Origin of the sequence: Stenotrophomonas sp. SAU14A_NAIMI4_8 (assembly GCF_003086695.1) — a bacterium.
Taxonomy (GTDB): Bacteria; Pseudomonadota; Gammaproteobacteria; order Xanthomonadales; family Xanthomonadaceae; genus Stenotrophomonas.
The window spans coordinates 536515-996170 of record NZ_CP025999.1 but is presented as its reverse complement, the minus strand read 5'-3'; the positions used below and the strand labels follow the sequence as shown (position 1 = coordinate 996170).

407 protein-coding genes, 5 tRNA genes, 1 other RNA gene and 3 riboswitches (1 of these 416 running past the window's edge) are annotated in these 459656 nt (G+C 67.2%); of the genes, 147 read left to right on the top strand and 266 right to left on the bottom strand.

The genetic code is table 11. The features are described 5' to 3' along the window. The 6 genes from purF to C1930_RS04425 form a co-directional block, all read right to left on the bottom strand. Positions 1-838, bottom strand: the 5' portion of a protein-coding gene (purF, locus tag C1930_RS04450; protein ID WP_108748690.1) for an amidophosphoribosyltransferase. Its footprint begins 629 nt before the window's first position; only the first 838 of its 1467 coding nucleotides appear in the window; the start codon lies at positions 836-838; its stop codon lies off the left edge, out of view. Positions 839-896: 58 nt separating this feature from the next. Next, positions 897-1649 (bottom strand): CvpA family protein, encoded by a 753-nt coding sequence (locus tag C1930_RS04445; RefSeq protein ID WP_233614963.1) that lies wholly within the window; start codon positions 1647-1649, stop codon positions 897-899. A gap of 46 nt (positions 1650-1695) precedes the next feature. Then, positions 1696-2736 (bottom strand): SPOR domain-containing protein, encoded by a 1041-nt coding sequence (locus C1930_RS04440; RefSeq protein ID WP_108755512.1) that lies wholly within the window; start codon positions 2734-2736, stop codon positions 1696-1698. 79 nt (positions 2737-2815) lie between these two features. Next, positions 2816-4087: a bifunctional tetrahydrofolate synthase/dihydrofolate synthase gene (folC, locus tag C1930_RS04435; protein WP_108755511.1), complete on the bottom strand. Its 1272-nt coding sequence runs from the start codon at positions 4085-4087 to the stop codon at positions 2816-2818. A 41-nt stretch (positions 4088-4128) separates the two neighbouring features. Beyond that, positions 4129-4773, bottom strand: coding sequence for a histidine phosphatase family protein (locus C1930_RS04430; protein ID WP_079220782.1), 645 nt, complete (start codon positions 4771-4773; stop codon positions 4129-4131). Positions 4774-4966: 193 nt separating this feature from the next. Then, positions 4967-7129, bottom strand: a complete 2163-nt coding sequence (locus C1930_RS04425) for a S46 family peptidase (protein ID WP_108771154.1) — start codon at positions 7127-7129, stop codon at positions 4967-4969. A 227-nt stretch (positions 7130-7356) separates the two neighbouring features. On the opposite strand from C1930_RS04425, the gene tdh reads away from it, so the two are divergent. Beyond that, positions 7357-8379, top strand: a complete 1023-nt coding sequence (gene tdh / locus C1930_RS04420; RefSeq protein ID WP_108757649.1) for an L-threonine 3-dehydrogenase — start codon at positions 7357-7359, stop codon at positions 8377-8379. Positions 8380-8560: 181 nt separating this feature from the next. Continuing rightward, positions 8561-9532 (top strand): hypothetical protein, encoded by a 972-nt coding sequence (locus C1930_RS04415; protein ID WP_159093538.1) that lies wholly within the window; start codon positions 8561-8563, stop codon positions 9530-9532. 74 nt (positions 9533-9606) lie between these two features. On the opposite strand, the gene C1930_RS04410 is transcribed toward C1930_RS04415, so the two are convergent. Continuing rightward, on the bottom strand, positions 9607-10299 hold the full coding sequence (locus C1930_RS04410) for a TorF family putative porin (protein WP_108771152.1): 693 nt from the start codon (positions 10297-10299) through the stop codon (positions 9607-9609). A 198-nt stretch (positions 10300-10497) separates the two neighbouring features. Here C1930_RS04410 and kbl point away from each other — a divergent pair, with 198 nt between their 5' ends. Then, positions 10498-11706 (top strand): glycine C-acetyltransferase, encoded by a 1209-nt coding sequence (kbl, locus tag C1930_RS04405; RefSeq protein ID WP_108771151.1) that lies wholly within the window; start codon positions 10498-10500, stop codon positions 11704-11706. Positions 11707-11897: 191 nt separating this feature from the next. On the opposite strand, the gene C1930_RS04400 is transcribed toward kbl, so the two are convergent. The 4 genes from C1930_RS04400 to C1930_RS04385 form a co-directional block, all read right to left on the bottom strand. Further along, a complete protein-coding gene (locus C1930_RS04400; RefSeq protein ID WP_108752292.1) occupies positions 11898-12233 on the bottom strand; it encodes a hypothetical protein in 336 nt (111 codons plus the stop codon). An 86-nt stretch (positions 12234-12319) separates the two neighbouring features. Beyond that, complete coding sequence (locus tag C1930_RS04395; protein WP_108755508.1) at positions 12320-13129, bottom strand: pseudouridine synthase; 810 nt, start codon at positions 13127-13129, stop codon at positions 12320-12322. Positions 13130-13149: 20 nt separating this feature from the next. Beyond that, positions 13150-13659 carry a hypothetical protein gene (locus C1930_RS04390; protein WP_108748682.1) on the bottom strand — a complete coding sequence of 170 codons (510 nt, stop codon included), beginning with the start codon at positions 13657-13659 and terminating at the stop codon, positions 13150-13152. Positions 13660-13877: 218 nt separating this feature from the next. Continuing rightward, positions 13878-14969, bottom strand: coding sequence for an OmpA family protein (locus C1930_RS04385; protein ID WP_108748681.1), 1092 nt, complete (start codon positions 14967-14969; stop codon positions 13878-13880). Positions 14970-15327: 358 nt separating this feature from the next. Here C1930_RS04385 and C1930_RS04380 point away from each other — a divergent pair, with 358 nt between their 5' ends. The 5 genes from C1930_RS04380 to C1930_RS04360 all read left to right on the top strand — a co-directional run bounded on the left by C1930_RS04380 (position 15328) and on the right by C1930_RS04360 (position 20750). Next, entirely contained in the window at positions 15328-16344 is a 1017-nt protein-coding gene (locus C1930_RS04380; RefSeq protein ID WP_108772537.1) for a zinc-binding alcohol dehydrogenase family protein, read from the top strand. Positions 16345-16540: 196 nt separating this feature from the next. Then, the gene (locus C1930_RS04375) at positions 16541-17182 is read left to right on the top strand and encodes a hypothetical protein (RefSeq protein WP_108755507.1); all 642 of its coding nucleotides are present in this window, start codon (positions 16541-16543) and stop codon (positions 17180-17182) included. Between the two features lie 79 nt (positions 17183-17261). Continuing rightward, positions 17262-19292, top strand: a complete 2031-nt coding sequence (locus C1930_RS04370) for an NADPH-dependent 2,4-dienoyl-CoA reductase (RefSeq protein WP_108771150.1) — start codon at positions 17262-17264, stop codon at positions 19290-19292. A gap of 301 nt (positions 19293-19593) precedes the next feature. Continuing rightward, the gene (locus C1930_RS04365) at positions 19594-20052 is read left to right on the top strand and encodes a cell wall hydrolase (protein ID WP_108748678.1); all 459 of its coding nucleotides are present in this window, start codon (positions 19594-19596) and stop codon (positions 20050-20052) included. A gap of 86 nt (positions 20053-20138) precedes the next feature. After that, the gene (locus C1930_RS04360) at positions 20139-20750 is read left to right on the top strand and encodes a glutathione S-transferase N-terminal domain-containing protein (protein ID WP_108752286.1); all 612 of its coding nucleotides are present in this window, start codon (positions 20139-20141) and stop codon (positions 20748-20750) included. A gap of 106 nt (positions 20751-20856) precedes the next feature. On the opposite strand, the gene C1930_RS04355 is transcribed toward C1930_RS04360, so the two are convergent. The 6 genes from C1930_RS04355 to C1930_RS04325 all read right to left on the bottom strand — a co-directional run bounded on the left by C1930_RS04355 (position 20857) and on the right by C1930_RS04325 (position 27304). Continuing rightward, complete coding sequence (locus C1930_RS04355; RefSeq protein WP_108771149.1) at positions 20857-21912, bottom strand: suppressor of fused domain protein; 1056 nt, start codon at positions 21910-21912, stop codon at positions 20857-20859. A gap of 43 nt (positions 21913-21955) precedes the next feature. Next, on the bottom strand, positions 21956-22459 hold the full coding sequence (locus C1930_RS04350) for a hypothetical protein (RefSeq protein ID WP_108771148.1): 504 nt from the start codon (positions 22457-22459) through the stop codon (positions 21956-21958). 164 nt (positions 22460-22623) lie between these two features. Further along, a complete protein-coding gene (prpE, locus tag C1930_RS04345) occupies positions 22624-24504 on the bottom strand; it encodes a propionate--CoA ligase (RefSeq protein ID WP_108755503.1) in 1881 nt (626 codons plus the stop codon). 509 nt (positions 24505-25013) lie between these two features. Then, complete coding sequence (locus C1930_RS04335; RefSeq protein WP_108755502.1) at positions 25014-25628, bottom strand: RluA family pseudouridine synthase; 615 nt, start codon at positions 25626-25628, stop codon at positions 25014-25016. A 76-nt stretch (positions 25629-25704) separates the two neighbouring features. Beyond that, a complete protein-coding gene (locus tag C1930_RS04330; RefSeq protein ID WP_108748672.1) occupies positions 25705-26691 on the bottom strand; it encodes a malate dehydrogenase in 987 nt (328 codons plus the stop codon). Positions 26692-26809: 118 nt separating this feature from the next. Next, positions 26810-27304 carry a peptidylprolyl isomerase gene (locus tag C1930_RS04325; protein ID WP_108748671.1) on the bottom strand — a complete coding sequence of 165 codons (495 nt, stop codon included), beginning with the start codon at positions 27302-27304 and terminating at the stop codon, positions 26810-26812. Between the two features lie 221 nt (positions 27305-27525). On the opposite strand from C1930_RS04325, the gene typA reads away from it, so the two are divergent. Genes typA through C1930_RS04310 form a run of 3 tightly spaced genes read left to right on the top strand, consistent with a single transcriptional unit; the run spans position 27526 to position 31516 of the window. Then, positions 27526-29373 carry a translational GTPase TypA gene (gene typA / locus C1930_RS04320; protein ID WP_108748670.1) on the top strand — a complete coding sequence of 616 codons (1848 nt, stop codon included), beginning with the start codon at positions 27526-27528 and terminating at the stop codon, positions 29371-29373. 11 nt (positions 29374-29384) lie between these two features. Then, positions 29385-29852, top strand: a complete 468-nt coding sequence (locus C1930_RS04315; protein WP_108752281.1) for a DUF2127 domain-containing protein — start codon at positions 29385-29387, stop codon at positions 29850-29852. A gap of 41 nt (positions 29853-29893) precedes the next feature. After that, on the top strand, positions 29894-31516 hold the full coding sequence (locus C1930_RS04310; protein WP_108771147.1) for an amidase: 1623 nt from the start codon (positions 29894-29896) through the stop codon (positions 31514-31516). Between the two features lie 39 nt (positions 31517-31555). Here C1930_RS04310 and C1930_RS04305 read toward each other — a convergent pair whose 3' ends face one another. Both C1930_RS04305 and C1930_RS04295 read right to left on the bottom strand, forming a co-directional pair. Beyond that, positions 31556-32698, bottom strand: a complete 1143-nt coding sequence (locus tag C1930_RS04305) for a mechanosensitive ion channel family protein (RefSeq protein ID WP_108755500.1) — start codon at positions 32696-32698, stop codon at positions 31556-31558. Between the two features lie 694 nt (positions 32699-33392). Further along, positions 33393-34784 (bottom strand): 3-deoxy-7-phosphoheptulonate synthase class II, encoded by a 1392-nt coding sequence (locus C1930_RS04295; protein WP_108771146.1) that lies wholly within the window; start codon positions 34782-34784, stop codon positions 33393-33395. A gap of 232 nt (positions 34785-35016) precedes the next feature. Here C1930_RS04295 and C1930_RS04290 point away from each other — a divergent pair, with 232 nt between their 5' ends. Beyond that, entirely contained in the window at positions 35017-37143 is a 2127-nt protein-coding gene (locus tag C1930_RS04290) for a TonB-dependent receptor (protein WP_108771145.1), read from the top strand. A gap of 66 nt (positions 37144-37209) precedes the next feature. On the opposite strand, the gene C1930_RS04285 is transcribed toward C1930_RS04290, so the two are convergent. From C1930_RS04285 to C1930_RS04045, 47 genes are all read right to left on the bottom strand, one after another. After that, positions 37210-37716: a disulfide bond formation protein B gene (locus C1930_RS04285; RefSeq protein WP_108755497.1), complete on the bottom strand. Its 507-nt coding sequence runs from the start codon at positions 37714-37716 to the stop codon at positions 37210-37212. 239 nt (positions 37717-37955) lie between these two features. Further along, positions 37956-38339 carry a 50S ribosomal protein L17 gene (gene rplQ, locus C1930_RS04280; RefSeq protein ID WP_108748664.1) on the bottom strand — a complete coding sequence of 128 codons (384 nt, stop codon included), beginning with the start codon at positions 38337-38339 and terminating at the stop codon, positions 37956-37958. 199 nt (positions 38340-38538) lie between these two features. Then, positions 38539-39537 (bottom strand): DNA-directed RNA polymerase subunit alpha, encoded by a 999-nt coding sequence (gene rpoA, locus C1930_RS04275; protein WP_010483975.1) that lies wholly within the window; start codon positions 39535-39537, stop codon positions 38539-38541. A gap of 55 nt (positions 39538-39592) precedes the next feature. Further along, positions 39593-40222, bottom strand: a complete 630-nt coding sequence (rpsD, locus tag C1930_RS04270) for a 30S ribosomal protein S4 (RefSeq protein WP_004145446.1) — start codon at positions 40220-40222, stop codon at positions 39593-39595. Between the two features lie 15 nt (positions 40223-40237). After that, positions 40238-40627, bottom strand: coding sequence for a 30S ribosomal protein S11 (rpsK, locus tag C1930_RS04265; RefSeq protein WP_042614211.1), 390 nt, complete (start codon positions 40625-40627; stop codon positions 40238-40240). A gap of 11 nt (positions 40628-40638) precedes the next feature. After that, on the bottom strand, positions 40639-40995 hold the full coding sequence (gene rpsM, locus C1930_RS04260) for a 30S ribosomal protein S13 (protein WP_004145437.1): 357 nt from the start codon (positions 40993-40995) through the stop codon (positions 40639-40641). Between the two features lie 347 nt (positions 40996-41342). Beyond that, positions 41343-42710 carry a preprotein translocase subunit SecY gene (gene secY / locus C1930_RS04255; RefSeq protein ID WP_108752276.1) on the bottom strand — a complete coding sequence of 456 codons (1368 nt, stop codon included), beginning with the start codon at positions 42708-42710 and terminating at the stop codon, positions 41343-41345. 7 nt (positions 42711-42717) lie between these two features. Beyond that, positions 42718-43161, bottom strand: a complete 444-nt coding sequence (rplO, locus tag C1930_RS04250) for a 50S ribosomal protein L15 (protein ID WP_004154498.1) — start codon at positions 43159-43161, stop codon at positions 42718-42720. A 6-nt stretch (positions 43162-43167) separates the two neighbouring features. Then, positions 43168-43359 carry a 50S ribosomal protein L30 gene (gene rpmD / locus C1930_RS04245; protein ID WP_004145412.1) on the bottom strand — a complete coding sequence of 64 codons (192 nt, stop codon included), beginning with the start codon at positions 43357-43359 and terminating at the stop codon, positions 43168-43170. After that, entirely contained in the window at positions 43352-43894 is a 543-nt protein-coding gene (rpsE, locus tag C1930_RS04240; RefSeq protein ID WP_053448882.1) for a 30S ribosomal protein S5, read from the bottom strand. Before rpsE ends, rpmD begins: the two co-directional genes overlap by 8 nt. Before the next feature lie 160 nt (positions 43895-44054). Next, a complete protein-coding gene (gene rplR, locus C1930_RS04235; RefSeq protein ID WP_093817438.1) occupies positions 44055-44408 on the bottom strand; it encodes a 50S ribosomal protein L18 in 354 nt (117 codons plus the stop codon). A 56-nt stretch (positions 44409-44464) separates the two neighbouring features. Then, positions 44465-44989 (bottom strand): 50S ribosomal protein L6, encoded by a 525-nt coding sequence (gene rplF / locus C1930_RS04230; RefSeq protein WP_108748661.1) that lies wholly within the window; start codon positions 44987-44989, stop codon positions 44465-44467. Between the two features lie 18 nt (positions 44990-45007). Further along, positions 45008-45406, bottom strand: coding sequence for a 30S ribosomal protein S8 (gene rpsH / locus C1930_RS04225; protein ID WP_005408210.1), 399 nt, complete (start codon positions 45404-45406; stop codon positions 45008-45010). Between the two features lie 259 nt (positions 45407-45665). Beyond that, positions 45666-45971, bottom strand: coding sequence for a 30S ribosomal protein S14 (gene rpsN / locus C1930_RS04215; RefSeq protein ID WP_108748659.1), 306 nt, complete (start codon positions 45969-45971; stop codon positions 45666-45668). 18 nt (positions 45972-45989) lie between these two features. Next, a complete protein-coding gene (rplE, locus tag C1930_RS04210) occupies positions 45990-46532 on the bottom strand; it encodes a 50S ribosomal protein L5 (RefSeq protein WP_004145361.1) in 543 nt (180 codons plus the stop codon). Positions 46533-46543: 11 nt separating this feature from the next. Next, positions 46544-46861: a 50S ribosomal protein L24 gene (rplX, locus tag C1930_RS04205; protein WP_108748658.1), complete on the bottom strand. Its 318-nt coding sequence runs from the start codon at positions 46859-46861 to the stop codon at positions 46544-46546. Positions 46862-46877: 16 nt separating this feature from the next. After that, positions 46878-47246 carry a 50S ribosomal protein L14 gene (gene rplN, locus C1930_RS04200; protein ID WP_010483978.1) on the bottom strand — a complete coding sequence of 123 codons (369 nt, stop codon included), beginning with the start codon at positions 47244-47246 and terminating at the stop codon, positions 46878-46880. Positions 47247-47258: 12 nt separating this feature from the next. Further along, the gene (gene rpsQ / locus C1930_RS04195) at positions 47259-47528 is read right to left on the bottom strand and encodes a 30S ribosomal protein S17 (protein ID WP_004145355.1); all 270 of its coding nucleotides are present in this window, start codon (positions 47526-47528) and stop codon (positions 47259-47261) included. 11 nt (positions 47529-47539) lie between these two features. Continuing rightward, positions 47540-47725, bottom strand: a complete 186-nt coding sequence (rpmC, locus tag C1930_RS04190; RefSeq protein WP_004154487.1) for a 50S ribosomal protein L29 — start codon at positions 47723-47725, stop codon at positions 47540-47542. Beyond that, positions 47725-48138, bottom strand: a complete 414-nt coding sequence (gene rplP / locus C1930_RS04185) for a 50S ribosomal protein L16 (RefSeq protein ID WP_025879305.1) — start codon at positions 48136-48138, stop codon at positions 47725-47727. Before rplP ends, rpmC begins: the two co-directional genes overlap by 1 nt. A 5-nt stretch (positions 48139-48143) precedes the next feature. Beyond that, positions 48144-48878 (bottom strand): 30S ribosomal protein S3, encoded by a 735-nt coding sequence (gene rpsC, locus C1930_RS04180; RefSeq protein WP_005415414.1) that lies wholly within the window; start codon positions 48876-48878, stop codon positions 48144-48146. Positions 48879-48896: 18 nt separating this feature from the next. Beyond that, a complete protein-coding gene (rplV, locus tag C1930_RS04175) occupies positions 48897-49232 on the bottom strand; it encodes a 50S ribosomal protein L22 (protein WP_080375339.1) in 336 nt (111 codons plus the stop codon). A gap of 12 nt (positions 49233-49244) precedes the next feature. After that, positions 49245-49514, bottom strand: a complete 270-nt coding sequence (rpsS, locus tag C1930_RS04170) for a 30S ribosomal protein S19 (protein ID WP_005415413.1) — start codon at positions 49512-49514, stop codon at positions 49245-49247. Between the two features lie 6 nt (positions 49515-49520). After that, complete coding sequence (rplB, locus tag C1930_RS04165) at positions 49521-50348, bottom strand: 50S ribosomal protein L2 (protein ID WP_108748657.1); 828 nt, start codon at positions 50346-50348, stop codon at positions 49521-49523. A 10-nt stretch (positions 50349-50358) separates the two neighbouring features. Beyond that, complete coding sequence (rplW, locus tag C1930_RS04160; RefSeq protein ID WP_049470489.1) at positions 50359-50658, bottom strand: 50S ribosomal protein L23; 300 nt, start codon at positions 50656-50658, stop codon at positions 50359-50361. Continuing rightward, positions 50655-51260 carry a 50S ribosomal protein L4 gene (gene rplD / locus C1930_RS04155; protein ID WP_102944279.1) on the bottom strand — a complete coding sequence of 202 codons (606 nt, stop codon included), beginning with the start codon at positions 51258-51260 and terminating at the stop codon, positions 50655-50657. The genes rplW and rplD overlap by 4 nt, the downstream gene beginning before the upstream one ends. 12 nt (positions 51261-51272) lie before the next feature. Continuing rightward, positions 51273-51923, bottom strand: coding sequence for a 50S ribosomal protein L3 (gene rplC / locus C1930_RS04150; RefSeq protein WP_004145336.1), 651 nt, complete (start codon positions 51921-51923; stop codon positions 51273-51275). 11 nt (positions 51924-51934) lie between these two features. Continuing rightward, entirely contained in the window at positions 51935-52246 is a 312-nt protein-coding gene (gene rpsJ / locus C1930_RS04145) for a 30S ribosomal protein S10 (protein WP_005408208.1), read from the bottom strand. Positions 52247-52578: 332 nt separating this feature from the next. Next, the gene (gene tuf, locus C1930_RS04140) at positions 52579-53769 is read right to left on the bottom strand and encodes an elongation factor Tu (RefSeq protein WP_108752270.1); all 1191 of its coding nucleotides are present in this window, start codon (positions 53767-53769) and stop codon (positions 52579-52581) included. A gap of 51 nt (positions 53770-53820) precedes the next feature. Further along, on the bottom strand, positions 53821-55962 hold the full coding sequence (gene fusA / locus C1930_RS04135) for an elongation factor G (RefSeq protein ID WP_108752272.1): 2142 nt from the start codon (positions 55960-55962) through the stop codon (positions 53821-53823). A 138-nt stretch (positions 55963-56100) separates the two neighbouring features. Further along, entirely contained in the window at positions 56101-56568 is a 468-nt protein-coding gene (rpsG, locus tag C1930_RS04130; RefSeq protein ID WP_108748654.1) for a 30S ribosomal protein S7, read from the bottom strand. A 12-nt stretch (positions 56569-56580) separates the two neighbouring features. Next, the gene (rpsL, locus tag C1930_RS04125; RefSeq protein WP_004145320.1) at positions 56581-56955 is read right to left on the bottom strand and encodes a 30S ribosomal protein S12; all 375 of its coding nucleotides are present in this window, start codon (positions 56953-56955) and stop codon (positions 56581-56583) included. Between the two features lie 282 nt (positions 56956-57237). Continuing rightward, positions 57238-61458, bottom strand: coding sequence for a DNA-directed RNA polymerase subunit beta' (gene rpoC, locus C1930_RS04120; RefSeq protein ID WP_108748653.1), 4221 nt, complete (start codon positions 61456-61458; stop codon positions 57238-57240). An 89-nt stretch (positions 61459-61547) separates the two neighbouring features. Beyond that, positions 61548-65702, bottom strand: a complete 4155-nt coding sequence (gene rpoB, locus C1930_RS04115; protein ID WP_108751480.1) for a DNA-directed RNA polymerase subunit beta — start codon at positions 65700-65702, stop codon at positions 61548-61550. A gap of 356 nt (positions 65703-66058) precedes the next feature. After that, entirely contained in the window at positions 66059-66427 is a 369-nt protein-coding gene (rplL, locus tag C1930_RS04110; RefSeq protein ID WP_108752271.1) for a 50S ribosomal protein L7/L12, read from the bottom strand. A 63-nt stretch (positions 66428-66490) separates the two neighbouring features. After that, positions 66491-67027: a 50S ribosomal protein L10 gene (gene rplJ / locus C1930_RS04105; protein ID WP_108748651.1), complete on the bottom strand. Its 537-nt coding sequence runs from the start codon at positions 67025-67027 to the stop codon at positions 66491-66493. A 386-nt stretch (positions 67028-67413) separates the two neighbouring features. Then, a complete protein-coding gene (gene rplA / locus C1930_RS04095; RefSeq protein WP_108748650.1) occupies positions 67414-68112 on the bottom strand; it encodes a 50S ribosomal protein L1 in 699 nt (232 codons plus the stop codon). Between the two features lie 4 nt (positions 68113-68116). Beyond that, positions 68117-68545: a 50S ribosomal protein L11 gene (rplK, locus tag C1930_RS04090; RefSeq protein ID WP_004145248.1), complete on the bottom strand. Its 429-nt coding sequence runs from the start codon at positions 68543-68545 to the stop codon at positions 68117-68119. A gap of 280 nt (positions 68546-68825) precedes the next feature. Beyond that, positions 68826-69386: a transcription termination/antitermination protein NusG gene (gene nusG / locus C1930_RS04085; RefSeq protein WP_108771144.1), complete on the bottom strand. Its 561-nt coding sequence runs from the start codon at positions 69384-69386 to the stop codon at positions 68826-68828. Between the two features lie 10 nt (positions 69387-69396). Beyond that, a complete protein-coding gene (gene secE / locus C1930_RS04080; RefSeq protein WP_108748648.1) occupies positions 69397-69810 on the bottom strand; it encodes a preprotein translocase subunit SecE in 414 nt (137 codons plus the stop codon). A gap of 50 nt (positions 69811-69860) precedes the next feature. Continuing rightward, positions 69861-69936 (bottom strand) — tRNA-Trp (locus tag C1930_RS04075). A 103-nt stretch (positions 69937-70039) separates the two neighbouring features. After that, positions 70040-71230, bottom strand: a complete 1191-nt coding sequence (tuf, locus tag C1930_RS04070; protein ID WP_108752270.1) for an elongation factor Tu — start codon at positions 71228-71230, stop codon at positions 70040-70042. A 41-nt stretch (positions 71231-71271) separates the two neighbouring features. Continuing rightward, positions 71272-71347 (bottom strand) — tRNA-Thr (locus C1930_RS04065). Between the two features lie 49 nt (positions 71348-71396). After that, positions 71397-71470, bottom strand: a tRNA-Gly gene (locus tag C1930_RS04060). 24 nt (positions 71471-71494) lie between these two features. Beyond that, positions 71495-71580 (bottom strand) — tRNA-Tyr (locus C1930_RS04055). A 136-nt stretch (positions 71581-71716) separates the two neighbouring features. After that, entirely contained in the window at positions 71717-72730 is a 1014-nt protein-coding gene (locus C1930_RS04050) for an isoaspartyl peptidase/L-asparaginase (RefSeq protein WP_108755495.1), read from the bottom strand. A 52-nt stretch (positions 72731-72782) separates the two neighbouring features. Next, a complete protein-coding gene (locus C1930_RS04045) occupies positions 72783-73751 on the bottom strand; it encodes a cyanophycinase (RefSeq protein WP_234412770.1) in 969 nt (322 codons plus the stop codon). Between the two features lie 221 nt (positions 73752-73972). Between C1930_RS04045 and C1930_RS04040 the strand changes: the two genes are divergently transcribed. Beyond that, a complete protein-coding gene (locus tag C1930_RS04040; protein ID WP_108771142.1) occupies positions 73973-76711 on the top strand; it encodes a TonB-dependent receptor in 2739 nt (912 codons plus the stop codon). Between the two features lie 864 nt (positions 76712-77575). Here C1930_RS04040 and ychF read toward each other — a convergent pair. From ychF to C1930_RS04000, 8 genes are all read right to left on the bottom strand, one after another. Beyond that, the gene (gene ychF, locus C1930_RS04035) at positions 77576-78667 is read right to left on the bottom strand and encodes a redox-regulated ATPase YchF (protein WP_108752266.1); all 1092 of its coding nucleotides are present in this window, start codon (positions 78665-78667) and stop codon (positions 77576-77578) included. Between the two features lie 115 nt (positions 78668-78782). Beyond that, on the bottom strand, positions 78783-79361 hold the full coding sequence (gene pth / locus C1930_RS04030) for an aminoacyl-tRNA hydrolase (protein ID WP_079220740.1): 579 nt from the start codon (positions 79359-79361) through the stop codon (positions 78783-78785). A gap of 48 nt (positions 79362-79409) precedes the next feature. Beyond that, positions 79410-80024 carry a 50S ribosomal protein L25/general stress protein Ctc gene (locus C1930_RS04025; RefSeq protein WP_108771141.1) on the bottom strand — a complete coding sequence of 205 codons (615 nt, stop codon included), beginning with the start codon at positions 80022-80024 and terminating at the stop codon, positions 79410-79412. Between the two features lie 110 nt (positions 80025-80134). Then, a complete protein-coding gene (locus tag C1930_RS04020; RefSeq protein WP_108751479.1) occupies positions 80135-81094 on the bottom strand; it encodes a ribose-phosphate diphosphokinase in 960 nt (319 codons plus the stop codon). A 138-nt stretch (positions 81095-81232) separates the two neighbouring features. Continuing rightward, positions 81233-81309 (bottom strand) — tRNA-Gln (locus C1930_RS04015). Between the two features lie 11 nt (positions 81310-81320). Next, positions 81321-82190, bottom strand: a complete 870-nt coding sequence (ispE, locus tag C1930_RS04010) for a 4-(cytidine 5'-diphospho)-2-C-methyl-D-erythritol kinase (protein WP_108771140.1) — start codon at positions 82188-82190, stop codon at positions 81321-81323. Then, entirely contained in the window at positions 82187-82843 is a 657-nt protein-coding gene (lolB, locus tag C1930_RS04005; protein ID WP_108755491.1) for a lipoprotein insertase outer membrane protein LolB, read from the bottom strand. Before lolB ends, ispE begins: the two co-directional genes overlap by 4 nt. Further along, positions 82840-84525 (bottom strand): tetratricopeptide repeat protein, encoded by a 1686-nt coding sequence (locus C1930_RS04000; protein ID WP_199912403.1) that lies wholly within the window; start codon positions 84523-84525, stop codon positions 82840-82842. Before C1930_RS04000 ends, lolB begins: the two co-directional genes overlap by 4 nt. Positions 84526-84588: 63 nt before the next feature. On the opposite strand from C1930_RS04000, the gene hemA reads away from it, so the two are divergent. The 4 genes from hemA (at position 84589) to ppk2 (ending at position 89578) form a co-directional block, all read left to right on the top strand. Next, complete coding sequence (hemA, locus tag C1930_RS03995; protein WP_108755489.1) at positions 84589-85872, top strand: glutamyl-tRNA reductase; 1284 nt, start codon at positions 84589-84591, stop codon at positions 85870-85872. Continuing rightward, positions 85850-86932 (top strand): peptide chain release factor 1, encoded by a 1083-nt coding sequence (gene prfA / locus C1930_RS03990; protein ID WP_108752261.1) that lies wholly within the window; start codon positions 85850-85852, stop codon positions 86930-86932. Before hemA ends, prfA begins: the two co-directional genes overlap by 23 nt. 5 nt (positions 86933-86937) lie before the next feature. Beyond that, positions 86938-88641 (top strand): tetratricopeptide repeat protein, encoded by a 1704-nt coding sequence (locus C1930_RS03985; RefSeq protein WP_108771138.1) that lies wholly within the window; start codon positions 86938-86940, stop codon positions 88639-88641. A 151-nt stretch (positions 88642-88792) separates the two neighbouring features. Next, positions 88793-89578, top strand: a complete 786-nt coding sequence (gene ppk2, locus C1930_RS03980) for a polyphosphate kinase 2 (RefSeq protein WP_108771137.1) — start codon at positions 88793-88795, stop codon at positions 89576-89578. A 416-nt stretch (positions 89579-89994) separates the two neighbouring features. Here the strand turns inward: ppk2 and C1930_RS03975 are convergent, their stop codons facing one another. After that, positions 89995-90558: a TlpA disulfide reductase family protein gene (locus tag C1930_RS03975; protein ID WP_108755486.1), complete on the bottom strand. Its 564-nt coding sequence runs from the start codon at positions 90556-90558 to the stop codon at positions 89995-89997. Then, the gene (locus C1930_RS03970) at positions 90555-91829 is read right to left on the bottom strand and encodes a YihY family inner membrane protein (RefSeq protein ID WP_108752257.1); all 1275 of its coding nucleotides are present in this window, start codon (positions 91827-91829) and stop codon (positions 90555-90557) included. Before C1930_RS03970 ends, C1930_RS03975 begins: the two co-directional genes overlap by 4 nt. A 77-nt stretch (positions 91830-91906) precedes the next feature. Here C1930_RS03970 and wrbA point away from each other — a divergent pair, with 77 nt between their 5' ends. The 3 genes from wrbA (at position 91907) to C1930_RS03955 (ending at position 93397) form a co-directional block, all read left to right on the top strand. Further along, positions 91907-92500, top strand: coding sequence for an NAD(P)H:quinone oxidoreductase (wrbA, locus tag C1930_RS03965; RefSeq protein WP_108752256.1), 594 nt, complete (start codon positions 91907-91909; stop codon positions 92498-92500). Beyond that, positions 92497-92832, top strand: a complete 336-nt coding sequence (locus C1930_RS03960; RefSeq protein ID WP_108755485.1) for a DUF2069 domain-containing protein — start codon at positions 92497-92499, stop codon at positions 92830-92832. Before wrbA ends, C1930_RS03960 begins: the two co-directional genes overlap by 4 nt. 79 nt (positions 92833-92911) lie before the next feature. Continuing rightward, the gene (locus tag C1930_RS03955) at positions 92912-93397 is read left to right on the top strand and encodes an asparaginase domain-containing protein (RefSeq protein ID WP_108771136.1); all 486 of its coding nucleotides are present in this window, start codon (positions 92912-92914) and stop codon (positions 93395-93397) included. Positions 93398-93495: 98 nt separating this feature from the next. On the opposite strand, the gene C1930_RS03950 is transcribed toward C1930_RS03955, so the two are convergent. The 3 genes from C1930_RS03950 to sufT form a co-directional block, all read right to left on the bottom strand. After that, a complete protein-coding gene (locus C1930_RS03950) occupies positions 93496-95244 on the bottom strand; it encodes a S8 family peptidase (protein WP_108755484.1) in 1749 nt (582 codons plus the stop codon). Between the two features lie 427 nt (positions 95245-95671). Then, positions 95672-96766 carry a branched-chain amino acid aminotransferase gene (locus C1930_RS03945; protein ID WP_108748621.1) on the bottom strand — a complete coding sequence of 365 codons (1095 nt, stop codon included), beginning with the start codon at positions 96764-96766 and terminating at the stop codon, positions 95672-95674. Positions 96767-96825: 59 nt separating this feature from the next. Next, positions 96826-97377 carry a putative Fe-S cluster assembly protein SufT gene (gene sufT, locus C1930_RS03940; RefSeq protein ID WP_108748620.1) on the bottom strand — a complete coding sequence of 184 codons (552 nt, stop codon included), beginning with the start codon at positions 97375-97377 and terminating at the stop codon, positions 96826-96828. A gap of 122 nt (positions 97378-97499) precedes the next feature. Here sufT and C1930_RS03935 point away from each other — a divergent pair, with 122 nt between their 5' ends. Then, positions 97500-97919 (top strand): hypothetical protein, encoded by a 420-nt coding sequence (locus C1930_RS03935; protein ID WP_108752252.1) that lies wholly within the window; start codon positions 97500-97502, stop codon positions 97917-97919. 105 nt (positions 97920-98024) lie between these two features. Here C1930_RS03935 and C1930_RS03930 read toward each other — a convergent pair whose 3' ends face one another. Further along, the gene (locus C1930_RS03930; RefSeq protein WP_108761301.1) at positions 98025-99485 is read right to left on the bottom strand and encodes an NAD(P)(+) transhydrogenase (Re/Si-specific) subunit beta; all 1461 of its coding nucleotides are present in this window, start codon (positions 99483-99485) and stop codon (positions 98025-98027) included. Continuing rightward, positions 99482-99802: an NAD(P) transhydrogenase subunit alpha gene (locus tag C1930_RS03925; RefSeq protein ID WP_108755481.1), complete on the bottom strand. Its 321-nt coding sequence runs from the start codon at positions 99800-99802 to the stop codon at positions 99482-99484. The genes C1930_RS03930 and C1930_RS03925 overlap by 4 nt, the downstream gene beginning before the upstream one ends. Before the next feature lie 98 nt (positions 99803-99900). Between C1930_RS03925 and C1930_RS03920 the strand changes: the two genes are divergently transcribed. The 3 genes from C1930_RS03920 to C1930_RS03910 are packed head-to-tail and all read left to right on the top strand — an operon-like array spanning position 99901 to position 101273. Beyond that, positions 99901-100485 carry an RNA polymerase sigma factor gene (locus C1930_RS03920; protein ID WP_108771135.1) on the top strand — a complete coding sequence of 195 codons (585 nt, stop codon included), beginning with the start codon at positions 99901-99903 and terminating at the stop codon, positions 100483-100485. Beyond that, positions 100482-100808, top strand: coding sequence for a hypothetical protein (locus tag C1930_RS03915; protein WP_108748615.1), 327 nt, complete (start codon positions 100482-100484; stop codon positions 100806-100808). Before C1930_RS03920 ends, C1930_RS03915 begins: the two co-directional genes overlap by 4 nt. A gap of 3 nt (positions 100809-100811) precedes the next feature. Further along, a complete protein-coding gene (locus tag C1930_RS03910) occupies positions 100812-101273 on the top strand; it encodes a DUF3106 domain-containing protein (RefSeq protein WP_108752248.1) in 462 nt (153 codons plus the stop codon). A 78-nt stretch (positions 101274-101351) separates the two neighbouring features. On the opposite strand, the gene C1930_RS03905 is transcribed toward C1930_RS03910, so the two are convergent. Both C1930_RS03905 and C1930_RS03900 read right to left on the bottom strand, forming a co-directional pair. Further along, positions 101352-102431 (bottom strand): NAD(P) transhydrogenase subunit alpha, encoded by a 1080-nt coding sequence (locus C1930_RS03905; RefSeq protein ID WP_108771134.1) that lies wholly within the window; start codon positions 102429-102431, stop codon positions 101352-101354. 52 nt (positions 102432-102483) lie between these two features. Next, entirely contained in the window at positions 102484-104802 is a 2319-nt protein-coding gene (locus C1930_RS03900) for a DUF1631 domain-containing protein (protein ID WP_108771133.1), read from the bottom strand. Positions 104803-105133: 331 nt separating this feature from the next. Between C1930_RS03900 and C1930_RS03895 the strand changes: the two genes are divergently transcribed. Genes C1930_RS03895 through C1930_RS03880 form a run of 4 tightly spaced genes read left to right on the top strand, consistent with a single transcriptional unit; the run spans position 105134 to position 107991 of the window. Then, a complete protein-coding gene (locus C1930_RS03895; RefSeq protein WP_108755478.1) occupies positions 105134-105712 on the top strand; it encodes a nitroreductase in 579 nt (192 codons plus the stop codon). A 5-nt stretch (positions 105713-105717) separates the two neighbouring features. Further along, entirely contained in the window at positions 105718-106650 is a 933-nt protein-coding gene (locus C1930_RS03890) for a 5'-3' exonuclease H3TH domain-containing protein (RefSeq protein WP_108772536.1), read from the top strand. Continuing rightward, positions 106647-107201 carry an NUDIX hydrolase gene (locus tag C1930_RS03885; RefSeq protein WP_108755477.1) on the top strand — a complete coding sequence of 185 codons (555 nt, stop codon included), beginning with the start codon at positions 106647-106649 and terminating at the stop codon, positions 107199-107201. The genes C1930_RS03890 and C1930_RS03885 overlap by 4 nt, the downstream gene beginning before the upstream one ends. Beyond that, positions 107194-107991 carry an N-formylglutamate amidohydrolase gene (locus C1930_RS03880; protein ID WP_108757646.1) on the top strand — a complete coding sequence of 266 codons (798 nt, stop codon included), beginning with the start codon at positions 107194-107196 and terminating at the stop codon, positions 107989-107991. Before C1930_RS03885 ends, C1930_RS03880 begins: the two co-directional genes overlap by 8 nt. Positions 107992-108087: 96 nt before the next feature. Here the strand turns inward: C1930_RS03880 and C1930_RS03875 are convergent, their stop codons facing one another. Both C1930_RS03875 and C1930_RS03870 read right to left on the bottom strand, forming a co-directional pair. Further along, positions 108088-108759 carry a hypothetical protein gene (locus tag C1930_RS03875; RefSeq protein WP_108755476.1) on the bottom strand — a complete coding sequence of 224 codons (672 nt, stop codon included), beginning with the start codon at positions 108757-108759 and terminating at the stop codon, positions 108088-108090. Continuing rightward, the gene (locus tag C1930_RS03870; RefSeq protein ID WP_108755475.1) at positions 108756-110168 is read right to left on the bottom strand and encodes an MFS transporter; all 1413 of its coding nucleotides are present in this window, start codon (positions 110166-110168) and stop codon (positions 108756-108758) included. The genes C1930_RS03875 and C1930_RS03870 overlap by 4 nt, the downstream gene beginning before the upstream one ends. A 90-nt stretch (positions 110169-110258) precedes the next feature. Between C1930_RS03870 and C1930_RS03865 the strand changes: the two genes are divergently transcribed. Further along, positions 110259-111158: a LysR family transcriptional regulator gene (locus C1930_RS03865; RefSeq protein ID WP_108757645.1), complete on the top strand. Its 900-nt coding sequence runs from the start codon at positions 110259-110261 to the stop codon at positions 111156-111158. A 141-nt stretch (positions 111159-111299) separates the two neighbouring features. On the opposite strand, the gene pip is transcribed toward C1930_RS03865, so the two are convergent. Then, entirely contained in the window at positions 111300-112241 is a 942-nt protein-coding gene (gene pip, locus C1930_RS03860; protein WP_108748607.1) for a prolyl aminopeptidase, read from the bottom strand. Between the two features lie 49 nt (positions 112242-112290). Then, positions 112291-113148, bottom strand: coding sequence for a peptide chain release factor N(5)-glutamine methyltransferase (gene prmC / locus C1930_RS03855; RefSeq protein WP_108755474.1), 858 nt, complete (start codon positions 113146-113148; stop codon positions 112291-112293). 334 nt (positions 113149-113482) lie between these two features. On the opposite strand from prmC, the gene ahpC reads away from it, so the two are divergent. The 5 genes from ahpC (at position 113483) to C1930_RS03830 (ending at position 118448) form a co-directional block, all read left to right on the top strand. Then, positions 113483-114046 (top strand): alkyl hydroperoxide reductase subunit C, encoded by a 564-nt coding sequence (ahpC, locus tag C1930_RS03850; protein ID WP_107229920.1) that lies wholly within the window; start codon positions 113483-113485, stop codon positions 114044-114046. Between the two features lie 222 nt (positions 114047-114268). Further along, the gene (gene ahpF / locus C1930_RS03845; protein ID WP_108771132.1) at positions 114269-115861 is read left to right on the top strand and encodes an alkyl hydroperoxide reductase subunit F; all 1593 of its coding nucleotides are present in this window, start codon (positions 114269-114271) and stop codon (positions 115859-115861) included. An 87-nt stretch (positions 115862-115948) separates the two neighbouring features. After that, complete coding sequence (locus C1930_RS03840; protein WP_108752239.1) at positions 115949-116914, top strand: LysR substrate-binding domain-containing protein; 966 nt, start codon at positions 115949-115951, stop codon at positions 116912-116914. A 122-nt stretch (positions 116915-117036) separates the two neighbouring features. After that, complete coding sequence (gene rnk / locus C1930_RS03835) at positions 117037-117441, top strand: nucleoside diphosphate kinase regulator (protein WP_108755472.1); 405 nt, start codon at positions 117037-117039, stop codon at positions 117439-117441. A gap of 50 nt (positions 117442-117491) precedes the next feature. Next, a complete protein-coding gene (locus C1930_RS03830) occupies positions 117492-118448 on the top strand; it encodes a transaldolase (RefSeq protein ID WP_108755471.1) in 957 nt (318 codons plus the stop codon). Positions 118449-119041: 593 nt separating this feature from the next. On the opposite strand, the gene msrA (C1930_RS03825) is transcribed toward C1930_RS03830, so the two are convergent. Then, positions 119042-119707, bottom strand: coding sequence for a peptide-methionine (S)-S-oxide reductase MsrA (msrA, locus tag C1930_RS03825; RefSeq protein ID WP_199912430.1), 666 nt, complete (start codon positions 119705-119707; stop codon positions 119042-119044). A 30-nt stretch (positions 119708-119737) separates the two neighbouring features. Further along, positions 119738-120001: a DUF2007 domain-containing protein gene (locus C1930_RS03820; RefSeq protein ID WP_108771131.1), complete on the bottom strand. Its 264-nt coding sequence runs from the start codon at positions 119999-120001 to the stop codon at positions 119738-119740. Between the two features lie 147 nt (positions 120002-120148). Between C1930_RS03820 and C1930_RS03815 the strand changes: the two genes are divergently transcribed. The 5 genes from C1930_RS03815 to rlmM all read left to right on the top strand — a co-directional run bounded on the left by C1930_RS03815 (position 120149) and on the right by rlmM (position 125065). Further along, positions 120149-121897: a glutamine--tRNA ligase/YqeY domain fusion protein gene (locus C1930_RS03815; RefSeq protein WP_108752234.1), complete on the top strand. Its 1749-nt coding sequence runs from the start codon at positions 120149-120151 to the stop codon at positions 121895-121897. Between the two features lie 43 nt (positions 121898-121940). Then, positions 121941-122588 (top strand): hypothetical protein, encoded by a 648-nt coding sequence (locus C1930_RS03810; RefSeq protein WP_108771130.1) that lies wholly within the window; start codon positions 121941-121943, stop codon positions 122586-122588. Between the two features lie 31 nt (positions 122589-122619). Beyond that, positions 122620-123357 (top strand): DUF6348 family protein, encoded by a 738-nt coding sequence (locus C1930_RS03805; protein ID WP_108755467.1) that lies wholly within the window; start codon positions 122620-122622, stop codon positions 123355-123357. A 96-nt stretch (positions 123358-123453) separates the two neighbouring features. After that, positions 123454-124014 carry a nucleoside deaminase gene (locus tag C1930_RS03800; RefSeq protein WP_108771129.1) on the top strand — a complete coding sequence of 187 codons (561 nt, stop codon included), beginning with the start codon at positions 123454-123456 and terminating at the stop codon, positions 124012-124014. After that, complete coding sequence (gene rlmM, locus C1930_RS03795; RefSeq protein ID WP_108772535.1) at positions 123998-125065, top strand: 23S rRNA (cytidine(2498)-2'-O)-methyltransferase RlmM; 1068 nt, start codon at positions 123998-124000, stop codon at positions 125063-125065. The genes C1930_RS03800 and rlmM overlap by 17 nt, the downstream gene beginning before the upstream one ends. 829 nt (positions 125066-125894) lie before the next feature. On the opposite strand, the gene C1930_RS03790 is transcribed toward rlmM, so the two are convergent. Together C1930_RS03790 and ubiH are read right to left on the bottom strand one after the other, a co-directional pair. Next, positions 125895-127076, bottom strand: a complete 1182-nt coding sequence (locus tag C1930_RS03790) for a UbiH/UbiF family hydroxylase (protein ID WP_108771128.1) — start codon at positions 127074-127076, stop codon at positions 125895-125897. After that, positions 127073-128281 (bottom strand): 2-octaprenyl-6-methoxyphenyl hydroxylase, encoded by a 1209-nt coding sequence (gene ubiH / locus C1930_RS03785; RefSeq protein ID WP_108771127.1) that lies wholly within the window; start codon positions 128279-128281, stop codon positions 127073-127075. Before ubiH ends, C1930_RS03790 begins: the two co-directional genes overlap by 4 nt. Before the next feature lie 109 nt (positions 128282-128390). On the opposite strand from ubiH, the gene C1930_RS03780 reads away from it, so the two are divergent. From C1930_RS03780 to C1930_RS03740, 9 genes are all read left to right on the top strand, one after another. After that, positions 128391-128975 (top strand): hypothetical protein, encoded by a 585-nt coding sequence (locus C1930_RS03780; protein ID WP_108755462.1) that lies wholly within the window; start codon positions 128391-128393, stop codon positions 128973-128975. 8 nt (positions 128976-128983) lie between these two features. Then, positions 128984-129538, top strand: coding sequence for a cob(I)yrinic acid a,c-diamide adenosyltransferase (locus C1930_RS03775; protein WP_108755461.1), 555 nt, complete (start codon positions 128984-128986; stop codon positions 129536-129538). A gap of 4 nt (positions 129539-129542) precedes the next feature. After that, positions 129543-130481 (top strand): histone deacetylase family protein, encoded by a 939-nt coding sequence (locus C1930_RS03770; protein WP_108757644.1) that lies wholly within the window; start codon positions 129543-129545, stop codon positions 130479-130481. An 89-nt stretch (positions 130482-130570) separates the two neighbouring features. Next, the gene (lptD, locus tag C1930_RS03765; protein WP_234412736.1) at positions 130571-133015 is read left to right on the top strand and encodes an LPS-assembly protein LptD; all 2445 of its coding nucleotides are present in this window, start codon (positions 130571-130573) and stop codon (positions 133013-133015) included. Continuing rightward, entirely contained in the window at positions 133012-134355 is a 1344-nt protein-coding gene (locus tag C1930_RS03760; RefSeq protein WP_108748591.1) for a peptidylprolyl isomerase, read from the top strand. Before lptD ends, C1930_RS03760 begins: the two co-directional genes overlap by 4 nt. 3 nt (positions 134356-134358) lie before the next feature. Next, the gene (pdxA, locus tag C1930_RS03755) at positions 134359-135339 is read left to right on the top strand and encodes a 4-hydroxythreonine-4-phosphate dehydrogenase PdxA (protein WP_108755458.1); all 981 of its coding nucleotides are present in this window, start codon (positions 134359-134361) and stop codon (positions 135337-135339) included. Further along, positions 135336-136139: a 16S rRNA (adenine(1518)-N(6)/adenine(1519)-N(6))-dimethyltransferase RsmA gene (gene rsmA, locus C1930_RS03750; protein WP_108748589.1), complete on the top strand. Its 804-nt coding sequence runs from the start codon at positions 135336-135338 to the stop codon at positions 136137-136139. Before pdxA ends, rsmA begins: the two co-directional genes overlap by 4 nt. Positions 136140-136152: 13 nt before the next feature. Then, the gene (apaG, locus tag C1930_RS03745; RefSeq protein WP_108748588.1) at positions 136153-136536 is read left to right on the top strand and encodes a Co2+/Mg2+ efflux protein ApaG; all 384 of its coding nucleotides are present in this window, start codon (positions 136153-136155) and stop codon (positions 136534-136536) included. Positions 136537-136551: 15 nt separating this feature from the next. After that, the gene (locus C1930_RS03740) at positions 136552-137562 is read left to right on the top strand and encodes a symmetrical bis(5'-nucleosyl)-tetraphosphatase (protein ID WP_108771125.1); all 1011 of its coding nucleotides are present in this window, start codon (positions 136552-136554) and stop codon (positions 137560-137562) included. Between the two features lie 148 nt (positions 137563-137710). Here the strand turns inward: C1930_RS03740 and C1930_RS03735 are convergent, their stop codons facing one another. From C1930_RS03735 to C1930_RS03690, 10 genes are all read right to left on the bottom strand, one after another. Beyond that, positions 137711-138202 carry a dihydrofolate reductase gene (locus tag C1930_RS03735; protein WP_108771124.1) on the bottom strand — a complete coding sequence of 164 codons (492 nt, stop codon included), beginning with the start codon at positions 138200-138202 and terminating at the stop codon, positions 137711-137713. A 13-nt stretch (positions 138203-138215) separates the two neighbouring features. After that, positions 138216-138782 carry a hypothetical protein gene (locus tag C1930_RS03730; RefSeq protein WP_234412735.1) on the bottom strand — a complete coding sequence of 189 codons (567 nt, stop codon included), beginning with the start codon at positions 138780-138782 and terminating at the stop codon, positions 138216-138218. Continuing rightward, the gene (locus tag C1930_RS03725) at positions 138779-139573 is read right to left on the bottom strand and encodes a thymidylate synthase (RefSeq protein ID WP_108771122.1); all 795 of its coding nucleotides are present in this window, start codon (positions 139571-139573) and stop codon (positions 138779-138781) included. The genes C1930_RS03730 and C1930_RS03725 overlap by 4 nt, the downstream gene beginning before the upstream one ends. Beyond that, positions 139570-140457: a prolipoprotein diacylglyceryl transferase gene (gene lgt / locus C1930_RS03720; RefSeq protein WP_108755453.1), complete on the bottom strand. Its 888-nt coding sequence runs from the start codon at positions 140455-140457 to the stop codon at positions 139570-139572. The genes C1930_RS03725 and lgt overlap by 4 nt, the downstream gene beginning before the upstream one ends. 51 nt (positions 140458-140508) lie before the next feature. Further along, positions 140509-141003, bottom strand: a complete 495-nt coding sequence (locus C1930_RS03715; protein ID WP_108771121.1) for a TPM domain-containing protein — start codon at positions 141001-141003, stop codon at positions 140509-140511. Next, positions 141003-141881, bottom strand: a complete 879-nt coding sequence (locus C1930_RS03710) for a TPM domain-containing protein (protein WP_108771120.1) — start codon at positions 141879-141881, stop codon at positions 141003-141005. The genes C1930_RS03715 and C1930_RS03710 overlap by 1 nt, the downstream gene beginning before the upstream one ends. 3 nt (positions 141882-141884) lie before the next feature. After that, positions 141885-142505, bottom strand: coding sequence for a LemA family protein (locus tag C1930_RS03705; protein ID WP_108771119.1), 621 nt, complete (start codon positions 142503-142505; stop codon positions 141885-141887). A gap of 875 nt (positions 142506-143380) precedes the next feature. Beyond that, on the bottom strand, positions 143381-144541 hold the full coding sequence (locus C1930_RS03700; protein ID WP_108755449.1) for an MFS transporter: 1161 nt from the start codon (positions 144539-144541) through the stop codon (positions 143381-143383). Positions 144542-144703: 162 nt separating this feature from the next. Next, positions 144704-145453 carry a TerC family protein gene (locus tag C1930_RS03695; protein ID WP_108748578.1) on the bottom strand — a complete coding sequence of 250 codons (750 nt, stop codon included), beginning with the start codon at positions 145451-145453 and terminating at the stop codon, positions 144704-144706. A gap of 33 nt (positions 145454-145486) precedes the next feature. Continuing rightward, positions 145487-145882, bottom strand: a complete 396-nt coding sequence (locus tag C1930_RS03690) for a diacylglycerol kinase (protein WP_108757643.1) — start codon at positions 145880-145882, stop codon at positions 145487-145489. 213 nt (positions 145883-146095) lie between these two features. Here C1930_RS03690 and C1930_RS03685 point away from each other — a divergent pair, with 213 nt between their 5' ends. Beyond that, positions 146096-146797, top strand: coding sequence for an SGNH/GDSL hydrolase family protein (locus C1930_RS03685; RefSeq protein ID WP_108748577.1), 702 nt, complete (start codon positions 146096-146098; stop codon positions 146795-146797). Positions 146798-146924: 127 nt separating this feature from the next. Here C1930_RS03685 and C1930_RS03680 read toward each other — a convergent pair whose 3' ends face one another. The 3 genes from C1930_RS03680 to C1930_RS03670 all read right to left on the bottom strand — a co-directional run bounded on the left by C1930_RS03680 (position 146925) and on the right by C1930_RS03670 (position 149792). Further along, on the bottom strand, positions 146925-148196 hold the full coding sequence (locus C1930_RS03680) for a HAMP domain-containing sensor histidine kinase (RefSeq protein WP_108755447.1): 1272 nt from the start codon (positions 148194-148196) through the stop codon (positions 146925-146927). Positions 148197-148346: 150 nt separating this feature from the next. Further along, complete coding sequence (locus tag C1930_RS03675) at positions 148347-149060, bottom strand: response regulator transcription factor (RefSeq protein WP_002811889.1); 714 nt, start codon at positions 149058-149060, stop codon at positions 148347-148349. 87 nt (positions 149061-149147) lie between these two features. Next, positions 149148-149792, bottom strand: a complete 645-nt coding sequence (locus C1930_RS03670) for an arylesterase (RefSeq protein ID WP_108752213.1) — start codon at positions 149790-149792, stop codon at positions 149148-149150. Positions 149793-149867: 75 nt separating this feature from the next. On the opposite strand from C1930_RS03670, the gene C1930_RS03665 reads away from it, so the two are divergent. From C1930_RS03665 to C1930_RS03655, 3 genes are all read left to right on the top strand, one after another. Next, positions 149868-150515, top strand: coding sequence for an ATP-binding cassette domain-containing protein (locus tag C1930_RS03665; RefSeq protein ID WP_108771118.1), 648 nt, complete (start codon positions 149868-149870; stop codon positions 150513-150515). Further along, positions 150512-153022 (top strand): FtsX-like permease family protein, encoded by a 2511-nt coding sequence (locus C1930_RS03660; protein ID WP_108771117.1) that lies wholly within the window; start codon positions 150512-150514, stop codon positions 153020-153022. Before C1930_RS03665 ends, C1930_RS03660 begins: the two co-directional genes overlap by 4 nt. A 78-nt stretch (positions 153023-153100) precedes the next feature. Beyond that, the gene (locus tag C1930_RS03655) at positions 153101-153445 is read left to right on the top strand and encodes a DMT family protein (RefSeq protein WP_108755443.1); all 345 of its coding nucleotides are present in this window, start codon (positions 153101-153103) and stop codon (positions 153443-153445) included. Between the two features lie 228 nt (positions 153446-153673). Here C1930_RS03655 and C1930_RS03650 read toward each other — a convergent pair whose 3' ends face one another. The 5 genes from C1930_RS03650 to C1930_RS03630 all read right to left on the bottom strand — a co-directional run bounded on the left by C1930_RS03650 (position 153674) and on the right by C1930_RS03630 (position 159079). Further along, the gene (locus tag C1930_RS03650) at positions 153674-154603 is read right to left on the bottom strand and encodes a DUF6607 family protein (protein WP_108771116.1); all 930 of its coding nucleotides are present in this window, start codon (positions 154601-154603) and stop codon (positions 153674-153676) included. 84 nt (positions 154604-154687) lie between these two features. Continuing rightward, positions 154688-155290, bottom strand: coding sequence for a Hemin transport protein (locus C1930_RS03645; RefSeq protein WP_108771115.1), 603 nt, complete (start codon positions 155288-155290; stop codon positions 154688-154690). Between the two features lie 5 nt (positions 155291-155295). Next, positions 155296-157488, bottom strand: coding sequence for a TonB-dependent hemoglobin/transferrin/lactoferrin family receptor (locus C1930_RS03640; protein ID WP_313139158.1), 2193 nt, complete (start codon positions 157486-157488; stop codon positions 155296-155298). Positions 157489-157640: 152 nt separating this feature from the next. Next, positions 157641-157835: a hemin uptake protein HemP gene (locus tag C1930_RS03635; RefSeq protein ID WP_108748566.1), complete on the bottom strand. Its 195-nt coding sequence runs from the start codon at positions 157833-157835 to the stop codon at positions 157641-157643. 272 nt (positions 157836-158107) lie between these two features. After that, positions 158108-159079, bottom strand: coding sequence for an aldo/keto reductase (locus C1930_RS03630; RefSeq protein WP_108752206.1), 972 nt, complete (start codon positions 159077-159079; stop codon positions 158108-158110). 193 nt (positions 159080-159272) lie between these two features. Between C1930_RS03630 and C1930_RS03625 the strand changes: the two genes are divergently transcribed. From C1930_RS03625 to C1930_RS03610, 4 genes are all read left to right on the top strand, one after another. Then, the gene (locus tag C1930_RS03625; protein WP_108748564.1) at positions 159273-160571 is read left to right on the top strand and encodes a nucleoside transporter C-terminal domain-containing protein; all 1299 of its coding nucleotides are present in this window, start codon (positions 159273-159275) and stop codon (positions 160569-160571) included. Between the two features lie 25 nt (positions 160572-160596). Next, complete coding sequence (locus C1930_RS03620) at positions 160597-161553, top strand: ribokinase (RefSeq protein WP_108752205.1); 957 nt, start codon at positions 160597-160599, stop codon at positions 161551-161553. Positions 161554-161835: 282 nt separating this feature from the next. Further along, the gene (gene dusB, locus C1930_RS03615; protein WP_108757641.1) at positions 161836-162831 is read left to right on the top strand and encodes a tRNA dihydrouridine synthase DusB; all 996 of its coding nucleotides are present in this window, start codon (positions 161836-161838) and stop codon (positions 162829-162831) included. A 192-nt stretch (positions 162832-163023) separates the two neighbouring features. Then, positions 163024-163851, top strand: coding sequence for a class I SAM-dependent methyltransferase (locus tag C1930_RS03610; RefSeq protein WP_108755440.1), 828 nt, complete (start codon positions 163024-163026; stop codon positions 163849-163851). A gap of 25 nt (positions 163852-163876) precedes the next feature. Here C1930_RS03610 and C1930_RS03605 read toward each other — a convergent pair whose 3' ends face one another. The 3 genes from C1930_RS03605 to C1930_RS03595 form a co-directional block, all read right to left on the bottom strand. After that, positions 163877-164905, bottom strand: a complete 1029-nt coding sequence (locus C1930_RS03605) for a metal-dependent hydrolase (protein WP_108771114.1) — start codon at positions 164903-164905, stop codon at positions 163877-163879. 177 nt (positions 164906-165082) lie between these two features. Then, a complete protein-coding gene (locus C1930_RS03600) occupies positions 165083-165883 on the bottom strand; it encodes a UDP-2,3-diacylglucosamine diphosphatase (RefSeq protein WP_108771113.1) in 801 nt (266 codons plus the stop codon). After that, complete coding sequence (locus C1930_RS03595; protein WP_108771112.1) at positions 165880-167577, bottom strand: GNAT family N-acyltransferase; 1698 nt, start codon at positions 167575-167577, stop codon at positions 165880-165882. Before C1930_RS03595 ends, C1930_RS03600 begins: the two co-directional genes overlap by 4 nt. Before the next feature lie 313 nt (positions 167578-167890). Here C1930_RS03595 and metK point away from each other — a divergent pair, with 313 nt between their 5' ends. Further along, positions 167891-169102 (top strand): methionine adenosyltransferase, encoded by a 1212-nt coding sequence (metK, locus tag C1930_RS03590; protein WP_108748558.1) that lies wholly within the window; start codon positions 167891-167893, stop codon positions 169100-169102. 161 nt (positions 169103-169263) lie between these two features. Next, the gene (locus tag C1930_RS03585; protein ID WP_108755436.1) at positions 169264-169770 is read left to right on the top strand and encodes an acyl-CoA thioesterase; all 507 of its coding nucleotides are present in this window, start codon (positions 169264-169266) and stop codon (positions 169768-169770) included. A 70-nt stretch (positions 169771-169840) separates the two neighbouring features. On the opposite strand, the gene ppc is transcribed toward C1930_RS03585, so the two are convergent. After that, entirely contained in the window at positions 169841-172552 is a 2712-nt protein-coding gene (gene ppc / locus C1930_RS03580; protein WP_108771111.1) for a phosphoenolpyruvate carboxylase, read from the bottom strand. 232 nt (positions 172553-172784) lie between these two features. Next, positions 172785-175295, bottom strand: a complete 2511-nt coding sequence (locus C1930_RS03575) for a prolyl oligopeptidase family serine peptidase (RefSeq protein WP_108771110.1) — start codon at positions 175293-175295, stop codon at positions 172785-172787. Positions 175296-175396: 101 nt separating this feature from the next. Continuing rightward, positions 175397-175480, top strand: a riboswitch (S-adenosyl-L-homocysteine riboswitch). A 36-nt stretch (positions 175481-175516) separates the two neighbouring features. Between C1930_RS03575 and ahcY the strand changes: the two genes are divergently transcribed. From ahcY to C1930_RS03560, 3 genes are all read left to right on the top strand, one after another. Then, complete coding sequence (gene ahcY / locus C1930_RS03570) at positions 175517-176977, top strand: adenosylhomocysteinase (RefSeq protein ID WP_108755433.1); 1461 nt, start codon at positions 175517-175519, stop codon at positions 176975-176977. Positions 176978-177961: 984 nt separating this feature from the next. Beyond that, positions 177962-178729, top strand: coding sequence for a lysozyme inhibitor LprI family protein (locus tag C1930_RS03565; RefSeq protein WP_234412734.1), 768 nt, complete (start codon positions 177962-177964; stop codon positions 178727-178729). A 50-nt stretch (positions 178730-178779) separates the two neighbouring features. After that, entirely contained in the window at positions 178780-180141 is a 1362-nt protein-coding gene (locus C1930_RS03560; RefSeq protein ID WP_234412733.1) for a peptidoglycan-binding domain-containing protein, read from the top strand. A gap of 61 nt (positions 180142-180202) precedes the next feature. Here the strand turns inward: C1930_RS03560 and C1930_RS03555 are convergent, their stop codons facing one another. Further along, complete coding sequence (locus C1930_RS03555) at positions 180203-181045, bottom strand: tetratricopeptide repeat protein (RefSeq protein WP_108771108.1); 843 nt, start codon at positions 181043-181045, stop codon at positions 180203-180205. Between the two features lie 96 nt (positions 181046-181141). On the opposite strand from C1930_RS03555, the gene ybaK reads away from it, so the two are divergent. Further along, positions 181142-181615, top strand: a complete 474-nt coding sequence (ybaK, locus tag C1930_RS03550; RefSeq protein ID WP_108755429.1) for a Cys-tRNA(Pro) deacylase — start codon at positions 181142-181144, stop codon at positions 181613-181615. Continuing rightward, positions 181615-182109 carry a hypothetical protein gene (locus C1930_RS03545; protein ID WP_108771107.1) on the top strand — a complete coding sequence of 165 codons (495 nt, stop codon included), beginning with the start codon at positions 181615-181617 and terminating at the stop codon, positions 182107-182109. The genes ybaK and C1930_RS03545 overlap by 1 nt, the downstream gene beginning before the upstream one ends. A gap of 5 nt (positions 182110-182114) precedes the next feature. Here C1930_RS03545 and C1930_RS03540 read toward each other — a convergent pair whose 3' ends face one another. Together C1930_RS03540 and C1930_RS03535 are read right to left on the bottom strand one after the other, a co-directional pair. Next, positions 182115-182759, bottom strand: a complete 645-nt coding sequence (locus C1930_RS03540) for an energy transducer TonB (RefSeq protein ID WP_159093536.1) — start codon at positions 182757-182759, stop codon at positions 182115-182117. Positions 182760-182839: 80 nt separating this feature from the next. Further along, entirely contained in the window at positions 182840-183397 is a 558-nt protein-coding gene (locus C1930_RS03535) for a DUF3228 family protein (RefSeq protein ID WP_108752191.1), read from the bottom strand. Between the two features lie 135 nt (positions 183398-183532). On the opposite strand from C1930_RS03535, the gene C1930_RS03530 reads away from it, so the two are divergent. Then, positions 183533-185056 carry an amidohydrolase family protein gene (locus C1930_RS03530; RefSeq protein ID WP_108771105.1) on the top strand — a complete coding sequence of 508 codons (1524 nt, stop codon included), beginning with the start codon at positions 183533-183535 and terminating at the stop codon, positions 185054-185056. A 20-nt stretch (positions 185057-185076) separates the two neighbouring features. Here the strand turns inward: C1930_RS03530 and C1930_RS03525 are convergent, their stop codons facing one another. From C1930_RS03525 to C1930_RS03515, 3 genes are read right to left on the bottom strand one after another with little or no spacing between them, the layout of a single operon-like run. Continuing rightward, entirely contained in the window at positions 185077-185808 is a 732-nt protein-coding gene (locus tag C1930_RS03525; protein WP_108755424.1) for a LytTR family DNA-binding domain-containing protein, read from the bottom strand. Next, positions 185805-186851 (bottom strand): histidine kinase, encoded by a 1047-nt coding sequence (locus C1930_RS03520; RefSeq protein ID WP_108771104.1) that lies wholly within the window; start codon positions 186849-186851, stop codon positions 185805-185807. The genes C1930_RS03525 and C1930_RS03520 overlap by 4 nt, the downstream gene beginning before the upstream one ends. 24 nt (positions 186852-186875) lie before the next feature. After that, the gene (locus tag C1930_RS03515) at positions 186876-187772 is read right to left on the bottom strand and encodes an alpha/beta hydrolase (protein WP_234412731.1); all 897 of its coding nucleotides are present in this window, start codon (positions 187770-187772) and stop codon (positions 186876-186878) included. A gap of 200 nt (positions 187773-187972) precedes the next feature. Here C1930_RS03515 and metF point away from each other — a divergent pair, with 200 nt between their 5' ends. Together metF and C1930_RS03505 are read left to right on the top strand one after the other, a co-directional pair. Next, the gene (gene metF, locus C1930_RS03510) at positions 187973-188800 is read left to right on the top strand and encodes a methylenetetrahydrofolate reductase [NAD(P)H] (RefSeq protein WP_108748541.1); all 828 of its coding nucleotides are present in this window, start codon (positions 187973-187975) and stop codon (positions 188798-188800) included. A 40-nt stretch (positions 188801-188840) separates the two neighbouring features. Then, the gene (locus C1930_RS03505; RefSeq protein WP_108771103.1) at positions 188841-189422 is read left to right on the top strand and encodes a DUF4124 domain-containing protein; all 582 of its coding nucleotides are present in this window, start codon (positions 188841-188843) and stop codon (positions 189420-189422) included. A 120-nt stretch (positions 189423-189542) separates the two neighbouring features. Here C1930_RS03505 and C1930_RS03500 read toward each other — a convergent pair whose 3' ends face one another. The 5 genes from C1930_RS03500 to C1930_RS03480 all read right to left on the bottom strand — a co-directional run bounded on the left by C1930_RS03500 (position 189543) and on the right by C1930_RS03480 (position 202409). Further along, positions 189543-190499, bottom strand: a complete 957-nt coding sequence (locus C1930_RS03500; RefSeq protein ID WP_108755421.1) for a Nudix family hydrolase — start codon at positions 190497-190499, stop codon at positions 189543-189545. A 93-nt stretch (positions 190500-190592) separates the two neighbouring features. Continuing rightward, the gene (locus C1930_RS03495; protein ID WP_108771102.1) at positions 190593-194180 is read right to left on the bottom strand and encodes an autotransporter domain-containing protein; all 3588 of its coding nucleotides are present in this window, start codon (positions 194178-194180) and stop codon (positions 190593-190595) included. Positions 194181-194483: 303 nt separating this feature from the next. After that, positions 194484-198131, bottom strand: coding sequence for an autotransporter domain-containing protein (locus C1930_RS03490; protein WP_108771101.1), 3648 nt, complete (start codon positions 198129-198131; stop codon positions 194484-194486). Between the two features lie 288 nt (positions 198132-198419). Next, complete coding sequence (gene secA, locus C1930_RS03485; protein ID WP_108755419.1) at positions 198420-201152, bottom strand: preprotein translocase subunit SecA; 2733 nt, start codon at positions 201150-201152, stop codon at positions 198420-198422. Between the two features lie 303 nt (positions 201153-201455). Then, positions 201456-202409, bottom strand: a complete 954-nt coding sequence (locus C1930_RS03480) for a M23 family metallopeptidase (protein WP_108771100.1) — start codon at positions 202407-202409, stop codon at positions 201456-201458. 12 nt (positions 202410-202421) lie between these two features. Here C1930_RS03480 and C1930_RS03475 point away from each other — a divergent pair, with 12 nt between their 5' ends. Beyond that, a complete protein-coding gene (locus C1930_RS03475; protein WP_108748535.1) occupies positions 202422-202871 on the top strand; it encodes a DUF721 domain-containing protein in 450 nt (149 codons plus the stop codon). Between the two features lie 282 nt (positions 202872-203153). On the opposite strand, the gene lpxC is transcribed toward C1930_RS03475, so the two are convergent. From lpxC to mraZ, 15 genes are all read right to left on the bottom strand, one after another. Beyond that, positions 203154-204065: a UDP-3-O-acyl-N-acetylglucosamine deacetylase gene (gene lpxC, locus C1930_RS03470; RefSeq protein WP_108748534.1), complete on the bottom strand. Its 912-nt coding sequence runs from the start codon at positions 204063-204065 to the stop codon at positions 203154-203156. Positions 204066-204245: 180 nt separating this feature from the next. Continuing rightward, positions 204246-205481 (bottom strand): cell division protein FtsZ, encoded by a 1236-nt coding sequence (gene ftsZ / locus C1930_RS03465; protein WP_108771099.1) that lies wholly within the window; start codon positions 205479-205481, stop codon positions 204246-204248. A gap of 167 nt (positions 205482-205648) precedes the next feature. Further along, entirely contained in the window at positions 205649-206884 is a 1236-nt protein-coding gene (ftsA, locus tag C1930_RS03460) for a cell division protein FtsA (protein WP_079220634.1), read from the bottom strand. Then, complete coding sequence (locus tag C1930_RS03455) at positions 206881-207627, bottom strand: cell division protein FtsQ/DivIB (protein WP_108748532.1); 747 nt, start codon at positions 207625-207627, stop codon at positions 206881-206883. Before C1930_RS03455 ends, ftsA begins: the two co-directional genes overlap by 4 nt. Further along, the gene (locus C1930_RS03450) at positions 207624-208586 is read right to left on the bottom strand and encodes a D-alanine--D-alanine ligase (protein WP_108771098.1); all 963 of its coding nucleotides are present in this window, start codon (positions 208584-208586) and stop codon (positions 207624-207626) included. The genes C1930_RS03455 and C1930_RS03450 overlap by 4 nt, the downstream gene beginning before the upstream one ends. Then, positions 208583-210019 carry a UDP-N-acetylmuramate--L-alanine ligase gene (gene murC, locus C1930_RS03445; RefSeq protein ID WP_108761243.1) on the bottom strand — a complete coding sequence of 479 codons (1437 nt, stop codon included), beginning with the start codon at positions 210017-210019 and terminating at the stop codon, positions 208583-208585. Before murC ends, C1930_RS03450 begins: the two co-directional genes overlap by 4 nt. A 40-nt stretch (positions 210020-210059) precedes the next feature. Beyond that, positions 210060-211157, bottom strand: coding sequence for an undecaprenyldiphospho-muramoylpentapeptide beta-N-acetylglucosaminyltransferase (gene murG / locus C1930_RS03440; RefSeq protein WP_108771097.1), 1098 nt, complete (start codon positions 211155-211157; stop codon positions 210060-210062). Further along, positions 211154-212494, bottom strand: a complete 1341-nt coding sequence (gene ftsW, locus C1930_RS03435; protein WP_108771096.1) for a putative lipid II flippase FtsW — start codon at positions 212492-212494, stop codon at positions 211154-211156. Before ftsW ends, murG begins: the two co-directional genes overlap by 4 nt. Before the next feature lie 2 nt (positions 212495-212496). Then, entirely contained in the window at positions 212497-213582 is a 1086-nt protein-coding gene (gene mraY, locus C1930_RS03430) for a phospho-N-acetylmuramoyl-pentapeptide-transferase (RefSeq protein WP_108752178.1), read from the bottom strand. After that, positions 213572-214966: a UDP-N-acetylmuramoyl-tripeptide--D-alanyl-D-alanine ligase gene (gene murF, locus C1930_RS03425; RefSeq protein ID WP_108771095.1), complete on the bottom strand. Its 1395-nt coding sequence runs from the start codon at positions 214964-214966 to the stop codon at positions 213572-213574. The genes mraY and murF overlap by 11 nt, the downstream gene beginning before the upstream one ends. Further along, the gene (locus tag C1930_RS03420; protein WP_108771094.1) at positions 214963-216462 is read right to left on the bottom strand and encodes a UDP-N-acetylmuramoyl-L-alanyl-D-glutamate--2,6-diaminopimelate ligase; all 1500 of its coding nucleotides are present in this window, start codon (positions 216460-216462) and stop codon (positions 214963-214965) included. The genes murF and C1930_RS03420 overlap by 4 nt, the downstream gene beginning before the upstream one ends. Continuing rightward, entirely contained in the window at positions 216459-218306 is a 1848-nt protein-coding gene (locus tag C1930_RS03415; protein WP_108752175.1) for a penicillin-binding protein 2, read from the bottom strand. Before C1930_RS03415 ends, C1930_RS03420 begins: the two co-directional genes overlap by 4 nt. Next, positions 218303-218566 (bottom strand): cell division protein FtsL, encoded by a 264-nt coding sequence (gene ftsL, locus C1930_RS03410; RefSeq protein WP_108748523.1) that lies wholly within the window; start codon positions 218564-218566, stop codon positions 218303-218305. The genes C1930_RS03415 and ftsL overlap by 4 nt, the downstream gene beginning before the upstream one ends. Further along, positions 218563-219531 carry a 16S rRNA (cytosine(1402)-N(4))-methyltransferase RsmH gene (rsmH, locus tag C1930_RS03405; RefSeq protein ID WP_108755412.1) on the bottom strand — a complete coding sequence of 323 codons (969 nt, stop codon included), beginning with the start codon at positions 219529-219531 and terminating at the stop codon, positions 218563-218565. The genes ftsL and rsmH overlap by 4 nt, the downstream gene beginning before the upstream one ends. A 14-nt stretch (positions 219532-219545) precedes the next feature. Then, the gene (gene mraZ / locus C1930_RS03400) at positions 219546-219992 is read right to left on the bottom strand and encodes a division/cell wall cluster transcriptional repressor MraZ (RefSeq protein ID WP_004143635.1); all 447 of its coding nucleotides are present in this window, start codon (positions 219990-219992) and stop codon (positions 219546-219548) included. A gap of 323 nt (positions 219993-220315) precedes the next feature. Here mraZ and C1930_RS03395 point away from each other — a divergent pair, with 323 nt between their 5' ends. Further along, on the top strand, positions 220316-221092 hold the full coding sequence (locus C1930_RS03395; RefSeq protein ID WP_108771093.1) for an NRDE family protein: 777 nt from the start codon (positions 220316-220318) through the stop codon (positions 221090-221092). Positions 221093-221264: 172 nt separating this feature from the next. Here the strand turns inward: C1930_RS03395 and rnpB are convergent. Together rnpB and C1930_RS03385 are read right to left on the bottom strand one after the other, a co-directional pair. Continuing rightward, positions 221265-221616: RNase P RNA component class A (rnpB, locus tag C1930_RS03390), an RNA gene on the bottom strand. A gap of 84 nt (positions 221617-221700) precedes the next feature. Beyond that, the gene (locus tag C1930_RS03385) at positions 221701-222483 is read right to left on the bottom strand and encodes a PDZ domain-containing protein (protein ID WP_159093535.1); all 783 of its coding nucleotides are present in this window, start codon (positions 222481-222483) and stop codon (positions 221701-221703) included. 156 nt (positions 222484-222639) lie between these two features. On the opposite strand from C1930_RS03385, the gene C1930_RS03380 reads away from it, so the two are divergent. Together C1930_RS03380 and C1930_RS03375 are read left to right on the top strand one after the other, a co-directional pair. Next, complete coding sequence (locus C1930_RS03380; protein WP_108771091.1) at positions 222640-223242, top strand: type IV toxin-antitoxin system AbiEi family antitoxin domain-containing protein; 603 nt, start codon at positions 222640-222642, stop codon at positions 223240-223242. Next, positions 223239-224093 carry a nucleotidyl transferase AbiEii/AbiGii toxin family protein gene (locus C1930_RS03375; RefSeq protein ID WP_108771090.1) on the top strand — a complete coding sequence of 285 codons (855 nt, stop codon included), beginning with the start codon at positions 223239-223241 and terminating at the stop codon, positions 224091-224093. The genes C1930_RS03380 and C1930_RS03375 overlap by 4 nt, the downstream gene beginning before the upstream one ends. A gap of 79 nt (positions 224094-224172) precedes the next feature. Here the strand turns inward: C1930_RS03375 and rsmI are convergent, their stop codons facing one another. Next, on the bottom strand, positions 224173-224991 hold the full coding sequence (gene rsmI, locus C1930_RS03370) for a 16S rRNA (cytidine(1402)-2'-O)-methyltransferase (protein WP_108752172.1): 819 nt from the start codon (positions 224989-224991) through the stop codon (positions 224173-224175). A gap of 81 nt (positions 224992-225072) precedes the next feature. Here rsmI and C1930_RS03365 point away from each other — a divergent pair, with 81 nt between their 5' ends. From C1930_RS03365 to C1930_RS03350, 4 genes are read left to right on the top strand one after another with little or no spacing between them, the layout of a single operon-like run. Then, positions 225073-226794: a penicillin-binding protein activator gene (locus C1930_RS03365; RefSeq protein ID WP_108757639.1), complete on the top strand. Its 1722-nt coding sequence runs from the start codon at positions 225073-225075 to the stop codon at positions 226792-226794. Beyond that, positions 226757-227152 (top strand): YraN family protein, encoded by a 396-nt coding sequence (locus C1930_RS03360; RefSeq protein WP_108771089.1) that lies wholly within the window; start codon positions 226757-226759, stop codon positions 227150-227152. The genes C1930_RS03365 and C1930_RS03360 overlap by 38 nt, the downstream gene beginning before the upstream one ends. Further along, positions 227152-227730 carry a metal-dependent hydrolase gene (locus C1930_RS03355; protein WP_108771088.1) on the top strand — a complete coding sequence of 193 codons (579 nt, stop codon included), beginning with the start codon at positions 227152-227154 and terminating at the stop codon, positions 227728-227730. Before C1930_RS03360 ends, C1930_RS03355 begins: the two co-directional genes overlap by 1 nt. Continuing rightward, positions 227727-229112, top strand: a complete 1386-nt coding sequence (locus C1930_RS03350) for an FAD-linked oxidase C-terminal domain-containing protein (protein ID WP_108771087.1) — start codon at positions 227727-227729, stop codon at positions 229110-229112. Before C1930_RS03355 ends, C1930_RS03350 begins: the two co-directional genes overlap by 4 nt. A gap of 99 nt (positions 229113-229211) precedes the next feature. Here C1930_RS03350 and C1930_RS03345 read toward each other — a convergent pair whose 3' ends face one another. Both C1930_RS03345 and C1930_RS03340 read right to left on the bottom strand, forming a co-directional pair. After that, entirely contained in the window at positions 229212-231182 is a 1971-nt protein-coding gene (locus C1930_RS03345; protein WP_234412730.1) for an acyltransferase family protein, read from the bottom strand. An 86-nt stretch (positions 231183-231268) separates the two neighbouring features. Then, the gene (locus C1930_RS03340; protein WP_108771086.1) at positions 231269-232321 is read right to left on the bottom strand and encodes a fimbrial protein; all 1053 of its coding nucleotides are present in this window, start codon (positions 232319-232321) and stop codon (positions 231269-231271) included. Between the two features lie 412 nt (positions 232322-232733). Between C1930_RS03340 and C1930_RS03335 the strand changes: the two genes are divergently transcribed. Continuing rightward, a complete protein-coding gene (locus tag C1930_RS03335; RefSeq protein WP_108755403.1) occupies positions 232734-233147 on the top strand; it encodes a hypothetical protein in 414 nt (137 codons plus the stop codon). A gap of 449 nt (positions 233148-233596) precedes the next feature. Next, positions 233597-234010: a hypothetical protein gene (locus C1930_RS03330; RefSeq protein WP_108755402.1), complete on the top strand. Its 414-nt coding sequence runs from the start codon at positions 233597-233599 to the stop codon at positions 234008-234010. Between the two features lie 75 nt (positions 234011-234085). Here C1930_RS03330 and C1930_RS03325 read toward each other — a convergent pair whose 3' ends face one another. From C1930_RS03325 to C1930_RS20495, 3 genes are all read right to left on the bottom strand, one after another. Next, a complete protein-coding gene (locus tag C1930_RS03325; RefSeq protein WP_108755401.1) occupies positions 234086-234595 on the bottom strand; it encodes a fimbrial protein in 510 nt (169 codons plus the stop codon). 21 nt (positions 234596-234616) lie between these two features. Next, complete coding sequence (locus tag C1930_RS03320) at positions 234617-237142, bottom strand: fimbria/pilus outer membrane usher protein (protein WP_325051539.1); 2526 nt, start codon at positions 237140-237142, stop codon at positions 234617-234619. A 143-nt stretch (positions 237143-237285) separates the two neighbouring features. Then, a complete protein-coding gene (locus C1930_RS20495; protein ID WP_234412729.1) occupies positions 237286-238272 on the bottom strand; it encodes a fimbrial protein in 987 nt (328 codons plus the stop codon). A 203-nt stretch (positions 238273-238475) separates the two neighbouring features. Between C1930_RS20495 and C1930_RS03310 the strand changes: the two genes are divergently transcribed. The 5 genes from C1930_RS03310 (at position 238476) to C1930_RS03290 (ending at position 241204) form a co-directional block, all read left to right on the top strand. Further along, entirely contained in the window at positions 238476-238988 is a 513-nt protein-coding gene (locus tag C1930_RS03310) for a fimbrial protein (protein ID WP_108771085.1), read from the top strand. Between the two features lie 60 nt (positions 238989-239048). Further along, positions 239049-239771, top strand: coding sequence for a molecular chaperone (locus C1930_RS03305; protein ID WP_108771084.1), 723 nt, complete (start codon positions 239049-239051; stop codon positions 239769-239771). Continuing rightward, entirely contained in the window at positions 239768-240103 is a 336-nt protein-coding gene (locus C1930_RS03300; RefSeq protein ID WP_108771083.1) for a hypothetical protein, read from the top strand. The genes C1930_RS03305 and C1930_RS03300 overlap by 4 nt, the downstream gene beginning before the upstream one ends. A gap of 93 nt (positions 240104-240196) precedes the next feature. After that, complete coding sequence (locus tag C1930_RS03295) at positions 240197-240736, top strand: fimbrial protein (protein ID WP_108771082.1); 540 nt, start codon at positions 240197-240199, stop codon at positions 240734-240736. A 96-nt stretch (positions 240737-240832) separates the two neighbouring features. Then, positions 240833-241204, top strand: a complete 372-nt coding sequence (locus tag C1930_RS03290) for a DUF805 domain-containing protein (RefSeq protein ID WP_108755398.1) — start codon at positions 240833-240835, stop codon at positions 241202-241204. A gap of 146 nt (positions 241205-241350) precedes the next feature. Here C1930_RS03290 and thiL read toward each other — a convergent pair whose 3' ends face one another. The 5 genes from thiL to C1930_RS03265 form a co-directional block, all read right to left on the bottom strand. Further along, positions 241351-242313: a thiamine-phosphate kinase gene (gene thiL / locus C1930_RS03285; RefSeq protein ID WP_108771081.1), complete on the bottom strand. Its 963-nt coding sequence runs from the start codon at positions 242311-242313 to the stop codon at positions 241351-241353. A gap of 126 nt (positions 242314-242439) precedes the next feature. Beyond that, positions 242440-242919: a transcription antitermination factor NusB gene (gene nusB, locus C1930_RS03280; protein WP_108748505.1), complete on the bottom strand. Its 480-nt coding sequence runs from the start codon at positions 242917-242919 to the stop codon at positions 242440-242442. Further along, complete coding sequence (gene ribH, locus C1930_RS03275; RefSeq protein ID WP_108752161.1) at positions 242916-243383, bottom strand: 6,7-dimethyl-8-ribityllumazine synthase; 468 nt, start codon at positions 243381-243383, stop codon at positions 242916-242918. The genes nusB and ribH overlap by 4 nt, the downstream gene beginning before the upstream one ends. A 147-nt stretch (positions 243384-243530) precedes the next feature. Further along, a complete protein-coding gene (gene ribB, locus C1930_RS03270) occupies positions 243531-244631 on the bottom strand; it encodes a 3,4-dihydroxy-2-butanone-4-phosphate synthase (protein ID WP_108755396.1) in 1101 nt (366 codons plus the stop codon). Continuing rightward, positions 244628-245230, bottom strand: a complete 603-nt coding sequence (locus C1930_RS03265) for a riboflavin synthase (RefSeq protein ID WP_108752159.1) — start codon at positions 245228-245230, stop codon at positions 244628-244630. Before C1930_RS03265 ends, ribB begins: the two co-directional genes overlap by 4 nt. Before the next feature lie 77 nt (positions 245231-245307). Continuing rightward, positions 245308-245452, bottom strand: a riboswitch (FMN riboswitch). 295 nt (positions 245453-245747) lie between these two features. Between C1930_RS03265 and C1930_RS03260 the strand changes: the two genes are divergently transcribed. The 3 genes from C1930_RS03260 to C1930_RS03250 all read left to right on the top strand — a co-directional run bounded on the left by C1930_RS03260 (position 245748) and on the right by C1930_RS03250 (position 248142). After that, positions 245748-246371 (top strand): outer membrane beta-barrel protein, encoded by a 624-nt coding sequence (locus tag C1930_RS03260; protein WP_108771080.1) that lies wholly within the window; start codon positions 245748-245750, stop codon positions 246369-246371. Positions 246372-246473: 102 nt separating this feature from the next. Further along, a complete protein-coding gene (locus C1930_RS03255; protein ID WP_108771079.1) occupies positions 246474-247355 on the top strand; it encodes a hypothetical protein in 882 nt (293 codons plus the stop codon). Positions 247356-247557: 202 nt separating this feature from the next. Next, the gene (locus C1930_RS03250; protein WP_108771078.1) at positions 247558-248142 is read left to right on the top strand and encodes a hypothetical protein; all 585 of its coding nucleotides are present in this window, start codon (positions 247558-247560) and stop codon (positions 248140-248142) included. Between the two features lie 130 nt (positions 248143-248272). Here the strand turns inward: C1930_RS03250 and ribD are convergent, their stop codons facing one another. The 5 genes from ribD to glyA all read right to left on the bottom strand — a co-directional run bounded on the left by ribD (position 248273) and on the right by glyA (position 252383). Continuing rightward, entirely contained in the window at positions 248273-249358 is a 1086-nt protein-coding gene (gene ribD, locus C1930_RS03245) for a bifunctional diaminohydroxyphosphoribosylaminopyrimidine deaminase/5-amino-6-(5-phosphoribosylamino)uracil reductase RibD (RefSeq protein ID WP_108771077.1), read from the bottom strand. 130 nt (positions 249359-249488) lie between these two features. Next, positions 249489-250010 (bottom strand): transcriptional regulator NrdR, encoded by a 522-nt coding sequence (gene nrdR / locus C1930_RS03240; RefSeq protein ID WP_108748499.1) that lies wholly within the window; start codon positions 250008-250010, stop codon positions 249489-249491. Between the two features lie 95 nt (positions 250011-250105). Next, positions 250106-250540, bottom strand: coding sequence for a hypothetical protein (locus tag C1930_RS03235; protein ID WP_108771076.1), 435 nt, complete (start codon positions 250538-250540; stop codon positions 250106-250108). Next, complete coding sequence (locus C1930_RS03230; RefSeq protein ID WP_108771075.1) at positions 250533-251000, bottom strand: hypothetical protein; 468 nt, start codon at positions 250998-251000, stop codon at positions 250533-250535. The genes C1930_RS03235 and C1930_RS03230 overlap by 8 nt, the downstream gene beginning before the upstream one ends. A 129-nt stretch (positions 251001-251129) precedes the next feature. Then, complete coding sequence (glyA, locus tag C1930_RS03225; protein ID WP_108748496.1) at positions 251130-252383, bottom strand: serine hydroxymethyltransferase; 1254 nt, start codon at positions 252381-252383, stop codon at positions 251130-251132. A 304-nt stretch (positions 252384-252687) separates the two neighbouring features. Between glyA and C1930_RS03220 the strand changes: the two genes are divergently transcribed. After that, entirely contained in the window at positions 252688-255873 is a 3186-nt protein-coding gene (locus tag C1930_RS03220; protein ID WP_108771074.1) for an autotransporter domain-containing protein, read from the top strand. A gap of 150 nt (positions 255874-256023) precedes the next feature. Here the strand turns inward: C1930_RS03220 and C1930_RS03215 are convergent, their stop codons facing one another. Continuing rightward, positions 256024-256503, bottom strand: coding sequence for an RcnB family protein (locus C1930_RS03215; RefSeq protein ID WP_108761215.1), 480 nt, complete (start codon positions 256501-256503; stop codon positions 256024-256026). A 255-nt stretch (positions 256504-256758) separates the two neighbouring features. Between C1930_RS03215 and ettA the strand changes: the two genes are divergently transcribed. After that, positions 256759-258423, top strand: a complete 1665-nt coding sequence (ettA, locus tag C1930_RS03210; protein WP_108748493.1) for an energy-dependent translational throttle protein EttA — start codon at positions 256759-256761, stop codon at positions 258421-258423. Positions 258424-258514: 91 nt separating this feature from the next. Continuing rightward, positions 258515-259831, top strand: coding sequence for an NCS2 family permease (locus tag C1930_RS03205; protein WP_108755389.1), 1317 nt, complete (start codon positions 258515-258517; stop codon positions 259829-259831). Positions 259832-259995: 164 nt separating this feature from the next. Here the strand turns inward: C1930_RS03205 and bcsZ are convergent, their stop codons facing one another. The 26 genes from bcsZ to purL all read right to left on the bottom strand — a co-directional run bounded on the left by bcsZ (position 259996) and on the right by purL (position 302397). Then, positions 259996-261129 (bottom strand): cellulose synthase complex periplasmic endoglucanase BcsZ, encoded by a 1134-nt coding sequence (gene bcsZ, locus C1930_RS03200; protein WP_108771073.1) that lies wholly within the window; start codon positions 261127-261129, stop codon positions 259996-259998. After that, entirely contained in the window at positions 261113-264694 is a 3582-nt protein-coding gene (bcsC, locus tag C1930_RS03195) for a cellulose synthase complex outer membrane protein BcsC (RefSeq protein WP_108771072.1), read from the bottom strand. Before bcsC ends, bcsZ begins: the two co-directional genes overlap by 17 nt. Next, positions 264694-267069: a cellulose biosynthesis cyclic di-GMP-binding regulatory protein BcsB gene (gene bcsB / locus C1930_RS03190; protein ID WP_108771071.1), complete on the bottom strand. Its 2376-nt coding sequence runs from the start codon at positions 267067-267069 to the stop codon at positions 264694-264696. The genes bcsC and bcsB overlap by 1 nt, the downstream gene beginning before the upstream one ends. After that, positions 267066-269693 carry a UDP-forming cellulose synthase catalytic subunit gene (gene bcsA, locus C1930_RS03185; RefSeq protein WP_234412728.1) on the bottom strand — a complete coding sequence of 876 codons (2628 nt, stop codon included), beginning with the start codon at positions 269691-269693 and terminating at the stop codon, positions 267066-267068. The genes bcsB and bcsA overlap by 4 nt, the downstream gene beginning before the upstream one ends. Continuing rightward, positions 269690-270448, bottom strand: a complete 759-nt coding sequence (gene bcsQ, locus C1930_RS03180) for a cellulose biosynthesis protein BcsQ (RefSeq protein ID WP_108771070.1) — start codon at positions 270446-270448, stop codon at positions 269690-269692. The genes bcsA and bcsQ overlap by 4 nt, the downstream gene beginning before the upstream one ends. Further along, positions 270445-270621, bottom strand: a complete 177-nt coding sequence (gene bcsR, locus C1930_RS03175; protein ID WP_108748486.1) for a cellulose biosynthesis protein BcsR — start codon at positions 270619-270621, stop codon at positions 270445-270447. Before bcsR ends, bcsQ begins: the two co-directional genes overlap by 4 nt. Continuing rightward, complete coding sequence (gene bcsG, locus C1930_RS03170) at positions 270621-272249, bottom strand: cellulose biosynthesis protein BcsG (protein WP_108771069.1); 1629 nt, start codon at positions 272247-272249, stop codon at positions 270621-270623. Before bcsG ends, bcsR begins: the two co-directional genes overlap by 1 nt. Next, entirely contained in the window at positions 272246-272425 is a 180-nt protein-coding gene (gene bcsF, locus C1930_RS03165; RefSeq protein ID WP_108748484.1) for a cellulose biosynthesis protein BcsF, read from the bottom strand. Before bcsF ends, bcsG begins: the two co-directional genes overlap by 4 nt. Beyond that, the gene (locus tag C1930_RS03160; protein ID WP_108771068.1) at positions 272422-273954 is read right to left on the bottom strand and encodes a BcsE family c-di-GMP-binding protein; all 1533 of its coding nucleotides are present in this window, start codon (positions 273952-273954) and stop codon (positions 272422-272424) included. Before C1930_RS03160 ends, bcsF begins: the two co-directional genes overlap by 4 nt. A 201-nt stretch (positions 273955-274155) precedes the next feature. Then, positions 274156-275343: a nicotinate phosphoribosyltransferase gene (gene pncB / locus C1930_RS03155; protein WP_108748482.1), complete on the bottom strand. Its 1188-nt coding sequence runs from the start codon at positions 275341-275343 to the stop codon at positions 274156-274158. 72 nt (positions 275344-275415) lie between these two features. Then, positions 275416-276255 carry a glycosyltransferase family 2 protein gene (locus tag C1930_RS03150; protein WP_108771067.1) on the bottom strand — a complete coding sequence of 280 codons (840 nt, stop codon included), beginning with the start codon at positions 276253-276255 and terminating at the stop codon, positions 275416-275418. Then, a complete protein-coding gene (locus tag C1930_RS03145; RefSeq protein WP_108755380.1) occupies positions 276252-277106 on the bottom strand; it encodes a glycosyltransferase in 855 nt (284 codons plus the stop codon). The genes C1930_RS03150 and C1930_RS03145 overlap by 4 nt, the downstream gene beginning before the upstream one ends. Before the next feature lie 534 nt (positions 277107-277640). After that, entirely contained in the window at positions 277641-279845 is a 2205-nt protein-coding gene (gene gspD, locus C1930_RS03140) for a type II secretion system secretin GspD (protein WP_108771066.1), read from the bottom strand. Between the two features lie 9 nt (positions 279846-279854). After that, on the bottom strand, positions 279855-280655 hold the full coding sequence (locus tag C1930_RS03135) for a general secretion pathway protein GspN (protein WP_108771065.1): 801 nt from the start codon (positions 280653-280655) through the stop codon (positions 279855-279857). Beyond that, positions 280652-281368, bottom strand: a complete 717-nt coding sequence (gene gspM / locus C1930_RS03130) for a type II secretion system protein GspM (RefSeq protein ID WP_108757634.1) — start codon at positions 281366-281368, stop codon at positions 280652-280654. The genes C1930_RS03135 and gspM overlap by 4 nt, the downstream gene beginning before the upstream one ends. Next, positions 281349-282506 carry a PilN domain-containing protein gene (locus C1930_RS03125; protein WP_108771064.1) on the bottom strand — a complete coding sequence of 386 codons (1158 nt, stop codon included), beginning with the start codon at positions 282504-282506 and terminating at the stop codon, positions 281349-281351. The genes gspM and C1930_RS03125 overlap by 20 nt, the downstream gene beginning before the upstream one ends. Next, on the bottom strand, positions 282503-283366 hold the full coding sequence (locus C1930_RS03120; protein WP_108755376.1) for a general secretion pathway protein GspK: 864 nt from the start codon (positions 283364-283366) through the stop codon (positions 282503-282505). Before C1930_RS03120 ends, C1930_RS03125 begins: the two co-directional genes overlap by 4 nt. Further along, the gene (locus C1930_RS03115; protein ID WP_108752133.1) at positions 283363-283998 is read right to left on the bottom strand and encodes a type II secretion system protein J; all 636 of its coding nucleotides are present in this window, start codon (positions 283996-283998) and stop codon (positions 283363-283365) included. Before C1930_RS03115 ends, C1930_RS03120 begins: the two co-directional genes overlap by 4 nt. Then, positions 283995-284414, bottom strand: coding sequence for a prepilin-type N-terminal cleavage/methylation domain-containing protein (locus C1930_RS03110; RefSeq protein WP_108748474.1), 420 nt, complete (start codon positions 284412-284414; stop codon positions 283995-283997). The genes C1930_RS03115 and C1930_RS03110 overlap by 4 nt, the downstream gene beginning before the upstream one ends. Continuing rightward, positions 284411-284905, bottom strand: coding sequence for a GspH/FimT family pseudopilin (locus C1930_RS03105; protein WP_108755373.1), 495 nt, complete (start codon positions 284903-284905; stop codon positions 284411-284413). Before C1930_RS03105 ends, C1930_RS03110 begins: the two co-directional genes overlap by 4 nt. 6 nt (positions 284906-284911) lie before the next feature. Next, positions 284912-285355 (bottom strand): type II secretion system major pseudopilin GspG, encoded by a 444-nt coding sequence (gspG, locus tag C1930_RS03100; protein WP_108755372.1) that lies wholly within the window; start codon positions 285353-285355, stop codon positions 284912-284914. A 49-nt stretch (positions 285356-285404) separates the two neighbouring features. Further along, complete coding sequence (locus C1930_RS03095) at positions 285405-286625, bottom strand: type II secretion system F family protein (protein ID WP_108748471.1); 1221 nt, start codon at positions 286623-286625, stop codon at positions 285405-285407. Between the two features lie 24 nt (positions 286626-286649). Next, positions 286650-288371, bottom strand: a complete 1722-nt coding sequence (gspE, locus tag C1930_RS03090; protein WP_108752131.1) for a type II secretion system ATPase GspE — start codon at positions 288369-288371, stop codon at positions 286650-286652. Positions 288372-288521: 150 nt separating this feature from the next. After that, positions 288522-290384 (bottom strand): S8 family peptidase, encoded by a 1863-nt coding sequence (locus C1930_RS03085; RefSeq protein WP_108772529.1) that lies wholly within the window; start codon positions 290382-290384, stop codon positions 288522-288524. Positions 290385-290571: 187 nt separating this feature from the next. Then, a complete protein-coding gene (locus C1930_RS03080; protein WP_108771063.1) occupies positions 290572-298074 on the bottom strand; it encodes an ESPR-type extended signal peptide-containing protein in 7503 nt (2500 codons plus the stop codon). A gap of 438 nt (positions 298075-298512) precedes the next feature. Beyond that, on the bottom strand, positions 298513-302397 hold the full coding sequence (gene purL, locus C1930_RS03075) for a phosphoribosylformylglycinamidine synthase (protein ID WP_108772528.1): 3885 nt from the start codon (positions 302395-302397) through the stop codon (positions 298513-298515). Between the two features lie 844 nt (positions 302398-303241). On the opposite strand from purL, the gene C1930_RS03070 reads away from it, so the two are divergent. Then, positions 303242-305356, top strand: a complete 2115-nt coding sequence (locus C1930_RS03070) for a glycosyl hydrolase family 18 protein (protein ID WP_108771062.1) — start codon at positions 303242-303244, stop codon at positions 305354-305356. Positions 305357-305442: 86 nt separating this feature from the next. Here the strand turns inward: C1930_RS03070 and C1930_RS03065 are convergent, their stop codons facing one another. Together C1930_RS03065 and xerD are read right to left on the bottom strand one after the other, a co-directional pair. Continuing rightward, positions 305443-306225, bottom strand: coding sequence for a DsbC family protein (locus tag C1930_RS03065; RefSeq protein ID WP_108771061.1), 783 nt, complete (start codon positions 306223-306225; stop codon positions 305443-305445). A 99-nt stretch (positions 306226-306324) separates the two neighbouring features. Further along, the gene (gene xerD / locus C1930_RS03060) at positions 306325-307302 is read right to left on the bottom strand and encodes a site-specific tyrosine recombinase XerD (protein WP_108771060.1); all 978 of its coding nucleotides are present in this window, start codon (positions 307300-307302) and stop codon (positions 306325-306327) included. Positions 307303-307358: 56 nt separating this feature from the next. Between xerD and C1930_RS03055 the strand changes: the two genes are divergently transcribed. Further along, on the top strand, positions 307359-307850 hold the full coding sequence (locus C1930_RS03055) for an RDD family protein (protein WP_108755368.1): 492 nt from the start codon (positions 307359-307361) through the stop codon (positions 307848-307850). A 43-nt stretch (positions 307851-307893) separates the two neighbouring features. Here the strand turns inward: C1930_RS03055 and C1930_RS03050 are convergent, their stop codons facing one another. The 3 genes from C1930_RS03050 to lptF form a co-directional block, all read right to left on the bottom strand. After that, positions 307894-308751 carry a hypothetical protein gene (locus C1930_RS03050; RefSeq protein ID WP_108771059.1) on the bottom strand — a complete coding sequence of 286 codons (858 nt, stop codon included), beginning with the start codon at positions 308749-308751 and terminating at the stop codon, positions 307894-307896. Positions 308752-308879: 128 nt separating this feature from the next. Next, positions 308880-309980, bottom strand: a complete 1101-nt coding sequence (gene lptG / locus C1930_RS03045; RefSeq protein ID WP_108771058.1) for an LPS export ABC transporter permease LptG — start codon at positions 309978-309980, stop codon at positions 308880-308882. Continuing rightward, positions 309977-311059 (bottom strand): LPS export ABC transporter permease LptF, encoded by a 1083-nt coding sequence (gene lptF / locus C1930_RS03040; protein ID WP_108755366.1) that lies wholly within the window; start codon positions 311057-311059, stop codon positions 309977-309979. Before lptF ends, lptG begins: the two co-directional genes overlap by 4 nt. A 104-nt stretch (positions 311060-311163) precedes the next feature. Between lptF and C1930_RS03035 the strand changes: the two genes are divergently transcribed. The 4 genes from C1930_RS03035 (at position 311164) to C1930_RS03020 (ending at position 317124) form a co-directional block, all read left to right on the top strand. Then, on the top strand, positions 311164-312642 hold the full coding sequence (locus C1930_RS03035; protein ID WP_108755365.1) for a leucyl aminopeptidase: 1479 nt from the start codon (positions 311164-311166) through the stop codon (positions 312640-312642). 96 nt (positions 312643-312738) lie between these two features. Further along, complete coding sequence (locus C1930_RS03030) at positions 312739-313164, top strand: DNA polymerase III subunit chi (protein ID WP_108745936.1); 426 nt, start codon at positions 312739-312741, stop codon at positions 313162-313164. Between the two features lie 72 nt (positions 313165-313236). Beyond that, complete coding sequence (locus C1930_RS03025; protein ID WP_108771057.1) at positions 313237-316065, top strand: valine--tRNA ligase; 2829 nt, start codon at positions 313237-313239, stop codon at positions 316063-316065. Between the two features lie 237 nt (positions 316066-316302). Next, on the top strand, positions 316303-317124 hold the full coding sequence (locus tag C1930_RS03020; RefSeq protein WP_108771056.1) for an EamA family transporter: 822 nt from the start codon (positions 316303-316305) through the stop codon (positions 317122-317124). 38 nt (positions 317125-317162) lie between these two features. On the opposite strand, the gene rimI is transcribed toward C1930_RS03020, so the two are convergent. From rimI to pssA, 3 genes are read right to left on the bottom strand one after another with little or no spacing between them, the layout of a single operon-like run. Beyond that, entirely contained in the window at positions 317163-317660 is a 498-nt protein-coding gene (gene rimI, locus C1930_RS03015; protein ID WP_108752121.1) for a ribosomal protein S18-alanine N-acetyltransferase, read from the bottom strand. Beyond that, a complete protein-coding gene (locus tag C1930_RS03010) occupies positions 317657-318109 on the bottom strand; it encodes a hypothetical protein (protein ID WP_199912429.1) in 453 nt (150 codons plus the stop codon). The genes rimI and C1930_RS03010 overlap by 4 nt, the downstream gene beginning before the upstream one ends. Positions 318110-318162: 53 nt before the next feature. Further along, positions 318163-318939: a CDP-diacylglycerol--serine O-phosphatidyltransferase gene (gene pssA / locus C1930_RS03005; RefSeq protein ID WP_108748455.1), complete on the bottom strand. Its 777-nt coding sequence runs from the start codon at positions 318937-318939 to the stop codon at positions 318163-318165. 80 nt (positions 318940-319019) lie between these two features. Between pssA and C1930_RS03000 the strand changes: the two genes are divergently transcribed. The 3 genes from C1930_RS03000 to C1930_RS02980 all read left to right on the top strand — a co-directional run bounded on the left by C1930_RS03000 (position 319020) and on the right by C1930_RS02980 (position 322241). Further along, the gene (locus tag C1930_RS03000; protein WP_108772527.1) at positions 319020-319397 is read left to right on the top strand and encodes a DUF4124 domain-containing protein; all 378 of its coding nucleotides are present in this window, start codon (positions 319020-319022) and stop codon (positions 319395-319397) included. A gap of 573 nt (positions 319398-319970) precedes the next feature. Next, complete coding sequence (locus C1930_RS02985) at positions 319971-321662, top strand: proline--tRNA ligase (RefSeq protein ID WP_108771055.1); 1692 nt, start codon at positions 319971-319973, stop codon at positions 321660-321662. Between the two features lie 198 nt (positions 321663-321860). Continuing rightward, complete coding sequence (locus C1930_RS02980; RefSeq protein ID WP_108748452.1) at positions 321861-322241, top strand: H-NS histone family protein; 381 nt, start codon at positions 321861-321863, stop codon at positions 322239-322241. 128 nt (positions 322242-322369) lie between these two features. Here C1930_RS02980 and C1930_RS02975 read toward each other — a convergent pair whose 3' ends face one another. Further along, on the bottom strand, positions 322370-323629 hold the full coding sequence (locus tag C1930_RS02975) for a threonine/serine exporter family protein (RefSeq protein ID WP_108748451.1): 1260 nt from the start codon (positions 323627-323629) through the stop codon (positions 322370-322372). 92 nt (positions 323630-323721) lie between these two features. Here C1930_RS02975 and C1930_RS02970 point away from each other — a divergent pair, with 92 nt between their 5' ends. Genes C1930_RS02970 through C1930_RS02955 form a run of 4 tightly spaced genes read left to right on the top strand, consistent with a single transcriptional unit; the run spans position 323722 to position 327240 of the window. Continuing rightward, the gene (locus C1930_RS02970) at positions 323722-324843 is read left to right on the top strand and encodes an ABC transporter permease (RefSeq protein WP_199912402.1); all 1122 of its coding nucleotides are present in this window, start codon (positions 323722-323724) and stop codon (positions 324841-324843) included. Position 324844: 1 nt separating this feature from the next. After that, positions 324845-325672, top strand: coding sequence for an ABC transporter ATP-binding protein (locus C1930_RS02965; RefSeq protein ID WP_108755360.1), 828 nt, complete (start codon positions 324845-324847; stop codon positions 325670-325672). Positions 325673-325675: 3 nt separating this feature from the next. Next, positions 325676-326602 carry an MlaD family protein gene (locus C1930_RS02960; RefSeq protein WP_108752114.1) on the top strand — a complete coding sequence of 309 codons (927 nt, stop codon included), beginning with the start codon at positions 325676-325678 and terminating at the stop codon, positions 326600-326602. Continuing rightward, positions 326599-327240: an ABC-type transport auxiliary lipoprotein family protein gene (locus C1930_RS02955; RefSeq protein WP_108755359.1), complete on the top strand. Its 642-nt coding sequence runs from the start codon at positions 326599-326601 to the stop codon at positions 327238-327240. The genes C1930_RS02960 and C1930_RS02955 overlap by 4 nt, the downstream gene beginning before the upstream one ends. 92 nt (positions 327241-327332) lie before the next feature. Here C1930_RS02955 and C1930_RS02950 read toward each other — a convergent pair whose 3' ends face one another. Further along, entirely contained in the window at positions 327333-327923 is a 591-nt protein-coding gene (locus tag C1930_RS02950) for an alpha-ketoglutarate-dependent dioxygenase AlkB (RefSeq protein WP_108771053.1), read from the bottom strand. A 118-nt stretch (positions 327924-328041) separates the two neighbouring features. On the opposite strand from C1930_RS02950, the gene C1930_RS02945 reads away from it, so the two are divergent. After that, complete coding sequence (locus tag C1930_RS02945) at positions 328042-330099, top strand: glycoside hydrolase family 99-like domain-containing protein (protein ID WP_108771052.1); 2058 nt, start codon at positions 328042-328044, stop codon at positions 330097-330099. A gap of 32 nt (positions 330100-330131) precedes the next feature. Here the strand turns inward: C1930_RS02945 and C1930_RS02940 are convergent, their stop codons facing one another. Both C1930_RS02940 and C1930_RS02935 read right to left on the bottom strand, forming a co-directional pair. Further along, the gene (locus tag C1930_RS02940) at positions 330132-330764 is read right to left on the bottom strand and encodes a CoA transferase subunit B (protein WP_108755357.1); all 633 of its coding nucleotides are present in this window, start codon (positions 330762-330764) and stop codon (positions 330132-330134) included. 1 nt (position 330765) lies between these two features. Beyond that, on the bottom strand, positions 330766-331497 hold the full coding sequence (locus tag C1930_RS02935) for a CoA transferase subunit A (RefSeq protein WP_108748443.1): 732 nt from the start codon (positions 331495-331497) through the stop codon (positions 330766-330768). A gap of 164 nt (positions 331498-331661) precedes the next feature. Between C1930_RS02935 and C1930_RS02930 the strand changes: the two genes are divergently transcribed. Both C1930_RS02930 and C1930_RS02925 read left to right on the top strand, forming a co-directional pair. Then, positions 331662-334970, top strand: coding sequence for a DEAD/DEAH box helicase (locus C1930_RS02930; protein WP_108771051.1), 3309 nt, complete (start codon positions 331662-331664; stop codon positions 334968-334970). 273 nt (positions 334971-335243) lie between these two features. Then, entirely contained in the window at positions 335244-336431 is a 1188-nt protein-coding gene (locus C1930_RS02925) for an acyltransferase (RefSeq protein ID WP_159093533.1), read from the top strand. A 7-nt stretch (positions 336432-336438) separates the two neighbouring features. On the opposite strand, the gene rfbD is transcribed toward C1930_RS02925, so the two are convergent. Genes rfbD through rfbB form a run of 4 tightly spaced genes read right to left on the bottom strand, consistent with a single transcriptional unit; the run spans position 336439 to position 339855 of the window. Beyond that, positions 336439-337347: a dTDP-4-dehydrorhamnose reductase gene (gene rfbD, locus C1930_RS02920; protein ID WP_108771049.1), complete on the bottom strand. Its 909-nt coding sequence runs from the start codon at positions 337345-337347 to the stop codon at positions 336439-336441. Further along, complete coding sequence (rfbC, locus tag C1930_RS02915; protein WP_108771048.1) at positions 337344-337901, bottom strand: dTDP-4-dehydrorhamnose 3,5-epimerase; 558 nt, start codon at positions 337899-337901, stop codon at positions 337344-337346. The genes rfbD and rfbC overlap by 4 nt, the downstream gene beginning before the upstream one ends. After that, the gene (rfbA, locus tag C1930_RS02910; RefSeq protein ID WP_108771047.1) at positions 337898-338785 is read right to left on the bottom strand and encodes a glucose-1-phosphate thymidylyltransferase RfbA; all 888 of its coding nucleotides are present in this window, start codon (positions 338783-338785) and stop codon (positions 337898-337900) included. The genes rfbC and rfbA overlap by 4 nt, the downstream gene beginning before the upstream one ends. A 14-nt stretch (positions 338786-338799) precedes the next feature. Further along, the gene (gene rfbB / locus C1930_RS02905) at positions 338800-339855 is read right to left on the bottom strand and encodes a dTDP-glucose 4,6-dehydratase (protein WP_108771046.1); all 1056 of its coding nucleotides are present in this window, start codon (positions 339853-339855) and stop codon (positions 338800-338802) included. Positions 339856-340125: 270 nt separating this feature from the next. On the opposite strand from rfbB, the gene C1930_RS02900 reads away from it, so the two are divergent. From C1930_RS02900 to C1930_RS02875, 6 genes are all read left to right on the top strand, one after another. Beyond that, a complete protein-coding gene (locus tag C1930_RS02900; RefSeq protein ID WP_060380126.1) occupies positions 340126-340872 on the top strand; it encodes an electron transfer flavoprotein subunit beta/FixA family protein in 747 nt (248 codons plus the stop codon). Continuing rightward, positions 340872-341813, top strand: coding sequence for an electron transfer flavoprotein subunit alpha/FixB family protein (locus C1930_RS02895; RefSeq protein ID WP_108771045.1), 942 nt, complete (start codon positions 340872-340874; stop codon positions 341811-341813). Before C1930_RS02900 ends, C1930_RS02895 begins: the two co-directional genes overlap by 1 nt. Before the next feature lie 145 nt (positions 341814-341958). After that, complete coding sequence (locus C1930_RS02890) at positions 341959-343317, top strand: phosphomannomutase (RefSeq protein WP_108771044.1); 1359 nt, start codon at positions 341959-341961, stop codon at positions 343315-343317. A gap of 15 nt (positions 343318-343332) precedes the next feature. Next, positions 343333-344736: a mannose-1-phosphate guanylyltransferase/mannose-6-phosphate isomerase gene (locus tag C1930_RS02885; protein WP_108771043.1), complete on the top strand. Its 1404-nt coding sequence runs from the start codon at positions 343333-343335 to the stop codon at positions 344734-344736. A 276-nt stretch (positions 344737-345012) separates the two neighbouring features. Then, on the top strand, positions 345013-345819 hold the full coding sequence (locus tag C1930_RS02880) for an ABC transporter permease (RefSeq protein WP_108771042.1): 807 nt from the start codon (positions 345013-345015) through the stop codon (positions 345817-345819). Between the two features lie 13 nt (positions 345820-345832). Then, positions 345833-346579 carry an ABC transporter ATP-binding protein gene (locus C1930_RS02875; protein ID WP_108771041.1) on the top strand — a complete coding sequence of 249 codons (747 nt, stop codon included), beginning with the start codon at positions 345833-345835 and terminating at the stop codon, positions 346577-346579. Between the two features lie 49 nt (positions 346580-346628). Here C1930_RS02875 and C1930_RS02870 read toward each other — a convergent pair whose 3' ends face one another. The 10 genes from C1930_RS02870 to C1930_RS02825 form a co-directional block, all read right to left on the bottom strand. After that, the gene (locus C1930_RS02870; RefSeq protein WP_108771040.1) at positions 346629-347855 is read right to left on the bottom strand and encodes an acyltransferase; all 1227 of its coding nucleotides are present in this window, start codon (positions 347853-347855) and stop codon (positions 346629-346631) included. Positions 347856-347860: 5 nt separating this feature from the next. Further along, positions 347861-348742, bottom strand: a complete 882-nt coding sequence (locus C1930_RS02865) for an NAD(P)-dependent oxidoreductase (protein WP_108771039.1) — start codon at positions 348740-348742, stop codon at positions 347861-347863. Further along, entirely contained in the window at positions 348742-351783 is a 3042-nt protein-coding gene (locus tag C1930_RS02860) for a glycosyltransferase (protein WP_108771038.1), read from the bottom strand. The genes C1930_RS02865 and C1930_RS02860 overlap by 1 nt, the downstream gene beginning before the upstream one ends. A 232-nt stretch (positions 351784-352015) precedes the next feature. Continuing rightward, a complete protein-coding gene (locus C1930_RS02855) occupies positions 352016-353272 on the bottom strand; it encodes a glycosyltransferase family 4 protein (RefSeq protein WP_108771037.1) in 1257 nt (418 codons plus the stop codon). Positions 353273-353382: 110 nt separating this feature from the next. Continuing rightward, the gene (gene gmd, locus C1930_RS02850) at positions 353383-354351 is read right to left on the bottom strand and encodes a GDP-mannose 4,6-dehydratase (RefSeq protein WP_108771036.1); all 969 of its coding nucleotides are present in this window, start codon (positions 354349-354351) and stop codon (positions 353383-353385) included. Between the two features lie 106 nt (positions 354352-354457). Then, positions 354458-355636: a cystathionine gamma-synthase gene (locus C1930_RS02845; RefSeq protein WP_108771035.1), complete on the bottom strand. Its 1179-nt coding sequence runs from the start codon at positions 355634-355636 to the stop codon at positions 354458-354460. Between the two features lie 123 nt (positions 355637-355759). Continuing rightward, complete coding sequence (locus C1930_RS02840; RefSeq protein WP_108771034.1) at positions 355760-357130, bottom strand: pyridoxal-phosphate dependent enzyme; 1371 nt, start codon at positions 357128-357130, stop codon at positions 355760-355762. Positions 357131-357509: 379 nt separating this feature from the next. Continuing rightward, the gene (locus tag C1930_RS02835) at positions 357510-357746 is read right to left on the bottom strand and encodes a YdcH family protein (protein WP_108748418.1); all 237 of its coding nucleotides are present in this window, start codon (positions 357744-357746) and stop codon (positions 357510-357512) included. A 323-nt stretch (positions 357747-358069) separates the two neighbouring features. Further along, complete coding sequence (locus tag C1930_RS02830; RefSeq protein ID WP_108771033.1) at positions 358070-358954, bottom strand: OmpA family protein; 885 nt, start codon at positions 358952-358954, stop codon at positions 358070-358072. Next, positions 358951-359316 (bottom strand): DUF4398 domain-containing protein, encoded by a 366-nt coding sequence (locus C1930_RS02825; protein WP_108748416.1) that lies wholly within the window; start codon positions 359314-359316, stop codon positions 358951-358953. Before C1930_RS02825 ends, C1930_RS02830 begins: the two co-directional genes overlap by 4 nt. A gap of 123 nt (positions 359317-359439) precedes the next feature. Here C1930_RS02825 and C1930_RS02820 point away from each other — a divergent pair, with 123 nt between their 5' ends. The 3 genes from C1930_RS02820 (at position 359440) to C1930_RS02810 (ending at position 363417) form a co-directional block, all read left to right on the top strand. Then, positions 359440-360570, top strand: a complete 1131-nt coding sequence (locus tag C1930_RS02820) for a PilT/PilU family type 4a pilus ATPase (RefSeq protein ID WP_108748415.1) — start codon at positions 359440-359442, stop codon at positions 360568-360570. A 110-nt stretch (positions 360571-360680) separates the two neighbouring features. Then, the gene (locus C1930_RS02815) at positions 360681-361970 is read left to right on the top strand and encodes a putative DNA modification/repair radical SAM protein (RefSeq protein WP_108771032.1); all 1290 of its coding nucleotides are present in this window, start codon (positions 360681-360683) and stop codon (positions 361968-361970) included. 1 nt (position 361971) lies between these two features. Next, the gene (locus tag C1930_RS02810; protein WP_234412727.1) at positions 361972-363417 is read left to right on the top strand and encodes a UdgX family uracil-DNA binding protein; all 1446 of its coding nucleotides are present in this window, start codon (positions 361972-361974) and stop codon (positions 363415-363417) included. Between the two features lie 348 nt (positions 363418-363765). Here C1930_RS02810 and C1930_RS02805 read toward each other — a convergent pair whose 3' ends face one another. The 5 genes from C1930_RS02805 to C1930_RS02785 all read right to left on the bottom strand — a co-directional run bounded on the left by C1930_RS02805 (position 363766) and on the right by C1930_RS02785 (position 368118). Then, positions 363766-364593, bottom strand: a complete 828-nt coding sequence (locus C1930_RS02805; protein ID WP_108771031.1) for a Fic family protein — start codon at positions 364591-364593, stop codon at positions 363766-363768. Positions 364594-364602: 9 nt separating this feature from the next. Beyond that, entirely contained in the window at positions 364603-365433 is an 831-nt protein-coding gene (locus tag C1930_RS02800) for a hypothetical protein (protein WP_159093531.1), read from the bottom strand. Beyond that, complete coding sequence (locus tag C1930_RS20140; RefSeq protein WP_159093529.1) at positions 365433-365864, bottom strand: hypothetical protein; 432 nt, start codon at positions 365862-365864, stop codon at positions 365433-365435. Before C1930_RS20140 ends, C1930_RS02800 begins: the two co-directional genes overlap by 1 nt. A gap of 563 nt (positions 365865-366427) precedes the next feature. Next, positions 366428-367114 (bottom strand): maleylacetoacetate isomerase, encoded by a 687-nt coding sequence (gene maiA, locus C1930_RS02790; protein WP_108771030.1) that lies wholly within the window; start codon positions 367112-367114, stop codon positions 366428-366430. 14 nt (positions 367115-367128) lie between these two features. Next, the gene (locus C1930_RS02785) at positions 367129-368118 is read right to left on the bottom strand and encodes a fumarylacetoacetate hydrolase family protein (protein WP_108755329.1); all 990 of its coding nucleotides are present in this window, start codon (positions 368116-368118) and stop codon (positions 367129-367131) included. Positions 368119-369029: 911 nt separating this feature from the next. Here C1930_RS02785 and C1930_RS02775 point away from each other — a divergent pair. Further along, a complete protein-coding gene (locus C1930_RS02775; protein ID WP_108752081.1) occupies positions 369030-370451 on the top strand; it encodes a DEAD/DEAH box helicase in 1422 nt (473 codons plus the stop codon). Positions 370452-370982: 531 nt separating this feature from the next. Here C1930_RS02775 and C1930_RS02770 read toward each other — a convergent pair. Then, complete coding sequence (locus tag C1930_RS02770; RefSeq protein WP_108771029.1) at positions 370983-373577, bottom strand: M14 family zinc carboxypeptidase; 2595 nt, start codon at positions 373575-373577, stop codon at positions 370983-370985. A gap of 62 nt (positions 373578-373639) precedes the next feature. Beyond that, complete coding sequence (locus tag C1930_RS02765; protein ID WP_108755326.1) at positions 373640-376279, bottom strand: TonB-dependent receptor; 2640 nt, start codon at positions 376277-376279, stop codon at positions 373640-373642. A 188-nt stretch (positions 376280-376467) separates the two neighbouring features. On the opposite strand from C1930_RS02765, the gene queD reads away from it, so the two are divergent. Next, positions 376468-376830, top strand: a complete 363-nt coding sequence (queD, locus tag C1930_RS02760) for a 6-carboxytetrahydropterin synthase QueD (RefSeq protein WP_108748405.1) — start codon at positions 376468-376470, stop codon at positions 376828-376830. Positions 376831-376944: 114 nt separating this feature from the next. After that, positions 376945-377298, top strand: a complete 354-nt coding sequence (locus tag C1930_RS02755; protein ID WP_108751458.1) for a phasin family protein — start codon at positions 376945-376947, stop codon at positions 377296-377298. Between the two features lie 193 nt (positions 377299-377491). On the opposite strand, the gene C1930_RS02750 is transcribed toward C1930_RS02755, so the two are convergent. Both C1930_RS02750 and C1930_RS02745 read right to left on the bottom strand, forming a co-directional pair. Continuing rightward, the gene (locus C1930_RS02750) at positions 377492-378964 is read right to left on the bottom strand and encodes a HAMP domain-containing sensor histidine kinase (RefSeq protein ID WP_108771028.1); all 1473 of its coding nucleotides are present in this window, start codon (positions 378962-378964) and stop codon (positions 377492-377494) included. Continuing rightward, positions 378961-379680 (bottom strand): response regulator transcription factor, encoded by a 720-nt coding sequence (locus C1930_RS02745; protein WP_108748403.1) that lies wholly within the window; start codon positions 379678-379680, stop codon positions 378961-378963. The genes C1930_RS02750 and C1930_RS02745 overlap by 4 nt, the downstream gene beginning before the upstream one ends. 144 nt (positions 379681-379824) lie before the next feature. Here C1930_RS02745 and msrB (C1930_RS02740) point away from each other — a divergent pair, with 144 nt between their 5' ends. The 4 genes from msrB (C1930_RS02740) to C1930_RS02725 all read left to right on the top strand — a co-directional run bounded on the left by msrB (C1930_RS02740) (position 379825) and on the right by C1930_RS02725 (position 384631). Next, the gene (gene msrB / locus C1930_RS02740) at positions 379825-380403 is read left to right on the top strand and encodes a peptide-methionine (R)-S-oxide reductase MsrB (protein WP_108748402.1); all 579 of its coding nucleotides are present in this window, start codon (positions 379825-379827) and stop codon (positions 380401-380403) included. Between the two features lie 2 nt (positions 380404-380405). Further along, entirely contained in the window at positions 380406-382172 is a 1767-nt protein-coding gene (locus C1930_RS02735; RefSeq protein WP_108771027.1) for a cytochrome c biogenesis protein CcdA, read from the top strand. Between the two features lie 14 nt (positions 382173-382186). After that, a complete protein-coding gene (gene msrA / locus C1930_RS02730; RefSeq protein WP_108771026.1) occupies positions 382187-382921 on the top strand; it encodes a peptide-methionine (S)-S-oxide reductase MsrA in 735 nt (244 codons plus the stop codon). 267 nt (positions 382922-383188) lie between these two features. Then, positions 383189-384631: a PLP-dependent aminotransferase family protein gene (locus C1930_RS02725; protein WP_108772526.1), complete on the top strand. Its 1443-nt coding sequence runs from the start codon at positions 383189-383191 to the stop codon at positions 384629-384631. Between the two features lie 260 nt (positions 384632-384891). On the opposite strand, the gene bioD is transcribed toward C1930_RS02725, so the two are convergent. After that, positions 384892-385581, bottom strand: coding sequence for a dethiobiotin synthase (gene bioD, locus C1930_RS02720; RefSeq protein ID WP_199912428.1), 690 nt, complete (start codon positions 385579-385581; stop codon positions 384892-384894). 84 nt (positions 385582-385665) lie between these two features. Here bioD and C1930_RS02715 point away from each other — a divergent pair, with 84 nt between their 5' ends. Next, positions 385666-386148, top strand: a complete 483-nt coding sequence (locus tag C1930_RS02715) for a GAF domain-containing protein (protein WP_108752072.1) — start codon at positions 385666-385668, stop codon at positions 386146-386148. Further along, positions 386145-386501: a TfoX/Sxy family protein gene (locus C1930_RS02710; RefSeq protein ID WP_108771024.1), complete on the top strand. Its 357-nt coding sequence runs from the start codon at positions 386145-386147 to the stop codon at positions 386499-386501. Before C1930_RS02715 ends, C1930_RS02710 begins: the two co-directional genes overlap by 4 nt. Positions 386502-386609: 108 nt before the next feature. Here the strand turns inward: C1930_RS02710 and C1930_RS02705 are convergent, their stop codons facing one another. Together C1930_RS02705 and C1930_RS02700 are read right to left on the bottom strand one after the other, a co-directional pair. Next, a complete protein-coding gene (locus tag C1930_RS02705; RefSeq protein ID WP_108755319.1) occupies positions 386610-387188 on the bottom strand; it encodes a histidine phosphatase family protein in 579 nt (192 codons plus the stop codon). A gap of 131 nt (positions 387189-387319) precedes the next feature. Beyond that, positions 387320-388444 (bottom strand): acyltransferase, encoded by a 1125-nt coding sequence (locus C1930_RS02700; protein WP_108771023.1) that lies wholly within the window; start codon positions 388442-388444, stop codon positions 387320-387322. 59 nt (positions 388445-388503) lie between these two features. Further along, positions 388504-388727, top strand: a riboswitch (cobalamin riboswitch). 116 nt (positions 388728-388843) lie between these two features. On the opposite strand from C1930_RS02700, the gene btuB reads away from it, so the two are divergent. Then, positions 388844-390685 (top strand): TonB-dependent vitamin B12 receptor, encoded by a 1842-nt coding sequence (gene btuB / locus C1930_RS02695; protein ID WP_108771022.1) that lies wholly within the window; start codon positions 388844-388846, stop codon positions 390683-390685. 52 nt (positions 390686-390737) lie between these two features. Here btuB and gph read toward each other — a convergent pair whose 3' ends face one another. Genes gph through C1930_RS02680 form a run of 3 tightly spaced genes read right to left on the bottom strand, consistent with a single transcriptional unit; the run spans position 390738 to position 393189 of the window. Continuing rightward, the gene (gph, locus tag C1930_RS02690) at positions 390738-391409 is read right to left on the bottom strand and encodes a phosphoglycolate phosphatase (RefSeq protein ID WP_108771021.1); all 672 of its coding nucleotides are present in this window, start codon (positions 391407-391409) and stop codon (positions 390738-390740) included. A 59-nt stretch (positions 391410-391468) separates the two neighbouring features. Beyond that, complete coding sequence (locus C1930_RS02685; RefSeq protein WP_108755316.1) at positions 391469-392260, bottom strand: methyltransferase domain-containing protein; 792 nt, start codon at positions 392258-392260, stop codon at positions 391469-391471. Then, the gene (locus C1930_RS02680; protein ID WP_108755315.1) at positions 392257-393189 is read right to left on the bottom strand and encodes a LysR family transcriptional regulator; all 933 of its coding nucleotides are present in this window, start codon (positions 393187-393189) and stop codon (positions 392257-392259) included. Before C1930_RS02680 ends, C1930_RS02685 begins: the two co-directional genes overlap by 4 nt. A 107-nt stretch (positions 393190-393296) precedes the next feature. Here C1930_RS02680 and C1930_RS02675 point away from each other — a divergent pair, with 107 nt between their 5' ends. After that, positions 393297-393935, top strand: a complete 639-nt coding sequence (locus tag C1930_RS02675) for an NAD(P)H-binding protein (protein WP_108771020.1) — start codon at positions 393297-393299, stop codon at positions 393933-393935. 151 nt (positions 393936-394086) lie between these two features. Beyond that, a complete protein-coding gene (locus C1930_RS02670; protein ID WP_108771019.1) occupies positions 394087-394986 on the top strand; it encodes an MBL fold metallo-hydrolase in 900 nt (299 codons plus the stop codon). A gap of 269 nt (positions 394987-395255) precedes the next feature. On the opposite strand, the gene dinB is transcribed toward C1930_RS02670, so the two are convergent. Further along, positions 395256-396350 (bottom strand): DNA polymerase IV, encoded by a 1095-nt coding sequence (gene dinB / locus C1930_RS02665; protein ID WP_108752062.1) that lies wholly within the window; start codon positions 396348-396350, stop codon positions 395256-395258. 191 nt (positions 396351-396541) lie between these two features. Here dinB and fabA point away from each other — a divergent pair, with 191 nt between their 5' ends. Together fabA and fabB are read left to right on the top strand one after the other, a co-directional pair. Next, positions 396542-397057, top strand: a complete 516-nt coding sequence (gene fabA, locus C1930_RS02660) for a 3-hydroxyacyl-[acyl-carrier-protein] dehydratase FabA (RefSeq protein WP_079220498.1) — start codon at positions 396542-396544, stop codon at positions 397055-397057. Next, on the top strand, positions 397057-398265 hold the full coding sequence (gene fabB, locus C1930_RS02655; protein WP_108752061.1) for a beta-ketoacyl-ACP synthase I: 1209 nt from the start codon (positions 397057-397059) through the stop codon (positions 398263-398265). The genes fabA and fabB overlap by 1 nt, the downstream gene beginning before the upstream one ends. Before the next feature lie 253 nt (positions 398266-398518). Here the strand turns inward: fabB and C1930_RS02650 are convergent, their stop codons facing one another. Genes C1930_RS02650 through C1930_RS02640 form a run of 3 tightly spaced genes read right to left on the bottom strand, consistent with a single transcriptional unit; the run spans position 398519 to position 400955 of the window. Beyond that, positions 398519-399199, bottom strand: coding sequence for an HAD family phosphatase (locus C1930_RS02650; RefSeq protein WP_108755312.1), 681 nt, complete (start codon positions 399197-399199; stop codon positions 398519-398521). Then, positions 399196-399897 carry a pseudouridine synthase gene (locus C1930_RS02645; RefSeq protein ID WP_108755311.1) on the bottom strand — a complete coding sequence of 234 codons (702 nt, stop codon included), beginning with the start codon at positions 399895-399897 and terminating at the stop codon, positions 399196-399198. The genes C1930_RS02650 and C1930_RS02645 overlap by 4 nt, the downstream gene beginning before the upstream one ends. Further along, positions 399894-400955, bottom strand: coding sequence for a class I SAM-dependent methyltransferase (locus C1930_RS02640; RefSeq protein WP_108752058.1), 1062 nt, complete (start codon positions 400953-400955; stop codon positions 399894-399896). Before C1930_RS02640 ends, C1930_RS02645 begins: the two co-directional genes overlap by 4 nt. Positions 400956-401112: 157 nt before the next feature. Between C1930_RS02640 and C1930_RS02635 the strand changes: the two genes are divergently transcribed. Beyond that, complete coding sequence (locus C1930_RS02635) at positions 401113-401376, top strand: hypothetical protein (protein ID WP_108748382.1); 264 nt, start codon at positions 401113-401115, stop codon at positions 401374-401376. Between the two features lie 60 nt (positions 401377-401436). Here the strand turns inward: C1930_RS02635 and C1930_RS02630 are convergent, their stop codons facing one another. Both C1930_RS02630 and C1930_RS02625 read right to left on the bottom strand, forming a co-directional pair. Further along, positions 401437-401727 (bottom strand): DUF3247 family protein, encoded by a 291-nt coding sequence (locus tag C1930_RS02630; protein ID WP_108752057.1) that lies wholly within the window; start codon positions 401725-401727, stop codon positions 401437-401439. A gap of 44 nt (positions 401728-401771) precedes the next feature. Continuing rightward, positions 401772-403832, bottom strand: coding sequence for an ATP-binding protein (locus C1930_RS02625; protein WP_234412726.1), 2061 nt, complete (start codon positions 403830-403832; stop codon positions 401772-401774). Positions 403833-404005: 173 nt separating this feature from the next. Here C1930_RS02625 and C1930_RS02620 point away from each other — a divergent pair, with 173 nt between their 5' ends. Next, entirely contained in the window at positions 404006-404578 is a 573-nt protein-coding gene (locus C1930_RS02620) for a DUF3016 domain-containing protein (protein WP_108752056.1), read from the top strand. 83 nt (positions 404579-404661) lie between these two features. On the opposite strand, the gene alr is transcribed toward C1930_RS02620, so the two are convergent. Together alr and C1930_RS02610 are read right to left on the bottom strand one after the other, a co-directional pair. Next, positions 404662-405732 (bottom strand): alanine racemase, encoded by a 1071-nt coding sequence (gene alr, locus C1930_RS02615; protein ID WP_108771018.1) that lies wholly within the window; start codon positions 405730-405732, stop codon positions 404662-404664. Next, positions 405711-407015: a D-amino acid dehydrogenase gene (locus tag C1930_RS02610; protein ID WP_108771017.1), complete on the bottom strand. Its 1305-nt coding sequence runs from the start codon at positions 407013-407015 to the stop codon at positions 405711-405713. The genes alr and C1930_RS02610 overlap by 22 nt, the downstream gene beginning before the upstream one ends. Positions 407016-407164: 149 nt before the next feature. On the opposite strand from C1930_RS02610, the gene C1930_RS02605 reads away from it, so the two are divergent. Next, positions 407165-407644 (top strand): winged helix-turn-helix transcriptional regulator, encoded by a 480-nt coding sequence (locus tag C1930_RS02605; protein ID WP_108771016.1) that lies wholly within the window; start codon positions 407165-407167, stop codon positions 407642-407644. Positions 407645-407834: 190 nt separating this feature from the next. Here the strand turns inward: C1930_RS02605 and C1930_RS02600 are convergent, their stop codons facing one another. Continuing rightward, on the bottom strand, positions 407835-408020 hold the full coding sequence (locus C1930_RS02600) for a lana protein (RefSeq protein ID WP_108771015.1): 186 nt from the start codon (positions 408018-408020) through the stop codon (positions 407835-407837). A 121-nt stretch (positions 408021-408141) separates the two neighbouring features. Continuing rightward, complete coding sequence (locus C1930_RS02595; protein WP_108771014.1) at positions 408142-408516, bottom strand: classical arabinogalactan protein 4; 375 nt, start codon at positions 408514-408516, stop codon at positions 408142-408144. Between the two features lie 130 nt (positions 408517-408646). On the opposite strand from C1930_RS02595, the gene msrB (C1930_RS02590) reads away from it, so the two are divergent. From msrB (C1930_RS02590) to C1930_RS02570, 5 genes are all read left to right on the top strand, one after another. Continuing rightward, complete coding sequence (gene msrB / locus C1930_RS02590; RefSeq protein WP_108748374.1) at positions 408647-409114, top strand: peptide-methionine (R)-S-oxide reductase MsrB; 468 nt, start codon at positions 408647-408649, stop codon at positions 409112-409114. Positions 409115-409205: 91 nt separating this feature from the next. Continuing rightward, positions 409206-410060, top strand: coding sequence for a flagellar motor stator protein MotA (motA, locus tag C1930_RS02585; RefSeq protein ID WP_108752051.1), 855 nt, complete (start codon positions 409206-409208; stop codon positions 410058-410060). A 3-nt stretch (positions 410061-410063) separates the two neighbouring features. After that, positions 410064-411044, top strand: coding sequence for a flagellar motor protein MotB (gene motB / locus C1930_RS02580; RefSeq protein ID WP_108755305.1), 981 nt, complete (start codon positions 410064-410066; stop codon positions 411042-411044). 132 nt (positions 411045-411176) lie between these two features. Further along, the gene (locus C1930_RS02575) at positions 411177-411674 is read left to right on the top strand and encodes a hypothetical protein (protein WP_108755304.1); all 498 of its coding nucleotides are present in this window, start codon (positions 411177-411179) and stop codon (positions 411672-411674) included. Between the two features lie 13 nt (positions 411675-411687). Then, complete coding sequence (locus C1930_RS02570; RefSeq protein ID WP_108755303.1) at positions 411688-411963, top strand: DUF4031 domain-containing protein; 276 nt, start codon at positions 411688-411690, stop codon at positions 411961-411963. 81 nt (positions 411964-412044) lie between these two features. On the opposite strand, the gene C1930_RS02565 is transcribed toward C1930_RS02570, so the two are convergent. Beyond that, complete coding sequence (locus C1930_RS02565) at positions 412045-412587, bottom strand: hypothetical protein (protein ID WP_108748369.1); 543 nt, start codon at positions 412585-412587, stop codon at positions 412045-412047. A 90-nt stretch (positions 412588-412677) separates the two neighbouring features. On the opposite strand from C1930_RS02565, the gene C1930_RS02560 reads away from it, so the two are divergent. After that, positions 412678-412926, top strand: coding sequence for a DUF3297 family protein (locus C1930_RS02560; RefSeq protein ID WP_108751456.1), 249 nt, complete (start codon positions 412678-412680; stop codon positions 412924-412926). A 146-nt stretch (positions 412927-413072) separates the two neighbouring features. Here C1930_RS02560 and C1930_RS02555 read toward each other — a convergent pair whose 3' ends face one another. From C1930_RS02555 to C1930_RS02540, 4 genes are all read right to left on the bottom strand, one after another. Continuing rightward, on the bottom strand, positions 413073-414722 hold the full coding sequence (locus tag C1930_RS02555) for a Na+/H+ antiporter (RefSeq protein ID WP_108752047.1): 1650 nt from the start codon (positions 414720-414722) through the stop codon (positions 413073-413075). Positions 414723-414831: 109 nt separating this feature from the next. After that, complete coding sequence (locus C1930_RS02550; protein WP_108755301.1) at positions 414832-415488, bottom strand: alpha/beta fold hydrolase; 657 nt, start codon at positions 415486-415488, stop codon at positions 414832-414834. Continuing rightward, entirely contained in the window at positions 415485-416294 is an 810-nt protein-coding gene (locus tag C1930_RS02545) for a class III extradiol ring-cleavage dioxygenase (RefSeq protein ID WP_108755300.1), read from the bottom strand. The genes C1930_RS02550 and C1930_RS02545 overlap by 4 nt, the downstream gene beginning before the upstream one ends. A 31-nt stretch (positions 416295-416325) precedes the next feature. Beyond that, entirely contained in the window at positions 416326-416736 is a 411-nt protein-coding gene (locus tag C1930_RS02540) for a DoxX family protein (RefSeq protein WP_108752044.1), read from the bottom strand. Positions 416737-416832: 96 nt separating this feature from the next. Between C1930_RS02540 and C1930_RS02535 the strand changes: the two genes are divergently transcribed. Beyond that, a complete protein-coding gene (locus C1930_RS02535; RefSeq protein ID WP_108755299.1) occupies positions 416833-417714 on the top strand; it encodes a LysR family transcriptional regulator in 882 nt (293 codons plus the stop codon). An 83-nt stretch (positions 417715-417797) separates the two neighbouring features. Here the strand turns inward: C1930_RS02535 and C1930_RS02530 are convergent, their stop codons facing one another. After that, positions 417798-420749 carry an EAL domain-containing protein gene (locus C1930_RS02530; RefSeq protein WP_234412725.1) on the bottom strand — a complete coding sequence of 984 codons (2952 nt, stop codon included), beginning with the start codon at positions 420747-420749 and terminating at the stop codon, positions 417798-417800. Between the two features lie 279 nt (positions 420750-421028). Between C1930_RS02530 and C1930_RS02525 the strand changes: the two genes are divergently transcribed. After that, positions 421029-423140, top strand: a complete 2112-nt coding sequence (locus C1930_RS02525) for a M13 family metallopeptidase (protein WP_108752041.1) — start codon at positions 421029-421031, stop codon at positions 423138-423140. A gap of 229 nt (positions 423141-423369) precedes the next feature. Here the strand turns inward: C1930_RS02525 and C1930_RS02520 are convergent, their stop codons facing one another. Continuing rightward, positions 423370-424296 (bottom strand): oxygenase MpaB family protein, encoded by a 927-nt coding sequence (locus C1930_RS02520; protein WP_108771012.1) that lies wholly within the window; start codon positions 424294-424296, stop codon positions 423370-423372. A gap of 309 nt (positions 424297-424605) precedes the next feature. Between C1930_RS02520 and C1930_RS02515 the strand changes: the two genes are divergently transcribed. Next, entirely contained in the window at positions 424606-425220 is a 615-nt protein-coding gene (locus C1930_RS02515; protein ID WP_108748360.1) for a hypothetical protein, read from the top strand. Positions 425221-425292: 72 nt separating this feature from the next. Here C1930_RS02515 and C1930_RS02510 read toward each other — a convergent pair whose 3' ends face one another. From C1930_RS02510 to C1930_RS02460, 11 genes are all read right to left on the bottom strand, one after another. Further along, entirely contained in the window at positions 425293-426063 is a 771-nt protein-coding gene (locus C1930_RS02510; protein ID WP_108755295.1) for a LytTR family DNA-binding domain-containing protein, read from the bottom strand. Next, positions 426053-427312, bottom strand: coding sequence for a histidine kinase (locus C1930_RS02505; RefSeq protein ID WP_108755294.1), 1260 nt, complete (start codon positions 427310-427312; stop codon positions 426053-426055). The genes C1930_RS02510 and C1930_RS02505 overlap by 11 nt, the downstream gene beginning before the upstream one ends. Before the next feature lie 163 nt (positions 427313-427475). After that, positions 427476-429125, bottom strand: a complete 1650-nt coding sequence (locus C1930_RS02500) for a M28 family metallopeptidase (RefSeq protein WP_108755293.1) — start codon at positions 429123-429125, stop codon at positions 427476-427478. A gap of 329 nt (positions 429126-429454) precedes the next feature. Beyond that, a complete protein-coding gene (locus tag C1930_RS02495) occupies positions 429455-431128 on the bottom strand; it encodes a CsgG/HfaB family protein (protein WP_108771011.1) in 1674 nt (557 codons plus the stop codon). Between the two features lie 16 nt (positions 431129-431144). Further along, positions 431145-431819: a hypothetical protein gene (locus C1930_RS02490; protein WP_108752036.1), complete on the bottom strand. Its 675-nt coding sequence runs from the start codon at positions 431817-431819 to the stop codon at positions 431145-431147. 89 nt (positions 431820-431908) lie between these two features. Beyond that, positions 431909-433009, bottom strand: a complete 1101-nt coding sequence (locus C1930_RS02485) for a hypothetical protein (protein ID WP_108755292.1) — start codon at positions 433007-433009, stop codon at positions 431909-431911. Then, a complete protein-coding gene (locus C1930_RS02480) occupies positions 433000-434196 on the bottom strand; it encodes a hypothetical protein (protein WP_108771010.1) in 1197 nt (398 codons plus the stop codon). The genes C1930_RS02485 and C1930_RS02480 overlap by 10 nt, the downstream gene beginning before the upstream one ends. A 105-nt stretch (positions 434197-434301) precedes the next feature. After that, the gene (locus C1930_RS02475) at positions 434302-435564 is read right to left on the bottom strand and encodes a sigma-70 family RNA polymerase sigma factor (RefSeq protein WP_108755290.1); all 1263 of its coding nucleotides are present in this window, start codon (positions 435562-435564) and stop codon (positions 434302-434304) included. 44 nt (positions 435565-435608) lie between these two features. After that, positions 435609-436019 (bottom strand): VOC family protein, encoded by a 411-nt coding sequence (locus C1930_RS02470; protein WP_108755289.1) that lies wholly within the window; start codon positions 436017-436019, stop codon positions 435609-435611. Positions 436020-436052: 33 nt separating this feature from the next. Beyond that, complete coding sequence (locus C1930_RS02465; protein WP_108748350.1) at positions 436053-436472, bottom strand: VOC family protein; 420 nt, start codon at positions 436470-436472, stop codon at positions 436053-436055. Positions 436473-436541: 69 nt separating this feature from the next. Further along, the gene (locus tag C1930_RS02460; RefSeq protein ID WP_108771009.1) at positions 436542-436955 is read right to left on the bottom strand and encodes a YciI family protein; all 414 of its coding nucleotides are present in this window, start codon (positions 436953-436955) and stop codon (positions 436542-436544) included. Positions 436956-437659: 704 nt separating this feature from the next. On the opposite strand from C1930_RS02460, the gene C1930_RS02455 reads away from it, so the two are divergent. Next, entirely contained in the window at positions 437660-438064 is a 405-nt protein-coding gene (locus C1930_RS02455) for a YciI family protein (protein WP_108771008.1), read from the top strand. Here the strand turns inward: C1930_RS02455 and C1930_RS02450 are convergent. Further along, a complete protein-coding gene (locus C1930_RS02450) occupies positions 438042-440123 on the bottom strand; it encodes an NHL repeat-containing protein (protein ID WP_108771007.1) in 2082 nt (693 codons plus the stop codon). The genes C1930_RS02455 and C1930_RS02450 overlap by 23 nt on opposite strands. Before the next feature lie 151 nt (positions 440124-440274). On the opposite strand from C1930_RS02450, the gene C1930_RS02445 reads away from it, so the two are divergent. Then, complete coding sequence (locus C1930_RS02445) at positions 440275-441768, top strand: hypothetical protein (RefSeq protein WP_108755285.1); 1494 nt, start codon at positions 440275-440277, stop codon at positions 441766-441768. A gap of 6 nt (positions 441769-441774) precedes the next feature. On the opposite strand, the gene C1930_RS02440 is transcribed toward C1930_RS02445, so the two are convergent. Beyond that, positions 441775-442551 (bottom strand): lytic transglycosylase domain-containing protein, encoded by a 777-nt coding sequence (locus tag C1930_RS02440; protein WP_108755284.1) that lies wholly within the window; start codon positions 442549-442551, stop codon positions 441775-441777. 87 nt (positions 442552-442638) lie between these two features. Beyond that, a complete protein-coding gene (gene cycA, locus C1930_RS02435) occupies positions 442639-444012 on the bottom strand; it encodes a D-serine/D-alanine/glycine transporter (RefSeq protein WP_108771006.1) in 1374 nt (457 codons plus the stop codon). Positions 444013-444243: 231 nt separating this feature from the next. Between cycA and C1930_RS02430 the strand changes: the two genes are divergently transcribed. Beyond that, positions 444244-445863 (top strand): EAL domain-containing protein, encoded by a 1620-nt coding sequence (locus C1930_RS02430; RefSeq protein WP_108755282.1) that lies wholly within the window; start codon positions 444244-444246, stop codon positions 445861-445863. A 3-nt stretch (positions 445864-445866) separates the two neighbouring features. Here C1930_RS02430 and C1930_RS02425 read toward each other — a convergent pair whose 3' ends face one another. Both C1930_RS02425 and C1930_RS02420 read right to left on the bottom strand, forming a co-directional pair. Further along, positions 445867-447051 carry an MFS transporter gene (locus C1930_RS02425; protein WP_108771005.1) on the bottom strand — a complete coding sequence of 395 codons (1185 nt, stop codon included), beginning with the start codon at positions 447049-447051 and terminating at the stop codon, positions 445867-445869. Next, a complete protein-coding gene (locus C1930_RS02420; protein WP_108771004.1) occupies positions 447048-448226 on the bottom strand; it encodes a serine hydrolase domain-containing protein in 1179 nt (392 codons plus the stop codon). Before C1930_RS02420 ends, C1930_RS02425 begins: the two co-directional genes overlap by 4 nt. Before the next feature lie 151 nt (positions 448227-448377). On the opposite strand from C1930_RS02420, the gene C1930_RS02415 reads away from it, so the two are divergent. Both C1930_RS02415 and C1930_RS02410 read left to right on the top strand, forming a co-directional pair. Next, positions 448378-449277 carry a LysR family transcriptional regulator gene (locus C1930_RS02415; protein ID WP_108771003.1) on the top strand — a complete coding sequence of 300 codons (900 nt, stop codon included), beginning with the start codon at positions 448378-448380 and terminating at the stop codon, positions 449275-449277. A 287-nt stretch (positions 449278-449564) separates the two neighbouring features. After that, positions 449565-451208 (top strand): ATP-binding cassette domain-containing protein, encoded by a 1644-nt coding sequence (locus tag C1930_RS02410; RefSeq protein WP_108771002.1) that lies wholly within the window; start codon positions 449565-449567, stop codon positions 451206-451208. Between the two features lie 555 nt (positions 451209-451763). Here C1930_RS02410 and C1930_RS02405 read toward each other — a convergent pair. Both C1930_RS02405 and C1930_RS02400 read right to left on the bottom strand, forming a co-directional pair. Next, positions 451764-453089, bottom strand: coding sequence for a GTP-binding protein (locus C1930_RS02405; RefSeq protein WP_108771001.1), 1326 nt, complete (start codon positions 453087-453089; stop codon positions 451764-451766). 85 nt (positions 453090-453174) lie between these two features. After that, positions 453175-453459 (bottom strand): metal-sensing transcriptional repressor, encoded by a 285-nt coding sequence (locus C1930_RS02400; protein WP_108748337.1) that lies wholly within the window; start codon positions 453457-453459, stop codon positions 453175-453177. A gap of 48 nt (positions 453460-453507) precedes the next feature. Between C1930_RS02400 and dmeF the strand changes: the two genes are divergently transcribed. Continuing rightward, complete coding sequence (gene dmeF, locus C1930_RS02395) at positions 453508-454485, top strand: CDF family Co(II)/Ni(II) efflux transporter DmeF (protein ID WP_108772525.1); 978 nt, start codon at positions 453508-453510, stop codon at positions 454483-454485. A 144-nt stretch (positions 454486-454629) separates the two neighbouring features. On the opposite strand, the gene C1930_RS02390 is transcribed toward dmeF, so the two are convergent. Further along, entirely contained in the window at positions 454630-454905 is a 276-nt protein-coding gene (locus C1930_RS02390; protein WP_108771000.1) for a hypothetical protein, read from the bottom strand. Between the two features lie 88 nt (positions 454906-454993). On the opposite strand from C1930_RS02390, the gene C1930_RS02385 reads away from it, so the two are divergent. The 3 genes from C1930_RS02385 (at position 454994) to C1930_RS02375 (ending at position 456750) form a co-directional block, all read left to right on the top strand. After that, positions 454994-455407, top strand: coding sequence for a hypothetical protein (locus C1930_RS02385; RefSeq protein WP_108770999.1), 414 nt, complete (start codon positions 454994-454996; stop codon positions 455405-455407). 67 nt (positions 455408-455474) lie between these two features. Further along, a complete protein-coding gene (locus C1930_RS02380; protein ID WP_108770998.1) occupies positions 455475-455822 on the top strand; it encodes a hypothetical protein in 348 nt (115 codons plus the stop codon). A gap of 85 nt (positions 455823-455907) precedes the next feature. Continuing rightward, entirely contained in the window at positions 455908-456750 is an 843-nt protein-coding gene (locus tag C1930_RS02375; protein ID WP_108770997.1) for an MnmC family methyltransferase, read from the top strand. 3 nt (positions 456751-456753) lie between these two features. Here the strand turns inward: C1930_RS02375 and C1930_RS02370 are convergent, their stop codons facing one another. The 4 genes from C1930_RS02370 to C1930_RS02355 form a co-directional block, all read right to left on the bottom strand. Then, positions 456754-457722 carry a polysaccharide deacetylase family protein gene (locus C1930_RS02370; protein WP_108755272.1) on the bottom strand — a complete coding sequence of 323 codons (969 nt, stop codon included), beginning with the start codon at positions 457720-457722 and terminating at the stop codon, positions 456754-456756. A 33-nt stretch (positions 457723-457755) separates the two neighbouring features. Further along, positions 457756-458199 carry a hypothetical protein gene (locus tag C1930_RS02365; RefSeq protein ID WP_108770996.1) on the bottom strand — a complete coding sequence of 148 codons (444 nt, stop codon included), beginning with the start codon at positions 458197-458199 and terminating at the stop codon, positions 457756-457758. 117 nt (positions 458200-458316) lie between these two features. Beyond that, positions 458317-458862 (bottom strand): RNA 2'-phosphotransferase, encoded by a 546-nt coding sequence (locus C1930_RS02360; protein ID WP_234412724.1) that lies wholly within the window; start codon positions 458860-458862, stop codon positions 458317-458319. A 55-nt stretch (positions 458863-458917) separates the two neighbouring features. Then, positions 458918-459553 carry a hypothetical protein gene (locus C1930_RS02355; protein ID WP_108770994.1) on the bottom strand — a complete coding sequence of 212 codons (636 nt, stop codon included), beginning with the start codon at positions 459551-459553 and terminating at the stop codon, positions 458918-458920. Between the last annotated feature and the right edge of the window lie 103 nt (positions 459554-459656).

Sequence of the window (459656 nt, the reverse complement as noted above, 5' to 3'; positions counted from 1 at the left end):
CCAGCTTGATGCCCATGCGCATGCGCGCCTTGTGCACCGACACGTTGTCGATCATCGAATCGGGGCGTGCAAAGTACACGTACTCGAAGATGCACGGAGTGTGCTCGGCCGGCTCTGCACAGATTTCCGAGAACAGCTCGCCGCGCGCGGTGATCACCAGCGCTTCGCCCGGCTGCACATCGCGCACGCGCTGGAAACCGAGGATGTCCAGCGCCGCCGATTCGGAGGCCACGATGTACTCATCGCCTTCGGCGTGACTGCGCTTGCCCAGCACCAGCGGACGGATGCCGTGCGGATCGCGGAAGGCGACCAGGCCCAGGCCCAGCACCACGCTGACCACGGCGTAGCCGCCCTTGCAGCGGCGGTGCACGCCGGCCACTGCACGGATCGCCGCTTCCGGGCTGAGCTGGCGCTGCTGTTCCAGTTCGTAGGCGAACACGTTCAGCAGCACTTCGCTGTCCGAATCGGTGTTGACGTTGCGGCGGTCCTGCTCGAACACCTGCTGGCGCAGGGCTTCGGTATTGATCAGGTTGCCGTTGTGGGCCAGCGCGATGCCGTAGGGCGAGTTGACGTAGAACGGCTGCGCCTCGTCCATGCCTTCCGAACCAGCGGTCGGGTAGCGCACATGGGCAATGCCGACGCTGCCTTCCAGGGTGGACATGGTGCGCGCATCGAACACATCGCGGACCAGGCCGGTGGCCTTCTGCACCCGCAGGCGGCTGCCGCTGGCGGTGGCGATGCCTGCCGCGTCCTGGCCACGGTGCTGGAGGACGGTCAAGCCGTCATACAACTGCCCGGCGACGTTCTGGTTGCCGACGATTCCGACGATGCCACACATGGTGCGAGGTCTCCGCTGGGCAGTGCCCAGTTACAAGGAAGGTGGCCGTGCCTGGCCTTTAGTGGTCGCCGCGCCTGCGGTCGACGTTGGCCGGATCGTCCGGCTCGATGTTGCCCGGCAGTGCAGGGGCATCCGGGCGCACTTCGGCCGGATCGTATGCTTCGCCCTGTTCCGCTTTCGCAGGCCGCAGCCATCCGCTGCCCGCCACTACCTGGTTGAGGATGCCATTATCGCCTGTCGCGCCCGGCTTGCCCAAATCGGCGCCGGCGCTCTTGCCCAGTTCCATCAACGCAGATGGGGACAAAGCGTCCATCGGCAAGGCCTTGGGCAGCAGATCGGCACCGGGCACCTGCCAGTGCGGCAGTTTGCTGTTCATCCAGGCCACCGCCGGGTTCAGCACCGGGCGGATGGCCGAGGCCTGCCACGACCGTTCGGCGGCCAATGGGGTGAAGCTGCCCAGCAGCAGCAGGATGGCGGCGATCAGGCCGCCGCGCACGGCGCCCAGCACCCCGCCCAGCAGGCGGTCCAGGCTGCCCAGCATGTTGCGGTGGACGATGTGCTTGATGACCATGCCGATCACGGCCACCACGATCATCACGCCGATGCCGACGCCCAGATAGCCACCGACGAAGTGTTCGCCGCCGGGGGCGGCCGGGGCCGCCCACCAGCGGGCGGCATCATTGCCGAAGGCGAAGGCCGCCCAGGCCGCCACCAGCCACGACACCGTGCCAATGACGATGCTCACAAAGCCGCGCAGCAACCCCAGCAGGGTGGAGGCGGCGATCACGATCAGCAGCACCACGTCGATCATGGCGCCCCGCTCCTTCGGCGGCGCTGGCAACGAGGCGGCGTACAGGTCATGGGTGCGGGCGCACCATGCCGGCCACGCCGACCTTGGCGGCCACCTGGGCCTTCAACTGGTCGGCATCGGCGCGATTGGCCACGGGCCCCACGCGCACCCGGTGCAGGGTGCCCTTGTCGGTGCGCACCTGCTCGACGAAGGCGCTGAAACCAGCCGCACGCACCTTGTCGCGCAAGGCATTGGCGTCATTGGCCTGGCCGAAGGCCCCCAGCTGCACGGCGAAACCGACGCTGCTGGCCGCAGGCGCGGCCGGGGTGGCTGGTGCCGGCTTGGCTGCTGCCGTGGCCTCAGGCTTGGGCTGCGGCTTGGCCGCTTCGGGCTTGGGCGCTTCCGGCTTCGGTGCCGGCTTGGGCGCTTCGGGCTTCGGTGCTGCCGCCACCGGCGTGCTGGCCGGCAGGGCTTCGCTGCGCACCGGGTTGGCCGTGGCGGCCGACGACGGTGCGGCCACCGGGGTACTGGCGCTGGGTGCGGTCGTCGCCGGGCTGGCCGCAGCGGCGGCGGCCGGAGCCGCGTCCAGGGTGATCACTTCGGCCTTCACGTCGGCCCGCACCTTCACCGCCTGCAGCCGGGCCGCTTCGGCCTGGGCACGATCGGCATACGGCCCCACGCGCACCCGCCATGCCGCGCGGCCATTGATGGTGGTCGTATCCGAGAAGCCCGGCAGCTGCGAGCGCTTCAGGTAGGCGATCACCGCCTCGGCGTCGGCCTGGCTGGCGTAGGCGCCGAAGGTGACCGCGTAGTTGCCGGCGGCAACGGCCGGCGAGGTGTCCACGGTGGGCGGGGTGGCCGGTGCGGCCGCTTCGTCCAGCGGACGGGCCTGGCCACTCTGCAGGCCGGTGGTGCCGCCTGCCGGGGCCACCAGCGGCAGTTCACGGGTTTCGAACTGGCCATCGCCCGGCGCATCGGGCGCGGTGATCGGCACATTGGCCACACCGCTGTCCGGGGCCGGCCCCTTGACCAGCATCGGCAGGAAGATCACGGCCAAGGCCACCAGGACGATGGCGCCAATCAAACGCTGTTTCAGGGGTGTATCCACGTGAGGCAGGCGACAGGCGGAAGTTGGGTCGATTATACGGGTGCCGGGCGAAACGGCGTCGGCGTCGGCTGAACGCGGGTCAGGCCGAGGCCTGCAGCCACGCCAGCGCCTGTGCCGCGGTGTGGAACGAGCCGAACACCAGCACGCGATCGCCGCGCTGCGCCTGCGCCAGCACCTGCTGCAGGGCCTGCTCGACGCTGTCGGCCAGGGCGGCCACTGCCGCGCCGGTGTCGGCCAGGCGCGCCTGCAGTTGCTGCGCCGTCTGCCCACGGGCGCCGTCCAGGCCGGCCAAGGTCCATTGCGTCACCACGTCCTGCAGCGCGTTCACCACGCCCACCGCGTCCTTGTCCTGCAGCGCGGCGTACACCGCCAGGGTGCGGCCCGGCACGACTTCGGCCTTCAGCGCGCGCGCCAGCTGCCCGGCCGCCTGCGGGTTGTGGCCCACATCCACCCGGATCTGCACGCCATCACGCTCGAATGCCTGCAGGCGGCCGGCAATGCGCGCGGCGGCCACACCTTCGGCCCAGGCCGCGCGCGGCACCGGCTTGTCCAGCGCGCGCAGGGCGGCGATCGCCGCGCCGGCATTGGCCAGCTGGATCGGGCCGGCCAGCGCCGGGGTCGGCAGCTCCAGGCGGGTGCCGACATCGCGCCAGCGCCAGCGCTGCGCATCGATCGGTTCGTAGAAGTAGTCGCTGCCACCGCGGATGGCGTTGGCACCCAGCAGATAGGCCCGGGCCAGCACGCTGGACGGCGGATCGGTCTCGCCCAGGATCACCGGCTTCCAGCCACGGATGATGCCGGCCTTCTCGGCGCCGATGGCTTCGCGGTCCTCGCCCAGCCATTCGGCATGGTCGATATCCACGGTGGTGATCACCGACACATCGGCATCGACGATGTTCACCGCGTCCAGGCGACCGCCCAGCCCCACTTCCAGCACGGCCAGATCCAGCCCGGCCGCCGCGAACAGGTGCAGCGCGGCCAGCGTGCCGTACTCGAAATAGGTCAAGGTGGTCTGCCCGCGCGCCGCTTCCACCGCGTTGAACGCCGCCACCAGCGCGGCATCGTCCACGTCCTGGCCATCGATGCGCACGCGCTCGTTGTAGCGCAGCAGGTGCGGCGAGGTGTAGGCGCCGACTTTCCAGCCGGCGGCGCGGGCGATGGCTTCGATGAAGGCGACGGTGGAACCCTTGCCGTTGGTGCCACCGACCACGATGGTGCGCCCGGCCGGTGCGCCCAGGCCCATCGCTGCGGCCACGCTGCGCACGCGCTCCAGGCCCATGTCGATGCTCGCCGGGTGCTGGCGTTCAATGTAGTCCAGCCAATCGGCCAGGGTGGTCGGGGTGTTCGTCACGGCAAGGGTTCCAGCAGCAGCAGGTGGTTCGTTGGAAGGGTTTACAGCGCGCGGTGCTTGGCTTCGCCGAAGAACGGCGTGTGGTGGGCGCAGTCGTTCAGGCGCACCACTTCCAGGCTGTCCAGGTCGGCGCCTTCAAGCAGATTGAGCGTGGTCGGCGCCTGGCGGAAGGTCCACAGGCGGGAAATCGGCAGGCCCAGCACCTTGCACAGGATCACCCGGTTCACTGCGTCGTGGGCGACCACCAGCAGGGTGTCGTGCTCGCCGAGGCCTTCAGCGGCACGGGCCAGGCCACGCCAGCTGCGCTCCAGCACCAGGCGCAGCGATTCGCCGCCCGGCATCAGCACGGTATCGGGTTCCTCGCGCCAGGCCTTCAGGCGCGACGGGTCTTTTTCGTTGATCTCGCTGGCCAGCAGGCCTTCCCACTCACCGTGGGCGATTTCCTGCAGATCCGGTTCGGTCTGCAGCATGCCGGCGCGGTCGGCACCCAGCGCAAGCTGGGCAGTGAGCTGGGCGCGCGACAGTGGCGAGGCCACCGCACGGGTGATGTCCACCGAAGCGAGACGGGCGCCCAGAGCCTGGGCCTGGGCTTCGCCGATGGGCGAAAGCGGGATGTCGATCTGGCCCTGGTAGCGGCCTTCGGCGTTCCACGGCGTTTCGCCGTGACGGGCAAGCAGGATGCGCATGCGAACAAGGGGTCCTGGGGGGAGGAGGGTTCCGTTTCGTTCACATCCTGTGAAGTACGCGGAACAGGGATGATACCTGTTCGGCGCACCGGGCCGGACCGGGCATGAAAAAACCCCGCGACACCGGTCGCGGGGTTTCGGGCATTGCAGGCGGATTCCGCCGGGCGCGGCCCGGCGCTACCACCGTGAACCTTTATTTCGCCAGGTTCAGTTCCTTCAGCAGCTGCGGCGCCGGCGCCACTTCCTGCATGATCCACTGCATGTAGCGGCTGTCCACGGCAATCATGCGGGTCATCACCGGGTCGAACACCCAGTTGGAGCTGACCGATTCCCAGTTGCCATCGAAGGCCAAGCCGACCAGCTTGCCGTGCGCGTCCAGCACCGGCGAACCGGAGTTGCCGCCGGTGATGTCCAGGTTGGACAAGAAGTTCACCGGCACCGAACCGATGCGCTTGTCTTCCAGGCCACCGTAACGCTTGGCCTTGACCGCATCCAGCAGCGCCTTGGGCGAATCGAACGGGTCTTCGCCGGTTTCCTTGGCGGCCACGCCTTCCAGGGTGGTGAACGGGGTGTACTGCACGCCGTCCTTGCCGTAGCCCATCACGTTGCCGAAGGTGATGCGCAGCGACAGGTTGGCATCGGGGTAGACGAACTCGCCCTGGCTCTTCTTGTAGTCGGCCACGGCCTGCAGGTACAGCGGGCGGGCGGTAAGCGATTCGCCTTCGCGGATCTTCTTCTGCTCTTCCTGCTTCAGCAGCGCCGGCATCACCGCCACCGCGTACTGGATGGCCGGATCGGTGCTGGCTTCAAAGGCGGTGCGGTCGGCGTTGAACCACTTCAGGCGCGCGTCCAGGCTGCCCAGCTCGGTGCCCGACAGCTTGCCGACCAGCGACTTCACGGCGGCCTCGTTGCTGCCACCCAGCCACTTGTTCAGCACTTCGTTGTCGCGCTGCGCGGCCGGCAGGGCCACGTACTGGTCCAGCCAGTAGGTCTGCAGCTGCTGGTCCATCTTGGCCACGTAGCGGCGGTCCATCTGCTTCAGGCCACCTTCGATGGTGGTCAGGTCACGCTGCTGGAAGCCGGCTTCGCGCTCGGCATCCGGCTTGCTGCGTTCGATCGACAGGCGGTACAGGGTGATGGCCGCGCCCACCGCCGAGGTGTTGTTGAACTGGCCCACGAACAGATCGCGCTCACGGGTGGCCTTGCTGGTGGCCAGGTGCTGGACCAGCTGCGCGTGCGCGGCCAGTGCCGGCTTGCCGGCGGCGCCCTGCTTCTTCAGCCAGGCCAGCACGGCCGCTTCTTCGGCCTGCTTCTGGCCGGCGGCGTCGATGCGCTTGAAGCCTTCCAGCTGGCCCTGGTAGTTCTTGGCCACGTTGTTCATGCTGGCCGCGGTGGCGGCGTATTTCACCTTCACGTCCGGGTCGGCCTTGCCGGCCTCGTCGATCATCTTCAGCACCGCGTTGTAGTGGCGGGCGATGGTCGGGTAGGTGAAGCTGGCGGTTTCGTTGAACTCACCGGCCAGCGCGTAGCGGTTGGTGCGGCCCGGGTAGCCGGCCACCATCACGAAGTCGTCGGCGCCCAGCGGCTGGTCGGCGAACTTCAGGAAGTGCTTGGGCTGGTAGGGCACGTTGTCGGCCGAGAACGCCGCCGGCTTGCCGTCCTTGCCCACATAGGCGCGGTAGAACGAGAAATCGCCGGTGTGGCGCGGCCACATCCAGTTGTCGATGTCGCCACCGAACTTGCCGACGCTGCCCGGGGGCGCGTAGACCAGGCGCACGTCCTTGATTTCCATGTTGCGGAACAGGCGGTAGGTGTTGCCGCCGCTGAACGAGTACAGGCGGCAGCGGAAGCCGGCGTCGGCTTCACAGGCAGCTACCTGGGCCTTGTCGAATGCATCCAGCGCGCGGCTGCGGGCCAGCGGGTCCTTGCCGGCGGCGGCGATGGCGGCCTTGGCCTGGGCGGTGACGTCGGTGATCTGGTCAAGCACGAACACGCGCGCGTTCGGGCCGGCGCTCAGTTCGTCCTTCAGGGTCGGCGCGTTGAAGCCGTCCTTGATCAGGTTCTTCTGCGCGGTCGAATTGAGCTGGATGGCGCCATAGGCGCAGTGGTGGTTGGTCACCACCAGGCCCTGCGGGGAGACGAAGCTGGCGGTGCAGCCGCCCAGTGCCACCACCGCACCCATCGGGTCGCCGGTCAGGTCGGCCAGCTGTTCAGGCGACAGCTTCAGGCCGGCCTTCTGCAGCGGGCCGGCGATTTCCGGCAGCTGCTGCGGCACCCACATGCCTTCGGCGGCATGGGCGACCTGGACCAGCCCAAGGCTGGCAACGATGGAGAAAGCAAGCAGGTTCGAGCGCATCGAGCAGCCCCTGATGATGGAACCGCCGAGTGTAGCCCAGCCCCCTGCCCCGCCCGATGCCCGGAAGTCATGGGCTGCGCGGGCCGGTCCGGCGGGCAAGGCCGCCGGGCATGGCCCGGCGCTGCCGGGGGGTGCTGCGCACCCGCAGCGCAACATGGGAATTGCGCCCAGCGCTCTATAATCCGCGTTTTCCCCCTGACGAGTTCCACCCGATGGCGCAGCAAACGATGAAGGCCCTGGTCAAGCGCGAAGCCGCCAAGGGCATCTGGCTGGAAGAGGTTCCGGTTCCGACCCCGGGCCCGAACGAGGTGCTGATCAAGCTGGAAAAGACCGCCATCTGCGGTACCGACCTGCATATCTACCTGTGGGACGAGTGGAGCCAGCGCACCATCAAGCCGGGCCTGACCATCGGCCATGAGTTCGTTGGCCGCATCGCCGAGCTCGGCTCGGCCGTGACCGGTTACGAGATCGGCCAGCGCGTGTCGGCCGAAGGCCACATCGTCTGCGGCCACTGCCGCAACTGCCGCGGCGGCCGCCCGCACCTGTGCCCGAACACCGTCGGCATCGGCGTGAACGTCAACGGCGCCTTCGCCGAATACATGGTGATGCCGGCCAGCAATCTGTGGCCGATTCCCGACCAGATTCCGTCCGAGCTGGCCGCGTTCTTCGATCCCTACGGCAACGCCGCGCACTGCGCGCTGGAATTCGACGTGATTGGTGAAGACGTGCTGATCACCGGTGCCGGCCCGATCGGCATCATCGCCGCCGGCATCTGCAAGCACATCGGCGCGCGCAACGTGGTGGTGACCGACGTCAACGACTTCCGCCTGAAGCTGGCCGCCGACATGGGTGCCACCCGCGTGGTGAACGTCGCCAACCAGTCGCTGAAGGACGTGATGAAGGAACTGCACATGGAGGGCTTCGACGTGGGCCTGGAAATGAGCGGCAACCCGCGCGCGTTCAACGACATGCTCGACTGCATGTACCACGGCGGCAAGATCGCCATGCTCGGCATCATGCCCAAGGGCGCCGGCTGCGACTGGGACAAGATCATCTTCAAGGGCCTGACCGTGCAGGGCATCTACGGCCGCAAGATGTACGAGACCTGGTACAAGATGACCCAGCTGGTGCTATCCGGCTTCCCGCTCGGCAAGGTGATGACCCACCAGCTGCCGATCGACGATTTCCAGAAGGGCTTCGACCTGATGGAAGAAGGCAAGGCCGGCAAGGTCGTGCTCAGCTGGAACTGATCCTCGGTTCCGCGCGCGAATGGTAGGTGCCGAGCTTGCTCGGCACGCGCCGGAAATGAAAAAGGCGCCCATCGGGCGCCTTTTTCGTGCGCGGCAGGTTGCACGGGAACCAACCGCACTACCGGCGGGTCCATCGAGCACGACCCGACCGCGAGGCAAATGGATGTACCTGCCGGCTCTGATGTCTGTACTGCTGTCCGCCCCCGCAGCAGCGCTCCCCTGCCCCGCCCCACCCGGCGACGTAACGCTGGCCTGCGTGGCCACGGCCGAGGGCTGGTTCTACGCTGCCGATGAGGACAGCGCACGCCTGGCCGCCGGCCATACAGCCACGGCCGTCTCCGCGTTCCAGCGCCATTTCAGCGCCGAGGTTCCCTTCGGTGCAGTGATCCTGTCTGCCGCGCTGCCCCCGCAGGCGCGTGATGCGTTCCAGAATGGGCATGCGCTGCCCTGGGTTCGCGTGTGGGCCTCGCCAGCGGAAAAGAGCACCCTGCTGCGGGAAAACCTGCGCCGCACCCAGCCCGAGCTGTCGGCGGCGGCGGTCGAACAACTGGTGTCAAGGGCTTCCCTCAGCACGGGGGACGTGCTGCCGCACGAAATCGGCCATTCGCTGTACCAGGCGCGGTTCTGGCCGGGGCAGACCGCCGATGGCAGCCTCCACTACGCCACGCCAGCGCCGGACTGGCTGGACGAAGCCGCTGCCATCCTGATGGAACCGTCCCCGATGCTGGCCGAACGCCGCCAGCAGTACCGCGCCCTGCTCAGCACCCCTTCGCCTCACGTCCAGGACCTGCCCGGCTTCCTGCAGGCCCCGCATCCGATGGACGCCGCACGCCGCGCGGCACTGTCCGGCAACGGCAGCAGCAGCGCCTCGGGGCTGACGGTCATGGTGGCCCGGGGCGATACGGGGGCGGCATTGGCAGCGTTCTACCAGCAGAGCCTGGCACTGGCCGACTTCCTCATCGAGCGCAGTGGCCGCGCGGACGTGCTGGGCCAGATCAGCCTGGCCCTGGCCAACGGCCAGTCGTTCGACGACTGGCTGGCACAGTCAGGCCCCCCGCTGCAGTTGGGCGGCGATGTTGCCACGCTCACGCAGCACTGGCAGGCGTGGGTGAAGGCACTGACCCCACCTACGCAGCAAGCGCCTGCCCAATGAAAAAGGCGCCCATCGGGCGCCTTTTTCGTGGAGCGTGCCAGGCAAGCCAGGCACCTACCGTAACGCCTGCGGCGTCAGTTGCCGATGGCAACCGACAGCATCACGCGGCTGTGCGCCAGCTTGCCGGAGTTGTAGCGGCCGTCGCTGTCGGTACCGTAGTAGCCCAGGCCTACGTTGAACATGCCGAACTGACGGCTGACGCCGACGTTCCAGTCGGTGTAATCCTTGGCGATGCCCTTTTCGAAGGTGCTGCGGCCGACGTTGGCGCTCAGCGTGAAGTCCTGCGGCAGGCCCCACTCACCGCCCAGCGCGTAGTACCAGCCATCGGTGCTGCTGTTCCACACGTCGTTGCTGTAGGCCACCGTCAGCTTGTAGGTGTCATCCAGCGTGGTGGTGGTGATCAGCTCGTTGTAGTTCAGCTCGCTGGCACCGGGGTAGGTGTAGCGGTTCAGCAGCACATCGAAGTTCAGGCGTTCGGTGGCGTCAATGCCGTAGCCGATCTGGTAGTCCACTTCGACGCTCGGGTCGCCCGGGCCGAAATCCACGCCCGAACCCCACACGCCGGCATACAGGCCGACCGGGCTGGTGTAGGTGAAGCCGGCCTGCAGGGTCGGATCTTCGTCGGTCTGCGAGACGCCACGGAACAGGTAATCGGAAACAGCGGTGACATTCCAGCTGTAAGGCGACTCGGCCTCCTGGGCACTGGCGGCAAACGGGGCCAGGGCGAGGGCGGCGGCGAGGGTCAGGCAGGCACGGGCGTGCTTCATGGGCGTCTCCGGTGGGGGGCGGTGGCGTGGAAGGCGGAAGCGGCAACCGGGCCAGACAGGGCCGGTTCACGAATTTTTAACCCGTTTGCTATTGCGATGCAACATGTGCCGGCCATGGCGGTGCCGCGCCCTGCCCGGTCGACGGCCCGGCTTGCCCGGTAGAATCGGTGGTTTCCCGTGCTGAGCCGTGCCCACGCCATGACCGACGCCTCCTCCGCCCTGACCCGCCATTACGCCGACGAACTGGACGCCATCCGCGCCCAGGGCCTGTTCAAGTCCGAGCGGATCATCACCAGCCCGCAGTCGGCCGAGATCACCCTCGACGACGGCCGCACCGTGCTGAACTTCTGCGCCAACAACTACCTGGGCCTGGCCGACCACCCGGACCTGATCCAGGCGGCCAAGGACGCGCTGGACAGCCACGGCTTCGGCATGGCCTCGGTGCGCTTCATCTGCGGCACCCAGGACGTGCACAAGCAGCTGGAAAAGCAGATTGCCGACTTCTTCGGCAAGCAGGACACGATCCTCTACGCGGCCTGCTTCGACGCCAACGGCGGCCTGTTCGAGCCGCTGCTCGGTGAGAACGACGCGATCATTTCCGACGCACTGAACCATGCCTCGATCATCGACGGCGTGCGCCTGTGCAAGGCCAAGCGCTTCCGCTACGCCAACTGCGACATGGCCGACCTGGAAGCACAGCTGCAGGCCGCTGATGCGGCCGGCTGCAAGACCAAGCTGATCACCACCGACGGCGTGTTCTCGATGGACGGCTTCATCGCCCCGCTGGACGAGATCACCGCGCTGGCAAAGAAGTACAACGCGCTGGTGCACATCGACGAATGCCATGCCACCGGCTTCCTCGGTGCCAGCGGCCGCGGCTCGGCCGAAGTGAAGGGCGTGCTGGAAAAGATCGACATCATCACCGGCACCTTGGGCAAGGCCATGGGCGGCGCGCTGGGTGGCTTCACCTGCGCCAGCGCCGAAGTGATCGAACTGCTGCGCCAGCGTTCGCGCCCCTACCTGTTCTCCAACTCGCTGCCGCCGCACGTGGTGGCCGCCGGCATCAAGGCCTTCGAGATGCTGGCCGCCGCTGATGACCTGCGCAGCACGCTGGTGCAGAACACCGCCTACTTCCGCGAAAAGATGGTGGCCGCCGGCTTCGACGTGAAGCCGGGCGTGCACCCGATCAGCCCGGTGATGCTGTACGACGCACCGCTGGCGCAGAAGTTCGCCGAGCGCCTGCTGGAAGAAGGCATCTACGCGATCGGCTTCTTCTTCCCGGTGGTGCCCAAGGGCCAGGCGCGCATCCGCACCCAGATCAGTGCCGCCCACACCCGCGAGCACCTGGACCGCGCGATCGATGCGTTCACCCGCATCGGCGTGGAACTGGGCGTGATCAAGGGCTGATCAGGTCCGGGGTCGGATCCCTTTCCGCTGGAAAGGGCTCTGACCCCACCGCGCAGAGCGTGCCGACCAAGGTCGGCACCTACCGGGCTGATGGCGTGCTGACCCCGCGCGGGGTCGGATCCCTTTCCGCAGGAAAGGGCTCTGACCCCATCAGGCAGCGCGTGCCGACCAAGGTCGGCACCTACCGGTGCTTACTTCTTCTTTTTCTTCTTGTCCTTGGGCTCGTCCTTGCTGGCCACCACCACCGGCTTGGCGGCGGCGTCCTGCGCGTTGCCCTTGGCCACGCGGATGCCGTTGGCCTTCATCCAGGCATCGAACTGGTCGGCGGTCATCTTCTGGTCGCCGTTGCTCATCATGAAGCGGTAGCTGCCGCGGCCATCCAGTTCCGGGGTCTTTACCTCCACCACCGGCGCCTCGGCCGGGGTTTCGGCCTTGGCCACCTTCTTGTGGCCGCTGCAGGCGGTCAGCACGGCCAGCGGCAACAGCAGGCCGGCGCAGCGCAGGGTTCGGTTGAGGGTCGGGTACATGGGCACACTCCGTTCAAGTAAATCGAAAACCAGGCGCCCCCTACGCCTGGAACGGTGGCTGGCCGCGGCCAGCCGTGGGCCGGACTTCAGCCCGGTGCAGCAGCCACAAGCTGCTGCTGGTCGCTGACCTGCAGCTCCCGCCATTGCCCCTTGCCGAGATCGCCAAGCACCAGCCCGCCGATCGCGACCCGGACCAGGCGCAGCACCTGCAGGTCGAAGGCCGCCAACAGGCGACGGATATGGCGGTTGCGGCCCTCTTCGAGCACCACCTCCAGCCACGCGGTCTTGTCGCCGCTGCGCAGGACGCGCACGGCACGGGCCACCAGGAACTCGCCCTCGTCTTCAATACCGGCCTGCAGCGCCGCCAGGGTGGCGTCGTCGGGCAGGCGGTCGGTCTGCACGTGATAGGTCTTGTCCGGCCCGGTCTGCGGATCGGTCAGGCGCGCGGCCCACTGCGGATCGTTACTGAACAGCAGCAGCCCTTCGCTGGCCTTGTCCAGGCGCCCCACCGGGGCGATCCAGGGCAGGCCGGCGCCATCGAAACAGCGGTATACCGTGTCGCGCCCACGCTCGTCCTGGGCGGTGGTCACCACCCCGCGCGGTTTGTTCAGCATCAGGTACAGGCGCTGCGGCGGCGCCAGCGGCTGGCCATCCACCTCGATCGGTGGCGCCGGGCTGACAATCGGGAATTCGGGGTCACGCACGATGCGCCCGGACACGCGCACGCGGCCTTCGGCAATCCAGCGCGCGGCTTCGGTACGCGAGCAGACGCCCGCCTTGGACAACACGCGGGCCAGGCCATGGCGAACCCCGGTCGGTGCCGCAGTGGCAGTCGCACGCCCACGCGGTGCGTGGGCGCGGGCGGCGGGGGTGGCAGGCGGGCGGCGCGTGCGCAAGCCTCTGCTCCCCGCGCGGCTTACTTCTTCTCGCCCGGCTTGGTTTCAGCCGGTGCTTCGGTGGCGGGCGCCGGCGCCGCGGCCGGTGCCGGGCGTGCCTTGACCACGCGCACGCCGCGCGCCTTCATCCAGGCGTCGAACTCTTCGGCGGTCATGCGCTTGCCGTTCTGGCTCATGTCGAAGCGCCACGGCGTGTTGTCGAACTCGGTCTGCGGCTTGTACGCGGCCGGGTCGTTCGGCTTCACCGCCGGCGCACTCGGAATGGCCTTGGCGATGTTCTGGCAGCCATCGATGCGCAGGCGCTGCAGCACCTGGTCCAGCGACTGCGACGGATCGTAGCTGCTGCCCAGCACGCCGGCGGACATGCCCAGCTGGCTGCCGCGGATGTACAGCTCGTCAGCCACCGGCGCGATGGCGGTGGCCGGCAGGGGCAGCGGCGACGCGCTGGTGTTGACCGAGCAATCAACCGCGGCGTGGGCAGCGGGAACCAGGGCCAGCGCCAGAACGGCGGCCGATGCAGAGCGCAACATGAGGGGCATCCACGGAAGGAAGTGACGCGGCGAGTTTAGCAATGCCGGCACAGCTTTCAAGCGGAACCTTCAATGAATACGGCAACTTGTTGGTTTTCTGGAGAAAAAGCCGATGGACGGTCGCCTTTTACTGGTACCAGCACATTCCCTGGCTCCACAAACAACAAGACCCGGCCGAAGCCGGGTCCTGCTGTGTCTTACTGGCAGAGCGTCAGAACTTAGTTCTGGACGTTCAGCTCGGTACGACGGTTCTTGGCGCGACCTTCCGGGTTGTCCGAACCATCCGGGTTGGTGTTCGGGGCAATCGGACGGCTCTCGCCGTAGCCGATCGGGCCCTGCAGACGCGAAGCGTCCACGCCGTTCTGGGTCAGGTAGTTGTACACCGCGGTGGCGCGACGCTCGGACAGCTTCTGGTTGTAAGCGTCGGTACCCTTCGAGTCGGTGTGACCGGCCACTTCAACGCGCAGATCCGGGTAGCGCTTCAGGATTTCCGAAGCTTCCGACAGGATGGCCACAGCGTCCGGACGCAGGTTCGACTTGTCGAAGTCGAAGTTCACGCCCTTCAGGTCGATCGAGACCGGCACCGGGCAACCGTCCGGACCGATGGTCTGACCCGGCTGCGAGTTCGGGCACTTGTCGTCGCAGTTGTTGACGCCGTCACCGTCGTCGTCCAGGTCGGCGCAGCTCGGGGCAACCGGAGCCGGAGCCGGGGCAGCAGCCACCGGGGCCGGGCCCAGCGGGATCACGACGCCGACCGAAGCCAGCACGTCGCCGAACCAGCTTTCGTCACGAGCGGCAACGCTCTGGTCGTCGAAATCAGCGCGGTAGGCCACTTCGGCGCGGACAGCAACGCGCTTTTCGAAGGTGGTCTGCAGGCCGACGCCCAGCTTGGCCGACAGGTTGCCGTCCTTGCGCTCACGCGGACCGTTGTTGTCCAGAGCAGCGTACTCTTCCTCGGACTTCTGGTAGCCCAGGCCACCGACGATGTACGGGTTCCAGCCGCGGCCTTCCTGGATGAAGTGGCGACGCAGGTCGAACGACACGCCGTACTGCGACCAGTTCAGATCCTGGTTGGCGTCGAAGTTCGGGTTCTGGTAGTTCAGCTCACCGTCCAGCGACCAGTTCGGGCTGATGAACTTGCCCAGACCCAGGGTGACGAACGGGGCGTCATTGGTCAGACGGTCGCTGTCCTGGAAGTTGAAGCCAGCCGAACCGGTCAGGTACCAGCGGTCATCGAACTCCTGCGCCGACGCAGCCTGGGCGAAAGCCAGACCGCCCAGCAGCGCGGCAGTAAGGATCTTCTTGTTCATTGAGTACAGCTCCTATTTCGGGGGTATGAAACCGGTAGAGGCATGGGCCAGCACTACTGCGTCGATGTTCAGACAGCCGATTCAGCACGCCACCGCCGCGAACATTATGCTCAGGCGGGTGAAGGTCATGTTAACAGTCCCGTAACATGTGAAGCGTCGTACCCGACCAGCCACCGGTCCGACGTTGAAACCCTATACAGGATCATGAAAATCCGCAATACCCCCGTGGCACAAGGGTTTGAGGGGCATTAAGGACACAATGTGACAACTGCGGAAAAGGGAAACTCGCGACGATTCAGCGCGCGCCCATCGAGGTGAGGAACCTTATGATGAACGCACGAACCGAGCCGGAGTCATGATGAAAGCCGTCGCCCTGTGTCGTGAATCTCTGCCTGCGCTGCAGGATGTGCAGTTGCCTCCGCCCCTGCCTCCGCGGGGGCGTGATCTGCTGGTGCGGGTGCAGGCGATCTCGGTCAACCCGGTCGATGCCAAGCAGCGCGCGGCCACCACCGACGCCATGCTCGACCGGCCCCGCGTACTCGGCTGGGATGCGGCCGGGGTGGTGGAGGCGATCGGTGAAGAGGCCAGTCTGTTCGCTTCCGGCGACGAGGTCTATTACGCCGGCGACGTGACCCGCCCGGGCTGCAACGCGCAATACCAATGGGTGGATGAACGGCTGGTGGCGCGCAAGCCCACCACCCTGGATTTCGCCGAAGCCGCCGCCCTGCCGTTGACCACGCTCACTGCGTGGGAGCTGCTGTTCCAGCGCATGCCGTTGCAGCTGGACGGGCGCCGCCATGCCGGGCAACGCCTGCTGGTGATCGGCGGCGCCGGCGGTGTGGGCTCGATGGCGATCCAGCTGGCCCAGCACGCCGGTTTCGAGGTTATTGCGACAGCGTCGCGCGAAGCGTCCGTGGACTGGTGCCGACGAATGGGCGCGGCCCATGTGATCGACCACCACCAGCCCCTGCTGCCGCAGTTGCAGGCCCTGGGCATCGACAGCGTGCAGGTGGCGCTGAACCTGGCCGACACCGACCACTACTGGGACGAACTGGGGCAGATCGTGGCGCCGCAGGGCCATGTCGGGCTGATTGTCGAGCCGCGCGGGCCGCTGCGCATCGGCGATCCCTACAAGGCCAAGTGCATCGGCATCCACTGGGAATTCATGTTCGCCCGCGCGCGTTTCCAGACCGCCGACCAGATTGAACAGCACCGCATCCTCAACCGTGCAGCCAGCATGATCGACGCCGGCCAACTGCGCGGCACCCTGAGCGAAGTGGTGGGCAGCATCAACGCCGCCAACCTGCAGGCAGCGCATGAGCGCCTGGCCAGCGGTCGCACGATCGGCAAGCTGGCGTTGTCCGGCTGGGAATGACGGATCGGTAGAGTCGAGCTTGCTCGACTGACAAGGCCGGTAGAGTCGAGCTTGCTCGACTTCGCGAGACGACAGTCGAGCAAGCTCGACTCTACCGCCACCTGTGTGCGCGGATTGCCCGGCATCTGTATCTATTGCAGCGCGGAATTCGGGATTACGGTGGCAACAGTTGCCCTCCCCCACCCCCGAGCCCGTCATGCCTACCGCCCTGCCCCTGCGCCTGCTGCAGTTGATCACCGGCCTGTTCCTGTACGGCTTCGGTGCCGCCCTGATGATCCGCGCCGGCATCGGCGTCGCCCCGTGGGATGTGCTGTCGCAGGGCATCGCCGCGCAGACGCCGCTGTCGTTCGGCCTGGCCACCAACGCCATCGGTGCGCTGGTGCTGCTGCTGTGGTGGCCGCTGCGGCAGAAGCCCGGCGCCGGCACCGTGCTGAACGTGCTGCTGATCGGTCCCTCGGCGCAGATCGGCCTGTGGCTGCTGCCGCCGGCCACCGCGCTGGGCTGGCAGGTGGTGTTGTTCACCAGCGGTCTGCTGCTGGTCGCCCTGGCCACCGGCCTGTACATCGGCGCGCGCCTGGGCCCGGGCCCGCGCGACGGGCTGATGACCGGCCTGCACGCCCGTACCGGTTGGCCGATCTGGAAGGTGCGCAGTCTGATTGAAGGCAGCGTGCTGCTGCTGGGCTGGTGGCTGGGTGGCGATGTCGGCCTGGGCACGCTGGCCTTCGCCCTGTTGATCGGGCCGTTGTGCGGCATCACCCTGGGCTGGTTCGGCATCGGCCGCGCCCCGGCGGCGGGCGCCGCCCCCCGCCCGGCGAGCGCGCAGCGCGGCGTGGGGTGATCGGCCGCGGCCGGGGCGCCCCTTGCCCCGGCCGCCGTTTCACGGCACGCTTCGCGCTTCCGTACGCAAGCGTATCGACATGTCGCCAGCCAACGAAACCGCCTACCCGAACCTGTTCGCCCCGCTGGACCTGGGCTTCACCCAGCTGCGCAACCGGGTCCTGATGGGCTCGATGCACACCGGCCTGGAAGACCGCGCCCGTGACTTCCCGCGCCTGGCCGCCTACTTTGCCGAGCGTGCCGAGGGCGGCGTGGGCCTGATCGTCACCGGCGGCTTCGCGCCCAACGTGGTCGGCTGGCTGAAGCCGTTCGGCGGCAAGCTGTCCTGGCCGTGGGAAGTACGCCCGCACCGCCAGCTCACCGCCGCCGCCCACCAGCACGGCGCGAAGATCTGCCTGCAGCTGCTGCACGCCGGTCGCTACGCCTACCACCCCCTGTCGGTGGCGCCGTCGAAACTGAAGGCACCGATCAACCCGTTCACCCCGCGCGCGCTGTCGGCCAGCGGCGTGGAGCGCCACATCGCCGATTACGCGCGCAGCGCCCGGCTGGCCCGCGAGGCCGGCTACGACGGCGTGGAAGTGATGGGTTCGGAGGGCTACCTCATCAACGAATTCATCGCCCCGCGCACCAACACCCGCAGCGACCGCTGGGGCGGTGATGCCAGCCAGCGCATGCGCTTTGCGGTGGAAATCGTGCGCCGCATCCGCGAGGCCTGCGGGCCGGATTTCATCATCATCTACCGCTTGTCGCTGGTGGACCTGGTGGACAACGGCAGCAACTGGGAAGAGATCGTGCAGCAGGCCCAGGCCATCGAGGCCGCCGGCGCCACCATCATCAATTCCGGCATCGGCTGGCATGAGGCGCGCATTCCCACCATCGCTACGTCGGTGCCGCGCGCGGCGTTCGCCGGGGTCACCGCCAAGCTGAAGCCGCACGTGAAGGTGCCGCTGGTGGCCACCAACCGCATCAACATGCCCGACGTTGCCGAGCGCATCCTGGCCAGTGGCGGCGCCGACATGGTGTCGCTGGCACGCCCTCTGCTGGCCGACCCGCAGTGGACGAACAAGGCGCGTGCCGGCCGCGCCGAGGCCATCAACACCTGCATCGCCTGCAACCAGGCCTGCCTGGACCATGTGTTCGAAAACAAGCTGGCCAGTTGCCTGGTGAACCCGCGCGCCGCGCACGAAACCGAGCTGGTCTATCGCCCCACCACCGCACCGAAGAAGATCGCCGTGGTCGGCGCCGGCCCGGCCGGGCTGGCCTGCGCCACCGTGGCCGCCGAGCGTGGCCACCAGGTCACCCTGTTCGATGCCGGCGATGAGATCGGCGGCCAGTTCAACGTGGCCAAGCGCATTCCCGGCAAGGAAGAATTCCACGAGACCCTGCGCTACTTCCGCCACAAGCTGGCTGAAACCAAGGTGGACGTACGCCTGGGCACCCGCGCCGACGCCAGCGCGCTGGCCGGCTTCGACCACGTGGTGCTGGCCACCGGCATCGTGCCGCGGCGGGTCGATTTCCCCGGTGCCGACCACCCCAAGGTGGTGAACTACCTGGACGTGCTGCTGGGCCGGGTGCAGGTGGGCGCCAGTGCGGCGATCATCGGCGCCGGCGGTATCGGCTTCGACGTGGGCGAATTCCTCAGTCATGACGGCCCCTCACCTGCGCTCGACCCGCAGCGCTGGATGGCCGAATGGGGCGTGGACGCCCGCTTCGAGGCGCGCGGCGCCCTGGCCACGCCCGCGGTGGAAGCCTCGCCGCGGCGGCTGTGGCTGCTGCAGCGCAGCCCCGGCAAGCCCGGTGCCCGCCTGGGCAAGACCACCGGCTGGATCCACCGCGCCACGCTGAAGGCCAAGGGCGTGCGCATGCTCGGTGGCGTGGAGTACCTGGGCGTGGACGATGCCGGCCTGCGCATCCGCGTGGACGGCAGCGAACAGCTGCTGCCGGTGGACCACGTGGTGATCTGCGCCGGGCAGGAACCGCAGCGCGCGCTGCAGGCCGAACTGGACGCTGCGGGCATCACCGCGCAGCTGATCGGCGGTGCCGACGTGGCGGCAGAACTTGATGCAAAGCGTGCGATCAATCAGGGCAGTCGCGTCGCCGCCGCGCTCTGATCGGCACATGAATGGGGGCGCGAATGTGATTTCCGTCACCGCCCCCGAAGCTGAATGTCAAGCCGAGCGATTCAGGAAGCGTTCGGTAACAGCCCCCTACCTTGCGCCAACTTTCCGCTCACCAGCCAGTTTCCGGTGAGCCGGTGCGGTCCTCCCTGATCGGTTCGTGATCAATGTTTTGGAGGCCGCCCACGGGGCGGCCCCGATGGCCGCCTCCCCATCACGCCAAGTCGTACCCAGCCCCCGGCCGCCCCCCGCAGCCGGAACCGCGCGGTGCGGCCCATACGGAGCAAGGAGTCATATGAAACTGGCCTGGATTCTCTGGCTGTCGCAGTTGTTGCCGCAGCCGGCGGCTGATTCGCTGTGTTTGAGCACCACCGTTTACCTGGAAGCCCGCGACCAGACCCTGCGCGGCCAGCAGGCCGTGGCCGAAGTGGCCCTGCGCCGCCTCGACAGCGGGCTGTGGGGTGATTCGATGTGCCAGGTGGTGACTGCGCGCAAGCAGTTCGCGCCCACCCTGGTATCGCCCGGCACCCAGCTGGGCAACGACGCCGCCTGGAGTGAAGCGATGAACGTGGCCTTCGACGCCGAGCGCAACTGGGCGCTGCCGGCCGGCGAACGCCGCGAGATCGTGCCCGGCGCCAGCCACTTCGCCGCACTGGCCATTGCCAGCCCGAACTGGCGCAACGCCTACCAGGTGGCCACCATCGGCGATCACACCTTCTATAAGGTGCAGAACCTCAAGCCTCGCCAGTCGTAACGATCTGTTGCCGGCGGCAGCGTTGCCGCCGCTGCCGGGGCTCTGGGATAGTGGGTGTTTCCGCCACGCCCTACCCTGGAGTTCCCATGAAGCTGTACAGCAAGCCCGGTGCCTGCTCCACCGCCGACCACATCGCCCTGCAGTGGACCGGCCAGCCGTTCGAAGTGGAACTGCTGAACAAGGACACCCTGAAGGGTCCGGAATTCCTGAAGATCAATCCGGCAGGCGCCGTCCCGGCGCTGGTCGATGGCGACTTCGTGCTGGTGCAGAACGCGGCCATCATGGGTTACATCGCCGACAGCTTCCCGCAGGCCGGCCTGGGCGGCGATGGCAGCCCGCGCCAGCGCGCCGAAGCGGCCCGTTGGCTGTCCTTCGTCAATTCCGACGTGCACCCGGCGTTCTCGCCGCTGTTCGCACCGGGCAAGTTCATTGCCGACGAAGGCCAGTACGATGCGGTCCGTGCCGCCGCCCACAAGCGCCTGCGCGCGCTGTTCGAAACCGCCGACAAGCAGCTGGCCGACAAGCCCTGGCTGGCCGGTTTCCGCAGCTTCGCCGACCCGTACTTCTACATCACCCTGCGCTGGGCAGCCGGCACCAAGGTGGACCTGTCCGGCCTGGACAACCTGGCCGCCTACAAGGCGCGCATGGACGCCGACGCCGGCGTGCAGGCCGTGCTGAAGGCCGAAGGCCTGGCCTGATGCCAGTGCGGGGTCAGAGCCGTTCGCCGCGCGAACGGATCTGACCCCGGGGTCGGATCCGCCTGCGCAGCAGACGGCTCCGACCCCATCGGCTTAACCGTTACGGTCAACCGATCTCGCGGATGACGTTGCCCTTGCCGTCGCGCAGCTGGGTCGGCACCACCTCGATCTGCAGCGCCGCGTTCAGCGGGTAGACCCCGCGACGCGCGGGAAGCGCCGCAGCCGCCTGCAGGCCGGCCTCGTCCAGCACCCAGTACGCGCTGTCATCGTCGATCGCCGTGGCAGCCTCTGCCCCGCCCGGGGCGAACGTCCACTGCCGTTCACCGCTGACCAGTTCCAACGGCTTGCCGTGGCGCAGGCGAAGGCCCAGCAGTTCGGCAACGCTGTGCACCTGGCCCGCGCCGAGCACCAGCGTGGTCACGCCGTCCTGCTGGCGCCAGTGCAGCGTCTCGACGAACAGCATGCCGGTGGTCGACCCTTCGCGCTGGCTGCCTTCCTGCACCTGCGCGGCCAGCGCCGGATCATCCAGCAGGTTGCCGCGGTGCAGATCGCTGATCCACAGCGGCATCGCCGGCTGCAGCGCCTGCAGCACGCCGCGGGTCGACCAGCGCTTGATCGCTTCCATTTCCTCGTCGGTCAAGCCGACCAGCTGCAGGAACTGCAGATGACCGCTGGCGGTGTCGCGCGGCGGCAGCTGCGGGTCGGCCACGAAGGCCAGGTGGCACAGGCGGGTGTCGGTCTCCAGCGCGATCGGGCCGTTGGCATTCAGATGGTGGCCATCCTCGAACACGTTGCCGCTGCCGAACACATAGCGCGCCAGGTTCTGCAGCAGGTTCATCGGCCACACCGGCGGGGTGCTGCCGGCGCTTTCACCGGCACTGGCGGCCAGGCGGAAGGTCAGCTCGAACCCATAGCCACTGACCTGCGCATCGCTGCTTTCCTTCGCATACAGCTCGGAAAAGCCGTAGGTCACGTAGTGCCAATGCGGTTGCGGTGCATCGGCCCAGTACACGCTGATGCCATCCAGCGGATCCTGGCCGCCCAGCGTATAGGGCAGTGCCGTGCCGAAATGCTGCGGCGCCTGCCCGGCATACAGCGGCGCCAAGGCCGCGTTGATCGCATCCCAGCCGGGGGTATCGGTGTCGTCGATGTCGTCCTGCACGTGGCGCTTCCAGTGGAAAGAACAGGCCACTGTACGCCCTGCGTCAGCCGGGCACGACCCCGGCGATGGTGGCGGCCAGGCGCGCCTGGGTTTCCTGCCACCAGCGCTGGGCCAGTGCCGGGCTACGCGCACTGCCTACTGCCGCAAGCAGTTCCGGGCACAGCCGCTCCAGTGCCAGCGCATCCTTGCAGCGCTCGATCTTCAGCTGCAGGAAGTAGCCCTTCAGGCCCAGATGGCGGCGCACCGCCTCGCTCATTGCGTCATACAGCTGCTGATAGAGCGCCGGGTCCTGCTCGCGCCCACTGCTGATGCCGCGCGCGGGCACCGCGTCGGCGGCGCCGCCGACCACCTCGATCAGGCCCATCGCGCTGAGCTGCTGCAGCGCATCCGGTGGCACACGCAGGCCTTCAAACAGCGCCTGCAGTTCCGTGTCGTTGCGTTGCCCGTCGACCATCAACAGCAGCGAGCGCAGCGCCGCCGGCAGGCGCCGGCCGCGGTCTTCGATTTCCTGGCGGCCAGCGGCCGTCTTGCCATGCAGCAATGCCATGCATCCCCCTTGCCTGGTGCGCCGTAACTGCGCGCCCTGCGGGGCGCGCTCCCCAGGGCCGAGCTTAGCGCATGTTCTGCCGGAGGTTTGGTAGCGCCAGGCCATGCCTGGCGGCTTTTCCGTCCGCTTCGCACGCCGGGCATGGCCCGGCGCTACCCAAGCGGTCAGCGCCCCAGCGCGCGGCGGATCTCTTCCAAGGCGCCCGGATCGTCCAGGGTGGACAGATCGCCCGGGTCGCGCTGTTCGGCCAGCGCCTGCAGCGAGCGCCGCAGCAGCTTGCCCGAGCGGGTCTTGGGCAGCGCGTTGACCACGTGGATGTGCGCCGGCCGCGCCACCGCACCCAGTGAAGCGGTAACGGCGGCCATCATCTCGGCCACCACCGGCGCCGGATCATCGCCCTGCAAGCCCTGCTTCAGGGTCACGAACACCAGCGGCACCTGCCCCTTCAGCTCGTCCTTCACCCCGATCACCGCCGCCTCGGCCACGCGCGGGTGACCGGAAATGGCTTCTTCGATCTCACGCGTACCCAGCCGGTGGCCGGCCACGTTGATCACATCGTCGGTGCGGCCGAGGATGAAGGTATAGCCATCGTCATCGCGGATCGCCCAGTCCAGCGAGCTGTACAGCAGTTCCTTGAAGTGGCTGAAGTAGCTCTGCATGAAGCGTGCATCGTCGTTCCACACGGTGCTCATGCAGCCCGGCGGCAACGGCGGGGTGACGACCAGCACGCCCTTCTGCCCAGCGGCGACTTCTTCACCCGTGTTCTCATCGATCACCTTCATGCGGTAACCGAGGTTGGGGAAGCCCGGCGAGCCGAAGCGCACCGGCTTCATGTCCAGCCCCGGCAGCAGGGTCAGCGCCGGCCAACCGGTTTCGGTCTGCCAGTAGTTGTCGATGATCGGCTTGCCCAGCGCGTCGTTGATCCAGTGCGCGGTGGGCTCATCCAGCGGCTCGCCGGCCAGGAACAGGTACTTCAGTGCATCCAGGTCGTGGCGATGGATGAAGTCGGCATCGTGCTTCTTCAATACGCGGATCGCCGTAGGCGAGGAGAACATCGTGCGCACGCCGTACTGCTCGCACAGCGCCCACCAGATGCCCGGGTCCGGGTTGGTCGGCAGCCCTTCGTACAGCAGTGACGTGCAGCCGCCGATCAACGGGCCATACACGTTGTAGGAATGGCCGACGGCCCAGCCCACATCCGAGGTGGAGAACATCACCTGGCCCGGACGGCAGTCGAACACCGTTTCCATCGACTGCGCCATGGCCACCGCATAGCCGCCCACATCGCGCTGCACGCCCTTGGGCTTGCCGGTGGTGCCAGAGGTGTAGAGCAGATAGCTGGGCTCGCTCGATTCAAGCCAGGTGACCGGCACATCCACTTCGCCCACCTGCGCGCGCAGTTCGGCGTAGTCCACATCGCGCCCCGGCACGCGCGGTTCGGCAGCGTCCAGCCCGCGCGAGACGATCAGCACATGCGGCGGCGGATTGGCCGCCTCGGCACAGGCAGCATCGACCATGCCCTTGTACGGAATGACCTTGCCACCGCGCATGCCGGCGTCGGCGGCGATCAGCAGCTTGGGCCTGGCATCGTCGATGCGCAGCGCCAGGTTGTGCGCGGCGAAGCCACCAAACACCACCGAATGCACCGCACCGATGCGCGCGCAGGCCAGCATGGCGAACACGGCTTCGGCCATGTTGGGCATGTAGACCACCACCCGGTCGCCCTTGCCCACGCCCAGGTGCTGCAGCACCGCGGCGAAGTCATTCACTTCGCGATGTAGCTGGCGGTAGGTGATCTCGCGGGTGACGTTGGTTTCGGTAGACACCGCCACCAGCGCCAGCTGGTCGGGGCGATCGGCCAGGTGGCGATCGACGGCGTTGTAGCAGAGATTGGTTTCACCGCCGACGAACCAGCGGCGGAACGGCGGGTTGCTGTAATCGAGCACCTGCTTTGGCGGGGTATGCCAATGGATGCGCTTGGCTTCCTCGCCCCAGAATGCCTCCGGCTCGTCGATCGAGCGGCGGTAGGTTTCTTCGTAGTTCATGACGCAGCCCTCCCAGACAAAGTCATGGGTTCGAGCATAGTGCCGGGCTGGCGGCCGGGCCGCCCTACCTTGGTAGGGGGTGGGTGTGTTCTGCAGGGCTTGCAGCCCTGCACCTGCCGAAGCAAGAGCAAAAGCCCGCACCCCGCCTTCGACAGTTTCCTGCGATCTGTCGGTACCGCGTTCTGCTCTGGTAGGTGTCGACCTTGGTCGACACAGTAGATCCACGCCATGCGTGGATGCAATTCGAATTCAATTCGAGATTTTCGATTCCGATAGAGATTCATCCACGCATGGCGTGGATCTACTGGCAATCGGCCAACTGTCAGAGGCGGGGCGGTGTCGGATTGCGGGGTGTCAGCCGCATGGATGCGGCTGCCAAGCCTACAGGGACGTACTTGCGGCGTCCCCGCAATCCCACACCGCCCCGCCATCCCACGGAATGCCCGCTTTTGCTTTTGACGTTGCCGTTGCTCCAAGCAGGTGCAGGGCTGCAAGCCCTGCCGAATCCCCTAGAACGGTGCCGCGGACTCGAATGCCAGCGCAGCACCCGTTACCGGGTGCGTGAACGCCAACGCGCACGCGTGCAGATGCACCCGCTGCGCCGGCGCGGCGCCATACAGCACGTCACCGACGATGGGATGGCCAAGACTGGCCATGTGCAGCCGCAACTGATGGCTGCGGCCGGTCACCGGCTCCAGCGCCACGCGCGTAGTGCCCGCCTCCACATCGCGCGCCAACACCTGCCAGCGCGTCAGCGCCGGCTTGCCGCGCGCGTGGTCGACCATCTGCTTCGGCCGGTTCGGCCAATCCACGATCAACGGCAGGTCCACGTCACCGGCATCGTCGGCCAGCAGGCCCTGCAGCACGGCCTCGTAACGCTTGCCCACCTGCCGTTGCTCGAACTGCATCGACAACGCCGCCTGCATCGCCTTGCCGCGCGCATGCAGCAGCAGGCCCGACGTTACCTGGTCCAGCCGGTGCACGGTCAACGCGTCCGGGTACAGCGCCTGCAGGCGTGTCACCACGCAGTCCTGGTTTTCCTCGCTGCGGCCCGGCACGGACAGCAGGCCGGCCGGCTTTTCGGCCAGCAGCAGCGCGTCATCGAAGTAATGCAGGTGGATCATCGGTGTCCATAGTCGTTCAAACGAAAACGGGGAAGCCGAAGCTTCCCCGCTTTCTGCGTACCGGCCGAGGCCCGTATCAGCCCAGCAGGTGGGCCACGCCGGAGCGCTCTTCTTCCAGCTCGGCCAGGGTCTTGTCGATGTACTTCTGGCTGAAGTCGTCGATCGGCAGATCCTTCACCAAGGTGTACTTGCCGTTTTCGGTGGTCACGGCGAAGCCGAAGATCACGCCTTCCGGAATGCCGTAGGAACCGTCGGACGGCACGCCCATGGTCACCCACTTGCCGTTGCTGCCCAGCACCCAGTCACGCACGTGGTCGATGGCGGCGTTGGCAGCCGAAGCGGCCGAGGACGAGCCACGGGCTTCGATGATGGCCGCGCCGCGCTTGCCCACGGTCGGGATGAAGGTGTTGGCGTTCCATTCCTGGTCGTTGATCGCATCGGCGATGGAGGCACCATCGGCGGTGGCGAAACGGTAGTCCGGGTACATGGTCGGGCTGTGGTTGCCCCACACCACCAGCTTTTCCATGCCGCCAACCGGCTTGCCCAGCTTGTTCGACAGCTGGCTCAGCGCGCGGTTGTGGTCCAGGCGCAGCATGGCGGTGAAGTTTTCCGGCTTCAGGTCCGGGGCCGACTTCATGGCGATGTAGGCGTTGGTGTTGGCCGGGTTGCCGACCACCAGCACCTTCACGTCACGGCTGGCGACCTTGTTCAGCGCCGCGCCCTGGGCGGTGAAGATCTTGGCGTTTTCCAGCAGCAGGTCCTTGCGCTCCATGCCCGGGCCGCGCGGACGCGCACCGACCAGCAGGGCGATGTCGGCGTCCTTGAACGCCACTTCGGCGTCGTCGGTGCCGACCATGCCGGCCAGCAGCGGGAAGGCGCAGTCTTCCAGTTCCATCATCACGCCCTTCAGGGCGGCCTGGGCCTTGTCCACTGGCAGTTCCAGCAGCTGCAGGATGACCGGCTGGTCCTTGCCCAGCATTTCGCCGGAGGCGATGCGGAACAGCAGGGCGTAGCCGATCTGGCCGGCAGCGCCGGTCACGGCAACACGAACGGGTGCTTTCATGGGGGTTTCCTCTTGCTTGCAAGCGTTGGATAGGACGCCGCGGGCGTGGCCACGCAGGCCTGGCGGGCGGCGGGGAACGTGGAAACGGCCACCCGTGGGTGGCCGTTTCAAAGGGGAATCAGGCGGCGAGGATCTTGTTCCACTCGGCCACGCGATCAGCCTTGGCGGCCAGCGCGGCGTCGACATCGCCTTCCAGGGTGATCGAATGGATCACGTCGCCCTGCTTGACCGAATCCACGATGGCCTGGCCTTCCAGCACCTTGCCGAACACGGTGTGGCGGCCGTCCAGCCAATCGGTCTTGATGTGGGTGATGAAGAACTGGCTGCCGTTGGTGTTCGGGCCGGCATTGGCCATCGACAGCGAGCCGACCTCGTGCTTCACGCCGTTGTTGGTTTCGTCTTCGAACTTGTAGCCCGGGCCGCCGGTGCCACGACCCTGCGGGCAGCCGCCCTGGATCATGAAGTCGGCGATCACGCGGTGGAAGATCAGGCCGTCATAGAAGCCCTGCTTGACCAGGTTCACGAAGTTGGCCACGGTCAGCGGCGCCTTGTCGGCGAACAGCTCGACCTTGATCGGGCCCTGGGTGGTGTCGAAAGTGGCGATGAGGGACATGAAGATCCTTGATGCAAAGGGGAACGCGTCTAGCCACCTAGTTTACACCCGCCCCGTGGCGCTGGCGGCTTCGACCATCGGCGCAGCCCCGGGCCCTCGTTCAGGCCCCAGCTGAATGGGGCTCAGGCGGTCCTGCAACATGGGTTTTCGCCAAGCGTCAAGTTAGACGTATAATGTTGGACTTCTTTTTCCAAATCCGGCGCCGACTGGCCCCCTTTCGCATGTCCATCGAAAATCTTCGCAACATCGCCATCGTCGCCCACGTCGACCATGGCAAGACCACCCTGGTCGACCAGCTGCTGAAGCAGTCCGGCACCCTGTCCGAGCGCACCGTCCTCGCCGAGCGCGTGATGGACAGCAACGACCAGGAAAAGGAACGCGGCATCACCATCCTGGCCAAGAACACGGCCATCACCTGGGAAGACAAGAAGACCGGTATCAAGAACCGGATCAACATCGTCGACACCCCGGGGCACGCCGACTTCGGCGGCGAGGTCGAGCGCGTGCTGTCGATGGTCGACACCGTGCTGATCCTGGTCGACGCGATGGACGGCCCGATGCCGCAGACCCGCTTCGTCACCCAGAAGGCCTTCGCGATGGGCTTCAAGCCGATCGTGGTGGTCAACAAGGTCGACCGCCCGGGCTCGCGTCCGGAGTGGGTGATCGACCAGGTCTTCGACCTGTTCGACAAGCTGGGCGCCACCAACGAGCAGCTGGACTTCCCGATCGTCTACGCCTCGGCCCTGAACGGCTATGCCGGCCTGGAAGACACCGTGCGCGACGGCGACATGACCCCGCTGTACGAAGCGATCATGCAGCACGCACCGAAGCCGGAAGTCGATCCGGAAGGCGCCTTCCAGATGCGCATCAGCCAGCTGGACTACAACAACTTCGTGGGCGTCATCGGCATCGGCCGCATCCAGCGCGGCACCCTGAAGAAGAACATGCAGGTCGCGGTCATCGACCGTGAAGGCAAGAAGCGCAACGGCAAGGTCGCGCAGGTGCTGGGCTTCCTGGGCCTGGAGCGCATCGAGCAGGACACCGCCGAAGCCGGTGACATCGTCGCCATTTCCGGTATTCCGGAGCTGACCATCTCCGACACCCTGTGCCACCCGGACACCCCGGAAGCGCTGCCGGCCCTGACCGTCGACGAGCCGACCATCTCGATGACCTTCCAGGTGAACAACTCGCCGTTCGCCGGCAACAAGGACCTGTCCGGTGGCAAGTTCCTGACCAGCCGCCAGATCAAGGACCGCCTGGACCGTGAAAAGGTCCACAACGTGGCCCTGAAGGTCGAACAGCTGGAAGACGCCGACAAGTTCCTGGTCTCCGGCCGTGGCGAACTGCACCTGTCGGTGCTGATCGAGAACATGCGTCGCGAAGGCTACGAGCTGGCCGTGTCGCGCCCGGAAGTGATCATCAAGGAAATCGACGGCCAGATGATGGAGCCGATCGAGCAGCTGGTGGTGGACATCGAAGAAGTGCACCAGGGCGGCGTGATGGAAAAGCTGGGCACCCGCAAGGGCCAGCTGAAGAACATGGAGCCGGACGGCAAGGGCCGCGTGCGCCTGGAATACTCGATCCCGGCCCGTGGCCTGATCGGCTTCCAGAACGAGTTCAAGACCCTCACCCAGGGTTCGGGCCTGCTGTTCCACGTGTTCGACCACTACGGTCCGAAGGAACAGGGCGCCATCGCCAAGCGCATCAACGGCGTGATGATCGCCAATGCGCCGGGCGTCACCCCCGCCTACTCGCTGGGCCCGCTGCAGGAACGCGGCAAGCTCTTCGCTGCTGAAGGCGACAACGTGTATGAAGGTCAGCTGGTCGGTATCCACTCCAAGGACAACGACCTGACCGTCAACGCCATCAAGACCAAGCCGCTGACCAACATGCGCGCTTCGGGCAAGGACGATGCGATCCAGCTGACCCCGGCGATCAAGTACTCGCTGGAACAGGCCCTGGACTTCATCGAAGACGACGAGCTGGTCGAGATCACCCCGAAGGAGATCCGTCTGCGCAAGAAGTTCCTGACCGAAAGCGACCGCAAGAAGGCTTCGCGCGGCGGCTGAGCCAGCAGACCGTGAGCCAGAATGGCTACAACCCGGATCCGCATCGGCATCCGGGTCTCCATGTCATCGCCCTGCTCGAAGCGAGCAAGGCGATGCTGGCGTTGTTGGCTGCGACCGGGCTGGAAATGCTCGGTCCGCAGCCGCTTCGCGACGGGGTCAATGCCCTGATCCGGCGTTTCAGTCTGGACCCGGATCACGGCACCCTGCCCTCGCTGTTGAACATGATCAGTCCCGACGCGGTGCATCTGGCCGCGGCGGCGATGATCGGCTACGGCCTGCTGCACCTGGTCGAAGCCTGGGGCCTGTGGAAGGCCAAGGCCTGGGCCTCGTGGCTGGGCTGCCTGACCGCCTCGATCTACCTGCCCTTCGATATCTACGCGATCATCCGCCACCCGGGCTGGGCCTCGGGCAGCGTACTGGCCATCAACCTGGTGGTCGTCTACGTGCTGGCGCGCGACCTGCGCAAGCGCAAGCGCTGAGCAGCGGCTAGACTGGCCGCCGGAGCCTCGCACGCCCAGCCATGCGCCTGTCCCTGCCGACCCTGCCCAGCTGTCTCATCCTCGTCCTGGCGGCCCTGTCCAGTGCAGGCTGCAGCGCGCCCGCGCCCAGCGCCCATGCCGCCGAACCTGCGGCCAGCAGCGCGCCCTTCCCCTACGCCGAAACCGACGTGGCCGACCTGCAGGCGCGCATGGTGTCGGGCGAACTGGACAGCGTCACCCTTACCGGTGCCTACCTGCAGCGCATCGCCGCGCTGGACCGCGCCGGGCCGCGCCTGCGTGCGGTCATCGAGCTCAATCCCGATGCCTTGAAGGAAGCCGGCGAGCGCGACCGCGAACGCCGCAGCGGGCGCCTGCGCGGCCCCCTGCACGGCATCCCGGTGCTGCTGAAGGACAACATCAACGCCGCGCCCATGGCCACCAGCGCCGGCTCACTGGCGCTGCAGGGCTTCCGTCCGGGCGATGCCTACCTGGTGCGGCGCCTGCGCGAAGCCGGCGCCGTGGTGCTGGGCAAGACCAACCTGAGCGAGTGGGCGAACTTCCGCGATGCCAACTCGGTATCCGGCTGGAGCGCACGCGGCGGCCAGACCCGCAACCCTTACCGGCTCAGCCATTCCCCCTGCGGTTCCAGCAGCGGCAGTGCGGTGGCCGTGGCCGCCAACCTGGGCAGCGTTGCCATCGGCACCGAAACCGACGGCAGCATCGTCTGCCCGGCCGCGATCAATGGCGTGGTCGGGCTGAAGCCCACCGTCGGTCTGGTCAGCCGCGACGGCATCATCCCGATCAGCTTCAGCCAGGACACGGCCGGGCCGATGACCCGCAGCGTGGCCGATGCGGCCGCCGTGCTGACCGCCATTGCCGGTCGCGATGCGGCCGATCCGGCCACCGCCACCATGCCCGGCCGGGCGGTCTACGACTACACCGCCCGGCTGGACCCGGACGGCCTGCGCGGCAAGCGCATCGGGCTGCTGCAGACGCCGCTGTCGCAGTACCCCGGCATGGCCCCGCTTATGCAGCACGCGGCGGCGGAACTGCGCCGCGCCGGCGCCGTGGTGGTGCCGGTGCAACTGCCCAACGCCGGCGCCTGGGCCGACGCCGAGCGCCTGGTGCTGCTGTACGAGTTCAAGGCCGGGCTGGAGCGCTACTTCGCCACCTACCACGCCCCGCTGCGCAGCCTGTCCGAACTGATCGCCTTCAACCAGGCCAACCGCGGGCAGGAACTGGGCCGCTTCGGCCAATCGCTGCTGGAGGAAGCCAACGCGACCCCGGGCCTGTCCGACCCCGCCTACATCCGCGCACGCAGCGATGCCCGGCGCCTGGCGGGCCCGGAAGGCATCGATGCCACACTGGCAGCACAGCGGCTGGACGCCCTGGTGGCGCCCACCACCGGCACCGCCTGGCCGCTGCGCAGCCGTGGCGACGATTTCCCGGGCGAGAGCTACAGCGTGGCCGCCGTGGCCGGCTACCCCAGCCTGACCGTGCCGATGGGGCAGATCGATGGCCTGCCGGCGGGCCTGCTGTTCATGGGCACCGCGTGGAGCGAACCGAAGCTGATCGAAATGGGCTATGCCTACGAACAGCGCACCCGCGCGCGCCGGCCGCCGCACTTCGATACCGATGCCCTGATCGACACCGGCGATCCCTGATCGCCCGACGCCGCTGCGCTCACCGGGCATGGCCTGGCGCTACCGCTCCGGCAGCGATTCCACCGGCGCGATGGCGGCCTCGCCATCCTCGGCACCGGGCGAACGCACATCGGCTGTACGCGCGCGTGGCCCACGCGGCATGTCCATCTCATCATCCTGGTGCAGCCGGGCGCGCACCTGCGGCAGCGCCTGCGGGTGTTCACGGGCCAAAAAATCCAGCATGCGCTCGCGCACCAGGCAGCGCAGATCGAACGCGTCGCCGGAGTTGCGCGCACTGACCAGCAGACGTACCTGGATCGCCCGTTCGCTGGTTTCGGTCACCTGGGTCACACAGACACGGCCATCCCACAGCGCCTCGCCGCGACAGATGCGCTCCAGCTCGGTACGGATCGCCGCGATCGGCGCGCGATAGTCCAGCCACAGGAAGGCCGTGCCGAGCAGATCGGCGCTGCGCCGCGTCCAGTTCTGGAACGGGTGCTCGATGAACCAGGTCAACGGCACCACCATGCGCCGTTCGTCCCAGATGCGCACCACCACGTAGCTGCTGCCGATCTCTTCGATGCGGCCCCACTCACCTTCCACGATCACCACGTCGTCCAGCCGGATCGGCTGGGTGAGGGCGATCTGCAGGCCGGCAATCAGGTTGCCGAACACCGGCTTGGCCGCGATGCCCGCAACCAGGCCGATCAGCCCCGCCGACGCCAGCAGCGCGGTGCCGATCTTCTGCACCATCGGGAAAGTGAGCAGCACCAGCGATGCGCCGAGCACGATGATGCCGCCCATCAACACGCGACTGAGTACGCGCGTCTGGGTCTGGATGCGGCGCGCTTCCAGATTGTCGGACACATCGATGGGATGGCTGCGCAGGATCGCGCGCTCGCCTGCCGCCACGCCGCGTACCAGCAGCCAGATGAAGCAGGCCGTCAGGCCGATATGCACGCCACGCAATACCTGGTCCAGCATGCGCTCGGGCAGCGGCGTGGCCTGCAGCGCGGGCACCAGCAGCAACAGCGGCAACGCCATCGCCAGCGGCGGCCCAATCACCCGACCGATGCGCGCGCGCCGCCGGTCGCGCCCGCGCAGGCGGCGATACAGGGCCAGCACGCCCCACGCGGCCAGGCCGCCGAGCAGCAGTGCCGCACCGATCGGCCACAGATAGTCCTGCACATGTTGCCAGCCCACCGCAGACCCTCGCGCATTGCATGAACCCACAGGGTCGCGCAGGCGGCATGAGCATCACGTCAGCGGGTGGGGTTTGATGCAGGGCCTGCGGCCCTGCACCTGCTGAATCAACGTCAACGTCAACAGCAACGGCAAAAGCTGGGTATCCGTGGGATGGCGGGGTGGGTCCGATTGCGGGGGACGCCGTAAACCCTTCCATGGGGGCTTAGCCGCGCCATCCATGGCGCGGATACCCCCGCAACCGGACCCACCCCGCCTTCGACAGTTGGCCGCGATCCGTCGGAACCGCACGGGGTCGGATCCCGTTGCTGCGCAACGGGCTCCGACCCCAGATGGATTTCGATATCTGACAGAAAAACCGTGTCGACCAAGGTCGACACCTACCAACAGCCGCGCACCCCAACAGTCGCCGTTACCAACAGCCGAGTGAATCTGTCAGAGGTGGGGCGGTGTCGCAGTGCGGGGTGTCCGCCGCATGGATGCGGCGGCCAAGCCTACAGGGGTGAGGGCGCTTTGCTTGCGAAGCACTGCTTCGCAAGCGCCCGAACGCACAGCCGCCAGCGGCTGGGCCGGGCCCCGGAGGGGGACTTGCGGCGTCCCCGCACTGCGACACCGCCCCGCCCGCTCGCGGAAAACCCGCTTTTGATGTTGCCCCGAAGCAGGTGCAGGGCTGCAAGCCCTGCCGAAACACCCCTTACCGTGCCTGTTCCTGCTTGCGCACGATCGCCATCGCAATTTCCAGCGACTGTTCGTAGTTCAGGCGCGGGTCCACCGTCGAGCGGTAGGCGCGCTCCAGATCGCGCTCGGTCAGTTCACGCGCACCGCCGGTGCATTCGGTCACATCCTCACCGGTCAGCTCCAGGTGCACACCCCCCAGCCGCGTGCCCGCCGCCGCATGCAGATCGAAGGACAGTTCCACTTCACTGCGCACATTGTCGAAACGACGCGTCTTGAAGCCATTGGCCGTGCTTTCGGTATTGCCGTGCATGGCATCGCACACCCACAGCACGCGGCGGCCATCGCGCTTCACCGCGTCCAGCAGCGGCGGCAGCTTTTCCGCAATCTGCGCCGCGCCCATGCGGTGGATGAAGCTCAGGCGGCCCGGTTCGTCCTCGGGGTTGAGCACATCGATCAGGCGCAGCAACTGGTCCGGCTGCACCGACGGGCCCACCTTGATCGCGATCGGATTGCGCACCCCGCGCAGGTATTCCACGTGCGCGCCGTCCAGCGCCGCCGTGCGCATGCCGATCCACGGGTAGTGCGTGCTCAGGTTCAACCAGCCCTGCTGGCGCGGCACCTGCCGGGTCAGCGCCTGCTCGTAGGGCAGCAGCAGCGCTTCGTGCGAGGTGTAGAAATCAATGCGGTTGAGGTTGTGCACGCGGGCCCCGGCCAGGGTTTCCATGAAGTGCACGGCGTCGCCGATCGAGGCCACCATCTTCTGGTACTCGGCGGCCAGCGGCGAATGCCGCACCCAGTCCAGGTTCCAGTACTCGGGGTGGTGCAGGTCGGCGAAGCCACCGTCGATCAGCGCACGCACGAAGTTCATCGTCATCGCCGAATGCGCGTGGGCCTGCAGCATCCGCTTCGGGTCCGGCAGCCGCGCCGCTTCAGTGAACGCCGGCGCGTTGATCACATCGCCGCGGTAGCTGGGAAGGGTTACGCCGTCGCGGGTCTCGGTGTCGGCCGAGCGCGGCTTGGCGTACTGGCCGGCAAAGCGCCCCACGCGGATCACCGGCTGGCGCAGGCCATGCACCAGCACCAGGCTCATCTGCAGCAGCACCTTCAGCCGGTTGGAAATCGTGCCCGATTCGCAGTCGCTGAAGTTCTCGGCGCAATCGCCACCCTGCAGCAGGAAGCGCTTGCCCTCCTGCGCGTCGGCCAGCTGCTGCTTCAACGCCAGGATCTCCCAGGACGTCACCAGCGGCGGCAAGCGCTTGAGTTCGTGCAGGGCGGCATCCAGCGCCACCGGGTCCGGGTAGGTCGGCATCTGCAGCGCGGTCTTGCCGCGCCAGCTTTCCGGCGACCAGGCAGCGCCCGCGGCGGCGGTGGCAGGGTCAGCGGCAGGCGGAACGGCGGACAGGCTCATTGCGGACATCCGGAGGAACAGGAGGGGGACGTTCATGGTCGCAGAGGGCGCGGCTGACGCAAAGCACCTGGCCCGGGCCGGCCAGCTGAACGGCGCAGAAAGCGCATGCCGATCCGCCACAACCGGCATGCCCACAGCGCCCCGGGCAGGCGCATGATCCGCACTCAGTTGTTAGGAAGTAACACTTCCCGTCATGGACCGGCCCCTCCCTCCCATCGACCCCATCCCGACCATGAAGCCCTCCCCGCTCGCAACGGCCGTCACCCTCGTCCTGGCCCTGGCCAGCCTGCCCACCGTCGCCCTGGCCGCCGACAGCGCGTCTCCGGCCGTGAAAGACCTCGACGTGGTCACCGTCAGCGCCCAGCTCGACCAGGCGCGCAACGCGCTCTCCCCGGATATCGGCAGCAGCCAGTATCAGATCACCGCCGAGGACATCCAGAAACAGCCGCTGGGCGCCGCCGCGCCGCTCAGCCAGGTGCTGCTGCAGGCCCCGGGCGTGGTCCAGGACTCCTACGGTGGCGTGCACGTGCGCGGCGACCACGCCAACCTGCAGTACCGGATCAACGGCGTGCTGCTGCCCGAATCGATCTCCGGTTTCGGCCAGACCCTGGATGCGCGCACGATCAAGAGCATCCGCCTGATGGACGGCGCCTTGCCGGCCCAGTTCGGCGAGCGCACCGCCGCGGTGGTCGACATCAACACTCGCAGCGGCGCCGAGCTGGGCAATGGCGGCAGCGCCGGCATCACCACCGGCTCATACGGCAAGGTGAGCCCCAACGCCTCGTGGTGGGGCAGCCAGGGGCGCTGGAGCTGGTTCCTGACCGGCAACTACGACCAGAACGAGGTCGGCCTGGAGAGCCCGACCAACGCCCGCCGGCCGCAGCATGACCACACCCACCAGGGCAAGGCCTTCGCCGACCTGACCTACCTGGTCAACGACAACACCCGCCTGAGCCTGTTCGCCGGCTTCGCCAACAACCGCTTCCAGATTCCGGCGAACCCCGGCCAGGAACCGCAGTTCGGCTATCTGGACACCACCACCTTCGACTCCAGCCAGCTGGACGAAACCCAGCGCGAAACCACCCGCTTCGGCATGCTGGTGCTGCAGGGCAACCTGGGCGACACCGCCTACCAGCTCTCGGCCGGCCAGCGCTACAGCGATGTGGGCTTCAACCCCGACATCGCCGGCGACCTGGTGTTCAGCGGCGTCGCCTCGCAGGTACAGCGCAGCAACCGCGCCAGCACGGTGCAGGCCGATTTCTCCACCCCGCTGGGGATGAACCACACCCTGCGCTATGGCCTGTACGGCAACCACGAGGATGCACGCGCCAGCAACGCCAGCTGGGTGTTCCCGGTGGATGCGCAGGGCCAGCAGGCCAGCACCACGCCGCTGCAGATTGCCGATGCCAACGCATTCACCGCCCGTACCGCCGCCCTGTATGTGCAGGACGAATGGCGCATCGGTGACGACTGGACCGTGAACTACGGCCTGCGCGGCGACCGCTACACCGCCTTCGGCCATACCGAAGGCCAGTTGAGCCCGCGCCTGGGCGTGGTCTGGAATGCCGGCGACAGCACCACCTTCCACGCCGGCTACTCGCGCTACTTCACCCCGCCGGCCAGCGAACTGATCGGCAGCACCGACATCGCCCTGTACGACGGCACCACCAACGCACAGTCCGCCGGCGGCACGACCACGCCGCTGGCCGAGCGCAGCGATTACTACGACATCGGCGTTTCGCAGCAGGTCGGTGATCACCTCACCCTGGGCCTGGATGCCTACGACCGCCGGGTGGACCGCCTTCAGGACGAAGGCCAGTTCGGCGCGGCCTACATCTATTCCACCTTCAACTACCGCCGTGGCCATATCCGTGGGCTGGAATTCAGCGCCGACTACAGCAACGGGCCCTTCAGCGCCTACTTCAACGCGGCACTGAGCAAGGCGATCGGCACCGACGTCATCACCGGCCAGTACAACCTGGATCCGGACGCGCTGGCCTATGCGGCCCAGCACTGGATCCACCTGGACCACGACCAGCGGCTGACCTCGTCCGGCGGCCTGAGCTACGCCTTTGCCGGGCACAACCGGGTGGGTGCGAACTATGTGTTCGGCAGTGGCCTGCGTTCCGACACCGACACCGTGCCCAATGGCGGTGAACTGCCGTCCTACCTGCAGGTGAACCTGAGCGCCGGGCACGATTTCAACGCCGACAGCGGCCACCCGCTGCACGTGCAGCTGGCGGTGCTCAATGCACTGGATCGCAGCTACCAGCTGCGTGATGGCGGTGGCGTGGGCGTATTTGCCCCGCAGTGGGGCCCGCGCCGCGGCGCCTACCTCAGCCTGCAGCAGGACTTCTGAGCAGACAGGGGCCGGACAGGGGTCGGATCCCTTTGCTGCGCAAAGGGATCTGACCCCGCTTGGTTCTCAACGCGCTACCTTGCGCAACGACACCACCAGCGCCCACAGCGCCAGCAGCGCGAACCACACGCCCGACCACATCGGCATGGTCAGGCCCAGGAACGTCCAGTCGATGTTGCCGCAGTTGCCGGTGCCGGTCAGCACCGTGCGGAATACCTCCAACGGCCCCATCGTCTCGCTCAGGAAGCTCAGCGGCGGGCCGCAGGTCGCGCCCATCTCAGGCGGCAGCAGCTGCACATACACATGGCGCGCTGCTATGCCGAACCCGACCGCTGCAGCGATGAAGGCGAGAATCCCGTAGGTGGCCCGGCCCGGCCGGTTCGACGGCCCATGCAGCGCCCCGATCAGGAACAACAGCCCCAGGGCGGCGAAGGCCAGGCGCTGGAAGATGCACAGCGGACAGGGCTCCAGCCCCATCTTCAGCTGCAGGAAGATGGCATAGCCCAGCAGGCCTGCGCAGATCAGGAAGCCCAGGAGAAACTGGGCGCGGAAGGGCCAGCGCAGTGGATTCATCGTCAACGCTCAAGTGATCAGGCGCCAAGCGTAACCGAGAGCGCGCGCCATTCGAACCGCTGCAGGTGACGCCTGTCGGAACGGTGTGGGTCAGATCCCTTTGCGCAGGCAAAGGGCTCTGACCCGTTGCGCGGCGATCATGGGGTCAGAGCCCGTGCCTGCGGCACGGGATCCGACCCCGGAAACGCAAAAGCCCGGCAGTCGCCGGGCTTTCGCTGTGTCGCGTTGGAGCGGTCCGATTACTCGGCCACTGCCTCGGCCACGGCCGGACGGTCAACCAGCTCGACGTAGGCCATCGGTGCGTTGTCGCCGGCGCGGAAGCCGCACTTCAGCAGACGCAGGTAGCCGCCCGGACGGTTCGCGTAGCGCGGGCCCAGGATGGTGAACAGGTTGCCCACGGCTTCGTTGTCGCGCAGACGGGCGAAGGCCAGACGGCGGTTGGCGACGGAGTCGACCTTGGCCAGGGTGATCAGCGGCTCGGCAACGCGGCGCAGTTCCTTGGCCTTCGGCAGGGTGGTCTTGATCAGCTCGTGCTTGAACAGCGAGGCGGCCATGTTCTTGAACATTGCTTCGCGGTGGGCGCTGGTGCGGCTGAACTTACGGCCAGACTTCTGGTGACGCATGGTGGAATTCCTTGGTTAATGATGAGGCGTTGTGGATCGATGTCGCCTTCCTGGCGTTGCTGCACGGACTGCGGATGGTCCTGGTCATCCGTCCTGGACGACCTGCCCGCGAACCTTCGGTTCGTCGTGGCGTGTTTCGTAAACCGGTTGAAGGCTCCACCGCGAACGGTGGAGCCTTCAGGTACAGCAGGGGGCCGTATCAGCCCAGCATGCCGTGGCTGGCGACACCGGCCGGCGGCCAGTTTTCCAGCTTCATGCCAAGCGACAGGCCACGCTGGGCCAGCACTTCCTTGATTTCGGTGAGCGACTTCTTGCCCAGGTTCGGGGTCTTCAGCAGCTCCACTTCGGTCTTCTGGATCAGATCGCCGATGTAGTAGATGCTTTCCGCCTTCAGGCAGTTGGCCGAACGCACGGTCAGTTCCAGATCGTCGATCGGGCGCAGCAGCACCGGATCCACGCCGTTGTTGGCCGGCTTGGCCGCACCGCGGTCGCGGTGGGTGAAGTCACCGAACACCGACAGCTGGTCGCTGAGGATGTCGGCGGCGGTGCGCACGGCTTCCTCGGCGTCGATGGTGCCGTTGGTCTCGATATCGATGACCAGCTTGTCCAGGTCGGTACGCTGTTCGACACGCGCCGCTTCCACGGCGTAGGCGACACGGCGGACCGGCGAGAACGAGGCATCCAGGACCAGGCGGCCGATGGCACGGGTTTCTTCGTCCGGACGACGACGCGCAGCAGCCGGCTGGTAGCCGAAACCACGCTCGATCTTCAGACGCATGTTGATTGCCGTGTCCTTGGTCAGGTGGCAGATCACATGTTCGCCGTTCAGGATCTCCACATTGTGGTCGACCTTGATATCGGCAGCGGTGACAACGCCCGGGCCCTGCTTGGACAGGGACAGGGTGGCGCTGTCGCCGGAGTGCATACGGATGGCCACGTCCTTCAGGTTCAGCAGGACTTCGAGCACGTCCTCCTGCAGACCTTCGACCGTGGTGTACTCATGCAACACGCCGTCGATTTCGACTTCCGTGATGGCGAAGCCCGGGATGGACGACAGCAGCACGCGACGCAGGGCGTTGCCCAGCGTATGCCCGTAACCCCGCTCCAAAGGTTCGATAACGACCTTTGCACGGGTGTCGGTAAGGCGTTCGATCTGCGGACCGCGAGGACGCAGAACCTGGTTGGCGGTAACCGTCATGTTGCGGGTTCTCCTAGTGAACCCCCGGCCGTCGCCGGGGGCTCTCCAATGTGAATTACTTCGAATACAGCTCGACGATCAGCGCTTCGTTGATGTCCGCAGGCAGGTCCGAACGATCCGGAACAGCCTTGAAGATGCCGGTGAACTTACCGGAATCCACTTCGACCCACGACGGGCTCAGGTCATGCTGGGCGGCGACGGTCAGGGCTTCCTGGACGCGCAGCTGCTTGGCAGCCTTTTCCGACAGAGCGATGGCGTCGCCAGCCTTGACCTGGTACGAAGCCAGGTTGACCGACTTGCCGTTCACGGTGACGCCGCGGTGCGACACCAGCTGACGGGCAGCCGGACGGGTCACGGCGAAGCCCATGCGGTAGACGACGTTGTCCAGGCGGGTTTCCAGCAGCTGCAGCAGGTTCTCGCCGGTGTTGCCCTTCTTGGTCGAGGCCTTCTTGTAGTAGTTGCGGAACTGACGCTCCAGCAGGCCGTAGATACGCTTGACCTTCTGCTTTTCACGCAGCTGGGTGGCGTAGTCGGACAGCTTGCCCTTACGGGCAGTGGCGCCGTGCTGGCCGGGCTTCTGCTCCAGCTTGCACTTGGAGTCCAGCGCACGCGCCGGGCTCTTCAGGGACAGGTCGGCGCCTTCGCGACGGGCGAGCTTACAGGTAGGACCGATATAACGAGCCATTTCTTATCGCTCCCTTTAGACGCGACGCTTCTTCGGCGGACGGCACCCGTTGTGCGGGATAGGCGTCACGTCGATGATGTTGGTGATCTTGTAGCCGACGTTGTTCAACGAACGCACGGCCGACTCACGGCCCGGACCCGGGCCCTTGATGCGGACTTCCAGCGACTTCACGCCGTAGTCCAGCGCAGCACGACCGGCCTTTTCGGCAGCCACCTGGGCTGCGAACGGGGTCGACTTGCGCGAACCGCGGAAGCCAGCGCCACCGGAGGTCGCCCACGACAGAGCGTTGCCCTGGCGGTCGGTGATGGTCACGATGGTGTTGTTGAACGAAGCGTGGACGTGGGCAACGCCATCAGTGATGACGCGCTTGATCTTCTTCTTGGTCTTAGCAGCGGGCTTAGCCATTTGTCAGTCCCTTACTTCCTGATCGCCTTGCGCGGACCCTTGCGGGTGCGGGCGTTGGTACGGGTGCGCTGGCCACGCAGCGGGAGGCCACGACGGTGACGCAGGCCGCGGTAGCAGCCCAGGTCCATCAGGCGCTTGATCGCGATACCGATCTCACGGCGCAGATCGCCTTCCACGATGTACTTGCCGACTTCGGCGCGCAGGCGCTCGATTTCCGGCTCCGACAGATCGCGGATCTTGGTGGTCGAAGCAACGCCTGCGACTTCGCAGACCTTCTTCGAACGGGTACGGCCGATGCCGTAAATGCTTTGCAACCCGACCCAGACGTGCTTCTGGGCTGGCAGGTTGACGCCTGCAATACGCGCCATGACGCGGTTCTCCAGCTGAGTGATGGCCGACAGCGCACCGTAGGCGCGCCAATCCGGCAGGATGGATCAAAAAAGTGAACTAGCGATACTAACAAGGTTCCGGTTTACATGGAAGCCCGTGAAACCATTGGTTTCATGAACCCGGCCTGGGGAGTGTGCCCAGGCTCCGGCGCCGGATGGGGTTGGACCTGGAGTTTCCTCCGGGGCCGCCCGCGCTACTCCTGCGCGGGACCACCTCATCACACCCCCACCCGGAACCGCTGCGGGGGCCGCCCTTCGTTTGTGTGGCCGGAGTCCGCGAAGCGGAGGGACCATCACGTCAGGAAGACGAAAGTATAACAGGCTGATCAGCCGCGAGCAAAGCCGCCGCGGTTGCCGCCCTTCAGGTTGGCCTTCTTCAGCAGGCTCTCGTACTGGTGCGACATCAGGTGCGCCTGCACCTGGGCGATGAAGTCCATCACCACCACCACCACGATCAGCAGCGAAGTACCACCGAAGTAGAACGAGGCATTCAGCTGCGTGCGCATCAGTTCCGGCAGCAGGCAGACGATCACCAGGTAAGCCGAACCGGCTGCGGTCAGGCGGGTCAGCACGCCGTCGATGTAGTCGGCGGTGGCCTTGCCCGGACGGATGCCCGGAATCAGCGCACCCGACTTCTTCAGGTTGTCGGCGGTTTCCTGCGAGTTGAACACCAGCGCGGTATAGAAGAACGCAAAGCCGGTGATCAGCGCAGCGAACACGATCATGTGCAGCGGCTCGCCCGGGCCCAGGGCATTGGCGACCTTCTGCAGGATCTGGCCAAAGGTGCTCTGGTTGGCGGCCTGGCCGGCCCACATGGTCAGCGTAGCCGGGAAGGCCAGCAGGCTGGAGGCGAAGATGGCCGGGATCACGCCCGCCATGTTCAGCTTCAGCGGCAGGAACGAGGTCTGGTTCATGTACGCGTTGCGGCCGCCCTGGCGACGTGCGTAGTTCACCGTGATGCGGCGCTGGCCGCGTTCGACGAACACCACGAAGAAGGTGAAGGCCAGCACCACGATGGCGATCAGCAGCAGCTGGATGAACTGGATGTTGCCGTCGCGGTAGGCATCGAAGGTATGGATGACCGCGGTCGGCAGGCCGGCCACGATGCCGGCGAAGATGATCAGCGACACGCCGTTGCCGATGCCGCGCTCGGTCACCTGCTCACCGACCCACATCAGGAACATGGTGCCGGCGGTCAGCGCGATCACGGCGGTGAGCACGAAGCCCATGCCCGGTGCGTAGACGACCGGAGCGCCCGACGGCGAGACCTGGCCCTGCAGGGCCAGGGCGATCGAACCGCCCTGCACCACTGCCAGCAGCACGGCGCCGATGCGCGAATACTGGGTGATCTTGCGGCGGCCGGACTCACCTTCCTTCTGCATCGCCTTCAGCGCGGGGAAGATGTGGACGGCCAGCTGCATCACGATCGATGCCGAAATGTACGGCATCACGTTCAGCGCGAAGATGCTGAAACGGTGCAGGGCGCCGCCCGAGAACATGTTGAACATGTCCACGATGCCGCCGCCCTGCTGTTGCATCATGGCAAGCATGGCATCGGGATTGACGCCCGGCACCGGCACGTAGCAGCCAATGCGATAGACGATCAAAGCCCCGACGACGAACAGCAAACGTTGGCGAAGTTCAGTGAACTTGCCCATTCCGCCCGCGAGGTTACCGATGCCAGCTTGCGCCATGATTTTCTTACTCCGTTACGCTGCCGCCGGCAGCTTCGATCGCGGCCTTGGCACCAGCCGTGGCAGCAATACCCTTCAGGGTGAACGCCTTGGTCACTTCGCCCTTGACGACGACCTTGGCCTTCTTGGCAGTGCTCGGGACCAGCTTGGCAGCACGCAGGGCGGCGAAGTCGATCTCACCGGCCGGCAGCTTGTCCAGCGCGTACAGCAGCACTTCAGCGGTGTCCTTGGCGATCGGCGAACGGAAGCCGATCTTCGGCAGACGACGCTGCATGGGGGTCTGGCCGCCTTCGAAGCCAGCCTTGATCTTGCCGCCACCCTTACGGGCGAACGAACCCTTGTGGCCGCGGCCGGCAGTCTTGCCCAGGCCCGAGCCGATACCGCGACCGACGCGGGTGCGCTCGGTGCGGGCGCCCGGTGCCGGGCTCAGTTCATTGAGACGCAGAGTCATGATCGATTACTCCTCAACCTTGACGAGGTAGTGAACGGTGTTGATCAGACCGCGAACCTGCGGGCTGTCCTTCAGTTCACGCACATCGTTGAGCTTGTTCAGACCCAGAGCACGCACCGACAGGCGGTGACGCGACTGAGCACCACGCAGGCCGCGCACCAGGCGCACCTTCACAGTCTTGTTGGACTCATTAGCCATGGTTGAGTTCCTCCACCTTCTTGCCGCGCTTGGCCGCGATGCGAGCCGGCGACTGCGCTGCAGTCAGGCCCTTCACGGTGGCACGCACCAGGTTGATCGGGTTGCGCGAACCGGTGGCCTTGGCCAGCACGTTCTTCACGCCCACCGCTTCCAGCACAGCGCGCATGGCACCGCCGGCGATGACGCCCGTACCTTCCGAAGCCGGCTGCATGAACACGCGTGCAGCGCCGTGGCCATCCTTGATGGTGTGCCACAGGGTGCCGTTGTTCAGGTCAACGCTGACCAGGTTCTTGCGAGCCTGTTCCATCGACTTCTGGATGGCGACCGGCACTTCGCGCGCCTTGCCATAGCCGAAACCGACCTTGCCTTCGCCGTCGCCGACCACGGTCAGGGCGGTGAAGGTGAACTGGCGACCGCCCTTGACGGTCTTGCTGACGCGGTTGACCGCGACCAGCTTTTCGATCATGCCGTCGTCGACTTTCTCTTCGCGGTTGCGGTCGCGATCGCGACCCCGCTGCTGACGTTCTTCTGCCATCTTGATTCCTTGGTTGTTTGGGTATGTACGGCTCGGGGCCGCTTATGGTTGTGGAGTACCGCGTTGTTCCGGTGGGCCGCTGCAGAAGAACGGCGCCGTCCAGCCTCGCTCAGGCTGGCGAGCAGGCGGGCAGGAGACGAACGCCCCCTGCCCTGACCTTTTAGAACTGCAGGCCGGCTTCGCGGGCGGCGTCAGCCAGGGCCTTGATGCGGCCGTGGTAACGGTAACCCGAACGATCGAAGGCAACCTTCTCGATGCCAGCGGCCTTGGCGCGCTCGGCAACGATGCGGCCAACCTTGGCAGCGGCGTCGGCGTTCTTGCCGTTCTTCAGGCCGTCCTTGACGTCGGCCTGGGTGGTGTTGGCAGCAGCCAGCACCTTGGAGCCGTCGGCGGTGAAGACCTGTGCGTACAGGTGCTGGCCGGTGCGCAGCACCGACAGACGGGCCACACCCAGCTCGCGGATGTGAGCACGGGTCGACTTGGCGCGACGCAGGCGGGCGATGTTCTTGTTCATGATGTGTTTTCCTTGAAAGCTGAAGGTCAGGCTTTTCCCTGGTGAGGGACTCGCGCTTAGGCCTTCTTGGCTTCCTTACGGATGATGACTTCGTCGGAGTACTTCACGCCCTTGCCCTTGTACGGTTCCGGCTTGCGGAACGCACGGATCTTGGCGGCAACTTCACCAACGACCTGCTTGTCGGCGCCCTGGACCAGGATCTCGGTCTGGGTCGGGGTGGTGATGGTGATGCCTTCCGGAGCAACGAACACCACCGGGTGCGAGAAACCGAGCGACAGGCTCAGGTCCTTGCCCTGCATGGCAGCACGGTAACCCACGCCGACCAGCTCCAGCTTGCGCTCGAAGCCTTCGGAAACACCCTTGACCATGTTGGACAGGATGGCGCGGACGGTACCGGTCAGCGGGATCAGATCCGCATTCTCGGTGCTCAGGGTGGCAACGCCGTTCTCGACGTTGATGGCAATGCCGGCCGGCTTCGGCAGCGACAGGGTGCCCTTCGGGCCCTTGACGGTGACGGATTCGGACTGGACGTTCAGTTCAACCTTACCCAGGTCGACGGGCTTCTTGGCTACGCGGGACATATTCTTACTCCTCTCGCCTTAGGCCACGAAGCACAGGACTTCGCCGCCGACGCCCAGCTGGCGCGCCTGCGCATCAGTCATGATGCCCTTGGAGGTGGAAATGATGGAGATACCCAGGCCGTTCATGACCTTCGGCAGTTCGCTCTTGCCGCGGTACTGGCGCAGGCCCGAACGCGAGAAGCGCTTCAGGGTCGCGATGACCGGCTTGCCTTCGAAATACTTCAGCACGATTTCCAGCTCGGACTTGTTGTTTTCCAGCTGGGTCACGCGCAGGTCGGTGATGTAACCCTCGTCCTTCAGGACCTGGGCGATCGCAACCTTGATCTTGGACGACGGGGCTTTCACCGTCTGCTTGCCAACCGCGGCCGCATTCTTGATGCGGACCAGCAGGTCGGCGATGGGATCAGTCATGCTCATATGAGTACCTTTGAGTGCACCGATATCCGCTTTCGCGAAAATCTGTTGTCTCCTGGAAACGGGCCAGGTCCCTTCTTGCGGCAGGCCAATGGCCTACCCCTACAACCCCGCTCGCGCAGGGCAAGACGCGGGAGTATACGCCAAAAGAGCCCGACTTGCGCCGGGCTCTTCGGGTTTTTTTGCTTGGGCAAGCCTGAATGCCTGCCCTGACCTGTTCAGGAACCCCCGGAGGGGTTCCTGGTCGCAGGACCGGCTGGGATTACCAGCTGGCCTTGCGCAGGCCCGGCACGTCGCCGCGCATGGTGGCTTCACGCAGCTTGTTGCGGCCCAGGCCGAACTTGCTGTAGACGCCACGCGGACGGCCCGACAGCTCGCAACGGTTGCGCTGGCGGCTCGGCGACGAATCGCGCGGCAGCTTGGCCAGCTTGGTTGCGGCTTCGATCTTCTCTTCGTAGCTCGACTCCAGCGAGGAGACGATCTTCTTCAGAGCGGCACGCTTGTCGGCGTACTTCTTGGCCAGCTTTTCCCGCTTGATGTCGCGGTTGACCATGGAGGTCTTTGCCATTTCGGTATCCTCGACGAATCAGTTACGGAACGGGAACTTGAACGCTGCCAGCAGCGCCTTCGCTTCCGCGTCGGTCTTCGCAGTGGTGGTGATGGCGATATCCATGCCGCGGATCGCGTCGACAGCGTCGAAGTCGATTTCCGGGAAGATGATCTGTTCCTTCACACCCATGTTGAAGTTGCCGCGACCGTCGAAGGAACGACCGGAAACACCACGGAAGTCGCGCACGCGCGGCAGCGAGATGTTGATCAGGCGATCCAGGAACTCGTACATCTTGTGGCGACGCAGCGTGGTCTTGCAGCCAATCGGCCAACCATCACGGATCTTGAACGACGCAACCGAGATACGCGACTTGGTGACAACCGGCTTCTGGCCGGAAATCTTGGTCATGTCGCCGACGGCGTTTTCCAGGATCTTCTTGTTGGTGGCCGCTTCGCCGACACCCATGTTCAGGGTGACCTTGACCAGCTTCGGCACTTCCATCGGATTGGTGTAGCCGAACTGCTTCATCAGCGCCGGCACCACTTCTTCCTTGTAAAACTTTTCGAGACGGGAAGTCATCTTCACATTCCTCAGGCGTCGAGCGCCTCACCGCTGGAGCGGAACACACGCAGTTTGCGTCCATCCTCCAGCACCTTGAAGCCAACGCGTTCGCCCTTGCCCGAAGCCGGGTTCAGCACATTCACGTTGGAGATATGGATCGACGCTTCACGCTCGACCACGCCGCCGGCAACGCCTGCCTGCGGATTCGGCTTGGTGTGGCGCTTGACGATGTTCACGTTGGCAACGACCACGCGGTCGCCGTCGACGCGAAGCACTTCGCCACGCTCGCCCTTGTCCTTGCCGGCATTGACGACAACCTGGTCGCCCTTCTTGATACGGTTAGCCATGATTATCTCCTGTCGCTCACAGCACTTCGGGAGCGAGCGAGACGATCTTCATGAACTTCTCCGAACGAAGTTCACGGGTCACCGGCCCGAAGATACGGGTACCGATCGGCTCCTGCTTGTTGTTCAGCAGAACGGCAGCGTTGCCGTCGAAGCGGATCAGCGAGCCGTCAGCGCGACGCACACCCTTGCGGGTACGCACCACGACGGCGTCATACACTTCACCCTTCTTGACCTTGCCGCGCGGAATCGCATCCTTCACGGTGACCTTGATGATGTCGCCGATACCGGCGTAACGGCGCTTGGAACCACCCAGCACCTTGAAGCACATCACCTGCTTGGCACCCGAATTGTCCGCGACGTCAAGGTAGCTCTGCATCTGGATCATGATTCAGACTCCTTATTCAGCCGCACGCGTGATGACTTCCACCACGCGCCAGTTCTTGGTCTTGGACATCGGAGCAATCTCGGTCACGCGGACGACATCGCCTTCCTTGCAGGCGTTGTCGGCATCGTGGGCGTGCAGCTTCGTCGAGCGCTTGATGTACTTGCCGTACAGCGCGTGCTTGACCTGACGCTCAACCAGGACGGTAACCGTCTTGTCCATCTTGTTGCTGACGACACGGCCTTCGACCGTGCGCAGCGCCTTGTTTTCAGTATTGTCGCTCATAGCGGCCATCCTTACTTCGTGCTGCCGAGCAGGGTCTTGACGCGAGCAATCTCGCGACGGACCCGGCGGATGTCGTGGGTCTTCGGCAGCTGGCCGGTGACCTGCTGCATACGGACAGAGAACTGTTCCTTACGCAGGTCGATCAGGTGGGCCTTGAGTTCGTCAGCCGACTTTTCACGGAGAGTTTTGATATCCATCAGCGCACCGTCCGGGTCACGAAAGTGGTGGTGACCGAGAGCTTGGCGGCTGCCAGGCGGAATGCCTCGCGTGCCACTTCTTCGGTAACACCCTCGATTTCATAGATCATGCGGCCGGGCTGGATCTGGGCCACCCAGTATTCCACGTTGCCCTTACCCGAACCCATTCGAACTTCGATGGGCTTCTTGGTGATGGGCTTGTCGGGGAACACACGGATCCACATCTTGCCGCCGCGCTTGACGTAGCGGCTGATCGAGCGGCGGGCCGCTTCGATCTGGCGCGCGGTCAGCTGACCGTGGGCGGTTGCTTTCAGACCGTACTCGCCGAAGCTGACAGCGTTGGCGCTCCAGCTCAGGCCTTCGTTACGGCCCTTGTGTACCTTGCGGTACTTGGTTCGCTTGGGTTGCAACATTGTCGTTACCTCGCTTCACGAGCCGGGCGCTGACGGTCACCGCGGTCGCCGCGATCGTGACGATCGTTGCGCGACGGGGTGTCGTCCTGCTTTTCCTGGCCAACCTGGGAGAAATCGAAGACTTCGCCCTTGTAGATCCAGACCTTGATGCCGATGATGCCGTAGGTCGTCTTGGCTTCAGCGAAGCCATAGTCGATGTCGGCACGCAGGGTGTGCAGCGGCACGCGGCCTTCGCGGTACCACTCCGAACGGGCGATTTCTGCACCGTTGAGGCGGCCGCCGACGTTGACCTTGATGCCCAGGGCACCCAGGCGCATCGCGTTGCCGACCGAGCGCTTCATTGCGCGGCGGAACATGATGCGACGCTCCAGCTGCTGGGCGATCGACTCGGCAACGAGCTGCGCGTCCAGTTCCGGCTTGCGCACTTCGGTGACGTTGATGTGCGCCGGGACGCCCATCATCTCGCTCACTTCCTTGCGCAGCTTCTCGATGTCCTCACCGCGCTTGCCGATCACCACGCCCGGACGGGCGGTGTGGATCGTCACGCGAGCGGTCTTGGCCGGACGCTCGATCAGGATCTTGCTGATGCCGGCCTGAGCCAGCTTCTTGCGCAGCATGTCGCGCACTTTCAGGTCGGCTGCCAGGTAACCAGCGAACTCGGCCTTGTTGGCGTACCACTTGGAGTTCCAGTCCTTGGAAATACCCAGGCGGATACCAATCGGATGAACTTTATGACCCATGGTCTTTTCCTTATCCGCTTACTTGCCGGCGCCCACAACCACAGTGATGTGGCTGGTGCGCTTGAGGATGCGGGTACCGCGGCCTTTCGCCCGCGCCATGAAACGCTTCAGGGTCGGACCTTCATCAACCATGATGGTCTGAACCTTCAGCTCGTCGACGTCGGCGCCCTGGTTGTTCTCGGCGTTTGCAATAGCCGACTCCACCACCTTCTTGATCAGGTGGGCAGCCTTCTTGTCCGAGAACTTCAGCAGGTTGACCGCACGCTCGGCCGGCAGACCGCGCACCTGGTCAGCGACCAGACGAGCCTTCTGCGGGGAGATGCGCGCAGTGCGCAGGATGGCTTTCGCTTCCATTGTCATCTCTCCTTACTTGCCCGACTTCTTGTCACCACCGTGACCCTTGAAGGTCCGGGTGATGGCAAATTCGCCGAGCTTGTGGCCGACCATGTTCTCGTTGACGAGAACCGGGATGTGGTTCTTGCCGTTATGCACGGCAATGGTGATGCCTACCATGTCAGGCAGGATCATCGAACGGCGCGACCAGGTCTTGATCGGCTTCTTGCTGCCCGCAGCGGCCTCCACCTTCTTGACGAGGTGGTGATCGACGAACGGGCCCTTCTTGAGTGAACGTGCCATGGTCGATTAGCCCCTACGATCGCGGACGATGAACTGCTGAGTGCGCTTGTTATGGCGCGTCTTGTAACCCTTGGTCGGAACACCCCACGGGGTGACCGGGTGCGGGTTACCCTGGCCGGCCTTCGCCTCACCACCACCGTGCGGGTGGTCAACCGGGTTCATGGCAGCACCACGAACGGTCGGGCGGACGCCGCGCCAACGCTTGGCACCGGCCTTGCCCAGCTTTTCCAGGCTGTGCTCGTCGTTGCCGACTTCACCGATGGTGGCGCAGCACTCGACCGGAACCTTACGCATTTCACCCGAGCGCAGGCGCAGGGTGGCGTAGATGCCTTCGCGGGCAACCAGCTGCACGGCCGCACCAGCGGCGCGGGCGATCTGAGCGCCCTTGCCGGGCTTCAGTTCGATGCAGTGGATGGTGGTACCGACCGGGATGTTGCGCAGCGGCAGGGTGTTGCCAGCCTTGATCGGGGCGTCCGAACCAGCGATCACCTGATCACCAGCCTTCAGGCCCTTCGGGGCGATGATGTAGCGGCGCTCACCGTCGACGTAGCACAGCAGGGCGATGTGGGCGGTGCGGTTCGGATCGTATTCGATGCGTTCCACGCGCGCCGGGATGCCCAGCTTGTTGCGCTTGAAGTCGATGATGCGGTAGTGCTGCTTGTGGCCACCACCGACGTGACGCACGGTGATGCGGCCGTGGTGGTTACGACCACCCGAGCGGCTCTGCGACTCGACCAGTGCGGCGTGCGGAGCACCCTTGTGCAGGTCGGGAGTAACCACGCGCACGGCCGAACGGCGGCCGGGAGAAGTGGGCTTGAATTTCATCAATGGCATGGGATGTACCTCAGGCCTTGGCCGTTACATCGATCGACTGGCCGTCGGCCAGGCGAACGTACGCCTTGCGCCAATCGCCGCGGCGGCCAGCACGGTTACGGAAGGACTTGTTCTTGCCCTTGACGTTGACCACGTTGACGGCTTCGACCTTGACGTCGAACAGCTGCTCAACCGCGGCCTTTACATCGGCCTTGGTGGCTTCGTTCGAAATTTCGAAGACATACTGGTTGGAGAGTTCCTGCAGGCGCGCGGTCTTTTCGGAGACACGCGGGGCACGCAGCACGCTGAAGATTTTTTCGTTGCTGTTCATGCCAGCCACTCCTCGACCTTCTTGACCGCGTCAGCGGTGATGACGACCGTGTCGGCACCAACCAGGGACACCGGGTCCAGACCCTGCACGTCACGCACTTCCACGTAGGGAACGTTGCGGGCCGACAGGTACAGGTGCTCGGAGGCTTCCTCGGTGACGATCAGCGGGCGCTTGCCCACTTCCAGGCCGGCCAGCTTGGCGATCAGACCCTTCGTGCTGGTCGCTTCGACGTCGAAGGACTCCACGATGGTCAGACGGCCCTGACGGTTCAGCTCGGACAGGATCGCGCACATGGCGGCACGGTACTGCTTACGATTGACCTTCTGCTCGAAGCTGCGCGGCTTGGCCGCGAAGGTGACACCGCCGCCGACGAAGATCGGAGCCGTCAGTGCGCCATGACGCGCGCCGCCGCCCTTTTGCTTCTTCGACTTCTTGGTGGTACCAGCCACTTCGGAGCGAGTCTTCTGTGCCTTGGTGCCGGCGCGACCGGCGTTGCGGTAAGCAACGACGACCTGGTGGACCAGATCTTCGCTGAAATCGCGACCGAACACGGCGTCGGAGACCGAGACCTTGTTGTTGCTACCCGTGATAACGAGTTCCATCGTCATCTCTCCTTATGCCTTGCTCGCCGGACGGACGATCACGTCGCCACCCGCCGCGCCCGGAACGGCGCCGCGAACTGCGATCAGACCGCGCTCGACGTCGACCTTGACCACTTCCAGGTTCTGGGTGCTCTGCTGCACCGCGCCCATGTGGCCCGACATCTTCTTGCCCGGGAAAACGCGACCCGGGGTCTGGCGCTGACCCAGCGAACCCGGCGCGCGATGCGACAGCGAGTTACCGTGGGTTGCATCGCCCATACGGAAGTTGTGGCGCTTGATGGTGCCCTGGAAACCCTTACCCTTGGTGACACCCTGGACGTCGACGATCTGGCCGACTTCGAAGATGTCCGCCTTGACTTCGCCGCCAACGGCGAAATCGCCGAGCTGCGCGTCTTCAACGCGGAATTCCCACAGGCCACGACCCGCTTCCACCTTCGCCTTGGCGAAGTGGCCGGCTTCCGGCTTGTTGACCAGGGCAGCGCGACGCGCGCCGACGGTCACCTGCACGGCGCTGTAGCCGTCGGTTTCGACGGTCTTGATCTGCGCGATGCGGTTGGGGGTTGCTTCGATCAGGGTCACCGGGATGGAGCGGCCATCTTCAGTGAACACGCGGCTCATGCCAGCCTTGCGGCCCACGAAGCCCAACGAATACTTCTTCGTCATGGTCGTAGTCCTCAGGTCAGCTTGATCTGAACGTCGACGCCGGCAGCCAGTTCGAGCTTCATCAGCGCGTCCACGGTCTTGTCATTCGGGTCAACGATATCGAGCACGCGCTTGTGCGTGCGGGTCTCGTACTGGTCACGCGCGTCCTTGTCGACGTGCGGGGAAACGAGGACGGTGTAACGCTCGATCTTGGTCGGCAGCGGGATCGGGCCACGCACTTGCGCGCCGGTCCGCTTGGCCGTTTCAACGATCTCGCTGGCCGAACGGTCGATCAGACGATGATCGAACGCTTTCAGCCGGATCCGGATCTTTTGGTCCGCCATGGCGGTAGGTTCCTTCGTTAAAAGAGCGACAGACAAAGCCTCTGGGTTGCTTTGTCCCGTGAAATCCCTGAATACAGACGGCCCGCACTCCTGCAGGCCGACAAGGTCAATCCATAGACCCCAAAAACGTAGGCAGGCCAGTTTCCCGGTCTGCCCAGACGTGGAAGCATAATGGCACGCAAGGCAGCTGTCAACAGTTGCCTGTTGACGCCGCCTGAATGGCATTGACCGTTCCTGGTCCGGGGAACACAAGGCACATCCTGTGCCTGCTTTCCCATTTGATACGCCCCGATGCCCTACCCAGGCAACATCGGGGCGCAGATACTACCAGATTACGCGATGATCTTCGAGACCACGCCGGCGCCGACGGTACGGCCGCCTTCGCGGATGGCGAAGCGCAGGCCTTCGTCCATTGCCACCGGGTTGATCAGCTCGACAACCATCTTCACGTTGTCGCCCGGCATCACCATCTCGACGCCTTCCGGCAGGTTGGCCTTACCGGTGATGTCGGTGGTACGGAAGTAGAACTGCGGGCGGTAGCCGTTGAAGAACGGGGTGTGACGGCCGCCTTCGTCCTTCGACAGCACGTACACTTCGCCTTCGAAGGTGGTGTGCGGCTTGATGGTGCCCGGCTTGGCCAGAACCTGGCCGCGCTCGACGTCGTCACGCTTGGTGCCGCGCAGCAGCAGACCGGCGTTGTCGCCTGCCTGGCCCTGGTCCAGCAGCTTGCGGAACATTTCGACGCCGGTCACGGTGGTCTTCTGAACCGGACGGATACCGACGATTTCGATTTCTTCGCCGACCTTGATCACGCCGCGCTCGATACGACCGGTCACCACGGTGCCGCGGCCCGAGATCGAGAACACGTCTTCCACCGGCATCAGGAACGGCTTGTCGACTGCACGCTCCGGCTCCGGAATCCAGGTGTCCAGCGCGTCGACCAGCTTGATGATCGCCGGCACGCCGATGTCGCTCTGGTCGCCTTCCAGCGCCAGACGAGCCGAACCCGAGATGATCGGGGTATCGTCGCCCGGGAACTCGTACTTGCTCAGCAGTTCGCGGACTTCCATTTCGACCAGTTCCAGCAGCTCGGCATCGTCAACCATGTCGGCCTTGTTCAGGAACACGACGATGTACGGCACGCCGACCTGACGCGACAGCAGGATGTGCTCGCGGGTCTGCGGCATCGGGCCGTCAGCGGCCGAGCACACCAGGATCGCGCCGTCCATCTGGGCGGCACCGGTGATCATGTTCTTGACGTAGTCAGCGTGGCCCGGGCAATCGACGTGGGCGTAGTGACGGGTGGTGGATTCGTATTCGACGTGCGCGGTCGAGATCGTGATACCACGAGCCTTCTCTTCCGGAGCGGCGTCGATTGCCGAGTAATCCTTGAATTCGCCACCGAAGCGCTCGGCACCGATCTTGGTCAGTGCAGCGGTCAGCGTGGTCTTGCCATGGTCGACGTGACCGATGGTGCCGACGTTGACGTGCGGCTTGGTGCGCTCGAACTTACCCTTTGCCATTGTTGTTTACCTTGATTTTGAAAGTGGTTTTCAGGAGAGGCTGAGCGAGGCTCAGCCCTTCTTCATGACGGCTTCGGCGATGTTGTTCGGCGCCGGCTCGTAATGGTCGAATTCCATGGTGAAGGTGGCGCGGCCCTGGGTCTGCGAACGCAGCGCAGTGGCGTAGCCGAACATTTCACCCAGCGGGATCATCGCGTTGATGATCGAAGCGGAGCCGTCACCGGTGGTGTCCGAACCCTGCAGCACGCCGCGACGACGGCTGACGTCGCCCATCACGTCACCCTGGTAGTCTTCCGGGGTCACGATCTCGACCTTCATGATCGGCTCCAGCAGGACCGGCTTGGCCTTGGAGAAGCCCTGCTTGAAGGCCATCGACGAGGCCAGCTTGAACGCCATTTCCGACGAGTCGACGTCGTGGTACGAGCCGAACACCAGCTTCACCTTGACGTCCACGACCGGGAAGCCAGCCAGCGGACCGCTGGTGATGGTTTCGCGCAGGCCCTTTTCGATCGACGGGATGAATTCCTTCGGAATCACACCACCGGTGATGTCGTTGATGAACAGGAAGTCGTCCTTGATCAGCGGAGCGATCTTGGCATCGGCACGGTCTTCAGCAGTGATCGGCGACAGTTCGATCACGACGTGACCGTACTGACCCTTACCACCGGACTGCTTGGCGTGCTTGTAGTCCGACTTCACGTCAGCCAGGGTGATGGTTTCGCGGTAGGCCACCTGCGGCGCGCCGACGTTGGCTTCAACGTTGAACTCGCGCTTCAGGCGGTCGACGATGATGTCCAGGTGCAGCTCGCCCATGCCCGAGATGATGGTCTGGCCGGATTCTTCGTCGGTCTTGACGCGGAACGACGGATCTTCCTGCGCCAGACGGCCCAGGGCCAGACCCATCTTTTCCTGGTCCGACTTGGTCTTCGGTTCGACGGCCATCGAGATCACCGGCTCCGGGAACGTCATGCGCTCCAGGATGATCGGCTGGTCGATCGAGCACAGGGTGTCACCAGTGGTGGTGTCCTTCAGGCCCACGGCAGCGGCGATGTCACCGGCCAGAACTTCCTTGATTTCTTCGCGGTTGTTCGAGTGCATCTGCAGGATGCGGCCGATGCGCTCCTTCTTGCCCTTCACCGAGTTCAGCACGGTGTCGCCGCCATTCAGGGTGCCCGAGTAGACACGGAAGAAGGTCAGCGCGCCGACGAACGGGTCGGTGATGATCTTGAAGGCCAGCGACGAGAACGGAGCCTTGTCGTCGGACTTGCGGGTCATGGCGACGTTTTCGTCGTCCACGTCGGTACCGGTCACGTCCGGCACGTCAACCGGCGACGGCAGCAGCTGGATCACGCCGTCCAGCATGGCCTGCACGCCCTTGTTCTTGAACGCCGAACCGCAGTACATCGGGACGATTTCGGTGGCCAGGGTACGGGTACGCAGCGCGTTGATGATTTCCGACTCGGCCAGCTCTTCGCCGCCCAGGTACTTTTCCATCAGCTCTTCGCTGGCTTCAGCCGCGGTCTCGATCATGAAGGTACGGGCTTCTTCAGCCTTTTCCTGCAGCTCGGCCGGGATGTCGCCGTACTCGAACTTCATGCCCTGCGAAGCTTCATCCCAGTGGATGGCCTTCATCTTCAGCAGGTCGACAACGCCCTTGAAGCCTTCTTCAGCACCGATCGGCAGCTGCATCGGCACGGCGACGGCGCCGAGCTTGGCCTTCAGCTGGTCACGGACCTTGTAGAAGTTGGCGCCGGTGCGGTCCATCTTGTTGACGAACGCAATGCGCGGCACCTTGTAGCGGTTGGCCTGGCGCCACACGGTTTCCGACTGCGGCTGCACGCCACCGACGGCACACAGCACGAACACCGCACCGTCGAGCACGCGCAGCGAGCGCTCCACTTCGATGGTGAAGTCGACGTGCCCGGGGGTGTCGATGATGTTGAAGCGGTGCTCCGGCAGGGACTTGTCCATGCCCTTCCAGAACGCGGTGGTGGCAGCGGACTGGATCGTGATGCCACGTTCCTGTTCCTGCTCCATCCAGTCCATGGTGGCGGCGCCGTCGTGCACTTCACCGATCTTGTGGCTCTTGCCGGTGTAGAACAGGATGCGCTCGGACGTGGTGGTCTTGCCGGCATCGATGTGGGCCATGATGCCGAAGTTACGGTAACGCTCGATGGGAGTGGAACGGGCCACGGGGAGCCTCTCAGATTTCTTGGATTTCGGATGGCCGAACGCCGCCTTGCGGCGGCCTTCGGATTGGCGCAGCCCTTCTGGGGCCGCGAGGCAGCACCTTGATGGTGCTGCCCTGCCTGTTTTACAAGGCCGTCAAACTCACCAGCGGTAGTGGGCGAATGCCTTGTTGGCTTCGGCCATGCGGTGGGTTTCTTCGCGCTTCTTGATGGCGCCACCACGGTTTTCCGCGGCGTCGATCAGTTCAGCAGCCAGCTTCTTCGGCATGGTGTTCTCACCACGCTTGCGCGCGGAGTCGATCAGCCAACGCATGGCCAGGGCCATCTTGCGCGAGGCGCGCACTTCGACCGGCACCTGGTAGGTAGCGCCGCCGACGCGACGCGACTTCACTTCGACCGCCGGAGCGACGTTGTCCAGAGCCTTCTGCACCAGCTCGATCGAGTTGGCGTTCTTCTCGGAGATGACGTCCATGGCACCGTACACGATCTTTTCAGCGACGGACTTCTTGCCGCTCTGCATGACCATGTTGATGAAACGGGCGATGGTTTCGCTTCCGTGCTTCGGATCCGGCAGGACGGAACGCTGCGGAGTATTACCCTTACGCGACATAGTGCTCTCCCCTTAGGCCTTCGGACGCTTGGCGCCGTACTTGGAACGGGCCTGGCGACGCTTGGCAACGCCGGCGGCGTCGAGCGAGCCACGAACGGTGTGGTAACGCACACCCGGCAGATCCTTGACGCGACCGCCACGGATCAGGACCACGGAGTGCTCCTGCAGGTTGTGGCCTTCACCGCCGATGTAGGAAATGACTTCTTCCTGGTTGGTCAGGCGGACCTTGGCAACCTTGCGCAGAGCCGAGTTCGGCTTCTTCGGGGTGGTGGTGTAGACGCGCGTGCAGACGCCACGGCGCTGCGGGCACTTGTCGAGCGCCGGCGAGGCACTCTTGTACGTAGTAGCTTGCCGCGGCTTGCGGACCAGCTGGTTGATCGTCGCCATCAGTAGGTTCTTCTGATTGGTGGCCGGAAATCCGGCCAGAGATGCGGAAATGTTAAAGCAGGCCAAAATTCTGGCCTGCTGAGACAGACGATTGTAGCAACCTGTCAGGAACGCAGTCAAACGCGTTCTGTCAAGCCCGTTCCTGATCCTGGAACGTTACTGGGGGGCCTCCATGTACCCCGTTCAGGTTGGCGGGGTGAACCGCGAGCGGTCCACCCTGCCCTTTCCCAATCCCGTCGTTGCACCGACGGGGTGGTCCGGCGTTGCCGCCGGACCGGTGTTTCAGTCTTCCGAAGCCTGTTCAGCTTCCACTTCGGCGGCCGGTGCTTCAGCCGCGGCCGGGGTACCGGTCAGGGCCTGCATCTCCGAGTCGGTGAGACCCGAAGCGCCACGACGGCGGCTGCTGTGGTAGGACAGGCCGGTACCGGCCGGAATCAGACGGCCGACGATGACGTTTTCCTTCAGGCCGCGCAGGTTGTCCTTGGTGCCGCGGACGGCAGCTTCGGTCAGCACGCGGGTGGTTTCCTGGAACGACGCCGCCGAGATGAACGATTCGGTGGCCAGCGATGCCTTGGTGATACCCAGCAGCACCGGATCGAAGTGAGCCGGCAGTTCGCTGCGGGTGGCCAGGCGCGCATTCTCCTCGATCACGCGCTGACGCTCCACCTGTTCACCGTTCAGGAACTTGCTGCTGCCCTGGTCGGTGATCTCGACCTTGCGCAGCATCTGGCGGGTGATGACTTCGATGTGCTTGTCGTTGATCTTCACGCCCTGCAGGCGGTACACGTCCTGGATTTCCTTCACCAGGTAGGCGGCCAGCGGTTCGACGCCCAGCAGACGCAGGATGTCCTGCGGGCTCGGTTCGCCGTCCACGATGGTTTCGCCCTTGGTCACGTGCTCACCTTCGAACACGATCACCTGGCGGTACTTCGGAATCAGCTCTTCGTGTTCCGAACCATCGGTGTCCTTGATGATCAGGCGCTGCTTGCCCTTGGTGTCCTTGCCGAAGCTGATGATGCCCGAACGCTCGGCCAGCACCGCCGGATCCTTCGGCTTGCGCGCTTCGAACAGATCGGCCACGCGCGGCAGACCACCGGTGATGTCGCGGGTCTTGGAGGCTTCCTGCGGGATCTTGGCGACCACGTCGCCCACGCCCACCGGGGCGCCGTCCTGCAGGTTGACGATCGAGCGCGGCGGCAGCAGGTACTGCGCCGGCAGATCGGTGCCCGGGATGGACAGGTCGTTGCCCTTGGCGTCGACGATGCGCACGATCGGGCGCAGGTCCTTGGCCTGTGCACCACGACGCTTCGGATCGGTGATTTCGCGCGAAGCCAGACCGGTCAGTTCATCGGTCTTTTCGATGACGGTGATGCCGTCGACGAAGTCGATGAAGCGGATGAAACCGGCCACTTCCGACACGATCGGGTGGTTATGCGGATCCCAGTTGGCCACGGTCTGGCCAGCCTTGATCGCATCACCGTCCTTGGACGTGATGGTGGCACCGTACGGCAGCTTGTAACGCTCACGCTCACGGCCGTGGGCATCGAGCACCGAGATTTCGCCCGAGCGCGACACTGCCACCAGCGAGCCGTTGGCGTGCTCGACCGACTTGAGGTTGCTGAACTTGACCGAACCGGTGGTCTTGACGGTGATGTTGTCGACCGCAGCAGCTCGCGACGCCGCACCACCGATGTGGAACGTACGCATGGTCAGCTGGGTACCCGGCTCACCGATGGACTGGGCGGCGATGACGCCGACCGCTTCACCGATGTTGACCAGGTGGCCACGGGCCAGATCGCGGCCGTAGCAACGGGCGCAGACGCCGAAGGCCGATTCGCAGGAGATGGTCGAGCGGACCTTGATGGTCTGCACGCCGGCATCTTCCAGCTTGGCCACCCAGGCTTCGTCGAGCAGGGTGTTGCGGGTCACGATCGGATCTTCGTCATTGCCCGGCAGGAACACGTCCTCGGCAACCACGCGACCCAGCACGCGGTCCTTCAACGGCTCGACCACGTCGCCGCCTTCCACGATCGGGGTCATGATCAGGCCTTCGGTGGTACCGCAATCCACCTCGGTGATCACCACGTCCTGCGCCACGTCGACCAGACGACGGGTCAGGTAACCCGAGTTCGCGGTCTTCAGCGCGGTATCGGCCAGACCCTTACGGGCGCCGTGGGTGGAGTTGAAGTACTCCTGCACGTTCAGGCCTTCGCGGAAGTTCGCCTTGATGGGCGTCTCGATGATCGAGCCATCGGGACGGGCCATCAGGCCGCGCATGCCGGCCAGCTGACGGATCTGCGCCTGGCTGCCTCGCGCACCGGAGTCGGCCATGATGTACAGCGAATTCATCGACTTCTGGTCGATGGTTTCGCCCTTGGCATTGACCACCTTCTCGGTACCAATGGTGTCCATCATCGCCTTGGCGATGCGTTCATTGGTACGCGACCAGATGTCGACCACCTTGTTGTAGCGCTCGCCGGCGGTGACCAGGCCCGACTGGTACTGCTCCTGGATTTCCAGCACTTCGGCTTCGGCCTCGGTGAGGATGCCCTTCTTCTCGTCGGGGATCAGCATGTCGTCGATGCCGATGGAGACGCCGGCGCGGGTCGCGTAGGCGAAGCCGGTGTACATCAGCTTGTCGGCGAACACGACCGTGTCCTTCAGACCCAGCTGGCGGTAGCTGGAGTTGATCAGGCGGCTGATGTTCTTCTTGGTCAGCTCGGTGTTGGCCAGCGCGAACGGCAGGCCTTCCGGCAGGATTTCAGCCAGCAGGGCGCGACCGATCGTGGTGTCCACGATCGAGGTCTTGTTCTGCTTGTTGCCTTCCTCGTCGGTCACCACTTCGGTGATGCGGACCTTGACGCGCGCGTGCAGTTCCACCACGCGGTTGTCGTAGGCGCGCTTGACTTCGGCGATGTTGGCGAAGGCCATGCCCTCGCCCTTCTTGTTTTCCAGCGAGCGGGTCATGTAGTACAGACCCAGCACGACGTCCTGCGACGGCACGATGATCGGCTCGCCGTTGGCCGGCGACAGGATGTTGTTGGTGGACATCATCAGCGCACGCGCTTCCAGCTGGGCTTCCAGCGAGAGCGGCACGTGGACGGCCATCTGGTCACCGTCGAAGTCGGCGTTGAACGCGGTGCAGACCAGCGGGTGCAGCTGGATGGCCTTGCCTTCGATCAGCACCGGCTCGAACGCCTGGATGCCCAGACGGTGCAGGGTCGGCGCACGGTTCAGCATCACCGGATGTTCGCGGATGACCTCTTCCAGGATGTCCCAGACTTCGGCTTCTTCGCGCTCGACCAGCTTCTTGGCGGCCTTGATGGTGGTGGCCAGGCCACGACGCTGCAGCTTGGCGAAGACGAACGGCTTGAACAGTTCCAGCGCCATCTTCTTCGGCAGGCCGCACTGGTGCAGGCGCAGGTACGGACCGACCACGATGACCGAACGGCCCGAGTAGTCCACGCGCTTGCCCAGCAGGTTCTGGCGGAAGCGACCCTGCTTGCCCTTGATCATGTCGGCCAGCGACTTCAGCGGGCGCTTGTTGGTGCCGGTGATGGCACGGCCGCGACGGCCGTTGTCCAGCAGCGCATCGACCGATTCCTGCAGCATGCGCTTTTCATTGCGCACGATGATGTCCGGCGCGCTCAGTTCGAGCAGGCGGCGCAGGCGGTTGTTACGGTTGATGACGCGGCGGTACAGGTCGTTCAGGTCGGAGGTCGCGAAGCGGCCGCCGTCCAGCGGGACCAGCGGACGCAGGTCCGGCGGCAGCACCGGCAGCACGGTCATGACCATCCATTCCGGACGGTTGCCCGATTCCAGGAAGGCTTCGATCAGCTTGATGCGCTTGGTCAGTCGCTTCAGCTTGGTTTCCGAACCGGTGCTGGCGATTTCTTCGCGCAGGCGGGTCATTTCCGACTGCAGGTCGATGGTGCGCAGCAGTTCGTACACGGCCTCGGCGCCCATGGCGGCGTCGAAGTCGTCACCGTGCTCCTGGCGGGCCTGCAGGTACTGTTCTTCGGTCAGCAGCTGGCGGCGCTCCAGGGCGGTCAGGCCCGGCTCGGTCACCACGTAGGCTTCGAAGTACAGCACGCGCTCGATGTCGCGCAGGGTCATGTCCAGCATCAGGCCGATGCGCGACGGCAGCGACTTCAGGAACCAGATGTGCGCGACCGGCGAGGCCAGGTCGATGTGGCCCATGCGCTCGCGGCGCACCTTGGCCAGGGTCACTTCGGTGCCGCACTTTTCGCAGACCACGCCGCGGTGCTTCATGCGCTTGTACTTGCCGCACAGGCACTCGTAGTCCTTCACCGGGCCGAAGATGGCGGCGCAGAACAGGCCGTCACGTTCCGGCTTGAAGGTACGGTAGTTGATGGTTTCCGGCTTCTTCACTTCGCCGAAGGACCACGAACGGATCAGGTCCGGCGAGGCCAGCGCGATCTTGATCGCGTCGAAGTCCAGCGTCTGGCGCTGCTGGTTGAAGAGGTTGAGCAGGTCTTTCATGGTGTTCTCCGAAAGGAGGAATGCTGTGTCGATGGGCTTTCAGTTCACTGCCAGCGGCGCGGCGGCGGTGACCGCCGCGCCGGCATGGATCAGTTGTCTTCCAGTTCCATGTTGATGGCCAGCGAGCGGATTTCCTTCACGAGCACGTTGAAGGATTCCGGCATGCCCGCGACCATCTCGTGCTCACCGTCGACGATGTTCTTGTACATCTGGTTGCGGCCCTGCACGTCATCGGACTTCACCGTCAGCATTTCCTGCAGGGTGTAGGCCGCGCCGTAGGCTTCCAGCGCCCAGACTTCCATTTCACCGAAGCGCTGGCCGCCGAACTGCGCCTTGCCGCCCAGCGGCTGCTGGGTGACGAGCGAGTACGGACCGGTCGAACGGGCGTGCATCTTGTCGTCGACCAGGTGGTTCAGCTTCAGGTAGTGCATGTAGCCAACGGTGGTGTGGCGATCGAAGGCTTCACCGGTGCGGCCGTCGTACAGCTGGGTCTGGCCACTGCTCGGCAGGTCGGCCAGTTCCAGCATGCGCTTGATTTCCGCTTCGGTGGCACCGTCGAACACCGGGGTGGCCATCGGCACGCCGTCGGTCAGGTTGCGGGCCAGGCGCAGCAGTTCCTCGTCGCTGAACTGCGACAGGTCGACACGGTTGGCCACGTTGGTGTCATCGTGGTTGTAGATGTCGTCCAGGAACTTGCGCAGGTCGGCCACGGCCGCCTGGGCTTCCATCATCGCCTGGATCTTGCGACCCAGACCCTTGGCTGCCCAGCCCAGGTGCACTTCCAGGATCTGCCCGATGTTCATACGCGACGGCACGCCCAGCGGGTTCAGCACGATGTCCACGGTTTCGCCCGAGGCCATGTACGGCATGTCCTCGACCGGCACCACGTTGGACACCACACCCTTGTTACCGTGGCGGCCTGCCATCTTGTCGCCCGGCTGGATGCGGCGCTTCACGGCCAGGAACACCTTGACCATCTTCAGCACGCCCGGGGCGAGGTCGTCGCCGGCGGTGATCTTGCCGCGCTTGTCGGCGAAGCGACGCTCGAATTCCTTCTCGTGCGCCTGGATCTGCTTCTGTGCGCGCTCGATGGCTTCCGAAGCGTCCTCGTCCTTCATGCGCAGGGCGAACCAGTCGGCCTTCTTCAGACCGTCCAGGAAGGCGTCGGAGATCACGTCGCCCTTCTTCAGGCCGGCGCCACCGTTGACCACCTTGCCCACGATCTGCGAACGCAGACGCATGTAGATGGCCGCTTCCAGGATGCGGAACTGGTCGTCGAAGTCCTTCTTGACGCGCTTGATTTCAGACTCTTCGATCTGACGGGCGCGCTTGTCCTTCTCGATGCCATCGCGGGTGAAGACCTGCACGTCGATGACGGTGCCGTCCATGCCCGGCGGAACACGCAGCGAGCTGTCCTTCACGTCCGAAGCCTTCTCGCCGAAGATCGCGCGCAGCAGCTTCTCTTCCGGGGTCAGCTGGCTTTCGCCCTTCGGGGTGACCTTGCCGACCATGATGTCGCCGGCGCGGACTTCGGCACCGATGTACACCACGCCGCTTTCGTCCAGGCGGTTCAGCGCCTGCTCGGAAACGTTCGGGATGTCGGCGGAGATTTCTTCCGGCCCCAGCTTGGTGTCACGCGCGACGCAGGTCAGCTCTTCGATGTGGATCGTGGTGTAACGATCCTCTTCCACCACGCGCTCGGAGAGCAGGATGGAGTCTTCGAAGTTGTAGCCGTTCCACGGCATGAACGCGATCAGCATGTTCTGGCCCAGGGCCAGTTCGCCGATGTCGGTGGACGGACCGTCGGCCAGCACGTCGCCGCGGGCGATGATGTCGCCCACCTGGACCAGCGGACGCTGGTTGATGCAGGTGTTCTGGTTCGAACGGGTGTACTTGACCAGGTTGTAGATGTCCACGCCGGCATCGGTGGCGCCGACGATTTCTTCTTCAACCACCTTCACCACGATGCGCGCGGCGTCGATCTGCACGATCTCGCCACCACGACGGGCATTGACGGTCACACCCGAGTCACGGGCCACGGCGCGTTCGATGCCGGTACCCACCAGCGGCTTCTGCGCACGCAGGGTCGGCACGGCCTGGCGCTGCATGTTGGCGCCCATCAGTGCACGGTTGGCGTCATCGTGCTCCAGGAACGGAACCAGCGCGGCTGCGATCGACACGGTCTGCATCGGCGAGACGTCCATGAAGTGGACTTCTGCCGGCGGCTTCAGCAGCGATTCGCCCTGGAAGCGGCAGGGAACGAACTGCTCGGTCAGCACGCTGTTGGCGTCGGTCAGCGCGTTGGCCTGCGCAATGACGTACTCGTTTTCTTCGATGGCCGACAGGAATTCGACTTCGTCGTACACCTTGCCGTCCACGACCTTGCGGTACGGGGTCTCGAGGAAACCGTACTGGTTGGTGCGGGCGTACACGGCCAGCGAGTTGATCAGGCCGATGTTCGGGCCTTCCGGGGTTTCGATGGTGCAGACGCGGCCGTAATGGGTCGGGTGCACGTCGCGCACTTCGAAGCCGGCGCGCTCACGGGTCAGACCGCCCGGGCCCAGGGCCGAGACGCGACGCTTGTGGGTCACTTCCGACAGCGGGTTGTTCTGATCCATGAACTGCGACAGCTGCGAGGAGCCGAAGAACTCCTTGATGGCTGCGGCGACCGGCTTGGCGTTGATCAGCTCCTGCGGGGTCAGGCCTTCGGATTCGGCCATCGACAGGCGTTCCTTGACCGCGCGCTCGACGCGGACCAGGCCCACGCGGAACACGTTCTCGGCCATTTCACCGACCGAACGCACGCGACGGTTGCCTAGGTGATCGATGTCATCGACCACGCCGCGACCGTTGCGGATCTCGGTCAGGACCTTGATCACGTCCAGGATGTCGGAGCTGTCGCCGTGGGCGGCAACCAGGCGCTTGGATTCTTCGTCGTTACGCTCGCCGTAGTACTTGCGGTCGTACAGCACGGCTTCGCCGGTGGTTTCCTTGCGGCCCACGCGACGGTTGAACTTCATGCGGCCGACCGCGGACAGGTCGTAGCGCTCGAAGGTGAAGAACAGGTTGTGGAACAGGTTCTGCGCGGCATCCTTGGTCGGCGGCTCGCCCGGACGCATCATGCGGTAGATTTCGACCAGGGCTTCCAGCTGGGTCTTGGTCGGATCGATGCGCAGGGTGTTGGACAGGTACGGGCCACGATCCAGGTCGTTCACCCACAGGGTGCCCACCGCATCGACGCCGGCCTTGCGGAAGTTCTGCAGCTGTTCGTCGCTGATTTCGTCGTTGGCCTGGGCCAGCAGTTCACCGGTCGACGCATCGACCACGTCGTGCGACAGGATGCGGCCGACGATGTAGTCGTCCGGCACGGCCAGGGCGGCAATGCCCGAGGCTTCCAGCTGCTTGATGTGGCGCGCGGTGATGCGCTTGCCGGCTTCCACGATGACCTTGTCGCCGTCGGCGAGGTCGAAGCCCAGGGTTTCGCCACGCAGGCGCTCGGGCACCAGCTCCAGCTGGACGCCTTCATCCGGGTTGATGTGGAAGGTGTTGATCTCGAAGAACTCGGCCAGCATCTCTTCGTTGCTGTAGCCAAGCGCGCGCAGCAGGATCGACACCGGCAGCTTGCGGCGGCGGTCGATACGGGTGAACAGCGCGTCCTTCGGGTCGAACTCGAAGTCCAGCCAGGAGCCGCGGTAAGGAATGATGCGGGCGCTGTACAGCAGCTTGCCCGAGCTGTGGGTCTTGCCACGGTCGTGGTCGAAGAACACACCCGGCGAGCGGTGCAGCTGCGAGACGATGACGCGCTCGGTGCCGTTGACGATGAAGGTGCCGTTTTCGGTCATCAGCGGGATTTCGCCCAGATAGACCTCCTGCTCCTTCACGTACTTGATGGCCTTGGTCGACGACTCACGGTCGTAGATGACCAGGCGCACGGTGACGCGCAGCGGCGCGCCGTAGCTCATGCCACGCTGGCGGCACTCACGCTCGTCGAAGACCGGGTCGCCCAGCTTGTAGCCGACGTATTCCAGGGCGGCATTGCCGCTGTAGCTGGCGATCGGGAAGACCGACTTCAGCGCAGCGTGCAGGCCATAATCGGCGCGCTTGGCCGGATCGACGTTTTCCTGAAGGAAATCACGGTAGGAATCCACCTGGATGGCGAGCAGGAAGGGAACTTCCAGGATCGAGCGCTGCTTGCCGAAATCCTTGCGGATGCGCTTTTTTTCGGTGAACGAATAGGACGTCATGAGGTCTTCCACCTTGTTGTGCGGGTCGTGCGTCCACAACCCGAAGGGAACTTGAAATTGTCAGTTGGAAGTCGCTGGTATTGCCGGCACCAGCACGCCTTCTCCCGCTACTTCCAACTGCCAACTCGTCTGCTACCACGCCCCTGCTGCCGCGCGCTGCGCTGGCCGGCCGGGGTTTGACTGCAGCCCGTGTTGGGCTTTTTTCCGCTTGTTGCATCCACGCAGGGCGTGGATCTACCGATGGGTTCCACGCAGGGCGTGGATAGACACCACCGCAGGAACGACCAAAGGCCGGGGGCTTACGCCCCCAGCCTTGGCTGCATCGCCGTGAATCGATGACGATGCAAGGGAAGTGCTTACTTGACTTCGACAGTCGCGCCAGCAGCTTCCAGGTCCTTCTTCATCTTCTCGGCTTCGTCCTTCGAAGCGCCTTCCTTCAGGACGCCACCGGCTTCGGCCAGGTCCTTCGCTTCCTTCAGGCCCAGGCCGGTGATGGCGCGGACGGCCTTGATGACTTCGACCTTCTTGTCGCCGGCAGTCTTCAGGGTGACGGTGAATTCGGTCTGCTCTTCAACAGCGGCAGCCGGGCCAGCGGCAGCAGCCACGGCAACCGGAGCAGCGGCGGAGACGCCGAACTTTTCTTCGATGGCCTTGACCAGCTCCATCACTTCCATCAGGGACTTCTCGGCGATGGCGTCGACGATCTGTTCGTTGGTAAGGGACATGATAATTACCTTTGGATGTTTTTCTGGATTGAGGTTCCGTCAGGAACCACGATTAGTCGAAACTCAGGCGGTCTCGGCGGCCGGTTCAGCAGCGTCGGCGGCGACGTCGCCACCACCCTGCTTGTCGCCGATTGCCTTGATGGCGCGGGCAAACATCGTGACCGGCTCGGTCAGGACGCGGGCCAGCATGGCCAGGGCCTGGTCGCGGGTCGGCAGCGATGCCAGCACGTCGACGTGGCTTGCCGGGAACACTTCACCACCGATGGCGACGACCTTAGCCTTCAGCTTGTCGTTGCCCTTGGCGGCTTCCTTGATCAGGCGACCGGCTGCGCCGGGCTCCTCGAGCGAGAACGCGTACAGCAGCGGACCAACCATCTGGTCCTGTGCGACTGCGAACTCGGTGCCTTCAACAGCGCGCGACGCCAGGGTGTTCTTGACAACCTTCAAGAAAACACCGGTTTCACGAGCCTGCTTACGCATCGCGGTCATCTGAGCGACCGTGGTGCCAGCGTATTCAGCTGCGATCAAGGAGTGGGCCTTGGCGGCGACGTCTGCCAGCTCGGCGACTACTTCTTGCTTCTGGGACAGATTGAGAGCCATTGCACTCCTCCAATTGAACTCCGCTTACGGCTCCTGCCGTGTGCGGTCCTGTGCGGCATCCGTCCTGGACGCCGGGAACATCGGAATGATGTTCCGGGGGTGGGCCGTTCCAGACCTGGAGTGCAATCGGGGAAGATCCCAGACGTGCGTGAACCAGAAAAACTCCAGAAGGGCACCATCTACGCAGGTTGATTCCGGGGAATCGATTAAGCGGTCATTGCTGCGCCGGCGGCGACTCCCTGCCATATCGAGCTTCCGTGCCCGTCGCCGGTATTGCCACGACCGCGCCTGCGGTCTTTGACGGCTACCGCCGGCGGTGTACGGCCGGCGATGCCTTCAAATGTCACGGTCACGGTGCCCGAAGGTACCGTGACCGCTTGAAACAATTACTTCAGGGTCAGCGACGACTGGTCGACGGTGACGCCCGGGCCCATCGTCGAGCTGACCGAAACCTTCTGCAGGTAGGTGCCCTTCGAGGTGGCCGGCTTGGCCTTGATCAGGTCCAGCAGCAGCGCGGTCAGGTTCGACTTCAGCGCGTCTTCGGCGAAGTCGGCCTTGCCGATGGTGCAGTGGATGATACCGGCCTTGTCGGTGCGGTAACGGACCTGGCCCGACTTGGCGTTCTTCACGGCTTCGCCCGGGTTCGGGGAAACGGTGCCGACCTTCGGGTTCGGCATCAGGCCGCGCGGGCCCAGCACGGTGCCCAGCTTACCGACGACGCGCATGGCGTCCGGGGTGGCGATGACGACGTCGTAGTTCAGATCGCCGGCCTGCATCTTCTCGGCCAGGTCGTCCATACCGACGGCTTCGGCGCCAGCGGCCAGAGCTTCGTCAGCCTTGGCACCGGCCGGAGCGAACACGGCAACGCGGACCGACTTGCCGGTACCAGCCGGCAGCACGGTGGAGCCACGGACCTGCTGGTCGGACTTCTTCGCATCGACGCCCAGGCGCACGGCAACGTCGATCGACTCGACGAACTTGGCCTTGGTGGCGCTCTTCAGGATGTTGATCGCGTCCTCGAAGGCGTACGACTTGCCCGGGACAACGGCGGCCTTGATGGCCTTCTCACGCTTGGTCTGTGCCATCTTATTAACCCTCCACCACGAGGCCCATGGAACGGGCAGAGCCAGCGATGGTACGCACGGCGGCGTCCAGGTCGGCGGCAGTCAGATCCGGTTCCTTCGCCTTGGCGATCTCTTCCAGCTGCTTACGGGTGACCTTGCCGACCTTCTCGGTGTTCGGGCGCTTGGAGCCCGACGAGATGCCAGCGGCCTTCTTCAGCAGGGTGGTGGCCGGGGTGCTCTTGGTGATGAAGGTGAACGTACGGTCCGAGTAGGCCGTGATGATCACCGGAACCGGCAGACCCGGCTCGAGCTTCTGCGTGGCAGCGTTGAACGCCTTGCAGAATTCCATGATGTTCAGGCCGCGCTGACCCAGCGCAGGACCGACCGGCGGCGAGGGGTTGGCCTGACCGGCCTTCACCTGCAGCTTGATGTAACCGACAACTTTCTTTGCCATTTGAGTGCTCTCCGGGTGCTAGCGCCTTTCGACAACAGGCTCCCCATCGGACCGGGAATCACGCGTCCCGGCATCGCGTTTTGAAATCATGCCGAAGGCCACCTTGCGGCGGCCTGGCTCCGCTGGCATCCCAGCGGGAGCCGCGCACTATAGCAGGTTTTTTCTTCACGTGCCTGAAGCGGCACGTAAACGAAGGAAACCGGGCGATGCCCGGTTCCTCTTGTAGAGTCGAGCTTGCTCGACTGAACGGAAAGTCGAGCAAGCTCGACTCTACCGCTGGTCAGACGGCCTTTTCGACTTGGCCGAACTCGAGCTCGACCGGGGTGGCACGACCGAAGATCAGCACCGAGACGCGCAGACGGCTCTTCTCGTAGTTGACTTCTTCGACGACGCCATTGAAATCGTTGAACGGGCCATCGGTGACGCGGACCATCTGGCCCGGCTCGAACAGCACCTTCGGGCGCGGCTTTTCCACACCTTCCTGAACACGATTCAGGATGGCCTCGGCTTCGGAATCGGCGATCGGCAGCGGACGATCGGCAGTGCCGCCGATGAAGCCCATCACCCGCGGGGTTTCCTTCACCAGGTGCCAGCTTTCGTTGTCGATACGCGGAATACCGGCTTCTTCGTGGGTCTCGATCTGGACCAGCACGTAACCCGGGAAGAACTTGCGCTCGGAACGACGCTTCTGACCGGCACGCATCTCGACCACTTCTTCGGTCGGGACCAGGACGTCGCCGAAGCGATCTTCCATGCCGTCACGGGCGATGCGATCACGCAGGGCCTGCGCAACCGACTTCTCGAAGCCCGAATAGGCGTGAACGACGTACCAACGCTTCATGCATTTCTCCTTAGCGGCTCAGGAACCACTGAGTCAGTTTCTGGATCAGGAAGTCGAAGCCACCCAGCAGCAGGCTGAGGATGACCACCACGACAATCACGACCCAGGTCATGCGAACGGCTTCCTGGCGCGTCGGCCAGACCACCTTGCGCAGTTCGAAGCGCGACTCGGAGAGGAATTCGCGGGTGTCGCGCCCCTTGCCGGTCAGCATGAACACGCCGACACCGCCAACCAGACCGACCACCACCGCCAACGCACGCAGCTGACCCGTCCACGCCCCCAACTGGGTGGCACGACCGGAATCAGCGGAGAACCAGAACCAGACGAACAGACCAGCCAGCACCAGCAGCGAGGCCAGGGCGTACTTGACGATATCCCCACCGGTGGCGGAAGTATCCTTGGAGTGTTCGATCTTGCTATTCATCGGGCTATATCTGCTTTAGCGACGGCTGGGCCGCTGGATAGGGTGGCAGATGGCACGCCAGGAGGGACTCGAACCCCCAACCTGCGGTTTTGGAGACCGCTGCTCTGCCAATTGAGCTACTGGCGTACAGATTGAAACTTGCCTTCCCTTAGACGGCGAAGGCGGACCGAGGTTCCCGGCCCGCCACTCGCGTAACCGGCGGTGCTATGCAACCGCCGGCACTGCAGGCTTACGCGATGATCTTCGAGACCACGCCGGCGCCGACGGTACGGCCGCCTTCGCGAATGGCGAAGCGCAGGCCTTCGTCCATTGCCACCGGGTTGATCAGCTCGACAACCATCTTCACGTTGTCGCCCGGCATCACCATCTCGACGCCTTCCGGCAGGTTGGCCTTACCGGTGATGTCGGTGGTACGGAAGTAGAACTGCGGGCGATAGCCGTTGAAGAACGGGGTGTGACGGCCGCCTTCGTCCTTCGACAGCACGTACACTTCGCCTTCGAAGGTGGTGTGCGGCTTGATGGTGCCCGGCTTGGCCAGAACCTGGCCGCGCTCGACGTCGTCACGCTTGGTGCCGCGCAGCAGCAGACCGGCGTTGTCGCCTGCCTGGCCCTGGTCCAGCAGCTTGCGGAACATTTCGACGCCGGTCACGGTGGTCTTCTGCACCGGACGGATACCGACGATTTCGATTTCTTCGCCGACCTTGATCACGCCGCGCTCGATACGACCGGTCACCACGGTGCCGCGGCCCGAGATCGAGAACACGTCTTCCACCGGCATCAGGAACGGCTTGTCGACTGCACGCTCCGGCTCCGGAATCCAGGTATCCAGCGCGTCGACCAGCTTGATGATCGCCGGCACGCCGATGTCGCTCTGGTCGCCTTCCAGCGCCAGACGAGCCGAACCCGAGATGATCGGGGTATCGTCGCCCGGGAACTCGTACTTGCTCAGCAGTTCGCGGACTTCCATTTCGACCAGTTCCAGCAGCTCGGCATCGTCAACCATGTCGGCCTTGTTCAGGAACACGACGATGTACGGCACGCCGACCTGACGCGACAGCAGGATGTGCTCGCGGGTCTGCGGCATCGGGCCGTCAGCAGCCGAGCACACCAGGATCGCGCCGTCCATCTGGGCGGCACCGGTGATCATGTTCTTGACGTAGTCAGCGTGGCCCGGGCAATCGACGTGGGCGTAGTGACGGGTGGTGGATTCGTATTCGACGTGCGCGGTCGAGATCGTGATGCCACGCGCCTTTTCTTCCGGCGCGGCGTCGATCGCCGAGTAGTCCTTGAATTCACCACCGAAGCGCTCGGCACCGATCTTGGTCAGTGCGGCGGTCAGCGTGGTCTTGCCGTGGTCGACGTGACCGATGGTGCCGACATTGACGTGCGGCTTGGTGCGCTCGAACTTACCCTTGGCCATGGCTGCTTATCTCGAATTCGTCTGAGAGGTGATGCTTAAGATGGTGCTCACGAAAGGAATCGAACCTTCGACCTCTTCCTTACCAAGGAAGTGCTCTACCGACTGAGCTACGTGAGCCGAGTTTTGCATTATGACACGAACTCGATAATATTCAAAGTTCATTCAATGGAGCGGGAGACGGGAATCGAACCCGCACCATCAGCTTGGAAGGCTGAGGTTCTACCATTGAACTACTCCCGCGCCGGGAATGTCACAACGTGAAACTGGTGGAGGGAGGTGGATTCGAACCACCGAAGGCGTAAGCCAGCAGATTTACAGTCTGCCCCCGTTGGCCGCTTGGGTATCCCTCCTTACCGCCCCATCCCGTGCCGCCGAAGCGGTGCGGTGTGTGGTGGTGAGCCGCTTATTCTGCTGATGAGGCGGGGGGCTGTCAACGCTTTTTTCCACTTTTTTCACACGTTGTTGCAAACCCCTTGATGCACAAGGTTATTGCCCGGGAAGCGGCAGGGGCTCGCTGGCGAAAATAGCGACATGTGGCACGCCGTCGGCGCCAATCCAGCCCCGATACATGCCCTGGGTGTTGAACGGCGTGGCCATTTTTCCGTCTGCGGCGAGCACGATCGCGCCACCGTCGCCGCCCATCTTCGGAATCATCTCGTTGATCACCGCCCTGCCCGCCTGTTCCGGCGACTGCGCCTGGTAGCGGATGCGCGCGCAGATCTCGTGCGCCGCCGCGGTACGGATGTAGTACTCGCCCCAGCCGGTACCCGACACGGCGCACTGTGCATCGGCCCAGGTGCCGGCGCCGATGATCGGCGAATCACCGACCCGGCCGTAGCGCTTGTTGGTCATGCCGCCGGTGGACGTGCCCGCCGCCATGTGGCCCTGCGCATCCAGCGCCACCGCACCGACCGTGCCGAAATGCCTGGCCGTTTCCAGATCGGCATGGGCCTGGCCACTGGCCTCTTCCTTCAGTGCCCGCTGCAGCTGCTGCCAGCGCTTGTCGGTACGGAAGTAGGAGGGGTCGACCAGGGTGATGCCCTGCTCGGCGGCAAACGCCTCGGCCCCCTGCCCCACCATCATCACGTGGCGGGACTTCTGCATGACCGCCTGCGCCAGCAGGATCGGGTTGCGCACCCGCTGCACGCCCGCCACCGCACCGGCGGCCTGGCTGGCGCCGTCCATCACCGCCGCATCCAGTTCGTTGCGCCCGTCATGGGTGAACACCGCGCCCTTGCCGGCGTTGAAGGTCGGATCGTCCTCCAGCACGGTGATCGCGGCCGTCACTGCGGCCAGCGCCGGGCGGCCCGCGGCCAGCTCGGCGTGGCCCTTCAACAGTGCCGCCTTCAAGGCATCGCGCGCCGCCTTTTCCTCGGCAGGCGACAGGTCCTTGCGCTCCACGCCGGCGCCGCCATGGATGACCAGCAGCGGTGAGGGCGCAGCCGCCTGCGCGAGCAGGGGCAGGGACAACAGGGCAGACAGCGCCAGGCGCAGTTTCATCGGGTACGTCTCCAGGGGAATGAGGTTCGGTAGCGCCGGGCCACGCCCGACGCTAGCGGCGGGTGAGCTCGATCAGGCCGTCATCGATGTCAGCCAGCATCTGATCGTCCACGTCGGCCTGGAAATCATCAAGCCGCAGGCGGCCACCCGAGGCGACCACCGTGACCGGCACGGCATGGAAGCGCAGCGGCTCGCCGTCGACCAGGTGGTCGGCGCCACGCCCGGGGCGCACCACCCACACCTTGCCCTGCCCGTCCGCGCTGTAGACACGCGCGTGGCCATCGGGCTCCACGCACAGGGCGGTATCTTCGTCCACGCCAATGCCGACCATGTCCGGATCGCCACTGTCCTGCGCGGCCCGGGCAACGAACACGATCAGGCGGCCCAGGCGGTCGCGCTTGTCGAAGTGGGTGTCGGTGACCACGCGCTGCAGGTAAGGCATCTGCAGGAAGCCATGGTCGAGGGTGACTGCCGCGCCACGCGGGTCGGCCAACGCACTGGCCGAATCGATGCTGCCGCCATCCAGCGCGCCATAGGCATAGCCGCCCAGGATCGCCAGCCCGGCACTGGTTCCGGCGATCGGCTTGCCGGCGCGGACGTGGGCATTGAGGGCCCGATTGAGCGCCGTGCCCTTCCAGAAGCGGATATAGCGGGCCTGGTCGCCACCGGCGATGAAGATCGCGTCGGCCGCCGCTACCACCCGCAGCACGGCGGGATCGTCGGCACCGCGGCGACTGTCGAAGACCAGGGTCTGGACCGCGGTGGTGCCGCCAATGTCGTTGTGCAGGCGTTGCTGCAGGTCGTCGTCGCCGGAGGCGCGCAGGATCAGCACACGGCCGTTGCCCGCCTGCCGCAGCCACCACTGGAAGGCCTCCGGCACCCACTCGCCGCCGCCCATCAGCATCATCGCCGGTGCGCGCGGGCCCGGTCGGGGCGCGTCGAGATTGCCGGTCTCGTAATAGGCAAAGCCGGGCTCCTGCAGGCTCTGGGCCGCAACCGGGAGCGCCCACGCCAGCGCCATCCCCGTGCACAGGGCCAGGCGAAGCCAGAGACCGGAAAAGGCCTGTCGCATGCTGATCTCCCTGAACAGAATCGACTTGCAACCGTTTTCACTCTTTGCCAGATAGAAAGACAGTAGTCAAGGACATAAAAAAGGCGTTAAATGCGCGCGCCCATCCGGGAAAACTGAATGGGGGACAGGGCCCCTCCTCTGCGGGCCGGCATCACTTCCGGGAATTCTTCATGCGTAGACAGGCGATGGCGTGGTCGATCCAGCTGGCGTTGATGGGGGTGGCTGCTTCGGCCGCGGCCCAGGACCCGGCGACCGCTTCGGTTCAACAATTGGACGCGGTGCAGGTCACCGGCTCGCGCATTCCGCGTGCGCAGGTGGAAGGCCCGGCACCGATCACCGTGATCAGCGCCGAGCAGATCCAGTCGGCCGGCTTCACCAGCGTGCCGGACGTGCTGCGCGCGATGACCCAGAACGGCGGCGAGACGCAGAGCCAGCAGTCGTCCAGCGGTGCCGACTTCTCGCCCGGCGCACAACAGGTCGATCTGCGCGGGCTGGGCCCGAACCACACGCTGGTGCTGGTAAACGGCCGCCGCATTGCCGACTTCCCGATGCCGTTCCAGGGCCGCAGCAACTTCACCGATGTGTCCAACATTCCGCTGGGCATGATCGAGCGCATTGAAGTGCTGACCGGCAGCGCCTCGGCCATCTACGGCTCGGACGCGATCGCCGGCGTGGTCAACTTCATCCTGAAGAAGCAGGCCGATGGCACCACCGTGGACGTGCGCATGGGCACCACCACCGAAGGTGGCGGCGATTCGTTCGACATGAGCCTGGCCAGTGGCTTCAGCCGCGGCAACTTCAACGCGGTGTACAGCGTGGAGCTGCAGTCGCAGACCCCGCTGTGGGCGTACGAGCGCGAACAGCAGGATTCGACCCAGGACGGCCCCACCGAGGGCTCGCGCATCGCCCGCCGCGCTTACCTGCGCACGGACTACAACGATGACTACCTGGACCCGGGTGCGGCCACCTGCGATGCCCTGGCCGGGCAGAACAACGGCAGCACCTACCATGCCTTCCGCCCGCGCTACGGCTACTACTGCGGCAGCGATGCGTCGATCGGCTACGGCACCATCCTCAGCAAGCGCCGCGGCGCCAATGGCTACGCCTCGCTCAGCTACGACTTCGACAACGGCCAGCAGTGGTTCGCCGACGTGCAGCTGGGCTACCACAGCCTGGCGCTGATGCGCGATGTCACCTCGTGGGGCCGCATGGCGCCCGATGGTGACGAGTCGGGCTACTTCAACACTGCCGCCACCGGTGAAATCGAGTTCTGGCAGCGCCAGTTCTCGCCGGAGGAAATGGGTGGCCTGCGCAACGCCATGGTGCGCAGCACGCAGAAGACCTTCAGCGTGACCACCGGCTTCAAGGGCAACCTGACCGGCAACTGGGATTACGAAGCCGCACTGAGCCATTCGCAGTACCAGTCGCGGATCAGCTGGCCGCAGATCGTGGCGGCCAAGGCCAACGATCTGTTCCTGGGCCCGCAGCTGGGCGAGGATGACGATGGCTTCCCGATCTACAACGCCGACCCGGACCGCCTGTACCGTCCGCTGACCCGCGCCGAGTACGATTCGATCGCCGCGCGTACCACCTATACGCCGAAGTCGCGCACGGAAACGGCGGCCTTCACCCTGACCAACGGCGCACTGTTCGGCCTGCCCGGCGGCGATGCCGGCTTTGCCGCCACCGTGGAACTGGGCCAGCAGGCCTACGCGCTGAATCCCGATCCGCTGGCCACGCAGTACTACTACTACAGCTGGAAGGATTCCAACGGCGAAGGCTCGCGCAACCGCTGGGCCAGCGCCGCCGAGCTGCGCATGCCGCTGCTTGACAGCGTGAACCTGAGCGTGGCCGGCCGTTACGACCAGTACCGCTATTCGGGCAATACGATCGGCAAGGCCACCTGGAGTGGTGGCCTGGAGTGGCGCCCGATCGACACCCTGCTGGTGCGCGGTTCCTACGGCACCGCGTTCCGCGCGCCGGACCTGCACTACGTGTACGCCGGCCCCGGCAATGACGAGACCGCCGGCAACGACTACTACGGCTGCCTGAGCGACGGCGCCGATGACTGCAGCGACTACGAAGAGAACCTGGTGCGCAGCCGCGAAGGCAACCGTCGCCTCGATCCGGAAACCAGCACTTCGTGGAGCGCCGGCTTCGTCTGGTCGCCCGGCGGCGGCTTCGACATCAGCGCGGACTGGTTCGACATCGACATGCGCAACCAGGTGCAGGACATGAACGTGGACGCGATCCTGCGCGACGAGGCGGCCTGCCGCCTGGGCGAGCTGGACGCCACCTCGGCCACCTGCGTGGACGCCCTGGCCCGGGTGACCCGCACCGACGACGGCCGCCTGTACGGCGTGCACGTGAACCCGGTGAACATTGCCCGCGAGCGCACCCAGGGCGTGGACGTGGGCCTGCGCTGGCGCGTGCAGACCGGCATCGGCGAGTTCTCCTTCAACGGCAACCACACCTGGGTGAAGAAGCACGACTTCCAGCAGTTCCCGGGCGACCCGGTGGAAGACCAGTTCGCGGTGAACAGTGGCTTCGACATTCCGCGCACCAAGACCAGCCTGAGCGTGACCTGGGAGAAGGCCGCCTGGTCGGCCACGGTGTACGGCTCGCGGCTGGGCAAGCTGCCGACCTCGGACAGCTACGACCAGGTGTTCGACTGGGACAGCGGTGACAGCCCGTACATCAAGGCGACCTACCGCTACAACGCGTCGGTGCAGTACCGCTTCGACGACCACGCGCGGCTGTCGCTGTCGGTGGTGAACGTGTTCAACAAGATGCCGCCGAAGGACGCCTCGTACACGGCGTACCCCTACTACGACGTTTCCTGGTTCGACACGGTGGGGCGCACGATCAACCTGCAGTACACGCACAAGTTTGGTGGCAGCGCGCTGTAAGGCGGGCTGCAGCGCAGGCTGTGGAGGACAAGGCCCGCCATTGGCGGGCCCTGTTCGTTTGGGAACCGGGCTTTGGTAGATGCCCACCTTGGTGGGCATGGACGTGCCGCGCGCCCACCAAGGTGGGCGACTACCAGAGCACAGTGCGAGGGGAACCGGGCTTTGGTAGATGCCCACCTTGGTGGGGCATGGACCTGCCGCGCGCCCACCAAGGTGGGCGACTACCAGAGCACAGTGCGAGGGGAACCGGGCTTTGGTAGATGCCCACCTTGGTGGGGCATGGACCTGCCGCGCGCCCACCCAGGTGGGCGACCACCGGAGCACAGGATGCGAGGGGAACCGGGCTTTGGTAGATGCCCACCTTGGTGGGCATGGACGTGCCGCGCGCCCACCAAGATGGGCGACTACCAGGGCGCGCCGCCAGGGTTTTCCACACCACGCGTGGAAAGCGATGGGAACTTGGTGTGGACAAGTGGGTGCGAGCATTGCCGTACAAGCGTTTGCAGGGGTGGTTATTTTTTGTCCATGCCCATGTTTGTTTTCCACACGGCACGTGGAAAGCGATGGGAACTTGGTGTGGACAAGTGGGTGCGAGCGTTGCGGCGCAGGCGTTCCGGGACGTGGTGAAAATTTATCCACCTCGCGCTGTGCCAACCAAGGTCGGCACCTACCTGGCGGGCACCCCATGGTTTTCCACACCGCGCGTGGAAAGTGGTGGGGGTTTGGTGTGGACAAGTGTGCGCGAGTACTGCGGCGCAAGCGTTTCAGCGCATGGTCATTTTTTGTCCAACGCTCGGCCCGCCGCCAGAAACGCGAACGCCCCGCACAGGGCGGGGCGTTCGGGGTCGATCCGGTGCGGCAGGATCAGACGTTGAAGCGGAAGTGCAGCACGTCGCCTTCCTGCACGCGGTATTCCTTGCCTTCCAGGCGCAGGCGACCGGCTTCCTTGGCGCCGGCTTCGCCCTTGTATTTGATGAAGTCGTCATACGCGATGGTTTCGGCGCGGATGAAGCCCTTCTCGAAGTCGGTGTGGATGACGGCGGCGGCCTGCGGGGCGGTGGCGCCCTTGCGCACGGTCCATGCGCGGACTTCCTTCACGCCAGCGGTGAAGTAGGTCTGCAGGCCCAGCAGGCTGTAGGCCGCGTTGATCACGCGGTTCAGGCCCGGCTCGCTCAGGCCCAGGTCGGCCAGGAAGGTGTCGCGGTCTTCGTCGTCGAGCTGGGACAGCTCTTCTTCGATCGCGGCCGACACCGGCACCACCTGCGCGCCTTCGGCGGCGGCGTGGGCGCGCACGGCGTCCAGGTGCGGGTTGTTCTCGAAACCGTCTTCCAGCACGTTGGCGATGTACATCACCGGCTTGAGGGTCAGCAGGAACAGGTCACGGACCAGCGCCTTCTCTTCCTCGTCAAGGCCGACCGAACGGCCGGACTTGCCGTCGGACAGGGCGGCCTGCAGCTTGGCCAGCACCGGCTTGCGCGCGGCCGCTTCCTTGTCGCCACCCTTGGCGGCGCGCTCGGCGCGGTTCAGGGCCTTTTCCACGCTGTCCAGGTCGGCCAGCGCCAGCTCGGTATCGATGGTTTCGATGTCCGAGATCGGGTCGACCTTGTTGTTGACGTGGATGACGTCGGCATTCTCGAAGCAGCGCACCACGTGGGTGATCGCATCGACTTCGCGGATGTGGGCCAGGAACTTGTTGCCCAGGCCTTCACCGCTGGCGGCACCGGCGACCAGGCCGGCGATGTCGACGAATTCCACCGCGGTCGGGATGACCTTCTGCGGATTGATGATGCCGGCCAGTTCGCCCAGACGCGGGTCCGGCACCGGCACGATGCCGACGTTCGGTTCGATGGTGCAGAACGGGAAGTTCGCCGCGGCGATGCCCGCCTTGGTCAGCGCGTTGAACAGGGTCGACTTGCCGACGTTGGGCAGGCCGACGATGCCGCATTTGATACCCATGGGTGACAGCTCTCTGGGGTGAAAGTGATTGGGGAAGCAGCGCGCGCGCTGCTTGGCCAATCCATCTCGGTGTCGATCATTGTGTGCCAACCAAGGTTGGCACCTACCAAAAGCGCTATTTCGGGGTGTGGAGGCGCTTCATCGCTTCGTTGAAATCGCCTTGTACAGCCAGCGGCAGCACGTCGATGGCATCGTCGATGGCACGGGCAATCAGGACGTCGTCGTCCTTGCTCGGGCGACCGAGCACCCAGCCCACCACGCGGTCCTTGTGGCCGGGGTGGCCAATGCCCACGCGCAGGCGGTGGAACTTGCCGTGGCCGAGCAGGCGCATGGTGTCGCGCAGGCCGTTCTGGCCGCCGTGGCCGCCGTCGAACTTCAGCCGTACCGCACCCGGCGGCAGGTCCAGCTCGTCGTGGGCCAGCAGGGTTTCTTCCGGTTCGATCTTCCAGAACCGCTGTGCGGCGGTCACCGACTTGCCGCTGAGGTTCATGAAGGTGGCCGGCTTCAGCAGCCAGACCGTCTGCCCGGCGATTTCGACCTTGGCGGTCTCGCCGAACAGCTTGCTGTCCACGTTCCAGCGCGCACCGGCTTTTTCAGCCAGGGCCTCAACGAAATGAAACCCGGCATTGTGCCGGGTCCGGGCGTGTTCCGATCCGGGGTTGCCCAGACCGACGATCAGTCGCAATCCTGCCATGGTTCCTTCCAGCACGGTGCCTGCCCGAAGGCAGGCACCGCTTGGGTATTACTCGGCAGCCGCTTCTTCGTCGGCCGCGTCGCCCTTGCCGGCCTTGGCGGTGACGATGGCGTCGTCGTGGTCCTTGCCCAGCGCCAGGGCCGGGATTTCCACGCCCTTCGGCAGCTTGATGTTGGACAGGTACACCACGTCACCGGCCTTCAGCTCGCCCAGGTCGACTTCGATCGACTCCGGCAGGTCCTTCGGCAGGCAGGTGATGGTCACTTCCTTCAGTTCGTGGGTGACCACGACGTCGGCAGCCTTGCCAGCCGGCGAGGTGTCTTCGTTGATGAAGTGCAGCGGGACCGAAGCGGTCAGGGCTTCGTTCTCGTTCACGCGCTGGAAGTCCAGGTGCATGATCAGCTGCTTGTACGGGTGGCGCTGCATGTCACGCAGCAGCACCTTCTGCACCTGGCCGTCCAGGTTCAGGTCCAGGATGGAGGCATAGAACCACTCGTTCTGCTGGGCCAGCCAGATTTCGTTGTGGTCCAGGCTGATGGCGACCGGCTCGGCGTTGCCGCCGTACACGATGGCCGGGATCACACCAGCGTGACGCAGGCGGCGGCTCGCACCCTTACGCTGCAGTTCACGCTTGGTGACCTTGATTTCATGGGTCTTCGACATTTTCGACTACTCAGGTTGTTGCCTTGCCGTGCGGCGAGGCGGTTTGAAGATGCTTCCGCGACCAGAAGCATCCGGGGCATGCCCCCGCCGTTGCCGGCAGGGGCGGATTCTCAATCGACGTACAGCGAGCTGACCGACTCGCCGAAGGCGATGCGGCGCATCGTTTCGGCCAGCATTTCCGCCACGCTGAGCTGGCGGATCTTGCTGCACACGCGCGCGGCGTCCTTCAGCGGGATGGTGTCGGTCACCACCAGTTCGTCCAGCTGCGAGTTGGTGATGTTGTCCACCGCCGGGCCCGACAGCACCGCGTGGGTGCAGTACGCGGCGACCTTCAGCGCACCGCGCGCCTTCAGGGCAGCGGCAGCAGCGCACAGGGTGCCGGCGGTATCGACGATGTCATCGACCATCACGCAGGTCTTGCCTTCGACGTCACCGATGATGTTCATCACGGTGGAGACGTTGGCGCGCGGGCGGCGCTTGTCGATGATGGCCAGGTCGGCATCATCCAGGCGCTTGGCCACGGCGCGGGCGCGGACCACGCCACCCACGTCCGGCGAAACGACGATCAGGTTCTCGGTGCCGTAGGCGCGCCAGATGTCGGCCAGCAGCAGCGGGGACGCATACACGTTGTCCACCGGGATATCGAAGAAACCCTGGATCTGGTCGGCGTGCAGGTCGACGGTCAGCACGCGATCAGCGCCAGCGGTGCTGAACATCTTCGCCGCCAGCTTGGCGGTGATCGGCACGCGCGAGGAGCGCATGCGGCGATCCTGACGCGAGTAACCGAAGTACGGCACCACGGCGGTCACGCTGTTCACCGATGCGCGCTTGAGCGCGTCGATCAGCACCAGCAGTTCCATCAGGTTTTCCGCGCTCGGCGCGCTGGTCGGCTGGATCACGAAGACGTCCTGCTTGCGCACGTTCTCTTCGATTTCCACCTGCACTTCACCATCGGAGAAGTGCGAGACCAGTGCCTTGCCCGGGCGAACCCCCAGTTCCTTGCAGATGTTCTGCGCCAGACGTTTGTTGGCGTTGCCGGAAAATACCAGCAGGTTCGGGGACTCTTGCATCATGATTGTCTCGGGCGGGGACGAGTGGCGGGGATCCGGTAGCGGCAAGGACCGTTGGGCCCTTGCTGCTGACAACACCGCGGCTGTTTCCACGTCCCGCGCGGTCGATGCGCTGGAAGGCGCGGACACAGCCGCAATTGGCAGGGGCGGTAGGATTCGAACCTACGAATGCCAGGATCAAAACCTGGTGCCTTGGGCCTCTTGGCGACGCCCCTGCAGTGATGAATCAGTGTTGCTCGAGTGCTTCCAGCAGTGGCGAACGCATGACGCCCGCTGCCACCCTTGCCCGCAACTCCTTCGGCAATTTCGCTCGTCCCTGCTCTGCGGCAGCCTGCGAATCGAACTCGACGAAACAACCACTTCCGGACCCGGTCAAACGTGCCCGGCCTATGCGGCTCAACGCGGCAAGCACCGCCTCGACGGCAGGCTCGCGACGGCGCAGCACCGGCTCGAACACGTTTCCGACCAGAGCGCCGGAAGCGAAGTCCTCTATTTTCGCAACTGGGCTGTCGCGCGTCAAATCCGGGTCAGCAAACAGGGCCGGGGTCGGAACATGAACGCCCGGTTCGGCGATCACATACCAGGCCGCGGGCAGCGCGATCGGCTGCAGGCGCTCGCCCACCCCTTCGGCCCAGGCATTGCGGCCGCGCACGAACACCGGCACGTCGGCCCCCAGCTGCAGGCCCAGTTCGGCCAGCGCATCTTCGTCCAGGCCGGCCTGCCACAGCCGGTTCAGCACCACCAGCACGGTGGCTGCGTCGGACGAGCCACCGCCGAAGCCGCCACCCGCAGGCACATGCTTTTCGACGATGATGTCAGCACCCTGGGCGACATTGGCCACTTTTTTGAGCAAGCGCGCTGCGCGCACGGCCAGGTCCTGGTCTTCCGCCACGCCGGCCAGGCCGTCACCCTCGCGGCGCACCTGACCGTCTTCACGCAGGCGCAGGCCAATGCGGTCGCCCCAGTCCAGCAGACGGAACACCGTCTGCAGTTCGTGGTAGCCGTCGGCGCGGCGGCCGGTGATATGCAGGAACAGGTTCAGCTTGGCCGGGGCCGGCCACCAGGACCAGCCGTCGGCGTCAATCTGCGCAGTCATGGGGCGTCGGCGCCCCACTGGTCCACCAGCAGGCGTACCTTGGCGTCCTCGCGGCTGGCCTCGATCCGCCGCGGCAGGGCCGGGCGTCCGTCCTGCGCCGGGTACCAATCCAGGTACTGGATCAGCCAGCCGGCCTGCTGCATGCGCCGCGGGCGGCCCTCGGCATCACGCTCCACGGCACTTTCACCGCTGCCGCGCAGCACCAGGCCGCGGGTCCAGTCGGACAGTTCACTGACCGGGATGTCCCAGCCGGTGGCATCGAGCAGCAACAGGCGCGCGTCGTCGCCTGTGCGCGGGCCGTCGCCCAGCCCTTCCAGCCGCGCCCCACCCTGCAATGCGTCGCCCTGCAGGGTCCAGCTCTGGCGGGTGACCGGCGCGCTCAGCTGCACGCGGTACTCGCTGCCCTGTTGCACCCAGTCGATGCGGCCACTGCCGCCGTTCTTGCCCTTGCTGACCGCGACCCGGCCCTGGAAGGCGTAATCCGGCTGCGCACGCAGCGCCTGCACGCGCGCCTCTTCGGCGCGCTCAGCGGCCGGCGAAACGGTGTAGACGACTTCCGGCGCCGGGGTCTTCTGGGTGCCGACGCTGGTGCAGGCACTGACCGCCAGGGTCACCGCCGCCAGCAGCAGCGGGCGGATCGAGGAAACACTCATGGATTGAATTTCTCGCGGGCGCGCAGCAGCGCGCGGTTCTCGGGGTCCAGCTTGGCCGCTTCGTCGAAGAAGTGGCGGGCCTCGTCATGCTTGCCGAGCACCCACAGCACTTCGCCCACGTGGGCGGCGATTTCCGGGTCCTTGGCCAGGGTCCAGGCACGGCGCAGCTGCACCAGGGCCTCTTCGTTGCGCCCCAGGCGGTAGAGCACCCAGCCGTAGCTGTCGACGATGGCGGCGTTGTCCGGTTCGGCCACGCGCGCGCGGTCGATCAGTTCCAAGGCCTCCTGGTAACGCCCGGTACGGTCGGCCAGGGTGTAGCCCAGTGCATTCAGCGCCGGCACGTTTTCCGGCTCGGTGACCAGGATCTTGCGCAGGTCGGCCTCGGCACGGGCGATATCGTCGCGACGTTCCCAGGCCAGGGCGCGCGCGTACAGCAGCGCGTTTTCATCCGGATAGGCGGCCAGGCCACGCGCCAGGGCATCCAGCTCACCGGGCAGATCGTCGGCGCGCTGGCGCAGTTCGGCTTCCAGCAGATAGGCATCGCGGCGCACGTCATCGTCCACCGTCGCGTCGGACTGGATGGCATGCACCTCCTGCAACGCCAGGTCCTGGCGACCGGCCAGGCCCTGCGCGTTGGCCGCACGCAGCCGCGCCTCGCTCAGTTCTTCACCGCCGGGCACGCTGTGGTACCAGTTCACCGCCTCCGGGTAGCGCTGCAGGTATTCGGCAATCTTGCCCAGCAGCAGGCGCTGCGCCGGATCCGGCTTGGCCGCCTGGCGCGACAGTTCGTTGTACAGATTGCCCAGCGCGGCCTTGTCGCCCTGCTTGGCCAGCAATGATGCGCGCATGCCCCAGGTCTGCACGTCCTGCGGGCCGAATGCCAGCACGCGTTCGGCCGCGGCCGGCTGGCCCAGGCTGTCATAGGCAATGGCCACCGCGTTGCGCAGTTCGGGGTCCTGGCGGGTCTGCGGCTCCACGCCCTGCAGCAGCGTCAGCGCCTGCCCGGTCTGCCCGGCCTGCTGCAACTGGCTGGCGCGCAGCAGCGCCACCCGCGGTTCCTGCGGGAAGCGGCGCACCACCTCGTCGATCATGCGCTGCGCCAGCTCCGGCTTTTCCATGCGCAGGGCCAGCCGCCCGAACTCCTGCCAGGCCTCGATCCTGGCCGGAATGGCATTGGCATCGACCAGCTCGCCCAGCACCTGCGCCGGCACTGCCGGATCGCGCCCGCCACCGATCAGGGCGGCCAGGGCGAACTTCCAGCCCTGCTCGTCGCGGTCCTGCAGCAGTGATTGAAGTTCGCTGCGGGCCGTCTTCACATTGCCCTGGCGCATGGCCAGGGCGGCCGCGGCGCTGCGCATCGGCAGGGACGCCGGGGCACGCTGCTGCCACAGGGCCAGCGCCTTTGCGGCATTGGCATCCTCGTTGGCCAGCATGGCAATACGGGTGGCACGCTCGGCCAGGCCAGCGTCGCCGTCGGTCTGCTGGGCCGCCTGCAGGTACCAGCGCGCGGCCTCGGCCAGCTTGCCGGCCTGCAGGGCGAATTCGCCGGCGATCACCGGTTCCAGGGCCAGTGCTCCGGCGGCCGGGGCCCGTGTGGGGGCCTTGGCCGGCGCTGCCGACACCGCCTGGGCACAGGCCAGGGACAGCAGCAGAACACTGGGGATGCGAATCAATGCGGGCATCGTCGGCATCGGGGCCTTAAAATGTCGTCCAATGGCCAGCAGCTTATCGCAAGCAACTGAACAATGACCCTGTGGGTGCTCGGACTGAATCACCAGACCGCACCGGTGGAACTGCGCGAACGCGCGGCCTTCGCCGGTGAGGCGCTGCCGCGCGCGCTCGGTTCGCTGCGCGACACCCCGCAGATCGCCGAGGCGGTGCTGCTGTCCACCTGCAACCGCACTGAACTGTATGCGGTCGCCGATTCGGCGCAGGCGCTGGACCAGTGGCTGCAGCAGCAGGCCGGCGATCTGCAGGGCTACCTGTACCAGCATGCCGACGCCGATGCCGTGCGCCATCTGTTCCGGGTCGCCACCGGGCTGGATTCCATGGTGCTGGGTGAACCGCAGATCCTGGGCCAGGTGAAGGACGCCTGGTCCACCGCCCGCGATCACGGCCTGCTGGGCCAGCGCCTGGACCAGTTGTTCCAGCAGACCTTCTCGGTGGCCAAGCGCGCCCGTACCGATACCCAGGTCGGCGCCAACCCGGTGTCGGTGGCCTCGGCGGCGGTACGCCTGGCGCAGAACGCGTTCGCGCGCCTGGATGAATCCACTGTGCTGCTGGTCGGCGCGGGCGAGACCATCGAACTGGCCGCCCGGCACCTGAGCGAAGGCAAGGTGCGGCGCCTGCTGATCGCCAACCGCACCCTGGCCCATGCCCAGGAACTGGCCAGCCGCCACGGCGGTGTGGCCCTGCCCCTGACCGAGCTGGAGCGCCACCTGGCCGAGGCCGACGTGGTGTTCTCGGCCACCGCCGCGCGTGAGCCGGTGATCCACCGCGCTGCCGTGGCCAATGCCCTGCGCGCGCGCCGGCACAAGCCGATGCTGCTGTTCGACCTGGCCGTGCCGCGCGACATCGAAGCCGATGTCGCCACGCTGAACGACGCCTTCCTGTACACGGTGGACGATCTTGAGCGCGCGGTGGAAGACAACCGCCGCGGGCGTCGCGAGGCCGCCGCCGAGGCCGAGGCGATCATCGACCTGCAGGTTTCCCGCTATGTGGAAACCCTGCAGGCCAGCGCCCACCAGGCGCCGCTGCGGCAGCTGCGCGCGTTCGGCGAAGCCACCCGCGCCGAACTGCTGGAGCGTGCGCGCCAGCAGCTGGCCAACGGCAAGTCGGCCGATGAAGTCCTGGAACTGCTGGCCCATGGCCTGACCAACCGCCTGCTGCACCCACCCACAGCGGCCCTGCGCGCGGCCGCACTCAGCGGCGATGCCGAGCTGACCCGCGCCGCGCAGCGCCTGTTCCCGGCAACGCCGGGCTACCACCATCCCCCCGTGAGACCCGATGACGCCGACCCTGCGCCGTAAGCTGGAAGCGCTGGCCGAGCGCCGCGAAGAACTGGAACGCCTGCTCGCCGAACCCGACGTGGTCGCCGACAATGCGCGTTTCCGCGATCTTTCGCGCGAATTCGCCCAACTGGAACCGATCGCCACCGCGCTGGCCGAAGAAGCCCGCGCCAAGGCCGACCTGACGGCCGCCGAGGGCATGCGCGCCGATCCGGACCTGCGCGAGCTGGCCGACGAAGAGATCGCCGCTGCCCAGGCCCGCCTGCAGGAACTGGAGCAGGAACTGGCGCTGCTGCTGGTGCCGCGCGACCCGCGCGACGACGGCAACCTGTTCCTGGAAGTGCGCGCTGGCACCGGCGGCGACGAAGCGGCGATCTTCGCCGGCGACCTGTTCCGCATGTATGCCCGCTATGCCGAGCGCCAGGGCTGGAAGGTCGAGATCGAATCGGACAGCCCCGGCGAACATGGCGGCTACAAGGAAGTGGTGGCCCGCGTGGTCGGCCGCGGTGCGTTCTCGCGCCTGAAATTCGAATCGGGCACGCACCGCGTGCAGCGCGTGCCGGCCACCGAATCGCAGGGCCGCATCCATACCTCCGCGGCCACGGTGGCGATCATTCCCGAAGCGGACGAGGTGGATGAGATCGTCATCAACCCGGCCGACCTGAAGGTCGATACGTTCCGTTCGTCCGGTGCCGGCGGCCAGCACGTGAACAAGACCGAATCGGCCATCCGCATCACCCACGTGCCGACCGGCGTGGTGGTGGAATGCCAGACCGAGCGCAGCCAGCACGCCAACCGGGACAAGGCGATGAAGCGCCTGAAGGCGCAGCTGCTGGATGCCGAACGCCAGCGCCAGGACGCCGCGCAGGCCGAATCACGCCGCCTGCAGGTGGGCAGCGGCGATCGCAGCCAGCGCATCCGCACCTACAACTTCCCGCAGGGCCGGATCACCGACCATCGCGTGGAAGGGCTGACCCTGTACGACCTGCCCAATGTGCTGGCGGGCGATCTGGACCCGCTGCTGCAGCGCCTGAGCCACGAGCACCAGGTGGACGCGTTGGCCCAGCTTTCGGCGGGCTGAGCACGGTGTCGGCCTGGCAGCAACGGCAGCAACTGCAGCAGGCGCTGGCCCGCCAGCCGGGCGATTTCGTTGCCTGGGTGATGCTGGCCGACGTGGAACTGGAAGCGGGCGACATCGCCGCCGGTGAACGCGCCGCGCGGCGCGCACTGCAGCTGCGCCCCGACCACCCCGAAGCGCTGGCACGGCTGGGCCGCGTGGCCTGGATGGCCGGCGCCCATGCCGATGCAGCTACCCTGCTGCGCCAGGCATCCACGCTGGCGCCGCAGCATCCGGGCATTGCCCTGTGGCTGGGCCATGCGCTGGAAGATGCCAACGATGCCGAAGGCGCCGCCGAGGCCTACCGGCGCGCGCACACCCTGATGCCGGGTGAGCCCTATATCGCCGCCCAGCGCCTGGCCTGGCAGCGCCGCCTGTGCGATTGGCGGGATCTGGATACGCTGGCCGCGCAGGTCCGCCGTGCGGTGGCTTCCGGCCAAGGTGTAGTTGAACCGTTTGCTTTCCTGAGCGAAGACGCCAGCGCGGCCGAACAGCTGGCCTGCGCGCGCAGCCGGGCAACGGCCGTGGCTGCCTCGGTGCGGCCGCTGCCGCCGGCGCAGGTGCGGCAGCGCGGTCCGCTTCGCGTGGGATTCCTGTCCAACGGCTTCGGTGCGCATCCGACCGGCCTGCTGACAGTGGCGCTGTTCGAACAGCTGCGTGCCGATCCCGCTCTGCAGCTGCACCTGTTTGCCCTGAACCGCGATGACGGCAGCCGCATCCGCCAGCGCTTGCAGGCGGCGACCACGCTGCACGACGTAGCGGGGCTGCGCCACGCCGAGACCGCCGCACGCATCCGCGCGCAGGGCATCGACCTGCTGTTCGACCTGCGCGGCTGGGGCGGCGGCGGCACGCCCGAAGTCCTGGCCATGCGCCCTGCCCCGCTGCAGCTGAACTGGCTGGCGTATCCAGGCACGTCCGGTGCGGCGTGGCTGGATGCCGTGGTAGCCGATGCCTTCGCCCTGCCCGCTGCGCTGGAACCGCATTACAGCGAACGCGTGCTGCGCCTGCCGCGCGCGTTCCAGCCCTCGGACAACACCCGCGTTGTGGAACCGGCGCCCAGCCGCGCCGACTGCGGCCTGCCCGCACAGGGCGTGGTGTTCTGCTGCTTCAACAACAGTTACAAGCTCAATCCGCGCAGCATGGCGCGCGCCTTTGCCGTGCTGCAGGCGGTACCGGGCAGCGTGCTGTGGCTGCTGTCCGGGCCGGGCAAGGCCGATGCGCGCCTGCGCGATGCCGCACGGGCCGCGGGCGTGGACCCGACGCGACTGGTGTTCATGGCCAAGCTCGCGCATCCCCAGTACCTGGCGCGCTACGCCCTGGCCGACCTGTTCCTGGACACCCATCCCTACAACGCGCACACCACTGCATCAGATGCGTTGTGGGCCGGTTGTCCGGTGCTGACCTGTCCGGGCGACACCTTCGCCGCACGCGTGGCCGGCAGCCTGAACCATCACCTGGGCCTGGATGCGATGAACGTGGCTGACGATGCCGCCTTCGTGGCGACCGCAAGCGCGCTGGGCAACGACCCGGCGGCCCTGTCGGCACTGCGCGCGCAGCTGGCGCAGGCGCGCGAGCGCAGCGGCGTGTTCGACATGGCCGGGTTTGCGTTGGATCTGTCCGCGTTGTTGCAGGCGCTGGCGCGTGAGCACGGCTGGACAGGCGTGGCTGGGTAGAGTCGACCGTTGGTCGACTGCCCTTCGCAGGAGCCCAGGAACAGCCCGCGCTGCGCGCGATAGTCGACCAACGGTCGACTCTACCCCGGCGTCGACATTGCGTGGGCAAGTGCTGCGCTAGGCTCGGGTTTCCTTCCCGCGTGGTGCACCCATGGGCAAGCTGAAACGCAAGGACTACGACGCACTGCTGCAGCCGCTGCAGCTGGAACTGACGGCGATGGCGCGCTGGGTACAGCACACGGGGCAGCGCCTGCTGGTGCTGTTCGAGGGCCGCGATACCGCCGGCAAGGGGGGCGCGATCCAGGCGATCAGCCAGCACCTGAACCCCCGCCAGTGCCGGGTGGTGGCCCTGCCCAAGCCGACCGACCGCGAAGCCACCCAGTGGTACTTCCAGCGTTACGCCAGCCATCTTCCCGCCGCGGGCGAGATCGTGCTGATGGACCGCAGCTGGTACAACCGTGCCGGCGTGGAACGGGTGATGGGCTACTGCAGCGAGGGCGAGTACCAGCGCTTCCTGCGCCAGGCACCGGTGTTCGAGCAATTGCTGGTGGATGAAGGCATCCTGCTGTTCAAGTACTGGCTGTGCGTGGACCAGGCCCAGCAGGAAAAACGCTTCGCCGAGCGGCACGTGGATCCGCTGAAGGGCTGGAAGCTGTCACCGGTGGATCTGAAATCGCGCAGCAAGTACAGCGCGTATACCGAGGCGCGCGAGGCGATGCTGCGGGCGACGCACCGCGAGCAGGCGCCGTGGACCCTGGTGGATTTCAACGACCAGCGGCTGGGGCGGTTGACCCTGGTGCGCAACCTGCTGGACCGGCTGCCGGACACGCGGGTGGATGCACCACTGCCGGAACTGCCGGCGCTGAAAGGCAAGCTGCACCGCGAGCACTACGACGTGCTGAAGCCGATCGAGGCGTTCCCGGTCGAGGATCGGTAAATCCACGCCATGCGTGGATGATCCGACCCCGCCATGGCTTGGGCGCGGTAGATCCACGCCATGCGTGGATGGATCGGGAAGGGGTCAGAGCCCGTTGCGTGGCAACGGGATCCGACCCCGCCATGGCTTGGGCGCAGTAGATCCACGCCATGCGTGGATGATCCGGGAAGGGGTCAGAGCCCGTTGCGTGGCAACGGGATCCGACCCCGCCATGGCTTGGGCGCGGTAGATCCACGCCATGCGTGGATGATCCGGGAAGGGGTCAGAGCCCGTTGCGTGGCAACGGGATCCGACCCCGCCGTGGCTTGGGCGCGGTAGATCCACGCCATGCGTGGATGGATCGGGAAGGGGTCAGAGCCCGTTGCGTGGCAACGGGATCCGACCCCGCCGTGTTTTCAGTCGACCAACGGTCGACTCTACCGGGCTGCGGCGATCTGCTGTTCGATGTCGGCGGCGGTGACCGGGCCCAGGAAGGTGTGCGCGAGCTTGCCATCGGGGGCGATCAGATGGGTGAGCGGCAGCCCGCGCGGAATGGCGAAATCGGCCGGCGGGTCGAAGGGATCGACCACCACGATCGGATAGGTCACCGGATGCTTGCCCAGGAACGCCTGCATCTCCGGCACTTCGATTTCTTCATAGGCCAGGCCCACCACTTCGATGTTGTTGCGCATGGCGTGCAGCGCCGACAGCTCCGGCATTTCCTTGCGGCACGGCGCACACCAGGTCGCCCAGAAGTTCACCACCACCCACTTGCCGCGATGGGCGGCCAGGTCGTAGTCGCTGCCGTCCACCGCCTTCATCTTCAGGGTGGGAAATTCGGCCGTGGTGCGCTCGGCCGGGGCCTCTTCAACCGGCGCCGGTGCGGCCGGGGTGGGCGCCTGCGCCGGCGGCGCGCTGCTGACGGGCGCTGGTTCCTGTGCCGGCTTGCAGGCCGCCAGGGCCAGCAGCAGGGCCAGCAGCAACGGGGTCTTGTGCATCATGGGGTGTCTCCGGGAGCGGAATAGATATCGCTGACGCGCCGCTTCAAGCGCTCGCGCAGCGGCAGGCGAAGTTCGTCCAGCGCCGCCAGCGCGGCCTGGCCCAGACTGTCGTCGCGGTAAGGCAGGTGCTGCTCGGCCACCGGAATGCGCAGCTGGGTGCATTCGTACAGATCGGCCAGGCTGACCTGTTCCAGGTCACGCGCCAGCAACCATTCGCCACGCTCATCGCGGCGCAGCAGGCCGATGTCCTGCAAGTTGCAGACCAGGTCCTGCAGCAGCGAGTCGGTCAGCATCGGCTCCATGCGCAGGATTTCATCGTCATCCAGCCCCTTGCCGGCGGCGCGCGCGTAGTGGAAGCGCCCGAGCAGGCGCAGCAGGCCATAGAACTCGTAGCCCTGCGGCAGGCGCAGCTCCACCGGCTGGTAGCGGAAGGCGGCCATCGACGAGGCCAGCGACGCGCCCAGCAGCACGGCCACCCAGCACAGGTAGATCCACAGCAGCAGGATCGGCACGAAGGCCACGGTGCCGTACAGCTTCTGGTACGACTGGAAACTGCCCAGGTAGGCACCGATGCCCCACTTCACCAGCTCCAGCATCACCGCGGCCAGCACGGCGCCGGGAATCGCGTGGCGCCACTTCACCGTGTGGTGCGGCACCACGCGGTAGACCAGCATGATGCAGATGAATTCGATCAGTACCGGCGCCAGCCGCAGGCCCAGGTCGGCCAGCCAGCGCCCTTCCTGGGTGCCGAACAGCGGCAGCGCCAGCACCCGCGCCGACACCGCCAGCGACGCTGCAGCGAGCATCGCGCCCAGGGTCAGCACGGTCCAGTACACCAGGAAGCGGGTGAGCTTGGGCCGGGTCGAACCGACCCGCCAGATCTGGTTGAAGGTTTCTTCCACGCTGTTGAGCGTGATCAGCAGCGACACCACCAGGGCGATGAAGCCGGCGGCGGTGAGCTGGCCGGCACTGGCCGAGAACTGCCGCAGGTAGCCTTCGGCCGCGCGCGCGGCGCTGGGCACAAAGTTGGAAAACACGTAGTCGCTGAGCTGGTCGCTCCAGCGGTCGAAGACCGGGAAGGCCGACAGCACGCCGAATACGACAATCGCCAGCGGCACCAGCGCGAACACGGTGGTGTAGGCCAGCGCGGCGGCGGCCTGGAACAGGCGGTCGTCGAGAAAGCGCCGCCACAGGAAGCGGCCGAAGCTGGCGGTCCGTGCGCGATCCCGCGCGCGCTCCATCCACAGGTTGAGCGTATCCAGAGGTTCCATCGGCGCAAGGGTACCCGATGCGGAATGCGTGCAGGATAGCCATACTGGCGTCCACACGATGAGGAGACCTGGGCACGATGGGCGAAATCCTGGTGCTGTACTACAGCCGCGGCGGTTCGGTGGCACGGCTGGCGCGCCAGATCGCGCGCGGTATCGGCGAAGTGCCGGGCATGAGCGCGCGCCTGCGCACGGTGCCGCCGGTGGCCGCCGTGACCCAGACCGCGCAGCCGCCCGTGCCCGATGAAGGCGCCCCGTATGTCAGCGTGCAGGACCTGGCCGAATGCCAGGGCGTGCTGCTGGGCAGCCCCACCCGCTTCGGCAACATGGCCGCGCCGGTCAAGCATTTCCTGGATGGGCTGGGTGCCGAATGGGTGAACGGCACGCTGGCCGGCAAACCGGCGGGGGTGTTCACCTCCACCGCGTCGATGCACGGCGGCCAGGAATCGACGCTGCTGTCGATGCAGCTGCCGCTGCTGCACCACGGCTGCCTGATCGTGGGCATCCCCTTCACCGAGCCGGCGCTGAGCCACACCACCAGTGGCGGTACGCCCTACGGTGCCAGCCACGTGGCCGGCGCCGCAGACGACCCGCAGCCCAGCGAGGATGAAGCCCTGCTGGCGCGTGCACTGGGCCGGCGCGTGGCCGATATCGCGCAGCGCCTGGCCCGATGAGCCGCGCGCCCCACACCGTGCTGCTGCTGGCGCTGCTGGGCCTGGCTGCGCTGTTCGTGGGCTGGTTCATCAATGACAAGCACTGGCTGGCCACCCAGCTGGTGTTCACCGCACCGCCGCTGGCGCTGGCGATCGCCCTGCGCCTGGGCTGGCGCAAGGCCGGCTTCTGGGCCTCGGTGCTGGCGCTGGGCTGGTTCAGCCACGGCGTGATGAGCGCCTGGAGCCACCCGCAGACCCGCGCGCTGGCCCTGATCGAAGTGGCGCTGGCGCTGCTGGTGATCTTCGCCGCCAGCCTGCCCGGCCTGCGGGCCCGCTTCAGCAAGCGGCGCTGACGCTGCGCCCGCCGGGCCGTATCATCTGTGTTCCCGGCCCCGCGCCGCTGTACCTGTCCTGGTTTCGCGCATGCACATGATGGAAGAACTCCTGGTCGTCACCACCGGTGGCACGATCGACAAGATCTACTTCGACGACAAGTCGGACTACCAGATCGGCGACCCGCAGATCGGCATGATCCTGCGCGAGCTGGGGGTGACCTTCCGTTTCAACGTGATTCCGATCCTGCGCAAGGATTCGCTGCACATCAACGATGAGGACCGTGAGCTGATCCGGGCCACCATCGCCGCACAGCCTACCCGCCACGTGCTGGTCACCCACGGCACCGATTCGATGGTGCAGACCGGCAAGGTGCTGTCGACCATCGCCGACAAGACCATCGTGATGACCGGTGCGCTCAGCCCGGCGCGCTTCCGCGGTTCGGATGCCGAATTCAACATCGGCTGTGCGATCGGCGCGGTGCAGTCGCTGCCGTCGGGCGTGTACATCGCCATGAACGGCCGCATCTTCGATCCGCAGCAAGTGCGCAAGAACGTGGCCGCCAACCGCTTCGAATCGGTCTGAGCAACAGCGTGCCGCCCCAGGTCGGCACCCACCACCGCGCAGCCCCAAAAAAACACCCCGACCGAAGCCGGGGCGTGCCCTTGGAGAGGGACTTGGGCTCAGTACTGGGCGTTGAGGGTCAGGCCCGAGAAGGTGCTGTAGGCCTTCACCCGCACGTGCCAAGTGCCAGCGGCCGGGCTGTTGACGGTGCAGGTCTCGTTGTTGCCGCTCAGGTACGGGCGGCAGGTGTAGGTGGTATCGGTCGGGGCGCTGCCCTGGCGGATGTACAGATCGGCATCACCGCTGCCACCGCTGATGGCCACGCGCAGCTGGCTGCTGCCGGCCGGCACCTGCACGGTGTAGCTGAGCGAGGCGCCGCTGGACGCGCCCAGGCCGGTCACCGGCACGTTGTTCTGCAGCACGGTGCCACCCGGTTCCGGGGTGGTGCCACCGCCGCCGTTGATGGCGGCCGTGACCGCTGCATCGGCGTCGACGATGCCCGCGCCGCAACCGCCGGAGCAGGCGCCCGGAAGCGCACGCGCGGTGCTCTTCAGGATGCTTTCCACCTGCGCCGGGCTGAGCGGGCTCGGTGCCACCGACTGCATCAGCGCGACCACGCCGGCCACGTGCGGTGCCGCCATCGAAGTGCCGTTGTAGGAGGCATAGCTGGCGCTGGCCGGCACGGTGGTGCCGGTGTTGAGGGTGGACAGGATGTTGGCACCCGGTGCCGACACGTCGATGCCGGTGCCGTAGTTGGAGAAGCTGGCGCGGGCGCCGGCCGAGGTGGTGGCGGCCACCGCGATCACGTTCGGGCAGTTGGCCGGCACGGCCGAGGACACGTTGGTGTTGCTGTTGCCGGCGGCGACCACCACGGTGGTGCCACGGCCAACGGCGCCGTTGATCGCATTCTGGTAGGTGGTGGAGCAGCTGCCGCTGCCACCCAGCGACATGTTGATGACTTCGGCCGGATTGGCGTTGGCGGGCACGCCGCTGACGGTGCCACCGGAGGCCCAGACGATCGCGTCGGCGATGTCGGAGGTGTAGCCGCCGCACTTGCCCAGCACGCGCACCGGCACGACCTTGGCGTTGAAGGCGGTACCGGCCACGCCGGTGCTGTTGTTGGTCACCGCGGCGATGGTGCCGGCCACGTGGGTACCGTGCCAGCTGGAGTTGGAGGCCGGATAGCCGGCGCCACATTCGTTGGCGGCGTACCAGTCGCCTTCGTCGTTCGGGTTGCTGTCACGGCCACCGCCATCGCGGGCCATCGCGGCATCGCTGATGAAGTCATAGCCGGGCAGGATGTTGGCGTTCAGATCCGGATGGCTGGTGATGCCGGTGTCGATCACCGCCACGACCACGCCGGTGCCGGTGGCCTTGTCCCAGGCCGGGCGGACATTGATCGAGGCGTTGGAGGTGCCGAAGCCCCACTGTTCGCTCAGGCGGGCGTCGTTGGGCACCAGGGTCGGCCGCATGATCTGGTCGACTTCCACGTATTCCACGTTCGGGTCGGCGGCGAGCTTGCGCATCAGCAGCTCGGATTCGGCCTGGTCCAGCGCGCGGTCGGTCTTGACCACGGTCGGGCCGATGGCCAGCTTGCGGACTTCCTGCAGGCCCAGAGCGCGGCCCTGGCTGCTGGACAGACCGGCCGCGGCGGTCTTCAGGGACGAGGCCAGTGCGGTGGTGTTGGCCACCGGGGCACTGCCTTCACGGTACTTCACGATGAAACGCTGGTGCGTCGGGGCGGACTGCAGGCCGCTGAGCTGGACGTCACCGGCGAAGGCCGGGGCGGCCAGCAGCAGGGAGGTGACAACAGACGCACTGAGAACCACCCACGACTTGCGCGCACGCAGATGCGAAACCTGGGACATCGGAATTTCCCTTTCTAGTGGTGTGAATGCCGGAATCGGCAGAAGCACCGGCGCGAGCGCTTGGCAAGGAACGAGGGCGCGGCTCGGCGTCCGGTGAGTCAGCGGATTCCCCTGTCGATCCGCTGTCAGATGACGCTAAAGGCTCGATCCGGACACCACAAGATTTTCAGTGTCTTTTCAGCAACATGAAATGTCTGTTCTGAGACTTTCCGTGTGGAGGGTTTGTGAAGGTGAAGGAACTTTCACGTCACGTGCACGGACATGACTGGGACTTGGGCTGTCCTGCGATGTCTTTGCTGACATCGGCGGTGGGGCCGCCGGGATGGGTCACCACAACGCAGAAAGCCCGTCGCGGGGACGGGCTTTCTGGGGAAACCAAGCGGAGAGCAGTCGAGCAAGCTCGACTCTACAGACGCGCGGAGGGCGATCAGCCCAGCTTGACCAGCCAGTTGTGGCGGTCCGGCAGGCGGCCGTACTGGATGTCGGTCAGTTCCTTGCGCAGCGACATGGTGACTTCGCCGGCCGGTGCGTTGATGTCGCCCACCGAGAAGCCTTCGCCCTTCAGCTGGCCGATCGGGGTGACCACGGCGGCGGTACCGCAGGCGAACACTTCGGCGATCTCGCCCGAGGCCACGCCCTGCTTCCACTCATCGATGGTGACCTTGCGCTCTTCGACCTTCATGCCACGGTCGCGTGCCAGCTGCAGGATGCTTTCGCGGGTGATGCCTTCCAGGATGCTGCCGGACAGTTCCGGGGTGACCAGGGTGCCGTCCTTGTAGACCAGGAAGACATTCATGCCGCCCAGTTCTTCCAGGTACTTGCCTTCCACCGGGTCCAGGAACAGCACCTGCGAGCAGCCCTGCGCCTGCGCCTTCTGCTGCGGCAGCAGGGAAGCGGCGTAGTTGCCGCCGCACTTGGCCGCACCGGTGCCGCCCTTGGCCGCACGCGCGTATTCGGTGGACAGCCAGATCGAGACCGGGGCAACGCCCTTGGCGAAGTACGGGCCGGCCGGGCTGGCGATAACGTAGTAGCCGGCCTTGTGCGCGCCGCGCACGCCGAGGAAGGCCTCGTCGCCGATCATGAACGGACGGAAGTACAGGCTGGATTCGTCGGCCGACGGCACCCAGTCCTTGTCCAGCGCGATCAGCTGCTTGAGCGATTCAACGAAGATCTCCACCGGCAGTTCCGGCAGCGCCAGGCGCTGGGCCGAGCGCTGCAGGCGACGGCCGTTGGCGTCCGGGCGGAAGGTCCAGATGGAACCGTCGGCATGGCGGTAGGCCTTGATGCCTTCGAAGATTTCCTGGCCGTAGTGCAGCACGGCGGCGGCCGGGTCCAGCTGCAGCGGGCCGTAGGCACGCACGTTGGCGTTGTGCCAGCCGGCATCCTTGTCCCAGCGCACTTCCACCATGTGGTCGGTGAAGTGCAGGCCGAAGCCCGGCTTCTCCAGGATCTGGGCGCGCTCTTCAGCGCTGCGCGGGTGGTCCGAACGGGTGACGGCGAAGCTGGGGATGGACTGGGACACCGGAGGATTCCTGTTCTGGTTGCGGGTAGTGCCGACCCCGCCAGTTGCGGGGCCGTGGGTCAAAGCATGCCGGTTTCGAGCCGCGCAGCCTCGGACATCATGTGCTGGTTCCACGGCGGGTCGAACACCAGCTCTACGTCGGCCTGGGCCACCGTCGGGATCATTTCGAGCTTGCTGCGCACATCGTCCACCAGGATGTCGCCCATGCCGCAGGCCGGCGCGGTCAGCGTCATCTTCACGTCGATCTCGCGCTGGCCTTCGTCCAGGTGCTTGATCTCCACCTCGTAGACCAGGCCCAGTTCGACGATGTTGACCGGAATTTCCGGGTCGAAGCAGGTGCGCAGCTGCTGCCACACCAGCTGTTCGACCTGCTCGTCGGTGGCGTCGTCGGGCAGCTCCAGCGGCGCCGGCGCCTCTTTGCCGATGGCGTCGCCGTCCTTGCCGGCGATACGGAACAGATTGCCTTCGACAAACACCGAATAGCTGCCGCCCAGGGCCTGGGTGATGTACCCATAGCTGCCGGCAGGCAGGGTGACGGTGTCGCCCTGCGGGACCATCACGGCCTCGCAGTCGCGTTCGAAGTGGACAGGTTCGCTGCTACGGGAATACATGGGGATCGTTATGGGGCCGCGGACCGGGCCGCGCAAGCCTGCATTCTACCCCGCCCGCCCCACCGACGCCGGTGCGCTGCGGCAAACCACAGTATCCTGTGGCTGACCTTCAGGAAGCTTCGATGTCCTCCAATGCCACACGTGCCAGGACCGTGACCTGGCTTTGGCCCTTCATGCTGCTGCTGGGCCTGCTTGTTGCTCCCATGGCCTGGGTGCTGCTGGCCCTGATGACCGGCCGCCAGGTCGGCTGGATGGCGGTGGTGACCGCGCTGGAACTGGTGTTCATGCTGCGCCTGGGCACGCTGGGTCCGGGCCGGCTGCGCATTGCCCTGGTGGTGCTGGGCACGCTGCTGGTGAGCGCGGTGGCGTACTGGAGCATTGCCAGTGCGTGGATGGGCGGCTCGATCGGGCTGAACCCGATGGATGCCTCGCTGCGCATGGGCCCGCACCTGGCCTGGACCCTGACCAACCTGGCCAACGGGGCGATGGAATGGATCTGGCTGGCGGTGGGCGTGGTGGTCGGCGCCTGGCTGGCGCGCTGATCACCTGCATGGGTCGGATCCCTTTCCGCAGGAAAGGGCTCTGACCCACGTTCGGGATCTGGGGTCAGAGCCCTTTCCTGCGGAAAGGGATCCGACCCCGGCCTCTCAATGCCCGCCGTCCAGGGCCTTCAATTCGCTGACCAAGGCGGCGGCGGCTTCGGCGCCATCGCCGTACAGCATGCGCGTGTTGTCGGCATAGAACAGGGCGTTTTCAATGCCGGCAAAGCCGGTGCCCTTGCCGCGCTTGATCACCACCACGTTGCGCGCGTTCACCACGTCCAGCACCGGCATGCCGTAGATCGGGCTGGCCGGGTCAGTGCGGGCCACCGGGTTGACCACGTCGTTGGCGCCGATCACCAGCACCACGTCGGTGGTGGCGAATTCGGGGTTGATGTCGTCCATGTCGGCGATCAGGTCGTAGGGCACGCCGGCTTCGGCCAGCAGCACGTTCATGTGCCCGGGCATGCGCCCGGCCACCGGGTGGATGGCGAATTTCACCTTCACCCCGCGCTGGCCCAGCCGCTGCGCCAGTTCCCAGATCTTGTGCTGGGCTTGGGCCACGGCCATGCCGTAGCCGGGCACGATCACCACGCGTTCGGCGAAGGCCATCATCGCCGCCACGTCGGCCGCATCGATCGGCTTCTGCGACCCGCTGATCGCCTGCGCCTCGCCCGCCGCACCGCCGCCGAAGTTGGAGAACAGCACGTTGCGGATCGGCCGGTTCATCGCCTTGGCCATCAGCCGGGTCAGCAGGATGCCGGCCGCGCCGACCATCATGCCGGCGATGATCAGCGCCTCGTTGCCCAGCACGTAGCCTTCGAAAGACACCGCCAGGCCGGTGAAGGCGTTGTACAGCGAGATGACCACCGGCATGTCGGCGCCACCGATCGGCAGCGTCATCAGCACGCCCAGGGCCAGCGCCAGCACGAAGAAGCCGACGATGGCCCAGGTGCTGAGCGTGCTGGCGGCGATGATGCCCAGCACCACCACGGCCAGCGCCACCAGCAGGTTCAGCACCTGCTGGCCGGGCCAGGTCACCCGCTTGTCCAGGCGGCCATCCAGCTTGGCCCAGGCGATGACCGAACCGGACAGCGACACCGCACCGATGGCCGCGCCGACCACCGCCAGCAGCAGCACGGTGGCCGAAGGCTGGCGCGCAGCCAGGTCGGCCAGCGCCTGCGCGCTCCAGTGGCTGGTATCGCGGTGGGCCAGGAAGGCGTAGCGCAGCAGTTCCACCGCGCCGATGGCGGCCGCCGAACCACCGCCCATGCCGTTGTACAGCGCCACCATCTGCGGCATGTCGGTCACGGCGACCTTGCCGGCCGACCACCACGCCAGGCCCGCGCCCAGCAGCAGCGCCACCAGGATCAGCGGCACGTTGTGCAGTTCGGGCAGGAAGAAGGTGGCTGCGGTGGCCAGCAGCATGCCCAGCCCGGCCCAGCGGATGCCGCTGCGCGCGGTGAGCGGCGAGGCCATGCGCTGCAGGCCGAGCAGGAACAGGGTGGCGGCCACCAGGTAACTGGCCTTGACCAGCCAATCGAGCAGTTCAACCGTGCTGATGTTCACGCCTGCGGCTCCTTGGCTGCATCCTTGCCGCCCTTGGGCGCGCTGGGCTTGAACATTTCCAGCATGCGCGCGGTCACCACGTAGCCACCGGCGGCATTGCCCGCCCCCAGCACCACGGCCAGGAAGCCCAGTGCCTTTTCCAGCGGTGTCTGTGCGTGGCCCAGCACCACCATGGCACCGATCAGCACGATGCCGTGGATGAAGTTGGAACCCGACATCAGCGGGGTATGCAGGATGACCGGCACCCGCGAAATGATCACGTGGCCGGCAATGGCGGCCAGCATGAAGATGTACAGCGCCACGAACCCGTCACTCATCGGCAACGCCTCCCGCTCTGTCTTCGTCGCCCCATCATAACCACGGGCTGAACCCGGTGCGCGGCCCGGTCAACCACGGGCGCGCTCACGCGTTGTCGATGGTGACCGTGAGCGAGGAACCGTACCCTGTGCTGGTGAGCAGCCCTCTTCCCCCGACCGCTGACAGCGAGGCCTTGCCGGCGTCGCTGGAGGCGTTCCTGGCCGGCGTCGGCCCGCGCGCGTTCCGCTTCGCCGAAGCCGGACTGCGCCAGCGCGACGATGCGCTGGACGCCGTGCAGGATGCGCTGATGCGCATGCTGGACTACGCCGACAAGCCCGCCACCGAGTGGGCGCCGCTGTTCTGGAGCATCCTGCGCCGGCGGGTGATCGACATGCAGCGGCGACGGCGCTTCCGCCTGCCGTTCTGGCGCGACAACCAGGACGCCGACGGCGGCGAGATCGACTGGGCCGACCCCGGCCCGGACCCGGCGCAGGCGCACGAGCAGCGCCAGCAGTACCAGCAGCTGGTGCAGGCGCTGCGCACCCTGCCCGCGCGCCAGCGCGAAGCCTTCACCCTGCGCGTGCTGCAGGACCTGGACGGCGCCACCACCGCGCGCGCCATGGGCTGCAGCGAAGGTGCCGTCAAAACCCATCTGGCACGCGCCCGACAGGCGCTGCAGGACCATCTGGAGATCGACCCGTGAACCGCTCCCTGCCTTCCGACGACGCCCTGCGCAGCCTGCACGGGCACGCGTTGCAGTCGCTTTCCCCGGCCACGCTGGCGCGGCTGCGCCAGGCCCGCCACGGCGCTGCAGGGGCGCGCCGCGACCGTGGCCGCTGGTGGCTGGCTACGGCGTGTTCGCTGGTGGTGGCGCTGGGCATCGGCGTGCAGTTCACCGGTACTGCCCCGCATACTGCGCCGGTGGCGCCGCCTGCCGTGGCCGCGGTGGACGACAACGGCGCGCTGTACGACGAGAATCCCGATCTGTACCTGTGGCTGGGCGACACCGACCTGGCGATGGAGTGAACCATGCTGCGAGTTTCAACCCTGCCGATCCTGATCGCCCTGGCCGTGCTGCCGGCGGCGCCAGCGTTGGCCCAGTCCTCCGCACCGGCCGCGCCCGCGCGCGTGGCACCCGCTGCGCCGCTGCCGGCGTGGGAACAGCTGAGTCCGGCCCAGCGTGAGGCCCTGCTGGCGCCACTGCGCGACCGCTGGAACGGCGCCGACGCCGCGCAGCGCCAGCGCATGCTGTCGCACGGCCAGCGCTGGCAGTCGATGAGCCCGGAAGAACGTGACAAGGCGCGGCGCGGGTTGCGCCGCTTCGAGCACATGAGCCCGGAACAGCGCGAGCAGGCCCGCGCCTTGTTCGGGCAGATGCGCCAGCTGAGCCCGGCCCAGCGCGATGCGCTGCGCGAGCGCTGGTCGCAGATGACACCCGAGCAGCGCAGCGACTGGGTGCGCGACAACCCGCCGCCGGCCAGGCCGCGGTAAGACGCCGGGAACGGGGCCGGGAACGGGGTCAGAGCCCTTTGCTGGCGCAAAGGGATCCGACCCCTGGCCCCGCGCGGTTCACGGCTGCCAGCGCGTTTTCGCCAGCAGTTCGTCGTCCCAATCGAACGCGACCTGTCCTTCGCGCACGAACAGCGCCACGAAGTTCAGCAGGTTGCGCGCATACATCTCGCTGGCCTGGGTGGCGCCGCGACTGGCCAGGTGCAGCGGCCCGTCGATCACCACGCCGTGGTGTTCGATGCATTGGCCAGGCTGGGTCAGTGCACAGTTGCCGCCACTTTCGGCGGCCAGGTCGACAATCACGCTGCCCGCCGCCATGCCTTCGGCCATGGCCGCCGTGACGATCGTCGGCGCCGGTCGCCCCGGCACCGCGGCGGTACAGATCACCACGTCCACGCTGCGCAGGTGCTCGCCCAGCCGCCGCTGCTGTTCGGCGCGTTCTTCGTCGGTCAGCGCGCGCGCATAGCCGCCCTCGCCCACCGCGCTCACGCCCAGGTCGAGGAAACGCGCGCCCAGCGACTGGATCTGCTCGCGGGTTTCCGGCCGCACATCGAAGCCTTCCACCTGTGCACCGAGACGGCGCACGGTGGCAATGGCCTGCAGCCCGGCCACGCCTGCGCCGATCACCAGCACCTTGGCCGGCCGCACCGTGCCGGCGGCGGTGGTCAGCATCGGGAAGAAGCGCGGCGCGCGATCGGCGGCGATCAACGCCGCCTTGTAGCCGGCCATGCCGGCCTGCGAACTGAGTACGTCCATGGCCTGCGCACGGGTGGTGCGCGGCAGTTGCTGCAGCGGGAAGAGTCGCAGGCGGTCGTCGGCCACCAGCGCAGCCAGGGCGGGATCGGCCGCCGGCGCGAGCAGGCCGACCACGCTGGCACCGGGCTTGAGCAGGTTCAACTGCGCCGCGGGCGGGTTCTGCACGCACAGCAGGATATCGATCTCGGGCCAGCGCGCCGCGTCGAACGCGCGTGCGCCGGCATCGTCATAGGCGGCATCAGGGAAACCGGCAGCCAGGCCGGCGCCGGCTTCGTACCAGACGGTGATGCCCAGTGCGCCCAGCTTCTTCGCCGTTTCCGGCGTCAGCGCCACGCGCCGTTCGCCCGGCGCGGTCTCCTTCATCCCCAGCAACGCCACGGCCATGCAGGTCCCCGCTGATCGGTGAGTTTTCCCGATCCTAGCAGGGGTGCCGGGCTCAGTGCAGGGTGGCGCTGCCCGGGTCCAGGCGGTCGATCACGCCCTGCATGGCGCTGTCGAAGGCGCCATCGTCCACGTGGGCGCGCAGGCGGCCCAGGCGCACCATCACCGCCAGTTCTTCCGGCGAGGCCACGCAGAAGCGCACGCCGCGGCGGTTGACGAACAGCAGGCGCGAGGAGATCGGGCTGACCCAGGACAGCTTGCCGGCCTGCACCTTGCCGTCCTTGTCGACGAAGTCCAGCCAGTTGCCGATTTCCATGCGGCGGAAGCGATCGGCGTCGGCATTGTCGAAATCGTCGGTATCCACCTGCCCGCCCAGTTCGACGGCCGCCGTTTCCGGCGCCGGCGGCGTCGGCAGCGCCACCTGCGGCAGCTCCGGCAGCGCGCGCTGCAGTTCCGGGCGCGATTCGGCAATGCCCTGCAGCGTGTCGTGCAGTGCATCGATCGCCGCGCTGGCGGCATCGCCGTGCACGCCCACGCTGGCAAACACCTTGGCCAGCGCCGGCTGCCAGGCCTGCAGCCACGGCTTACCGACGATCTGGCGGCGCGCTTCGGCCACTTCTTCCAGCAGGCCATCGCCCAGGCTGAGGGCCTCGGCCACCGAACTGCCTTCTTCGCCCTCGCGCAGCAGCGCCAGGGTCAGGTGGTGCTGCCACGGCTGGCGCAGGAATTCGGCAATGGCCGATGGCAGCGTGGCATCGCCGATGCGCCGGTCCAGTTCGGCACCGGCCCGGCTACGGGCCATTTCCAGCTTTTCCTGGCCGCGCTGGGTCTCGGCGGCACGACGCTCGGCGATTTCCACGCGGCGGCGGTGCTGCACCAGGAACTCGCGGAACTCTTCTTCCAGGGTCAGGAAGATGGCCAGGTTCTCGTTGAACTCGGCCACCAGGCGTTCGATGATTTCTTCCACCTTGGCCATCAGCATGCGCTCGGCCTGGCTTTCGCCGGTGTTGCCCTCGCAGGCCTCGGCCAGCGAATTGAGCAGCTTGCGCGCCGGGTGGGTCTTCTGCACGAACATGCGGCGGTCGAGCATGGCCACCTTCACGAACGGCACCACCAGGCGGCCGATCAGCTCGCGCGAACGGCCTTCCAGCTCGCGCTCGTCCAGCATCACGTCGAACAGCATGCCGACCAGATCGATCGCATCCTCGTCCTGCGGGTCCAGGCGGGTCTGGCCGGGATCGGCGCCGAGCCGGGTCGCGCTGGACAGCACTTCACTCTTCAGGCGCTGCGCCAGCGATTCGCCGTCTTCGCCGATGGCCGCCCGCAGCGTGGCGCTGGGCGTGGCCTGCAGCAGCGACAGCACCGACATCATCTCGCGCTGGCTGAGCGGGCGATGCTGGCCCACGGCCACCTGCGCGGCCGACGTTGCGTCTTCGCGCACGTGGCGGGTCTGCTGCAGCAGTTCATGCAGGGCTTCCAGCAGCATGCCCTGCTGGCCACCGTAGCCTTCACCGGCCGGGCCTTCTTCCATGCCCAGGTGCTGCTGCATGTGCCCGCGGCGCTCGGACCAGCGCGCGGCAAAGCGCTGCGCCCAGGCCGGCGCGGCCTGTTCCTCGTCGCTGAAATCGGTGTCGAAGCCAGGCGCGGCGCGCTGTTCGACCAGGTCATCCAGGCCCGGCGGCGGCCGCGACGGCGCGGCGGAGGGGACACGACGCGGCGCGCCCATCTGCGGCATCACCCCGGCGGCAGCCAGTTGTTCGTCCAGCTTTTCGTAGATGCGCCCCACCGGCACGCGCAGGTCGCGCTCGCACAGCTTGATCAGCACCAGGTGCACTTCCGGGGCCAGCTCGCAGTGCGCGAACGCCTCGTGGATGGCCACGCCCAGGTGCTCGGGGCTGACCGGATTGCGGTCGGCATCCAGTTCGCCGGCGCCGACCAGCCAGCCCAGCCGGCGGTCCAGGCGCGCCAGCACCGGCTTGAAATCGCGCAGCAGCACCGTGGCGAAGTTGCGCACGGCCAGCCGCGATTCCAGTACATGTTCGGGAATCAGGCTCAGGCCTTCTTCGGCCGGCCCGGACAGGGTGGCCTCAGCCGACAGCGGTTCGCCCGTGGCCAATGCGGCCCAGGCCCGCTGCAGGTGGCCGGCATAGGCGGCCTCGATCTCGGCGCGACGGCGGCGCAGTTCACGCATGGCATCCAGAAACAGCAGCTGCGACGCGCCGGCATTGCCGGCACGGTCGAACAGGGCATCGTCGAAGCGGGCCAGTGCCGCGGCAAATGCCTGGCACAGCGCCGGCAGGACCATGTCCCGGGCAAGCTGAAGCTGGGCCGGGTCACGACCCGGCGATCCCATCGGAGTGGGCGCGCTCATCATTCGGGAAGGCTCCCCACCTTCTCTATTGCGACTGACATCATGGACATCGCGACGGCCGGTGCACCCCATGCACCGGTACGCCGATGGTAGGCCGGCCAGCCTGTCACGGACAGTGAAACAGTCCTCACTTCAAACCTCACGACCGGCGGCCCGGCAAGACGGGTATCGTAAGCCGTGCGGGGCCTGCGAGGCGAGGGGAAGCGGCGTTCGGCGCCGCGCCAGTGGCATGACGTTCATCACAGTTTGTTATTTGAATGGCAGACGCGACACGACGGGCGTCATCAACCACCCCGACTATAATCATGTGCCCGTGATGACCGGTTCAGACTCCATGCCCGACCCCGCTGCCCTGCTCGCCTTGGATGCCCGCCGCTCGGTGCCCTCGCGGCAGCTGGGCGAACCCGGACCGGACCCGGCCACCCTGCTGCGCATGCTGACCTCGGCGGTGCGCGTGCCCGACCACGGCAAGCGGGTGCCGTTCCGCTTCCTGAAGATCGCCGGCGATGCGCGTCACACTCTGGGCGACTTCCTGGCCGAACGCAGCCGCGAACGCGATCCGCACGCCGGCGATGCCGTGTTCGAAAAGGACCGGCAGCGCTTCAGCCACGCCCCGCTGGTGATCGTGGTGGTGGCCAGCCCACGCCCGGACGCCAAGGTGCCCGAGCAGGAACAGCTGATGACCGCCGGCTGCGTCTGCTTCGCCCTGCTGCAGGCCGCGCAGGCGCTGGGCTTCGGCGCCCAGTGGCTGACCGCGTGGATGGCCTTCGACCCGGCCGTGCACGCGCACCTGGGCCTGGCCGACGGCGAGCGGATTGCCGGCTTCATCCATATCGGCACGCCCAAGGCGGCCGTGCCCGAGCGCGAACGCCCGGATGCGGCGGCCCTGCTGCAGGACTGGACCGCACCGTGAATGCCGTGAGCGCCCAGCCCGCGCCGCCGCTGTACCTGGTCGATGCCAGCATCTACGTGTTCCGCGCCTGGCACTCGCTGCCGGACGAGTTCCAGGACAGCCAGGGCTGGCCGACCAATGCCGTGCACGGCTTTGCCCGTTTCCTGCTGGACCTGCTGGAACGCGAGCGTCCGCGCCATATCGCCATCGCCTTCGACGAAGCCCTGGACAGCGGCTTCCGCCACCGCCTTTACCCGGCCTACAAGGCCAACCGCGACCCGGCACCGGAAGCGCTGAAGCGCCAGTTCGTGCACTGCAAGGCGCTGTGCGCCGCGCTGGGGCTGGCGGTGCTGGCCCGTCATGATTTCGAGGCCGACGACCTGATCGGCAGCGCCCTGCACCGCCACCGCGGCAGCCACCGCGGGGTGATCATTTCCGCCGACAAGGACCTGTCGCAGCTGCTGCTGGACCACGACGAGCAGTGGGACTACGCGCGCAACCAGCGCTGGGACGTGGCCGGGGTGAAGGCCCGCCACGGCGTGCACGCGCACCAGATTGCCGACTACCTGGCGCTGTGCGGCGATGCCGTGGACAACATTCCCGGCGTCAGCGGCGTGGGCGCCAAGTCGGCGGCGGTGCTGCTGGCCCATTTCGGCAGCATGGATGCGCTGTTCGAACGTATCGATGAAGTGCCGTTCCTGCGCCTGCGCGGTGCGGCACAGATGGCCGTGCGCCTGCGCGAACAGCGCGAGCACGCCCTGCTGTGGCGGCAGCTGACCACCATTGCCCTGGACGCGCCGCTGGACGGCAGCGCACTGGGCCTGCTGCGCCAGCCCGCCGACCCGGAACTGCTGGATGGCCTGTGCCAGACCCTGCGTTTCGGGCCGCTGACCCGGCGCCGCCTGTTCGCCGCCACCGGCATGGCCGACCCTCTTCCCACACCCAGCGAGCCCGCATGAGCCAGCGCAACACTGAAGCACCGCGTGTCGTCTACGAAGGCAAGTACCAGCGCATGGTGGTGCGCGGCACCTGGGAATACAGCGAACGCACCCACGCCGGCGGCCTGGCCGCGATCATCATTGCGGTCACTCCCGAGGACAAGGTGCTGTTCGTCGAACAGTTCCGCGTGCCGTTGCAGGCCCCGACCATCGAAATGCCGGCTGGCCTGGTCGGCGACGTGGATGCGGGCGAATCGATTGAAGCATCGGCGGTGCGCGAGCTGGAGGAAGAAACCGGCTGGACCGCCGACCATGCCGAAGTGCTGATGATCGGCCCGACCTCGTCCGGCGCCAGCAGCGAAAAGATCGCCTTCGTGCGCGCCACCGGCCTGCGCCGGGTGGGCAGCGGCGGCGGCGATGACAGCGAGAACATCACCGTGCACGAGATCCCGCGCAGCGACGCGGCGGCCTGGCTGGTGCAGAAGATGGGCGAAGGCTACGCGCTGGACGCCAAGCTGTGGGCGGGGCTGTGGATGATCGAACACCACCTGGATGGGCGCCCGCGTGGCTGACGCCGACCTGCACGGGCTGCCGGCACTGCTGGGTGCCGACGACCCGGCCATCTACACCGTCCACCGCGCACAGGGGGCGTCGCCCTACCTGCTGCTGGCCGACCACGCCGGCCAGCAGGTACCGCGCGGCCTGGCACAGCTGGGCCTGCCGCAGCACGAACTGGATCGCCACATCGGCTGGGACATCGGCATTGCCGGTACCACCCGTGCACTGGCCGGGCTGCTTGATGCCTGGGCGATCGAACAGACCTATTCGCGCCTGCTGATCGACTGCAACCGCCCATTGGCGTCGCCCACGCTGATTCCGGAAGTGAGCGACCACACGGTGGTGCCGGGCAACGCCGGGCTGTCGGCAGCGCAGCGCCAGCAGCGCATCGACGCGATCCACGCGCCCTACCACGCGCGCATCGATGCCGAACTGGACGCACGCCGCGATGCGGGCCGGCCGACCCTGCTGGTGATGATGCACAGCTTCACCCCGGTAATGAACGGCGTGCAGCGACCGTGGCACGCCGGGGTGCTGTACCACCAGGACACCCGCTTCGCACAGGCGCTGCTGCAGGCCCTGCGCAACGAAGGCGATCTGGTGGTGGGCGACAACGAACCGTATTCGGTGAACCGCAGCAGCGACTACGCAGTGCCGGTGCACGGCGAAGACCGTGGCTTGGTGCATGTGGAACTGGAGATCCGCCAGGACCTGATTGCCGATGCCGCCGGCCAGCAGGCATGGGCGCAGCGGTTGGCGCGGATGTTCAGCGCACTGCAGCCGGCGTTGTTGGCGGCGGCATGAGCGCCATCCACGTAATCAAAGGACGGTAGCGCCGGGCCATGCCCGGCGGCATCGGAATCCACCGTCGCGTTGCGCCTCGCCGGGCATGGCCCGGCGCTACCGCAGGCGGGGCGCGTCCATCCACGGGAACGGCTTGAACCCGCGCACCTGCACGGTCGCGCCGATCGCCTCGAAGTCCTGCTTGATCGCCTGCGCGCGGTTGCGGTCCAGCGCTTCGCCCACCAGCAGCGGCAGTGCACGGCAACGTGCCAGCGCCTCGGCCACCGGCACCTCGTGCAGACGGGCCACGCGCTGTGCAGCGGCCTTCAGCTGAGCGTCCGGACAGGCCACCATCTGCAGATCGAACGAGGCGAAGATGCCCGCGCCCACACCGGCCGCGCGCGCCGCCGCCTGCGCTTCGGCCGTGGCTTCGCCCAGCGCCTCGTCAATGCCCTCGACCTGCTGGAAGGCGTCGTACTCGTGGTAGTACGCCAGCGCCGCTGCGTAGTCGGCCAGGCCGGACAACGGATGCTGGCGCTTCTGCACGTCCAGCACGTCGGCAAACGTGGCCGGCTCCAGGTAGGTGGTCAGCCCCAGCGCACGCGCCTCGGCCGGCACGTCGCTGTCATCGTCGAAGGCGGTGTCTTCGTCGGGCGGCAGCCAGAAGCGCGCCTGCAGCAGATCGCCTTCGCTGGCATGCACCCAGCCGAAGGATGCGTACACGTCGTGGTCATCGTTGCAGGCCGCGAAGGCCTGCAGCGTCTGTTCCAGGTCCAGCAGTTCGATCATGCGTCATTGGCCAGGCAGGCAGGGGCGTTCGAGTCTACCGCTGCCGGGCGCAGGCCCAGCGCGATCAGCACACCGAACAGGGCGAACAACGCGGCACCATATTCGGCACGCACCAGGCCATCCAACGCAGTGGCCGACCCCGCCGCGCCGGCGCCGGCATTGGCCACCATCACCAGCACCGCCAGGCCCAGCGCGCCGCCGATCTGCTGCGCGGTGGCGGCCATGCCAGATGCGACGCCCTGCTGTGCAGCCGGCACGCCCTGCCCGGCCACGATCCACATCGAGGTCCAGGTCATGCCCTGGCCGATGCTCAACACCACCACGCCCGGCAGCAGCGGCCAGAAGTTCGATCCGTGCGGCAGGGTGGCCGCCACCCAGGCGATGCCCAGGGCACCGGCCAGTTGCCCCAGCACCAGCACCTTGCGTGCACTCCAGCGCTGCAACGCCCATTCGGCCAGCTGGATGCCCAGCGTGCACACCGCCGTGGCTGGCAGGAACGCCAGACCGGCCTGCAGCGGGCTCCAGCCGTAGCCATCCTGGAAGTACAGCGCCATGAAGTAGTACTGCACGCCATAGCTGCTCATGAAAGCGAAGGTGAGGCCGAGCGCTGCGCGCAGGCCCGGCAGGCGCAGCAGCGCGAACTGCATCAGCGGATCGCGGCTGCGCTGCTCGATCTGCACGAAGGCCACCAGCAGCAGCGCCGACAGCACCAGGCAGCCCAGCGTGGCCGGCGCGGTCCAGCCCCATTCCGGCCCCTGCACCAGGGTGGTCACCAGCAGGCTGCCGCCCAGGGTGACGGTGATGCAGCCAGCCAGGTCGAATGAACGGCCCTGCGCACGCGGGCCATCGGCCGGCAGCCACGCACCGGCGGCGATGGCACATGCGGTGGCCAGCGGCACGATCACCGCCAACACCGCCGGCCAGCCGAAGGCCTGGGTCAGCACCCCGCCCAGCAGGGTGCCCAGCGCCAGACCGACCGCGCTGGCCATGCTCCAGATCGCCAGCGCGCGGTTGCGCACCGGGCCTTCGGCATACAGCGTGTTGATCAGTGCCAGCGTGGCCGGGAACAACAGCGCGGCGCCGATGCCCTGGGCCGCCCGCGCGATGATCAGCAGCGTGGCATTGGGTGCCAGCGCGCCCAGCAGCGAGGCCAGCGCGAACAGCAGCATGCCCAGCCGGTAGAAGCGGCGGCGCCCGATCAGGTCGGCCGCGCGCCCGCCCAGCAGCAGGCTGCCGCCGAACGCCACGGTGTAGGCGCTGACCACCCACTGCAGCTGCTGCGCGTTGATCTGCAGCGCGCGGCCCATGTCATGCAGGGCGACGAAGATGATGGTGGCATCCAGGGCGATGATCAGCTGCGCGGTGGCAAGCAGGGTCAGCGCCCAGCGGGGGTACTTGAGGGGAGGCATCGGTGGTCTGGAACAAGGGGGGAGCGCAGTCTCATTGATGCAGCACGATCAATAAACCCCTCCACGTCGATATCTGCGATGATTTTTCGCATGAATGGACCGTCAACCGATCTCAACGCCGTGCGCATGCTGGTCCAAGTGGCCGAAGCGCGCAGTTTCACCGTGGCCGCCGGCCAGCTCGGGCTGAGTCAGTCGGGCCTGTCGCGCGCCATTGGGCGGCTGGAGGCCGCACTGGGGGTGAAGCTGCTGCAGCGGAACACCCGCAACGTGGCGTTGACCCCGGATGGCCGCCAGTTCGTGGAGCAGGTAACGCCCCTGCTGTGCGGGCTGGAAGACGCCGAACGGCAACTGGCCGATCGCCCGTGCATGCCCTCGGGCGTGCTGAAGATCAGCGCACCCTCGATGTTCGGGCGCAAGGTACTGGTGCCGATGCTGGGGCCACTGCTGGAACGGCATCCGCAGCTGCAAGTAGAAGCCGTGCTCAGCGACCGGCTGGTGGACCTGGTGGAAGAAGGCTTCGATGCGGCCCTGCGCACCGGCCCGATCGCCGACCAGCGCATGGTGGCGCGCGCGCTGCGACCGCTGCGCTGGGTCACGGTGGCCAGCCCGGCCTATCTGGCCCGTTGTGGCACGCCCCTGCAGGTGGCCGATCTGCAGGCCCACGCCTGCCTGGCAGTACGCAATCTGCGCAGTGGGCGCGTGGTGGACTGGCAGTTCATGCAGAACGGCCAGCTGTGCGAAATGGCGCCCGCCACCCGCATGGTGTTCGACAGCGGCGACCCGCTGGTGGAAGCCGCCATCGCCGGCATCGGCATCGTGCAGGTGATGGATTTCGCCGTGGCCCACGCCCTGGCCGACGGCCGCCTGCAGCGCGTGCTGCAGCCGTTCGAAGGCCGCAGCCGCGCCCTGTCGCTGATCTACCCGCCGTCGCGGCAGCACTCACCGAAGCTGCAGGTGTTGGCCGAAGCCCTGCTGGCCGGGCACTGGTAGATCCACGCCATGCGTGGATGCGACCCACAGTAGATCCACGCCATGCGTGGATGCGACCCACAGTAGATCCACGCCATGCGTGGATGCTTGCGCACGGGGTCAGCGCCCTTTCCGCGGGAAAGGGATCTGACCCCTTCGGCATTACGCGAAGCTGTCGGTGGCGCGCACCAACGCGTCCACGTTTTCGGCTTCGAACGCCGAATGACCCGACGCCGGGGTGATTTCCAGCTTCGCCTTCGGCCACACCTTGGTCAGGTCCCAGGCATTGGCCAGCGGGCAGACCACGTCGTAGCGGCCGTGCACGATCACGCCGGGAATATCGGCAATGCGGTGCGCGTCGCGCAGCAGCTGGTCTTCCACCTCGAAGAAGCCGCCGTTGACGAAGTAGTGGTTCTCGATGCGGGCGAACGCCAGGGCGAAGTGCGGATCTTCGTGGCTGTTGATGAAGTCGTCGTCCACGTGCAGGAAGCTGGTCGCGCCTTCCCACACCGCCCACGCCTTGGCCGCTTCCAGCCGGGTGGTTTCGTCTTCGCTGGTCAGGCGGCGATGGAACGCCGAGATCAGGTCATGGCGCTCGACCGCCGGAATCGGCTTCAGGTAGTGCTCCCAGGCATCGGGGAACAGGCGGTTGGCGCCTTCCTGGTAGAACCATTCCAGTTCCCAGCGGCGCAGCATGAAGATGCCGCGCAGCACCAGTTCGGTCACCCGCTGCGGGTGGGTTTCGGCATAGGCCAGCGCCAGGGTCGACCCCCAGCTGCCGCCGAACACCTGCCAGCGATCCACCTTCAGGTGCTCGCGCAGCTTTTCGATATCAGCCACCAGATCCCAGGTGGTGTTGTCGACCAGGTCCGCGTGCGGGGTGGAACGGCCAGCGCCGCGCTGGTCGAACAGGATGATGCGGTACTTGGCCGGGTCGTGGAACTGGCGCATCTTGTCGCTGCAGCCGCCACCCGGGCCACCGTGCAGCATCACCACCGGCTTGCCGTCCGGGTTGCCGCACTGTTCGAAGTACAGCGTGTGGCGGTCGTCGACCTTCAGGGTGCCGACGTCGTAGGGGGTGATGGCGGGGTACAGCGTACGCATGCTTGCAGCTCCGTGGTGGTGCCCTGCCGCTGGCAGGAGAACCCCCATTCTAGGCCGGTCGCCGCCCCAGGGTGACCCGGTCGCGCTGTTCAAGGTCCTGCGCGGTGCTTACCTCGGCCAGGCCCGCGGCGTCGAACAGCGCGCGGATCGCCGCGCCCTGGTCCCAGCCGTGTTCAACCAGCAGCCAGCCACCGGGCTGCAGGTGCGCGCAGGCCCCTTCGGCAATGGCGCGGATGTCGTCCAGGCCATCCACACCCGACGCCAGTGCCGTGGCCGGTTCGAAGCGCAGGTCGCCCTGCTGCAGGTGCGGATCGTCACTGGCGATATAGGGCGGATTGCTGGCGATCAGGTCGAAGCGCGCGCCCCGCAGCGGCGCATACCAGTCCTGCCCACCTTCGGCGAAGCGCACGTTGCGCAGTTCATGGCGCGTGGCATTGCGCGCGGCGACGGCCAGCGCAGCGGGGCTGGCATCGGTGGCCAGCACCTGCGCCTGCGGGCGCTCGCTGGCCAGGGCCAGGGCGATCGCACCGCTGCCGGTGCCGAGGTCGGCCACCTGCAGGGCGCGGTCCAGCGGCAGGCGCTCCAGCGCCAGCTCCACCAGCAGCTCGGTTTCCGGTCGCGGGATCAGGGTAGCGGCGTCGACGTCCAGATCCAGGGTCCAGAAGCCACGGCGGCCGGTCAGGTAGGCCACCGGCTCGCCAGCCATGCGGCGGGCCAGCAGCGCCTCGAAGGCGGCCTGTTCAGCTTCCGGCAGCGGATCGGTGGCGTGGGCGAACAGCCAGCTGCGCGGGCGCTCCAGCACGTGCAGCAGCAGCAGTTCGGCCTCGTGGCGGGCGTCGAGGCCGCCAAGGCGGGCGCTGGCCGCGGCCACGACCTGGCGCAGCGAGGATTCGGATTCAAAGGACATGCCGCAATTGTAGAGTCGAGCTTGCTCGACTGCTTCGGCAAAGCGGTCGAGCAAAAGCAGTCGAGCAAGCTCGACTCTACAAAAGCGGGGTTCGTTCAGGTTGGCGGGAATGGGATAAGGGCGGGCTATCAGCACTACGCCGCCGGTTCAGTAAATTTTCCTTTCCATACAGATAGTTGCAGGAACGTCAGCGTCCAATCAGCAAGCTACCCATTGAATTGCAATAGATGGCATCTATTAAATAGATGAAATCAATGCATTGTTCTTATCGATTCGGAATCGGTAACCTAGCTCCTGTCGATTCACCCACTCCCCTTCACCCAGAGGAAAAACGATGTCCCTGATCAACACTCCGATCCAGTCGTTCGAAGCCAATGCCTACCACAACGGCGAGTTCATCAAGGTTTCCGACAACAGCCTGAAGGGCCAGTGGTCCGTCCTGATCTTCATGCCGGCCGCCTTCACCTTCAACTGCCCGACCGAGATCGAAGACGCAGCTGACCATTACGCCGAATTCAAGAAGGCCGGCGCCGAGGTCTACATCGTCACCACCGATACCCACTTCTCGCACAAGGTCTGGCACGAAACCTCGCCGGCCGTGGGCAAGGCCCAGTTCCCGCTGGTGGGCGACCCGACCCACAAGCTGACCCGCGCCTTCGGCGTGCACATTGAAGAAGAAGGCCTCGCGCTGCGTGGCACCTTCATCATCAACCCGGAAGGCGTGATCAAGACCCAGGAGATCCACTCCAACGAGATCGCCCGTGACGTGGCCGAGACCCTGCGCAAGCTGAAGGCCGCCCAGTTCACCGCCGCCAACCCGAACCAGGTCTGCCCGGCCAAGTGGAAGGAAGGCGAGAAGACCCTGACCCCGTCGCTGGACCTGGTCGGCAAGATCTAAAGCGCTACCGGCCTGCGCTGGCCCCACGCCAGCGCGCGCCCCTCATCCCCGTGCCGGCCCCACGCCGGCGTGGGGGTGAACCCAAGACAGCCAACGCACGCCAGCCTTGGCCAGCCAGCCCCTTCCACGGTCGCTGTCTTGGGTTCACCCCTACCCCCTGCTGGTCCGCTACCTTCTACAGCGGTGCCACGCCCACGCTTTGCCTGAAACCAGGAGAGAACCATGTTGGACGCCAACCTGCAGTCGCAGCTGAAGACCTATCTGGAACGCGTGACCCGCCCGATCCAGATCACCGCGCGCGCCGACGATGGCGCCAAGTCGCAGGAAATGCTGGAACTGCTGCAGACCCTGGAAAGCCTGTCGGACAAGATTTCGCTGCAGGTGCTGCGCGACGGCCAGGGCCGCGTGCCCTCGTTCGACCTGGGCACCCCGGGCCAGGACATCCACCTGACCTTTGCCGGCCTGCCGATGGGCCACGAGTTCACCTCGCTGGTGCTGGCCCTGCTGCAGGTGGGCGGCCATCCGTCCAAGGCCACCGCCGAGCTGATCGAGCAGGTGCAGAACCTGGAAGGCGAATACAAGTTCGAAACCTACTTCTCGCTGTCCTGCCAGAACTGCCCGGACGTGGTGCAGGCGCTGAACCTGGCTGCGGTGCTGAACCCGCGCATCCAGCACGTGGCCATCGACGGCGCGCTGTTCCAGGAAGAAGTGGAAAAGCGCGAGATCATGTCCGTGCCCACCGTCTACCTCAACGGTGAAGTGTTCGACCAGGGCCGCATGACCCTGGAGCAGATCGTGGCCAAGCTGGACACCAACGCCGGCAAGCGCGATGCCGAGAAGATCGCCGCCAAGGACGCCTTCGACGTACTGGTGGTGGGCGGTGGCCCGGCCGGTGCCGCAGCGGCCATCTATGCCGCGCGCAAGGGCATCCGTACCGGCATCGCCGCCGAGCGTTTCGGTGGCCAGGTGCTGGACACCATGGCCATCGAGAACTTCATTTCGGTGAAGGAAACCGAAGGCCCGAAGCTGGCCACGGCGCTGGAACAGCACGTGCGCGAGTACGAAGTGGACATCATGAACCTGCAGCGCGCCAGCGCGCTGGTGCCGGCCGGTGAAGACGGCCTGGTGCAGGTGCAGCTGGAAAATGGCGCAGTACTGAAGTCGCGTTCGGTCATCCTGTCCACCGGCGCGCGCTGGCGGCAGATGAACGTGCCGGGCGAAGACCAGTACCGCAACAAGGGCGTGGCCTACTGCCCGCACTGCGATGGCCCGCTGTTCAAGGGCAAGCGCGTGGCGGTGATCGGCGGCGGCAATTCCGGCGTGGAAGCGGCCATCGATCTGGCCGGCATCGTGTCGCATGTGACGCTGCTGGAGTTCGATTCCAGCCTGCGTGCCGACGAAGTGCTGCAGAAGAAGCTGCGCAGCCTGGGCAACGTGACCGTGCTGACCAGCGCGCAGACCACCGAAGTGCTGGGCGATGGGAGCAAGGTGACCGGCCTGGTCTACAAGGACCGCGCGGGCGGCGATTCCCACCGCGTCGAGCTGGAAGGCATCTTCGTGCAGATCGGCCTGCTGCCCAACACCGAATGGCTGAAGGACAGCGTGGCGCTGTCGCCGCGCGGCGAGATCGTGATCGACGACCGTGGCCAGACCAACGTGCCGGGCGTGTTCGCCGCCGGTGATTGCACCACGGTACCCTACAAGCAGATCATCATCGCCATGGGCGCCGGTTCCACTGCGGCTCTCAGCGCCTTCGACCACCTGATCCGCACGTCGGTGAGCACCGGCAGTGGTGCGGTGGCCGAAGCGGCCTGATCCACCGTTCCCAGCCCACCGGGAACATCGTTAGCCTGCTGGGTCGACCATGCCGACCGCCGGTCCGTTTTCCCTGGGGTCTGAAGGATGAACCTACGCGATCTGAAGTACCTGGTGGCCCTGGCCGATCACAAGCATTTCGGCCGGGCCGCCGCCTCCTGTTTCGTCAGCCAGCCCACGCTGTCCACCCAGATCCGCAAGCTGGAGGAAGAACTGGGGCTGCCGCTGGTGGAACGTGCGCCGCGCAAGGTGATGCTGACCCCTGCCGGCCAGGAAGCGGCCGCGCGGGCGCGGGTGATCGTGTCCGAAGTGGAGCAGTTGAAGGAAGCGGCGCGGCGCAACCGCGACCCGGAAGCCGGCACCGTGCGCCTGGGCATCTTCCCCACCCTGGGGCCGTACCTGCTGCCGCACGTCATTCCGCGCATCCGCAGCCGCTTCCCGGAGCTGGAACTGCTGCTGGTGGAAGAAAAGAGCGACGTGCTGCTGGAGCGCCTGCGCGATGGCAGGCTGGACGCGGCGCTGCTGGCACTGCCGGTGGTGGACGACCAGCTGCATGCCGAATTCCTGTTTGAAGAGCCGTTCCTGCTGGCCGTTTCCGGCCGCCATCCGCTGGCCCGGCGCGAACACATGGATGTGCAGGAGCTGGCCACGCAGAAGCTGCTGCTGCTGGAAGACGGCCATTGCCTGCGCGACCAGGCACTGGAAGTGTGCCGCCTGTTCGGCGCCAACGAGAAATCCGAATTCCGCGCCACCAGCCTGGAAACCCTGCGGCAGATGGTCGCCGCCGACGTGGGCATCACCCTGCTGCCCAGCCTGTCGGTGCAGCCGCCGGTACCGCGCTCGAGCAACATCCGCCTGATCGATTTCGTCGGCGAAGGCCGGCCCAGCCGCCGCATCGCCATGATCTGGCGGCGCAGCTCGGCCATGCATGGCTTCCTGATGGACCTGGCCGAACAGTTCAAACAGCTGCCGCAGGCGCTGTTCACCCTGGACGACCAGGGCGTGCCGGCCGGCGAAGCGCCGGTGGTGGCGCAGCCGCTGCTGAACGGCTGAACCCCGTCGAACCTGCCGCGGCACGGCCGGGAGTCGATTCCGGCCACATTTGTCCCCACAATAGTCCCAGGCGGCGCTCGAAGCGCCGCCTTTTGCATGGCTTTCAACCAAGGAGCACCACCATGAACACCGCCAGCGGCCTGCCGCCGTCGATCACCGTTTCCAGCTTCGACATGGACCGCCTGGAGGCCATGCTCGATTCCCCCGCGCTGAGCCAGACGCCTGCCGCGCTCGCGCTTTCCCAGGAACTCAACCGGGCCACCGTGCTGGCGCCGGATCAGATTCCCGAAGGCATCGTGATGATGCATTCGCGCGTGGAGTGCGAAGATGAGGTGTCCGGCGAGCAACACGTGCTGACCCTGGTCTTCCCCCGCGAAGCTAATGTCGACGAGGGCAAGGTGTCCGTGCTGGCCCCGGTGGGCAGCGCCCTGCTGGGCCTGGCCGTTGGCCAGAGCATCGACTGGAACGCCCCCGGCGGCCGCAAGCTGCGGCTGCGCGTGACCGCGGTCCACAACGACCGCCCCTGAAACCCGCTGCGCACCGCGCGCGATCCGATTTCCCTGCACCAGGAGCCGTAATGAGCAACACGTCCAAACTGTCCCAGCTGCGCGAACTGTCGGTGGTCGTTGCCGATACCGGTGACTACGACGCGATCAAGCGCCTGCAGCCGGTGGATTGCACCACCAACCCGACCCTGGTGAAGAAGGCACTGGACCTGCCGGTCTATGCCGAACTGATCGAGCGCGAACTGGCCTGGGGCCGCCAGCAGAGCGGCGACCGCGAAGCCGTGGTGCATGCCGTGGCCGACCGCCTGACCATCGGCGTGGGCGCCCTGCTGAGCACGCTGGTGCCGGGCCGCGTGTCCACCGAAGTGGACGCCGACCAGGCCCACGACACCGCTGCGACGGTGGCCAAGGCCCGCCAGTTCATCCAGATGTACGCCGACGCCGGCGTGCCGCGCGAAAAGATCCTGATCAAGATCGCCGCCACCTGGGAAGGCGTGGAAGCGGCGCGCATCCTGCAGACCGAAGGCATCGACTGCAACCTGACCCTGATCTTCAACCCGACCCAGGCGCTGGCCTGCAGCGAGGCCGGCGCGTTCCTGATCTCGCCGTTCGTGGGCCGCATCCTGGACTGGTACGTGGCCAACGGCCAGACCCCGGCCAACATCGACGAAGACCCGGGCGTGAAGTTCGTGCGCGGCGTGTACGCCGAGTTCAAGCGCCGTGGTTCGCCGACGGTGGTGATGGGCGCCTCGTTCCGTTCCACCGCACAGATCGAAGCGCTGGCCGGCTGCGACCGCCTGACCATTTCGCCGGACCTGCTGGAAAAGCTTGACGCCGACCACGGCGAGCTGCCGCGCAAGCTGGTGGCCGGTGCGGCCGACGGCGTGGCGGTGACCCCGATCGACGCGGCGAAGTTCGCGGCCGACCTGGCGGCTGATCCGATGGCGACCGAGAAGCTGGCCACCGGTATCGACGCCTTCGCCAAAGACCTGCAGGCGCTGCGCGAGCGCATCCGCTCGGAACTGTGATTCCAGCCAACGGCTGAGCCCCTCGTGGCGGGCTGTTCGGCTCGGTAGAGTCGAGCTTGCTCGACTGACCTCTGGGACAACAGCCGCGCTGGGTCGGGCGGGTTGGGTTCGCGGGACACGCCGCAAGTACATCCGTGTAGGCTCGTAGGCGCCATCCATGGCGCCTGCGGTCCCGCGAACCCAACCCGCCCGCCCTTTGACAGTTTCCGGTGGCCGCCCGCCACGGAAGAAAGAGGGAAGAGCAACAGCGGGTCGCGCGCTTCGCTTGCTCGCAGCCGAGCATGGCTCGGCTTTACAAGAGCAATGCAGAACCAAAGAAAAAGGACGCGGCGAAGGCCGCGTCCTTTTTCTTTTCCATCAGCTCGTCACCAACCCACTGTTCTTACCCACCGTCACCGGGAAATGATCGAAGGCAGGGCGGGCGCAGATGGCGGGACCGTCCACGGCATGGATGCCGTGGCCGAGCCCCCATGGACGGGTTTACGGCGTGTCCCGCCATCTGTGCCCGCCCTGCCAAACCGATCAAAACCCAGAGCCGGTTTGGATGTTGATGTTGATGTTGATATTGCCCGCCGCAGGCGGACCTCCGCGCGTCAGCGCGGCGCCTCCACATCCAGCCCGATCGGGCAGCTCACGCCGGTGCCGCCAATGCCGCAGTAGCCGTTCGGGTTCTTCGCCAGGTACTGCTGGTGGTAATCCTCGGCGTAGTAGTACGCCGGTGCCGGGTACACGATCTCGGTGGTGATCGGCCCGTAACCGGCCGCATCCAGCTGTGCCTGGTAGGCCTCGCGGCTGGCCAGCGCGGCGGCGTACTGCGCCTCGCTCGTGGCGTGGATGGCCGAACGGTACTGGGTGCCGGTGTCGTTGCCCTGGCGCATGCCCTGGGTCGGGTCATGGCTTTCCCAGAACAGCTGCAGCAGCCGCTCCAGGCTGACCACCGCCGGATCGAACACCACCTGCACCACTTCGGTGTGGCCGGTAAGACCCGAACAGACCTCTTCGTAGGTCGGGTTCGGGGTGATGCCACCGGCATAGCCCACCGAGGTGCTGTACACGCCCGGCTCGCTCCAGAACTTGCGCTCGGCGCCCCAGAAACAGCCCAGCGCGAAACGGATCTGCTGCAGGCCGGCGAAGCGGTCCTTCAGCGGGTGGCTGTTCACGAAGTGCTGGTTGCTGTGCAGCGGCAACGGCTGGTCGCGCCCCGGCAGCGCCTCCTCCGCCCGCGGAAGACGCTGCTTGAAGGCCCCGATGCCGAGGATGCCCTGGCCAATTCCCAACATGATGCGCTCCTACGCCGGCTGTCCGGCCCAATCGTCTGCACCGGAAATGGGGTCGGCCGGCTCCTGGCCCAAGTCCAGCCCGGCCACGATGTCTTCGGCCTGCGGCCGCGCCGCGTCGGGTATGCCGACCCGCAGCACGCCGAACAGCGGCAGCTCACCCATGCCGCCCAGCAGCGATTCGCCGAACACGAAGGCGGGAATGCCTGCGTCTTCCAGCGCGTGCTTCACCAGGTGGGCGTCGAACAGGTTGTCGGCCTTGTACACGATGTGCATGGGGCAGCTCCTCGGGGCAGGGTTCCAGCATACGCCCGGGGCCTGAATCGCGCCGCTGCGCCCGCCGGGCATGGCGGCAAACCCCGGCAGCCCTGGCCGGTACGCGCTAGACTGTTGGTCTTTCTGCCCTTTTTTCGCCCCAGACTCATGTCCGAGCACACCCCCGCCAGCCCCGAGACCCCCGCCGACAGCCACGAGAAGCGCGATTTCATCCGCCAGATCGTGCGCGAGGACCTGGCCAGCGGCAAGCACCAGGCGATCAAGACCCGCTTCCCGCCCGAGCCGAACGGCTACCTGCACATCGGCCACGCCAAGTCGATCTGCCTGAACTTCGGCCTGGCCGGTGAGTTCAGCGGCGTGTGCAACCTGCGCTTCGACGACACCAACCCGGCCAAGGAAGACCCCGAGTACGTGGCCGCCATCCAGGACGACGTGCGCTGGCTGGGCTTCGAGTGGAACGAGCTGCGCCATGCCTCGGACTACTTCCAGACCTATTACCTGGCCGCCGAGAAGCTGATCGAACAGGGCAAGGCCTATGTCTGCGATCTGTCGGCCGAGGAAGTGCGCGCCTACCGCGGCACCCTGACCGAGCCGGGCCGCCCGTCGCCGTGGCGCGACCGCAGCGTGGAGGAAAACCTCGACCTGTTCCGCCGCATGCGTGCCGGTGAATTCCCGGACGGCGCGCGCACCGTGCGCGCGAAGATCGACATGGCCAGCGGCAACATCAACCTGCGCGATCCGGCCCTGTACCGCATCAAGCACGTCGAGCACCAGAACACCGGCAACGCGTGGCCGATCTACCCGATGTACGACTTCGCCCATGCGCTGGGCGATTCCATCGAAGGCATCACCCATTCGCTGTGCACGCTGGAATTCGAAGACCACCGCCCGCTGTACGACTGGTGCGTGGACAACGTCGATTTCGCCCATGACGATGCGCTGACCCAGCCGCTGGTCGATGCCGGCCTGCCGCGCGAAGCAGCCAAGCCGCGCCAGATCGAATTCTCGCGCCTGAACATCAACTACACGGTGATGAGCAAGCGCAAGCTGATGGCGCTGGTGACCGAACAGCTGGTGGACGGCTGGGAAGACCCGCGCATGCCGACCCTGCAGGGCCTGCGCCGCCGCGGCTACACCCCGGCCGCGATGCGCCTGTTCGCCGAACGCGTGGGCATCAGCAAGCAGAATTCGATGATTGACTTCAGCGTGCTGGAAGGCGCGCTGCGCGAAGACCTGGACAGCGCCGCCGCGCGCCGCATGGCCGTGATCGACCCGGTGAAACTGGTGCTGACCAACCTGGCCGAGGGCCACGAAGAACAGCTGACCTTCAGCAACCACCCGAAGGACGAGAGCTTCGGCAGCCGCCAGGTGCCGTTCGCACGCGAAGTGTGGATCGACCGCGAGGACTTCGCCGAAGTGCCGCCCAAGGGCTGGAAGCGCTTGGTGCCGGGCGGCGAAGTGCGCCTGCGCGGCGCCGGCATCATCCGCTGCGATGAAGTGATCAAGGATGCCGACGGCACCATCACCGAGCTGCGCGGCTGGCTGGATCCGGAATCGCGCCCGGGCATGGAAGGCGCCAACCGCAAGGTGAAGGGCACCATCCACTGGGTCAGCGCCGTGCATGGCGTGCCGGCGGAAATCCGCCTGTACGACCGTCTGTTCTCGGTGCCGAACCCGGACGACGAATCGGAAGGCAAGACCTACCGCGATTACCTGAACCCGGAATCGCGCCGCACCGTCACCGGCTATGTCGAACCGGCCGCGGCCAGCGCCACCCCGGAACAGTCGTTCCAGTTCGAGCGCACCGGCTACTTCGTCGCCGACCGCCGCGACCACACCGAGGCCAAGCCGGTGTTCAACCGCAGCGTGACCCTGCGCGACACCTGGTCGGCCTGAGGAACCGCGCGGGCGCCAGGACGGCGCCCGCATGCCCGCGACAATGACCGCCGCCCCCTCCGCCCTGCTCTGGTTCCTGTCCCAGCACCCGTTGCTGGCATTGCCGGTGCTGATGGCGCTGGCCGGGCTGCTGTCGTGGTGGCGGCGCACCCCGCTCTACCTCATCGCCATGTTTCCGCTGGCGATGCTGAACGTGTTCCTGGGTTCGTTCGTCAACGCGGCCTGGGTGAACGGGATCGGCGAGCGTGGCGAGGCGGTGATCGTCAAGGCCGAGGAAACCAGTTCCACCCTCAACGACCGCTATATCTGGCGTTACGAGGCAGTGGTGCACACCGCCGATGGCCAGGATGTGGACGTGGTGTTCCATACCAACACGATCTCGCTGTGGCCGCTGGAAAACGCGATCCGCATCCCCGCGCAGGGCCAGCCCTTCGTGGTGAAGTACGCGCCAGGCTTCCCGCGCAGCATCGTGATCCTCACCAACGAATCGCCGCATGGGATTGCCCAGTCACGCGCACGCGCACGCGAGCGGGTGGAGGTGGCTGCACGCAGGCTGCAGTTCAGCCCGGGCAACCCCGCCTTCCGCGCCGATTACCGTCGCGAGCTGGATACCTGGCTGCGCGACCATGGCGATGACCCGCAACAGCAGGCACAGGCGCAGCGCTATCGCGCCGAACGCGATGCGCTGTGACCGCTGCCCCCCTTTCACTGACAGGCCTGACATGACTGCTACCGCCAACCCGTTTCTTCCCCTGCTGATGCAGGTCCTGCAGGGCCGCGACATCGCCTGCACCGTCGACGGCACCGAGCTGGTGCTGGACAGCGGCCTGCGCCTGGTGGCGCATGGCGTTGCGTCGAACGCGCGCGACAATGGCGGCTGGCAGACCTCCACGGTGATCGAGGTACGCCATCCGGAACTGTTCGCCGACGGTCTGTTCGAGTACCAGCACGCCGCCGGCGACAGCGAGCAGGATGCAGTGCTGTCCGGCTTCGAGAACTGGGTGCGGGTCGACCTGGCCACCCTGCAGGCGGCCATCGGCGCCGACGATGCGCCGGAACTGCAGATGCTGACCCTGCGCTACCCGGCCGAAGAAACCGGCACGGCGCTGGCGCGCGCGGTGGTGCTGGGGCCGCTGGCCCACTACCGCAGTGAACCCCGCGATGAAGCAGCGGCCTGCAGCGAGGACGACCACGGCTCCTGCCCCTGCTGCCTGTTCACCCAGAGCCTGGAGGCGTTCAACGATCTGCTGAAGACCCGCCAGTTCCTCGGCATCCGCCTGTTCGCCTCGCGCGATGCCGACGGCCAGTGCGAGGCCGACTGCCGGGTGAACGGCCATGACTTCCCCGCCGCCCTGCCCCTGCTGCGCGCCTACGCGGCGCGCTGGCCGCAGGCCGGGCTGGAGTTCCGCAAGCAGTACGTGGTGATCCGCACCGACACCGACGCCGAAACCGACGCCTGATCCCGCGCCGACACCCCCGCTGCATGCCGCTGCGGCTACACTGCGCGCCGGCTGTTGTTCCTGCCCCACCTTTCCACCCTACGAGGCACCCCCGCGATGCTGTACGCGCAAGTCCACCTGACCCTTCCCGCCTGGATCCACGACCAGATCGACCTGGATCGTCGCTATCCGGGCGACGAGGCCAAGGTCGCACTGGCGATCGAGCTGTCGCGGCTGAATGTCGAACACGCCAGTGGCGGCCCGTTCGGCGCCGTCGTGTTCGGCCCCGATGACAAGGTGATCGCCGCCGGCGTGAACCGCGTCGTGCCGCACGCCACCTCGTTGGCCCACGCCGAAAACATGGCCTACATGCTGGCCCAGCAGCGCCTGCAGACCCCGCGCCTGAACGCGGTGCTGTCGCCGGTCACCCTGGCCACCAGCTCGCAGCCGTGCTGCCAGTGCTACGGCGCCACCGTGTGGGCCGGCATTGACCGCCTGCTGATCGGTGCCAGCTCGGCCGACGTGGAAGAACTGACCCCGTTCGACGAAGGCCCGCTGCCGGCCGACTGGGTGGGCGAGCTGAACAAGCGCGGCATTGAAGTGGTGCAGGGCCTGAACCGCGATGCCGCGCGCAGCGTGCTGCGTGCCTATGGGGAAGTCGATGGCACCCGTTACTGAGACCGGAATCGGCCTGCTCTGCCTGTGCCGGCAGGGCTTCGAGCCCGAGCTGGCCGGCGAACTGCAGCACCGCGCCGGCCAGGCTGGTTTCGCCGGCTATGCACGCGCCCAGCGCAATGACGGCTACGTGCTGTTCATGTGCGACGAAGCTGCCGCGCTGGCCCCGCGCCTGCCGTGGCGCGAACTGATCTTCGCGCGGCAGAAGCTGGTGGTACTGGCCGAGCTGCCGCAGCTGGACCCGAGCGACCGCATCACCCCGATGCTGGAGGTGCTGGCCGATGCGCCGCGCTTCGGCGATCTGTGGGTGGAACACCCCGATTCGGATGCCGGCAAGCCGTTGTCCGGCCTGGCCCGCGCGTTCGGCAATGCGTTGCGCCCGGCGCTGCGCAAGGCCGGCAAGCTGACCGACAAGCCGAACCCGCGCCTGCCGCGGCTGCATGTGGTCTTCGTCGATGGCACCCATGCGTTCGTCTGCGTGGCCGACCCGGCCGACAGCGCGCCGTGGGCGTTGGGCATTCCGCGCCTGAAGCTGCTGCCGGAAGCCCCGTCGCGTTCGGCGCTGAAGCTGGACGAGGCACTGCTGACCCTGCTGGCACCGGACGAGCGCGAGGCGCTGGTGAAACCAGGCATGCGCGCGGCTGACCTCGGTGCCGCCCCCGGCGGCTGGACCTGGGTGCTGACCCGCCAGCACGTGCATGTGCTCAGCATCGACAATGGCCCGCTGCGCCAGCACGTGCTGGACACCGGGCTGGTCGAACACCTGCGCGCCGACGGCTTCCACTGGCACCCGGACCAGGCGCTGGACTGGATGGTCTGCGACATGGTCGAACAGCCGCGCCGCGTGGCCGAACGCATGGCCACCTGGTTCCGCGAAGGCTGGTGCCGGCACGCGATCTTCAACCTGAAGCTGCCGATGAAGAAGCGCTGGGACGAGACGCGGTTGTGCCTGGACCTGTTCCAGGAACAGGCGGGCAAGCCGCTGGTGGTACGGGCCAAGCAGCTGTACCACGACCGTGAAGAGATCACGGTGCTGGCCTCGCCGCTGCGCTGAGGCGCACACCGCGCGGTAGGTAGGTGCCAACCTTGGTTGGCACAACCTCGCAAACACCTTCGCCCCATCTGGGCCGACGTTGCCTGACAGACGTGCCAACCAAGGTTGGCACCTACCAGAGCGGCGTACCGCGCGGTCGGTGGGTGCCAAGGCAACGCACCGCGCAGTCGGTAGGTGCCAACCTTGGTTGGCACAACCTCGGAAACACCTTCGCCCCATCTGGGCCGACGTTGCCTGACAGACGTGCCAACCAAGGTTGGCACCTACCAGAGCGGCGTACCGCGCGGTCGGTGGGTGCCAGGGCAACGTACCGCGCAGTCGGTAGGTGCCAACCTTGGTTGGCACAACCTCGCAAACACCTTCGCCCCATCTGGGCTGACGTTGCCTGACAGACGTGCCAACCAAGGTTGGCACCTACCAGAGCGGCGTACCGCGCGGTGGGTGGGTGCCAGAGCAACGTACCGCGCAGTTGGTAGGTGCCAACCTTGGTTGGCACAACCTCTGAAACGCCTTCGCCCCATCTGGGCCGACGTTGCCTGACAGACGTGCCAACCAAGGTTGGCACCTACCAGAGCGGCGTACCGCGCGGTCGGTGGGTGCCAAGGCAACGCACCGCGCAGTTGGTAGGTGCCAACCTTGGTTGGCACAACCTCGGAAACACCTTCGCCCCATCTGGGCCGACGTTGCCTGACAGACGTGCCAACCAAGGTTGGCACCTACCAGAGCGGCGTACCGCGCGGTCGGTGGGTGCCAGGGCAACGTACCGCGCAGTTGGTAGGTGCCAAGGCAACGCACCGCGCGGTGGGTAGGTGCCAGAGCGACGTGCCGTTCAGACGCCGGCGGCGCGCTTCCAGAATGCCTGTACCACCGGCGGCCACTTGCCCACGCAGCCCAGCGCGCGGCCGCGGGCCAGGGTCAGGTGCATTTCGTCGTTGGAAAACAGCCGGTTGATCGCATCGAAACTGTAGGCGGCGATCTGGTTGTCACTGCGCCGTTCCCGCGCCCAGCGCTGCAACCGCTGCGGCGACAGGCGCGGCTGGCCACGGCGCTCGGCCGAGGGCGCCAGCCATTGCTGCAGGGCGGCCACGTCGCGCAGGCCCAGGTTCACCCCCTGCCCCGCCAGTGGGTGCACCACGTGCGCCGCATCGCCCAGCGCCAGCACGCGACCGGACACATAGTGGCGGGCCAGCTGCCGGCGCAGCGGGAACGCCGCGCGCGCCGAGGCCAGGCGCAGTTCGCCCAGGCGGCCGGCAAAGGCGCGGGTCAGCTCGCGGTTGAACGCGGCGTCGTCCAGCGCCAGCACGCGTGCCGCCTCGTCTTCCGGCAGGGTCCACACGATCGAACTGCGGCGCTCGGCCACCGGCAGCAGGGCCAGCGGACCGGTCGGCAGGAAACGCTGCCAGGCCGTGGCCCGGTTGGGCAGCGCGCTGTCCACGTAAGCCACCACCCCGCGCTGGTGATAATCGTGCGATTCCACCTCGATCCCGGCCAAGCGGCGCAGGGTGGAATCGGCACCATCGGCAGCCACGGCCAGCGCGGCATCCACCCGACGCCCATCATCCAGCCGCAGGCGTACGCCTTCGTCGTCCTGTTCCAGCGCTTCGACCCGCGCCGGGCAATGCAGCTGCACGCCCGCCGCCGGCAATGCCGCCCACAGGCGATCCTGCAGCAACGCGTTCTCGACAATGAACCCCAGCTCGCGCCGACCGAAGCGGTCTGCGTCGAACAGCAGGTCATCGCCGCCGGCCGCATCCCACACCTGCATGCGCCGGTAGGGCCAGGCACGCGCCTGTGCAATGGCCGGCCAGACGCCGAGGCGCTGCAGCAGCTGCACGTTGTCGGCGGCGAAGGCGAACACCCGCAGATCCGGTTGCGCGGCCTGCCAGGCCGGCGGCTCACGGCCTTCGACCAGGGCGACCGACAGTCCGGCATCGGCCAGCGCCAGTGCACACGCGGCGCCGACAACGCCGCCGCCCACCACGGCTACATCCAGTCGCATGCGTCGGCTCATGCAGCCTCCCCACGGCACAGGCGCGGTACGTCACCCCGGAAGCCCATGGCACCGCCTACCAGCATCGACTGCACCGAGGCGCGTTGTGCCGCCACCAGGCCCAGGCTGCGCAGCGGGCGCAGCAGCGGTGCCGGATTGCTGGTCAGCCGCGCCAGGCCACCGGAAAACGCCACCGTCTGCTGCCGGTCGTCCGCGCGCCGAGCCACATAGGCCCGCAGCAGCGCGTCACTGCCCGCATCTTCATCGGCCGCTTCCAGCAGCTCCGCCAGGGTGAGCGCGTCGCGCAGGCCCAGGTTGAAGCCCTGCGCACCCAACGGGTGGATGGTCTGCGCGGCGTTGCCCAGCAGCACCGCGCGTTCGCCCACCAGCGCGCGCGCCAGTACCTGCACCAGCGGGTAGGCGCTGCGCGGGCCCGATTCCAGCAGGCGCCCGGCGCGCCAGCCCAGCGTGTGCTGCAGGCGTTGCAGCCAGGCCATATCGTCCAGCGCCATCACCGCCTCGGCCTGGTCGCGGGCCACCCCGTGCACGCAGCCGAAGTGGCGGTCGCCGCGCGGCAGCAGCGCCGTCGGGCCGGTATCGGTGAAACGTTCCCACGCGCTGCCATCGGGCGCGCGCTGGCTGCGCACGCGGGCCACGAACAGGGTCTGCTGGAAATCATGGCGGTCCACCGCAATGCCCAGCGCATCGCGCACGCCACTGGCGGTGCCATCGGCCCCCACCACCAGCCGGGCCAGCAGCACGCGCTCGCCCGCATCGTCAGCCACATGGACCTGCCGGTAACCGTCGACCACCGCACCCAGGCCGATGAAACGCATCGGGCGGTAGCGCTGCAGCTGCGGCAGTTCCTGCAGCCGCGCCTCCAGCGCCTGGCCGAAGTCGCGGGCCACCACCACCTGGCCGAACCACGGCCGGTCGTAATCGGCCGCATCCATCTGCACGCGGCCAAAGTCGCCGGCGCGGCTGACGTGGATGCGCCGGATCGGCCCCGGCGGCATCGCCAGCTTCTGCATCACCCCCAACGCGTTCAGTGCGTTCACGGTGGCCGCGGCGAAACTGAGATTGCGCTGGTCGAACACCGCCGGCAGTTCACCGGCCGGGCTGGCTTCCAGCAGCGCTACGTTGCGGCCCAGCCGGTCCAGGGCGATGGCCAGGCTGGCCCCGACCAGACCGCCACCGACGATCAGCACGTCATGTCGTTCACTCATGGGCCCATGATACGCGCTCGCCGCCCCGTCCAGACCCGACACGCCGCGCCTGCGCAGGGCCGCGCGGCGGGCTAGAATGGAAGCTGAATCCGCCCCACGGGTCTTCGCCATGTCCGACACCGCCCATCGCGCCTTTGTCCTGTCCGTGCTTGTGCTGCTGCTGGCGGCGACCCGGGTGAACCACTTCGCGGCCATCCCCGATGCCTCGTGGGCCGTGTTCTTCATCGGCGGCTTCTATCTGGCCCGCTGGACCCGCTGGGCGTTCCCGCTGCTGATGGTGTTCGCCGTGCTGGTGGACTGGATCGTGATCCGCAGCGCGGGGCTCGACTTCTGGCAGCACTACTGCGTGTCGCCGGGCTATTGGCTGCTGTTGCCGGCGTATTTCTCGCTGTGGGCCGGCGGCCTGCTGCTGGGCCACAACTACCACGGCGCACACTGGTCGGTACTGGCCAAGGGCGTGCCGCTGCTGGTGGTCTCGGTGGCGCTGTGCCACCTGCTGGCCCAGGGCGGGTTCTACTGGACCAGCCGCAACGTGGCCGAACCGACCCTGGCCGGCTGGGCACAGAACTACGCCCAGTGGTTCGGGCCGTACCTGCGCACCACCGCCATCTACGTGGCCCTGGCTGCCGCGCTGCAATTGGCCGCGGAGCAGATGCTGAAGCTGCACCAGGCCCGCCGCGACATCCACCACTGAGCACCGGCATGGGTCATCGGCTTTCGCGCATCTACACCCGCACCGGCGACGACGGCAGCACCGGGCTGGGCGACGGCAGCCGGGTGGCCAAGGACGATCTGCGGGTCGCCGCCTATGGCACCGTGGACGAAGCCAATGCCGCCCTGGGGCTGCTGCTGGCCGTGCCACTGCCCGACGACGTGCGTGCGCTGGTGGTGCATCTGCAGCACCAGCTGTTCGATCTGGGCGCCGAGCTGTGCGTGCCTGGCCATGCAGCCATCCATGCCGCCGACGTTTCCGCGCTGGAACAGCAGCTGGACCATTACAACGCCGGCCTGCCCATGCTGAAGGAATTCATCCTGCCCGCGGGCGGCGAGGCGGCGGCGCGCTGCCACCTGGCCCGCACCATCGTGCGCCGCGCCGAGCGCGAAACGGTCAGTCTGGCCCGGGCGCAGGCCGTGCGCGGCGAAGCCCTGCACTACCTCAACCGCCTGTCGGACCTGCTGTTCGTGCTGGCACGGGTACTGGCCCGCGCCGATGGCCACGGCGAAGCGCTGTGGCAACCACAGCACCGGCAGGCCTGAGCCCGTGCAGGTCTTCACTCATCCGTCCTGCCTGCTGCACGACCCGGGCCCGGGCCATCCCGAATGCCCGCAACGGCTGCAGGTGGTGCTCGACGCCCTGCAGCAGGCCTTCCCCGGCCAACTGGACTGGCAGCAGGCCCCGCCGGCCAAGTTCGGCGAGCTGAGCCGGGTCCACGACAGCGCCCTGCTCGACTTCGTGCTGCAGCCGCAGACCCTGCCGCTGCGCCAGCTGGACATGGACACCTGGACCTCGCCCGGTTCGGCCAGCGCCGCCGTGCACGCCGCCGGTGCTGGCGTGGCCGCGGTGGACGCGGTGATGCTGGGCGATGACCCGCTGGCGTTCTGCGCGGTGCGGCCGCCGGGCCACCATGCCACCAGCAGTACGGCCATGGGCTTCTGCCTGCTCAACAACATCGCCATCGCCGCCGCCTACGCGCGCGACCGCCACGGGCTGGAACGGATTGCCGTGGTCGACTTCGACGTGCACCACGGCAACGGCACCCAGGACATCTTCCAGCACGACGCGCGGGTGTCGTACTACAGCACCCACCAAGCCGGCCTGTTCCCCAACTCGGGCCTGCGCCGCGACCGTGGCGCCGGCAACCTGATGAACATCCTGCTGCCGCCGGGCAGCGGTGGCTTCCGCTTCCGCAACGTCTGGGCCGACGAGATGCTGCCGGCCATCGACGACTTCCGCCCGCAGCTGCTGCTGATTTCGGCCGGTTTCGATGCCCACCTGCGCGACCCGCAGGCGGACCTGATGCTGGAAACCGAGGATTTCGCCTGGATCACCGGCGAACTGCATGCGCTGGCGCGGCGCCATGGGGCCGGCCGCGTGGTGTCCATGCTGGAAGGCGGCTACGACCTGCAGGCGCTGGCCGAATGCAGCGTGGCGCACGTGCAGACCCTGCTGCAGGGGGCCGCTGCGGCGCGCCCAGGATGAACCCGAACCGGTCTGGGCCGGACGCCTTCATTGCCCCTATGCAAGGGATGGGGCAATCTACGGTCCGTTTTCGCCCGAATCCGAACCGCGTGCGCCGAGCCCTCCGCCTGCTTCCCCTGCCCCTGAGCATCGCTGTCTGCCTGCCGGCGATGGCCGATGACAAGCCGCTCAACTGGGGCCTGTGCCCGGCCACCGAAGTCATTCCCGCCTTCACCGATGCCCCCACCCCGGTACCGGGGCAGGACGCGGCCGCCGCGAGCGCACAGCGCGAGCAGCAGCCCACCGACATCGAAGGCGACCAGCTGCTGGGCACCACCACCGTGCCGCAGTACCAGGGCAACGTGGCCCTGCGCCGCGGCGACCAGTTCGTGGGCACCGACAAACTCAGCTTCGATACCGACACCGGCAACTACATCGCCGACGGCAACGTGCGCTACCAGGATTCCTCGATCCGCATGGTGGCCAAGCGCGCCGAGGGCAACCAGGAAAGCGACACCCACAAGATCACCGACATCCAGTACCAGCTGGTGTCGCGCCGTGGCAACGGCGAGGCCGAATCGGTCGACCTGCAGGGCGCCGTGGGCCAGATGCACCGCTCCACCTACACCACCTGCGACCCCTCGCAGCCGGTGTGGAAGCTGACCGCCCCGCAGATCGACGTGGACAACGACGAAGGCTTCGGTACCGCCCGCAACGCGGTGCTGCGCATCGGCAAGGTGCCGGTGCTGTGGGCGCCGTACTTCAAGTTCCCGATCGACGACCGCCGCAAGACCGGCCTGCTGTTCCCGCAGCTGGGCATGTCCGGCCGCAATGGTTTCGACTACACCCAGCCGATCTACCTGAACCTGGCGCCGAACTACGACGACACGCTGATGCCGCGCTACATGAGCGAGCGCGGGCTGATGCTGGACAACGAGTTCCGCTATCTCTACAACGGCGGCCGCGGCGAGCTGCTGACCGCCTACATCCCCAACGACAAGCTGCGCGACCGCGACCGCGGCCGGGTGATGTTCAGTGGCTACCACAACGTGGACAGCCACTGGCAGGCCCGCGCCAACCTGGCCTGGGTGAGCGACGAGCGCTACGTGGAGGATTTCTCCAACCGTCTGGTCGGGGTGACCGCGTCGAACCTGCAGAGCACCATCGGCCTGTACGGCACCGGCAAGGACTGGACCGCCGGCATCATGGCCGACCGCTGGCAGCTGACCGACTACACCCTGACCGAATCGGCACTGGCCTACAACCGTCAGCCGCGCCTGTACTTCACCTGGGACAAGCCGCTGCTGCCTTGGGTGGAAACCAGCCTGTACGCCGAGGCGGTGCGCTTCACCCACGATGACGTGAATGAGAAGTACGGCGCGGACCAGGAGTATGGGCGCACCGGCAACGTGACCCGCATGGACGGCGGTTCGCGCCTGGACATCAAGCCGTCGATCTCCTTCCCGTTCAGCGGCGCGGCCTGGTATGTCACCCCGACCCTGGCCTACCGCTACACCGCCTATGACCTGGAACGTGGCCTGGCCGACAGCATCCGCAGGACGGTGCTGACCTCGCAGGGCATCGATCCGGCCACGGCCAGCGCCGAACAGCTGCGCGGCAACACCTCGCCCAGCCGCTCGCTGCCGATCGCCAGCCTGGACGCCGGCCTGTTCTTCGACCGCGAAACCACCATCGGTGGCAAGTCGTTCCTGCATACCCTGGAGCCGCGCCTGTTCTACCTGCGCACGCCGTACCGCAACCAGGACGACCTGCCGCTGTTCGACACCCGTGACTTCACCTTCAGCTGGGGCCAGCTGTTCCGCGATTCGCGCTACACCGGCGCCGACCGCCAGAACGATGCCAACCAGCTGACCATGGCGCTGGGCACCCGCTTCATCGACCAGACCACCGGCAAGGAACGGTTCTCGGCCAGCATCGGCCAGATCCAGTACTTCGACGAATCGCGGGTGACCACCACCCCGGGCGGCGCACCGGTTGAAAAGGGCAAGTCGGCCTGGATCGCCGACGCCAACTACATGGTGAACGACCGCTGGACCCTGAGCGCCACCTACCAGTGGGACCCCAAGTACAAGCGTGAGGACCTGGCCAGCTTCCGCGCCCGCTATCTGATGTCCAACGATGGCGTGGTCAACCTGACCTACCGCCACCGCATCAACCCCGACGGCACCGACCTGCTGAAGCAGGCCGACCTGTCGTTCCTGTACCCGCTGAATGCGCGCTGGAGCCTGGTTGGCCGTTACTACTACTCGCTGGAAGACAAAGCGCCGCTGGAAATCATCGGCGGCGTGCAGTGGGACAGCTGCTGCCTGGCCGTGCGCGCCGTGGCCCGCCGTTACGTGCGCAACCGCGAAGGCGACCTGAACAATTCCATCCAGATCGAGTTCGTGCTGAAGGGCCTGAGCTCGCTGGGCCAGGACACGGACCGTACCCTGCGCCGTGCTATCCTCGGGTACAACCGCGACGACCTTTATCTGGTGCCGCCCAGCAATACCGGGGTGACCCGGGACGACTACGATCCGAATCTGATCCCATGACCAAGCGCTTCCCCGTTCTTCTCGCCTCGCTGCTGGCGGTGTCCAGCGTGTCCGCCCCCCTGCAGGTCATCGCGCAGGAGGCCCAGCCGCTGGACCGCATTGCTGCGGTCGTCGACGAGGACGTGGTCCTGCAGAGTGAACTGCAGCGCGCCATCGCCAACATCAAGGCCCAGTACGTGGGCCGCGAAAACCAGCTGCCGCCGGACGACGTGCTGAGCCGCCAGGTGCTGGAGCGCCTGGTGCTGGTGAAGCTGCAGGTGGCCCGCGCCCAGGGCAGCGGCATCCGTGTCAGCGACCAGGAACTGAACCAGGCGATGAACTCCATCGCCCAGCAGAACGGTTCCAACCTGGACAGCCTGCGCCAGCGCCTGGCCCATGACGGCATCGACTTCGAGGAATTCCGTTCCTCGGTGCGCGACGAGATCACCGTGCAGCGCCTGCGCCAGAGCTTCGCGCAGAGCCGCATCAGCGTGAGCGAGGGTGAAGTAGACGCCGCGCTGAAGCAGCAGGCCACCGCCGGCAACCAGTACCACCTGGCGCACATCCTGGTCGCCCTGCCCGACGGCGCCAACGCCGACCAGATCGCCACCGGCCAGAAGAAGGCCGACGGCGTGAAGGCCCTGCTGGACAAGGGCGAGCTGGACTTCAACGCCGCCGCCGTGCGCTATTCGGACAGCCCCAACGCGCTGGAAGGCGGCGACCTGGGCTGGCGCACGCTGGACGAAATCCCGGCGGCATTCGCGCAGATGATGCAGCAGATGAAGGCCGGCGATGTGGTTGGCCCGATCCGCGGCCCCAGCGGCTTCCAGCTGCTGAAGCTGGTGGAAGTGCGTGATGCCAACGCCGCCGCCGGTGCCCACACGGTCACCGAATACCATGCCCGCCATATCCTGGTGCGCGTGGACGGCAACCAGACCGATGCCGCCGCCAAGGCCAAGATCGACACGCTGCGTGCCCGCGTGGCCGGTGGTGCCGACTTCGAGCAGGTGGCCAAGGAATCGTCGGAAGACAGCAACAGCAAGGGCCAGGGCGGCGATCTGGGCTGGTTCCCGGCCGATGCCTTCGGCCCGGCGTTCGGCCAGCAGGTCGAAGGCATCCAGGATGGCGGCGTCAGCCAGCCGTTCCGTACCGATGCCGGCTGGCACATCGTGCAGCGCGTTGCCACGCGCCAGACCGACGTGACCAGCGACAACCAGCGTGCCCAGGTGCGTGAAACCATCGGCCGCCGCAAGCTGGAAGAGGAATACAACCGCTTCCTGCAGGAACTGCGTGGCGAAGCCTACGTCAGCTTCCGCAGCGGCGACCGGGCGGAAAACACCGCCACCCCGCCGCAGTCCTGACCCATGCGCCCCGAGCTCGCGCTGGTACCGGGCGAGCCCGCCGGGATCGGTCCGGAACTGTGTGTCCGCCTGGTACAGCAGCCGCGCGATGATTGCCGGCTGCTCGCCTTCGCCGACCCGGAGACCCTGCGCGCGGCCGCTGCCGCGCTGAAGCTGCCCCTGCAACTGCTGCCGGAAGATGCGCACGCGCGTCTGCCCGGCGATCTGCGCCTGCGTGTGGTGGCCAATGCCGCGCCCAGCCGCTTCGGCCAGGCCGACCCGGCCAACGCCAGCGCCGTCATCGGCGCCCTGCTCGGTGCCGGCCAGGCCTGCCTGTCCGGCGAGCTGCACGGCGTGGTCACCGGCCCGGTGCACAAGGCGGTCATCAACGAAGGCGGCATTGCCTACAGCGGCACCACCGAACTGCTGGCCGACCAAGCCGGGGTGAAGGTGGTGATGATGCTGGCCAACGACATCGTGCGCGTTGCGCTGGCCACCACCCACCTGCCCTTGCGCGAGGTGGCCGATGCGATCACCGCGCCCGCCCTGGAACACACCCTGCGCACGGTGCATGCCGCGTTGCGCGGTGAGTTCGGTCTGGCTGCCCCGCGTATCGCCGTGCTGGGCCTGAACCCGCATGCCGGCGAAGACGGCCACCTGGGCCGCGAGGAACTGGACCTGATCATCCCGCTACTGCAGCGCCTGCGCGCAGAGGGCATGGATCTGGTCGGGCCGCTGCCGGCCGACACCGCCTTCCTGCCGGCCAAACTGGCCGGGTTCGACACCGTGCTGGCCATGTACCACGACCAGGGCCTGCCGGTGCTGAAGTATTCGGGCTTCGAACAGGCGGTGAACCTGACCCTGGGCCTGCCCTACCCGCGCGTGGCGGTCGACCATGGCACCGCGCTGGACCTGGCCGGACGGGGCATTGCCGACCCGTCCAGCCTGCAGGCCGCCACGGCCCTGTGTGCGCAATTGGCCCGGCAACGTACACTGAGCGTATGAATTCCCCGCATTCCCCCTCCGGCCCGGTGTTCACCGCCCCGGCCAAGAAGCAGCTTGGCCAGCATTTCCTGGCCGACCGCCACTACATCGACAAGATCGTGATGGCGGTCAACCCCAAGGATGGCGACCGCCTGGTCGAAATCGGCCCTGGCCAGGGCGCGATCACCCTGCCCCTGCTGCGCGTCCACCCGAAGCTGACGGTGATCGAGTTCGACCGCGACCTGATCGCGCCGCTCACCGCGGCCGCCGAACCGCTGGGCGAGCTGACCATCGTCCACCGCGACGTGCTGCGCGTGGATTTCACCGAACTGGCCGCCGGCCAGCCGATCCGCCTGGTCGGCAACCTGCCCTACAACATCTCCTCGCCCATCCTGTTCCATGCGCTGGAACATGCCGCGGTCATCCGCGACATGCACTTCATGCTGCAGAAGGAAGTGGTCGACCGCATGGCCGCCGGCCCGGGCAGCAAGGTCTATGGCCGCCTGAGCGTGATGCTGCAGGCCTACTGCCAGGTCACCTCGCTGTTCGTGGTGCCGCCGGGCGCGTTCCGGCCGCCGCCGAAGGTCGATTCGGCCGTGGTGCGGCTGGTGCCGCGCGACCCGGCCACGATCGCCATCCACGATCACGCGCGCTTTGCCGAGGTGGTCAAGGCCGCCTTCGGCCAGCGCCGCAAGACCCTGCGCAACGCGTTGAGCAAGGTGGTGACCGCCGAACAGTTCGCCGCTGCCGGCGTGCGCCCCGATGCCCGTGCCGAACAGCTGGATGTGGCTGAATTCATCGCTTTGGCCAATGCCACCTGATTACACTGCCGGTATGGAAGACGCTGACGTTTACGCCATCTCCGTTGAAGTTGCCCCGCGCTTCCTCGACGACCAATCCGCGCCGGAAGACGGCCGCTATGCGTTCGCCTACACGATCCGCATCCGCAACCGTGGCCGCGTGGCCGCGCGCCTGGTCGCGCGCCACTGGCGCATCACCGACGCCAACGGTCGCGTCGAGCATGTCGATGGCGATGGCGTGATCGGCGAACAGCCGCGCCTGCGCCCCGGTGAAGACTTCCACTACACCTCGGGTGTCATGCTGGGCACCGACCACGGGACCATGCAGGGCCACTACGACATGGTTGCCGACGATGGCACTGAATTTGCCGCGCCGGTCGCACCTTTCGTGCTGGCCATCCCGCGTACCCTGCACTGACACGGAGGCCGGACGATGAGTGTGTGGGCGATCGGCGACCTGCAGGGCTGCTACGACGTAACCCAGCGCCTGCTGGAAAAGATCCGCTTCGACCCGGCGCAGGACACCCTGTGGTTCTGCGGCGACTTGGTGAACCGCGGTGGGCAATCGCTGGAAACCCTGCGCCTGGTGCATTCGCTGCGCGAGCACAGCGTGGTGGTACTGGGCAATCATGATCTTTCGCTGCTGGCCGTGGGTGCGCGCACCGAGGAAGAGCAGCGCAAGGTCAACCCGGACCTGCTGCGCATCGTGCAGGCCGAAGACCGCGACGAGCTGCTGGAGTGGCTGCGCCTGCAGAAGCTGGTGCACGTGGACCGCGAGCTGGGCTGGATGATGGTGCACGCCGGCCTGGCGCCGAAGTGGACCACGCAGATGGCCGAAAAGCATGCCGCCGAAGTGGAAGTGCAGCTGCACGGCGCCGGCTATCGCAAGCTGTTCCGCAACATGTACGGCGACAAGCCCAGCTGGGCACCGAACCTGGCCGGCTATGACCGCTCGCGCGCGATCATCAACGTGCTCACCCGCATGCGCTACTGCACCCCGCGCGGTCGCATCGGCATTGAAGACAAGGGCACGCCCGGCACCCAGGAACAGGGGCTGTACCCCTGGTTCGAAGTGCCCGGCCGGGTCGAGCGCGACCTGAAGGTCGTGTGCGGCCACTGGTCGGCGCTGGGCCTGACCATCACCCAGGGCGTGCACGCCATCGATACCGGCGCGGTCTGGGGCGGCAAGCTGACTGCCCTGCAGCTGGATACCGATGAACTGCGCGTGGTGCAGGTGCCGGGGCGTGACGTGCCGGCGCCGGTCGCCAACGCACGGCCGCCGGCACGCCCGCCGCAGCCGCGTGCGCCGGCCGCTGCGCCGAGCAAGGAAGGCGGCAATGGCCAGCCAGCCGCGCCGGGCAACCGTGGCCCGCGCCGCCGCCGCCGTCGTGGTGGTGGTGGTGGTGGTGGTGGTGGCAACAACGGCGCACCGCCGCAGGCCTGACCCCGCTTGGTAGAGTCGAGCTTGCTCGACTGCCGTTGCCGACGCCTTGGTAGAGTCGAGCTTGCTCGACTGCCGTTGCTTTGCCGCAGTCGAGCAAGCTCGACTCTACGGCCCCGAGCAGTCGACCAACGGTCGACTCTACCCAGGGTCAGCGGCGCGTGTAGTGCGCGAAGCGGAACGCGTAGGCGTGGCGTGCGTCGGCCGGGTGCGGCTCGCTGCTGGTTTCCTGCCACACCGCCGGGTCGACCTCGGGGAAATGCGTATCGGCCGGCACCTCGGCGTCCACCCAGGTCAGGTACAGGTCGCTGGCCTGGTCCAGCATCTGGTGGAAGATCTCGCCACCGCCAATGATGCACAGCTCGCTGGCACCCTCGCCTTCGGCAATGGCCTTGGCTTCGTCCAGCGATGCCACCGCGCGCATGCCTTCAAACGGCACCTGGCCGCTGCGGGTCAGCACCAGGTTGGTCCGCCCCGGCAGCACCCGGCCGATCGATTCGGCGGTCTTGCGCCCCATCAGGATCGGCTTGCCCAGGGTCAGCGCCTTGAAATGCTTGAAGTCATCGGGCAGGTGCCAAGGCATGGCATTGCCCTGTCCGATGCCACGGTTGCGGTCCAGCGCTACGACCATCGAAAGTTTCATCGCTGCGGTCTCCTCAACCGGCATCGGTCTGCAGGCGATCGCAGGCCGCCTTGGCGGCGCTGGCGGCCCGCAACGCCGCAGCCAGCGACGGGCTGGACGAGGACTTCTCATCCATGCCATCGACGATCTTCTGCATCTGCGCCTCCTCGATGTCCTTCAGGCCGGGGCCTGACAGGACCTCCGCGGACAACGCCGCCCTATCGGTGTCGGTGTCGGCAGCCCGCGCCAAAAACGCCTGCAACTGGTCGCTGGAGTAGACGCTGGCGAGCTGCTGCTCGAGCACGCGCTGGTACTCCGGCTCTTCGATGCCCGCCTTGAGGTGCTCGGTCATCGCCGCGTACATGCCGGTCACCGCCTCGCGCATCTGCGCCTTGCAGCCTGCCGGGATGTCCTCGGGCATCATCGTGCTGCCGTTGAATGCCGCGGCAAACGCGTGGGCTTCCTCGCGCATGTGTCTGTGCACGATCTGTGCGTTGACTTCACCGGCCAAGCCCAGCGTATCGGCCGGTGCCGCGTACGCGCCCGTGCACAGCACGCCGGCCAGCAGCAGCAGCGGGGGCACACACCTGCGCAGCCTCATACCGCCACCGGGGCCTTGATGGCCGGGTGCGGGTCGTAGCCGTCAATGCGGATGTCGTCGAACTGGAAACCGAACAGGTCGGTCACCGCGGGGTTCAGCCACAGCTTGGGCAGCGCGCGCGGTTCACGCGACAGCTGTTCACGGGCCTGCTCGTAGTGGTTCGAATACAGATGGGCATCGCCCAGGGTATGCACGAAGTCGCCCACGCCCAGACCCGTGGCCTGCGCCACCATGTGGGTCAGCAGCGCGTAGCTGGCGATGTTGAACGGCACGCCCAGGAAAATGTCGCCGCTGCGCTGGTACAGCTGGCAGCTCAGCTTGCCGTCCACCACGTAGAACTGGAACAGGTTGTGGCATGGCATCAGCGCCATCTGCGAAAGCTCGCCCACGTTCCAGGCACTGACCACCAGCCGGCGCGAATCGGGATTGCGCTTGATCTCGTCCACCAGCCACTGCATCTGGTCGATCTCGCGGCCATCGGCGGTGGCCCAGCTGCGCCACTGCTTGCCGTAGACCGGGCCGAGATCGCCGTTGGCGTCGGCCCACTCGTCCCAGATGCGGACCTGGTTGTCCTTCAGGTAGCCGATGTTGGTGTCGCCCTTCAGGAACCACAGCAGCTCGTGGATGATCGAGCGCAGGTGCAGCTTCTTGGTGGTGACCAGCGGGAACCCTTCGTTCAGATCGAAGCGCATCTGCCAGCCGAACACGCTGCGGGTGCCGGTGCCGGTGCGGTCGCTCTTCTCGGCACCGTGTTCGAGCACGTGCGAAAGCAGGTCCAGGTAGGACTTCATGCCTTGCCCTCCGCCACCACCAGCGGCTGCGGCTGCAGCACCGGTGCGCGGCGCGACAGTGCCAGCAGCACCAGGCCCAGCGCCACCAGCGGCAGGCTCAGCAGCTGGCCCTTGGTCAGCCAGCCGAAAGCGATGTAGACCCCGTTGTCGGGCATGCGCACGAACTCCAGGCCGAAGCGGAAGATGCCGTACATCAGTGCGAACAGGCCCGACACCAGGTAGCGGTGGCGCGGCTTGGCCGACACCATCCACAGCACGGTGAACATCACCACGCCTTCCAGCGCCGCTTCATACAGCTGCGAGGGATGGCGCGCGTAGGGGTTCAGCGCACCGGTAGCGAACTGTGCCTTCAGCGTGGCCGCATCCAGCTGGTTCAGCGGTGCCGGCAGGCCCGAAGGGAACACCACGCCCCAGGTGCCGTCGGTGTACTTGCCCCACAGCTCGGCGCCGATGAAGTTGCCCACCCGCCCCAGTGCCAGGCCGATCGGCACCAGCGGCGCCATGAAATCGATCGTGTCGAACAGGTGCAGGCGCTGCTTGCGCGACCACCACCAGCACGCCACCACCACGCCCAGCAGGCCGCCGTGGAAGCTCATGCCACCGTCCCATACCTTGAACAGCAGCACCGGGTTGGACAGGAAATCGCCCAGTGCATAGAACAGCATGTAGCCGATGCGCCCGCCCAGCACAACGCCCAGCATGGCGTAGAACAGCAGGTCGGAAAAACCGTTGGCATCGACGCCCGGCAGGCGCCCCTGCGCGATGCGCTTGCGCCCCAGCAGCCAGGCTGCAGTGAAGCCCAGCAGGTACATGATGCCGTACCAGTGCACCTTGATCGGCCCCAGCGAAAGGGCAATGGGGTCGATATCGTGGAAATAGATCATGGAAGGTGCCTTGCAGGTGAACGCCTATTCTCGGGCCAGCGCCGCCGCGGCTCAACCAAGCAGCTGCGGGGTGTTGGGCAGCCCGTCATCGTGGGACCCCGAACCGGGCGGAAAGTGCCCGGCCAGCAGCCCGGAGACTTCATCGATGGCATCGCGCAGGGCCTGCACCGGTTCGCTGCCGCGCAGCCCTTCGCGCAGATGGGTGCAGATGCGCTGCCATTGCGCCGGGCTGACCCGGCCGTGCAGGCCGCGGTCGGCCACGATCTCGATGGCATGGTCGGCCAGCAGCAGGTAGATCAGCACGCCGTTATTGTGCGCGGTATCCCAGGTGCGCAGCTGGGCGAAGGCCTGCTCGGCCGCCTGCCGCGGGGTCACCCGCCGCCACAGCGCGTGCAGGGGCAGATCGGCTTCCACCGCGAACATGACCTGGCCGCCGTGGCGCTGTTCACCACTGGCGATGGCCTCGGTGATCGCCTGCAGCGCCGCCGGCGGGAACGCCCGCCGCAGCGACGGGGAAAAAAGGTGCCGCCCGATACGCCTGATCATCACCAGCCCCCCGAAGCGCCACCGCCACCGGAACGGCCACCGCCGCCGCCCCAGCTGCCGCCACCACCGCCGAAACCACCGCCGCCACCGCCGCCCCAACTGCCACCGCCCCAGCCACCGCCACCGGCGAAGCGGCCGGGGTGGCCCGAAAGCATGGCCACGATCAGGCCGACGATACCGGCCAGGCCACTGGCCAGCAGCGTGGAGGTGAACAGGAAGGCCGCCAGCGCGGCGCCGCCACCGCCCAGCAGGCCCCGCAGCGGTCGCGGCACCCGCGAGAACACCCCGCGCAGGATGCTGCCGGCAAATACGCCGATGAACAGCGCCAGCGCCCAGGTATCGCCGCCGTCGCCGCTGTCAGCGCCGCGCTGGCTGCTGACCGGCGCTGGCAGGGCCTCGCCATCGATCAGCTTGACCAGCATCGCGGTCGCTTCGGTGATGCCGCCGGCGTAGTCGCCGGCACGGAAACGCGGCACCAGGTATTCCTGGATGACACGGTTGGCAATGGCATCGGGAATGGCGCCCTCCAGCCCATAGCCCGGTTCGATGCGCACCCGCCGATCGTCCTTGGCCACCACCAGCAGCACGCCGTCATCGACGCCCTTGCGGCCGATCTGCCATTGATCGAACACACGGGTGGTGTACTGCGCGATGTCCTCGGGCTGGGTGCTGGGCACCACCAGCACCTGCAGCTGGCTGCCCTTGCGCTGCTGCAGCGCCAGCGCCTGCTGCACCAGTGCCTGCTTCTGCGTGGCATCCAGGGTGCCGGTGGTGTCGACCACCGGCGAATCCAGCGCCGGAATCGGCGCCAGCTGCTGCGCCTGCGCGGCCAGCGGCAGCCACAGCAGCAGGGCCAGCAGCGCGGTGAGCAGGCGCATGGATCAGTTCGCCGGCTGCGCTGCCGGCGGCTGCTGCGGCGCGTTGCCGAAATCGACCGCCGGCGCGTTGGAAATCTGCGCCTCGTTTTCCACGCTGAAGTTCGGCTTGGGCTGGTAGCCGAAGATCTTGGCGGTGATCAGCTGCGGGAACGAGCGGATGTAGGTGTTGTAGTCCTGCACCTGCTGGATGTAGCGGCCACGGGCGACGGTGATGCGGTTTTCGGTGCCTTCCAGCTGCGCCTGCAGGTCGCGGAAGTTGGCATCTGACTTCAGCACCGGATAGTTTTCGGTGACCACCAGCAGCCGCGACAGCGCACTGCCCAGCTCGCCCTGCGCCTGCTGGAACTGCTTGAGCGAGGCTTCGTCATCGGCGTTGACGTTGATCTGGCCGACCCGCGAGCGGGCGTTGGTGACTTCGGTCAGCACGCGCTCTTCCTGGCTGGCAAAGCCTTTCACGGTCTGCACCAGGTTGGGCACCAGATCGGCGCGGCGCTTGTACTGGTTCAGCACTTCGGACCAGCTGGCCTTCACGGCCTCGTCCTTCTGCTGGATGGTGTTGTAGCCGCAGCCGGAGAGCAGGCCGGCCAGCAGCAGCAGGGGCAGGACACGGGTGAGCAGGCGCATGGTGGCGATTCCGGGTGGACGATGTGCCGAGCATGCCACGGACGCGGTGAAAGATCGGCCATCGGGCGCCGCCCCCTCCGCGGTGGTGGTGCTCATCGATCGTCGGGGTAGTCCGGGCGGGTGGGCATGGCGGGGGACGCCGTGAATCCGTCCTTGGAGGCTTAGCCGCGCCATCCATGGCGCGGATACCCCCGCCACGCCCACCTGCCCGGCCTCGTACGGTTTCCTGCGCACCGCGGGAAGATCAAAAGAAAGAGCAGAAGCAGAAGCCCATGCTTCAGGCATTCGTGTCGACCAAGGTCGACACCTACCAGAGCGGGAGGTCGACACGCACCCAAGCGGGATGCTGTTCCGACAGACGGCGGGAAACTGTCGAAGGCGGGGTGGGTCCGGTTGAGGGGGCGTGAGCCGCATGGATGCGGCGACCGAGCTTACAGGGACGTACTTGCAGCGTCCCCCTCGACCGGACCCACCCCGCCATCCCACGGAATGCCAGCTTTTGACGTTGACGTTGATTCGGCGGGTGCAGGGCTGCAAGCCCTGCCGGAACCCACCCCCTCAGCAGGCTTCGGCGGCCGGGGAACGTGGCGGCCGCCAGGAATTCGTGTCGACCAAGGTCGACACCTACCAGAGCGGGAGGTCGACACGCACCCAAGCGGGATGCCGTTCCGGCAGACGGCGGGAAACTGTCGAAGGCGGGGTGGGTCCGGTTGAGGGGGCGTGAGCCGCATGGATGCGGCGACCGAGCTTACAGGGACGTACTTGCAGCGTCCCCCTCGACCGGACCCACCCCGCCATCCCACGGAATGCCAGCTTTTGACGTTGACGTTGATTCGGCGGGTGCAGGGCTGCAGGCCCTGCCGGAACCCACCCCCTCAGCAGGCTTCGGCGGCCGGGGCGCGTACCCGCCCCCACCACGCCAGCACCAGCGCAGCAGCGGCCAGCAGACCACCGGCCACCGGAATGGCCGCATAGCCCAGGCCCAGGCTGATCACCGCCCCGCCCAGCGCGGCACCCAGCGCATTGCCCAGGTTGAACGCACCCACGTTGATGGACGAGGCCAGGCCCGGCGCCTCGGTCGCCGCCTGCATCACCCGTATCTGCAGCGGCGGGACGATGGCGAAGGTGGCCGCACCGAACAGCAGCAGCCCCACCGCAGCGGTGGCGTGGCTCATGAATGCCAGCGGCAGCACCAGCATCAACAGGGCCAGCACCGCCAGCAGGATGCGCGTGGCGCCATCCAGCGACCAGTCGGCCAGGCGCCCGCCAATGCCATTGCCCACGGTGAAGCCGATGCCCACCAGCGCCAGCGACACCGCGATGAACGCGTTGGAGGCACCGGTCAGCTCGGTCAGCACCGGCGCTACATAGGTGTACAGGGTGAACATCGCACCGGCGCCCAGCACCGTGGTGGCCATCGCCAGCAGCACCTGCGGCTGCATGATCGCCTTCAGTTCACGGCGCACGTCCGGGCGCGGGCCCGGTGCCGAAGCCGGCAGGGCCAAGCCCAGCGCGGTGATCGCCACCACGCCCAGCACCGCCGTACCGGCAAAGGACAGGCGCCAGCCCAGCTGCTGCCCGGCCCAGGTGGCCAGCGGCACGCCGCCGATGTTGGCGATGGTCAGGCCCATGAACATGGTGGCCACAGCCGCGGCCTGCTTGTCCTTCGGCACCAGGCTGGCGGCCACCACCGCGCCGATGCCGAAGAACGCGCCGTGGTTGAGGCTGGTGACCAGCCGCGACAGCAGCAGCAGGCCATAGTTCGGCGCCAGCGCCGACAACAGGTTGCCGACCACGAAGATCGACATCAGCAGCATCAGCGCGGTGCGCTTGCCGAAGCGCCCCATCAGCAGGGTCATCACCGGCGCGCCCAGCATCACGCCCACCGCGTAGGCAGTGATCAACATGCCGGCGGTGGGGATGCCCACGCCCACGCCGTCGGCGATGACCGGCAGCAGGCCCATGGGCGCGAATTCGGTGGTGCCGATGGCGAAGGCGCCGACGGCAAGGGCCAGCAAGGCGGCTCTGGAGTTCATGGACGTTTCCTGCGTGGGGCAGGCCTGTGAAAAGAAGCGCACAGGGTGCGCGCTTTGCCCGGCCGGATTAAGCCCCGTGGCGGGGAAACAGTGTTGACCCCGGTTCACAGATCCCCCAGAACGCAGAACCCCCGGCCAGGCCGGGGGTTCCAGGAAACGTGCTTACCAGTCGCCGGCGCCCGGCACGTGGTGTTCGCGTGCGCGGCGGCGCATCAGCAGGTTCAGCCACTCCACCAGCACCGAGAAGCCCATCGCGGCGTAGATGTAGGGCTTGGGCACGTGCACGTCCAGGCCGTCCAGGATCAGCACCGCACCGATCAGCAGGATGAAGGCCAGCGCCAGCATCTTCACGGTCGGATTGGCGTCGATGAAGCGGCCCAGCGGGTTGGCGGCCAGCAGCATCACCATGACCGACAGCAGGATCGCGGCCACCATCACCGGAATGTGGTCGGCAATGCCGACCGCGGTGATGACCGAGTCCAGCGAGAACACGATGTCGATGATCGCGATCTGCAGGATGACCATGCCGAACACGCCCGAAGCCTTGCTGGTGGCAGGGTTTTCATCGTCGCCACCGGTGATCAGTTCCTTGATCTCCAGGTAGCCCTTGATGATCAGGAACAGGCCACCGACGATCAGCACCAGGTCGCGGATGGAAATGCCCATGCCGGCCACGTTGAACAGGTTGGCCGACATGTGCGCCAGGTAGGCCAGCGACACCAGCAGCAGGATGCGGGTGATGCAGGCCACGGCGATGCCGAGCTTGCGGGCGAACGGGCGGCGCTCTTCCGGCAGCTTGCTGACGGCGATGGAGATGAACACCAGGTTGTCGATGCCGAGCACGATTTCCAGCGCGCTCAGAGTGAACAGGGTCACCCAGGCATTGGGGTCGGCGAGGAACTCAAAGGACATGGAAACTCTTCAAGGCAGTGGGGAATGGGAGGTTCAGCCGTAGGTGCCGGCCAGCAGGTGCGGCACCACGACCAGGGCCCAGCACAGCAGTACGTTCATCATCAGCACGAACACCGCCGCCGAGCCCATGTCCTTGGCGCGGCCGGCCAGCTCGTGGATCTCCGCGCCATAGCGCTCGATCACCGCTTCGATGGCCGAATTGGCCAGCTCCATGGCCAGCACCAGCAGCATCGAGCCGATCAGCAGCGCGCGCTCCACCGGGGTCTGGCCCAGCCACAGCGCCAACGGCGCCAGCAGTACCAGCAGGTAGACCTCCAGGCGGAACGAGGATTCGTGCAGCCAGGCGGCGCGCAGGCCCTGCCAGGACCAACGGGCGGCCTGGAAGATGCGGCGCGGGCCGCGGGGCATGTGGCCGAAGTTGTCAGCCACGGGCGAGGGGTCCAGCAACAGGAGCGCGGCGCAGCGACCGCTCAGACGCACGGCAGGAGATCATGAAGGCACAGGGAGGGGCAGATGGCGCCCATTTTGCCACAAGGGCCGCCGTGGCACCCCGGCCCCGGCCGTGCGCCACCTGACAGGGACAAGCGGCCTGCCGGCCCAGCTCCTATGATGAACGTCCTTATTGTTGCGCTGGAGAGCCCGATGACCCGTCGCCGTACCTGCCTGCTGATGCTGGGCCTGCTGACTGCCGCACCGCTGGCGCAGGCGCTCAGCCCGCCGGCATCGCCGTCCGTGCCCGACCAGGTGTCCAACGTGGCCTGGGCCGGCGACATGGCCGCCTTCGCCCAGACCGACCGCACCTCGCCGCCGCCGCGCGGTGGCATCGAGTTCATCGGCAGCTCGTCCATCCGCATGTGGGACACCCTGGCCCGCGACTTCCCCACCCAGCCGGTGTTCAATCGCGGCTTCGGCGGTTCGGAAGTGCGCGACAGCACCTGGTACGCCGACCGCATCGTGGTGCCCTATGCGCCGTGCAAGGTGTTCTTCTATGCCGGCGACAATGATCTGAACAGCGGCCGCAGCGCCAGCCAGGTGCGCGACGACGTGGTGGCCTTCGTGCAGCGCGTGCACCGCGACCTGCCGAAGACGAAGGTGGAATACCTGTCGATCAAGCCCAGCCCGTCGCGTGCGCACCTGCTGCCGGCGATCAACGAAGCCAACGCGCAGATCAAGGCCGCGCTGGCGAAGCTGCCCAACACCGGCTACACCGACATCTACACCCCCATGCTGGGTGCCGATGGCCAGCCCGATGCGAAGCTGTTCCGCGAGGACATGCTGCACATGACCCCGGCCGGGTACGCGATCTGGACCAAGGCGCTGGCACCGAAGGTCAACTGCAACTGAGCCATTGCGGACGCCGGGCATGGCCCGGCGCTGCCGCCCTCCCATCCACGCATGGCGTGGATCTACCGGGATCGGGCGTGGGGTCAGCGCCCGTTGCGCGGCAACGGGATCCGACCCCGGCGCAGCGTCAGCGGAAGATGACCGTCGCTTCGGTGCCCTTGCCCGGCTCACTGGCCAGGCTGACCTTCCAGCCGAAGCGATCACACAGGCGGCGCACGATCGACAGGCCCAGGCCGGTGCCCTGCGGGCGGTCCGGTTCGGCGCGGTAGAACGGCTCGAATGCCCGCGCCAGCGCCTCTTCGGACATGCCGATGCCGGTATCGCGCACCACCACCCGGTCGTCCAGCACGTCCACGTCGATGCGCCCTTCGTCGGTGTAGTTGCAGGCATTGCGCACCAGGTTGCTGACCACCACCTGCAGCACCCGCGGCGGGGCGTGCAGCTGCACCGGTTCGGCACTGTGCAGGGCGATGCTGACCGCGCGGTTGCCCAGCAGTTCGCGCGCGTTGTCCACTTCGTAGCGCACCACCTCGTTCACATCGAACAGTTCGATCTGCGGTTCGATGTCGGCCTCACGGGCCAGGATCAGGAATGCGTCGATCACCGCTTCCATGTCACGCCCGGCGCGCTGGATGCGCTGCAGGCTGCGGCGCAGGCGCGGTTCCAGGCCGTCATCGGCCAGCGCCATGTCACTGGCCACGCGGATCACCGTCAGCGGCGTGCGCAGTTCGTGGCTGGCATCACGAGTGAAGTTGCGCTCGCGGGCCACGTGGTCGCTGACCCGGCTGGCCAGCGAATGCAGTGCCGCGGCCAGCTGCCGCGTCTCGCCCTGCATGTCCGCCGGCAGCTTGTCCGGCTCCAGGTCGGCCGCTTCCGGATGCCCCGGGTCCCAGCGCGAGACGCGCCGGGCCAGCCAGTTGACCGGCGAGACCAGGCGTTTGGAGGCGCGGTAGGTCACCCAGCTGGCGCCGTACACGGCCAGCAGGGTCAGCAGCACCGGCACGATGCCGAACCAGAACGCCAGCATTTCCGCGCGCGAACGCAGGAACACCAGGTACAGGCGCCCCTCGGGCCGCGCGTCCACCAGCACCAGCTGGTCATCGCCGGGCAGTTCGTGGAAGCCCGGCTCCAGCGCGCGCAGGTTGGCCGGCAGCGACAGGCTGGACTGACCGCGTTCCAGCAGGTAACCGCGGATGTTCTGGGTGTTGGGCGGCGGTTGTGCCGGCGAGGCCGCGTACAGGGTCCAGTAGTAGGAGGCCTCTTCGCGCAGGGCCGCGCCCACCAGACTGTGCTTGATCACCAGCGCCACCAGCCAGGCACCCAGCAGGATGCCCAGGCTGGCCAGCACGGCCTGCAGGATGAAAACGATGCGGATCTTGCGCGGCAGGCCGTGCGGCATTGCGGGGTCCCGGTCGAAGCGCTGCGATTATAGGCAGCGCCACGTGCCACGGTCGTGCACGGACGGTGACCACACTGGAAACAGGCTACCCGCCCGCTGCCCCGGGCCCCGGCCAGGGCCGGGGCGGGTCTGTGCCTGCGCCAGCACCGATCAGGCCATCGGCTGGGCGATATCGGCGATGCGGTAACCGGCGCTCTGCACGGTGTGCAGCAGCGGGCGGTCGAACGGCTTGTCGATGATCTTGCGCAGGTTGTACAGGTGGCTGCGCAGGGTGTCCGAATCGGGCAGCCCATTGCCCCAGATCTCACGCTCGATTTCCTGGCGGGTGACCACGCGCGGCGATTCGCGCATCAGGATGGTCAGCAGGCGAAGACCGATCGGCGAAAGCTGCAGTTCGGTACCGGCGCGGGTGGCGCGCATGCTGACCGGGTCGAGCACCAGGTCGGCCACCTTCAGCACTTCCGAACCCACCTGGCGGCGCTCGCGGCGGATCAGCGCGCGCAACCGGGCTTCCAGTTCCTGGATGGCGAACGGCTTGGTCAGGTAATCGTCTGCACCAAAGCCCAGGCCGGTCAGCTTGTCGTCCAGGGTGTCGCGCGCGGTCAGCATCAGCACCGGCGTCGACTTGCGTGCATCGTTGCGCAGGCGGCGGCATACCTCGATGCCGTCCAGGCGCGGCAGCATCAGGTCCAGCACGACCACGTCGTAGCTGTTCTCGGCTGCCAGACGGTAGCCGTCCAGGCCATCCTGCGCGTAATCCACCTCGAAGCCACGGCCTTCCAGGTACTCGCCGATCATCTCGGAGATGTTGCGGTTGTCCTCGACCACCAGCACCAAGCCGGAAGTCTCCTTCGTCTGACGCATGTGATTCCCTCTGTCTTCAGCTTTGTGAAACATGCCCCATCGACGGTGGACGCGATGTGAAGTTCCGTCAAGACGCGCGGAAACGGTTCATAGCAGGGGTTTGAGCAGCGGCCACACGTTGTCCAGCACCTTCGGCTGCGCCTGGGCGGTGGGGTGCAGGCCGTCGGCCTGCATCAGCCCCGGCTGCAGGGCCACGCCTTCCAGCAGGAACGGCAGCAGCGGCACCTTGTACTGGTCGGCCAGGCCCCGGTAGACCGCGGCCAGACGCTGGCGGTAGCCCGGGCCGTAGTTGGGCGGTACGTCGATGCCCAGCAGCAGCACCTTGGCCCCGGCCTTCTGGCTGGCCTGCACCATCTTTTCCAGGTTGCCGCGCACCTGCAGCGGGGTCAGCCCGCGCAGGGCATCGTTGCCGCCCAGGGCGATCACCACCACGCTGGGCGTTTCCCGCGCCAGCAGGCCGGGCAGGCGGGTCAGCGCGCCGGCGGTGGTTTCCCCGCTCATGCTGGCATTGACGATGCGCGGCGGGGTTTTCGACTGCTGCCTGACCCGCTTGTCCAGCAGGCTGACCCAGCCGGCATCGGCCGGGATATTGTGGGCAGCACTGAGACTGTCGCCCAGCACCAGCACGGTGCCGCCCGGACCTTTGGCACAGGCCAGCAGGGGCGCCAGCAGCAACCCTAGCAGCAGCACCATCATCGTGCCGGCTTGCCGGCTCCATCCTGTAACGCGCATTGGAGTCTCCTCATCGACAGCCTGTCCCCCCGCAGCGCGCCCGTCGCCATCGCCGTCGACCAGGTCGGCAAAACCGTGCAGGGCCCGGAGGGTGAAGTCCACATACTGGACAACATCACCCTGACCGTCCATGAAGGCACCAGCGTGGCCATTGTCGGCGCCTCCGGTTCCGGCAAGACCACCCTGCTGGGCCTGCTGGCCGGGCTGGACCTGCCCAGCCACGGCCGCATCGCCCTGGCCGGGCAGGAGCTGGGCGCGCTGGACGAAGAAGCGCGGGCACAACTGCGCGCGCGCGAAGTCGGCTTCGTGTTCCAGAGCTTCCACCTGCTGCCGGCGCTGACCGCCGCCGAGAACGTGGCCCTGCCGCTGGAACTGGCCGGCCGCGAAGACCCGGCCCGCGTGCAGCAGGTGCTGGAGGCGGTGGGCCTGGCCCATCGTGCCCGCCACTACCCGCGCCAGTTGTCCGGTGGCGAGCAGCAGCGCGTGGCCCTGGCCCGCGCCTTCGTCAGCCGCCCGCGCATCCTGTTCGCCGATGAGCCCACCGGCTCGCTGGACCAGGCTACCGGCCAGCACATCAGCGACCTGCTGTTCGAACTCAATGCCAGCAGTGGCACCACCCTGGTGCTGGTCACCCATGATCTGCGCCTGGCGCAACGCTGCCAGCACATCCATCGCATCGACAACGGCCGCCTGCAGGACGTCGCCCACGAGGCGCACGCATGAACCTGCTGCGCCATGCCTGGCGTGCGCTGCGCCGCGAAGCGCTGGCCGGCGACCTGCTGACCGTGTTCGCCGCGCTGGTGCTGGGCGTGGCGGTGATGACCGCCGTGGGCACCCTGGTGAACCGGGTGAACCTGGCCCTGACCGGCAGTGCCGCCGAAATGCTGGGCGGCGACCTGGGCGTGGGCAGCCGCAACGAACCGCCGGCCGCCTTTGCCGAGGAAGCGCAGCGGCGCGGCCTGGCCCATACCCGCATTGCCGGCTTCGGCAGCGTACTGTTCCAGGGCGATGCCAGCCAGATGGCCAGCATCAAGGCGGTGGAAGCGGGCTACCCGCTGCGCGGCAGCCTGCGCGTGCGTGCCACCCCGGGCGGGGCGCTGATCGAGCGCGCCGGCATGCCGCCCAAGGGCCAGGCCTACGCCGACCCGCGGCTGCTGCAGGCGCTGGGCCTGAAGGCCGGCGACGATCTGGAATTCGGCGCGGGCACGCTGCGCATTGCCGGCATCATCGAAGCCGAGCCGGATACCGGCGGCGACCTGCTGACGCTGTCCCCTACCCTGCTGGTGAACCGCGCCGACGTGGACGGCACCGGCCTGCTCGGCCCCGGCAGCCGCATCAACTACCGCTTGATGTTCGCCGGCGAACCGGCGCAGATTGCCGCGTTCCGGCAGTGGCTGCTGCCCCAGACCAAGGGCATGCGCGTGCTGAGCGTGGATGACACCCAGCGCGGGGTGCGCCAGGCCTTCGATCTGGCGGGCCGTTTCCTGGGCCTGAGCGCGCTGCTGGCGGTGCTGCTGGCCGGCGTGGCCACCGCCCTGGCCGCCAACCGCTTCGCCCTGCGCCGCATCGACCAGGTGGCCGTGCTGCGCTGCCTGGGCGCGCGCCAGCGCGACATCCTGCTGGGCCTGGCCCTGCAGTTGCTGATGCTGGCGGTGCCGGCCTGTGCCGTGGGCATCGCGCTGGGCATGGCCGCGCAGGAAGGCCTGGTACAGGTGCTGGGCAGTCTGGTGCCGCAGCGCCTGCCGCTGCCTGAAGCCACCCCGGCACTGACCGGCGCCGGCATCGGCCTGTTGCTGCTGTTCGGCTTCGGCCTGCCGCCGCTGCTGCGCCTGCGTGGGGTGCCGCCGATGCGGGTGCTGAACCGTTCGTTCGCCGCACTGCCACCGGCCTCGCTGCTGGCCTATGTGGCCGCGCTGGGCGCCAGCCTGCTGTTGGCGGTGCAGGTAACCGGCGATCTGAAACTGGCGCTGTGGGTGCTGGGTGGGCTGGCCGCGCTGGCGCTGGCCGCCGGCGTGCTCGGCTTTGTGCTGCTGCAGGTGCTGCGCGGCCTGCAGCACCGCCTGCATGGCAACTGGCGGCTGGGCCTGGCCGCACTGACCCGGCGCCGCCTGCTGGCGGTAATGCAGCTGGTAGGCCTGTCGCTGTCGCTGTGCGCGCTGCTGTTGCTGGCAGTGACCGGACCGGGCCTGCTGCAGCAGTGGCGCGAGCGCCTGCCGGCCGATACCCCGAATTACTTCCTGATCAACATCCAGCCCGAACAGCGCGACAGCGTGCTGGCCACCCTGCGAGGCCTGGGCGCGGACGATGCCAGCATCGAACCGATGGCCACCGGCCGCCTGATCGCGATCAACGGCAAGCCGCCGCTGCGCGTGGACCAGGCCGCTGCCGAAGGCAACGGGGCGAACAATGGCCCGCGCGAGGACGACGACGAGAACCGCCCGCTGAACTTCAGTTGGCGCAGCACCTTCCCACCGGCCAATGCGCTGCTGGAAGGCCGCTTCTGGCAGGCCGGCAGCAGCGCTGCGGAAGCGTCGGTGGAAACCGGCTGGGCGCGGCGCTACGGCGCGCACCTGGGCGATCGCATCACCATTGCCGTCGGCGAGCAGCAGCGCGAGTTCACCGTTACCAGTATCCGCAAGGCCGACTGGAACACCTTCCGGCCGAACTTCTTCGTGCTGCTGAACCCCAACGCGGTGGGCGATACCCCGCACAACCTGCTGTCGGCCTTCCATCTGCCCGCCGGCCAGGCCGCGGGTCTGGGTGAGCTGGTGCGGGCGCAGCCCAACCTGTCCCTGCTGGATGTGGACGCGGTGATTTCGCAGGTGCGCGATGTGATGAACCGGGTCGCGCAGGCGGTGCAGCTGGTGATGGTGTTCAGCCTGCTGGCCGGCGTGCTGGTGCTGCTGGCGGCGCTGCAGGCCACCGCCGGCGAGCGCCGCTACGACAGCGCGGTGCTGCGCACGCTGGGCGCCACCCGCCGCCAGCTGCGCGGCGCGGTGCTGGTGGAATTCGGTGCGCTGGGCACCCTGGCCGCCACGCTGGCCGTGGGTGCAGCGGCGGCGATCGGCCTGCTGGTCTCGCAGAAGGTGTTCGAACTGCCGCTGCTGCCGCCCTGGCCGGGCCTGCTGCTGGGCGGCGTGCTGGGCATCGGCCTGAGCCTGCTGGCCGGCTGGTGGGGTACCCGTCGGATCCTGCACACCCCGCCGGCGCTGGCCCTGCGCGAGGCCTGAGTACGGACAGCGCGGCGTGGATGTGCAGTCCACGCCGCGCTGCGTATGCTTGCCGCCTTTCCCCCAGGGCGTACGCCGATGCCGTTCACTGCTTACCTGTACCCGGTGCTGTTGCTGGTGGCCAGCAACGTGTTCATGACCTTTGCCTGGTACGGGCACCTGAAGTACAAGAGCGCGCCGCTGATGCTGGTCATCATGGTCAGCTGGGGCATCGCCTTCTTCGAATACTGCCTGCAGGTGCCGGGCAACCGGCTCGGCAGCGCGGTGTATTCGGCGCCGCAGCTGAAGGGCATGCAGGAAGTGATCACCCTGCTGGTGTTCGCGGTGTTTTCCGCGTTCTACCTGGACCAGCCGCTGAAGTGGAACCACTGGGCCGCGTTCGGGCTGATCGTGATCGCCGCGTTTCTGATGTTCAAGGAATAAGCGCATCCACGCATGGCGTGGATCTACTGCAGGCGGCCCGATGGATCCACGCCATGCGTGGATACGGAACCCCGGTAGATCCACGCCACGCGTGGATGCGATGCCGGGCAAGCCCGGCACCCACCAAAGCGAAGGTAGATCCACGCCATGCGTGGATGCGGTGCCCCGGTAGATCCACGCCACGCGTGGATGCGCTGCCGGAGAGACGCAGTCGAGCAGGGCTCGACGCTACAGAGGCGCCTTTTCCACGTACTTGGCGAAGACCTCGTCGATCTGCGCGTCCTTCACCTTCTTCCCGTCCTGGATGTCCTGGGCCTGGGTGAACAGCGGAATGATCATCGCCATGCCATCCAGCTTGGTCTTCAGGTGCACGCCCGGGGCCTGGCCAAGGAAGCCGTCCCAGCGCTGGCGCACCTTGCCCCAGTAACCGGCGGTGGCCTTCCAGTAATCGCGGGCCGGGGTGAAATCGACATCGGTGGTCTTGATGTAGTCGTTGAAGCCGAACTCGCGGGCGATTTCCACCTGGCTGCCATCGGCGTTGCGCTGCACCTTGGTGTTGAACTGCTCGTGGGTCCAGCCGTTCGGGGTCAGCGTGTGGCGGTTGATCACCGCCAGCGCGTTGTAGTCGCTGCGCTTGGTGTACTCACGGCGCGGCAACGGGCGCCAGCTCAGATCGCTGGTCCAGGTCGCCACGTTGTTGTCATAGCTCCAGCGCCCGGTGCCGCAGTAGCGCGGGGCATCACTCACTTCGTACACGCACTGGGTCCAGGCACCCTGGTTCTGCGCTGCCGGGATGGCACGCACCTGCCAGGTCTGCTCGGCGCTGAATTCGAAACGGTTCGGCGCCTCGTACACCCAGTCCTGCCGCCAGTGCTTGGTCACATGGCCGCTTTTTTCATCCAGCAGCAGGTGCTGCAGCACCACACGCTTCGGGCTGTCTTCCACCACCACCACCATTTCGTTGCCGCCGCTGCGCATGGCCGGCGCGCGTTCGTAGCCCGGCTTCAGCAGTACGGTTTCGTCGAAGGCGAAATCCACGGTGTATTCGCCCTGCATGGCCAGGATGCTGGCGTGGTCGCGGGCGATGTCGGAGGGCTGGGCGTGGGCTGCGCCGGTGGCGGCGAGCAGCAGCATCGCACTGGCTGTCTGCAACTTCATCGAATGTCCTTGGCTCTACGGTTCATGGAAAGGCCATCCGTGGCCGGTAGTCGTTCCATCAGGAGCGTTGCAGCGGGCGCGCGCTTACAGGCGCACCAGCGGCAGATCGTCCGGCGCGCGCGGGGCCGGGCGGCGCGCAGCGTCGGCACAGCAGCAGTCATCGATGGCCAGTTCGCCCTCTGCACCTTCCAGGCGGGCGATGCGGCGCGCGGTGGCCGCCCCCAGCGAGGACAGCGTGGACAGGCTGGCGGCCAGCGTACGGCCCTCTTCGGCCGCATGCAGGCGCAGTGCGCACAGGCGCCAGCGCTGCCCGCCCAGGTGGCCGGCCAGGCGCCGCCACAGCCGTTCGCCCACGCTGCCATCGGCATCGCGCGGCGGCGCCGACGGCAACGCGGCTACCAGCCGGTCCCAGGCCAGGAAATCACTGTCCGGCAGCAGGTACAGGCGCCACACGCAGCGGCCGCGGGCATCGAGGAAACACAGGCTTTCGCGCAGGCCTTCGCTGTCCACGCCCTGGCAGGCGTGCACCGAAACCGCCTGGCGCCAGCCGCCGATCTCGCTGCCATCGGCGTGGTACAGGCACAGCACGGTGCCGAGCGCGGCCAGCTGCGCCGGCGTGGGCCAGACCTGCAGCGGCACCCGCGGCAGGGACGACGACAGACGACGTGCAGACAGGGCTCGGCTCATGGGATTCACCAGGAAACGGCAAGGCTGGCCGACAGCGTGCGGCCGGGGCTGGTATAGCGGTCCAGCACGCTGCTGCTGGCCGACAGGGTCGAGCCAACGTTGGACCAGTCGATGTAGCGCTTGTCACCCAGGTTGAACACGCCCACGTTGAAGGTGGCGCCGGGGGCGAAGTTCCAGTGCGCCATCAGGTCGGCCACGCCGTAGCCGGCCGGGCGGTAGACCGTGGCCGAGGCGACCCGGTCCTTGCGCTTGACGAAGGTGCCGGCCAGCTCGACGCCCCAGGTATCGGTGTCGTACATCAGGCCGACCGTGCCGCGCATCGGGTCCACCGAATCCAGCGGGGTGTCTTCGGTCTTGTTGTCACCGCGCGACCAGGCCACTGCGCTGCGCAGCGCCCAGCCCTGCAGCGCGGGGCTGATCTGGCCGAAATCCACGCCGGCCTTCAGCTCGGCGCCGTAGATGCGCGCATCGGCGATGTTGCGCGACTGGAACACCATCAGGCCCTGCGCGTTGGTGCCCACCAGCGACTGCGACTCGATGAAATCCTTGTAGTCGTTGTAGTAGCCGCTCAGGCTGACGTACGCCGCCGGCGACAGGAAGCGCAGGCCCAGTTCCACGCCATCGCTGGTTTCCGGCTTCAGATCCGGGTTGGGAATGGCGGTGTAGCCGAAGGCGAAGTTGGTGAAGCCCAGGTTGACGTCGTTGTAGGGCGGCGAGCGGAAGCCGCGCGAGTAGCCGGCAAACAGCGACCACGCATCGGTGAAGCGATAGACCATGCCCAGCTTGGGCGAGACGCTGGTCTTTTCCAGCTTGGTGACGGCAACGCCGGGATTATCCTGGGCGAAGATCGAATCCACGTCCGGCTTCAGCTCGTAACGGTCCACGCGTACGCCCGGCACAAGCGACAGCTTGCCGCCGGCCATGCGCATCTCATCCTGTGCATACAGGCCCAGTTCGGTGGTCTTGCTGATCGGGAAATCGCGCACCGGGAACACATCGGGCAGCAGCGTGCTGGTCACCTGGCCGTTGGCCAGCACCTGATAGCCATCGCGCTTCTGCCGGATCTCGGTGCGCGCGCCTTCGAAGCCATAGGTCAGTGCGTGTTCCACGCTGCCGGTGCTGAAGGCCTTGTTGAACTGCGCCTGCAGGCCGTACACCTGCTGGTCGAAGTTGAACTCGCGATGGCGACGGGTGCGGTTGGCACGGTCTTCGTCGGTGACCTGGGTGGTTTCGCTGTGCTGGCTGTAGACCTGCCAGTGCAGGCTGTCGGCGAAGGCCTTGTCCAGCGCATCCATTTCATGGGCGAAGGACACGCGGGTGCGTTCCTGGGTGTCGTGCGCTTTCATGCCGGTGGTCGTGGTGCGGTCGATCAGCGACAGCACATCGGTATCGGTGCTGTCCTCGTTGCCTTCCACGGTCAGGCGGAAGCGCTGGTCCGCGCTGGGCGCGAACACCAGCTTGGCCAGGCCGCTGCGACCGTCGCGATCCTGCGGGTTGGCCGCGGTACGGGTGTTGTTGCGGCTGCGCACGTCGCCCTGGTTGTCGGTTTCCTGGCCCTGGCGGTGGTTGATGTTGACCATGCCGCTCCAGCGGTCGCCGCCAAAGGCGGTGGTGATGCCGCCGAGCAGGCCCTGCCACTCACCGTCGTAGCCGAACTTCAGGCCAACGTAGCTGTCCTTGCCATCCTTCAGGTAGTCGGTGGGGTCCTTGGTGACGAAGGCCACCACGCCACCCAGCGCATCGGAGCCATACAGCGAACTGGCCGGGCCGCGCACGATCTCCACGCGTTTGAGCGTGTCCAGATCGGTGAAGTTGCGGTTGGCGTTGGAGAACGAGCCGATGCTGAAGCTGGTCGGCATGGCGATGCCATCGGTCTGGATGCGCACGCGGTTGCCGTCCAGGCCACGGATGCGGATGCTGCCCAGACCAAAGCGGGTCGCGCTGCGGCTGGCCGACAGACCCGGCTCGTAGCGGATCAGGTCCTGGAGGTCCTGCACCAGATGGCGGTCCATCTGTTCGCGGTCGATCACATCCACCGTGGCAGCCACATCGCTCACGGCGCGTTCGGTGCGCGTGGCGGTGACCTGCACGCGGTCGAATTCGCGCGCATCGGGCGCGGCATCGGCTTCGGCGGCGGCATGGGCGGACAGCGGCAGGGCCATCCACAGGGCGATCGACAGGGCGGTCTGGCGGGTCATCGGTCTTGGGTCTTCGGGCACACAGGGGGAACCCCCGGCCACCGGCACGCAGAACGTGCACGGACAGCCGAGGGGGAGAGAGCGGGAGCGGACGGGTCGCCCACCCTGCCAGCGGACCGGCAGGTGGGAGGGGTGCGGGCGACCAGGCCGCGTTACTTGGTCAGGATCAGCTTGTCGTTGCTGGTGTGGCGCAGCCGATAGAAACGGTCGCCGTGCTGGATCAGGATTTCACGACGGCCCTTGAGCAGGGCTTCGCTGTCGATGACCTCTTCGGCCGGAACGGCACGCACCGGGCGGTCGCGGAGGGTCAGCGTTTCGGGGCGCAGCAGTACAGGTTGAGCATTCATGAGCGTCTGGACTCGTGCGAGGGACGCGATAGATGATAATGATTCTCAGTTGACAATCAACAACCATTCTCAATTCGGGCAATGAGATTATCTATTGAATTGTTAATTTCAATAGACATTGGCTATTGATTGGGTAGAGTCGAGCTTGCTCGACTGCGCTTGCTCAGGAGCAGTCGAGCAAGCTCGACTCTACGAAAGGCAAAGGCAGGAGCAGACGAGCAAGCTCGACTCTACGCAAGGCGTGGCGCGCGGGTCCGGCGCCACCAGGGCGATCAGACGAACGCGGCTTCCACCCGTGCCCAGCCGGCCTCGTCCATCTGCGCCAGCACGTCCAGCGCCTGCAGGTTCTGCAGCAGCTGCGGCACCCGGCTGGCGCCGAGGATGACGCTGGACACGTTCGGGTTGCGCAGGCACCAGGCAATGGCCAGGCTGGCCGGGGCATGCCCCAGCTCGCGGGCGACCTGGCTGAAGCGGCGAACCTGGGCCAGGCGCGCGGCAGCGTTGTCGCCCAGCACCAGGTCCTGCAGCCAGCCCATGCCGTCACGGCCCAGGCGCGCGTCGGCGGGAATGCCATCGTCGTACTTGCCGCTCAACAGCCCCGACGCCAGCGGCGAGAAGATGGTGGTGCCCAGGCCCGGCGCTTCATACAGCGGGGCGTATTCCACTTCCACCCGCTCGCGGTGCAGCAGGTTGTACTGCGGCTGCTCCATCGACGGGCCCTGCAGGTTGTGCCGCGCGGCCACTTCCAGCGCCTGCTGGATCTGCGCGGCCGACCATTCCGACGTGCCCCAGTACAGCACCTTGCCCTGCCGCACCAGGGTATCCATGGCGTGCACGGTTTCGGCGATGGGCGCGTCCGGATCCGGGCGGTGGCAGTAATAAAGGTCCAGATAGTCCACCCGCAGGCGCTTGAGCGCGGCGTGGCAGGCATCGGTCACATGCTTGCGCGACAGGCCGCGCTGGGTCGGCCGCGGGTCCTTGGCACTGCCGAAGAACACCTTGCTGGACACGCAGTAGCCGTCGCGCGGCAGCCGCAGATCGGCAATCACATCGCCCATCACCTGCTCGGCGCGGCCGTTGGCATAGCCCTCGGCGTTGTCGAAGAAGTTGATGCCATGATCCCAGGCGGCGGCCACCAGGTTGCGCGACTCGTCCCGGGCGACCTGGTCGCCGAAGGTCACCCAGGCGCCGAAGGACAGGGCGGAAATCGGCAGGCCAGTGGAGCCCAGGCGACGGTAGAGCATGACAATCTCCTGCTGCAGGCCCGCATCCGGGCCGGGATCGAGCCCCCATTCTACCTGTCCCGGCAACCGCCAAGCCCTTGCCGTTGCTGGCTTGTTCGGTGCCGATGGGAACCGGCAGGCGGCTTTTCCTTGCTCCGGCCCCTGCCCTGCACTAGGCTTCCCGTTTTTCGCGACGCCCCAGGGGAGTCACCACATGGTCGAAGGTTTGGGCAGGATCGGCTTCGGCCTGTTCGGGTTGGCGGTGCTGATCGGCATCACCTGGCTGTTTTCCAACAACAAGCGCGCGGTGGACTGGAAACTGGTCGTCACCGGCATCACCCTGCAGATCGCGTTCGCGGCGCTGGTGATCCTGGTGCCGGGCGGTCGTGATGTGTTCGACGCCCTGGGCAAGGGCTTCGTGAAGGTGCTGAGCTTCGTCAACGAAGGCTCGGGCTTCATCTTCGGCTCGTTGATGGACACCAAGAATTACGGCTTCATCTTCGCCTTCCAGGTGCTGCCGACCATCATCTTCTTCTCGGCGCTGATGGGCGTGATGTACCACCTGAACATCATGCAGGGCATCGTGCGCGTGATGGCATGGTCGATCACCAAGGTGATGCGCGTGTCCGGCGCGGAAACCACCAGTGTCTGCGCCAGCGTCTTCATCGGCCAGACCGAGGCGCCGCTGACCGTGCGCCCGTACATTCCGAAGATGACCCAGTCCGAGCTGCTGACCATGATGATCGGCGGCATGGCCCACATCGCCGGCGGCGTGCTGGCGGCCTACGTGGGCATGCTGGGCGGTGGCGACCCGGTGCAGCAGGCGTTCTACGCCAAGCACCTGCTGGCCGCCAGCATCATGGCCGCGCCGGCCACCCTGGTGGTGGCCAAGCTGCTGATTCCGGAAACCGGCACCCCGCTGACCCGCGGTACGGTGAAGATGGAAGTGGAGAAGACCTCCAGCAACATCATCGACGCCGCTGCTGCCGGCGCCGGCGATGGCCTGAAGCTGGCCCTGAACATCGGCGCCATGCTGCTGGCCTTCATCGCCCTGATCGCCCTGCTGAATGCCCCGCTGACCTGGATCGGTGATGTGACCGGCCTGGCTGCCGCCATCGGCAAGCCGACCAACCTGTCCACCATCTTCGGCTACGTGCTGGCGCCGATTGCCTGGGTGATCGGCACCCCGTGGGCCGACGCCACCACGGTGGGCTCGCTGATCGGCCAGAAAGTCGTGATCAACGAGTTCGTGGCCTACACCGAGCTGTCGCAGATCGTGAACGGCCAGGTGGCCGGCGTGAGCCTGTCCGACGAAGGCCGCCTGATCGCGACCTATGCGCTGTGTGGCTTTGCCAACTTCAGTTCGATCGCCATCCAGATCGGTGGCATCGGTGGCCTGGCCCCGGAACGTCGCCACGATCTGGCCAAGTTCGGCCTGCGCGCGGTGCTGGGCGGTACCATCGCTACCTTCATGACGGCCACCATCGCCGGCGTGCTGACCCATTTCAGCTGAACCCCTGTTTGAGAAAAGATTCCCTATGAGCAGCAGTGTCGTTGTCGTCGGTTCCTTCAATGTCGATCACGTGTGGCGGTGCGAAGCACTGCCGGCACCGGGTGCGACCATTGCCGGCCGTTACAGCACCGGCCCCGGTGGCAAGGGCTTCAACCAGGCGGTTGCCGCCAGCCGTGCCGGTGCCGACACGCACTTCCTGTGCGCGCTGGGCGACGACGCCGGTGGCGCCATGGCCCGTGACCTGGCCGCGCAGGACGGCTTCGCCCTGATCGCCGAGGCCAGCGCCGAGCCGACCGGCACCGCCGGTATCTACGTGGATGCCCGTGGCCGCAACACCATCGTGATCGGCCCCGGCGCCAATGCCGCCCTCAGCACCGACTTCCTGCAGCAGCAGCAGGCCCTGCTGGCCGGCGCCAAGGTGGTACTGGTGCAGCTGGAATCGCCGGTGCAGACCATCGAAGCGGCGCTGGCCGCCGCCCGCGAAGCCGGTGTGACCACCGTGCTCAACGCGGCCCCGGCCGACGCCCCCTCGAGCATCGGCCTGCTGAAGCTGGCCGATGTGATCACCCCGAACGAGACCGAGTTCGCCGCCCTGCTCGGCCGCCACGTGGGCGAGCGCGTGGACGCCGACGATGTGGCCGCACTGGACGGCGCCAGCCTGCATGCGCTGTGCCGCAAGCTGGTGGGCAACGGCACCGTGGTGGTCACCCTGGGTGCGGTGGGTGTGTTCGTGTCGCATGCCGACGAGCAGCTGCGCGGCGATACGCAGCCCTACTACCGCGTGGGTGCCGAACAGGTGCAGGCGATCGACACCACCGGTGCCGGTGACGCGTTCAACGGCGCACTGGCCGCTTCGATCGCCCAGGTGCCGGACGCCCCGTTCGCGCGCCACGTGCGCTTCGCCAACCAGTTCGCCGGCCGTTCCACCGAAAAGGAAGGCGCCGCCGCGGCCATGCCGCGCTTCACCCCGGCTGACGTGTAAATCCACGCCATGCGTGAAGGAGAACCCCGGGCGTGCGAATGCCCGGGGTTTTCTGTGTCCCGCCGCCCACCATGATCGGACTGTAGGGGCAGTAGATCCACGCCATGCGTGGATGGGCGTTAGCGCCTGACCCAGCCGCCTACCATGGCCCAGCCCTTGGGGCGGTGGAAGCAACCGTCAAGCATCTGCTGATTCCCGTGCGGCATGACCTCGGTCCGGATCGGCCTGAATGGGCGCCCCTGGCAGCGGGCCTTCGCCCCGCCCGCGCCCTACAATGGGCACATGCAGATCGGCCCGTACACCATTGCCCCCAACGTCGTGCTCGCGCCCATGGCCGGCGTCACCGACAAGCCGTTCCGCCTGCTGTGCAAACGGCTGGGTGCGGGTCTGGCCGCCTCGGAAATGACCATCAGCGACCCGCGCTTCTGGAACACGCGCAAATCGATCCACCGCATGGACCATGACGGCGAGCCTGCTCCCATCAGTGTGCAGATTGCCGGCACCGAGCCGCAGCAGCTGGCCGAGGCCGCCCGCTACAACGTCGACCACGGCGCGCAGATCATCGACATCAACATGGGCTGCCCGGCCAAGAAGGTGTGCAACGCCTGGGCCGGTTCCGCGCTGATGCGCGACGAGGCATTGGTGGCGCGCATCCTGGAGGCGGTGGTGAACGCGGTGCCGGTGCCGGTCACCCTGAAGATCCGCACCGGCTGGGACTGCGACCACCGCAATGGCCCGCTGATTGCGCGCATCGCCGAGGACAGTGGCATTGCCGCGCTGGCGGTGCATGGCCGCACCCGCGACCAGCATTACACCGGCCAGGCCGAATACAGCACCATTGCCGAGATCAAGGCCGCGCTGCGCATTCCGGTCATCGCCAACGGCGACATCGATTCGCCGCAGAAGGCGGCGCAGGTGTTGCAGCAGACCGGGGTGGACGCGGTGATGATCGGCCGTTCCGCACAGGGCCGGCCGTGGATCTTCCGCGAAGTGGCGCACTATCTGGCCACCGGCCAGGAACTGCCGCCGCCGTCGCTGGCCGAAGTGCGCGACATCCTGCTGGGCCACCTGCATGCACTGCACGCGTTCTACGGTGAACCGCAGGGCGTGCGCATCGCCCGCAAGCACCTGGGCTGGTACGCCAAGGACCGCCCGGAAAACGCTGCCTTCCGCGCCGTGGTGAACCGCGCCGAAGACCCAGCCAGCCAGATCGCACTGACGGCCGAATACTTCGACCGCCTGATCGCCGGGGAGCCGGCCATGCCCACAGCCGCCTGACCACAGCCCATTCGCAACGTCGAGCTTGCTCGACCACCGCATTGGTAGAGTCGAGCTTGCTCGACCACCGCACTTGTAGAGTCGAGCTTGCTCGACTGATCTTCAAAACAGTCGAGCAAGCTCGACTCTACGCACCCTGCATCGAGCAAGCTCGACGCTCCCCAGCAAACTCGACCGCCACACGAGCCCGCCATGACCCCGCCGATCTCTTCCCCCACCTATCTGCACGGTTTTTCCGGCACCGAACAGCAGCGCCTGATGACCCAGGCACGCCTGCTGGAATCAAGCATCTTCGGCCAGATCGACTACAGCGGCGCCCGCCGCCTGCTGGAAGTGGGCAGCGGCGTGGGCGCGCAGACCGAGATCCTGCTGCGCCGTTTCCCCGACCTGCACGTGACCGGCGTGGACCTGAGCGAGGCCCAGCTGGCCACGGCGCGCGAGAACCTGGCGCGCACGCCCTGGTGCAGCGACCGCTACACCCTGCAGCAGGCCGATGCCGGTGAGCTGCCGTTCGAGGCCCGCAGCTTCGATTCGGCCTTCCTGTGCTGGGTGCTGGAGCACGTGCCTTCGCCGGCCCGCGTATTGAGCGAAGTCCGCCGCGTACTGGCGCCGGGTTCGCCGGTGTACATCACCGAAGTGATGAATGCCTCGTTCCTGCTCGATCCGTATTCGCCGCATATCTGGCGTTACTGGATGGCCTTCAACGACTTCCAATACGACCACGGCGGCGACCCGTTCGTCGGCGCCAAGCTGGGCAACCTGCTGCTGGCCGGCGGCTTCCGCGACGTGCATACCGAGATCAAGACCATCCACCTGGACAACCGCGAACCGGCGCGCCGCAAGACCATGATTGCGTTCTGGGAACAGCTGCTGCTGTCGGCGGCCGACCAGCTGCTGCAGGCCGGTGCCGTGGATGAGGAGACCGTGGAAGGCATGCGCCGCGAGTTCCGGTTGGTGCAGAACGATCCCAACGCGGTGTTCTTCTATTCGTTCGTGCAGGGCCGCGCCACGGTGTATTGAGAACCCATCCACGCATGGCGTGGATCTACGGGGTGTGCCAGATGCGCTGCCACATCATCGCCAGCCGGCCCTTCATCGCGGCCCGCGCCTGCGGGCTGCTGTAATCGGTGCGGCGCTGCTCGGGCACGATCGGCTGCCACTGTCCGTCGGCCTGGCGGGCCACGGCGAAGTTGAAGGTGTAGTCCGGTTCCAGGCCCATGCGCAGATCGCTCAGCACCAGGGTGCCATCGACCACCTGCGCGCGCATGAAGCCGCGATTGAACCATTGCAGGCGCTGCACGGCAGGCAGGTGCGCGGCCTCGCGCAGCGCCTGCACGTTCGAGGCATGCCCTTCGAACTGCATCGGCCCACCGTCGGCCCACAGCGAGCGGTCGCCCACCACGTAACCACTGGGCGTCATCGCCACCACCCGCCACAGCAGGGTGTTGAACGGCATCGGCACCGAGAAGCGCGGCGCATCGCCTAGGCCCATCGCGGCCAGGCTCTGCTGCGCAGCCTTGTCCACCTGCGCCTTGGCCACCAGCCCCCAGCCCAGGTAGGCGCTGCTGACCAGCAGCGCCATGCCCAGCACCTTGCCGGCCCAGGGCCGCGCGCGACCGAACCAGGCCAGCACGCAGCCCAGCAGCAGCCACACGGTGTAGGCCGGGTCGATGATGAACACACTGGATCCCATTGCAGGATGCGGCTGCAGCGGCCACCACAACTGCGTGCCGTAGACGGTGAACGCATCCAGCAGTGGATGGGTCACCAGCGCCAGCTGGATCGCCCAGAACCAGCGTACTGGCGCCTGCGCCACGCGCCCATGGCCGAAGCGTTTGAACAGCCACCAGATCGCGGCGGCCACCCAGGGCAGCACCAGCAGCGAGTGGCTGAAGCTGCGGTGCTCGACCATGTTCGCCACCGGGTCGCTGGCGGTGAAACCAAGCCAGAGCGCGTCCAGGTCCGGCAGGGTGCCCAGCGCCGCGCCAGCCAACAGGGCCGCGCGGCGATGGCCGGGCGGAGCGATGGCAGCAGCTACCGCGCCACCGAGTACGATCTGGGTCAATGAGTCCATGCCGCGATGCTAGCGCGAAGGCGCGCGCAGGGTCGACGTACGGCGGAACGGCGAAACGACGGAACGACGGAACGACGGTAGAGTCGACTGTCAGTCGACTGCTCTTCCGTCATACCGCGAAAATCCCGCGCTGCGCGCGATAGTCGACTGACAGTCGACTCTACCCCTCGCGCGGCATCAGGCGGCATGTCGGATGCGTGCGCCTGGCAACTCGACCAGGGTCCGGCCGGTGTGGTCGAGCAGGCGCAAGGCGCCGTCATGGTCTTCGGCCAGCGCGCTCAGGCTTTCCACCCAGTCCCCATCGTTGGCATAGACCAGGCCATCGCGTTCGATCAGCGCCGCGCGATGGATGTGCCCGCAGACAATCCCGTCCAGCCCCCGCCGGCGCACATCGTCCAGGCCGGCCTGCACGAAGCGCTGGATGTAACGCTCGGCGGCACTGCTGCGCCGCTTCAGGAACTCGGACAGCGACCAGTAGCGCAGCCCCAGCGGGCGCCGCACCGCATTGAACAGGCGGTTGCCGGTCAGGATGCGGTAGTACAGCCAATCACCGAAGCGCTCCTGCAGGCCGCCGAAGTGGGTGGCGCCGTCGTAGTCGTCACCGTGCACCACCAGCAGGCGGCGGCCATCGGCGGTCACGTGGATGGCCCGCCGGCGCACCTGCATGGCCGGCAGCATCATGCCGCAGACCTGGCGCAGCGAGGCATCGTGGTTGCCGGGAATGTAGATGATGTCGGTGCCTGCCCTGTGCAGCGCGTGCAGGGCCTGCACCACATCGCTGTGTGACTGCCGCCAACGCGCGCCGCGGTGGGCCATCCACCACAGGTCGATGATGTCGCCCACCAGGTACAGCCGCTCGCAGCGCAACCGGCCCAGGAAGCCCGCCAGTTCTGCGGCGTGGCAATGCGGCGAGCCCAGGTGCACGTCAGACACGAACACGGCCCGATGGCGCGGCGGCAGCGGCGCCACCCCGCTCATGCCACCGCCCCCGCATCGCGCAGGTAGCGCTTGCGCTTGTGTGGCCGGATCGCCTGCAGGTCCACCTCGATCAAGCCGTCGATGGAATCGCTGAAATCCGGATCGACACCGAAGGCCAGGAAGCGGGCACCACCGGGTTCGCACAGCTCGGTGTATTGCCGGTACAACGTTGGCACCACCGTTCCCAGTGCGGCCAGGTTGGCCTTCAGCACCTCGAAGGCACCGGCAGCGTCCAGTTCACCGTAGCTGGGCGGCGCGGCGAAATACTGGAACGGGCGATGCGATTCGACCAGGCCCTGCGCGCCACCGTGGTAACGCTGGTAGTAGGCCACCAGCTGCTCACGCGCATCGCGCGGCAGTGCCGCACTGATGGACACCGCGCCGAACAGGTAGCGGATGCCCGGCTGGCACTGCAGGTAGGCACCGATGCCCTGCCACAGATAATCCAGGCTGCGGCTGCCCCAGTACTCGGGCACCACGAAGCTGCGTCCCAGTTCCAGCCCTTCGGCGATGCGCGGAATCGCATCGTCGGAATAACGGAACAGCGAAGCGCTGTAGAGGCCGCCCAGGCCGCGACGGGCCAGCGCCTGGGCGCCGCGCATGATGCGGTAGGCACCGGCGATGCGCTGCGCCACCGCATCCCAGATCACGATGTGCTGGTAGTCCAGATCGAACGCGTCCAGATCGCGCGCGCGACCGGTGCCCTCGCCCACGCGGCGGAAGGTCAGTTCGCGCAGGCGCCCCAGTTCCAGCAGCAGCGGGCAACCCGCTGCGCAGCGCGCCAGCAGGATCTGCTTGCCGTCACCGGTCTGGCCCAGCAGCTGGGCCGTCGCCACAGCCCGGGCCACCTCGGCCGGCGGCAGCGGTGCGGCCAGCGGTTCCTGCGCCGGCGCGGCCGCGTCGCTGCAGCGCAGTGCATACAGCGCGCGCCGCACCGCCAGCAGCTGGGCGCTGGCATCACCGTGGGCGAGCTGCATCGGCTGGCCGATCTGCAGCCGCAACGGGCGCCCGCGGCGGGCGAACATCTCGCGCGCCAGCAAGGCGGTGCCGGCCGGCTTGAACAAGGCCGAGGCGCTGTAGAACAGCAGTGAATTGCGCGCCTGCACCCGCACCGGCAGCACCGGCGCCGACGATGCGCGGGCGAAACGGACGAAGCCACGCTGCCAGCGCCCATCGCGGATGCCATGCACCGACAGCCGCGACACTTCACCGGCGGGGAACACGATCACGCACTGTTCGGCGGCCAGCGCCTGTTCCACCGCCTGCAGGCTGGCGCGCTGCACCTTGCCGCCCAGCATGCGCACCGGCAGCAGCAGCTCCTGCAGCGGCGCCAGCGCGCCCAGCAGGTCGTTGGCCACGATGCGGACATCGCGCCGCACCCGGCCCACCGCATCCAGCAGGGCCAGCGCGTCCAGCGCCCCGGACGGATGGTTGGCCACGATCAGCAGCCGCCCCTGCGCCGGAATGCGATCCAGTGCGCCGGCTTCCAGCTGGTACGGGCTGCCCAGGAAATCCAGGCTGGCGGCGACGAAATCGAAACCGCGCAGGCCCTCGCTGCGCTGCAGGAAGGCCTCGATGCGGTCCAGCCGCGACCAGCGACCGATACCGCGCAGCAGGGGCCGGGCAAGCTGCCCCCGGCGGCCATGGAACCATTCGGGGAAGCGTTGCTGGAGGCGCTGCTGCAGTTCCTGCATGGCGTGCTCGCGGGTGCCCGGCGGCCGGATTGGCGCAGAGCCTGCGCCCCGGCCAAGGCAGGCAGATGGCGGTTTGGCGGCAGAAAAATGACCGTCCCGCCCCGCGCATCCCCCCGCCCCGCCGGCCTGCCAATGGTCACGCCAATGGAACACTGCCCCTGCAACATCAGGTACTTGCGCCCCGCAGGACCCGTGAAGATGGGCACACCGCCTTAACCACCGGCAACCTGTCTGGGTTCACAATGCACAGGCGGCGCACCCCGTGTATCATGCGCGCCCATCTTTCCATCCGAATCAAGGGATATACCGCCTGATGTCCAGCTATCTCTTCACCTCCGAGTCGGTCTCCGAAGGCCATCCGGACAAGGTTGCCGACCAGATCTCCGATGCGGTGCTGGACGCGATCCTGACCCAGGACCAGCGCGCCCGCGTGGCCTGCGAAACCATGGTCAAGACCGGTGTTGCCATCGTCGCCGGTGAAATCACCACCAGCGCATGGATCGACCTGGAAGCGCTGACCCGCAAGGTCATCACGGACATCGGCTATGACAGCTCGGACGTCGGCTTCGACGGCGCCACCTGCGGCGTGCTGAACCTGATCGGCAAGCAGTCGCCGCACATCGCCCAGGGCGTGGACCGCAAGAAGCCCGAAGAAATGGGCGCTGGCGACCAGGGCCTGATGTTCGGCTACGCCACCAACGAAACCGACAGCTACATGCCGGCGGCGATCCACCTGTCGCACCGCCTGGTGGAACAGCAGGCCAAGATCCGCAAGAAGCGCAACTCGCCGCTGTCGTGGCTGCGCCCGGATGCCAAGAGCCAGGTCACCCTGCGCTATGAAAACGGCGAAGTCTCGGCCATCGATGCGGTCGTGCTGTCGACCCAGCATGCCCCGGGCATCAAGCAGAAGGACCTGATCGAGGCCGTCCGCGAAGAGATCATCAAGCCGGTGCTGCCGGCCAAGTGGCTGCACAAGGGCACCAAGTTCCACATCAACCCGACCGGCAAGTTCGAGATCGGCGGCCCGGTGGGCGACTGCGGCCTGACCGGCCGCAAGATCATCGTCGACACCTACGGCGGCTGGGCCCGTCACGGTGGTGGCGCGTTCTCCGGCAAGGATCCGTCCAAGGTCGACCGTTCGGCTGCCTACGCGGCCCGCTACGTTGCCAAGAACGTGGTTGCCGCCGGCCTGGCCGACCGTTGCGAAGTGCAGGTCTCCTACGCCATCGGCGTGGCTGAGCCGACCTCGATCTCGGTCACCACCTTCGGCACCGGCAAGATCAGCGACGACAAGATCGAGAAGCTGATCCGCAAGCACTTCGACCTGCGCCCGTACGGCATCATCAAGATGCTGGACCTGATCCACCCGATGTACCAGCAGACCGCGGCCTACGGCCACTTCGGCCGCAAGCCGAAGGAGTTCAGCTACCTCAACGGCGAAGGCGAAACCGTCAACGCCACGGCCTTCTCCTGGGAGAAGACCGACCGCGCCGCCGCCCTGCGCGCCGACGCCAAGCTGAAGTAAAGCCGGCGGCTAGAGCCGACGGGTAGAGCCGACGGGTAGAGCCGACTGTTAGTCGGCTGACCTTGCAGAAGGGCCGCGCAAGCGGCCCTTCTGCTTTGCTCCTGGCAACGGCAGTCGAGCAAGCTCGACGCTACGCGGTCCATGCCCGATACAATCAGGCCATGTCGACCGAACTCAAATCCCACCAGCTGTCCATGACCGTGCTGATGTCGCCGGACATGGCCAATTTTTCCGGCAAGGTGCATGGCGGTGCGATCCTGCGCCTGCTCGACCAGGTGGCCTACGCCTGCGCCAGCCGCTACGCCGGCAGCTACGTGGTTACCCTGTCGGTGGACCAGGTGATGTTCCGCCAGCCCATCGCGGTGGGTGAACTGGTCACCTTCCTGGCCTCGGTGAACTACACCGGCACCTCGTCGATGGAAATCGGGGTGAAGGTGGTGGCCGAGGACATCCTCAAGCGCAGCGTGCGCCACGCCAACAGCTGCTTCTTCACCATGGTGGCCGTGGACGAGGCCGGCAAGCCGACCGCCGTGCCGCCGCTGCAGCTGGAGAACAGCGACGAGCGCCGCCGCCACGCCGCTGCGCTCATCCGCCGCCAGCTGCGCCAGGAAATGGAACAGCGGCACCTGGAACTGCTGGCCTCCAACCCACCCTCTCCGGAGGATTGAAGGTGTGCGGGGCAAGCCCCGCACCTACCAAGGCAGGTAGCGCCGGGCCACACCCGGCGGATGCAGACGATCAACCGGTGTTCTGCACGCCCTGCGAAACGCCGTTCACGCACGCCACCAGCGCGCGCAGCAGATCGTCATCCTCGCGCCCGCTGGCCCGCCAGCGCTGCAGCAGGTCCACCTGCAGCACGCTGATCGGGTCCACATAAGGATTGCGCAGGCGGATCGACAGCGCCAGCCGCGCATCGTGGTCCAGCAGCGTCTTCTGGCCCAGCAGCGCCAGCAGCCAGTGCCGGGTCAGTTCAAGCTCGCGCTGCACCTGCGGGAAGAACCGCCCGTGCAGATCGCCGGACAGCAGCGAGAACTGCTCGGCAATGGTGATATCGCCCTTGGACAACACCATGGCGATGTCATCCAGGAAGGTGCGGAAGAACGGCCAGTCGCGCGCCATGTCCCGCAGCGTCTGCTCATGGCCGGCATCCACCGCGGCCTGCAGGCCACTGCCCACCCCGTACCAGCCGGGAATGACCGCCCGCGCCTGGCTCCAGGCGAACACCCAGGGAATCGCCCGCAGGTTGCCCAGCGCCGCATCCTGGCCGAGCCGCCGCGAAGGCCGCGAGCCCAGCGTCATCCGCTCGATCACATCGATCGGCGTGGCGGAGCGGAAGTAGTCCATGAACTGCGGTTGGCCCACGAATGCCCGATAGACCTCACTGCTGGCGGCGGCCACCTGGTCCATCACCGGCCGCCAGTCGTCTTCGCGCGGCTCGGCCGCGCGCGGGCGCAGGCTGGCGCGCAGCACCGCGCCGGTGGACTGCTCCAGCGAGCGCAAGGCCAGCGCGCGGATGCCGTACTTGCGGTGGATCACCTCGCCCTGCTCGGTCACCCGCAGGCGGCCATCGATGCTGCCACGCGGGGAAGCATCCACCGCATGGGTCGTCTTGCCACCGCCGCGGCTGATCGAGCCGCCACGACCGTGGAAGAAGGTCAGCCCAATGGAGTGTTCGGCGGCCACTTCCAGCAGTTCCACCTGGGCACGCTGCAGGCCCCAGCGCGATGCCGCGATGCCGCCATCCTTGCTGCTGTCCGAATAGCCCAGCATCACCATCTGCACATCGCCCCGTGCGCGCAGGTGTGCGCGGTACACCGGGTCGGCCAGCAGGTCACGCAGGGTGGCGGTGCCGCGCTTCAGATCGTCCACGGTTTCGAACAGCGGAGCGATATCCAGTGGCACCGCGCCTTCGTCATCGACCAGGCCGCCGCGCCGCGCCAACGCCAACACCGCCAGCACGTCGCTGCGGTCATGCGCCATGGAAATGATGTAGCTGCCCAAGGCATCGGCACCGTGGCGTGCGCGGGCATCGGCCAGCGCCGCGAACACGGCATCCAGGCGCGCGTTGCCTTCATCGCTGCCGGCCGGCAACGGTGTTTCGCCGCTGGCGTGCGGGCCCAGCAACCGTGCCCGGCCCAGCGCGTCCAGCGCCTGCCATGCCTCCTCACCGCCCAGCACCGCCGCCAGCGCGCGCGCATGCACGCTCGATTCCTGGCGCACGTCCAGCCGCGCCAGATGGAAGCCAAAGGTCTTCACCCGCCACAGCAGTCGCTGCACCGCAAAGCCCCCGGCATGCTCGCCGCGGTTGGCACGCAGGCTGTCCAGGATCAGCTGCAGATCGTCGATCAGTTCATCCGGGCCGGCATAGGCACCTTCGCCATCGTCCAGCGTGGCCTGCAGGCGTGCACGCATGCGGTCGTTGAGCAGGCGGTAGGGCATGTCGGCATGGCGTGGCCGCGACTGCACCTGCGGCAACTGCTGCTGGTACTGCGCCACGCGCGCCTGCAGCGCCTCGCTCACCCCCACCCGCTCGGTGGACTGGCTGAGCAGGCTGGCCAGCTGCAGCAGTTCCTTCTGGTAACGGCCCAGCACCGCCTGCCGCTGCGCATCCAGCGTGTTGCGGATGGTGCCGGCATCCACGTTGGGATTGCCGTCCATGTCGCCGCCCACCCAGGTGCCGAAGCGCAGCAGGCGCGGCAGCGGCAGTTCCTGCCCATAGGTGTCGCGCAGCGCCTGCTGCAGCGATTCGTACAGCACCGGAATCACCCGGTACAGCACCTGCACCAGGTAGAAACCCACGTGTTCGCGTTCGTCATCCACGGTGGGCCGCACCGGCGAAGAATCGGTGGTCTGCCACGAAGCGGTCAGCGCCATGCGGAAGCGCGCTGCGTCGGCGGCGGCTTCACCGGGCGTGCGCTGGCCATCCAGGTTGTCCACCAGGCTGGCCACCATCAACTGTTCTTTTTCCAGCAGCGCACGGCGTACCGCTTCGGTGGGATGGGCGGTGAACACCGGTTCGATGTCGATGCGCGGCAACCACTGCGCCAGTTCGTCCAGGCTCACGCCCTGCGTCTTCAGGTGCTGCAGCGCGTCCTGCAGGCCGTCGGGCTGCGGCGCGGCGGTACCAGCACGCTGGTAGTCACGACGGCGGCGGATACGGTGCACGCGCTCGGCAATGTTCACTACCTGGAAGTAGGTACTGAACGCACGCACCATGGTTTCGGCCTGCTGCGGCGTGCGCCCGGCCAGGCCCTGCGCCAGTTCGGCCAGCGGCGCCTGGTTCTCGCGGCGGGCGATCGCGCGGGTGCGCACATCCTCCACATCATCGAGGAACGCGGCGGAGACTTGTTCCACCAGCAGATCGCCAACCAGTGCGCCCAGCCGGCGCACATCATCGCGAAGCGGAAGATCGGGGGAAGCGAATTCGATGCTGCTGCGGTACTCGTTCATCGGCGACGCACGAACCTCTGGGCATGATCCGTCGCCAAGCCTACCCCAGTTCGCCGCCGTTGCTGCGGCGCGAAAATGGTTTCATCTGCACGTATCGTCCGGCGCGGAAATACCGACGGGGTAGCGTCGACCGTTGGTCGACTGCCGAAATCCCGCGCTGCGCGCGATAGTCGACCAACGGTCGACTCTACCCGCGGCGGCCCCCGTTGCAGGGGCCGCCGTCCCACACGCCTCAGCGCTTCTTCTTCGCCTTGCCCTGCGGCACCGGGCCCAGGGTCTGTTCCAGCCAGCGCTCGCTTTCGGCCAGCATGGTCATGATCGATTCGCGTGCGCGGTAGGCATGCGATTCGTTGGGCAGCATCACCAGCCGCGCCGTGCCACCCAGACCCTTCACCGCCGCGAACATGCGCTCGCTCTGGATCGGGAACGTGCCGGAGTTGTTGTCGTCCACGCCGTGGATGAACAGGATCGGATCCTTGATGTCACCGGCGTAGTTGAACGGCGACATCTTCTGGTAGACGTCCTGCGCCTGCCAGTAGTTGCGTTCCTCGGCCTGGAAACCAAACGGGGTGAGCGTGCGGTTGTAGGCGCCGCTGCGGGCGATGCCGGCCTTGAACAGGCGCGTGTGCGCCAGCAGGTTGGCGGTCATGAACGCACCGTAGGAATGGCCACCGATGGCGATGTGGTCACGATCGGTCACGCCACGGCGCACCACCTCGTCCACCGCGGCCTGCGCATTGGCCACCAGCTGTTCGATGTAGGTGTCGTTGGGTTCCTTGTCGCCCTCGCCGATGATCGGCATGGTCGGGCTGGCCAGCACCACGTAGCCCTTGGCCAGGAACGCCTGCGGGCCCCAGTAGCTGACCGCGTTGAAGCGGTACGGCGAATCGGTCACCTGGCTGGCCGCGGCGGCACTCTTGAACTCACCCGGGTAGGCCCACATCAGCAGCGGGCGCGGGCCATCGCGCTTGGGGTCGTAGCCCGGCGGCAGCAGCAGCGTGGCGGTCAGGTCCACGCCGTCGGCACGCTTGTAGCGGATCTGCTCCTTCTGCACGCCCTTCAGCTGCGGCAGTGGGTGGGCGAAGTGGGTCAGCGCGCGCGGCGCGGCACTGGCATCGGCCAGCGACTGCACCTGGTAGTTGGCCGGCTCGTCGGGGCTTTCGCGGGTCAGCAGCAGCGACGTGCCTTCCTGGTCCAGCAGTGCAACCGGCAACGAATAGGCCGGCGCCTGCGAATGGAACAGGCGCGTGGCCTGGCGGCTTTCGATATCGAAGCGGTCCACGAACGGACGGTCACCTTCCGGCGAAGCGCCCTGCCCGTACAGGAAGATGCTGCGACCGTCAGCAGTGGTCTGCAGGCGCGCGCGACCGTTCACATCGCGTACCACGCCGGCACGGCCCGGATCGTTGTAGCGGTCCTGCGCATCGCGGTCCCAGAGCAGCTGCGGCGCCTGCGCGGCATCGTCCGGGGCGATGCGCCAGGTCTTGCTGTTGCGGGTCTTCCACCACGACTCATTGAGCAGGGCCAGGTCGCCGCGGCCCCAGGTGATGCCGGCGAAACGGCTGCCCAGCTGGGCCAGGGTCACCGGCGGCTTCTCGAACGGGGCGGCCTGCATGAACACCGCATCGCGCACCTTCGCTTCGCGGTTCGGATCGCCGCCGTCCTGCGCCTCGGCCCAGACCAGGGTAGCGCCGGCGTCGGCGCGCCAGCTGATGTCACGCACGCCGGTCACTTCGGCATCGTTGCCGGTCGGCAGGCCTTCCACCAGCGGCCGCACGGCCACGGTGTGGGCCAGCTGACCGTTGCGGTCCAGCACTTCGATGCGGCGCGGGAAGCTGCCTACCGGCACCACATAGGAATACGGACGCTGCACGCGCTGGCTGAGCAGGTAGTTGCCGTCAGGCGATACGCTGAAGTCCAGATAGATGCCCGCCGCACCCAGCGCGCGGGTCCGCCCGTCCAGGCCGACCTGCATCGGCTGGGCCTTGGCGTAGTAATCGAACAGGCGCGCGTCGGCCTCGTTCTTCAGCAGGTCCTGGTAGGTGCGGATGGACACCACGCCGCTGCTCTTGCCGGTCTGCTGCACGGCCGGGCCGGTGGGCACGCCATCGGCCGGCGGCGGATCACCTGCGCCTGCCACGCGGGTCATGACGATCAGCCCACGGCTGTCAGGCAGCCACTGGTAGCCCTCGCCAAACACCGTGTTCAGACCGGCCTGCAGGCGGCGGGCGCTGCCAGCGGCCACGTCCACCAGCCACAGTTCGTTGGCACCGCTGGCCGCGTCCACCTGGTTGAAGGCCAGCCACTTCTGGTCGGGCGACCAGGACAGGCCGGCAATCGACAACTGCGCCGGCAGGCCACTGATCTGCCGCTCCTTGCCATCGGCCACGTTCATCAGCCACAGCTTCTGGCCGAAGCTGAAACGGCTGTCGGAGAAGGTGCGCGGGTTGATGCGCACGCCGGCCAGCTTCAGCTCCGGCTGCGCCACCACCTGGATCGACGGCAGCGACGGCATCTGCATCAACGCGGCCACGTCGCGGCGCGGCGACAGGGACAGCGTGGGCGCACGCGGCGCGTCCACCACCGCCTGCAGCGCGGCCGACGGCAGTTCGTAGCCGGTGGCGGCCTGGGCGGCAGCGGCCGGCGCGGTACCGGCCGACCAGGCCAGCGGCGCTACGGCCAGCAGGGCCATCGACAGGACCAGACCGGTCCAGCGCCGCTGGCGGCGCGCGTGCTTGCTCATCGTTCTTCCTGTTTCGGTGCGTGAAGACCCCGACCTTAACAGGCAGCGGCACGGCCCCCATCTGCCGATGGTTGGGGGCCGCGATATACTGGGCGTTCTCCCCTGCCGAGGGGCGCTGCGACCGGAACCCATGAGGCCCGGCCAGGCTCGGTAAGGTGGCTTTGTAACAACGGCGCCCGGCTAGATACGAGCATCTGCTCGTCCACAACCGGAGCTACTGCATGAACGCTGTTGCCAAGTCCTTCTCCACCGAAGGCGACTACAAGATCCGCGACATCACCCTGGCCGACTGGGGCCGCAAGGAACTGGACATCGCCGAGCATGAAATGCCGGGCCTGATGTCGATCCGCCGCAAGCACGCCACCAGCCTGCCGCTGAAGGGCGTGCGCGTGACCGGTTCGCTGCACATGACCATCCAGACCGCGGTGCTGATCGAAACCCTGAAGGACATCGGCGCCGACGTGCGCTGGGCTTCGTGCAACATCTTCTCCACCCAGGACCACGCCGCCGCGGCCATCGCCGCCACCGGCACCCCGGTGTTCGCCTGGAAGGGCGAAACCCTGGAAGAGTACTGGGACTGCACCCTGGACGCGCTGACCTTCACCCTGGCCGACGGCACCCTGACCGGCCCGGAACTGGTGGTGGACGACGGCGGTGACGTGACCCTGCTGATCCACAAGGGCTACGAGCTGGAAAACGGCAGCGACTGGGTCAACACCGCTTCGTCCTCGCACGAAGAACAGGTCATCAAGAACCTGCTCAAGCGCGTTGCCACCGAGCGCCCGGGTTACTGGGGCCGCGTGGTGAAGGACTGGAAGGGCGTCTCCGAAGAGACCACCACCGGCGTGCACCGCCTGTACCAGCTGGCCCAGGCCGGCACCCTGCTGATCCCGGCGATCAACGTCAACGACTCGGTCACCAAGAGCAAGTTCGACAACCTGTACGGCTGCCGTGAATCGCTGGCCGACGGCCTGAAGCGCGCGATGGACGTGATGCTGGCCGGCAAGGTCGCCGTGGTCTGCGGCTACGGCGACGTGGGCAAGGGCTGCGCCGCCTCGCTGCGTGCCTACGGTGCGCGCGTGATCGTCACCGAGATCGACCCGATCTGCGCCCTGCAGGCGGCGATGGAAGGCTACGAAGTCAACACCATCGAATCGACCCTGGGCCGTGCCGACCTGTACGTCACCACCACCGGCAACAAGGACATCATCCGCATCGAGCACCTGAGCGCGATGAAGGACCAGGCCATCGTCTGCAACATCGGCCACTTCGACAACGAGATCCAGGTCGATGCGCTGGTGGCGTTCCCGGGCGTGAAGCACGTGAACATCAAGCCGCAGGTGGACAAGTACATCTTCCCGGCATCTGACGGAAGTGCTGGCAATGCGATCTTCCTGCTGGCCGAAGGCCGCCTGGTGAACCTGGGCTGCGCCACCGGCCACCCGAGCTTCGTCATGTCCAACTCGTTCGCCAACCAGACCCTGGCCCAGATCGACCTGTGGGCCAACAAGGACAGCTACGAGAAGAAGGTCTACCTGCTGCCCAAGCACCTGGACGAAGAAGTGGCCCGCCTGCACCTGGAAAAGATCGGTGTGAAGCTGACCACCCTGACCCAGGAACAGGCCGACTACATCGGCGTGCCGGTGCAGGGCCCGTTCAAGCCGGACCACTACCGCTACTGATCATGCCGGGGTCGGATCCCTTTCCGCAGGAAAGGGCTCTGACCCCCAACGACGCACACAGAACGGGCGCCTTTGGGCGCCCGCTCTGTTTTTCCGGTCGACCGCCAATGACCCCATCCACGCATGGCGTGGATCTACTGCTGCGGGGTCGGATCCCTTTCCGCAGGAAAGGGCTCTGACCCCCAACGACGCACACAGAACGGGCGCCTTTGGGCGCCCGTTTTGTTTTTCCGGTCGATCGCCAATGACCCCATCCACGCATGGCGTGGATCTACTGCTGCGGGGTCGGATCCCTTTCCGCAGGAAAGGGCTCTGACCCCCAACGACGCACACAGAACGGGCGCCTTTGGGCGCCCGCTCTGTTTTTCCGGTCGACCGCCAATGACCCCATCCACGCATGGCGTGGATCTACTGCTGCGGGGTCGGATCCCTTTCCGCAGGAAAGGGCTCTGACCCCCAACGACGCACACAGAACGGGCGCCTTTGGGCGCCCGCTCTGTTTTTCCGGTCGACCGCCAATGACCCCATCCACGCATGGCGTGGATCTACTGCTGCGGGGTCGGATCCCTTTCCGCAGGAAAGGGCTCTGACCCCCAACGATGCACACAGAACGGGCGCCTTTGGGCGCCCGTTTTGTTTTTCCGGTCGACCGCCAATGACCCCATCCACGCATGGCGTGGATCTACTGCTGCGGGGTCGGATCCCTTTCCGCAGGAAAGGGCTCTGACCCCCAACGACGCACACAGAACGGGCGCCTTTGGGCGCCCGTTCTGCGTTCCGCGCGCCCTGTCACAGAGCCCTACGAAGTCGCTTGCTACGCTTTCCCCCCCTGCGGCCCCCGCCGCAGGTGTTCCAGTGCCCAGCCCGCTCCGTGCGGACGCCACGGCGCCCCCCGTTCCATGGTTCGCCCCATGCCTGCCGCCCGCAGGTCATGCGCCAGGACGCAGACATCAAAGGATCGACATGCAGCGCAGCAGTGAACGTATGACCCGGGCCCTGAAGCCCCTGATGACCCTGTGCTGGGTGGCCCTGCTGGCCGCCTGCACCCCACCGTCCAGCGACGCCCAGGCCACCGCCCCGGCAACGGCCAGCGAAGCGGCCGGTGCCGATGGCAAGGGCGCCACCGCCCCGGCTGCGGCCCCTGCAGGCAGTACCGCCTGTGCCGATGGCGCATCGCCGGCGCAGACCCTGATCTGCAAGGATCCGGCCCTGACCGCCCTGGACGCGGACCTGGGCAAGGCCCTGGCCACCGCACAGGCCACCCTGGACAGTGCGGGCCAGACCAGGCTGCAGGCCGAGCAGCAGCGCTGGGTCCAGCACACGCGCGACCTGTGCGGCGACGCACAGTGCCTGCAGCAGGTGTTCGCCGACCGCATCCAGGTGCTGACCGCCACCCGTGACGGCCTGGTCGACCAGGACGCCTGCGAAACGCCCGACGGCCAGAAGCAGTGCGTGGACACGCTGGTCCTGCGCGACCCCAACAGCCAGCTGGCAGCCTTCAATACGCTGCTGGGCGAAAACGGCCAGGAAGGCCGCCTGCTGGGCTGCAGCGCCGCCACCAACATGGGCGGCGGCCCCAACGCCCTGCTGGCGGCCAACTGCACCCAGGAAACCACCGCCGGCAAGCGCAACGTGCAGCTGTGCAGCAACCAGATGGTGGGCCAGTTCGCGCTGGAGCCGGCACCGGCCGCCTACGGCACCCAGGCCACCCGCCAGCTGCTCGGCTTCACCCAGCAGCACTGCGCCGGCTGAGATCCGCCGGGCGCGCCCGGCTCTTTTTCCCTCTTTGAAGGACCATGACCATGGCAACGGATTCCACGCTTACCCGCGAACAGCTGTCCACGCTGTTCCTCAACACCGAGCTGGGCGGCAACACCCGCCACCTGGACCACTTCGCATACGCGCAGAAGGGCGCCAGCACCTACTCGTTCGGGCTGGTGCAGTTCGACGTCGGCGGCAACCCGCAGGCCCGGCGCTTCCTGCGCGACAACGGCTTCACCGCCGGTGACATCGAACTGCTGTCGCAGCAGGGCGGGCTGAGCACCCAGCAGCTGGCGGCGCTCGACGCCAAGCTGCAGGCCATTCCGCAGGCGAAGATGGACGAGCTCACCAACGCCAAGCTGGACAGCGCCATCGAGCGCGTCGACGACGCCATCGCCAAGGTGCGTGCCACCAACCCGGCCGCCGCCGATGCCATCGCGGCCAACCCGGAACTGCAGCTGGCCATGGCCGACTACGACAACCAGTTCGGCAGCATGGGCCCGCAGTTCATCAACTATCTGGCCGGCAACGCGGAAAAGCTGCAGGGCGGCACCATCCAGGCCGGCAATCCGCCGACCCGCGGCGACGTGCAGAACTTCGTCGATGCCACCAAGTACGGCATCCAGGCGCCGGGCGCCGTGGCCAGCCGCGATGAGCGCTTCGACCGGGCCATGACCCAGATCGGCATCACTCCCACCCATGCCCCCTCGCACGGTTCGCCCGGAACGCCTGCCGGCAACGGCGTGCTGGTCAACGGCAGCAAGGGCGATGAGGTGCAGGCCATGCAGCAGAAGCTGTCGGATCTGGGCTACCTGGGCAAGGACGGCAAGCCGCTGGTGGCCGATGGCGATTTCGGCCCCGGCACCCTGGAAGCGGTCAAGCAGTTCCAGCGCGACCACCAGCTCACTGTCGACGGCAAGGCGGGCGGCGACACGCTGGGCGCGCTGGATGCAGCCACCCAGCAGCACGCGCAGGCGGCCGAACAGGAACGCGCAGCGGCCGAACCGACCATGGCCAGCCCGGGCCACGCCGACAACCCGCGTTACCAGCAGGTCGTGGAAAAGCTGGAAGCGCTGGAAGACCAGCGCCGCCAGGGCGGTCTGTCGCCGCTGTTCAATGACCGCAACCAGCTCGAGAACGCTGCTGGCCAGGTGGCTTACGAGTCCAAGGTGGCCGGCATGAGCCAAGTCGACACCGTGCTGGCGCGACCGGACAACCAGGGCGTGTTCGCGGTGCAGGGCCAGCTCGGCGATCCCGCCATGCACCGCACCTACGTCGACCTGTCGCAGGCGGTGAACCAGAACCTGCAGGACAGCACGCGGCAGAGCCAGGCACTGGACAACGAACTGTCGCAGCGGCAGACCCAGGAACAGATGCAGACCCAGCAGTCGATGTCGCGCTGATTCCGCGTAACAGGGTCGGATACCTTCCCAGCGGAAAGGGCTCCGACCCCATGGTCTGGATCTACATGCGCTGCCGGTCATCGTGCAGCGCAGTCTGGCACCGTTCGGCGAAGTCGTGCCGCCAGGCCTCCAGGTCGAAGCCTTCGCGCTGCTGGAAGGAAACAGTCTCGCTGCTCAACACGTAGCAGCGGTTCTGGCTCACACGCAGTGCCGCCAGCGTGTCGCCCGCCTGCCAGCACTGATCAATGCACGCCTGCATCAGCGCATAGTCCGGGTTGGTCTTGGCGCCACCGAAGCCGAATCCCATCTGCTGGGCCATCACCAGCACAGGATCGCCACCTGCATCGGCTGCACGCAGGATACGCAGCACACCGGGCTCGGGAATGCCGAACGCCCAGTTCGCCAAAGTGGCGGCACGTGCCGCTGCCACGGCCTCCGCATGCCGGCCCAGGCGCATCTGCTGCCCTGCAAGCATCGCCCACGCGCGCTGCAGTTCCGGAAAGCGGCTGCAGGCATCTTCCAGCAGCCCGATTGCCTGGGCCGGCTCAGCGGCCTGCACATGCAGCTGCGCGCGCTCGATCAAGGGCAATGGCGATTCCGCATCCGGAGCCGCGTGCCCATGCGGCGCCCCGCCCCCATCGTCCTCTTCCTCCGCGCCACCGGCATCCAGCCACTGCGCGAAGACATCCAGCGAGGAATGGCGGAAGACCATGCGCCCTTCGTCATGGAACATTTCGCAGACCACGGGCGACTCAGCCTCGCGACCCAGTGGCCAGTACAGACCGAACTGATCACCGTTGCCCAGCGCACCTTCGGCGATCGGCCAGAATCCCTGCGGTGGGTAGGGCCCCGCGCACGGCTCGCTATCCAGGGTCAGGCCATGAAGCAGGTGCGGTGCGCGCATGATGAGATTCCAGACGGTGTGCAGCGCGCATTATCGCAGGGGCCCACCAGTAGCCTCGGTCAAGGCAGGCCCGCGCCTGCGCGCTACGATGCACGCATGACCCCCGCCATCAATCTGCTCAAGCGCGAGAAGATCGCCCACACCGTGCGCAGCTACGTGCACGATGCCCACGCCGCCTCCTATGGCAGCGAAGCCGTGGAAAAGCTCGGCCTGGACCCGGCGCAGGTGTTCAAGACCCTGCTGGCCAGCACCGAAACCCACGAGCTGCTGGTGGCCATCGTGCCGGTGGCCGGCCAGCTGGACCTGAAGGCGCTGGCCGAAGCCGCGGGCTGCAAGAAGTGCGAAATGGCCACTGCCGATGCCGCACAGCGCGCGACCGGCTATCTGGTCGGTGGCATCAGCCCGCTGGGGCAGAAGAAGCGCCTGCGTACCTTCCTCGATGCCAGTGCGGAACCGCTGCACACGCTGCACGTCAGCGCCGGCCGTCGAGGCCTGGAAGTGGAACTGGCACCGCGCGATCTGCTGCAGCTCACCGGCGGACACTTCGCCGCCATCGGCAGGGCGCGCTGATGCGCTGGCCCTGGTCTGCCTCGCCAGCACCCGCTCTCGACCATGCCCAGGCGCAGGCGCTGCTGCAGGACCTGTTGTCAGGCGACGGCGAACGCATCACCGACGCCGCGCGTACGCTCGCCCGCCTGTTCGATGCCGCGTCGCTGGATGCGCTGGCACCGCATGCGGCGTTGATCGAGCAGCGCAGCGCGGGCATTGCGCTGGGCGGCATGCTGGTCAGCAACCAGGCGCACCTGAAGGCGGCGCTGCAGCGGCTGCGTTACTGGCAGGCGGGCGCCGGCTGCCTGTGTGCACTCAACCCCGGCTATCCGTTCTTCGACCCTCGTCGCCTGATCGAACACGGGCAGATGCAGCTGCTGTCGCTGGGCGCTGCGGAGGATGGCTGGGGCGACTGCCACAGCGTCGCCTGCACCCACTGCGGCCAGCACTGGCAGGCCATCGATCGCGAGTATCACTACCCGTGGTGGGAGTGGAAGACCGCCGCCCAGCCCTGAACGGATCAGTTGAGTTTGAAGTCAACCGTATCGCGCACCAGGCTCATGGAAGCGGGTTTTCCCGGTGCCTCGTATTCATAGCGCCATGCACGGGCATGCTTGAGCGCGGCCTCATCCAACAGCGGGTAACCCGTGGACCGGGCCACGATGATCGCCTGCGGCTTGCCCTGCGCATCCAGTAGAAGCGTCAGCTCGACGCGCCCCTCCTGCTGCTCGCGAATGGCGGCAGGGGGATAGAACGGTATCGAAACCGGCTGACGTTTGTGCCAGCCCCTGCCTGTGGAAATCAACGGCGTGCTGGATGACAACGGGCAGCGCGCGGGCAGCTGCAGCGCCAAGCGCACCGGTGATGTTTCACCCACGGAGATGGCCGGCGCGCCGCAGGCGATGACCGACACCGCCTGCAACATTGCCTGCTGGCGTGCCAGCGCGGCTGCGTCAGCGGCGTCGGCATGGATGGTGCACCGCCCTGCTTCCGCCTGGGACCGCAGCGCGTCAACGCCGGCATCGCGAATCGCGGTCACCTCGGACAAGCCGCCGCAGGCCGCCCCTGCCTCGTATCGTGCCGCCGAACCGTCACAGGCTGCCAATAGCGCCAAAACGCACAGCGCAATCGGCATCCATGTGCGAACCATCCTGTTGTGTTCCATGTTGTGCTCCATGCGTTCAACCGACGACATGGTAGCGCCCCCGCCGTCCTTGCCACGTTCACCTTGCGGCAGGCATCCCCCTACGGCCGCCAGTTGGCGTTGTTTTCCCAGAATTCCACCGAACGCCGGTACGCCTCGCGGTCCAGCGGCACGCCGGAACCGCCCTCCTCCACGCCCAGCGCATTGCGCATCATGGTGATCGGGGCCATCGGCACCTCTTCTGGTTCGGCGGTGTAGATGCAGCCGACGATGCCCCAGTCGGCTTCGATCGGCGAGCCTTCCTTCGCCAGCTGCTCGGCGCTGTACAGGATCACCACCAGGTAGTTCGCGCGCGGCGATTCCACGCCCTCGAACCAGCGCACCAGTACCGGCAGCTCCTCGCGGTTGCGCGCTTCATAGCCGCTGCGCAGCAGGTGCCGGTTGGCATCAGTGACCGGCACGGTCAGGCAGCGCGTGCTGGTCCAGTTCTCGTAGACGAACAGTTTGCAGAACGGCGCATAGCCATCCAGCACCTTGAACGGCGCGTGCGCGTTCAGGTGCGCCTGGAACTGCTCGGCGCTGACGTCCTGGATGGTGTTGCCACGCGGCACGCGCGGGAACAGGCGGGGACGGGCGAATTCGGTGAGGACGATGGACATGGTGTGGTGGCAGCAGAAGGTCCAGCACAGAGTAACCTCCGCGGCCCGGCCGAGGGGCCGCGAACCGAAGGTCACTGGCGCCAGGGCCGCCATTGTCGCACCCTGCCGGTGACCTCCTGCAAGGATCGCCGGCTCATGGAAGCAGCACGCGCATTGTCCTCCTCCCCTCGCCGCCGCTGGAAGCGATTGGCCTTGGTATTCACCGCCAGCCTGGCAACGCCTCCCTTGCTGTTCGCCGCCGCATTGTTCTGGCCACTGCAGGCGCCGCCGAAGCCTGAAGCCGGCAACAGCCGTGTGATCGTGAATGTGCGGGTGCTGGACGTGGTGAACGGACAGGCCAGCGAGCCCACCACGGTGACGGTACGCGAAGGCCGCATCGCTGCCATTGGCGATGCGACCACGGATCCCGCGCTACCGGTGCTTGATGCCGGCGGCCGTTGGTTGTCGCCGGGATTCTGGGACATGCATACCCACGCCTTGCAGTTGTCGCCCCAGCTTCAATTCCCACTGATGGTGGCCAACGGCATCACCGGCACACGCGACATGATGGATTGCCCGCAGCGCACTGATCCATTGATCGCCTGCGTGGCCGACAAGCGCCGCTGGACCGCCCAGGCCATTGCAGGGCAGCAGGTCGCGCCCCGCTTCGTGCAGGTGGCCAGCTTCTACTTCGAAGACCCCGCGATGCGGGCCGATGAAGCGGTGCGCCGCGCACGCGAATACGATGCCCGCGGCATCGATGCACTGAAGGTCTATAACCGGTTGCGCGCGGATACCTACCAACAGCTGGCTGTCGAGGCACAGCGCCTGCAGCGTCCGCTGGTCGGCCACCTGCCCAAGGCGGTCCAGTTGCAGGATGCGCTGCAGGCCGGCCAGCGAAGCTTCGAACATGCGCATGTATTTGCCCGCCACTGCTTCGCCAATGCCACGCAATGGCGCGAAGGCAAGCTCGATGGTGAGGATCCAACGGCGCTGGCCGAGCAGATGGTCGCAGGTCACCAGTCCGCAGTCTGCGAGGAAGCGTTCGCGCTGATACACGCCAGTGGTGCCGTGTTCGTGCCCACCCATGTCACCCGCGAGGAAGATGCGCGCGCCCGTGATCCGGCCTTCATCAACGACCCTCGTCTGGCCTATCTGGATCCATTGTCGCGCTGGGCCTGGCGCGATGATCTTCAGGCTACTGCCGCACGTTATCCCGGCCGCCGTGGCGATGCCGCACTGCAGGCCTACTTCCGCCATGGCCTTGCGTTGACCGGCGCCGCCCATCGCGCTGGCGTGCAGGTACTGGTCGGCACCGACACTGGCCTGGGAGGATTCCGCTACCACGATGAACTGCAATGGCTGCAGCAGGCCGGCCTGGGCCAGGCCGATGTGTTGCGCGCGGCCACACTGCAGGCCGCGCGTCACTTGGAACTTCAGTCCGTGCACGGCAGTGTGGCGGTAGGCAAAGCCGCCGACCTGGTGCTGCTCGACGGCAATCCCCTGCAGGACATCCGCAATACCCGCCGCATCCATGCGGTGCTGCTCGCAGGCCATCTTTACGACCGCCCGCGCCTGGATGCGCTGCTGGACCATGCGCGCACGCAGGCACGTTCTCCGGCGGTGATGGCGAGGCTGCTCTGGGGCTTCCTCACCAGTCCAGTCAGTGCAGAGTTATGAGTGCGTGTCGGAGCTTCCGCTTACAGCGCCATCCGCTCCCGCAGTTCCCGCGCCTGCCGCCGTGATACTTCCACTTCGCTGCCATCATCCAGTGCCAGGTCGTAACCATCACCCACGCTGGGTGTCACCGCGCGGATGCGGCGCAGGTTCACCAGCGTGTTGCGGTTGGCACGGAAGAACATGTCGGGTGGCAGCCGTGCTTCCAGCGCACTCAGGCTGCGACTGAGCAGAGCGTTCTCGCCGCGGAACCACAGGCGGGTGTAGTTGCCATCCACAACAAGGCGGCGGATCTCGCTGACCGCCACGAACCAGCAACGCTCGCCGTCGCGCACGAACACCTGGTCATGCGCACCCAGCGTGCCACGCGCCGCCGGCAATTCGGCCTGCATGTCCTCGCGCTGGCGTGCCCGCTGCAATGCTTCCAGCAGTCGCGGCGCCTCGACCGGCTTGACCAGGTAATCCAGCGCGTTGGCCTGGAAGGCGCGCACCGCGTAGGTGTCGTATGCGGTGACGAACACCACTGCCGGCACGCGCTCCAGCCCGTCGAGCACGTCGAAGCCGCTGCCGGAGGGCATCTGCACATCCAGCAGCACCAGGTCCGGTGCCAGCGTGGCGATCGCCTCGCGTGCCGCCGGCACGTCATCGGCCTCGCCCACGCACTGCACCCACGGCCAGGCCGACAACAGCGTGCGCAGTTCCTGCCGCGCCAACCGCGCATCATCGACAATCAATACACGCAGCATGCCACTCATTGCGGAATCTCCAGCACGGCCTGCATACCCTGGCCCACCGGCTGCAGGGTGAAGCGCCCCTGGCTGCCAAGCTGCGCGCGCAGATAGGCCAGGCCGATGCCATGACCATGGATATCGTCGCTGCCGCTGGGCCGTGGGTTGTCCACCTGCAGGCGCAGCACGTCATGGTCCAGCGCGGCATGAATCCGCACCTCGCCACCGCCCGGGCGCTGGGCGATGCCGTGCTTGATCGCGTTTTCCACCAGCAGCTGCAGCGCCATCGCAGGCAGCTGTGCCTGCAGAGCGTCGGCATTGATGTGGCGTTGCACCTGCAGGCGCTGCTCGAAGTGAATGCTTTCAATGGCCAGATAGTCATCAACCACGGCCAGCTCCTCGGACAGGGTGACCTGCTCGCTGCGGTTGTGTGCCAACGCTTGGCGCAACGTGCGCGACAGCCGGGTGACCATGTCGCGCGCGCGGTCGGGGTCTTCCAGGATCAGCGCCCGCAGGTTGTTCAGTGCATTGAACACGAAATGCGGATTGAGCCGCGCACGCAGCGCGTCGCGCTCCAGCGCACTGCGTTCGGCCTCGGCGCGCAGGCGGGCCAGCTCGGCGTGGCGCGCACGGCGCAGGCTGTGCAGGCCGGCCCATGCCGCCGTCCACAGGCCCAGTACCAGCACGGTATTGAGCCAGTAGAGCACGCGCGCGAGTGGGCGGAAATCGGCCGGCCGGCCGGCGAAATCCACCCATCCCAGCGCCAGTGCCGGCTGCAGCACGGCCGTCAGCAGCAGCTGCGCCAGGGCCGCGCCCAGCAACACTGCCAGCGCCAGGCGCACGGCCAGCGCGCCGACCTCCAGCTGCCACCAGTGGCGCGCCACCGCCAGCGCACGCACGGCGCCGCTGACGGCGCACAGCGCAATGGCCAGGCCCACGCTGATCAACGTGCCGCCACTGCTGGCGCCCGCGCCGAAGGCCCCGCTCATGGCCAGACTGAGCAGGCCGAACAGCATCCAGCCGATGCCGTTGATCAGCCAGAAGCGCAGTGTGGAGGTGGGATCAGGCATGGTGGAAACCCAAGGCAGCAAGCATCAGCGGTGGCTGTCCAGGAACGCCTGCACCTGCGCCTGCAGCCACTGCGGATCATCCCACATCAGGAAATGGTGGCCGCTGGCACTCATTTCGATGCGCACATCTGGCAGTGCCGCGTACTGCGTCTGGAAGATCGTGCGCGCCGACGCTTCGGTGGCACCGAATGCCTGGTACGACGCCCACGCACCGAGGACCAGGGTGGGCGAACGGATGCCCGCCACGTCCTGCCGCAGGTCATGCACCAGCAGCGAATACATCGCACCCGCCGTGCTGGCACGGTCGCTGTCGCGGCCCCAGCGCTGCAGTTCCGGCAATCGCGCGGCGACGTTGGTCAGCGGCGCCAGTGCCGCCTCGGCCTGTGCCCGGTAGCTGGCCGCGTCCGCCGCCAGCATGGACGTGCGCATCTGCCCGGCCAGCGCCCGCACGCTCTGCGCAGTGGCCTGCGGGTTCTGCATGCCAGCGTAGAACGGCACCGCGTCCACGATGATCAACGTCCCCAGCGCATCCGGTTCCTGCACGGCCATGGCCAGGGTCAGCACGCCGCCCAGGCTGTGGCCGATCACTGCCGGACGGTGCAGCTTATGGTCGTGCACATAGGCCAGCACCTGATCACGCATGGCCGACAGGAAGTCGTCCGGCAGCGGATCAGCGGGCGCCGCGCCGGCAAAGCCCGGCAGCTGCAGCAGATGGCACTGCACGTCCTTCAGCGCCAGACAGGTCTCGCGCCAGACCTGCGCACTGCTGTTCAGGCCGGGAATCATCAGCAGCGGACGGCCGGTGCCGACGACCTCGACCTGGACGGTGCCACTGGCCGGGGTGGCGGCATGCGCCAGCCCGGGCCCCAGCACCGTCATCGCCACGCCCGTCATCACCAGCCGTGCCAACAGGCTCTTCATTGCACTGCTCCTTCATCGGGCAAAATTGCCACGGCAGCAGCGTGGCGGCGGAGCGGGATTCGCGGTTGCGATTCAGGAGCAACGGCCCGGCAGCCGGGTGAACGGTCGCGCGCGACGGGCCAGTTCTTCACACCCTGCAACTTCGCATCCATCTTGATGGAGCGATATACTCAACCGCACCCGCCGCCATCGCCCGTGCCATGACTGCCATCAGCTTCGAGTTCTACCCGCCCAAGACCGATGAGCAGCGTGGCCAGCTGGACCGTGCCGCCGCCCGGCTGAAGGCCTACGCGCCCGACTATGTGTCCTGCACCTTCGGCGCCGGTGGCTCCACGCTCAGCTACACCTCCGAAACGGTGCGCCACCTCAACCAGCACCATGGCTTCGACGCGGCACCGCACCTGTCCTGCGTGGGCGGCACCCGCCAGGAGATCCGCGAACTGCTGAAGCTGTACCGCGCCATCGGCTGCCGCCGGCTGGTCGCGCTGCGTGGCGACCTGCCCTCGGGCATGGGATTCCCCGGCGACATGCGCTATGCCGCTGAACTGATCGCCTTCATCCGTGCCGAACACGGCGATGCCTTCCACATTGAAGTGGGCGCCTACCCGGAAACCCACCCACAGGCGTCGGATGCGTTGGCCGACCTGCGGCACTTCAAGGCCAAGATCGATGCCGGCGCCGATGCCGCCATCACCCAGTACTTTTTCAACGCCGATGCGTATTTCCACTTCGTGGATGCCGTGCGCAAGCTGGGCGTGACCGTGCCGATCGTGCCGGGCATCATGCCCATCGCCAACTTCAGCCAGCTTCGCCGCTTTTCCGAACAGTGCGGCGCCGAAATCCCGCGCTGGATCAGCCGCAAGATGCAGGCCTACGGCGACGATGCGGAATCGGTGCGGGCGTTCGGTGCCGAAGTGGTCGCCGGGCTGTGCCAGCGCCTGGTGGACGGTGGCGCGCCGGGCCTGCACTTCTACACCCTGAACCTGGCCAAGCCAACGGTGTCGGTGCTGAAGCTGCTGCAGGGCTGATTACGCACAACTTTGTCGGCATCGGCGTTACGCTGGGGCCATGAATCTCGCAATTCCCGCCGTGCTGGCTGTCGTGCTGGCCAGTCTGCCGATGCTGGCCCACGCGCAGGCCACGCGCTTGAACCGCTGCGTCGATGCGCAGGGTCAGAGCGTGTACACCGATCGTCCCTGCGACAGCCTGGGCGCGCGGTCGCGGCAGCCGCCGCCCGCTCCCGCCGGTGCCACCGCGCAGCGCGACACACTGGGTGCGCAGTGCCCGCGCCGGCTGAGCGAGCTGGTGCAGGCGGTGCAGACCGCCGTGGCGACCGGTGATGTGAATCGGCTGTCGTCGCTGTATCTGTGGGGTGCGGTATCCGATGCAGCAGCGCAGCGCATCCTGGGGCAGCTGGAATCCGTCGTGCGGCGCCCGCTTGTGGATGTGGTGCCGGTGTACCCGCAGCAGGTGGTGGATGAGGGTCAGAGCCCTGCGGTGCAGGGATCCGACCCTGAGAGCGCAGAGACGCCTGTGCGCCGGCACCCGGTGGGGCTGCGGCTGGAGCAGACGCTGCCTGGCAGCGCTACGCGCGCGGCCACGGTGGTGGGGTTGCGGCGGCAGTACGGGTGTTTCTGGATCACCCTTTGAGATCGCATCCACGGGTGGGGTCGGATCCGCGCGCAGCGCGGCTCTGACCCTGCCTCAACCTCTGGCAACCTTTGGGGGCAGAGCCGCGCGCAGCGCGGATCCGACCCCTCAGGCGCCCCCTCAGGTGGGCCACAGGCCGCGGATCGCGGCGATGCCCTGTGCACCGTGGCGGCGGGCGTCGGCCACGTGGTGCGGTTCCATCCCGCCCAACGCGTAGATCGGCAACGACACCTGCGCACGCAGCGCAGCGAATCCTTCCCAGCCCAGCGGCGTGGCACCGGGATGGCTGGCAGTGGCCTGCACCGGTCCCAGCACTGCGAAGTCACAGCCCAGCCGCTGCGCAGCCTGCAGCTGGGCCAGGTCGTGGCACGAGGCGGCCACCAGCTGGTCGGCCGGCAAGGGCCGCTCGGCCAGCGCCAGCACCTGCTCACTGCCCAGATGCACCCCGACTCCCAGCGCCGCGGCCAGTTCGATATCGCGGTTGACCAGCCACTGCGGTCCACCGCGACGGAGGAAGCCGATGGCGCTTTCGATCAGCAGTCGGCGCTGCGGGTGCTGCGGTGGCAGGCGCAACTGGATGCGCTGGTGGCCGGCGGCAACCGCCTGCTGCAGCCGCTGCTGCCACTGCTCTGCCAGCGCGTCATCGTCAGCCGGCGCCGGGGTGATCAGGTACTGGTCGGGCTGGCGCAGCGCAGCAACCACTGGCAGATCTGCCGGCGGCATCGAATAGCGGCCCAGCTTGTCCTGGGCTACCCAGGTGATGGCCTGGCCTTCGCGCCCGCGCGGGCTGCCCCTCCAGCTGCGCACATGGCGCACTTCCAGGGTCAGGTGCTTGTCGGGGTAATGCTGCGGCACATCCATCAGCCAGTCGCCGATGTCGGCCTCGATGCCCAGTTCTTCGCGCAGTTCGCGCACCAGCGCCTGGTCGGAGGTTTCACCCGGTTCGCGCTTGCCGCCGGGGAATTCCCACAGCCCGGCCATGTCGCGGTTCTCGGTGCGGCGGTTCAGCAGCACGCGGCCGCGGGCGTCGGTGATGACTGCGGCCACCACATGAATCGATCGTTTCGGGGGAGGCATGGCCAGAGCATGCCCAATCGGCGGCGCCCAGCGCAACCCTGAAAGGGGGGCCCCGTGCGGGGCCCCCGGACTACATCCACGCAGTACGCGTGATCAGAACTGCACGTTCCAGGTCATCCGTGCGCCCAGCTCACGCTGACCGCTGCCCAGACGGCCCTGCGCGCCCAGCGACAGACGGCTGTGTGCGCCGGTGTTCACCGCCACGCCCAGCTCGGCGATGCCGACGTTGCGGGCCAGCGGCACGCCATCGATGCTGAAGGTGCTGCTGCCCACCGCAAAGCGCTGGCGCGAGCTGCTGCGCACATCGCCGGCCGCGTTCTGCCAGGCCAGGCCGGCCACCAGGCGGGCGCCGTCGTCCTGGCCAGCGCTGATGTCCCAACTGGCACGCAGGCCGGCGGTCGCGGTCCACACCTCGTCCTTGCTGGCATCGATCACCAGCGCGGTGCTGCCGCCGGTTTCCTGCGCCGCATCGGTGGACAGGCGGGTATAGGCCACGGCCACGTACGGGGTCAGTACCAGGCGGTCCAGGTCCATGTCCCAGCCACCTTCGGCGAAGCCGGACACGGCATCGGCGCTGTAGCCGGCACGCAGGCGCTGCTGCATGCCACCCACGATGGACGTGCGATCGGTATCCACGTCGTAGTCGGCATAGCTGGCGCCGGCGGTGAACCAGGCTTCGCCCATGCGGTAGGAGGCGTACAGGCCACCGTGCACGGCATCGACATCGGCCTTGCTGCTGCGCGCGTCCACCTGCTGGCGCAGCGTTTCGGCACCGGCAGCCAGACCCACGGTCCAGGCTTCACCGAAGGTCCAGTCCAGGCCGGCCATCAGGCCTTCGCGGTGCTGGCGGCTGCGGGCGCTGCCGTGGTCGCCGTCCTGGCGATTGGCGGCGCCACCGCCGGACAGCCAGAAGCCACCGCCCTGCGCCTTGATCGTCGGGTCGGTGCGCAGGCGCTGGGAGATGCCTTCACGCAGGAAGCGATCGTCCAGCAGCAGTGCACGGTTGCTGGCGTGGATCTCGCCGGACAGGTGATCGAAGGCCAGCCGCGCTTCGTCGGCGTCGAGCATCAGCAGCTGGTTGTACAGCGCCAGCGCCTGCCCGGACTGCTGCAGGGTATCCAGCGCGCCGGCAATGGCCTGGTGGTTGCCAGTGGTGGCCACGGCGCCGAATACGGCCGGCGGGGTCACGCCGCCATCCTCCGAACCGGGGTCCGGGCCCTGCCCGTCACTCTTGACTCCGATCAACAGACGCACGTCGTTGCGGGTCTGCACCAGGTTGGGGTCGAGGAAGGCCGAACGCGAGATCACGTCATCGAACTGGCCTTCAATGCCGCCGGCCGCACTCAGGATCGTATAGCTCTGGCCCTTCTGGTAGCTGGTGGCCGGGTCCAGCGCGGTGATGCGCACGCCGGTGGCACCATGTTCACCGGAATGAGCGACGTGGCCCAGGTAGGCCTTGCCGGTCACCGTCAGCAGGTCGGCCTGGCCGTTGCCCAGCACGTCCACGTCGTAGAACGCCTTGTCGGCGACCTCCTCGGCGGTGGCAGCCATGTTGTTGAAGTACAGGTCACCATCGATGGTGATGGTGCCCACACCGTTGTGGCCCGGAGACAGCACCGCGCCGTTGCGCACGACGGTCTGGCCCACGGTGGCGTTGCCGGCCAGCACGCCGCCGTCGAGGACGATGGCGGTCGAGCTGCGGATGATCGCGCTGCCGAAGCCCGCGCCGTAGCTGATCTCCTGCTGGAAGCCCGACGCACCGTTCAGCACCAGGGTGCCGCCGGTCACGGTGATGCCCTGCGGCAGCGCCTGGCTGCTGCCGGTGTAGCCCTGGCCGGTATAGGTATCGGAATTGATGACCAGAGTGCCGCCGCTGACGTTGATGTCGCCGCCAAAGGCGGTCAGGTCACCGTCCAGCGTGGTGCTGCCGGCCAGCTGGTGCAGGCCACCGTAGGTCATCGACGCAGAGGAGCTAGCGATGGTGTTGGACAGGGTGATGTCACCGGTGTGGTTGAACAGCAGGCCGCCCTGGCCGTTGTTCATGGTGATCGGCGAACCGTCCAGTTCACCGGCCGCTTCGGCCGCTGCCCACACCGGGCCGCCCGCCCTGGTCCAGTCCTGCAGGCCGCCACCGATGACCAGGTAGCCGTTGTGGTCCAGCGTATAGCCGGTGCCGGCACTGAGCGTGGCACCGTTGTTCACCACCAGCACGCCGAGCGGATCGAACGTGCCCCTGCCGATCGTGATTCCGCTGGCAGCGCTGATGGACGAACCGGCACCACTGACCAGGACCTGTTCGGGGTACGGCTCGATGTCGTGCTTGGGCCATTGCGCGCCACCGGTCACGGTGAGCGTATCGGTGGTGATCTGGGCGCCATCGAGCACCTGCAGGTCGGTGGTGACCTGCATGGCGCCGCTGTTGACCCACTGGCTGCCGGCGCCGGTCAGGGTGGCCTTGGTCCGGCTGCCGTCGGCACTGGCACCGTACGAATTCTGGAGTTTGGCCACGTCCGAACGGATCGCGCCGCCGTTGTCGACCCGCAGACTGGCCGTGGCCTCCACGCGCGCCGACTCAATGGCCGAACCCGCGCCACTCACTTCAATGCGCCCAACCTGCCCCTCGTCGCCGAAGAGCAGGTTCGGCCCTTCGGCGATCAGCGAGGTGGTCGCATGCAGCACGCCACCGTTCTCCACCCGCAGCAGCGCGTGGCCGTAGTGCGCCAGTTCGACCGTATCGGCCTGCACGCTGCTGGCCGTGGACACCAGCAGGGTACCGGTCGTGTCGGTATTCTGGGCGAGCACGATTTCCTTGGCCACCAGGACGCCGCCATCGGTCACCCTGACCGTGCCAGTGACACCGTCGTCTATGCCCACCGCCAGGGTCTGGCCAACGTTGACCGTGCCACCGCTGGCAATGTTCAGCTCGCCGTTGCCGCGCTGGCCAACGAACAGATGGTTGTCGGTGATGTTCAGTACGCCACCGGTGTCGACCGTGACCGAACCGGTGCTGCCTGATGACGCGCCGATGCGCATGCCGTACCACAGCCGAACAGGCGCGGTGATGGTTTCCACCACGCCGCCGTTGCTGATCACCAGTTCACCGCTGCCGAAGTTGCCGACCTCGAACTGGCGTGCGGTGAACGTTGAACCTGCACCGTCGACCCGCACCGCACCGTGGCTGCCGGCCAGGGTGCCCAGCAGCACGTTGCGCCTCACCGCGACGGTGCCGCCGTTGCTGACGTTCAGCGCCCCCCTGCCGGCATCGCCTACGCGCATGTCGTCAAACACGCTGGTCAGGCTGACGCGGCCGGTACCGGACACGTTCAACGTGCCGACGCCACCGGCCAGCGTGCCCAGAGAAGCAAATCCGTTGGTCGCCAGGCTGCCGCCATCGACTACGTTGACCACCACGGTGCCGTCTGGGCCGACGCGGAAGCCGTCGACGTAGCTGCGCGGATCACTCACCGTGTCGTCGGCGGTGAACTCGTACGCGGCCGCCAGTGCCGACTGCGCGGGCAGCACGGCCAGGCCGAGTGCCAGCAGCAGCGCAGTGCGCAGCGATGCGGGGCGGTGGGTGTGGCCGACGCTGGCGCGACCGGGCGCATGCGAAACGGCAAGTTCAGATGCGACCTGCATCTGGCCGGTGGTGCGGTTGAACACCAGGCGATAGATCCTGTTCATGAAGCTCCATGTGGATGTGGATCAGGGATACGCGATGCCGCGGGGGCGACATCGGCGCAGCTCCGCCGGCAGGTTCTGCAGCCCCGCCGCGGGGCTCCAGCAACTTACGGGCGACGTCGATGCATGCACATGGCAGGGGTCCGACTTTCCTGTGAGGGTTGCCCCGCCACGTGAGTCGGGCAAGTCTGAAAAATTTCGTTGTGAGCAGACGCTCACAAGAAGCGCGCTCCGGAGTTGGCTGAAGAACCAAAAAAAAGGGGCCCCTTGCGGGGCCCCCGGTCTACATCCACGCAGTACGCGTGATCAGAACTGCACGTTCCAGGTCATCTGCGCGCCCAGCTCGTGCTGGCCGCCACCGGCGCGGCCCTGTGCGCCCAGCGACAGACGGCTGTTGTCGCCGATGTTCACCGACACGCCCAGCTCGGCGATGCCGACGTTGCGGGCCAGCGGCACGCCATCGATGCTGAAGGTGCTGCTGCCCACCGCAAAGCGCTGGCGCGAGCTGCTGCGCACATCGCCGGCCGCGTTCTGCCAGGCCAGGCCGGCCACCAGGCGGGCGCCGTCGTCCTGGCCAGCGCTGATGTCCCAACTGGCACGCAGGCCGGCGGTCGCGGTCCACACCTCGTCCTTGCTGGCATCGATCACCAGCGCGGTGCTGCCGCCGGTTTCCTGCGCGGCATCGGTGGACAGGCGGGTGTAGGCCACGGCCACGTACGGGGTCAGTACCAGGCGGTCCAGGTCCATGTCCCAGCCGCCTTCGGCGAAGCCGGACACGGCATCGGCGCTGTAGCCGGCGCGCAGGCGCTGCTGCATGCCACCCACGATGGACGTGCGATCGGTATCCAGGTCGTAGTCGGCATAGCTGGCACCGGCGGTGAACCAGGCTTCGCCCATGCGGTAGGAGGCGTACAGGCCACCGTGCACGGCATCGACATCGGCCTTGCTGCTGCGCGCGTCCACCTGCTGGCGCAGCGTTTCGGCACCGGCAGCCAGGCCCACGGTCCAGGCTTCACCGAAGGTCCAGTCCAGGCCGGCCATCAGGCCTTCGCGGTGCTGGCGGCTGCGGGCGCTGCCGTGGTCGCCGTCCTGGCGATTGGCGGCGCCACCGCCGGACAGCCAGAAGCCACCGCCCTGCGCCTTGATCGTCGGGTCGGTGCGCAGGCGCTGGGAGATGCCTTCACGCAGGAAGCGATCGTCCAGCAGCAGTGCACGGTTGCTGGCGTGGATCTCGCCGGACAGGTGATCGAAAGCCAGCCGCGCTTCGTCGGCGTCCAGCATCAGCAGCTGGTTGTACAGCGCCAGCGCCTGCCCGGACTGCTGCAGGGTATCCAGCGCGCCGGCAATGGCCAGGTGGTTGCCGGTGGCGGCAACGGCACCGAACACGGCCGGCGGGGTCACGCCACCGCCCTCGCCCGGGGTACCCGGCGTGCCCGGATTCGGGTTCGGACCCGGACCCGGATCGGGGCCAGGGCCCGGACCCGGGCCCGTCTCGTCACTCTTCACCGCGATCAGCAGACGCACGTCGTTGCCGGTCTGCACCAGGCTGGGGTCGAGGAAGGCCGAACGCGAGATCACGTCATCGAACTGGCCTTCAATGCCGCCGGCCGCACTCAGGATCGTGTAGCTCTGGCCATTCTGGTAGCTGGTGGCCGGGTCCAGCGCGGTGATACGCACGCCGGTGGCACCGTGTTGACCGGCATAGTTGACCTTGCCCAGGTAGGCCTTGCCGGCCACCGTCAGCAGGTCGGCCTGGCCGTTGCCCAGCACGTCCACGTCGTAGAACGCCTTGCCGGCGACCTGCTCCGGGGTGACGGCCATGTTGTTGAAGTACAGGTCACCATCGATGGTGATGGCGCCCACACCGTTCTGGCCCGGCGACAGCACTGCGCCGTTGCGCACGAAGGTCTGGCCCACGGTAGCGTTGCCGGCCAGCACGCCGCCGTCGCGGATATTGGCGGTCGAGCTGCGGATGATCGCGCTGCCCAGGCCCGAGCCGTAGTTGATTTCCTGCTGGAACCCAGACGCGCCGTTCAGCACCAGGGTGCCGCCGGTCACGGTGATGTCCTGCGTGACCGCCTGGCTGCTGCCCGTGTAGCCCTGGCCGGTATAGGTATCGGAGTTGATGACCAGGGTGCCGCCGCTGACGTTGATGTCGCCGCCGAAGGCGGTCAGGTCACCGTCCAGCGTGGTGCTGCCGGCCAGCTGGTGCAGGCCACCGTAGGTCATCGACCCAGACGAGCTGGCGATGGTGTTGGACAGGGTGATATCACCGGTGTGGTTGAACAGCAGGCCGCCCTGGCCGTTGTTCATGGTGATCAGCGAACCGTCCAGTTCACCGGCCGCTTCGGCCGCTGCCCAGGTCGGGCCGTCGGCAGCGGTCCAGTCCTGCAGGCCGCCACCGATGACCAGGTAGCCGCTGTTGTCCAGGGTATAGCCGGTGCCGGCGCTGAGCTTGGCGCCGTTGTTCACCACCAGCACGCCGAGCGGATCGAAGGTGGTGCGGCCAACGGAGATGCCGTTGGCAGCGGTGATGGACGAGCCCTCGCCGCTGACCAGGACCTGTTCGGGGTAGAGCGCGGCGGTGCCCTTCGGGAAGTCCGAGCCACCGGACACACTGAGGGTGTCGGTGCTGATGCGGGCGCCGTCGAGCACCTGCAGGTCGGTGGTGACTTCCATCACACCGGTGTTGATCCACTGGCTGTCGGCACCGGTCAGGGTGGCCTTGGCACGGCTGGCGCCGGTACCGGCACCGAACGAGTTCTTGATGTTGGCCACGTTCGAACGGATCGCGCCGCCGTTGTCGATCAACAGGCTGGCCGTGGCATCCACGCGCGCCGATTCGATGGCCGAACCGGCACCGCTGACTTCAATGCGGCCGACCTGGCCCCGGTCACCCGACGAACCGTCCGGCGTTTCGGCGATCAGCGAGGTGGTGGCACGCAGCACGCCACCGTTTTCCACGCGCAGCAGCGCATTGCCGCGATCGGCCAGTTCGAAGGTGTCGGTCAGCACGGTGCCGGCGCCAGACACGCGCATCGTACCGCTCGAGCCGGCACTCTGGCCGAGCAGGATGCCCTGGGCCACCAGGGCGCCGTCGGTCACGTTGACCGTGCCGGTGGCGCCGCTGGCGGCGCCCACAGCCAGGGTCTGGCCAACGTTGACCGTGCCGCCGCTGGCAACGTTCAGCTCGCCCTGGCCGCGCTGGCCGACGATCAGGTGGTTGTTGGCGATGTTCAGTACACCACCGGTGTCGACGGTGACCGAACCGGTGCTGCCTTCGTCCGCGCCGATGCGCATGCCCTGCAGCAGGGTGGAACTGTTGACCGCGGTGGTGTCGACCACGCCGCCGTCGCTGATCACCAGACTGCCGCTACCGGCCTTGCCGATATCGATCTGGCGTGCGGTGAGCTTGGAACCCACGCCGCTGACCAGCGCTGCACCCTCGCCGCCGGACACATTGCCCAGCACCACGTTGCGGGCCACGGTAACGGTGCCGCCGCCGGTCAGGTTCAGCACGCCCTGGCCCGCATCACCCACGCGCATGTCGTCGAACGTGTTGGTCAGCACGACGCTGCTGCCGAGCCCGGTCACGTTCAGGGTGCCGACGCCGCCAATCGCCGTACCCAGCGAAACCGGGCCATTGGCGGTCAGCACCGCGCCTGACACCAGGTCGATGGTGATCGGCGAATTCACACCGATGCGGAAGCCATCGGCGTAGGTGGCGCTGTCGGACACGGTCTCGTTGTCGGTGAAATCGTGCACGGCGGCCAGCGCCGACTGCGCGGGCAGCGCGGCCAGGCCCAGCGCCAGCAGCAGCGCGCTGCGCAGCGACGACGAACGGTGGACGTGGCCGACGCTGGCGCGGCCCGGCGAATGTGACGTGGTGAGTTCAGATGCAACCTGCATCTGGCCGGTGGTGTGGTTGAACACCTGGCGATAGATCCTGTTCATGAAGCTCCATGTGTTTGTCGATCAGGGATGCGCGGTGTCGCGGGGGCGACATCGACGCAGCTCCGCGGGCAGGTTCTGCAGTCCCACCGCAGAGCCCGTGCAACATACGGGCGCGAACGGGACCTGCCCATGGCGCGGGTCTGACTTTGGTGTGGGGGTTGCCCCGACACATGGGTCAGATAAATCTGAAAACTCTCGTTATGGGAAATGGTTCACAAGACGCATCTGCCAGAACAAAAAAAGCCCCGCATTTGCGGGGCTTTTGCGACTCAGCTCGGTTTACTCAGCTCAGCTCAGCTGACCGTGGCAGTGCTTGAACTTCTTGCCGCTGCCGCACGGGCACGGATCGTTGCGGCCGACCTTCGGTTCGTCGCGCTGGCGCTGCGCCACGCCCTGCTGGGCGGCCTGCACCTGGGCGGCTTCTTCGTCGGCGCTGTAGCCGCCGGCATCCTGGTGCTGGAACTGCGACTGGCTCAGGCGCGCCTGCGCCTGCTGGCGTTCTGCCGCTTCCAGTGCCTGCACTTCCTCGTCGCTGCGGATACGCACGCGGGCCAGCAGGGTCACCACTTCGCGCTTCACGTTTTCCAGCATGTCCGAGAACAGCTCGAAGGCTTCCTTCTTGTATTCCTGCTTGGGCTGCTTCTGTGCGTAGCCGCGCAGGTAGATGCCTTGGCGCAGGTAGTCCATGCGGGCCAGGTGTTCCTTCCAGCTCTGGTCCAGCACGGTCAGCATCACGTGCTTTTCCAGCGCACGCATGGTCTCTTCGCCCACGCCGGCTTCCTTCTCGGCGAAGTGCTGGTTCACGCGCTCCAGCACCTTGGCGGCAATGGCTTCGGCGTCCAGTTCTTCGTGCGACTTGACCATGTCGACCAACGACATCTGCAGGCCGAAATCCGATTCCAGGGTGGCTTCCAGGCCGCGCAGGTCCCACTGTTCGTCGATCGAGTTCGGCGGCACGAAGCGCGCCACCACGTCGAAGATCACATCGTCGCGGATGCCATCGACGTTGTCCTTGACCGATTCGGCGTCCAGCAGTTCATCGCGCTGGGAATAGATCACCTTGCGCTGGTCGTTGTTGACGTCGTCGAAGTCCAGCAGGTTCTTGCGGATGTCGAAGTTGTGCGCTTCCACCTTGCGCTGCGCCTTCTCGATCTGGCGGCTGACCAGGCGGTCCTCGATGACGTCGTCTTCCTTCATGCCCATCATGCGCATGGCCTTCTGCACCCAGTCAGAGGCGAAGATGCGCATCAGGTTGTCTTCCAGCGACAGGTAGAAGCGGGACGAACCCGGGTCACCCTGGCGGCCGGAACGACCACGCAGCTGGTTGTCGATACGGCGCGATTCATGGCGTTCGGTACCGACGATGTGCAGGCCGCCAGCGGCCTTCACTGCATCGTGGCGCTTCTGCCATTCGGCCTTGATCGCGGCCTTCTGCTCGTCGGTCGCGTCTTCGCCCAGCTCGTGGATTTCCGCTTCCAGCGAACCGCCCAGCACGATGTCGGTACCACGGCCGGCCATGTTGGTGGCGATGGTCACGGCGGCCGGGCGACCGGCGTTGGCAACGATGGTCGCTTCGCGGTCATGCTGCTTGGCGTTGAGCACTTCGTGCTTCACACCGGCCTTGCGCAGGTGCTCGGACAGCATTTCCGAGGTTTCGATCGAGGTGGTACCCACCAGCACCGGCTGGCCGCGCTTGGCGCACTCTTCGATGTCGGCCAGCACCGCATTGAACTTGCCCTTGCGGTTCAGAAACACCTGGTCCGGGCTGTCCTTGCGGATGGTCGGGCGGTTGGTCGGAATGACCACCACTTCCAGGCCGTATATGCTCTGGAATTCGAATGCTTCGGTATCGGCCGTACCGGTCATGCCGGACAGCTTCTTGTACATGCGGAACAGGTTCTGGAAGGTGATGCTGGCCAGCGTCTGGTTCTCGCGCTGTACCGGCACGCCTTCCTTTGCTTCCACGGCCTGGTGCAGGCCGTCGGACCAGCGGCGGCCGGACAGGGTACGACCAGTGAACTCATCGACGATGACCACTTCGCCGTCGCGCACGATGTAGTCCACGTCACGCTGGTAGATGGCGTGCGCGCGCAGTGCGGCGTTCAGGTGGTGGACCACGGTCAGGTTCTGCGCCGCGTACAGGCCTTCGGTCTGGCCGTCGAGGATACCGGCGTCGACCAGCAGCTGTTCGGCGTGCTCCATGCCCGCTTCGGACAGGTGCACCTGCTTGCCCTTTTCGTCGACCCAGAAGTCGCCTTCGCCGTCTTCGGCTTCCTGCTTCACCAGGTTCGGCACGATGCGGTTCACCCGGATGTACAGCTCCGGGGAATCGTCGGCCGGGCCGGAGATGATCAGCGGGGTACGCGCTTCGTCGATCAGGATGGAGTCGACTTCGTCGACGATGGCGTAGTGCAGGCCGCGCTGGTAGCGGTCGGCCTTGGACAGCGCCATGTTGTCGCGCAGGTAGTCGAAACCGAATTCGTTGTTGGTGCCGTAGGTGATGTCGGCGGCGTAGGCTTCGCGCTTGTCGCTGTGCGGCATGCCCGGGTACACCACGCCCACGCTCAGGCCCAGCCAGTTGTACAGCTTGCCCATCTGCGCGGCGTCGCGGCGGGCCAGGTAGTCGTTCACCGTGACCACGTGCACGCCCTTGCCTTCCAGCGCGTTCAGGTACACCGGCAGGGTCGCCACCAGGGTCTTGCCTTCACCGGTGCGCATTTCTGCGATCTTGCCCAGGTGAAGCACCATGCCGCCGATCAGCTGCACGTCGTAGTGGCGCATGCCCAGCACGCGGCGTCCGGCTTCGCGGCAGACCGCGAAGGCTTCGGGCAGCACCTTGTCCAGGGCTTCACCGCCGGCGATGCGCTGCTTGAACTCCGGCGTCTTGGCCTGCAGCTGCTCGTCGGAAAGCTTCTCGATCTCCGGCTCCAGCGCATTGATCTTGGCGACGATGCGGTTGAGCTGGCGCAGCTGTCGTTCGTTACGACTGCCAAATACGCGGGTAAGCAGGCTGTTGATCATTGAAGGAACCGGGTTGGATGGACACAGCGGCCCGGTCGTCCCCCTGGGGATCCGTCCGCCGCAAACGAAACAGGGCGCCTGGCGCCCTGTCGATGGCAACACCCATTGTAGCTTGGGACGGGCGGCAGGGGTTTCAACCCTTCGGCGATGGGGTCAGAGCCCTTCCGCGCTGCGGAAAGGATCCGACCCCGTGCGGGATACGGGGTCGGATCCCTTTCGCCACGGCGAGAGGGCTCTGACCCCAGCCCTCATCCGGATCGGGTCAGAGCCCTTCCGCGGCGCGGAAGGGATCCGACCCGTGGCTCAACCGCGGGTGATACGGCCCACCGGCGTGTTGCCGCCGTCACCCAGGAACTTGCGCGGGTTGACTACGTTGCCGTTTTCCCAGACTTCGAAGTGCACGTGGGCACCGGTCGAGCGGCCGGTGGAACCGGCCTTGGCCACTTCCTGGCCGGCGCGCACCAGGTCGCCCACCTTCACCACCAGGCGCGAATTGTGCGCATAGCGGGTCACGTAGCCGTTGCCATGGTCCACGTCGACCACGTTGCCGTAGCCGCCCTTCACCCCGGAGAAGCTGACCACGCCATCGGCCACCGACATCACCGGGTCACCAACGCGGGCGTGGAAGTCCATGCCCTTGTGGGTGGCGGCACCGCGACCGAACGGGTCGGCGCGGGTACCGAAATTGGAGGTGATGTAGGTGTTGCGGATCGGCATGCGCGAGGGCACGGCGTTCTGCTGCAGCTGGTGGTCGAACATCAGCGATTCCATCACCGACAACTGGCGGCCTGAAGCAGCGAAGCGCTGCTCCAGCACCTGTAAGTCGGCGTTGACGTCCTTCACCGGGATGTCCGCGGTCGGGCCGCCGGCATCGCCGTCACCCAGGCCGGGGGTCTCGTTGAAGTCGAATTCGCCGTCTTCCAGCTTGCCCATCTGGGTCAGCCGTTCGCCCAGCGCGTTCAGCCGGGTAGCCTGGGCCTGCAGCTCGCCCATGCGCGCGGCCAGTGCGTTGACCTGGGTCTGCGCATCGCGCTGGACCTTGGCCAGCTCGGCCTCCTGGCGGTCGACCTTGGCCTGCAGGCGCGAGTCGTTCAGCGCGCTGGCGCCGAAGCCGCCGGCAAGGCCGATAATGCAGCCTACCCCCAGCACGCTGCCCAGCAGGGCGCGGGGGCGGTCCTCGAAGTAGAACCGCAGACGCGTGAGCGGCGATTTGGCCTGACGTTCACGCGTTTTGATTACGATCTTTTTGAATGCCATCAGTGAGTTTTCATGTCTGAGCCGAAATCCAGCGTTCGCCCTGCGTCCAAGCCGAAACCGGCCCTGGATGCAGTGATGGCGGACAAAAGCGGGAACCCACTGCGGCGTGCCTTGTGGCTCGACGCGCTGGACCGTCAGTTGCGCCCCCAACTGCCGCCCCCGCTGCGCAACCGTTGCCGGTTGGCCAATGTGGACGGCGAACACCTCGTTTTTCTCGTCGAATCCCCGGTCTGGCATGCCAAGTTGCGGCTTGCCGAAGCCCAGTTGCTCGACGCGGCCCGGTCCATCGGGCTGAAGGCCACCAAGGTGACCATCAAGACTGCGTCTCCCACTCCCTCGCGCTCCCCAGCGCACGACAACCGGAATGGCCCCCACGCAGTTTCAGCCGCCACGCACAAAGGGCTACGCGACGCCTTGGCAGCCTTGCAGGATGTCCCCGGTAAAACGGGAAAAGGGTCCTGATGGCAGCGGAGCATCCGGCTCCGCTCCCCGTCGCGCGTGTCACCGCAGCGTGAAACATTTTCGGGGGCCGGGTCGCATCCTAGCGGCACCCCGTGGTCGAGTCGTTAGATTGTTGTTAAAAAAACGTTAAATTCAGGCTTTCGATCGGCCAGGTTCACAAAACCGTGACCCGGTGAGCGCATTCACGTCACGCTTCACGGAGCCGGCCGTCAGTAGCCACGGAAACGACAACGCCGCCCTGAGTGGCGGCGTCATTTCTTTTCAATTCAACAACTTGGTCTGTTACGCGTACGCCGGCATGGCATACACCACCGGGTCTTCCACGCTGGGCGATTCGTAGGTCACCCACTCCCAGGCGGTGGCATCGGCCATGAGCGCCCGCACCAGCTTGTTGTTGAGCGCATGACCCGACTTGAAGCCCTCGTAGGCCCCCAGCACCTGGCCACCGGCCAGATAAAGATCGCCAATGGCGTCAAGAATCTTGTGGCGCACGAATTCGTCGGCGTAGCGCAGGCCGTCTTCGTTCAACACGCGGAACTCGTCCAGCACGATGGCGTTGTCCATCGAACCGCCCAGACCCAGGTTGCGCTCGCGCATGTATTCCAGGTCGCGCATGAAACCGAAGGTGCGCGCGCGGGAGATTTCCTTGGTGTAGGCCTGCGTGGAGAACTCGATTTCCTGGCGCGACTGCTTGGCCGGAATCATCGGGTGGTCGAACTGGATGGTGAAGCCCAGCTTGTAGCCCTCGTACGGGGTGAAGCGGGCCACCTTGTCGCCCTCGGTCACTTCCACGGTCTTCAGCACGCGGATGAAGCGCTTGGGCGCGTTCTGTTCCACGATGCCGGCCGACTGCAGCAGGAACACGAACGGGCCGGACGAGCCGTCCATGATCGGCAGTTCCGGCGAGGACAGTTCGACGATGATGTTGTCCACACCCAGGCCGGCCAGGGCCGACATCAGGTGTTCGACAGTCTGGATCTTGGCGTCGTTGCAGGTCAGGCCGGTGCACAGGGTCACTTCGGTGACCAGTTCGGCCTTGGCGGGCACTTCCACCACCGGGTCCAGATCGACGCGACGGAACACGATGCCATGGTTGACCGGTGCCGGGCGCAGGGTCATGTAGACCTTGTCACCGCTGTGCAGGCCAACGCCGGTGGCGCGGATCGTGTTCTTGAGAGTGCGTTGCTGGATCATGGGGGGCAGACCGGAAGTGACACACTAGATTAACACGCAGGGTCCCATACCCCGGCTGAAACGCCGTGTAGACGCCGGTGGGACGCGCGAAGCAAGGCGGCCGGGCCCATCCTGGCCCGGCGCCTGCATTTCAGGACATGGTGGCGCAACCCGGGGGGGACAAGCCCCGGGCTACCCCGCTCAGTCCGCCTGGCGGCGCAGGAACGCCGGGATGTCCAGGTAATCGTTGGGCAGTTCTGCCGCCGCCGGCGACGAATTGCTCGGTGCCGACGGGGTGGACGCAGCCACGCTGTCGCTGCTGGCGCGGCGCAGGCCCAGGCCCATGCCGCCCACGGCCTTGGACACTGCATCGCCGCCGTTGTCGAAGTCGCCGAATTCCGGCTGGCCGGTGGTGGCGTTGCGCACCAGCTTGATCGGTGCACGCTCGCCCGGGCGCTGGCTCTTGCTGGCCGAGACACGGTTCAGGCCGGTGGCCACCACGGTCACGCGCACTTCGTCCTGCATGTCCGGGTCCAGCACGGTGCCGACCACCACGGTGGCGTCTTCGGAAGCGAAGCCATCGATGGTGCGGCCGATCTCGTCGAACTCGGCCATGGTGAAGTCGGCGCCGGCGGTGATGTTGACCAGGATGCCATTGGCACCGGCCAGGTTCACATCGTCCAGCAGCGGGTTCTGGATGGCAGATTCAGCGGCGGCCTGGGCGCGGTCATCGCCACGGGCGGTGCCGGTACCCATCATCGCCAGGCCCATTTCGGACATGACGGTGCGCACGTCGGCGAAGTCGACGTTGATCAGGCCCGGGCGCACGATCAGATCGGCGATGCCCTGCACGGCGCCCTGCAGCACGTCGTTGGCAGCGCGGAACGCCTGGATCATGGTGGCGTTGCGGCCCAGCACGGTGATCAGCTTCTCGTTGGGAATGGTGATCAGCGAGTCGCAGTGCTGGCTCAGTTCCTCGATGCCCTTCAGCGCCACCTGCATGCGGCGACGGCCTTCGAACGGGAACGGCTTGGTGACCACGGCCACGGTCAGGATGCCCATTTCCTTGGCCAGCTGGGCCACCACCGGTGCCGCACCGGTGCCGGTGCCGCCGCCCATGCCGGCGGTGATGAACACCATGTCCGCACCCTGCAGGGCGTCCATGATGCGCTCGCGGTCTTCCAGTGCGGCCTGGCGGCCCACTTCCGGATTCGCGCCTGCGCCCAGGCCCTTGGTGACGTTGGTACCCAGCTGCAGCTGCAGCTTGGCACCGCAATTCTTGATGGCCTGCGAGTCGGTGTTGGCGGTGATGAATTCCACGCCATCCACTGCCGAGTTGACCATGTGCGCCACGGCATTGCCGCCGCCGCCGCCCACGCCAACCACCTTGATCACCGCATTGGGTGCCATCTTTTCGATCAGTTCAAAATGCGCCATGTCCGTGTCCTCGTTGTATCCGCTTTCGGTGGCATGGGCGTTCAGGCCTCCTGCCTTTGCGCGTCATGTTGCCGTTGCGGCTGTGTGGGTTGTGTGTTGCCTTGAAGCGGTACTGCAGGTGTTGCGGGTGTTGCGACCGGGCAAGCCCGGGTGTTGCAGGTTGCGCGTCAGAACTCGCCGCGGAACCAGGTCTTCAATTTCTTGAACATGCTGCCGGCGCGGCCGGTGGGCAGCGACGGGCGACGCGGGTGTTCGTTCTGGCTGCCCATCAGCAGCAGGCCCACACCGGTGGCATGCACCGGGTTGCCCACCACTTCGCCCAGCCCGGTCACGTGCTGCGGAATGCCCACGCGTACCGGCATCTGCAGCATTTCCTCGGCCAGTTCGACCACGCCTTCCATCTTCGATGCACCACCGGTCAGTACCAGGCCGGCACGCACCAGTTCCTCGAAGCCGGAGCGGCGCAGTTCGGCCTGCACCATCTCGAAGATTTCCTCGTAACGGCCCTGCACCGCCTGCGCCAGCGAATGGCGAGGCATGCGGCGCGGCGGGCGGTCGCCCACCGACGGCACCTGGATGCTTTCCTCGGCGGTGGCCAGCTGGGCCAGGGCGCAGGCGTAGCGCACCTTGATCTGCTCGGCTTCCGGGGTGGGCGTGCGCAGCATGTGCGCGATGTCGTTGGTCACGTGGTCGCCGGCGATCGGCAACGATGCGGTGTGGCAGATCGCACCCTGCACGAACACCGCGATATCGGTGGTGCCCGCGCCCATGTCCACCAGCACCACGCCCAGCTCCTTTTCGTCGGCGGTCAGCACCGCCACGCTGGACGCCAGCGAGGACAGTACAAGGTCGTCCACCTGCAGGCCGCAGCGCTGCACGCACTTGCTGATGTTGGCCGCAGCCGACTGCGCGCACACCACCAGGTGCGCATGCACCTCCAGGCGCACGCCGGTCATGCCCACCGGGTTGCGGATGCCTTCCTGCGAATCATCCAGCACGTATTCGCGCGGAATGGCGTGCAGGATCTTCTGGTCGGCCGGGATGGCCACGGCCTTGGCCGCATCCAGCACGCGATCCAGGTCGCCCCAGGTCACTTCACCGTCGCGGATCGGCACGATGCCCGGCGAATTCTTGCACTGCACGTGGTTGCCGGAAATGGAGGCGTAGACCGAACGGATCTCGCAGCCGGCCATCAGCTCGGCCTCTTCCACCGCACGCTGGATCGACTGCACGGTCGATTCGATGTCCACCACCACGCCGCGCTTAAGGCCGCGCGACTCATGCGAGCCGATGCCGATCACTTCGATCGGGTTGCCCGGCGAATACTCGCCCACCAGCGCCACCACCTTGGAGGTGCCGATATCCAGGCCGACGATCAGCGATTTGTCACCCTTGCGATTCATGTCCTTTCCTGCGTCCTTCGTGCCGGGGTGGCCGGCGCGTCGGCCGGGGGCGGGGTGCCCCAGCTCAACGTGAAACCATTGGTATAGCGGAGGTCCGCCCGTTCAATCGGTGCGGCCTGGTTGGCCAGCTGCGGCAGCACGCGCACGAAGCGCTGCAGGCGCGAGCGGGCATCGTCGCGGCCCACAACCACTTCGGTGCCATTGCTCAGCAGCAGCGACCAGCTGCCGCGCGCGTCCATGCTCAGCCGGCGCACATCCACGCCGGCCGGGGCAAACAACGCGCGCGAATCGTTGTAGAGCTTCACTACTTCTTCGGTCTGGCTGTCCGGGCCATCCAGCTCGGGCAGCTGCAGGTCGGCCAGCTTCTTCGGCGTGGGGAACAGCTTGCCCTGCTCGGACAGCAGGCGGTCGTTGCCCCAGCGGGCGAACGGCTTGTGCTCAACCAGGGTCACTTCCAGCACATCCGGCCACTGCTTGCGCACGCGCGCGCTTTCCACCCAGGGCAGCTTTTCCAGTGCGTCCTGCGCGTCCTGCAGCTTCACCGCGAAGAAACCGGCGTGTGCATACGGCAGCAGTACCTGCTGCAGCTGTTCCGGCGGCACACGCTTGAACTCACCGTGCACGCGCAGCTTCGCCAGCGGCCAGCGCTCGGCGCCGACCCAGCCGTTGACCACGGCCACCACCGGCAGTGCTACCACCGACAGCGCCAACAGCCAGACGAAGATGCGCAGCACCGCGTTCATGCGTGCGATGCCTCCAGGGTCTGTTCCAGCACGCGCCACACCAGTTCCTCGAAACCGATGCCGGCCTGGGCGGCAGCCTTGGGCACCAGCGAATGACTGGTCATGCCCGGGGCGGTGTTCACTTCCAGCAGGAAGAAGCGGCCGCTGGCGCGGTCACGCATCACGTCCACCCGGCCCCAGCCACGGCAGCCCGCCGCGCGGAAGGCGGCCAGCGCGATGCGGCCGATCTCTTCCTCGTCGGCGCCGTCCAGGCCCGGGCACAGGTACTGGGTGTCTTCAGCAATGTACTTGGCGTTGTAGTCGTACCACTGGCCCTTGGGCACGATGCGGATCGACGGCAGCGCCACATCGCCCAGGATGGCCACGGTCAGTTCGTCGCCCAGCACCATCTGTTCCATCAGCAGCTGGCCGTCGTAGCGCGCGGCCAGGGCCACTGCTTCGTCCAGACCGGCGTCGTCGGTCACCCGGCTGATGCCCACGCTGGAACCTTCGTTGGCCGGCTTGACCACCACCGGCAGGCCCAGCTCGGCCGCGTTCGCATGCACGTTCTCCGCAGTCACCTTGCGGTACTGCGGGGTGGGCAGGCCCAGCGACAGCCACACCTGCTTGGTGCGGATCTTGTCCATGCTCAGTGCCGAACCCAGCACGTTGGAGCCGGTGTACGGCACGCCGAAGGCATCCATCAGGCCCTGCACGATGCCGTCCTCACCGCCACCGTTGTGGCCGTGCAGGATGTTGAACACCCGGTCGATACCTCCGGCGGCCAGCGCCTTGGCCAGCGCCGGAATGCCGTCGACGGCGAACGCATCGACGCCGCGCGCCTGCAGCGCTTCCAGCACGTTGCGGCCGGAATCGAGCGAGACCTCGCGTTCACTGGACGTGCCGCCCAGCAGCACGGCCACGCGACCGAACACGGCCGGGTCGGTGCTGCGCAGCGGCGGGAAGGTCAACGTGCTCACGCCTGGCCCTCCGCCTTGAAACCTTCCACCGCGATCTGGCTGGCCACGGCGCCAATGTCGCCGGCGCCCATCATCAGCAGCAGGTCACCGTCCTGCAGCACGTCCGGCAGCACGCTGGCCAGCTCGGCGGCCTTGCCCACCACCACCGGCTCGCTGCGGCCGCGCGCACGGATGGCGCGGGCCAGCGCGTGCGAATCGGCACCGGCGATCGGTTCCTCACCGGCCGGGTAGACCTCGCTCAGCACCAGCGCATCCACGCTGGACAGGACGGCGGCGAACTTGTCGAACTGGTCGCGGGTACGGCTGTAACGGTGCGGCTGGAACGCCACCACCAGGCGCTTGTCGGTCCAGCCGCCGCGCGCCGCGGCGAACACCGCTTCCAGCTCGCTGGGGTGATGGCCGTAATCGTCGATGATGCGCACCTTGGCGCCGCTGGCGGTGGTCACTTCGCCCAGATCGTTGAAGCGACGGCCGACGCCGGCAAAGCTTTCCAGCGCACGCGCGATCGCGTCCGGCGCCACGCCCAGCTGCCAGCCCACCGCCGCAGCGGCCAAGGCGTTCAGCACGTTGTGCTTGCCCGGCAGGGCCAGCACCACTTCCTGGCTGGTGCCCTGCGGCAGGCGCAGGGTGAAGCGCATGCGCGAACCTTCCTGCACCACGTTTTCCGCACGCACGTCGGCCTGCGGGCTCATGCCGTAGCTCATCACGTGGCGCGGGGTCTTGGCGGCCAGCGCGGCCACTTCCGGGTCGTCGATGCACAGCACGGCCAGGCCATAGAACGGCAGGCGCTGCAGGAACTCGGCGAACGCGGCCTGCACGCGGGCAAAATCGTTGCCGTAGTTTTCCAGGTGGTCGGCATCGATGTTCGTGATGATCGACATCAGCGGGTTCAGGCGCAGGAAGCTGCCATCGCTTTCGTCGGCCTCGGCCACCAGCCACTGGCCACCGCCCAGCTTGGCGTTGGCACCGGCGGCCAGCAGCTGGCCACCGATCACGAACGTCGGGTCCAGGCCGCCTTCGCTCAGCACCGCCGCGGTCAGGCTGGTGGTGGTGGTCTTGCCATGGGTGCCGGCCACGGCGATACCGCGGCGGAAGCGCATCAGCTCGGCCAGCATCGCCGCGCGCGGCATGATCGGAATGCGCTGGCTGCGCGCTTCCATCAGCTCGGGGTTGTCTTCGCGGATGGCGCTGGACACCACCACGCAGTCGGTGCCCAGCACGTTGGCCGCCGAATGGCCGCGCATGATGCGCGCACCCAGACCGGCCAGGCGGCGGGTGGCCGCGTTGTCGGCGTTGTCCGAACCGGACACTTCGTAGCCCAGCGTCAGCATCACTTCGGCGATGCCGCTCATGCCGGTGCCGCCGATGCCGACGAAATGCACGCGCGGGAACGCGCGCACCAGATCGTTGGTGTCATGCAGGCGGCGGATCATGCGCGGCCTCGCGCGTGGCAGGCGCTATGGCAGGCCTTCTTCATACTGCTTCCTCAAGAATGATATCGGCGATGCGCTCGGCGGCATCGACCTTGGCCAGGGCACGCGCGGCTTGCGCCATCTGCATGCGGCGGGCGGGATTTTCGGACAGTTCGCGCAGCAGTGCGGCAATGCCGTCGGCCAGCGTTCCGTCCTGCTTCAGCAACACGGCTGCGTTGCGCTCCACCAGGTACTCCGCGTTGCGGGTCTGGTGGTCATCAACGGCGGCGGGGAATGGCACCAGCACGCTGCCCACGCCCACCGCGCACAGCTCGGCCAGGGTGGACGCGCCGGAACGGCACACCACCAGGTCGGCCCAGGCGAAGGCGTCGGCCATGTCGGCGATAAAGGGCGTGATCTCAGCCTGCACACCGGCCTTGGCATACGCCTCGACCGCTTCGGCGTGCATCTTCTCGCCGCTCTGGTGGCGCACCTGCACCGGCACGCCGGCGCCCAGCGCGGCAATGGCCTGCGGCACGCCGGTGTTCAGCGCACGTGCGCCCTGGCTGCCACCGACCACCAGTACGCGCAGCGGACCGTGGCGGTCGGCGAAGCGCTGTTCCGGCGGTGCGATGGCGGCGATTTCCGCGCGCACCGGGTTGCCGACGAACTCTTCGCCCTTGGCGAAGGTGCCGGGGAAGCCGGTCAGCAGGCGGCGCGCATAGCGCGACAGGATGCGGTTGGTCAGGCCTGGCGCACGGTTCTGTTCGTGCACGATCAGCGGCAGGCCATGCAGGCGCGTGGCCATGCCACCGGGTCCGGACGCGAAACCACCGAAGGCAACCACGGCACGCGGCTGGCGCTGGCGGATGATCATGCCGGCCGCGCGCAGCGCGCGCATCAGCCGCCACGGGGCGGCCAGCAGGGCCAGCTTGCCCTTGCCACGCAGCCCGGTGATGGCCAGCGTATCGATGTGGATGCCGTGCTGCGGCACCAGGCGGGTTTCCATCGCGCCGTCGGCGCCCATCCAGGTGACCGGCACGCCACGTTCGCGCAGCACGCGGGCCACGGCCAGGCCGGGGAAGATGTGGCCGCCGGTACCGCCGGCCAAAATCATCACCGGGCGGTTGCTGGCGGTGGTGGTCGGGGCGGCACTCATGACAGCCTCCCGAAGGTCGGTTCAATGCGCGACTGCAGGCGGCTGGTGCCACGCGCGGCGGCCGAAGGCGCTGCCGCGGCCGCCGTGCTGGCCGCAGCGTTGGCCACCGAAGCCGCCGCTGCCGGTGCAACCGGGGCTGCCGGCGCGCTGGCCGCTGCCACCGGCATGCCTTCGTCGGCCGCGCCGATGCGCACGGCCTGGCGGCGCTCGGCGCGCTTCAATTCATAGGACACGCGCAGCAGTAGACCCATCGCCACGCAGGTCATCAGCACCGACGAACCGCCGGACGAGATCAGCGGCAGGGTCAGGCCCTTGGTCGGCAGGATGCCCAGGTTCACGCCGATCGAAACGAAGGTCTGCATGCTGATCCACAGACCAATGCCGAAGGCGATGTAGCCGGAGAAGTGGCGCTTCATTTCCACGCAGCGCATGCCCAGCCAGAAGGTACGGCCCACCAGCAGCGCGTACAGGGCGATGATCACGCAGGTGCCCAGGAAGCCGAATTCCTCGGCGGTGACCGAGAAGATGAAGTCGGTATGCGCTTCGGGCAGGTAGTACAGCTTCTGCACCGAATTGCCCAGGCCCACGCCGGTCCACTCACCGCGGCCCACCGCCATCAGCGCGTTGGACAGCTGGTAGCCGTCGCCCTGCTGGTCGGCCCACGGGTCCAGGAACGAGGTGATGCGGCGCATGCGGTACGGCTCGATGATGGCCAGCGCGCTCATGCCCACCAGACCGATCACCACCGGCATCGACATGCGCGGCATATTCACCCCGCCCAGCACCAGCATGCCGGCGGTGATGGCCAGCAGCAGGGTGGACGAACCGAAGTCGGGCTGCAGCAGCAGCAGCACCACCAGTGCACCGGCCACGCCCAGCGGCTTCAACATGGCCGGCCAGGTCGCGTTCACTTCATCGCGGAAGCGCACCAGGTAGCTGGACAGCCAGACGATGTAGAGCACCTTCACCGCTTCCACGGTCTGGAACTTGGAAATACCCAGGTTGATCCAGCGGCGGGCGCCGTTCACGCTGCTGCCCAGGCCGGGAATGAACACCACCAGCAGCAGCGCGAAGCAGCCCAGCAGCAGCACCTGGTTGTACTGCTCGATCGACTTCAGTTCGGTGCGCGCGGCGATGACCGCCAGCACGATGCCCACGGCCAGGAAGATCAGGTGGCGGTTGAGGTAGTAGAACGGGCTGCTCATCAGCGCGATCGAACTGGATGCCACCATCACCACGCCCACGCCGGTGAGCGCGATGATCGCGCCCAGCAGCCACTTGTCGTAGCTGCCTTCGATGGCTTCAAGGCGGGTTGCCTGGCGGGACAGGTCGTTCATGCTCAGCGCACCTTCAACGTGGCCAGGCCGATCAGCACCAGCACCACCGAGATGATCCAGAAGCGCACGATCACGCGCGGCTCGGGCCAGCCCTTCAGTTCGAAGTGGTGGTGGATGGGCGCCATGCGGAACACGCGCTTGCCGGTCAGCTTGAACGAGGCGACCTGGATCATCACCGACAGCGTTTCGATGACGAACACGCCGCCCATGATCACCAGCACCAGTTCCTGGCGGGTGATCACTGCGATCGTGCCCAGCACCGCGCCCAGCGACAGCGCGCCGATATCGCCCATGAAGACCATGGCCGGATAGGTGTTGAACCACAGGAAGCCCAGGCCCGCGCCGGCAATGGCCGCGCAGATGATGACCAGCTCACCGGCGCCGGGAATCTGCGGAATCTGCAGGTAGTTGGCGAACACCACGTTGCCCGACGCATAGGCGAACACGCCCAGCGCGCAGGCCACCAGCACGGTGGGCATGATCGCCAGGCCGTCCAGCCCGTCGGTCAGGTTCACCGCGTTGGAGAAGCCGACGATCCAGAAGTAGGCGATGGCCACGAAGCCGATGCCGGCCAGCGGCAGCGCCACCGACTTGAACATCGGGATGTAGAAGGTCAGCGCCGCCGGCACATCGGCGGTCTGGAACAGGAAGATGCCCGCGGCCAGACCGAAGATCGACTGCAGCAGGTACTTCCAGCGCGACTTCAGGCCGTTCGGGTCGCGGCGCACGATCTTGATCCAGTCGTCGTACCAGCCGATGGCACCGAAGCACAGCATGACCGCCAGCACCAGCCACACGTAGCGGTTGCGCAGGTCGGCCCACATCAGCACCGACAGGGTGACGGTGAGCAGGATCAGCGAACCGCCCATGGTGGGCGTGCCGGCCTTGGAGAAGTGGGTCTGCGGGCCGTCGGTGCGGATCGGCTGGCCGCCCTTGAACTGGGCCAGCCGGCGGATCACCGCCGGGCCAAGCCACAGCGACAGGAACAGCGCCGTCAGCGCGGCCAGGATCGCGCGGAAGGTCTGGTAGTTGAACAGCCCGAACAGGCTCTCCAACTGCTGCAACCATCGAGCCAGTTCATACAACATGCGGGGATTCCTCTCCTTGCGCCAGCAGCGCTTTGACGATCAGGTCCATGGCACTGCCACGGGAACCCTTGACCAGGCAGCGCACACCAGCGTGCAACTCGTCCTGCAGCGCCTTCGACAGCGCATCATGGGTGGCGAAATGGCGGCCACCTTCACCGAAGGCAACCGCGGCGGCGGCGCTGAGCGGGCCCAGCGCATACAGACGCTTCAGGCCGGCCGCGCGGGCGCGCAGGCCGGCCTGCGCGTGCAGGGCCTCGGCATCGGGGCCCAGCTCGCGCATGTCACCCAACACCAGCCAACCCTCTTCCGGCGCCGCGGCCAGGGCATCGATGGCCGCGGCCAGCGAACCGGGGTTGGCGTTGTAGCTGTCATCGACCAGCACCGCACCGCTGTGCAGGGTGTGGGCGATCTGGCGGCCCGGCACCGGCTGCGCGGCGGCCAGGCCGGCGGCCACCAGCTCCAGACCGATGCCTGCACCCAGCGCCAGGCTGGCAGCGGCCAGCGCATTGCTGATGTTGTGGCGGCCGGGCAGACCCAGCACCACGCCCACCTCGCCCTGCGGCGACACCAGGGTGAACTGGCTGCCCTGCGCACCGGCGCGGATATCGCGCGCGGTGACGTCGGCGCTGTGTTCCAGGCCATAGCGCAGCACCCGGCAACGGGCCGGGGTACCGATGAAATGCTGTTCGAACCAGCGGCCGTAGGCATCGTCCACGTTGATCACCGCCACGCCATCGGCCGGCAGCGCCGCGTAGATCGCGCCCTTGGTGAGCGCAACGCCGAGCAGGCTGCCCATGCGTTCCAGGTGCGCCGGTGCGATGTTGTTCACCAGCGCGTAGCGCGGGCGGGCGATGTCGGTCAGGTAGGCGATGTCGCCCGGCTTGCCGGCACCCATCTCGTAAACGGCGTAGTCGGCATCTTCCGGTGCATCGATCACCGCCAGCGGCAGGCCGATCTCGTTGTTGCGGTTGCCGGGGTTGGCGTACACCACCTTATGGGCGTGAGCGGCCACCTGCTGCAGGATCGACAGCAGCAGGCTCTTCACGCTGGTCTTGCCGTTGCTGCCGGTGATCGCGAACACCTCGGTGCCACGGTCGCGCTGCATGCCGGCGGCGATCCTGGCCAGGGCCAGTTCGCTGTCGGCCACCAGCACCTGCGGCACGTCCAGCGGCAGCAGGCGCTCGACCAGCAGCGCACTGGCGCCGCGCGCGTGTGCGTCGGCGGCGAAGTCATGGCCGTCGAAACGCTCGCCGCGCAGGGCCACGTACAGGCTGCCCGCGCCCAGGCTGCGGGTGTCATTGCTGACCGCGTCGATGGCCACGTCGTCGCCGTGGATCTCGCCACCGGCCCAATGTGCGATCAGCGAAAGCAGGGTGCGCTTCATGCCGCGCCCTCCCCTGCGAGCACACCGGCCTTGGCGGCCAGCGCGGCCGCCGACACTTCGGTATCATCGAAGTCGTGGCGCACGCCCTTCACTTCCTGGTAGGGCTCGTGGCCCTTGCCGGCGATCAGGATGATGTCGCCCGCACCGGCGCGCTTCACCGCCAGGCCGATCGCCCTCGCGCGGCTGCGCTGCACGGTCACGGCGGAGGCGTCGGTGAAGCCGGCCAGGATATCGGCCACGATCGCATCGCCGTCTTCGCCACGCGGGTTGTCGTCGGTCACGATGACCTGGTTGGCCAGGCGCTCGGCAATGGCCGCCATCTGCGGGCGCTTGCCGGTATCGCGCTCGCCACCGCAGCCGAACACGCAGTACAGCGTGCCCTGCAGGTGGCCGTGCAGGCTGTCCAGCGCCTGTTCCAGCGCATCAGGCGTGTGTGCGTAATCCACCACCACGGTGGGCAGGCCGTTTTCGCCGCCCAGACGGTTCATGCGGCCGCGGATCGGCTTCAGCGCCGACAGCACGGCGGCGATGCGCTGCAGCGGCTGGCCCAGTGCATGCAGGCTGCCGGCCACGGCCAGCAGGTTGTCCACGTTGAAGCGACCCAGCAGCGGCGACTGCACTGCAGCGCGCGCGCCGTCGATCACCAGTTCAAAGCCGATGCCACGGCCATCCAGCTGCAGGGCTTCGGCACGCACGCGGGCGCCCTCGGCGCCACGCGAACTCAGGCCGATGGGCTGCACGCCGGCCGGCAGACCCGCGAACAGCTGGCGACCGAACGCATCGTCCAGGTTCACCACCGCGGCCTTCAGGCCGGGGCGATGGAACAGACGTGCCTTGGCCGCGCCGTAGCTGGCCATGTCGCCGTGGTAATCCAGATGGTCGCGGGTGAGGTTGGTGAACACCGCCACGTCGTAGTGCACGGCATCCACGCGACCCTGGTCGAGCGCATGCGAGCTCACTTCCATCGCCACGGCCTGCGCACCGTCGGCGCGCAGCTGCGCCAGCAGCGCATGCATCTGCAGCACCAGCGGGGTGGTGAAGCCGGTCGGTTCCACCGCACCATAAAGACCGGCACCCAGGGTGCCGATACTTCCACTGGGCGTGCCGAGCAGGTGCCAGGCCTGGGCCAGCAGCTGCACGGTGGAGGTCTTACCGTTGGTGCCGGTCACGCCCACCATGGTCATCGCGCGCGACGGCGCGCCATGGAACTGGTCGGCCATCGCGCCCAGGCGGGCGCGCAGGCCGGGCACTGCGATGGCGTCGGCCGGCGCAGGCAGTTCGGCCGGGGCCGGCGGTTCAAACAGGATGGCGCTGGCACCGGCGGCACGCGCCTGCTCGACGAAGCCGAGGCCATGCGCGCCGAAACCGGCAATCGCCACGAAGGCATTGCCGGGGCGCACGGCACGGCTGTCCAGCACCAGGCCGGTCAGAACGGGATCATTGCCCGCCAGGGCAACGTCGGGAAGCAACTGCGAAAGCAACATCGAAGGGCTCATTGCGTGCCTCCCGCGGGCGGGGCCGGCACATGGTTCTGCGCGCTGGGCAGCGCGGCGTCGAATTCGGCGGCGGCGTCGGCCGGCAACGCGGTTTCAGCCGGCGGTGCCGGCAGGATGGACGCCGAATGGCCCATCTTTCCGGACTGCTGGGCGGCCAGCCACGACTGCAGGTCGTCCAGCGGCACATCCATCAGCCGCAGGGTGCCTTCCATCACGTTGTGGTACACCGGCGCCGAGACCAGACCGCCATAGAACTTGCCGCCCTGCGGGTCGTTGATGACGATGACGGTGGCAAAGCGCGGGTTGGTGGCCGGCACCACGCCGGCGAACAGCGAGTTGTAGTGGCCACGCTCATAGCCACCCGGGCCGGCCTTGCGCGCCGTACCGGTCTTGCCGGCCACGTGGTAGCCCAGCACCGCCGCCTGCTTGGCGCCGCCCTGGGTCACCACGGTTTCCATCATGGCCACCACTTCCTTGGCCACGGCCGGATCGATGATCTGCTTGCCTTCGTTGCGCTGGCCCTTCACGAAGGTCGGTGCGATCAGCTTGCCGCCGTTGGCCAGGGCCGAATAAGCCGTGGCGATCTGCAGCGGAGTGACATTCAGGCCATAGCCGTAGGACATGGTGGTCTTGGACGTACCCGACCAGCGCGCCGGGCGCAGCACCACGCCACCGGATTCACCGGGGAAACCACTGTGCGGCACCGAACCGTAACCGAAGCTGCGGATCGAATCGTAGAAGGTCTGGTCGGGCAGCTTGGCCGCAACCTTGGCAGCGCCCACGTTCGAACTGCGGGTGATCACGCCGGTCACGTTGAGCACGCCGTTGTTGCGCGGCACGTCGCGGATGGTGAATCGACCCAGGGTCATGTAGCCCGGGTTGGTGTCGATGATGGTGTCCTTGGTCACCACCCCGGCCTGCAGGGCCGTGGCAATGGTCAGCGGCTTCATCGTCGAGCCCGGCTCGACCAGGTCGGTCACGGCGCGGTTGCGACGCGTGTCCGGCACCGCACCGTTCAGCGAATTCGGGTTGTAGGTGGGCAGGTTGACCATGGCCAGGATCTCGCCGGTGGCCACATCCATGATCACCATCGAACCGCCGGCGGCCTTGTTGGCCACCAGTGCGTTGCGCAGTTCCTTGAATGCCAGGTACTGGATGCGGCGATCGATGCTGAGGGTCAGGTCCTTGCCCGGCTCGGCGGCGCGCAGCAGATCGCTTTCCACCGTTTCGCCCTTGCGGTTGCGGATCACCCGCTTGGCGCCGGCCTTGCCACGCAGCCATTCGTCGAAGGCCAGCTCCAGCCCTTCCTGGCCGCGGTCGTCGATGTTGGTGAAGCCCAGCACGTGCGCCATCGCCTCACCCTGCGGGTAAAAGCGGCGGAATTCGCGCTGCGCGGCCACGCCCGGAATCTTCAGCGCCACCACCTTCTCTGCCTCGTCCGGATTGATCCGGCGGCGCAGGTACATGAATTCCTTGTCCGACTTCTGCGACAGACGGCTGCTCAGTTCGTCCACCGACATGCCCACGGCCTGGGCCAGCTCGGGAATGCGCTCGGGCGAGCGCAGCAGGTCCTGCGGGTTCACCCAGATCGAGGCGACCGGGGTGGACACCGCCAGCGGCTCGCCGTTGCGGTCGGTGATCATGCCGCGCGAGGTCTTGATCGGCAGCTCGCGCAGGTAACGCGCTTCGCCCTGGCGCTGGTAGAAATCGGCGTTGACGATCTGCACGTAGGCGGCGCGGCCGACCAGCGAGACCGAACACAGGCCAAGCGCCAGGGCGACCCAGCGCAGGCGCTGGCGCAGGTTGAAGGCGTTGCGCGGGCGGTTGCGGCCGGTCTTGCTCATGGGCGCACCACCACCACGTCGGCGGCTTCAGGGAACTTCATGCCCAGCTTTTCGCGCGCGATGCGGTCCACCCGGTTGGCCTCGGCCAGGGTGGCCTGTTCCAGCTGCAGGCGGCCGAATTCCAGATTGATGTCATCGCGCGTACGCTCGGCGCGCGACAGCTCGATGAACGTCTGCCGGTGACGGTGACGCACGAACACGACGCCGATCGCCGAGGCCACGGTGCAGGCCAACAGGATGATCAGCAGCAGCCGGCTCATGCATCGGCCTCCCGCTTCTGCGCCACGCGCAGCACGGCGCTGCGGGCACGCGGGTTGGCGGCCAGTTCTTCGTCGGTGGCCTTGATGGCGCCGCCGATCAGATCCAGGGTCGGCACGAACACTTCTGCTTCGGGCAGTCGGCGGTTGGCCGGCGGCGCCTTGGCCAGGCGGTTCATGTACTGCTTGACGATGCGGTCTTCCAGCGAATGGAAGCTGATCACCGCCAGGCGACCACCGGGCTTGAGCCGTTCCACGGCCGCGTCGAGCCCGGCTTCCAGATCGGCCAGCTCGCGGTTGATGTGGATGCGGATGGCCTGGAAGCTGCGCGTGGCCGGGTGGATCTTGTCTTTCCCACGCGGCATCACCGAGGCGATCAGCTCGGCCAGTTCGGCGGTGCGGGTGAACGGCTGCTTCTCGCGGCGGGCCACGATGGCACGGGCGATGCGGCGGCTCTGCCGCTCTTCGCCGTAGGTCCACAGCACGTCGGCGATCTCGCGATCTTCCACGCGATTGATCCACTGCGCGGCGCTTTCACCGCTGTCCGGGTCCATGCGCATGTCCAGCGGACCGTCCTTGCCGAAGCTGAAGCCGCGTTCGGCCACGTCCAGCTGCGGCGAGGACACACCCAGGTCGAACAGCACGCCGTCCAGGCCTTCGGCCGTCTCGTTCCACTGCAGCAGCTGGGCGAAGCTGCCACGGAAGATGGACACGCGCGGGTCCGGCGCGAAATCGCGCTCGGCAACGGCAATGGCTTCCGGATCCTTGTCCATGACCAGCAGGCGCCCCTCGGGACCGAGCTGGGTAAGCACGCCACGTGCATGACCGCCACGACCGAACGTGCCATCCAGATAACGTCCGTTTTCGATCACCCTCAGGCCTTCGATGACCTGGGTGTACAGGACCGGCAGGTGCACCGCCGGCGACTGCGACACCGGAAGGTGACCGGTCTGCGCTTCTGGGCGCATCCGGGCACCCCGGCTCACAACTTCAGGTCGAGAAGCCCATCACCCAGATCCTCGTCAGACAATGTCTGCTGGATCAGGGCCCGATGCGCCTGCTCGCTCCACAATTCAAACTTGTCGCCCATACCGAGCAATACCGCCTTCTTTTCAATGCCCACCGCACCGCGGTGGCTGGCGGGAATGCTGATACGACCGTTGCCGTCCAGCTCGAGGTGGGCGGCCGAGCCGACCAGCTTCTGCTGCAACAGGCGCACGACGCGCTGGGTGTTGGGCTTGGACATCACATCGTCGCGGACCCGTTCCCATTCCGACTCTGCATACAGCCACAGGCAGCCGGCTTCGAACGGGTTGTAGGTCAGGACAAGACGGTTGTTGCTGGCACGCGCGACCAGGTCGCGGTAGGCGGTGGGAACCGCCATGCGTCCTTTGTCGTCAACTGTGATGGCCGTCTCGCCCTGGAACACGACGCGTGCACCTATCCTTCGCCCGGTGAAACATTGAACCACGAAAACCCACAAAACACCCGGATTTCCCTCTGATGCCCACCTTAGCAGCGGGCCAAGGGTTGTCAACAACTTTTCAGCAGGGAAATCGCCTGCCGCATCAATGGCTTGCAGCAATGTTTAGAGAATTGTTCAAGGCTTATCCACAAGTTGCTGATCCGTCTCAATTTTTGAGATTGAACCGAAGTTCAGGGGCGTGTAGAGGGCGTGAAACATCGGCCGCGCATTCATCCAGTTCGCGCTGAAAGCGGCGCCACACTGCGCAAACCGGGCACAATGACGCCATGTGCCTGCTTGCTCTTGGCTGGCTTCAGCACCCGCGCTGGCGGTTGGTGATGGTCGGCAACCGCGATGAGTTCCACGCCCGCCCCACGGCGGCGCTGGCCCCCTGGGAAAACGAACCGGCGATCATCGGCGGGCGCGACCTGCGCTCGGGTGGTGGCTGGGCCGGGGTGGGCACCGCGGGCCGGATGGCGGTGGTCACCAACGTGCGTGACCCGCTGGCCGCACAGAGTGGGCCGTCGCGCGGCGCCTTGGTGGCCGACTTCCTGCGCGGGCGCGATCCCGCCGGCGCGCACATGGACCGCCTGGCCGCCGTCGCCGGCGCCTACGCCCCGTTCAACCTGCTGCTGGCCGATGGCCAGACCCTGGAATATCTGGGCAACCACCCGGCCGAACGGCAGACGCTGGATGCGGGCGTGCACGGCATGTCCAACGGCGCCCTGGACGCACCGTGGCCGAAGACCCGCCGGCTGATGGCCGCGCTCTCGGCCTGGCTGGAAGAAGAAGGGGTCGGATCCCTTTCGCAAGGCGAAAGGGCTCTGACCCCACTCTGGAATGCCCTGGCCGACGAACACCGCCCGGCCGACAGCGACCTGCCCGACACCGGCATCGGCCTGGAGCGCGAGCGCTGGCTCAGCCCCGCCTTCATCCGCGGTGACGACTACGGCACCCGCGCCAGCACCGTGCTGCTGATCGACCACGACGGCCGCGGCCAGATGCACGAGCGCCGCTTCGGCGCACAGGGCGCGTTCCTGGGCGAAAGCCACGCCGCGTTCTAGGTAGAGTCGAGCTTGCTCGACTGTCCTCACGTGGCGCAATGCAGTCGAGCAAGCTCGACTCTACGCACGAGCGGCTCCACGCGTGGGCGTGCCTGGTAGATCCACGCCATGCGTGGATGGGCCGCGTTCCCGGTAGATCCACGCCATGCGTGGATGGGCCACTCGAAAAAGGAGGCGGAGCCGGCCGATAAGCCGGGTTCTGTCGTGGACAGTCATTCCTCTAGGCGTTACGTCACCGCAACGCTCAAGCAACCTACCCGGATCCAACGCGGGCCGCGCCAAAGGATCCCTATTTGGTCTTGCTCCAGGTGGGGTTTGCCGTGCCGGCCTGTTACCAGACTCGCGGTGCGCTCTTACCGCACCATTTCACCCTTACCGGCCTTCCGAAGAAGACGTAGGCGGTATCTTTCTGTTGCACTTTCCGTCGGCTTGCGCCGCCCAGGCGTTACCTGGCACCTTGCCCTATGGAGCCCGGACTTTCCTCGGCACCCCCGAAGGGATGACGCGACTGTCTGGCCGACTCCGCCAGCGCACATTCTAGCTTACGCGCGGCCTTCCTGCCGGGTTGATCGCGGCATGCAACACATTCCTCCACGCGTGGCGTGGATCTACCGGTCCTTTTCCTGCGCCATCACCGCTGCACGCGACTCCAACTCAACCACCACCGTCAGTTCGCGCACCTGTGGCTGCGAACCGTTCCACTCCGTACGCCGCACGCGCACGTCCACACGGTCGCCCGGCGCATGGGATTTCAACGCCTGGCCGACACCGAACACGGTTTTCACCCGGGTGCCTGCCACCGCCAACACTTCATCGCCCATGCGCAGGCCCGCCCGGCGGGCCGGGCCTGGGCCAGGCTCGGACTCGATCAAGGCCGGCCCACCCATCTGAACGCCGAGGACCGGACGCAGCGCATCGCTGCGCGTCTCCCCTTCCCCGGCCTTCTCCCGCGCCAGCTCGGCGGCGCCCAGCAGGGCATCGTCCAGCCCCGCATCGAAATAGGGCGCGTTGTCCACGAACCCGGCGCATTGCCATGGCGTACGCTCAGGCACCCGCGTGCGCGCCGCGCGCAGGGCCTGCTGCAGCTCGCGCCACTGCGCCGCACTGACATGGCGCTGCTGGCCGTCCACCAACTGCTGGTAGGCCGCCTCGATCTGCATGCGGTTGCCGGCGTCGCCCTGCAGACACGCGTCGTAGTTCTCCAGCGCGTCGCGTGCCATACGGTAGGTCAGGTATCTGCCGTAATAGCCGGCCGACTGCAGCCGCTTGAATTCCACCAGCCCCGGATCGAACAGCGCGTAGCCGACGTATTCCGGGCCCAGGTCCGCTTCGCTGATGGGCGCGTTTGTGCCGGCCAAGGCCAGCAGCAGGGGCAGTGCAATTGCCAACATCCTCATTCCTCCTTGAAGGGGACGGGTCGGAGCCCCTTCGGGGATCCGACCCCGTTCGCAGCGCTACCGGCCTGCCCCCGGAACACGGAATCGTAGCGCCGTTTCATATTGTCGGTATTTATTCACTTATCACCTGCACTATGGAACACTCGGCGCATGACGGACCCGCTTGCCCTTGCCAAGGCATTGATCCAGCGAACGGGCGCGGCACGCTCGCGCGACCTGGTGCGCGCTGGAGTTGCCCGCGCGCAATTGTCACGTCTGGTCGCTGCTGGCGACCTGCAGCGACTGTCCCGAGGCGTCTATGTCCTGCCGGACCAGGATCCGGTGGACGGGCAAGACGGGCTGCAGGTTGTCGCAGCGCGCTCGGCTTCGCCGCGGCTGTGCCTGCTGAGTGCCTTGCGCCAGCACGGCCTGACCACCCAGAACCCGTTCGAGGTCTGGATCGCCATTGGCAACAAGGATCGTGCTCCCCGTATCGACTGGCCGCCGCTACGTGTTGTCCGCATGTCGGAAAAGACACTGGAGGCGGGGCTGGAGCCTGTGCCGGCCGGCCCTCGGTCCATGCGCACGACCTGCGTGGCCAAAACCGTTGCCGACTGCTTCAAGTACCGGAATCTGGTGGGGATGGACGTTGCCATCGAAGCGCTGCGGGATGCATTGCGCGAGGGCGCGACCACGGCGGATGAGCTGTGGTTGTATGCACGTCTGTGCCGCGTTGCCAGACTGATGCGCCCGTACCTTGAAGCACTGGCATGACCTCCACGCCCTCGTCAGACCGCATCCGCTCCCTACGGCAGCGGTTGCGTGACCGCGCCCGCGAGCGCGACGAAGATTTCCAGTTCGTCCTCGATCGCTTCGCGGTAGAGCGCCTGCTGTACCGGTTGTCGATGTCCCACTACCAGCAACAGTTCCTGCTGAAGGGCGCGATGCTCTTTGCGATCTGGTTCGACGCTCCCCATCGACCGACCCGCGACGCCGACTTCCTGGGGCATGGAGCGGCTGACCCGCAGCAGCTCATGCGCATCGTGCACGATCTATGTGCGATCGAGCTGGACGATGGCTTGCAGTTCGACATGGCCTCGGTGGCCATCGACGCGATACGCGAAGGCTCCCACTACCAGGGATTGCGCATGAGGCTCTGCGCTCAACTGGGTAATGCCCGCTGTCATGTGCAATGGGACGTGGGATTCGGGGATGCCGTTCCCCAGCCGCCACCGGAGTGCGACTACCCGGTACTGCTCGATGAATTCCCATCACCGCGATTGCGGGTCTACCCACGGGAGGCCGTCTTCGCCGAAAAGCTGCAAGCCATCACCGTGCTGGGCATCGCCAACAGCAGGATGAAGGATTACTTCGACCTGCTGGCGCTCACGCGCGAGGGTCAGATGGCGAAGCCCGCACTGGTGGCGGCGATAAACGCGACGTTTGAACGACGGGGAACACGCTGGTCGCCGGCGCTGCCCTTCGGCCTGTCAGAAACGTTCGCCGGCGATCCCCAGAAGCAGGCGCAGTGGACCGCATTCCTGCGCAGGAACCGCCTTCAGGCCGAGCCTCTGGATGCCGTTGTGAGGGACATCAGCGCATATGTCCGCACCCTCAAGGCATAACGCGGGTGGGGTCGGAGCCCCTTCGGGAATCCGACCCTGTTCGCAGTAGAGCCACGCCATGCGTGGCTGCGGCCATGGCTCAGCTGCCGTACAACGCCTTGCGCGGGGCGCCGGTCAGCTCGGCGGCCAGCTTGGCGGCGGTGGACGGCGGCAGGTGCTCGCTCAGCTTGGCGTAGACCCGGCGGCCCTCGGCCAGCTTGGCTTCTTCGTCGTCGCCGGCGCCCTGCACCATCACCACGAACTCACCCTTGCGCTGGTTGTCGTCGGCTTCCACCCGCGCCAGCAGGCTGGCCAGATCGCCATCGAGCACGGTCTCGAACAGCTTGGTCAGCTCACGCGCCAGCACCGCCGGGCGGTCGCCGCCGAAGATCGCGGCCATGTCGGCCAGCGATTCGGCAATGCGGTGCGAGGATTCATAGAACACCATCGTGCGCACTTCACCGGCCAGCGCCTGCAGGCGGTCGCGGCGGCCGCTGGCCTTGGCCGGCAGGAAGCCCTCGAAACTGAAGCGGTCGCTGGGCAGGCCGGCCACGCTCAGCGCGGCAATGGCGGCGCAGGCGCCCGGAATGGGGCTGACCTTGATACCGGCCGCGCGGGCCGCGCGCACCAGACGGAAGCCCGGGTCGCTGACCAGCGGGGTGCCGGCATCGCTGACCAGTGCCAGCGATTCGCCGGCCTGCAGCCGCGACACCAGGCGCTGCGCCAGGGCCTCTTCATTGTGTTCGTGCAGGGCCACCAGTGGCTGCTGGATGCCGAAATGGGACAGCAGCTGACCGCTGCGGCGGGTGTCTTCGGCACAGATGGCCGCCACCGAGCGCAGCACCTCCTGCGCGCGCGGGCTCAGATCGGCCAGGTTGCCGATCGGCGTGGCGACGACGTACAGGGTTGGCACACTCATTTCAGCGGTACTCACGGGGCAAGGGTAGAATCGTAGCGTGTACCTGGCCAAGGCCGCTGCCCTCATCGCATGGACCCGATCATGAACAAGCCCGCCGCACGGATCTCCGCCCTGTCGCTCTCGCTGATGCTGCTGGCCGGTTGTGCCACCACCAGCCTGACCAGCGCCCCTGAATCGCCGGCCCAGAGCCAGGCGCTGGCGCTGATTGAACAGGGCAAGCCGCGCGACGCCGCCCTGCAGCTGGAAGCGCAGGCCGCGACCCTGCGCGGCACGGCCCGCAGCAATACCCTGGCCGACGCGGCCTGGGCCTGGCATCTGGCCGGTGACAGCGCCCGCGCGCGCAGCCTGCTGGGCCAGCTGACCGCCCGCCAGCTGAGCGGTGCCAGCCTGCAGCGCTTCCAGCTGGCCAGCGCAGAGCTGGCACTGGCCGACAAGCAGCCGGCGCAGGCCCTGGCCCTGCTGAAGGAGCACGGCGACAACGTGCACCCCAGCCTGCGCACCCGGTGGTACCTGGCCCGCGCCAGCGCCCTGCAGGCCAGCGGTGACAGCTTCGCCGCCGCGACCGAGCGTGCCCGCGCCCATGCCGGCCTGACCGGCACCGCCCGCAACGAGAACCAGGCTGCGATCGCCGGCCTGCTGGGCACGCTGGACGATGCCACCCTGCGCAGCCGCGCCGCCGCGCTGCCGGCCAACGACCCGCTGTACAACTTCGCCGGCCGCGCCCTGATTGCGCGCGGCCTGCCGCTGCCGCGCCCGTTCGACCGCGACGGCGCGGCCCAGTTCGACACCAGCAAGCGCCCGCCGGCCATGAGCGATGGCTACCGCCCGCCGGCGAAGATGGCCGTGCTGCTGCCACTCAGCGGCCGCCTGGCCACCGCTGCACAGCCGGTGCGTGATGGCCTGCTGGCGGCGTACTACGGCGAAAGCCGGCGCCGCCCGGAGATCAACTTCTTCGATACCGCCGGCACCCCGGCCGGCGCCCTGGCCGCCTATGACAAGGCGGTCGCCTCAGGCGTCGACTTCGTGGTTGGCCCGCTGGGCCGCGACGAGGTGGACGCGGTGTACGGCCGCGCGCAGCTGCCGGTGCCGGTGCTGGGCCTGAACCGTGGCAAGGACGCACCGCCGGCCGGCAGCGCCGGTTTCTCGCTGGCCCCGGAAGACGATGGCATCGTGGCTGCCGAATACCTGCGTGGCCGCGAGCGCAGCAAGGCGCTGGTGATCAACAGCAGTGACGACACCGGCCGCCGCGCCGCCGCCGCCTTCGCGCAGCGCTTTGCCCAGCGCGGTGGCACGGTTGCCGCCACCGTCAGCATCAGCGACGCGGTGGGCGACGTGGGCGCGCAGGTCCGCAACGCGGGCCAGGTCGATGCCGTGTTCCTGGCCGTGCGTGCGCCGCAGGCCCGCCTGCTGGCCCCGCAGCTGGCCCTGGCCGGTGCCGGTGGCGCCACCCGCGTGGGCACCTCGCAGCTGACCACCGGCAGCGGCAAGGTGGAAGAAGACGTGGCGCTGGACGGCATCATTTACCCGAACGAAGCCTGGAACGTGCGCAGCGTGTCCGGCCTGCCGTCGGCCGCCCAGGTGGCGCAGACCCTGCCCAGCGCGCGCGGTGCGGCCAGCCGCCTGTTCGCCTTCGGCGCCGATGCCTGGAAGATCAGCGCCTACCTGGAAAAGCTGTCCAACGAAGGTGGCCTGGATGGCGCCACCGGCACGCTGTACCTGGACAGCAACGGCAACATCCTACGCCAGCCGGCGTGGTCCACCTTCAGTGGTGGCCGCCCGATGCCGATCGCCGGTGGTCGCTGAGCATCTGCAACGGGGCTCGGCGGTGGAAGCCGCCGCCGAGCAGCACCTGCAACAGGCCGGCCTGCAGCCGCGCGCGCGCAACGTGCGCTACCGCGGCGGCGAACTGGACCTGGTGATGGAAGACGCCGGCACCGTGGTGTTCGTGGAAGTGCGCTACCGCGCACGTTCGGACTTCGGTGGCGGTGCTGCTTCAATCGACGCGCGCAAGTGCCGGCGCCTGGCCCATGCCGCGCAGCTCTACCTGCAGGAACACCCTGCCCTGGCCAACGCGCCTTGCCGCTTTGATGTGGTGGAAGCTACGGGTGAACCGCCGCAGCTGTCTTGGCTGCGCGATGCCTTCCGCTTGGACGACTGCTGATGCCTTCGATCATCACCCACGCCGCCGTGCCGCTGGCTTTGTGGTGCGCCGCTGATCGCGGCCGCATTCCAGCGTGGCTGCTGGCCGCCGGCGTGGTGGCGGCGATGCTGCCCGATGCCGATGTGCTGGCGTTCGTGCTGCACATTCCCTATGCCGATGCGTTCGGGCATCGCGGGGCCAGTCATTCGCTGCTGTTTGCCGGCGTGCTGGCGATGTTGGCAGCGTTGTGGTGCCTCCTGTGCCAACCAAGGTTGGCACCTACCCAGCGAGGGCCAACGGTGGCGTCCACCGTACAGGCGGCGGTATTCGTCTTCGTCTGCGCGGCCAGCCATCCCCTGCTCGACGCCATGACCTCCGGCGGCCTGGGCGTTGCCTTGGCCTGGCCGTGGAGCGAACAGCGCTTCTTCGCACCGTGGCGGCCGATCCGCGTATCGCCCTTCGCGCCGCAGTTCTTCAGCGCACGTGGCGTGGCCACGCTGCTATCGGAACTGTGCTGGGTGTGGCTGCCGCTGGCCGGTGCTGTTATTGCCTGGAAGTTGATTCAACCCGCCCCTGCTGTCCCGCGAGAACCGTCATGAGTACTGCCCTGCCCGCCGCCCTGGTTGCCGAACTGTCCGTCCTGCTGGGCGCGGAGGGCTGGCGCATGGATGACAACGCGCTGGAAACGAACGCGCAGGACAATTCCTGGCGCCGGCAGCGCCCGGCGGCCGTTGCGCTGCCAGCCGATATCGAACAGGTGCAGGCGCTGGTGCGCGTGTGCCGTGCGCATGGCGTGGCACTGGTCGCGCGCGGCGCCGGCACCGGCACCACGGGTGCGGCGGTGCCGCTGCCGGGCAGCATCGTGCTGTCGTTCACCCGCATGGACCGCATCGTCGAGATCCGCGCGGGCGACCGCTGCGCCGTGGTGCAGCCCGGCGTATTGAACGGCACCCTGCAGCAGGCGCTTGCGCCGCATGGCCTGTTCTGGGCACCGGACCCGTCCAGCGCGGAGATCTGCAGCGTGGGCGGCAACCTGGCCTGCAATGCCGGTGGCCCGCGCGCGGTGAAGTACGGCACCAGCCGAGACAACGTGCTCGGCCTGGTGGCGGTCACCGGTACCGGCGAGGTGATCCGCTGCGGCGGTGCCTACACCAAGGATTCCACCGGCTACGACCTCACCCACCTGCTGGTGGGCAGCGAAGGCACCCTGGCCCTGATCGTGGAAGCCACCTTGAAACTGACCCCGCTGCCGGTCAGCCAGGCCGGCCTGCGCGTGCTGTACCGCGATGCTGATGCGGCCGCCGCAGCCGTATCGCGACTGATGTCGCAACCGGTGGTGCCCACGCGTCTGGAATTCGTGGATGCACGCAGCCTGGAGTTGTTGCGCTTGAACGGCGCCGAGGTGCCGGAAGCCGGCGCGATGCTGCTGGTTGAAGCCGATGGTGACCACGACACCCTGCCCTACCTGCTGCAGGCGCTGGCCACCGCGGCCGAGGGCGACAGCATGATCGAACTGGACGTAGCGATGGAAGGCCGCGCGCGTGACCAGCTCTGGGCGGCACGCAAGGCGTTGTCGCCGGCGCTGCGCACCGTCGCACCGGGCAAGATCAATGAAGACGTGGTGGTGCCGGTGTCGCGCATTCCGGACCTGGTGGCCGGGGTGCAGGCATTGGCACGCGAGTACACGCTGACCATCGTCACCTTCGGTCATGCCGGCAACGGCAACCTGCACGTCAACATCCTCTATCACCCCGATGATGCCGACGAGAACGCACGCGCACACGCCGCGCTGCCGAAGATCTTCGAACTGACGCTGGCACTGGGTGGCACGTTGTCCGGCGAGCATGGCATCGGATTGGCCAAGCGCGATTTCATGGCGCAGGCGTTCAGCCCGGCCACCTTGGCAACCATGCGCGCGATCAAGGCCGCGCTGGATCCGGATGGGATTCTCAACCCGGGCAAGGTGTTGCCGCCGGCGTGATGCGTGATTGATCGGGGTCGGATCCCATCGCAACGGCGATGGGCTCTGACCCCATCATCTATGCAAGAGCAGCCGAGCATGGGTCGGCTCTACAGAAGATCAGTCGAGCAAGCTCGACTCTACGGTGTCGATCAGCAGCTGGCGGAAGTGCGGCAGCAGCACGCGGTTGCCGTGCCCGCTCAGGTGGTCGTTGTCGAAGAAGAGGGGCTGGCCTTCTTCCACTGCTGAGCATACGTCGGGCCCGCAGAGCAGCGGCAGCGGGTCCCACACGGTCAATGCGGGATAGCGCGCGGCCAGTTCGGCCAGCAATGCCATCTGCGGCGCGCGCAGCATTTCCAGATCGGCGCGGACCATCTGCAGGCCACCGGTACATGCAGGATTCATGCGATTGAACCAATCCGAGCAGCGGTAGGCGCCTGCCTTGAACAGCGGCAATGGCGCGTCGATCACCACCTGCACACCGAGCACCTGCAACCGCTGCAGCACGCGTTCGGCTTCTTCGTGTGCAGCCTGGGCGTCGGCCGTTGTCTGTCGGGCCAGCAGGTTCCGGTAGACCTTCTGGTCATCTTGCTGCGCCCAATCGAAACCACGCAGCTCGGGCATACGCAGCGCCGCCAGCAGCACGATGTCACCCGGTCGCGCCTCGCTTTCGATCTGCGAAAGCGCCTGCTCGATGAAGCTCTGGCAGTCGGCCGGGCTGGCCCGCTGCAGGTTCACGAAGCTGCAGCCGCCCTGGTCGCTCTGATGCACTTCCATGCCGGTCTGCCGCGCCACCATGCTGGTCATGGTGCGATAGGCGGCCGCGTGCGAATCGCCGGCCACAAAGAGGCGTCGTCCCTCAAGGCTCGGCGCCGCAACCGCCTCCAGCGGCCGCCAGGCCGGGTAGCGGCGCGCCTGCCAGGCATGGCTGTCACGGGTCACACTGAGCGAGATCCGCTCGTGGTACTCCACGCTGGCCCAAGCGCCCACGCCACACAGCGCTACCAGCAGCACCGCCGATGCCAGGGTCTTCATCGGCGCCCAGCGCAGCAAGGGCCCGGCGTGCCGCAGCGGCTGTTCAACCAGGTGATAGGACGCGGCCGACACCACCAGCAGCAGAAGTGGGTACAGCCACAATGCCGCGCCCTGCAGCCCATAGGTCCAGCGCAGCAGCACAAGCAGCGGCCAGTGCCACAGATACAGCGCGTACGACAGACGCCCCAGGTACACCAACGGCGTCCAGCCCAAGCCCCGGGCGATATCGCCACCTGCCTGCCGGGAAACACCGGCCAACAGCAGCAGCGTGCCGACCACAGTGGCCAGCACACCTGGCACCGGCATCGGCAGATGCGGGGCGATCCAGACGCCGACCACCAGCAATGCCAGACCTGCGGCCGCCACAACGTTCGCATGCCGACCACCCGCGCGCGTTTGCATCCACTGGTACAGCAGCGCACCGGCCGCCAGTTCCCAGAACCGCGACGGCAGCAGGTAGAACGCCGCGGTCGGTGCAGCCTGTGCCTGCCACCCCGCCCACAACAACGACAGCAGGGTGAGTACCGGCAACAACGCCCGTGCCCGCCACCAGTGCTCGCGGCCGCGCAGCCAAACCAGGAACAGCAGCGGGAAGATCAGATAGAACTGCTCTTCCACGCCCAGTGTCCAGGTATGCAGGAACGGATTGAGCTCGGCGCCGGGTGAGAAGTAGCTGTCCTGCTGGCCGGACAGCACCACGTTACTGAGGCCAAGCAGCGCGGCCCATCCGGTCTGGTCGAACTGCTCGTTGCGCCACGCACGCGGAATGAGCAGGGCCGACAGGATGAACGTGGCCATCAACATCACCAGCAGCCCTGGCAACAGCCGCAGCACCCGGCGCCGATAGAAGTCCAGCAGCAGAACGCCTGCTGGCTGCGCTGCACGCGACGCCAATGCCTGGCTGATCACGAAGCCGGAAATGACGAAGAACATGTCCACGCCGGTGAAGCCACCGGGTAACCAAGCAGCGTCTATGTGGAAAACGACGACGGCGAGCACGGCCAGTGCGCGCAGGCCATCGATCAAGGGATTGTGGACGGCTGGGGATGTGGACATGCCATCCATCATCGAAATCGATGGCAGGGCGAACAAGCGGCAACGGCGACAGCTGCTGGGTTGCTACAGAAACGACCAATGACCGTTCAGTAATAGTTCGCCACCAGCACCGCCTGCCCAACAATCTCCCCCGCCAACAGCGGCTCGCTGGGCAGGCGGATATAGCGCGCGGTGAACGGAATGCGTTCGCTGGCCCCAGTGGAATCGGTATGCGCCCAGACCCGGCCCATCGGCAGCGTCAGGCCGTTGTACAGCACCTGCAGGCCCACACCCTGCGCGCTGGTGCCCGCTGCGGGCGCCAGGATGTCACTGCTGTTGCTGCGATCACTGGCGTCATGGATCTCGAGCGACACCGGACGACCCGGCACACCACAGTCCATCTGCACGGTGAAATCCTTCTCGCCACCGGTGCCGGTGGCATCCAGTACATCGGCACGGATCGGATCAAGCACCGGACTGGCATCCATCAACGCACAGGTGGTGCCCTGGAATTCATAGCCGATCTCGAAGTGGAACTCACCCATCCCCCCGCTGCCCTGTACCTGCACCGAGCCCAGCGCGCGTTGCAGCTGCGGGCGCATTGGGCCACCGCGGGAAAAGAAGTGCAGCCTGAACCTGAATTCCGAACCGCCCGTGCCGCTTCCGATCGAGTACGTGGAATCATTCAGCGGATCGATCGGCCAAGGCTCCATGCCTTCGCTCCCGTCCAATGGCAGGGCATCAATCAGCAGCTGCACCAACGGAGAATCCGGGCTCGTCTCAAATGCCGGCCAGCCGTCGATGTCGCGCACATACCTCAAGCCCATCAGCCGAGGTGCCACGATGAGTTCTTCGCCCGCATCGCAGCGCAGGGTGATCGTGGAACTGCCGGCCTCGTACAGCAACACGTCAGGTTCCTGCACGAAGCGCACGGGCACGGTCTGCGCGTACGTCACGCTGGGAGTATCCGGAACACACACCGCATGCACGGCAAAGGCGGACGAGGCCAGTGCGACCAACACCAGTGCGCGCGCAAGGTAGGGGGCACTGCCCATCTTGGCTCCAAGGGAAGGAAGAAAGGGCTTGCATGGTGCCGTCGTTGGCGAGCGTGGACCATGCAATTTGTTGCGAAGTGTGCTGAACACACGCCCGAAGTGCATATGCCGATGTGATCGAGCCCAACACCCTCCGTCGCGGCGCGCTATGACGCTTATGACCACAATCCGGCGCGATACGCGACAGAGCGGATCGATTCGCGTGGTTTCGACTTTCAAACTTTTCTGATGGGTAGCGCGGCGCTTTCATGCGCATGATGAGGTGCCATCGACAACGGGTGGCACGGGCTTCCAATCCCGTTAGGTTGATGCGTTGTTTACGCTTGCCTGTCGGCGCCGCTTTTCCTGTTCAGCGGCGTCGGCAGGCAATCCGTCCGCATGTCCATGGCGGGCGGTGCGTGGGGGCCCCGTGCCCGCCGGCGTTTCGCATCAACCTCCGGTATTGGAACCACGCACCGTCCGCCGCCCTTGCACTACTGCAGGGGCGGCCCCTTGCTTCGTACAAAAGGACGCCGCCATGACCGCATCGAAGTATCAGCACCTGTTCGCCACGCTGGGCGAAGCCGCTACGCGCCTGCCCGAAGACCTGGCCACGACGCTGGAAAACACCTTTACCTGCCTGCAGGAAGGCCCGGCACCCGGTGTGGTCAATCTGCAGGCCTGCCTGCAGCAGATCCGCAAGGGGGATTCAGCAGATGGCCGACCGTGGCCGGGGCGGGGCTGCACACCGGGGCAGCGCCTGGCGCTGCCACGCATTGATCGCGCTACCGGTGGACTGACGTTCCTGCTGGAACTTTTGCACGCCACCGAACGCGTGCGCGTGGATGGCGAGGTGGGCCAACAGATGGGCGATGGTGCGCGCGAGGGACTGCTGCTGGCGTGCCGGGGGTTGGCCGAATATGTGGACGTGCAGTTGCACGCCGCGTTGTAGAGTCGAGCTTGCTCGACTGATATCGCGAAAGACAGTCGAGCAAGCTCGACTCTACGGGTACCGCGAACGGCAGCGGCGCATGGTGACACAATCGACCAGTCGCTGACGAAGCTCCGAAGGACGTCCGGCGATTCGTGCGTTTTCGACTTTCAAACTTTTCTGATGGGTGGCGCGGCGCTTTCATGCGCATGATGAGGTGCCACCGACAACGGGTGGCACGGGACTCCAATCCCGTAGGACAGCTTGTTGTTTACGCTTGCCAGTCGGCGTCGCTTTATCTTGTTCAGCGGCGTCGGCTGGCAATCCGTCTGTGCGTCTTTGGCGGGCGGTGCGTGGAGGGCCCCTGTGCCCACCGGAACAAGCTGTCCCCGGTATTGGAGCCACGCACCGTCCGCCGCCCTTGCACTATTGCAGGGGCGGCCCCTTGCTTCGTACAAAAGGACGCCGCCATGACCGCATCGAAGTATCCGCACCTGTTCGCCACCTTGGGCGAGGCCGCCACCCGTCTGCCCGAAGACCTGGCCACGACGCTGGAAAACACCTTTACCTGCCTGCAGGAAGGCCCCGCACCCGGTGTGGTCAACCTGCAGGCCTGCCTGCAGCAGATCCGCCAGGGCGATGCAGCCGATGGCCGACCATGGCCGGGGCGGGGCTGCACGCCGGGGCAGCGGCTGGCGCTGGCACGCATTGATCGCGCTACCGGTGGACTGACGTTCCTGCTGGAACTGTTGCACGCCACCGAACGCGTGCGCGTGGATGGCGAGGTGGGCCAGCAGATGGGCGATGGTGCGCGCGAAGGGCTGCTGCTGGCGTGCCGGGGGTTGGCCGAGTATGTGGACGTGCAGTTGCACGCCGCGTTGTAGAGTCGAGCTTGCTCGACTGATATCGCGAAAGACAGTCGAGCAAGCTCGACTCTACAGGGGGGCGGCGGCGGTGCGTTATTCGTAGTCGGCGGTGACGGTGATCTCGGTGCGCACTTCGCCGGCCTGCAGGCCCGTCAACGCGGCGGCGTAGTAGCCAGCACGCAGCGGGTAGCTGGCGGTGGCGCCGGTGACCGGCACTTCAATACCGGCATCGCCGTTCTTCAGATACGTGTTGCCACTGGCACCGGCCAGCAGCGCCACGCTCACGCCCGTTGCGGGGTCGGTGCTGGCGGTGTTCTTCCAGCGCTGCGCATCGCCATCGGCCGCAGTACCACTGAACGACAGCACCGCCTTGCTTACACCCACACAGCCGGTGAAGTTCAACGCGCTGGCTTTCAGCCCGTTGTCACCGACCACCAGCTCATCGGCCTTGATGGGATCCAAAGCGATCGGCGGCGCCGCCAGTGTGCAGGTGCCGGGCAGCACGCGGCCGCTGATGGTGAGGGTGGCCGAATCGGCGAAGGCAGCGCCAGGCAGTACGCCGGCAGTGATCGCGAAGGCACAAGCAAGCAAGGAAGCTTTCATGGAGTTCTCCTGACTGAGGTCTCAGAGGGCAGCGCTGGCGGCCGCCAGACGCTGTGGAACGCATACCCCCACGCTCCACGACAGCCCATAGGCATCGGGGACATCAGGCATGCGGTATTCGATACGGCAGCGCGCCGCACCTTCGGGATCGACAATCAAGGCACCTGTATCCTGCGCACCACGCAGCTGGATCACCCCGCCCTGCCCCACCGCGCCCAACGGCAGGCCGTCTTCGCTGTGTACCTGCGCGGCGAATGGCAATGGCTGGCCCAGCGCATCGGTGGCGTCGATGAACAGGGTGCGCTCACGGCGCACCTCGAACGGTACGCGCACGATGCCGCCAGCGGTCGGCGCGACGCGCTGCGAGGTCTGCAGCAGCTCCACGTCCATCGGCAGACCGGACGGGTCCAGATCCAGCGTGTTCCAGCGGTACGGGCTGATGTGCGGCACCAGTGCGTAGCCATTGCCGGCCACGCGCACGCCAGCGCTGCTGCCCACGCGTGCGCCTTGCGCGCCCGGTGCCTGCACCAGCGCGAAGCCATCGCCCACCGGTGCGCCCAGGTTGATGCCACCGCCATGCAGCGCCACGCTGCCCGATGCGCCCACCGACAGGCTGCTGTAGTCGCCCAAACGGTTGTAGCCGGCATCGACGTGGCCGCGCCCGCCCTGCCATGCGGCGTACGCACTGTGGCTGCCCTGGCCACTGCCTTGGGTGGTGGACAGCGTGTAACTGAGCGCGCGCGACTCACCCAGGTTGCCGGTCAGCGTGGCCTGTGTCTGGTCGCCACTGCCGGCATGGCTGAGCTGCGTGCTCAAGCGCGGCGCATGGTGGCTGCGGCCCAGCGGCACGCTCAGGGTGAAGGCATAGCGGGTGTCCTGGCGTCCATCGCCCTGCTGGTAGCGCAGGGCCGACAGCCCGTAGTTCACCCGTCGGGTGCTGGTCTGCACGCTCAGTTGCAGGTCGTTGCGGCTGCGGCTGCTGTCCCAGTAGGCCACCTGACCGCCACTGAGGTGCAGTGTGGTGCGCTGGCCCAGCTTCTGCGAGAAGTTCAGCTGGTAGCGCTCGCGTGCACGGAATCCGTAACCCCATTCGTCCACCGCGCCGCCGCCGAGCACCCGCGCGGTGTCACTCAGGCTGAGGAAGCCGCGCGTGCTGTAGCGGTAGGCGGCCAAGCCGAAGTTGGTGCCGGTGGCCTGTACATAGCGCTGGTAGTTCACCCGAAAGCTGTTGCCGGACATGCGCTGACCCGCCGCCAGATTGGCGCGCGAGTGAGTGACGTCCACGCCGAAGGCGCCGAGGCGGGTGTTGATGGCCGCGCCCGACAACAGCGATTGGTAGTGCTGTCCGACCTGCGCACCGCTCAGAAGGGTAAGGCCATTGCTGATGCCACGTGCGTAGGTGCCCTCTGCAAAACGCAACGGCTGCAGGCTGCGCTGGTTATCGCGCAGTTCGCCGGCAGTGAATGCAAAGCGTGAGGCGCCGGCACGCAGCGCCTGCGGCACCGCGGAGAAGTTCACGTTGAAGCGTTGCTCGCGGCCATCGGCCTCGGTGACCGTGACCTCCAGATCGCCGCCGAAGCTGGTGGGGTACAGATCCTCGATCGAGAACGGACCAGGCGCCACGTTACTTTCGTGGATGATGTTGCCATTCTGGCGAATCGTCACTCGCGCGTTGCCTTCGGCGATACCCTGCACCTTGGGCGCGTAGCCACGCAGCGAATCGGGCAGCATGCGGTCATCGCTGGCCACGCGCACACCGGTGAAGGCCGCGCTGTCGAACAGTTCGCCGCCGGTATTGCCTTGGCCCAGCAGCAGCTGGCTGTTCCAGGCCGGAATGTCGCGCTGCACGTGGCTGCTGATGACGTTGTAGTTCGAACCGCGCTCGCTGTGGGTAAAAGAAGATCGATGGCGCAAGCGCCAGGCGCCGGCGTTGAGGCCTGCATTGAGGCCCATATAGGAACTGTCGCGCCCCTGGCTGCGGTAGTGGTTGCCGCTGTAGTTCACGAACGCGGCGGTGATGCCATCATCACGCAGTTCCGGCGCCACGTAGCCGCGCGCGGTGCTGGCCTGCGCCGCCTGTGGCAGGCTGATCGACAATTCCAGCGTACCGCTGTCGAAGGCCACGCGCGCGCCATCCACGTGCGCGGCCAGATCGACACAGGCCGCTGCATCGCCGGGCAGCATCTGCAGGTACTCCGGCTTCAACGGCAGCAGGCGCACCAGCGACACCGGAATGCACGGCACCGCCACATGCGGGTCCTGGTCGATGGCGAAGGCGATGTCCTGGCTGCGCAGGAACTGGCCGTTGACGTGGACATCCACCGCGTAGTCGCCGGCGGGCAGTGGATTGCCGTTGGCGTACCGCGTCATGTCGATGGCTTCGCCGCCGAGCAGGAAGCCTTCGCTGAATTCGGTTGCCGTCGAGGCCGTGGAGAGCGCGGGCGTGCCCGCGAGCATCACCGCACCGATGGCACGCACGAGGGCAACGGGCGCAACCGGAGGGCCGGCACTGGCCCGCAGTGAGGCGGCAGAAGTCTGGATCAACATGAACAGATTGAACGCCTGTACAGGCGGCGACGACGTGGGGGGAGGTCAGCCTAGGCAAGCCCGCCTGCCAATGACATTCAACTTGTTGCAGATCGCGTGGCCGATTCCGTCTGCAGGACGGATTGGCGTTGCAGGACGACCGATCAGCGATAGTCGGCGGTCATCACCGCTTCGCCCTTGACCACACCGGGCGCCAACGGATCAGGTGTACGTCGATAGCGAGCACGGAAGGGAATGCGCTGCGCGCCCTTGCTCGACCATCCGTACCGCCACCGCTGGCCGAACTGCACCGGCACGCCTTCGCGCAGCAGCTGCACGCGAACCCCCTCGGCCGTCGCGCCCGGCGCGGGCGCCAGCAGGCCGTCACGGCTGCCAGGGTCATTGGCGTCTGCCACGGACAGTTCGACATCAACATTGTCCATCGGGCAGGTCATCGACACCTCAAAGCCAGACTCCTTGGCCGAACTATCCATCGCTGCCAGGTCATCGGCGCTGACGTCGTCCAGCCCATGGCTGGCATCGGCCAGCGTGCAGGTTACGGCGGGAAGCGTCACCTCTATACCGAAGCTGTGGCGAAAGCGATTGGTCGGGTCGTTCTCCGACCAGGCTTCGATGGTGCCCAGCGCGGTGTAAGGCACGCTGCGCATGGCGCCACCGCGAAAGAACACGCGCATCTGCACGAAGTGGTCCAAGCGCCCTGGTGTAGCCAGCACGAGGCCGGGATTGCGGTTGATGCGACCGTTGTGCAGCGCAATGCTGCTGCCGTTTGCGCCACTGAACGTCGCCTGGGTGAAGATGACCAACGGCGAGCGCTCACCCAGGCTATAGGCGGGATAGGTACTTCCTTCCCAGACCAGATCGCGCTCATACGTCAGGCCCGAAAGCGACATGTCCACCAGGATCGCGCTCTGCCCGGCCGGGCAGTCAAACGCGTCCTGGATGGTCTCGCCGCGCCCGGTGAAGTAGCGATCCGGCATGTCCAGATTCGGCATGGTCAGAATGGCATCTTCAGCACGGTCCTGCGGGCTGAAGCGCTGGCAGGCATAGGCCTGGCACGCAAGCAAAGCCATCGGCAACACCAGTGAACAGGCCAGCGGCCACCTGCGGCGGCGGGCAGTGAAATGGAGCATCGGGTGTTCTGCCCGGTAAGGGAGGAAGCCACAGTGTGCGCAGCGATGGCACCTGTGCCTACGCAACGATGTGCAGATCGCGAGCCGGCGGCTGCATTTGCAAGTTGTTGCATTCACCCGGCGATAACAAGCGCGGAGACTGCGCACCGCTGGCTGTTGTTGATTGGCCAATGCACCCTCCTTCCCTTCGTTGAGAACTCCGCATGTCCTTGAAACTGCGCCTGCTGTCCCTGTCCCTGCTCGCCGCCGCTGTGCCGGCCGTGCACGCCGAACCGCTGGAAATCACCGGTGAACTGATGGCATCGACCTGCTCGGTCGGCGCCCCCGGCGGCACCATCACCGTACCGATGGGCCAGGTCGATCTGGCCTCGGTCAACGCCAACACCCGTGCGGGCCAGAAGAACTTCACCATTGCGCTGGATTGCACCGGCTCGGGTGCCGAACAGGATGTGGGCGTGCGCTTCGGTGGCACCCCCGATGGCAGCACCGGCAACCTGGCACTGACCGCCGCGTCCGGCGCCACCAACGTGGGCGTGGCCCTGTACGACGGCGCCGGCAACCACCAGAAGATCGGTGATGACCCGACCCAGTGGGTCACCATCGCCGCCGGCGGCAGCGGCCAGCTGGACTACAGCGCGTGGTACGCCTCGCCGGGCCAGAACGCCACCCAGGGCACCGCGAATGCCTCTGGCGATTTCGTAGTGATCTACAAGTAAGTCCTTGGCTGCCCGGCGCACGGACGCGCCAGGCGGCCACCTTCTTCAAGAGGTTTCCCCATGAAGCACCACGCATCGACGTGGCTGTGCGCGTTGCTGGCGATGGCCGTTGCGCTGCCTGCTACCGCGGCGGTCACGCTGCAGGGTACGCGTATCGTGTACGACGCCGGCAAGGGCCGCGACACCACCGTACGCGCCAGCAACGTGGGCGAGCTGCCGGCCATGACCCAGGTCTGGATTGACGACGGCAACGCGCAGTCGCGCCCGGAAGATGTGCGCACGCCCTTCCGGCTGACCCCGGCCGAGCCGCGCCTGCTGCAGTCCAAGCAGGGCCAGGCCTATCGCATCACCTACGCACCGCGCCCGTCGGAGGCACCGCTGCCGACTGATCGCGAATCGGTGTTCTATTTCAATTTGTTGGACATTCCGCCCAAGCCGGCCAATGCCGCTGACAAGAACCTGCTGCAGTTCGCCGTGCGCACGCGGGTGAAGCTGTTCCATCGCCCCGCCGGCCTGCCCGGCAGCGCGCGCGATGCTGCCGCACAGTTGCAATGGCGCGGCGACGCACATGCGTTGCAGGTGCATAACCCCAGCGCCTACCACGTGACGCTGAGCACACTGACGCTGGCCGATGGGCAACGCGTGGACGTGGACATGATCGCGCCGCGACAGAGCGCGCGCTTCGCGCTGCCGCAGGGTGCGGCGATACCGACGTCGGTGACCTTCACCTGGTTGGACGACTACGGCGCGCCGCGAGAGCAGCAGGCGGTGGTAGGCCGATGAGCCTTCTGCACCGATGCCGCTGGGCGCTGTTGCTGGGCCTGGTCGCGGCGTTCTTCCTGTTTGAAGCGGGCGCCACCTGGGCCTGCACTACCGTGACCGATGGCTATGCCAGCACGATGTATCCGGTGGTGTTGAACGAGCGTGAATCGTTCGATTACTCCTTTGGCGCGGCCGGTGTCGAGTTCAGTGGCTGCCCGAACACGGCGCCGCTGGAGTTCGAGGTGGAGTTCGATACCCCGATGACGCTGCTGGGCACGGTGGAGTACCGCGGACTGACCTTCGGCAAGTTCCAGGTGTCTGATACATCACCGCTGGTTCTGCTGGGCGTGTAGGAGGAGCGCGGCGGCATTGCCAACGGCATGGCATTCACCATGAGTGGGCAAAGCCTGGTGTTGACCGTCCCTGCTTCGTCGCGGGTGAAGCTTATGACCGAGCTTTCGATCTCCGGGCGTCGCAACGTGCAGAGCGAACCGATCTCGCGCATCTCACAGCTGCGTATCCGTCCGCGCAGCAATCCCGCACTGGTCGGCACGGGCACGCTGGAACTGGGATTTGATGTCTCGGTGATACGCGACTGCACGGTGCAGGGGGCCACGCTGACGCTGGACGATGTACGCGCCAATGCACTGGCCGGTGCCGAAAGTTCGGCCGGCGACAAGGACTTCGTGGTGAACATGGCCTGCAGCCACGACAACGTGCCGGTGGAGCTGACCCTGACCGATGCGCATGCACCCGGCAGCAGCGGCAGCCTGCTGGCCGCCGCGCCCGGCAGCGATGCCGCAGGCGTGCAGATTGAACTGCTGCGCAACGGCTTGCCCGTGCAGCTGGGCATGCCTTGGGCTTATGGCATGTCAGTGACTGGCAGCAATCCGATTCCGCTGAGCGCGCGCTATGCCCGCACCGCCGACACGCTGGTGGCCGGCGCGATTGTCGGCGAAGCCGTGCTGATGGCCGACTACCCCTGAGTGCCGTGGCGACCGGGGTCAGATTCCTTTGCCGTTGGCAAAGGAATCTGACCCCGCCGACGACACCCTTTTCCAACACCCCAAAGAGAGAAGTAGATGCACAAGATGATGATCCCGTTGAAGCGCTACACGCAGTTCAACGGCCGCGCCAGCCGCAGTGAGTTCTGGTGGTTCCAGTTGTTCATCGTGATCGTTTCGATTCCGTCGTACATCCTGAGCTTCATCGCCGGCTACACGGGTTCGCAGAGCCTTGCACTGGTTTCGACCGGCTTGAGCCTGATGATGGCGCTGGTCTTCGTGCTGCCCTGCCTGGCCGCATCCGTGCGTCGCCTGCACGATACTGATCGCTCGGGCTGGTGGCTGCTGCTGGGTTTCGTACCGTTTGCGAGCCTGGTGCTGCTGGTGTTCCTGGTGCTGCCCAGCACACCGGGTGACAATCGGTTCGGCAAGCCGATTCCGCACGTTTAAGCAATTGCGCCGGGCAATACCCGCCGTTTTTGTTTGTCGCGACCGCGCTCTGGTAGGTGTCGACCTTGGTCGACACAGACGTGCCAACCAAGGTTGGCACCTACCACAGCAGCAAGGTAGCGCCGGGCCATGCCCGGCGTCTTCAGTTACGCGAAATGCTGGTAACCGCCGTCGGCGGCTTCACCATCCACGTGCACGCCCTGCCCTTCGGCAATACGTCCGATGCGGGTCAGCGGCAGGTCCAGCGATTCAGCCAGGTAATGCAGCGCATCGCGCTGGCTGGCGGCGGCGGTGAAGCACAGTTCGTAGTCATCCCCCCCGCGCAGTGCACAGTCACGCGCACCGTCGCGGCCCAGCAACTCACGCAGTGCATTCGAAACCGGCAACAGATCGGCATCGACATGCACGGCCACTGCGCTGCGCGTGGCGATGTGTCCCAGATCGGCCAGCAGGCCGTCGGACACATCCACCGCCGCATGCGCGAACGCGCGCAGGCGCAGGCCCAGGGTCACCCGCGGCGTCGGCCGCAGCAGGCGCAGGCGCAGGCTCTCGTAGTCCGCCAGCAGCGTGGCGGTGGCCACGTTCAATGCGCCCTGCTGCCACAGGCGCAGCGCGCCAGCGGCATCGCCCAGCGTGCCGCTGACCCATATGTCGTCGCCCACCTGCGCGCGGTCGCGGCGCAGCGCCTGGCCACGACCGACCTGGCCCATCGCGGTCACCGACAGCGACAGCGGGCCGCGCGTGGTGTCGCCACCGATCAGCGCGATGTCGTGCTGGTCGGCCAGTGCGAAGAAGCCATCGGCGAAAGCCTCGATCCAGTCTTCGGTGGCCTCCGGCAACGACAGCGCCAGCGTGCACCACGCCGGGCGCGCGCCCATCGCGGCCAGATCGGAAAGATTGACCGCCAGCGTCTTCCAGCCGATATCGAAGACCGGGGTTTCCACCGGGAAATGCACGCCGCTGTTGAGCATATCGGCGGTGACCACCAGCTGCTCATTGGCACGCGGCTGCAGCAGCGCGGCGTCATCGCCGATGCCCAGCACGATGTCGTCGCGCTCGACGGTGCGGGCGCGGATGCGGTCGATGAGGGCGAATTCGGCCAGGGACATGGCGTGCTCCCGAGGGGTAATGGCGATATCAGGCATCAGTGCCAACCAAGGTTGGCACCTACCAGAGGCGGCGTGAGGGCACCCACCAGAGGCGGTGTCAGGGCATCCGCCAGAAGCGGAACCGGATCAGTGACCCGATTCGACTTTGCGCCATTCCACGGCGGCACGATCCAGCACGCCGTTGACGTAGGTGTGGCCGTGCTCGGAACCGAAGCGCTTGGCCGATTCGATGGCTTCATTGATGACCACGCGGTACGGCACATCCAGGCGGTAGCGCAGTTCGTAGCCGGCCAGGCGCAGCACGGCGCGTTCGATGGCGTCCACTTCTTCGATGCCACGGTCCAGGTACGGGGCCAGGGCTTCGTCGATGTCACGACGGTTGTCCAGCACGCCGTGTACCAGCGCTTCGAAATACGCCAGATCGGCGATTTCGCGCGCCTGCTCGTGGGCGAACTGGGCGATCAGCGACTGGCCGTTGCCACCGGAGATCTGCCATGCGTAGAGCGCCTGCACGGCGCGACGACGGGCGCGCGAGCGCAGCACCGGGTCGATGCCATCGCGGCGGACGGGTTTACCGGAGGGCTTGCCCTGGGTGTTCTTGTTCATGGCAGTTGCTCCAGCAGATTGACCATTTCCAGTGCGGCGAGTGCGACTTCCTCGCCCTTGTTGCCGTGGCTGCCGCCTGCGCGGGCCTCGGCGTCTTCAACGCGTTCCACCGCCAGCACGCCGTTCAGCACCGGCACGCCGAAGTCCAGCTGCACGCGCATCAGGCCTTCGGCACAACGGTCGGCCACGTGTTCGTAGTGGCGGGTGTCACCGCGGATCACGCAGCCCAGGGTGAGGATGGCGGCGTGTTCGTGGGCGGCGGCCAGGCGCGCGGCCACCAGCGGCAGTTCCCAGGCACCCGGCACGCGGATCACGTCGATGCTGGCTTCGGTGATGCCATTGCCGGCCAGGCTCTGGCGGGCGCCAGCGACCAGCGCATCGGTGATGCGGGCGTTCCAGCGGCTGGCCAGGATGGCAAAGCGCGCCGTTTCAGGGGTGCGAAGATCGCCTTCGTAGTGGCTCATATGCGGCTTGGGGGTTCGATAAGGGGGTAATTCTAGCGTGGATGGCCCCCGGCCGTGGTTGGCGGTGGGCCTGGCATCCGCCGGGCATGGCCCGGCGCTACCGGGGTCGGATCCCGCGCAGCGGGCTCCGACCCCATTGGGCGACCGTTATAGGGTCACCGTCTCCACCACTTCCAGGCCGTACCCGGCCAGGCCGACCTGGCGGCGGGGGGTACCCAGCACGCGCAGCTTGCCCAGGCCCAGCTCGGACAGGATCTGCGCGCCGGCACCGTTGCGGCGCCACTGGCCCACGTCCTTGTCCTTGCCCGGCACCACCGGCGCCGGCTGCTGGCGCAGGCGGGCCAGCAGGGCTTCGCCGTCGCGCGGGGCCGACAGCACCACCATCACGCCGGCGCCTTCTGCGGCAATGGCACGCAGCGCATCGGTGGCAGCCACGCCGAAATCGTCGCGGCGCCAGTGCAGCAGGTCGGCCAGCGGGTTTTCCACCTGCACCCGCACCAGGGTGGGGGTATCGGCCGCCGGGGTGCCACGCACCAGGGCGAAATGCAGGTCGTGGGCAATGCGGTCGCGGTAGGTGACCAGCTTGAACGGGCCGAATTCGGTGTCGATGTCGCGCTCGTCCACGCGCTCGACGGTCTTCTCGGTGGCCAGGCGGTAGGCAATCAGATCGGCGATGGAGCCCATCTTCAGGCCGTGCTCGCGGGCGAACACTTCCAATTCCGGGCGGCGCGCCATGCTGCCGTCGGGGTTGAGGATTTCCACCAGCACGCCGGCCGGTTCCAGCCCGGCCAGCATGGCCAGGTCCACGCCCGCTTCGGTGTGGCCGGCGCGGGTCAGCACGCCACCGGGCTGGGCGATCAGCGGGAAGATGTGGCCCGGCTGGTGCAGGTCGGCCGGCTTCGCGTTGGGCTTCACCGCGGTGCGGATGGTGTGGGCGCGGTCATGGGCGGAAATGCCGGTGGTCACCCCTTCGGCGGCTTCGATGCTGACGGTGAAGTTGGTCTGGAACTGCGCGGTATTGGACTGCACCATCGGCGCCAGGCCCAGATCGGCCGCGCGCGTGCGGGTCAGCGGCAGGCACACCAGGCCACGGCCGTGGGTGACCATGAAGTTGATGTCCGACGGCTTGACCAGCTCGGCGGCCATGATCAGGTCGCCTTCGTTTTCGCGGTCCTCGTCATCGACGATGACGACCATGCGGCCCTGGCGGATGTCTTCCAGGATCTCGGGGATGGGGGCGAAGTTCATGCGCGGGCTCCTTCACCCAACAGCCGCTCGACATACCGAGCGACCAGGTCGATTTCCAGATTGATCGCGCTGCCCACGCCGGTGGCGGAGAACGCGGTATTGGCCACGGTGTGCGGGATCAGCGCGACTTCAAAGCCTTCATCGTCCACTTCATTGACGGTCAGGCTGACCCCGTCCACGCAGATCGAGCCCTTCTTGGCGATATAGCGGCGCAGCGCCGCCGGCGCGGCAAAGCGCCAGCGCTGGGCACGGGCATCTTCGTGGATGGACAGCACCTGGCCCAGGCCATCGACGTGGCCGCTGACCAGATGGCCGCCGAGGCGGTCGGTCGGGCGCATGGCGCGTTCCAGGTTGATGACCGCGCCTTCGGCCAGCTGGCCCAGCGTGGTCAGGCCCAGGGTCTCGGTGGACGCATCGGCCTGGAAGCTGCTGGCGTCGAACGCGATGACGGTAAGGCACACGCCGTTGATGGCGATGCTCTCGCCCATCTGCACGTGGTCGAACGGCAGGCTGCCGACGTTGAAGGTGAAGCGGACATCGCCGCCGATGGCTTCGCGTGCGGCCAGGCGGCCGACGCCTTCGATGATTCCAGTAAACAAGTAACGTTCTCCGCGGAAAGTGAGCGAAAAACGCCGCAAGGCAAACAGGCGGGCGCAGGGCCGCGAAGGCCCTGTGGCACCGTCTTCTTTCATCCGGACTATACCGTCGGCTCCGGCATTGGACCGGATCTGCTGACCCCCGGCCGTGGGCCGGGGCGCTCGCGGGCTCGTGCTTGCGCACCTACCGCCGGTGGGGAATCGCACCCCGCCCTGAAGACGTTTGTGTACCGGCGAACCGGCCCGCCTAGTGTACCAGCCCAGACTGAACGGGGTTCCCCTGGGGTCGGATCCCTTTCCAGCGGAAAGGGCTCTGACCCCATTGGCCTATTCCTCCCCGGGGGTCAGAGCCGTTTTCCTTCGGAAACGGATCTGACCCCGCCCACCGCCCCCAGCTGTGACGGGCGTCGCTCGCAATCTGTAAATTTTTCATTAAACTCCCGGTTCGGACGACATGACGTCGCCACGGGCTGCCACGACGGTATCCCGCCAATGGACTGAAATTCTTACAGGAACTTCCATGCGCAAGATTCTGATCGTGGCCGCCCTGCTGGCCGTTGCCCCGCTGTCGGCCAAGGCCGAAGCCCTGAGCTACACCTACGTTGAAGGTGGCTGGACCCAGTTCAAGACCAGCGACGACGACCTGAACGATCCGAAGATCGACGGCGGCTACCTGCGCGGTTCGATCGCGCTGGCCGAGCAGGTGCACGTGTTCGGCGCCTGGAACTACGCCAGTAAGTCCTACGACTACACCTACGGCACCTTCAAGCTGGAACTGAACCAGCCCGAGCTGGGCATCGGCTACCACATGCCCTTCAGCGACCGCGTGGATTACACCGCCGACATCGCCTGGGTGCGCCAGCAGGCCGAGCTGACCGTGAAGGACGTGGACTTCGGCCGCCTGACCAGCAAGGACCACACCAACCTGGTGCGCGCCACCATGGGCCTGCGTGGCAAGCCGTCGCGCATGACCGAAGCCTGGATCAAGGCCGGTTACATGGACGGTGGCAATGAATTCGAAGGCACCTGGGTCGGCTCGGTCGGCGGTCAGATCAACTTCACCAAGACCTGGGGTCTGGTGGGCGAAGTGGCCGGTTACCGCGACGTCACCCAGTTCTCCGCCGGCGTGCGCGCCAGCTTCTGATTGCTCGATCCTCGTCGTGTAATCGAACGGGCCCCGCAAGGGGCCCGTTTTTTTTCATGCGGATGGGCTAGGCTTGCGCGCCTCTGGAACAGGAAATCCGTCATGAAGACCCCCCTTCGCACCCTGCTGGCCACCGCGCTGATCGGCGCCCCGTTGCTGGCCGGCGCCGCCCCGGCCGCGCTGACCCCCGAACAGACCTTCGACCTGTACGCGCGCGCCCTGCTGGAAGATGACACGGCCGCCACCGCACGCTTGAACGAAGCACTGAAGCCGGCCTTCAACGGCGAAGACGCGCTGAGCCCGCCGGCCGGTGCGCTGGCCAAGGCGCTGGCCGAACCGTGGCAGGTGGTGCTGGCTGGCGCTGGCGCCAAGGCCGACCCGGCCGCCGCCGAGGCGATGTACGCCAAGGCCCTGCAGGGTTCGCAGTGCCGCGCCACCGGCAGCCAGGTGGAAGACAACGAATACGTGGATGACCAGAAGATCGCCACGGTGCAGTTCCGCTGCCAGGCGGTGGATCTGTCCGGCGTGCGCCCGCTGTTCGCCGAAAGCCTTGCCGAAGGCACCCCGGCCACGCGCATCCGCTTCACCCAGGCCTACACCCAGGCCCTGCAGAGCGGCCCGCGCCAACCGATCACCGGCAGCCTGAAGCTGTACACCGCCAAGGACGGCGCGTTCTGGTACAGCGCCAACTTCGACGATCTGATCGGCCCGGTGGTGGGCGCGCTGGCACCGTTCGACGAATGGATGCAGGACGCCGCCGCTGCCGATGCACCGAAGGTGACCGGCGTTCCGGGCTGCGACCTGCTGCTGCAGCAGCACCGCAGCTGCGTGGCGAAGATCGCCCCGGACCAGATCAGCGGCGTGGATGCCATGGCCGAGGAACTGAAGGCAAAGGCGCAGGTGCAGTCGGCCGAGGCAATGACGCAGGAATGCAAGGCACTGCGCCCGGTGGCCGAAATGATGTGGACCGACGAATGCGCGTGACGTGCTGGCGCTGAGCCGAGGGGGGCTGGCGGCCACCGCGCTGCTGGCCCTCGTTGCGGCCGCGGCTGCCGCATGGCCAACCCTGGGCCGCTGATCGCCACGGTGGCCGCTGTCTTCCTTTCATTCTTCGAATGGAACGAACACCTGCCCGACGACGCGGACTGATGCCGCGCCCGATCTTTGCCCGTCAAGGAGTCGCCCGTTGCCACGCCTGCCACTTGCCCTGTTGTTCATGGCGTTTTCTGCGTCCGCTCAGCCCGCGCTTCCCACGGCGGAACAGAGCTTTGACCTGTTCGCGCGCTTCATGCTGGAGGGCGATGCAGATGCCGCCGCGCAGGTCTCGGAGCTGACCGGCGCGCCGCTGCGCAGCGAACGCTGGGAAGATGCAGTGGACCGGGTGGTGCTGGGCGATGCGCCGACTGACGACGCGCGCACCCGGTTGGGCCGCGAGCTGTCACGACAGATCGCGCTGGCACTGCGGCAGACCCAATGCCGCAGCACGGGCAGCGAGCGCCGGGACAACGACGGCCTGCAGATTGCCATTGTTGATTACGCCTGCCAGATGCCCGATCTGGCCGCGCAGGGCGATGCTGCGCCGGCCCGTGCAGATAGCGAGCACGACGCGCTGTCGGATGTGCGCGCGGCCATCACCCGCCTGCAGCACGCGCCCAGCCGCGCACAGACCCATCAGGTGATCCTGGCACGCAACAGCGACAGCGATCCTTGGATACCGCAGGATCTGCCCCCGCTGCACGTGTGGGTGGAGCGTCTGCTGCTGCCCGAATAATGACGGCCGTTGGCTGCAGCTGCTCGGGCGCTGTGTGTCGCTCACACAGGTACTGCAATCGACGGTGCCGATGGCGCTGCTGGAAGACGAGTAGATCCACGCCATGCGTGGATGGGCGCCCACCGGAGTGTCACGCGCGCAGCAGCAACCGCAGGTCCTGGCCCACCTGGCGCTGATCGACCACGCGCAAGCGACGCTGCTGCTCCATCGCGTCGATGCCCAGGCCAGCAAGCAGCGGTCGACCGTTGTCACCCAGCAGCGTTGGCGCCTGGTACAGCAGCAGCTCATCCACCCAGCCGCCGCGCAGCAGCGCACCGGCCAGGGTGGCACCAGCTTCGGTATGCACTTCGTTGATGCCGCGCTCGGCCAGCAGCGCCAGCACGGCGCCCAGATCCAACCGCCCATCCACGCTGGGCACACTGGCGAACTCGGCATCGGCTGCATCCGGTGCGCTCACCGCCGCATCGTGCAGGTACAGCGTCGGCGCCCCACCCTCGCGCACGCGGCTGCATTCCAGCGAGCGCAGGCGCGCGTCGAGCACCACGCGCAGCGGCGGCAGCACCTCGGTGTCGGCCAGGCGCACGGTCAGCATCGGGTCGTCGGCCAGCACGGTGTCGGCGCCGGTCAGGATGGCGCCTGCGCGTGCGCGCCAGTGCTGCACGTCTTCGCGTGCCGCCGCGCCAGTGATCCACTGCGACGTTCCATCGGCCATCGCGGTGCGACCATCCAGGCTGGCGGCCAGCTTGACCCGCAGCCACGGCCGGTTGCGTTCCACCCGCGACAGGAAGCCCTTGTTCAATTCGCGCGCCTGCGCGGCCATCAGACCTTCGGCGACTTCAATGCCGGCCGCACGCAGCAGATCGAAGCCACCGCCATCGACCTGCGGGAACGGATCGCGCATCGCGGCGACCACGCGGGATACACCCGCTTCGATCAGCGCAAGCGCACACGGTGGCGTGCGGCCGTAGTGTGCGCAGGGTTCCAGGGTGACGTAGGCGGTAGCGCCACGCGCCTCGTCGCCCGCTTCGCGCAGCGCGAACACCTCGGCATGCGGGCCGCCGGCACGCTGGTGCCAGCCTTGCCCGACCACGCGCTCGCCGTGGGCGATGACGCAGCCGACCATCGGATTGGGGCGGGTGGTGTAGGCGGCACGCTCGGCCAGGCGCAGTGCGTTGGCCATGTGCAGGTGGTCGAGGGCGGAGAACGGGGTGGTCATGGCGCCATGGTAACGCCGTCGATCCCGCCGGGCATGGCCCGGCGCTACCGGCGATGTTGGTAGATCCACGCCATGCGTGGATGGGCGCCTCCGTGCCAACCAAGGTTGGCACCTACCATGGCGGTGGCGGTCAGCCCTTCTTCTTCTTGGTCAGGGCGATCACATCGCCCAGCAGCTGCAGCTGTTCGGTGCTGGACGGCAGGTCGCGTTCCAGCTTCTCGATCTCCTCGCGGAAATCGGCCACGTCTTCGAAACTGCGGTACACCGAAGCAAACCGCACATAGCCGACATGATCGAGCTTGCGCAGTTCGTTCATCACGAACTCGCCCACCTTGATCGAGGGCACTTCACGTTCGCCGCTGATACGCAGCTGATGCACCACCGCGCGCACCGCCGCTTCGATCTTCTCTTCCGGCACCGCGCGCTTCTGCAGCGCGCGGTCGAAGCCGGCGCGCACCTTGCGCTGGTCGAACGCCTCGCGCGTGCCGTCGCTTTTGACGATGGCCGGCAGCTTCAGTTCGACGGTTTCCAGCGTGCTGAAGCGTTCGTTGCAGGCTTCGCACTCACGCCGACGACGGATCGTCGCGCCGTCTTCAGAGACGCGCGAGTCGATGACCCGGGTATCGGCATGTTGGCAGAAGGGGCAATGCATGGAACGCCTGGCTCAGGGGACGAACGAGCTGCCACGGTCATGGCAGCGTCGCAACGGTACCTGAGAAGCCCTTGGGCGGCAAATAGTTGTCCACGTCACACCGTGTTCGGGGCATGCCGCAGCCATAGCAGATGGGCTGCGGGAACCAGCATTGGCGGCCCGAGGACCAGGTAGCCCAGCACCTGCCACGGGCTGCCGGTGGCCCAGGCGAAACCGATGTAGCCCACCACCCCCAGCGCCGCCAACCCGCCCAGCGCCAGCCCGATCCACGGCAGCGCGCGGGTGTGCCGCAAGGCCGCGCGGCCCTGCCGCAGGTAGCACACGCTCAGCCATAGCCAGCCGACCAGCCCCGCCAGGCCAGCGGCCGACCACAGGAACAGCACGGCGCCCTCGTCGTCGCGCATGAAGGCGCTGCGGGTGAGGAAGGTATAGACCCCGAAGCCGGCCACCAGGCCGCCGGCCAGCAGCGCGGGCAGCCCGAACAGCAGGCCATGTGCAATGTAGATGCGCCGATGCGTGCGCTCATCCATGCTCGCGGCCCTGCGCACCGGACGATACCGGCCCCAGCCAGCGCAGCCAGAACAGCACGGTGGCGGGCACCAGCAGCGAGGGCCCGGCGAACAGACCGTTCAGTACTGTCAGGCCCAGTTCGGAGAAATAAGTCAGTGCCAGCACCAGCATCGGCAGCGTGGCCAGCATGCCCAGGGCCAGCTGCCACCACCAGCCCGACCAGGCCGCGCGCAGGCCGGCGAAGCCTTCGCGCAGCCAGAATGTACTGAGCATCACCCAGGCCAGCAGGCCCGACAGGCCGGCCAGCCCCCACAGCAGCAGGCCGCTGCCGAAGCGCAGGCTGTCTGCGTCGACGCGGATGAAGGCGAACACGCCCATCATGGCGGCGATGAAGGCGCCGACCGCGCCCAGCAGCAGGCTGGGCAGGCCGAACAACACCGCCAGGGCGATGTAGATGTGTTTGAGACGGCGCTCGTCCATGCGCGGGGTTCCTGCTGGCGGGGTCAGAGCCCTTCCCATGCGGGAAGGGATCCGACCCCGGGGTCGGCTGGTGGGGTCAGAGCCCTTTTCTTCGGAAAGGGATCCGACCCCGGCCCTTCCCTGCGGCAATCAGCCGTAGACCGGGTACTTGCGGCACTGCGCGCTGACGGCATCGCGCACGCGGGCGATGACGGCTTCATCGGCCGGGGCGTCGAGCACGTCGGCGATCCAGTTGGCCAGGTCCACGCAGTCCTGTTCGACATACCCGCGGGTGGTGACCGCCGGGGTGCCCAGGCGCAGGCCCGAGGTCACGAACGGCGAACGCGGGTCGTTCGGCACCGAGTTCTTGTTGACGGTGATGTGGGCCTTGCCCAGCGCGGCTTCCGCGTCCTTGCCGGACACGTCCTTGCCGATCATGTCCACCAGCATCAGGTGGTTCTGGGTACCGCCGGAAACGATCTTGTAGCCACGCGCGATGAGCGTGGTGGCCATCGCCTGGGCGTTCTTCACCACCTGCTGCTGGTAGGCCTTGAAGCCCGGCTCCAGCGCTTCCTTGAAGGCCACGGCCTTGCCGGCGATGACGTGCATCAGCGGACCGCCCTGGATGCCCGGGAACACGATCGACTGCAGCTTCTTGACCAGGTCTTCGTCAGCACCCTTGGCCACGATGATGCCGCCGCGCGGGCCGCGCAGGGTCTTGTGGGTGGTGGAGGTGACCACGTGCGCGTGTTCCAGCGGGCTGGGGTACACGCCGGCGGCGACCAGGCCGGCCACGTGGGCCATGTCCACGAACAGGTAGGCACCGACCTTGTCGGCGATGGCGCGGAAGCGCGCCCAGTCGATCACCTGCGAGTAGGCCGAGAAACCGGCCACGACCATCTTCGGCTTGTGCTCCAGGGCCAGGCGCTCGACTTCGTCGTAGTCGATCAGGCCCTGGTCGTTCACGCCGTACTGCACGGCATTGAACAGCTTGCCCGAGGCATTGACCTTGGCACCGTGGGTCAGGTGGCCGCCGTGGGCCAGGCTCATGCCCAGGATGGTGTCACCCGGCTGCAGCAGGGCGAAGTACACGGCCTGGTTGGCCTGCGAGCCGCTGTGCGGCTGCACGTTGGCATAGTCGGCGCCGAACAGCTGCTTCAGGCGGTCGATCGCCAGCTGCTCGGCGATATCCACGTATTCGCAGCCACCGTAGTAGCGCTTGCCCGGGTAGCCTTCGGCGTACTTGTTGGTCAGCTGGCTGCCCTGGGCTTCCATCACCGCCGGGCTGGTGTAGTTCTCGCTGGCGATCAGCTCGACGTGGTCTTCCTGGCGCTGGGTTTCGGCGGCGATGGCCTTGGCCAGTTCGGGATCGTAGGTTTCGATGCGGACGTCACGCGGGAACATCGGTCACTCCAGGCAGTAGGGGGACAGCGGGCCCGTAATTGTAAGCGCGCCGGGGGGCGGCGGCGACCGCGGCCAACGGGGCTTGGCGCGGCGTACATGGCATGATGTGCTGGCCCTGCTGCGTGCCGACGGGCGCCGGGGGCTCCGCGCGGCCCAACCACCCAATTCAAGGAAGCGTGACCGGCTTCCTTGCTATTTCATGATTTTTTGTTAAGCAACCTAAAGCCTGCCGATCTGCGGCCGATACGCCCTGTCCAAACAGGGGAAATCACGCGTGATCCATTCGTACCAGGCTTCGCCGGCAATGACGCTGGCTGTTCGTCGCACCACTGCTTCCACCCGCCGCCGTGCAGCCGGCGCCTCGCTGCTGGCGCTGGCCGTGGGTCTGGCCATGAGCGGCCAGGCGGCCGCGCAGGCCACGGTCATCACCGAGCGCGATCCTTCGGTACTGGACGGCACCTGGTTCGCGCCGGGCGGCTGGACCAACGGCACCCCGCAGCTGACCGTTGAAAACTACGCGTACATCGACAGCCCGATCCCGGTCGTGGTGGATGTACCCAACGCTGTGTCGTGGCGGATCGACGTCGGCCACGCCGGCAGCGGCGAACTGCTGATCCACGATGGCGGCATCCTGGAGAGCACGGCCATCTTCATCGCCACCCAGCCCGGCTCCACCGGCAAGGTGACCGTGACCGGTGCCGGATCGAAGTGGATCGGCAACAACAGCATTGGCGTGGGCCACTTCGGCAACGGCACGCTGGACGTGCTGGCCGGTGGTGAAGTGGACAATGCGCAGGGCACCTGGGTGGCCTCTGAACTGGGCAGCACCGGCGTACTGACCGTGGCCGATGCCGGTTCGCGCTTCGCGACCGATCTGATCCACGTGGGCGCACAGGGCGCGGGCACGGTGAACGTGCGCGCCGGCGGCAGCTTCGAGACCGGCGTGGCGCGCCTGGGCAGCTACGCCGCCGTGGCCCACGGCGAAGCACTGGTAACCGGTAGCGGTTCCAGCTGGTTGAACAACAGCGACCTGTTGATCGGCTTCACCGGCACCGGCCGCATGGTGGTTGAAGACGGCGCGACGCTGACCGTGCTGGGCAGCACCCAGCTGGCCCAGCAGCGCCACACCCCCGGCGTTTCCGATGCCGTGCTGGAACTGCGCGGCGCCGGCACGCACGCCAGCACCGGCTACATTGCCGTGGGCCAGAACGGCGTGGCCGAACTGAACGTGCTGGACGGCGCGCAGCTGACCGCCGGCGATGTGGGCGTGGGCGAAAACACGCTGGGCGACGGCACCTTCCGCCTGGCCGACGCAGGCAGTTCGGCCAGCATCGGCCGCCTGACCATTGGCAACTTCGGCACCGGCGCGGTGCAGGTGAGCGACGGTGCGGTACTGAACGTTGCCGGCGTGCTGGGCCTGGGCGGCGCCAGCGGCAGCAGCGGTTCGCTCACCATTGGCCCGCAGGGCACGCTGAACCTTGCCGGCGGGCAGATCTACCGTGGCGGCGGCAGCGCCAGCGTGCTCATCGACGACGGCACCCTGCACTTCACCAACACCGCCTTCACCAGCAACGTGGACATGCAGTTGAACGGCATTGCCACGCTGGACACCGACCAGGTCGATGCACTGTTCAGCGGCACCCTGACCGGTGCCGGCACGCTGCGCAAGATCGGCAGCGGCACCCTGACCAGCTACGCCGACAACCGCTACAACGGCGGCACCCTGGTGGAACAGGGCACGCTGGTGCTGGCCGGCAACGGCGCGATCCGCGGTTCGGTGGACGTGGCCTCGGGCGCGACGCTGAAGCTGCAGCGCAACGGCCATACCGTGTTCGCCAATGTGCTGTCCGGCGCCGGCGATGTGGTCAAGCTGGACGCGGGCCTGCTGACCCTGCTGGGCGACAGCAGTGGCTTTACCGGCACCACCCGCGTGCAGGCCGGTGCCATGGAAGTGCGCGGCAGCATCGGTGGCCTGGTCGACATGGCCGCCGGCACCGAACTGACCGGTACCGGTGAACTGGGCAACGTGATCATCCGCAGCAATGCCAGCCTGGCCCCGGGCGTGACCGGCGCCACCGGCAGCTACGACCTGCTGTCGATGACCGGCAACCTGCTGATGGAAAACGGCTCGCGCTACCTGCTGGATGTGGGCGCCGACGGCGGCAGTGACCGCGTACTGGTCGGTGGCACCGCCACCCTGCAGGGCGGCAACACGCTGGCCCTGGCCAGCAATGGCGAGTGGTCGCCGCGCACCCGCTACACGATCCTGAGCGCCGCACAGGGCGTGCAGGGCACGTTCTCGGGTGTCTCCACCACCCTCGCCTTCCTGAGCCCGACCCTGGACTACGACGCCAGCAACGTCTACCTGACCCTGGCCCGCAACGACATCGCGATGCCGGACATCGAACTGGCCTTCCCGGACGTTGTGGTGAATGACAACCAGAAGGCCGTGGCCGGCGCGGTGGAAGCGCTGGGCGATGGCAACGCGGTCTACGACGCAGTGGTGCGCCTGGACGTGGCCGACGTGGTGCCGGCGTTCGACAGCCTGTCCGGCGAGATCCATGCGGCCAACCGTGGCGCCCTGCTGCAGAACCGCTTTCTGCACGATGGCATTGACCGCCATCTGGATGGTGCGGCGATGGCCGGGCAGATCGCCCCGGGCGTGCGTGCGTGGGTGGCCGGCAGCAGCAGCCAGCGGCGCACCGATGCCAGCGCACAGAACGCCGGGCTGCGCAGCTCGCAGCACGGGCTGATGGCCGGTGCCGGCTGGATGTCCGGCGATGCACTGGAACTGGGCGTGGCCGCAGGCCAGCAGCAGCTGGTCAGCCGCCTGGCCCAGCGCGATGCACGCGCCGAGACCGACAGCACCGAGTACGGCGTGTACGGCCAGTACCGCTGGCAGGGCCTGAGCCTGCGTGCTGGCGTCAGCCGCGCCGACTACCGCACCGACAGCACCCGCACCGCGCAGGTGGGCAGCACGCTGTCCGAAGGCCTGGCCGCGCGCGAAGACGCCACCGGCACCACCGCCTTCCTGCGTGCTGGCTGGACCTTCGGTGGGCCGCGCCTGCAGCTGACCCCGGAACTGGAGCTGGCACAGGTGCGCCTGCGCAGCGACGGCAGCCAGGAACACGGCGGCCACAGCGCGCTGCAGCTGGATGGTGAAACCGCCCGCTACCGCACCGGCCTGGCTGCGCTGCGCGCGGACTGGGACATCAGCGGTGGCCAGCGTGACCGTGCGGCACTGACCGCACGCGTGGGCTGGCAGGTGGCCGGCGGTGATCGCCTGCCGCAGGTCGCGGCGCGCTTCGTGGAAGGTACGCAGGACTTCGGCATTGCCGCCGCACCGCTGGCCCGCCGCAGTGCGCTGGCCCAGCTGGGCGTGGCGGTCAGCCCGACCGACAACAGCCGCCTGTCGCTGCAGATGCAGGGGCAGCGCGGTGATGGCCAGCGCGATGTCGGCGCACAGCTGGATCTGTCGGTGGCGTTCTAAGTACTGAAAGGGGTCGGAGCCTTTTCCGCTGGAAAAGGGTCCGACCCCGTGATGGTGGGGTCTGAGCCCTTCCTTGCGGAAGGGATCCGACCCCTGGCTGGTGGGGTCGGACTCCTTCCCGCAGGGAAGGGCTCCGACCCCGTTGCTGCATCAGCGGTTGTTGATGATGTAGTCGGCGATGATGCCGGTGGCCACGGCCACCAGCAGCATGTTGCCGCGGTCGTCGCGGATCCAGTGGTGGCCGTACGGCGGGCGACGCAGGTGGTAACGCGGGTAATCGTTCACCACGTAGATCGGGCCACGGTAGTAATCGCGGTAGCGGTGCCCACGCTGCCAACCGTAGCCCGGGCCCGGGCCATAGCCGGGGCGGTAGACCACGCGCGGCGGCGGCGCCGGGTGGTAATAGCGGCGGTCGTGGTCGCGGTTCCAGTCGCGGCGGGCATCGCGGCGATCACGTTCGTAGTCGCGACGGGCCTCGCGGACGTCGCGGCGGTACTCGCGACGGTCGTCGCGGCGGTCTTCGCGCCACTCGCGGCGGTCACGGTGGTCGTTGTCGGCAAACGCCGGGGCGACCGCGCCAAGGGCCAGAACAGAGGCCACGGCTCCGGCCATGATTCGGTTGATGCGCATGAGAAACCTCTGCTCGGGTGGGTGGTGAGGCCAATCTTGCGCATTGCGTCTGAACGGATATTGGCTGGAAACGGTTCCGATTCGCAGGATGTGACGCAGTATTCAGGCAGCGGCCAGCCCCGGGGGCCAAGGGCGGCGCGGGGAACAGGCGGTTCCGGCTATAATTGGCGGTATTCCATTTCAGTCTGTGCCCGCTGTCGTCCGGGATCTTCCCGCTGACGGACGGGTGCAGGGCCGCGCCCCTACGGAGACCTCATGTCCTCGCAATACATCTACACCATGAACCGCGTGTCCAAGGTGGTCCCGCCCAAGCGGCAGATCATCAAGGACATCTCGCTGTCCTTCTTCCCGGGCGCGAAGATCGGCCTGCTGGGCCTGAACGGCGCCGGCAAGTCCACCGTGCTGAAGATCATGGCCGGCGTGGACACCGATTTCGAGGGCGAAGCCCGCCCGCAGCCGGGCATCAAGGTCGGCTACCTGGCGCAGGAACCGGAACTGGACCCGACCAAGACCGTGCGTGAAGCGGTGGAGGAAGGCGTGGGCGAAGTGCTGCAGGCCCAGGCCGCGCTGGAAGCGGTGTACGCCGCCTACGCCGAGGAAGGCGCCGACTTCGACGCATTGGCCAAGGAACAGGAGCGCCTGGAGGCGATCCTGGCCGCCGGCGACGCGCACACCCTGGAAAACCAGCTGGACGTGGCCGCCGATGCGCTGCGCCTGCCGCCGTGGGATGCCATCGTGGGCAAGCTGTCCGGTGGTGAAAAGCGCCGCGTGGCGCTGTGCCGCCTGCTGCTGCAGAAGCCGGACATGCTGCTGCTCGACGAACCGACCAACCACCTGGACGCCGAGTCGGTGGAATGGCTGGAACAGTTCCTGGCGCGCTACACCGGCACCGTGGTGGCCGTCACCCATGATCGCTACTTCCTGGACAACGCCGCCGAGTGGATCCTGGAACTGGACCGCGGCCGCGGCATTCCGTGGAAGGGCAACTACACCGACTGGCTGACCCAGAAGGATGAGCGCCTGAAGCAGGAAGACAACCAGGAAAAGGCTCGCCAGAAGGCGATCCAGAAGGAACTGGAGTGGTCGCGCCAGAATGCCAAGGGCGGCCGCACCAAGGGCAAGGCCCGTCTGGCCCGCCTGGAAGAGCTGCAGTCGGTCGATTACCAGAAGCGCAACGAGACCAATGAAATCTTCATCCCGCCGGGCGAGCGCCTGGGCAATGCGGTGATGGAGTTCAAGAACGTCTCCAAGAAGTTCGGCGACCGCCTGCTGTTCGACGACCTGAGCTTCCTGGTGCCGGCCGGCGCCATCGTCGGCATCATCGGCCCCAACGGTGCCGGTAAGTCGACCCTGTTCAAGATGATCACCGGCCAGGAAAAGCCGGATTCGGGCGAGATCGTGGTCGGCCCGACCGTGAAGCTGTCCTACGTGGACCAGAGCCGCGACGCGCTGGAAGGCAACCACAACGTCTTCCAGGAAATCGCTGGCGGCCTGGACATCCTCAACATCAACGGCATCGAGATCCAGTCGCGCGCCTACATCGGCCGCTTCAACTTCAAGGGCCAGGACCAGCAGAAGATGGTCGGTTCGCTGTCCGGTGGTGAGCGTGGCCGCCTGCACATGGCCAAGACCCTGCTGCAGGGTGGCAACGTGCTGCTGCTCGACGAACCGTCCAACGACCTGGACATCGAAACCCTGCGTGCGCTGGAAGATGCGCTGCTGGAATTCCCGGGCAACACCTTCGTCATTTCGCATGACCGCTGGTTCCTGGATCGCATCGCCACGCACATCCTGGCGTTCGAAGGCGATTCGCACGTGGAGTTCTTCCAGGGCAACTACCGCGAGTACGAAGAAGACAAGCGCCGCCGCATGGGCGACGACGCCGCGCCGAAGCGCCTGCGCTTCAAGGCGCTGAAGTAAGGCAACCGGAAAGGCCGCGCTCGCGCGGCCTTTCTGCATTCTGGTAGGTCACCACCGTTGGTGGTGACACCCAATTGTTGTGAGAACCCCCATGTCCCTGTTCGAACGCCTGTTCCAGCTGCAGCAGCACGGCACCACCGTGCGCACCGAGCTGCTGGCCGGTGTCACCACCTTCCTGACGATGTCCTACATCGTCTTCGTCAACCCGGAAATCCTGGGAACCACGGGCATGGATGCCGGCGCGGTGTTCGTTGCCACCTGCCTGGCGGCGGCGCTGGGTTCGGCAGTGATGGCGCTGGCCGCCAACTTCCCGGTGGGCATGGCGCCGGGCATGGGCCTGAACGCGTTCTTTGCCTTCACCGTGGTCGGTGCCGCCGGCCTGCCGTGGCAGCAGGCGCTGGCAGCGGTGTTCATTTCCGGGCTGGTGTTCCTGGTGTTGTCGCTGACCGGCGTGCGCGCTTGGCTGGTGGCCGGCATTCCGTCGTCGCTGCGCTCGGCCATCGTGGCCGGCATCGGTCTGTTCCTGGCGATCATCGCGCTGCAGAAATCGGGCGTGATCATTGCCAACGAAGACACCCTGGTTGCACTGGGCCCGCTGAACACCGCGCCGCCGTTGCTGGCTCTGGGCGGCTTCCTGTTGATTGCGATCCTGGAAGCACGCCGCGTGCGCGGTGCGATCCTGATCGGCATCCTGGCGGTGACCGCCGTGGCGTGGGCGCTGGGCGATGTGCAGTTCAAGGGGCTGGTGTCTTTGCCGCCCAGCCTGGCCCCCACCTTCCTGCAGCTGGATCTTCCCGGCCTGCTGCACCATGACGGCGGCGCCCCGATCGCGGTGCTGCTGCAGGTGGTGCTGGTGTTCGTGCTGGTGGAAGTGTTCGATGCCACCGGCACGCTGTACGGCGTGGTCGGGCGTGCGGGCCTGCTGAAGCTGCCGGGCGCGCAGAAGCGCTTCGGCCGCGCGTTGCTGGCCGACAGCACGGCAATCGTGGCGGGCTCGCTGCTGGGCACCAGCAGCACCACCGCCTTCGCCGAAAGCGCCTCGGGCGTGCAGGTGGGCGGCCGCACCGGCCTGACCGCGCTGGTGGTGTCGGCGCTGTTCCTGGCCGCGCTGCTGTTCTCGCCGTTGGCGGCGATGGTACCCGGCTATGCCACCGCACCCGCCCTGCTGTTCGTGGCCGGGCTGATGCTGCGCGAGCTGGTGGAAGTGGACTGGAGCGATCTGACCGAATCGGTGCCGGCGGCGTTGTGTGCGCTGGCCATGCCGTTTACCTACTCCATCGCCAATGGCCTGGCCTTTGGTTTCATTGCCTATGCCGCGCTGAAGGCCGGTACCGGGCGCTGGCGCGAGGTGCACCCGGCGGTGTGGCTGGTGGCGGTGCTGTTCGTGCTGCGCTACGCGTTGGAATGACCGTTGAATGGGGTCAGAGCCCGTTGCTGCGCAACGGGATCCGACCCCGTCGGCTGTAGTTGGGGTCAGAGCCCGTTGCTGCGCAACGGGATCCGACCCCGTCGATTGCGGCTGGGGTCAGATCCCTTTGCAGCGCAAAGGGCTCTGACCCCGCGTTTGAACCACTACCAACGCGGCTGCATGCGGCCGTCGGCGGCGAAGCGCCAGCGCCCTTCCATCCAGCCGCGGCCGAACAGGGTAAGCATCTGCGTGTAATAGGCAGGCTCGGCGCTGCGTTGCTGTTCCGCCGTTGGCAGGCTGGCCATCAACGCCTGCACCTGCTGCGTTTCGCCCTGCGCCTGCAGATACGGCAGCAGCGCGGCACGGAACCCGTAGTTGCCTTCGCCCTGCCCTTGCCCGCTGCGGGTATCCACCTTTTCCCACATCGCGCCGCCGCTGCGCAGGCGCTGCAGCGGGCCAGACAGCACCTGCAGCTGCGGTCGGAACAGCGGGTCGCGCGCGGCGGTCATGCCTGCCCAGGCGTAACAGCGGATGGCATCGTAGCCGCCCACCGCGCCCTTCACCGGGTCCACCACGAACGCGCCCTTGCGCCAGGCCGCCCAATCCGGCGCAAAGCCGTGCGGGCTGGTCTGCTGCAGCAAGGCCACCGTGTTGCGGGCCAGCGCCTGCCACGGGCCCTGCTTATCCACGGCGGCGAAGCGCCGCAGCAGCGGCAACGGCAGATAGCTGGGATTGACCCGCGTGGCATCGTCTTCGATGAACCCCTGCGGGCCCGGCAGCAGCATCGGCCCCAGCCCGTCCAGTTCGACGATTTCGCGCGCACGGACCTGCGCCAGCATGCCGGCGGCGATCACCTGCAATGCCGGGCGCCGCCACAACCGCGCGCCTTCCAGCAGCGCGTAGGCCAGCCACACATCGGAATCGGAGGCGGGGTTGTCGTCCAGCACGCGCCAAGCGCCCTTGCCATCGCGCCCCCACAGCCAGGCCGGCAGGCGCGCGCCCATGTCACCGCCGGCCAGGTTGTCCTGGGTCCAGCCCAGCACCCGGTCGAACAAGGCCTGGTCGTTGTCCACCAGGGCAAAGAACAGTGCATAGGACTGCCCTTCGGACGTGGTGCGCTGGTCGTCCTGGCTGCGGTCGATCATGCGCCCGTCGCGGCTCAGGCTGCTGGCCTGCAGCACCTGCCAGGCCGGCCAGCGCGGCGCGGTCTGTGCCTGCGCGCCCACGTGGGCGAGCAGCGGCAGGGTCGCGGCCACCTGCAGCAGGCGGCGGCGCTGCGGATCAGCGGAATTCGCCATAGGGCACCAGCGGGGACACCGGCAACGGCAGGTTGCCCTGCCACGGCTCCAGCGTATAGCGCAGATAGAGCTGGAAGGTGTTCGGCGAGAAATCGCGGCTGCGCTGCAGCGTACCGGCCGCGCCCAGTACGAAGTGGTCGCCCAGGCGCCGTTCCACCGCCGCGTACAGGCGCGAGCCGGTACCGCTGCTGCGACCACTGCTGGTGTACAGGCCATCCGGGTCGAGCGTGAGCGGGCCGTACTGCGGCTCCAGCTGGGCGATCACCCGCTCGATCAGGGCCTGTTCGGGATAGCGGCTGATGGACGCGGTGCGCGCACTGGACACGCTGAAGGACGCATCTACGCGCAGCGACCAGTTGTCGCTGCGCCAGGCGAAGCTGGCGGGCAGGCTGAGCGAGGCGTAGCGCTGCGGGCTGTAGTAACCGCCCTGCCCCAGCGAATAACCGCCCAGGTCTTTCTGGTAACGCCAATACATGGCCGTGGTGCCCACGTCCAGGCGCATGTCCGGCCGCTGGATCAGCTTGTGGTACCACCCGGCCATCGCCCGCGCGCGGGTGTTGTCTTCCACGTTGCGGCCGGTCAGGCGGTGCCAGCTCCAGTTCGACCAGATGCCGTTGCGGCCACCTTCGTCGTAGCCCAGGCTGAAGGTCACGCCATTGGCGGTGACCCCGCCCCAGGCAATGCCACTGCGCGGATCCACCGCGCCGGCCTGGGACAGCAGTGAATTGGTCATCGGCCGGCGCGACACCGTGGCGCCCCAGCCCAGCCGGCCCAGGTCACCGTTCAAGGTGACTCCACCCAACCAGTTGCCCACCACGTAGTTGGACGGGGTGTGGCCCAGGTCGATGTTCCAGCGGTCGTCCAGCGTGCGCCAGCCCACCGCGAAACCGGCACCGGAATTGCGCCGCTGGTGCACGTAGCGGCTGCAACCTGGCGCGCGCAGCGCCGTGCCATCGGCCTGCAGCAGATCCAGATCGCAACTGCCAAAATCTTCGTCGAAGGTGCCATCGTCGCCAGTCTGGAACCGGCCCGCATCGAAGTGCACCTGCTCGATGCGCGCCCAACCCAGGCCACCGGCAAACGGTGCATCCAGATGGGCGATGCGGGTGTCACGCGAGAGCCGTGACAGGCCCGGCGTGCCGTCGCTGCGGCGGCCGGAATCCTGCATCACTGTCAGCGTCGGGTTCTGCTGCTGGTACAGCGTGTCCACATCGCTGCGCAGGCTGCTGCGCAGCCAATCATCGCCCTCGGTCTGGCGGCTGGCCAGGGTGAGCGCGCGGTTGTCGCGCGGCGCGGCCTGCGCCGGGGCCAGCAGGCCGTTGTCGGCCATCGCCTGGGCGTACATGTCCAGCGCTTGCTCGGGATCATCGGCGCGCACCAGCCGCGCCGCATCGCGCCAGGACTGCGCATCGGCTTCGGTCTTGCGCGCCAGCAGCCCGCGCAGGATCTGCAGCGCGCGCGCATTTTCATGCAGATCGGTCCAGATGCCGGCCAACTGCCGCTGCTGGCCCAGTGCATCGTCGGCCACCTGCGGTGGCGCGTCGTGCATCTGCTGGCGCGCACGCGGCAGATCGCCCTGCGCGATCCACGCCTGCACCTGGCCCAACTGGGCATCCACGTTGTCCGGTTGCGCGGCCAGCACCTGCTGGTAGTAATGCAGTGCCTGTGCCGCATCGCCGCGCAGGCGCGCCCATTCGGCCAGCAGCAGGTCGTTGTCGGCGCTGGGGGGTTGCTGCTGCAGCAATGCGATGGCTTCCGGCTCGCGGCCCTGCGCGCGCAGCTCCCACAGGTGTTCCACCAGTTGCTGCCGCTGCAGGCGCTGCGACAGCGCATGCATGTCATCGTCCCAGCGCTCGCGCGGCACGCTGTCCAGCACCGCCAGCGCCTGCGGCAGGCGGTCGCTGCCGGACAGGTACAAGGCCTGCGCATAGCGCGCTTCGCTGCTGTCATTGCGCGCGGCCATGTCGGCCACCACCGCATCGGCGTCGTCGTCGCGACCGGCGCTGCGCAGTTCATTGCCCAATGCATAGGCCAGCCACGCATCGCCGGGCAGTTCCTGGCGCAACTGCTGGCCCAGGCTTATTGCAGTGACGGCATCGCCGGCGGCCAGCGCCTGTTCGCGGCGCTCGCGCAGCCGGCTGATCTGCAGTTGCCGCAGATCTTCGGCATACAGCTTCTGCTGCGCGGCCGGCAGCGAATGAATGAAGCTTTCCAGCCGCTGCGGATCGGTGCGCCCGTACAACTGCACCAGCTTGCGGATCACATTGGCATCGCGCGGGGCGCGGCGCTGCGCGGCCAGCAGCAGGCGTTCGGCGCCGGCGTCGTCGCCACGGGCCACGGCCACGTCCACCAGCCCCAGCTGTGCATTGATCTCACCGGGTTGCTGGCGGCGCGCACGCTCGTACAGCGCCTGCGCCTGGTCCACGTTGCCACTGGCCAGTGCCGCTTCGGCCTGGTCCAGCAGCAGCCAGTAACGCGTACTGGCCAGCAGGTCGGTCCACTTGTCGGTGCTGTCACCGGCCGGCGTGGCCTGCACCGCACGCTGGAAATAGCTGATAGCCTGTTCGCGGCGCCCCTGCCGCATTACCGCCATGCCCAGGCCGCCCAGGAAATCGGCTTCGCGCGGATAGCCACGCAAGGCCTGCAGGAAGGCCCGCTCGGCCTCGGCATTGCGCTCGCGATCCAGCAACTGCTGGCCGCGCAGGCCGGCACGCCAGGCCGGGTCGCTCACCCGCTTGTGCTGGTCGGCATAGCGCTCGCGCACCAGCGCGATGTCATTGAAATTCGGATTGCGGGTGATGAAGGCCTGCAGCCGGCGTACGTTGGCATCATCGGCCGGCTGGTCCTGCAGGAAGTCCCATTCGGCGTCGGCGGCCAGCGTGCGCGCTTCGGGGTTGCGCCCCATGCGCTCGAGCGCGGCCAGCGCTTCGGCATCGCGGCCGGCGGCGAACAACAGCTGCGACAACGTCTGCAGCAGCGCGGTGTTGCCGGGGTAACTGCGATCCAGCGCGCTCAGCTCGCGGATCGCCAGCGCGCGGCCATCGGCCTGCGCGCCACGCAGGCGCCAGTACTCCAGGCCCAACTGCAGCCCGGGCGGATCGTCATTGAACAGGCGGCGATAGATCACCAGTGCTTCGTCGCTGCGGCCACCGGCGGCGAACAACCGCGCCTGCTGCAGGTCCTGCTGCAGATCGCCGCGGTAGGCCCGCCACAGGCGCTCGCCGGCGACCAGTTCGCGGCTGCCCGCCCCCAGCTGGCGCAGGCGCTGCAGGGTGGCATCGGCGTCGGCCATCTTCTGCTGCGACAGCTGCACTTCCAGGATCGCCAACAGCGTGCTGCGGTCATCCGGGGCCAGCATGCGCAGCCGCGCCAGTGCATCTTCGATCAGGCCCTGGCGGCCGCTGGCTTCGCCGATGCGCACCTGTTCCAACAGCCATTGCCGCTGCTCGGCCACCGTGCCGCCCGGCGTGGCCGGCAGCGCCTGCGCCTGGCACGCGCCAACGCCGGCCAGGCCCAGCAGGACCAGGCCGGAGGCGGCGACCAGCGGATGCCGCGCCCGTGCCATCAGTGGTCCGGGCCCAACCGCTTGGCAGCCACCCAGCGCAGCGTGCGCCACAGCAGGAAGGCGACCATCAGCACCACCACCGTGGCCAGCACCGCCAGCAACGCCGGGTGGTCGGCCAGGTGGTACCAGAGCAGCAACCACCACGGCAGCGAGCCGACGTAGTAGTGCTCGCCCACGAACTGGCTGTGGATGCCGGAGGTGCGCAGGATCGCCACCGAACCGGCGATGGCCTGGCGCTTGCCGGTGTCACTGAGCGCCTCGTCCAGCAGGCCGTAGTCGGCCGCGCCACTGGCCGCCAGCGAGACGATGCTGCGCTGCGCGTGGTGGGGCGACTGCAGGCCGACGATGGCGGCGAACGGTGCATCGGCGGTCACCGCCACTTCGGTCACCGCCGGGTCGCCCTGGCGGCTGCCACGGCGGGCCTGTTCCATCGCCTGCTGCGGCGACGGCGACTGGCCGTTCAACAGGCGCGTGCGCTGGGCGTCGATCAGCAGCGAAAGCTGGTCGCTGCCGCGCAGCTCATCGGGCAGTGCGCCCAGCATCAACAGGTCCGCATCCAACGTGCTGGCCTGCTTCCAATCGTTGGACAGGCGCAGCCCGTAGGCGGGGTAACCGGTCTGCACGCCCAGCCCGCCCACCAGGTTCAGCAGCAGGGTCGCCTGCGCTTCGCTGGTCTGCGCCGGCACCAGCACCACCGTTTCAGACAGATCGGCCATGCGGGTGAACGGGAAACCGCTGAGTGCGAACGCGGACAGGTCCGGCAGGCCCATGTAGTGGTGGAAGCCGGAGAAATCGATGGTCGAATCTTCTTCAATCGCCGCCTGCAGGTTCGGCGGCAGCACGGTCTGGCAATGGTCACGCTGGGCGCTGCCCATCACGCTGGCGAAGTTGAAATCGAAGCGCAGCTGGTTGCGGTCGCCCAGCTTCAACGACGGAATCAGCAGGCGCCCCGCGTCGGCACCGGCGTCACCGGCCAGTACCGGCAGGCGGATTTCTTCCAGGCCCTGCTTGCCGTTGCGGCGCACCAGCGGGAAGCTGGAAATGAACTGATCGTTGATGGCCACGCCCAACCGCGATTCGTCGCTGCCGAACGGCGGCGTGTAGCGGTAGCGCAGGTTCAGCGGAATGCCCTGGTTGCGCCAGATGAACAGATCCGGCGGCAGGTTGAGGTTGACCGTGATCGGCTGCGGAGCCACGCCGTTGGCATGCAGCTGCTGCGGGTAATCCAGCAGTTCACCCAGGCGCACGGCACGGTCGGTGCGCACCCAGTTGGGCGCGTCGTACGGCTTGCGCGGGGCCAGTGGCTTGATCTGGTCGATCGCCACCCGCTTGCCGCGGAACAGCACGTTGCCCGCCGCCATCGCCGCCACGGCCTTCTGCAGATCCTCGTCGTTGCGGCCCAGCACCAGCAGCAGCTTGCGCTGCGGATCGTCCGGCAGCGCCATCAGTTCCACCACCGGCCCCTGCACCGGCGCGTGGTTGGCGATCACCGGCGGGAACTTGCCGTTCACTGCCAGCACCACGGCATGGCCCTTGTCCGGCAGCGCACCGAAGCTGACCGGGAAGCGCGCCTGCCGCCACCAGCCGGCCAGGCTGCCGAAGTAGGACGCCATGATGGCGCCGACACGCTGCTGCGCCAGGGTCGGCGCGGTGCCGTAGACCACCGGCAGTTCCAGCCGCGCGGTGTCGCGCGGGTCGAAGAACGGCAGCGGGAAGTTGGCCAGATCGTCCTGCATGGCCAGCGGCTGGCCGCCCAGGCGCAGCGTGCTGTTGCTCGATACATTCACCCACAGCGAGCTGTGCGTGGGCTCTTCGCAGATATCGGTGTAGTGGCCGACGAACTCCAGCCGCACCTGGTTGAAATCGGCGATCAGCCGCGCGTCCAGCGGCAGCTTGGCCTGCACCGGGCGCCCCAGCTGGTCGTTGCTGATCGGCACCACGCCCATCATCGCGTCATTCAGATACACCCGCAGGTGCGACAGCGTCGGCAGCAGCGACGGCGACGGGGTGAAGCTCAGGTCCAGCTCGGCTTCGCGTGCCAGGCGATCGCGGCGCACCTGGAATTCCAGTGTGGTGGTGTTGCGCACGCCCGACAGCAGCACATCCTGGCGGCGGCCCAGCTCGGCAAACGTGCTTTCGCGCTGCCACGGCCAGGCGCTGCCCGCCCAGGTTTCGGCCTGCGCCGGTTCCGGCCGCGGCGCGGGCACCACGGCGGCATTCACCGGCGTGGGTACGGCCACCTGCGCCGGTGCGGTGTCAGGCGTGGACCCGGTGGTCGCGGGCAGGCGGGCCGGCGCGGGGGCACTGTTGCCCGAAGCAACCGGCAGGGCCAGCAGCGGCAGCAGCAGCCAGCGCAGAGGAGAGGAAATGCTCATGGACGAAGCCCTGGGTCAGCGGCTGGGTCAGCCGGGTGGGAGGGAAGCGGACGTTGCGGAGCGAAACTGGCCATCCAGCGCAGCAGGCGCCGGCTCCAGTGCACGGGCCGGTCGAGGTCGAACGGGGCGAAATCGCCCATCCGCCGGTAACCCCGCCAGCCCAGCACCAGCACGCTCCACAGGCTGCGCGGCAGGCTCTTGGGCTGGTAGCCGGCATGCCAGTCAAGCCAGGCATCGGCACGGGCGAAGGTGCACTGGGCGAATTCCACGCGCTGGCGTTCGCTGTCGAACTGCAGCAGCAGGCCCAGGCGGTGGCCCATGGTGCGCTGCACGCGTGCGGGGAACGCAAACTCACGGCGGCCACGGCCCAACAGCACGTGTACCCGCGCGCCTTCGGCCAGGCCGGGGTCGTTGCCCAGCTCCACGCCCACGCCGTCGTTGGAATAGTCCTGCAGCACGCCGCGCAGGCGGCGCCCATCGGGTACCTGCAGGGCCATCGGCAGGTGCGTGGTGACGCGGTGGGTGCGCCGCACCTGCTGCACTTCGGCGGCCACCGCCAGCGCACCGCCGATGATCAGCAGGTTGTACAGCACCCACAGCGAACTGACGATCACCGTGCCGCGCTCATCGGCCGGGCCGTGCATGAAGCGCCAGACCGCGAAGCACAGGCCGGCCACGTTCAGCAGCGCCAGCACCAGGTACGGCCGTGCCACGCGCCAGTCGAAGCGGTCACCATCCTGGGTGCCGCCCTTGTCGGTCACGTTGAACTTGCCGCGGCCGGGGCTGAACAAGGCCACCGTGGTGGGCCGCGCGATGTACCAGGCCAGCACGGTCTCGTACACCTCGCCCCAGAACGGGCGGCGGTATTTGCCCTGGATGCGCGCGTTGGTCAGGCTGGCATGGGCCATGTGCGGCACCACGAACAGCAGGATGGCCAGTGCCGGCGCATAGATGATGTAGACGTGCAGCAGCAGGAACGCCAGCGGCGCGGTCAGGAACACCAGGCGCGGAATGCCGGCCAGGAAGTGCAGCATGGCGTTGGCATAGCAGAACCGCTGGAACAGGCTCAGGCCCTTGCCGATCAGCGGATTGTCGATGCGGAAGATCTGCACCATGCCGCGTGCCCAGCGGATGCGCTGGTTCACGTGCGCGCCCAGGCTGTCGGTGGCCAGGCCCGCCGCCTGCGGAATGCGCAGGTAGGCCGAGTTCCAGCCATTGCGGTGCAGCCGCAGCGCGGTGTGCGCATCTTCGGTGACGGTTTCGGTGGCGAAGCCGCCAATGGCATCGATCGCCTCGCGGCGGATGACCGCGCACGAGCCGCAGAAGAAGGCGGCGTTCCACAGGTCGTTGCCGTCCTGCACCAGGCCGTAGAACAGCTCGCCTTCGTTGGGATCGCTGCGGAACACCTGCAGGTTGCGTTCGAACGGGTCGGCCGAGAAGAAGTGGTGCGGGGTCTGCACCAGCGCCAGTTTCGGGTCGCGACCGAACCAGCCGCAGGTGACCTGCAGGAACGAACGCACCGGCAGGTGGTCGCAGTCGAAGATGGCCACCAGCTCACCGTCGATCAGGGTCAGCGCATGGTTCAGGTTGCCGGCCTTGGCGTGGCGATTGTCGGTGCGGGTGATGTAGTTCACCCCGGTCTGTTCGGCAAATGCGCGGAATTCCTCGCGCTTACCGTCGTCCAGGATATGGATGCGCAGCTTGTCGGCCGGCCAGTCCAGGCCCATGGCGGCGTAGACCGTATGCCGCACCAGCGACAGGTCTTCGTTGTAGGTGGGAATGAGCACATCGACGGTGGGCCACTGCCGCACGTCGGCCGGCAGCGGCGCCGGGCGCCGTCGCAGGGGCCAGGCCACCTGCACGTAGCCCAGCATCAGCACCAGCCAGGAATAGGTTTCGGCGGCCAGCAGGATCAGGCCACAGACCAGGTCGAAGGTGCTGTTCCAGTTCAACGTGGCGGTGTAGCGCCACCACAGGTAACGGCAGGACACGGTGATCGACAGCACCACCAGCACCAGGGTGGCGTAGCGCCCCTGCATGCGCCGCACCAGCAAGGCGATGGCCCACAGCAGCAGCACGAACACGAACTGCGCCAGGTAGCTGAAGGGCTGGGTGACGCACAGCAGCGCCAGGCCCAGGGTGGCAACACCGATGGCGGCCGTCGCCCAGCGCCGCGCGCGCGGCGACAGGGCGCGCACGCGCTCGCCGGCCCAGGCCATGAACCGGCTGTTCCACACATCCTTGGGGGCATCGCGCATGGTGCGCAGGTAGCGCACGTGGCCGCGACCGGCCGCGCCGCGCAGTTCGGCGATGCGCTGCTGGCGTGCGCGCGCCAGCCGCTGCCGGCGCAGCGATCGGCGCGGCACCAGGCGCACCACCGACAGCCACAGCGCCTGCACCAGCAGACGGATCGGATCACCCGGGCGCCAGCGGCGGTCGCCCTGCAGCTGCGGGAACGCGGCACGCAGCCGCGGTGCCAGGCCCTGCCAGGCGGGTCCTTCCAGGCGCAGCAGCGCCCAGCCCAGGGCCTGCAGCAGCCACAGCACCGCGCGGGTCGGCCAGGCCGCATGCACGCGGTGGCGCAGCCGCCCCCAGTCCAGGTAATAGACCCGCTGGCTCATCATCGCCGGCCAGCCTCCGCCCGTTGCAGGCGCGCCGCTTCCGCCAGGCACCACAGGGCCAGCCCCTGCACATCGGCGGCGGCCAGCGAATCGGCTGCGTGCTGGCCCAACGGCTGCTTGCTGGCCAGCGCCGCCGGCACCTGCGCATCCTCGTGCAGCGGCTGCGGCAGCAGGCCGGCGCCATAGCTGTGCAGCCACAGCTGCATCAGGTCGCGCTGCACCTGCACGGCCGGGTCGTAGCGGTTCACCAGCAGGCGCCGGTCATCCTCGCGCTGGCGGTGCAGCTGCACGTGGCTGGCCGGGTCCACGCAGGCCAGCCGCAACGGCAGGCGGCACCCACCGTAGGAATTGATGGCCGCCACATGCGCGGGCAGGCGCTGCGGCAGATCGAACAGCACGCAGTCGAACTGTGCCGACAGCGTGGGCAGGCGCTCGGCCCAGGTCTGCGGCGCTGCCGCCAACGCGTGCTCCAGCTGCAGGGCTTCGCTGGCATCGACCTGGCCATAGGGCAGCACGGCCAGCCCGGGCGCGCAGGCAAATGCCGCCGCGCGCCAGTCGGCGCCGTCCAGCTGGGCGCGGGCCCAGCCGGCGCGCTCGCCGGCGGCCAGGCCCAGGTGCAGGCCCAGCATCTGGTCCGGACTCATTTCCACCAGCAGTACACGCTGGCCCTGCGCATACAGGGCCTGGCCCAGTGCCGCCAGCACCGTGGTCACCCCGGTGCCGCCGCGCACGCCCTGCAGTGACAGGGTCAACGTCATGGCAGGCGCTCCAGCTCGGCCAGCAGCGGCCAGCGCGCCAGTGCCTGGGCGCGTTCGTTGTTCGCGGAAAAATCCACGTACCGCATGTCCGGCATCGCCAGGCTGCGGCGCAGCAGGTCGATGTCGTCCTCTTCCACCGACAGGGTGGCAGGCACCGCCAGGATGTCGGCCATCAGCGCTTGTCCTCCGGGTAGGGGCTCCAGGTCTGGCTGCCCTGCAGCTGCAGCCACGGCTTGCCGTCGTAATCGATGACCTTGGCGCCTTCGTTTTCCGAAACCGAGGGGGTCTGCGGCAGGCCCTGCAGCAGGCTGTTCCAGTCCCGATCAGCCGGCGGCGACTGCGCATTCAACGCGTACACGCGCGACACCAGTTCGGAAATGGCGAGGAAACTGCTGGGTTCGGGCACGTGGCGCGGGCCACCGGCGGCCGGTGCGCCCATGCCGACCAGCTTCACCCCCACCGGCACATGGGTGATGGACGGGCTGGGAATCTCGCGCATGCCCGGAATCTGCATGCGATCGCCGTGCAGCGCTGCGCCGTGCTCGGGCACGACCACGATCATCGCGCGGCGCCCGCTCTTTTCCACCGCATCGACGAAACCGGCCATGTCGCCCAGCACCATGTTCGCGCGCGCCTTGTAATCGGCGGCGGCGGCACGGCCATCGGCGCCGACGATGCGGTTGCCGTCGTGCAGCGAGATGGTGTTGTAGAACAGGGCCACCTGCGGGCTGGATTCGGCCTGGCGCTGTTTCAGCCAGCCCATCAGCACGTCGCCATCGCGGCGCAGCGGCGACTTGTCGAACGCCACCAGCGCGCGCGGGAAGCCGCTGATATCCATCGGCTTGGCCTGCAGGCCACCGTAGCGCGACAGTTCACCGATGAAATCATCGAAGTGGCCGTCGTGGTTCATCGCCAGTTCGCTCTGGAAGCCCAGCCGCTGCAGGTTGGAGAACAACTGGCATTCGGCCGGCACCGGGTCGAACAGCGCGGTATGCGAGGTCTGGCCGCAGCTGGCGCGCAGCAGGCGGATCGCCGCCGGGCCGCTGTAGGCGGTGGCCGAATTGAAATCGTCGAACACCACGTCCATGTGGTCCAGCAGGTTGTTCTGGCGCAGGCCAACTTCATCCAGATCGCTCCAGGCCAGCGAGCAGATGTTGAGGATGATGACGTCGAACGGTGCACCGCTGGCCGGCGCCGGGAACGTGGTCTCCAGCGTGGCCTGCTGCTGGTAGAAGCTGGCCAGCCAGGCGTTGAGCGTATCGTTGCTGGCCGGTGCCAGCGCGCGCGTGGCTGCGCCGCCGGTGCCGGTGGCCGCCACGGCCTGCCCCTGCCCCCAACCCCAGCCCGCCGGCAATGGCAGGGCCAGCACGGCCATGCCGAGCATGCCCAGCACGCTCAGCGTGGTCACCCGCAGCCATGGTTTCAGCAGCACGTAGCCCACCACCAGCAGCGACAGCACCGCCACCATCTGCCAGTTGATGAAACGCTGCGCCAGTTCCAGCCAGTAGTCAGCGGAAAAATCGAGCACGCCCGGCTGCGCCAGCAGGCGCTGGAACGGCGGCCACCAGGTGTCCTGGTAATACAGGGCCACGCCCACCGGCACCGCCACCACCGTGCGCGCGATGCGCGCCCAGCGCCAGCGCAGCGGCACCAGCAGCGCGGCCAGGAACAGCAGGTTGGGCAGCAGCTTCAGGTTCAGCGCGCCCATCCAAGCCAGCGCCACCTTGGACAGGAAATACAGGTTCCAACCGCGCAGGTCGGCCCAGGCGAAGGGCGAAGCGGGCAACGGCTGTGGGCTCATGCAGGCCTCCGCGGTGCACGCTGGCGCACGCCCACGCGGCGCAGCTGGCGCGGCGGCAGCAGGCGCTGCACGGCGCGGCGTGCCATGCGCCAGAGCGCGCCCAGCATGGCGCCAAAGGGAATCATCAGTACCGCGCAGGCAACGATCAACGTCCACAGCTGCTGGTCGGTGGTCATGCATCCTCTCCCAGCCGCAGTGGCTTCGGTTCAGCAAACGTCGCCACCTGCACCGGCGCCGCCTCGGGCGTGGTGTCAGGGGGCGGCAACGGTTCGGTCTCGGGGTCGCTGCCGGTGGCATTCATCGAGGCCAGGTCGTACTCGGCCAGGCGCTGGTAGCCGTCGAACAGTTCGCGCCACGGCAGTCGGAATAGATTGGACAGCGCCTGCTCGATGGCATCGCGGCGACAGCCGAACAGGAACAGGCGCACCTGGCCGCGGTACACGCAGACCACGTCGCCCTGGCGACGGATGCGCAGCTGCTGCAGGGTCTGTTCGGCGCGCAGGCCGGCCACCGGCTGCAGCGCCAGCACCGCACTTTCCACGGCACTGCCATCCAGATCGATGCGCTCGCCGGCAATCTGGCGGAAGCGGGCAACGCTGACCAGGCCACTGATCGGCGGCGGCCGGTGCGAGCGGATCAGCGGTTCCGGGTCATCGGCCAGTTGCCCCTGCCAGCGCTGGCGCTGCACGGCATCGAGCAGGGTCAGCAGGCGCGGCAGCGGCGTGTGCGCCGGCACCACCAGGCTGCCGCCACACTGCAGCAGCAGGCGTTCGTCGGCATAGCGCAGGCAGGGCTGCAGCTCGCGCACCACCAGCTTCAGCGCATCGCCGCGCTCGCGGCGCAGGCGGTGCAGCAGACGCGCCAGTGCATCCACCTGCGCGTTTTCATTGATGGCCAGCACCACGGTGGCTTCGTTGGCGCGCAGCGCGGCAGGCATCAACCCCGCCCAGCCGTCGTACAGCTTCCACGCCGACGACAACGGCGGTGCGCCTTCCAGCACATCGGCCTGGGCCAGGAACAGATCACAGTCGCTGCCGCCATCGCCGGCCACGCTCACCGCGTCGGTCTGGTCATCGGCGATCCGCTGCAACTGGTTGCCCACCGCTTCCACCGCGAATGCCCGCTGAGCCACCACGCCATGGCTGTTGGCCCAGTAGTGCAGCAGCAGCTGCAGTGCGCCCCGGTGCGGGTGCAACTGGGCCACGCCCGCGCAGCTGCGGTTCAACGGCAGCAGGCGCGGCGCCAGGGTGGCCACTTCGCCGTGGCACAACAGCAGCAGCACTTGGCCGGCGCGCTGCGCCCACTGCTGCAGTTGCTGGCACCAGCGCGCCAGACGCGCATCGTCCCAGCCATCCAGCGCCGCCACCGGGAACTGCACGATGCTGAGCGCGGTGGCCGCCGACGAGGCGCGCGGCAGATCGCCTGGCAGGCTGCGCAGGGCCTGCTGCATGCCCGGATGCGAGCGCTGGAACAGGCGCACGCGTGCCGGCCCCTGGTCGGGCTGCAACAAGGCCAGCAGCGGTTCGACGGTACGCCCCAGGGTCACCAGCAGCGCTTCGTCCAGGTCGGCCGCAGCCGCCAACGTTCCCGCCCCGAGCAGATCGGCCGGCGCACTGCCGGCGGCCACGGCCCAGTACACGCCGCCCGGGCGCATCTCCACGAACTCGGCCGCGACGTCCGCAACGGCGAGCCGCGGCGGCGTCATGCCGGCATCCTTTCGACAACGATCTGTAGGTTCATGGGCGAACAGGCAGGAAAGAACTGCAGCGGAAACGGTGCAATTGATGACGCACGTCACAATTGCGTGGCAAGGACGGCATGATACCGTCGATCTTCACGCTTGCGGCATCAACACACAGTCAACACATCAACCTGACGCGCGCACCCGAAGGCACGCGCTGTTGCCTTACGCCGGTTCTGCGGGGGGAAGCTCGAACACCTGGCGCAGGTAAGCCAGGTAGCCAGGGTCGTCGCACATGCTCTTGCCCGGCGAATCGCTGAGCTTGGCCACCGGCTGGCCGTTGCAGCGGACCATCTTGATGACGATGTTGAGCGGGGTCGGGCCCAGATCGTTGGTCAGGTGCGTACCCACGCCGAAGGCCACCTGGCAGCGGCCACGGAAGTAATCGTACAGGCGCATGACCTTGGTGATGTCCAGGCCATCGCTGAACACCAGGACCTTGCTGCGGGCATCCACGCGGCGTTGCTGGAAGTGCGCCAGCATGCGGTCGCCCCAGTCGAACGGGTCGCCCGAATCGTGGCGCACGCCGTCGAACAGCTTGCAGAAGTACATGTCGAAGTCGCGCAGGAAGGCATCCAGCCCGACCACGTCGGACAGTGCAATGCCCAGGTCGCCGCGGTACTCGCGCGCCCACGATTCCAGCGCCGCCACCTGCGAATCGCGCAGGCGCGGCCCCAGTGCCTGGAAGGCCTGCAGGTATTCGTGGGCCATGGTGCCGTGCGGCGTCATGCCGTACAGGCGGGCGAAATGCACGTTGCTGGTGCCCACCAGCTGCGGGCCCAGCGCATCGCGCAGCAGCGGCAGCAGGCGTGCATGCCAGTCGCGCGAATAACGCCGGCGGCTGCCATAGTCGGCAATGCGGCACTGTTCGAAACCGGGGGTATCGCGCAGCAGCGCGGCCTTGGCCTGCAGGCGGCGCTCGCCTTCGGCGAAATCGGCTGTGGTGGTGTTGCGGAACCAGACTTCGTTGATGATCGCCAGCAGCGGCACTTCAAACAGGATGGTGTGCAGCCACGGCCCGGTGATGTCCAGGTCGATCTCGCCGGGTACGGTCTGCGACGGACGCAGGCGGATGTACTTGCGGTCCAGGTGGAACAGGCCGAGGAAATCGGCGAAGTCCGGCTTCACGAAGCGCAGGCCGCGCATGTAGTCCAGCTCGGCATCGGTGAAGCGCAGGCTGCACAGATGATCGATTTCCTCATCGATCTGTTCGATGTAGCGCGCCAGGTCGATACCGGGGTTGCGGCACTTGAACCGGTACTGCACCTGGGCGCTGGGGTACTGGTGCAGCACCGCCTGCATCATGGTGAACTTGTACAGGTCGGTGTCGAGCAGGGACTGGATGATGGCCATGGCGCCATTATGCGCCCGATCAGGTGAATCGCGTTCCCGTAATCGGGCGAATGCCCCGCTCCTACCCGGCGGTCAGAGCGCCTTGCGCAGCAACCGGGGTACCAGCAGCAGCGCATGCGCCCAGATCGCGCCCCATACCAGCCCGCGCACCGGCCACGAGCGCTGCTTCGCCTCGAACTTGCTGAAGTAGCGCCACAGGCCGCGATGCTTGTGCCATTCCACGAAGAACGGCCGCGAGCGGCTGGAGACCCCACGCACGTGGGTGACCTGCAGATCGTTGGCGATGGCCACTACCCCGCCGGCATCGCGCACGCGGCGGCACAGGTCCAGGTCTTCGGCATGCAGGCGGTACCCCGCATCCCAGCCACCGATGCGGTCGAACAGGGTGCGCGGCATCAGCAGCAGCGCGCCGGACAGGGCCGGCACCACCTGCAGCGTCTGCTGCGGATCACGCGGGATGGCCAGCCGGCCACCACGGCCCGGCGAGCGCAGCATGGCCAGGAAATCCGGATCGCGGCGGCGCACGGCATCGTCGGCCTGGCCCTGCTCGTCCACCTGTTCCACCCCCAGCAGCGCATCCCCCAGGCCTTCGGCGCGCGCGCGCAGCGCGGCCAGGGTATCGGGCTCGACCATCAGGTCCGGGTTGATGAAGGCCAGCCAGGGGCTGTGCGAATCGGCCACGCCCTGGTTGTTGGCCGCGGCGAAGCCGGGGTTGTCCGGATTGCCGATGAAGCGCACGCGCGCATCGTGGCTGGCATGGCGCTGGATGATGTCCAGCGTGTCGTCCAGCGAGCCGTTGTCGATGACGCGGATTTCGGCCACGTCCTGCGACTGGCGCAGCCGCGACAGGCAGGCATCGATGGTGCTGCCGCTCTGGTAGGTCACAACGATGGCGGCGATGGCGGACTTCAAGCGGGCGACTCCGGCGGCGATGGCTGCGCGAACAGGTCGCCCTGCCCGCGCGGCATTATCGCCTGCTGCAGCTGCTGTTGCAGATCCTGGCGCAACCCGTGCAGCGGGTCGTGCATCAGGAAATCGGCCAGCCGCGGCATCCAGCCGGGCCAGCGCGCGGCCAGCGCTTCCAGGTCGCCTTCGCGGCTGGGGGCTTCACCGGCGCGGCTGACGAAGGCGTTCTCGCACAGCACGTTGCGCCAGCCCAGACCGGCCATGCGCAGGCTCAGGTCGACCAGCGCGGCGTTCCAGCCCAGGTAGCTGTCCACGTCCAGGCCACCCGCGCGGCGGCGCGCGTTGCCGCGCACCAGCACCGCATGGGTTACCGCCGAGGGCAGTTCGGGGTGCAGGCTGGGCAACGCGGCGCAGGTATGGGCCAGCAGGGCCGGGTCAGCAGGCTCCGGATTGATCTCGCCCAGCCGCGGCCAGGCGGCGGTTTCGCCGGCGTTGCACCAGGGTGTGGCGGTGGCAATGGCGGCATCGCGGGCGAAGCAGGCCTGCAGCTGTTGCAGCCAACCGGGCGCTGGCACGCAGTCGGGTGCGAGCACGGCCACATCCAGCCCTTCGCAGGCACGCAGCATTTCATCCAGGTGGGCCACTTCGCCCAGCGGTCGCGCGCGGCGGGTGTATTCGGCCTGCAGCGGTGTATGCGCCAGCCAGTGTTCGACCACGGCCTGCGCACGCGGCCCGGCCTGTGCATCGTCGGCCAACCAGACGGCGGTACCGGGTGCGGTACCGGCATCCAGCGCGGCCAGGCAGCGGTCCAGTACGGCATCGTCCACGCCCAGCGGCAACAACACGATCGCCCCCATCCCGCCTCCGTGGTTGTCGTTGGGCGAAGGGTAGCACTGGCCGGGTTGCACCCGGCACCCGCAGAAGCCAGAGCCGGAGCAACAGCAACAGCGGGCGATCCGTGGGTTGGCGGGGTGGGTCCGGTTGCGGGGGACGCCGCAAGTACGTCCCTGTAGGCTTGGCCGCGGCATCCATGCCGCGGACACCCCCGCAACCGGACCCACCCCGCCTTCGACAGTTTCCAGCGATCTGTTGGAACAGCTCGGGGTCGGATCCCGTTGCTGCGCAACGGGCTCTGACCCAGATGGTTTTGGATATCTGACAGATGTGTCGACCAAGGTCGACACCTACCAACAGCAGAGGAGAACTGTCAGAGGTGGGGCGGTGTCGGAGGGCGGGGTGTCAGCCGCATGGATGCGGCTGCCAAGCCTACAAGGACGTACTTGCGGCGTCCCCGCACTCCGACACCGGCCCGCCCCCCACGGAATGCCCGCCTTTGCCGTTGCCGTTGCCGTGGCCTTGAGGCAGGTGCAGGGCTGCAAGCCCTGCCGGCCTTACTTCTTGCGGGCGCCGGGGGCGATCGGCTCCATGGCGCGGAAGCGGCTGCTGTATTCGTCGGTCAGCGCGCGCGCTTCCTGGCCGTTGCGCACGATCGTGGGGGTCAGCAGCACGATCACTTCGGAACGTCGGCTGTTGCGCGTCTTGCTGCCAAACAGCGCGCCCACCACCGGAATCCGGCTCAGGCCAGGAATGCCGTTGTGGCCATCGGTGCCCGAATCGGTGATCAGGCCGGCCAGCATGATCGTGTCACCACTCTGGATGGCCGCTTCGGTGGACAGCTTGCGGGTGGAAATGCGCGGGTTGCACTGGGTGCGGGTCGGATCGCAGTTGGCCGCCACTTCGCCGGCGCTGCTCACTTCCTGCACGATGTCCATGAACACCGTGCCATCGCGCGTTACCCGCGGGCGCACCTTCAGGATCACGCCGGTGTCGATGTACTGCACCTGGCTGTAGGTGTTGTCGGTGCCCACGCCGGTGTTCACCGACACCGTGCTGATCGGCACCTTGTCGCCCACGTTCAAGGTGGCTTCGGCGTTGTTGCGCACGAAGATCGACGGGGTCTGCAGCAGGCGCAGGTCGGTGACCTTGTCCAGCGCGCTGACCACGGCGGCGGCATTCTTGCCCAGGAAGGTCCAGCCCAGCCCTTCACTGCCGGTGATCGCGCCGGCGAAGGTGCCCCACACGTTGCGGCCCAGGGCGCTGGGCAGGGTGGCATCGCCGGTGGCGCCGGGGAAGGTCTGGCCCTGCACGGCATTCTCGAAGTACCAGTTCACGCCGTAGCTCAATTCGCCCTGCAGCGAGACTTCGGCCACCTGCGCTTCGATATGCACCTGCAGCGGCATGACGTCCAGCTTCTCGATCACTTCGCGGATCGACCGCCAGGCCTGCGGGGTGGCGCGTACCAGCAGCGCATTGGTTTCTTCCACCGCCGACACGCCAACGGTATCGCCTTCCACGTCCAGGCTGACGCTGATGTTGCCTTCCTGGCGCTGCGGCAGGTTCATGGTGCTGGCCATGCCGCTGCTGCTGGAACCCGTGCTGCCCAGCGTGCTGCTGTCGGTGCGGGTGTCGGTCTGGCCAGTGCTGTCCAGCTGCATCGGCTGCGCACCCGGGGCCAGGGTGGTGGCACTGCCGCGATTGTTGCGGTTGTTGCTGCTGGCAAACGCCTCGGACAGGCGCTGGGCCAGGTCACGCGCCTTGATGTAACGCAGTTCGTAGGAGAACAGGCGGGCGCTGCCACCGGCGGTGTCGATGCGGTCCAGCCACTGCTGGATCTGGTCCAGGTAGCGCGCCTGCGGGGTGATGACCAGCACGGCGTTGGCGTTCTCCAGCGGCAGGAAACGGAACATGCCGGCGCTGGGGGTCTTGCTGTCTTCGCCGAAGACTTTCTCCAGATCGGCAGCCACCTGTTCGGCCTTGCCGGACTGGATCGGGAACACGCCCACCGACATGCCCGACAGCCAGTCCACGTCGAAGATCTCGACGGTGTGCAGATAGTTTTCCAGTTCGGCACGGGTGCCGCCCAGGGTGATCACGTTGCGCCCGGTATCGACATTGACGATGGCGTTGGGCCGCGCGTACGGCTCCAGCACCTTCTTCATTTCGCTGGCGGAGATGAACTGCAGCGGCACCACCCGCACCTCGAAGCCACGGGCACTGGAGGCCGGTGCGGTACTGGGCGCGACGGTGCCGGCCAGGGCCTGGTCGGCGGCGACGATGTTGTAGCGGCCGCCGCTGTAGACCATGCGCGCGTTGTTCCAGCCCAGCACCATCTCCAGCAGGTTCAGTGCCTGTGCCGGCGACACCGGCTTGGGCGTGGCCAGGGTGACCGTGCCCTGCACGCCCGGTGCGATCACGTAGTTCTGGCCCAGCATGTCACCCAGGATGGCCTTGACCACCGCGTGTACCGATTCACCCTCGAAATTGAAGGTGGCACTGCCGCTGCTGGCGGTATTCAGCGCCGGCGACGGTGCGCGCGCGGCCTCGCGGTTGATCATGGTGCCGCTGCCACGACGGATGACCGCCTGCGGCGCGCCGCTCTGGCCATCACCTTCGGCCACCTGCGCATCGGCGGCGGCCTGGCCGGCCGGCGGCGTGGGTTGCGGGTTGCCGTTGCGCTGCACGTGCGGGCCGGACACCGTGGTGCAGCCGACCAGCAGCGCAAGGAGGAACGAGGAAGAAAGGAAACGCAGGTTCATGCATTCACTCTATCGGTTGGTGCCATCGCCCGTGGGCGGCGACGGTTGTTGCTGCTGCTGTTGTTGCTGCTGCAGCTGACGGCGACGGGCCTGTATGCGTTCGCGGATGGCCTGCATCTGCGCTTCGCTGGGACCGTTGGCATTGGTGTTGGGGGCAGGCGTGCTCTGCGCCGCCGGACCGGCAGTCGCAGAGGCCGCAAGGTCGACCGGGCGCTGGGCGCTGCTGTTGCTGCCGCTGGCCGGGCTGGGTGGCGGTGGCGGCACCACCACGCCTGCCGGCGGCACCGCGCCATTGGCCCCGCGCAGCACGGTCGGCGGTTCGCCGCCCTGCCCGTTGAAGGTGGCCAGTTCCAGCACCTGGTTGCCCGACGGGCCGATGACCGTGGCCTGGCGCGGTTCCAGCGCGACCAGCTGCCAGCCGTCCACGGCCTCGCCGTTCAGGCGCAGGCGCAGTGAGCGGTTCTGTTCGGTGGTGAAGGTGGCCATGCTGAAATTGTCGGTCAGCAGCACACCGGTCAGGCGCAGGGCCGCGCTGGCGGCCGGTTCGCTGCCGCCCAGCAGATACGGGCGCGGGCGCCGGTCTTCGGCGAACAACGGGCGTTCGCTGATGGCGCTGTAACTGTCGGCCGCAGCCATGCGTTCGGGCGCCAGTGGCGGCAGCGAGGGCAATGCTGCGGCACGGTCGGCATCGTCCGGGCCTGCTGGCAGGCGGCTGCCCAGGCCGAAGCCGGTGGCCAGCCACAGCGCGCCTGCCCAGCCGGCCACGGCCAGCAGCAGCCCCATGCGCAGCGGAAGCGCATCGAGTTTCATTCGGCGCCCTCCCCTGCATCGGAATCGGCGGCGGCATCGGCCGCGGCATCCGCAGCCGGCTCAGCCGGAGCGGCCGCTTCCGGTGCAACGCCCGCAGCGTTGGCAACCGCCGGTGCCGCGCTGTCGGCCGCCGCGCCGGGCAACAGGTAACCGGCCAGCTCGAAGGACACATCCAGGCCCAGGCCGGATTCATTGGCCGACTGCTGGAAGCGCTGCGCGATCAGGTTCAGGTTGTCCACGAACAGACGCGGGCTGCCGGTTTCCAGGCTGTGCAGCACGGTGGCCAGCTCGGCCACGCCACAGCGCAGCCGCACCTGCATGGCCACGCGCACGAATTCGGCATCGCGTCGGTTGTCGGTCAGCGGCGTGCGGTTGCTGATCGTGCAGCTGCGATTGCCGGGGCTGGCCATGGCCACCGCATCCTGCAGCCGTGCGCCCAGCGCGGCGGCAGCCGCTTCGGCGGTGGCTTCGCGCAGGAAGCCGGGCCGCTGTTCCAGCACCTGGCGGGTTTCCTTCAAGCGTTGTTCGATCTGCGGCTGCTGCTGCAGCTGCGCCTGCACGCGTTGCTGGCGTTCGCGCAGCGCGGCCACGTCTTCGTTGATGGCCAGCAGCGGCTGGGTGAACCAGGGGTGCACCAGCAGCAGGTAGGCCACGCCCAGCACGGCCAGCAGCAGGGCCAGCGCCAGCCAGCGGTCACGGCGCGGGTTGGGCATCGGCATCGGCCGCCTCCTTGCGTGCAGCGGGGGCGGCGGCGGCGGCCGGCAACGGCTGCAGTTCGGCGGTCAGGGTGAAGCGGTCGCGGCCACTGCTGGCGCCGTCGGCCTGCAGCACGCCGGTCAGGTTCACCTTGCGCCACTGCGGCGCATCCTGCAGCAGCGCGACCAGTTGCGATGCCTGCCCACTGAGCCCGATCAACTGCAGGCTGTTGTTTTCGATCGCCAGTTTTTCCAGATAGGTGCCGTCGGGCAGGCGCCGGGTCAGCTCGGTCCACAGTTCCACCGTGGTGGCACGCTGGCTGCGCTGCTTTTCCAGGAAGGCGGCGCCGTCGATCAGCGCCTGCAGCTGGCTGCGTTCACTGGCCACGCCGCGGGCACTGCGGGCGCTGCGCTCGACCTGTTCGCGCAGGGCGTCGGCGGCGTCGCGCCGGTTGTCCAGCAACTGCAGTGCGGCCAGCACCAGCATCAGCAACGCCGCGGCCGCCAACACCAGGTTCCAGCGCCGGCTGGGATCCACGCGGCGCTGGCGCTGCGCCGGCGGCAGCAGGTTCACCTGCAGCGTGTGGCCGTGTTCGTCGATGGCATCCACGCCGGCCAGGGCATCGGCCCAGTCACCGGCCTGGCTGCGCCAGGTGTCCAGCTGGCGCAGCGGCCAGGCGACCAGCTCGACCTGCAGCAGGCCATCGCCGGCCGTGCCCAGGGCGCGCACGTCGTAGCTGACCTGGCTGGCCTCGAAGGGTGTCTGCCGGTCGATTTCATAGCCCACCACGGCGTGCAGGCGATCGGCGGCGGCGCTGGGCAGGCGCAGGCTGCGGCGCAGGACCTGTGCCACCGGCAGCAGCCAGACGCGCGGCAGGCGCCGCAGGCGCGGTTCCAGCACGCGGTCCAGATCGGCCGGCGCCAGCGGCCACGGCAGGCGCACCACGCGTTCGGGGCCGGCGCTGCCATCACGCCAGACCTGCACCTGGTCGCCGTCGCGCTGCAGCAGCAGACGCGCCTGCGACCAGCCCAGCGCCCACTGCCAGCGTGCCGGCACCCAGGCCAGCAACGATTGCCGCCACCAGCGCAGGAAATGGCCGACGCCAGGGCCGATCCGGCCCTGCACCTGCCGCACGCTGTCCTGCCATGCTGTCATCTTGCTGCCATTCCCTGCTCCCAGCGAAGCACTGTGTAGGTCTGGCCGGGCACTCCGCCCGAGCCGTTGCGTACCACCGCCTTCAGAACCGACTGGCGTCCACTGCCGTCGATGGCGCGGCACTCGATACTATAGGTGCCGCTGCCGCTGGCAAGGGTTGACGTGCCCGCACCTGAATCTTCGTCACGCTCCTGCTGGGCCCGTTGCGCCAATACCTGCTCGGCGTCCAGCCCCAGCGCCGCCAGCACCGGGGCGGTGGCGAAGCGCGGATCGGGCCGCGCCATGCGGCTGTACAGGGTGATGTGCGGCAGCATGGCCTGGTACAGCGCCGCGCGCATGCCCAGCACCCGCTGCAGCTCGCCCAGGGTTTCAAAGCGCTTGTTGCGCGGGCCATACGGCAGGCCGGCCGCTGCGTAGTCGGGCGCTTCGGCGCCACCGCCGGGCTGCTGCAGGCTGTCCTCGTCGCGCCAGTCGATGATGGCCCCGGCCAGCCGCTGCGCCTCGTCGGGACTTTCGCCCAATGCCTTCAGGAAGGCGGTGAGCAGCGCAGCGTCGGCGACATTCAGATTGATCTTGCCGTTCTCGTCCACCACGCGGATATCCACGCGGGCATCGTCGAACTGCCACCGGTAGGTGCGGCCGTCGGCCTGCCAGGCCGGGCGCTGCGGATCGGCGCGCAGTCGCATCAGCGCATATTCCAGGCCGGCACGCGCACGTTCCTGGCCGCGCCCGTCGTCATCCAGCACCCGCTGCTGCAGGTGCTCGACCCGGGCGGTCAGCGCGAATGCGCCCACCAGCGCGGTCATCAGTGCGATCAGCCACAGCACCAGCACCAGCGCGGCCCCGCGCCTGGTCCTCATCGGATGCCTCCGGCGGCACCACCGGCACGCAGGGCAACCACCAGCGGCGGCCAGGCCGGGCCGCGCGCGGGTCGCACCTGCACTTCCACCAGCAACGGCAGGCGGCGGGTATCGTCCCAGCGTGGCAACCAGTCGGTCATCTGGCCGCTGGCGGCATCCACGCCGCGGTAGCGCAGCTGCACATCACGCAGGTGCTCGGCCAGCACTTCCGGCGCACGCGGCGGGGTTTCCGGCAGCTGTTCGCCTTCCTGCAGCAGCACCAGGCCCAGCAACAGGCGGCGCTCGCCGGCCTGCCCCTCCACCTGCAGCGCGTGCAGGTAGGGGCCGCCGCGGCCCAGGTAACCCGGCAGATCGGCCACGAACTGCATGCCGCTTTCATCGCCACTGAAGTACACCGGCTCGCGGGTGGGGTCCGGTACTTCCATCGGACTGCGCAGCGCTGCACTCAACTGCCGCCGCAGCAGCCCCTGCACCGCGCGCATGCGCTCGCTGTCGGCGGCGATCTGTTCACCACGTTGGCTGACCGCCATGGCCGAACGCACGCTGGCAAAGGCCAGCGCCAGGCCACCTGCCAGCAGCACGGTGGCCAGCATCACTTCCACCAGGGTGAAGCCGCGCGCCTGCCGTTTCACCGTGCACGCTCCAGGTCCGGCGGCAGCAGGCGCAGACTGCGCCAACGCAATTGTTCGCGCGCGCCATCGCCCCAGCGCACCTGCAACTGCAGTTCGGCCAGCCACGGCGCGCCAGGGGAATCGGCGACCGGCACGTTGCCCGCGCGCGGCTCCACCCAGGGCTGCACCTGCAGTTCCCAATGGAAGCGCCCCTGCTCCCACTCGCCCTGCTGGCGCCCGGCCTGCAGCGGTTCCTCCACCCCGGCGGCGGCCAGCAGCGATTGCGCATGCAGCACCGCACGGGTGCGCAGCTCGGCGTCCTTCACCTGCCGCGCGCCGCCTGACAGGCTGCCCAGCAGCAAGGTCAGCGCCAGGCCCAGCAGGGCGAAGGCCACGATCACTTCCAGCAGGGTGAAGCCACGCGCGCGCCGCTTCATTGCGCCTGCCACGGGCCGGAGCGTACTTCGCCGGTCAGCCAGCCCACGTCGATGCGCCATTCGGCGCTGTCGCGCTGCAGGCGGATGCGGCCACCGCTGGCGCCGCCGTCCGGATGGAACTCGATCACGCCCTGTCCCGGCCCCGTGGACAACTGAGCGGCGCCTTCGAACTGCACCTGCAGCGTTTCCGGCAGCGTGCCCTGGCGCTGGTTGGCGCCGGTCCAGCGGTGCTGCGCCGGTTCGATAACGAACCGCTGCGGTTCGCCCCGCGCGATGGCCTGGGCGCGCACCATGCGCAGCTGGTTGGCGATGTCCTTGCCGGCGCTGCGCAGCTGCATGCCGGCAAAGCCGCGCGACAGGCCCGCGGCGGTGATCAGGCCGATGGCGGCGATCAGCGCGATCACCAGCAGCATTTCCAGCAGCGACAGGCCCGCTGCACGCCTGCCGTGCAGGCGCGGGCGGGGCAACCGGCGCGGCAGGATGCGGATCATGCAGGCTTACGGCTCGTAGCGGATATCGGCATCGACGCTGCTGCCGCCCTGCTTGCCATCCTTGCCCAGGCTGATCAGATCGTAGGGCTGGCCTTCACCCGGTGCGCGGTATTCCAGCGCATGCCCCCACGGGTCGTTCAGATCGGCCGCCTTGGCGTACGGGCCCAGCCAGCCACCGGTGCCGGCCGGGGCGTTGATCAGGTCTTCCAGCGTGCCCGGCAGCTTGCCGGTATCGAGCTGGTAGTTGTCGATCTTCGATGCCACGGTCTGCACCTGCGCCTTGGCGATGTTGGCCTTGCCGCGGTCGGCGCCGCCCAGCACGCGGCTGGCGACCAGGGTCAGCACCGCGCCGATCAGCACGATGACGATGATGATTTCCAGCAGGCTCATGCCCGACTGGTGGCGGGCGCCGGTGAAGGAAAGGCGGATCGGTCGACGGGAAGCAATCATGGTCGGTCCTTTCAGGTACGGAACAGCGGGAGTGTGGGAAGGGCCATCATCAACCGATGGCATTGGTCAGGTCGTACAGCGGCACCAGCACGGCCACGATCACCGCGCCGACCACCGAGGCCAGCACCAGGGTGATGGCCGGCACCATGGCCGCCAGCAGGCGATCGATGCGGCGGGCACTGTCCTGTTCGAAGGTGTCGGCCGCCTTCAGCAGCATGGTGTCCAGCGCGCCGGATTCTTCGCCCACCTGGATCATCTGCAGGGCCAGGCGCGGGAAGCGCTTGCCGCGCGACAATGCCAGCGACAGGCCGGCACCGTTCTTCACTTCGTCTGCGGCGCTGTCCACATCGGTGGCCAGCGCGCGGTTGCCCAGCACGTTGCGGGCGATGCCCAGCGCGCCCAGCAGCGGCACGCCGTTGCGCAGCAGGGTGCCCAGGGTACGCGCCAGGCGTGCGGTTTCCAGTTCGCCCAGCAGGCGGCCGATGCCACGGCGCTGCAGCAGCCAGCCATCCAGTGCCAGGCGGAACGCGGGCTGGCGCAGTTTGCGTTCCAGCAGCAGCACCAGCACCGCCGGCACCACCAGCAGCAGGATCCACCAGTCGCGCACGAACAGGCCGATCTGCAGCACGATGTTGGTGAACCATGGCAGCGCCACGTCCAGGCTTTCGTACATCTGCGCGAACTGCGGCACCACGTAGCCCAGCAGGAACAGCAGCGCACCGCCCACCACCACCAGCAGGATGGCCGGGTAGACCAGGGCATTGACCACCTTGCCCTGCAGCGCGCGGCTGCGTTCCAGGTAATCGGCCAGGCGCTGCAGCGTGTCGTGCAGGCTGCCACCGGCTTCGCCGGCACGCACCATGTTCACGTACAGGCGCGAGAACAGACCGTGCTGCCGTTCCAGTGCCGTGGACAGCGGCGCGCCGCCACGCACCACGTCGCGGATGTCGGTGATCGCCCGGCGCGAGCGCTCGTCTTCGGGCAGGCCGAGCAGGATCGACAGTGCGCGATCCAGCGGCTGCCCAGCGGCCAGCAAGGTGGCCAGCTGCTGGGTGAACTGCAGCAACGCCGCGCCCTGCAGCGGCCGCGGCCGGAACAGGCCACGCAGGCTGCTGCCGCCCACGGCGCCGCCATCGGCCAGCCGGGTTTCCATGGGCAGATGCCCCTGGTCCTGCAGGCGCGCGATCAGCTCGGCTTCGCTGGCCGCTTCCATCTGGCCATCGAAGACTTCGCCATGCGGGTTCAGCGCCTTGTAGCGGTAGTTCGGCATGTCAGCAGCAGGCTCCGGCGCGCATCAACCCTCCTCGGTCACGCGCAGCACTTCTTCGATGGTGGTCTGCCCGCTCAACGCCTTGGCCAGGCCATCTTCGTACATGGTGCGCATGCCGGCCTCGCGGGCGATGCGTTCGATCTCGCCCATGCCATCGCGGCGCATCACCGCGCGCCGCAGCGCATCGTTCATCACCAGGAATTCCATGATGGTGGTGCGCCCCAGGTAACCGGTAGGCGCCAGCGCCGACGGCTTCGGTCGGAACAGATGGATGGTGCCCTGCGGCTGCAGGCGGCGCAGTTCGAAACGTTCGATTTCCTCCGGCGAGGCCTCGTAGCGCTCGGCGTGGGTGGGCTCCAGGCGGCGCACCAGGCGCTGGGCCAGGATGCCGTTGATGGTGGACGTCAGCAGATAGTCTTCCACGCCCATGTCGAGCAGGCGGGTGATGCCACCGGCGGCGTTGTTGGTATGCAGGGTGGACAGCACCAGGTGACCGGTCAGCGCCGACTGGATCGCGATGCGCGCGGTTTCCAGATCGCGCATTTCGCCGATCATGATGATGTCCGGATCCTGGCGCACGATGCTGCGCAGCGCGTTGGCGAAATCCAGGCCGATCTGCGGCTTGGCCTGGATCTGGTTGATGCCTTCGATCTGGTATTCGACCGGGTCTTCGACGGTGATGATCTTGACGTCGGCGGTATTGAGCTGGCTGAGCGCGGTGTACAGCGTGGTGGTCTTGCCCGACCCAGTGGGACCAGTGACCAGCAGGATGCCGTGCGGTTGTTCCAGCACCTTGCGGAACTGCGGCAGGAAGGCATCGGTGAAACCGAGACGGTGGAAGTCGAACACCACGGTTTCGCGGTCGAGCAGGCGCATGACCACGCTTTCGCCGTGCGCGGTGGGAACGGTGCTGACACGCAGGTCGAGTTCCTTGCCCTGCACGCGCAGCATGATGCGGCCATCCTGCGGCAGGCGGCGCTCGGCGATGTTCAAGCGCGCCATGATCTTGATGCGGCTGATCACCGCCGCGGTCAGGTTGGCCGGCGGGCTTTCGCCCTCCACCAGCACGCCGTCCACGCGGTAACGCACCTTCAGCCGGCTTTCAAACGGTTCAACGTGGATATCGGAGGCGCGCAGTTCCACCGCCCGCTGGATGACCAGGTTGACCAGGCGGATGACCGGTGCTTCCGAGGCCAGGTCGCGCAGGTGTTCGATATCGTCCACCGCGCCGCCTTCACCATCGGCGGTTTCCACGATGGCGCCCATCGCACTGCGGCCCTGGCCGAACCAGCGTTCAACCAGATCGTCGATCTCCGCGCGCATGCCCAGCACCGGGGTGACCGGCACGCCCAGCGCCAGCTGCACGGCCTGCTGCGGGTAGGGATCGTGCGCATCGGCCAGCCAAAGCCGTACACCGTGTTCGTCCAGCGCCAACGGGCAGACATGGAACTGCTTGAGGAACCGCTGCGACAGCGGCAGCCCTTCGGCCAGCGACTGCGGCGGAGCTTCGGGCAACTGTTTGCCTTCCAGCAGCGGCAGGCCGAGCACGTCGGCGCTGGCCTGCGCCTGGTCACGTTCGGAGACCAGGCCCAGCCGCACCAGCAGCGCCAGCAGGCTGCCGCCGGCTTCGGCATGCAGCGGGCGCGCGCGCGCCAGGTCAGCATCCTTCAACCGGCCACGCGACAGCAGGGCATCCAGGATGCGGCCTTCGGCGTCGTCGTGGGCGGTAGCAGCGAGCGCGTTCACATGACTCTCCTGTCGATCGCCCTGACTTTAGCAGTTTGGCCGGGGTTTCCGCCGTCCTGCACGCGCAGGACAACAAAAGACGACGCCCGTCACCTTCCGGTAACGGGCGCCGCCAATTCACTTACGACAACATGTGCAACCGCTGGGCCGTTACTGGGTGGCCAGGATGGTCACGCCGCCGAATGCCGCCTCGCCCACCACCTTCACGTAGTAGGTACCGGCAACCGGCTTGGCCACGCGCACGGTTTCGGTGTTGCCCGGGCGGGTCGACTTGGCATCGTTGTCGGTGGCGGTGGGCACGCGGCCCTGCGCCAGGTAGACCGACACATTGCCGGTGCCGCCATAGGTCAGCACGCTCAGCTGCTTGCCGGCTTCAGCCTGGAAGGTGTAGACGGTTTCGCTGCCGGCGGCGCCGGCCACGCCACTGACGGCGACCTTGTTGGTCAGCGGAATGCCTTCCGGTTCGCAGTTCTCGGTGCACGGTTCCTTCAGCGCAGCATCCAGTGCGGCCTTGGCATCAACGATGCCGGTGCCGATCGGGGTGGCGGCCGGAATGGTGACCGGGAAGCGACGTGCCGACTGCTTCAGCAGCGTTTCCAGCTCAGCCGGGCTGAGCGGATCCTTGCCATTGGCAGCCAGTGCGCTCTGCACCAGGGCGGCCACGGCAGCCACGTGCGGCGAGGACATGGAGGTACCGCCCTTGCCCATCAGCACCCACTCACCGGCATCGGGCGTGGTGTCGGAGCTGGAGCCGACCTGCCAGATGTAGCCGTTCGGGTTGCCGTCCACGCTGCCACCGCCACCCGGTGCGGCCAGATCGACCACCGTGCCGTAGTTGGAGTAGTAGGTGATGCCGCCGGTGACGCGGGTGGCGCCGACCGAGACCACGTTGGCGCAGCTGGACGGACGGTAGTTGGCGGCGTTGTCGGTGTCATTGCCGGCCGCCACCACCACCAGGGTGCCGCGCGAGACGGCGCCATTGATTGCATCCTGGTAGGCCGCGTCGCACGCGCCACCGCCGCCCAGGCTCATGTTGATGATTTCAGCCGGGGTGGTGTTGGCCGGAATGCCGGCCACGGTGCCACCGGAGGCCCAGGTGATGGCGTCGCTGATGTCGGCCAGGGTGCCGCCGCACTTGCCGAGCACGCGCACCGGCAGCACCTTGGCCTTGTAGGCCAGGCCCGCCAGCGCGCTGCCGTTGTTGGTCACTTCGGCGATGGTGCCGGCCACGTGGGTGCCGTGCCAGGAGCTGCCTTCCGGCTGCGAGCCGTTGTAGCACTCGTTGGCCGTTTCCACCCAGTCACCGTAGTCGGTGGCGCCCGGGGCGCGACCGTCGGTCGGGCGGCGCGAGGATTCCTTGTCGCTGATGAAGTCGTAGCCCGGCAGCAGGTTGTCGCCGAAGTCCGGCACGCCCGGCAGGATGCCGGTGTCGAGCACAGCCACGACCACGCCTTCGCCCTGCGAGACATCCCACGCCGCCGGCGCGTTCACGCCGCTGGTGGCGTTGTAGAAGTTCCACTGGTACTGGGTGTAGTTCGGATCGTTGGGCACCAGTGCCGGCTGCGCGTTGCTGGCGCGCAGGTCCGAACGCTGCAGGCGCACGTTGGCCACGGCGTACTGCACCGACGGATCGGCGTTCAGCTCGGCCAGCACCTTCTTCATTTCCGCGCCGGCCAGGCGCGACTTCAGGCGGATCAGATCGCTACCGGTGCCGAGCTTGCGCTCGACCTGCGGCGACAGCGACAGCGCGCGGCTGCTGGTGCCGCTGCTGACAATCGCGCGCGACAGCGCCGACTGCACGACGGTGAGCTTGCTCGAACGGTCACTGGCGGCGGCGGTACCGGTGCGGTACTTGACGATGATGCCGTCCACGGCCTGCTGGTCGGCGCTGGCCACACGGGCCGGTGCGCTGGGCGTGCCCGGATTGATCGCATGGGCGGCACCGACGCCGACCGTCAGCGACAGCACGGCGGCAGCCAGTACGTTGATGCGAAGGTTCTGCTTCTTGGTCACGTTCGAAATCCTCTTCAAGGTCATGGTTGAGCTTTCCTTCTCCACCCATTGCACGGGCGGAGCTCACTACGGCCATCATTCCCTGCGACTGCCCTGGCTGGCCCACCAGGGTTGCCGTGCCTCGCCCCCTCAGGCCTTCACTGCATGACGCGCCGGTGGCACGTGGCCACCGGCACGCGCTTCCCGCTTACCAGCCGAAGCCGGCACCGACGCCGACCGAGGCGTCATCACTGCTGAACGCACCGCCCAGGGTGACCGTGGCGCGATCGCTGATCGCACGCTGGTAGCCCAGCGACATCGCCGATTCGCCGCCCTGGAAACCGATGCCGACGCCGACCCGGTTCTGGGTGCGGATGCCGGCGGCACTGGTGGCCATGTTCAGCATGGCCGCACTCATCGCGCCCTGGCGGTCGATGCGGCGATCCATGTGGCGCAGGCGTCCATCGACTTCGCCCTTGAACACGTCGAAGCTGTCGGCGACGGCCTGCACGCGGCTGTCGGTGTAGCTGTTGGCGGTGGTGATGCCGCGGTCCAGCTGGCTCTTGTTCACCGCATCGGTGGCGGCCGTACCGGCGGCCACGTTGGTGACCTGGCGTTCGTTGCCCTCGCTGCCCACCGACACGGTGTTGGCACGATCGGCGATCGAACCCTGGCCCAGGGCCACCGCGTTGGCGGCCGAGGCCGTCGCGCCCTGGCCGATGGCAGTGGACGAGGCCGCACTGGCGACTGCGCCCTCACCCACGCTGACCGCACCGACGGCGGCAGCCGGCTGTGCGGCGCTGGTGCCACCCACGCTGGGCTTGGCCGGGATGTCGGTGCGCGATGCCACCGGATCCGACTCGGCCGCGGTGGACAGTTCGGCCACCGACGCCTGCGCGGTGGTGCTGGCGCTGCGCAGGCTGGCCGTGGCGGTGCTGGCGGTGCTGGCGCGGCTGGAACCACCGGCGGTGCGCTGGTCGAGCTCGGTCACCTTGCGATCCAGCGCGCCCAGTGCGTCGCCCACGTTGCTGTAGGTGCTCCCTTGGATCACGTAGTTCGGTGCCACGAACACGCCCTGCAGGCCGACGCTGGCGCCACCGCCGAGGAAGCTGGCGGCATCGCTGAGCGACTGGAACAGCTGGCCACCGGTGACCGCCTGGCGGCTGCCGGCGGCGATGCTGCCGGCGCCCACGTTGTCGATCGTGGTGCCATCCATGCCGGACAGGGTCAGGCGATCGCGGCTGGCATCGTCGTAGCCAACGGCATTGGCGGTGCTGGTTTCCATGGTGGCGATGCGCGAGTCGAAATCACCCACGCGGGTTTCCACTGCACCCACGCGCTGGTTGGTCACGTTCAACTGCGAACCGGTGACCGCATCGGTGCTGCCGGCGGCGATGCGGCCATCAGCCACGTTGACGATGCGGCGGGTGGCCGGACCGGCGGTGCCATTGCCACCACCGACCGACACCACGTTGGCTTCCACGGCGCGCGAACCGGCACCCAGGGCCACCGAGTTGTTACCAGTGACGCCACTGTTGGCACCCAGGGCCAGAGCGGCGTTGCCGATGGCGGTGGCACCACTGCCGACCGCATTGCTGCGGCTGCCGCTGGCCGTGGCGTTGGCGCCGATGGCCACCGCGTCGGTACCCGACGCCGTGGCCGTGCCGGTGCCGCTGGCCTGGAAGCGCTGGCCGACCGCGTCGGCGGTGGCGGCAACCGCATCCAGCTGGCCCTTGTTCACTGCATCGCTGGCTTCGGTACCGGCAGCGACGTTGGTGATCTGCCGCTGCGCGGTGGCCGTGCCGACCGACACCGTGTTGGCGCGTGTAGCCTGCGAACCGCTGCCCAGCGCGACGCTGTTGGCCGCACTGGCGCTGGCGTTGGCACCCAGTGCGGTGGCGTCGGCCGCATCGGCCCACGCGTTCCAGCCGATGGCGGTGGCGTAGTCGTCGGTGGCCCAGGCACCGGCACCGAACGCGGCCGAGCCGGTACCACTGGCACGGGCCGGAATCAGGCCGAAGTAGGTGCTGCCACCGATGGCCACGCTTTCATCGCCGGTGGCCTCGCTGGCATTACCCACGGCCACCGAACCGGCACCGCTGGCGGTGGCGAACACGCCGGCCGCGGTGCTGTTGGCGCCGCTGGCCAGCGTGCCGTAGCCCAGTGCCGAGCCCAGGCGACCGCTGGCTTCGCTGTAGCCACCCACGGCGGTGGTGCCATCGGCCGAGGCCGAGGCGCGGAAGCCGCTGGACAGCGACTGTGCGCCGCTGGCGATGGCTTCGGCACCGTTGGCGGTGCTGTACACGCCGCTGGCCTGTGCGCCGGCACCGGTCGCGGTGCTGCTCACTTCACTGGCGACCGCGCCGCTGCCCAGGGCGGCACTGTCTTCGCCGCTGGCCTGTGCGTTGGTGCCGACCGCTGCCGCATTGCCGCCGGTGGCCAGGCTGTTGAAGCCGACCGCAGTAGCGTTGGCCGCAACCGCCGTGGCGCCACTGCCCAGGGCAGTGCTGCCATCGCCGATCGCGTTGGCTGCTTCACCGGCGGCCAGCGCGCTCTCGCCTTCCACATAGGCGCCAGCGTCGCTGTCGTCGCTGCCGCTGGCCTGGAAGTACTTGCTGGTCGCTTCACCGGCGGCGGCCACTGCATCCAGCTGGTCCTTGTTCACCGCATCGGTGCCCTCGGTACCAGCGGCCACGTTGGTGATCTGGCGCGTATTGCCCGCACCGCCCACCGACACCGTGTTGTCACGGTCGGCAATGGAGTCGGCACCCAGGGCAACGCTGTTGGCGCCCTGCGATTCGGCTGCATTGCCCAGTGCGGTGCTGTTGGTACCCGGTGCCCAGGCGCCGCCACCGACGGCGGTGGAGTAGTCACCCGATGCTTCGGTGGCCAGCAGGCCGAACAACGAACCACCCACGGCCACCGCATTGGTGCCGGTGGCCAGGCTGCCCTGGCCGGTAGCGGTGCTGTAGGCGCCCGAGGCTTCGGCATCGCCGCCCAGGGCGACGCTGTTGGAACCGGAGGCATTGGCGAAGTTGCCCAGTGCGGTGGCGTTGAATGCCGATGCGCTGGAGTAGCCACCGATGGCCGTGCTGTAACCGCCGGTGGCTTCGGCGCCAATGCCGAAGGCCGCCGAGGCGGTGCCGCTGGCCACGCTTTCGCTGCCCACCGCGGTGGATGCCTCGCCGCTGGCGGTGCTGAAGTAGCCCACGGCCACGGCTTCTTCGCCACTGGCTTCGGACAGCACGCCGCTGGCGGTGCTGCCGGCGCCACTGGCCACGGCGGCCGCACCGAAGGCGGCACTCTGTTCGCCGCTGGCTTCACTTTCGGCACCGTGCGCGGTGGCGTACTCGCCGGTGGCCTGTGCATTGGCACCAATCGCGCTGGCGTTGGCGGCGGTGGCCAGGGCGTTGAAGCCGATGGCCTGCGCATTGCTGCCGATGGCGTTGGCACCGGCGCCCAGCGCGCTTGCACCGTCACCGATGGCATTGGCCGCTTCACCGGCCGCCAGCGCGTTGTCACCTTCCACATAGGCGCCGGCATCGCTGTCGTCGCTGCCACTGGCCTGGAAGTACTTGCTGGTCGCTTCACCAGCAGCGGCCACTGCATCGAGCTGCGACTTGTTCACCGCATCGGTGGCCTGGGTACCGGCGGCCACGTTGGTGACCTGGCGTTCGTTGCCGGTACTGCCCACCGACACGCTGCCATCGCGGTCAGCCACCGACCCTGCACCCAGCGCGACCGCATTGCTGCCGCTGGCCGTGCTGCCGGCGCCCAGTGCAATGGCGCTTTCACCGCCGGCCACCGTGTTGGTGCCGATGGCGATGCTGTTGATGCTGTTGCCCAGCGCCTGGAAGCCCAGCGCCACGCTGTTGGCGCCGTAGCTGAAAGCACCGCGGCCGACCGCCGTGGAACTGGTGCCGTTGGCCCAGCTGTTGTAGCCGATGGCGGTGGCGCCATTGGCACTGGCCCATGCGGCCGGGCCGAACGCCGAGGCGTTGCTGCCGGTAGCCCAGGCGCCGGAACCGAACGCGGTGGCGCCGGCTTCGCTGGCGGTGCTGTAACCGCCCACGGCGGTGCTGTCATCGGCCTTGGCAAACGCGCTGTCACCGATGGCGACGGCATAGCTGCCGGTGGCGCGCGACTTGCTGCCCGCCGCGAAGCTGTTGTCGCCGGTGGCCTGCGCGCCGCTGCCGAAGGCATTGCTGGTCAGCCCGGTGGCCTGCGCCGCGTTGCCCACTGCGGTGGAACCGGCCGACGCAGTGGTACCCACCTGCACCGGGTTGCCTTCGTCGTCCAGCAGCGGCTGGTTGTACTCGTCGTAGGCCTGGCCCAGGCCACCCACGGCCACCGCGCCATCGCCGTCGGCGAAGGTGTTGCGGCCCAATGCCACGGCATCGGCGCCCAGCGCGCCGGCACCGGCACCCTGCGCCAGCGCACCGGCGCCAATGGCATTGCTGGCCGAACCGGCCGCGACCGCACCTGCGCCCTCGGCATAGGCACCAGCATCGGTGCCCTCTTCGGCCTGCGCCTGGAAGAAGTGCGCGGTCGTATCGGCAGTTTCGGCCACCGCGTCGAGCTGCGCCTTGTTCACCGCATCGGTGGCTTCGGTACCGGCGGCCACGCTGGTGATCTGCCGTTCGTTGCCGCTGCTGCCCACGGCCACGCTGTTGTCACGCACCGCTTCGGAGTTCGCGCCCAGGGCCACGCTGTTGGCGCCACGCGCAGTAGCGTAGAAGCCGACCGCCGTGCTCTGCGCGCCACTGGCCCAGGTCTGTGCGCCCAGCGCGCTGGACTGTTCACCCGGTGCGTAGGCGAAGTAGCCCACCGCCGTCGCCTCGGCACCCGACGCTTCGGTGAGCGTGCCGTTGGCCGTGGCGTAGTCGCCGCTGGCAATGGCACCGGCGCCGACCGCCGTGGCGGCTTCGCCGCTGGCCTGGGTCTGCACGAAGAAGCCCAGGCCGGGAATCAGGTCGGCCGGGCCACCGATGGCCACGCTGCTGGTGCCGGTAGCCACGCTGCTGGTACCCAGCGCGGTGGAGTAATCGCCAATGGCGTTGGACACGGCGCCGAACGCCGCCGACTGCGCACCGCCGGCATAGGCACCCACGCCGTAGGCGCTGGAGGCGAAGCCACCCGCTTCAGCGCTGGCACCGACGGCGGTGCCGCCCACGCCGGCGCTGGTCGCACCGGTATCGACCGGCACGCCGCCGTTGGTGATCAGCGGGTTGCCCTGCTCATCCACCGCAGCACCACCGACGGCCACGCTACCCGGGCCGACGGCCTGCGCGTTGTTGCCGAAGGCGGCACTGTTCTGGCCGCTGGCCAATGCGTTGAAGCCGACCGCGGTGGCGTTGCTGTTGACCGCGGTGGCGCCGCTGCCGAGTGCGGTGGTGCCATTGCCCAGGGCATTGGCGGCCTCACCGGCGGCGGTGGCATTGCTGCCATCGGCGAACGCACCGGCGCTGCTGTCATCGCTGCCGGTGGCCTTGAAGTAGGTGCTGGTGTTTTCGGCCACGCTGGCCACTGCATCCAGCTGGCCCTTGTTCACCGCATCGGTGGCTTCGGTACCGTCGGCCACGTGGGTGATCTGGCGCTCGTTGCCGTCGGCGCCGACGGCCACCGTGTTGTCACGGTCGGCCTGCGAGGCGGCACCGATGGCCACGCTGTTGCTGCCATTGGCGGTGGCGCTGGCGCCCAGTGCGGTGGACTGCGCACCATCGGCCCAGGCGTTCCAGCCGATGGCCGTTGCATAGTCTTCGGTGGCCCACGCGCCGGCACCGTAGGCCGCCGCACCGTAGCCGCTGGCGCGCGCCGGAATCAGGCCGAAATAGGTGCTGCCGCCGATCGCCACGCTCTCATCGCCGCTGGCCTCGCTGGCCTCACCCACGGCCACCGAACCGGCGCCCGTGGCCGTGGCAAACACGCCGGCCGCGGTGCTGTTGGCGCCGCTGGCCACGGTGCCGTAGCCCAGCGCAGACCCGAGGCGACCGCTGGCTTCGCTGTAACCACCGACCGCGGTGGTGCCATCGGCCGAAGCCGAGGCGCGGAAGCCGCTGGACAGCGACTGCGCGCCGCTGGCGATGGCTTCGGCACCGTTGGCGGTGCTGTACACGCCGGTGGCCTGCGCGCCGGTACCGGTCGCGGTGCTGCTCACTTCGCTGGCCACCGCGCCGCTGCCCAGTGCGGCACTGTCGCTGCCGCTGGCCTGCGCGTTGCTGCCCACGGCCGCAGCATTTTCACCGGTGGCCGAGCTGTTGTAGCCCACGGCCGTCGCGTTGGCCGCAATGGCCAGTGCGCCGCCGCCCAGTGCGGTGGTGCCATCGCCGATGGCGTTGGCTGCTTCACCGGCAGCCAGTGCGCTGTCGCCCTCGGCCAGTGCGCCGGCGTCGCTGTCTTCGCTGCCGCTGGCCTGGAAATACTTGCTGGTTGCTTCGGCGGCGGCGGCCACTGCATCCAGCTGGTCCTTGTTCACCGCATCGGTGCCTTCGGTGCCGGCGGCCACGTTGGTGATCTGGCGCGTGTTGCCTGCGCCACCCACCGACACGGTGTTGTCACGGGCGGCGATGGAATCCGCACCCAGGGCGACGCTGTTGTCGCCCTGCGCTTCGGCGGCATTGCCCAGTGCCGTGCTGTTGGTACCCGGCGCCCACGCGCCGCCACCGACGGCGGTGGAGTAATCGCCCGATGCTTCGGTTGCGAGCAGGCCGAACAGGGCGCCACCGACGGCCACGCTGTTGGTGCCGCTGGCAATGCTCGCCTGGCCGGTGGCGGTGCTGTTGGCACCGCTGGCCTGTGCATCACCGCCGACCGCGACGCTGCTGGAGCCGGTGGCGTTGGCGGCATTGCCGACCGCCGTGGCATTGAATGCAGATGCGTTGGACAGGCCGCCCAGCGCGGTGCTGTAACCACCGGTGGCTTCGGCACCGACGCCGAAGCTGGCCGCTGCGGTGCCACTGGCGATGCTGCCGGCACCGACGCTGGTGCTGCCGCTGCCGCTGGCCTGGGCCTGCGCACCGACGGCCGTCGCGCTGTCGGCGCTGGCCTGCGCGGCGCTGCCCAGCGCGGTGGTGTCGTCGCCGCTGGCGCTGGCATCGGCGCCGGCGGCCAATGCGCCCTCGCCGTCGATCTGCGCCGCGTCGCTGTCATCGCCGGCACCGTCGGCCTTGAAGTAGCGGCTGCCTTCGGCGGCGGCCGCGGCCAGTGCGGCCTGGGTGGCCTGCGCCTGTGCCTGTGCCTGCGCATCCAGCTGCGCGCGGTTCACTGCATCGGTGGCCGCCGTGCCCGCGGCCACGTTGGTGATCTGCCGTTCGTTGCCGCTGGCGCCGACCGACACCGTGTTGGCGCGGTTGGCCGTCGAGCCGGCGCCCAGCGCCACGCTGTTGGCTGCGCTGGCGGTGCTGCCGGTGCCGACTGCAACGGCGTTGCGGCCACTGGCGTTGGCGCTGCCATCGACCACGCACTGGTCGATCACGCTGCTGCTGATCGTTACGCAATTGGCGTTGCCGCCCACTTCCACCGACTGCGCCTGCGCCAGGCTTGTCCAGCCCAGGGCCATCAGCAGGCCTGCGGCAAGCACCGTCGGCGCGCTGCCGCCCTGCTTCTGCCGCTTGTCGACAACCGTACCGGCCTGGTCCGAGGTTGCCAGTTCCGAGGCAACGACCAACTGACCCAATGCTTTGTTCCAGACCTTGCGATAAATCCGATTCATCGATACGGCTCCTGAGTGGACTGGTTTTTAGGCAAAGCAACGCCATCGCTGGGCCATCCGGCCCAACGTCCCCTGGGGGCGTCTATTCGCGTGATTTACGACGGTGTTCGCGCAGAACGCGCAGAGAGGCAAGAGCGCCTTCCGTTGCGCAATGCGTTACTACGAAATGAATGAATTCAAAACGGACTGGCAGTGTTAACGTGAAGATTATCTTCCGTCAAGAGTTTGACGGAACAAAACCTACTGTCGTGAACCAGTTCACCGTTTTATGCGTTTATGCGGTTATTTCGTTAGAACCACGTGAACATGTCGTAGAGCGTGTAACGCGCTGTAACTCGTGGACAGCACACGATATTCACGCAATACAAACAAAAACCCGCCGGGGTTGCCGGCGGGTTTCCATACGTCATCGAATTGGCGCGTGCGCGGGGTGGACGATCAACCGCACCAGACGCGGGCGTTGCGGAACATCCGCATCCACGGCGAATCACCCTGCCATTCAGCCGGTGCCCAGCTCAGGTTGAGCGCGCGCGGGGTGCGCTCGGGGTGCGGCATCATGATGGTCACCCGGCCGTCGCTGCTGGTCAGGCCGGTGATGCCGTCCGGCGAACCGTTCGGGTTCAGCGGGTACTGGCTGGCCACGTTGCCGTTGCCATCGATGTAGCGCAGCGACACGCGCGCGGCCGCCTGGTCCACCGCATTGGCGAACACCGCACGGCCTTCGCCGTGGGCCACGGCCACCGGCAGGCGCGAGCCGGCCATGCCACGCAGCAGGATCGACGGCGATTCCACCACCTCCAGCAGCGCGGTGCGGGCTTCGAACTGCTCGCTGGCGTTGCGGCGGAACTGCGGCCAGTGCTCGGCACCGGGAATGATGTCCTTCAGCTGGCTCATCATCTGGCAGCCGTTGCACACGCCCAGCGCGAAGCTGTCTTCGCGGGCGAAGAACGCGGCGAAGGCATCGCGCAGCGCGCTGCGTTCCAGCACCGAGGTGGCCCAGCCGCGGCCCGCACCCAGCACGTCGCCGTAGCTGAAGCCGCCGCAGGCGACCAGGCCGGTGAAGTCCTGCAGGGCCACGCGACCTTCGATCAGATCGCTCATGTGCACGTCGAACGCGCTGAAGCCGGCACGTTCGAAGGCGTTGGCCATTTCAATCTGGCCGTTCACGCCCTGCTCGCGCAGCACCGCCACGCGCGGGCGCGCACCGGTGTTGATGAACGGCGCTGCCACGTCCTCGGCCAGGTCGAAGCTGAGCTTCGGCTTCAGGCCCGGGGCGTTGAAGGCACGGGCGACCTCGCGCTCGGCGTCGGCGTTTTCCGGGTTGTCGCGGCGCTTCTGCATGGCGTGGGTGACCGACCACCAGGCGTCGAACAGCGCTTCCCAGCGCCACTCGGCCAGGTTTTCGCCGCCCAGCGACACGCGCACCACCGGTGCGGTGGTCGGCTTGGCGATGCGCTGCGCGCACTCGATCAACGCGTGGCGCTCGACCAGATCGGCGAACGCGGCGCGGTCTTCGCGGGCAATCTGCACCACCGCACCCAGTTCTTCATTGAACAGGCTGCGGAACGGATCATCGCCCCAGGCATCGAGGGTGATGTCCAGGCCCAGGCGCGAGGTGAAGGCCATTTCGCACAGTGCGGCGAAGGCACCGCCATCGCTGCGGTCATGGTACGCACGCAGCAGGCCAGCCTGACGCGCATCGCGGATCAGTTCGAAGAAGCCACGCAGGCGCTGCGGGTCATCCAGGTCCGGGGCGGCACCGGCGAAGGCCGGCAGATCGCCGTGGTCGGCATGCACCTGGGCCAGGATCGAACCGCCCAGGCGCTGCTTGCCGGCACCGAGGCCGATCAGCCACAGTTCGCTGTCCACCTCGCGGTCGAGCAGCGGGGTCAGCTGCTGGCGCACATCGGCCACCGGCGCGAATGCGGAGATGACCAGCGACACCGGCGACACGCTCTTGTGCGCCTCGCCCTGGTCGTGCCACTGCGCCTGCATCGACAGCGAGTCCTTGCCCACCGGAATGCTGATGTCCAGCTGCGGGCACAGTTCCATGCCCACCGCCTTCACCGCGTCATACAGCAGCGCGTCTTCGCCCGGGTGGCCGGCGGCGGCCATCCAGTTCGCCGACAGCTTGATCTCATCCAGCGCGTCGACCGGGGCCGCGCACAGGTTGGTCAGCGCTTCGCCCACGGCCATGCGCGCCGAAGCGGCGGCATCGAGCAGGGCCAGCGGCGTGCGCTCGCCCAGCGACATGGCTTCGCCGGCCACGCCGTCGAAGTCGGCCAGGGTGATGGCCACGTCGGCCACCGGCAGCTGCCACGGGCCGACCATCTGTTCGCGCGCGGTCAGGCCACCCACGCTGCGGTCACCGATGGTGACCAGGAAGTTCTTCGACGCCACGGTGGGGTGCGCCAGCACGCGCAGACCGGCTTCCTGCAGATCCAGCCCGCCGGTCTTCAGCGCCGGCCAGCGCGGGGCCGGCGGGTGCGCGGTGTCGCGGTGCATCTTCGGCGGCTTGCCGAACAGTACGTCCATCGGCAGGTCGATCGGCGCATCGGCCGGGGTGTGGCCCGGCACGGCGCCATAGGCCACCACCAGGTGCTCCTCGGCGGTGGCCACGCCCACGGCAGCGAACGGGCAGCGCTCGCGCGCGCACAACGCGGCGAACTCGGCCAGGCGTTCCTGGGCCACGCCCAGCACGTAGCGTTCCTGCGATTCGTTGCACCACAGCTGCATCGGCGACAGCGACGGGTCATCGGTGGGCACCTTGCCCAGGTCGATCACGCCGCCCACGTTCGAATCGTGCAGCAGTTCGGGGATGGCGTTGGACAGGCCACCGGCGCCGACGTCGTGGAAGAACTTGATCGGGTTGTTGGCGCCCATCGCCACGCAGCGGTCGATGACCTCCTGGCAGCGACGTTCCATTTCCGGGTTGTCGCGCTGCACGCTGGCGAAGTCCAGATCTTCGGCGCTTTCGCCGGAAGCCACCGAACTGGCGGCACCGCCGCCCAGGCCGATCAGCATGGCCGGGCCACCCAGCACGATGACCGCATCACCGGCCTGCAGCTTGATCTTGTCGACCTGGATGCGATCGATCGCGCCCAGGCCACCGGCCAGCATGATCGGCTTGTCGTAGGCGCGGACCAGATCGGCGCCTTCGGGCAGCTCGAAGCTGCGGAAGTAACCGAGCAGGTTCGGACGACCGAATTCGTTGTTGAACGCGGCGCCGCCGAGCGGGCCATCGGTCATGATTTCTAGTGCCGGCGCCATGCGCGGGTTCAGCGCGCGCGGCGCTTCCCACGGCTGCGGCAGCTCGGGAATGCGCAGGTGCGAGACCGAGAAACCGGACAGACCGGCCTTCGGCTTGCCGCCACGGCCGGTAGCGCCTTCGTCGCGGATCTCGCCGCCGTTGCCGGTCGAGGCGCCGGGGAACGGCGCGATCGCGGTCGGGTGGTTATGCGTTTCCACCTTGATCTGGAACGCGCTGGGCACCTGCGGCTCGCGGCGGTATTCGCCCGTGGCCGGGTCCGGGCGGTAGCGCGAGGCCGGATGGCCTTCGATCACCGCGGCATTGTCGCTGTACGCGCTGAGCGTGTGCTGCGGGGTCTGCTGGTGGGTGTTCTTGATCATGCGGAACAGCGAACGGTCCTGTTCCTGGCCGTCGATGGTCCAGCTGGCGTTGAAGATCTTGTGCCGGCAGTGCTCGGAATTGGCCTGCGCGAACATCATCAGTTCCACGTCCGAGGGCGAGCGGCCCAGCGCAGTGAAGCGTTCGCGCAGGTAGTCGATCTCGTCCTGGGCCATGGCCAGGCCGAGGCGCTGGTTGGCGGCCTCCAGCTGGTCCACCGGCACGCGTTCCAGTTCGCCGCGCGCCGGGCTGCTGAACAGCGCCTGGCCCTGCTCGGCCGATTCCAGCACCGACTGGGTCATCGGGTCATGCAGGGCCTTCACCAGGGCCTGCTGGGCGGCGGCATCGGCCGGCCAGCCCAGCACGTCGATGCGCAGGCCGCGTTCCACCCGGCTGACCGGCTGGCCGGCACCGCGCACCAGTTCGGTGGCCTTGCTGGACCACGGCGACAGCGTGCCCAGGCGGGGCACCACGACGCGGCTTACCGCACCGTCGGCCACGGCCTGCGCCTGCGGCTGGGCTTCCAGGATACGGCACAGGGTGGCCACGTCGGGCGCGGCCGTACCTTCGGGCTGCACGAAGTAGACGTGCCAGGCGCCGCTGATGCGCAGGGAGGGAGCGATGGACTGCAGGCGGGATTCAAGACGTTCGCGGCGGAACGGCGACAGGGCGGGCGCGCCCTCGAGGACCATCATGTCCGGGGAACCGTAGTTGGGAAACGGGCCCGACATTGTACCGGAACCAGGGGGTGGGCTTCGGCCGGGCGGCGCCCGGCACCCGCCGAACCCAGGGCGACAGCCAGAGCCGAAGCAAGAGCCAGAGCAACAGCCGGTTATCCGAGGGTTGGGTGGGGCGGTGTGGGCTTGCAGGACACGCCGTAAATCCATCCATGGAGGCTCGTAGGCGCCATCCATGGCGCCTGCGGTCCTGCAAGCCCACACCGCCCCACCCCTGACAGGTTCCTGCGATCTGCCGGAACTGCACGGGGTCGGATCCCGTTGCTTCGCAACGGGCTCTGACCCCGGATGTGTTGCGATATCTGATCGATCCATCCACGCATGGCGTGGATCTACTGGTCCCGAGAACTTGTCTTTCGTGGCTGGCACACGCAGGAACCTGTCCAGGGCCAGGCGGGTGGGGTCAGGCGGGGTATCCGCGGCATGGATGCCGCGGCTAAGCCCCCATGGACGGGTTTACGGCGTCCCCGCCTGACCCCACCCGCCCGGCCCTCCCCCGGAAATCCGCTGTTCGCGGCAATCCCCAGCCACGAGGGGGCCCCGCCGATGGCAGCCAACCGCGCGCCAGCGCCGCTCTTCGCGGGAATCCCGGAACCCCGGAATCGCGGAACCATGCGCTGGCTCACGGATTGCCCGGGCAATTGATGACAACGTTGTCCCTACCCGGCCAGCCGGACTCTCTCCCCGGCCCGGCCAGGTACCCCGTCCGCTCCCACCGTCGCCTTCCCCGGCGACGCCCGGACCTGCGTTACGCGCGGTGCCATCGGGGCCCGCGCGCCTCTTGGTCGATCGGAGAAACACCATGTACGACACGTTTGTGCAGAGTGCCGATGTACGCAGTGCCGAACATTCCCGCCGCCGCTGTCGCCCGCGCCGCCTGGCCTGGCTTTTGGCCCTGGCCGCCGGGGCCGCCGCCCTGCCCGGCCTGGCCCAGGCCGCCAGCTGTGCCGGCGTGGCCGAATGGGACCAGGCCAAGATCTACCGGGCCGGCGATACCCTGCAGAAGGCCGGCGTGCTCTACCGGGCCAACCAGGACATCTGGAACGCCCCGCCGGACCACCCGGCCGGGGCGCCCTACTACACCAACCTGGGCGCCTGCGATGGCAGCGGCGCCAACCAGCCGCCGGTCGTCAGCCTGACCTCCCCGGCCAATGGCGCCAGCTTCAGCGCCGGCAGCACGATCACGGTCAGCGCCACCGCCAGCGACGCCGACGGCAGTGTCAGCAAGGTCGAGTTCTTCCGCGATGGCAGCTCGATCGGGGTGGATACCAGCGCGCCGTACAGCGCCAGCTGGGCCAACGCCAGCGCCGGCAGCCACACCCTGCGCGCGGTCGCCACCGACAACAACAACGCCACCACCAGCACGCCCACCATCACCATCACGGTGAACGCGGCCAGCGGCGATACCACCGCGCCCAGCGTGCCCGGCGGCCTGGCGGTGGGAACGCGCACCGCCAGCAGCATCGCGCTCAGCTGGAGCCCGTCCACCGACAACACCGGCGGCAGCGGTGTGGCCGGCTACGACGTGTACCGCAACGGCAGCCTGGTCGGCTCGCCGTCCAGCGCCAGCTATGTCGACGGCGGCCTGACGGCCTCCACCACCTACAGCTACCGCGTGCGCGCCCGCGACAACGCCGGCAATGCCTCGGCGCAGGGCACCGCGACCAGCGCCACCACCCTGGCCGACAGCGGTGGCGGCACCGGCAAGCGGGTCATCGGCTACTTCACCCAGTGGGGCATCTATGGCCGCAACTACCGGGTGAAGAACATCGACAGCAGCGGCTCGGCCGCCCGTCTCACCCACATCAACTACGCCTTCGGCAACGTGCGCAACAACCGCTGCGAAGTGGGCGTCACCCAGGCCTCCGATCCGAACACCGGCGTGGGCGGCGATGCCTTCGCCGACTACACCAAGGCCTTCGGTGCCGGCGAAAGCGTGAGCGGCAGCGCCGATACATGGGACCAGCCGCTGCGCGGCAACTGGAACCAGTTGAAGCAGCTGAAGGCGAAGTACCCCAACGTGAAGGTGCTGATCTCGCTGGGCGGCTGGACCTGGTCGCGTGGGTTCTCCAGCGCCGCACAGCCGGCCAACCGGCAGGCGTTCGTGGCCTCGTGCATCGATGCCTACATCAAGGGCAACCTGCCGGTGACCGACGGCGCCGGCGGCACCGGTGCGGCGCTGGGCGTGTTCGACGGCATCGACATCGACTGGGAATACCCGGTGGCCTGTGGCCTGGCCTGCGGCACGCCGGAGGACAACGCCAACTTCACCGCGCTGCTGGCCGAGTTCCGCCGCCAGCTGGATGCGGTGCGCCCCGGGCTGCTGCTGACCGTAGCGGTGGGTGCCGGCATCGACAAGGTGCGGGTGACCGACCCGGCTGCGTACCACCCGTACCTGGACTACATCAACGTGATGACCTACGACTTCCACGGCGCGTGGGATGCGAAGACCAATCACCACTCGGCGCTGTTCGATTCGCCCAATGATCCGTCCACCGGTGATACCGCGCTGTACAACAGCAACGATGCGATCGAGGCGTTCATCAGCCGCGGCGTACCAGCGGCCAAGTTGAACCTGGGCATCGGCTACTACGGGCGTGGCTGGACGGGGGTGGCCAACGCCAACAACGGCCTGTACCAGACCGCCAGCGGTGCGGCGCCGGGTACCTACGAAGCGGGCATCGAAGACTGGAAGGTGCTGAAGAACCTGGCCTGGTCCAGCTACACCGACAACACCGCCGGTGCCACCTGGATCTACAACGGCAGCACGCTGTGGAGCTTCGACACCCCGGCCAACATCACCCGCAAGATGGGGTACGTGAAGACCCAGGGCCTGGGCGGCGCGTTCGTCTGGGAATTCAGCGGCGACGATGCGCAGGGCACGCTGACCAAGGCGGTCAGTGATGGCTTGAAGTAAGGAAAACGTGCGACATCCGCCGGGCATGGCCCGGCGCTACCAACGCGATCCACGGTAGCGCCGGGTCACGCCCGGCGGCATTGCAATCAACGCTTGGCCGACAGCTTTTCCAGCGCCGCGCGCAGCTGTGCCGGCGGCAGGTAGCCGCCCAGCTGGGTGCCGTCGGGCGCGAAGATGGCCGGCGTGCCATTCACGCCCAGCTGCTGGCCCAGTGCGTACTGCATGGCCACCGGGTTGGTGCAGTTCTTGGCCGGCACACTGCCGCCGCGCTTGGCATTGGTCAGCGCCTGGCGGCGATCAGCCGCGCACCAGACCGAGATCATGTCGGTGTAGTCCTTGCTGCCCAGCCCCATGCGCGGGAACGCCAGGTATTCGACGGTGATGCCGTTGCGGTTGAGCTCGGCGATGTCCTGGTGCAGCTTGCGGCAGTACCCGCACTCAATGTCGGTGAACACGCTGATGGTGTACTTGGCATTCGGCGCGGCGAACACGATGCGGTCGCCATGGTTGGCCTTGGCCAGCAGGCCACGCCGGTAATCCAGCAGCCCCGCGCTGTTGGCCGGCCCGCGCGCCTGGGTGTCATACGGCTGCGACTGGAACAGATAGCGGCCATCGTCGGAGACGTACAGCAGCTGGCCCGACACCAGCACTTCGCGGAAGCCGGGGAACGGCGCGGCGCCGATATAGTCGATGGTGAAACCCGGGTTCAGCGCCGACAGCGCGGCACGCACCGCCTGTTCGGCGGCAGGGTTGGCCGCCGCAGGCCGGGGGGCCGCGGCAGCAGGTGCCTTGGCGGCAGGCGGCGCCGGCTGTGCACAGGCGGTCAGGCTGAGCGCGCCGAACACAGCGGCAATGGCGAATCGGAGCATGGAGCAACCTGCTGGGAAGATGACTTGCGATTCTGACACAGGCCCGGCAGCGGCACCGCGAACGCGAGCACACACCCGCGCGCGGGTTCAGCCGCCCGCTCAGCCGCGTGGGTGGTGGCGGGCGTGCAGCTGCTGCAGGTGCTCGCGCGCCACCAGCGTGTAGATCTGGGTGGTGGACAGCGAGCTGTGGCCCAGCAGCATCTGCAGCGCGCGCAGGTCTGCACCGCGGTTCAGCAGGTGGGTGGCGAAGCTGTGGCGCAGGCCATGCGGGCTGATCCGCGCCGGATCGATGCCGGCCACCTGCGCGTGCCGCTTGACCAGGTGCCAGAACGCCTGCCGGGTGAGTGCGTGCAGGCTGGGTTCGATGAACAACGGCGTCTGCCCATCGGCAAGCGCCTGCACTCTGCCCTTGCCCACCATCAGCGGGCGCGCGTCGTGCAGGTAACGTTCCAGCCAGTGCTGCGACTCTTCGCCCAGCGGCACCAAGCGTTCCTTGCTGCCCTTGCCGGTCACCCGCAGCACGCCCTGGCGCAGGTTCACGGCCGTGGCCGGCAGCAGCACCAGTTCGCTCACGCGCAGGCCCGCGGCGTACATCAGTTCCAGCATGGCGCGGTCGCGCAGGCCCAGTGGGCTGTCGATATCCGGTGCCGCCAGCAGCGCATCGATCTGGCTCTCGGCCAGGGCCTTGGGCAGCAGGCGCGGCAGCTTCGGCGGATCCAGCAGCGCACTGGGGTCCTCGCTGCGCTCGCCGCGGCGCACCGCATCGGCGAAGAAGGCGCGCAGCGCCGACAGCAGACGGGCGTTGCTGCGCGGCGACCAGCCATGACGCGTGCGCCAGGCCAGGTAATCGAACAGGCCCGGGCGCTCTACCCCGGCCAGGCCGCCATCGCGACCGTCCAGCCAGCGCGCCAGGCCTTCCAGATCGCGCCGGTAGCTGTCCAGGGTGGCGCGGGCCAGGCCGTTCTCGGACCAGGCCGCGTCCAGGAAACGCTGGATGCGCGCACTGTCTTCGCCGCGCGGCTCGGGCAGTTGCTGGACCAGTTGGCGACGCTCGGCGGGGGTGGAAACAACGGCCATGCACGCAGGATACGTGGGCCGCTGCGGGCAGGGCCAGCTTTGCGTATGCTCGGCGCATGTCCAGCCCCGCCAGTGAAACGGCCCCCGTGGCCGCGCCCGGTTCCGATCGCCCACGCACATTGCTGCTGTGGCGCCTGCTGGCCCTGTTCTACGACCTGTGGCCGGTGCTGGCGCTGTGGATGCTGGCCGGCACGGTGTTCACCGTGGCCTATACGGTCAGCGGCCACGCGCAGCGCGACAACATCGCACCGTTCAGCGCCTGGCAGTGGCTGCTGTGGGCGGTGTGCTGGGTCATCACCGGTGCCTATGCCACGGCCAGCTGGCGGCGCGGCGGGCAGACGCTGGGCATGCGCCCGTGGCGGCTGAAGCTGGAAACGCGCGATGGCACGGCGCTGCGGCGCGGCCAGTTGTGGCGGCGTTTCGCCATGGGCACGCTGTCGCTGCTGCTGGGCGGGCTGGGGTTCTGGTGGGCGTGGCTGGATCGCGAACGCCTGACCTGGCACGACCGCGCCAGTGGCACCCGCATGGTGCGGGTGCCCAAGCGCTGAAGGAATCCGCCGGGCATGGCCCGGCGCTACCACCGCACGCGGGTCAGGCGTCGGGCAGGATCACCGCCGGCTGTGCCCACAGCTCGAAGAACTGCGATGAGAACGCGGTGGCCTTGACGTCATCGGGCACCGGAATCTTGCCGTTGAGCTTGCCCTGGGCCTTGGCGAATTCCTGCCACAGCTTCAGGCTGGCCTTCTTCAGGCGCTTCTGCTCACCGGCATCGCTGGCGGCCAGGTACTGCGCGTACAGATCGCGCATCGGCTTGCCCTGTTCCTCGAACGCGGCCGGCAGCTCGGGCAGGCTGGTTTCGGTGAACTCAACGGTTGCCTGCGGCGGCTGGTAGCCCGCGGGCCCGAAGGCGGCCCGCAGATCGTCCTCGGCGTCCAGGTATTCGAAGAAACCGGGCACGTTGAAGAGCTTGGTGCGGTAGTCCGACGACGTGTCCGGGCTGTTGGAGACCACCGTGGTCGGCAGTTCACCCAACAGGCCCACATCCCAGCTGCGCGGAATGAACAGGCCGGTCGCCTTCACGTACGGGCCGTCGATCACCACGTCATTGAGCTCGACCTTCGACGCCAGCCCGCCGGAATTGGTCTTGCGGGTGACGTACTGCTCGGTGACGATCACGTACTCGCCCAGCGTCGGGTTGATCAGGCCACCGATGCCATCGGCATAGACCACCATGCGCACCGTGCCGATCTTCTCGCTCTGCAGCCGGTGCTGGCCGGGCTCCAGGCTGACCGGTACCGTGGTGTGCGCCGGAATGACGTGCGGCTGCGCGTCGATGGTCAGGGTGACCGGCGTGTCGGTGGGGTTGTCGATCTCGAAATCGACCGGACCAGAACAGCCCACCAGCAACAGCAGGGCGGCAAGCGAGGGAAACAGACGTGCGCGGATCATGTTCATCCTTGAAGTGAAGCGAGATGCGCAACGCGCGCGCTCGCGGTGAAGGCAGGGCCCGCGCGGAAAGGCGCGGACCTGCCGGGTCCATTGAAACGGGGTGAGGGCGGCCTGCGGCCGCGCCGACGCTACCGACGCCTGAACAGCCAGCCGGACACCGCCAGCATGACGATGGGCGGCAACGCGTAGGCAATGCGGTAATCGAACTTCAACGCACCGGCCATGCGGCCGAAGAACAACTGCAGCAGCCAGAAGCCCAGCGCGAACAGGATGCCCAGGAACAGGCGCTTGCCCATGCCGCCGCTGCGCAGCGAACCGAAGGCGAACGGCACCGCGGCCAGGCACAGCGCCAGCACGTTCACCGGGTAGAACCAGCGGCTCCAGTACACATCCTCGAAATCACGCGCATCCAGGCCGTTGCGCTCGCGGTAGGCAATGCTGGTGCTCAGCTCGGACACGCTCAGGTTGCGCGGCTTGGCGATGCCGGTGGCCAGCGCGCCGGCATCCAGCTTCGAATTCCAGGGTTCGCGGGCCACTTCCTGGCGGGTGGCCGAGCGTTCGCCGAAGGTATCGCGGCGCACGCCGGTCAGCACCCAGCCGTCCTTGTCGTGCTCGGCAGTGGCGGCATGGGTGAGCGTGGCGATGCGGCCGTCGTCGGCAATCTGGTACAGGCGTACATCGCGCAGGATCAGCCGCGAGCCCTTCTCGCCCACCAGCTGCTCTTCGCCGCTGGCCGCGTTCAGGAAGGTATCGCCCTCGCGCGCCCACATGCCCGAATAGCGGGCCACGGCGATGTCGGTGCCCCACTTGGCGCTCATCTTCAGCGCATCGGCGCGGTTCTGGCCCCACGGGCCCAGGGTCTCGGCGCTGATCACCATCAGCCCGGTCAGCAGCGACAGGGCGATGGCCACCGACACGCTCAGGCGCTTGCGCGACAGGCCCAGGGCGCGCAGCGCGGTCAGCTCGGAGGTGGCTGCCAGCTGGCCCAGCCCCATCAGGGCGCCGATTACCGCAGCGGTGGGGAAGAAGGTGTAGGCGCGGCGGGGCACGGTATACAGCACCCATGCCGCGGCGTGGCCCAGCGAATAGCCGTTCTTGCCGATGTCCTTGAACTCACCGGAGAAGGCCATCACCACGTCCAGGCCGGTCAGCACCGCCCAGGTGAGCAGCACGGTGGTGAACACCGCACGGCCCAGGTAGAAATCGAAACGCATCGGGCGCAGCTTCATGCGCGGCCTCCCTTCGGGCGGGCCAGGCGGCCATCGCGCGCGTACATCCAGATGGCGAACGCCAGCAGCGGCAGGGTCAGCCACCACAGGCCCAGCGCGCCGGGAATCCTGCCGTCGGCGATCCAGCCGGCGCCGATGAAGGTCAGGTTGGTGCCCACCATGTAGGCCAGCAGGGCCAGCATCATGCGCCCGTAGCGCTGCTGGCGCGGCGAGCTGCGCCCCAGCGGCACGGTCAGCAGGGCGAAGGCCAGCGCGATCAGCGGCGGTGCCAGGCGGCGGTGCAGCTGGGCCTGGGCCTCGGGGCGGTCATCGCCAATCAACTTCGTGGTCGCCATCAGCTCCGGATCATCGTCCTTGCGCGCCTCGGTACCGTCGGGCAGGGCCACGTCATTGCGGGCGAAGGTGGCCAGCCGGTAATCCAGCGCGCCGGCCAGCGGGCCCTCCAGCTGGTGGCCGTCGTCCAGTTCCAGGAAGCGCTGGCGCGCCCCTTCGAAGTACATGCGGCCGCTGGCGGCGGACACCACTTCCAGGCGGTCGTCCTTCTGCCGCTGCAGGAACACCTTGCCCAGCTGGGTGCCATCGGGCGAGATCGAGGACAGGTAGACCACCCCGCCATTGGGCAGCGGGGTGAACCGCCCGGGCTCCAGGCCGGCCATCAGCACGCTGCGGTTGGCGTCCTGGATCATCTGTTCGGCGGTGCGCCCGGCCCAGGGGCCCAGCCACAGCGAACAGGCGCCCACCACCAGCACCACCGGCACCACCAGCATCAGCAGGGGGCGCAGCAGGCGCTTGGGGCCAACGCCAATGGCGGTGATCACCGCCATTTCCGAATCGCGGTAGAGCCGGGCGATGGCCAGCAGCAGGCCCAGCATCAGCGCCAGCGGCAGGATCAGCGGCATGTAAGCGATGAACTGCAGGCCCAGCTGTGAGAACAGCAGCTTGGCCGGCAGGCGTCCGTCGGCGATGTTGCCGAGGATGTCCACCAGCACGCCGCCCACGCTGACCACCAGCAGGACGATCAGGGTAGCCAGGAAACTCTGGACGAAATCGCCCAGCAGGTATCGGTCGAGCTTCAGCATGGGGCGGTGGTTTAAACTCTGGGGTTCGTTCGCGGTGCCGCCCAGTCTACTGTCTGGGCGTAAACGGCCTGCGATTGTACGGACTCGCCAATGGAATCTGCTCAATGGCCCTCGAATTCACCCTGAACCACCTCGCTCCGGCTGCCGCCACCGTTGACTGCCTGGTGGTCGGCGCCTATGCCGACCACAGCCTGACCCCGGCCGCGCAGGCGCTGGACGCCGCCAGTGGCGGCCGCCTGGCCGCCCTGGCCCAGCGCGGCGACCTGTCCGGCAAGACCGGCGCCACCACCCTGCTGCACGACCTGCCGGGCGTGACCGCCCCCCGCGTACTGGTGGTCGGCCTGGGCGATGCCGCCCGTTTCGGCGTGCCGCAGTACCTGAAGGCCATTGGCGACGCCGTGCGCGCGCTGAAGGCCGGCGCCGCCCGCAGCGCGCTGTTCACCCTGTCCGAAGTGGCCATCAAGGACCGCGACGCGGCCTGGGCGATCCGCCAGGCGGTCATTGCTGCCGATCACGCCGCCTACCGCTACACCGCCACCCTGGGCAAGAAGAAGGCCGATGACGCCGGTCTGGCCCAGCTGGCCATCGCCGGTGATGACGCCCAGGCCCTGGCCCAGGGCCAGGCCATCGCCGCCGGCGTGGAGTTCGCCCGCGAGCTGGGCAACCTGCCGCCGAACTACTGCACTCCGGCCTACCTGGCTGAAGTGGGCGTGAAGTTCGCCGGTGAGCACGAGGGTGCCGAAGCCGACATCCTCGACGAGACCCAGATGGAAGCGCTGGGCATGGGCTCGCTGCTGGCCGTGGCCCGTGGCTCGGCCAACCGCCCGCGCCTGGTCGTGCTCAAGTGGTCCGGCGGCGGTGACGCCAAGCCGTACGTGCTGGTCGGCAAGGGCATCACCTTCGATACCGGTGGCGTGAACCTGAAGACCCAGGGCGGCATCGAGGAAATGAAGTACGACATGTGCGGTGGCGCCAACGTCATCGGCACCTTCGTCGCGGCCGTGAAGGCCAAGCTGCCGCTGAACCTGGTGGTGGTGGTGCCGGCCGTGGAAAACGCCATTGACGGCAATGCCTACCGCCCGTCCGACGTGATCACCTCGATGTCGGGCAAGACCATCGAAGTCGGTAACACCGACGCCGAAGGCCGCCTGATCCTGTGCGATGCGCTGACCTACGCACAGCGCTTCGAACCGCAGGCCCTGGTGGACGTGGCCACCCTGACCGGCGCCTGCATGGTCGCCCTGGGCCACCAGACCGCCGGCCTGATGAGCAAGCACGACGACCTGGCCAACGAACTGCTGGCCGCTGGCGAGCATGTGTTCGACCGCGCCTGGCGCCTGCCGCTGTGGGACGAGTACCAGCCGATGCTGGATTCGACCTTCGCCGACGTCTACAACATCGGCGGCCGCTGGGCCGGCGCCATCACCGCCGGCTGCTTCCTGTCGCGCTTTGCCGAAGGGCAGCGCTGGGCGCACCTGGACATCGCCGGCGTGGCCAGCGATGAAGGCAAGCGTGGCATGGCCACCGGCCGCCCGGTGGGCCTGCTCAGCCAGTGGCTGCTGGACCAGGTCGCCCGCGCCTGATGCCGTACCTGCCCCTGGCCGGCGCCCGCCGGCCGGGGCATCCTCCGGCCTGCCCCCGCCCGGCACGCCGGGCCCCTGCCCGACCCGGACCCTGCCATGCCCCGCGCTGATTTCTACCTGATCGCCAAGCCCCGTTTCCTGACCGAGCCGCTGCGCCTGGTCTGCGAACTGGCGCGCAAGGCCAACGACGCCGGGCTGCCCGCCCTGGTGCTGGCCCGCGACCAGGCCCAGGCCGAAGAACTGGACGAACTGCTCTGGTCCTTCGACGAGGACGCCTATATCCCGCACCAGATCGTGGGCGAGGACGTGGACGAGGAAGAGGCCGTGGTGCTCATTTCCATCCCCGGCGACGAAGCGCCGATGCGCCCGCTGGTGATCAACCTGCGCGACGAGCCCTGGCTGGGTCAGTGCGAGCGCGTGCTGGAAGTGGTACCGGCCGACCCGGAAGCGCGCGAACCGCTGCGCGAGCGCTGGCGCCAGTACAAGACCGCCGGCTACGACCTGAACAAGCACGACATGTAAGGCCGCGCCGGCCCCCTTGATGGGCCGCTGCCGCGCCCTGATCCTTCAACGATTACCTCCTGGTTCCCCCGCATGACCCAACTCGCCTCCAGCTACGACCCGACGTCCTTCGAGACCGACCTCTACAAGGCCTGGGAAGACGCCGGCCACTTCAAGCCGTCCGGCCAGGGTGAGCCCTACACCATCCTGCTGCCGCCGCCGAACGTGACCGGCACCCTGCACATGGGCCATGCTTTCCAGCAGACCCTGATGGATGCGCTGGTGCGCTACCACCGCATGCGCGGCTACGACACGCTGTGGCAGGTCGGTACCGACCACGCCGGCATCGCCACCGAAATGGTGGTCAGCCGCAACCTGGCGCTGGAAGGCAAGGGCGAGACCCGCGATTCGCTGGGCCGCGAAGGCTTCATCGGCAAGGTGTGGGAGTGGAAGCAGCAGTCCGGTGACACCATCGAGCGGCAGATGCGCCGGCTGGGCACCTCGGCCGACTGGTCGCGCAGCACCTTCACCATGGACCCGCAGCCGTCTGCAGCGGTGGTCGAGGCCTTTGTGCGCTGGCACGAACAGGGCCTGATCTACCGCGGCCAGCGTCTGGTGAACTGGGACCCGGTGCTGAAGACCGCCATTTCCGACCTGGAAGTGGAGAGCGCCGAGGAAGACGGCTTCCTGTGGTCGATCGCCTACACGCTGGACGAGGGCCTGAGCTACGAGCACGTCGAGCGCGATGCCGACGGCGCGGAAACGCTGCGCGAAACCCGCGATTACCTGGTCGTGGCCACCACCCGCCCGGAAACCCTGCTGGGCGACACCGCGGTGATGGTGCACCCGGAAGACGAGCGCTATGCGCACCTGATCGGCAAGCAGGTGGTGCTGCCGCTGACCGGCCGCCGTGTGCCGGTGATCGCCGATGACTACGTGGACCGCGCGTTCGGTACCGGCGTGGTCAAGGTCACCCCGGCGCACGATTTCAACGATTACCAGGTGGGCGTGCGCCACAGCCTGCCGATGATCAACCTGTTCACCCCGGTGGCGGCGCTGAATGAAAACGCGCCCGAACGCTTCCAGGGCCTGGACCGCTACGAAGCGCGCAAGGCCGTGCTGGCCGAACTGGAAGACCTTGGCATCCTGGTGGAAACCAAGGCGCACAAGCTGCAGGTGCCGCGCGGCGACCGCACCGGCCAGGTGATCGAGCCCTACCTGACCGACCAGTGGTTCGTGAAGATGGACGAACTGGCGCGTCGTGGCCTGGAACTGGTCGAGAACGGCAGCATCGCGTTCGTGCCGCCGAACTGGATCAACACCTACCGCCACTGGATGACCAACATCCAGGATTGGTGCATCAGCCGCCAGCTGTGGTGGGGCCACCGCATTCCGGCCTGGTTTGATGCCGCCACCGGCAGCTGCTACGTGGGCCGCAGCGAAGACGAAGTGCGCGCAAAGAACAACCTGGGCAGCGACGTGCTGCTGAGCCAGGAAAGCGACGTGCTGGAAACCTGGTTCTCCTCGCAGATCTGGCCGTTCTCGACCCTGGGCTGGCCGAACGAGCAGGCCATGGCCGAGCGTGGTTTCGACCGCTACCTGCCGTCGTCGGTGCTGGTCACCGGCTTCGACATCATCTTCTTCTGGGTGGCGCGCATGATCATGGCCACCGACAACCTGACCGGGAAGATCCCGTTCAAGGACGTCTACTTCACCGGCCTGATCCGCGACGGCCAGGGCCAGAAGATGTCCAAGAGCAAGGGCAACGTGCTCGACCCGCTGGACATCATCGACGGCATCAGCATCGACGACCTGGTGGCCAAGCGCACCGGCGGCCTGATGCAGCCGAAGATGGTGGAGAAGATCGAGAAGGCCACCCGCAAGGAGTTCCCGGACGGCATTGCCGCCCACGGTGCCGACGCGCTGCGCTTCACCATCGCCGCGCTGGCCACCCACGGCCGCGACATCAAGTTCGACATGAACCGCGCCGAGGGCTACAAGAACTTCTGCAACAAGCTGTGGAACGCCAGCCGCTTCACCCTGATGAACACCGAGGGTGCTGCGTTCACCGGCGTGCCGACCCCGCGCACCGATGCCGAGCGCTGGATCCTGGCGCGCCTGGCCGCGGTGTCGGCCGAGGCGCAGAGCCATTACGCCAATTACCGCTTCGACCTGCTGGCGCAGTGCCTGTATGAGTTCGCCTGGAACGAGTTCTGCGACTGGTTCCTGGAACTGAGCAAGCCGGCGCTGAACGGTGCCGACGCCGCCGATGCCGACAGCACCCGCCACACCCTGCTGTACGTGCTGGAAGCGCTGCTGCGCCTGCTGCACCCGCTCACCCCGTTCATTACCGAACAGCTGTGGCAGCAGCTGGCCCCGCGCCTGGGCCTGGCCGAAACCACGCTGTCGCTGCGCCCGTACCCCACCGCCGACGAATTCGCCGGTGACTTCGCCCAGGCCGAGGCCGACGTGGAATGGCTGAAGGCGGTGATCAGCGCGGTGCGCCGTGTGCGCAGCGAACTGAACGTGGCCCCGTCCAAGCTGGTGCCGCTGCGCCTGCAGGCCGGCCTCGAACAGGATCGCGTGCGCATCGAACGCTTCAGTGCCTCGCTGTCGTTCCTGCTGAAGCTGGACAGCATCCAGTGGCTGGCCGAAGGCGAAAGCGCACCGCCGGCCGCCGCCGCGATTGTGGGCGAGCTGAAGCTGCTGGTGCCGCTGGAAGGCCTGGTCGACCTGGATGCCGAGCGTGCGCGCCTGGACAAGGAGATCAAGCGCGTGGAAGGCGAGAAGGAAAAGAGCGAGACCAAGCTGGCCAAGTTCACCGACAAGGTGCCGCCGGCCGTGGTCGAGCAGGAGCGCGTGCGCCTGGTCGACTGGAACACCCAGTTGGCGGGCCTGCAGGAACAGCGCGCGAAGCTGTAACGCTGCACGGGTGGGATGTGCCAACCAAGGTTGGCACCTACCTCACCGGGTTCTGGTAGGTGCGGACCTTGGTCCGCACTGAGCGACGTGCCAACCAAGGTTGGCACCTACCCTACCATCGCTGATGTGCCAACCAAGGTTGGCACCTACCCTACCATCGCTGATGTGCCAACCAAGGTTGGCACCTACCCTCCTCTGCTGAGGTTGGCACCCGCCATCACATGGCATCATCGGGTGATGCCACCTTCCATCTTCCTGCTGGTGCTGGCCGCTGCTGCGCTGCATGCCAGCTGGAACGCGATCGTCAAACGCGGGCCGGACAAATTCCTCGGCACGGTGCTGGTCACCGGCAGCGCCGCGTTGCTGTCAGCGGTCGCCCTGCCCTTGCTGCCGTTTCCCGCAGCCGACAGCTGGCCCTGGCTGGCGGCCTCGGTGGTACTGCAGGTCATCTACTACGCGCTGGTGGCGCGCTGCTACCAGCAGGTGGACATGAGCCTGGCCTACCCGCTGATGCGCGGTTGCGCGCCGATCCTGGTCGCACTGGCCGGCAGTCTGCTCGGCCAGTCGCTGCCGCCTGCCGCCTGGCTGGGCGTGGTGCTGGTCAGCACCGGCATCCTGTGCATGGCGCTGGGCGCACGCGGCGGCCAGCTCGGCCTGCCCCTGCTGACCGCGCTGATGATCGCCACCTATACGCTGGTCGATGCACATGGCGCGCGGCAGTCAGGCAATGCGTTGGCCTACACCCTCTGGCTGTTCCTGCTGTCGGGCATCCCGCTGCCGGCGTGGGCGCTGTACACCCGCCGCCGCGCCGTGCTGGCCTACGCGCGCCAGCATTGGCCGCTGGGTCTGGCCGGTGGCATCGGCACCACCGCCTCCTACGCGATGGCGCTGTGGGCGATGACCCAGGTGCCGGTGGCGATGGTGTCCGCGCTGCGCGAATCGTCCATCGTCTTCGCGCTGCTGATCTCCGTGTTCCTGCTGCGCGAACGCGTGCCGCGCGCACGCTGGCTGGCGGCCGGGTTGATCGTGGGCGGGGTGCTGGCACTGCGGTTGGCGTGACGGTAGCGCCGGGCCACGCCCGGCGAGCGCAGCGGCTATTACAGCGGCGGCATCACCTGCACGTCGTCAGCGACCAGCTCGATGGCCATCACCAGCGCATCTTCGCGGCCCTGTGCGGCCGGGTAGTAACGCGGGCGCCGGCCAATCTCGTTGAAGCCTTCGCTATGGTACAGCCGCAGCGCCGGCGTGTTCGACGGCCGCACTTCCAGGAACACGCGCTGCGCGCCACGGTTGCGGGCCATCTCGACCAGCGCGCGCAGCAGCTGCCGGCCCAGGCCGCGCGACTGCACCAGCGGATCGATGCAGATGTTGAGCACGTGCGCTTCGTCAGCGGCCAGGCTCAACACGCCATAGCCGATCAGCAGGCCGTCCTGTTCCATCGCCAGCCCGGGGTACCCCGCGCGCAGGCAGTCCAGGAAAATGCCACGGGTCCAGGGGTACGGGTAGCCACGCACCTCGATGGCCATGACCGCGTTGAGATCATTCTCGCGCAGCGCGCGCAGGCTGACCGGCCCCGGCTGGGCGACCGCGCTCATGGCGTACCCCGCTTGCGCAGCGCGCGCAGCTGCGGCCACAGCGCACGCTTGGCGGCCGGGTCACGGCGCAACGTTTCCAGCGGCCAGCTGTCCATCAATGCCTGCGTGGCCGGGTCATTCGGATTGCAGCCCGATGCGCGCAGCAGGGCGATCTGCAGACGGTCGGGCAGTCGCACCGCCGGCTGCCGCGCATTGCCCGAAGGCAGCGGCCGCGTCGCCGCCGGCGCGGTGTCCGGTGCCGCCACCGGTGGCGGCCGCCGCGGCGCAGTTGCGCGCTCGGCACGCGGCTCGAACGGAACATCGGCGCTGTCGGCAGGCGCCATGTGCGGTGCGGATCGCGGCGGTTCCGGGGCAGGCGTCGACGCCGCCTCGGCTTCGGCCACGCTCAACTGCAGCGCCGCGTCCAGCTCGGCGGCCAGCTGGCCGTCGTGGAACACGGTGTAGCCCATGGCCTGCAGCCAGGCCTGCTGGGCCGGTGACCACAACACGGGCAGGTCCTGGCTCACGCGACCTCGGGCTTCTTGCGCAGGCGTTGCAGCGCCCACATCACCGGGCCGGACAAGGCGTACAACACGCCCACGGCCAACAGCACGCGCGGCAGGTCAATGACCGCAATGGCGATGGCGATCGGGACCAGGGCCAGCACCAGGAACGGCACGCGGTCAGAGCGGGTGCCCTTGGCTGCGCCGCCCTTGAAGCTCCAGAAGCGCACCCGGCTGACCATCAACAGGGCCGCCACCACGGTGACTGCCAGCGCCACGTAGCGCAGCTGGTCACCGCTCCAGCCCAGGGTGCCATCGGCGAAGGCCCAGACGAAGGACATCATCAAGCCGGCCGCGGCCGGGCTGGCCAGGCCGACAAACCAGCGCTTGTCGACCACCGCCACCTGGGTGTTGAAGCGGGCCAGGCGCAGCGCCGCGCAGGCGGCGTACAGGAAGGCGACGGCCCAGCCGAGGCGGCCAGCCAGTTCACCGTCCAGCTTCAGCTCGGACAGCGACCAGTGGTACATCACCAGCGCCGGGGCCATGCCGAAGCTGACCAGGTCGGCCAGCGAGTCGTACTGCACGCCGAATTCGCTGCTGGTACCGGTCAGGCGCGCCACGCGCCCGTCCAGGCCATCCATCACCGCCGCCACGAACACGGCGATGGCCGCATTGACGAACTGGTCGTTGGCCGCGGCGATGATCGCGTAGAAGCCGGAGAACAGACCGGCAGTGGTGAACAGGTTGGGCAGCAGGTAAATCGTGCGCGAACGCGGCGGCGGTGTGATCGGGTCCATGGAATCCAGTTTAATCGACTTGCCAGCGGTCGGCGGCAATGCTGCAATCGGCGTTCTACGCCCATTCTGTGGAGTTTGCCATGCGTGCCCTGCCCTGCCTTGGTTTCCTGCTGCTGTTGGCCACGGCCACGGCCCAGGCCGGCCCGGTCTACAAGTGGAAGGACGCCAAGGGCGTGACCCAGTATTCGGAAACGCCGCCAGCCGGTGCGAAATACGAAACCCGCGAGCAGGCACGCAGCCCGCAGACCCCGGCGGCGTCCGCTGCGGAAGCGGCCCCGGTGCCGGAGCAGTGCAGCACCGCGCGTGCCAACGTGACCCTGCTGGAAGGCAGCGGCCCGGTGATGCAGGACACTGATGGCGATGGCAAGGCCGACACGGCCCTGACCCCGGAACAGCGCAGCGCACAGAAGGGTCTGGCCGAAGCCGCCATCAAAGCCTACTGCCCCCCGGCCAGCTAAGGGGGCGGCAGGGCTGCGCCCTGCACCTGCTTAAGGCCGGAGCAACGGCAACGGCAACGTCAAAAGCAGGCTTTCCGTGGGATGGCGGGGCGGTGTCGGACTGCGGGGACGCCGCAAGTACGTCCTTGTAGGCTTGGCAGCCGCATCCATGCGGCTGACACCCCGCATTCCGACACCGCCCCACCTCTGACAGTTGGCCGGCGTCTGTTGGTAGGTGTCGACCTTGGTCGACACATCTGTCAGAAATCGAATGAATTCAGCCGTGTCGACCAAGGTCGACACCTACCAGAGCGGGATGCCGTTCTGGCAGATCGCGGAAGTCTGTCGAAGGCGGGGTGGGTCCGGTTGCGGGGGTGTCCGCGGCATGGATGCCGCGGCCAAGCCTCCATGGACGGATTTACGGCGTCCCCCGCAACCGGACCCACCCCGCCATCCCACGAGTAGCCCGCTTTTGACGTTGACGTTGACGTTGCCGTCGCTCCAAGCGGGTGCAGGGCTGCAAGCCCTGCCAGTACCCCACCCCCCGGCCGGGCTGGCAGAATAGGCGTCTCTGCCGTTATCCCGAAGCCGACGATGCGCCTTTCCCAGTTCCACCTGCACACCACCAAGGAAACCCCCAGCGACGCCGAGCTGACCAGCCACCGGCTGATGCTGCGCGCCGGCATGATCCGCAAGCTCGCCTCGGGCCTGTACACCTGGTCGCCGCTGGGCCTGCGCGTGCTGCGCAAGGTGGAACGCATCGTGCGTGAGGAAATGGACCGCGCCGGCGCCGTGGAATTCCAGATTCCCACCATCCAGCCCAAGGAACTGTGGGAACAGACCGGGCGCTGGGAAAAGTTCGGCCCACAGCTGCTGAAGATCAAGGACCGCAAGGAACAGACCTTCTGCTACAGCCCCACCGCCGAAGAAGCGGCGTGCGATTTCGCCCGTAGCGAACTGTCCAGCTACAAGCAGTTGCCGGTGAATTTCTACCAGATCCAGACCAAATTCCGCGACGAGATCCGCCCGCGTTTCGGCGTGATGCGTGCGCGCGAATTCCTGATGAAGGATGCGTACTCGTTCCACCTGCACGATGAAGACCTGGTGCGCGAATACGAAAACATGAAGGCGGCCTACAGCCGCATCTTCACCCGCCTGGGCCTGGATTTCCGCATGGTGCAGGCCGACTCCGGCGCCATCGGCGGCGATGCGTCGCAGGAATTCCACGTGATCGCCGATTCCGGCGAAGACGCGCTGGTATTCTCCACCGGCTCCGATTATGCGGCCAACATGGAAGCGGCCGTTGCCGCCGATCCGGCGCCGCGCGCGGCCGCCGCTGAAACCCTGCGCAAGGTGGACACGCCCACCCAGAAGACCTGCGAAGACGTGGCCGCCCTGCTCGGCATCGACCTGCAGCGCACGGTGAAGTCGGTGGCGCTGATGACCGAAGCCGGCTTCGTGCTGGCGCTGGTGCGCGGCGACCACGAAGTAAATGAGATCAAGCTGGCCAAGGTGGCTGGTCTGGAAGACCAGCGTTTTGCCAGCGAAGCGGAAATCGCCGAACACCTGGGCAGCGTGCCCGGCTTCCTGGGCCCGGTCGGCCCGGCCAAGGCGATCCGCGTGCTGGCCGACCGCGAAGTGGCGGCCATGGCCGATTTTGTCGTCGGTGCCAACGAGGCCGGTTCCCACTTGGCTGGGGTGAACTGGGGCCGCGACCTGCCGGAACCGGAAGTGGTGGATATCCGCAACGTGCGTGCCGGTGACCGCGCCCGCGACGGCGGCGAACTGAAGATCGCCCGCGGCATCGAGGTCGGCCACGTGTTCCAGCTCGGCCGCAAGTACGCCGAAGCGCTGCAGGCCACCGTGCTGGACGAGAACGGCAAGGCCGCGGTGATGACCATGGGCTGCTACGGCATCGGCATCTCGCGCGTGGTGGCTGCCGCCATCGAACAGAACCACGACGACGCCGGCATCATCTGGCCCGAGGCGATGGCGCCCTGGCAGGTGGTGGTCTGCGTGATCAACCCGAAGGGCGATGCGGGCGTGGCCGAGGCCGCCGCTGCACTGCTGCAGGAACTGCGCGACGCCGGCCTGGATGCAGCGCTGGACGACCGCGGCCTGCGCCCGGGCGCCATGTTCGCCGACATGGAGCTGATCGGTGTGCCGCACCGCGTGGTGGTGAGCGAGCGCGGCCTGGCCGCCGGTACGTACGAGTACCGCTCGCGCAAGGCCAGCGAGGCCGAGAGCCTGGACAAGGCCACCCTGCTGCAGCGACTGCAAGGCTGATGGAAAGACCGGGGTCCGCCCCGGTCTTTTTTTTTGCGTCCACCGGTGGCATCAGCGTCTGAATATGTCGGCAGTCGCAATTCGTAATATCAGTAACCAATAAATGTTTGTGCTGGCAGTAAATCGACATTACCCTGTCCAGCGACCGCCATGGACCGGCTCGTCCCTGTCCATCACCGTATTTCCCGGAGTATTTGCATGAGCATCGACCTGAGCGGCCTGTCGGCACGTGAGCTGGGCGCCCTGATCCGTACCGCCAAGAAGCAGCAGACCATCGTCGCCAAGCGCCGCCCGATCACCAAGGTGCGCGCCCAGCTGACCAAGCTGGCCAAGACCGAGGGTTACACCATCGACGAACTGTTCGGTGGCGCTGCTGCCCCGGCACCGCGTGCACGCAAGGCGGCCAAGGCTCCGGCCAAGACCGCCGGCCGCAAGCTGGGCAAGGTGGCACCGAAGTACCGCAACCCGGCCAACCCGAAGGAAACCTGGACCGGCCGCGGCAAGCAGCCGCGCTGGATGGCCGAGCTGACCGCCAAGGGCAACAAGAAGCCGGAAGATTTCCTGATCAAGAAGGCCTGAGTCCTGCCCGGGCTTGAATGAGAAAACGCCGGCGAAAGCCGGCGTTTTTTTTGTGGGTAGCGCCGGGCCATGCCCGGCGAGCGCAGCGGTGGCGTTCCGATCCGCCGGGCACGGCCCGGCGCTACCGATCACAGCGTCTTGCGCGCCGGCATCAGCAGGTTGCCGAACAGCAGACCGGCCACCAGCGCCATCACCACGTTCAGCACGGTCAGGAACACGCTCTGGCCAGCGCCCACATCCTGCTGCTGCACCAGGGTCAGTACGCCGCGCAGGCTGGTGCTGCCAGGCACCATCATGATGATGCCGGGCAGGCGGATGATCGCGCCCGGGCGACCCACCAGTCGGCCAAACAGATTGCCGCCGGCGGTCAGCAGCATGGCTGACAGGAAAATGCCCGCCGGTGCGCCCCAGGCGTGGCCGCCGAATTTGGAAATGGCATAGCCGGCCACCGACGCGGCAATCACCCACGGGTAATCGCGCCGGTTGGCCTTGAACAACATGGCAAACGCGAATGCCGCGGTCAGCAGCGAGCCCCATTCCACCCACGGTCCCTGCGGGCGCGAGGCACGGATCACCGGGTCCAGGCCCAGCACATCGGCCAGGGTGACCGCGATCATCGCGCCCACGCTCAGTTTCATGATGGTGGTGAGCGCACCGGCAAAACGCGCCGTGCCCGAAACCCAGTGCTGGCTGGCCAGCTCGTTCACCGCATTGGTCAACGACATGCCCGGCAGCAGCACCACCAGCGAGGCAATGATGACGGTGTTGAGATTCAGCGCGCCCACGAACGCCGCTACCAGGGTGGCGACCATGCCGGCCAGCAGCGCGGCCAGCGCTTCGCCGGCTTCGCGGGTGGCCGGGCGACGATCGGTCAGCATGCCCAGCAGGCCGATCATCAAGCCGATTACGCCGGCCGTGGCGATGTCCAGCCAGGGCAGCTTCCACATGCCGGCCACGCCGGCCGCGCCCAAGCTGAAGGACAGGATCGTGCGCAGCTTGCCGCGGCGGCCCGGATCCTTGTCCAGTTGGCGCAGCGCGGTATGGCCCTGGGCAAGGCTCATGCGGCCGTTGGCCACTTCTTCGGCAATGCGGTCGGCCACGCTCAGCTTGTGCAGGTCGTTCTCGCCCGGCGCCAGGCGGATCACCCGGGTAATGTCACTGGAACCGATGGCGCGCGCGGGATCGCTGAAGCTGAGGATGATGCCGGTGGGGTTCGACCACGGCTCACAATCCAGGTCCAGTTGCCGCGCCAGCGCCACCACGGCGGCCTCCAGGCGCTGGGCCGTGGTGCCATAGCTGTGCAGGCGACCGGCGATCTCGGAAACAAAGGCCACGCGCTGCGCATAGGTGGCCTGGGGCGTGGGGATGGCGTGAGCATCGGCGGACATGCGCCGTAGTATTACCTACAGCGGGCCCGGCAGGAGAAATTCATCCCGGTTCGACGCGACGTGCAATTCAGAACGGTTATGCTGCGACCCGAATGGCCCCCATGACCCCGAACCACAGCCCCCGGCTGGAACAGGATGCCCACGATCCCGGGCTGATCCATCTGTCCGGCCACTGGACCTTGAAGACCGCACTGGCGGCGGCCGAGGTGCTGCGCGACGTTCCCGAGAAACTGACCGGCATCGACGCCACCGCCATCGAACAGCTGGATTCGGCCGGCGTGCTGCAGGTGCTGCGTGTGGCCCATCGTGCCGACCTGGGCGAACACGCCCTGCACTTCCGCCCCGACCACCAGGCACTGGTGTGCACCATCGAAGAAGTGGCCGACGACCGGCCCAAGCCCAAGCGCGACTTCGGCGTGCTGGCGGCGCTGGAGCGCTTGGGCGTCAGCGTCCACACCACCGGCCACAACATCAAGGCGCTGTGCAGTTTCCTGGGCGAGAACCTGGTCAAGGCCGCGCGCCTGTTCAAGGAACCGCGCCGCTTCCGCCTGACCGCCACCGTGCACCAGATGGAACAGGTGGGTCTGGACGCGGTGCCGCTGGTGGCGTTGCTGTCCTACCTGGTAGGCGCGGTGATCGCCTTCCTCGGCTCCACCATCCTGCGCGACTTCGGCGCGGAGATCTACGTGGTGGAACTGGTGAACATCGCCTTCCTGCGCGAATTCGCCGTGCTGCTGACCGCCATCGTGCTGGCCGGCCGCACCGCCAGTGCGTTCACCGCGCAGATCGGCGCGATGAAGGCGCGCGAAGAAATCGATGCGATGCGCACTTTGGGCCTGGACCCGATCGATCTGCTGGTGCTGCCACGCCTGCTGGCACTGCTGGTCACCCTGCCGCTGCTGACCTTCATTGCGATGGCGGCCGGTCTGGCCGGCGGCATCACCGTGGGTGCGTTCGACCTGGACATTCCGCCGCAGATGTACATCGCGCGCATGCACGAAACCATGGAAGTGCGGCACATGCTGGTGGGGCTGTCCAAGGCGCCGGTATTTGCCCTGGTGATCGGCCTGATCGGCTGCCTGGAAGGGCTGAAGGTGGAAGGCACGGCGCAGTCGGTGGGCGAACGCACCACCTCCAGCGTGGTGCAGACCATCTCGCTGGTGATCATCATCGACGCCTTCGCGGCGTTGTGGTTCATGCACATGGACTGGTGAGATGACCACACACCCACACCCCGATGACACCCCGATGCGCGATGACCAGGGCCACGACCTGGCCATCCGCGTGCGTGGGCTGACCAACCGCTTCGGCAGCCAGACCGTGCACGAAGGGCTGGACCTGGACGTGCGCCGCGGCGAGATCCTGGGCGTGGTCGGCGGTTCGGGCACCGGCAAATCGGTGCTGATGCGGTCGATTTTGGGCCTGCGCGTTCCCGATGCCGGCCAGATTGAAGTGCTGGGCCGCGACGCACGCGCCGACGATGCCGAAAGCCGCCTGCACATCGAACGCAACACCGGCGTGCTGTTCCAGGATGGCGCCCTGTTCTCTTCGCTCAGCGTGGGCGAGAACGTGCAGGTGCCGCTGAAGGAACACCACCGCGAACTGCCCGAACGCTGGCATTACGAACTGGCGCTGCTGAAGGTGAAGCTGGCCGGCCTGCCCGCCGATGCCATCAACAAGCTGCCGTCGCAGCTGTCCGGCGGCATGCGCAAGCGCGCCGGCCTGGCCCGTGCGCTGGCGCTGGACCCGCCGCTGCTGTTCCTGGACGAGCCCACCGCCGGCCTGGACCCGATCGGCGCGGCCGCGTTCGACCGCCTAATCAAGACCCTGCAGGAAGCGCTGGGGCTGACCGTGTTCCTGATCACCCATGACCTGGACACGCTGTACGCCATCTGCGACCGGGTGGCGGTGATCGCCGACCACAAGGTGGTGGCCAACGCGCCGCTGCCGGACATCGAGAAACTGGATCATCCGTGGATCCAGGAATACTTCCACGGACCCCGCGCGCGCGCCGCGCGTGGCGAACAGATCGAGAGTGCCTGAGCCATGGAAACCAAAGCCAACTACGTGCTGATCGGCGCGTTCACCCTGATCACCGGCCTGGCCCTGCTGGCCTTCGGCCTGTGGGCGGCCAAGTACTCCTCCGACCGCACCTGGCAGGAATACCGCGTGGTGTTCCGCGAAGCGGTCACCGGCCTGTCGGTCGGCAGCCCGGTGCAGTACAACGGCATCGCGGTGGGGTCGATCACCGAACTGAACCTGGTGCCCGACGACCCCCGCCAGGTGGTCGCGCGCATCCGCTTGAATTCCAACACGCCGGTCAAGACCGATACCCGCGCCAAGCTGGCCATCACCAGCCTGACCGGCCCGTCGATCATCCAGCTCAGTGGCGGTACCCCGCAGGCGCCCACCCTGACCACGGTGAACAAGGACCCGGCGCCGATCATTCCAACCACACCGTCGGCGCTGCAGAACATCACCGACGTGGCCAACCGCATCGTCGAACGCATGGACCAGATCCTGAGCGACCGCAACGTCGCCTCGATCAACGCCACCCTGGCCAACCTGGAAACGATCAGCGGCGGCCTGGCCGACCGTGACCAGGGCACCCAGGCCCTGCTGCTGAGCGCGCGCGACGCGGCCCGCAGCCTGGATACCACGCTGAAGACCACCAACGGCACCATCGAACGCCTGGACAAGAACCTGGTGCAGCAGCTGCCGGGCATCATCGACAAGCTCGATGCCACCCTGGGCAAGCTGGATTCGGCCGCCGGCAATGCCGATTCGATCCTGGGCGAGAACCGCGCGGCCATCAACAGCTTCGCCAACGATGGCCTGGGCCAGCTGGGCCCGACGCTGACCGAACTGCGCGGCCTGATCCGCGACCTGCGCCGGGTCAGCGACCGCCTGGAAAACAACCCCGCGCGCTACCTGCTGGGCCGCGATGCACCGAAGGAGTTCGAACCCAAATGAGCCCGATGACCCTTCCGCGCCTGCTGCTGGCCGCCTCGGCGGCTGCCCTGCTGGGTGGCTGCTCGATCCTCGGCAGCGGCGACAAGAACCCGGTCACCCTGTATTCGCCTGCGGTGCAGGTGAAGGTGGACCCGGCCTGGCCGCAGGGTGACTGGCAGCTGGTGCTGGCCAAGCCCAGCGCCGCGCGCATGGTCGACAGCCCGCGCATCAACGTGCGGCCCACGCCGTCGGAACTGGAGATCTACCGCGGCGCCAGCTGGGCACAGCCGGCCACCGACATGATCGAAGACACCCTGCTGCGCGGCTTCGAAGATTCCGGCCGCCTGCCCGGCGTGGCCCGCGTGGCCGCCGGCATCCGCGCCGACTACAAGTTGACCACCGACGTGCGCCGCTTCGAGTCGGACTACCAGGGCCAGGCCACGCCGACGGTGGTGATTGAACTGAACGCCAAACTCATTCACGTGGCCGACCAGCGCGTGGTGGCCGACCGCACCTTCCGCCAGCAACAGCCGGTGGGCAGCACCGATGTGCCGGCCGTGGCCGCCGCGTTCGAGCGCGGCCTGCAGCAGATCGCGCAGGACGTGGTGGGCTGGACGCTGGTGAGCGGGCAGCGCGACCGCCAGGCGTTGCCGCGCTGAGTTTTCCGGGGTCAGAGCCCTTTCCCGGCGGGAAAGGGATCCGACCCCATTGGCATGCCCCCTTCCCGCAGGGAAGGACTCTGACCCCGCCCTCACCCGCGCGGGGTGATCCACCGGAATGTCAGGTTGATGCGTTCGCCCTGCACCCGCGCCATCTTCGGCAGCGCGTGCTGGTAAAAGCGCTGGGTGCTGCCACCCATCAGCAACAGATCGCCATGGCCCAGCAGGAATTCGGCCTTGCGCGCCGGTTCATCGCGGCGGCGCAGCAGGAAGCGGCGTGCCGCGCCCAGGCTCAACGAGACGATCAGCGGTTCCGTCCCCAGCTCTGGCTCGTCGTCGCTATGCCAGCCCATGTAATCCCCACCGCTGCGGTAGCGGATCACCAGCACGCTGTTGAAGCGGCCGATGCCTTCGGCCAGCAGCCGTTCCCGCAATGATTCCAGCACCGGCGTCCAGGGCCGCGGTTCGAAGAATGCGCCGGAATAGCGATAGCGCGCCTGCGGATCGCCGATCCAGCAACTCAAGCGCGGCGAATCCACCCAGTTGCCGAACATGCGGATGCGGTGGACCTCCCACGGCAGTTGCGCCTGCAGGGCCGGCAGCAGGGCATCGGCCGCAGCGGGGGACAGCCAACCCGGCAGGTGGCGCACATCCGCGTCGGGCAGGTCATGGGGAAACAGCATCACCACACGCTAGCACGGCCGCGTTTGCCGTCGTGGCCGCCAGCACCGAAAATGGCGGCATGACCGTTGCCACGCTTCCGCCGCCTGCCGTCCACGCCCACTACCGGGGCGCCCAGCCATGAGCGGCAGCCGCCTGCGCCAGGCCCTGTTTCCGCTGCTGCGCGCGGTGTTCCGTGCATTGCCGATGTCGCAGGCACAGCGCGACCGCCTGCGCACCCGTCTGCTGGCCCGACATGGCGACTGGGTGCCCCCGCCGCCGAAGGGGCAGCAGGACACCGGTGGCCCACGGGCCAGCGCGCAGCTGCGCTGGCGCGCCGACGAGCCCGCCATCGGTCACCGCCCGCGGCAGTCGGCCGCGCTGCCGGAGCCGATGCCCGCCACCCTGGTCGCGTTCTACCTGCCGCAGTTCCACACCTTTGCCGAGAACGACGCGTGGTGGGGCAAGGGCTTCACCGAATGGCGCAACGTGACCCGCGCCCTGCCGCAGTTCGAAGGTCACATCCAGCCGCGACTGCCGGCCGACCTGGGGTTCTATGACCTGCGCAATCCGCAGGTGATGCGCGACCAGGCGCAGCTTGCCGCCGAGCATGGCATCGGCGCGTTCTGCTTCTATTACTACTGGTTCAGCGGCCGCACGCTGATGGAAGACCCGCTGCAGCAGTGGCTGGACGATGACAGCATCACGCTGCCGTTCTGCCTGTGCTGGGCCAATGAAAACTGGGCACGGCGCTGGGACGGCCGCGACGACGACATCCTGATCGGCCAGCAGCACAGCGCCGATGATGACCTGGCGTTCATCGCCCACGTGGCGCCCTACCTGCGCGACCGCCGTGCATTGAAGGTCGATGGCCGGCCGATGCTGCTGGTCTATCGACCGAACCTGCTGCCCGATGCGCGCGCCACCGCCGAGCGTTGGCGCCGCTGGTGCCGCGACAACGGCGTGGGCGAAATCCACCTGGCCTATGTGCAGGGCTTCGAGCGCCCGGACCCGCGCGAGATCGGCTTCGATGCGGCGGTCGAGTTCCCGCCCAACATGAGCAATCCGCGCTCGCTGTCGGCGCAGCAGTGGCTGCTCAATCCCGACTTCAATGGCGACGTGCGCGACTGGCGCGAGCTGGCCAGCGAAATCGCCGCCCGCCCCCTGCCCGATTACCCGCTCTATCCCGGGGTCAACCCGGGCTGGGACAACGAGGCCCGGCGTTCCGGGCGCGGGCGCGTGTATCTTCATGCGTCGCCGCGCGGCTACCGCGACTGGCTGCGCAGCACCGTGCATGAGCGTCTGGCGCAGGCCCCGCAGCACCAGCGCATGGTGTTCATCAATGCCTGGAACGAGTGGGCCGAAGGCGCCGTGCTGGAACCAGACGCACGGCTGGGGCATGCCTGGCTGCAGGCCACGCGTGAGGCGTTGTCGCCGGCGGCGCCGACGCAGCCACAGCCGGCGCTGCACCTGCACGCGTGGTATCTGGAAACCCTGCCGGAAGTGCTGTCGGCAGTGAAGGAAACGGCACTGCCCTGGCGACTGGTGGTCACCACACCGGCAACGCAGGTCGACGCGGTTCGCGATGCGCTGGTGCAGCACGGACTGCAGGGTGACATCGTTGCCGTGGAAAACCACGGCCGCGACATCCTGCCCTTCCTGCAGGTTGCCGAAGGCCTGCTGCAGGATGGGCACGAGGTGGTGCTGAAGCTGCACACCAAGCGCTCCACCCATCGCGCCGATGGTGACCAGTGGCGCCAGGAACTGCTGCAGCGGTTGGTGCAGGGTGGCCGCGCCGCACGCATCCTGGCGGCGTTCCAGGCCGACCCGAGCCTGGGCATGGTGGTTGCCGAAGGGCATCTGCTCGCCGTTGCCGATTTCATGGGCGGCAATGGCCCGGCGGTGCAGCGGCTGCGCACGCGCCTGGGCCTGTCGCTGGACCCCGCTGCCAGCTTGTTCGGCGCCGGCAGCATGGGGTGGTGGCGGCTGCAGGCGTTGCGCCCACTGCTGGACGCGCATCTGTACCGCAGCGACTTCGATCCTGAGCAGGGCCAGATCGATGGCACCCTGGCCCACGCCATCGAGCGCGTGCTGGGCGCCTGCTGCGAACACACGGGTCTGCGCGCGGCCACCGCAGCGGCTTGCCTGGGCGAGCCGGAACCCAGCGGCACCGACTACGCCTACGCCCGCCGCAGTTGAGCAGCGGGGGCCATCGGCCCCCGTGCGTTCAATCAGGCGCGCGCGAACGCGACGCCGGTCTTTTCCTTCAGTTCGTCATCACCCACGCCCGGCGCGGCTTCCACCAGCCGCAGGCCGTCGTCGGTCACGTCGAACACGGCCAGGTCGGTGATGATGCGATCGACCACGCCCACGCCGGTCAGCGGCAGCGAGCATTCGGCCAGGATCTTGTGCTCGCCGTTCTTGGCGGTGTGTTCCATCAGCACCACCACGCGCTGCACGCCGGCCACCAGGTCCATCGCGCCGCCCATGCCCTTGACCATCTTGCCCGGCACCATCCAGTTGGCCAGGTCACCCTTGTCGGTCACCTGCATGGCGCCCAGGATCGCCAGGTTCACGTGGCCACCGCGGATCATCGCGAAGCTGTCGTGGCTGCCGAAGTAGCTGGCACCGGCGCGCGCGGTCACGGTCTGCTTGCCGGCATTGATCAGGTCGGCGTCCACTTCACTGTCGGTCGGGAACGGGCCGATGCCGAGCAGGCCGTTTTCCGACTGCAGCCACACGTCCACGCCTTCGGGAATATGGTTGGCCACCAGGGTCGGCAGGCCGATGCCCAGGTTCACGTAGGCGCCATCGGTCAGTTCACGGGCAGCGCGGGCCGCCATCTCGTCACGGGTCCACGCCATCTCAGTTGCCCTCCGCGCGGATCGTGCGCTGTTCAATGCGTTTTTCAGGATGCGGGTTGTGCACGATGCGGTGCACGTAGATGCCCGGCAGGTGCACCTGGTCCGGATCGATCGCGCCCACCGGCACCACCTCCTCCACTTCCACGATGCACACCTTGCCGGCCATCGCGCAGGCCGGATTGAAGTTGCGCGCGGTCTTGCGGAACACCAGGTTGCCGGCCTCGTCGGCCTTCCACGCCTTCACCAGGGCCACGTCGGCGCGCAGCGCGGTTTCCATCACATAGTGCTTGCCGTCGAATTCACGGGTTTCCTTGCCCTCGGCCACCACGGTGCCGTAACCGGTGGCGGTGAAGAACGCCGGGATGCCCGCACCGCCGGCGCGCAGGCGCTCGGCCAGGGTGCCCTGCGGATTGAATTCCAGTTCCAGCTCGCCGGCCAGGAACTGGCGTTCGAATTCCTTGTTCTCGCCCACGTAGGACGAGATCATCTTCTTGATCTGCCGCGTTTCCAGCAGCTGGCCCAGGCCGAAGCCGTCCACGCCCGCATTGTTGGAAATGACCGTCAGGCCCTTGGCGCCACTGTCGCGCAGCGCCGCGATCAGCGCTTCGGGAATGCCACACAGGCCGAAGCCGCCCACGGCCAGGATCTGGCCATCGGCGACCACGCCCTGCAGCGCCTGCGCCGCCGAGGCGAAGCGCTTGCTGCGCTTGCTGCTGGAAGTCGATTGCTGCATTGCTGTACTGCCCTGCACGGTAAGAATGAGGGCATTCTAGCCGCAGGCCCGCCCGAGCCCTGGATGCGCCGCAGCATTGTCGGGGCGTTGCAGGGGCTTTGGGTAGAATGCCGCACCCTCCACGCAGCGTGGTTCGCACCACGCCGCCGCCCCCGCAGGTAGCGATGGCCCTGACCTACACCGACGAAGACCTTCTGCGCTGGATCGACGAACGCACGCTGCAGAAGACCGCGCACTACCTGTCCAGCGTGCGCGACCTGCAGTTGCAGGGCGACACGCTGAGTGCCGACGTCCAGGGCAGCGCGCGCCAGCCCTACCACGTGGAAATCGACCTGGCCGCCAGCACGCGCACCGCGCGCAGCCGCCTGCACAGCCACTGCACCTGCCCGGTGGGGCAGGACTGCAAGCACGTGGCCACGGTGCTGGTCATCCAGCTGCTGGAACCCGGCCTGGCCCAGGACCCGGCGCCGTTGAGCGCGCAGGACCTGGCCATGCCGCCGCGTGCCGAACTGCTGGATGAACTGTCGCGCTGGCAGGCGGCGCGCAGCACGCCGGCGCGCATGCAGCCCCGCGGCATCGCCTTCGACGTGGGCACTTTCCAGAACCGACCCGCGATCCTGCCGCGCCGCACCCACCAGCCCGCCGGCGGGCCACTCACGTTCGAAAAGCTGCTCGACATCACCCCTGAACTGCTGCTGGAGCCGCCCGGCTACCTCAGCCAGGACGACGTGGCCGTGCTGGCGCAGCTGTGGGCGCTGCGCCAGGGCCGCATGAAGGGGCGTCAGTTCGATATCAATGCGACCCTGCAGCTGATCGTGGCCAGCGGCCATGGCTGGATCCATGGCGACGGCCCGGGCCAGCGCGTGCCCGCCCGCAGCGGTGCACCGCGCCGTGGCACCCTGGGCTGGCGCGCACTGCCGCAGCAGGGCACGACCCTGCCCACCCCCTGGCTGGAAGTGGAAGGCGGTGCGCAGGGCATGGTGCTGGGCCAATCGGCCTGCTACCTGGACCCGGCCACGGGCGAAGTCGGGCCGCTGCTGCTGGACGTGGCCGTGGCCGACGCCGACGAATTCCTGGAACTGCCGCCGCTGCTGCCCAACGAAGAACCCATCGTGGCCCAGCTGCTGATGCAGATCGACCCGGCCCTGCCGCGGCCCGGCGGCGACGCCGCGCTGGCCACGCTGCAGGTGCAGGCCATGACCCCGGTGCTGCGCCTGCATACGGTCGAATTCCGTCCGGCCTGGCTGGGCTACCGCGCGCCGTCGCAGTGGGCCGACGTAGCCACCGTGGCGTTCGAGTACGACGAACACGTGCGCTTCCTGGATGACCCCACCCTGTTCGCGCACGATTCCGAGGGCCGCCTGGCCCTGCTGCCGCGCGACCTGGCCGAAGAAGCCCGGCGCGAAAAAGAACTGCGCAGCGCGCAGCTGTACCGCGACCAGAACCCGCGCGCAGTGCTGGACGGCGCCGGACCGCAGTTCGACCTGCGCACCCACGACTGGACCCATTTCCTGCTGGATGAAGTGCCGCGGCTGGAAGCGCTGGGCTGGAAGATCGAGCCGGCCGACGATTTCCGCCACCGCATCACCCGGGTGGACGATATCCAGCTGGACATCCAGGCCGACCCGAAGGACGAAGGCTGGTTCACGCTGGCGCTGGACATCCAGGTCGACGACCGCAGCGTGGCCCTGGCGCCGCTGCTGCAGCAGGTGCTGCAGACCGATCCGCGCTGGCTGCGCGGGCAGATCGACAGCATTGGCGACGACGAAAACATCCTGTTGTCGGCCGGCGACAACACGCGCATTGCGCTGCGCGCCGGCCGGCTGAAACCGGTCATCGCCCTGCTGGCCGACCTGTTCACCCAGCGCGGCGGTGCCCTGCGCCTGTCCGCGCGCGACCGTGGCCGCCTGCGTGCATTGCAGGACGATGCCCGCCTGCAGTTCAAGAGCCGCAAGGACACCCGCGCGCTGGTGCAGCGGCTGATGCAGGCGCCCGCACTGGGCGAGGTGGAACCGCCCACCGGCCTGGCCGCGACCCTGCGCCCGTACCAGCGCGAGGGGCTGGCCTGGCTGCAGTACCTGCGCCAACAGGACCTGGGCGGCGTGCTGGCCGACGACATGGGGTTGGGCAAGACCTTGCAGACGCTGGCGCACATCCTGCTGGAAAAAGAGGCCGGGCGCCTGCAGCAGCCGGCGCTGGTGGTGGTGCCGACCTCACTGCTGCACAACTGGCAGAGCGAAGCCGCGCGCTTCACCCCCGACCTGCGCGTACTGGTCCTGCACGGCAATGACCGCACCGATGACTTCGCGCGCATCGGCGAACACGACCTGGTGCTGACCACCTACCCGCTGCTGTGGCGCGATGAAACGGCGCTGCAGGCCCACGATTACCACCTGTTGATCCTGGACGAGGCGCAGCAGGTGAAGAACCCGAAGTCGCGCGCGGCGGTCACCCTGCGCACGCTGCATGCACGGCACCGGCTGTGCCTGACCGGCACGCCGCTGGAAAACCACCTGGGCGAACTCTGGACCCAGTTCGATTTCCTGCTGCCCGGTCTGCTGGGCAGCGAGAAGCTGTTCAACCAGCATTGGCGGCACCCGATCGAACGCGGCACCGACCCGCAGCGCGCGCACCTGCTGGCGCAGCGCCTGCGCCCGTTCATGCTGCGCCGGCGCAAGGACCAGGTGGCCACCGAACTGCCGGCCAAGACGCTGATCACCCGCAGCGTGGCGCTGGAAGGCGCGCAGCGCGACCTGTACGAAACCGTGCGCGCGTCGATGGAAGCCAAGGTGCGCGAAGCGGTGGCCAGCCAGGGGCTGGGCCGCAGCCACATCGTGGTGCTCGATGCGCTGCTGAAGCTGCGCCAGGTCTGCTGCGACCCGCGCCTGCTGCCCGGTGAAGCGCCGGCCCGGCAGGCGCCATCGGCGAAACTGGAGCTGCTGCGCGACATGCTGCCGGAGATGGTGGAAGAAGGCCGCCGCATCCTGCTGTTCTCGCAGTTCACCAGCATGCTGGCGCTGATCGGCCAGACCCTGGACGAGCTGGGGCTGGGCTACGTGCAGCTGACCGGCGACACCCAGGACCGGGCCACCCCGGTGCAGCGTTTCATGCAGGGCGAGGTGCCGATTTTCCTGATCAGCCTGAAGGCCGGCGGCGTCGGCCTGAACCTGACCGCGGCCGACACGGTCATCCATTTCGACCCTTGGTGGAACCCCGCAGCGGAAAACCAGGCCACCGACCGTGCGCACCGCATCGGCCAGCAGCAACCGGTATTCGTGTACCGGCTGATTGCCGCTGGCAGCATCGAAGAACGCATTGCCGAGCTGCAGCAGCGCAAGGCCGCACTGGCCGATACCCTGCTGGAAGGCGCCGATTCGGCCGCACCGCGCTTCAACGACGAGGATCTGGAGGCGCTGCTGGCCCCGCTGCCGGGGGTGGCACCGAAGGCGCGGCGGCGGCGTAAGGCCTCCTGAAACGGTGCCTGCCGCGGGCACCGCCATGCACATAGCTGCAACCAGAACGGGGCCCCCTATTATCGACGCCAGATTTTGTCGCTAATGGCTCATCACCAGTTGCTTCACCACAGAATGAGGGTCCAGCGGGACTGATCCCCACCCGTTGGCTGCATGCCCGCCTCGCCAGTAACTGGAGACACGATCTCTGTTTACCTGCATACGCAGGGACAATATCGCTGCGGCGCAGCATTGCAATGACTGCCCAGCTGCTGTTCCAATGCCGCGATGAGCATGCTTGCATCCACCCTGCCGTACCTTGTCGCAGTTGCCGCATACGTTGTCCTGGCATGGGTGGTCGGTCGACTCCCGGCCTCGCTCAGGACCAACGTTCTTGCCGGCACGGAGAAGGACGACCCTGCGATCACCGCAACCCGTGGCATCGCTGCGGTGTCGGTGCTATGCGCACACTCATTCGATTACGCCAGCAACAAGTATGCGCAGACCTTCTTTGCGTCGTTCGGCGTCTGCGTCTTCTTCATCATTACCGGCTACCTCTTCTTCTCCATGGTCAGAAGAGATCGGTTCAACATGAACAGCTTTTTCAAGAAGCGCATTCTGAGACTGGTCCCGGCGGCTTATCTTGCCATTGCCACCATCCAGTTCCTGGACTGGGCACAGTGGGGTTTTCCAGGATTCGACACGCGACAACTGAACGCGCTTGCCCGCAATTTCATGTTCGGGTTCGTTGGAGACATGTTTGGCGTGACCGCCATCCATGACCTGGCGTCGATCGTGCAGAAAATGGGCATGATCTGGACCCTGAAATGGGAGTGGCTGTTCTACCTGACGTTCCCGCTGGCAGTCGCCGCAGCAGGGAAATCCCTTCCAAAATTGTTCCTGGTCACCGCCGGCCTGTATCTGGCGTTCTATTCCCCGCAGGACTTCGTCCGCACCTCGCCAGCGAACTACATGCTGCTTTTCCTCATGGGTGCAACGTGCGCGGTCATCCATGAACGAATGAAGACATACCATGCCGGAGTCGCTGCCGTGGGCTGGCTGCTGTGGCTGGCAGTGGTGATTGCCTACGTTTCAGTATCCGACGTGGAGCACCTGATGGGAGGGCGCGTGGATTACAACGTACTGGTCACCGCCCCATTCTTCCTGCTCGTCCTTTACTCGGGCCAAGGCAAGGGGCTGCTCATGAAGCTTGCCAGGACCCAGGGCGTACAGGTACTTGGCATCATCAGCTACTCGTTCTACCTGTATCACATGACCGCGATCTACTACAGCCAGCACGCGGTGCGTGGTTCGATCGAACTGCATACGCCGGCGGCCGATCTGTATACCTACCTCAGCCTGGTGCCCGTGGGCATGCTGGTTGCGCTGATTGCCATCACCTCCTACCTGCAGGTAGAAAAGCGCTTCATGTACCGTGCCCCGGCAACAACGCCCATCCGGGTAGAGGCCGCGACGTCCTGATCGCAGCTCAGGCTTCGTCGCGTGCCGCCAACTGCGCCATCACGCGACGGAGCCCGTCCTCCCAACGTGGCAGTTCAACGCCGAATGCACGCTCGATCGCGTGATTATCCAGCACCGACCAGGCCGGGCGACGAGCCGGCGTGGGATATTCTGCACTGCTGATCGCCTCGACCTCAGGACGCTGCGGGAGCAGCCCCATCGCCACCGCTTCGTCGAAGATCGCTTCGGCGAAACCCTGCCAGCTGGTCTGGCCGCTGGCCGTCAGATGCCAGGTACCGGACAGTTGATCGGGATGCTGCAGCGCGCGCGCCGTTACTTCGGCAATCAGGATGGCAGGCGTGGGCGTGCCGATCTGATCGGCCACTACCCGCAAGCACGGACGCTCGGCGCCGAGACGCAGCATGGTGCGCAGGAAATTTGCACCGTGTGAGGCATATACCCAGGCCGTGCGAAAAATCAGATGGCGACCGGCGGCAGCGCGGATGGCATCCTCCCCATCACGCTTGCTGGTGCCATAGACACCCAAAGGCGCAGTCACATCGTCTTCGTGGTACGGCCTGTGCCCCTGCCCATCGAAAACGTAATCGGTGGAGTAATGCACCATCGGCACGCCGCGCGTTGCACACCAACGCGCGATCACGCCTGGAGCGATAGCGTTGGCCGTGAATGCTGCTTCCACGTCCTGCTCGGCACGATCAACCGCCGTATACGCAGCGGCGTTGACGACGACCGAAGGCTGCACGCTGTCCAGCAGGGCTGGCAGAAGCTCGGGGCGATTGAAATCTGCGACCTCACAGGCGCTGCCATCGGGCAACCTGCCGGTCCGGGTTGTCGCGACCACCGGTCCCGATGGCGCCAATGCCCGCAGCAGCTCCTGGCCAAGCTGGCCATTGCCGCCAAGAACCAACGTGGTCATGCAACAAACACCGGCAGACGCTCGTCTGCAATATCAACCAGGAAAGGCGCACGCTCGTCCTTGGGCGACAGCGTCGGCGAGCCCAGCGGCCAATCCACGGCAATCGCGCCATCATTCCAGCGAATGCCAGCATCGGCCTCGGGCACGTAGACATCAGTGCACAGGTAGTGGAAAAGTGCGGAGTCGGACAGCACGGCAAAACCATGCGCGAAGCCCTCTGGAATCCAGAACTGACGCTTGTTCTGCGCACTCAGCACAACCGCCTCCCACTGACCGAAGGTCGGCGAGCCGCGACGGATGTCCACGGCAACATCATAAACTTCGCCTTCCAGAACGCTCACCAGCTTGCCCTGCGGGCGCGGCCACTGATAGTGCAGGCCGCGTAGAACCCCCTTGCTGGAGGATGACACATTGCTCTGCACGAACTGTGTGGGCAACCCAAGCTCACCGAAACGCGCAGCGTTCCAGCCTTCGAAGAAGAATCCACGTTCGTCGCCGAACACTTTCGGTTCAATCACAACACAGCCCGGCAAGCGGGTTTCAATCACTTTCACGGAACCACTCCACGCAGTGCCAGTTTCTGCAGATATTGGCCGTAGCCATTCTTGATCAGCGGTGCAGCCAGTGCTTCCAGCTGCCCGGCGCTGATCCAGCCCTTGCCGAAGGCGATTTCCTCGGGGCAGCAGACCTGCAGGCCCTGACGGGTCTGGATGGTTTCGATGAAGTTGGACGCTTCCAGCAGCGACTGGTGGGTACCGGTATCGAGCCAGGCATACCCACGGCCCAGCGCTTCCAGATGCAGGTGACCCTCCGCCAGATAGCGCTTGTTGAGATCGGTGATTTCCAGCTCGCCACGCGCCGACGGCTTCAGTTCCGCAGCATAGTCACTGGCACGGCCGTCGTAGAAGTACAGACCGGTCACCGCATAGTTCGAACGCGGGTGCTCCGGCTTCTCAACAAGATCGACCACCCTGCCGCTCTTGTCGAACTCGGCCACGCCGTAGCGCTCCGGGTCGTTCACCCAGTAGCCGAACACAGTAGCGCCGTCCACGCGCTCGTCAGCGCGCGCAAGTACTTCGCGCAGGCCGTGACCGTGGAAGATGTTGTCGCCCAGAACCAGGCAGCTCGGCTGTCCGTCCAGGAACTCCCGGCCGATCAGGTAGGCCTGGGCCAGGCCATCGGGGCTGGGCTGCACGGCGTACTGGATATCCATGCCCCACTGCGAACCGTCACCCAGCAGCTGCTGGAACAAGACCTGTTCGTGCGGGGCGTTGATGATCAGTACTTCACGGATGCCCGCCAGCATCAGCACGCTCAGCGGGTAGTAGATCATCGGCTTGTCGTACACCGGCAGCAGCTGCTTGCTGACGCCCTTGGTGATCGGATACAGCCGCGTGCCGGAACCGCCGGCCAGGATGATGCCTTTGCGTTGGGTCATGTCGTTTTCCGGGTTCAGGCCGAAGTGCCGATGCGCTGCAGGCGGTAGCTGCCATCCAGCACGCCGTTCACCCATTCCTGGTTGTCCAGGTACCAGTCAACGGTGAAGGCGATGCCCTGTTCGAAGGTGTACGCCGGTTCCCAGCCCAGCTCGTTCTTCAGCTTGGACGCATCGATCGCATAGCGGCGGTCATGGCCGGGGCGGTCGGTGACGTAGGTGATCTGGCTGCTGCGCGGCTGGCCATCGTCGCGCGGGCGGCGCGCGTCGAGCAGCGCGCAGATCGCGTGCACCACTTCAATGTTCTGCTTTTCCGAATTGCCGCCCACGTTGTAGGTCTCGCCCACCTGACCCTTGGCCAGCACGGTGCGGATCGCTTCGCAGTGGTCGGTCACGAACAGCCAGTCGCGCACCTGCTTGCCGTCGCCGTACACCGGCAGCGGCTCGCCGGCCAGCGCCTTGGCGATCACCAGCGGAATGAGCTTTTCCGGGAAGTGGTACGGGCCGTAGTTGTTCGAGCAGTTGGTGGTCAGCACCGGCAGCCCGTAGGTGTGGTGGAACGCGCGCACCAAGTGGTCCGACGCCGCCTTGGACGCCGAGTACGGCGAATTGGGCGCATACGGGGTGGTTTCGCTGAACTTGCCGGTCTCACCCAGGGTGCCGTACACCTCGTCGGTGGACACGTGCAGGAAGCGGAAGGCCGCGCCCTTGTCGGCCGGCAGGCCCTTCCAGTGGTCGCGCACCGCTTCCAGCAGGCCCAGGGTGCCCACCACGTTGGTCTGGATGAAGGCGCCCGGGCCGTCGATGGAACGGTCCACGTGGCTTTCGGCGGCGAAGTTCAGCACCGCATCGGGCTGGTGTTCGGCCAGCAGGCGCGCCACCAGGGCGCGGTCGCCGATATCGCCCTGCACGAACACGTGGTTGGGGTTTCCGTCCAGGCTGGACAGGGTCTTCAGGTTGCCTGCATAGGTAAGCGCATCCAGGTTCACGACCTTGATGCCGCGGGCGACGGCTTCGAGAACGAAGTTACCGCCTATGAATCCGGCGCCGCCGGTGACAAGCCATGTGGGCACTACCTGTTCTCCAATTCGGTGCAAGCCAGGCGCAACCCTGACAGCACTACAGAATACATCGGCCGATGTTGAGGACCGCATGCGGCGCCTGAACATCGGCGCTGCAAGCCTTGCGATGCGGCATCGCAGCATAACCATACGCATTCGCATGGTCACGCAAGGCCAGTTAGAATCCAGATCCCACCCCCGAACCGGTTGCTGTGCGAGGACCGGACGTTTCCCGTTACTGTGAGCCGGCCAACGGCCGGCACTACAAGGATCGAGTACCAGATGAAAATCCTCGTCGCGTACAAGCGCGTGGTGGACTACAACGTCCGCATTCAGGTCAAGCCGGACGGTTCCGGCGTGGTCACCGACGGCGTCAAGCTGTCCCCCAATCCCTTCGATGAAATCGCGCTGGAAGAAGCGCTGCGCCTGCGCGACAAGGGCATCGCCACGGAAGTGGTGGTCGCCACCATCGCCCCGGCCGACGCCCAGGCGCACCTGCGCAATGGCCTGGCCATGGGCGCCAACCGCGCCATCCACGTGGTGACCGACCAGGCCATCCAGCCGCTGACCGCCTCGCGCACCCTGCTCAAGCTGATCGAGAAGGAACAGCCGGACCTGGTGATCCTGGGCAAGCAGGCCATCGACGACGATGCCAACCAGACCGGGCAGATGCTGGCCACGCTGTGGGGCCGCCCGCAGGCCACCTTCGCCAGCAAGCTGGACATTGCCGACGGCAAGGCCACGGTCACCCGCGAAGTCGACGCCGGCCTGGAAACGCTGGAAGTGGACCTGCCGGCGGTGGTCACCACCGACCTGCGCCTGAACGAGCCGCGCTTCATCAAGCTGCCGGACATCATGAAGGCCAAGGCCAAGCCGCTGGAAACCCTGCAGCTGGCCGATCTGGGCGTTGAAGCCGCCGACACCTTCAAGACCACCCAGTACGCCGCGCCGTCCAAGCGCAGCAAGGGTGTGATGGTCAAGGACGCGGCCGAACTGGTTGCCGCACTCAAGCAGAAGGGGCTGCTGTAATGAGCAAGATTCTCGTCATCGCCGAGCACCACGACGGCAAGCTCAACGCCGCCACCGCCAAGACCGTCAGCGCCGCCGCCGCCATCAGCGGTGCCAGCATCGACGTGCTGGTGCTGGCCGCCGACCCGGCCGCCGTTGCCGCTGAAGCAGCGAAGATCGCCGGCGTGGCCAAGGTCCTGACTGTGGCCAACGCCGCCAATGCGCAGGCCATTGCCCAGGTGCTGGCCCCGCAGATCGCGCAGCTGGCCAAGGGCTACAGCCACGTGTTCGGCCCGTCCACCACCTTCGGCAAGGACCTGATGCCCTGCGTGGCCGCCCTGCTGGGCGTCAACCAGGTGTCCGACCTGATGAGCGTGGAAGGCAGTCACACCTTCAAGCGCCCGATCTACGCCGGCAACGCGATCATCACCGTGGAAGCCCCGGCCGACCAGATCGTGGTCGCCACCGTGCGCGCCGCCTCCTGGCCGGAAGCGGCCCAGGGCGGCAATGCCACCGTTGAAGCAACCAGCGTGGACGCGGCCCTGCCGACCCACACCCGTTTCGTGGGCCTGGCCGCCGGTGCCAGCGACCGCCCGGACCTGCAGGCCGCCAAGCGCGTGGTCTCCGGTGGCCGCGGCGTCGGTTCGGAAGAGAACTTCAAGGTGATCTTCCAGCTGGCCGACAAGCTCGGTGCGGCCGTCGGCGCCTCGCGTGCCGCGGTCGACGCCGGCTACGTGCCCAGCGATCTGCAGGTGGGCCAGACCGGCAAGATCATCGCGCCGGAACTGTACGTGGCCGTGGGCATCAGCGGCGCCATCCAGCACCTGACCGGCATCAAGGATGCCGGCACGATCGTGGCGATCAACAAGGACGGCGATGCGCCGATCTTCGAGATTGCCGATATCGGCCTGGTCGGGGATCTGTTCACGATCCTGCCCGAGCTGGAAAAGGCGCTGGGCTGACAATCCACCCAAAGTGCCGCGTAATCAACATGTTACGCGGCACATCCTGTTTGAATGATGGCCTGCAGGGACGCCGGTCTGGATCACTCGTCCTTGCAGTGCCTGTCGTTATAATCCGGGGTCAACCCGTGTAAGGACTGCATTGATGACGCTCCCGTGTTTCAAGGCCTATGACATCCGTGGCCGCGTTCCGGATGAACTGGATGAACGCCTTGCCCGCCGTATCGGCGCTGGCACCGCTGCGTTGCTGGGCCCGGGACCGGTAGTGGTTGGACACGACATCCGCCTCAGCAGCCCCGCCCTGATGCAGGCTGCCGTCGAGGGTCTGACGGCGAGCGGACGCGACGTTATCGACATTGGCATGTGTGGCACCGAGGAGGTCTACTTCCAGACGTTCCACCGCAAGGCGGCCGGCGGCATCATGGTGACCGCCAGCCACAATCCGATGGACTACAACGGGATGAAGCTGGTCCGCGAGGAATCCAAGCCGATCAGTGGCGATACGGGCCTGTTCGACATCCGCGACTTCGCTGCCTCGGACGCCCCCCTCGGCAATGGCCAGGGCACGATCCGCCGGGATGCAGACAAGTCCGCCTACATCCAGCATCTGCTGGGTTATGTCGACGTGGCCAATCTGAAGCCGCTCAAGATCGTCACCAACCCCGGCAACGGCGGCGCAGGCCTGGTGATCGACGAACTGGCCGCACACCTGCCGTTCGAATTCATCCGCATCCAGCACGAAGCGGATGGCAGTTTCCCCAACGGCATCCCCAATCCCTTGCTGCCGGAAAACCGTGCGGCAACCCGTGATGCCGTGCGCAAGCATGGCGCTGACTTCGGTATTGCCTGGGATGGCGACTTCGATCGCTGCTTCTTCTTCGACGCCGAAGGCAACTTCATCGAGGGGTACTACCTGGTCGGGCTGCTGGCCACGGCGCTGCTCGCACGCCAGCCCGGCGGCAAGATCATCCACGACCCGCGCCTGACCTGGAATACCGTGGAGATGGTCAAGCTGGCCGGTGGCGTGCCGATCATGAGCAAGACCGGGCATGCCTTCATCAAGGAGCGCATGCGTGCTGAGGACGCCATCTACGGTGGCGAAATGAGCGCACACCACTACTTCCGCGAGTTCGCCTACTGCGACTCGGGCATGATCCCCTGGCTGCTGATCGCACAGCTCGTTTCCAGCAGCGGCAAGTCGCTGGGCGAACTGGTGGCGGACCGCATGAAGGCGTACCCGTGCAGTGGCGAGATCAACTTCCGCGTGGACGATGCCAAGGCGACCGTCGCACGCGTGTTGGCGCATTTCGAACCGCAACAGCCGTCCCTGGATCGTACCGACGGCGTCAGCGCCGATTTCGCCGACTGGCGTTTCAATCTGCGCAGTTCCAACACCGAACCGCTGCTGCGGCTGAACATCGAGACCCGCGGCGATGAAGCATTGCTGCAGGACCGCATCCGCGAGCTGACCGCCCTGATTGGCGGCACGCCAGCCAATCACTGAGAAGGACCACTTCGTATGACCCCTATTGTTCCCGTCATTCTTTCCGGCGGCTCGGGCACCCGGCTGTGGCCGCTGTCGCGCGAAGCCTATCCGAAGCAGTTCCTGCCTCTGGTCGGCGATGACACCATGCTGCAGGCCACCTGGAAGCGCGTCGCTTCCATTGCAGGTGCTGCGCCGATCGTGGTTGCCAACCAGGAACACCGCTTCATGGCGGCCGAGCAGCTGCGTGAGTGCAAGGTGCTGCCGCAAGCCCTGATTCTTGAGCCGGTGGGCCGCAACACCGCGCCGGCCATTGCCATCGCCGCGCTGCAGGCCTTGGCCGGCGGCAACGACGCCCTGTTGCTGGTCCTGCCTTCCGACCATGTGGTCCGCAACGAAACAGCCTTCCACGCGGCGGTCAAGGAAGCTGCCATCGCAGCCGAGGCTGGCAAGCTGGTCACCTTCGGCATCGTGCCGACTGCCCCGGAAACCGGCTATGGCTACATCAAGGCCGCCGCCGGCGAAGGCGTGCGTGCCGTCGACCGTTTCGTCGAGAAGCCCGACCTGGCCACCGCTGAACAGTACGTCGCTTCGGGCGAGTACTTCTGGAACAGTGGCATGTTCCTCTTCAAGGCCTCGCGGTACCTGAAGGAACTGGAAGCGCTGCAGCCGGCGATCCTGGCTGCGTGCCGCCAGGCACTGGACAAGGCGGCCCGCGACAATGACTTCATCCGACTGGACGCCGATGCGTTCGCTGCCAGCCCGAACGACTCGATCGACTACGCAGTGATGGAAAAAACCGCCGATGCCGCGGTCGTCCCGCTGGATGCAGAGTGGAACGACGTGGGTTCGTGGTCGGCGCTGTGGGAAGTGTCGGACAAGGACGCCGACGGCAATGCCTGCCACGGTGACGTGATCGCCTTGGACTGCAAGGACAGCTATGCCTATGGCAACCGCTTGATTGCCATGGTCGGCCTGCAGGACGTGGTGGTCGTGGAAACCGACGACGCCGTGTTCGTGGGCCACAAGGACCGCGTGCAGGACGTCAAGGAAATCGTCGGCCAGATCAAGCGCGATGGCCGCAGCGAAGCCGCCGCCCATCGCAAGGTCTACCGCCCGTGGGGCGCTTACGATTCCATCGACAACGGTGCCCGCTTCCAGGTCAAGCGCATTACCGTGAAGCCGGGTGCGACGCTGAGTCTGCAGATGCACCACCACCGTGCCGAACACTGGATCGTGGTCAGCGGCACGGCCGAAGTGACCCGCGGTGACGAGGTGATCCTGCTGTCGGAAAACCAGAGCACCTATATCCCGCTCGGCGTCACCCATCGCCTGAAGAACCCGGGCAAGCTGCCGCTGGAACTTATCGAAGTACAGTCCGGCAGCTATCTGGGCGAAGACGATATCGTCCGCTTCGAAGACAGCTACGGCCGGGCCTGATCCCGCCCATGGCCTGTGCGGCAGGCGGGTTGATTCCCGCCTGCCAGGGTCACAGCTCGCCGCCTGGACGGCAGGACCGGCATTTTTCACATACGTGAATGCCTCACTCCGAGCCGGCCCCAGGGTCGGCTCTGCTCAAACGCATCCTTGTCGATCGTTTCCCGGTGCCGGCGGTACGGCTGAATCCTGCCCTGCCCCTCGGCGCCATTTCCTCGGTCAATCAGACGTTCGAGCGTAGAATAGTCTGTCCAACTGCATCAGCTCCCTCGCCCGCTCATGCCCAACATCGCAACGTCGTTTTCAACTGCAACAGCGGACGTTTCCGCCACCATCAAGCGCATTCGTCTGCCCACCCTTCTGGGCTGGCAGGATGTGAAGCAGCGTTACCGCCGCTCCATCATCGGCCCCTTCTGGTTGACCATCAGCACGGCGATCCTGGTGGGCTGCATTGGACTGATCTTCGGCCATCTGTTCAAAGCGCCGATGAAGGAATTCCTTCCCTTCCTCGCCTCCGGTCTGGTCATCTGGACGTTCATGTCCTCGACCATCACGGAGGGCTGCACGGCCTTCACTTCGGCAGATCACATCATCAAGCAGTTGCCGATCCCACTCACGGTGCATGTTGCGCGTGTGGTGTGGCGCAACGCGATCATCCTGGCGCACAACATCGTGATCATCCCCATCGCGATGCTCTTCCTGGGCCGGGAATTCTCGCTGACAGCGGTCCTCAGCCTTCTGGGCTTCGTACTGGTTACGCTCAACCTGATGTGGGTCAGCCTGCTGCTCGGCACCATCTGCACGCGCTATCGCGACTTCCCGCAGATGGTGGCAAGCCTGATGCAGGTAATGTTCTACACCACGCCAATCATGTGGATGCCGCGGCTGCTGCCACAGGAAGTTGCGCGCTATTTCCTGACCTACAACCCCTTCTACCATCTGATGGAGCTGATGCGGGCGCCGCTGCTGGGGACCGTGCCGGACAAGACCCATTGGTTCGTGGCGCTTGGACTGCTTGCCGTGGGCTGGCCAGTCACGCTTCTCTTCTTCGGCAAGTTCCGCCGCCGTATCGCCTATTGGCTCTGACTGCAGGTTTCCCATGGCAAAGATCCACTTTGAAGATGTATGCGTCGATTTCCCCGTGTACAACGCCGACAGCCGCTCACTGAAGAAGCAGTTGGTGCAGGTTGCCACCGGTGGACGGGTCGACGTGAATGCCAAGGGCAGCGTGTATGTCCGTTCGCTGGAGAACATTTCCTTCAAGTTCCATGACGGCGACAGGATTGGCGTGCTTGGGCACAATGGCGCCGGCAAGAGCACGCTGCTGCGATTGCTCAGCGGCGTCTACCATCCGTCCTCAGGCCGTGCCGAGGTACAGGGTGAAATCGGCTCCCTGATCGATATCTCGCTCGGCATCGACCCGGAAGCGACCGGCCGCGACAACGTCTACTACCGCGGTGCCCTGCTGGGAATTCCAAGCGCTGTCCTGACCCGGCGCATGGACGAGATCGTCGATTTCTCCGAGCTCGGCGACTTCATCGACATGCCGATCCGCACCTATTCGACCGGCATGCACCTGCGCCTGGCGTTTGCTATCTCCACCTTGGTCCAGCCAGAGATCCTGCTCATGGATGAATGGCTGTCCGTGGGTGATGAAGGCTTTCGCCAGAAGGCGAACGCAAGGCTGCACGACTTCGTCCGCTCCTCCAGTATCCTCGTGATCGCAAGCCACTCGAGGGACCTGATCCTGGACAACTGCACCCGGGTCATCTGGCTGGAGCATGGTCGGATCCGGATGGACGGCGACCCGACCGACGTATGCAACCACTACTTCGGCCAGCACTGAGAATCGCCCAACGTTCAAATGAAAACGCCGCCCTTCGGGCGGCGTTTTTTTATTCTGAGCCAGTTCCAGATATGGACGACTCGCTGGTCCTTCCTGTATCCCGCTTCAGCTTGGTCGACATGAAGGGGTGCTCGAGGAACCGGTACGACAGCACTGCCAGCGGCATCGTGATCGCCACCACGATCACCGGCATGAGCAGATACATGGTGCGCGTGTTGAAGCCCGGCAGGTAGCCATGCTGGAAAAACTTGTGCACCACATACGCAACCAGCAGGTGCCACAGATACACCGAGTAGCTGATTCGACCCATGTCCAGCGAGAACCGGTTCACCAGCCAGACTCTGTCGGGCTTGCGGGACAGACCGAGCATCAGGAACCAGAAGAACACCGGCGCACACAGCAGCACGAACTGCAGGTTGTGGGAACGGATCAGATCGGCAGGCATGGTCATCGTGGAAAGAGACAGCAACAATGCCAGAATCAGCACGATGGGCTGGGCAAGATAGTCGGCCAGCGACTGCCAACGCTCCAGCGAAGCACGAATGCTCCGGTCAAGAACGGCCGCGCTCATGCCCAGGTAGAACGCCAGGAAGAGCGCCGCGTCCGTCTCCCTTCGCCATTGCGTGACCACATCGGTCAACCCGATGGAAAGAATGATCAACACGCAGGTCAGGCCGCGCCAGCTGCGGGTCAGCGCAGCTACGATCGGCAACGCGATGTAGAACAGCCACTCCCAGCGCAACGTCCACAGATTGTTGATTCGCATGACCGATTCGGGCACGAACACGTCATGCACGCCACCAGCGAAATAGAAGGCATAGTTGCGCAATGCGGAGAGGATCTGCTCCTGGTTCGGCCGAGGGAACCCGGCGACGATCCACTCGTACAGAATTGCAGCGGAGACCATGCCAGCCATCGCGGGCACCAGCCTGCGCAGCCGCTTCTCATAGAACGTGTTGAGGTTCAGCCGATCCGACAGCACCATGCTCCAGAACAGGTAGCCGGTCAGCATGAAGAACCAGATGACGCCGCTCTGCCCAAGGTAACTGGAGGCCTTGGAGCCCGCACCCTGGCCTGCTGCGTAGAAATACATGGTGGTGTGCGAGAACACCACCAGGGTCGCGGCGACGCCACGCAACGACTCCAACGGCTTGCTGAAGCTGGCCGAGTAGCTGGCCGCAGGCGCCTTCAGGACGCGCATGCAGACGGTCGCATAGACCGCCGCAAAGGGCACAAGTACGAAGCAGTACGCCAGCAGGATCCACTCAAATCGCATTGAACTTACTCCTTGCCCTTGTGCTCTTCCAGCAGATGGGTAAGGACCTGCTCAAGCGGGGTGAACTCGCGAGCGAATTCCACGCTTGAGCGAAGATGCGACGGGTCGGCCACCAGCCGGGAAATATCATCCTTGCGGACGTGCTGATGGACCTGGCGCAGTTCCGGCTGATGACCTGACAACGAGGCCAGGCAATCAATGACATCGCGAACAGAGTGCCCCTGCCCGGTACCAATGTTGATCGTGTTGTTGCGCAGCGGCCGCGTCGCAAGCGACACCATGATATCCACGAAATCTTCGACGGCCACGTAGTCACGGACCGGCTCCAGATTGCCGATATCGATGGAGGGACTCCGGCGGGCGAAATGACTCACGAGCTTGGGCACCAGGAACAGCGAACTCTGGCCACTGCCAATGATGTTGAAGGGACGCACCACCGTTATCTGGCGGTCACCGGCGTACTTGCGCAGCAACTGCTCCATCCCGTACTTGCTGATCGAATAGTGGTTCAGTGGCAGCGGAACAAGCCCTTCGTGGAGCTGCAGCTCGGTCTGCTGGCCGTACACACCGGCCGTGCTGGTACAGAGAACGCCCCCCTGCCCCTGCCCGAACTCAAGCATGGCTTCGATCAGATTCTCGGTGCCGAGCACGTTGACGCGATAGAACTCCGCGGGATTGGAGCGCTGCACGAACGCGTATCCGGCCAGATGAACCAGTACATCGAACTCACGCCCGGCCATGGCCACGCGCACGGCGTCCATGTTGGTCAGATCCACGCGGTCGCCGTTCGGCTGGTTCAGTGCCTGGACGTCCATGCCCGCTTCAACCAGACCCTTTGCCAGCGCCTTGCCAAGGAAACCGGTCGCACCGGTGATCAGAATCTTCATCAATGCAGTTCCTTGATGCTGTCATCCCGTTCATGGTGGGACAGCGTTACCGCAGGGGCGGGCAGTTCGGCCACCAGGTCGCGGGCGAACTCGCGCCAGGATGCATGCGTCTTCTCGCCTGCAATCAAGGCCTCGCGCTCGGCCAGCAGCTCGGGGTGGCTGTAGTAGTTCTCCATCGCATTCCTCCACCCCTTGACGTCGCGCGGATCCACGTAATCGGCGAACTTGCCGCCCGTTTCACGCAGCGGGGGTACATCGGCAGCCAGACAGAATTTGCCATAGGCCAGCGACTCGGAAATCGGCAGCGCCGCTCCCTCGTAGAACGAGGGAAGCAGCGTGAACCGGCAGTTGCGGTACAGGACGCGCAGCTCTTCATCGGTGGGCTGAAGCAGAACCAAGTGGCGCGCAACGCGTGTGTCATTGCGAAGCTGCTGCATCAAGCCCTCAACCAGCCAGCCCTGCCGCCCGGCAAAGACCAGCGTCGGAACGGTGGACGCATCCACTTCCGGGTCATCCAGCCACTTCACCAGGGCCTGGTAGAGGACCTCATGGTTCTTGCGGATCTGGATGGTTCCGACAGACAGCAGGAAATCACCTTCGACGCCGAGTCGCTTGAGAACTTCGGCATCCTCCTCCCGCGGCGCAAGCTCTTCAGCCTCGAACTCGGCCCCCAGTCGCAACCCCTTGGTGCGCGGCAGCGATTCAAGGTGATAGCGCGCCATCAGGCGCTCGCCATCCTTTCTCGCCGTATTGCCACCGAACAGAACGACATCGCTGGTACGGCAGACCCAGTAGAAGAATATCTCGTAAAGCTTCCTGATCTCGGGCTGGTAGAAGTGCGGCTCGAGCAGCGGAATCATGTCGTGGACAAGGTATGCCGTGCGGATGCGCGTCTCCTCACGGATGATCGAGATGGCCTGCAGATAGCTGGATTCCCAGTCCAACCCCACCGAAAGCACGCGATCCCCCGCTTCAAAAGGATGGGCAACGATGCGCAGCGGTTTGCGCTCGAAGCTCAATGCCTGCGGATCGGTGGGCATCGTGGGTCCCGTAGCGGTGCGGATCTCCGGCAATGGCGCAGGACGCGTCGCAGGCGCCGACCCCTTGCTGGCGAGTGCCGCCAGCTCGTCGTTGCTCTTGCCCTTCACCACGCGATAGAGCCATGCCATCGTCGATGCCGGCAGCAGACTGGCCATGTGCAGCAGAGCAGTCTTGATGCGGCTGCGACGCGAAGGCTGGGCCACCATCATCGGTCCAAAGACCTGGCTGGCAAGGTCGTTGCCAACCATCCATGCCGCTTCCTGGTTCCGGCGTGCCTGCTCGATCATGTGGCGCTTGTAGGCCATGTGGTCGTGGTAGGCCTGCGGATAGTCGGAGCGGCTTCGGGTAAGCCACGGCAGTTCGACAGCGGTAAGTTCAACGAACTCCACGTCATTCCCGTTGCGCCGGGTCTCGAAGAACTGCACGCGCGATGTTGGATCCCGGTTCAGCTCCCAGGCAGTACCCAGCTCAACGCGCGGAATGCCATCGGCACTACCGTAGTGATTGTTGATCAGCGTCAAGTCGAGCCACAACCGCGAAGACGGCGGATTGACATGCGCCGGGAAATCGAACTGGACCAGGTGGTCGTGAATATCCTGGGCGGTGGCACGCCACGGCTTGTTCCGCCACGTGCGACCGATGTAGGCCTCACGTTCCGCAAGCGCCTGGTCGTCGATCGTGTAGCGGGCAATCAGGCGCGCCCACTCCGAAGGCTCGTGCGGATCTGCGTAGTCGATCATGTCGCGGCCAATCTCACGCATCGGCGCGACATCGGAAGAAATGCAGAACTTGTTGAACGAAAGGCTTTCCGGGAGCGTCAGGTTCCAGCCTTCGTACAGCGTAGGCATCAGTGTGAAACGACAGTTGCGGTACAGCGCGTCCAGTTCCTCGTCGGACGGACGTACGAACTGCACGTAAGGGGAGACGCGGTCGTCTTCCTTGAACACATGGACCAGTCCGACATCGCCATACAGGCCACCAGCAACCACCAGCTTGGGCAGCGGCTGCGAAGGATCCAGACCGTAGGCTTCGGGCTTCTCGATCATTTCGCGATAGGCACGGTGCAGCACACCATGGTTCTTCCGCGGCTCCACCGAGCCGACGCAAAGCATGTACTTGCCCGCCTCCAGACCCATGCTTTCGAGCAGTGCATCGGTCGCGTCCTGGTCCAGCGGCTGCAACGACGCATTGGGAACATCACCGAAGCGGACGGGCTGACCAGCCGGAACCGGCAAGGACAACGAGCGCTGGATCTCCTGGGAATCACGACGTGCAGTATTGCCGCCGTAGAAGACCAGATCGCAATGCGTCGCAACCCACTTGAAGTACTTCAGGAACTCGGCTTCGGAGTTGGCGCCGTAGAGGAACTTGGTCTTGGGATTGATCAGGATGGTGTCGTAGATCAGGTACGACAGATGCAACCGGTAGTCCATCGATTCACGGACACGACCGTAAATGGCTTCTTTGTTGCTGTCCTTCCAGCCACAGGAGAACATCACGTCCCCGGGCGAGAACGGGTGGTCCGGGATCGCCGGCATGCGCGCGGCGCTGGGCTTCTCGACCGGCTTGGCCGGCACGCTGTTGCCCTGGAACATCAGGTAGAACGGTCGACTGATGTAGTAGACAGCCTTGGCAAGCGGCAAGGGCAGGACGCTCATCAGCCCCTGCATGGCCAGCTTGGTGTGCTGCCCGCGACTGCGCGCGGAGCGGAACTCCTTCAATGGCAGGGGCAGCGCCGAACTGTCCCCGATGGAACTGGAAGATACTTTCTGCGAACGGTGGTTGAGGAAGCCTTCAACCGGAGTCGCAGCTGACAGCAACCAGCCCAGATCAGCCCGAGAGACCTCCTCGATACCATCGGAGGCCTGATTCAGACGGCAGAAACGAACCTGGTCGGAAATCTTCGCCATGTTGTAGGCGATCTCCAGCTCAGCTCGAATGATGCCGACGACGCCCCCGGTGAAGGTCGAGATATTGCTGATGTCTACCCAGATGCTCATTGGAGAAGTTGGCCGCCTGATCCTGTAGTTGATTGTCCATTCATGCCGGCAAGAACCGACATGCGCAAAATGTTTCCTCGGGTGCCTGAAGCCCCGGTCCGCCTTACGATTGCGTCGCAACAAGGGTAATAGAGTGTCATTTGCGACACCATGGGCCGGACCATCCTAGCATCGGGCCCTCACGACCGAACTCACGCGTGCATCCCCAGATGACCGCGGGGATGTTTGCCGCTCACGCCAGCGCGCCTCCCAGCGCGGCACGCATCTGCAGGGCCACTGCGGCCGGCGAGAGCACCTTGGCAACCTTCGCCCGGCCACGCTCCGCAAGCGCCTGCGCCTCCGTTCGATGCTCATACACCCAGCGCATCTTTGCGGCGGCGTCATCGACACTGGGATCAGCCCAGCGCAGGCCTTCCCCGCCGGAGTAATCGCCCCTGCCAACCTGAACCATCCGATGTTCGACCAGCAAGGCTGAATCAGCATCCTGGAACTCGAGGTTGCCTGACCAGCCGGTAGCTATGACGGGCTTGCCGCGCGCCATGCACTCGGCCATGCCCAGCCCGAAGCCCTCAGCCCGGTGCAGAGACACATAGCAGTCACAACAGCGCTGCAGTGCCCCCCAATGGGCAGCGGCAAGCGGGCCATTGCGGACGAGAATTCGGGGGTCCTTCCCGGCGGCAGCGAGCAACATCTGAAACGCCACGTGATTCTGCTCGCCATGACCGGTCTTGATCACCAGCTGCACATCGGCGGGCGTGTTGCCGAAGGCACGGAGAAACGCCGCAATGCTCGCCAGCGGATTCTTCCGGCTCATGGATGAGAAGAAATCGAAACTCACCAGGAACACAAACGCATCCTCGCGCAAGCCAAAGGCCTCACGCTGCAGACCACTGTCGGGCCCGACGTACAGCGGCAACCCTACCTTGTGTACCCGGGCTCCACAGGATTCCCGCACCGCATTGCCAACGAAATCCGTCGCGACCACGATCCCATCGAAATCGCCAACGGCGTCGAACCAGGCTCTGGGAAGCGTTTCCAGTTCCCAGAACCAACTTGCCAGTCGCAGCTCGGGACGCGCCGGTATCAGGGGCTTCACCGCCGACCAGATATCCGGGTTCACGCATACCAGATCGGCGTCACGCAGCGGCTGATCCACCGAGCAACCCGGTACCTCCCATTGCATGCGTGCGTGCGGGGTCGCGAGGGGAATGTCATGCAGCGTCACGCCGATACCGTGGGCGGCAAAGGCCCGCGCGTACAGCCGCGCGCTCTCGCCCAAGCCCAGTTGCTTGGACAACAACCCATAGAGGTTGAGCGACTGCCCCGTATCCACGGCAGTCGGCAATGGCCCCGACGCCATCGGCGTCGAGGGCACGGCCGGCAACGGCGGGAATCGATGGTGGCGCAGGCGGAAGGTTCTCGCCGCAAGCGCTGCGCGATTCCACTGTCGACGAAGACCCCCGGCGACGCGGCCAAGAGTCCCCTTCATTGCGCCCTCCCGATCTCCACGGGTGCAGGTGCTGCCGCAAACAGGCTCAGATCCTGCCTGCCTGCAGTCCGGCCGGGAAATTGCAGAGGAAGAGCGTGAACCACGATGCCTCAGCCGCCCAGACGCCGCATGTCCGCATCCACCATCATGGTGATCAGGTCTTCCAGGCTGGTCTTCGGCTGCCAGCCCAGCTTTTCCTTTGCTTTCCCCGGGTTGCCGAGCAGCACTTCCACTTCTGCAGGGCGGAAGAACTTCGGATCGATCACCACGTGATCGTCCATCTTCAGGCCCACATGGCGGAACGCGATGTCGCACATTTCGCGCACGGTCGTGGTGACGCCGGTCGCGACCACGTAGTCGTCCGCCTTCTCCTGCTGCATCATCAGCCACATGGCTTCGACGTAGTCGCCGGCAAAGCCCCAATCGCGCTTGGCATCGATATTGCCCAAGGGCAGTTCGGACTGCATGCCGAGCTTGATGCGGGCCACGGCATCAGACACCTTGCGGGTAACAAACTCGATGCCACGCAGCGGGGATTCATGATTGAACAGAATGCCGCTGGAGGCATGGATGTTGAAGCTTTCGCGATAGTTCACCGTCAGCCAGTGCGCCATCAACTTTGCACAGCCATAGGGGCTGCGCGGATAGAACGGGGTCTTCTCGTCCTGCAGGTCAGCCTGGATGAGACCAAACATTTCGCTGGTCGAGGCCTGGTAGAAGTGTGCCTGCGGATTGACCACACGCACCGCCTCAAGCACGTTGAGTGCGCCAAGGCCATCAACCTTCACGGTCAGCAGCGGCTGGTCCCAGGAACTTCCGACAAAGCTCTGTGCGCCAAGGTTGTAGACCTCGTCCGCCTTGGTGGCGTCCATGGCACGCACCATGGAGGACAGGTCGGTCAGGTCGCCATCGTGCAGAGTGACTTCGTTCTCGATGCCGAGCTCACGAAGGCGCCAAATGGTGTCCGAGCTACGACGTGCCAGAACACCGTGCACACGGTACCCCTTGGACAGCAGCAGCTTGGAAAGATAGGCGCCATCCTGCCCAGTGATTCCGGTGATCAAAGCACTCTTAGCCATCGATTTTTCCCTTTCTAGATGAATTCATGAGCATGGCTGCCAGACCAAGCGCGAATGGCGCTCATTGCAGCCCTGCATGGTATACGTTTCTACGAGCCATCCCCGCTCAGGGGACCGCCAGCGCCCTTTCCAGATCCACCTGCAGATCCTCCAGCTCCTCCACGCCCACGCTCAGCCGCACCAGCGCATCGCTGATCCCCAGCTGCTCGCGGCGCGCCACCGGAATCGAGGCATGGGTCATCACCGCCGGGTGGTTCACCAGGCTTTCCACGCCACCCAGCGATTCGGCCAGGGTGAACAGCTCGGTCTTTTCGCAGAAGCGCTTGGCCGCCTCGAAACCGCCCTTCAGTACGATCGAGACAATGCCGCCGAAGCCGGCCATCTGCTTGCCCGCCAGCTCGTGCTGCGGGTGCGAAGGCAGGCCCGGGTAGATCACTTTTTCCACCGCCGGGTGCTTTTCCAGCCACTGCGCCAGCGCGAGTGCATTGGCGCAATGCGCCTTCATGCGCAGCGGCAGGGTCTTCAGGCCGCGCAGGGCCAGGAAGCTGTCGAACGGGCCCTGCACGCCACCAATGGAGTTCTGCAGGAAGGCCATCTGCTCGGCCAACGGCGCATCGTCACCGACCACCACCATGCCACCGACCATGTCCGAATGACCGTTGAGGTACTTGGTGGCCGAGTGCAGCACCAGGTCGGCGCCCAGCAGCAGGGGCCGCTGCAGCATCGGCGAGGCGAAGGTGTTGTCCACCACCACGATCAGGCCATGGCGCTTGGCGATGGCAGCCACCGCGGCGATGTCCACGATCTTCAGCATCGGGTTGGTCGGGGTTTCAATCCAGACCATCTTCGTCTGCGGGGTGATCGCCGCTTCGAAGGCGGCCAGATCGGTCAGGTCGACGAAGCTGAAATCCAGGCCGGCGGTGCGGCGGCGCACGCGCTCGAACAGGCGGAAGGTGCCGCCGTAGATGTCATCCATCGCCACCACGTGGCTGCCGGCGTCCAGCAGTTCCATCACGGTGCTGCTGGCGGCCATGCCCGAAGCGAAGGCGAAACCACGGGTGCCACCTTCCAACGAGGCCACGCAGCGCTCGTAGGCGAAGCGGGTCGGGTTGTGCGTACGCGAGTACTCGAAACCCTGGTGCTCGCCCGGGCTGGACTGTGCGTAGGTGGAGGTGGCGTAGATGGGCGGCATCACCGCGCCGGTGCTCGGATCGGGCGACTGGCCGCCGTGGATGGCCAGCGTGGCCAGGGCCAGCGCGCGATCGGGCTTGGAAGCGTTGGACATTTCGTTTCCTGAATGGCGCCGGTGTTCGGCGCCGTCGAAGGAGCGGGAGTCTATCAGCGCGCCCTTAACGAGCTTTGACGCGGATAAACCGGGATTCAGCAGCGAACGCGCGTGATCGTGCGCTTACTGCACGCGGCGGCGCAGGAAGTTCAGCAGGTCGATGCGGGTGATCAGGCCAAGGAAGGCGTTGCCGTCCATGACGATGGCCACCTGGCCGCGGTCGAACACCGGCAGCAGGGCCTCGATGGGCGACTTCACGTCCAGCCGGTCCAGCTTGCTGACCATGGCCGTGGCCACCGGGTCGCGGAAGCGCGCTTCGTCGCCATAGACGTGCAGCAGCACGTCGCTTTCATCGACGATGCCGACCAGCTGGTCGCCGTCCATCACCGGCAGCTGCGACACGTCGTACAGCTTCATGCGCTGGTAGGCGGTGGTCAGCAGGTCGTTCGGGCCGATCACCACGGTGTCGCGCTGGCCGTACGGGCGCAGGATCAGGTCGCGCAGGTCGCCGTGCTGCGGGCGCTGCAGGAAGCCGTTGTCCAGCATCCAATAGTCGTTGTACATCTTCGACAGGTACTTGTTGCCGGTGTCGGGCACCAGCACCAGCACCTTCTTCGGCGTGGACTGTTCCTGGCAGTACTTCAGGCCGGCGGCCAGCAGGGTGCCGGTGGACGAACCGCCCAGAATGCCTTCCTTGCCCAGCAGCTCGCGCGCGGTGTGGAAGCTTTCCGCGTCGGTGATCGGGTAGGCCTTGGTGACGCGGCTGAAATCGGAGATCGAGGGCAGGAAGTCCTCGCCGATGCCTTCCACCAGCCAGCTGCCGGACTTGTCGTTCAGGTTGCCGTCGTTGATGTACTCGGCAAGGATGGACCCTACCGGGTCAGCCAGCACCAGTTCGGTCTTCGGCGACAGCTTGGCGAAGGCACGCGACAGGCCGGTCATGGTGCCCGAGCTGCCGCAGCCGAACACGATCGCGTCCAGGTCGCCGCCCATCTGCTCCAGGATTTCCGGGCCGGTGCCGAATTCGTGCGCGGCCGGGTTGTCCGGGTTGCCGAACTGGTTGATGAAGTAGGCGCCGGGGGTCTGCTCGGCGATGGTCTGGGCCAGGTCCTGGTAGTACTCGGGGTGGCCCTTGGCCACGTCCGAACGGGTCAGGCGCACTTCGGCGCCCATGGCCTTCAGGTTGAAGATCTTTTCCCGGCTCATCTTGTCGGGAACGACCAGGATGAGCTTGTAGCCCTTCTGCTGCGCGACCAGGGCCAGGCCCAGGCCGGTGTTGCCGGCGGTGCCTTCCACCAGGGTGGCGCCGGGCTTCAGATCGCCACGCTTTTCGGCGGCCTCGATCATCGACAGGCCGATGCGGTCCTTGATCGATCCGCCCGGGTTGGCGCTTTCGAGCTTCAGGTAGAGCTCGCAGACACCGGTATCCAGGCGCTGGGCCTTGACGATCGGGGTCTTGCCGATGAGTTCGAGGACGGAAGAATGGATGGGCATTCGGGGACTTTCGTTTCGCGCCGCGCAGGGCCGGACCATGGATTATCCGACGGATGGCGCCGAAAGTCAGGCACCGCGATGCGCATGCGTTTGTGGCGGCCAGGGCGGGCCAACCAAGGTTGGCCCCTACCAAAGCAGGGTCAGGCGGACCAGGAAAGGAGGATGCGGACGGCCCCGGATCGACGAGGAGACCGGTACCGCCCGCATCGGTGGACTCAGGCTGATGGGATGTCCGCAGGCCGGGGCCTGCGGGCCAAGGCACCACCGCCTGTGGTGCCTTGGCGCGGCCGCCGTTTCTGGCGATACCGCGGGGCCAGGTCACGTGCCTGGCCGGGCCTTCGATGGCCGGATCACGCCGTTCCGGGCGTGAGCGCGTGCGTCAGTGCGTGGGGGACGTCGTGGGAAGCGGGGTTTCGTACATACGCAGAAGGCGTTGCTTGGCCAGCAGCTTCTCGCGCTTCATTCGACCCAGGGTGACATCATCGATCGGGAGGACACCCAACTCCGCGTCCATGCACTTCTTGTTCAATTTACGGTGCTGGTCATGGAGTGCCCGGAACTCCGGATCACACGCGCGACGGGCGTCGATCTCGCTCTGGGGCTGATCTTCAAACATGATGGACCTCCTTCGACAGATACACGAACGCCCCGGCCGCAAGGCACGGGGCGTTGTTCATGGAGGAGCGCCGGGAGATGGCCACATGGGTGCGCACCACGACCCGCGGCACTGGCCTGCGCACGTCGGTCTGCTGCGGTTCGCGCCCTGCTTGCATCGGCCCGGCCCTCCCATCGTCCGGTCCGCGGCATTGCGTCCCGGACGATTGACCCTACGCTTGCTGCAGGCCGGGTTCAAGCCCCTGCGACAAAAAGACCGAACCCCACCGTGGCGGGGTTCAGGCTGAATACTCAAAGCAACGAAAAACAAACAAATTCAATCAATTACGGGGCCACGATGACCTCGGCCGAGCGGGCCTTGGTGGACGCGGCCTTCTTGCCGGCCACCTGGATGCGGTTGCCTGCGACACCGGCCGCCACCAGCGCGTCACGCAGGGCTTCGGCACGCTTCTGGCCCACGCCAGTGGCGCTGTCATAGGCCTCGATGCGCACCCGGCCCTTCTTGCCGATGTTCAGGTACTCGGCCAGGGCCTTGGCCTGGCTCTTCGCCCCGCCGGACAGGCCGGCCGCACCGGCGGCAAAGGCGTCACCGCCCAGGGTGAAGACTTCGCCACGACCGTCGAACTTCGAGCCCGGCAGCTTCTGCCCGGATACCAGCTCGGCCTCTTCACGGGCCAGCTTGGCCGCGTTCTGCTGGGCCGCGCTCAGGCGCTGCTGCTGCTTGCCAGCCACGCTGGTCAGGGCGTTTTCGGCGTCCTGGCGGGCCAGGGTCTCGGCCTCGGCGGCCAGGCGCAGGCGCTCGGACTCCTCGGCCTGCATCTGCGCCTGCATGCGCAGCTGTTCGGCTTCCTGGCGGGCACGGGCCGCGTCGCGGCGGCTGGCTTCGATCAGCAGATCGCTGCGGGTGCGCTCCAGGCGGTCCACCTCGCGGGCGGCCAGGGCGGCGCGCACGCTGGTTTCGGCGATATCCACACGGCGCTCGGCCAGGTAGGTGGCCAGCTCCTGGTCGCGGCGCTTGGCCTTTTCCAGGGTAGCGATGGCCTGCTGGGCCTGCATGCGCTCGAAAGCGCCCAGTTCAGCGGTGTCCGGGTTGGCCTGGATCGCCATCAGGCGCTGGGTCAGCTGCCCCACCATGGGGTTGTCGGCGGCCAGGGCCAGGCCCGGCAGGGCCAACGCGGTGGCCAGTGCAAGGGTGGAAAGCGTCTTCATCGACGGTCCTCCCCGGTCGACAGCTGGCGCTGCAGCTGGTTCACCTCGTTGCGGCGCAGCTGCAGCTGGGCGGTGGCGGTGGCCTCCTCGCTGCGGGCGCGGGCCAGGTCGGCGTCGGCGGCCGCGCGCAGGGCCAGGGCCGGGGCGTTCTTGCGCTCGCGGCGGTCGCCGGCGGCGCGCTGGGCCTGTTCCAGCCCCTGTCGGGCCAGGCCGATCAGGTCTGGCGCATATTGGTCGGCATCGGCCTGGGTGGCCTTTTCCACGGCCTGCTGGGCCTGGGCCAGTTCCAGCGCGGCTTCCTGCGCCCCAACGGGGGCAGACACCGCGAATGCCAACGCCATCACATACAGGCCCTGGCGCATTTGTGCGAAGCTAAGTCGTTTCATTGGGGAGGCCCGTGCCCGGTTGTCGGTACGTGGCCATTGTCGTCAAGCCGACGCCGTGCTTGCAACGGTCGCTGGCGGTTTCGTTGGGGAAAATTCGCGATGGATATCGGCTACTTCCTGAAGCTGATGACCGAAAAGAACGCCTCGGACATGTTCTTGACCACCGGTGCGCCGGTGTACATCAAGATCGAAGGCAAGCTGTACCCGCTGGGAAATACCGGCCTGCCGCCGGGCATGGTGAAGAAGATCGCCTACTCGCTGATGGACGAAGGCCAGGTGCCGCAGTTCGAGCGCGAGCTGGAGCTCAACATGGCCATTGCCCTGCCCGACGCCGGTCGCTTCCGCGTCAACGTGTTCAAGCAGCGCGGCGAGGTGGGCATGGTCATCCGTGCCATCCGCAGCCGCATTCCCAGCATCGAAGAGCTCAATCTTCCGCAGGTGCTGAAGGATGTGATCATGACCCCGCGAGGGCTGGTGCTGGTGGTGGGGTCCACCGGCTCGGGCAAGTCCACCTCGCTGGCGTCGATGATCGACCACCGCAACAGCACCACCACCGGGCACATCCTCACCATCGAGGACCCGATCGAATACCTGCACAAGCACAAGATGTCGATCGTGAACCAGCGCGAGGTCGGGCTGGACACCCATGCCTTCCACAACGCGCTGAAGAACGCGATGCGTGAAGCGCCGGACGTGATCCTGATCGGCGAAATCCTGGATGCGGAAACGATGGAGGCGGCGATCGCCTTCGCCGAAACCGGCCACCTGTGCCTGGCCACCCTGCATTCCAACAACGCCGACCAGACCATCGAGCGCATCCTGAACTTCTTCCCGGAAAGCGCGCACAAGAACGTGCTGATGAACCTGGCGCTGAACCTGCGTGCGGTAATCAGCCAGCGCCTGGTGAAGAACAAGGCCGGGCGCCGCCTGCCGGCCACCGAGGTGCTGATCAACACGCCGATGATCCGCGACCTGCTGCGCCGCGGCCAGGTGCACGAGATCAAGGCGGCGATGGAATCGTCGCTGGAAGAAGGCATGGAAAGCTTCGACCAGTGCCTGTTCCGGCTGGCCAAGAGCGGCGTGATCGAGCAGGAAGAGGCGCTGCGTGCGGCCGATTCGCGCGATGGTCTGGCGCTGAAGTTCCGCCTGTCCGAAGGCGGCAGTGGCGAACACGATCCCTACGCCGATTTCTCGTCGGCCACCCAGCCCAGCATCACCCACGGGTTCTGAGCCCATCCGCCGGGCATGGTACGGGTAGCGCCGGGCCATGCCCGGCGGCAATCCTGAAGGGTTAAGGGGCTGTCTCACCGAATGAGACAGCCCCTGCGTAGGTTTCCGCCATGGAAACCCTTCGCAAGCTGGCCATCCTGGCCGATGCCGCCAAATACGATGCCTCCTGCGCCTCCAGTGGCGCCGGCAAACGCGATTCGCGCACGTCTGGCGGCATTGGCAGCACCGAGGGCATGGGCATCTGCCACAGCTACACGCCCGATGGCCGCTGCGTGTCCCTGCTGAAGATCCTGCTGACCAACTTCTGCGTGTACGACTGCGCGTACTGCGTGAACCGCGTCTCCAGCAACGTGCCGCGCGCGCGCTTCAGCGTGGAGGAAGTGGTTTCGCTCACCCTGGATTTCTACAAGCGCAACTACATCGAAGGGCTGTTCCTTTCCAGCGGCATCATCCGCAACGCCGACTACACCATGGAACGCATGGTGGAAGTGGCCCGGCAGCTGCGCGAGGAGCATCGCTTCGCCGGTTACATCCACCTGAAGACCATTCCCGAGGCGTCCCCGGAACTGCTGGCCAGTGCAGGCCGCCATGCCGATCGTCTGTCCATCAACGTGGAACTGCCCACCGATGCCGGGCTGGCCGCGCTGGCCCCGGAAAAGACCAGCCATACCATCCGCGGTGCGATGGGTGAACTGCGCTGGCGCATCGACGAGGCCAAGGAGGCCCGCCGCGCGCCGCCTGCCGTGGCGGCCACATCCACGCCCACGCGCAGCGCGCGCCCGCGGCCGCCTCGCTTCGCCCCGGCCGGGCAGAGCACGCAGATGATCGTTGGTGCCGACGGCGCCAGCGACCAGCAGATCCTGCTCAGCGCCGATCGGCTGTACGGCAACTACCACATGCGGCGGGTGTACTACTCGGCCTTCAGCCCCATTCCCGATGCCAGCCGCCAGTTGCCGGTGCAGCCACCGCCACTGCAGCGCGAACACCGCCTGTACCAGGCCGACTGGCTGCTGCGCTTCTATGGCTACGGCGTGGATGAGATCACCGACAACAGCGGCGACGGCATGCTGGATCTGGATATCGACCCGAAGATGGCCTGGGCGATCCGGCACCCGGAGCGTTTTCCGGTGGACCTGAACCGCGCGCCGAAGGAACTGCTGCTGCGCGTACCGGGCCTGGGCGTGCGCAACGTGAAGCGGGTGCTGATGGCGCGCCGGCACGGACGGCTCCGGGTGGCCGACGTGGCGCGCCTGAAGGCGCCCATGAACAAGCTGCTGCCGTTCGTGCAGCTGGCCGACCACCACCCGCGCAGCGCGCTGGACGACCCGGCCGCGCTGCGTGCGCGGCTGGCGCCGCCGCCGCGCCAGGGGTCGCTGTTCGACGCGCCACCGGCGGCCTGACGTGCAACGCTGGTCGCTACGCGTGGACCCGCCGTGGTCGCTGCAGGCCTGGCGCGATGGCGCGCGCGGGGCGCTGCTGGCTGCGGTGCCGCCATCGCAGCTGGACTGGTTGCCGGGCCATGAGGCCTCGCTGCTGGATGCCCCTGCCCTGCCCGACGCGACGGCCAACCCGGCGCAGGGCGCGCAACCCGGCGTGCCGCGTGATTTCCTGGAACTGGCCGCGACCGTGCTGTGCCACCGCGAACCACAACGCATGGCCCTGCTGTACCGGCTGCTGTGGCGGATCACCCATGGCGAACGCGCGGTGCTGTCCAACCCGACCGACGCCGACGTACTGCGGGCGATGGCGATGGCCCAGGCGGTGCGCCGCGACACGCACAAGATGAAGGCCTTCGTACGCTTCCGCGAAGTGCCCGGCGAACAGGACGCGTTCATTGCCTGGTTCGAACCGGAACACCACATCGTGGATCGCGTGGCACCGTTCTTCGCGCGCCGCTTCGCCGGCATGCGCTGGGCGATCCTGACCCCCGGTCGCAGCGTGCAGTGGGACGGCCAGGCCTTGAGCTTCGGGCCGGGTGGCCGGCGCGAAGATGCGCCGGCCGAGGACGCGCGCGAGGCGTTGTGGCAGACCTACTACGCCAGCATCTTCAACCCGGCGCGGCTGAACACCCGGATGATGCAGCAGGAAATGCCGGCCAAGTACTGGCGGCACCTGCCCGAGGCGCAGCTGCTGCCGGGCCTGGTGCGCGAGGCGGCAGGCCGGGTGCAGGACATGCACGACCGTCCCGCCCAGGCACCGCAACGGCGGGTGCCGGCACGGGTGCTGTCGGCCCCTGCCGTGGATGGAAGCCTGGCGGCGCTGCGCGCGCAGGCCAGCACCTGCCAGCAGTGCCCGCTGTGGGAGCCGGCCACCCAGACCGTGTTCGGCCAGGGCCCGGCCGATGCGCGGGTGATGGTGGTGGGCGAGCAGCCCGGTGACGTGGAGGACCTGAGCGGCCGCCCGTTCGCCGGGCCCGCCGGGCAACTGCTGGACCGTGCGCTGGCCGAGCTGGGCATCGACCGCGCCACGCTGTACCTGACCAACGCGGTGAAGCATTTCCACCATGAGCGACGCGGCAAGGTGCGGCTGCACAAGCGGCCGGAAAGCCGCCACGTGCATGCCTGCCGGCCCTGGCTGCTGGGCGAGATCGCGCGGGTGCGGCCGCAGCTGATCGTGTGCCTGGGGGCGACCGCCGCCATGGCCGTGTTCGGGCGGGACTTCAGCCTGGCCCGTGATCGCGGGCGCTGGCACACGCTGGACGATGGCACCCGCGGCTATGCCACGGTGCACCCGGCGTGGGTGCTGCGGCAGGGCGATGAGGCACGCCGCGAGGCCGGCTATCGGCTGTTCCGCGAGGACCTGCGGCAGATGCTGGTGAATGCGCAGGCCGGCCACGCGCGCGGGTAACTCCAGGGTCCCACGCTTGGCCAAGTATCGCGGCTTGCCCTAGTCGTTGCCGCGTGGCAGCGCTGTGCGGTACGCCGGCCTCGTCATGGATTGGACCTGCAATTCCGTAGATCAGTGAGATCGATCCCGATCTGCTACGACCAGAAGTTCTATTCCGGTGCACGGGAAGGGAAGCGACCTCTGGCTGACAGGCCTGCCCCTCATAGCATGGCGACAGACCAGGCGAAAAATCGCGATTTCCTTACGCTCGAGGCGAAAGGGACCAGCGAGGAGCAATAGACTGAAAGCCTCACGCAGGGCAACAGGTCCCAGATTCCGGAAACAGGGACGCAAGGATCCCTGGTTGCGCTACCCTCTTACGCAGACGCTAATTAACCGATGCAGATCCCTCGAAACTGCATCTACCTGCTGCGCATCACCTTCCGTCAATGCCCGCTCAAGCGAGGCAATCGCACTTCCTGCCAGATCAACAGCAAAACTAGCAGCCTCCTTGCCACACGCGGACAACATCGAGAGATCTCCTTCCCGTGCGCAGCGAGCCGCAATATGAAACGCCTGCCCACGGTCCCGGTGCAGGCATACAAGCGTCAGTATCTCTATCGGATCGGCCAAAGCTTGCAGACTATCTGCAGCAAACAACAATCGCGCCAATCGTCCGTTTCCATCACGCAACATGTGAATGGTAAGCAGTACCAAATAGCTCGCCAAGCGAACGTCGCGGGACGCAAGGTTCATGGTCGGCGACGAGCGCAGTTGGAACCAAGACTTCAGGGCCACTTGCGCGCGATCCTTCTGCGGAGGAAGGAATCTCGAACTGAACATATTCTCAGTCCTGACAACCACGTCCCCCGTCCTTACCGATCCGCGGTGTCCAGATATCGGACTGCCACGCTTGCACAGAGCTTCAATCGAAGTTGCGCTACTGATTGAACTCAGCTTGATCGCCAGCGCGCTGTCGTCATACCGTTGCTGAAGCGAATCTACTGATCGGTAGTAGCTGTCATAAGACTGCAGAGAATCATGCAGAATGAGACCCAGGAGCCAATGCGACAGGACCGAAGGACTGCCTAGCTGGACTACTGCCGCAGGCCTCGCAATCGTTGCTGATTGCGAGGCCTGCTCAAACAACGACGCTACCCAAACCGGACTTGCAGAAAACCGGATGTCAGGGTTCATCTCTTGAAATCACCTGCGACTATAGACGTCGATCTGTTCGTCAGCTGAGTCTGAATTCCCCAGCTTTGTGACATCACTCCACAGATCCGCATTGGGTCGGGGATCGGGACCGGCCGCACTCACGCCCATGAGCTGTGCATTCATACCCAGCTGCCGCAGAAACTCAGTCGTGTACTGCTGCACGGCAGCAGGATTGGCGACCGATCCGGTTGGCAAGTTCCTACCAAGGAGATACTCCGCCCGGTGATCTCCCAGAATTTTGGCGACTTCGACCTTCGCTCGCAGCATGTCCTGCACCGTCTGAGCATCCATTCCCCTCTTAGTAAGCATTGCGTACTCGGCTGCGGCAGCCTCCTCGTATGCATAGAAGGCTCCCTGCGTGGCGGCATTTTTCAAGGCCGGCATCGCTCCTGGCACTTGACCTCGCCGGATGAGAGCAATGCCGTACAGCATCTTCGATTTCGGATCAGCTGATCGCTCAAGTTCCTTCAGGTCAATCCTATCCAAAGCATCCAGTTCCGCCTGAGTGGGATAGTAATGCTTCTCGAGCCAAGCCAGCTCTGCCTTGGACAGTGCAACCAGCCGCGGGTCACTGGCCGCAAGCTGCGACGCGGGTACTTGGACAGAATCAATCCGCCCTTCAGCAAGGGAGCTTGCTCCAATGCTCTCCATTGTCCGCCCCCCTGCTTTGACTAAGCCGGATAACGAATCGGAGCCCGCATCGGCGCCCGAAATTGGCTCAGCCGATCCCGTTCGAAACCACACAGCCGCCCCTATCGCCACCCCGGCAGCGACAACCACAGCACCTATGTCCGCAGATTTTCTATTAAATAAGGACATTACCAGCAAATCTCCTGATACTCCGCAGACCACTTTCGGCACCAAGCCTCATCCTGGGCAGCATTGAATGCCGGACCAGAAGTCCAAGGCTGTATGTACTCCCACTGAAGGAACTTGGAATACGCCCATGCTTGCCCCTGTACATAGGGCATGAAAAATCCCTTGTTGGGCTCAGGGATATTGGCCAAGCCGACGGCGACCATATCCTCGTTCAACTGCGCATCACACGCCGCCTTGTCTTTTCCGACGGTCCCATAGCAGACATCGTGGGCATTACAGGCGTCAGTAAATATACCGCCATAGCCCGCAGCCACCCCAGCAGAAACCGGGCTGACAAGAAAATCAGGCACCGGCATTCCCCCTACGGCCCCACAACCGTTGACCAACAGGACAGGAGGATTATAAACATTACACCCATAGTCCGAATCCATGATGGACGGAAAATCAGTACACCACATGGTGATCCGCTCGCGCTCCGGATCGCCCGAGTTACCGTCATTTCCCCAACCACCTCCGCCCCCCGCCGAAACCGGGAAGGAAGAAAACAGGGGGCCTTACCTCACATCCATTGGTAGTACAGAAACTACCGGAGGCGAGGGCTGCGTCTACGACTAGGCCACCTCCTGTAGCAATCAGGCACGAAATCAATCCCTTAAGAGCCTTGGAACCTTCCATAACTACTCCTTGTCAAAAATTCCCATACTCCCGGCATGGACACCCTTGCTTCACCGAAGCATTGGTCCACTCCACCTCTAGGAGACACGCAGACGACAGCCTTCCTCGACCACCAACGAACTGCACCTGGCGGACACAACAATATTCTCGGGTAACGCAGAATCGAGAAATCCAACTCCGATCACACTTTTTCATTTAGCGCAGGTTGGAGACTTCCACTCTAGCCGAATGGACACGACAGACTGATTGTTCCCGACAACGAACACTATTAGCGACAAAGCGCAGACTGTCCAACTCCTGATCAATGCCAGGGAATAACTCACCTCACCGCATCAACCTGGTTTTCCGGGCGGGCGCGATCGAAGGCGTCCACGGCCTGGCAGGCGGCCTCCATGCGGCGCAGCGTCGGGAACGGCGCCAGGTCCAGTCCAAACCGGTGCGCGTTGTACAGCTGCGGCATCAGGCACAGATCGGCCAAGGTGGGACGATCGCCGTGGCAGAAGCGACCAGTGTCGCCGCTGCTGGCCAGCATCGTTTCCATGGCCGCCAGCCCTTCGGCCATCCAGTGCAGGGTCCACTGCGTGCGCGCGTCGGCCGGCACCTGCAGATCGCGCTCCAGGTACTGCATCACCCTCAGGTTGTTGATCGGGTGGATATCGCAGGCCACCAGCTGTGCCAGGCCACGCACGCGTGCACGGCCGGCGGCGTCGGCCGGCAGCAGCGGCACCTGCGGGAAGCGCTCGTCCAGGTATTCCAGGATCGCCAGCGACTGGTTCAGCGTGTGGCCGTCATGCAGCAGGGTTGGCACCAGCTGCTGCGGGTTGAGCGCGGCATAGGCACCGGCATGCTGCTCGCCACCGTCGCGCACCAGGTGCACCGCCCGGCCTTCCCAGGCCAGGCCTTTCAGTTCCAGGCCAATGCGTACGCGATAGGCGGCGCTGGATCGCCAGTAGGTGTACAGCACGATGCCGTCGTCGACCGGGCCGTCATCAACCAGGATGTCCATCGCCGCCTCCATGCTCAGGGCTTGGCCGCTTGTTCGATGCGCTGCTCGATGGCACCGAAGATGCTGTTGCCGGCGGCATCAAGCATTTCAATGCGCACCACATCGCCGAACGACATGAACGGCGTGCTCGGCTTGCCGTCGCGCAGGGTTTCCACGGTGCGCTGTTCGGCGAAGCAGGAGGCACCCTTGCTGGTGTCTTCATTGGCGATGGTGCCCGAGCCGACGATGGCGCCGGCGCCCAGCGGGCGGGTCTTGGCGGCATGCGCGACCAGCTGGGCGAAATTGAACTGCATGTCCACGCCGGCTTCCGGAGCACCGAACCAGGCGCCGTTGATGTGGGTCAGCAGCGGCAGGTGCACCTTGCTGTCCTGCCAGGCATCACCCAGCTCATCGGGGGTGACGAACACCGGCGACAGCGCCGAGCGCGGCTTGGACTGCAGGAAGCCGAAGCCCTTGGCCAGTTCGCCGGGAATCAGGTTGCGCAGCGAGACATCGTTGACCAGGCCGATCAGCTGGATATGGCCGGCGGCCTGTTCGGCGCTGACCGCCATCGGCACGTCGTCGGTGATCACCACCAGTTCGGCTTCCAGATCGATGCCGTAGTCCTCGCTGACCACCTTTACGGCATCGCGCGGGCCGTAGAAGGCGGCGCTGGTGGCCTGGTACATCAGCGGGTCGGTGTAGAAGCTTTCCGGCACTTCGGCGCCACGGGCGCGGCGCACGCGCTCGACGTGCGGCAGGTAGGCGCTGCCATCGACGAATTCATAGGCACGCGGCAGCGGCGCGGCCAGGGCCTGCGGGTCCAGGTCGAACACGCCATCGGCATCGCCGGCGTTCAGCGATTCGTACAGGGCGTTCAAGCGCGGTGCGATGTGGCTCCAGTCTTCCAGCGCCTGCTGCAGGGTGGCGGCGATGCCGGTGGCGCGTACGCCGTGGCGCAGGTCACGCGAGACGACGATGAGGGTGCCGTCGCGGCCGCCTTCCTTCAAAGAACCAAGCTTCATGGGTGGGTGTCCGGAGTCGTGGGCAAACAAGTTTCAAGTGTAATCAAATGCACGGCGTAGCCAAGCTGCAGCGCGGCATCGGCCCACCCTACCGTAGGAGGGGGTTCGGCAGGGCTTGCAGCCCTGCACCTGCTTGGAGCAACGGCAACGGCCGGAGCAACGTCAAAAGCGGGCATTCCGTGGGATGGCGGGGCGGTGTCGGATTGCGGGGACGCCGCAAGTACGTCCCTGTAGGCTTGGCCGCGGCATCCATGCCGCGGACACCCCGCAATCCGACACCGCCCCGCCTTCGACAGGTTCACGCGGCTGTTGGTAGGTGTCGACCTTGGTCGACACATCTGTCGGATATCGAATGAATTCATCCGTGTCGACCAAGGTCGACACCCACCAGAGCAGAGCGCCGTTCCGACAGTTCGCGGCCAACCGTCGAAGGCGGGGTGGGTCCGGTCGAGGGGGCGTGAGCCGCATGGATGCGGCGACCGAGCTTACATGGACGTACTTGCAGCGTCCCCCTCGACCGGACCCGCCCCGCCATCCCACGGATCGCCCGCTTTTGACGTTGACGTTGACGTTGACGTTGACGTTGACGGTAGCGGGTGCAGGGCGCAGCCCTGCCAGCCCCCTCCCCTTCCCTGAACAGGGGTTTTTGCGTGAGGTCTCAGGCTTCGGTTAGACTATGCGGGTCTGCAGCGGCCGTCCGTTTCCCTTCGGGATCGCCGGCGACCGGGGTCCGCCCCTTCGCCCGCCCCCACTCCGACACCGTTCGTCACGCATTCCAGCCTGTGCTCCGCGCCGGCTGCACCCAACTTCTCGCAGCGCGGTTCACGGGAACGCTCCGAGTCAGCCGATCAGTTTGATCTGCCCCCGCCTGTCCGATCGGTCAGGCGTTTCTTGTACTTGGAGCAAACTCAATGTCTTTTGAATCGCTGGGCCTGGCGCCCTTCCTGCTGCGTGCGCTTGCCGAGCAGGGCTACGAAAACCCGACCCCGATCCAGCAGCAGGCAATTCCGCTGGCGCTGGCCGGTCGCGACCTGCTGGCCGGCGCACAGACCGGTACCGGCAAGACCGCCGCCTTCGGCCTGCCGCTGCTGCAGCACCTGGGCACCGCATCGCAGGAAGTGCGCAGCGGCCCGCGCAAGCCGCGCGCGCTGATCCTGGCCCCGACCCGCGAACTGGCCACCCAGGTGCACGACAGCCTGCGCGGCTACAGCAAGTACCTGCGCATTCCCAGCGCCTGCATCTACGGTGGCGTGGGCATGGGCAACCAGCTGGACATCCTGCGCCGTGGCGTGGATCTGCTGGTGGCCTGCCCGGGCCGTCTGATCGACCACCTGGAGCGCCGCAGCATCGACCTGTCCGGCATTGAACTGCTGGTGCTGGACGAAGCCGACCGCATGCTGGACATGGGCTTCCTGCCGTCCATCAAGCGCATCCTGGCCAAGCTGCCGAAGCAGAACCGGCAGACCCTGCTGTTCTCGGCCACCTTCGAGGACAACATCCGCCAGCTGGCGCTGGAGTTCATGCGCAACCCGGAACAGATCCAGGTGACGCCGAAGAACACCGTGGCCGAAACCATCACCCACCGCGTGCACCCGGTCGACGGCGGCCGCAAGCGCGACCTGCTGCTGCACCTGCTGGCGCAGGACAGCCGCGAGCAGACCCTGGTGTTCGCCCGTACCAAGCACGGCAGCGACAAGCTGGCTGCGTTCCTGGAAAAGTCCGGCATCAAGACTGCGGCGATCCACGGCAACAAGAGCCAGGGCCAGCGACTGCGTGCACTGGGTGATTTCAAGGCCGGCCGGGTGACCGTGCTGGTGGCCACCGATATCGCCGCGCGCGGCATCGACATCAACGAACTGCCGAAGGTGATCAACTTCGATCTGCCGATGGTGGCCGAAGACTACGTGCACCGCATCGGCCGTACCGGCCGCAACGGTGCCACCGGCCAGGCGATTTCGCTGGTCGCACAGGATGAAGTGAAGCTGCTGCGCGCGATCACGCGTCTGCTGGGCCGCGACATGGATATCCGCGATGTGCCGGGCTTCGAGCTGCAGGTGCCGATCCGCTGGGGCAACAGTGCGCCGGGCAAGGCCGAGCACGAAACCGGCGAACGCGCCCCGCGCAAGAGCCACGCCCGTCGTCCGCACGGCGATGCGCCGCGCCACGCGCATGCCGGCCCGAAGAAGTCGGGCGGCGGCCGTCGCGAAGGCGGTGGTAATGGCCAGCAGCGTGCAGGTGCTGGCGCCGGCCAGGGCCAGCGTCGTGGTGGTGGTGGCAATGGCGGCGGCCGCGGTCGTGGCCAGGGCGGCAACGGCGGCGGTCGCGCTGGCTGATCCTGGCTGACGGTTGATACGCTTCCCGCTGCGCGGGAGGGCTATCGAGGGACGGCGCTGACGCGCCGTCCTTTTTTTGGGTTGGCTACCGGGCGGTAGAGCACGCGGCTGGTTCTATCTGGGCGCTGGGACGCGGGGGCGGCGCTGCAGACATTTCCAGCGCCTTCTTGTCCCGCCGGGTAGTCGGAACAAGAAAGATCAAGTTCAAATTCAAATTCAAAAACAAAAGCCGAAGCAGGAGCTTCGGCTTTTGCTTTTGCTTTTGCCCTTGCTCCCGCCTTGGGGTTTGATGCGTCCGCGCCCGCAGGAAACTGTCTGGGGAGGACGGAGGGGTTGCGCAGGACCGCAGGCGCCATGGGCCCGAGGCATGCCTCGGGCGGGTTGGGCAGGACGCCCAACCCCGGTCTTGCCGTGTGCGCAGGATTGCGCACACGAGCAAGGCGCCTACGAGCCTACAGGGACGTACTTGCGGCGTGTCCTGCGCGGCCCCTCCGTCCTCCCCACCCCAGCATCAACAAGGCGCCCAACACCTCAACCCCGCGCTTTACTAGGATTCACCAGATTCCCGAAGAAGATCGCGTTGATCAGCAGGCGATCCGTGCCGTGCCAGTACTTGCGGTGCGCCGGATCATCGGCAAACAACACCACGTTGCCCTGCCCCTGCGCCGATACCAGCAGCCAGGCACTGCCCGCCACGCGGCTGCGGTTGCGCTCGGACAGATAACCGTTCACCCGCGGCGGGCTGTCGATGCGCACCACCGTAGAGAACGGATTGGCACTGGGCTGCAGCACCACGGCATTTTCCTTGTTCACCGCCAGCGGCCGGCGCGGTACGCCGAAGGCCAACGGGTGCGAGGTATCGGCGTCGGCACTGAGGATGTTGCCGCTGACCCGTTCGATCGCAGCGATATCGCGCTGGTCACCGAACGCGCGACGGCTCTCGTCGGCGGCGTCCTCATCCTTGCCCAGCGTTTCGCCCTCGGCCAGCTTCTGTTCGATCGCCCACTTCGACGCGCTGCCGTAGGTCACCAGCGAACCGCCGGCCTGCACCCAGCGCTTCAGTGCGGCCACCGCTGTGGCATCCACGCCGGCGTAGTTGCCGCCAGAGAGGACCAGGGTGGTGTAGCGATCCAGCGGCACCTTGCCCAGCTGCTGCGGGTCCAGCTTGCTGGCCGGCAGATGCAGTTGCTGGTCCAGCAGGAACCAGGCCGAGCCGATCTCGGTGGCGGTCACGCCCTCGCCCATCACCAGCGCGACCGCCGGCTTGCGCAGTGCCTTGACGCTGTCGCTGCCCAGATCGATGCCATCGCGGCTGCGGCCGCTGGCCAGGGCGTGGGCCTGTACGCCGGCACTGCGCGTGGCCGCGTTCACTGCATCCAGCAGTGCCGCGCCCTGCAGCGACTGCCCTGCCACGGGAATCACGATGCTGCCTGCAGCGAAGGCCACATCACCCTGCGCCGTGCCCGCGGTGAACGGCTTGAACGCGGCACGCGCCAGCACGCCCTTGCCCTGCAGTTCGGCCAGGGCACGGCCGGCGTTGTAGTCGCGCCAGTCGATGACATAGGCGAACGTCGCCTGGCCACCGACCACGCCACCGCCGGCCGCCGGCAGTTCGGTCACCGCGGCACCACCGTCGATGCGGCTGCGGCTGCCGGCGAAGGCCACGCCATAGGCCGGCGCGATCGCATAGCTGGTGCTGCCGTAGAACACATCGCCCTTGATCGGCGGGGTTTCGGCGAAGATCGAATGGACCAGGCGGAACTGCGCCTGCTGCACCGGCACCACGTAGGCGCTGCCAGCGCTGAAGGTCTGGCCATCGACGGTGACATCGCGCGGCAGCGCATGCACATCGATCCGGTGCAGCAGCAACAGCTCAAGCAAACGACGGGTCAGCGCCGGATCATGTGCATCGCCGAACACGAAGCTCTTCACCGGCTGCTGTCCGGCCTGCTTCAGTGCGCTCTGGAAGAAGCTCTTCTGCAGGTCGAACAGACCACTGTGCTCGGTGACCGCGCCGCGCACGGTGCCCAGCCCGGTGGCCACCTGGTTGCGGATGGTGAACGGGAAGGTCAGCAGACCGTTCACCGATTCCTGCACGCGCCCACGCGAGCTGGCCTGTTCCACCGTCACCCCCACCGCACCGTGGAAATCGGGGTAGGTAGATCCGTAGACCGGCGAGAAGTTGTCGTAGTTTTCGCCGGTGTAGTACAGCGATCCCAACGCATCCAGCGACTGCGCGTGGTACTTGGCCAGGGTCTTGTTGAACTCATACGACGCCGCCGGAATCAGCGGGCTGTGCATGCTCTTCGGCGACGGCTCGAAGTAGTAGGTGTTGTCCTTGCCCATCTCGTGGAAGTCGATCTGCACGTTCGGGTACCACTGATGGAACACCTCCACCTTGGGCCGCGAATCGCGCTGGGTCAGGGCCAGCCAGTCGCGGTTGAGATCGGTGAAGTAGTGGTTGGTGCGGCCCTGCGGGAAGGGTTCGACGTGTTCCTTGTCGGCCGGGTCGGCCGAGGCAGGCTCGGAGGCCCAGGCGTTGTGCCAGTTGGCGGCGCGATCGCGGCCATCGGGGTTCTGCGCCGGGTCGAACAACACCACCGCCTGCTGCAGCCACTGCTGGGTTTCGGCGCTGCGGTTGGCCACCAGGTAGTAGGCGGTCAGCATGGCCGCTTCACCGCTGGAGGTTTCGTTGCCGTGCACGCTGTAGCCCAGCCACACCACCACCGGGCTGTCACCGGCCGCGCTGCGCGGCTGCGCCGGATCGACCAGGGTCGCGTGCTGCTGGCGGATCTGCTCCAGCCGGCCCTGGTTGCTGGCGGCGGTGACGGTGGCGATCAGCAGCGGGCGGCCTTCGTAGCTGCGGCCGATCTCGCGCACGCTGATCTTGTCCGAATGGCGTGCCAGTTCCTGGAAGTACGCCACCAGCTGGTCATGCCGGGTGAAGCGACTGCCGATCGGATAGCCCAGGAACTGTTCCGGGGTGGGAATGCTGGCGTCGAAGGCCGAGGCCTCGCTGGCCTGCGGGAAAAAGTAGGCGCTCTGCGCATGGGCCACGCTGGGCGCGGCGAAGACGGTGGCGGCGGCGATCAGCAGCGGCAGTACGGTACGGCGATGCAAGGACACGGTGTTTTCCCGGAATGCAGGGCAGCGCGACCGGCCAGTGCTGGCCGGTCGCGGCCGGTGGTTCAGAAGCGGTAATCGAAACCGACGGTGAAGTAGCGCCCGCGCAGGTCGTACTGGCTGAAGTCGTACGGCGCGCGGATACCGGGGAACGAGGCGTCGTACGGCGGCTCCTTGTCGGCCAGGTTCTGCACCTTGGCGTACAGGGTCAGCTGTTCGAAGCCGGTGTAGGCCAGGTACAGGTCCAGCTGGTTGTAGGCATCCACGCGATCCTGCACCGCCGCGGCCGCAGTACTGGCCTTCTGGTCGTAACCGCTGGTGTAGTACCAGGTCAGCGCGGCCTTTACGTCGGCATAGCGCCAATCCAGCGTGGTGGTGGCCTTGTTCTTGGGCAGGGTGGCGCCCAGGTTGCTGCCGGCGTAGTCCACCAGCGGTCCGCCGACCACGGTCGGGCGACGGTAGTCACGCACGTGGGTGAAGGCGCTGGACACGGTGAAGTCGCCGAACGATTCGGTGGGAATACGCTGGCGCAGTTCCACATCGATGCCCGAGGTCTTCAGGCTGCTCAGGTTCTGGTAGCGGTTGTAGACCGCCAGCAGCTTGCCGCGGTCGTCGCGCAGCACCGCACCGGGCACGTTGTCGGTCACCAGGGTCTGGCTGTTGTTGGTGCCGACCAGGTTGTCCAGCTCGATCTTGTAGTAGTCCACGCTCAGGTTGGTGTTCGACCACGGCGACAGCACGAAGCCCAGGTTGTAGCTGCGGGTGCGCTCGGGCTTCAGATCATTGTTGCCGACGGTGAAGAAGGTGGGGTTCTGGCGCGAGCCCGGCACGTCCGGATCACGCGGATCGATCACGCTGCCGTAGGAAATGCTGGTGCTGTTCGAGTTTTCCGACAGCGACGGCGCGCGGAAGCCCTTCGAGGCCGAGGCGCGCACCAGCAGGATGTCCAGCGGCTGCCAGCGCAGGCCCAGCTTCGGCGAGAACGCATCGCCGAAATCGCTGTAGTGGTCGGCGCGCGCGGCGGCGGAAAGTTCGAGCGTGGAGGCCAGCGGTACGTTCACTTCGGCGTAGGCTGCGGTCACCTTGCGCTCGCCGTGCACTTCGGCGATGGCCGGGCGGATCTGCAGGCCGGCGTCGATCTGCCAGGGGTTCTCCGAATCCAGCTTCTCGCGGCGCCATTCGGCACCGGCGGCGAAGCCGATATCACCGGCCCAGGTGCGGCCCAGCGTGCCCGACACCTTGGCATCGATGCCCTGCAGCACCGATTCGGCCGGGCGCAGCGTGCTGATGTTGATCGCGTTGATGACCTCGGCCGGGGTGGCCGACGGGTTCAACAGGTTGTAGCTGCCCGTGGCCAGCGCGTCGGCCAGCGCCCAGCGGTTGGCGAAGCCGCCGGACACGGTCTCGCGCTCGCTGCTGCGTGCACCGAAGGCGCCCACTTCCCAATCCCAATTGTCGGTGCTGCCGCGCAGGCCGACCAGGCCGCGGTAGGCCTGCGAACGGTTGGTCTTGATGGTGCCGCCCAGGTCGAAGAAGGTGTATTCGATGGGAATGGCGCGGCCATACGGGTTGTACGGGCTGCTGGCCGGCAGGTTGGAGGACACCGGTTCGGCCAGCCCGGTATCGGCGTTCAGCGCGAAGCGGCCACTTTCCAGGGTGAAGTAAGGGCTGCTGCCAAACCAGGACACGCCCTTGATATCGCTGTACAGCACTTCGCCGAAGGCTTCTACGTTGTCGCTGACGCGGAAGGTGCCGTTGACGTAGGCCTGCCAGCGCTTGGTGGACGGAATGAGGGTGGTGTACGGCGCCTGGTTGAAGCCGCAGGTGTTGCCGGCCAGGCCGTCGATCGGCGCGCTGGCCACCAGGGTGGTGCCGGTGGGGCAGTTGCCGTTGGCGTCCAGCATCGGCACCGAAGTGCCATTCACCAGATAGCGGGCGCCTTTGGCCGACCAGCCGTTCCAGCGGCCGCCGGGCTGGTCGCTGTAGATGCCGCTCTTGGTCAGGTCGCGCTGGTCCTGGTCCAGGCGATCGCGGTTGTAGCCTTCCAGGCTGACCAGGATGTTGTAGCCGTCCTTGTCCAGATCGCCGATTCCGCCGACGAAATGCAGCTTCTGTTCGTCCAGCCCGCCCTGGTCGGCGGTGCCGGTGCTGCCGCCGACTTCGGCGCCCTGGAAGTTCTGCCGGGTGATGATGTTGACCACGCCGGCCACCGCGTCGGAGCCGTACACGGCCGAGGCGCCGTCCTTGAGGACTTCGATGCGTTCAACGGCCACCAGCGGCAGCGCGTTGAGGTTGACGAAGGTGTCCGACAGGCCGCCGGCCGGGAAGCCGTAGTTGGCCAGGCGACGGCCGTTCAGCAGCACCAGCGTGTTCTTCTGCGAAAGGCCGCGCAGGCCGATGCCGGCCGAACCCGACGCCCAGCCGTTGTTGGTGGTTTCGTTGGCGGCGTTGCCGGTGTTGGCCGAGATCGAGCGCAGCACGTCGGCCACGGTGGCCTTGCCGCTGGCCTGCAGCTGCTCGTGGCCGATCACCTGCACGGGGTTGGAGGCTTCGGTGTCCGAGCGCTTGATGTTGGAACCGGTAACGCGCACGGCGGCCAGGGTGCTGGCCTCGCCGCTGGCGTCGGTGGAGGTGTCGGCCGCCGCGGACAACGGCGTGGCCAGGGCAGCCGCAAGGGCCGCTGCAAGGAGGGTGTTCTGGGGCATGACGTTCGTGGGGTGGTGGTGACGACAAGTTCCGCAGTAGTCCATGCCTGGCCCGGTCCGGACCAATAACATCTCTTCATACGGATATAAGAGAAGCTAACATCTCTTTATCAAGATGGAAATGAAATGTTTACATCAGCAACCGATGCAGGCGGGTCAGCGACCGGCCGGCGGCGTACAATCGCGGCATGGAAATCTTCAAAGTCTTCATGCTCGAGGCGGCGCATCGCCTCCCCAACGTGCCGCCGGGGCACAAGTGCGCGCGCCTGCACGGCCACTCCTTCCGGGTGGAACTGAAGGTGGAAGGCGAGCCCGGCGCGCAGACCGGCTGGATCATGGATTTCGGCGACGTGAAGGCGGCCTTCCAGCCGATCTACGAGCGCCTGGACCACCACTATCTGAACGACATTCCCGGCCTGGAAAACCCCACCAGCGAGAACCTGGCCGTGTGGATCTGGAACGAGCTGAAGCCGGTACTGCCCGCGCTGAGCGAGATCACCGTGCACGAAACCTGCACCTCCGGCTGCCGTTACCGGGGCCCGGGCGGCTGATCAAGCCATTGATCCTGAAAGAATTTTGAAGGCGCCTCGGGCGCCTTCGTTATTTTTGTTGCAATGCCGCATGATCGGCGTATGCTGCATTGCATCAACTTCTTCGACGCAGCCATGGCCAACGCCTTCGCCGATCGTTTCAGTGATGCCACCCGCCAGCTGGCGGCGGCCGCCACCCGTGCAAACCGGATGGCGCTGGAGAACGCGGAAAGCATGTTCGGCGTGCAGTTGAAGGTGATGGAACGCAACCTGACCGCGACCGGCGGCTGGCTGGGCGAACTGGCCCGCAGCGAGGACCCGGCAGGCTTGCTGCCCAAGGGCGCACAGCTGTGGCAGGACAACCTGCAGCGGCTGGGCCAGGCCCAGCAGGACATGGTCGATCTGGGCCTGCAGGCCGGAAAGGCCTGGTCTGAACTGGTACAGGGCCACAACGAATCCCCGGCGGACGCCACGGCCAACAGCCACTGACGTTACGCCCACGCTCATTGCATGGGTCCCTCCCCCCATGCAATCCGGACCCGGCAGATCCCTCCCTCTGCCGGGTCTTTTTTTGCCTGCGATTCGGCCAAACGCATCCACGCATGGCGTGGATCTACCGACGATGGGTCCGGTCGCGTGCATCGCGGTAGCGCCGGGCCATGCCCGGCGGGACGGCGGCGCGTCAGGCCGCCGCGCTGTCCGCGCGCGGTAGGCTGAACACGAACAGCGCACCCTGCGCGCTGTCGCGCAGTTCGATGCGGCGGCCATGCAGCTGCACGATGCGCTGCACGATCAGCAAGCCCAGCCCGCCATTGTCGCCACGCCGCGCGCCCAGCGCTGCCGGTGCCTGGAACAGGCCATCGCGCAGCGCCGGTGCCACGCCGGGACCATCGTCGGCCACGCTCACCTGCACGCTGTCCTCTGTGGCGCGCAGGGTCAGCGTGACCTGCCCACCTTCCGGGGCGTGGCGCAGCGCATTGTCCAGCAGGTTGGTCAGCACGCGCTCCACCAGGCCCAGATCGGCACGCACCAGCGGCAGGCCCTGCGGCACGTCGGCGTGCAGCCGCTGCCCACGTGCCTGTGCCGCCAGTTCGAACTTCTGCAGTACGTCCTGCACCAGCTCGGGCAGCGCGAACACCTCCCATTCCAGGCGCACTTCACCGTGTTCCAGCCGCGCCAGTTCGAACAGCGCGCGTGCAAGTCGGCCCACCTTCGCGCTCTGCGCCAGGGCGATGCCCAGATAGCGGCGGCGTTCGTCCGGCGCCAACGTGGCCTCCTTCAGCGCCATGGTTTCCAGATAACCATGCAGCGACGACAGCGGCGTGCGCAGATCATGCGAGATGTTGGCCACCAGTTCGCGCCGCTGCAGATCCTGCTGGCGCAGCTGCTGCCACTGCTCGCCCAGGCGCTGCGCCATCTGCGCATGGGCATGTTCGAGGATCTTCAGTTCATCGCGCTCGCCGGGGCGCAGCGGTGCCAACGGCGGCAACACCGAGGGCGCGTCGATGTCGAACGCCTGGATGCGCCGGGTCAGCCGCCGCAGCGGTCGGGTGACCCAGTAGAAGGCCAGCAGGCCGGCCAGCACGCCCAGGCTGCCGACCAGCACGATCGACCACAGCGTGGTGTTCCACTGGCTGCTGGCGGCCAGATCGTCGGCCAGCATCTGCCGGTGCTCGCCCACCAGCACCACGTACACATAGCCGGCCGGACGCCCCTGCACCACCAGCGGCGCCACGCTGAACACCTTGCGGCCACGCTCGCTGCGCGGATCGTCGCCCAGGATCGGCAGCGGCGCGCCTGCAAGCAGCCGGCGCAGCGGCGCCACGTCCACGCGGTCGCGCCGCAGGTGGCCGCTGGGCGCATCGTGGCCGAGGATGCGGCCCTGCTCGTCCAGCAGGTACACCTCCACGCTGGGGTTGACCGCCATCAGCTGGCCGAACAGCGCGCGCACGGCAGCGTCGCGCATGCCGCTGGTGTCCATCAGTTCGCTGCGCTGGGCGATGTGCTCGGCCAGGCCCAGCGACAGCCGCTGCACCACTTCCTGTTCGTGCCGGGTATTGGCGCGCATCTGCAGCGCCAGCAAGGCCATGCAGCACACCAGCATCAGCGCGGCGATCACCGCCGCCAGTTTCTGCCACAGGTTCGGCGTGATCATGCGCCCGCCCCGGCCGGGTCCACCAGCTTGTAGCCGCGCCCCCACACGGTCAGCAGCCGGCGCGGGTTGGCCGGGTCGGTTTCAATCTTGCTGCGCAGGCGGTTGATATGGGTGTTCACCGTGTGCTCGTAGCCATCGTGCTGGTAGCCCCACACCTGGTTCAGCAGTTCCATGCGGGCGAACACCTGATCGGGGTGGCGGGCGAAGAACAGCAGCAGGTCGAACTCACGCGGGGTCAGTTCCAGCGCGTTGCCTTCCACCGACGCGGTGCGCGCGACCGGATCCAGCCGCAGCCCGCCCAGATCGATCGCACCGGCATCGATGCGGGCGCTCTGGGCCATCGCTTCGGCACGGCGCAGCAGCGCGCGCACCCGCGCCACCAGCTCGGGCATGGAAAAGGGTTTGGCCAGGTAGTCATCGGCGCCCAGCTCCAGGCCGACGATGCGCTGGGTCTCGCTGCCGCGCGCACTGATGATGATGATCGGCACGTAGCGCGCCATCGAACGCGCACGCTGGCAGACCTGCAGCCCGTCCACGCCCGGCAGCATCACATCCAGCACCAGCGCGTCCCACGGGCCATCCTGTTCCAGCAGGTGCAGGCCGGCATCGCCGGTGGCCGCGTGCATCACCTCATAGCCTTCGTCGGCCAGGTGCATGCGCAGCAGATCAGCGATATGGGCATCGTCTTCGACGATCAGGACGCGTTTTGCGGACATCGGCAGCTCGGGGCCAGTGGGGAGGCTGCCCGCATTGTGGCGCGGGAAGGCGGCCGATACCTCACGAAAAATTGAATCCTGCGTGAGGATTCGTTGACCCGGGCGGGCGCAGCATGGCCCCGTCGCCCCTTCCCGGAGTCCGCCATGCCCCTCACCCGACGCCACCTGCTGGGTCTGGGCGGTGCCGCCACCGCCGCTGGCCTGCTGGGCCTGGCCGCCTGCAGCCGGGCCACGCCGGCCGCGGCTGAAGCGCGCCCGCAACGCCAGTTTGAAGTGATGCGCAGCGATGCCGAATGGCGCCGACTGCTGACCCCGGCGCAGTACGCGGTGCTGCGCCAGCAGGCCACCGAACGTGCCGGAAGCAGTCCGCTGGACCGCGAGCACCGCAGCGGCACCTTCGTCTGCGCTGGCTGCGGCCTGCCGTTGTTCTCCTCGTCCACCAAGTTCGACAGCGGCACCGGCTGGCCCAGCTTCTGGGCGCCGCTGCACAACGCCGTGGGCGAGGACCGCGATACCACCTTCGGCATGTTGCGGGTGGAAGCGCATTGCCGGCGCTGCGGTGGCCACCTGGGCCACGTCTTCAACGACGGCCCGCGCCCCACCGGGCTGCGCTACTGCATGAACGGGGTGGCGCTGCTGTTCCAGCCCGGCCCGGCACGGCAGGACGCCGCCGGCGGCTGGCGCGTGCCCGTGGGTGCCTCTTCTTCTGCTGCAGGAGCCTGACCATGCTGTTGCTGTTGCTGTCTTACCTGGGCGGTGCCCTGACCCTGCTCAGCCCGTGCATCCTGCCGGTGCTGCCGTTCGTGTTCGCGCGCGCCGACCGGCCGTTCCTGCGCAGCACCCTGCCGCTGCTGCTGGGCATGGCGCTCACCTTCACCGTGGTGGCCAGCCTGGCCGCCGTCGGCAGCCAATGGGTGGCGCAGGCCAACCAGATCGGGCGCTGGGTGGCGCTGGTGCTGATGGCGCTGTTCGCGTTGGCGCTGCTGTGGCCGCGCCTGGCCGACCACCTGCTGGCGCCGTTCCAGCGCGTGGGTGCGCGATTGAGCGCGCGTGCTGACGCCGCCGATGCCGCCGGCCGGGGTGGCGCCGGTACCTCGCTGCTGATCGGCATTGCCACCGGCCTGCTGTGGGCGCCCTGCGCCGGCCCGATCCTGGGGTTGGTGCTGACCGGCGCCGCCCTGCATGGCGCCAGCGTGGGCACCAGTGCCCTGCTGCTGGCCTATGCACTGGGTGCGATCACCGCGCTGGCGCTGGCCGTATGGGTGGGCGGGCGCGTGTTCCGTGCGTTGCAGGCGCGCCTGGGCCTGGGCGACGCCGTGCGCAAGGTGCTGGGCGTTGCCGCGCTGCTGGCCGTGGTGGCCATCGGCCTGGGCTGGGATACCGGCCTGCTGACCCGCCTGTCCACGGTCAGCACCGCGCGCATCGAACAGGGTCTGCTCGATGCCGTGCCCGGCGCGCAACCTTCGCCGCCGTCGATGATGATGTCGGCCAGCGCTGCGGCGGCCGATGCACCGTTGCCCATGGAAGGCACCCTGCCCGCACTGACCGGCGCCACCGGCTGGTTGAACAGCCCGCCGCTGGACCGCGAGCAGCTGCGCGGCAAAGTCGTGCTGATCGATTTCTGGACCTACTCGTGCATCAACTGCCTGCGCGCCATGCCCTACGTGCACGAGTGGGAACGCCGCTACCGCGACCACGGCCTGGTGGTGATCGGCGTGCACACGCCGGAATTCGCCTTCGAACGCGACCCGCGCAACGTGATGAAGGCCGTGCAGCAGCTGAAGGTTGACTACCCGGTGGCGCTGGACAACCAGTACGCCATCTGGCGCGCGTTCAACAACAATTACTGGCCAGCGCACTACTTCGTGGATGCGCAGGGCAACATCCGTGCGCACCAGTTCGGCGAGGGCAACTATGCGCATTCCGAACAGGTGATCCGTCGCCTGCTGACCGAGGCCGGGCAGATCGATCTGCCGGCACCGGCCGACCCTGCCGCCGCTGACCTGCAGGGCGTGGCCGCGCAGGCCGACATGGGCAACCTGCGTTCACCGGAAACCTACCTGGGCCATGCGCGTGCCGAACAGTTCGCCTCGCCCGGCGGCCAGCGCGACGACACGTCGTTCGACTACACCCTGCCTGCTGCGCTGCAGTTGAACCAGTGGGGCCTGGCCGGGCGCTGGACGGTAATCGATGAGGCCGCGCAACTGCAGCAGAGCGGCGGTCGCATCGGCTTCCAGTTCCATGCACGCGACCTGCATCTGGTGCTGGCCCCCGGCGCGGATGGTCGCCCGGTGCGCTTCCGCGTGCTGCTGGATGGCAAACCGTTGCCTGCCGCGGACGCCGGCGCGGATGTGCGCGCCGATGGCAGCGGCGTGGTCGACGAACACCGGCTGTACCAATTGGTGCGCCAGCGCGGTGCGGTAGCGCCGCACCGTTTCGAGATCGAGTTCCTTGATGCGGGCGTGCAGGCCTACGCCTTTACCTTCGGTTGAACCGGGAGGATGCGATGAAGCTGTCCTTTGAACAGGGAATTGCCGCCGGCGTGGCCGGCCTGGTCGCCAGCGCACTGGTGGCAGGCGTGCTGTTGCTGGACCGGGGTGCCGTGGCCGCCCCGGTTGACGCGCCTGCGCCCATGGCCTTGCCGGCGCCGACCGGTGCGGCCGCCTTCGCCGACGATGCCACACACGCCAGCGTGGTGTTCGCCGGTGGCTGCTTCTGGGGCGTGCAGGGCGTGTTCCAGCACGTGAAGGGCGTGAGCAATGCCGTGTCCGGCTATGCCGGTGGCAGCGCCGCCAACGCGCGCTACGAACGGGTCAGCCGCGGTGATACCGGCCATGCCGAAGCGGTGAAGGTGGACTACGATCCGCGCCAGGTCAGCTACGGCCAGCTGCTACAGGTGTTCTTCGCCGTGGCACACGACCCGACCCAGTTGAACCGCCAGGGCCCGGACCATGGCAGCCAGTACCGCTCGGCGATCTTCAGCGACGATGCCCGCCAGCTGGCAGCCAGCCGCGCCTACGTCGGCCAGCTGCAGCAGGCCGGTGTCTACCGCGCGCCGATCGTCACCCAGATCGCCAGCGGCCAGCGCTTCTACCCGGCCGAGGCCTACCACCAGAACTACATGGCCAACTATCCGCAGGCGGCCTACATCCGTTACTACGACGCACCGAAGCTGGCCGCGCTGGGCCGCCAGTTCCCGGCGCTGTACCGCCGCCAGCCCACGCTGGTGCCGATGCGCTGATGGCACCCCACCGTCGAGCGCGCTCGACGTCCGCTGTCGTAGAGTCGAGCTTGCTCGACTGCTTTGCCGATCAGTCGAGCAAGCTCGACTCTACCTGGGTCAATCGGTACAGCAAGCGCGACGCCACGAACCCGCCGCAAAAAAAAGCGCACGGCCACCAGGGCCGTGCGCTGTGAAAGTTCGGCCCTGCCCCGATCAGGCCGGGCCGACAGCAACATGCTAGGCTCGCGGGCATGACGGGTACAGAGCCAGACCATGGCCAGAATGATGGATACAGATGAGCAGGCCAGCGTGGCCGCGCCCCGCTACCAGCGCCTGTCCGACGAGCTGGCCGAAGCCATCCATGGCGGGCGGCTACCGGTCGGCAGCCGCCTGCCCTCGCTGCGGCAGATGGCCTCGCAGCGCCAGCTGAGCCTGAACACCGTGATCGCCGCCTACCGGCAACTTGAAGATGCCGGTCTGGTGATCCCGCGCCCCAAGGCCGGCTTCGAGGTAGCACCACGACTGTCCGCGCCGCAGCGCTCGCTGCGTGATGCGCCGTCGGCCCCCACCGCGCCGCAGCAACACGCGTTGATGGCGCGGGTGCTGGCCGCGCAGCAGCGCCCCCGCGTGGTCGATCTGGCGTTCGCCGGCCCGCGCGGCCGCCAGTTCTACCCCGGCGCGCAGCTGGCCCGGCACACGGCGCAGGTGCTGCGCCACGGCCAGCACACGCTGGAAACCTACGCACGCACCAACGGCTCACCGCGGTTGCTGGCGCAGATCGTGCGCCGCGGCCCGCGCATGGGCCTGCACACCCATGCCGACCGGCTGCTGCTGACCCACGGTGCGATGGAGGCACTGCAGCTGGCGCTGCGCGCGGTGGCCGAGCCCGGCGATGCGGTAGGCATCGAGGCGCCGTCCTACTTCAATCTGTACCCGCTGCTGGCCAACCTGGGCCTGCGTGCCATCGAAATTCCCACCCACCCGCAACACGGGCTGGATGTTGACGCACTGGCCACCCTGCTGGACCACACCGCGCTGGCGGCCGTGGTGGTGATGCCCACCGTGCACAACCCGCTGGGCTGCAGCATGCCGGTGGCCGAAAAGCAGCGCCTGGCCGAGCTGGTCAACGCCCGCCAACTGCCCCTGATCGAAGATGCGGTGTACGCCGAACTGCAGTTCAGCGAGCCACCGGCGCCACTGCTGAAGGCCTTCGATCGCGACGGCTGGGTGATGGTGGTGGGCGGCTTTTCCAAGACGCTGGCGCCGGACTACCGCATCGGTTGGCTCGATGGCGGGCGCTTCGCCGAACGCATCGCACTGCTGAAATTCCAGAGCACCGGCGGCGAGCCGCAGTTCCTGGCCGATGCCGTGGCCGCGTACCTGGAGGGCGGTGGCTACGAGCACCACCTGCATCGCATGCGCCGGCTGTACCGCGAACAGGTGGGCCGCCTGCGGCAACTGGTGGCCGAGCACTTCCCGGCCGGCACGCGCGCCACCGAGCCGTCGGGCGGCTTCCTGCTGTGGCTGGAAGTGCCCGGCGTGGACACCGGCGAGCTGTTCGAACGCGCGTTGCAGCAGGACATCGTGTTCATGCCTGGGCACGTCTACTCGCGCGGCGCCCGCTACCGCCACTGCCTGCGGCTGTCGTGCTGCCAGAGCCTGGATGCACGGTTCGTCGGCGCAGTGGAACGGTTGGGCGCGATCGCGCGGGCGTTGGCGGCACGGTGATGAGCGGCTGGAATCGACGACGGTAGGGGGACGACGGGGTAGAGTCGACTGTCAGTCGACTGCTTCCGGTAGAGCGCCTGAAAACCCCGCGCTGCGCGCGATAGTCGACTGACAGTCGACTCTACCGCTGCTCCGCGCGCTGACCCGGGCCCAGGTGCTCGCTCAGGGTGACGACGGGGTAGAGTCGACTGTCAGTCGACTGCTTCCGATGGAACGCCCGAAACCCCGCCCTGCGCGCGATAGTCGACTGACACTCGACTCTACCGCTGGCCCGCGCGCTGCTCTGCGCCCAGGTGCTCGCTCAGGGTTCGGCCATCGGCACCGGGCAGATGGGGCAGCCGGCCCCAGCAGGGCATCGGCAGGCGCTGCACCAGCGTGGCCATGTTTTCGTCCTGGCGCTGCATGGCCGGGTCGATGTGGTTGCCGATCCAGCCCAGGCACTCCACGCCGGCCGCCTGCAGCGATTGCGCAGTCAGCCGCGCGTGGTTCACGCAGCCCAGCCGCAGGCCGACCACCAGCACCACCGGCAGCCGCAGTGCGCGCACCAGGTCCAGCTGGTCCAGCTCTGCCGACAGCGGCGCCATCCAGCCGCCCACGCCTTCCACCACCACGGTATCGGCGGTGGCGCGCAGGCGCTCGAAGGCCGCCACGATCGGCGCCAGCTGCACCTGCACCCCGTCTTCGGCAGCGGCCAGCTCCGGCGCCAGCGGCTGCCGCAGCGCATACGGGTTCAGATCGGCATAGGCCGGCACCGGGTCACTGGCCGCCTGCAGCGCCAGCGCATCGTCGTTGCGCAGCCCTTCGCCCAGATCGTGGCTGCCACTGGCCACCGGCTTCATGCCCACCGCGCGCAGGCCGCGCCGGCGCAGCGCGTGCAGCAGCGCGGTACTGGCCGCGGTCTTGCCGATCTCGGTATCGGTGCCGGTGACGAACAGCGCCGGTGGCAACACGGTGGGCAACGGCATGGCAAGGGCTCCAGCAGGGCAACAGAGCGTTCATTATCGCTGGCCGGGCGCGCTTGCTAGACTGCGGCCATGTTCGCCAACGCCTCGCTTACCGGCAGCAAGCCGGAACAATACGCCCAGCTGCTGGAACAGGCCCGTGGCCTGGTCTACGGCGAGACCGACCGCATCGCCAATGCGGCCAACCTCTCTGCACTGGTCTACCACGCCCTGCCCGACCTGAACTGGGTGGGCTTCTACCTGTACGACGGCAAGGAGCTGGTCGTCGGCCCGTTCCAGGGCCTGCCCGCCTGCGTGCGCATTCCGCTGGACAAGGGCGTGTGCGGTGCCGCCGCCAGCCAGCGCGTGACCCAGCGCGTGGAGGACGTGGATGCCTTCCCCGGCCACATCGCCTGCGATTCGGCCTCGCGTTCGGAACTGGTGGTGCCGCTGCTGCGCGGCGATGAACTGATCGGCGTGTTCGACATCGACAGCCCCAAGGTCGCCCGCTTCGATGGTGACGACCAGGCCGGCCTGGAAGCCATCGCCCGCGTGTTCGTGGAGGCGTTGGGATGAGCGCGGCCAAGCTGCGCAACATCGGCCCGAAGAGTGCGGCCTGGCTGCGCCAGGTCGGTCTGCGCAGCCGCGAGGACCTGGCCGCGCTGGGCGCGGTCGGGGCCTTCGTGAAGGTCAAGCGGGCCGGCTTCAAGCCCAGCCTGAACCTGCTCTATTCGCTGGAAGGCGCACTGCTGGACTGCCACTGGCAGGAGCTGAGCGAGCCGCAGCGCGAAGCGCTGGTACAGGACTACGAAGCGCGCATTGCCGCACACCCGTTGAAGGCTGCCGGCCCGGCCTCGGGCCCGGTGCACGAGCAGCGCTTCGATGACGGCGGCAACGACAACGACACAGACAGCGCCGACGAAGATTGAGGTCGCCGCGCTCGCCGGGCATGGCCCGGCGCTACCGGTGTGCGCGCGTCTCCGCCGGGCATGGCCCGGTATTCGTCGGGTAGCGCCGGGCCCTGCCCGGCGACGCACTCAGGGCTGCTGCAGCTCCAGCAGTTCGCCCACCAACCCCACTTCACCGCGCTCGACCCACACCCGCAGGCGCGTGCCGTGGTCGATGCGCAGCGCCCAGCACAGCGACAGCGGCAGGCCACAGACCAGCGACAGCACCATCCGCAGCGGTCCGCCATGGCTGACCACCACGGTCGGCGCGGCGTCCTCCTCGTCCAGCAGACGGTCCAACGCACGCGCGATGCGGCGCTCGAAGTGCCCCCAGCTTTCGCCGTGCGGCGGCGGGAAGGCATGCGGATCGGCATGGAACGCGGCCAGCGCATCTTCCGGCAGATCGAACAGGCTCTGCCCGTCCCAGTCACCGAAATCCAGCTCCTCCCATTCCTCGTCGGCTTCCACGTCCAGCCCGCGCGGCGTGGCCAGCGCCATGGCGGTGTGCAGCGAACGCAGGCGCGGTGAGCTGATCACCCGCTGCCATTCCTGCGCGGCGTAGGCATCGACCAGTTCCTGCGGCAGACGCGCAAGCTGCGGTGGGTCGGTGCGGCCGTCCAGGAATTCATCGCGACCATTGGCGGCGTGGCGGACCAGATCGAGGATCATCGCGGCCGGCCGCTCAGCAACGGGCGGCGCGGTAGCGCCATGAGCAGGCCAGTGGCGAGGGGCGGCGGCAGGTGGAACACGATCATGGGCAGAACTTCCAGAACTGATGCCCCGCGACGGGGCGCTTCATTCTAGCGTGCGCCACCATCACGCTGCCCATTTGCGGCGGCGGTGTGCAGCGGCATCGCGGGCGACAGCAACCGCTTGCCCAAGCGAATCATCGGCGCTTCCACGAAACGATGGCCGAGTGCAGCCAAGGGCAGCACCACCAGCAACGTGATCGAAGCGCACAGCAGATAGCCGAGAGTGCCGCCCTGCACTTCAAGCACCCGCGCGAAGACGGGACCGAGCACCGCAATCACGATCGGGTGGCCGAGATACAGCGAGTAGCTCACGGCTCCCAACCATGCGGTCCAGCGGTTGACGAGCCAACCTGGCGGGCACTGCGAGAAGCCCAGCAACAGGCACAGGTATGCCATGCCTGACAGCTGCCACTGCCAAGGGCCGGCGGCAGGCCACCAGATCGCGGACGCGGCGAGCAGAAGCAGCAGCACACCCAGCAGATTCAAGCCGTGGGCCCATTGCCGCGCGCGCTGCGCCGGCAATCGGGACAGCGCGCCAAAGGCGTGGAAGGCCACCAGCCCCATCGCAAAGACCGGGGCGTGGCGCAGCCACCCATAGTCACTCAATGACGCTGCCATGCGCGGGCCGAGCCAGCCCAGCCAGGCCAACACCACCAGCACCTGCAGCCCCACCATCAGCAGCCAGGCGCTGCGCGGCTTGCCGACCAGCAGGTAGAGCGCAGGGAAGATGGCGTAGAACAGCATCTCCACGCCCACCGCCCAGCTGGCCCATACGATGCCCTGTTCCCACCCCGGGAAAAGGTTGAAGGTGAAGGACAGGTTCGCCGCGATCTCGCCCCATGAATGGCCAGGGTGATCGCCGCGGCCATCGCGGAACAGGGAAAACATCAACAGCACATAGAAGAGCGGCGCGATGCGCAGGAAGCGGTGCAGGTAGAAGCTGAGCAGCGGCCTGCCGCTGGCATGGTGCCGGGGCATGGTGTAGCACAGGGAAAACGCGCTGATCACGAAGAAGAGCGCGACGCCGGTCGCCCCCATCTGCACGGCCGGCAGCCAGGCCGCCGCCACCGGCAAGGCAGGTGCGGGCATCGACTGCACATGGAACAGCACGACGTACACGGCCGCCAGGCCACGCAGGGCATCAAGAAACTGCAGGCGATCCTTCGCAACCATGGGTACCGGCACCAGCACAGAGAGGCGACTACTCTAACGCCCACGCCAGGCAATGACTTAGACTGCGCGCACTTCCAGGTGACCTGCGGCCTTGGCTGGCAGGTTGAAACGGGAAGCCGGTGACGCGTGGCAACACGCCAGGCCGGCGCTGCCCCCGCAACGGTAAGCACGTCAGTTCCAGGCAATACGCCACTGTGCCGCGCGCACGGGAAGGCGCCTGGACGATGGCCCAGGTGCCATCAGGCGGCAAGCCCGGAGACCGGCCCGGAAGCCTCAGGTCGCGATGCGGTGGGCATGGCGCTGGATGACCGCGGCGCCTGCTGCGGCATCGGCGCGTGCCTGCCCTCGTGGCTCCTCCCCTTCGCCGCGCGGGCGTGCGCGGCACCCGGAGTTCCCCCGATGAAGCCGCAGTCCCGATTGCTGTCCCTGGCCGTGCTGGCCACCCTGCCCGCGTTGGCGATGGCCGATGAAGCCGCCGAGGCGCTCGACCCCATCCTGGTCACCGCCACCCGCACCCCGATCGCCCTGCAGGACAGCATCGCGCCGGCGCAGGTGATCGACCGCGAACAGATCGAGGCCAGCCAGGCCACCTCGCTGCAGGAACTGCTGGCCGGCCGCGCTGGCATCAACCTGACCAATGCCGGCGGCCTGGGCAAGCAGACCTCGCTGTTCCTGCGCGGTACCAATTCCTCGCACACGGTGGTGCTGGTCGATGGCGTGCGCATCAACAGCGCCGACCTGAACCTGGCCATGTTCCAGGACCTGCCGCTGGCGCAGATCGAGCGCATCGAGATCGTGCGCGGCCCGCAGTCCAGCCTGTACGGTGCCGATGCGATCGGTGGCGTCATCCAGATCTTCACCCGCCGCAATGCCGGCAGCTTCGCGCCGCACTTCCAGCTGGGCGGTGGCAGCAATGGCCTGCGCCAGGCCAGCGGCGGCATCGGCGGCAGCGGCAGCAATGGCTGGTTCGGCGCCGACATCGCCTACCAGCACAGCGATGGCATCGATGCCTGCCGGGGGTCGGCCACCCTGTTCACCGGCTGCTTCGCCGATGAGCCCGACCGCGATGGCTACCGCAATCTGTCCAAGAGCCTGCGCGGTGGCTACAGCTTCAACGAACAGTGGACGGTGGAAGGCAGCGCCCTGCGCGCCGATGGTGAAAACCACTACGACGGCTACTACAACTACTCGGAAACCCGCCAGCAGGTACTGGCCGGCAAGGTGCGTTACACGCCCTCCGAGCGCCTGTCGCTGACCGCCAACGTCGGCCGCGGCGACAACGAGTCGGACAACTTCGGCGACTTCGGTGTGCGTGGCAGCGCGCAGACCCACCGCGACAGCGCGTCGCTGCAGGCCGACATCGGCGTGGCCGACGGCCAGCTGTTGAGCACCGGCGTGGACTGGAGCCAGGACAACCTGGATGGCAGCAGCGCCGGCTACCTGGTCGACAGCCGCCGCAACACCGGCGTGTTCGTGCAGTACCAGGCGCGATTCGGCCGCCACCAGCTGCAGGCCAGCGCACGCAACGACGACAACCAGCAGTTCGGCAACCATGCCACCGGCAGCCTGGGCTGGGCGATGGAGCTGGGCCACGGCCTGCGCGTGAACGCCAGCTACGGCACCGCGTTCAAGGCACCGACCTTCAGCGATCTGTACGACCCGTGGAGCGGCGTGCCGACGCTGGATCCGGAGAAATCCAAGAGCGCCAACATCGGCGTTTCCCAGCACGGCCAGGGCTGGCACTGGGGCCTGGATGTGTATGAAACCCGCATCGACGATCTGATCACCTACGACGCGGCCACCTTCATGATGCAGCAGGTGGAAAAGGCGCGTATCCGCGGCGCGGAACTGACCGCTGGCGCAGTGCTGGCCGGCTTCGACATCAACGCGCAGCTCAGCTTCACCGACCCGCGCAACCGCACCGCCGGCAGCGACCAGTTCGACAACTGGCTGGCGCGCCGCGCACAGCAGACCGCGCGCCTGGACGTGGACCGCCGCTTCGGCGACTTCCGTGCCGGCCTGACCGTGCAGGGCGCCGGCAAGCGCTTCGACGATGCCGACAACGCGGTGAAGCTGGGCGGCTATGGCCTGCTGGACCTGCGTGCCGAGTACGCGCTTACCCCGGCGTGGTCGGTGCTGGCGCGCGTGGCCAATGTGTTCGATCGCCAGTACGAGACCATTGCCTGGTACAACCAGCCGGGCCGCGAGTACCAGCTGAGCGTGCGCTACCAGCCGAAGTGATCGGTTGACGCGCACACGGTAACGCCGGGCCCCGCCCGGCGTTATCGATGCATCACGCCGTCGGCAGCTCGGCGGCCAGGCCCGGCAGTTCGCGCAGGTCGTCGATCACCGCCACGGCCTGCGCGGTGTGCAGGTCCAGGCCGCGCGGGTAGCCGTAACGCACCAGGGCGATCGGCATGTCGGCGTCCTGCGCGGCGCGGTAGTCGGTGAGCGAATCGCCCACCATCAGGCACTGCGCGACCGGCAGGCCGAAGTGCGCGGCGATATGCCGCAGCGGTTCACCGCTGGGCTTGCGCTGCGGCAGTGAATCGCCGCCCAGTACCAGTGCAAATGCATCGGCGATGCCCAGGTGCTGCAGCAGCGGCGGCACCAGTGCGGCCGGCTTGTTGGTGCAGATCGCCAGCGGCACCTGCCGCGCACGCAGCTGCTCCAGCGCTTCGGGCACACCGTCGAACAGACGCGGGCTGCGCAGCAGGCAATCGCGGTAGTGCACCATGAACACCGGCATCACCTGTGCCAGGTCCACTTCGCGACCGGCCGCCTGCACCGCCTGTTCGACCAGCCGCCGCACGCCATCACCGATCCAACCCAGCACGGTTGCTTCGGCCACGCGTGCCAGCCCGATGTCTTCCAGCGTGCGGTTCAGCGCCTCGGCGATATCGGCGGCGCTGTCCACCAGCGTGCCGTCCAGGTCGAACACCACCAACGGATAGGGATAGGACAAGAGACGGTACCTGCACGACGTGGGCCGCCCAGTGTACTCCTGCGGGTCTGCCGATCCGCTCAGCCGATCCGCCGCGCGCGGGTGGCCAGGAACGCGGGCAGGTAGCGTTCGATCAACACCCGCGGGCGTGGCTGCCAATCTTCCATGAAGCGCTCGATCACGAACCCTGCGTCCAGCTGGCCACCGATCAGATCGCCCAGGCTGTGGCCGAACGTCATCGCCTCGCCACGCGCCTGCTTGGCCTGCCGCTCGTCCGCGGGCAGGTCTTCCAGATCGGAATAGGGAATGGCGAAGCGCGGGCGCATCAGGCCCTGTTCGGCCAACGGCGCATCGTCGCTGCCCACGAACAGCACCGGGTTGTAGAAGCTGGCCAGCAGCAGGCCATCACGCGCCAGCACGCGGTGGCACTCGGCCCAGACCGGCCGCACATCGGGCACGAACAGGTTGGACACCGGATGGAACACCACATCGAAGCTGCCATGGCCGAAGGCCTGCAGGTCACGCATGTCGCCCTGCACCGCCTGCAGGCGCAGGCCATCGCGTGCAGCCACCGCGCGGTCCAGCGCCAGTTGCTGCTCGCACAGGTCGAACACGGTCACATCGGCACCGGCAGCGGCCAGCACCGGCGCCTGCTGGCCACCGCCTGAAGCCAGGCACAGGATGCGGCGACCACGCACATCGCCCAGCCAGTCCAAGGGCAGCGCCCGCGGGGTCAGGTGTACCTGCCAGCGCCCAGTGCGGGCGGCGGCGATGGTCTCCGCATCCACCGGCTGGGCCTGCGGCGGCGCCTGCTGCGCTTGCAGTTCCCAGCTCGTACGACGGTGATCTCTCACTACCGTTCCATGGTTCATGCGCTCTCCTTGCCCGTCGGTTGCCAGTCGAGGTCCTGGAAGGCCGGATCGTGCTCGAAGCAGCCGGCCAGGAAATCCAGGAATCGGCGCATGATAACGGGCTGCTGTCGACGCGATGCGTAGACGGCATGAACGCCCAGCTCGTCCAGCTGGTAGTCCGGCAGTACGGCCACCAGCGCGCCACTGCGCAGCAGCGGTGCCACCTGGTAGCTGGGCAGCATGGCGATGCCCGCATTGGCGCGTACCGCTTCCACCAGCAGCGATGCCTCGTTCGCACTGATATTCCCGCCCACCGCCACCGACAGCGCGCGGCCGTCGCGGTGCAGGTGCCAGAGGCTGCGACCCACGTAGTGGTGGGTCAGGCAGTTGTGCGCGGCCAGGTGCTCCGGCGCGGTGGGCGTGCCATGTGCCTGCAGGTACGCCGGGCTGGCGCACAGCACCGACCGGCAGGTGGCCAGGCGCCGTGCGATCAGGCCCAAATCGATCTGCCGCGCGATACGCACCGCCAGATCCACCCGCTCTTCCACCAGGTTCACCATGCGGTCCACCAGCAGCAGTTCGATGCGTGCGGCCGGGTGGCGCTGCACGAACGCCGCCACCGCGCGGGCCAGGTGGCTCTGCCCGAACGACACGCTGGCGGTGATCCGCAACGTGCCGTGCGGTTCGGGGTCGTCGCTGGCCAGCTCGCCCTGCAGTTCCTCGCCGATGGCCAGCATCTGCCGGAAGCGCGCCAGTGCCGCCTCACCGGCCGCGGTCAGGCTGATGCGGCGGGTGGTCCGGTGCAGCAGGCGCGCGCCCAGCCAGCCTTCCGCTTCGGCCAAGTAACGGCTGACCATCGCCCGCGACATGTCCAGCACCTCGGCGGCGGCGGTCAGGCTGCCGCGCTCGGCCACTTCCACGAACACGGTCATGGCGGTCAATCGGTCCATATGCTCGATCCATGCAACAAACAAGCGCGTTATACGCTGTTTTTCGAGCAACTGCAGCGGCCTACAGTGGGCCCGTACCCCAACCTACTGCCCCACGGAGTCGTGCCATGAAGATTGCCCTCGTCGGCGCCACCGGCAACATCGGTCGCCAGATTGCCCGCCACGCCCTGGCCCACGGCCACCAGTTGACCGTGATCGTGCGCAGCGCACAGAACCTGCCCAGCGAACTGGCCGGCGCCCACCCGGTCATCGCAGCACTGGATGACCGCGACGCGCTGGCCGCCGCCATTGCCGGCCACGATGTGCTGGCCAGTGCCTATGGCCCGCGCCCGGGCGATGACATCGGCCAGATCGCCACCGTGGCCGGCCAGCTGGTGGCCGCTGCCCGCCAGGCCCAGGTGCCGCGCGTGGTGGTGGTCGGCGGCGCCGGCAGCCTGGAAGTGGCGCCGGGCGTGCAGCTGGTCGACACCCCCGGGTTCCCCGAGGCTTACAAGCCGTACGCACTGGCCGCGCGTGAAGCGCTGAAGCAGCTGCAGGCCGTAAAGGACATCGACTGGACGTTCTTCTCGCCGGCGGCGGAAATCGGCCCCGGCGACGAACGCGGCCAGTACCGCGTGCAGGCCAAAACCTTCCTGGCCGATGCCGAAGGCCACAGCCGCATCAGCTATGCCGACTACGGCGCCGCCTTCGTGGCGGAACTGGAAGCGGGCAAGTACCCGAAGCAGATCATCACCGCCGCGTACTGATGCCGAAACCGTAGAGTCGAGCTTGCTCGACTGACCCCAAAAACCCGTCGAGCAAGCTCGACGCTACCTCGACTGCTATCCCGTCGAGCAAGCTCGACGCTACCTCGACTGCTATCCCGTCGAGCAAGCTCGACGCTACGAGGAATCGCGCATGCGCAACGCTCTGCTGTTCTTCATGGCGCTGGCACTTGGCACGGCCAGCGCACCGCTGCTGGCCGCGCCCGCTACCACCACCGCTGCAAAGTCACAGCTGCACCTGCAGACCTTCCACCCCGGGCCGCAGGCGATGTTCGCGGTGTCCTCGGTGCTGATCGAAGGGCGTCGTGATGCAATCCTGGTCGATGCGCAGTTCGCTGCCAGCGACGCACGTGCGCTGGTCGAAAAGATCCGCGCCAGTGGCAAGCAGCTGGCCACGATCTACATCAGCCATGGCGATCCGGATTACTACTTCGGCCTGGCCACGCTGCAGGATGCGTTCCCGCAGGCACGCATCGTCGCCACCGCGCAGACGGTAGCTCACATCCAGCAGACCCAGGCTGGCAAGCTGGCCTACTGGGGGCCGAAGATGGGTGCCGACGTACCCGCGCGCATCGTCGTACCGCAGGTGCTGGACGGTGATGCACTGGTCCTGGAAGGCCAGCGCCTGCCGCTGATCGGCCTGGACGGGCCGACGCCGGACCGCAGCGTGCTGTGGGTGCCCTCGCTGCGTGCGATCGTTGGCGGCATTCCGGTGGTGGCGGGCGAACACGTGTGGATGGCCGACACGCAGACAGCGCAATCGCACGCGGACTGGCTGCAGACCTTGCAGCAGTTGCAGGCGCTGAAGCCGACGGTGGTGGTGCCGGGGCACTACGCGCCGGGCGCGGCGCTGGATGCCAGTGCGTTGCGCTTCACTGCCGACTACATCCGTGCGTTCGATGTTGAAGCGGCCAAGGCCAAGGACAGTGCGGCGCTGGTGCAGGCCATGCGGGCGCGCTACCCGACGCTGGCCGGCGTTGAATCGCTGGAGCTGAGTGCGAAGGTGGCCAAGGGCGAGATGCAGTGGCCGTAAGGCAGGGGGAGTTTTTTGCAGGGCTGCGCCCTGCACCTGCTCAACGTCAACTTCAAAGGCAACGTCAAAAGCGGGCTATCCGTGATATGGGGGGGTGGGTCCGGTTGCGGGGGACGCCGTGAATACGTCCCTGTAGGCTTGGCCGCGGCATCCATGCTGCGGACACCCCCGCAACCGGACCCACCCCGCCTTCGACAGTTGGCCGGCGCTCATGGACTTGGGGTCGGATCCCGTTGCTGCGCAACGGGCTCTGACCCCATGTTTGACGACTAGATTTCTGTGGGATGGGTTGGGTCGTGCCCGAACAGTTCGCCCTGCACCACCGGTTCCTTTTCGCGGAAACCGCCCAGGCCCACGCCCACCAGGCGATAACGGGTATCGGCCGGCAGGTCCACGCGTGCGCGCAGTGCCAGGGCGATGTCACGCAGCTCCTGTTCCGATTCGGGTGGGCGCTCGGGGGTAAAGCTGCGGGTCAGGATGCGGAACTGGGCGGTCTTCAGCTTCAGCACCACGGTATGCCCAATGCGTTCGGTTTTGCGCGTGGCCTTCCAGGTCTTCTCTGCCAACTGCACGATGGCCTCGGCCAGGTCTTCCAGCAGCAGGTCTTCGGCGAAGGTGTCTTCGGAGGAAATGGACTGCACCTGCTGGTCCGGTTCCACCGGCCGCTCATCGATGCCACGGGCGCGGTTGTACAGGCTGCGGCCGAAACTGCCGAACGCTTCTTCCAGGTCCGGCAACGCCCATTGCCGCAGGTCGCCACAGGTGACGATGCCGCGCGCGGCCAGCTTGCCTTCCATCACCTTGCCCACGCCGGGAACCCGGTTCACCGGCAACGGCAGCAGGAAGGCATCCACCCGCTGCGGCGGGATGACGAACTGGCCGTCGGGCTTGCGCCAGTCCGAGGCGATCTTGGCCAGGAACTTGTTCGGTGCGATGCCGGCTGAAGCAGTCAGCTGGGTCTCTTCGCGGATCTGCGCGCGGATGGTGCGGGCGATATCGGTCGCCAGTGCCATGCCGCTCTTCGGCTCGGTCACATCCAGGTAAGCCTCGTCCAGCGACAGCGGTTCGACCAGGTCGGTATGGCGCAGGAAGATCTCGCGCACCTGCCGCGACACGGCCTTGTAACGGGCGAAATCGGGCGGAACGAAGATCGCATCGGGGCACAGGCGCTCGGCACGCAGCGCCGGCATGGCCGAGCGCACGCCGAATACCCGCGCCTCGTAGGACGCGGCGCACACCACGGAACGCGCGCCGCGCCAGGCCACCACCACCGGCTTGCCGCGCAGCGAAGGCGCGTCGCGCTGCTCCACCGACGCATAGAAGGCGTCCATGTCTACGTGGATGATCTTGCGCAGTGCGTTCATGGTCGGCCGCCATCATACCTGCACCGTACCCGTCCAGACGCCAAAGTATGGTCGTTGTGCATCAACGGGATGCGCGATTCCGGCGCAGAACACTACGCACGCGTACGGTGTGGCGGTTTGATTCCCGTTGCAACCGTCGTGCATCCTCGGGGGCTTGTTGCCTTGTTTTCGCTTCCAGGAATGCGCTTTCCATGACTCGTCTCCACGCGTTCAACCGCGACCAGCTGCTGGCCAGCGCCCGCGGTGAACTGTTCGGCGCCGCCGCCGGCCGGCTGCCCAACGACCCGATGCTGATGTTCGACCGCATCACCGAAATCCGCGAGGACGGCGGACCGCATGGCAAAGGCATGGTGCGTGCCGAACTGGATATCCGCCCGGACCTGTGGTTCTTCGGCTGCCACTTCATCGGCGACCCGGTGATGCCCGGCTGCCTGGGCCTGGATGCCATGTGGCAGCTGACCGGCTTCTACCTGACCTGGCTGGGTGCCCCCGGCAAGGGCCGCGCCCTGGGCTGCGGCGAGGTGAAGTTCACCGGTCAGGTGCTGCCGGAAGCAAAGCTGGTGCGCTATGAAATCGACATCACCCGCGTGATCAACCGCAAGCTGGTGATGGCCCAAGCCGACGCCCGCATGTACGTGGACGACCGCGAAATCTACAACGCCCGCGACCTGCGCGTGGGTCTGTTCACCGAAACCGGGAGCTTCTGATGCGTCGCGTCGTCATTACCGGCATGGGCATCACCTCCTGCCTGGGCAACGATCTGGATACCGTGTCGTCGGCACTGCGCGACGGCCGCGCCGGCATCACCGCGCTGCCCGACCACGCTGAAGCCGGCCTGCGCAGCCAGATTGGCGGCCGCGTGGACATGGATCTGGATGCGCAGATCGACCGCAAGCAGAAGCGCTTCATGAGCGATGCGGCGGCCTTCGCCTACGTGGCCATGCGCGATGCGATCGCCGATGCCGGCCTTTCCCAGGAACAGGTCAGCGCGCTGCGTACCGGCCTGATCGCCGGTTCCGGTGGTGGTTCCAGTGAATGGCAGGTAGGTGCGGTGGACCTGCTGCGCGCCCGTGGCGTGCGCAAGGTTGGCCCGTACATGGTGCCGCGCACGATGTGCTCGACCGTGTCGGCCTGCCTGGCCACCGCGTTCCAGATCAAGGGCGTCAGCTATTCGCTGTCGGCCGCCTGCGCCACCTCGGCGCACTGCATCGGCGCCGCTGCGGACATGATCCGCCACGGTGCGCAGGACATCATGTTCGCCGGTGGCGGCGAAGACCTGCACTGGTCGATGAGCGTGATGTTCGACGCGATGGGCGCGCTGTCCACCAGCTTCAACGACACCCCGGCCACCGCATCGCGCCCGTATGACAAGGACCGCGATGGCTTCGTCATTGCCGGCGGCGGCGGCATGCTGGTGCTGGAAGATTACGACCACGCCGTGGCCCGTGGTGCACGCATCTACGCCGAACTGATCGGCTACGGCGTGACCTCCGACGGTGCCGACATGGTGGCACCGTCCGGCGAAGGCGCAGTGCGCTGCATGAAGATGGCGCTGCAGAACGTCGACCGTCCGCTGGATTACCTGAATACCCACGGCACCTCCACCCCGCTGGGCGATGTGACCGAACTGGGTGCGATCCGCGAAGTGTTCGGCGATGCGGTGCCGCCGCTGTCGTCGACCAAGGCGCTGTCGGGCCACTCGCTGGGTGCGGCCAGCGTGCACGAGGCGATCTACTGCCTGCTGATGATGCGCGATGGCTTCGTGGCCGGTTCGGCCAACATCACCGAGCTGGACCCGGCGGTGGAAGGCTTCCCGATCCTGCGCGAAAGCCGCGAGCAGAAGCTGGACACGGTGATGTCCAACAGCTTCGGGTTCGGTGGTACCAACGCAGCGCTGGTGTTCGGCCGGGTGTGATGGGAGGGCGTGCCGACCAACGGTCGGCACCCACCGGAACGACCATGTGTGCCAACCAAGGTTGGCACCTACCGGAGCGGTAGCGCCGGGCCATGCCCGGCGAGAGCGGTGAAGCGTGCCGACCAACGGTCGGCACCTACCAGAGCGGGTATGCGTGCCAACCAAGGTTGGCACCTACCGGAGCGGTAGCGCCGGGCCATGCCTGGCGAGAGCGGTGAAGCGTGCCGACCAACGGTCGGCACCCACCAGGTACCTACCGCAGCAGCGGCAGCAGCAACGCGTGCGCATCCAGCAGCGAGGTCACGATGCGGTGGCCCAGGGCGCGCTGCGCGTCATCCGGGTCCACCAGGTCCGGCACTTGGATCACGGTCATGCCGGCCGCCAGTGCGGCGCGCGTGCCTGCCGGTGAATCCTCCAGTGCCAGGCAGCGCTGCGGGTCCTGCCCGAGCGTGCGGGCGGCCAGCAGATAGATATCCGGCGCCGGCTTCGGCCGCTCCACGTCGTTGCCCGCGACCACGGCATCGAAATACGGCAGCAGCCCGGCCGCGGCCAGCTTGCGGTTGGCCCGCGGCTGCCGGGTCGAGGTAGCGACCGCGCGCGGCACGGCGTGCGCCTTCAGCAGCTCCAGCAACTCCATGATGCCCGGCCGCAGCGGCAGGCCATGCTGGGTGCGAGCGTCATACAGATCATGGCAGCTGCCCACCAGCGCCTCGATCGTGCTCTCGCTCAGCCCCTGCTGCTGCAGCAGCGCGCGGCAGTCACGGTCACCCAGGCCCACCATGCGCAGGAAGAAGCGCTCATCCAGCGGCAGCCCGCTGGCCTGCGCCGCCTCGTTCCAGCACGCCAGCGAGACGCGCTCGCTGTCGATCATCAGGCCGTCCATGTCGAAGATGACGGCGTCGGGCAGGAACGGCAGCGCAGCGATCACGGTCATACGGCGAACAGCGTGTCCAGATCGGCGGCATCCAGCATGCGCCACTGGCCTTCGTCCAGGCCCTGCAGGTCCATGCCACCCACCCGGCTGCGGTGCAGTGCCTGCACGTGGTTGCCGGTGGCGGCAAACATGCGGCGTACCTGGTGGTAGCGGCCTTCGTGCAGCACCAGCCGCACCTGGCGCGGGCCCAGCACCTCCAGCTCGGCCGGCAGAAGCGGGGTCTTTTCCGATTCCAGCATCAGCGTGCCGCTGGCGAACAGCGCCACTTCATCGCCGCGCAGGTCTTCGCTCAGCGCCACGTCGTAGACCTTGGGCAGCTTCGACTTGGGCGAGATGATCCGGTGCAGCAGGCCGCCATCGTCGGTCAGCAGCAGCAGGCCGCTGGTTTCGCGGTCCAGGCGGCCGACGGTGGACAGCACCGGGTCGCGGTCGCGGAAACGCGGCGGCAGCAGATCGTAGATCAGGCGGCCGGTGTCCTTGGTCGAACAGGTGTAGCCGGCCGGCTTGTGCAGGGCAAGGGTCAGGCCCGGCGGCGGGTCCAGCGGCTCGCCATCAACCCGCACCGCCTCGTGCGGCACCTGGTCATCGGCGTACAGCACCTCACCGTCGGCATCGGTGATGCGCCCTTCGCGGAACATCCACTGCACCTGCTTGCGGCTGCCGTAGCCCAGGTTGGCGATGTGCTTGACCAGCTTCATCGGCCCTTCCCCTTCACGGCTTCCACCAGCTTGAAGCCATCGCGCTCGGCCACCACGCGCACCGCGCCGAAGCTGTCGTTCAAGGTGTGCTCGTACGGCAGGTGGCGGTTGGCCACTACGTACAGCCGGCCACCGGGGCGCAGCGCCTGCGCGGCCACCGCAATGAAGCGCTGGCCGATGTCCGGGCGGTCGGCGCGCGAGGGCGTGTGGAACGGCGGGTTGCTGATGATGACGTCGTAGCCCGGCTCGATGCCGGCGGTCACGTCGCGCCACAGGAAGCGCAGCGGCAGCGCGCGCGGCGGCGGCGCCAGGTTCAGCTCGGCCAGGGCCAGCGCACGCTGCTCGGCTTCGTACAGGTCCAGCGCGGTGATCTTCGGGCAGCGCTCCAGCAGTTCGCGCGACAGGTAGCCATAGCCGGCGCCCAGATCGGCGGCACGGCCGGCCAGGTCGGCCGGCAGGTGCTCGGCCAGCAGCGCCGAAGCCGGGTCGATGCGGTCCCAGGCAAACACGCCCGGGCGGCTGAGGAAGCGCCCCCCCATGATCGGCCGCACCGCATCCAGTGCGGCCCAGCGCTTGGCCAGGTCGGCATCGTGCTGGCCCTGCAGCGGCGCGGTCCAGTACACCCGGCAATGGTTCTTGGTCAGGCAGCCGCCCAGGCCGGTCAGCTGCTTCAGATCGCCTTCGCCGGAGCGCGCGCCCTCATTATTGGACTGGCAGGCCACGATGCGGCCGCCGTCGGCCACCAGGGCCAGGGCGCGGGCGAACAGCGCGCGGGCTTCTTCGCGCTGGCGCGGCGGCAGCACCAGCACCAGCGGGTAGCGGCCCTTGCCGGCGGCATCGTCCAGCTGCCCGCTGACGGTCCAGCCGCTGGCCTGCAGCGGCTGGGCGAACGGGGCAAAGCTCTGTTCGAAGTGGACCTCGCGGGTGCCGGCCGCTTCGCGCAGCGGCCAGCCATCGCGGGCGCGCAGGAAGGCCACCGGACCCTCCGGCCAGCGCAGGGCGCCGCTGGAAAACGGCAGGAACAGGGTCTGCAGGGGGGCGTCGTCGCTGGCGGCCATCGGCGCGGGTACTGGAAGCGTGAGGGCCGTCCATTGTACCGGCTCGGCCCCCCCCGCCCCGGGCGCGCTTTGCGAAAGTTCAACGGGGCGTTGATGCGCCGCCAACATTGAAGGGTTCAGGGTAAGGGCTCCCCCCGCAACCTATTGGAGCTCCTGCATGCGCGCCTTGTTCGTCGGTGGTGTGGTCGACAACAGTGAAATGGACCTGGAGGGCAGCCATCCGCCCGTGCATTACCCCGAGGACACCGGCGGCGGGCATTCGCGCTACCGCCTGCACCAGATCGGCCATGGTGCCGACGGTGCCGTGGCCTATGCGGTGTATGGGGCCCCGGACCTGGCCGATGACGAAGTCGCCCGCGTGGCCGAAGAACGCGCCTATGCGCGGCGCTTCGAGGCGACGCCTACCGTGTTTGAACATTAGGCAGACCAGCCACGCATGGCGTGGCTCTACTGGGTAGAGCCACCCCGTGGGTGGCTGTGCTCATGGTCTCGGCGGCAACCTGCGCACGCTGGCGATCTCGTCCAGCCACACATAGTGCTGCTGTACGGGCGCATCGTAGTCATCCAGGCGCAGCTGGCCGTTGGTGCCTTCATCACCGGCGTCATTACGGAACTGCTGCACCGTTGGCCTGACTGCCACGGTGCCCAGCAGGCGACGACCATCCTGCAGGGTCAGTTCCACCTGCGTTTCGCCTTCCAGCTGTGGCAGCAGGGATTCCAGGCGCGCGATCTGCGCCGGGTCGGTGTGGATACGGGGAGCGATACGGGACATTCGGCGACCTCCTGCACGCAGGGTCGCCGATCAGCCGTGAATGCTCAGTGCAATGCGTCGCCGTTGCGCGCCGCCTGCACGTGGCGCACCGCCGCCACCAGCTGGGCCACCGAATACGGCTTGGCCACATGCTCCTGGAAGCCCGATGCCAGCGCCCGACGGCGATCATCGGCGCGCGCCAGCGCGGTTACCGCCACGGCCGGCAGGGTGGTGGCATCCACGCCCATGTCATCGCGCAGCGTGCGCACCAGCCCATAACCATCCATGCCCGGCATACCGATATCGGTCAGCAGCACGTTGTAGTGCAGATGGCCGTTGTCGGCCAGCAGGGCCAGCGCTTCCACGGCCGAGGTGGCCGCCGATACCGATGCGCCCTGCTCTTCCAGCATGCGCCGCAGGTATTCCAGCACTTCCGGCTGGTCTTCCACCGCCAGCACGTGCAGGCCACGCAGCGGGTACGGCTCCACCACCATCGGTTCGACGATGGGGCCGCTGATCACTTCGCGCAGCGGCCGCTTGTCCGCATCGGGGTAATGCTGCGGCAGGCGCACGGTGAAGGTGGCACCGTGGCCATGGCCCTCGCTGGCCGCGCTGACCGTACCGCCATGCAGTTCCACGAGCTGCTGCACGATGGCCAGGCCCAGCCCCAGGCCGCCATGGCGGCGGGTGGTGGTGCCATCGGCCTGGCGGAACCGGCTGAACAGATGGTTGAGGAATTCAGGCGCAATGCCGTCGCCGGTATCGCGCAGGGTCACCACCCAGTACGCGCCGTCGGCCTGCAGCTGCACGTCGATGCGGCCCTCGGCCGGGGTGAACTTGATGGCGTTGGACAGCAGGTTCCAGAACACCTGCTGCAGGCGCGTGGCATCGCCCAGCACCAGGCAGCGTTCCTCGGGCATCTGCAGGGTGACGTCCAGCGCCTTGCCTTCGGCCACCAGTTCCTGCGCACCCATGGCTTCGACCAGCTGCCCACGCAGGTCCAGCGATTCCACTTCCAGCTGCACCTTGCCCAGCAGCATGCTGCTCAGGTCCAGCATGTCCGAGATCAGCCGCTTCTGTGCCGTGGCACTGCTGGCGATCACGTTCAGGCCCTTGAACAGCGGGCTGGTGTTGTCCACGCGCTGCAGCAGCAGTTCGCTCCAGCCCAGGATGGTGGTCAGCGGGGTGCGCAGTTCATGCGACAGCGTGGCCAGGAATTCGTCCTTCAGCCGCGCCATGTTTTCCGCCGCGCTGCGTGCTGCGCGTTCGGACTGCAGCAGTTCTTCGCGGGCCAGCTCGATCTCGCGGCGGTCGGTCACGTCCGGGCTGCTGCCGGCCAGGCCAATGAAGCGGCCCATGCGCGAAAAGCGCGGGCGGGCATTCATTTCCAGCCAGCGCCACTGGCCATCGGCACGCCGGGCGCGCACCAGCGCATGCATCGACCGCTGCGCCTTCAGCGCTTCCTGCAGCTCGTACTCGAACACCGAAGCGTCGTCCGGGTGCACCAGTCCGCGCCAGACATCTTCCGGTACGCGGGTTTCGTCGCCACCGAAGAATTCACTGAAGGCGCTGTTGACGAAGCGTGCATGGCCTTTCTCGTCCAGCACCCAGACCGGCATGGGCAGGCCGTCGGCCAGCGCGCTGAAGCGCGCCTCGCTTTCGCCCAGCTCCACTTCAATCTGTTTGCGGGCGGTCACATCGAAGAACAGGATGCCGACCATGTCTTCGCCGGCCTGGCCCACGCGCACGGCGTCGACCGAGAACGAGCGCCCCAGCGCGCGTGCTTCCATTTCGAACTGCGCCGGCCGGCCACTGCGTGCCACATCGCCGTAGATGCGGAACCAGTCGCTTTCGTGGTTCGGCTCCAGCTCGGTCATGCGCTTGCCGCGCGCGTCCTTCAGGCCGGTGTGGCGCTCGAACGCGTCGTTGACCTCTACGAAGCGGTAATCAACGGCACGGCTGCCCTCGAAGATCACGTGAATCACGCAAAAACCGGCGTTGATGCGCTCGAGCACGCCTCGGTGCAGATCGGTTTCCGGCGTGGGGGCCAGCGGGTCTGGGCGCTCGGCGAGGGGCGGCAGTGTGGACAAAGGGGGTCGAGGCAAGCCGGTATGGACGCACAGCATCTTCCAAAGGACGTATTCACAGCGTCAAGCGCCGTCGGTCATGCTTGACGAGCATGAATTCGCGGCAACCACGGCCATTTGTGACGCATTTGGCCATTGCTGCGCCTCCGGGGCAGGCTCACACTCGCCCTGAAACCCCGACCGTCGGCCATCCCGGCCGCAGGAGTCCTGCCATGAACCGTTCGCGTTTCACTACCGCCACGTTGCTGCTGGCCTGTGCCCTGGCCGCCGGCAGCGCCACCGCTGCGCCACGCACGGTCACCGCGCCCGATGCGCCCCGTGCGCTGCAGGCCGACGGCCCGGTCAGCGTGAAGTGGACCGATCCGGCGCAGTTCACCGAGCTGCGCCAGACCACCAACCGCTTTGAAGCCGAGCGGGGTGACTGGGTGCAGCAGATCGCCCGCTACATCCAGACCACGGCGGCCAAGCCGCTGCAGCCCGGGCAGACGCTGGATGTGACCGTGACCGACATCAAGCGTGCAGGCGACTATGAGCCGTGGCACGGCCCGCGCGGCAGCGACATCCGGGTCATGCGTGATATCTACCCGCCGCGCATCAGCCTGCAGTACACGCTGAAGGATGCCAGCGGCCGCATCGTCAACGAGGGCGAGGCCAAGCTGAGTGACAGCGGCTATCTGCACAACATCGGCGTGCGCAGCGATACCGATCCGCTGCGCTACGAAAAGCGCCTGATCGATGACTGGGTGAAGAAGCAGCTGGCCCCGCAGGTCACCGCCGCGCGGTAAGCCCGCACAGCGCGCGCCTACCGGTGCAGCACGCACCGGTAGGTGTCGACCTTGGTCGACACGCAGAGCGCTACGGGCGTCCCTTAATCCTGGTACACCCGCGCCACGCGCTTCACCGCGCACGGCAACTGGTAGGCACTCACGCCGCAGCGCGGGGCCAGTTCGGCCAGGGTCGGTGCGCTGCCCCAGAGTTCAACCACGCTGCCCACACCGGCCTGCGGGTGGGCGGTCAGGTCCACCGTCAGCATGTCCATCGACACACGGCCGATCAGGCCACCGGGCTGGCCATCGATCAGCACCGGCGTGCCATTCGGGGCGAACTGCGGGTAACCATCGGCGTACCCCAGCGCCACCACGCCCACGCGGGTACGCGCCTTGGCCACGAAGCGGGCGCCATAGCCCACCGGCTCGCCCGGTTCAATCCAGCGCTCGGCAATCACCTGCGACTGCATGGTCATCACCGGGCGCAGGCGCGCGGTCAGCGCGCTGTCGTCCGGCAGCGGGTTGGCCCCGTACAGCATCAGGCCCGGGCGCACCCAGTCACTGCGCACATCGGGCCAGCCCAGCAGCGCCGGCGAATTGCACACGCTGGTCTCGCCGGACAGGCGGTCGATGGCCGCCTTGAACGTTGCGGCCTGCTCATGCGTGCGCTCGCTGTCCAGCTCATCGGCGCGCGCCAGGTGGGTCATCATCACGATGCGCTCGACCTGCGGCAGCGCCGACAGGCGCGCGTGCGCGGCACGGAAGCCGGCCACGTCCAGGCCCAGCCGGTGCATGCCACTGTCCAGCTTCAGCCAGACCGTCAGCGGGCGCGGGCTGTCGAAGGCGGCCAGCGCCTCCACCTGCCACGGCGAACCCACCGAGAACCACAGGTCATGTTCGGCCACCAGCGGCAGTTCGCTGGCTTCGAAGATGCCTTCCAGCAGCAGGATCGGCGCGCGGATGCCGGCCTGGCGCAGCTCCAAAGCTTCTTCGATGGTGGCCACCGCAAAACCGTCGGCCTCGCCTTCCAGCGCCTGCGCGCAGCGCACCGCGCCGTGCCCGTAGGCATCGGCCTTGACCACGGCCAGCGCCTTGCCGCCACCGAGTTCACGGGCCAGGCGGTAGTTGCTGCGCAGCGCGCCCAGATCGATCAGCGCGCGGGCAGGACGCATGCGCGGCTCTCCTGCTGTGGGGCATGGCCGTACTGGCCGTAACGGAAGATATCCAGGCCCTCGGTGCTGATCTGCGGCTGGCGCGCGCTCATCAGGTCGGCCAGGTAGCGGCCCGAACCGCAGGCCATGGTCCAGCCCAGGGTGCCGTGGCCGGTGTTCAGGTACAGGTTGCGCAGCGGGGTGGCGCCGATCACCGGCGTGCCATCCGGGGTGGCCGGGCGCAGGCCCGTCCAGAACTGCGCCTTGGCCAGGTCGCCGCCCTTCGGGTACAGATCGCGTACCACCAGTTCCAGGGTTTCGCGGCGGCGCTGCGACAGCGACAGGTCGAACCCGGCCACTTCGGCCATGCCGCCCACGCGGATGCGGTTGTCGAAACGGGTGACGGCCACCTTGTAGCTCTCGTCCAGGATGGTCGAGGTCGGCGCCATCGCCGGGTCGGTGATCGGCAGGGTCAGCGAATAGCCCTTCAGCGGGTACACCGGCAGGCGCATGCCCAGCGGCGCCACCATGGCCGGCGAGTAGCTGCCCAGCGCCACGACCACCCGGTCGGCGGTTTCCACGCGGTTGCCGATGCGTACGCCGGTCACCCGGTCGCCTTCGAGCTGCAGGCCGGTGATGTCCTGGTCGTAGCGGAATTCCACGCCGGCGTCGGCGGCCAGCTGGGCCAGGCGACGGGTGAACAGCTGGCAGTCACCGGTCTGGTCGCGCGGCAGGCGCAGCGCGCCCACCAGACCATCCACGTGGGCCAGCGCAGGCTCGGCCTGGATGATGCCGGCGCGGTCCAGCACTTCGTAGGGCACGCCGTACTGGGCCAGGATCTCGATGTCCTGCGCCGAGGCGTCCAGCTGCTGCTGGGTGCGGAACAACTGGGTGGTGCCCAGATCGCGGCCTTCGAACTCGATGCCGATCTGCGCGCGCAGCTCGTTCAGGCAGTCGCGGCTGTATTCGGACATGCGCACCATGCGCGCCTTGTTGATGGCATAGCGTTCCTGGGTGCAGTTGCGCAGCATCTGCCACAGCCAGCGGTACTGGGCCAGGTCCATGCCGGGCTTGATGGCCAGCGGCGCATGCTTTTCGAACAGCCAACCGATCGCCTTCTTCGGCACGCCCGGGGCGGCCCACGGCGAGGTGTAGCCGAACGAGAGCTGGCCCGCGTTGGCGAAACTGGTTTCCAGCGCGGGGCCCGGCTGGCGGTCGATGACCGTGACTTCAAAGCCGGCCTGCCGCAGGTACCAGGCACTGGTGGTGCCGATCACGCCGCTGCCAAGAACGAGGACTCGCATGGGGACTCTCCAACCCGATCATTCCCTGCGTTTGAGCACGCCGGGACCACAATTGGGGAAGTATAGGCGCGCATTCCTAGAGCATTTGCCTGTTTTTAGGACTACAGTCAGGCAGTTTCCCTGCGATTCATTCCCCGAGGTTGACGGCCATGGCCACCCGCTCCCGCGAACTGGACAAGATCGACCGCAAGATCCTGCGCATCCTGCAGTCCGAAGGCCGTATTTCCTTCACCGAACTGGGTGAGCGGGTGGGCCTGTCCACCACGCCCTGCACCGAGCGCGTACGCCGGCTGGAACGCGAGGGCGTGATCACCGGGTACCACGCCCACCTGGACCCCACCGCGCTGAAGGCCAGCCTGCTGGTGTTCGTGGAAATCAGCCTGGCCTACAAATCGGGCGACATCTTCGAAGAATTCCGCCGCGCCGCGCTGAAGCTGCCCAACGTGCTGGAATGCCATCTGGTGTCGGGCGATTTCGACTACCTGCTGAAGGCGCGCATCAGTGAAATGGCCAGCTACCGCAAGCTGCTGGGCAGCACCCTGCTGACCCTGCCGCATGTGCGCGAGTCCAAGAGCTACATCGTGATGGAAGAAGTGAAAGAGACCTGGGCGCTGCCGATTGCCGACTGAGCGGTGCCGGGGGTGGGGTCAGAGCCCGCTGCGCGGGATCCGACCCCTGCCGAGAATGTGGGGGTCAGAGCCCGCTGCGCGGGATCCGACCCCTGGCGGGAATGTGGGGGTCAGAGCCCGCTGCGCGGGATCCGACCCCTGGTTGGGCGCGGGGTCAGATCCCGCAAGGCGGGCTCTGACCCCTGATCGTTCACCGCTGCTGCGGGTGCTTCATGCCGCTCTGCTGGCGGTGGTCCTGCTGCTTGCCGCCCTTGTGCGCCTGCTGCTGGTCCATCTGCTGCTGTTGCTGCTGCTGCGGGTTGCGGCCCTGCGGTTCCTTGCCGGACGGACGGTTCTGCTGGTTCTTCATGATCGCGATCCATAGGACGAAGGACATGCGCCGACACCATGCCGGCGCAGCGCCACGGTGGTCCCGCAGCGGTTAATCGCAGGCGAAAAAACAGTGATCGGCACGCACGCGTTTTGCTGGGTTCAGCCCGCTACCCCGGCACGCCCTGTTACGGCTTGATCTGCTGCCCGGCACCCTGCGGCACGCTGTCGTAGTAGCGCCCGGTGCGCGAATCAAACACGCGGTTGGGGCCGACCGGCTTCACCCCCGGCACGATGCGGCCGTTGCGGTCATAGACCTTGTCCGGCAGTGCTGGTGCAGGGGTGGCGGTGATCGGCGCCGGGCCGGTGGCCTTGATTGGCTGCCGGGGCTGCGGTGAAGGCAGCGGTTGCGGCTGCGGGCGTGCCGGCTGCACCGGCGGTGCCACCGGCGGCGGCGCCACCGTGGTGCTGCTGCGGGTGCCGGTCGGGTTGCCGGTGGGCACCTGTGCCTGTGCCACCAGAGGCAGCAGCGCCGACAACAGCAGGACAAGGGGGCGTTTCATGGCACGCTCCAGCGTGGGTTGCCTCCACCATGCGCCCGGCCCCGTGTGCCGCCCATGAATGGCCATCACACTTGCAACGCCGCCCCGCCATCCCCACTTCAGCCAGCATCCCACCGCCCCGGAGAGCCGCATGAGCGCGTTCGACCTCACGCCCCCCACCGCCGCCCAGACCGATGCGCTGGTTGCCGGCCTGAGCGCCGAAGAGCGCCGCGTGCTGCTGCAGCACGGTACCGAGGCGCCGTTCTGCGGCGTGTTCCTGGACAACAAGCGCGACGGCGTCTACTGCTGCCGCCTCTGCGCGCTGCCGCTGTTCCGTTCCAGCACCAAGTTCGATTCGGGCACCGGCTGGCCCAGCTTCTTCGCGCCCTACGACCCGGCGCACGTGCGCGAAATCCGCGACACCAGCCACGGCATGGTGCGTACCGAGATCACCTGCGCCCGCTGTGGCAGCCACCTGGGCCACGTCTTCCCGGACGGCCCGCCGCCCACCTTCGAGCGCCACTGCCTGAATTCGGTCTCACTTTCCTTCACCGGCCAGGGCGAGCCGTGGCCCAATCCGCTGCAGCGCGGCGGCGCAGAGACCGGCACGGCGGACTGAACACCCCCGCCGACCGACTTCACACAATTCGCTCTTCAGAAATCCCGGTGGCGCGCCGACAAGGAGATATCCCCCCTCCTTGCGTCACGCCATGCTCATCATCGTTGGATTCCTGGTCGTCATCATCAGCGTGCTCGGCGGCTACCTCGGTGCCCACGGCCGCCTGGGTGCCCTCTGGCAGCCCTACGAACTGGTCATCATCGGCGGCGCCGCCCTGGGCGCCTTCCTGGTCGGCACGCCGGCCAAGACGGTCAAGCAGACCCTGCAGGCCATGGTCGGCGTGTTCAAGGGCCCGCGCTACAAGCAGCAGGACTACATCGATGTCCTCAGCCTGCTCTATGAACTGCTGAACAAGGCCCGCCGCGAAGGCTTCATGGCGCTGGAAGACCACGTCGAACGCCCCGCCGAAAGTGCCCTGTTCGCCAACTACCCCAAGGTGCAGGCCGACCACCACCTGGTCGATTTCATCACCGACTGCCTGCGCCTGATGATCGGCAGCAACATCGAGCCGCACGAACTGGAACCGCTGCTGGAGCTGGAGCTGGAAAAGCACCACGCCGAAGCCATGGCGCCGTCGCAGGTACTGACCAAGGTGGCCGACGGCCTGCCCGGCTTCGGCATCGTGGCGGCCGTGCTGGGCATCGTCATCACCATGGGCTCGATCGGTGGCGACATCGTTGAAGTGGGCGGCCACGTGGCCGGCGCGCTGGTCGGCACCTTCCTGGGCATCCTGCTGGGCTATGGCTTCGTCGGCCCGATGGCCTCGGCCATGGAAGCCCGCGCCGAACAGGACAGCCGCATCTACGAATCGGTGAAGACCGCGCTGCTGGCCTGCCTGCGTGGCTACAACCCGAAGATCGCGCTGGAATTCGCCCGCAAGACGCTGCCGTCGAACGTGCGCCCGGCGTTCTCCGATTTCGAGCAGCACCTGAAGACGGTCAAGTAAGCCATGGCCGAGACCAAGCCCACCGTCATCGTCCGCAAGGTCAAGAAGGCCGGCCACGGCGGCCACCATGGCGGCTCGTGGAAGGTGGCCTACGCGGACTTCGTGACCGCGATGATGGCCTTCTTCCTGGTGCTGTGGCTGATGGCCAGCACCAGCAAGCCCGAACGCGCGGCCATTTCCGAATACTTCCGCAACCCCAGCCCGCTGGCCGGGCAGAGCCCCACGCCGGCACCGGGCATGGCCGGCCCGGGCGGCGCCAGCACCTCGATGATCAAGCTGGGCGGTGCCACCGATCTGTCCCGCGGCAACAGCAACGACCCCTTCCAGAACCAGAAGCAGGCCATGCAGCAGCCGGTGGACCAGCAGCAGCGCGACAAGCAGCAGCTGGAAGCGCTGATGAAGGAGCTGCAGGAAGCGATCAGCCGCAGCCAGGCGCTGGAACCGTTCAAGGACCAGCTGCTGCTGGACCTGACCCCGGAAGGCCTGCGCATCCAGATCGTGGACAAGCAGAACCGGCCGATGTTCGACCTGGGCAGCGCGTCGCTGAAGCCGTACACGCAGCAGATCCTGCACGAGCTGGCCGAGTACCTGAACCACGTGCCGAACCGGATCAGCCTGACCGGCCACACCGATATCACCGCCTATTCGGCTGCGCGCGGCTACGGCAACTGGGAACTGAGCGCCGACCGCGCCAACGCCGCGCGTCGTGCGCTGGTCGATGGTGGCCTGGAAGACAGCAAGATCACCCGCGTGGTGGGCCTGTCCTCGTCGGTGCTGTTCGACAAGGTGGACCCGCAGAACCCGATCAACCGCCGCATCAGCATCGTGGTGATGACCCACGCTGCCGAAGAGGCCGCGTTGGCCGGTGCCGGCCCGCAGGTGGGGCTGTCGGCCACCACGGTCGACCCGGACGTGAAGGCCGCACAGGGTGAGGCCGCGAGCGGGGTCGGATCCCTTTCCCCCGGTAAGGGCTCTGACCCCTGACCGGTCTCCGCCGGGCATGGCCCGGCGCTACCGCGGGGCGCTGCGATCCGGTAGCGCCGGGCCACGCCCGGCGAGCGCGCAGCGCGGCACCCAGTACAATGGCGGTCTTTCCTTTTCCAGGTGACCCCACCCATGTCCCAGAACTCCAAGGCCAAGCGCGACAAGCGCAAGAAGCAGCAGGCCAAGCGTCCGTTCCTGCGCCTGAACGCCCAGCAGCAGGTGCAGAACCACGCCGTGCTGACCAACGAAGACGGCCAGCCGGTCGCCGCCATCGGCCTGCAGGGCCGCGAGTGGCTGCTGGCCATCGGCGGCCAGACCATGGGCAACGCCGACAACCCGGTGCCGATGCTGGCCATGCTCAAGCACCTGTCCAACGTGCAGGAAAAGGAAGGCCGCAAGGTCAACCTGGAATATTCCGAGCTGCTGCAGAAGCTGCTGGACACCCTGGCCGCCGAAGCCGGCCAGACCGCCGATGAGTACCTGGACAAGCTGGTGTCCGAGTTCGAAGGCGTGGAAGCCGAAGAAGGCGCAGATGCCGGCGCTGAACCGGTGGTGGCCGAAGAAGTCGCTGCCGACGCCGAGGCCCCGGTGGCCGCTGACGCCGACACCGACGGCAAGCCGCAGGCCTGAGCCGGCCACGGCGGTGGCGGTCTACGTCGATGACGCGGTGCATGCCTGGCGCGGACAGCGCTGGGCGCACCTGATGGCCGACACCCTGGCCGAGCTGCACGCCATGGCGGCGCAGCTCGGCATTCCACCGCGGGCCTTCCAGAACAAGGCCAGCGGCGCGCACTACGACGTCAACGCCGAACTGCGCGCGCAGGCGATCGCCCTCGGCGCCCGCGCCATTTCCCGGCACAGCGACCGCGCTCTCGTCAAAGCTGTGATCGCCAACGCCCGCGCCCAGTACCGGCCGTAGGCCGGTACGGGTAGCGCCGGGCCATGCCCGGCGAGCGCGCAGCGCGGTGAGAAGCCGCCGGGCATGGCCCGGCGCTACCGATCAGAACGGGTCGCTGCCCAGCCGCACTTCCACGTTCAGCAACGAACACAGCGCAAGCAGCGCATCGTCGTCGCGGGTCAGCGCCATCCAGCCAGTGAAGCCGCCGCTGCCAGCATCCACGCTCCACAGCGTGTAGTTGTGCTCGCGCAGGCGGTCGAAGGCGGTGGACATCAGCTGCACCCCGTCCAGGTCTTCGGCGAAATCCTCGTCGTCCAGGTCGCCACCCCAGTCCAGCTGCAGGTTGAAGCGCGCCGACAGCTCGTTCACCGCCGACTGCAGCGATTCCAGATCATCGCGCTCCACCTCGAACCCGGACTGCCAGGCGATGGCGGTGAACAGCGCGGGCAGCCAGTCCGCGTCGGCCTCCAGCGGCTCGCCGGCCTCGGCCAGCATCTCGCGCCAGCGGTTGAACTGCTGCAGGGCCAGCTCATCATCGCCGGGGTTGATCAGTACCAGCAGGTTCCAGATGCGGGCCTCGAAGTCGTCCTCGTCGAAATCGTGGGCGTCTTCCTCGAAGTCGAAATAGTCGCTGTTGTCGGGCATGGCGGGCATTCCTGTGGGGCAGGCCGGCATTCTACGGTTTATCCTGTGCCGCTGAAGCCGGCCGTGGTGGCCGTCACTGTGAATGATGCGATGAGCGATACCCCTCCCGACCACCTGGCCATCAACCCGGCCAGCCCCTTCCACGATGCGCAGGCGCTGGAGCGCGGCGTGGGCGTGCGCTTCAACGATGTCGAGCGTGACAACGTCGAGGAATACTCGGTCAGCGAAGGCTGGATCCGCGTGCAGGCCGGCAAGGCGCGCGACCGCCGCGGCAACCCGATGACCATCAAGGTCAAGGGCAAGGTCGAGGTGTACTTCCTGGAACAGAAGCCGGAATAACCCGGCTCTCGTAGAGTCGAGCTTGCTCGACTGCTTTGAGCTTGCTCGATTGTTTTGAGCTTGCTCGACTGCGTTGAGAAAGAGCAGTCGAGCAAGCTCGACTCTACGTTCCAGGGTCAGCCGCGCAGCGGCATGGGCCGGGTCGGTCAGCCGCGCTGGCGCGATTCCAGCAGGTCCAGGTTGCGGATCAGGCGCCGCGAGATCTCATCGGAAATCACCCCGCGCCGGGTCAGCCGGAACAGCTCCTCGCGTTCGGCATTCAGGCCCGCGCTGCGCAGCTGGCGGTAGCCCTGCTCCATCCGCTTCACCTTGTCCGGGTCCACGTCGGGGCCTTCGTTGTCCTTTTCCAGGTGCCGCTGGTACAGCAGGCTGACCCGCGATGCAGCGTCATTGAACAGCTGCACGTTGTCGGTGTTCTGGTTCATCACCAGCTGCTGGCGCATGCGCTCCACCCCGGCCAGTGCGGCCTTGGAAGACAGCTTGCGGGCCAGGTCCTCTTCCTTGCGCTCGCCCGAATCAGCCGGCAGCTGCAGGCCCTTCAGCAGCTGCGGCAAGGCCACGCTGGCGCCCACCAGTGAGAACAGGATGACCGCTGCGGCCAGGAAGATGACCAGGTCACGCGCGGGGAACGGGCTGCCATCGGGCAGGAACAGCGGCAGGGTCAGCACGCCGGCCAGGGTGATGGCACCGCGCACGCCGGCCACCGAGGTGGCCACCACGATGCGCCAGTTCGGTGCCTCGCCATGCTGCAGGCCACGGCGGCGCGCGCGCAGCAGGTTCCAGCGCAGCGACAGCCACACCCACAGCAGGCGCAGCGCGATCAGCATCGCGTTGATCACCACCACGTACACCAGCAGCCACCAGGCGCTCTGATGGCCGGTCTCGTTCATGGTGGTGGTCGCGCGCTCGACGATGCCCGGCAACTGCTCGCCCAGCAGCACGAACATGATGCCGTTGAAGCTGAACTGCAGCATGTTCCAGACCCCGGCGCGCTGCACGCGCATGCTGCCGGACACGCGACCGGTCAGCTCCACGTAGCTCATCGCAATGCCGGCGGCCACGGCCGCAAGGATGCCCGAGGCATGGATCTCTTCGGCCAGCAGATAGGCCGCGAACGGAATCAGCAGGTTCACCAGCATGGCCGCGCCGGGCTCTTCGCCGAAGCGGCGCCACAGCCAGCGCTGGAAGGTGGACACGCCCAGGGTGACCGCCACGCCCACCGCCAGGCCCGCCACAGCCACCCACAGGAAGGTGAGCGAGGCGGTGGCCAGCGAGAACGATCCGGTCATCACCGCGGCCACCGCGAAGCGGAAGCAGACCAGACCGGAGGCATCGTTCAACAGCGATTCGCCTTCCAGGATGTGCATCAGCCGCTTGGGAATGGGCGCCTTCGAAGCGATTGCCCCCACCGCCACCGGATCGGTGGGCGAGACGATGGCCGCCAGCGCGAAGCACACCGCCAGCGGCATCACCGGAATCATCCAGTGGATCAGCAGGCCCGCGCCGATGACGGTGAACACCACCAGGCCAAAGGCCAGTTCCAGGATCGCGCCCTTGTCGCGGAACAGGCCTTGTTTGGGAATACGCCAGCCATCGAGGAACAGCAGCGGCGGCAGGAACAGCAGGAAGAACACTTCCGGTTCCAGCGCATGGCCGCGGTTGAACACCCCGGCGATGACTGCGCCCAAACCGATCTGCACCAGCGGCAGCGGCAGTGAAAAGGGCAGGACGCGAACCAGGTAACCGCTGGCGACAACGGCCACCAGCATCGCCAGGACGACTTCGATGGTGTGCATGCTTCTTCCGGGAAGCGGCGCGTGGGGCCGGAAAAACCGGTGTGCGCCGGAGACAGGAAAAAAACTTAGCACAGCTGGCGGCCGCTGCGGCCGCCCGTATGAATGCGCGTCAGGGCGGCGACAGCAAACGCGCCGCGATCCAGTCCCGGGTGTCCTGTTGCATGTCCGCGGACAAGGTATGCCCCACCGGGTAATCGCGCAGCCGGTGAGCCACGCCCAGCCCCTGCAGGCGCTGCGAGGCAGATTCGGCCAGCGCAAACGGCAGCTTGTCATCCTGCCGCCCGTGCACCACCAGGCCGTCCAGCCCGGCGCCGGCCACATCGGCCGGAATCAGCGGCGCGATCTCCGGCAGGATGCGCCCGCACAGGATCGCGAAGGACTTCACCCGCTCCGGCGCGGTCAGCGCCACGCTGGCACTCATGATGCCGCCCTGGCTGAAGCCGGCCAGCACGGTCTGCCGCGCATCCAGCCCCAGCCGCTGCTGCTGCACGGCCAACCAGTCGCGCAGCAGCACCCGCGACGCTTCGGCCTGGGCCGGATCGATCACCGGCCCCTGCGCGCCGAAGCGCACGGTGAACCAGCCGAACGCCTGCGGCCCGAACGCCAGCGGTGCGCGCGGCAGCAGCACGTGCAGGCGCGGATCGAGCGTGCTGGCCAGCGCGGCCAGCGACTGCTCGTTGCTGCCCACGCCGTGCAGCAGTACCACCAGGCCCTGCGCCCTGCCCTGCGCCGGCCGCTCCAGCACCGGCGTCAGCACGGGGTTCATGCGGCCTCCTGCACGGGCGCGGCGCCATCGAAGCGGTACAGGTCCATCGCCAGCATGCCCGCATCGATACCCGCATCGATGCGGGTGGCACCGAAATCATCGCCGCCGGCCGCGCCCATGGCGAAGTACAACGGCAGCAGATGCTCGTCGGTGGGATGCGCGCGCTCGGCAAACGGCGCCTGGCGGCGGTAGTCGAACAGCGCATCGCGATCGTTGGCCGCCAGTCGCTGTTCCACCCATTCAATAAAGGGGCGCACGTAGGGCGCTTCCTTGCCGTCCTGGTAGTCGCGCCAGTCATGCAGGTTGTGGGTGATGCTGCCTGAGCCGACCAGCAGCACGCCCTGTTCGCGCAGCGGCGCCAGCGCACGGCCCAGCGCGAACTGGTGCTGCGGCCCCAGCATCGGCTGGATCGACAGCGGCACCACCGGAATATCGGCCTGCGGGCGCAGCAGCCGCAGCGGCACCCAGGCGCCATGGTCCAGCCCGCGCTGCGCATCCAGCGCCACCGGCAGGCCGGCCGCAGCGATGCGCCCGGCCACTTCTTCGGCCAGCGCGGGGTCGCCAGGCGCCGGGTACTGCAGCTCGAACAGCGCGCGCGGGAAGCCGCCGAAATCGTGGATGGTGGGCGGCTGCGGATGCGCGCCGACCAGCGGCTGGCGCGCCAGCCAGTGCGCCGATGCCATCACGATGGCACGCGGAGTGGGCAGGTCGCGGGCCAGTTCGGCCAGCCGCACGCCCACCTGCCCCGGGTGCAGGGCGGTCATCGGCGAGCCGTGGGAGATGTACAGCGAAGGCAGGCGGGACATGAGGTTCTCCAGATACGGGGGGAAGCGGCGATCAGCGCGAACGCAGGGTCCAGCGGCCATCGCCCAGCAGGAACAGCACCACCAGCGCCAGCGCCCAGAACGCCGGGTATTCCCAGCCACCGCCGGCGTTGGCGAAGCCGAAACCGTTGGCGCCGTGCACAGTCACGATCGTGCCCAGCAGCAGCGGCACGCCCAGCAGGCCCACCCAGCGCGCGTACACGCCCAGCAGCAGGGCCGCCGCGATCGCCAGCTCGACCACGATGGTCAGGTAGCCCAGCGCGCCCGGCAGGCCCAGCGATGCAAAGAACGCGGCGGTACCGGCGGGGGTGAACACCAGCAGCTTGGTCAGCGCGTGCACCAGGAACAGGCCGCCCAGGGCCAGGCGCAGCACGGTGGCGGCATACGGGGCCAGCGGCGAAACGGCAGCAGCGGAGGTTTTCATGGAGGCGTACCTCAGGGAGAGTGCGTACAGGTTATTGCGCAGCCGTCAGCCGATAAATACGATGAAACGACCGTATTTATTTCAGAAGGCGCAACAATGGACACTCTGGACGCCATGCGCGTGTTCGTGGCCGTGGTCGAGCGCAACGGGTTCAGTGCCGCCGCCGAGGCACTGGGCGTATCCACGGCCGGGGTCACCCGGCAGGTGGCCGCGCTGGAAAAGCGCCTGTCCACCCGCCTGCTGCACCGCACTACCCGCCGGGTCAGCCCCACCAGCGCAGGCGCCGCCTACTACGCGCAGTGCGTGCGCCTGCTGGCCGAATTCGACGCGCTGGAAGCCAGCGTCGGAGCGCAGGCGCTGGAACCGTCGGGCACGCTGCGCATCAACGCACCGGTCAGCTGGGGCATCGCCCGGCTGGGGCCGCTGTTGGCCGGCTACCGGCAACGCTACCCGCAGGTGGAACTGGACCTGGCGCTGTCCGACCGTCTGGTGGACATGGTGGAAGAAGGCTACGACGTGGCCCTGCGCATTACCCGCGAACCCAGCCCGGCGCTGATCGCCCGGCGCCTGGGCCAGGCCCGCATCACCCTGTGCGCGGCACCGGCATACCTGGCCGCGCGTGGCACGCCGGCCACGCCGCAGGATCTGGCGACGCACGACTGCCTGGGCTACAGCTACTGGGCCTCGGGCAACCAGTGGCCGCTGCAGGGGCCCGGCGGCGAAGTTCGCGTGGCGGTGAACAGCATCCTGCAGGCCAACAACGGCGACGTGCTGCGCGAAGCCGCCATCGCCGGCCTGGGCGTGATCCTGCAGCCCGATTTCCTGCTGGAACAGGCGCTGGCCGATGGCCGCCTGGTGCGCGTGCTGCCCGAGTGGGAAGTGCCGCCGATCGGCATCTTCGCCGTATACACCAGCCGCAGCCATCTGGCACCGAAGGTGCGCAGTTTCATTGATTACCTGGTGGACGCCGGGGTGTGAATGCATCCGCCGGGCATGGCCCGGCGCTACCCCCTGCGCCGATGACACGGTAGCGCCGGGCCATGCCCGGCGGGTTTGCACGATCAGGCAACCACTTCGTCCAGCGCCTGGATGATCTTTTCCAGCGGCGCCGGCCGCCCCAGCAGGTAGCCCTGCACCTGGTCACAGCCGTGCGCGGCCAGCCAGTCCAGCTGGCCCGGGGTTTCCACGCCTTCGGCAATGATGGTCAGGCCCATGCTGTGGCCCAGCGACAGCAGCGCGCGGCAGATCGAGGCGTTGCGCGGGTTGGTTTCCACGTCGGCCACGAAGCTGCGGTCGATCTTCAGGATGTCCAGCGGCAGGTGCTGCAGGTAGGACATGCTGGAATAGCCGGTGCCGAAATCATCCAGCGACACGCAGATGCCCTGCTCGTGCAGGCGGCGCATGGTCTGCATGGCCTGCGCCGGCTTGCGCATCAGGCTGCTCTCGGTCAGTTCCACGTGCAGCGCGCCGCGGGCCAGGCCGAAATCTTCCTGGGCGCGGGCGAACTCGGCCACCAGGTCGCTGTTGAAGAACTGCACCGCCGACACATTCACCGCGATCGGCAGCTCGCCCCAGCCGGCATCCATCAGTTGGCGCTGGGCCTGTGCGGCGGCGCGGATCACCCAGCGGCCCAGCGCCAGGATCAGCCCGGTGTCTTCGCACAGCTGGATGAACTCGCTGGGCGGAATGAAGCTGCCGTCCGGTTGCGGCCAGCGCAGCAGCGCTTCCAGCGCCGCCGGGCTGCCATCGCTGGCGTGGCGGATGGGCTGGAAATACAGCTGGAACTCGTTGTCGATGGCCGCATGGATGCGCCCGGCCAGGCGCAGGCGGTCGGCCAGGCGGGTCGACACGGCCGCATCGAACCAGGCCACCACGTTGCCTTCCACGCGGCCGGCATGTGCCGCCTGCGCGGCCATGCCCACCACCTGTTCGGCGCGCAGCGCATCGCCTTCCTCGCGCACGGCCACGCCGATGCGCGGCTCGAACTGGTGCAGCGAATCCTTGCCGCGCATCGGCGCCGACACGATCTGCAGCAGATCGTCCAGCACCGACTGGGTGTTGTGCTGCGGGGCGATGGCCAGCACGAAGTCTTCGGCCGGCTGGAAGGCCAGCGTGCCGAAGCGCGCGCCCAGCCCGCCCAGGCGTGCGGCCATCGACTGCAGGATGGCATCGCCGATGTCACGGCCCAGCGTATCGGCCACCAGCTGCAGGCCGCGCAGCTGCACGTAGGCGATGGTGTAGCCGCGGTCCTGGCTGTCCAGCTGTTCGCTCAGGGCGCGCACGTTCAACAGGCCGGTGGCCGGGTTGTGCCGCGCGCGGTAGGCCAGGTCACGCTCGTAGGCCAGGCGCTCGCTCACATCTTCGGCCAGCACCAGGCAGGCGGGCTGGCCATCGAAATCCAGCCTGGACAGGTGCGCGCGCACTTCGAACACGGTGCCATCCTTGCGCCGGTGCATGCGCACGGCCGCATCCTGCAGTTCGCCCACGCGGGCGCGGGCAATGGCGCCCTTCACTTCCTCCCAGCCTTCGCGCGGGCGGATGTCCAGGATGCTCATGCCGAGGAATTCCTCGCGCGTGTAGCCGTACTGCAGCACCGCCGCTTCGTTCACTTCCAGGAAGCGCAGCGTATCGGGATCGAATACCCAGAACGGCGCCGGGTTGCGGTCAAACAGCAGGCGGAAGCGGCGCTCGACCTGGTTCATCTGCTCCTGCGCCAGATGACGCTCGCTCACGTCGGTCAACGCACCGATCATGCGCCGCTGGCTGTCGGCCAGTTCCACCCGCTGCCCGCGCGCGGACACCCAGCGCACATCGCCGCCGGGCAGCACCAGGCGGAACATTTCATCCAGCACGGCGCCGCGCGCGAACGCTTCATGGAATGCGTGCTGCAGCCGTTCGGCATCTTCGCGGTGCACGCGCCCGAAGAACTCCGCCACCGGCAAGGCATCGGTCTGCACGCCGAAGATCTCGCGCGCCAGCGGCGACCAGTGCAGCAGCGCGGCGTCTTCGTCCACGTACCAGGTGCAGACCCGGCCCACCTGGTGGGCCATGCGCAGTTCGGTATGGCCGGTGCGCAGTTCGGCCGCCATCCACTGCTGGCTGCGGGTGCTGCGGCGCATTGCGAACAGCAGGCCCAGCAACACCAGCACGTAGGTCAGCAGGATCGCCACTGCCGCATGCAGGTAGGGCCACCACGCGGCCAGCACATCGGCATCGGCCAGCCCCACCTGCACCGCCAGCGGGCTGTGTTCCAGCGTGCTGATGGTGGACATGCGCGGAATCTGGTCGACCACGCCGGGGAAGCTGCCCAGCTCCACCACCGCCGGTCCGCCCACCAGGTTGCGGTACGGCAGGGTGTAGCGGCGGCCCACCGTGCCATACGGATCGGGCACGCGCGCCAGCATGAAGCCGTCGGCATCGGTGATCGACACCATGCCATTGGGGCCCACGTCCAACCCGCCGATGATGCGCTGCAGCTCGCCACAGCGCAGCCGCGCCAGCAGCCAGCGGTCGTCGGCCATCGGCAGGGCCAGCGGCACCACCCAGGTGCCATCGTCGGCGCGTTGCGGCGGCCCCAGGTACAGCGCGCTGCCCTGCCCGCGCCGCTGCGGGTCGGCCCACAGCGGCAGTTTCAGTTCGTCGGCACCGCCGGTCAGCGCGCGCCCATAGGCATCGACCACCACGATGCTGTGCAGTTCGGCGTGCCGCTGCAGCACCCCGGCAATGGCCGCCTCCAGCAGCTTCGGCGCCTGCGCCGGCACGTTGCTGAACAGCTCGGCGGCATCGCCGGCAATCCCGGCCAGTGCCCGTTCCAGGTTGCGCAGCTCCAGCGCCAGCAGGCGTTCACTGCCCACCGCCAGCGCCCGGCTCTGCCGCTGCGCAGCCTCCAGCCGGCGCTGGTGGTCGTTGGCCAGCATGGCCGCCATGCCCACGGCCAGCAGCACGCCCAGCGCCACGCCGCCCCAGGTGATGGCACGCAACGGCCGGGCCAACGCCCGTTTCAGCGCGGGCATCGGTCGGTATTCCCTGTGCAGACAGCTGGCTTCATGCGCGAACGATTCCTCCACATCCCCGACCAGAGCGGCCGCAGCGCGGCATTCTTGACGCCTGCACCTGCTCCGCGGGCCATTCCCTGTGTGGGTCCCTACCCCGCAGCATGCACCAGCGCGATGACTGCGTGAAGCGCGGCGGCGCGTGTTCAGCCAGATCGCGCACACCCGAACCCGTGCTGGCGCGCGTCCAGCGCTGCCGCAGAGGATTAGACTTGGGGTTTTCCGTCGCAAGAGAAGTCCATGTCCAAGCTGCGCCGTCCCACCCTGGCGCTGGCCATTCTCGCCAGCCTGTCCCTGGCCGCCTGCGATCGCCCGGCCGAGCCGGCGGCAGGTACGGCCGCCCCCGCCGAAGCCGCGCCGGCTGCCGCCAAGCCGATGCTGGGCAGCTTCGGCTTCGATGCCAGCGGCATGGACCGCAGCATCGCCGCCGGCGATGACTTCTTCGGTTTCGCCAACGGCAGCTGGGTGAAGAACACCGAGATTCCGGCCGACCGTTCGCGCTTCGGCAGCTTCAACGTGATTGCCGAAAAGACCCAGGCCGATACCCGCGCCATCCTGGAAGGTGCGGCCGGCAACGCCCAGGCCAGCGGCGATGACAAGCTGATCGGCGATTACTACGCCGCCTACATGGATGAAGCCGGCATCGAGAAGCGCGGCCTGGCCCCGGTACAGCCGCAGCTGCAGGCCATCGGTGCGATCACCGACAAGGCCGGTCTGGCCCGTGCACTGGGCGATGACATGCGCGCCGACGTGGACCTGCTGAACGCCACCAATTTCTACACCGACCGCCTGTTCGGCCTGTGGGTGTCGGTGGATCTGCTGCAGCCCGACCGCACCGCGCCGTACCTGGTGCAGGGCGGTCTGGGCATGCCCGACCGTGACTTCTACCTGGGCGATGGCCGCATGGCCGAACTGCGCAAGCAGTACCAGGCCTACATCGCCAAGGTGCTGCAGCTGGCCGGCGTGGCCGACCCGGCCGGCAAGGCGCAGCGCATCCTGGCGCTGGAAACCAAGATCGCCCAGGCGCATGCCACGCAGGAAGAAACCAACGATGTGACCAAGGGCGCCAACCCCTGGACCCAGGCCGATTTCAGCGCCAAGGCGCCGGGCATGGACTGGGCCGCGTTCCTGGAAGCGGCCAAGCTGGGCCAGCAGCAGGACTTCATCGTCTGGCAGCCCAAGGCCGTGGCCGGCCTGTCCAAGCTGGTGGCCACCGAGCCGCTGGATGCCTGGAAAGACTACATGACCTTCCATGCCCTGGACCGTGCCGCCAGCTACCTGCCCAAGACCTTCGCCGACGCCCGCTTCGCCTTCCACGGCACGGCGCTCAGCGGCACCCCGCAGCAGAGCGATCGCTGGAAGCGCGCGGTAGACGATGCCAACCACGCCGTCGGCGAAGCCATCGGCAAGCGCTACGTGGAAAAGCACTTCGACGCGAAGACCAAGGAACGCGCCGACGAGATGGCAAAGAACATCATTGCCGCCTTCGCCAAGCGCATCGATGCCCTGGCCTGGATGTCACCGCAGACCAAGGCCAGCGCCAAGGCCAAGGTGGCCGGCCTGACCGTAGGCATGGGCTACCCGGACAAGTGGCGTGACTACACCGGCCTGGAGATCCGCCGCGACGATCCGCTGGGCAATGCGCAGCGTGCCGAACGCTTCGAATACGAGCGCAACATCGCCAAGCTGGGCAAGCCGGTGGACCACAGCGAGTGGGCCATGCTGCCGCAGACCATCAACGCGATGAACGTGCCGCTGGAAAACCGCCTGGTGTTCCCGGCCGCGATCCTGCAGCCGCCGTTCTTCGACGGTGCCGCCGACGATGCGGTGAACTACGGTGCGATCGGCGCGGTGATCGGCCACGAGATCAGCCATGGCTTCGACAACGCCGGCGCGCTGTTCGATGCCACCGGCAAGCTGCACAACTGGTGGACCGCCGAAGACCTGAAGCAGTTCAACGCCGCCGGTGATGCGCTGGCCGCGCAGTTCAGCAGCTACGAACCGTTCCCGGGCGTGCACGTGAACGGCAAGCTGACCCTGGGCGAGAACATCGCCGACGTGGCCGGCCTGGGCACCGCCTACGATGCCTACCAGCTGTCGCTGCAGGGCAAGCCGGGCCAGACCCTGGAAGGCTTCACCCCGGACCAGCGCTTCTTCCTGGGCTTCGCCCAGGCCTGGCGCAGCAAGAGCCGCGAGCAGGCACTGCGCAATTCGCTGCTGACCGACGTGCACGCACCGGGCCAGTTCCGTGCGCTGACCGTGCGCAACATCGACGCCTGGTACCCGGCGTTTGAAGTGAAGGATGGCCAGAAGTTGTACCTGGCCCCGGAAAAGCGGGTCAAGGTGTGGTGATGTAATGCGAACGGGCGCCGAAAGGCGCCCGTTTCGTTTGCGGGGGGGCGGGATGCTCTGGTGGATGCCACCCCCATCCTCTGGTGGGTGCCAACCTTGGTTGGCAACGCAGGGCATCTCATCCACGCATGGCGTGGATCTACGCTGTGCCAACCAAGGTTGGCACCTACCCAAGGCGGGGCGCCGGGTGCCATCCACGCGTAGCGTGGATCACCGCGCGTAGCGTGGATCACCCCGCGGCCGGCCACTCGCGCAACACCTCCACCGGCACGCCCATGCGTGCGCACGCCCGGGTGGCCAGGCCATCGGGCAATGCGCGACGGAACAGCGGCGCCATGCCCTGCATCAGCTTCGCCGAAGCCGCCGCCTGCGCACGCTGTGCAGTCGTGCGTTCCAGCATCGCCTCGGCCCAGTCCGGCAACAGCGCCGCGCCCGCGCCCAGGAACACCGCGCGTGACAGCCCCGGGATCGGCACCGGCAGGTTCACCGCAGACAGCACGTCCAGTACTTCGCGCGAACGCGCATCGGCCATCAACTCGGGCTGGCGCGCACAGAAATACGCCGCCACTTCGGCCTCGCTGCGCGGCACGTCCACCGCGCCCAGCGCCTCGGCCACGCAGCGGTACTCGTCGTAGTAGCGGTCAGCAATCGCCTCGGGAACCTCGCGCCCATAGCGGCGGTAGCCCTGCAGGAAGCCGTAGGCCTCGGTCACGTGCACCCACGTCAGCAGGTGCGGATCGTCAGCCGCATACGCCTGGCCCTGTGCGGTGCGGCCGCGGATCTGCGCATGGATGTGGCGCACCTTGGCCACCAGCGTTTCCACTTCGCCACTGGGCGCGTAACTGGTGCCGGCCACGAAGGCCGTGGTGCGGCGCAGCCGCCCCACCAGGTCCTGGCGGAAATTGGAGTGGTCATACACGCCGGCCAGCGCGCGCGGGTGCAGGGTCTGCAGCATGAGCGCGCACAGCCCGCCGGCCAGCATGGACGGCAGTTCCGCATGCACGCGCCAGGTGATGCTGTCCGGCCCGAACCAGCCGGGATCGCCCTGCGGGTGGTCGTAATCGATGCCGCTCTGGCCACGCGGGAAGGCGTCGAGCACCCAGCGGCGGATGGGCGCGGTAACCGGGCGGGTCAAGCGGTGCAGCAACGGCGGCATACGGGGTCCAGTGGGTGGCGGAATCGACCGGGTTCTGCGCGGTCCGGCTTGATTCTGGGCGATCCGGCGCCCTGCGGCGAGCCCGACGGCCACGCCGCAGCAGCATGTGCGCACGCAGCACGATTCACCCTGCGACATCTTGTCGCAGCCTGTGAATGCGATGGTGCGCCGCACCAATCTTCACGCATTCAGGCAAAACCCTTGCGCCCCTTCGCTTTGCGCCCATTGCACCGGCCGCTGGAAGTGCTAGAACTGAATCCGCCACATCGTCCAATGCTGATCGACGCACGTTCCAGAAAGGAGCCAGCCATGATTGCTTTGTTCAAGGGTTTGGGAATGCTGCTGCGGGACAACGAGCTGTACAGCAGCCCGTTCGAAAAACAGGTCGCGCACTGGCGCAACCTGAGCGAGCAGCAGATCCGCGACGAGGTGGCCGTGCTGGCCAAGGCCAAGTGCCAGTGGCTGATGGCCTCGATCGTGGGTTGGCAGGCAGCGTCGCTGCTGATCCTGGGCCTGATCGCCAACTACCTGTGGCGCGACGACTTCCATATCACCTTCACCCGCGTGGTGATCGTGTTCGGTTCGTGGGTGTCGATCCTGTTCGTCATCTGGTTCATGGCCAACATGTTCGACCACACCGCCGGCTTCGAACGCTGGATGAAGGCCTTCAACAGCCGCGCGCGCATCAGCTCCAGTGCCGACAGCGTGGAATGCGTGGCCGAGGCGCTGGACCTGGCCGAGCATTACCCGGAAGTGCTGGACTACAAGCAGGCGGTCACCGCCCGGCGCGAACTGCGCCATGAAGACATCCGCATCATGACCGAGATCGGGCGCATGAAGCAGCACTCGGAACTGGTGGGCCGCCTGAACCACGTGGGCGAGACCGAACACCACCACGACATGACGCTGCAACCGGCGTTCTGATCACCCGGAAAGCGGGGGGAGCCACAATGCCACCGTGCACTGCCACGGTGGCATTGTTCTTTCTGGCGCCTGCTACATGCCGCGGAACAGGCTCATGAACGGCTGGCTGACCACCAGCGTTTCCGGGCGCTGGCGCAGGCGCAGCACGCCCCTGCCGGTATCGTCGCGGCTGACCGCCGCCACCGCCTTCATGTGCACGATGGTGGAACGGTGGATCTGCCGGAACTGCTGCGGGTCCAGCGCCTCCAGCAGTTCGCGCAGCGGCGTGCGCAGCAGGCTCTCGCCCTCGGCGGTGACCACCGTGGTGTACTTGTTGTCGGCGCGGAAATAGACCACGTCATCCAGCATGATCAGCTGCGTTTCGCGGCCATTGCTGGCGGTGATCCAGGCCAGCGGCGGACGCTCGGGCTGTGCCTGCGACGGGCCCAGACGCTGCAACAATCGCTCCAGCACGGCATCGTCCTGGCGCGTGGATGGCAGGCGCGACAGGATGCGTTCGCGGGTGGCCAGCAGGCGCTCATCGCTGACCGGCTTCAGCAGGTAGTCCATCGCGCCCTGTTCGAACGCATCGATGGCGTACTGGTCGTAGGCGGTCACGAACACCACCTGCGTACGCGGGCTCAGTTCGGACAGCGAACGGGCCACTTCGATGCCGCTGATGCCCGGCATGCGGATATCCAGGAAGGCGATGTCCGGCTGTTTCTCAGCCAGTTGCTCCAGCGCGCTGGCGCCGTCCTCGCACGCGGCCACCAGCTTCAGTTCCGGCCACAGCCGCGCCAGTTGGTCCACCAGTGCCTGGCGCAGCAGTTCTTCGTCTTCGGCAATCAGGGCTTCAAGCGGCATGGGTGCGCTCCTTGGCCGGCTGCGGCAGGGTCATGGTAGCGGCCACGCCCGAGGGGAAGTTGGCCACGATCGCCACGCCGGCCTGCTCGCCGCAGGTCAGGCGCAGGCGCTCGCGCAGGTTCTTCAGGCCGATGCCGGTGCCGCTGGTGCCCTGGCCGAAGCCCAGTCCATCGTCGGCCACCGTTACGGTCACGTGGTCATCGAAGCCACGCGCCAGGATCCAGATCGTGCCGCCACCCGGCTTGGGCTCCAAGCCGTGCTTGATCGCGTTTTCCACCAGCGTCTGCAGGGCCATGGCCGGCAGGTGCACACCCTGCAGTTCGTTGGGCACCTGCACTTCCACCGCCAACCGCGCGCCCATGCGGATGCGCAGGATTTCCAGGTAGGCGCGTGTGCGTTCCAGCTCCACGCCCAGCGTGGACACCGATTCATCCACCTGCGGCAGCGAACTGCGCAGGTACTGGATCAGGTGCCCCAGCATCTGATCGGCGCGGCCCGGATCGGTGCGGGTCAGCACCTGCGCATTGGCCAGCGTGTTGTACAGGAAGTGCGGTTCCACCTGTGCGTGCAGCAGGTTCAGCCGCGCCACCGACAGTTCCTTTTCCACCTGGGTCTGCTCGGCGGCGGCCTGTTCGTCGCGGCGCTGGTCGGCCACCCGGCGGCTGATCGCGCGGGTCACCGCTTCGGCGTTCTCGTAGTTGCTGCCTTCATCCAGCGCCAGCAGATCGGCCCACCAGCCGGCATCGGGCTCGAACAGCAGGGTGACCGTGCTGGTGCCCTGCCCCGGAGTGACCGTGGCCTGCACGCTGTTGCGCTTGATCGCCAGCCGCGCCGGCAGGTTCCAGCGCGAGGGCTGGCGGCCGTTCCAGGGGTCCACGCGGCGCACGTAGGCGCGCACCTGCAGGCTGCCGGCCGAACTTTCCACGTCTTCCACGCGCGGCAGTTCGGCCACCGCCGCCTCGACCACCGCGTAGGCCTGGCCGGCGTCCATGGGCAGTTCCACCTGCCGCCGCTGGCGGCCAGACAGGGTGCTGCCGTCCAGCTTGCCGGCCACCATCCACACCCGGCGCACATGGGTAATGGCGCTGCCCAGCGCGGTGATCATCAGGAACATCGCCAGCAGGCCGAAGATCCAGCCCGGGCCATCGTTCATGCCGCTGAAGATGCCACTCCAGACCATGCCCGCCACCAGCAGCGCCACGGCCCAGGCCAACAAATGACGAACAATGAGAGTAAGGCTGGCGAACACGGCAGTGCCTTGGTGGGAAGGGGTGAGCCGAGCATAGGCCGGCGCACCGGGCAGACAAGCGGCCTGCGACGAAGCCCCGGAAAGCGGGGATGGAAGCTGTTACAGCAACGCCGGGCATGGCCCGGCGCTACCGGTAGGTGGCGGGGCAGCGCCCCGCCTTGCCTTACTTGCGCTGGTCGGCGCTGGCGTCACGCACGGCGCGGAACGACTCGTCGGTGCTCCAGTTCGGCCAGCTGCGCGAGTTGGCCAGCTGGCTGCCCAGCGTGTAGAGCACTTCCAGGTCGCGTGCCGCACCGGCGAACACCCAATCCGGCTGCCACTCGTCGCCCTGCTGGTGGTAGCGCTTGGCGGTGTAATCGTCGGACGCCTTCTTGCCCGCCGCCACGCCACCGTCCACCCAGTCCTGGCCGGCCGACCAGGACAGCGCCGGCACGCCGCGCTTGGCGAACGAGAAGTGGTCGGAACGGAAGAACAGGCCCGCTTCCGGCTTCGGGTCGGGGGTGTAGCGGATGTCCCAGCCCTTGGCCACGTCCTTCAACTGGTCCAGCAGCTCGAAGCGCGCGGTGCCGTAGATGCCGAAATCACGCGACGGACCGAACGGCGCCATGCCGTCCATGTTGATCATCGCCACGGTCTTTTCCAGCGGGTACAGCGGATGGGTGGCGTAGTACTCCGAACCCAGCAGGCCCTTTTCCTCGGCGGTGACCGCCAGGAACAGCACCGAACGTTCCGGGCGCTTGCCCTTGGCGAAGCCACGGGCCAGTTCCAGCAGCGAAGCGGTGCCGCTGGCGTTGTCCAGCGCACCGTTGAAGATGCGGTCGCCACGGGCATCGGGCTCACCCACGCCAATATGGTCCCAGTGCGCGCTGTAGACGATGGTCTCGTCCGGGTAGCGGCTGCCTTCCAGGCGCGCGGCCACGTTGTGCGAGGTGATCACCTCGGTCTTCACCGCGTACTTCGCATCCAGGCTGGCGCCGGTCAGCGGCACCGGGGTGAAGTCGCGCTGCTGCGCCTGCTTCTTCAGCGCCTCGAAATCCAGGCCGGCCGAGCGGAACAGGTCCACCGCCAGATCGCGCTGGATCCAGCCTTCCAGCGTCGGATGGGTGTCGGCGGGATTGTCACGCACCACGTCGAACATGGTGTTGGTGTTGGAGCCGGCCACGGTGGCCCAGCCGTAGGATGCCGGCGCGGTCTCATGCACGATCAGCACGCCCAGCGCACCCTGGCGGGCACCCTCTTCGTACTTGTACGGCCAGCGCCCGTACCAGGTCATGCCCTTGCCGTCGAAGTCGCCCTTGCCGGTCTCGAAGTCGGGGTCGTTGATCAGCACCACGGCGATCTTGCCCTTCAGGTCCACGCCCTTGAAGTCGTCCCAGTTGCGTTCCGGCGCCTTCACGCCATAGCCCAGGAACACCAGCGGTGCCTTGCTGATATCCACTGCGCTGGCACCGTTCATGGCCGCGCGCACGGCAATCTGCTTGCCCTGCTGCAGCGCCACGGTCTTTCCGCCCTGGTGCAGCGCCAGCTGCGGCGCGCCGACGATATCGCCCTTGAGCAGCGGCACGGCCTGGGTCCACAGGCGCTTGCCGTCCTTCAGGTCGCCGCCCGGCTGCAGGCCGGCGTCGGCGAACTGCTTGCTGAGGTAGGCGATGGTCTTCTCTTCGCCGGCGGTGGCCGGCGAACGGCCTTCATACGCGTCGGAGGCCAGCTCCTTCACATCGGCGGAAATGCGCGCGCCATCGAACTTCGGCGTGGCCGCCATCAATGCGCTGCTTACCGAAAGGGCCAGCAGGCCCAGTGCCACTCGTTTCATTGCTCTCTCCAGCAGGACAAACCTACCGGAGTGTAAGGGGTTCGGCAGGGCTGCGCCCTGCACCCGCCGAAGCCAGGGCAACAACAGAAGCTACAGCTGGCTTCCTGAGGATCGGCGGGGTGGGTCCGGTCGCGGGGGACGCTGCAAGTACGTCCATGTAAGCTCGGTCGCCGCATCCATGCGGCTCACGCCCCCGCAACCGGACCCACCCCGCCTTCGACAGATTCTCGGTCCTGATGGTAGGTGTCGACCTTGGTCGACACGGACACAGACACGAAGGGGTCAGATCCCTTTCCCTATGGGAAAGGGATCTGACCCCGCGCGATGTCTTACCAGTTCGGGTCTTCTGCCGGTGCGGCAGCAGCAGCGGCCTTGGGCTTGGGCTTGGCCGCCGGGCGCGCGCTGGCGGCCGGTGCCGCCGATGCGCTTGCCGTGGCAGCCGCAGCCGGCTTGCTGCCCAGCTTCTGCCGCAGCTCGATCTGGCCGGGACGGAAGCCACCGCGGGTTGCGTCCACACCGTCTTCGATGGTGCCGTACGAGGTCTGCGCGGCCACGCGATCCACGCGGATGGTGCAGCACGGGTGCTCGCTGCGGCCCAGCGAACGACCGGTCTGCGGGTCCTTCAGTTCTTCGCCCAGGCGCACGGCCTGCCAGCGCTGGCCGGCCTGCAGCGTTTCACCGCCCTGGCTGAGCACCACCTGGTCGCCGTCCACCGATACCACCGACACCGGGAACAGCGTGGTGACGATGGTCGTACCGATCTGCCCGGACAACGATTCCATCATCGAGGCGGCCATGTTGCGGCCGTTGACCACGCGCGGCAGCGTGCTGGGGCCGGTGGAGGCCAGCTGGTGGTCGAAGCTGTCGGACATCACCACCTGGCCGGTGGTGGCGTTGACCAGGCGCAGGGTGATGCGGCCGCCACCGGAATACGAGGTGACCTGGCGATCGGACATGCGCAGGTTGCGCACGCTGCGCGGGTACTCGAAGCGTTCGATGGTGGGAATCAGGATCAGATCGGTCGCCAACTGCTGGCCGATGCGTGCAGTGTCCTGCAGGCGCACGTTGCCGCTGTTGATGTGGTCGATCTCGGCCTGCAGTTCATCACCGAATTCGCGGTCCAGCACGATGAAGCGCTGGGTCTGGGTCAGCGTATCGGACAGCCGTGCGCGAATGGCATCGGCCACTTCGCCGGCATCCACGCGACCATCACCCACGGCATAGCTGCCGGACTTGGTGCGCGGCAGGGCCACCACGATCTTCGGCTTGCCCTGCTCGTCCGGCGCGCGGTACTGGGCAATCTGCGCACGCACGCGCACCTTCCAGTAGCTGCGCATGCTGCGGTGGGTCACGTCCGAATCGAACGAGCTGGCGCCGCGCTTGGCGTCCACCTGCACGTTCTCTTCGTAGTTTTCCTTGTAGCTGGCTTCGGCCGAACCACCGCCGCCGGAGGCCTTCGCCGAGGCCTGGCCCGACGCGCTGGCCGAGGCCGAGCCCTTGAAGCTCCAGCCTTCATCGCTGGCGCGCACGCGGGCAATGGTCTCTTCATCCAGCTGCCGCACTTCGTCCTGCGACAGGATTTCATAGCCCAGCACCGCACCCTGCGAGCCGGCAATCATCTGCTGGGTGAACGCGTCGGCGCGGATGTCGCCGACGTGTTCCCCATCCACGTCCACATGCAGGCCTGCGCGCAGGCCCTGCATCTGGCTGGCCACGCGCACGCCATTGACCTGCGCCACCGCCGATTGCAGGGCGGCCAGCACCGCCAGTTCCGGCGTGCTGCCGATACCATCGGCCTCGCGCGCGACCTGGGTGGTGCCGCCGAAATCCGGCGTGCCGCGCAACGGCGCGTCGTCGGCCGGTGCGTTGCTGACCAGCGCGCTGGCTGCCTTTTCCTTGGCGGGGACCGGCGCGGTGTCTGCCGCCGGGGCTTCCTTGTCGCCACAGGCCGCCAGCAAGGCAGCGGCCAGGCCCAGGCCGATCAGTCGGGTGGTGGTGCGCATGGACATGGACCTGCGATCAGAGGCTGTCGAGCAGCGAATCGGCGTTCGACGGCACCTTCACCTTGCTCTTCTTGGCGAAGGTCACGGCCGACTTGGACGAGCTGTACAGGCCCTTGATGAAGCCCGGCGATTCCTTGGCCACCCACGCACCGGCAGCCAGCTTGCGGCCCACGGTGGCCAGCTGGGTGGCGCCCAGGTTCTTCATGCCCGCGGTGAAGTTGCCGGCTTCGCCGCCCAGCTTCTGTGCTTCGGCGGCCGAGGCCAGCATCGACACCAGGCCTTCGGCGTAGTGCTGCTTCGATTCGGCGCTCAGTTCCGGCTGCGCGGCCACGCGCTCATCGATGGCGGCCTGGGCCGACTCGCTCACCGAGACCGACTTCTTCATGGCATCCACGCTCACCGAACCGGACGACAGCGCCTGGCGCTCGGCTTCCAGCAGCTGCACCTGCTCGGCCAGGCCGAAGGCACGGGCGAACGAGGTCTGTGCCTGCAGCGAATGCGACTGCGAGCTGACGAAACGGCGCACCAGCGCTTCCTGCGCGGCTTCGTCCGGTGCAGCGGCGCTGGAGGCGCTGGCGGAGGTGCCGGTGGCGGCACCGGCCAGATCCTTCAGCTTGCCCAGGCCAGCGTGGGCCGGCATCGACAGGGTGGCGGCGGCAATGGCCACGGCAAGAGCGGTAGTGCGGATCATGGAATTTCCTTTATGACAGAGACGGCCGCGGTGCGGCACACAGGCAACGGGGTAGCGCCGGGCCGTGCCCGGCGTTGGAACGCGGCGGATCAGCGAACGGCCTTGACGTTCAGTTCGTTGATCATCTGCTGCGCGGCCTTTTCAGCGGCCAGCTGCAGCGCGTTGGTACGGGCCACGGTCTCGTTCGGGCCGGTACCGGAGTACTGCACCGGGCCGACCGACGACACGGTGCGCGGGAAGCGACCGGTCACGTCCAGCACCTTGCCGGTCACGGTGACAAACACGCGGGTGTTGCCGCTGGCCGGATCACGATCGCGCATGCCCACGTCCAGCGTGCCCACCGCGATGTACGGAATGTTGGCCGCGCGGATGCCGTTGGCGGTATCGCGCAGGGTGGCCGGGGCCAGATCGTTGCCAGTGCTGAAATCCTTGCGGATGCGTTCGATGTTCAGCAGGCCGCGCGACTCACCTTCCACGTACTCCGCTTCCACCACTTCATAGCCGGCGGCACTGAAGGCACCGGTCATGGCGGTGTTCACTTCCGCCGCATTGGCCACCTTCCAGCTGATGTTGTCGCTGCGCGCGGTGGTGCTGCCGCCGGTGGTGACCGACATCGAGCCGTTCTGGTTGATGCTGCCGTTGGTGCTGACCGAGTTGCCACGGAACGAATCACCTTCGCGGGTGTTCTCGCTGTAGCTGGTGCTCACGTCGGCGCGGCGGTATTCCTTGTCCTGGAACGACTGCACGGTGTCCTGCGAGCGCGCCATGAACAGGAAGGTCAGCAGCGAACGCTGTGCCGCGGTGGCGCCGGCCACGGCCGAGCCGGCATCCAGCTTGGTCTGCAGCAGCGTGGTGTTGATTTCCGCACGCACGGTCACGCTGTAGGTCTTGGCCTTCTTGTCTTCGTTGTCCGACAGCTGTACGGCGCTGAGCACGTAGCGGTCGATTTCACCGATGAACTCGGCGCGGCGCGCTTCGAACAGGCGCAGCTTGGCTGCACCGGTTTCGGCGATGTACGCCTCCAGTGCATTCACCTTGGCCTTTTCCAGGGCTTCGGCACGGGTGCCGGCGCTCAGGCGCAGGCTGTAGCTGGCCGATCCGGTGCCGCGGGAGCTGGCGGACTGCGCCGCCACCGGTGAAGCCACCGCCAGGGCGATGAGGACGAGCAGGATGGTACGCATCAACGACATGACTTGATCAACTCCTGGAGGGCTTGGGTCTGCTGCTGCAACGGGCGGCCGCCCGGCTTCTGTTCGTCCAGCCAGGTGCGCGAATCGGCACGCTTGGCGGCGGCGCCGGCGAAGGCATCAAAGCCCGCCAGCAGGGTTTCGTAGCTGGCCGACCACTGGTCAACCTGCCATTGCGTGACCGGCACCACCTTGGTGGCGCCCTTGCGCAGCGGCTGTTCGAAATAGACCTTGCCCGAGAACGGCTCGGTCACCTTCGCGGTGAAGAACGCGCCGAACAGCATCGTCTTCATCGCCGGGGTTTCTTCGATCACGCCGTTCTTCAGCGCATCCACCTGCACGCTGATCAGGTAATCGGCCTCGGGAATCTTCAGCTGGTAGACCTTGCCGTCGGCAAAGCGCGCGGCCATGGCACCGCCGATCGCCTGACCCGAGGCCGGCGGCAGCAGGCCGACGCCGGTGTTGGACGACAGCGTCTTGGACAGCTCGTGGGCCAGGGTTGCCCGCAGCGTGTCGGCCCACTTCGGGTCCGGCAGCTTGGCCAGCGTGGCATCGGACAGGGTGACCGCGCCCACCTGCAGGCGGCGCGTGGCCGCTTCCGGCAACTTTGCCTGGGCCAGGGCCTGGGCCAGCACCTGCGACAGGCTGGTATCGGCGCTGCCGTACAGCAGGTCGGCCACGATCGCGTCGATATCGTCGCGGTCCGGGCGGTAATCCTGCACGTCAATGCGCTGCAGGGTAAGCGGATAGGACGCAATCACCTGGCGCTCGCGGAAGTCGAAGAACAACGCCTGCAGGGCCACTTCCACAAGCACTTTGTACTGGTTGCCGATCGGCTCGACCGACACCAGTTCGCGGTCCAGTGCGGCAGCCAGCACGGTAGCGCTGGTGGTGCCGTCCAGCATGGCCACCGGCTGGTCGATCAGCTCCAGCTGCGCCGGCTTGCGGCGTTGCAGTGCCTGCCACAGGGTCTGGTTCAACGGCAGCAGGCCGCGCGATTCCAGCACTGCCTGCGCGTGCGGCGTGGTCGCCTTTACGGCGGCGGCATCGGCGGTATAGGCGAAACCGGCCCAGTAGGCCTGCTGTGATTTCTCTGCGGCCTGGGTTGCCAGCGGCCAGACGGCCAGGCACAACGCATAGGCAAGCAGGCGCGCAAAAGCGCGCGGCGCGCTCTTCGTCCTTGAAAACATCCAACCGCTCCTGGGTCTACACACGGAATGCGAACGCATTCACGTTCGCTGGGCGCGAAACATAGCCGCTCAGGCGTCCGCCCACAAGTGCTGCCTTGGTCGGCTTCAGTTTTCCGGGGCGTGGCCGGCCCTCTCCCGCAACACGGCGCGCTCGGCGGCATTGGGGCTCTGTGCCGCCGCCATGGCAAACGCCTCCCGCGCATCCGCCTCCCGCCCCAACTGCAGCAACAGCTCGCCGCGCACCACCTGCAACGGTGCATAGCCCTGCAGCCGTGCATCGTCCAGCAGCGGCTGCAGCAGCGCCCATGCGGCGAACGCGCCGTCGCTGCGCGATACCGCCACCACGCGGTTCAGTGCCACCACCGGCGAAGGCAGCACCTGCAACAGCTGTGCGTACAGCGCCGCGATGCGTGCCCAGTCGGTATCCACCGCCTGCCGCGCGGCGGCATGGCAGGCGGCAATCTGCGCCTGCAGCACGTAGACATCGTGCTGGCCACCGGCGGCCAAGGCCTGCGCCAGCGCCTGCTGCCCACGCGCGATCTGCAGCCAGTCCCAGCGCGCGCGGTTCTGCTGGTCCAACAGCACCGGCATGCCCTGCGCGTCCACCCGCGCTGCCGCGCGCGAGGCCTGCAGTTCCATCAGCGCCAACAGGCCCAGCACCGGCGGTGCTGGCATGCGATGGGCCAGGATGCGCGCCAGTCGCAGGGCTTCCTCGCACAGCGCCGGGCGCATCCAGTCATCACCGGCGCTGGCCGCGTAGCCTTCGTTGAAGATCAGGTAGATCGCTTCCAGTACCGAGCCAAGCCGCTCCGGCAGCGCGTCGGCGCGCGGTACCTCATACGGCACCTGCTTCTGCGCCAGCGTGCGCTTGGCGCGCACGATGCGCTGGGCGATGGTGGGCTCCGGCTGCAGGAACGCGCGGGCGATCTCCACCGTGGTCAGGCCACCCAGCAGGCGCAGGGTCAGCGCCACCCGGGCATCGGCCGGCAGCAGCGGGTGGCAGGCCACGAACATCAACCGCAGCAGATCGTCGCCCAGGTCGTCTTCCAGCATCTGGTTGTCATCGGGCGCGGGCAGCGCGGCCGGGTGCAGCAGCTCGCCCCACTGCGCGTGCTGCTGGGCCACGCGCTGGTGCTGGCGCAGCACATCGATGGCACGGTTGCGTGCGGTGGTCATCAACCAGGCCCCCGGGTTGTCCGGCATGCCCTGCGCCGGCCAGCGCTCCAGCGCGGCCAGCCAGGTGTCCTGGGCCAGCTCTTCGGCACGGCCCACGTCACCGCCCAGCAGCCGTGCCAGGCGCGCGATCAGCACGGGCGATTCCATTCGCCACAGGGTATCCATGCGCTGGGTCAGGGTGGGCTCGGCCATGTGCCGATCACAGCATCAACGGCCGGGCCCCACAAGCGTGCCGCTCACCCCGGTTCACCGTCCATGTGCGCGATCTCCCACAGATGGCCATCCAGGTCCTGGAAGCCACGCTGGTACATGAAGCCGTAATCGCGCGCCGGCTGCGGTTCGCGGGCACCGGCCGCCAGCGCCTTGTCCACCAGCGTATCCACCGCCTTGCGGCTGTCCGCCGACAGGCAGGTGATCACCTCGGTGCTGGCCTGTGCATCGGCAATGGCCTTGGTGGTGAACTGCTGGAAGAACGGCTTCACCAGCAGCATCACGAAGATGCTCTCGCTGATGACCATGCAGGCCGCGTTCTCGTCGGTGAACGCGGGATTGAACTGGTAGCCCAGGGCGCTGAAGAACGCCTTGGACGCCTCCAGATCCTGCACGGGCAGGTTGACGAAGATCATCTGCGGTTGCGCTGCACTCATGGTCTGCTTTCCTTGGGTTGAAGAGAGGGCCGGTTACGGCTGCTTCATGCAGTTGACCATCCACGGCTTGCCGAAGCGGTCGATCAACATGCCCCAGCGGTGCGCCCAGAAGGTTTCGGCAATCGGCATCTGCACCTGGCCACCTTCGGCCAGCGCGGCGAACACGCGTTCGGCCTCCTCGATGCTGTCCACGTCCACGTTGATGGTGGTGGCGCTGCCACCCTCGCCGCCGGGACCATCGGCGGCCATCAGGATCGCCGCACCGATCTCCAGCTGGCTGTGCGCTACGTGGTCCAGCGTTTCCGGCGGCATTTCGCTGCAACCGGGCTCATCGGACGGCGGCATGTCGCGGTACTTCATTTCCGACGTGACCTGGCCGCCCAGCGCCTTGGCGTAGAACGCCATGGCATCGTGGGTCTGGCCGCTGAAGCCAAGGAAGGGAATCAGTTTCATGGCATTGCTCCATTGGGAAGGCGGGGGCGTGGGTGCCGGGGCGTACCCGGCGATGGCACTACGGCGGGCTCAAGCGTCGATCTGGTTCCGCAGACGCTGTTCCTGTTGCTGTAATTCGGGGGTGAAAGCCTCGCCGAAGTCCTCGGCGGTGATCAGCGGGCGCAGTTCCAGGGCATCACCGGGCTTGAACGGTGCGCGCCGCGCCCACTCGATGGCTTCGTCCAGCGACCGCACTTCCCACAGCCAGAAGCCGGCGATCTGGTGCTCGGCCGGGCCGAACGGGCCGGACTGCACGGCCGGTGCGCCCTCACCGAACTGAATGCGATGGCCGCGGGCGGTGGCGTGCAGGCCTTCGCCAGCGAGCATGATGCCGGCGGCGACCAGTTGTTCGTTGTAGGCGCCCATGGCGGTCAGTTCCGCTGCGCTGGGCATGCGCCCGGCTTCGGAATCGGCGCTGGCTTTGACGATCACCATCACTTTCATGTCGGTCTCCCGTGGGCGGCAGTGGCGCGCCCTTCACTCTTACAACGAACGAGGAGGACGGGGATCGACAGGTTCCTGGAAATTATTTTTCCCGCGGAGCGCGCGCCTTCGGCGGGGGTCGGCGAACGGCGGAGCCCCTCCGTGGTGGGGTGCTTGGTCGCGGAAAGCTGGGCTTTCTGCGAGAGGGCCGGGCGGGTGGGGCTGGCGGGGACGCCGTGAATCCGTCCGTGGAGGCTTAGCCGCGCCATCCATGGCGCGGATACCCCGCCAACCCCACCCGCCCGGCCCCAGACAGGTTCACGCGACTGACCCACCACGGTAGATCAAGAGAAAAAGGCAGAAGCAAAAGCAAAGGCGGTCTGCGCGCGGTGCCGGCCCTGGAGCGAAGCGACCCGCTTCTCGCTTTTGCTTTGTGATTTCCCGTGGTGGGTCAGCCGCGTGAACCTGTCCGAGGCCGGTGGGGGTGGGGCCGCGGGACCGCAGGCGCCATGGATGGCGCCTACGAGCCTCCATGGATGGATTCACGGCGTGTCCCGCGGCCCCACCCCCACCTGCCCAGCCAGCGCTCCCCAAAAAATGCCCCACCACGGAGGGGCTCCGCCGTTCGCCGCTCCCCGCCGAAGGCGCGCTTCTCGCGCTGCAGCATGATTCCGCGCAGACCTGCGCCATCATGGTCACCCCGCCCGCCACGCCAGGACCACCCCATGCAGCAGTACCTGCTCCTGATCTACATTGAGCCCGCCCTGCTGCAGGCCCTGCCCAGCGAAGAGTTCAACGCGCTGATGCGCGACTGCCTGGCCCACGCCGACCAGCTGCAGGCCGAAGGCACCCTGCTGGCCGCACAGAAACTGCAGCCGGTGGACACCGCACAGACCCTGCGCGTGCGCGACGGCCACAGCCGCGTGCTTGATGGCCCCTTCGCCGAAACCCGCGAACTGCTGGCCGGGTTCAACCTGATCGTGGCGCGCAACCGCGACGAGGCCATGGCCATCGCCCGCGACTTCCCCTGGGCACGCTTCGGCAGCATCGAAGTGCGCCCGCTGGAAGACATGGACGCCGAACGCGAACGCTGCGGCGCGCCGGCCGCTACGGCAACAGCCGCACTCTGACCTCGCGCCGGCCAACGCCTTCGTTGCCGCTGTAATCACGCGCACTGGCACGCACGATGTACTCGCCCGGCGGCAGCGCCGCCGGCTGCCAGCGCCCGGTTTCCATCAGGCCATCGCGCACGGTGTTGGTCACCAGGTAGCGGAAGCGGGTAACCGCGCTGCCGTGCACGGTAATGCCGCTGTCCGGCGCATAGGCCACCTTCGCCGCCAGGTTCTGCGGCGGCATGCGGTTGAACACGATGTTCCAGCGCGGCTGCTCGTAGCCCTGCAACGCCTGGCCGTTGCCATCCAGGATCTGGTAACCCACCTGGTACGGCCCCAGCCGGCGGCGTGGCAGGTTGTTGTCCACCTGGTCCCACGCCTCCACCACGATCTGCACGCCACGCCCCTGCCGCGCCACCATCACCACGCCATCGCTGCCCGGCGCCATGGGTTGGTCGTTGTCGTCCAGCAGGGCCACGTCGGTGATGCGCGGGGCGAAGTGGTCGGCGTAGTTGTGGAAGCCCAGTGCCACCGCATTGGTCTCGAAACCACCGGTGCCCAGCGCCAGGTGCACGTGCGCCTGGCTGTTGATGCTGCCCAGCCGATCCCCCACGTGGATGCGCGTGCCACGACGCACGCGGATGCGCTCCAGCGTTCCATCGTCGGCGTACAACGGCTGCCAGCGTGCATCGAAGGGTTCACCGCGCGGCGTGCGGCCCACGCGCATGTGGATGTACTTCAGGCGATCCACCGCCAGGCCTTCGCCCTGCCCGCCCAGGCTCCAGGCGGCGATCGGGCTGCTGATCTTGCCCTCGGCAATGGCCAGCACGGTCTGCCCCACATCGCCGCGCACATCGAAACCGCCGTGCAGGTGATGGCGGCTCTCACCCTTGAAGTTGCCACGTACCTCGCCCAGCGTGCCCACCACTTCGTGCCAGCCGTCCTGCGGTGCCAACGGCCAGCGTCCGCCCGTGTCGGGCAACCCGGCATCGGCGGCCGGACCCACCAGGGCCGGTGCAGGAAGCTCGCCCACCGGCAGCGGGCGCAGGCGATGCAGGCGGTAGGCAGTCGAGTCGGCCACCAGCACGCTGCCATCTGCATCCACGGCCAGACCACTGGGGCGCGCCAGGCGGGGCAGGCGGTCGTTACCCAGCAGCGCGATCTGGTGGCCCTGCGGGGTGATCTGCAGCACGCGCCCATCGAGGTCGCCTACGTACAGCACGCCATCGTGGGTCGTGGCCAACGACAGCGGGGCGTTCATCACCCCGCCGCTGCTCACCACCGTACTGACCGTGCCGTCGCCGCCCACGCGGCGCACTGCGTTGTTGAACAGATCGGCCACCAGCAGCGCGCCATGCGCATCGAAGGCCAGCGCCACCGGGGTATCGAACCGCGCCTCGCCGCCGATCGCATCGGTGAACCCCGGGCGGTCGCCACCGGCCAGGGTCCGCACCTGGCCATCGGTGCCGATCACGCGGATGCGGTCGTTCCAGGTATCGGCCACGAACACCTGGCCCTGCGCATCCACGGCGATGCCCATCGGCCCATCGAAGCGCGCCTGTGCGGCGGGTCCATCGGCATACCCCTGCTCGCCGCCGGCCAGCGTGGTCACCTGCCCGTCGGCAGAAATGCGCCGGATCGCGTGGTTGCCGGTGTCGGCCACGTACAGGTTGCCCTGCGCATCGGCGGCAATGCCCGAAGGCGTGTGGAAGCTGGCCTGCAGCGCCGGGCCGTCCACGCGCCCCTCGCCCTGCCCGGCCACGGTCTGCACGCGGCCATCGGGCCACCAGCGGCGGATACGGTTGTTGTCGCCGGCGTCGGTGAAGTACACCGCGCCCTGCGCCGTGCGCACCACTGCGTAGGGATCAGCGAAGCGCGCCTGCGCGGCCGCGCCATCACGATTGCCGGGATGGCCATCGCCGGCCAGCGTTTCGATCTGCGCCGTCCAGGCCAGGGGCGTGGGTTGCGGCCCAGCGGGTGCGGATACCTCGGTGGCCCGATCAGGCCACCAGGTGGCGGCCAACGCCGCTGCGGTCACCACCACCACGCCCACCACCCACCACTGCCGCTGTGCCATCGCTACGCGTCATCCCTGCCGATTTCAGCCCACGACGATAGTCGCTGCACTGTCGTTGTGCCACCACCTGCAGCGCCGGCTACCCGGCCCTTGCTTGCCGCCAGCCGCGCGGCGGGTTTCAATCAGCGCTCACGCCAAGGATGGAACCGCCATGTCCCCTGCCCGCCTGCTGCCGCTTGCGCTGTCCGCCGTCCTGCTGGCTGCGCCTTTTGCTGCGGGGGCTGCCGACAGCACCGCCGCCACCACGTTCCAGCAGCGCTGGGAGAACGCGCAGACCACCGCCACCAGCGGCAATACGCTCGGCGCGATGGTCGAATTCGAAAAACTGATCGACGATCCGCAGTTGGCCACGCTCTCACCCGAAGCGCGTGCCGAGGGCGCGCGGGTTGGCGGCGTGACCGCGTACCTGCAGCATGACAACCCTCTGGCCCGCCGCTACCTGCAGATGGCGCTGGCGATCGACCCGGGCGACGTAGAGGCCTTGATGCCGCTGGTGTCGGTCGACCTGAGCGAAGACCAGAACGAGCTGGCCGTCACCCATCTGCTGCAGGCCACGGCGCATGCGCGCGAGCCGCTCGAATTCGATACCCAGGTGGTCAGCTTCCTGCAGTACACGCTGCGCGACCAGCCTGCGCGCCGGCGCGAGGTGCTCAAGGCCCTGTTCGACAACGGCTGGAAAAGTGATGGACTGGAGCCAGGCGCCTTCTGGGTGCTGCTGGCCAGCCTGCAGATCGACACCGATTCGGGCCGGAATGTAGCGGCCACGCTTGAACGCGTGCGGACACCGCTGGAACTGATCACCCTGCGCAGCGACAAACGCTTCGACCGCTACGTGGATCGCAATGACCCTCGTTATGACCCGGAGCGCGCAGCGCGCCAGTACCTGGACGAGCTGCGTGTTTCCAGCCTGCTCGATCGCAGCCTGGACGCCGCGCTGGTCGATTTCAGTTCCACCCAGTTGATGCTGGGCGAGAACGAGCAGGTCGTGCAGTTCAGCGACGGCATCGCCGGATTCGTGGCCGAAGGCAACCTGCCCAATGGCCCCGAGGCGCAATGGCTGGCCTGGCTGCTGAGCAACCGGATGATCGCGCTGCGTCGGCTGGATCGCTTGGACGATTCCGTGGCCACGGCTCGGCTGGCCGAGAAGGTGGGTTCACGCGGGCCGGACCATGTCGACCACATCATCAACCTGGCCTTCATGCTGGCTGCCACCGACCAGCTGGACGAGGCCGTGTCGGTGCTGGCGCGGCTGGAGGACCTGAGTCCCTATGGCGAATCGGCGCAGGCGCTGGTGGGCTTCCTTGCCGCACGCAAGCGTGGCGACGCCGCCGCCGAAGCCAGCGCGCGGGCCACCCTGGTACGCAACCGCGACACGGCACGCACCTTCCACCGGGAAATGCTGCTGGAAGAAGGCGACCTGGACGGTGCAGCCGCTGCGCTGATCGGCCAGCTGCAATCACCCGATGACCGCAACGAAGCCCTGCTGGACCTGCAGGACATGCGCGTCTACCCGTCGCTGCCCACCGAAGTGCAGATCGATGCACGCTGGCGGCAGCTGAAGCAGCGTGCCGATGTGCGCGCGGCCATTGCCAAGGTAGGCCGGGTGGAGCGCTACGCGCTGTATGGAAACGCGTCTTCGCGCTGAACCACTCTACTTCGCCGGCACTTCGCTACGGATGCCCATCGCCTGGCGGTAGCGCGCGTACAGCGCCATCACCTTCTCCACGTAGGCCAGGGTTTCGGCATACGGCGGCACGCCGTTGTAGCGGGCCACCGCACCGATGCCGGCGTTGTAGGCTGCCGCCGCCAATGGGCGGTCGCCGTTGTAGCGGCGCAGCAGGCTGCGCATGTAGCGCGCGCCGCCGTCGATCGATTGCTGCGCCGAAAAGGGATCGCGCACGCCGTACTCCACCGCGGTTTCAGGCATCAGCTGCATCACGCCCTGCGCGCCCTTGCGCGAGACGGCAAGCGCATCGAAGTTGCTTTCGGCATGGGCGATCGCACGCAGCCAAGCGTCGTCCACGCCGGTGGCCTTGGCTGCTGCCTTGAACTGTGTTGCATGTGGGGCCAGCTGCGGCGCGCCAACCTTGCCCAGGCCTTCATGGGCCGGCTCGCCCGGCGGCGTGGCCACGGTGAATTTCAGGTACACCCGCGATCCGGGCAGGTTGCGGGTGGAATAGACCAGGGTGCCGTCCTGCTCGCGCTCGTACAGCACGCCGCTGAACACCCCCATGTTGCCCCACAGGTTGGGCGCCTGCACCGCGTTGTCGTCAATCTGTTTTGCCGTACAGCGCGAGCCCGGCTCGGGCGCGGTGGCCAGGCTGACCGTGTTGCCCTGCACGCAGCGGTACACCGTGCGCGCGCCAGCGTGGCCAGGCCACAGGCCCAGCAGGAGCGACAGCGCAACGGCGGCACGGCAGGGCAACATGGCGGCCGGATGATCCGGCCGCGCCCGCTAAATCCGGGTGAATGGGGTCAGAGCCCGTTGCCACGCAACGGGATCCGACCCCGCAAATCACGTCACCGCTCTGCGGCGCAGCCAATACCCTGCGCCCAGCAGCACGAACCACGCCGGGCTGGCCAGCAGCGCCTGGCGGGTGTCGGCCTGCAGGCTCAACAGCACCAGCACGGCCGCGAAGAACAGCAGACAGGCCCAGCACATGGCCACGCCGCCGGGCATCTTGAAGATCGATGCCGCATGCCGTTCCGGGTAGCGGCGGCGGTAGACCATGTAGGCCACCAGGATCAGCGACCAGACGAAGATGAACAGCACGGTGGCCAGCGTGGTCACCAGGGTAAAGGCGGTCACCAGGTTGGGAATCAGGTAGATCAGCAGCGTGCCGCCCAGCAGGCACAGGCACGAGAACAGCAACCCACGGGCCGGCACCGCCGCGCGCGACAGCTTGGAAAGCCCGCGCGGCGCGTGCCCTTCTTCAGCCAGGCCGTACAGCATGCGGCTGGTAGAGAAAATGCCGCTGTTGGCCGACGAGGTGGCCGAGGTCAGCACCACGAAGTTGATCAGGCTGGCGGCGGCGGGAATGCCGGCCAGCACGAACAGCTGCACGAACGGGCTCTTGTCCGGCACCACCTGGCGCCACGGCGTCACCGCCATGATCGCGATCAGCGCCAGCACATAGAAGATGATGATGCGCACCGGGATGGAATTGATCGCCTTGGGCAGGTTGCGCTCCGGGTTGGCGGTTTCCGCGGCGGTGGTGCCCACCAGTTCGATGCCAACGAAGGCGAACACCGCGATCTGGAAGCCGGCGAAGAAGCCGACCAGCCCCATCGGGAACATGCCGCCGTCATTCCACAGGTTCGACAGCGAGGCGGTGTGGCCGCTGGGCGAGGTGAAGCCCCAGGCCACCAGTCCGGCGCCAGTGATGATCAGCGCGCAGATGGCCACGATCTTGATCAGCGCGAACCAGAATTCCATTTCGCCGAACAGCTTCACCGTCACCAGGTTCAGCCCCAGCAACAGCAGCACGCACAGCAGCGCTGGTATCCAGGCGGCCAGTTCCGGGAACCAGAACTGCGCATAGGCGGCGATCGCGATCACATCGGCAATGGCGGTCACGATCCAGCAGAACCAGTACGTCCAGCCGCAGAAGAAGCCGGCCCATGGGCCCAGCAGATCGGTGGAAAAATCGATGAAGGACTTGTAGTTCAGATTGGACAGCAGCAGCTCGCCCATCGCCCGCATCACGAAGAACAGCATCGCGCCGATGATCAGGTAGACGAAGATGATGGACGGGCCCGCCAGGCTGATGGTCTTGCCCGACCCCATGAACAGGCCGGTGCCGATGGCACCGCCGATGGCGATCAGTTGCAGGTGGCGGTTGGACAGGCTGCGGCGCAGGTGCTCCGGGGGTGCGGCGGGTTCGGTCATGGAAGGGGGCGCTGGAAGGGGCGGGTGAAGCCCCCGAAGGTAGACCTGTGCGGCCCGGAGCGCCAGTCTCAGCCGGATCGCTGCCGTCATCGGTTGTCGCAATTGCCACAATGTGACGGATTATCGGTCCTGCCCCATTCCGCACAGGCGGCCAACATGCTCAGATAGGGCATCCGCCCAAGGATCGGTCGCCATGCCCGCAGCCCTGCCCGCCCGCCCGGAGTACCGGCCATGAACCGCCTGCGGGTCATCATCCTCGGCGTCTTCGCGGCCCTGCTGGCCGCCATCGTGCCCATTGCCGCCATGGTCTATGCCACCTGGCACAGCGCCGTGGACGTGGAGCAGAAGCGGCTGCATGGCATTGCCGAACGCACCCTGCGGCGGGCCGACCTGTCCTACCAGGAAGCACTGGCTGCACTCAAATCCGCCGAAGCCAGTGCGATGGCCCCGTGCAGCAGCGAGCACGTCCGGCGCATGCAGACCCTGGTGATGACCACGCCATCCATCGACCAGATGGGCTACTTCGAAGGCGGCCGGCTGCGCTGCACCTCGTGGGGCGCCTTCGAAGGCAACGTGGCACAGCCCGCTGCCGACCATGTCACCAGTGATGGCGCCGGCATCGCCGTGGATATCCGCCCGGCCGCCACCGGCGGGCGCAAGGTGCTGGCCGTGCTGTACGGTTCCTACGATGTACTGGTGGACCCACGCCACTTCGTCGGCATCATCGCCGACCCCGATGTGCGCCTGGCCCTGGCCAGTCCGGATGGGCGCCTGCTGACCCGCCAGAGCGGCATTGACCAGACCCTGCTGCTGAAGCTGCTGCGCGACCCGGGCGAAGGCCTGGACGACGAAACGCTGTATGCCAGCGCGCGCAGTGAACAATGGCTGGCCATCGCCACCGCGCCGCGCACCGCCCTGGCGGCCACCTTCCGCCAGCAGGCCTGGCTGTTCGTGCCGGTGGGCCTGCTGCTGGCCGCCCTGGGCGTGGGCCTGGTGGTATGGCTGTCGCAGCGCCGCCTGTCCATGCGCGGTGAACTGGCCACCGCCATCCGCCGCCGCGAACTGTACCTGCACTACCAGCCCATCATCGAGCTGGATACCGGCATCTGCGTGGGTGCCGAAGCACTGGTGCGCTGGCAGCATCCCGACGGCACCCAGGTGCGCCCGGATATCTTCATCCCGCTGGCCGAGGAACACGGCCTGATCCAGGCACTGACCGATGTGGTGATCGAAAACGTAGTGAAGGACATGCGCGAGCTGCTGGTGTCCGACCGCAGCGCACACATCGCCATCAACCTTGCACCGGATGACATCAGCAGTGGCCGTGCACTGAAGGTAGTGTCTGCACGCATGGCCGGCAGCGGCATCCTGCCGCAGCAGATCTGGCTGGAAGCCACCGAACGCGGCTTCCTGGATATCGACCGTGCCCGCACCATGATGGCCGCCGCACGCCGGGCCGGCCACAGCATCGCCATCGATGATTTCGGCGTCGGCTATTCCAGCCTGCAGTACCTGGAACAGTTGCCCCTGGATGCGCTGAAGATCGACAAGTCCTTCATCGATGCGATCGGCACCGAAAGCGCCACCACGCCGGTCACCCCGCACATCATCGAAATGGCCCGCGAACTGGGCCTGTGGGTGGTCGCCGAAGGCGTGGAAACCGAGGCACAGCTGGCCTACCTGCACAGCCAGCATGTGCAGTTCGGCCAGGGTTGGCTGTTCTCGCGGCCGTTGCCACGCGATGAATTCGTGGCCTTCCACCACCGGCGCCAGCAGCAGTACGGTGCCGCGCGCGAGCACATGCAGAATCCGCGCAGCGTGCCGATCGAGCGCGAATTCTCCGATACCTGACCGTCAGCCCCAGGCCCGCGGCCGGGCCAGCAGCCAGGCCCCGCACACCAGCAGCAGGCCCAGCGGCAGCCACGCCAGCTGCTGCGCACCGCCGGTCTGCAGCAGCAGTCCACCGGCCACGCCACCGGCGGCAATGGCCAGGTTCCAGCCGGTCACCAGCATCGACTGGGCAAGATCGGCGGCGGCACCGGCGCGGCGCGCCAGCGCGGTCTGGAACAACGCCGGTACCGCGCCGAACGCCAGCCCCCACAGCGCCGTTGCCAGCAGCAGCACCTGCGGCCTGCCCGGCCACAGCAGAAGGGCCAGCGCGGCCGCGGCAAAGCCCAGCACCGCCGCCCAGACCAGGGCGCGCAGATGCTGGTCCACGCCCCATGCCGCCACCGCAATGCCGGCAATGGCCGATACGCCGAACACCAGCAACAGGCGGTCCAGCCAGGCGCCGGCGTGGGCCAGCAGGGCCAGCGGCTCGATGTAGGTGTACAGCACGTTGTGCGCCAGCACGTACAGCGCCATCACCAGCAGGGTGCTGCGCACGCCGGGCAGGCGCCATACCGAAGCCAACGGCGTGCGTTTGCCGCTGCCTGCGGCCGGCAGGTCCGGCAGCGCCCAGCGCGCATAGCCCAGCAGGGCCACGGCCAGCACGCTCATCAGCGCGAACACCCAGCGCCAGCCGATCTGCTGCCCCAGCAGCGTGCCCGCCGGCACGCCCAGCGACAGCGCCAGCGGCGAGCCCACCATGGCCACGGCGATGGCCCGGCCCTGCAGCGACGGCACCACCATGCGTGCCGCATAGCCGGCCACCAGCGACCACAGCAGGCCTGCGCACACACCGGCCAGGAAGCGCGCCACCAGAATCAGCGGATAGCTGCTGCCCAGCGCGGTCAGTGTGTTCACCAGCACGAAGCCGGCAATGGCCGCCATCAGCAGCGGGCGGCGCGGCAACCGCTGGGTCAGCGCGGTCATCGGCAGGGCCGCCAGCAGCGACCCCAGCGCGTACACGCTCACCAACTGGCCGGCCGCCGCATCGCTCACGCCCAGGCTGGTTCCAATCGGGCGCAGCACACCGGCCGGCAGGGTTTCGGTCAACAGGGTGATGAAGCCGCCGCCGGCCAGTGCCAGCAGCGCCGGCCACGGCAGGCGCGTTGCCGAGCCTGCGGGCAAGGCGTCTGCCGCTGCATGGCCGCTCATCGCGCACCGTCCAGGTCGGCATAGATCGCATCGCGCAGCGCATCCACGAACGGCCCGTGCATGCCGGCATACAGCGTGTTGGTCAGCGCCACCGCGCTCAGGCCCCGCTGCGGATCGACAAACCAACTGTGGCCGTAAGCACCGCCCCAGCGCCAGGTGCCCATGGCCTGCGGCGTAACGGCGGCAGCGGGGTCAAACAACACCGCCGCGCCCAGACCGAAGCCCCAACCTGCCGGATCGGGAGGCCCGGCACGGCCGACCTGCAGGCTGACCATCTGCGCGGCCAACGCCGGCGCCAGCAGCTGCGAATGATCGACATCGCGCAGCGCCTCCAGCACCGCCATCAGATCGTCGGCGCTGCCCACCAGGCCCGCGCCGGCCGAAGGAAAACGCGTGGCATCGGTGGCGCGCGCCGGGCTGTAGGCAATGCCCACGGTGTCGGCGTAGACCGGCACTGTCTCGCCTTCGCCCAGCCGGTGCGGCTGCGGCAGATCATCCACATAGGGCACGGCCAGGCGTTGCCCTTCGGCGGTGGAAAAACCGGTATCGCGCAGCCCCAATGGCCGCGCCAGATGCTGCTCGAACAATGCCTGCAGGCGCTGCCCGGTGGCGGCCTCGGCCACGGCACCGGCCACGTCCACGCCCAGCGAATACAGCCATTGCGTACCGGGGGCGAACTGCAGCGGCACCTGGCCAATACGCCGCACGTTCTCGGCCAGGGTGATCGGGCTGGCATCCATGCCATCGCTCACCCCCGCCCGCGCATAAGGCCCCTGCGCGTCGGCTTCCAGGAAGCGGTAGCCCAGTCCGCTGCTGTGGCTCAGCAGCTGGCGCAGGCTGATGTCCGGCGTTTCACCGCTCGCCAATGCCGGGCGGAACTGCGGCAGCCAGCGCTGCACTGGCGCATCCAGATCCAGCTCGCCTTGCTGCACCAGGCGCAGCACCACCACGGTCAGCAGCAGCTTGCTGACCGACGCCAAGCGGAACAGCTGGTCGCGCTGCATGGGCAGGCCCTGTTCCCGGTCGGCCAACCCGCTGGCGCTGGCGTGGCGCCACGCACCGTGCTGGCGCACCAGCACCACCGCCCCCACGATCTGGCCGGGGTGGGCCTGCTGCAGCACGCGCTGCACGGAAGGAAGCACCGGGTCCGGCGCCAACGTGGGGAGTGCATTCATCACGGCGATCCTTGGGTGGGAGGGCCGCCACGTTAGAGCCCACCACCCGCGGGAAAAACCCACGCTGCGCTCCCTACATCGTGGACTGCTCGGTCCGCAATCGGCACCATGGGCGGACCCACACTACCGCCATGCCCCCGGAACGCCCGCCATGTCCGTGCTCGACAATCTGGCCAACCTGCAGACCTTCATCCATGCCGCTGAAACCCGCAGCTTCGTGGAAACCGGTCGCCTGCAGGGCATTTCCGCATCGGCGGCGGGCAAATGCGTGGCCCGGCTGGAACACGCGCTGGGCGTGCGCCTGTTCCATCGCAGCACGCGCAGCATCACCCTCACCGCCGAAGGCCAGTTGTTCCTGGCGCGCTGCCGGCGGATCCTGCACGAACGCGATGCCGCCCGTACCGAACTGGCCCAGCAGAGCGCCTCGCCCAGCGGCACCCTGCGCATCAGCCTGCCGCTGGTCGGCGACCTGACTCTGCCGCTGCTGGCCGACTTCATGGCGGCCTACCCGGATATCCGCCTGGAACTGGATTTCAGTGACCGTCTGGTGGATGTGATCGAAGAGGGCTTCGATGCGGTGCTGCGCGTGGGCGAGCCCAGCGATTCACGCATGAACGCACGGCGCCTGGGCATATTCCCGCGCCGCGTGGTGGCCTCGCCGGCGTACCTGCAACGCCACGGTGTACCGCGCACGCCCACGGACATGCTGCAGCATCGCCTGCTGCACTATCGCTTCCCCAGTACCGGCAAGCTGGAAACCTGGCCGGTGCAGTGGCCCGACGGCGAAGTCGCGCAGGAACTGCCGGTGAACATGGTGGCCAACACCATTGAAGCGCGCGTGGCCATGGCATTGCGCGATGGTGGGCTGGCCTTCGTGCCCGTGCACTCCGTGCGCCAAGCGCTGGCCGACGGTCGCCTGGTCACCGTGCTCGACGAGCACGTGCATTCCTGCGGCATCTTCCACCTGCTGTGGCCGTCCGGCCGCCACGTACTGCCCAAGCTGCGCGCCTTCATCGACTTCGTCAGCGCCCGCCTGGAAACCGTACCGTAACCGCTCTTTGTAGAGTCGAGCTTGCTCGACTGCTCTTCGCTTCCCCGTAGAGTCGAGCTTGCTCGACTGCGCTTTGCTTCCCCGTAGAGTCGAGCTTGCTCGACTGCTCTGCGCAAAGCAGTCGAGCAAGCTCGACTCTACCGTTCAGGCAGTACCGCTATACTCCGGTTTCATTCCCCCCAGAGGCTCGCGACCAATGCGCCAGTAATGCCGCCGTCTGCAAACCGGACGGCCTGACTCTTCCCGCCCCTGCGCGCAGGGGAGACATGGCATTGCTTGGAGGTCGCATGACTTCGCATTCCCTCACGCTTGATCGCGTGTCGTATCGGTTGGCCGATGGCCGTCCGTTGTTTTCCGATCTGTCCTTTTCCTTCGAACCGCCGGCCACCGGGCTGGTGGGCGGCAATGGCGTGGGCAAGAGCGTGCTGGCGCGCCTGCTCGCCGGCCAGTTAGCGCCCGACAGCGGCCAGATCCGCAGCAGCGGGCGTGTGTTCCTGCTGCCCACGCCCGGCTACCCGCCACGTGGCACCGTGGGCGAACTGGCAGGCGTCGGAAAGGTGCTGGCCGCCTTGGCCCGTATCGAAGCCGGCAGCATCGATGAGCAGGATTTCGCCTGCGTGGGCGACCGCTGGGACCTGCGCGAACGCCTGCAGCAGCAATGGCAGTCCATGGGCCTGCCCGATGATCTGCACGTTGGCCAGCCTGCCGCGCGGCTCAGTGGCGGCCAGGCCATGCGCGTCGCACTGTCCGGTGCGTGGGCCAGCGGCGCCGACTGGCTGATCCTGGACGAGCCCAGCAACCATCTGGACGCCCAGCATCGCCGCCAGCTGCAGGCGCAGCTGCAGCAATGGCGTGGCGGCCTGCTGGTCATCAGCCATGACCGCGATCTGCTGGGCCACATGCAGCAGATCGTGGAACTGGATGCGCAGGGTCTGCACCGCTACAGCGGACCGTGGCAGCACTATGCCCAGGCGCGTGCCGCCGAGCGCGAAGCGGCAGCCGCGGCGCTGGACCATGCCCGCGCGCAGCATCGCCAGCAACAGCGCAGCGCACGCGAACAGCACGAACGCCAACAGCAGCGCCAGGCCCGTGGCGCACGCGATGCCAGGCAGGCCAACCAGGCCCCCATCCTGCTGGGTGGGCAGAAGCAGCGTGCCGAAGCCAGCCTGGGCCGCGCGCGGCAGATCCAGGAGGCGCGCCTGCAGGCCAGCGCCGACCAGCTGCGCACGGCAGCAGCAGGCGTGCAGGCGGCTCCCGAACTGGCCCTGTTTGCTGGCGCAAGCGAGCGTGGCAGCGCGCGCCTGCTGCAGGCACAGGATCTCGTGCTGCCGCATGGATGCACCGCGCCGCTGCAGCTGCCGCTGCGCCGCGGCGAGCGCATCGCCGTGGTGGGCGACAACGGCACCGGTAAATCCACCTTGCTGCGTGTGCTGGCGGGACAGCTGGCGACGCGCGCCGGTCAGGTGCAGCGGCACGCACCGGTCGCGCTGCTGGACCAGCAGCTGCTGGGGCTGGCCGGTGATCGCAGCATCCTGCAGACCGTGCAGGCCGCCAACGCCGGTGCGGACCCGGCAGAGCTACGCACGCGCCTGGCCCTGCTGGGCCTGGATGCCCAGCGTATCCAGCGTCCGGCCAGCAGCCTGAGCGATGGCGAGCGGGTGAAGGGCGCCCTGGCCAGCGTGCTGTATGCCGATCCCGTGCCGCAGGTCCTGCTGCTGGACGAACCCGGCAACGCACTGGACCTGGCCGCGCTGGACGCGCTGGAATCGCTGCTGGCTGCATGGCCAGGCGCATTGATGATGGTCAGCCACGACGCACATCTGCTGCAGGCACTGCAGCCCACGCAGATACTGCAGGTAAGCGCCGATGGCTGGCAGTGGCGCGACCCACAGACGGGGTCAGATCCCTTTTGCAACGCAAAAGGGCTCTGACCCCACCGACGCCAACGTCATCCACGCATGGCGTGGATCTACTCCCGCACGGCCATCATCCACGCATGGCGTGGATCTACTCCCGCACGGCCATCATCCACGCATGGCGTGGATCTACTCCCGCACGGCCATCATCCACGCATGGCGTGGATCTACTCCCGCACGGCCATCATCCACGCATGGCGTGGATCTACTCCCGCACGGCCGTCATCCACGCATGGCGTGGATCTACTCCCGCACGGCCATCATCCACGCATGGCGTGGATCTACTCCCGCACGGCCGTCATCCACGCATGGCGTGGATCTACTCCCGCACGGCCATCATCCACGCATGGCGTGGATCTACTCCCGCACGGCCATCATCCACGCATGGCGTGGATCTACTCCCGCACGGCCATCATCCACGCATGGCGTGGATCTACTCCCGCACGGCCGTCATCCACGCATGGCGTGGATCTACTCCCGCGCGGCCATCATCCACGCATGGCGTGGATCTACCCGTCCGAATGGGCACGGGATTCCAGTAGATCCACGCCACGCGTGGATGCTGTTGCTTCAACGCTTCCACACCGGAAAGGCCTGCGGCAACTGCTGCCACAGCAGCGGCCCGGCCCGCAGTTCCTGATCGTTCAACAGGCAGGCATCCAAGGTGGCGCGCACCGCGCGTTCGTCCATGTGCACGCCAATCACCACCAGCTCCTGCCGGCGGTCACCCCATAGCGGGTGCCACAGCCGCGCCATGGCCGCATGCTCTGCGTCATCCGCAAACGCCTCTACGCCAGGCAGCGGTGCGCTCCAGCAATCGGCCTGCTGCCGCGCCCAGCCCAGGTCGCTGTACGGCAGCGGCGTGGGCGGCAGCAGCGGCGTGGTGTCTTCGTCGCCTGCACGCACACGCTCGCGCGCCGCATACCAGAACCCGGCCGCCTGGGTACGGGTAGCCGCCCCTACGCTGCTCAGTTCGCCCACCCAGTCCATGCGGTTGGCCAGCCAGAACCAGCCCTTGCTGCGGATCACCCCCGGCATGCCCTGCTGCAGCGCGCGTGCGAAGCGGCCCGGATGGAATGGCCGGCGCGAGCGGTAGACGAAGCTGCCGATGCCGTATTCCTCGGTTTCCGGCGTGTGCTCGCCACGCAGCTCCTTCACCCAGCCGGGTGCCTGCTGCGCACGCTCGAAATCGAAGCGGCCGGTATCCAGCAGTTCGGTCAACGGCACATCGCCGAAGCGCGACAGCAGCAGCTTCGCCTCGCGGTTCAAGCCGCGCAGCACGGCCAGCGTGTCCTGCAGCACGTCATCGTCGGTCTGGTCCACCTTGCTGACCACGATCACATCGGCAAATTCCACCTGCTCGCACAGCAGGTCCACCACGCCGCGGTCATCCTCCGGGCCGGCCTGCTGGCCGCGCTCGGCCAGGCGCAGGGTGGAACCGAAGTCGGCCAGGAAGGCGCTGCCATCCACCACGGTCACCATCGTATCCAGGCGCGCGATGTCGCCCAGACTGAAGCCGTGTTCATCGCGCACGGCGAAGGTGGCCGCCACCGGCATGGGTTCGCCGATGCCGGTCGATTCGATCAGCAGGTAATCATAGCGACCGCTGTCGGCCAGGCGCCGCACTTCCTGCAGCAGATCGTCGCGCAGGGTGCAGCAGATGCAGCCGTTGCTGAATTCCACCAGCGTTTCTTCAGTACGGCGCAGCGCGGCCCCACCGTCGCGCACCAGCTGCGCATCGATGTTGACCTCGCTCATGTCGTTCACGATCACCGCCACCCGCAGGCCCTCGCGGTTGCGCAGGATCTGGTTGAGCAGAGTGGTCTTGCCAGCGCCCAGGAAGCCGGACAGGACGGTGACCGGCAGGCGGCGGTCGGCGCGGGAAACAGGGTTCATGCGGGGCGGGAGGCTGCGGATGGAAATGTTACTGTATAACATTTCCGGGTCCACCCACAGTGCCGCCTCCGCGCATGGCCCGGCGCTACTTGCCGTAGCGGCGCAGCAGTTCCACCAGCACCTCGGCCTCGGCGGCGCGCTGCTGCGGGTCTTCAGCGGCCACCACGTGTTCCTGCAGGTGCTCGTGCAGCAGTTCCATCAGCAGGCCGTGGGCGGCGCCGCGCACGGCCGCCACCTGCACCAGCACGCCGGCGCAATCGCCGGGCTCTCCCTCGGGTCGATCCAGGGCCTGCTCCAACGCCGCCACCTGGCCGCCGATACGGCGCACCCGGGCCAGCAACTGTTTCCGCTGTGTGTGTACATGTGCCATGCGCGAATCATATACCCTATGGGGGTATCCATGAAGACCCCCACCGCCATGCAACTGGACGCCCTCGCCGCCGCACGCCGCCACGACCATCGCTTCGACGACGGCAACCCGCTGGCCGAACGCAACACCCGCCGCGCCCTGTGGCTGACCGTCGGCATGATGCTGGTGGAAATCGTCGGCGGCTGGTGGTTCAACTCCATGGCGGTACTGGCCGATGGATGGCATATGAGTTCACATGCGCTGGCGTTGGGCCTGTCGGTGTTCGCGTACCGCTGTGCGCGCCGCTATGCCCACGACCCGCGCTTCGCCTTCGGCACCTGGAAGATCGAGATCCTGGCCGGCTACACCAGTGCCATCGCCCTGCTGGGCGTGGCCGCCCTGATGGCGGTGCAATCGCTGCAGCGGCTGTGGGTACCGGCGCCCATCCACTACGACGAAGCCATTGCCATCGCTGCCGTGGGCCTGGGCGTGAACCTGCTGTGCGCGTGGTGGCTGCATGACAGCCCGGGCCATGCCCACCATCACCATGGTCACGGCCACGAACATGCGCATCACCACGATCACGATCACGATCACGGTCATGACCACGCGCACGGGCACGACCTGAACCTGCGCTCGGCCTACATCCACGTGCTGGCCGACGCGGCCACCTCGGTGCTGGCCATCGTCGCCCTGCTGGGCGGCAAGCTGTGGGGCGTAGCGTGGCTGGACCCGGTGATGGGCCTGGTGGGCGCAGTGCTGGTGACCGTGTGGGCCATCGGCCTGCTGCGGGATAGTGGACGCATCCTGCTGGATGCGCAGATGGATGCGCCGGTGGTGGCGGAAGTGCGCGAGGTCATCGAACAGGGGCCGTGGCAGGCGCGGCTGGCCGACCTGCATGTCTGGCAGGTGGGGCGTGGCAAGTACGCGGTGGCCGCCAGCGTGGTCACCCACGATGCCGCCCTGGACGCCGACACCCTGCGCGCAGCCTTGGGCGTGCACGAGGAGCTGGTACACATCACCCTGGAAATCCACCGCACCGCGTAACGCACCGTAGAGTCGAGCTTGCTCGACTGCTTCCCTGCCCTTGTAGAGTCGAGCTTGCTCGACTGCTTCCCTGCCCTTGTAGAGTCGAGCTTGCTCGACTGCGTCCATACAAGGCAGTCGAGCAAGCTCGACTCTACGAAAAGCCTAGAGCTTCAACATCATCCGCAGCAGATACACCGCCAGCGGCAACGCGCTCAGCGCTGCGCCGCCAATTCCCAGCCACGCATGGCGCTCACCGCGCACGCGCGCGGCCACGGCAAACCCGCCCCCCACCAGCACCGAGGCCAGCACGGCCACCGCCAGCCCCGCCACCGGAGCGCTCGCGCCGAACGCCCATGCCGCCAGCCAACCCGCGCCCCAGCCGGCAACCAGCCCCAGCCAACTCGCCAGCCCACACCACGGTGCCCTGCCCTGTGCCATCGCTGCTCCCTCGTTCTTGCCGATTATCTGCACGGGCCGCGCCCGGCTGCTGCCTACACTAGCCGCACCTGCCCTGTGGGGACATCCCATGCGCGCGCTCTGCCTGCTGCTGCCCGGTGCCCTGTTGCTCGCCGCCTGCAGCGGCGACACCCACCTGCCGTTCTCCAGCGATCCCCTGCTGGGCTGCTTCGCAACCAGCACCCGCCGCGCCGCCGAGTTCCGCATCGACAAGGAAGGCGGCCAGTACTTCGTCTCCTTCGAGCGCAATGGCACCTGGCAGCGTGAACCGAACGCGCTGTACAAGGCCAGCCGCAGCGACATCGGCCAGTACTTCCCCGACGATGCCCAGCAGATCGACAGCGCCCTGATCCGCAGCGCCGGCGGTTTCGGCCTGTTCCACGCAAAGGACGGCGCCACGCTGAAAGCCAAGGCCCGCGACAGCGATTACATGGCCCTGCTGCTGATCGGCGCTGGGCCCGTGTACGCGGTGAAGTGTGAGTGATCTGCAAGGTTCCTGATGGCGCCGCTGCACAACGCGCCCCAGGCTGAAGCTTTGCCGGGGGACCCCCATGCTGCTCAGTCTTCTGCTCGCCGCCACAACGCCCGCCACGCAGGGCGCCTTCGATCAGATACTCACCACTGCCGAAGGTGAAACGCTGGTACTGCGCACGATCGATTGGCCGATCGACGGGGACGCGAGCGAGCGCGTGACCGTGCACTGGGTGCTGGAGGAGGATGGCCGAATGCGCTACGAACTTGATCGCCAGCCAGACGCCACCCGTGCAGCGCACCAGCGCGCCTGTGCGAGAAACGGCATGGTGGCCGGCGACGGAACGTCCTGGTTGGGCGGTGAGGCGACCACCCACGGCTTCTCCTGCACGTCGGTCCGTACGCGGCCCGCCACGCAACCACCCTAGCGCCAGCGTAGGCGGGTGCCCGGCCGCCGCGCACTCACGGCCGGTCAGGTACCATGCCCTCCCCCACCTGCCCCCGGTACCGCCCGTGCCCCATTACTCCGGCCCCCTGCTCACCCGCGACAGCGCGCAGGCGCTGCAGCGCGCGCACGACAAGGGCGCGGGCGACTGGCAGGGCTCGCTGGACCTGGGCCGCAGCGAGGAAACCGTCACTCTGGATGCAGAGGGCTTCCAGTGCCGCGGCCAGCACTACCCCTGGCCGGGCAAGCTGAAGGACCGCACCCTGTACTACTGGGATGGCGAGGAGTTCGCGCCCATTTCCCGCTACAGCGGTTCGCTCATCAAGCTGGTGCCCACCGAATGGGGCGCGCCGACCTTCGAGATCGACGGCATCAAGATGCTGCCGACCTCCAAGCTATCGCCCTTCGAAGATGCGCGGCGCAAGGTGGAACTGGTGGCGCCGGCCGGCAAGGTCATCCTGGATACCTGCGGCGGGTTGGGCTACTTCGCCGCCTGTGCGCTGGAAGCCGGTGTCGGCCAGATCCGTTCGTTCGAAAAGAACGCCGACGTGATGTGGCTGCGCACGCTGAACCCGTGGTCGCCCGACCCGGAATCGGTCGCCGCAGGCGGGCGCCTGCAGTTCAGCCATGGCGACGTCTCGCAGCAGATCGAACAGGTGGCCAGCAACAGCGTCGATGCCATCCTGCACGATCCGCCGCGCTTCGGTATTGCCGGCGAACTGTATTCGCAGGTGTTCTACGACCACCTGGCCCGCGTCATCCGCAAGGGCGGCCGGCTGTTCCATTACACCGGCGCGCCGAACAAGCTCACCAGCGGCCGCGATGTGCCGCGTGAAGTGGCCAAACGCCTGGAAAAGGCCGGCTTCAAGGCCGAGCTGGCGCTGGATGGCGTGCTGGCCGTGCGCCGCTGACGCTCACTCGTAATTCACCTTCGCCAACTGCTTCACCCACTGCGGCACTACCGGTTCACCGGCGAAGAAGTCCTTGGGCTTGTTCTCGGCCATGGCCCAGCGGTGCAGCCAACTGGGGCCGTAGCGGCCGTTGTAGCCTTCGGCCCCGCGCGCGTAGGCCGGGTCCTGCAGCGCCTCCTGCAGCGACACGAAGCGATAGCCCCGCCGCTGGGTGGCGGACACCAGCTCGGCGAAGGTGGCTGCATTGAGCTCGTTGGCATGCATCAGCCACACCTGCGGCAACGCGTAGCCCAGCAGCGCCTGCGATTGCCGTTCGTAATAATCCACCTTGTTCAACATGTACGGCACGTAGCCGCGCCGCAGGCGCTGCAGCAGGGCCTCGCGCGCCGCTGAATCGGCCTGCTCGTTCATCACGTTGGCATAGGCAAACGCCCACACCCATTCGCCGTTGTCCACGGTCACCGGCGCAACGCGGTAGCCATGCTGCTGGAAGAACACATCCATCTGCGCCCGCTCTTCGGCGGTGCGCCCTGCGCGCAGGTAGGGATGGCGCATCCACTGCGGCACCTGGCCGCGCTCGGCCAGCAGCGGCCGCAGCGTCTGCTCGCCGCGCAGGAAATCCTGCTGGAAGGCCGCCACGCCCTTGGCATTCAAATCCATGTGCGAATAGGTGTGGTTGCCCAGTTCGTAACCGGCATCGCGCCAGTCGCGCAGCATCTGCACGCGCTGCGGCTGAACCTGGCCATCCACTTCCAGCTTGTTCTCATTCACGAAGCCGACCACCGGCACGTTGGCCTGGTGAAGCTGCGCCATCAGTGCAGCATGGCGCTGCTGCAGATCGGCCGGCACGATCTCATCCACCCGCGCCCACGGCAGGTCGTCGATGGTGACCGCAATGCGGCGGTCCACCTCGGCAGCGTGGGCCACCAGCGAAAGCAGCAACAACGGTACGGCACGCAGCAACGAACGCATCCATCCATCCTTGTTCGGGCAGGAACCGCCACTCTACCTGCGCGCGCCCCGCCACAACCACAGCCCCAGCACCACGCCCACCAGCAGCACGGCGGCCAACACCATCGCCAACTGCCCTGGGTTGTGCAGCAGCGCGGCACTGCGCCCCAGGAACAGATCGAAGGCCAGCTGCGGGTTCTGTGCCACCGGTACCGACGGATCACTGGAATCCAGCGCGCACACCACCGGCGCAAGCTGCTTCACGCTGGCCCACGCACGCTCCTGCCGGAACAGGGTCCACGCGGCCAGGCCCAGCGCGCCGGCCTGCAGCAGCACATAGGTGGTGGCCATTCGCCACACGTGGCCCGTGGCGCCGCGCAGTGCCGACAGCCCCGCCCACAGCGCAGACAGCAGGGCCAGCAGCACCCCGGCAATCGGCAACCAGCGCAACGCCTGCCAGATCTGCAGCGCCTGCGCGCGTTCCAGCATCGCCATCATCACTGCCGTACTGCACGCGCAGGTGCAGGCCGGCCTCGGCCAGGGCCAGCGCCAGCAGCGCCAGCACCGGCAGCACGAACAGCCCGGCGCCTCGCCCGGTCGTCTGTGCCGAAGGCTTCATCCGGCGATGTACTTGGGTGGCACGTGGTCGGTCAGCCATACGCCATTGGCCGAGCGGTAGAAGCGATGGCCCTCTGCATGCATGCGGCCGGCATCCACGCTCAGGATGACCGGCGCGCCACGGCGCGAACCCACCTGCTGTGCGGTCTGTCGGTCCAGCGACAGGTGTACGTGCTGGCGCTCACCCGGCCGCAGCCCCTGCGTGGCGATGGCTTCCAGGAAGCGCGGCACGGTGCCGTGGTACAGCCACGGCGGCGGCTCCAGCGGCTGCAGCCCCAGGTCCACCGCAATCGAATGCCCCTGGCTGGCGCGGATGCGCAGGCCGTCTTCACTGAGCGCGAAGCGCTGTTTGTCGTTGGTGTGCACCAGCCGCTGCAGGTCCGCGCGATCGAGAGCATGCCCCTGCTCGGCCATCCGATGCAGCAGATCGGCAATGTCGGCCCAGCCGTGCGCATCGAGCTGCAGGCCAATCTTCTGCGGCTCATGCCGCAATACCAGGCTCAGGAACTTGCTGGCCCGGATCAGAGAAACGTCCTTGTCCATGTGCATAGCGTGCCGCAGCCGACCATACGATGCCAACCCCGACCTCGGCAGGGCATCACGTCACGAGCGACGCCGCGGGCTGCCGCCAGAGCCAGACGCCCACCGCCAACGACGCCAGCAGCTGACCGATCAGCACGATGGCCATCACATCCGGCGCGTGCGGTGGCATCACCCGCGCGGCGTCGAACACCTGGAAGGTCCAGCCCATCGATGCTGCGAGCGAGGTGTCCTCGCGCATCAGCGCGTCGGTCATGCAGGCCGCTGGCAGCAGCGTGATATAGGCCTGCCAGACCCGATCGAAGGCGTGCAGCATCGCACCGCCCAAGGCAAGCGCGCCAACCTGCAGCGCCACCAGGCGGCCGGCGCTGACGCGGCACGCCGGGCTGCTGCGCCGCCACTGCTCGACAGACGCTGCCAGCGCACCGGCCAAGGCCAGCAGCAGCGTGGTGGCCGGCACCCAGGCCAGGGGGTCCCAGTCATCCAGCGCGTTGGCACGCGCCAGAAGATGTTCGGCTACGCGCATGCGCTCGGTGGCATCGTCGCCCCCGCAGGCTGGTGACAGCGGCTCCAGCAGCAATGCAACGCGGTGATGGAAGTAGCCCACCTCCAGCCCCACCGCCAGCAGCGACACGCACTGCAACAGCAACAGCATCAAGCCGGGCCCGAAAACACGGCCGAAGAAAGCGGTCATCGGCCACCTGCGTGGTTGCTTCGAAGAAGGCGCATCCTAGCCAAGCGCACCAATGCTGTCGGCTGGCAGATGCGACATCGGCGCGGATCTCCGCCATCATGTG

Coding starts and splice junctions, on each gene's coding strand:
- C1930_RS02975 (WP_108748451.1), bottom strand. CDS start 323,629: ATGTCCGCCGATGCTCACGCCATCCCCACGCCCCAGGCCACCTATGCG.
- C1930_RS03675 (WP_002811889.1), bottom strand. CDS start 149,060: ATGCGTCAGACGAAGGAGACTTCCGGCTTGGTGCTGGTGGTCGAGGAC.
- rpsQ (WP_004145355.1), bottom strand. CDS start 47,528: ATGAGCGACAATACTGAAAACAAGGCGCTGCGCACGGTCGAAGGCCGT.
- purL (WP_108772528.1), bottom strand. CDS start 302,397: ATGATGGTCCTCGAGGGCGCGCCCGCCCTGTCGCCGTTCCGCCGCGAA.
- rimI (WP_108752121.1), bottom strand. CDS start 317,660: ATGAGCGCGGTCGCCCAGCCGGGGCCGGTCAGCCTGCGCGCGCTGCGC.
- C1930_RS03800 (WP_108771129.1), top strand. CDS start 123,454: ATGCTGTACGCGCAAGTCCACCTGACCCTTCCCGCCTGGATCCACGAC.
- secE (WP_108748648.1), bottom strand. CDS start 69,810: ATGAATAGCAAGATCGAACACTCCAAGGATACTTCCGCCACCGGTGGG.
- nrdR (WP_108748499.1), bottom strand. CDS start 250,010: ATGCATTGCCCCTTCTGCCAACATGCCGATACCCGGGTCATCGACTCG.
- C1930_RS02555 (WP_108752047.1), bottom strand. CDS start 414,722: ATGCACACCATCGAAGTCGTCCTGGCGATGCTGGTGGCCGTTGTCGCC.
- C1930_RS02385 (WP_108770999.1), top strand. CDS start 454,994: ATGCGCGCGCTCTGCCTGCTGCTGCCCGGTGCCCTGTTGCTCGCCGCC.
- C1930_RS02945 (WP_108771052.1), top strand. CDS start 328,042: ATGAGCGGCAGCCGCCTGCGCCAGGCCCTGTTTCCGCTGCTGCGCGCG.
- kbl (WP_108771151.1), top strand. CDS start 10,498: ATGACCGACGCCTCCTCCGCCCTGACCCGCCATTACGCCGACGAACTG.
- C1930_RS03775 (WP_108755461.1), top strand. CDS start 128,984: ATGGGTCATCGGCTTTCGCGCATCTACACCCGCACCGGCGACGACGGC.
- C1930_RS03480 (WP_108771100.1), bottom strand. CDS start 202,409: ATGGCATTCAAAAAGATCGTAATCAAAACGCGTGAACGTCAGGCCAAA.
- C1930_RS03695 (WP_108748578.1), bottom strand. CDS start 145,453: ATGTCCTTTGAGTTCCTCGCCGACCCCAATGCCTGGGTGACCCTGTTC.
- C1930_RS03575 (WP_108771110.1), bottom strand. CDS start 175,295: ATGAGCAAGCACGCGCGCCGCCAGCGGCGCTGGACCGGTCTGGTCCTG.
- C1930_RS03670 (WP_108752213.1), bottom strand. CDS start 149,792: ATGCGCGTTACAGGATGGAGCCGGCAAGCCGGCACGATGATGGTGCTG.
- C1930_RS03050 (WP_108771059.1), bottom strand. CDS start 308,751: ATGATCCGCGCACGTCTGTTTCCCTCGCTTGCCGCCCTGCTGTTGCTG.
- bcsC (WP_108771072.1), bottom strand. CDS start 264,694: ATGGCACGGGCGCGGCATCCGCTGGTCGCCGCCTCCGGCCTGGTCCTG.
- C1930_RS02885 (WP_108771043.1), top strand. CDS start 343,333: ATGACCCCTATTGTTCCCGTCATTCTTTCCGGCGGCTCGGGCACCCGG.
- dusB (WP_108757641.1), top strand. CDS start 161,836: ATGCAGATCGGCCCGTACACCATTGCCCCCAACGTCGTGCTCGCGCCC.
- C1930_RS03865 (WP_108757645.1), top strand. CDS start 110,259: ATGAATGGACCGTCAACCGATCTCAACGCCGTGCGCATGCTGGTCCAA.
- motB (WP_108755305.1), top strand. CDS start 410,064: ATGGCCGAGACCAAGCCCACCGTCATCGTCCGCAAGGTCAAGAAGGCC.
- tuf (WP_108752270.1), bottom strand. CDS start 53,769: ATGGCAAAGGGTAAGTTCGAGCGCACCAAGCCGCACGTCAACGTCGGC.
- C1930_RS02835 (WP_108748418.1), bottom strand. CDS start 357,746: ATGTTTGAAGATCAGCCCCAGAGCGAGATCGACGCCCGTCGCGCGTGT.
- bcsF (WP_108748484.1), bottom strand. CDS start 272,425: ATGACCACCGACCAGCAGCTGTGGACGTTGATCGTTGCCTGCGCGGTA.
- C1930_RS02470 (WP_108755289.1), bottom strand. CDS start 436,019: ATGAGTGCAGCGCAACCGCAGATGATCTTCGTCAACCTGCCCGTGCAG.
- ppc (WP_108771111.1), bottom strand. CDS start 172,552: ATGAACGAGTACCGCAGCAGCATCGAATTCGCTTCCCCCGATCTTCCG.
- metF (WP_108748541.1), top strand. CDS start 187,973: ATGACTGCCATCAGCTTCGAGTTCTACCCGCCCAAGACCGATGAGCAG.
- C1930_RS03320 (WP_325051539.1), bottom strand. CDS start 237,142: ATGTTGATCCAGACTTCTGCCGCCTCACTGCGGGCCAGTGCCGGCCCT.
- C1930_RS04000 (WP_199912403.1), bottom strand. CDS start 84,525: ATGCCCGCATTGATTCGCATCCCCAGTGTTCTGCTGCTGTCCCTGGCC.
- C1930_RS02960 (WP_108752114.1), top strand. CDS start 325,676: ATGGAAACCAAAGCCAACTACGTGCTGATCGGCGCGTTCACCCTGATC.
- C1930_RS02890 (WP_108771044.1), top strand. CDS start 341,959: ATGACGCTCCCGTGTTTCAAGGCCTATGACATCCGTGGCCGCGTTCCG.
- C1930_RS03830 (WP_108755471.1), top strand. CDS start 117,492: ATGAGCAACACGTCCAAACTGTCCCAGCTGCGCGAACTGTCGGTGGTC.
- C1930_RS02785 (WP_108755329.1), bottom strand. CDS start 368,118: ATGAAGCTTGGTTCTTTGAAGGAAGGCGGCCGCGACGGCACCCTCATC.
- C1930_RS03125 (WP_108771064.1), bottom strand. CDS start 282,506: ATGACAGCATGGCAGGACAGCGTGCGGCAGGTGCAGGGCCGGATCGGC.
- C1930_RS03840 (WP_108752239.1), top strand. CDS start 115,949: ATGAACCTACGCGATCTGAAGTACCTGGTGGCCCTGGCCGATCACAAG.
- C1930_RS03025 (WP_108771057.1), top strand. CDS start 313,237: ATGACCCAACTCGCCTCCAGCTACGACCCGACGTCCTTCGAGACCGAC.
- C1930_RS02445 (WP_108755285.1), top strand. CDS start 440,275: ATGTCCCCTGCCCGCCTGCTGCCGCTTGCGCTGTCCGCCGTCCTGCTG.
- ribH (WP_108752161.1), bottom strand. CDS start 243,383: ATGAGCCACTACGAAGGCGATCTTCGCACCCCTGAAACGGCGCGCTTT.
- C1930_RS03655 (WP_108755443.1), top strand. CDS start 153,101: ATGCCGTTCACTGCTTACCTGTACCCGGTGCTGTTGCTGGTGGCCAGC.
- metK (WP_108748558.1), top strand. CDS start 167,891: ATGTCCAGCTATCTCTTCACCTCCGAGTCGGTCTCCGAAGGCCATCCG.
- C1930_RS03330 (WP_108755402.1), top strand. CDS start 233,597: ATGACCGCATCGAAGTATCCGCACCTGTTCGCCACCTTGGGCGAGGCC.
- C1930_RS03600 (WP_108771113.1), bottom strand. CDS start 165,883: ATGAGCGGGGTGGCGCCGCTGCCGCCGCGCCATCGGGCCGTGTTCGTG.
- C1930_RS02745 (WP_108748403.1), bottom strand. CDS start 379,680: ATGTCCGCAAAACGCGTCCTGATCGTCGAAGACGATGCCCATATCGCT.
- C1930_RS02410 (WP_108771002.1), top strand. CDS start 449,565: ATGACTTCGCATTCCCTCACGCTTGATCGCGTGTCGTATCGGTTGGCC.
- C1930_RS02550 (WP_108755301.1), bottom strand. CDS start 415,488: ATGAACCCCGTGCTGACGCCGGTGCTGGAGCGGCCGGCGCAGGGCAGG.
- C1930_RS02565 (WP_108748369.1), bottom strand. CDS start 412,587: ATGCCCGACAACAGCGACTATTTCGACTTCGAGGAAGACGCCCACGAT.
- C1930_RS03635 (WP_108748566.1), bottom strand. CDS start 157,835: ATGAATGCTCAACCTGTACTGCTGCGCCCCGAAACGCTGACCCTCCGC.
- rplR (WP_093817438.1), bottom strand. CDS start 44,408: ATGAACAAGAACATCGCCCGCCTGCGTCGCGCCAAGTCGACCCGTGCT.
- C1930_RS04375 (WP_108755507.1), top strand. CDS start 16,541: ATGCCTACCGCCCTGCCCCTGCGCCTGCTGCAGTTGATCACCGGCCTG.
- C1930_RS03255 (WP_108771079.1), top strand. CDS start 246,474: ATGAAGACCCCCCTTCGCACCCTGCTGGCCACCGCGCTGATCGGCGCC.
- C1930_RS03520 (WP_108771104.1), bottom strand. CDS start 186,851: ATGCCTGATCCCACCTCCACACTGCGCTTCTGGCTGATCAACGGCATC.
- prmC (WP_108755474.1), bottom strand. CDS start 113,148: ATGTCCTTTGAATCCGAATCCTCGCTGCGCCAGGTCGTGGCCGCGGCC.
- C1930_RS03355 (WP_108771088.1), top strand. CDS start 227,152: ATGCCTTCGATCATCACCCACGCCGCCGTGCCGCTGGCTTTGTGGTGC.
- pssA (WP_108748455.1), bottom strand. CDS start 318,939: ATGGACCCGATCACACCGCCGCCGCGTTCGCGCACGATTTACCTGCTG.
- secY (WP_108752276.1), bottom strand. CDS start 42,710: ATGGCGCAAGCTGGCATCGGTAACCTCGCGGGCGGAATGGGCAAGTTC.
- C1930_RS04430 (WP_079220782.1), bottom strand. CDS start 4,773: ATGCGCATCCTGCTTGCCCGTCACGGCGAAACGCCGTGGAACGCCGAA.
- C1930_RS02925 (WP_159093533.1), top strand. CDS start 335,244: ATGCTTGCATCCACCCTGCCGTACCTTGTCGCAGTTGCCGCATACGTT.
- dmeF (WP_108772525.1), top strand. CDS start 453,508: ATGCAACTGGACGCCCTCGCCGCCGCACGCCGCCACGACCATCGCTTC.
- C1930_RS04045 (WP_234412770.1), bottom strand. CDS start 73,751: ATGGCGCTGGCGTGGGCGCTCCCGGTTGCGGCCCAGAGCCTGCAGGAG.
- C1930_RS02930 (WP_108771051.1), top strand. CDS start 331,662: ATGGCCCTGACCTACACCGACGAAGACCTTCTGCGCTGGATCGACGAA.
- C1930_RS04415 (WP_159093538.1), top strand. CDS start 8,561: ATGTCTGTACTGCTGTCCGCCCCCGCAGCAGCGCTCCCCTGCCCCGCC.
- rplK (WP_004145248.1), bottom strand. CDS start 68,545: ATGGCAAAGAAAGTTGTCGGTTACATCAAGCTGCAGGTGAAGGCCGGT.
- rsmI (WP_108752172.1), bottom strand. CDS start 224,991: ATGAGTGTGCCAACCCTGTACGTCGTCGCCACGCCGATCGGCAACCTG.
- C1930_RS03815 (WP_108752234.1), top strand. CDS start 120,149: ATGTCCGAGCACACCCCCGCCAGCCCCGAGACCCCCGCCGACAGCCAC.
- C1930_RS03080 (WP_108771063.1), bottom strand. CDS start 298,074: ATGAATCGGATTTATCGCAAGGTCTGGAACAAAGCATTGGGTCAGTTG.
- dinB (WP_108752062.1), bottom strand. CDS start 396,350: ATGAACGCACTGCGCAAGATCATCCACGTAGACATGGACGCCTTCTAT.
- C1930_RS02490 (WP_108752036.1), bottom strand. CDS start 431,819: ATGATCCGCACTACCGCTCTTGCCGTGGCCATTGCCGCCGCCACCCTG.
- C1930_RS02530 (WP_234412725.1), bottom strand. CDS start 420,749: ATGCCCGCGCTGAAACGGGCGTTGGCCCGGCCGTTGCGTGCCATCACC.
- C1930_RS03805 (WP_108755467.1), top strand. CDS start 122,620: ATGACTGCTACCGCCAACCCGTTTCTTCCCCTGCTGATGCAGGTCCTG.
- C1930_RS03925 (WP_108755481.1), bottom strand. CDS start 99,802: ATGAGTGACGGGTTCGTGGCGCTGTACATCTTCATGCTGGCCGCCATT.
- C1930_RS02380 (WP_108770998.1), top strand. CDS start 455,475: ATGCTGCTCAGTCTTCTGCTCGCCGCCACAACGCCCGCCACGCAGGGC.
- btuB (WP_108771022.1), top strand. CDS start 388,844: ATGAAGCCGCAGTCCCGATTGCTGTCCCTGGCCGTGCTGGCCACCCTG.
- nusB (WP_108748505.1), bottom strand. CDS start 242,919: ATGAACAAGAACACCCAGGGCAAGCCCTCCGGTAAACCCGTCCGCCGC.
- C1930_RS03205 (WP_108755389.1), top strand. CDS start 258,515: ATGTCCCTGTTCGAACGCCTGTTCCAGCTGCAGCAGCACGGCACCACC.
- C1930_RS03000 (WP_108772527.1), top strand. CDS start 319,020: ATGCGTGCCCTGCCCTGCCTTGGTTTCCTGCTGCTGTTGGCCACGGCC.
- rpsC (WP_005415414.1), bottom strand. CDS start 48,878: ATGGGTCATAAAGTTCATCCGATTGGTATCCGCCTGGGTATTTCCAAG.
- ftsW (WP_108771096.1), bottom strand. CDS start 212,494: ATGAACGACCTGTCCCGCCAGGCAACCCGCCTTGAAGCCATCGAAGGC.
- C1930_RS02650 (WP_108755312.1), bottom strand. CDS start 399,199: ATGACCGTGATCGCTGCGCTGCCGTTCCTGCCCGACGCCGTCATCTTC.
- C1930_RS03120 (WP_108755376.1), bottom strand. CDS start 283,366: ATGAGGACCAGGCGCGGGGCCGCGCTGGTGCTGGTGCTGTGGCTGATC.
- ahpF (WP_108771132.1), top strand. CDS start 114,269: ATGTTGGACGCCAACCTGCAGTCGCAGCTGAAGACCTATCTGGAACGC.
- C1930_RS03810 (WP_108771130.1), top strand. CDS start 121,941: ATGACCGCCGCCCCCTCCGCCCTGCTCTGGTTCCTGTCCCAGCACCCG.
- C1930_RS03875 (WP_108755476.1), bottom strand. CDS start 108,759: ATGATCGAACTGCTGGACCTGGAACAGACGCTGCAGGCCTTCGCGGCC.
- C1930_RS02815 (WP_108771032.1), top strand. CDS start 360,681: ATGGAAACCCTTCGCAAGCTGGCCATCCTGGCCGATGCCGCCAAATAC.
- C1930_RS03070 (WP_108771062.1), top strand. CDS start 303,242: ATGTACGACACGTTTGTGCAGAGTGCCGATGTACGCAGTGCCGAACAT.
- C1930_RS02510 (WP_108755295.1), bottom strand. CDS start 426,063: ATGCCGCTTGAAGCCCTGATTGCCGAAGACGAAGAACTGCTGCGCCAG.
- rplQ (WP_108748664.1), bottom strand. CDS start 38,339: ATGCGTCACCAGAAGTCTGGCCGTAAGTTCAGCCGCACCAGCGCCCAC.
- murG (WP_108771097.1), bottom strand. CDS start 211,157: ATGAGTGCCGCCCCGACCACCACCGCCAGCAACCGCCCGGTGATGATT.
- msrB (WP_108748374.1), top strand. CDS start 408,647: ATGAGCGCGTTCGACCTCACGCCCCCCACCGCCGCCCAGACCGATGCG.
- bcsA (WP_234412728.1), bottom strand. CDS start 269,693: ATGATGAGCCAGCGGGTCTATTACCTGGACTGGGGGCGGCTGCGCCAC.
- C1930_RS03065 (WP_108771061.1), bottom strand. CDS start 306,225: ATGCTCCGATTCGCCATTGCCGCTGTGTTCGGCGCGCTCAGCCTGACC.
- C1930_RS02365 (WP_108770996.1), bottom strand. CDS start 458,199: ATGATGGCGATGCTGGAACGCGCGCAGGCGCTGCAGATCTGGCAGGCG.
- C1930_RS04290 (WP_108771145.1), top strand. CDS start 35,017: ATGAAGCCCTCCCCGCTCGCAACGGCCGTCACCCTCGTCCTGGCCCTG.
- C1930_RS02775 (WP_108752081.1), top strand. CDS start 369,030: ATGTCTTTTGAATCGCTGGGCCTGGCGCCCTTCCTGCTGCGTGCGCTT.
- C1930_RS02855 (WP_108771037.1), bottom strand. CDS start 353,272: ATGAAGGGGACTCTTGGCCGCGTCGCCGGGGGTCTTCGTCGACAGTGG.
- rplL (WP_108752271.1), bottom strand. CDS start 66,427: ATGTCCCTTACCAACGAACAGATCGTCGACGCCATCGCCGAGAAGTCC.
- rplX (WP_108748658.1), bottom strand. CDS start 46,861: ATGGCTAACCGTATCAAGAAGGGCGACCAGGTTGTCGTCAATGCCGGC.
- C1930_RS04335 (WP_108755502.1), bottom strand. CDS start 25,628: ATGATCCACCTGCATTACTTCGATGACGCGCTGCTGCTGGCCGAAAAG.
- C1930_RS03975 (WP_108755486.1), bottom strand. CDS start 90,558: ATGATGCACAAGACCCCGTTGCTGCTGGCCCTGCTGCTGGCCCTGGCG.
- C1930_RS02825 (WP_108748416.1), bottom strand. CDS start 359,316: ATGCGCCAGGGCCTGTATGTGATGGCGTTGGCATTCGCGGTGTCTGCC.
- C1930_RS03375 (WP_108771090.1), top strand. CDS start 223,239: ATGACCTCCACGCCCTCGTCAGACCGCATCCGCTCCCTACGGCAGCGG.
- C1930_RS02575 (WP_108755304.1), top strand. CDS start 411,177: ATGTCCCAGAACTCCAAGGCCAAGCGCGACAAGCGCAAGAAGCAGCAG.
- C1930_RS03455 (WP_108748532.1), bottom strand. CDS start 207,627: ATGAACGCGGTGCTGCGCATCTTCGTCTGGCTGTTGGCGCTGTCGGTG.
- C1930_RS20495 (WP_234412729.1), bottom strand. CDS start 238,272: ATGCTCCATTTCACTGCCCGCCGCCGCAGGTGGCCGCTGGCCTGTTCA.
- rpsH (WP_005408210.1), bottom strand. CDS start 45,406: ATGAGCATGACTGATCCCATCGCCGACCTGCTGGTCCGCATCAAGAAT.
- C1930_RS03160 (WP_108771068.1), bottom strand. CDS start 273,954: ATGACGCCGCCGCGGCTCGCCGTTGCGGACGTCGCGGCCGAGTTCGTG.
- C1930_RS02755 (WP_108751458.1), top strand. CDS start 376,945: ATGGCCAACGCCTTCGCCGATCGTTTCAGTGATGCCACCCGCCAGCTG.
- C1930_RS03215 (WP_108761215.1), bottom strand. CDS start 256,503: ATGCGCATCAACCGAATCATGGCCGGAGCCGTGGCCTCTGTTCTGGCC.
- C1930_RS02805 (WP_108771031.1), bottom strand. CDS start 364,593: ATGAACCCTGACATCCGGTTTTCTGCAAGTCCGGTTTGGGTAGCGTCG.
- ahcY (WP_108755433.1), top strand. CDS start 175,517: ATGAACGCTGTTGCCAAGTCCTTCTCCACCGAAGGCGACTACAAGATC.
- C1930_RS03545 (WP_108771107.1), top strand. CDS start 181,615: ATGCGCTGGCCCTGGTCTGCCTCGCCAGCACCCGCTCTCGACCATGCC.
- C1930_RS02610 (WP_108771017.1), bottom strand. CDS start 407,015: ATGCGAGTCCTCGTTCTTGGCAGCGGCGTGATCGGCACCACCAGTGCC.
- C1930_RS03145 (WP_108755380.1), bottom strand. CDS start 277,106: ATGGGGGCGATCGTGTTGTTGCCGCTGGGCGTGGACGATGCCGTACTG.
- ftsZ (WP_108771099.1), bottom strand. CDS start 205,481: ATGGCGCATTTTGAACTGATCGAAAAGATGGCACCCAATGCGGTGATC.
- C1930_RS02545 (WP_108755300.1), bottom strand. CDS start 416,294: ATGTCCCGCCTGCCTTCGCTGTACATCTCCCACGGCTCGCCGATGACC.
- C1930_RS03715 (WP_108771121.1), bottom strand. CDS start 141,003: ATGATCAGGCGTATCGGGCGGCACCTTTTTTCCCCGTCGCTGCGGCGG.
- C1930_RS02405 (WP_108771001.1), bottom strand. CDS start 453,089: ATGAACCCTGTTTCCCGCGCCGACCGCCGCCTGCCGGTCACCGTCCTG.
- C1930_RS02420 (WP_108771004.1), bottom strand. CDS start 448,226: ATGAATGCACTCCCCACGTTGGCGCCGGACCCGGTGCTTCCTTCCGTG.
- C1930_RS03565 (WP_234412734.1), top strand. CDS start 177,962: ATGACCCGGGCCCTGAAGCCCCTGATGACCCTGTGCTGGGTGGCCCTG.
- rplF (WP_108748661.1), bottom strand. CDS start 44,989: ATGTCCCGCGTAGCCAAGAAGCCCGTCGACCTGGGTAAGGTTGAACTG.
- C1930_RS03540 (WP_159093536.1), bottom strand. CDS start 182,759: ATGGAACACAACAGGATGGTTCGCACATGGATGCCGATTGCGCTGTGC.
- C1930_RS03735 (WP_108771124.1), bottom strand. CDS start 138,202: ATGAAACTTTCGATGGTCGTAGCGCTGGACCGCAACCGTGGCATCGGA.
- rpoC (WP_108748653.1), bottom strand. CDS start 61,458: ATGAAAGACCTGCTCAACCTCTTCAACCAGCAGCGCCAGACGCTGGAC.
- rpsL (WP_004145320.1), bottom strand. CDS start 56,955: ATGGCGACGATCAACCAGCTGGTCCGCAAGCCGCGGCAAGCTACTACG.
- C1930_RS03535 (WP_108752191.1), bottom strand. CDS start 183,397: ATGTCCATCGTCCTCACCGAATTCGCCCGTCCCCGCCTGTTCCCGCGC.
- C1930_RS03055 (WP_108755368.1), top strand. CDS start 307,359: ATGTCCAGCCCCGCCAGTGAAACGGCCCCCGTGGCCGCGCCCGGTTCC.
- C1930_RS02820 (WP_108748415.1), top strand. CDS start 359,440: ATGGATATCGGCTACTTCCTGAAGCTGATGACCGAAAAGAACGCCTCG.
- C1930_RS02520 (WP_108771012.1), bottom strand. CDS start 424,296: ATGCCGCCGTTGCTGCACCGCTTGACCCGCCCGGTTACCGCGCCCATC.
- C1930_RS03525 (WP_108755424.1), bottom strand. CDS start 185,808: ATGAGTGGCATGCTGCGTGTATTGATTGTCGATGATGCGCGGTTGGCG.
- C1930_RS03220 (WP_108771074.1), top strand. CDS start 252,688: ATGACGCTGGCTGTTCGTCGCACCACTGCTTCCACCCGCCGCCGTGCA.
- rpsK (WP_042614211.1), bottom strand. CDS start 40,627: ATGGCTAAGCCCGCTGCTAAGACCAAGAAGAAGATCAAGCGCGTCATC.
- C1930_RS02940 (WP_108755357.1), bottom strand. CDS start 330,764: ATGGCGTGGACCCGTGACGAGATGGCGGCCCGCGCTGCCCGTGAACTG.
- prfA (WP_108752261.1), top strand. CDS start 85,850: ATGACGCCGACCCTGCGCCGTAAGCTGGAAGCGCTGGCCGAGCGCCGC.
- C1930_RS03135 (WP_108771065.1), bottom strand. CDS start 280,655: ATGAAACTCGATGCGCTTCCGCTGCGCATGGGGCTGCTGCTGGCCGTG.
- rpsN (WP_108748659.1), bottom strand. CDS start 45,971: ATGGCAAAGACCTCCATGGTCAACCGCGACATCAAGCGGGAAAAGCTG.
- C1930_RS03030 (WP_108745936.1), top strand. CDS start 312,739: ATGCCCCGCGCTGATTTCTACCTGATCGCCAAGCCCCGTTTCCTGACC.
- C1930_RS02845 (WP_108771035.1), bottom strand. CDS start 355,636: ATGTCCAACGCTTCCAAGCCCGATCGCGCGCTGGCCCTGGCCACGCTG.
- lpxC (WP_108748534.1), bottom strand. CDS start 204,065: ATGATCCAGCAACGCACTCTCAAGAACACGATCCGCGCCACCGGCGTT.
- C1930_RS02955 (WP_108755359.1), top strand. CDS start 326,599: ATGAGCCCGATGACCCTTCCGCGCCTGCTGCTGGCCGCCTCGGCGGCT.
- mraY (WP_108752178.1), bottom strand. CDS start 213,582: ATGTTGTATGAACTGGCTCGATGGTTGCAGCAGTTGGAGAGCCTGTTC.
- rlmM (WP_108772535.1), top strand. CDS start 123,998: ATGGCACCCGTTACTGAGACCGGAATCGGCCTGCTCTGCCTGTGCCGG.
- C1930_RS03700 (WP_108755449.1), bottom strand. CDS start 144,541: ATGAACTCCAGAGCCGCCTTGCTGGCCCTTGCCGTCGGCGCCTTCGCC.
- C1930_RS02390 (WP_108771000.1), bottom strand. CDS start 454,905: ATGGCACAGGGCAGGGCACCGTGGTGTGGGCTGGCGAGTTGGCTGGGG.
- murC (WP_108761243.1), bottom strand. CDS start 210,019: ATGATCCGCCGCCTGCATGACACCAACGATCTGGTGCGCGCGTTCCCG.
- gmd (WP_108771036.1), bottom strand. CDS start 354,351: ATGGCTAAGAGTGCTTTGATCACCGGAATCACTGGGCAGGATGGCGCC.
- ppk2 (WP_108771137.1), top strand. CDS start 88,793: ATGGGCAAGCTGAAACGCAAGGACTACGACGCACTGCTGCAGCCGCTG.
- C1930_RS03475 (WP_108748535.1), top strand. CDS start 202,422: ATGTCTGAGCCGAAATCCAGCGTTCGCCCTGCGTCCAAGCCGAAACCG.
- C1930_RS02635 (WP_108748382.1), top strand. CDS start 401,113: ATGCGCGCCTTGTTCGTCGGTGGTGTGGTCGACAACAGTGAAATGGAC.
- rsmH (WP_108755412.1), bottom strand. CDS start 219,531: ATGCGCCCAGAAGCGCAGACCGGTCACCTTCCGGTGTCGCAGTCGCCG.
- C1930_RS02970 (WP_199912402.1), top strand. CDS start 323,722: ATGGCCCCCATGACCCCGAACCACAGCCCCCGGCTGGAACAGGATGCC.
- C1930_RS02540 (WP_108752044.1), bottom strand. CDS start 416,736: ATGAAAACCTCCGCTGCTGCCGTTTCGCCGCTGGCCCCGTATGCCGCC.
- C1930_RS02500 (WP_108755293.1), bottom strand. CDS start 429,125: ATGAAACGAGTGGCACTGGGCCTGCTGGCCCTTTCGGTAAGCAGCGCA.
- tdh (WP_108757649.1), top strand. CDS start 7,357: ATGAAGGCCCTGGTCAAGCGCGAAGCCGCCAAGGGCATCTGGCTGGAA.
- C1930_RS03870 (WP_108755475.1), bottom strand. CDS start 110,168: ATGCCTCCCCTCAAGTACCCCCGCTGGGCGCTGACCCTGCTTGCCACC.
- C1930_RS03345 (WP_234412730.1), bottom strand. CDS start 231,182: ATGTCCACATCCCCAGCCGTCCACAATCCCTTGATCGATGGCCTGCGC.
- C1930_RS04400 (WP_108752292.1), bottom strand. CDS start 12,233: ATGTACCCGACCCTCAACCGAACCCTGCGCTGCGCCGGCCTGCTGTTG.
- C1930_RS03820 (WP_108771131.1), bottom strand. CDS start 120,001: ATGCACATCGTGTACAAGGCCGACAACCTGTTCGACGCCCACCTGGTG.
- rpsD (WP_004145446.1), bottom strand. CDS start 40,222: ATGGCTCGTTATATCGGTCCTACCTGTAAGCTCGCCCGTCGCGAAGGC.
- C1930_RS02735 (WP_108771027.1), top strand. CDS start 380,406: ATGCTGTTGCTGTTGCTGTCTTACCTGGGCGGTGCCCTGACCCTGCTC.
- C1930_RS02605 (WP_108771016.1), top strand. CDS start 407,165: ATGGCCACCCGCTCCCGCGAACTGGACAAGATCGACCGCAAGATCCTG.
- C1930_RS03560 (WP_234412733.1), top strand. CDS start 178,780: ATGGCAACGGATTCCACGCTTACCCGCGAACAGCTGTCCACGCTGTTC.
- C1930_RS03895 (WP_108755478.1), top strand. CDS start 105,134: ATGCCCGACCCCGCTGCCCTGCTCGCCTTGGATGCCCGCCGCTCGGTG.
- C1930_RS02705 (WP_108755319.1), bottom strand. CDS start 387,188: ATGATCCTCGATCTGGTCCGCCACGCCGCCAATGGTCGCGATGAATTC.
- C1930_RS04310 (WP_108771147.1), top strand. CDS start 29,894: ATGCGCCTGTCCCTGCCGACCCTGCCCAGCTGTCTCATCCTCGTCCTG.
- C1930_RS04360 (WP_108752286.1), top strand. CDS start 20,139: ATGAAGCTGTACAGCAAGCCCGGTGCCTGCTCCACCGCCGACCACATC.
- C1930_RS03610 (WP_108755440.1), top strand. CDS start 163,024: ATGACCCCGCCGATCTCTTCCCCCACCTATCTGCACGGTTTTTCCGGC.
- C1930_RS02495 (WP_108771011.1), bottom strand. CDS start 431,128: ATGCGCACCACCACCCGACTGATCGGCCTGGGCCTGGCCGCTGCCTTG.
- C1930_RS03230 (WP_108771075.1), bottom strand. CDS start 251,000: ATGGACGAGCGCCGTCTCAAACACATCTACATCGCCCTGGCGGTGTTG.
- C1930_RS03730 (WP_234412735.1), bottom strand. CDS start 138,782: ATGAGGCTGCGCAGGTGTGTGCCCCCGCTGCTGCTGCTGGCCGGCGTG.
- C1930_RS03500 (WP_108755421.1), bottom strand. CDS start 190,499: ATGCCTCCCCCGAAACGATCGATTCATGTGGTGGCCGCAGTCATCACC.
- C1930_RS04040 (WP_108771142.1), top strand. CDS start 73,973: ATGCGTAGACAGGCGATGGCGTGGTCGATCCAGCTGGCGTTGATGGGG.
- C1930_RS02630 (WP_108752057.1), bottom strand. CDS start 401,727: ATGTCCCGTATCGCTCCCCGTATCCACACCGACCCGGCGCAGATCGCG.
- C1930_RS02715 (WP_108752072.1), top strand. CDS start 385,666: ATGTTCGCCAACGCCTCGCTTACCGGCAGCAAGCCGGAACAATACGCC.
- C1930_RS02840 (WP_108771034.1), bottom strand. CDS start 357,130: ATGCCCATCCATTCTTCCGTCCTCGAACTCATCGGCAAGACCCCGATC.
- rplO (WP_004154498.1), bottom strand. CDS start 43,161: ATGACTCTGCGTCTCAATGAACTGAGCCCGGCACCGGGCGCCCGCACC.
- msrA (WP_108771026.1), top strand. CDS start 382,187: ATGAAGCTGTCCTTTGAACAGGGAATTGCCGCCGGCGTGGCCGGCCTG.
- C1930_RS02865 (WP_108771039.1), bottom strand. CDS start 348,742: ATGAAGATTCTGATCACCGGTGCGACCGGTTTCCTTGGCAAGGCGCTG.
- bcsQ (WP_108771070.1), bottom strand. CDS start 270,448: ATGACGTTGACCCTGTCACTGCAGGGCGTGCGCGGCGGCACCGGGGTG.
- C1930_RS02675 (WP_108771020.1), top strand. CDS start 393,297: ATGAAGATTGCCCTCGTCGGCGCCACCGGCAACATCGGTCGCCAGATT.
- C1930_RS03415 (WP_108752175.1), bottom strand. CDS start 218,306: ATGAGCAAGACCGGCCGCAACCGCCCGCGCAACGCCTTCAACCTGCGC.
- apaG (WP_108748588.1), top strand. CDS start 136,153: ATGGAAGACGCTGACGTTTACGCCATCTCCGTTGAAGTTGCCCCGCGC.
- rplV (WP_080375339.1), bottom strand. CDS start 49,232: ATGGAAGCGAAAGCCATCCTGCGCACTGCGCGCATCTCCCCGCAGAAG.
- C1930_RS03020 (WP_108771056.1), top strand. CDS start 316,303: ATGCCACCTTCCATCTTCCTGCTGGTGCTGGCCGCTGCTGCGCTGCAT.
- C1930_RS02860 (WP_108771038.1), bottom strand. CDS start 351,783: ATGAGCATCTGGGTAGACATCAGCAATATCTCGACCTTCACCGGGGGC.
- motA (WP_108752051.1), top strand. CDS start 409,206: ATGCTCATCATCGTTGGATTCCTGGTCGTCATCATCAGCGTGCTCGGC.
- C1930_RS02425 (WP_108771005.1), bottom strand. CDS start 447,051: ATGAGCGGCCATGCAGCGGCAGACGCCTTGCCCGCAGGCTCGGCAACG.
- C1930_RS03725 (WP_108771122.1), bottom strand. CDS start 139,573: ATGAAGTCCTACCTGGACCTGCTTTCGCACGTGCTCGAACACGGTGCC.
- ribD (WP_108771077.1), bottom strand. CDS start 249,358: ATGACCACCCCGTTCTCCGCCCTCGACCACCTGCACATGGCCAACGCA.
- alr (WP_108771018.1), bottom strand. CDS start 405,732: ATGCGTCCTGCCCGCGCGCTGATCGATCTGGGCGCGCTGCGCAGCAAC.
- C1930_RS02360 (WP_234412724.1), bottom strand. CDS start 458,862: ATGGACAAGGACGTTTCTCTGATCCGGGCCAGCAAGTTCCTGAGCCTG.
- rpoA (WP_010483975.1), bottom strand. CDS start 39,537: ATGACGGTTACCGCCAACCAGGTTCTGCGTCCTCGCGGTCCGCAGATC.
- C1930_RS03335 (WP_108755403.1), top strand. CDS start 232,734: ATGACCGCATCGAAGTATCAGCACCTGTTCGCCACGCTGGGCGAAGCC.
- C1930_RS03420 (WP_108771094.1), bottom strand. CDS start 216,462: ATGAGCCCTTCGATGTTGCTTTCGCAGTTGCTTCCCGACGTTGCCCTG.
- murF (WP_108771095.1), bottom strand. CDS start 214,966: ATGAAGCGCACCCTGCTTTCGCTGATCGCACATTGGGCCGGTGGCGAG.
- rplP (WP_025879305.1), bottom strand. CDS start 48,138: ATGTTGCAACCCAAGCGAACCAAGTACCGCAAGGTACACAAGGGCCGT.
- C1930_RS02800 (WP_159093531.1), bottom strand. CDS start 365,433: ATGTCCTTATTTAATAGAAAATCTGCGGACATAGGTGCTGTGGTTGTC.
- C1930_RS04285 (WP_108755497.1), bottom strand. CDS start 37,716: ATGAATCCACTGCGCTGGCCCTTCCGCGCCCAGTTTCTCCTGGGCTTC.
- C1930_RS03095 (WP_108748471.1), bottom strand. CDS start 286,625: ATGCCGAACTACCGCTACAAGGCGCTGAACCCGCATGGCGAAGTCTTC.
- C1930_RS04385 (WP_108748681.1), bottom strand. CDS start 14,969: ATGAACAAGAAGATCCTTACTGCCGCGCTGCTGGGCGGTCTGGCTTTC.
- C1930_RS03555 (WP_108771108.1), bottom strand. CDS start 181,045: ATGCGCGCACCGCACCTGCTTCATGGCCTGACCCTGGATAGCGAGCCG.
- lptG (WP_108771058.1), bottom strand. CDS start 309,980: ATGAAGCTGCGCCCGATGCGTTTCGATTTCTACCTGGGCCGTGCGGTG.
- gspG (WP_108755372.1), bottom strand. CDS start 285,355: ATGATTGCTTCCCGTCGACCGATCCGCCTTTCCTTCACCGGCGCCCGC.
- C1930_RS03295 (WP_108771082.1), top strand. CDS start 240,197: ATGACCGAGCTTTCGATCTCCGGGCGTCGCAACGTGCAGAGCGAACCG.
- C1930_RS03505 (WP_108771103.1), top strand. CDS start 188,841: ATGAATCTCGCAATTCCCGCCGTGCTGGCTGTCGTGCTGGCCAGTCTG.
- ftsL (WP_108748523.1), bottom strand. CDS start 218,566: ATGAGCCGGCTGCTGCTGATCATCCTGTTGGCCTGCACCGTGGCCTCG.
- C1930_RS03395 (WP_108771093.1), top strand. CDS start 220,316: ATGTGCCTGCTTGCTCTTGGCTGGCTTCAGCACCCGCGCTGGCGGTTG.
- C1930_RS03340 (WP_108771086.1), bottom strand. CDS start 232,321: ATGCACTTCGGGCGTGTGTTCAGCACACTTCGCAACAAATTGCATGGT.
- C1930_RS03620 (WP_108752205.1), top strand. CDS start 160,597: ATGAGCAGCAGTGTCGTTGTCGTCGGTTCCTTCAATGTCGATCACGTG.
- C1930_RS04025 (WP_108771141.1), bottom strand. CDS start 80,024: ATGTCGAAGACCCATGAAATCAAGGTCACCAAGCGTGAACTGCAGCGT.
- C1930_RS04350 (WP_108771148.1), bottom strand. CDS start 22,459: ATGGCATTGCTGCATGGCAAGACGGCCGCTGGCCGCCAGGAAATCGAA.
- wrbA (WP_108752256.1), top strand. CDS start 91,907: ATGGGCGAAATCCTGGTGCTGTACTACAGCCGCGGCGGTTCGGTGGCA.
- ychF (WP_108752266.1), bottom strand. CDS start 78,667: ATGGGTATCAAATGCGGCATCGTCGGCCTGCCCAACGTCGGCAAGTCG.
- C1930_RS02680 (WP_108755315.1), bottom strand. CDS start 393,189: ATGGACCGATTGACCGCCATGACCGTGTTCGTGGAAGTGGCCGAGCGC.
- C1930_RS02985 (WP_108771055.1), top strand. CDS start 319,971: ATGCGCCTTTCCCAGTTCCACCTGCACACCACCAAGGAAACCCCCAGC.
- C1930_RS03260 (WP_108771080.1), top strand. CDS start 245,748: ATGCGCAAGATTCTGATCGTGGCCGCCCTGCTGGCCGTTGCCCCGCTG.
- C1930_RS03885 (WP_108755477.1), top strand. CDS start 106,647: ATGAGCCAGCGCAACACTGAAGCACCGCGTGTCGTCTACGAAGGCAAG.
- C1930_RS02475 (WP_108755290.1), bottom strand. CDS start 435,564: ATGGCCGAGCCCACCCTGACCCAGCGCATGGATACCCTGTGGCGAATG.
- typA (WP_108748670.1), top strand. CDS start 27,526: ATGTCCATCGAAAATCTTCGCAACATCGCCATCGTCGCCCACGTCGAC.
- bcsR (WP_108748486.1), bottom strand. CDS start 270,621: ATGGCCGACATCCTGGCGGTGCCTGCCACCCTGTCGGTGGAAGAGGAC.
- thiL (WP_108771081.1), bottom strand. CDS start 242,313: ATGTCCCTGGCCGAATTCGCCCTCATCGACCGCATCCGCGCCCGCACC.
- ahpC (WP_107229920.1), top strand. CDS start 113,483: ATGTCCCTGATCAACACTCCGATCCAGTCGTTCGAAGCCAATGCCTAC.
- ybaK (WP_108755429.1), top strand. CDS start 181,142: ATGACCCCCGCCATCAATCTGCTCAAGCGCGAGAAGATCGCCCACACC.
- C1930_RS02875 (WP_108771041.1), top strand. CDS start 345,833: ATGGCAAAGATCCACTTTGAAGATGTATGCGTCGATTTCCCCGTGTAC.
- rpsJ (WP_005408208.1), bottom strand. CDS start 52,246: ATGGCGGACCAAAAGATCCGGATCCGGCTGAAAGCGTTCGATCATCGT.
- C1930_RS03530 (WP_108771105.1), top strand. CDS start 183,533: ATGGAAGCAGCACGCGCATTGTCCTCCTCCCCTCGCCGCCGCTGGAAG.
- C1930_RS02670 (WP_108771019.1), top strand. CDS start 394,087: ATGCGCAACGCTCTGCTGTTCTTCATGGCGCTGGCACTTGGCACGGCC.
- C1930_RS03300 (WP_108771083.1), top strand. CDS start 239,768: ATGAGCCTTCTGCACCGATGCCGCTGGGCGCTGTTGCTGGGCCTGGTC.
- C1930_RS03650 (WP_108771116.1), bottom strand. CDS start 154,603: ATGAAGTTGCAGACAGCCAGTGCGATGCTGCTGCTCGCCGCCACCGGC.
- C1930_RS02465 (WP_108748350.1), bottom strand. CDS start 436,472: ATGAAACTGATTCCCTTCCTTGGCTTCAGCGGCCAGACCCACGATGCC.
- ftsA (WP_079220634.1), bottom strand. CDS start 206,884: ATGAATCGCAAGGGTGACAAATCGCTGATCGTCGGCCTGGATATCGGC.
- pncB (WP_108748482.1), bottom strand. CDS start 275,343: ATGGCCATCATCCAGTCCCTGCTCGACACCGACCTGTACAAGTTCACC.
- C1930_RS02700 (WP_108771023.1), bottom strand. CDS start 388,444: ATGGTTGCGAAGGATCGCCTGCAGTTTCTTGATGCCCTGCGTGGCCTG.
- C1930_RS03325 (WP_108755401.1), bottom strand. CDS start 234,595: ATGAAAGCTTCCTTGCTTGCTTGTGCCTTCGCGATCACTGCCGGCGTA.
- C1930_RS03110 (WP_108748474.1), bottom strand. CDS start 284,414: ATGAAGCGGCGCGCGCGTGGCTTCACCCTGCTGGAAGTGATCGTGGCC.
- C1930_RS04390 (WP_108748682.1), bottom strand. CDS start 13,659: ATGTTGCGCTCTGCATCGGCCGCCGTTCTGGCGCTGGCCCTGGTTCCC.
- fabA (WP_079220498.1), top strand. CDS start 396,542: ATGACTCGTCTCCACGCGTTCAACCGCGACCAGCTGCTGGCCAGCGCC.
- tuf (WP_108752270.1), bottom strand. CDS start 71,230: ATGGCCAAGGGTAAGTTCGAGCGCACCAAGCCGCACGTCAATGTCGGC.
- C1930_RS02620 (WP_108752056.1), top strand. CDS start 404,006: ATGAACCGTTCGCGTTTCACTACCGCCACGTTGCTGCTGGCCTGTGCC.
- C1930_RS04295 (WP_108771146.1), bottom strand. CDS start 34,784: ATGAGCCTGTCCGCCGTTCCGCCTGCCGCTGACCCTGCCACCGCCGCC.
- C1930_RS03630 (WP_108752206.1), bottom strand. CDS start 159,079: ATGCTCTACCGTCGCCTGGGCTCCACTGGCCTGCCGATTTCCGCCCTG.
- C1930_RS02355 (WP_108770994.1), bottom strand. CDS start 459,553: ATGACCGCTTTCTTCGGCCGTGTTTTCGGGCCCGGCTTGATGCTGTTG.
- C1930_RS03035 (WP_108755365.1), top strand. CDS start 311,164: ATGGCCCTCGAATTCACCCTGAACCACCTCGCTCCGGCTGCCGCCACC.
- lptF (WP_108755366.1), bottom strand. CDS start 311,059: ATGCTGAAGCTCGACCGATACCTGCTGGGCGATTTCGTCCAGAGTTTC.
- C1930_RS02485 (WP_108755292.1), bottom strand. CDS start 433,009: ATGTCGTTGATGCGTACCATCCTGCTCGTCCTCATCGCCCTGGCGGTG.
- ubiH (WP_108771127.1), bottom strand. CDS start 128,281: ATGAGTGAACGACATGACGTGCTGATCGTCGGTGGCGGTCTGGTCGGG.
- nusG (WP_108771144.1), bottom strand. CDS start 69,386: ATGAAGCGTTGGTACGTCGTTCACGCCTATTCGGGCTTCGAGAAGTCG.
- C1930_RS02980 (WP_108748452.1), top strand. CDS start 321,861: ATGAGCATCGACCTGAGCGGCCTGTCGGCACGTGAGCTGGGCGCCCTG.
- C1930_RS03645 (WP_108771115.1), bottom strand. CDS start 155,290: ATGAGCCGAGCCCTGTCTGCACGTCGTCTGTCGTCGTCCCTGCCGCGG.
- C1930_RS04370 (WP_108771150.1), top strand. CDS start 17,262: ATGTCGCCAGCCAACGAAACCGCCTACCCGAACCTGTTCGCCCCGCTG.
- C1930_RS02440 (WP_108755284.1), bottom strand. CDS start 442,551: ATGTTGCCCTGCCGTGCCGCCGTTGCGCTGTCGCTCCTGCTGGGCCTG.
- C1930_RS02430 (WP_108755282.1), top strand. CDS start 444,244: ATGAACCGCCTGCGGGTCATCATCCTCGGCGTCTTCGCGGCCCTGCTG.
- C1930_RS03950 (WP_108755484.1), bottom strand. CDS start 95,244: ATGTCCCAGGTTTCGCATCTGCGTGCGCGCAAGTCGTGGGTGGTTCTC.
- msrB (WP_108748402.1), top strand. CDS start 379,825: ATGCCCCTCACCCGACGCCACCTGCTGGGTCTGGGCGGTGCCGCCACC.
- C1930_RS02480 (WP_108771010.1), bottom strand. CDS start 434,196: ATGTTTTCAAGGACGAAGAGCGCGCCGCGCGCTTTTGCGCGCCTGCTT.
- bcsG (WP_108771069.1), bottom strand. CDS start 272,249: ATGAGCCCACAGCCGTTGCCCGCTTCGCCCTTCGCCTGGGCCGACCTG.
- C1930_RS03105 (WP_108755373.1), bottom strand. CDS start 284,905: ATGATCCGCATCCTGCCGCGCCGGTTGCCCCGCCCGCGCCTGCACGGC.
- C1930_RS03780 (WP_108755462.1), top strand. CDS start 128,391: ATGTCCGACACCGCCCATCGCGCCTTTGTCCTGTCCGTGCTTGTGCTG.
- C1930_RS04365 (WP_108748678.1), top strand. CDS start 19,594: ATGAAACTGGCCTGGATTCTCTGGCTGTCGCAGTTGTTGCCGCAGCCG.
- rplE (WP_004145361.1), bottom strand. CDS start 46,532: ATGACTTCCCGTCTCGAAAAGTTTTACAAGGAAGAAGTGGTGCCGGCG.
- C1930_RS03585 (WP_108755436.1), top strand. CDS start 169,264: ATGTCGACCGAACTCAAATCCCACCAGCTGTCCATGACCGTGCTGATG.
- C1930_RS03310 (WP_108771085.1), top strand. CDS start 238,476: ATGTCCTTGAAACTGCGCCTGCTGTCCCTGTCCCTGCTCGCCGCCGCT.
- gspD (WP_108771066.1), bottom strand. CDS start 279,845: ATGAACCTGCGTTTCCTTTCTTCCTCGTTCCTCCTTGCGCTGCTGGTC.
- C1930_RS03385 (WP_159093535.1), bottom strand. CDS start 222,483: ATGTTGGCAATTGCACTGCCCCTGCTGCTGGCCTTGGCCGGCACAAAC.
- rplW (WP_049470489.1), bottom strand. CDS start 50,658: ATGAACAGCAACGAAAAAATCTTCAGCGTGCTGCGTGCCCCGCGTGTC.
- C1930_RS03515 (WP_234412731.1), bottom strand. CDS start 187,772: ATGAAGAGCCTGTTGGCACGGCTGGTGATGACGGGCGTGGCGATGACG.
- C1930_RS02370 (WP_108755272.1), bottom strand. CDS start 457,722: ATGCGTTCGTTGCTGCGTGCCGTACCGTTGTTGCTGCTTTCGCTGGTG.
- C1930_RS04380 (WP_108772537.1), top strand. CDS start 15,328: ATGAAAGCCGTCGCCCTGTGTCGTGAATCTCTGCCTGCGCTGCAGGAT.
- C1930_RS03640 (WP_313139158.1), bottom strand. CDS start 157,488: ATGACCCGCCAGACCGCCCTGTCGATCGCCCTGTGGATGGCCCTGCCG.
- ribB (WP_108755396.1), bottom strand. CDS start 244,631: ATGAACTTCGCCCCCATCCCCGAGATCCTGGAAGACATCCGCCAGGGC.
- C1930_RS02400 (WP_108748337.1), bottom strand. CDS start 453,459: ATGGCACATGTACACACACAGCGGAAACAGTTGCTGGCCCGGGTGCGC.
- xerD (WP_108771060.1), bottom strand. CDS start 307,302: ATGGCCGTTGTTTCCACCCCCGCCGAGCGTCGCCAACTGGTCCAGCAA.
- rpsS (WP_005415413.1), bottom strand. CDS start 49,514: ATGGCACGTTCACTCAAGAAGGGCCCGTTCGTCGATCACCACCTCGTC.
- C1930_RS02750 (WP_108771028.1), bottom strand. CDS start 378,964: ATGATCACGCCGAACCTGTGGCAGAAACTGGCGGCGGTGATCGCCGCG.
- C1930_RS02625 (WP_234412726.1), bottom strand. CDS start 403,832: ATGCTGTGCGTCCATACCGGCTTGCCTCGACCCCCTTTGTCCACACTG.
- rpsM (WP_004145437.1), bottom strand. CDS start 40,995: ATGGCGCGTATTGCAGGCGTCAACCTGCCAGCCCAGAAGCACGTCTGG.
- cycA (WP_108771006.1), bottom strand. CDS start 444,012: ATGACCGAACCCGCCGCACCCCCGGAGCACCTGCGCCGCAGCCTGTCC.
- C1930_RS04020 (WP_108751479.1), bottom strand. CDS start 81,094: ATGCAAGAGTCCCCGAACCTGCTGGTATTTTCCGGCAACGCCAACAAA.
- C1930_RS03760 (WP_108748591.1), top strand. CDS start 133,012: ATGACCAAGCGCTTCCCCGTTCTTCTCGCCTCGCTGCTGGCGGTGTCC.
- C1930_RS02935 (WP_108748443.1), bottom strand. CDS start 331,497: ATGCAGCAATCGACTTCCAGCAGCAAGCGCAGCAAGCGCTTCGCCTCG.
- C1930_RS04325 (WP_108748671.1), bottom strand. CDS start 27,304: ATGTCCCTCATCGCCACTTTCGACACCACCCAGGGCCCGATCAAGGTC.
- C1930_RS03365 (WP_108757639.1), top strand. CDS start 225,073: ATGAACAAGCCCGCCGCACGGATCTCCGCCCTGTCGCTCTCGCTGATG.
- lolB (WP_108755491.1), bottom strand. CDS start 82,843: ATGAGTGTTTCCTCGATCCGCCCGCTGCTGCTGGCGGCGGTGACCCTG.
- rpsE (WP_053448882.1), bottom strand. CDS start 43,894: ATGGCAGAAGAACGTCAGCAGCGGGGTCGCGATCGCGACCGCAACCGC.
- C1930_RS04050 (WP_108755495.1), bottom strand. CDS start 72,730: ATGAAACTGCGCCTGGCGCTGTCTGCCCTGTTGTCCCTGCCCCTGCTC.
- C1930_RS02560 (WP_108751456.1), top strand. CDS start 412,678: ATGAGCGATACCCCTCCCGACCACCTGGCCATCAACCCGGCCAGCCCC.
- C1930_RS03740 (WP_108771125.1), top strand. CDS start 136,552: ATGAGTGTGTGGGCGATCGGCGACCTGCAGGGCTGCTACGACGTAACC.
- C1930_RS03705 (WP_108771119.1), bottom strand. CDS start 142,505: ATGCGCCTGCTCACCCGTGTCCTGCCCCTGCTGCTGCTGGCCGGCCTG.
- C1930_RS02415 (WP_108771003.1), top strand. CDS start 448,378: ATGTCCGTGCTCGACAATCTGGCCAACCTGCAGACCTTCATCCATGCC.
- prpE (WP_108755503.1), bottom strand. CDS start 24,504: ATGAACTACGAAGAAACCTACCGCCGCTCGATCGACGAGCCGGAGGCA.
- rplC (WP_004145336.1), bottom strand. CDS start 51,923: ATGACGAAGAAGTATTCGTTGGGCTTCGTGGGCCGCAAGGCTGGCATG.
- C1930_RS03380 (WP_108771091.1), top strand. CDS start 222,640: ATGACGGACCCGCTTGCCCTTGCCAAGGCATTGATCCAGCGAACGGGC.
- C1930_RS02880 (WP_108771042.1), top strand. CDS start 345,013: ATGCCCAACATCGCAACGTCGTTTTCAACTGCAACAGCGGACGTTTCC.
- C1930_RS03710 (WP_108771120.1), bottom strand. CDS start 141,881: ATGCGCCTGCTCACCGCGCTGCTGGCCCTGCTGCTGTGGCTGCCGCTG.
- C1930_RS03660 (WP_108771117.1), top strand. CDS start 150,512: ATGAACCTGCTGCGCCATGCCTGGCGTGCGCTGCGCCGCGAAGCGCTG.
- C1930_RS03490 (WP_108771101.1), bottom strand. CDS start 198,131: ATGAACAGGATCTATCGCCAGGTGTTCAACCACACCACCGGCCAGATG.
- C1930_RS02600 (WP_108771015.1), bottom strand. CDS start 408,020: ATGTCCTTCGTCCTATGGATCGCGATCATGAAGAACCAGCAGAACCGT.
- C1930_RS03905 (WP_108771134.1), bottom strand. CDS start 102,431: ATGGCCGTGGCGTTGCTGGGGATGAAGGAGACCGCGCCGGGCGAACGG.
- C1930_RS03290 (WP_108755398.1), top strand. CDS start 240,833: ATGCACAAGATGATGATCCCGTTGAAGCGCTACACGCAGTTCAACGGC.
- gspM (WP_108757634.1), bottom strand. CDS start 281,368: ATGCCCAACCCGCGCCGTGACCGCTGGCTGGCGCTGGCCCTGCTGCTG.
- ettA (WP_108748493.1), top strand. CDS start 256,759: ATGTCCTCGCAATACATCTACACCATGAACCGCGTGTCCAAGGTGGTC.
- sufT (WP_108748620.1), bottom strand. CDS start 97,377: ATGTATTCCCGTAGCAGCGAACCTGTCCACTTCGAACGCGACTGCGAG.
- C1930_RS03680 (WP_108755447.1), bottom strand. CDS start 148,196: ATGCCGCACGGCCTGCCGCGCAAGATCCGCATCGTTTTCATCCTGCAG.
- C1930_RS02900 (WP_060380126.1), top strand. CDS start 340,126: ATGAAAATCCTCGTCGCGTACAAGCGCGTGGTGGACTACAACGTCCGC.
- C1930_RS03350 (WP_108771087.1), top strand. CDS start 227,727: ATGAGTACTGCCCTGCCCGCCGCCCTGGTTGCCGAACTGTCCGTCCTG.
- C1930_RS02455 (WP_108771008.1), top strand. CDS start 437,660: ATGCAGCAGTACCTGCTCCTGATCTACATTGAGCCCGCCCTGCTGCAG.
- C1930_RS03790 (WP_108771128.1), bottom strand. CDS start 127,076: ATGAGCCGACGCATGCGACTGGATGTAGCCGTGGTGGGCGGCGGCGTT.
- C1930_RS03900 (WP_108771133.1), bottom strand. CDS start 104,802: ATGATGAGCGCGCCCACTCCGATGGGATCGCCGGGTCGTGACCCGGCC.
- rpmC (WP_004154487.1), bottom strand. CDS start 47,725: ATGGATATCAAAACTCTCCGTGAAAAGTCGGCTGACGAACTCAAGGCC.
- C1930_RS20140 (WP_159093529.1), bottom strand. CDS start 365,864: ATGGATTCGGACTATGGGTGTAATGTTTATAATCCTCCTGTCCTGTTG.
- C1930_RS04330 (WP_108748672.1), bottom strand. CDS start 26,691: ATGAAAGCACCCGTTCGTGTTGCCGTGACCGGCGCTGCCGGCCAGATC.
- C1930_RS02595 (WP_108771014.1), bottom strand. CDS start 408,516: ATGAAACGCCCCCTTGTCCTGCTGTTGTCGGCGCTGCTGCCTCTGGTG.
- pdxA (WP_108755458.1), top strand. CDS start 134,359: ATGCGCCCCGAGCTCGCGCTGGTACCGGGCGAGCCCGCCGGGATCGGT.
- C1930_RS02515 (WP_108748360.1), top strand. CDS start 424,606: ATGATTGCTTTGTTCAAGGGTTTGGGAATGCTGCTGCGGGACAACGAG.
- C1930_RS02450 (WP_108771007.1), bottom strand. CDS start 440,123: ATGGCACAGCGGCAGTGGTGGGTGGTGGGCGTGGTGGTGGTGACCGCA.
- C1930_RS03625 (WP_108748564.1), top strand. CDS start 159,273: ATGGTCGAAGGTTTGGGCAGGATCGGCTTCGGCCTGTTCGGGTTGGCG.
- bcsB (WP_108771071.1), bottom strand. CDS start 267,069: ATGAGCATTTCCTCTCCTCTGCGCTGGCTGCTGCTGCCGCTGCTGGCC.
- C1930_RS03685 (WP_108748577.1), top strand. CDS start 146,096: ATGACCCGTCGCCGTACCTGCCTGCTGATGCTGGGCCTGCTGACTGCC.
- C1930_RS03305 (WP_108771084.1), top strand. CDS start 239,049: ATGAAGCACCACGCATCGACGTGGCTGTGCGCGTTGCTGGCGATGGCC.
- C1930_RS03960 (WP_108755485.1), top strand. CDS start 92,497: ATGAGCCGCGCGCCCCACACCGTGCTGCTGCTGGCGCTGCTGGGCCTG.
- C1930_RS04410 (WP_108771152.1), bottom strand. CDS start 10,299: ATGAAGCACGCCCGTGCCTGCCTGACCCTCGCCGCCGCCCTCGCCCTG.
- C1930_RS03495 (WP_108771102.1), bottom strand. CDS start 194,180: ATGAACAGGATCTATCGCCTGGTGTTCAACCGCACCACCGGCCAGATG.
- ispE (WP_108771140.1), bottom strand. CDS start 82,190: ATGACTGCGCAGATTGACGCCGACGGCTGGTCCTGGTGGCCGGCCCCG.
- C1930_RS04445 (WP_233614963.1), bottom strand. CDS start 1,649: ATGATCGACGTGGTGCTGCTGATCGTGATCGCCGCCTCCACCCTGCTG.
- C1930_RS02895 (WP_108771045.1), top strand. CDS start 340,872: ATGAGCAAGATTCTCGTCATCGCCGAGCACCACGACGGCAAGCTCAAC.
- fabB (WP_108752061.1), top strand. CDS start 397,057: ATGCGTCGCGTCGTCATTACCGGCATGGGCATCACCTCCTGCCTGGGC.
- secA (WP_108755419.1), bottom strand. CDS start 201,152: ATGATCAACAGCCTGCTTACCCGCGTATTTGGCAGTCGTAACGAACGA.
- C1930_RS03970 (WP_108752257.1), bottom strand. CDS start 91,829: ATGGAACCTCTGGATACGCTCAACCTGTGGATGGAGCGCGCGCGGGAT.
- C1930_RS03010 (WP_199912429.1), bottom strand. CDS start 318,109: ATGGGCTACACCGTGTTCCACGACGGCCAGCTGGCCGCCGAGCTGGAC.
- rplD (WP_102944279.1), bottom strand. CDS start 51,260: ATGGAACTCGTTATCACGGGTAGCAACAACAAGGTCTCGGTCTCCGAC.
- C1930_RS02725 (WP_108772526.1), top strand. CDS start 383,189: ATGGATACAGATGAGCAGGCCAGCGTGGCCGCGCCCCGCTACCAGCGC.
- C1930_RS03920 (WP_108771135.1), top strand. CDS start 99,901: ATGGTGACCGTGAGCGAGGAACCGTACCCTGTGCTGGTGAGCAGCCCT.
- C1930_RS02965 (WP_108755360.1), top strand. CDS start 324,845: ATGACCACACACCCACACCCCGATGACACCCCGATGCGCGATGACCAG.
- C1930_RS02950 (WP_108771053.1), bottom strand. CDS start 327,923: ATGCTGTTTCCCCATGACCTGCCCGACGCGGATGTGCGCCACCTGCCG.
- rplN (WP_010483978.1), bottom strand. CDS start 47,246: ATGATCCAGATGCAGAGCTACCTTGACGTCGCGGACAATTCGGGTGCC.
- rpmD (WP_004145412.1), bottom strand. CDS start 43,359: ATGGCTAATGAGTCCAACAAGACTGTGAAGGTGCGCCTGGTGCGCGGC.
- queD (WP_108748405.1), top strand. CDS start 376,468: ATGGAAATCTTCAAAGTCTTCATGCTCGAGGCGGCGCATCGCCTCCCC.
- C1930_RS02640 (WP_108752058.1), bottom strand. CDS start 400,955: ATGGCCGCCAGCGACGACGCCCCCCTGCAGACCCTGTTCCTGCCGTTT.
- C1930_RS02645 (WP_108755311.1), bottom strand. CDS start 399,897: ATGAAGCTGGTCAAGCACATCGCCAACCTGGGCTACGGCAGCCGCAAG.
- rpsG (WP_108748654.1), bottom strand. CDS start 56,568: ATGTCGCGTAAGGGTAATACTCCGCAGCGTTCCGTCCTGCCGGATCCG.
- pth (WP_079220740.1), bottom strand. CDS start 79,361: ATGGCAGGATTGCGACTGATCGTCGGTCTGGGCAACCCCGGATCGGAA.
- C1930_RS03595 (WP_108771112.1), bottom strand. CDS start 167,577: ATGCAGGAACTGCAGCAGCGCCTCCAGCAACGCTTCCCCGAATGGTTC.
- glyA (WP_108748496.1), bottom strand. CDS start 252,383: ATGTTCCCGCGTGACGTCCGCATCGAAACCTACGATCCCGAACTGGCC.
- rfbD (WP_108771049.1), bottom strand. CDS start 337,347: ATGACCACGTTGGTTCTTGGCGGCAATGGCCAGCTTGGCCAGGAGCTG.
- C1930_RS03235 (WP_108771076.1), bottom strand. CDS start 250,540: ATGGATGAGCGCACGCATCGGCGCATCTACATTGCACATGGCCTGCTG.
- C1930_RS03935 (WP_108752252.1), top strand. CDS start 97,500: ATGTCCTCCAATGCCACACGTGCCAGGACCGTGACCTGGCTTTGGCCC.
- rplA (WP_108748650.1), bottom strand. CDS start 68,112: ATGGCACAGACCAAGCGTGAGAAGGCCATCAAGGCCGCCGTTGTCCCG.
- rplJ (WP_108748651.1), bottom strand. CDS start 67,027: ATGGCTCTCAATCTGTCCCAGAAGCAAGAAGTAGTCGCCGAGCTGGCA.
- rsmA (WP_108748589.1), top strand. CDS start 135,336: ATGAATTCCCCGCATTCCCCCTCCGGCCCGGTGTTCACCGCCCCGGCC.
- C1930_RS03605 (WP_108771114.1), bottom strand. CDS start 164,905: ATGGACTCATTGACCCAGATCGTACTCGGTGGCGCGGTAGCTGCTGCC.
- rfbA (WP_108771047.1), bottom strand. CDS start 338,785: ATGACCCAACGCAAAGGCATCATCCTGGCCGGCGGTTCCGGCACGCGG.
- maiA (WP_108771030.1), bottom strand. CDS start 367,114: ATGGACATCCTGGTTGATGACGGCCCGGTCGACGACGGCATCGTGCTG.
- C1930_RS02525 (WP_108752041.1), top strand. CDS start 421,029: ATGTCCAAGCTGCGCCGTCCCACCCTGGCGCTGGCCATTCTCGCCAGC.
- rnk (WP_108755472.1), top strand. CDS start 117,037: ATGAACACCGCCAGCGGCCTGCCGCCGTCGATCACCGTTTCCAGCTTC.
- rpoB (WP_108751480.1), bottom strand. CDS start 65,702: ATGACGTCCTATTCGTTCACCGAAAAAAAGCGCATCCGCAAGGATTTC.
- C1930_RS03910 (WP_108752248.1), top strand. CDS start 100,812: ATGCTGCGAGTTTCAACCCTGCCGATCCTGATCGCCCTGGCCGTGCTG.
- C1930_RS03955 (WP_108771136.1), top strand. CDS start 92,912: ATGGAAGAACTCCTGGTCGTCACCACCGGTGGCACGATCGACAAGATC.
- C1930_RS02535 (WP_108755299.1), top strand. CDS start 416,833: ATGGACACTCTGGACGCCATGCGCGTGTTCGTGGCCGTGGTCGAGCGC.
- rplB (WP_108748657.1), bottom strand. CDS start 50,348: ATGCCATTGATGAAATTCAAGCCCACTTCTCCCGGCCGCCGTTCGGCC.
- C1930_RS04425 (WP_108771154.1), bottom strand. CDS start 7,129: ATGCGCTCGAACCTGCTTGCTTTCTCCATCGTTGCCAGCCTTGGGCTG.
- lgt (WP_108755453.1), bottom strand. CDS start 140,457: ATGATCTATTTCCACGATATCGACCCCATTGCCCTTTCGCTGGGGCCG.
- C1930_RS02870 (WP_108771040.1), bottom strand. CDS start 347,855: ATGCGATTTGAGTGGATCCTGCTGGCGTACTGCTTCGTACTTGTGCCC.
- C1930_RS02765 (WP_108755326.1), bottom strand. CDS start 376,279: ATGCCCCAGAACACCCTCCTTGCAGCGGCCCTTGCGGCTGCCCTGGCC.
- pip (WP_108748607.1), bottom strand. CDS start 112,241: ATGCGTACGCTGTACCCCGCCATCACCCCCTACGACGTCGGCACCCTG.
- C1930_RS02710 (WP_108771024.1), top strand. CDS start 386,145: ATGAGCGCGGCCAAGCTGCGCAACATCGGCCCGAAGAGTGCGGCCTGG.
- C1930_RS02685 (WP_108755316.1), bottom strand. CDS start 392,260: ATGAACCATGGAACGGTAGTGAGAGATCACCGTCGTACGAGCTGGGAA.
- C1930_RS02830 (WP_108771033.1), bottom strand. CDS start 358,954: ATGAAGACGCTTTCCACCCTTGCACTGGCCACCGCGTTGGCCCTGCCG.
- C1930_RS02460 (WP_108771009.1), bottom strand. CDS start 436,955: ATGAAAGTGATGGTGATCGTCAAAGCCAGCGCCGATTCCGAAGCCGGG.
- bcsZ (WP_108771073.1), bottom strand. CDS start 261,129: ATGGCGAATTCCGCTGATCCGCAGCGCCGCCGCCTGCTGCAGGTGGCC.
- hemA (WP_108755489.1), top strand. CDS start 84,589: ATGACCCTGTGGGTGCTCGGACTGAATCACCAGACCGCACCGGTGGAA.